Annotated in this window: 406 protein-coding genes, 3 tRNA genes, 2 pseudogenes and 1 riboswitch (2 of these 412 running past the window's edge); of the genes and pseudogenes, 172 read left to right on the forward strand and 239 right to left on the reverse strand. The window is 34.3% G+C overall.

Annotated features, from left to right (window positions below; genetic code table 11):
• Positions 1 to 301: the beginning of an MFS transporter gene (locus QYS49_RS15565; RefSeq protein ID WP_308348601.1), read on the reverse strand. It extends 998 nt beyond the left edge of the window; the window shows 301 of its 1299 coding nt (coding positions 1-301); the start codon lies at positions 299 to 301; its stop codon lies beyond the left edge, outside the window.
• A 43-nt stretch (positions 302 to 344) separates the two neighbouring features.
• Here QYS49_RS15565 and QYS49_RS15570 point away from each other — a divergent pair, with 43 nt between their 5' ends.
• The gene (locus QYS49_RS15570) at positions 345 to 581 is read left to right on the forward strand and encodes a hypothetical protein (protein ID WP_308348603.1); all 237 of its coding nucleotides are present in this window, start codon (positions 345 to 347) and stop codon (positions 579 to 581) included.
• Positions 582 to 652: 71 nt separating this feature from the next.
• On the opposite strand, the gene QYS49_RS15575 is transcribed toward QYS49_RS15570, so the two are convergent.
• From QYS49_RS15575 to QYS49_RS15585, 3 genes are all read right to left on the reverse strand, one after another.
• Positions 653 to 1126 (reverse strand): cupredoxin domain-containing protein, encoded by a 474-nt coding sequence (locus tag QYS49_RS15575; protein WP_308348604.1) that lies wholly within the window; start codon positions 1124 to 1126, stop codon positions 653 to 655.
• Between the two features lie 79 nt (positions 1127 to 1205).
• The gene (locus tag QYS49_RS15580; RefSeq protein WP_308348605.1) at positions 1206 to 1922 is read right to left on the reverse strand and encodes an MbnP family protein; all 717 of its coding nucleotides are present in this window, start codon (positions 1920 to 1922) and stop codon (positions 1206 to 1208) included.
• Complete coding sequence (locus tag QYS49_RS15585; protein WP_308348607.1) at positions 1909 to 3027, reverse strand: cytochrome-c peroxidase; 1119 nt, start codon at positions 3025 to 3027, stop codon at positions 1909 to 1911. The genes QYS49_RS15580 and QYS49_RS15585 overlap by 14 nt, the downstream gene beginning before the upstream one ends.
• Positions 3028 to 3227: 200 nt before the next feature.
• Between QYS49_RS15585 and QYS49_RS15590 the strand changes: the two genes are divergently transcribed.
• The 3 genes from QYS49_RS15590 to QYS49_RS15600 all read left to right on the forward strand — a co-directional run bounded on the left by QYS49_RS15590 (position 3228) and on the right by QYS49_RS15600 (position 11260).
• Entirely contained in the window at positions 3228 to 4706 is a 1479-nt protein-coding gene (locus tag QYS49_RS15590) for an aminopeptidase P family protein (protein ID WP_308348608.1), read from the forward strand.
• A 550-nt stretch (positions 4707 to 5256) separates the two neighbouring features.
• Positions 5257 to 10380, forward strand: coding sequence for an NIDO-like domain-containing protein (locus tag QYS49_RS15595; protein ID WP_308348609.1), 5124 nt, complete (start codon positions 5257 to 5259; stop codon positions 10378 to 10380).
• A gap of 250 nt (positions 10381 to 10630) precedes the next feature.
• Positions 10631 to 11260 carry an LON peptidase substrate-binding domain-containing protein gene (locus QYS49_RS15600; RefSeq protein ID WP_308348611.1) on the forward strand — a complete coding sequence of 210 codons (630 nt, stop codon included), beginning with the start codon at positions 10631 to 10633 and terminating at the stop codon, positions 11258 to 11260.
• Positions 11261 to 11288: 28 nt separating this feature from the next.
• Here the strand turns inward: QYS49_RS15600 and QYS49_RS15605 are convergent, their stop codons facing one another.
• The 5 genes from QYS49_RS15605 to tilS all read right to left on the reverse strand — a co-directional run bounded on the left by QYS49_RS15605 (position 11289) and on the right by tilS (position 17763).
• A complete protein-coding gene (locus tag QYS49_RS15605) occupies positions 11289 to 14495 on the reverse strand; it encodes a T9SS type A sorting domain-containing protein (RefSeq protein WP_308348613.1) in 3207 nt (1068 codons plus the stop codon).
• Positions 14496 to 14575: 80 nt separating this feature from the next.
• Positions 14576 to 14797 carry a VF530 family protein gene (locus tag QYS49_RS15610; protein WP_308348615.1) on the reverse strand — a complete coding sequence of 74 codons (222 nt, stop codon included), beginning with the start codon at positions 14795 to 14797 and terminating at the stop codon, positions 14576 to 14578.
• Between the two features lie 85 nt (positions 14798 to 14882).
• Complete coding sequence (gene mdh, locus QYS49_RS15615; protein WP_308348616.1) at positions 14883 to 15803, reverse strand: malate dehydrogenase; 921 nt, start codon at positions 15801 to 15803, stop codon at positions 14883 to 14885.
• Between the two features lie 126 nt (positions 15804 to 15929).
• A complete protein-coding gene (locus QYS49_RS15620) occupies positions 15930 to 16457 on the reverse strand; it encodes a Crp/Fnr family transcriptional regulator (protein ID WP_308348618.1) in 528 nt (175 codons plus the stop codon).
• On the reverse strand, positions 16444 to 17763 hold the full coding sequence (gene tilS / locus QYS49_RS15625; protein ID WP_308348620.1) for a tRNA lysidine(34) synthetase TilS: 1320 nt from the start codon (positions 17761 to 17763) through the stop codon (positions 16444 to 16446). The genes QYS49_RS15620 and tilS overlap by 14 nt, the downstream gene beginning before the upstream one ends.
• 8 nt (positions 17764 to 17771) lie before the next feature.
• Here tilS and QYS49_RS15630 point away from each other — a divergent pair, with 8 nt between their 5' ends.
• From QYS49_RS15630 to recN, 7 genes are all read left to right on the forward strand, one after another.
• Positions 17772 to 19421 (forward strand): OstA-like protein, encoded by a 1650-nt coding sequence (locus QYS49_RS15630; RefSeq protein ID WP_308348621.1) that lies wholly within the window; start codon positions 17772 to 17774, stop codon positions 19419 to 19421.
• Positions 19422 to 19534: 113 nt separating this feature from the next.
• On the forward strand, positions 19535 to 20233 hold the full coding sequence (locus tag QYS49_RS15635) for a T9SS type A sorting domain-containing protein (RefSeq protein WP_308348623.1): 699 nt from the start codon (positions 19535 to 19537) through the stop codon (positions 20231 to 20233).
• Between the two features lie 83 nt (positions 20234 to 20316).
• On the forward strand, positions 20317 to 21141 hold the full coding sequence (locus tag QYS49_RS15640) for an outer membrane protein assembly factor BamD (RefSeq protein ID WP_308348625.1): 825 nt from the start codon (positions 20317 to 20319) through the stop codon (positions 21139 to 21141).
• A gap of 5 nt (positions 21142 to 21146) precedes the next feature.
• Positions 21147 to 21458 carry a DNA-directed RNA polymerase subunit omega gene (locus QYS49_RS15645; RefSeq protein WP_308348626.1) on the forward strand — a complete coding sequence of 104 codons (312 nt, stop codon included), beginning with the start codon at positions 21147 to 21149 and terminating at the stop codon, positions 21456 to 21458.
• Between the two features lie 9 nt (positions 21459 to 21467).
• Positions 21468 to 22670: a bifunctional phosphopantothenoylcysteine decarboxylase/phosphopantothenate--cysteine ligase CoaBC gene (gene coaBC / locus QYS49_RS15650; RefSeq protein WP_308348627.1), complete on the forward strand. Its 1203-nt coding sequence runs from the start codon at positions 21468 to 21470 to the stop codon at positions 22668 to 22670.
• Positions 22670 to 23569, forward strand: a complete 900-nt coding sequence (gene porD / locus QYS49_RS15655) for a type IX secretion system protein PorD (protein ID WP_308348628.1) — start codon at positions 22670 to 22672, stop codon at positions 23567 to 23569. Before coaBC ends, porD begins: the two co-directional genes overlap by 1 nt.
• 129 nt (positions 23570 to 23698) lie before the next feature.
• Positions 23699 to 25351 (forward strand): DNA repair protein RecN, encoded by a 1653-nt coding sequence (recN, locus tag QYS49_RS15660; RefSeq protein WP_308348629.1) that lies wholly within the window; start codon positions 23699 to 23701, stop codon positions 25349 to 25351.
• A gap of 64 nt (positions 25352 to 25415) precedes the next feature.
• On the opposite strand, the gene QYS49_RS15665 is transcribed toward recN, so the two are convergent.
• Positions 25416 to 26423, reverse strand: a complete 1008-nt coding sequence (locus QYS49_RS15665; RefSeq protein WP_308348630.1) for a LuxE/PaaK family acyltransferase — start codon at positions 26421 to 26423, stop codon at positions 25416 to 25418.
• A 14-nt stretch (positions 26424 to 26437) separates the two neighbouring features.
• Between QYS49_RS15665 and QYS49_RS15670 the strand changes: the two genes are divergently transcribed.
• Positions 26438 to 27175, forward strand: coding sequence for a hypothetical protein (locus QYS49_RS15670; RefSeq protein ID WP_308348632.1), 738 nt, complete (start codon positions 26438 to 26440; stop codon positions 27173 to 27175).
• Positions 27176 to 27286: 111 nt separating this feature from the next.
• Here the strand turns inward: QYS49_RS15670 and QYS49_RS15675 are convergent, their stop codons facing one another.
• Entirely contained in the window at positions 27287 to 28183 is an 897-nt protein-coding gene (locus tag QYS49_RS15675; RefSeq protein ID WP_308348634.1) for a M48 family metallopeptidase, read from the reverse strand.
• A gap of 141 nt (positions 28184 to 28324) precedes the next feature.
• Between QYS49_RS15675 and QYS49_RS15680 the strand changes: the two genes are divergently transcribed.
• From QYS49_RS15680 to QYS49_RS15710, 7 genes are read left to right on the forward strand one after another with little or no spacing between them, the layout of a single operon-like run.
• Complete coding sequence (locus QYS49_RS15680) at positions 28325 to 28936, forward strand: fumarylacetoacetate hydrolase family protein (RefSeq protein ID WP_308348636.1); 612 nt, start codon at positions 28325 to 28327, stop codon at positions 28934 to 28936.
• The gene (locus tag QYS49_RS15685; RefSeq protein ID WP_308348638.1) at positions 28923 to 30821 is read left to right on the forward strand and encodes a M23 family metallopeptidase; all 1899 of its coding nucleotides are present in this window, start codon (positions 28923 to 28925) and stop codon (positions 30819 to 30821) included. Before QYS49_RS15680 ends, QYS49_RS15685 begins: the two co-directional genes overlap by 14 nt.
• A 5-nt stretch (positions 30822 to 30826) precedes the next feature.
• A complete protein-coding gene (gene bcp, locus QYS49_RS15690) occupies positions 30827 to 31279 on the forward strand; it encodes a thioredoxin-dependent thiol peroxidase (RefSeq protein ID WP_308348639.1) in 453 nt (150 codons plus the stop codon).
• A gap of 3 nt (positions 31280 to 31282) precedes the next feature.
• Positions 31283 to 32134, forward strand: a complete 852-nt coding sequence (locus tag QYS49_RS15695) for a transketolase (protein WP_308348640.1) — start codon at positions 31283 to 31285, stop codon at positions 32132 to 32134.
• 49 nt (positions 32135 to 32183) lie between these two features.
• Positions 32184 to 33569 carry a vWA domain-containing protein gene (locus QYS49_RS15700; RefSeq protein ID WP_308348641.1) on the forward strand — a complete coding sequence of 462 codons (1386 nt, stop codon included), beginning with the start codon at positions 32184 to 32186 and terminating at the stop codon, positions 33567 to 33569.
• Between the two features lie 10 nt (positions 33570 to 33579).
• On the forward strand, positions 33580 to 34539 hold the full coding sequence (locus tag QYS49_RS15705) for a transketolase family protein (protein WP_308348642.1): 960 nt from the start codon (positions 33580 to 33582) through the stop codon (positions 34537 to 34539).
• Positions 34540 to 34586: 47 nt separating this feature from the next.
• The gene (locus QYS49_RS15710) at positions 34587 to 34883 is read left to right on the forward strand and encodes a putative quinol monooxygenase (RefSeq protein WP_308348644.1); all 297 of its coding nucleotides are present in this window, start codon (positions 34587 to 34589) and stop codon (positions 34881 to 34883) included.
• A gap of 1 nt (position 34884) precedes the next feature.
• Here QYS49_RS15710 and QYS49_RS15715 read toward each other — a convergent pair whose 3' ends face one another.
• The gene (locus QYS49_RS15715; RefSeq protein ID WP_308348645.1) at positions 34885 to 35859 is read right to left on the reverse strand and encodes a polyprenyl synthetase family protein; all 975 of its coding nucleotides are present in this window, start codon (positions 35857 to 35859) and stop codon (positions 34885 to 34887) included.
• A 37-nt stretch (positions 35860 to 35896) separates the two neighbouring features.
• Between QYS49_RS15715 and QYS49_RS15720 the strand changes: the two genes are divergently transcribed.
• Both QYS49_RS15720 and QYS49_RS15725 read left to right on the forward strand, forming a co-directional pair.
• A complete protein-coding gene (locus QYS49_RS15720; RefSeq protein ID WP_308348648.1) occupies positions 35897 to 36253 on the forward strand; it encodes an alpha/beta hydrolase family protein in 357 nt (118 codons plus the stop codon).
• A 31-nt stretch (positions 36254 to 36284) separates the two neighbouring features.
• A complete protein-coding gene (locus QYS49_RS15725) occupies positions 36285 to 36758 on the forward strand; it encodes an alpha/beta hydrolase family protein (RefSeq protein ID WP_308348650.1) in 474 nt (157 codons plus the stop codon).
• 16 nt (positions 36759 to 36774) lie between these two features.
• On the opposite strand, the gene QYS49_RS15730 is transcribed toward QYS49_RS15725, so the two are convergent.
• From QYS49_RS15730 to QYS49_RS15765, 8 genes are all read right to left on the reverse strand, one after another.
• Entirely contained in the window at positions 36775 to 37119 is a 345-nt protein-coding gene (locus QYS49_RS15730) for a hypothetical protein (RefSeq protein ID WP_308348652.1), read from the reverse strand.
• Positions 37120 to 37199: 80 nt separating this feature from the next.
• Complete coding sequence (locus QYS49_RS15735; protein ID WP_308348654.1) at positions 37200 to 40940, reverse strand: T9SS type A sorting domain-containing protein; 3741 nt, start codon at positions 40938 to 40940, stop codon at positions 37200 to 37202.
• 39 nt (positions 40941 to 40979) lie between these two features.
• A complete protein-coding gene (locus tag QYS49_RS15740; RefSeq protein WP_308348656.1) occupies positions 40980 to 41687 on the reverse strand; it encodes a hypothetical protein in 708 nt (235 codons plus the stop codon).
• An 82-nt stretch (positions 41688 to 41769) separates the two neighbouring features.
• Positions 41770 to 42753: a hypothetical protein gene (locus QYS49_RS15745; protein ID WP_308348657.1), complete on the reverse strand. Its 984-nt coding sequence runs from the start codon at positions 42751 to 42753 to the stop codon at positions 41770 to 41772.
• Positions 42754 to 42762: 9 nt separating this feature from the next.
• A complete protein-coding gene (locus QYS49_RS15750; RefSeq protein WP_308348658.1) occupies positions 42763 to 43593 on the reverse strand; it encodes a hypothetical protein in 831 nt (276 codons plus the stop codon).
• Between the two features lie 22 nt (positions 43594 to 43615).
• Positions 43616 to 45028: a SusD/RagB family nutrient-binding outer membrane lipoprotein gene (locus QYS49_RS15755; protein WP_308348659.1), complete on the reverse strand. Its 1413-nt coding sequence runs from the start codon at positions 45026 to 45028 to the stop codon at positions 43616 to 43618.
• A gap of 11 nt (positions 45029 to 45039) precedes the next feature.
• A complete protein-coding gene (locus QYS49_RS15760) occupies positions 45040 to 48189 on the reverse strand; it encodes a SusC/RagA family TonB-linked outer membrane protein (protein ID WP_308348661.1) in 3150 nt (1049 codons plus the stop codon).
• 206 nt (positions 48190 to 48395) lie between these two features.
• Positions 48396 to 48713 (reverse strand): HesB/IscA family protein, encoded by a 318-nt coding sequence (locus tag QYS49_RS15765; protein WP_308348663.1) that lies wholly within the window; start codon positions 48711 to 48713, stop codon positions 48396 to 48398.
• A gap of 116 nt (positions 48714 to 48829) precedes the next feature.
• Here QYS49_RS15765 and QYS49_RS15770 point away from each other — a divergent pair, with 116 nt between their 5' ends.
• Complete coding sequence (locus QYS49_RS15770) at positions 48830 to 49351, forward strand: DUF7935 family protein (RefSeq protein WP_308348665.1); 522 nt, start codon at positions 48830 to 48832, stop codon at positions 49349 to 49351.
• 104 nt (positions 49352 to 49455) lie between these two features.
• Here QYS49_RS15770 and QYS49_RS15775 read toward each other — a convergent pair whose 3' ends face one another.
• Both QYS49_RS15775 and QYS49_RS15780 read right to left on the reverse strand, forming a co-directional pair.
• A complete protein-coding gene (locus QYS49_RS15775; protein ID WP_308348667.1) occupies positions 49456 to 49914 on the reverse strand; it encodes a nuclear transport factor 2 family protein in 459 nt (152 codons plus the stop codon).
• Positions 49915 to 49972: 58 nt separating this feature from the next.
• Entirely contained in the window at positions 49973 to 50833 is an 861-nt protein-coding gene (locus QYS49_RS15780) for a hypothetical protein (protein WP_308348668.1), read from the reverse strand.
• Positions 50834 to 50933: 100 nt separating this feature from the next.
• Here QYS49_RS15780 and QYS49_RS15785 point away from each other — a divergent pair, with 100 nt between their 5' ends.
• Genes QYS49_RS15785 through dtd form a run of 5 tightly spaced genes read left to right on the forward strand, consistent with a single transcriptional unit; the run spans position 50934 to position 53273 of the window.
• Positions 50934 to 51155, forward strand: a complete 222-nt coding sequence (locus tag QYS49_RS15785; RefSeq protein WP_308348669.1) for a hypothetical protein — start codon at positions 50934 to 50936, stop codon at positions 51153 to 51155.
• Complete coding sequence (locus QYS49_RS15790; protein WP_308348671.1) at positions 51148 to 51546, forward strand: YkvA family protein; 399 nt, start codon at positions 51148 to 51150, stop codon at positions 51544 to 51546. The genes QYS49_RS15785 and QYS49_RS15790 overlap by 8 nt, the downstream gene beginning before the upstream one ends.
• Before the next feature lie 4 nt (positions 51547 to 51550).
• Positions 51551 to 52162 carry a thioredoxin family protein gene (locus QYS49_RS15795; protein ID WP_308348672.1) on the forward strand — a complete coding sequence of 204 codons (612 nt, stop codon included), beginning with the start codon at positions 51551 to 51553 and terminating at the stop codon, positions 52160 to 52162.
• Positions 52162 to 52824 (forward strand): NAD-dependent epimerase/dehydratase family protein, encoded by a 663-nt coding sequence (locus tag QYS49_RS15800; RefSeq protein ID WP_308348674.1) that lies wholly within the window; start codon positions 52162 to 52164, stop codon positions 52822 to 52824. Before QYS49_RS15795 ends, QYS49_RS15800 begins: the two co-directional genes overlap by 1 nt.
• Complete coding sequence (gene dtd / locus QYS49_RS15805; RefSeq protein ID WP_308348676.1) at positions 52821 to 53273, forward strand: D-aminoacyl-tRNA deacylase; 453 nt, start codon at positions 52821 to 52823, stop codon at positions 53271 to 53273. The genes QYS49_RS15800 and dtd overlap by 4 nt, the downstream gene beginning before the upstream one ends.
• A 4-nt stretch (positions 53274 to 53277) precedes the next feature.
• Here the strand turns inward: dtd and QYS49_RS15810 are convergent, their stop codons facing one another.
• The 6 genes from QYS49_RS15810 to QYS49_RS15835 all read right to left on the reverse strand — a co-directional run bounded on the left by QYS49_RS15810 (position 53278) and on the right by QYS49_RS15835 (position 68132).
• Positions 53278 to 55626 carry a hypothetical protein gene (locus QYS49_RS15810; protein ID WP_308348678.1) on the reverse strand — a complete coding sequence of 783 codons (2349 nt, stop codon included), beginning with the start codon at positions 55624 to 55626 and terminating at the stop codon, positions 53278 to 53280.
• A gap of 8 nt (positions 55627 to 55634) precedes the next feature.
• A complete protein-coding gene (locus QYS49_RS15815) occupies positions 55635 to 56756 on the reverse strand; it encodes a DUF4249 domain-containing protein (RefSeq protein WP_308348680.1) in 1122 nt (373 codons plus the stop codon).
• Positions 56756 to 59353, reverse strand: coding sequence for a TonB-dependent receptor plug domain-containing protein (locus tag QYS49_RS15820; protein WP_372587670.1), 2598 nt, complete (start codon positions 59351 to 59353; stop codon positions 56756 to 56758). The genes QYS49_RS15815 and QYS49_RS15820 overlap by 1 nt, the downstream gene beginning before the upstream one ends.
• Before the next feature lie 31 nt (positions 59354 to 59384).
• The gene (locus QYS49_RS15825; protein WP_308348684.1) at positions 59385 to 61619 is read right to left on the reverse strand and encodes an efflux RND transporter permease subunit; all 2235 of its coding nucleotides are present in this window, start codon (positions 61617 to 61619) and stop codon (positions 59385 to 59387) included.
• Between the two features lie 191 nt (positions 61620 to 61810).
• Entirely contained in the window at positions 61811 to 64585 is a 2775-nt protein-coding gene (gene acnA / locus QYS49_RS15830) for an aconitate hydratase AcnA (protein ID WP_308348686.1), read from the reverse strand.
• Between the two features lie 97 nt (positions 64586 to 64682).
• Positions 64683 to 68132: a pyruvate carboxylase gene (locus tag QYS49_RS15835; RefSeq protein ID WP_308348688.1), complete on the reverse strand. Its 3450-nt coding sequence runs from the start codon at positions 68130 to 68132 to the stop codon at positions 64683 to 64685.
• Positions 68133 to 68408: 276 nt separating this feature from the next.
• Here QYS49_RS15835 and QYS49_RS15840 point away from each other — a divergent pair, with 276 nt between their 5' ends.
• The 3 genes from QYS49_RS15840 (at position 68409) to QYS49_RS15850 (ending at position 72443) form a co-directional block, all read left to right on the forward strand.
• Positions 68409 to 69554 carry a helix-turn-helix domain-containing protein gene (locus QYS49_RS15840; protein WP_308348690.1) on the forward strand — a complete coding sequence of 382 codons (1146 nt, stop codon included), beginning with the start codon at positions 68409 to 68411 and terminating at the stop codon, positions 69552 to 69554.
• 72 nt (positions 69555 to 69626) lie between these two features.
• Positions 69627 to 71006 carry a S41 family peptidase gene (locus QYS49_RS15845; protein WP_308348692.1) on the forward strand — a complete coding sequence of 460 codons (1380 nt, stop codon included), beginning with the start codon at positions 69627 to 69629 and terminating at the stop codon, positions 71004 to 71006.
• 126 nt (positions 71007 to 71132) lie between these two features.
• Positions 71133 to 72443: a serine hydrolase domain-containing protein gene (locus tag QYS49_RS15850; protein WP_308348694.1), complete on the forward strand. Its 1311-nt coding sequence runs from the start codon at positions 71133 to 71135 to the stop codon at positions 72441 to 72443.
• A 3-nt stretch (positions 72444 to 72446) separates the two neighbouring features.
• Here the strand turns inward: QYS49_RS15850 and QYS49_RS15855 are convergent, their stop codons facing one another.
• A complete protein-coding gene (locus QYS49_RS15855) occupies positions 72447 to 73244 on the reverse strand; it encodes a helix-turn-helix domain-containing protein (RefSeq protein ID WP_308348696.1) in 798 nt (265 codons plus the stop codon).
• Positions 73245 to 73358: 114 nt separating this feature from the next.
• Between QYS49_RS15855 and metG the strand changes: the two genes are divergently transcribed.
• The 4 genes from metG (at position 73359) to QYS49_RS15875 (ending at position 79807) form a co-directional block, all read left to right on the forward strand.
• On the forward strand, positions 73359 to 75425 hold the full coding sequence (gene metG, locus QYS49_RS15860) for a methionine--tRNA ligase (protein WP_308348698.1): 2067 nt from the start codon (positions 73359 to 73361) through the stop codon (positions 75423 to 75425).
• A 181-nt stretch (positions 75426 to 75606) separates the two neighbouring features.
• The gene (locus QYS49_RS15865; RefSeq protein WP_308348700.1) at positions 75607 to 76263 is read left to right on the forward strand and encodes a phosphoadenylyl-sulfate reductase; all 657 of its coding nucleotides are present in this window, start codon (positions 75607 to 75609) and stop codon (positions 76261 to 76263) included.
• Between the two features lie 454 nt (positions 76264 to 76717).
• Positions 76718 to 78715, forward strand: a complete 1998-nt coding sequence (locus tag QYS49_RS15870) for a sensor histidine kinase (protein ID WP_308348702.1) — start codon at positions 76718 to 76720, stop codon at positions 78713 to 78715.
• A 162-nt stretch (positions 78716 to 78877) separates the two neighbouring features.
• A complete protein-coding gene (locus QYS49_RS15875) occupies positions 78878 to 79807 on the forward strand; it encodes an NAD-dependent epimerase/dehydratase family protein (protein ID WP_308348704.1) in 930 nt (309 codons plus the stop codon).
• Positions 79808 to 79881: 74 nt separating this feature from the next.
• Here QYS49_RS15875 and QYS49_RS15880 read toward each other — a convergent pair whose 3' ends face one another.
• From QYS49_RS15880 to QYS49_RS15900, 5 genes are all read right to left on the reverse strand, one after another.
• Positions 79882 to 85164: a PKD domain-containing protein gene (locus tag QYS49_RS15880; protein WP_308348706.1), complete on the reverse strand. Its 5283-nt coding sequence runs from the start codon at positions 85162 to 85164 to the stop codon at positions 79882 to 79884.
• A gap of 11 nt (positions 85165 to 85175) precedes the next feature.
• Positions 85176 to 85613 carry a T9SS type B sorting domain-containing protein gene (locus QYS49_RS15885; RefSeq protein ID WP_308348707.1) on the reverse strand — a complete coding sequence of 146 codons (438 nt, stop codon included), beginning with the start codon at positions 85611 to 85613 and terminating at the stop codon, positions 85176 to 85178.
• Between the two features lie 241 nt (positions 85614 to 85854).
• Positions 85855 to 87129, reverse strand: a complete 1275-nt coding sequence (bioA, locus tag QYS49_RS15890; RefSeq protein WP_308348708.1) for an adenosylmethionine--8-amino-7-oxononanoate transaminase — start codon at positions 87127 to 87129, stop codon at positions 85855 to 85857.
• Complete coding sequence (gene bioD / locus QYS49_RS15895; RefSeq protein WP_308348709.1) at positions 87126 to 87731, reverse strand: dethiobiotin synthase; 606 nt, start codon at positions 87729 to 87731, stop codon at positions 87126 to 87128. The genes bioA and bioD overlap by 4 nt, the downstream gene beginning before the upstream one ends.
• The gene (locus tag QYS49_RS15900) at positions 87728 to 88840 is read right to left on the reverse strand and encodes an aminotransferase class I/II-fold pyridoxal phosphate-dependent enzyme (RefSeq protein WP_308348710.1); all 1113 of its coding nucleotides are present in this window, start codon (positions 88838 to 88840) and stop codon (positions 87728 to 87730) included. The genes bioD and QYS49_RS15900 overlap by 4 nt, the downstream gene beginning before the upstream one ends.
• Before the next feature lie 86 nt (positions 88841 to 88926).
• Here QYS49_RS15900 and QYS49_RS15905 point away from each other — a divergent pair, with 86 nt between their 5' ends.
• Entirely contained in the window at positions 88927 to 89508 is a 582-nt protein-coding gene (locus QYS49_RS15905) for a porin family protein (RefSeq protein WP_308348711.1), read from the forward strand.
• A 56-nt stretch (positions 89509 to 89564) separates the two neighbouring features.
• Here the strand turns inward: QYS49_RS15905 and QYS49_RS15910 are convergent, their stop codons facing one another.
• The 3 genes from QYS49_RS15910 to QYS49_RS15920 all read right to left on the reverse strand — a co-directional run bounded on the left by QYS49_RS15910 (position 89565) and on the right by QYS49_RS15920 (position 98003).
• Positions 89565 to 91727: a hypothetical protein gene (locus tag QYS49_RS15910; RefSeq protein ID WP_308348712.1), complete on the reverse strand. Its 2163-nt coding sequence runs from the start codon at positions 91725 to 91727 to the stop codon at positions 89565 to 89567.
• Positions 91728 to 91833: 106 nt separating this feature from the next.
• Positions 91834 to 93933 (reverse strand): OmpA family protein, encoded by a 2100-nt coding sequence (locus QYS49_RS15915; RefSeq protein ID WP_308348713.1) that lies wholly within the window; start codon positions 93931 to 93933, stop codon positions 91834 to 91836.
• An 8-nt stretch (positions 93934 to 93941) separates the two neighbouring features.
• Complete coding sequence (locus QYS49_RS15920) at positions 93942 to 98003, reverse strand: tetratricopeptide repeat protein (RefSeq protein WP_308348714.1); 4062 nt, start codon at positions 98001 to 98003, stop codon at positions 93942 to 93944.
• Positions 98004 to 98156: 153 nt separating this feature from the next.
• Between QYS49_RS15920 and QYS49_RS15925 the strand changes: the two genes are divergently transcribed.
• Positions 98157 to 99800 (forward strand): M1 family metallopeptidase, encoded by a 1644-nt coding sequence (locus QYS49_RS15925; RefSeq protein WP_308348715.1) that lies wholly within the window; start codon positions 98157 to 98159, stop codon positions 99798 to 99800.
• Positions 99801 to 100082: 282 nt separating this feature from the next.
• Positions 100083 to 100727 carry a hypothetical protein gene (locus tag QYS49_RS15930; RefSeq protein WP_308348716.1) on the forward strand — a complete coding sequence of 215 codons (645 nt, stop codon included), beginning with the start codon at positions 100083 to 100085 and terminating at the stop codon, positions 100725 to 100727.
• 70 nt (positions 100728 to 100797) lie between these two features.
• On the opposite strand, the gene QYS49_RS15935 is transcribed toward QYS49_RS15930, so the two are convergent.
• Both QYS49_RS15935 and QYS49_RS15940 read right to left on the reverse strand, forming a co-directional pair.
• Positions 100798 to 102597: an acyl-CoA dehydrogenase FadE gene (locus QYS49_RS15935; protein WP_308348717.1), complete on the reverse strand. Its 1800-nt coding sequence runs from the start codon at positions 102595 to 102597 to the stop codon at positions 100798 to 100800.
• 5 nt (positions 102598 to 102602) lie between these two features.
• Positions 102603 to 103259 (reverse strand): transglutaminase-like domain-containing protein, encoded by a 657-nt coding sequence (locus tag QYS49_RS15940; protein ID WP_308348718.1) that lies wholly within the window; start codon positions 103257 to 103259, stop codon positions 102603 to 102605.
• A 122-nt stretch (positions 103260 to 103381) separates the two neighbouring features.
• Here QYS49_RS15940 and QYS49_RS15945 point away from each other — a divergent pair, with 122 nt between their 5' ends.
• Together QYS49_RS15945 and QYS49_RS15950 are read left to right on the forward strand one after the other, a co-directional pair.
• The gene (locus QYS49_RS15945) at positions 103382 to 104008 is read left to right on the forward strand and encodes a TetR/AcrR family transcriptional regulator (protein ID WP_308348720.1); all 627 of its coding nucleotides are present in this window, start codon (positions 103382 to 103384) and stop codon (positions 104006 to 104008) included.
• 224 nt (positions 104009 to 104232) lie between these two features.
• Positions 104233 to 105618: a hypothetical protein gene (locus QYS49_RS15950; protein WP_308348721.1), complete on the forward strand. Its 1386-nt coding sequence runs from the start codon at positions 104233 to 104235 to the stop codon at positions 105616 to 105618.
• Positions 105619 to 105785: 167 nt separating this feature from the next.
• On the opposite strand, the gene QYS49_RS15955 is transcribed toward QYS49_RS15950, so the two are convergent.
• From QYS49_RS15955 to QYS49_RS15985, 7 genes are all read right to left on the reverse strand, one after another.
• Positions 105786 to 107960 (reverse strand): prolyl oligopeptidase family serine peptidase, encoded by a 2175-nt coding sequence (locus QYS49_RS15955; protein WP_308348722.1) that lies wholly within the window; start codon positions 107958 to 107960, stop codon positions 105786 to 105788.
• 157 nt (positions 107961 to 108117) lie between these two features.
• Positions 108118 to 108498, reverse strand: a complete 381-nt coding sequence (locus tag QYS49_RS15960; RefSeq protein ID WP_308348723.1) for a nuclear transport factor 2 family protein — start codon at positions 108496 to 108498, stop codon at positions 108118 to 108120.
• A gap of 5 nt (positions 108499 to 108503) precedes the next feature.
• Entirely contained in the window at positions 108504 to 109451 is a 948-nt protein-coding gene (locus QYS49_RS15965; protein WP_308348724.1) for a ring-cleaving dioxygenase, read from the reverse strand.
• Between the two features lie 2 nt (positions 109452 to 109453).
• Entirely contained in the window at positions 109454 to 110101 is a 648-nt protein-coding gene (locus QYS49_RS15970; RefSeq protein WP_308348726.1) for an alpha/beta hydrolase, read from the reverse strand.
• A 124-nt stretch (positions 110102 to 110225) separates the two neighbouring features.
• On the reverse strand, positions 110226 to 111278 hold the full coding sequence (locus QYS49_RS15975) for a maleylacetate reductase (RefSeq protein WP_308348728.1): 1053 nt from the start codon (positions 111276 to 111278) through the stop codon (positions 110226 to 110228).
• 3 nt (positions 111279 to 111281) lie between these two features.
• The gene (locus QYS49_RS15980) at positions 111282 to 112058 is read right to left on the reverse strand and encodes an IclR family transcriptional regulator domain-containing protein (protein WP_308348730.1); all 777 of its coding nucleotides are present in this window, start codon (positions 112056 to 112058) and stop codon (positions 111282 to 111284) included.
• Between the two features lie 19 nt (positions 112059 to 112077).
• Positions 112078 to 112944 (reverse strand): intradiol ring-cleavage dioxygenase, encoded by an 867-nt coding sequence (locus QYS49_RS15985; RefSeq protein ID WP_308348732.1) that lies wholly within the window; start codon positions 112942 to 112944, stop codon positions 112078 to 112080.
• Between the two features lie 92 nt (positions 112945 to 113036).
• Between QYS49_RS15985 and QYS49_RS15990 the strand changes: the two genes are divergently transcribed.
• Positions 113037 to 114788: an FAD-dependent oxidoreductase gene (locus QYS49_RS15990; RefSeq protein ID WP_308348733.1), complete on the forward strand. Its 1752-nt coding sequence runs from the start codon at positions 113037 to 113039 to the stop codon at positions 114786 to 114788.
• Positions 114789 to 114792: 4 nt separating this feature from the next.
• On the forward strand, positions 114793 to 116136 hold the full coding sequence (locus tag QYS49_RS15995; protein WP_308348735.1) for a 3-oxoacid CoA-transferase: 1344 nt from the start codon (positions 114793 to 114795) through the stop codon (positions 116134 to 116136).
• A gap of 79 nt (positions 116137 to 116215) precedes the next feature.
• On the opposite strand, the gene QYS49_RS16000 is transcribed toward QYS49_RS15995, so the two are convergent.
• From QYS49_RS16000 to QYS49_RS16020, 5 genes are all read right to left on the reverse strand, one after another.
• A complete protein-coding gene (locus QYS49_RS16000) occupies positions 116216 to 117190 on the reverse strand; it encodes a ring-cleaving dioxygenase (RefSeq protein WP_308348738.1) in 975 nt (324 codons plus the stop codon).
• 105 nt (positions 117191 to 117295) lie between these two features.
• Positions 117296 to 117877 (reverse strand): Crp/Fnr family transcriptional regulator, encoded by a 582-nt coding sequence (locus QYS49_RS16005; RefSeq protein ID WP_308348740.1) that lies wholly within the window; start codon positions 117875 to 117877, stop codon positions 117296 to 117298.
• An 84-nt stretch (positions 117878 to 117961) separates the two neighbouring features.
• Positions 117962 to 118300 carry a nucleotide pyrophosphohydrolase gene (locus QYS49_RS16010; protein ID WP_308348741.1) on the reverse strand — a complete coding sequence of 113 codons (339 nt, stop codon included), beginning with the start codon at positions 118298 to 118300 and terminating at the stop codon, positions 117962 to 117964.
• 84 nt (positions 118301 to 118384) lie between these two features.
• Positions 118385 to 120022 (reverse strand): amidohydrolase, encoded by a 1638-nt coding sequence (locus tag QYS49_RS16015; RefSeq protein WP_308348742.1) that lies wholly within the window; start codon positions 120020 to 120022, stop codon positions 118385 to 118387.
• A gap of 193 nt (positions 120023 to 120215) precedes the next feature.
• Complete coding sequence (locus QYS49_RS16020) at positions 120216 to 121010, reverse strand: AMP nucleosidase (RefSeq protein ID WP_308348744.1); 795 nt, start codon at positions 121008 to 121010, stop codon at positions 120216 to 120218.
• 67 nt (positions 121011 to 121077) lie between these two features.
• On the opposite strand from QYS49_RS16020, the gene QYS49_RS16025 reads away from it, so the two are divergent.
• Positions 121078 to 121521 carry a type I restriction enzyme HsdR N-terminal domain-containing protein gene (locus QYS49_RS16025; RefSeq protein ID WP_308348747.1) on the forward strand — a complete coding sequence of 148 codons (444 nt, stop codon included), beginning with the start codon at positions 121078 to 121080 and terminating at the stop codon, positions 121519 to 121521.
• A 1-nt stretch (position 121522) separates the two neighbouring features.
• Here QYS49_RS16025 and QYS49_RS16030 read toward each other — a convergent pair whose 3' ends face one another.
• A complete protein-coding gene (locus QYS49_RS16030; protein WP_308348749.1) occupies positions 121523 to 122347 on the reverse strand; it encodes an aminotransferase class IV in 825 nt (274 codons plus the stop codon).
• Between the two features lie 93 nt (positions 122348 to 122440).
• On the opposite strand from QYS49_RS16030, the gene sdaAB reads away from it, so the two are divergent.
• The 3 genes from sdaAB to QYS49_RS16045 are packed head-to-tail and all read left to right on the forward strand — an operon-like array spanning position 122441 to position 125908.
• Positions 122441 to 123118 carry an L-serine ammonia-lyase, iron-sulfur-dependent subunit beta gene (gene sdaAB, locus QYS49_RS16035; protein WP_308348751.1) on the forward strand — a complete coding sequence of 226 codons (678 nt, stop codon included), beginning with the start codon at positions 122441 to 122443 and terminating at the stop codon, positions 123116 to 123118.
• 16 nt (positions 123119 to 123134) lie between these two features.
• A complete protein-coding gene (locus tag QYS49_RS16040; protein WP_308348753.1) occupies positions 123135 to 124565 on the forward strand; it encodes a TolC family protein in 1431 nt (476 codons plus the stop codon).
• A 2-nt stretch (positions 124566 to 124567) separates the two neighbouring features.
• Positions 124568 to 125908, forward strand: a complete 1341-nt coding sequence (locus QYS49_RS16045) for an efflux RND transporter periplasmic adaptor subunit (RefSeq protein ID WP_308348755.1) — start codon at positions 124568 to 124570, stop codon at positions 125906 to 125908.
• Between the two features lie 50 nt (positions 125909 to 125958).
• On the opposite strand, the gene QYS49_RS16050 is transcribed toward QYS49_RS16045, so the two are convergent.
• Positions 125959 to 127167, reverse strand: a complete 1209-nt coding sequence (locus tag QYS49_RS16050) for a hypothetical protein (RefSeq protein ID WP_308348756.1) — start codon at positions 127165 to 127167, stop codon at positions 125959 to 125961.
• A 158-nt stretch (positions 127168 to 127325) separates the two neighbouring features.
• On the opposite strand from QYS49_RS16050, the gene QYS49_RS16055 reads away from it, so the two are divergent.
• The 4 genes from QYS49_RS16055 (at position 127326) to QYS49_RS16070 (ending at position 130519) form a co-directional block, all read left to right on the forward strand.
• Positions 127326 to 128381, forward strand: coding sequence for a DUF4221 family protein (locus QYS49_RS16055; RefSeq protein ID WP_308348757.1), 1056 nt, complete (start codon positions 127326 to 127328; stop codon positions 128379 to 128381).
• Positions 128332 to 129300, forward strand: a complete 969-nt coding sequence (locus tag QYS49_RS16060) for a hypothetical protein (RefSeq protein WP_308348759.1) — start codon at positions 128332 to 128334, stop codon at positions 129298 to 129300. Before QYS49_RS16055 ends, QYS49_RS16060 begins: the two co-directional genes overlap by 50 nt.
• A 149-nt stretch (positions 129301 to 129449) precedes the next feature.
• Positions 129450 to 130049, forward strand: coding sequence for a SatD family protein (locus QYS49_RS16065; protein WP_308348761.1), 600 nt, complete (start codon positions 129450 to 129452; stop codon positions 130047 to 130049).
• Complete coding sequence (locus QYS49_RS16070) at positions 130046 to 130519, forward strand: DUF3307 domain-containing protein (RefSeq protein ID WP_308348763.1); 474 nt, start codon at positions 130046 to 130048, stop codon at positions 130517 to 130519. Before QYS49_RS16065 ends, QYS49_RS16070 begins: the two co-directional genes overlap by 4 nt.
• Before the next feature lie 333 nt (positions 130520 to 130852).
• On the opposite strand, the gene aroF is transcribed toward QYS49_RS16070, so the two are convergent.
• The 9 genes from aroF to QYS49_RS16115 all read right to left on the reverse strand — a co-directional run bounded on the left by aroF (position 130853) and on the right by QYS49_RS16115 (position 139819).
• Entirely contained in the window at positions 130853 to 131866 is a 1014-nt protein-coding gene (gene aroF, locus QYS49_RS16075) for a 3-deoxy-7-phosphoheptulonate synthase (protein WP_308348765.1), read from the reverse strand.
• A gap of 308 nt (positions 131867 to 132174) precedes the next feature.
• Positions 132175 to 132948, reverse strand: coding sequence for a tryptophan synthase subunit alpha (trpA, locus tag QYS49_RS16080; protein WP_308348767.1), 774 nt, complete (start codon positions 132946 to 132948; stop codon positions 132175 to 132177).
• 103 nt (positions 132949 to 133051) lie between these two features.
• Complete coding sequence (gene trpB, locus QYS49_RS16085) at positions 133052 to 134233, reverse strand: tryptophan synthase subunit beta (RefSeq protein WP_308348768.1); 1182 nt, start codon at positions 134231 to 134233, stop codon at positions 133052 to 133054.
• A gap of 120 nt (positions 134234 to 134353) precedes the next feature.
• Positions 134354 to 134986, reverse strand: coding sequence for a phosphoribosylanthranilate isomerase (locus QYS49_RS16090; protein ID WP_308348770.1), 633 nt, complete (start codon positions 134984 to 134986; stop codon positions 134354 to 134356).
• Positions 134987 to 135010: 24 nt separating this feature from the next.
• Entirely contained in the window at positions 135011 to 135832 is an 822-nt protein-coding gene (gene trpC, locus QYS49_RS16095; RefSeq protein WP_308348771.1) for an indole-3-glycerol phosphate synthase TrpC, read from the reverse strand.
• A gap of 183 nt (positions 135833 to 136015) precedes the next feature.
• Complete coding sequence (gene trpD / locus QYS49_RS16100; RefSeq protein WP_308348773.1) at positions 136016 to 137002, reverse strand: anthranilate phosphoribosyltransferase; 987 nt, start codon at positions 137000 to 137002, stop codon at positions 136016 to 136018.
• Positions 137003 to 137179: 177 nt separating this feature from the next.
• Positions 137180 to 137755 (reverse strand): anthranilate synthase component II, encoded by a 576-nt coding sequence (locus tag QYS49_RS16105; RefSeq protein ID WP_308348775.1) that lies wholly within the window; start codon positions 137753 to 137755, stop codon positions 137180 to 137182.
• 9 nt (positions 137756 to 137764) lie between these two features.
• Positions 137765 to 139177: an anthranilate synthase component I family protein gene (locus tag QYS49_RS16110; RefSeq protein ID WP_308348777.1), complete on the reverse strand. Its 1413-nt coding sequence runs from the start codon at positions 139175 to 139177 to the stop codon at positions 137765 to 137767.
• A gap of 417 nt (positions 139178 to 139594) precedes the next feature.
• Complete coding sequence (locus tag QYS49_RS16115; protein WP_308348778.1) at positions 139595 to 139819, reverse strand: 30S ribosomal protein THX; 225 nt, start codon at positions 139817 to 139819, stop codon at positions 139595 to 139597.
• Between the two features lie 139 nt (positions 139820 to 139958).
• Here QYS49_RS16115 and QYS49_RS16120 point away from each other — a divergent pair, with 139 nt between their 5' ends.
• From QYS49_RS16120 to QYS49_RS16150, 7 genes are all read left to right on the forward strand, one after another.
• A complete protein-coding gene (locus QYS49_RS16120) occupies positions 139959 to 140930 on the forward strand; it encodes a calcium/sodium antiporter (RefSeq protein WP_308348779.1) in 972 nt (323 codons plus the stop codon).
• Between the two features lie 121 nt (positions 140931 to 141051).
• On the forward strand, positions 141052 to 141753 hold the full coding sequence (locus QYS49_RS16125; protein ID WP_308348781.1) for a C39 family peptidase: 702 nt from the start codon (positions 141052 to 141054) through the stop codon (positions 141751 to 141753).
• A complete protein-coding gene (locus tag QYS49_RS16130) occupies positions 141750 to 143213 on the forward strand; it encodes a RimK family ATP-grasp domain-containing protein (RefSeq protein ID WP_308348782.1) in 1464 nt (487 codons plus the stop codon). Before QYS49_RS16125 ends, QYS49_RS16130 begins: the two co-directional genes overlap by 4 nt.
• Position 143214: 1 nt before the next feature.
• Positions 143215 to 144450 carry a carboxylate-amine ligase gene (locus QYS49_RS16135; RefSeq protein WP_308348783.1) on the forward strand — a complete coding sequence of 412 codons (1236 nt, stop codon included), beginning with the start codon at positions 143215 to 143217 and terminating at the stop codon, positions 144448 to 144450.
• A 339-nt stretch (positions 144451 to 144789) separates the two neighbouring features.
• The gene (locus QYS49_RS16140) at positions 144790 to 145497 is read left to right on the forward strand and encodes an N-formylglutamate amidohydrolase (protein WP_308348784.1); all 708 of its coding nucleotides are present in this window, start codon (positions 144790 to 144792) and stop codon (positions 145495 to 145497) included.
• Between the two features lie 331 nt (positions 145498 to 145828).
• On the forward strand, positions 145829 to 146446 hold the full coding sequence (locus QYS49_RS16145) for an alpha/beta fold hydrolase (protein ID WP_308348785.1): 618 nt from the start codon (positions 145829 to 145831) through the stop codon (positions 146444 to 146446).
• Entirely contained in the window at positions 146418 to 146711 is a 294-nt protein-coding gene (locus tag QYS49_RS16150) for a hypothetical protein (protein ID WP_308348786.1), read from the forward strand. Before QYS49_RS16145 ends, QYS49_RS16150 begins: the two co-directional genes overlap by 29 nt.
• A 47-nt stretch (positions 146712 to 146758) precedes the next feature.
• Here the strand turns inward: QYS49_RS16150 and QYS49_RS16155 are convergent, their stop codons facing one another.
• The 20 genes from QYS49_RS16155 to QYS49_RS16250 form a co-directional block, all read right to left on the reverse strand.
• Positions 146759 to 147112, reverse strand: coding sequence for a DUF5615 family PIN-like protein (locus QYS49_RS16155; RefSeq protein WP_308348787.1), 354 nt, complete (start codon positions 147110 to 147112; stop codon positions 146759 to 146761).
• The gene (locus QYS49_RS16160) at positions 147109 to 147345 is read right to left on the reverse strand and encodes a DUF433 domain-containing protein (RefSeq protein ID WP_308348788.1); all 237 of its coding nucleotides are present in this window, start codon (positions 147343 to 147345) and stop codon (positions 147109 to 147111) included. Before QYS49_RS16160 ends, QYS49_RS16155 begins: the two co-directional genes overlap by 4 nt.
• Positions 147346 to 147612: 267 nt before the next feature.
• Positions 147613 to 148692 carry an alpha/beta hydrolase family protein gene (locus QYS49_RS16165; RefSeq protein ID WP_308348789.1) on the reverse strand — a complete coding sequence of 360 codons (1080 nt, stop codon included), beginning with the start codon at positions 148690 to 148692 and terminating at the stop codon, positions 147613 to 147615.
• Positions 148689 to 149339: an SdpI family protein gene (locus QYS49_RS16170; RefSeq protein ID WP_308348790.1), complete on the reverse strand. Its 651-nt coding sequence runs from the start codon at positions 149337 to 149339 to the stop codon at positions 148689 to 148691. Before QYS49_RS16170 ends, QYS49_RS16165 begins: the two co-directional genes overlap by 4 nt.
• A 3-nt stretch (positions 149340 to 149342) precedes the next feature.
• The gene (locus QYS49_RS16175; protein WP_308348791.1) at positions 149343 to 149597 is read right to left on the reverse strand and encodes an autorepressor SdpR family transcription factor; all 255 of its coding nucleotides are present in this window, start codon (positions 149595 to 149597) and stop codon (positions 149343 to 149345) included.
• Positions 149598 to 149762: 165 nt separating this feature from the next.
• Positions 149763 to 151247 carry an alpha/beta hydrolase gene (locus QYS49_RS16180; RefSeq protein ID WP_308348792.1) on the reverse strand — a complete coding sequence of 495 codons (1485 nt, stop codon included), beginning with the start codon at positions 151245 to 151247 and terminating at the stop codon, positions 149763 to 149765.
• A 246-nt stretch (positions 151248 to 151493) separates the two neighbouring features.
• Positions 151494 to 152912 (reverse strand): T9SS type A sorting domain-containing protein, encoded by a 1419-nt coding sequence (locus tag QYS49_RS16185; RefSeq protein WP_308348793.1) that lies wholly within the window; start codon positions 152910 to 152912, stop codon positions 151494 to 151496.
• A 94-nt stretch (positions 152913 to 153006) separates the two neighbouring features.
• Complete coding sequence (locus QYS49_RS16190) at positions 153007 to 153618, reverse strand: Crp/Fnr family transcriptional regulator (RefSeq protein WP_308348794.1); 612 nt, start codon at positions 153616 to 153618, stop codon at positions 153007 to 153009.
• Positions 153619 to 153988: 370 nt separating this feature from the next.
• Positions 153989 to 154123 (reverse strand): zinc-binding dehydrogenase, encoded by a 135-nt coding sequence (locus QYS49_RS16195; protein ID WP_308351591.1) that lies wholly within the window; start codon positions 154121 to 154123, stop codon positions 153989 to 153991.
• 40 nt (positions 154124 to 154163) lie between these two features.
• The gene (locus QYS49_RS16200; RefSeq protein ID WP_308348795.1) at positions 154164 to 155594 is read right to left on the reverse strand and encodes a S41 family peptidase; all 1431 of its coding nucleotides are present in this window, start codon (positions 155592 to 155594) and stop codon (positions 154164 to 154166) included.
• 237 nt (positions 155595 to 155831) lie between these two features.
• Positions 155832 to 156494, reverse strand: a complete 663-nt coding sequence (locus QYS49_RS16205; protein ID WP_308348796.1) for a hypothetical protein — start codon at positions 156492 to 156494, stop codon at positions 155832 to 155834.
• A gap of 439 nt (positions 156495 to 156933) precedes the next feature.
• Entirely contained in the window at positions 156934 to 157575 is a 642-nt protein-coding gene (locus QYS49_RS16210) for a tetratricopeptide repeat protein (RefSeq protein WP_308348797.1), read from the reverse strand.
• A gap of 48 nt (positions 157576 to 157623) precedes the next feature.
• Positions 157624 to 158382, reverse strand: a complete 759-nt coding sequence (locus tag QYS49_RS16215) for a hypothetical protein (protein WP_308348798.1) — start codon at positions 158380 to 158382, stop codon at positions 157624 to 157626.
• Between the two features lie 154 nt (positions 158383 to 158536).
• Entirely contained in the window at positions 158537 to 159454 is a 918-nt protein-coding gene (locus QYS49_RS16220) for a hypothetical protein (RefSeq protein ID WP_308348799.1), read from the reverse strand.
• Between the two features lie 72 nt (positions 159455 to 159526).
• Positions 159527 to 160594: a phosphoadenosine phosphosulfate reductase domain-containing protein gene (locus QYS49_RS16225; RefSeq protein ID WP_308348801.1), complete on the reverse strand. Its 1068-nt coding sequence runs from the start codon at positions 160592 to 160594 to the stop codon at positions 159527 to 159529.
• The gene (locus QYS49_RS16230) at positions 160578 to 161216 is read right to left on the reverse strand and encodes a hypothetical protein (protein ID WP_308348803.1); all 639 of its coding nucleotides are present in this window, start codon (positions 161214 to 161216) and stop codon (positions 160578 to 160580) included. Before QYS49_RS16230 ends, QYS49_RS16225 begins: the two co-directional genes overlap by 17 nt.
• 156 nt (positions 161217 to 161372) lie before the next feature.
• Positions 161373 to 162080 carry a hypothetical protein gene (locus tag QYS49_RS16235; RefSeq protein WP_308348804.1) on the reverse strand — a complete coding sequence of 236 codons (708 nt, stop codon included), beginning with the start codon at positions 162078 to 162080 and terminating at the stop codon, positions 161373 to 161375.
• Positions 162073 to 162561 (reverse strand): hypothetical protein, encoded by a 489-nt coding sequence (locus QYS49_RS16240; RefSeq protein ID WP_308348805.1) that lies wholly within the window; start codon positions 162559 to 162561, stop codon positions 162073 to 162075. The genes QYS49_RS16235 and QYS49_RS16240 overlap by 8 nt, the downstream gene beginning before the upstream one ends.
• Positions 162562 to 162818: 257 nt before the next feature.
• Entirely contained in the window at positions 162819 to 163121 is a 303-nt protein-coding gene (locus tag QYS49_RS16245) for a GNAT family N-acetyltransferase (protein ID WP_308348806.1), read from the reverse strand.
• On the reverse strand, positions 163108 to 163365 hold the full coding sequence (locus QYS49_RS16250) for a GNAT family N-acetyltransferase (RefSeq protein ID WP_308348808.1): 258 nt from the start codon (positions 163363 to 163365) through the stop codon (positions 163108 to 163110). Before QYS49_RS16250 ends, QYS49_RS16245 begins: the two co-directional genes overlap by 14 nt.
• A 231-nt stretch (positions 163366 to 163596) precedes the next feature.
• Here QYS49_RS16250 and QYS49_RS16255 point away from each other — a divergent pair, with 231 nt between their 5' ends.
• Positions 163597 to 164592, forward strand: a complete 996-nt coding sequence (locus QYS49_RS16255; RefSeq protein ID WP_308348809.1) for a TonB family protein — start codon at positions 163597 to 163599, stop codon at positions 164590 to 164592.
• 269 nt (positions 164593 to 164861) lie between these two features.
• Here QYS49_RS16255 and QYS49_RS16260 read toward each other — a convergent pair whose 3' ends face one another.
• Together QYS49_RS16260 and QYS49_RS16265 are read right to left on the reverse strand one after the other, a co-directional pair.
• The gene (locus QYS49_RS16260; RefSeq protein WP_308348810.1) at positions 164862 to 165740 is read right to left on the reverse strand and encodes a CorA family divalent cation transporter; all 879 of its coding nucleotides are present in this window, start codon (positions 165738 to 165740) and stop codon (positions 164862 to 164864) included.
• 137 nt (positions 165741 to 165877) lie between these two features.
• Positions 165878 to 166417 (reverse strand): hypothetical protein, encoded by a 540-nt coding sequence (locus QYS49_RS16265; protein WP_308348811.1) that lies wholly within the window; start codon positions 166415 to 166417, stop codon positions 165878 to 165880.
• A gap of 362 nt (positions 166418 to 166779) precedes the next feature.
• Here QYS49_RS16265 and QYS49_RS16270 point away from each other — a divergent pair, with 362 nt between their 5' ends.
• The 13 genes from QYS49_RS16270 (at position 166780) to QYS49_RS16330 (ending at position 187465) form a co-directional block, all read left to right on the forward strand.
• Positions 166780 to 167610 carry an ABC transporter ATP-binding protein gene (locus QYS49_RS16270; RefSeq protein WP_308348813.1) on the forward strand — a complete coding sequence of 277 codons (831 nt, stop codon included), beginning with the start codon at positions 166780 to 166782 and terminating at the stop codon, positions 167608 to 167610.
• Positions 167600 to 168394, forward strand: a complete 795-nt coding sequence (locus QYS49_RS16275; RefSeq protein ID WP_308348814.1) for a hypothetical protein — start codon at positions 167600 to 167602, stop codon at positions 168392 to 168394. The genes QYS49_RS16270 and QYS49_RS16275 overlap by 11 nt, the downstream gene beginning before the upstream one ends.
• A 1-nt stretch (position 168395) precedes the next feature.
• Entirely contained in the window at positions 168396 to 168755 is a 360-nt protein-coding gene (locus QYS49_RS16280) for a GntR family transcriptional regulator (RefSeq protein WP_308348816.1), read from the forward strand.
• 2 nt (positions 168756 to 168757) lie between these two features.
• The gene (locus QYS49_RS16285) at positions 168758 to 169456 is read left to right on the forward strand and encodes a hypothetical protein (RefSeq protein ID WP_308348817.1); all 699 of its coding nucleotides are present in this window, start codon (positions 168758 to 168760) and stop codon (positions 169454 to 169456) included.
• Positions 169457 to 169565: 109 nt separating this feature from the next.
• Positions 169566 to 170456 carry an ABC transporter ATP-binding protein gene (locus QYS49_RS16290; protein WP_308348819.1) on the forward strand — a complete coding sequence of 297 codons (891 nt, stop codon included), beginning with the start codon at positions 169566 to 169568 and terminating at the stop codon, positions 170454 to 170456.
• A complete protein-coding gene (locus QYS49_RS16295) occupies positions 170453 to 173785 on the forward strand; it encodes a golvesin C-terminal-like domain-containing protein (protein ID WP_308348821.1) in 3333 nt (1110 codons plus the stop codon). The genes QYS49_RS16290 and QYS49_RS16295 overlap by 4 nt, the downstream gene beginning before the upstream one ends.
• A 4-nt stretch (positions 173786 to 173789) precedes the next feature.
• Positions 173790 to 175292 (forward strand): TolC family protein, encoded by a 1503-nt coding sequence (locus QYS49_RS16300; RefSeq protein ID WP_308348822.1) that lies wholly within the window; start codon positions 173790 to 173792, stop codon positions 175290 to 175292.
• Between the two features lie 109 nt (positions 175293 to 175401).
• Positions 175402 to 176460 (forward strand): efflux RND transporter periplasmic adaptor subunit, encoded by a 1059-nt coding sequence (locus tag QYS49_RS16305; RefSeq protein ID WP_308348824.1) that lies wholly within the window; start codon positions 175402 to 175404, stop codon positions 176458 to 176460.
• A gap of 52 nt (positions 176461 to 176512) precedes the next feature.
• Positions 176513 to 179683 (forward strand): efflux RND transporter permease subunit, encoded by a 3171-nt coding sequence (locus QYS49_RS16310; protein ID WP_308348825.1) that lies wholly within the window; start codon positions 176513 to 176515, stop codon positions 179681 to 179683.
• Complete coding sequence (locus QYS49_RS16315; RefSeq protein WP_308348826.1) at positions 179676 to 184385, forward strand: efflux RND transporter permease subunit; 4710 nt, start codon at positions 179676 to 179678, stop codon at positions 184383 to 184385. The genes QYS49_RS16310 and QYS49_RS16315 overlap by 8 nt, the downstream gene beginning before the upstream one ends.
• Positions 184386 to 184672: 287 nt before the next feature.
• On the forward strand, positions 184673 to 185374 hold the full coding sequence (locus QYS49_RS16320; RefSeq protein WP_308348828.1) for a hypothetical protein: 702 nt from the start codon (positions 184673 to 184675) through the stop codon (positions 185372 to 185374).
• Between the two features lie 173 nt (positions 185375 to 185547).
• Complete coding sequence (locus tag QYS49_RS16325; protein ID WP_308348829.1) at positions 185548 to 185901, forward strand: SnoaL-like domain-containing protein; 354 nt, start codon at positions 185548 to 185550, stop codon at positions 185899 to 185901.
• Between the two features lie 397 nt (positions 185902 to 186298).
• Complete coding sequence (locus QYS49_RS16330; protein ID WP_308348830.1) at positions 186299 to 187465, forward strand: class I SAM-dependent methyltransferase; 1167 nt, start codon at positions 186299 to 186301, stop codon at positions 187463 to 187465.
• A gap of 135 nt (positions 187466 to 187600) precedes the next feature.
• Here the strand turns inward: QYS49_RS16330 and QYS49_RS16335 are convergent, their stop codons facing one another.
• From QYS49_RS16335 to QYS49_RS16345, 3 genes and pseudogenes are all read right to left on the reverse strand, one after another.
• Positions 187601 to 187960 (reverse strand): hypothetical protein, encoded by a 360-nt coding sequence (locus tag QYS49_RS16335; protein ID WP_308348831.1) that lies wholly within the window; start codon positions 187958 to 187960, stop codon positions 187601 to 187603.
• Positions 187960 to 188532 carry an RNA polymerase sigma factor gene (locus tag QYS49_RS16340; protein WP_308348832.1) on the reverse strand — a complete coding sequence of 191 codons (573 nt, stop codon included), beginning with the start codon at positions 188530 to 188532 and terminating at the stop codon, positions 187960 to 187962. Before QYS49_RS16340 ends, QYS49_RS16335 begins: the two co-directional genes overlap by 1 nt.
• 115 nt (positions 188533 to 188647) lie before the next feature.
• A pseudogene (locus tag QYS49_RS16345) lies at positions 188648 to 188869 on the reverse strand (DUF559 domain-containing protein); the annotation flags it as partial.
• 185 nt (positions 188870 to 189054) lie between these two features.
• Between QYS49_RS16345 and QYS49_RS16350 the strand changes: the two are divergent.
• The 3 genes from QYS49_RS16350 to QYS49_RS16360 all read left to right on the forward strand — a co-directional run bounded on the left by QYS49_RS16350 (position 189055) and on the right by QYS49_RS16360 (position 192456).
• A complete protein-coding gene (locus tag QYS49_RS16350) occupies positions 189055 to 189423 on the forward strand; it encodes a DUF6249 domain-containing protein (RefSeq protein WP_308348833.1) in 369 nt (122 codons plus the stop codon).
• Positions 189424 to 189664: 241 nt separating this feature from the next.
• Positions 189665 to 192088 (forward strand): penicillin acylase family protein, encoded by a 2424-nt coding sequence (locus QYS49_RS16355; RefSeq protein WP_308348835.1) that lies wholly within the window; start codon positions 189665 to 189667, stop codon positions 192086 to 192088.
• Positions 192085 to 192456 carry a hypothetical protein gene (locus tag QYS49_RS16360; RefSeq protein WP_308348837.1) on the forward strand — a complete coding sequence of 124 codons (372 nt, stop codon included), beginning with the start codon at positions 192085 to 192087 and terminating at the stop codon, positions 192454 to 192456. Before QYS49_RS16355 ends, QYS49_RS16360 begins: the two co-directional genes overlap by 4 nt.
• A 599-nt stretch (positions 192457 to 193055) precedes the next feature.
• On the opposite strand, the gene rnr is transcribed toward QYS49_RS16360, so the two are convergent.
• Together rnr and QYS49_RS16370 are read right to left on the reverse strand one after the other, a co-directional pair.
• Positions 193056 to 195221 (reverse strand): ribonuclease R, encoded by a 2166-nt coding sequence (gene rnr / locus QYS49_RS16365; protein WP_308348839.1) that lies wholly within the window; start codon positions 195219 to 195221, stop codon positions 193056 to 193058.
• 60 nt (positions 195222 to 195281) lie between these two features.
• Positions 195282 to 196016 (reverse strand): 3'-5' exonuclease, encoded by a 735-nt coding sequence (locus tag QYS49_RS16370; protein WP_308348840.1) that lies wholly within the window; start codon positions 196014 to 196016, stop codon positions 195282 to 195284.
• A gap of 415 nt (positions 196017 to 196431) precedes the next feature.
• Between QYS49_RS16370 and pgi the strand changes: the two genes are divergently transcribed.
• The gene (gene pgi / locus QYS49_RS16375) at positions 196432 to 198084 is read left to right on the forward strand and encodes a glucose-6-phosphate isomerase (protein ID WP_308348842.1); all 1653 of its coding nucleotides are present in this window, start codon (positions 196432 to 196434) and stop codon (positions 198082 to 198084) included.
• Between the two features lies 1 nt (position 198085).
• Complete coding sequence (locus QYS49_RS16380) at positions 198086 to 199309, forward strand: BaiN/RdsA family NAD(P)/FAD-dependent oxidoreductase (protein ID WP_308348844.1); 1224 nt, start codon at positions 198086 to 198088, stop codon at positions 199307 to 199309.
• 28 nt (positions 199310 to 199337) lie between these two features.
• On the opposite strand, the gene QYS49_RS16385 is transcribed toward QYS49_RS16380, so the two are convergent.
• The 9 genes from QYS49_RS16385 to QYS49_RS16425 are packed head-to-tail and all read right to left on the reverse strand — an operon-like array spanning position 199338 to position 210267.
• A complete protein-coding gene (locus tag QYS49_RS16385; protein WP_308348846.1) occupies positions 199338 to 200183 on the reverse strand; it encodes a CheR family methyltransferase in 846 nt (281 codons plus the stop codon).
• A complete protein-coding gene (locus QYS49_RS16390) occupies positions 200173 to 203088 on the reverse strand; it encodes a PAS domain S-box protein (RefSeq protein WP_308348848.1) in 2916 nt (971 codons plus the stop codon). The genes QYS49_RS16385 and QYS49_RS16390 overlap by 11 nt, the downstream gene beginning before the upstream one ends.
• Complete coding sequence (locus tag QYS49_RS16395; protein WP_308348849.1) at positions 203078 to 203686, reverse strand: hypothetical protein; 609 nt, start codon at positions 203684 to 203686, stop codon at positions 203078 to 203080. Before QYS49_RS16395 ends, QYS49_RS16390 begins: the two co-directional genes overlap by 11 nt.
• A gap of 4 nt (positions 203687 to 203690) precedes the next feature.
• The gene (locus QYS49_RS16400; protein ID WP_308348851.1) at positions 203691 to 205511 is read right to left on the reverse strand and encodes a chemotaxis protein CheA; all 1821 of its coding nucleotides are present in this window, start codon (positions 205509 to 205511) and stop codon (positions 203691 to 203693) included.
• A gap of 12 nt (positions 205512 to 205523) precedes the next feature.
• Complete coding sequence (gene cheB, locus QYS49_RS16405) at positions 205524 to 206561, reverse strand: chemotaxis-specific protein-glutamate methyltransferase CheB (RefSeq protein ID WP_308348852.1); 1038 nt, start codon at positions 206559 to 206561, stop codon at positions 205524 to 205526.
• The gene (locus QYS49_RS16410; protein WP_308348854.1) at positions 206561 to 206917 is read right to left on the reverse strand and encodes a response regulator; all 357 of its coding nucleotides are present in this window, start codon (positions 206915 to 206917) and stop codon (positions 206561 to 206563) included. Before QYS49_RS16410 ends, cheB begins: the two co-directional genes overlap by 1 nt.
• Positions 206918 to 206929: 12 nt before the next feature.
• A complete protein-coding gene (locus tag QYS49_RS16415; protein ID WP_308348855.1) occupies positions 206930 to 207382 on the reverse strand; it encodes a chemotaxis protein CheD in 453 nt (150 codons plus the stop codon).
• Entirely contained in the window at positions 207375 to 207890 is a 516-nt protein-coding gene (locus QYS49_RS16420; protein WP_308348857.1) for a chemotaxis protein CheW, read from the reverse strand. Before QYS49_RS16420 ends, QYS49_RS16415 begins: the two co-directional genes overlap by 8 nt.
• A 1-nt stretch (position 207891) precedes the next feature.
• On the reverse strand, positions 207892 to 210267 hold the full coding sequence (locus QYS49_RS16425) for a methyl-accepting chemotaxis protein (RefSeq protein WP_308348858.1): 2376 nt from the start codon (positions 210265 to 210267) through the stop codon (positions 207892 to 207894).
• 270 nt (positions 210268 to 210537) lie between these two features.
• Here QYS49_RS16425 and QYS49_RS16430 point away from each other — a divergent pair, with 270 nt between their 5' ends.
• The 6 genes from QYS49_RS16430 (at position 210538) to QYS49_RS16455 (ending at position 215855) form a co-directional block, all read left to right on the forward strand.
• The gene (locus tag QYS49_RS16430) at positions 210538 to 211950 is read left to right on the forward strand and encodes a response regulator (RefSeq protein ID WP_308348859.1); all 1413 of its coding nucleotides are present in this window, start codon (positions 210538 to 210540) and stop codon (positions 211948 to 211950) included.
• Positions 211943 to 212596 (forward strand): response regulator transcription factor, encoded by a 654-nt coding sequence (locus QYS49_RS16435; RefSeq protein WP_308348861.1) that lies wholly within the window; start codon positions 211943 to 211945, stop codon positions 212594 to 212596. The genes QYS49_RS16430 and QYS49_RS16435 overlap by 8 nt, the downstream gene beginning before the upstream one ends.
• Before the next feature lie 88 nt (positions 212597 to 212684).
• A complete protein-coding gene (locus tag QYS49_RS16440; protein WP_308348863.1) occupies positions 212685 to 212948 on the forward strand; it encodes a (2Fe-2S) ferredoxin domain-containing protein in 264 nt (87 codons plus the stop codon).
• Between the two features lie 125 nt (positions 212949 to 213073).
• A complete protein-coding gene (locus QYS49_RS16445) occupies positions 213074 to 214261 on the forward strand; it encodes an MFS transporter (protein ID WP_308348864.1) in 1188 nt (395 codons plus the stop codon).
• Positions 214254 to 215336, forward strand: a complete 1083-nt coding sequence (locus QYS49_RS16450; protein ID WP_308348866.1) for an aminotransferase class V-fold PLP-dependent enzyme — start codon at positions 214254 to 214256, stop codon at positions 215334 to 215336. Before QYS49_RS16445 ends, QYS49_RS16450 begins: the two co-directional genes overlap by 8 nt.
• A 72-nt stretch (positions 215337 to 215408) precedes the next feature.
• Entirely contained in the window at positions 215409 to 215855 is a 447-nt protein-coding gene (locus tag QYS49_RS16455) for a hypothetical protein (protein WP_308348868.1), read from the forward strand.
• A 19-nt stretch (positions 215856 to 215874) separates the two neighbouring features.
• Here QYS49_RS16455 and QYS49_RS16460 read toward each other — a convergent pair whose 3' ends face one another.
• The 4 genes from QYS49_RS16460 to folK all read right to left on the reverse strand — a co-directional run bounded on the left by QYS49_RS16460 (position 215875) and on the right by folK (position 218017).
• On the reverse strand, positions 215875 to 216474 hold the full coding sequence (locus QYS49_RS16460) for an MCP four helix bundle domain-containing protein (RefSeq protein ID WP_308348869.1): 600 nt from the start codon (positions 216472 to 216474) through the stop codon (positions 215875 to 215877).
• 113 nt (positions 216475 to 216587) lie between these two features.
• Positions 216588 to 217241 (reverse strand): hypothetical protein, encoded by a 654-nt coding sequence (locus tag QYS49_RS16465; RefSeq protein WP_308348871.1) that lies wholly within the window; start codon positions 217239 to 217241, stop codon positions 216588 to 216590.
• An 11-nt stretch (positions 217242 to 217252) separates the two neighbouring features.
• Positions 217253 to 217459 carry a hypothetical protein gene (locus QYS49_RS16470; protein WP_308348872.1) on the reverse strand — a complete coding sequence of 69 codons (207 nt, stop codon included), beginning with the start codon at positions 217457 to 217459 and terminating at the stop codon, positions 217253 to 217255.
• A gap of 69 nt (positions 217460 to 217528) precedes the next feature.
• Positions 217529 to 218017, reverse strand: coding sequence for a 2-amino-4-hydroxy-6-hydroxymethyldihydropteridine diphosphokinase (gene folK, locus QYS49_RS16475; protein ID WP_308348874.1), 489 nt, complete (start codon positions 218015 to 218017; stop codon positions 217529 to 217531).
• Positions 218018 to 218151: 134 nt separating this feature from the next.
• On the opposite strand from folK, the gene sppA reads away from it, so the two are divergent.
• Both sppA and bioB read left to right on the forward strand, forming a co-directional pair.
• Entirely contained in the window at positions 218152 to 219903 is a 1752-nt protein-coding gene (gene sppA, locus QYS49_RS16480) for a signal peptide peptidase SppA (RefSeq protein WP_308348876.1), read from the forward strand.
• A 62-nt stretch (positions 219904 to 219965) separates the two neighbouring features.
• Positions 219966 to 220970 carry a biotin synthase BioB gene (gene bioB / locus QYS49_RS16485; RefSeq protein ID WP_308348878.1) on the forward strand — a complete coding sequence of 335 codons (1005 nt, stop codon included), beginning with the start codon at positions 219966 to 219968 and terminating at the stop codon, positions 220968 to 220970.
• Positions 220971 to 221252: 282 nt separating this feature from the next.
• Here bioB and QYS49_RS16490 read toward each other — a convergent pair whose 3' ends face one another.
• Positions 221253 to 221555: a GIY-YIG nuclease family protein gene (locus QYS49_RS16490; RefSeq protein ID WP_308348880.1), complete on the reverse strand. Its 303-nt coding sequence runs from the start codon at positions 221553 to 221555 to the stop codon at positions 221253 to 221255.
• 727 nt (positions 221556 to 222282) lie between these two features.
• On the opposite strand from QYS49_RS16490, the gene QYS49_RS16495 reads away from it, so the two are divergent.
• Positions 222283 to 223944, forward strand: a complete 1662-nt coding sequence (locus QYS49_RS16495; protein WP_308348882.1) for an alpha-amylase family glycosyl hydrolase — start codon at positions 222283 to 222285, stop codon at positions 223942 to 223944.
• 305 nt (positions 223945 to 224249) lie between these two features.
• Here QYS49_RS16495 and QYS49_RS16500 read toward each other — a convergent pair whose 3' ends face one another.
• The 17 genes from QYS49_RS16500 to QYS49_RS16580 all read right to left on the reverse strand — a co-directional run bounded on the left by QYS49_RS16500 (position 224250) and on the right by QYS49_RS16580 (position 242204).
• Positions 224250 to 224585: a hypothetical protein gene (locus QYS49_RS16500; RefSeq protein ID WP_308348883.1), complete on the reverse strand. Its 336-nt coding sequence runs from the start codon at positions 224583 to 224585 to the stop codon at positions 224250 to 224252.
• Positions 224586 to 224952: 367 nt separating this feature from the next.
• Positions 224953 to 225687, reverse strand: a complete 735-nt coding sequence (locus QYS49_RS16505) for a M50 family metallopeptidase (RefSeq protein ID WP_308348885.1) — start codon at positions 225685 to 225687, stop codon at positions 224953 to 224955.
• Between the two features lie 160 nt (positions 225688 to 225847).
• Entirely contained in the window at positions 225848 to 226366 is a 519-nt protein-coding gene (locus QYS49_RS16510; protein ID WP_308348887.1) for a hypothetical protein, read from the reverse strand.
• Between the two features lie 184 nt (positions 226367 to 226550).
• Positions 226551 to 226838: a hypothetical protein gene (locus QYS49_RS16515; RefSeq protein WP_308348889.1), complete on the reverse strand. Its 288-nt coding sequence runs from the start codon at positions 226836 to 226838 to the stop codon at positions 226551 to 226553.
• 357 nt (positions 226839 to 227195) lie between these two features.
• A complete protein-coding gene (locus QYS49_RS16520; RefSeq protein WP_308348891.1) occupies positions 227196 to 228104 on the reverse strand; it encodes an SDR family NAD(P)-dependent oxidoreductase in 909 nt (302 codons plus the stop codon).
• Positions 228105 to 228589: 485 nt separating this feature from the next.
• Positions 228590 to 228718, reverse strand: coding sequence for a hypothetical protein (locus QYS49_RS16525; RefSeq protein WP_308348893.1), 129 nt, complete (start codon positions 228716 to 228718; stop codon positions 228590 to 228592).
• Between the two features lie 229 nt (positions 228719 to 228947).
• The gene (locus QYS49_RS16530) at positions 228948 to 229298 is read right to left on the reverse strand and encodes a 4Fe-4S binding protein (protein WP_308348895.1); all 351 of its coding nucleotides are present in this window, start codon (positions 229296 to 229298) and stop codon (positions 228948 to 228950) included.
• Between the two features lie 151 nt (positions 229299 to 229449).
• Positions 229450 to 230649: a caspase family protein gene (locus tag QYS49_RS16535; RefSeq protein WP_308348897.1), complete on the reverse strand. Its 1200-nt coding sequence runs from the start codon at positions 230647 to 230649 to the stop codon at positions 229450 to 229452.
• Between the two features lie 4 nt (positions 230650 to 230653).
• Positions 230654 to 236023 (reverse strand): cadherin domain-containing protein, encoded by a 5370-nt coding sequence (locus tag QYS49_RS16540; RefSeq protein ID WP_308348899.1) that lies wholly within the window; start codon positions 236021 to 236023, stop codon positions 230654 to 230656.
• An 11-nt stretch (positions 236024 to 236034) separates the two neighbouring features.
• Positions 236035 to 236793: a Ser-Thr-rich GPI-anchored membrane family protein gene (locus tag QYS49_RS16545; RefSeq protein WP_308348901.1), complete on the reverse strand. Its 759-nt coding sequence runs from the start codon at positions 236791 to 236793 to the stop codon at positions 236035 to 236037.
• A 689-nt stretch (positions 236794 to 237482) separates the two neighbouring features.
• The gene (locus tag QYS49_RS16550) at positions 237483 to 237932 is read right to left on the reverse strand and encodes an SRPBCC family protein (RefSeq protein ID WP_308348902.1); all 450 of its coding nucleotides are present in this window, start codon (positions 237930 to 237932) and stop codon (positions 237483 to 237485) included.
• Between the two features lie 83 nt (positions 237933 to 238015).
• Complete coding sequence (locus QYS49_RS16555; protein ID WP_308348903.1) at positions 238016 to 238597, reverse strand: Crp/Fnr family transcriptional regulator; 582 nt, start codon at positions 238595 to 238597, stop codon at positions 238016 to 238018.
• A 300-nt stretch (positions 238598 to 238897) separates the two neighbouring features.
• Positions 238898 to 239467, reverse strand: a complete 570-nt coding sequence (locus QYS49_RS16560) for an NAD(P)H-dependent oxidoreductase (RefSeq protein ID WP_308351593.1) — start codon at positions 239465 to 239467, stop codon at positions 238898 to 238900.
• A 75-nt stretch (positions 239468 to 239542) separates the two neighbouring features.
• Positions 239543 to 240109, reverse strand: coding sequence for a Crp/Fnr family transcriptional regulator (locus tag QYS49_RS16565; RefSeq protein WP_308348905.1), 567 nt, complete (start codon positions 240107 to 240109; stop codon positions 239543 to 239545).
• Between the two features lie 37 nt (positions 240110 to 240146).
• Positions 240147 to 240551, reverse strand: a complete 405-nt coding sequence (locus QYS49_RS16570; RefSeq protein WP_308348906.1) for a response regulator — start codon at positions 240549 to 240551, stop codon at positions 240147 to 240149.
• A 10-nt stretch (positions 240552 to 240561) separates the two neighbouring features.
• Positions 240562 to 241725: an ATP-binding protein gene (locus QYS49_RS16575; protein WP_308348907.1), complete on the reverse strand. Its 1164-nt coding sequence runs from the start codon at positions 241723 to 241725 to the stop codon at positions 240562 to 240564.
• Positions 241725 to 242204, reverse strand: coding sequence for a hypothetical protein (locus QYS49_RS16580; protein WP_308348908.1), 480 nt, complete (start codon positions 242202 to 242204; stop codon positions 241725 to 241727). The genes QYS49_RS16575 and QYS49_RS16580 overlap by 1 nt, the downstream gene beginning before the upstream one ends.
• Positions 242205 to 242419: 215 nt before the next feature.
• Between QYS49_RS16580 and QYS49_RS16585 the strand changes: the two genes are divergently transcribed.
• Positions 242420 to 243895, forward strand: coding sequence for an FUSC family membrane protein (locus QYS49_RS16585; protein ID WP_308348909.1), 1476 nt, complete (start codon positions 242420 to 242422; stop codon positions 243893 to 243895).
• Entirely contained in the window at positions 243801 to 244670 is an 870-nt protein-coding gene (locus tag QYS49_RS16590; RefSeq protein WP_308348910.1) for an FUSC family protein, read from the forward strand. Before QYS49_RS16585 ends, QYS49_RS16590 begins: the two co-directional genes overlap by 95 nt.
• A gap of 33 nt (positions 244671 to 244703) precedes the next feature.
• Here the strand turns inward: QYS49_RS16590 and QYS49_RS16595 are convergent, their stop codons facing one another.
• A complete protein-coding gene (locus tag QYS49_RS16595) occupies positions 244704 to 245267 on the reverse strand; it encodes a YdeI/OmpD-associated family protein (RefSeq protein WP_308348911.1) in 564 nt (187 codons plus the stop codon).
• 120 nt (positions 245268 to 245387) lie between these two features.
• Here QYS49_RS16595 and QYS49_RS16600 point away from each other — a divergent pair, with 120 nt between their 5' ends.
• From QYS49_RS16600 to QYS49_RS16635, 8 genes are all read left to right on the forward strand, one after another.
• Complete coding sequence (locus QYS49_RS16600; protein ID WP_308348913.1) at positions 245388 to 245672, forward strand: YciI-like protein; 285 nt, start codon at positions 245388 to 245390, stop codon at positions 245670 to 245672.
• Between the two features lie 81 nt (positions 245673 to 245753).
• A complete protein-coding gene (locus tag QYS49_RS16605; RefSeq protein ID WP_308348915.1) occupies positions 245754 to 245924 on the forward strand; it encodes a hypothetical protein in 171 nt (56 codons plus the stop codon).
• A 7-nt stretch (positions 245925 to 245931) separates the two neighbouring features.
• Positions 245932 to 246450 (forward strand): hypothetical protein, encoded by a 519-nt coding sequence (locus QYS49_RS16610; RefSeq protein WP_308348917.1) that lies wholly within the window; start codon positions 245932 to 245934, stop codon positions 246448 to 246450.
• Between the two features lie 11 nt (positions 246451 to 246461).
• Complete coding sequence (locus tag QYS49_RS16615) at positions 246462 to 246926, forward strand: OsmC family protein (protein ID WP_308348919.1); 465 nt, start codon at positions 246462 to 246464, stop codon at positions 246924 to 246926.
• A gap of 125 nt (positions 246927 to 247051) precedes the next feature.
• The gene (locus QYS49_RS16620; protein WP_308348922.1) at positions 247052 to 247654 is read left to right on the forward strand and encodes an RNA polymerase sigma factor; all 603 of its coding nucleotides are present in this window, start codon (positions 247052 to 247054) and stop codon (positions 247652 to 247654) included.
• Positions 247644 to 248417 carry an anti-sigma factor family protein gene (locus QYS49_RS16625; RefSeq protein ID WP_308348925.1) on the forward strand — a complete coding sequence of 258 codons (774 nt, stop codon included), beginning with the start codon at positions 247644 to 247646 and terminating at the stop codon, positions 248415 to 248417. The genes QYS49_RS16620 and QYS49_RS16625 overlap by 11 nt, the downstream gene beginning before the upstream one ends.
• A gap of 195 nt (positions 248418 to 248612) precedes the next feature.
• Positions 248613 to 249866: a hypothetical protein gene (locus QYS49_RS16630; RefSeq protein ID WP_308348927.1), complete on the forward strand. Its 1254-nt coding sequence runs from the start codon at positions 248613 to 248615 to the stop codon at positions 249864 to 249866.
• Positions 249867 to 249948: 82 nt separating this feature from the next.
• Positions 249949 to 250776, forward strand: coding sequence for a hypothetical protein (locus tag QYS49_RS16635; RefSeq protein WP_308348929.1), 828 nt, complete (start codon positions 249949 to 249951; stop codon positions 250774 to 250776).
• Here QYS49_RS16635 and QYS49_RS16640 read toward each other — a convergent pair.
• Positions 250773 to 251057, reverse strand: a complete 285-nt coding sequence (locus QYS49_RS16640; protein ID WP_308348930.1) for a hypothetical protein — start codon at positions 251055 to 251057, stop codon at positions 250773 to 250775. The genes QYS49_RS16635 and QYS49_RS16640 overlap by 4 nt on opposite strands.
• Positions 251058 to 251267: 210 nt before the next feature.
• On the opposite strand from QYS49_RS16640, the gene QYS49_RS16645 reads away from it, so the two are divergent.
• Positions 251268 to 252080, forward strand: a complete 813-nt coding sequence (locus QYS49_RS16645; protein WP_308348932.1) for a shikimate dehydrogenase family protein — start codon at positions 251268 to 251270, stop codon at positions 252078 to 252080.
• 84 nt (positions 252081 to 252164) lie between these two features.
• On the forward strand, positions 252165 to 252842 hold the full coding sequence (locus QYS49_RS16650; RefSeq protein WP_308348934.1) for a KdsC family phosphatase: 678 nt from the start codon (positions 252165 to 252167) through the stop codon (positions 252840 to 252842).
• Positions 252843 to 252877: 35 nt separating this feature from the next.
• Here QYS49_RS16650 and QYS49_RS16655 read toward each other — a convergent pair whose 3' ends face one another.
• Positions 252878 to 253321, reverse strand: a complete 444-nt coding sequence (locus QYS49_RS16655; RefSeq protein WP_308348936.1) for an OsmC family protein — start codon at positions 253319 to 253321, stop codon at positions 252878 to 252880.
• Between the two features lie 263 nt (positions 253322 to 253584).
• Between QYS49_RS16655 and QYS49_RS16660 the strand changes: the two genes are divergently transcribed.
• Positions 253585 to 254595, forward strand: coding sequence for an acyl-CoA reductase (locus QYS49_RS16660; protein WP_308348938.1), 1011 nt, complete (start codon positions 253585 to 253587; stop codon positions 254593 to 254595).
• Positions 254596 to 254793: 198 nt separating this feature from the next.
• Positions 254794 to 256134, forward strand: a complete 1341-nt coding sequence (locus QYS49_RS16665) for a short-chain fatty acid transporter (protein ID WP_308348940.1) — start codon at positions 254794 to 254796, stop codon at positions 256132 to 256134.
• Between the two features lie 76 nt (positions 256135 to 256210).
• On the opposite strand, the gene QYS49_RS16670 is transcribed toward QYS49_RS16665, so the two are convergent.
• Positions 256211 to 256831 (reverse strand): histidine phosphatase family protein, encoded by a 621-nt coding sequence (locus QYS49_RS16670; protein WP_308348942.1) that lies wholly within the window; start codon positions 256829 to 256831, stop codon positions 256211 to 256213.
• A 104-nt stretch (positions 256832 to 256935) separates the two neighbouring features.
• On the opposite strand from QYS49_RS16670, the gene QYS49_RS16675 reads away from it, so the two are divergent.
• The 5 genes from QYS49_RS16675 to QYS49_RS16695 all read left to right on the forward strand — a co-directional run bounded on the left by QYS49_RS16675 (position 256936) and on the right by QYS49_RS16695 (position 260794).
• Entirely contained in the window at positions 256936 to 257361 is a 426-nt protein-coding gene (locus QYS49_RS16675; RefSeq protein WP_308348944.1) for a hotdog fold thioesterase, read from the forward strand.
• Positions 257362 to 257363: 2 nt separating this feature from the next.
• Positions 257364 to 258584, forward strand: coding sequence for a chorismate-binding protein (locus tag QYS49_RS16680; protein WP_308348946.1), 1221 nt, complete (start codon positions 257364 to 257366; stop codon positions 258582 to 258584).
• 61 nt (positions 258585 to 258645) lie between these two features.
• On the forward strand, positions 258646 to 259101 hold the full coding sequence (locus tag QYS49_RS16685; protein WP_308348948.1) for a MarR family winged helix-turn-helix transcriptional regulator: 456 nt from the start codon (positions 258646 to 258648) through the stop codon (positions 259099 to 259101).
• A 19-nt stretch (positions 259102 to 259120) separates the two neighbouring features.
• Positions 259121 to 260125: a ligase-associated DNA damage response exonuclease gene (locus QYS49_RS16690; protein WP_308348950.1), complete on the forward strand. Its 1005-nt coding sequence runs from the start codon at positions 259121 to 259123 to the stop codon at positions 260123 to 260125.
• A gap of 81 nt (positions 260126 to 260206) precedes the next feature.
• Positions 260207 to 260794, forward strand: coding sequence for a DUF6624 domain-containing protein (locus QYS49_RS16695; RefSeq protein WP_308348951.1), 588 nt, complete (start codon positions 260207 to 260209; stop codon positions 260792 to 260794).
• Between the two features lie 82 nt (positions 260795 to 260876).
• On the opposite strand, the gene QYS49_RS16700 is transcribed toward QYS49_RS16695, so the two are convergent.
• The 4 genes from QYS49_RS16700 to QYS49_RS16715 form a co-directional block, all read right to left on the reverse strand.
• On the reverse strand, positions 260877 to 262145 hold the full coding sequence (locus QYS49_RS16700) for an adenylosuccinate synthase (protein WP_308348952.1): 1269 nt from the start codon (positions 262143 to 262145) through the stop codon (positions 260877 to 260879).
• 88 nt (positions 262146 to 262233) lie between these two features.
• Positions 262234 to 262572 carry an STAS domain-containing protein gene (locus QYS49_RS16705; RefSeq protein WP_308348954.1) on the reverse strand — a complete coding sequence of 113 codons (339 nt, stop codon included), beginning with the start codon at positions 262570 to 262572 and terminating at the stop codon, positions 262234 to 262236.
• Positions 262573 to 262592: 20 nt separating this feature from the next.
• Entirely contained in the window at positions 262593 to 263066 is a 474-nt protein-coding gene (locus tag QYS49_RS16710; protein ID WP_013453279.1) for a Fur family transcriptional regulator, read from the reverse strand.
• Positions 263067 to 263113: 47 nt separating this feature from the next.
• Positions 263114 to 265324, reverse strand: coding sequence for a RelA/SpoT family protein (locus QYS49_RS16715; RefSeq protein ID WP_308348958.1), 2211 nt, complete (start codon positions 265322 to 265324; stop codon positions 263114 to 263116).
• A gap of 102 nt (positions 265325 to 265426) precedes the next feature.
• Here QYS49_RS16715 and QYS49_RS16720 point away from each other — a divergent pair.
• From QYS49_RS16720 to clpX, 4 genes are all read left to right on the forward strand, one after another.
• Positions 265427 to 265508 (forward strand) — tRNA-Leu (locus QYS49_RS16720).
• Positions 265509 to 265594: 86 nt separating this feature from the next.
• Complete coding sequence (tig, locus tag QYS49_RS16725; protein WP_308348960.1) at positions 265595 to 266938, forward strand: trigger factor; 1344 nt, start codon at positions 265595 to 265597, stop codon at positions 266936 to 266938.
• Positions 266939 to 267019: 81 nt separating this feature from the next.
• A complete protein-coding gene (locus QYS49_RS16730; protein WP_308348961.1) occupies positions 267020 to 267688 on the forward strand; it encodes a ClpP family protease in 669 nt (222 codons plus the stop codon).
• A 1-nt stretch (position 267689) separates the two neighbouring features.
• On the forward strand, positions 267690 to 268928 hold the full coding sequence (clpX, locus tag QYS49_RS16735; protein WP_308348962.1) for an ATP-dependent Clp protease ATP-binding subunit ClpX: 1239 nt from the start codon (positions 267690 to 267692) through the stop codon (positions 268926 to 268928).
• 117 nt (positions 268929 to 269045) lie between these two features.
• Here the strand turns inward: clpX and rimK are convergent, their stop codons facing one another.
• The 8 genes from rimK to QYS49_RS16775 form a co-directional block, all read right to left on the reverse strand.
• Positions 269046 to 269957, reverse strand: a complete 912-nt coding sequence (gene rimK / locus QYS49_RS16740) for a 30S ribosomal protein S6--L-glutamate ligase (protein WP_308348964.1) — start codon at positions 269955 to 269957, stop codon at positions 269046 to 269048.
• Between the two features lie 54 nt (positions 269958 to 270011).
• The gene (locus QYS49_RS16745) at positions 270012 to 271211 is read right to left on the reverse strand and encodes a homoserine dehydrogenase (RefSeq protein WP_308348966.1); all 1200 of its coding nucleotides are present in this window, start codon (positions 271209 to 271211) and stop codon (positions 270012 to 270014) included.
• A complete protein-coding gene (locus QYS49_RS16750) occupies positions 271198 to 272214 on the reverse strand; it encodes a homoserine O-acetyltransferase family protein (RefSeq protein WP_308348967.1) in 1017 nt (338 codons plus the stop codon). The genes QYS49_RS16745 and QYS49_RS16750 overlap by 14 nt, the downstream gene beginning before the upstream one ends.
• A complete protein-coding gene (locus QYS49_RS16755) occupies positions 272201 to 273529 on the reverse strand; it encodes an O-acetylhomoserine aminocarboxypropyltransferase/cysteine synthase family protein (RefSeq protein ID WP_308348969.1) in 1329 nt (442 codons plus the stop codon). Before QYS49_RS16755 ends, QYS49_RS16750 begins: the two co-directional genes overlap by 14 nt.
• 361 nt (positions 273530 to 273890) lie before the next feature.
• A riboswitch (SAM riboswitch) is annotated at positions 273891 to 273984 on the reverse strand.
• 135 nt (positions 273985 to 274119) lie between these two features.
• The gene (locus QYS49_RS16760) at positions 274120 to 274809 is read right to left on the reverse strand and encodes a lysoplasmalogenase (protein WP_308348970.1); all 690 of its coding nucleotides are present in this window, start codon (positions 274807 to 274809) and stop codon (positions 274120 to 274122) included.
• 99 nt (positions 274810 to 274908) lie between these two features.
• Entirely contained in the window at positions 274909 to 275274 is a 366-nt protein-coding gene (locus QYS49_RS16765) for a T9SS type A sorting domain-containing protein (protein ID WP_308348972.1), read from the reverse strand.
• 45 nt (positions 275275 to 275319) lie between these two features.
• Entirely contained in the window at positions 275320 to 276813 is a 1494-nt protein-coding gene (locus QYS49_RS16770; protein WP_308348974.1) for an NAD(P)H-hydrate dehydratase, read from the reverse strand.
• A 49-nt stretch (positions 276814 to 276862) separates the two neighbouring features.
• Positions 276863 to 277012 carry a DUF2256 domain-containing protein gene (locus tag QYS49_RS16775; protein ID WP_308348975.1) on the reverse strand — a complete coding sequence of 50 codons (150 nt, stop codon included), beginning with the start codon at positions 277010 to 277012 and terminating at the stop codon, positions 276863 to 276865.
• Positions 277013 to 277160: 148 nt separating this feature from the next.
• On the opposite strand from QYS49_RS16775, the gene sucD reads away from it, so the two are divergent.
• Positions 277161 to 278039 carry a succinate--CoA ligase subunit alpha gene (sucD, locus tag QYS49_RS16780; protein WP_308348977.1) on the forward strand — a complete coding sequence of 293 codons (879 nt, stop codon included), beginning with the start codon at positions 277161 to 277163 and terminating at the stop codon, positions 278037 to 278039.
• Between the two features lie 149 nt (positions 278040 to 278188).
• Positions 278189 to 278659 carry a YehS family protein gene (locus QYS49_RS16785; protein WP_308348978.1) on the forward strand — a complete coding sequence of 157 codons (471 nt, stop codon included), beginning with the start codon at positions 278189 to 278191 and terminating at the stop codon, positions 278657 to 278659.
• 63 nt (positions 278660 to 278722) lie between these two features.
• On the opposite strand, the gene QYS49_RS16790 is transcribed toward QYS49_RS16785, so the two are convergent.
• The 3 genes from QYS49_RS16790 to QYS49_RS16800 form a co-directional block, all read right to left on the reverse strand.
• Positions 278723 to 280060: an MBL fold metallo-hydrolase gene (locus tag QYS49_RS16790; RefSeq protein ID WP_308348980.1), complete on the reverse strand. Its 1338-nt coding sequence runs from the start codon at positions 280058 to 280060 to the stop codon at positions 278723 to 278725.
• 178 nt (positions 280061 to 280238) lie between these two features.
• Positions 280239 to 281054, reverse strand: coding sequence for a sulfite exporter TauE/SafE family protein (locus QYS49_RS16795; protein ID WP_308348981.1), 816 nt, complete (start codon positions 281052 to 281054; stop codon positions 280239 to 280241).
• Between the two features lie 227 nt (positions 281055 to 281281).
• Positions 281282 to 282631 carry an MATE family efflux transporter gene (locus tag QYS49_RS16800; RefSeq protein ID WP_308348982.1) on the reverse strand — a complete coding sequence of 450 codons (1350 nt, stop codon included), beginning with the start codon at positions 282629 to 282631 and terminating at the stop codon, positions 281282 to 281284.
• 239 nt (positions 282632 to 282870) lie between these two features.
• Here QYS49_RS16800 and QYS49_RS16805 point away from each other — a divergent pair, with 239 nt between their 5' ends.
• Entirely contained in the window at positions 282871 to 287091 is a 4221-nt protein-coding gene (locus tag QYS49_RS16805) for a tetratricopeptide repeat protein (protein WP_308348983.1), read from the forward strand.
• 218 nt (positions 287092 to 287309) lie between these two features.
• Here QYS49_RS16805 and QYS49_RS16810 read toward each other — a convergent pair whose 3' ends face one another.
• The 3 genes from QYS49_RS16810 to QYS49_RS16820 form a co-directional block, all read right to left on the reverse strand.
• Positions 287310 to 287927 (reverse strand): carboxypeptidase-like regulatory domain-containing protein, encoded by a 618-nt coding sequence (locus QYS49_RS16810; protein WP_308348984.1) that lies wholly within the window; start codon positions 287925 to 287927, stop codon positions 287310 to 287312.
• A gap of 95 nt (positions 287928 to 288022) precedes the next feature.
• Positions 288023 to 289078: a M42 family metallopeptidase gene (locus tag QYS49_RS16815; RefSeq protein WP_308348986.1), complete on the reverse strand. Its 1056-nt coding sequence runs from the start codon at positions 289076 to 289078 to the stop codon at positions 288023 to 288025.
• A 426-nt stretch (positions 289079 to 289504) separates the two neighbouring features.
• A complete protein-coding gene (locus tag QYS49_RS16820) occupies positions 289505 to 289696 on the reverse strand; it encodes a cold-shock protein (protein ID WP_085517016.1) in 192 nt (63 codons plus the stop codon).
• Between the two features lie 98 nt (positions 289697 to 289794).
• On the opposite strand from QYS49_RS16820, the gene QYS49_RS16825 reads away from it, so the two are divergent.
• Positions 289795 to 290277: a SixA phosphatase family protein gene (locus QYS49_RS16825; RefSeq protein ID WP_308348994.1), complete on the forward strand. Its 483-nt coding sequence runs from the start codon at positions 289795 to 289797 to the stop codon at positions 290275 to 290277.
• Here the strand turns inward: QYS49_RS16825 and QYS49_RS16830 are convergent, their stop codons facing one another.
• The 5 genes from QYS49_RS16830 to QYS49_RS16850 form a co-directional block, all read right to left on the reverse strand.
• Positions 290278 to 293040 carry a WD40/YVTN/BNR-like repeat-containing protein gene (locus tag QYS49_RS16830; protein WP_308348995.1) on the reverse strand — a complete coding sequence of 921 codons (2763 nt, stop codon included), beginning with the start codon at positions 293038 to 293040 and terminating at the stop codon, positions 290278 to 290280.
• Positions 293041 to 293135: 95 nt separating this feature from the next.
• Complete coding sequence (locus QYS49_RS16835; RefSeq protein WP_308348997.1) at positions 293136 to 293861, reverse strand: hypothetical protein; 726 nt, start codon at positions 293859 to 293861, stop codon at positions 293136 to 293138.
• 43 nt (positions 293862 to 293904) lie between these two features.
• Complete coding sequence (locus QYS49_RS16840; RefSeq protein WP_308348998.1) at positions 293905 to 295914, reverse strand: T9SS type A sorting domain-containing protein; 2010 nt, start codon at positions 295912 to 295914, stop codon at positions 293905 to 293907.
• Between the two features lie 80 nt (positions 295915 to 295994).
• Positions 295995 to 298073: a helix-hairpin-helix domain-containing protein gene (locus tag QYS49_RS16845; RefSeq protein WP_308348999.1), complete on the reverse strand. Its 2079-nt coding sequence runs from the start codon at positions 298071 to 298073 to the stop codon at positions 295995 to 295997.
• Entirely contained in the window at positions 298070 to 298888 is an 819-nt protein-coding gene (locus QYS49_RS16850) for a PorV/PorQ family protein (RefSeq protein ID WP_308349000.1), read from the reverse strand. Before QYS49_RS16850 ends, QYS49_RS16845 begins: the two co-directional genes overlap by 4 nt.
• A 62-nt stretch (positions 298889 to 298950) precedes the next feature.
• On the opposite strand from QYS49_RS16850, the gene QYS49_RS16855 reads away from it, so the two are divergent.
• The gene (locus QYS49_RS16855; protein WP_308349001.1) at positions 298951 to 299589 is read left to right on the forward strand and encodes a toxin-antitoxin system YwqK family antitoxin; all 639 of its coding nucleotides are present in this window, start codon (positions 298951 to 298953) and stop codon (positions 299587 to 299589) included.
• On the opposite strand, the gene QYS49_RS16860 is transcribed toward QYS49_RS16855, so the two are convergent.
• A complete protein-coding gene (locus QYS49_RS16860) occupies positions 299586 to 301229 on the reverse strand; it encodes a BamA/TamA family outer membrane protein (RefSeq protein ID WP_308349002.1) in 1644 nt (547 codons plus the stop codon). The genes QYS49_RS16855 and QYS49_RS16860 overlap by 4 nt on opposite strands.
• Here QYS49_RS16860 and yidD point away from each other — a divergent pair.
• Positions 301177 to 301422 carry a membrane protein insertion efficiency factor YidD gene (yidD, locus tag QYS49_RS16865; RefSeq protein ID WP_308349003.1) on the forward strand — a complete coding sequence of 82 codons (246 nt, stop codon included), beginning with the start codon at positions 301177 to 301179 and terminating at the stop codon, positions 301420 to 301422. The two genes, QYS49_RS16860 and yidD, sit on opposite strands and share 53 nt — an antisense overlap.
• Here yidD and lgt read toward each other — a convergent pair.
• From lgt to QYS49_RS16890, 5 genes are read right to left on the reverse strand one after another with little or no spacing between them, the layout of a single operon-like run.
• Entirely contained in the window at positions 301419 to 302501 is a 1083-nt protein-coding gene (lgt, locus tag QYS49_RS16870) for a prolipoprotein diacylglyceryl transferase (protein WP_308349004.1), read from the reverse strand. The two genes, yidD and lgt, sit on opposite strands and share 4 nt — an antisense overlap.
• A gap of 52 nt (positions 302502 to 302553) precedes the next feature.
• The gene (gene nadE / locus QYS49_RS16875) at positions 302554 to 304404 is read right to left on the reverse strand and encodes an NAD(+) synthase (RefSeq protein ID WP_308349005.1); all 1851 of its coding nucleotides are present in this window, start codon (positions 304402 to 304404) and stop codon (positions 302554 to 302556) included.
• A 36-nt stretch (positions 304405 to 304440) separates the two neighbouring features.
• A complete protein-coding gene (gene rnc, locus QYS49_RS16880; RefSeq protein ID WP_308349007.1) occupies positions 304441 to 305172 on the reverse strand; it encodes a ribonuclease III in 732 nt (243 codons plus the stop codon).
• A 9-nt stretch (positions 305173 to 305181) separates the two neighbouring features.
• The gene (gene fabF, locus QYS49_RS16885) at positions 305182 to 306432 is read right to left on the reverse strand and encodes a beta-ketoacyl-ACP synthase II (RefSeq protein WP_308349009.1); all 1251 of its coding nucleotides are present in this window, start codon (positions 306430 to 306432) and stop codon (positions 305182 to 305184) included.
• A 22-nt stretch (positions 306433 to 306454) separates the two neighbouring features.
• Complete coding sequence (locus tag QYS49_RS16890; RefSeq protein ID WP_013453317.1) at positions 306455 to 306691, reverse strand: acyl carrier protein; 237 nt, start codon at positions 306689 to 306691, stop codon at positions 306455 to 306457.
• Between the two features lie 154 nt (positions 306692 to 306845).
• Between QYS49_RS16890 and QYS49_RS16895 the strand changes: the two genes are divergently transcribed.
• Together QYS49_RS16895 and pyk are read left to right on the forward strand one after the other, a co-directional pair.
• The gene (locus QYS49_RS16895; protein ID WP_308349011.1) at positions 306846 to 307271 is read left to right on the forward strand and encodes an IPExxxVDY family protein; all 426 of its coding nucleotides are present in this window, start codon (positions 306846 to 306848) and stop codon (positions 307269 to 307271) included.
• Positions 307272 to 307284: 13 nt separating this feature from the next.
• Positions 307285 to 308721 carry a pyruvate kinase gene (pyk, locus tag QYS49_RS16900; RefSeq protein ID WP_308349013.1) on the forward strand — a complete coding sequence of 479 codons (1437 nt, stop codon included), beginning with the start codon at positions 307285 to 307287 and terminating at the stop codon, positions 308719 to 308721.
• Between the two features lie 101 nt (positions 308722 to 308822).
• Here pyk and QYS49_RS16905 read toward each other — a convergent pair whose 3' ends face one another.
• Positions 308823 to 309110, reverse strand: coding sequence for a sll1863 family stress response protein (locus QYS49_RS16905; protein ID WP_308349015.1), 288 nt, complete (start codon positions 309108 to 309110; stop codon positions 308823 to 308825).
• A gap of 70 nt (positions 309111 to 309180) precedes the next feature.
• The gene (locus tag QYS49_RS16910) at positions 309181 to 310626 is read right to left on the reverse strand and encodes a response regulator (protein ID WP_308349016.1); all 1446 of its coding nucleotides are present in this window, start codon (positions 310624 to 310626) and stop codon (positions 309181 to 309183) included.
• 44 nt (positions 310627 to 310670) lie between these two features.
• On the opposite strand from QYS49_RS16910, the gene QYS49_RS16915 reads away from it, so the two are divergent.
• Both QYS49_RS16915 and QYS49_RS16920 read left to right on the forward strand, forming a co-directional pair.
• Positions 310671 to 311318: a response regulator transcription factor gene (locus QYS49_RS16915; RefSeq protein WP_308349018.1), complete on the forward strand. Its 648-nt coding sequence runs from the start codon at positions 310671 to 310673 to the stop codon at positions 311316 to 311318.
• A 30-nt stretch (positions 311319 to 311348) separates the two neighbouring features.
• Positions 311349 to 313622, forward strand: coding sequence for a patatin-like phospholipase family protein (locus tag QYS49_RS16920; RefSeq protein WP_308349019.1), 2274 nt, complete (start codon positions 311349 to 311351; stop codon positions 313620 to 313622).
• Here QYS49_RS16920 and QYS49_RS16925 read toward each other — a convergent pair.
• From QYS49_RS16925 to QYS49_RS16935, 3 genes are all read right to left on the reverse strand, one after another.
• Complete coding sequence (locus QYS49_RS16925; RefSeq protein WP_308349020.1) at positions 313598 to 314674, reverse strand: mechanosensitive ion channel family protein; 1077 nt, start codon at positions 314672 to 314674, stop codon at positions 313598 to 313600. The genes QYS49_RS16920 and QYS49_RS16925 overlap by 25 nt on opposite strands.
• A 195-nt stretch (positions 314675 to 314869) precedes the next feature.
• Positions 314870 to 315157: a sll1863 family stress response protein gene (locus QYS49_RS16930; RefSeq protein ID WP_308349022.1), complete on the reverse strand. Its 288-nt coding sequence runs from the start codon at positions 315155 to 315157 to the stop codon at positions 314870 to 314872.
• A 26-nt stretch (positions 315158 to 315183) separates the two neighbouring features.
• The gene (locus tag QYS49_RS16935; protein WP_308349023.1) at positions 315184 to 316371 is read right to left on the reverse strand and encodes an acyl-CoA dehydrogenase family protein; all 1188 of its coding nucleotides are present in this window, start codon (positions 316369 to 316371) and stop codon (positions 315184 to 315186) included.
• Between the two features lie 122 nt (positions 316372 to 316493).
• On the opposite strand from QYS49_RS16935, the gene QYS49_RS16940 reads away from it, so the two are divergent.
• Genes QYS49_RS16940 through QYS49_RS16955 form a run of 4 tightly spaced genes read left to right on the forward strand, consistent with a single transcriptional unit; the run spans position 316494 to position 321285 of the window.
• Complete coding sequence (locus tag QYS49_RS16940) at positions 316494 to 317486, forward strand: tryptophan 2,3-dioxygenase family protein (RefSeq protein ID WP_308349025.1); 993 nt, start codon at positions 316494 to 316496, stop codon at positions 317484 to 317486.
• A gap of 4 nt (positions 317487 to 317490) precedes the next feature.
• Positions 317491 to 319326, forward strand: a complete 1836-nt coding sequence (locus tag QYS49_RS16945; RefSeq protein ID WP_308349027.1) for a toxin-antitoxin system YwqK family antitoxin — start codon at positions 317491 to 317493, stop codon at positions 319324 to 319326.
• Between the two features lie 19 nt (positions 319327 to 319345).
• Positions 319346 to 320920 (forward strand): NAD(P)/FAD-dependent oxidoreductase, encoded by a 1575-nt coding sequence (locus tag QYS49_RS16950; protein ID WP_308349029.1) that lies wholly within the window; start codon positions 319346 to 319348, stop codon positions 320918 to 320920.
• Complete coding sequence (locus QYS49_RS16955) at positions 320917 to 321285, forward strand: CoA-binding protein (RefSeq protein WP_308349030.1); 369 nt, start codon at positions 320917 to 320919, stop codon at positions 321283 to 321285. The genes QYS49_RS16950 and QYS49_RS16955 overlap by 4 nt, the downstream gene beginning before the upstream one ends.
• A gap of 8 nt (positions 321286 to 321293) precedes the next feature.
• Here QYS49_RS16955 and QYS49_RS16960 read toward each other — a convergent pair whose 3' ends face one another.
• The 3 genes from QYS49_RS16960 to hisB all read right to left on the reverse strand — a co-directional run bounded on the left by QYS49_RS16960 (position 321294) and on the right by hisB (position 323151).
• Positions 321294 to 321707, reverse strand: a complete 414-nt coding sequence (locus tag QYS49_RS16960) for a type II toxin-antitoxin system VapC family toxin (RefSeq protein ID WP_308349031.1) — start codon at positions 321705 to 321707, stop codon at positions 321294 to 321296.
• Positions 321704 to 321961, reverse strand: coding sequence for a DUF6364 family protein (locus tag QYS49_RS16965; protein ID WP_308349032.1), 258 nt, complete (start codon positions 321959 to 321961; stop codon positions 321704 to 321706). The genes QYS49_RS16960 and QYS49_RS16965 overlap by 4 nt, the downstream gene beginning before the upstream one ends.
• A 92-nt stretch (positions 321962 to 322053) precedes the next feature.
• Positions 322054 to 323151, reverse strand: a complete 1098-nt coding sequence (hisB, locus tag QYS49_RS16970) for a bifunctional histidinol-phosphatase/imidazoleglycerol-phosphate dehydratase HisB (RefSeq protein WP_308349034.1) — start codon at positions 323149 to 323151, stop codon at positions 322054 to 322056.
• Positions 323152 to 323360: 209 nt separating this feature from the next.
• On the opposite strand from hisB, the gene QYS49_RS16975 reads away from it, so the two are divergent.
• Positions 323361 to 325526: a 7TM diverse intracellular signaling domain-containing protein gene (locus QYS49_RS16975; protein WP_308349035.1), complete on the forward strand. Its 2166-nt coding sequence runs from the start codon at positions 323361 to 323363 to the stop codon at positions 325524 to 325526.
• Between the two features lie 122 nt (positions 325527 to 325648).
• Here the strand turns inward: QYS49_RS16975 and QYS49_RS16980 are convergent, their stop codons facing one another.
• The gene (locus tag QYS49_RS16980; RefSeq protein ID WP_308349036.1) at positions 325649 to 326161 is read right to left on the reverse strand and encodes a DUF4920 domain-containing protein; all 513 of its coding nucleotides are present in this window, start codon (positions 326159 to 326161) and stop codon (positions 325649 to 325651) included.
• A 120-nt stretch (positions 326162 to 326281) separates the two neighbouring features.
• Between QYS49_RS16980 and QYS49_RS16985 the strand changes: the two genes are divergently transcribed.
• A complete protein-coding gene (locus QYS49_RS16985; RefSeq protein ID WP_308349037.1) occupies positions 326282 to 326461 on the forward strand; it encodes a hypothetical protein in 180 nt (59 codons plus the stop codon).
• A 568-nt stretch (positions 326462 to 327029) separates the two neighbouring features.
• On the opposite strand, the gene QYS49_RS16990 is transcribed toward QYS49_RS16985, so the two are convergent.
• Entirely contained in the window at positions 327030 to 327167 is a 138-nt protein-coding gene (locus QYS49_RS16990; protein ID WP_308349038.1) for a hypothetical protein, read from the reverse strand.
• Positions 327168 to 327603: 436 nt separating this feature from the next.
• On the opposite strand from QYS49_RS16990, the gene QYS49_RS16995 reads away from it, so the two are divergent.
• Positions 327604 to 333522, forward strand: coding sequence for a cadherin domain-containing protein (locus QYS49_RS16995; protein WP_308349040.1), 5919 nt, complete (start codon positions 327604 to 327606; stop codon positions 333520 to 333522).
• A 590-nt stretch (positions 333523 to 334112) separates the two neighbouring features.
• Here QYS49_RS16995 and QYS49_RS17000 read toward each other — a convergent pair.
• Positions 334113 to 334310: a hypothetical protein gene (locus QYS49_RS17000; RefSeq protein ID WP_308349041.1), complete on the reverse strand. Its 198-nt coding sequence runs from the start codon at positions 334308 to 334310 to the stop codon at positions 334113 to 334115.
• Positions 334311 to 334503: 193 nt separating this feature from the next.
• On the opposite strand from QYS49_RS17000, the gene QYS49_RS17005 reads away from it, so the two are divergent.
• The 6 genes from QYS49_RS17005 (at position 334504) to QYS49_RS17030 (ending at position 341265) form a co-directional block, all read left to right on the forward strand.
• Complete coding sequence (locus QYS49_RS17005; protein WP_308349042.1) at positions 334504 to 334755, forward strand: hypothetical protein; 252 nt, start codon at positions 334504 to 334506, stop codon at positions 334753 to 334755.
• Between the two features lie 12 nt (positions 334756 to 334767).
• Positions 334768 to 335262: a hypothetical protein gene (locus QYS49_RS17010; RefSeq protein ID WP_308349043.1), complete on the forward strand. Its 495-nt coding sequence runs from the start codon at positions 334768 to 334770 to the stop codon at positions 335260 to 335262.
• A 17-nt stretch (positions 335263 to 335279) separates the two neighbouring features.
• Positions 335280 to 335942 carry a DUF5675 family protein gene (locus tag QYS49_RS17015; protein WP_308349045.1) on the forward strand — a complete coding sequence of 221 codons (663 nt, stop codon included), beginning with the start codon at positions 335280 to 335282 and terminating at the stop codon, positions 335940 to 335942.
• 467 nt (positions 335943 to 336409) lie between these two features.
• The gene (locus tag QYS49_RS17020; protein ID WP_308349047.1) at positions 336410 to 338188 is read left to right on the forward strand and encodes a hypothetical protein; all 1779 of its coding nucleotides are present in this window, start codon (positions 336410 to 336412) and stop codon (positions 338186 to 338188) included.
• Positions 338189 to 338253: 65 nt separating this feature from the next.
• Positions 338254 to 338694, forward strand: a complete 441-nt coding sequence (locus QYS49_RS17025) for a hypothetical protein (RefSeq protein ID WP_308349049.1) — start codon at positions 338254 to 338256, stop codon at positions 338692 to 338694.
• A gap of 2283 nt (positions 338695 to 340977) precedes the next feature.
• Positions 340978 to 341265, forward strand: coding sequence for a hypothetical protein (locus QYS49_RS17030; RefSeq protein ID WP_308349051.1), 288 nt, complete (start codon positions 340978 to 340980; stop codon positions 341263 to 341265).
• Between the two features lie 85 nt (positions 341266 to 341350).
• On the opposite strand, the gene QYS49_RS17035 is transcribed toward QYS49_RS17030, so the two are convergent.
• The 6 genes from QYS49_RS17035 to QYS49_RS17060 form a co-directional block, all read right to left on the reverse strand.
• Complete coding sequence (locus QYS49_RS17035) at positions 341351 to 342175, reverse strand: hypothetical protein (protein WP_308349053.1); 825 nt, start codon at positions 342173 to 342175, stop codon at positions 341351 to 341353.
• Positions 342176 to 342275: 100 nt separating this feature from the next.
• Positions 342276 to 343088 (reverse strand): SH3 domain-containing protein, encoded by an 813-nt coding sequence (locus QYS49_RS17040; protein ID WP_308349055.1) that lies wholly within the window; start codon positions 343086 to 343088, stop codon positions 342276 to 342278.
• 237 nt (positions 343089 to 343325) lie between these two features.
• Positions 343326 to 344066 carry a hypothetical protein gene (locus QYS49_RS17045; RefSeq protein ID WP_308349057.1) on the reverse strand — a complete coding sequence of 247 codons (741 nt, stop codon included), beginning with the start codon at positions 344064 to 344066 and terminating at the stop codon, positions 343326 to 343328.
• A 140-nt stretch (positions 344067 to 344206) separates the two neighbouring features.
• Positions 344207 to 345325 (reverse strand): hypothetical protein, encoded by a 1119-nt coding sequence (locus QYS49_RS17050; protein WP_308349058.1) that lies wholly within the window; start codon positions 345323 to 345325, stop codon positions 344207 to 344209.
• A gap of 150 nt (positions 345326 to 345475) precedes the next feature.
• The gene (locus QYS49_RS17055; RefSeq protein WP_308349059.1) at positions 345476 to 347053 is read right to left on the reverse strand and encodes a WG repeat-containing protein; all 1578 of its coding nucleotides are present in this window, start codon (positions 347051 to 347053) and stop codon (positions 345476 to 345478) included.
• Positions 347054 to 347078: 25 nt separating this feature from the next.
• Positions 347079 to 347888, reverse strand: coding sequence for a WG repeat-containing protein (locus QYS49_RS17060; RefSeq protein ID WP_308349060.1), 810 nt, complete (start codon positions 347886 to 347888; stop codon positions 347079 to 347081).
• Positions 347889 to 348070: 182 nt separating this feature from the next.
• Between QYS49_RS17060 and QYS49_RS17065 the strand changes: the two genes are divergently transcribed.
• Positions 348071 to 349120 (forward strand): YARHG domain-containing protein, encoded by a 1050-nt coding sequence (locus QYS49_RS17065; protein ID WP_308349061.1) that lies wholly within the window; start codon positions 348071 to 348073, stop codon positions 349118 to 349120.
• Between the two features lie 577 nt (positions 349121 to 349697).
• Here the strand turns inward: QYS49_RS17065 and QYS49_RS17070 are convergent.
• From QYS49_RS17070 to QYS49_RS17085, 4 genes are all read right to left on the reverse strand, one after another.
• Entirely contained in the window at positions 349698 to 350393 is a 696-nt protein-coding gene (locus tag QYS49_RS17070) for a hypothetical protein (protein WP_308349063.1), read from the reverse strand.
• Positions 350394 to 350593: 200 nt separating this feature from the next.
• Entirely contained in the window at positions 350594 to 350815 is a 222-nt protein-coding gene (locus QYS49_RS17075; protein WP_308349065.1) for a hypothetical protein, read from the reverse strand.
• Between the two features lie 467 nt (positions 350816 to 351282).
• Positions 351283 to 351356, reverse strand: a tRNA-Pro gene (locus QYS49_RS17080).
• A gap of 194 nt (positions 351357 to 351550) precedes the next feature.
• Positions 351551 to 351642, reverse strand: a tRNA-Ser gene (locus tag QYS49_RS17085).
• Positions 351643 to 351939: 297 nt separating this feature from the next.
• Between QYS49_RS17085 and QYS49_RS17090 the strand changes: the two genes are divergently transcribed.
• The 3 genes from QYS49_RS17090 to QYS49_RS17100 all read left to right on the forward strand — a co-directional run bounded on the left by QYS49_RS17090 (position 351940) and on the right by QYS49_RS17100 (position 355059).
• Positions 351940 to 352908, forward strand: coding sequence for a vWA domain-containing protein (locus QYS49_RS17090; RefSeq protein WP_308349066.1), 969 nt, complete (start codon positions 351940 to 351942; stop codon positions 352906 to 352908).
• Positions 352905 to 353810 carry a tetratricopeptide repeat protein gene (locus QYS49_RS17095; protein ID WP_308349067.1) on the forward strand — a complete coding sequence of 302 codons (906 nt, stop codon included), beginning with the start codon at positions 352905 to 352907 and terminating at the stop codon, positions 353808 to 353810. The genes QYS49_RS17090 and QYS49_RS17095 overlap by 4 nt, the downstream gene beginning before the upstream one ends.
• Positions 353811 to 353880: 70 nt before the next feature.
• Complete coding sequence (locus tag QYS49_RS17100) at positions 353881 to 355059, forward strand: acetyl-CoA C-acyltransferase (protein WP_308349069.1); 1179 nt, start codon at positions 353881 to 353883, stop codon at positions 355057 to 355059.
• Between the two features lie 182 nt (positions 355060 to 355241).
• On the opposite strand, the gene QYS49_RS17105 is transcribed toward QYS49_RS17100, so the two are convergent.
• Positions 355242 to 355421: a hypothetical protein gene (locus QYS49_RS17105; protein WP_308349070.1), complete on the reverse strand. Its 180-nt coding sequence runs from the start codon at positions 355419 to 355421 to the stop codon at positions 355242 to 355244.
• 227 nt (positions 355422 to 355648) lie between these two features.
• On the opposite strand from QYS49_RS17105, the gene QYS49_RS17110 reads away from it, so the two are divergent.
• Entirely contained in the window at positions 355649 to 356986 is a 1338-nt protein-coding gene (locus tag QYS49_RS17110; protein ID WP_308349071.1) for a toxin-antitoxin system YwqK family antitoxin, read from the forward strand.
• A 305-nt stretch (positions 356987 to 357291) separates the two neighbouring features.
• Here the strand turns inward: QYS49_RS17110 and QYS49_RS17115 are convergent, their stop codons facing one another.
• From QYS49_RS17115 to QYS49_RS17130, 4 genes are all read right to left on the reverse strand, one after another.
• Complete coding sequence (locus QYS49_RS17115; protein WP_308349074.1) at positions 357292 to 357636, reverse strand: magnesium citrate secondary transporter; 345 nt, start codon at positions 357634 to 357636, stop codon at positions 357292 to 357294.
• Between the two features lie 56 nt (positions 357637 to 357692).
• On the reverse strand, positions 357693 to 357980 hold the full coding sequence (locus QYS49_RS17120; protein WP_308349076.1) for a hypothetical protein: 288 nt from the start codon (positions 357978 to 357980) through the stop codon (positions 357693 to 357695).
• A 22-nt stretch (positions 357981 to 358002) separates the two neighbouring features.
• Positions 358003 to 358380, reverse strand: coding sequence for a DUF423 domain-containing protein (locus tag QYS49_RS17125; protein ID WP_308349077.1), 378 nt, complete (start codon positions 358378 to 358380; stop codon positions 358003 to 358005).
• A gap of 163 nt (positions 358381 to 358543) precedes the next feature.
• On the reverse strand, positions 358544 to 359206 hold the full coding sequence (locus QYS49_RS17130) for a YggS family pyridoxal phosphate-dependent enzyme (RefSeq protein ID WP_308349079.1): 663 nt from the start codon (positions 359204 to 359206) through the stop codon (positions 358544 to 358546).
• Positions 359207 to 359395: 189 nt separating this feature from the next.
• On the opposite strand from QYS49_RS17130, the gene QYS49_RS17135 reads away from it, so the two are divergent.
• From QYS49_RS17135 to QYS49_RS17155, 5 genes are all read left to right on the forward strand, one after another.
• Positions 359396 to 360952: a GH3 family acyl-acid amido synthetase gene (locus QYS49_RS17135; RefSeq protein ID WP_308349081.1), complete on the forward strand. Its 1557-nt coding sequence runs from the start codon at positions 359396 to 359398 to the stop codon at positions 360950 to 360952.
• A gap of 3 nt (positions 360953 to 360955) precedes the next feature.
• A complete protein-coding gene (locus QYS49_RS17140; protein ID WP_308349083.1) occupies positions 360956 to 361582 on the forward strand; it encodes a LysE family translocator in 627 nt (208 codons plus the stop codon).
• A gap of 275 nt (positions 361583 to 361857) precedes the next feature.
• Positions 361858 to 362451, forward strand: coding sequence for a DUF6992 family protein (locus QYS49_RS17145; protein ID WP_308349085.1), 594 nt, complete (start codon positions 361858 to 361860; stop codon positions 362449 to 362451).
• Positions 362452 to 362531: 80 nt separating this feature from the next.
• Positions 362532 to 363686 carry a hypothetical protein gene (locus tag QYS49_RS17150; RefSeq protein ID WP_308349086.1) on the forward strand — a complete coding sequence of 385 codons (1155 nt, stop codon included), beginning with the start codon at positions 362532 to 362534 and terminating at the stop codon, positions 363684 to 363686.
• 6 nt (positions 363687 to 363692) lie between these two features.
• Positions 363693 to 364364 (forward strand): hypothetical protein, encoded by a 672-nt coding sequence (locus QYS49_RS17155; protein WP_308349088.1) that lies wholly within the window; start codon positions 363693 to 363695, stop codon positions 364362 to 364364.
• 182 nt (positions 364365 to 364546) lie between these two features.
• Here the strand turns inward: QYS49_RS17155 and QYS49_RS17160 are convergent, their stop codons facing one another.
• On the reverse strand, positions 364547 to 364783 hold the full coding sequence (locus QYS49_RS17160; protein ID WP_308349090.1) for a hypothetical protein: 237 nt from the start codon (positions 364781 to 364783) through the stop codon (positions 364547 to 364549).
• Positions 364784 to 364909: 126 nt separating this feature from the next.
• Positions 364910 to 367642 (reverse strand): leucine--tRNA ligase, encoded by a 2733-nt coding sequence (leuS, locus tag QYS49_RS17165; RefSeq protein ID WP_308349092.1) that lies wholly within the window; start codon positions 367640 to 367642, stop codon positions 364910 to 364912.
• Between the two features lie 212 nt (positions 367643 to 367854).
• Between leuS and QYS49_RS17170 the strand changes: the two genes are divergently transcribed.
• Positions 367855 to 368277, forward strand: coding sequence for a secondary thiamine-phosphate synthase enzyme YjbQ (locus QYS49_RS17170; protein WP_308349093.1), 423 nt, complete (start codon positions 367855 to 367857; stop codon positions 368275 to 368277).
• 162 nt (positions 368278 to 368439) lie between these two features.
• Here the strand turns inward: QYS49_RS17170 and QYS49_RS17175 are convergent, their stop codons facing one another.
• The 7 genes from QYS49_RS17175 to QYS49_RS17205 form a co-directional block, all read right to left on the reverse strand.
• On the reverse strand, positions 368440 to 368874 hold the full coding sequence (locus QYS49_RS17175) for a PH domain-containing protein (RefSeq protein ID WP_308349094.1): 435 nt from the start codon (positions 368872 to 368874) through the stop codon (positions 368440 to 368442).
• Positions 368875 to 368928: 54 nt separating this feature from the next.
• On the reverse strand, positions 368929 to 369516 hold the full coding sequence (locus tag QYS49_RS17180; RefSeq protein WP_308349096.1) for a hypothetical protein: 588 nt from the start codon (positions 369514 to 369516) through the stop codon (positions 368929 to 368931).
• Positions 369517 to 369627: 111 nt separating this feature from the next.
• On the reverse strand, positions 369628 to 370239 hold the full coding sequence (locus QYS49_RS17185; protein ID WP_308349098.1) for an alpha-ketoglutarate-dependent dioxygenase AlkB family protein: 612 nt from the start codon (positions 370237 to 370239) through the stop codon (positions 369628 to 369630).
• A gap of 600 nt (positions 370240 to 370839) precedes the next feature.
• The gene (locus QYS49_RS17190; RefSeq protein WP_308349099.1) at positions 370840 to 371274 is read right to left on the reverse strand and encodes a universal stress protein; all 435 of its coding nucleotides are present in this window, start codon (positions 371272 to 371274) and stop codon (positions 370840 to 370842) included.
• A gap of 69 nt (positions 371275 to 371343) precedes the next feature.
• Positions 371344 to 371724: a hypothetical protein gene (locus QYS49_RS17195; protein ID WP_308349102.1), complete on the reverse strand. Its 381-nt coding sequence runs from the start codon at positions 371722 to 371724 to the stop codon at positions 371344 to 371346.
• A gap of 264 nt (positions 371725 to 371988) precedes the next feature.
• On the reverse strand, positions 371989 to 373716 hold the full coding sequence (gene lysS / locus QYS49_RS17200) for a lysine--tRNA ligase (protein ID WP_308351594.1): 1728 nt from the start codon (positions 373714 to 373716) through the stop codon (positions 371989 to 371991).
• Between the two features lie 282 nt (positions 373717 to 373998).
• The gene (locus tag QYS49_RS17205) at positions 373999 to 375192 is read right to left on the reverse strand and encodes a proline dehydrogenase family protein (protein ID WP_308349104.1); all 1194 of its coding nucleotides are present in this window, start codon (positions 375190 to 375192) and stop codon (positions 373999 to 374001) included.
• 89 nt (positions 375193 to 375281) lie between these two features.
• Between QYS49_RS17205 and QYS49_RS17210 the strand changes: the two genes are divergently transcribed.
• Both QYS49_RS17210 and QYS49_RS17215 read left to right on the forward strand, forming a co-directional pair.
• Complete coding sequence (locus QYS49_RS17210) at positions 375282 to 376355, forward strand: chorismate mutase (RefSeq protein WP_308349105.1); 1074 nt, start codon at positions 375282 to 375284, stop codon at positions 376353 to 376355.
• Positions 376345 to 376887: a prephenate dehydratase domain-containing protein gene (locus QYS49_RS17215; RefSeq protein WP_308349107.1), complete on the forward strand. Its 543-nt coding sequence runs from the start codon at positions 376345 to 376347 to the stop codon at positions 376885 to 376887. Before QYS49_RS17210 ends, QYS49_RS17215 begins: the two co-directional genes overlap by 11 nt.
• Positions 376888 to 376989: 102 nt before the next feature.
• Here the strand turns inward: QYS49_RS17215 and QYS49_RS17220 are convergent, their stop codons facing one another.
• The 7 genes from QYS49_RS17220 to QYS49_RS17250 all read right to left on the reverse strand — a co-directional run bounded on the left by QYS49_RS17220 (position 376990) and on the right by QYS49_RS17250 (position 381375).
• Complete coding sequence (locus QYS49_RS17220) at positions 376990 to 377382, reverse strand: VOC family protein (protein ID WP_308349108.1); 393 nt, start codon at positions 377380 to 377382, stop codon at positions 376990 to 376992.
• A gap of 190 nt (positions 377383 to 377572) precedes the next feature.
• On the reverse strand, positions 377573 to 378289 hold the full coding sequence (locus QYS49_RS17225; protein WP_308349109.1) for a heavy-metal-associated domain-containing protein: 717 nt from the start codon (positions 378287 to 378289) through the stop codon (positions 377573 to 377575).
• Positions 378290 to 378372: 83 nt separating this feature from the next.
• Entirely contained in the window at positions 378373 to 378933 is a 561-nt protein-coding gene (locus QYS49_RS17230) for a helix-turn-helix domain-containing protein (RefSeq protein ID WP_308349111.1), read from the reverse strand.
• A gap of 56 nt (positions 378934 to 378989) precedes the next feature.
• On the reverse strand, positions 378990 to 379196 hold the full coding sequence (locus QYS49_RS17235) for a helix-turn-helix domain-containing protein (protein ID WP_308349113.1): 207 nt from the start codon (positions 379194 to 379196) through the stop codon (positions 378990 to 378992).
• Positions 379197 to 379199: 3 nt separating this feature from the next.
• A complete protein-coding gene (locus tag QYS49_RS17240) occupies positions 379200 to 379733 on the reverse strand; it encodes a DUF2975 domain-containing protein (RefSeq protein ID WP_308349114.1) in 534 nt (177 codons plus the stop codon).
• 401 nt (positions 379734 to 380134) lie between these two features.
• Positions 380135 to 380701, reverse strand: a complete 567-nt coding sequence (locus QYS49_RS17245) for a class I SAM-dependent methyltransferase (RefSeq protein WP_308349116.1) — start codon at positions 380699 to 380701, stop codon at positions 380135 to 380137.
• Positions 380702 to 380838: 137 nt separating this feature from the next.
• The gene (locus tag QYS49_RS17250; protein ID WP_308349118.1) at positions 380839 to 381375 is read right to left on the reverse strand and encodes an SRPBCC family protein; all 537 of its coding nucleotides are present in this window, start codon (positions 381373 to 381375) and stop codon (positions 380839 to 380841) included.
• A gap of 446 nt (positions 381376 to 381821) precedes the next feature.
• Between QYS49_RS17250 and QYS49_RS17255 the strand changes: the two genes are divergently transcribed.
• Both QYS49_RS17255 and aroB read left to right on the forward strand, forming a co-directional pair.
• Positions 381822 to 382925, forward strand: a complete 1104-nt coding sequence (locus QYS49_RS17255) for a chorismate mutase (protein WP_308349120.1) — start codon at positions 381822 to 381824, stop codon at positions 382923 to 382925.
• Positions 382922 to 383938, forward strand: coding sequence for a 3-dehydroquinate synthase (gene aroB, locus QYS49_RS17260; RefSeq protein WP_308349122.1), 1017 nt, complete (start codon positions 382922 to 382924; stop codon positions 383936 to 383938). The genes QYS49_RS17255 and aroB overlap by 4 nt, the downstream gene beginning before the upstream one ends.
• Here aroB and QYS49_RS17265 read toward each other — a convergent pair.
• Entirely contained in the window at positions 383933 to 384166 is a 234-nt protein-coding gene (locus QYS49_RS17265) for a hypothetical protein (RefSeq protein WP_308349124.1), read from the reverse strand. The genes aroB and QYS49_RS17265 overlap by 6 nt on opposite strands.
• A gap of 81 nt (positions 384167 to 384247) precedes the next feature.
• Here QYS49_RS17265 and QYS49_RS17270 point away from each other — a divergent pair, with 81 nt between their 5' ends.
• The gene (locus QYS49_RS17270; protein WP_308349126.1) at positions 384248 to 385498 is read left to right on the forward strand and encodes a 3-phosphoshikimate 1-carboxyvinyltransferase; all 1251 of its coding nucleotides are present in this window, start codon (positions 384248 to 384250) and stop codon (positions 385496 to 385498) included.
• Here the strand turns inward: QYS49_RS17270 and QYS49_RS17275 are convergent.
• The 6 genes from QYS49_RS17275 to QYS49_RS17300 all read right to left on the reverse strand — a co-directional run bounded on the left by QYS49_RS17275 (position 385469) and on the right by QYS49_RS17300 (position 391115).
• The gene (locus QYS49_RS17275; RefSeq protein WP_308349129.1) at positions 385469 to 386257 is read right to left on the reverse strand and encodes an ABC transporter substrate-binding protein; all 789 of its coding nucleotides are present in this window, start codon (positions 386255 to 386257) and stop codon (positions 385469 to 385471) included. The genes QYS49_RS17270 and QYS49_RS17275 overlap by 30 nt on opposite strands.
• An 82-nt stretch (positions 386258 to 386339) precedes the next feature.
• Complete coding sequence (locus tag QYS49_RS17280) at positions 386340 to 386864, reverse strand: YfiR family protein (RefSeq protein ID WP_308349131.1); 525 nt, start codon at positions 386862 to 386864, stop codon at positions 386340 to 386342.
• 215 nt (positions 386865 to 387079) lie between these two features.
• Complete coding sequence (locus QYS49_RS17285) at positions 387080 to 387598, reverse strand: YfiR family protein (protein ID WP_308349133.1); 519 nt, start codon at positions 387596 to 387598, stop codon at positions 387080 to 387082.
• A 100-nt stretch (positions 387599 to 387698) separates the two neighbouring features.
• Positions 387699 to 388775 carry a M42 family metallopeptidase gene (locus QYS49_RS17290; RefSeq protein ID WP_308349135.1) on the reverse strand — a complete coding sequence of 359 codons (1077 nt, stop codon included), beginning with the start codon at positions 388773 to 388775 and terminating at the stop codon, positions 387699 to 387701.
• Between the two features lie 573 nt (positions 388776 to 389348).
• Entirely contained in the window at positions 389349 to 390629 is a 1281-nt protein-coding gene (locus tag QYS49_RS17295) for a metal-dependent hydrolase family protein (RefSeq protein ID WP_308349137.1), read from the reverse strand.
• 45 nt (positions 390630 to 390674) lie between these two features.
• Positions 390675 to 391115 carry a hypothetical protein gene (locus QYS49_RS17300; RefSeq protein ID WP_308349139.1) on the reverse strand — a complete coding sequence of 147 codons (441 nt, stop codon included), beginning with the start codon at positions 391113 to 391115 and terminating at the stop codon, positions 390675 to 390677.
• Between the two features lie 79 nt (positions 391116 to 391194).
• Between QYS49_RS17300 and QYS49_RS17305 the strand changes: the two genes are divergently transcribed.
• Entirely contained in the window at positions 391195 to 391779 is a 585-nt protein-coding gene (locus QYS49_RS17305) for an acyl carrier protein phosphodiesterase (RefSeq protein ID WP_308349140.1), read from the forward strand.
• Between the two features lie 79 nt (positions 391780 to 391858).
• Here QYS49_RS17305 and QYS49_RS17310 read toward each other — a convergent pair whose 3' ends face one another.
• The 6 genes from QYS49_RS17310 to QYS49_RS17335 form a co-directional block, all read right to left on the reverse strand.
• Positions 391859 to 392233: a carboxypeptidase regulatory-like domain-containing protein gene (locus QYS49_RS17310; protein WP_308349142.1), complete on the reverse strand. Its 375-nt coding sequence runs from the start codon at positions 392231 to 392233 to the stop codon at positions 391859 to 391861.
• 83 nt (positions 392234 to 392316) lie between these two features.
• Complete coding sequence (locus QYS49_RS17315) at positions 392317 to 392997, reverse strand: ATP-binding cassette domain-containing protein (RefSeq protein WP_308349145.1); 681 nt, start codon at positions 392995 to 392997, stop codon at positions 392317 to 392319.
• Positions 392994 to 393839 carry a hypothetical protein gene (locus QYS49_RS17320; RefSeq protein ID WP_308349146.1) on the reverse strand — a complete coding sequence of 282 codons (846 nt, stop codon included), beginning with the start codon at positions 393837 to 393839 and terminating at the stop codon, positions 392994 to 392996. The genes QYS49_RS17315 and QYS49_RS17320 overlap by 4 nt, the downstream gene beginning before the upstream one ends.
• Before the next feature lie 173 nt (positions 393840 to 394012).
• The gene (locus tag QYS49_RS17325; protein WP_308349147.1) at positions 394013 to 395089 is read right to left on the reverse strand and encodes a fatty acid desaturase family protein; all 1077 of its coding nucleotides are present in this window, start codon (positions 395087 to 395089) and stop codon (positions 394013 to 394015) included.
• 318 nt (positions 395090 to 395407) lie between these two features.
• A complete protein-coding gene (gene arsS / locus QYS49_RS17330) occupies positions 395408 to 396463 on the reverse strand; it encodes an arsenosugar biosynthesis radical SAM (seleno)protein ArsS (protein ID WP_308349149.1) in 1056 nt (351 codons plus the stop codon).
• A 4-nt stretch (positions 396464 to 396467) separates the two neighbouring features.
• Positions 396468 to 396806, reverse strand: a complete 339-nt coding sequence (locus QYS49_RS17335; RefSeq protein ID WP_296618212.1) for an arsenosugar biosynthesis-associated peroxidase-like protein — start codon at positions 396804 to 396806, stop codon at positions 396468 to 396470.
• A 233-nt stretch (positions 396807 to 397039) separates the two neighbouring features.
• Between QYS49_RS17335 and QYS49_RS17340 the strand changes: the two genes are divergently transcribed.
• Positions 397040 to 397927: a transglutaminase-like domain-containing protein gene (locus QYS49_RS17340; protein WP_308349150.1), complete on the forward strand. Its 888-nt coding sequence runs from the start codon at positions 397040 to 397042 to the stop codon at positions 397925 to 397927.
• Between the two features lie 169 nt (positions 397928 to 398096).
• On the opposite strand, the gene QYS49_RS17345 is transcribed toward QYS49_RS17340, so the two are convergent.
• A complete protein-coding gene (locus tag QYS49_RS17345) occupies positions 398097 to 399434 on the reverse strand; it encodes a PhoH family protein (protein ID WP_308349151.1) in 1338 nt (445 codons plus the stop codon).
• A 207-nt stretch (positions 399435 to 399641) separates the two neighbouring features.
• On the reverse strand, positions 399642 to 400781 hold the full coding sequence (locus QYS49_RS17350) for a hypothetical protein (protein ID WP_308349153.1): 1140 nt from the start codon (positions 400779 to 400781) through the stop codon (positions 399642 to 399644).
• A 377-nt stretch (positions 400782 to 401158) separates the two neighbouring features.
• Between QYS49_RS17350 and QYS49_RS17355 the strand changes: the two genes are divergently transcribed.
• Together QYS49_RS17355 and QYS49_RS17360 are read left to right on the forward strand one after the other, a co-directional pair.
• The gene (locus QYS49_RS17355) at positions 401159 to 403246 is read left to right on the forward strand and encodes an alpha-ketoacid dehydrogenase subunit alpha/beta (RefSeq protein WP_308349155.1); all 2088 of its coding nucleotides are present in this window, start codon (positions 401159 to 401161) and stop codon (positions 403244 to 403246) included.
• A gap of 628 nt (positions 403247 to 403874) precedes the next feature.
• Positions 403875 to 405962, forward strand: a complete 2088-nt coding sequence (locus QYS49_RS17360; protein ID WP_308349157.1) for a tetratricopeptide repeat-containing sensor histidine kinase — start codon at positions 403875 to 403877, stop codon at positions 405960 to 405962.
• 284 nt (positions 405963 to 406246) lie between these two features.
• Here QYS49_RS17360 and QYS49_RS17365 read toward each other — a convergent pair whose 3' ends face one another.
• The 4 genes from QYS49_RS17365 to QYS49_RS17380 form a co-directional block, all read right to left on the reverse strand.
• The gene (locus QYS49_RS17365; protein WP_308349160.1) at positions 406247 to 406573 is read right to left on the reverse strand and encodes a 2Fe-2S iron-sulfur cluster-binding protein; all 327 of its coding nucleotides are present in this window, start codon (positions 406571 to 406573) and stop codon (positions 406247 to 406249) included.
• 48 nt (positions 406574 to 406621) lie between these two features.
• Positions 406622 to 407623 carry an NAD(P)/FAD-dependent oxidoreductase gene (locus QYS49_RS17370; RefSeq protein WP_308349162.1) on the reverse strand — a complete coding sequence of 334 codons (1002 nt, stop codon included), beginning with the start codon at positions 407621 to 407623 and terminating at the stop codon, positions 406622 to 406624.
• A 247-nt stretch (positions 407624 to 407870) separates the two neighbouring features.
• Entirely contained in the window at positions 407871 to 408788 is a 918-nt protein-coding gene (locus tag QYS49_RS17375; RefSeq protein ID WP_308349164.1) for a hypothetical protein, read from the reverse strand.
• A 49-nt stretch (positions 408789 to 408837) separates the two neighbouring features.
• Complete coding sequence (locus tag QYS49_RS17380) at positions 408838 to 410523, reverse strand: tetratricopeptide repeat protein (RefSeq protein ID WP_308349165.1); 1686 nt, start codon at positions 410521 to 410523, stop codon at positions 408838 to 408840.
• A gap of 755 nt (positions 410524 to 411278) precedes the next feature.
• Between QYS49_RS17380 and QYS49_RS17385 the strand changes: the two genes are divergently transcribed.
• Positions 411279 to 411953 carry a metallophosphoesterase family protein gene (locus QYS49_RS17385; RefSeq protein WP_308349167.1) on the forward strand — a complete coding sequence of 225 codons (675 nt, stop codon included), beginning with the start codon at positions 411279 to 411281 and terminating at the stop codon, positions 411951 to 411953.
• A 111-nt stretch (positions 411954 to 412064) separates the two neighbouring features.
• Here the strand turns inward: QYS49_RS17385 and QYS49_RS17390 are convergent, their stop codons facing one another.
• The 5 genes from QYS49_RS17390 to QYS49_RS17410 form a co-directional block, all read right to left on the reverse strand.
• The gene (locus QYS49_RS17390; protein WP_308349169.1) at positions 412065 to 413168 is read right to left on the reverse strand and encodes a hypothetical protein; all 1104 of its coding nucleotides are present in this window, start codon (positions 413166 to 413168) and stop codon (positions 412065 to 412067) included.
• Positions 413169 to 413189: 21 nt separating this feature from the next.
• Positions 413190 to 413837, reverse strand: a complete 648-nt coding sequence (locus QYS49_RS17395; protein ID WP_308349171.1) for an outer membrane beta-barrel protein — start codon at positions 413835 to 413837, stop codon at positions 413190 to 413192.
• 6 nt (positions 413838 to 413843) lie between these two features.
• Entirely contained in the window at positions 413844 to 414344 is a 501-nt protein-coding gene (locus QYS49_RS17400) for a T9SS type A sorting domain-containing protein (protein ID WP_308349173.1), read from the reverse strand.
• A 636-nt stretch (positions 414345 to 414980) separates the two neighbouring features.
• Entirely contained in the window at positions 414981 to 415340 is a 360-nt protein-coding gene (locus QYS49_RS17405) for an NmrA family NAD(P)-binding protein (RefSeq protein WP_308351595.1), read from the reverse strand.
• A 214-nt stretch (positions 415341 to 415554) separates the two neighbouring features.
• Positions 415555 to 416190, reverse strand: a complete 636-nt coding sequence (locus QYS49_RS17410) for an NAD(P)-dependent oxidoreductase (RefSeq protein ID WP_308349174.1) — start codon at positions 416188 to 416190, stop codon at positions 415555 to 415557.
• Between the two features lie 229 nt (positions 416191 to 416419).
• Here QYS49_RS17410 and QYS49_RS19070 point away from each other — a divergent pair.
• A pseudogene (locus QYS49_RS19070) lies at positions 416420 to 416659 on the forward strand (winged helix-turn-helix transcriptional regulator); the annotation flags it as partial.
• 107 nt (positions 416660 to 416766) lie between these two features.
• Entirely contained in the window at positions 416767 to 418443 is a 1677-nt protein-coding gene (gene ggt / locus QYS49_RS17415; RefSeq protein WP_308349175.1) for a gamma-glutamyltransferase, read from the forward strand.
• Between the two features lie 25 nt (positions 418444 to 418468).
• Here the strand turns inward: ggt and QYS49_RS17420 are convergent, their stop codons facing one another.
• The 6 genes from QYS49_RS17420 to QYS49_RS17445 form a co-directional block, all read right to left on the reverse strand.
• Positions 418469 to 418630, reverse strand: a complete 162-nt coding sequence (locus tag QYS49_RS17420) for a hypothetical protein (protein WP_308349177.1) — start codon at positions 418628 to 418630, stop codon at positions 418469 to 418471.
• A 235-nt stretch (positions 418631 to 418865) separates the two neighbouring features.
• The gene (locus QYS49_RS17425; RefSeq protein ID WP_308349179.1) at positions 418866 to 419513 is read right to left on the reverse strand and encodes a hypothetical protein; all 648 of its coding nucleotides are present in this window, start codon (positions 419511 to 419513) and stop codon (positions 418866 to 418868) included.
• 9 nt (positions 419514 to 419522) lie between these two features.
• Positions 419523 to 421289 carry a fibronectin type III domain-containing protein gene (locus QYS49_RS17430; RefSeq protein WP_308349181.1) on the reverse strand — a complete coding sequence of 589 codons (1767 nt, stop codon included), beginning with the start codon at positions 421287 to 421289 and terminating at the stop codon, positions 419523 to 419525.
• A 303-nt stretch (positions 421290 to 421592) separates the two neighbouring features.
• Positions 421593 to 422411 carry a tetratricopeptide repeat protein gene (locus QYS49_RS17435; protein ID WP_308349183.1) on the reverse strand — a complete coding sequence of 273 codons (819 nt, stop codon included), beginning with the start codon at positions 422409 to 422411 and terminating at the stop codon, positions 421593 to 421595.
• A 16-nt stretch (positions 422412 to 422427) separates the two neighbouring features.
• On the reverse strand, positions 422428 to 422952 hold the full coding sequence (locus QYS49_RS17440; RefSeq protein WP_308349184.1) for a hypothetical protein: 525 nt from the start codon (positions 422950 to 422952) through the stop codon (positions 422428 to 422430).
• Between the two features lie 65 nt (positions 422953 to 423017).
• Positions 423018 to 423839, reverse strand: a complete 822-nt coding sequence (locus QYS49_RS17445) for a hypothetical protein (protein WP_308349186.1) — start codon at positions 423837 to 423839, stop codon at positions 423018 to 423020.
• A 456-nt stretch (positions 423840 to 424295) separates the two neighbouring features.
• On the opposite strand from QYS49_RS17445, the gene QYS49_RS17450 reads away from it, so the two are divergent.
• The 4 genes from QYS49_RS17450 (at position 424296) to QYS49_RS17465 (ending at position 430421) form a co-directional block, all read left to right on the forward strand.
• On the forward strand, positions 424296 to 424667 hold the full coding sequence (locus QYS49_RS17450; RefSeq protein WP_308349187.1) for a PadR family transcriptional regulator: 372 nt from the start codon (positions 424296 to 424298) through the stop codon (positions 424665 to 424667).
• Positions 424668 to 424720: 53 nt separating this feature from the next.
• On the forward strand, positions 424721 to 427204 hold the full coding sequence (locus QYS49_RS17455; protein WP_308349189.1) for a GIN domain-containing protein: 2484 nt from the start codon (positions 424721 to 424723) through the stop codon (positions 427202 to 427204).
• 100 nt (positions 427205 to 427304) lie between these two features.
• Positions 427305 to 428684 (forward strand): MBL fold metallo-hydrolase RNA specificity domain-containing protein, encoded by a 1380-nt coding sequence (locus tag QYS49_RS17460; protein WP_308349191.1) that lies wholly within the window; start codon positions 427305 to 427307, stop codon positions 428682 to 428684.
• A 327-nt stretch (positions 428685 to 429011) separates the two neighbouring features.
• Positions 429012 to 430421, forward strand: coding sequence for an MBL fold metallo-hydrolase (locus tag QYS49_RS17465; protein ID WP_308349193.1), 1410 nt, complete (start codon positions 429012 to 429014; stop codon positions 430419 to 430421).
• Between the two features lie 263 nt (positions 430422 to 430684).
• Here QYS49_RS17465 and QYS49_RS17470 read toward each other — a convergent pair whose 3' ends face one another.
• Genes QYS49_RS17470 through QYS49_RS17480 form a run of 3 tightly spaced genes read right to left on the reverse strand, consistent with a single transcriptional unit; the run spans position 430685 to position 433205 of the window.
• Positions 430685 to 431419, reverse strand: a complete 735-nt coding sequence (locus QYS49_RS17470; protein ID WP_308349196.1) for a LytR/AlgR family response regulator transcription factor — start codon at positions 431417 to 431419, stop codon at positions 430685 to 430687.
• Positions 431416 to 432456 carry a sensor histidine kinase gene (locus tag QYS49_RS17475; protein ID WP_308349198.1) on the reverse strand — a complete coding sequence of 347 codons (1041 nt, stop codon included), beginning with the start codon at positions 432454 to 432456 and terminating at the stop codon, positions 431416 to 431418. Before QYS49_RS17475 ends, QYS49_RS17470 begins: the two co-directional genes overlap by 4 nt.
• Positions 432457 to 432464: 8 nt before the next feature.
• Positions 432465 to 433205: a LiaF transmembrane domain-containing protein gene (locus QYS49_RS17480; RefSeq protein WP_308349200.1), complete on the reverse strand. Its 741-nt coding sequence runs from the start codon at positions 433203 to 433205 to the stop codon at positions 432465 to 432467.
• 321 nt (positions 433206 to 433526) lie between these two features.
• On the opposite strand from QYS49_RS17480, the gene QYS49_RS17485 reads away from it, so the two are divergent.
• The 7 genes from QYS49_RS17485 to QYS49_RS17515 all read left to right on the forward strand — a co-directional run bounded on the left by QYS49_RS17485 (position 433527) and on the right by QYS49_RS17515 (position 440451).
• Positions 433527 to 434249, forward strand: a complete 723-nt coding sequence (locus QYS49_RS17485) for an NAD(P)-dependent oxidoreductase (RefSeq protein WP_308349202.1) — start codon at positions 433527 to 433529, stop codon at positions 434247 to 434249.
• A gap of 105 nt (positions 434250 to 434354) precedes the next feature.
• A complete protein-coding gene (locus QYS49_RS17490; protein ID WP_308349203.1) occupies positions 434355 to 435185 on the forward strand; it encodes an alpha/beta hydrolase in 831 nt (276 codons plus the stop codon).
• A gap of 227 nt (positions 435186 to 435412) precedes the next feature.
• A complete protein-coding gene (locus tag QYS49_RS17495) occupies positions 435413 to 435991 on the forward strand; it encodes an RNA polymerase sigma factor (protein ID WP_308349205.1) in 579 nt (192 codons plus the stop codon).
• Positions 435978 to 436643, forward strand: a complete 666-nt coding sequence (locus tag QYS49_RS17500) for a hypothetical protein (RefSeq protein WP_308349206.1) — start codon at positions 435978 to 435980, stop codon at positions 436641 to 436643. The genes QYS49_RS17495 and QYS49_RS17500 overlap by 14 nt, the downstream gene beginning before the upstream one ends.
• A gap of 20 nt (positions 436644 to 436663) precedes the next feature.
• On the forward strand, positions 436664 to 437992 hold the full coding sequence (locus QYS49_RS17505; protein WP_308349208.1) for an outer membrane beta-barrel protein: 1329 nt from the start codon (positions 436664 to 436666) through the stop codon (positions 437990 to 437992).
• 180 nt (positions 437993 to 438172) lie between these two features.
• Positions 438173 to 438529: a DUF8788 domain-containing protein gene (locus QYS49_RS17510; RefSeq protein ID WP_308349209.1), complete on the forward strand. Its 357-nt coding sequence runs from the start codon at positions 438173 to 438175 to the stop codon at positions 438527 to 438529.
• 53 nt (positions 438530 to 438582) lie between these two features.
• Positions 438583 to 440451, forward strand: a complete 1869-nt coding sequence (locus QYS49_RS17515) for a tetratricopeptide repeat-containing sensor histidine kinase (RefSeq protein WP_308349211.1) — start codon at positions 438583 to 438585, stop codon at positions 440449 to 440451.
• 103 nt (positions 440452 to 440554) lie between these two features.
• On the opposite strand, the gene QYS49_RS17520 is transcribed toward QYS49_RS17515, so the two are convergent.
• On the reverse strand, positions 440555 to 441952 hold the full coding sequence (locus QYS49_RS17520; protein WP_308349212.1) for an MATE family efflux transporter: 1398 nt from the start codon (positions 441950 to 441952) through the stop codon (positions 440555 to 440557).
• Between the two features lie 85 nt (positions 441953 to 442037).
• Between QYS49_RS17520 and QYS49_RS17525 the strand changes: the two genes are divergently transcribed.
• The 4 genes from QYS49_RS17525 to QYS49_RS17540 all read left to right on the forward strand — a co-directional run bounded on the left by QYS49_RS17525 (position 442038) and on the right by QYS49_RS17540 (position 447724).
• Positions 442038 to 442934: a glycerophosphodiester phosphodiesterase family protein gene (locus QYS49_RS17525; RefSeq protein ID WP_308349213.1), complete on the forward strand. Its 897-nt coding sequence runs from the start codon at positions 442038 to 442040 to the stop codon at positions 442932 to 442934.
• Positions 442935 to 443014: 80 nt separating this feature from the next.
• Entirely contained in the window at positions 443015 to 444019 is a 1005-nt protein-coding gene (locus QYS49_RS17530) for an adenosine kinase (RefSeq protein ID WP_308349214.1), read from the forward strand.
• A gap of 288 nt (positions 444020 to 444307) precedes the next feature.
• Positions 444308 to 445636: a M16 family metallopeptidase gene (locus QYS49_RS17535; RefSeq protein WP_308349215.1), complete on the forward strand. Its 1329-nt coding sequence runs from the start codon at positions 444308 to 444310 to the stop codon at positions 445634 to 445636.
• Positions 445637 to 445663: 27 nt separating this feature from the next.
• A complete protein-coding gene (locus QYS49_RS17540; RefSeq protein ID WP_308349217.1) occupies positions 445664 to 447724 on the forward strand; it encodes an insulinase family protein in 2061 nt (686 codons plus the stop codon).
• 154 nt (positions 447725 to 447878) lie between these two features.
• Here QYS49_RS17540 and QYS49_RS17545 read toward each other — a convergent pair whose 3' ends face one another.
• From QYS49_RS17545 to QYS49_RS17585, 9 genes are all read right to left on the reverse strand, one after another.
• Positions 447879 to 448658 (reverse strand): alpha/beta fold hydrolase, encoded by a 780-nt coding sequence (locus QYS49_RS17545; protein ID WP_308349219.1) that lies wholly within the window; start codon positions 448656 to 448658, stop codon positions 447879 to 447881.
• Between the two features lie 47 nt (positions 448659 to 448705).
• Positions 448706 to 449296, reverse strand: a complete 591-nt coding sequence (locus QYS49_RS17550) for a TetR/AcrR family transcriptional regulator (protein ID WP_308349220.1) — start codon at positions 449294 to 449296, stop codon at positions 448706 to 448708.
• 252 nt (positions 449297 to 449548) lie between these two features.
• Positions 449549 to 451717 (reverse strand): hypothetical protein, encoded by a 2169-nt coding sequence (locus tag QYS49_RS17555; RefSeq protein ID WP_308349222.1) that lies wholly within the window; start codon positions 451715 to 451717, stop codon positions 449549 to 449551.
• Positions 451718 to 452177: 460 nt separating this feature from the next.
• Entirely contained in the window at positions 452178 to 452864 is a 687-nt protein-coding gene (locus QYS49_RS17560; protein ID WP_308349224.1) for an alpha/beta fold hydrolase, read from the reverse strand.
• 140 nt (positions 452865 to 453004) lie between these two features.
• Positions 453005 to 453763 (reverse strand): YdcF family protein, encoded by a 759-nt coding sequence (locus QYS49_RS17565; RefSeq protein WP_308349227.1) that lies wholly within the window; start codon positions 453761 to 453763, stop codon positions 453005 to 453007.
• 57 nt (positions 453764 to 453820) lie between these two features.
• On the reverse strand, positions 453821 to 454294 hold the full coding sequence (locus QYS49_RS17570) for a GNAT family N-acetyltransferase (protein WP_308349228.1): 474 nt from the start codon (positions 454292 to 454294) through the stop codon (positions 453821 to 453823).
• Positions 454295 to 454493: 199 nt separating this feature from the next.
• Complete coding sequence (locus QYS49_RS17575) at positions 454494 to 454946, reverse strand: KTSC domain-containing protein (protein WP_308349229.1); 453 nt, start codon at positions 454944 to 454946, stop codon at positions 454494 to 454496.
• A gap of 182 nt (positions 454947 to 455128) precedes the next feature.
• Complete coding sequence (locus QYS49_RS17580; RefSeq protein ID WP_308349231.1) at positions 455129 to 457264, reverse strand: prolyl oligopeptidase family serine peptidase; 2136 nt, start codon at positions 457262 to 457264, stop codon at positions 455129 to 455131.
• 110 nt (positions 457265 to 457374) lie between these two features.
• The gene (locus QYS49_RS17585; protein WP_308349233.1) at positions 457375 to 457989 is read right to left on the reverse strand and encodes a hypothetical protein; all 615 of its coding nucleotides are present in this window, start codon (positions 457987 to 457989) and stop codon (positions 457375 to 457377) included.
• Positions 457990 to 458154: 165 nt separating this feature from the next.
• Here QYS49_RS17585 and ppgK point away from each other — a divergent pair, with 165 nt between their 5' ends.
• From ppgK to QYS49_RS17605, 4 genes are all read left to right on the forward strand, one after another.
• Positions 458155 to 458883: a polyphosphate--glucose phosphotransferase gene (gene ppgK, locus QYS49_RS17590; protein WP_308349234.1), complete on the forward strand. Its 729-nt coding sequence runs from the start codon at positions 458155 to 458157 to the stop codon at positions 458881 to 458883.
• Positions 458884 to 458971: 88 nt separating this feature from the next.
• Positions 458972 to 459286, forward strand: coding sequence for a hypothetical protein (locus QYS49_RS17595; protein ID WP_308349236.1), 315 nt, complete (start codon positions 458972 to 458974; stop codon positions 459284 to 459286).
• Positions 459287 to 459353: 67 nt separating this feature from the next.
• Complete coding sequence (locus tag QYS49_RS17600; protein WP_308349238.1) at positions 459354 to 459728, forward strand: hypothetical protein; 375 nt, start codon at positions 459354 to 459356, stop codon at positions 459726 to 459728.
• Positions 459729 to 459801: 73 nt separating this feature from the next.
• The gene (locus QYS49_RS17605) at positions 459802 to 460206 is read left to right on the forward strand and encodes a hypothetical protein (protein ID WP_308349239.1); all 405 of its coding nucleotides are present in this window, start codon (positions 459802 to 459804) and stop codon (positions 460204 to 460206) included.
• 48 nt (positions 460207 to 460254) lie between these two features.
• On the opposite strand, the gene alr is transcribed toward QYS49_RS17605, so the two are convergent.
• Positions 460255 to 461373 carry the 3' portion of an alanine racemase gene (gene alr / locus QYS49_RS17610; RefSeq protein ID WP_308349240.1) on the reverse strand. 69 nt of this gene lie beyond the right edge of the window, so only the last 1119 of its 1188 coding nucleotides appear in the window; its start codon lies beyond the right edge, outside the window; its stop codon occupies positions 460255 to 460257.

The raw sequence follows: 461373 nt of genomic DNA on the forward strand, positions 1-461373 counted from the left end.
GAATGGCGAAAGATCGAATTTTACCTGAAACGGCTAACTGTGGTAATAATGAGCCCGCATCTTTAACTGGCACTAATGCACCAATCATAGCTGAAGAAGCTCCAAAGAAATCCATGATCCAGGCAAGTGTGAGATTAGGACTGATAATTTTTTCTGCCAATTTAGTTAGTGTTCCATTGGCAATATTGAGCGTAAAATTTTTAGGAACATTAGTACAAGCATCATCAGGGATGGCTTTGCATGCTCTGGGTTCATCTTCCTCTGTTAAAAAATCATAAAATCGCTCATTTAATTCTGCCATGAATAATAAGGGCTTAACTTTGAAAAATTAAAAATATAAAAAAATGAGGGTAATAGGTGAACTTCCCAACAACTTTTGCAAAATCAGTTTGTTCCAATGGAATGAAAAATATTTAGTGAAATTTGAGTTAGGTTTATACGAGCAAACTTTTAAGATTGATGAGTATGAGGTAGCAGATGTTAATGAACTAAAAAGTCTTATCTCTGAAGAATTCATCAAAAAAGTAATGAACCGTTTTGATGAAATGCATGCAGATTGGGGAGAGATAGCTTTAGGTTAACTATTTCAATGATGGTATTATAAAAAAGTCTCCTTTACTGATTTAAGTGTATTGGAGACTTTATTTTTATTTTAATTAACTGTGATATTTCCTGTCATTCCAAGATGGAGAGTACAAACATAATTATCCAGTTCATCTGCTAAAGTTTGTGTTAAAGTAAAACTAAAACTAGTTCCATCATTTTGGAAATCAACATCCGAATCTCCTTCAAAACTTCCTTCGACACTATTCATGCTCAACAGTATATTATTCTCACTATCTCTTAAAGCAAAAGGGTGTGAACTGGCACCCGTTACGGTTAATTCATAACGTGTGCCCACTGTTAGACCCCAAGTGCTATTATCTTCATTTAATGTAGTAACATCCTCATCTCCATTTGTCTCACTTACAAAATAAGCTGAGGCTCCTGAGTTCCCTATCGTCATTTCCACTATGTTGACAGAATTATCATCGTCATCATCAACTAAATCATCAACATCCTCTTCACAAGCAAGGGTTAAGAACATAATTGGAAGTAGAAATAGAACTCTTTTTAAATAATTCATAAGTCAATTTATTTTAATTTACTGATTTCAACCATTTAGAATTCACTATGTTTTAGATCTTTACTATAAGGAATAAAATTTATTCAATTAGCTTCACAAAGCCTTCCTCATAATTTTCACCTATCAAATCCGCTTCATTATTGAATTGAAAATCGCTCAAAACTTCAAAATCGATGGTGTTAGGATTTTGAAAAGCTTCTAGTAAATCAAGTTCAAATTCCAATTTATTATTATCTCCAGCAAAATTTATATTTTGATCAAATTCAAATACTTGTGCCTTTAAATTCACTTCCGTTCCAATATGAACAACCACTCCTCTTCTATTTTCTTCTTTATCCTGAAATTCTCCATCCATCCTGATGAATTTATAGCCTGTAGTCCAATTCCATGCCATATTGTTTGAAGGATCTAAATCGCCCACTATTTCCGCTGACAAATTTTCGTCACCCACAACACCTACATAAAAACGAATGGCTTTATAATTTCCAGATGGTATCTGATCTAAGTTTAACCTAAATTTATTTGCGTTGGTCGGCTCAATTAAATGATAACTTTCAGGAATTGCATAAACTTCTTCATCAGATTTTATCAATCTGATTTCACTAATATATGTTCTCCAAAGACGTAGTGAAAATTCATTCCCAGCTTTATTTGTGTAAGTCTTTCCATATTCAAAATTTTCATTTCCTGACTTATGAATAAATTCTAATTCTAAAGAAGCTGTTTCTTCAATATCATCCCCACATGCGAATAATATAAAAGGTAAAATATAAAAAAGTGGTTTAATCGTTTTCATTTTCAAATGGATTAGAGAATTGTGGGTTATTTATAAATTTTTCATCCGTAAGCATATTCAAAAATGCCAGAATATCTTCTTTTTCTTGTTCAGTAAGGAATAATTGAGGTCTTTCTCCAGGAGCTTGATTTTCATTTCCGCCTTCAATAATCAAAATGTCTAAAGTACTACTTTGATGGATTCCATTATCATAGTGCTCAATCACTTCCTCTAAACTCTCAAATCTACCATCATGCATATAAGGAGCAGTTAATGCAATATTTCTTAAGCTAGGTGTCTTAAAACGACCTTTATCTTTCTCGTCTCCAGTCACTGCCATTAAGCCTTCATCCATATTTTCATCATTATCCAATCCGTTATTATGAAAACCTTGGAAACCATCTATGGCCCCTGATGTAAGAGGCCCTAAATGGCAGTCTCCACAATTACCACCTCTCAGCTGACCAGGAATTGGATGGGTAAAAAACAATTGCTCTCCTCTTCGTTCAGACTGAGTTGGTTCATATTCACCTCTTAAATATTGATCATATTTAGAATTAGATGAAATCAATGTTCTCTGAAACTGAGCCAATGCTTTCCCAATTAATTCTTCTGTGATTTCATCCGTTTCGAAAGCTTCTTGAAATAATGTATTGTAACCTGCATCTTCCAATTTTTGAATGGCATTATCAAAGGTCTCATGCATTTCTATTGGATTTCGGATTGGTTCAGTCGATTGGTCTTCTACAGATTGCATTTTACCATTCCAGGTGAAATGTTCAGCCCAAAGCAAATTCACCAAAGACATACTACTCACTTCCCCTTCTTGCCCATCTATGCCTGGACTGAAGGCCTTACCATCTGTAAAAGCTTTACTTTGTTGATGACAACTTGAGCATGACATACTGTTATCTCCTGATAATTTCTTTTCATAAAAAAGCATTCTACCCAATTCAAATCCTTTGGAAGTGAAAGAGTTATCTTCAGGAATACGCTCATTGAAACTTCCAAAATATGATGGAGCAGTAAGCTCAAATTCCTCTTCAGGTTCAAGTACCTTCCCTTTAGGATCGCAGCCTAAGAAAATAAAAAAAAAGAGAAAAGAGGAAAATAGAATTAATCGCATTGCAAAAGCCGAATGATACTATAAGTTTATATTGTCTATGAATATTAACAAACGTAATTTATATGATAAAAAGTTTATAGAATGAAAATAATTTCACGTTAGATTACAGAAAACTTATTTAAATTAGGTTTTCATCGCCACTAATATAAAAATTATCATATTAAAATTAGAATTTACGTATTTTTCAAAAAATCAAAATTATGAAAATATTTCACATACTTCTCATTTCAATGTTAATCCCGAGCCTTGCTTTAAGTCAAGTGCAAAAACCACAAGACTTTCTATCAAGCGACTTCCATAAAGAAAGAAGAGAAATTTTACGGAATAAAATGCCTGAAAATTCTGTGGCCGTTTTCTTTTCCAACCCTATTCGTAATCGAGCTAATGATGTAAATTACAAATATCACCAAGATCCTAATTTCTATTATTTAACAGGTCATCAACAACCTCATGCCTTACTCATGATATTTTCAGAAGAGCAAAATATTAATGATGCTAGCTTCAATGAGGTTGTATTTGTAAGAGGTAGAAATGCTTTAGCTGAATTGTATGATGGTGGAAGAATTACTACTAAAGAAGCCATAAAAGACTTAAAACTAGAAGTGGCCTTTGAAACTCCTGAATTCAAAAATTTCCCAATTGACTTCTCAAAATTTGATCAGGTATTATTTCATGATTTTGAAGATGATGTGAGAGAAACTCAGGAAGAAGGCGATTTATATGATTTGATTGCTCAGTTCAAACAAAAAGTAAATTATCCTGATAATACTAGCTTAGATATCACGCCTGAACCACAAGAGAATAATTTGAACACTACTTTGTTAGATGAATTATTACGCCCAATGCGTGGAATAAAAACCGAAGAGGAATTGGATCTATTGAGAAAGGCAGTGAAAATTTCCGCCTTAGGTCAAGCCGAAGTAATGCGTGCAATGGAGCCTGGAATGTCTGAACTGGAAGTGCAAGGCATGCATGAATTTATTTATAAAAAATATAAAGCTGAGTATGAAGGCTATCCGAGCATAGTGGGCGCAGGTCATAATGGCTGTGTTTTACATTATATAGACAACTACAAACCAGAAATTGAAGATGGAGAATTAATTTTGATGGATTTGGGGGCTGAATATCACGGATATACAGCAGATGTGACAAGAACTATTCCAGTAAATGGAAAATTCACCAAAGAACAAAAAGCAATTTATGATTTGGTATATGAAGCTCAGGAAGCTGCCATGTCCATTGCTAAAGCGGGGGTTCCTTTTTCAGATTTACTGGACACTACTCAGGCAGTTATCAATAAAGGCTTATTAGAATTGGGGATAATTAAAAGTTTAAATAAAGAAGATTTGATAGACCCCGCAACTGGAAGACACCGATATTATCCGCATGGATGTTGCCACCACATCGGTTTGGATGTTCACGATTTAGGAGAATATGGAACACTGGAAGAAAATATGGTCATCACTATTGAACCTGGCATTTACATTCCTGAAGGTAGCCCTTGTGATGAAAAATGGTGGGACATTCCAGTAAGAATTGAAGATGACTATTTGATTCAAAAAGAGAGTATTGAATTACTATCAGATGATGCCCCGAGGAAAAGCAGTGAAATTGAGGAATTGATGAAAGAAGAAAGTGCATTTGGACAGTTTAATTTGCCTGGTCTAGAGGAAAAATAATAATGGAATTTAATTGTAGGAACAAAACAAAAACATGTTCCTACAATTAAATTCATCCTCTTATATTACAAAAATGAATTCAATAAGAACTAGATTAAAACACCTCCAACAACCAGTTTAACCCCCTGAAAAACTTTCACCTAAACGTATAATTAATTACTGAAAAGTACATAAAAATTACAAATATCCACTTAAAGTAATCAGAATTATTAATAATAACAGAAAATAATAGTAGACTACAAATAAGGCCTTTAAACAAAATTATGAAGGTTTTTCAATATTTTCAATTCCAATAAAACTGCATACCCTGTTAACTATAGGATATTATATAAGTATAATTTTCAAGCAAAAAACAATACGAAAATTAAGCCCTTTCATCTTGAAAAACAGCAATTTAGTCTAAAAAACAAGAGAATCCCCTTCCAAATTGATTATTTTTATATTTTTTGCCTAAATACTTGAATTACTTACATTACCTTTGCCATTTATAGAACAGTTTGAAATATGTTTTATTGAATAGTTTAGATCGAAAAAGTACTTTTTATAGATTATGAAAAATTTTACCTCATCCTTTTTTAATACAAAACTATTAGTTGCGCTTATTTTCTCTTTAGTCAACTTGCACACCCTATACAGTCAGAATGCTTCAAATTATGTATTCAGTGCAGAAATAAAAACTTACGAACCCATTACAGGTGGAACTGTTATTTTTGATAATTTAGCTGATGATGATGAGTTTTTTGCAGGAGAGAACATTGGTTTCGATTTTGAATATTTAGGGACAAAGTATTCTCAACTAGGTATTTCAGAAAATGGATACGTACATTTTGGAGGAAGTACAAGTACCACTTCTTATCCAATAATAAATAATTTCCCTAATACTTTAGCAGGCTTTTCTGGAAACCTAACAGCACAGGCAAGTTCAGAATTAAGAATAGAAACTGAAGGCACTACTCCTAACAGGGTCTGCGTGATCCAATGGGAAAACTATACTTGGTATGGACAAACCGATAGTTACGATTTCCAAATAAGGCTACACGAAACATCCAACAAAATCACATATCATTATGGTTCCTTTAATTATCCAGGAATTCAGCTGGTTGCACAGGTAGGAATAATTGGAGTAAATAACAACGATATCTCACTAAGAGATTATGTGGGGCCAGGCAACTGGAACACTTCCAATACAATTTATAGCGATGTTTCAAACCGAGGAATTGAAATAACATCAGACATCAAACCAACTGAAGGATTATCCTTCAGCTATTCCACCCCTCCTGCTGATCTCAATTTATCTTATGCTATTAATACCAGCAATCCCTGTAAAGGAGAGATAATAGAATATACTGTAGAAGTAACTAATAACGGTCCTAATGACACCTACAATGCAGAGGTATTATCTGAAATTCCGGCAGGGCTCACTTTTGAAAACGCAACAGCAAGCGATGGAACTTACAACTCAACTACTGGCATTTGGGATATCGGAGACATCACCAACGGAAATTCTGCTTCCTTATTGATTTCTGCTAGCGTAAATAACGATCAGGGCGGTCTGACCATCAACAGCAGTGCTGCAATCACCAATTCTTTTGCCGAAGATCCTGATCCCTCAAACAACAGCTCAAATTTAAGCGTAACCGTCAGCAACAATAGTTTACCAGAAATAAGTACAATTGGCAATCAGGCTGTAGATTACAATCAAACTTCTGCTCCTGTAAACTTCACAATCTCGGATTCGGATGTAGGAACATCCCCCGATGATTTAATTTTATCTGTGACCTCCTCTAACACAACTGTAATTCCTGTATCAGGGATAGTTTTTTCAGGTAGTGGTGAGAATAGAAGTTTTACCATCACTCCAGGATTAAACCAGTTTGGTACTTCAGAAGTAACTATTGAGGTATCGGATGGATCATGCTCTTCCACTTCCAGTTTTTCCGTAGAAGTATTTAAACAAAGCTATGGAAACTTTGAAAGTGCTAAATTTGTCGTAGGTCAAGTTGATTTCAATACCACCAGCACTGTTGCCTCTGATGTAACTGCTCCAGGTTCCAACAGTTCTGCCGTAAGTGCTAAAGGAGTATTGGCGGTAGGCTCTCAAACAACTAATAGGGTACTGATTTGGAACAGCGTCCCAACATCAAATGGAACAGCTGCCAATGTGGTAGTAGGGCAATCAAACTTTACTAATACAGGGGCAAATAATGGCACCACTGGTTTAAATGCTCCAGATGGAGTTAATTTTAGCCCTGACGGAAATAAATTAATAGTTGCTGATGCAGGAAACAACAGAATATTAATCTGGAACAGTATTCCTACCACTAATAATGAGCCTGCAGATGTCGTTTTAGGCCAAAATAATTTTACAGATAACGATCCAGGTTTAGCAGCCAATCGATTTAATAGACCAACAGATGTACAAATAACATCTGATGGTAAAATGATAGTAACGGATAGAAATAATAGTAGAGTACTAATTTTTAATAAAATACCCAATACTAATTTCGTTGATGCTGATTTAGTAATTGGTCAACCCGATTTTACAACTAATACCGCTACAGCTTCTCGAAACGGATTATATATCCCTTGGAATACTGCGCTTTCACCTGACGGTAAATTATTGATAGCGGATGATGAAAATAATAGAGTTCTCATTTACAATAATATACCTACTGAAGATGGTGCTTTTGCTGATGTAGTTATTGGACAAAATAATTTTACAGACTGGGTTCCCGGTTCTACGGCAGATAAAATGAATAGTCCAGGGATTACTGTATCTCCATCTGGAGTTTTAGCGATTGCAGACTATCGTAATAATAGGGTTCTGGTTTACAATGAAATCCCTATATCCAATGGTGCTCCAGCAGACATTGTATTAGGTCAACCCAATTTTACTCAGAATGTTGATTTTAACGATGGTAATAATTCTGTTGGCACACCTGATGATAGAAACATGAGTGAGCCATACGGAATTAATTATGATCTAAACGAAAGATTATTTGTTAACGGAAGAGCGATGCACAGAATGATGGTTTTTGGCGAAACTCCAACCCAGGTCTCGGATCTTGCTCTTTCCTTCAATGCTGATAATTTAAATCCTTGTGTTAATAGTTTAGTGACATTTACAGTAAATCTCACCAATAATGGCCCAGACAATGCCACAAATATATCCGTAATCAGTGCCTTACCTGTTGGCTTTACTTTGCAGGAAGCTACTGCAAGTACTGGAACTTACAACCAATCAAGTGGCTATTGGACAATACCTTATGTAGGAAATGGAGAAACGGTAAGCCTAGAAATGAAAGGCACAGTAAACGTAGGAGAAAATACTAACTCTATCACAACTTACGCCAGCCTAAGATCTTATAATCAGGCAGACTCAGATTTTAGTAATAATGCAGGCTCAATTACGGTTAATGTAGCTGATAATGAAGCACCATCCATCACTGCTATTCCAGATCAGATTACGGACATCAATACAACTACCCCTCCTATCACATTTACGATAGACGATTTTGAAACTCCTGAAGGATCACTAACAGTTTCCGCTGTTTCATCCAACACTTCGGTCATTAAAAATAATAAAATAACTATTGGTGGAACTGACGCAAATCGAAATTTGACCATAAATCCTGAAAACAATCAGACAGGACCTGTTACTATCACCGTGACGGTTGATGATGGAACCTGTACCACAACAGAATCATTTGAAATATCGGTAGGTAATGTTTGGCTAGGTAATACTAACGACTGGAATACTGCTTCCAACTGGTCTACCTCATTACCTTCTTCTACAGTTGGCGCAATAATTCCTGCAGCTCCTTTAGGCGGTAATTATCCTGTTATCAATGCAGATGCTGATGTTAACAATCTAGGAATAAATGCAGGGGCACGTTTAACTATAAATGCCACCAGGACTTTAGACGTTTATGGCGATTTTTATAATGATGGATCAGAATCTACAGGTTCTGGTATTTTAAATATAAGAGGTGCCGCTGCTCAAAACATTAGGGGCATTACCGGAGGCTTGAATATTAACAATGCATCTGGTGTAACTTTAAGTGGCAACTTAAATGTTATGGAGGTGCTGGATTTAACAGCTGGAACACTTACTATAGGTGCAAATACTTTGACTATTCGAAATCCAATAAATGGTAACAATGCTAATCTTTTAACTGCAAATACTTCTTCAATTACTGTGGAAGGTAGCACTGCCGGCATTAATTTACCAGCTCAAGTGAGCCAGTTAAACACACTTACTTTAAATAACGGAAGCGGACTTACACTCAATGCCAATATCATTTTAGATAATTTGATACTTAGTTCAGGAAGTTTGAGATTGGAAGGAAATGACATGACCATAAACGGAAGCATTAATTCTACTGCCGGTTTACTTAGCGGAAACATTAATTCCAACCTAACTATTAATGGAGCTGGTGCTGCAGGTTCTTTGCAAATCTCAACCACCGACAATGTTTTCAATAATTTTGAAATCAACAGAACAGCTGGTGAATTAACTATACAGAATGATTTGAGAATAGCAGGAATTCTAAGCTTGACAGAGGGAGTGATATCAACAAATGATAGGATTTGGGTAGAAAACACAGATCCAAATGCTATTTCCGCATTTAGTACTTCCTCCTATATAAATGGTCAATTAAGACGATGTGTTACAGCAGGACAATCGTACAATTTCCCTGTTGGATCACCTAATCATCTTGAAAATGCACTCATATCTTTCACATCTATCAGTGCAGCTACCTGCATAGATGCAGAATTTAATCCTGGACTTACAGGCAATGGCCCTACTGGTCTAACAATTGGTTCTAATGAGGTCACAGGAGTATTGGATTATGGTTTCTGGACCATAGAACCTACCAATTTAAGTTCAGTTATAGAATATGACATTTCCCTTACATCCATAGGTCATACTAATGGAGACGCTGCAGACAACCATGTTGTACTAAAAAGAGGAACAGATGCAGATGATTGGGCGATTGTTGGAAATTATTCTTCTGCAAATGCAGGAGGAAGTTTTACAGACCCTATTACTGTTTCAAGAAGTGGTCTTAACAGCTTTAGTGATTTTTCTGTGGGTGTTTCAACAGAAGGACCTCTTCCAATTAATTTACTTTACTTTAAAGGAGAATTAAAAAATAATTACACAAAGTTAAGCTGGGAAACTTCTAGTGAAATCAATAATGATTATTTCGAAATACAAAAATCGAAAGATTGTGAAAATTTCGAACCAATAGGTACAGTAGAGGGGAATGGTACTACCAACAGTAAATCAAACTATGCTTATTCCGATTATAGCGTAAATTCTGGCAAGACATACTATAGATTTAAGCAACTGGATTATGACGGTCAATTTTCTTACTCTCCTATTGTTAATATTGATTATCAAAATAGAAATGGACAACTCGTTTTAGCCCCAAATCCAGCTCAAAATGAGGTGCAAATTCTGCTTGAAAACAGCAATGTTTTAAACTGTAATGTGGCTATTTATGATCAGATGGGCAAGTTAATGATACAAGAAAATTTTGACTTAAAAGACAATCCGGATGTAAAGCTAGACATCAGTTTATTGGTTACTGGAGTGTATCAAATCAGAACAGTTTACAAAACAGCAACAGGCTCTATCATGGGCTATGCAAAACTTGTAAAACAATAAGTTTAAGATGTAGCAATGTAAAATATTTTAATTAGACCGAATATTTTACATTGCTACTTGAGTTATATCATCGGCTATCCAGTTTAAACTCAAATCATTATTTAACAATTTTCATTTTCCTGAACAGTAAAATATTACTATTCTTATAATATTTAGACTTTATTTAGATAAATGAAATTATTTTGTTCATACATGAAACCTAAAAATTAAACAATCCTTTAAAGTTAATGTATCAACATTGAACATTAAAATGAAACGAACAATTCCACTCTTTCCTCTAAAATTAGTGGCTTTTCCTTATCAAAATCTCAATCTACATGTATTTGAGCCACGCTACAAAGAGCTAATATCTGATTGCATAAATGACAATAGTACATTTGCAATTCCTTCATATGTGAAAGATAAGGTAGAATATGGTACTGAAATGGAAATCCGTGAAGTAAGCAAAGAATATGATGATGGTAGATATGACATTAAAACAAGAGGTAAAAGAATTGTTAAGGTATTAAATATGGAAAACCCATATCAAAATAAAAAATATGCTATTGGTGCAATTGAAGAAATCCCTAATAAAAATAATGGCGAAGTTTTATTAAAAGAAGAAATCTATGAAGCTGTTCAGGAAATGTACGATCTTGTAGAAGTAGATAACAGAAAGCTTTCTATGGATTTTCAGGTTTTTGATATTGCACATCAAATTGGCCTTTCCACAGAAGCCGAATATGAATTGATACAATTAATAGAGGAAAGACAAAGACAGCGCTTTGTAATGGACCACTTGAAGGTATTATTACCGAAATTAAGAGACATTCAACGATCAAAAGAACTGATTCAAATGAATGGACATTTTAGAAAGTACAATCCTCCACAGGAATTTTAACCTTAAGCCAACTCAAAAGTTGGCTTTTCTATTTTTTGATTATCCGTTGATGGTAGTCAACTGTACCATCAGAAATCTTCAATAAATAAATACCCTTTTTCAAATCATCTAGTTTCAATGTTTTACCATTCATTAATTCTCCTTCAATTAAAATTTTGCCTCCAATATCCATTAATTGAAATTGAAAATCTCCTGATTCTATCAACTCAATATTAAGCTTCAAACCTACAGGATTGGGATAAATCAAAATTTTACGCTCAAGAATAGAATAATTTAAAGTAATCATTTCTTCTATTCCATTTAATTTTACTAGCTGTTTCTGTCCACCTGAAATATGAATGATTTCCCCAGACACCTGCCCTCCTCTTGCACTGATTGGCGAAAAACGAACATAAACTTCTATCTCAGGAATATCTCCAATTTCATTGATCGGTAATTCTATTTCATTTGCATAATCACCATTTTCTAACAAACTGATTTCAAAATTATCACTTGTGGTGACCCTAAGATTTTCAGGTAAATTCTCTGCTTTCAAGCTATAGCGCTTCGATTCTGAAAATTCATCTAAAAGAATACTTCCAAAACTCAAGCCTTCTTCTGGTGCATCAATTATTAATATTGTATCCCTTGGAATTATTTCTAAATTTTGAATAAACTCAGGGTAAATATGAAATGTATCATTTTTTATACCTATAAAACCTGTCACATTTACTTTCCCTATTGGGATTTCCATTCCTACCAAAGGATGATTATCTCTATTTAACTTGAATATCAGGGAATCGGAATTTTCATCAATTACATAATACTCTCCTTCGGAAAATTGACCTTCACCTAAAATATCTAGGTTTTCAATTTTTACTTGTTGAGATTCCACAGAAGCATCAATTTCAGCAATAGCTTTTAATATAGGATCTATTACTATTGAATCCGAAGACAAAATATTGATTTCCTTTTCAGGAATAAGCGATAGCCACCCCGCTTCTTCAGATAAAACACCTTCCACTTCCACGCTATCTCCAAAATTTATATCGGTAGAATTGAGTCCTTCAATTGCTATTCCAGCAGTTTCATCTTGAATTATTCTTTTAGATTCAAAATGATTATTCCCACCAATTACTACTCCTTTAATTTTCACCCGATCCCCTATTGATTTATTTCTTGCAGATGTGATGGAAGATAAATTTAAAGTTCCTTCTAGTCCACTTACAGCTAAAAAGGTAGTATCAGCATCTTGACTGATATTTAAAATATTACCCTGATAGGATTCTCCTACAGTACTATTAGGTGAAAATCTAACAAATATTTCCTCTTGTATAGCTTTATCACTTATGATAATTAGACTATCATTTTGATTAGAGAATTCAGCATTCAATGAAATTTGAAAACCTTCAGGAGCTTTTATAAATAGAGTATCCTTTAAATTATTAGCCAAAAGCTGATAAGACTGATAATCAGACTTATTTGGAAAAGAAATGATTCCAAAATCAGGTTTAAAACCAGCACTATCAATATTGATTTGAGGTTCAATGAAATTAATCATTATCTGCTCACTCAAGACCCCATCATCAACTGTTACAATAAGCTCTTCTGAAACATTATACCTTAAACTATCAAATTCTATTTTTCCATCTATTAAATCCTTTTGTAAAACTCCAGAAAGTGTTCCTGTTCCATTTGCAGAGATATTTACTTTCCGAGCTGAGTGATCAATATTGTTATTAGCATCTAATGCTGAAACAGAAATACTAAAATTATCCTCTATGAAATATTCTTGAGCAGTACTTGTGACATTTAATTGAGTTGCAACCACATTTTCTTCAAATACATTTGAAGTAATCGGGATGGAAATGGGATTAACAAAGGCTGAACCACTAACATCAGTTCCAAAACTATGGTTTTCAGGGATTTCAAATCCTACAATATCTCCATCAGTTTGAGTTTCATTCAACCAAATGGAAAGTATTAAAGTTTCTGTTCTTCCATCTGCAATAGAATATTCATTTTCTTTCAGATCAAACTCAATATTATCTTTATTTATGGATAAATCAGTGATAGTTAAATCAGAATTACCATCATTTAATTTTGCTCCTTTAATAACCGTTGACCAATCCACTACTCCATTATCAGCACTTTTTTCTATTAAAATAGTATTGACTAAAGTTGCCATTCCATCTTCGCTACCCTTATCCGAAATATCAAATTTGAAAACCTCTACTGCATCTGTTTCTGAATTTGCAGTTGAAGAAATCTCACTAGAAGGAATTTGAGTAGATGGGATATTAATTTCACTATCCTCATCCAAAGACGTAGTAGTCGTTACCGAAATCGTTTCACTTTCAGTTAAATAACATTTATCAGTGGTTAAATACTCAAAAATTGCAAAATGATATTCAACCCCTCGAGCTAATCCAGAGATATTTATTGAATTAGCCGTTCCATCATACACCACAAAATTGCCTGTCCCAATTTCATCAGCCAACCCATTGCTAAGGTTTTCATCAGCATTATAGTTTACTCCATTTTGAGGTATCTCATTTACAACACCTCCTTCTTTAGCCAAAACAAGCACTCCATCACCGTCTCCCCTGCTCCAGCTTAAATTGATCTGGTTATCTTCAATGTCTGTTTCAGAAGGTGTAGAAAATATGGCTTGAGTAGAAGGATCAGTACAAGCAGCACCAAAGCTTTGCCCGTAATTCAACTGTCCTTTGGTTTCTATAGCAGGGCCTTCCCATGTAAAATTTGAATAATCAGTAGCATTTCCTGATAATTGCAATGATTGCCCCATTGGAGTTGAAGTGGTTTCCTCCACACCTATATCTGTTGACAATTCACCGTCAGCGGGACCTCCTACTCCTGTGAAAGCACCTTCATAACTAATAAATTGTATTAAATCACCATTATAATCCAGCGAAAAAGCATCATCACCATTTTGAATTCCTGAAATATCTTTATAAAAAATTGTAACCCCATTTTCAGTACCACCTTTAGTGAAAGTGTCTAGTGTATGAGAACTCCCATAAGTTTCCCCATCGGAACCATTGTAGAGAAGTAGGGTAAAAAGACTTAAATTATAAGAACTTTCATCCTCAATCACTACTTCAACAAATTCTCCTTCATCTGTACTTTCATTATCATAATGAAATTCATTGATCCACGCATTTTGGGCTTGAAGATTAAATACTGAAAATAATATAAAAAGAAGGGGGATAGTAGGTTTTGGTGAAAATGACATTATTTTGAATACAATAGTTGAGATTCAAAAATGATAATTTACTTCGAAAAATCATAAAATATTGAAGAATTTATAAATATCTATTTCTTCAAGCTTTTGATGTATAGCCGTTCAACTTTTTCTCTAGCCCAAGGTGTTTTCCTTAAAAAAGTCAAGCTAGATTTTATGGAAGGGTCATGATTAAAACTATTTATTTTAATCCTATATCCTAATTCTTCCCAGCCATAAACTTCTACTAAATGCTCTAAAATAGCTTTAAGCGTTACTCCATGAAGTGGATTATTAGGTTGTTGTTCAGGCATAATAGGTTTTTTTCTATGATCTAAAATGAAAAAAGCATCCGACATATGCCGAATGCTTTCAATATTAATTACTTGATAGAATGAATTATAATAAACCGTTGGTTTTTCTTACTGCTTCAGCACTTTCATTCAATTTTGCTTTTTCAGCATCATCTAATTCAATTTCAACAATTTTCTCAATACCGTTTCTACCGATAATGGCAGGAACTCCGATAGAAATGTCTTTCAATCCATATTCCCCATCTAATAAACATGAGCAAGGGAACATTTTTTTAGAATCATTTGCGATAGCATGAACCATTGCAGAAACAGCAGCACCTGGAGCATACCAAGCAGAAGTTCCTAACAATTTGGTTAATGTAGCTCCACCCACTTTAGTTTCTTCTTTAACATTTTCTAATTGATCATTAGAAATGAATTTAGAAACCGGTACACTATTTCTTGTTGCCAATCTAGTCAAAGGAATCATACCTGTATCACTGTGTCCACCGATTACCATACCGTCAACATCAGACGCAGGACAATCTAAAGCTTCAGCTAATCTGTATTTGAAACGAGCTGAATCTAAAGCTCCACCCATTCCAATGATTTTGTTTTTTGGTAAACCAGTTGATTTGTGAGCTAAATAAGCCATAGTATCCATTGGGTTAGATACCACAATAATGGTTACGTTTGGCGAATTTTTGATTAAGTTTTCAGCAACTTGTTTTACGATACCAGCATTAGTAGAGATCAATTCCTCTCTTGTCATTCCTGGTTTTCTTGGGATACCAGAAGTAATTACGGCTACATCACTATCAGCTGTTTTGCTGTAGTCATTTGTAACACCAGTGATTTTAGTATCAAATCCATTTAATGAAGCGCATTGCATCAAATCCATGGCTTTACCTTCAGCAAAACCTTCTTTGATATCAACCAATACTACTTCCTCTGCAAAATTTTTGATGGCAATGTATTCGGCACAACTTGCACCCACTGCACCAGCTCCTACTACGGTAACTTTCATTTTATTTATTTTATAAGTTAAACAATCTTAATTTCGCTCACAAAAGTACAAAAAATAATGCTATTCTTTTGGTGATTCTTGAAGTGTTTCACAGGCTAGAATAGCATAAATTGATAAAAAGTTTTTTTACATTTTCCCGTATACATGGCCAAGATCAAAAAAGCCAAAATTGGTCTTGTATGTTGAAAACAAACGAGCCATATAATCATTTTGTTGCTGAGTGTAAGACTCCAAAACTTTCGCTTTTATTTTAGGGTAATGATCAAATATTTCAAAAATATTAATTTGAGGGATTACATAAATTTGAGCCTTTTCAGAAGCTACTACGGCATTATAAATTCTTCTTGCTTCAGGAATTAAGGCATTATCACCAAATGATTTATTTCCAGCTAATATGCCCAAACTTTCAAATCTATCTTGTATATCAATTGTTAATGATATTTCCCCTTTATGAATTAGATATAAGGCATGACTAGGATCGTCACGAAAGAAAACCACTTCATCTTTTTTATAAACCCTCATATGCATAAAGGGTATAAAATGAGATAATTGCTCGAAGCTTAACTGCTCAAACAGTTTTATTTCCTTTAAAAACTGAAAAAGAACCATTTGCTTATGGTCGTATGTCTTTTTAAATGGATTAAGAACCTTCATAATATTCTATTCTTAAAATTTTATTAGTGTCTTTTTTAACTTTAAATAAACCAGAAAATTTATACCCAATCAGCCAAACGATTTCACCACCAGATTTTAAAACCATTATTCGCTTTTTTTGAGGCAAGGGAACCTTTTGATCAATCAATATATCACTAATTTTCTTCTTCCCCTTCATCCCTATAGGTTGAATTTTATCACCTTCATTCCATAGATCAATTTCGAAAGGCTTTTTCAAACTCTCAAAATCTATAAATGCTACATTTTGATTGTCTGTAAAACTCAACTCTTCTTTATTTATATATTCAATCTTCAAAGATCCAAAAGGTGTCGCTACTTTGCTCTCTTCCATCTCCATTTTTTTCGGAAAAAATTTAGAATGATTATCGTCATTTAGCTTTGAAAGCAAAATCTTTTCCCTATCAACAGTCAAAACGTAAGTTGAGCTAAATAATTGAGCGCCTACTCTGTTAAAATCAAATGATTGTAAATGAGATAAATTAAAACCATAATCTGCCAATAATTCCGAAAAGTAAACTACCACATAAGCTTTTTCTAAAATCGATTTATCAATCTCAATATCTAGTCCTTTATATTGAAAATATTTTTCAATAATCTCCTCCAATTTTTCTTTCCAAGCCGATTCAGTTGCTCGTAAACGTAAAGCTGTCTGTTGAAATCCAGTTAATAAATTAGGGTTTAGCTCCAATAATTGAGGCATAATATGGTGCCTGATTTTATTTCTGGTATAATGATCGGAAGCATTAGAAATATCTTCTCGCCATTTAATTGATTCGTCCTGTGCAAATTGTTTTATTTCAGATTTTTCTGCAAACAACAATGGTCTGGAAATACGGTTTTGAAGTGGTAAAATGCTTCTTATGCCTTTGATTCCAGTCCCTCTGCTTAAATTAAGCAATGCGGTTTCCAATAAATCATTAGCATGGTGTGCTGTCAAGAGTTTATCAAATGAATGCTTATCCATCAGCTCATCAAACCAATTATATCGTAAATTTCTGGCTTGGATTTGTGTAGAACCAGAATCTTTATCTATTTCAACTCTTTTTACATAAATTTCAACATCTAATTGTTTTCCCAATTCCCTCACAAATTCTTCATCTTTATTGGAATCTTCTCCTCGCAATTGAAAATTCATGTGCGCCATCGAAAAATGGAAATTATTTTGGCTCAATAAATGAGCTAAAACAACAGAATCAAGCCCTCCACTAATAGCGAGTAGCAAATGTTCGTTACTATCAAAAAGGTTTTCTGTTTTAATAAATTCTAAAAATGACGCGCTTAACATATTTCTTTATGAAATTACTTAGATTTGCACAGAATTTGCTAATGAAAGCAATCAAAAGTAAATGTATGAACTTCCAACGAATTTTAATCCTTTGTTTCTTTCTAATATTATCCCTCAGTGCCAATGCGCAGAAAAATGGCGTAAAATATGGATCAGAAGGATATTCCGAAACAATCAATAAAGGAAAAGACAGCTTTACACGACTGGTCAAGAATGTCTGGTTTGATATTGAAAAAGAAAATGTCAAGATAAAAGGAGATTCTGCTCTCTATTATGATAAAAAAGGGATTATGATTGTTTTTGGAGATGTAGTAATCACTAAAAATGACACGATTGATATCACCTCTCGAAGATTAAATTATTATATAGATGAAAATAAGGCTGAGTTAAGAAACAATGTAGTCTATGATGATGGTGAAATGCGTATGACTACTAATTATCTAGATTATTTTATGAACACTGAAGATGGTCATTTTTTCAATGGAGGTAAATTAGTTGATAAAGAAACCACCTTGATTGCAGAGGAAGGCTTTGTAGTAGACGCTGAAGATTTAATCAAATTTTATAAAGATGTAGATTTAACGAATCCAGAGTATCAACTTTTAACTGACACACTTTTTTATCACCGTACCACAAAAATCGCTACCACTTATGGCCCTACTAAAACTATTTTGAAAAACGGAGAAGTAGTTGATGCTCAGAAAGGTGGGATATTCTATACCGATAAAAAAAATGCTCAGTACACATCAGGGAAAATCACCACAGAATCTTATGAAATATTTGGCGATGAGCTTTATTTCGATGATCTAAGCCAGCAATCCAGAGCTAAAGGAAATGTAAAAGTAATTTCTGAAGAAAATGATATCATTATTTTAGGAGAAGAAGCTGCTACAAAAAAAGAAGAAGGAATTACCAAGATTTGGGGAAATCCGGTTTTAAAACAAGCCGTGGATAATGACACTCTATACCTCACTGCAGACACCTTAATATCTATTGATTCTGAATATGATTCTCTAAGTAGGCTTCTAGCATACAATAATGTCAAAATCTATAAGTCCGATATGCAAGGAATTTCAGATTCCATGGCTTATATGATGCAAGACTCTATGATCTTCTTTTATCATGATCCAATTCTATGGAGTGAAGGAAACCAAATAGTGGCTGACACGATTTTTATGGAAATTAAAAACGGTAAGATGGACAAGCTTAACATGCGAAATAGAGCCTTTACCGTCAATCAAGATACTGTAAAGAATTTCAATCAGATAAAAGGTAGAAATATGACAGCCTATTTGAAGAATGATCAGATGGATAAAATATTAGTGGAGGGTAATGGCGAAAGCATTTATTTTGCAATAGATGAAGAAACCCTTGAACTGATAGGCATGAACAAGGTCTTATGCAGTTCCATGAGAATTCAATTTCTAGATGGAGAAATGAATGATATCACCTTCTATACAGATCCTGAAGGTAGGTTTATACCACCCCATGAAATAGCTGAGCCAGAAACTAGACTGAAAGATTTTAATTGGCAAATTGAAAAAAAACCAAGTATACTTGATGTTTTAGGGAAATATTATGTTCCGAAAACTACAATTCAACAACGTGAATCAGTTAAACCAAACCCAACTAATTTAAGTCCCGAAATAAAAAATTAATCAACCACAACCCTTCTGAACGTTAAGCAAATTCAAATATTATATTCAATCATGATTTTTTCTTCTAGAAGAGTAGATTTTTAAATAAAAAAATCCTACTTTTACTAGTCAAAGTGAAAATATTTCTTACCATATCGTTAATTTTCCTCATCACCTTCTCTACTAAGGCGCAGGATATTATTGTTAAAAATCTGGATAAAGAAATCACTACAAATTTTCAAAATTCCAAATCCGAAACATTTCAAATTCAAAACTATTCAAATCTTGATAAATCAATTAAGATAAAAACCAAAATCAATAATTTGCAGGGTGGAGCTACTTTACAAATTTGCTATGGTGAGAATTGTCAGGAAAGCACAAGTTTCTTAATTGTAAATGTGCCTGCTAATAGCATTTCTAATGAAATTTCAATTGTTTTAAATGGAGGTCTTTCAAATTATAAAGAAACAGCCTATTTTGAATTTATTGATATGGAAGTTGATCAAGGTATCAAAAAAGAAATAATGCTGAACGTAAGTAATGAGCGAACTCAAGAATTATTCTTTTCCAAAAATGACGTTCAAGTAAAAAGTTTTTTTCCTAACCCTACAGTTAAATCAGCTATAATGGAATATAGCATTAATTCAGGTGAAAACGATGCTAAAATCACCTTGCAGAATGTTTTAGGCTCCATTGTAAGTACCTATGAACTCAGCCCTGAAGAAAATAAATTAACCATTAGCACCGAGGATTTAAACCCAGGAGTTTATTTCTATACACTCACTATAGATGATGAAGGCTTGGCCACAAGAAAATTAATTGTAAAAAAATAATTTTAAATCCAATCTTAGAACGCGATATACGTTAGCACTAAAAAATTGCTCATTCCATAAAACAAATGTATATTTGCAACCTTATGCGAAATTCGTACAAAAATCTACTTATAATATTAACTTTCAGTATCGCCATTTCGGCATGCACTGATTTCCGCAAGCTTTTAAAAAGTGATGATTGGGAAAAGAAATACGATGCTGCCATTTCTTATTATGAGCAGGGAGAATACTATAAAGCCAATGCATTATTGGAGCAAATTCTTCCTATCATAAAAGGTTCTGAAAAAGCAGAAATCGCTAACTTCTACTATGGTTATACATATTATTACCAAGAACAGTATTTGTTAGCTTCACACTATTTCAAAACATTCTACGATACTTTTAACAGAAGTGAATTTGCAGAAGAAGCAAGATTTATGTTTGCGTTTTCGCTTTTTAAAGATTCACCTCGATACAATCTTGACCAAACAAGTTCAAAAGAAGCAATTGTTGCCCTTCAAGGGTTTATAAATCTTTTCCCTAGTTCGGAATATGCACCAAAGGCAGATGCAGCCTTAAGTCAATTACGTTCCAAACTGGAACGAAAAGCTTACGAAAAGGCTTTATTATACTACGACTTAAAAAAGCATATGACAGGAGAATATCTGAAAGCTGCTTTAGTAGAGTTCGATAATTTTCAGGATGACTTCCCTGGTTCCCAGTTTACTGAGGAAATCAGGTTTTTAGAAATTGAAGCAATGTATAAATTAGCAGAGGTAAGTATCTATAAGGTGAGAAAGGAAAGATATTTAGAGGCTATTGAATTCTATGAAAACTTTATTGATTCATACGTAGACAGTAAATATTTACCAAAAGCAGAAAAAATTTACGAAAACAGTTTAGAACAAATTAGAAAATTAAATTCATAAATAATATGGCAAATCCATCAATTACTACTAGAGACACATCAGAATTGGTAAAAGATACTGACAATATATACCAAAGCGTTGTGGTGGCTTCTAAAAGAGCTCGACAAATTTCAAGCAATGTGAAAGAAGAGTTGAGCAATAAGTTAGCTGAATTTGCTTCTACTGTTGATAATCTTGAGGAAATTTTTGAGAACAGAGAACAAATTGAGATCTCTAAATTCTATGAAAGAATGCCTAAGCCAACTATTATGGCAATGGAAGAATTCTTAGAAGGTAAAGTATATTACCGAAAAAGAGAAGAAGAAGAGGGTAAATAAACCTAGGAAATGCTCCAAGGTAAAAAAATAATTTTAGGTATAACGGGTAGTATTGCGGCTTATAAGTCAGCAATGCTTACCCGTTTGTTGCTTAAAGCAGGTGCTGAAGTTCAAGTCATCATGACTAATGATGCTAAAGAATTCATCACTCCTTTGACTTTAAGTACCTTAAGTCAAAAACCAGTGTTATCAGAATTTACTAAAAATGATGCTGGTGAATGGAATAATCATGTTGAATTAGGCTTATGGGCTGATTTAATATTAATTGCTCCAGCCTCAGCAAATACTCTAGCCAAATGCGCCAATGGTATTTGTGATAATCTGCTATTAGCCACCTATCTTTCAGCCAAGTGTCCTGTAGCTTTTGCTCCAGCTATGGACTTGGACATGTATCAACATCCTTCAACTTCTGCAAATCTTAAGAAACTTGAATCATTTGGCAACACCATAATCCATGCCGCATCTGGCGAATTAGCAAGCGGATTGGAAGGGCAAGGTAGAATGCAAGAACCTGAACAACTTGTGAAAGAAGTAGAACAAATTCTATCTGCAAAAAAAAAGTTTAAGAATAAAAAAGTAGTCATAACAGCCGGCCCAACGCATGAAGCCATTGATCCTGTGCGATTTATAGGAAATCATTCTTCAGGTAAGATGGGGTATGCGTTAGCTCAATCTTTTATAAAAGAAGGCGCTCAAGTAACACTTATCTCTGGCCCCTCCTCTTTAGATATTCCTTCAAGAACTTCTAACTTTATAGCAGTAAAATCAGCAAAAGAAATGTATGAGCAAGCAGAAAAAAACTATTCTGATGCTGATATCACCATATTCGCTGCTGCAGTTGCTGACTACAGACCAAAGTCAGTTGCTAAGGAAAAAATTAAAAAGAAAGCAGAAGGTATGACAATTGAAATGGAAAAAACCATCGATATAGCCAAAACTTTAGGTGATCTAAAACAAAAACACCAATTGAACATAGGCTTTGCATTGGAAACTGAAAATGAAGAAGCCAACGCTTTAAAGAAATTAAAAAATAAAAACTTCGACTTGGTCGTTCTTAATAGTCTGAGAGATAAAAATGCTGCTTTTGGGCATAATACTAATAAGGTTAAAATTTATGGTCAAAAAGGATTATTAGAAGAATCTGAATTATTAGCAAAATCAAAAGTAGCTGACCTTATTTTGAATCAAATTCATAAATTGAGCACTAAATAATGATTAAATTTTTTCTTACCTTTTTCATTACCCTTCTTAGCTTGACTTCCATTATTGCTCAAGATTTATTTTTCCAAATAAAAGTAGATGCATCAACTGCCAACACTTCTGAAAAAAGGGTTTTTACAAATATGGAAAATGCTTTCCGGCAATTCATAAATGAAACAAAATGGATGGAGGAGGATTTAGAATCCTTTGAAATGATAAAAGGGATAATGGCTATTAACATTACTGAAATCCCCAGAGCTGGAAGATACAATGCGCAAATGCAAGTTCAATCCGTTCGGCCTGTTTATAATAGTAATTATGAATCAATCATGATTAATATAGCAGATCGAAATTTTAACTTTGACTATACGGAATCTCAACCATTAATCTACAAGCAAAATAGTTTTAATGATAATCTGGTGAGTATTTTAGCCTTTTATGCAAATTTTCTATTAGGAATGGATTTCGACAGTTTTTCGGAATTAGGAGGTCAAAAATATTACGATGAAGCCTTAAACATTGCAAGATCTGCTAATCAACAAGGTTTTAAGCCTGGATGGGAGCAGTTCGGGAATCTGGAAAGCAAATACGCATTAATTCAATCTACCCTAAATTCTCAGCTAGAACCAGTTCGCAAAAGTCTCTACCTCTATTACAGAAAAGGATTGGATATAATGGAGGATAATCCTGAAGAAGCAAGAAAATCAATACTTAAAGCTCTGGAAAACATTCAAAAAGTCAATGATTTGAATCCTAATTCACCTTTTATAACTTTATTAGTTCAAACCAAATCTGATGAAATAGTTCAAATTTTTACAGAAGGAGATTTAGCCTTGAGAAGAAAAGCTTACGAAATCATGCGAGAAATTGCGCCCTCTAATTCTGAACGTTATGAAGTAATGATTAAATAATTTCTAGAATTTCTCATCGTAATATCAATTTCAAAATTTATTAAAAATTTATTAAATGCTGAAAGCGAAAGAATTTACTATCCATAAATTTTGAGTAAATTAGCCCTGCCATAAAAACCTAGTGCCAATATGCTTCAAAAGCTTTTGATTAAAAATTACGCCTTAATTCAAGAACTTAATATTAACCCATCTCCCAACCTTAATACCATTACAGGTGAAACAGGAGCCGGTAAGTCTATAATGCTTGGTGCTGTAGGCTTATTATTAGGCAAAAGAGCTGACACTAAGGTTCTTTACTCCTCAGACACAAAATGTGTGGTAGAAGGTATATTTGATATCACAGAATATAATTTAAACTCATTTTTTGAGTCGGAAGATTTAGATTATGATGAAGAGTGTGTCATCAGAAGAGAGATTAGCGCTAGCGGAAAATCAAGAGCTTTCATAAATGACACTCCTGTCACTTTGGATATCCTTAAAAACCTCGGGAGCCATTTGATGGATGTACATTCTCAACATGAAACCTTGTTAATTGGTGACCAAGATTTTCAACTTAGAATTATTGATGCTTATGCTGGCACTCTTGAAAGCTTAAAGAATTATCAATCCATATTTACATCATACACAAAAGCGAAAAAAAGTCTTGAAACCTTTAAAGAAAGTGCCTCTCAAATGCAGCAGGAAAAGGATTTTAATCAATTCCTTTTTGATGAGCTGGACAAAGCACAATTAAAAGCTGGCGAACAAGAGGAGTTAGAGGAGAAATTAGAACTTCTGGAAAATGGTGAATTGATTAAACTTAAGTTGTCAGAAGCTTATCAATTGGTTGATGGACAAGAATTTGCAGCTATTCATAATTTACATCAAGCAACAGAAAGTCTTAAAACTATTCAATCTTACGGAAAGGACTTTCAGGAATTATCAGAAAGACTGAATAGCAGTTTTATAGAAATTCAGGACATAGCAAAAGAATTGGAAATAACTGCTAATGAATTTGAGCATCAGCCTGATGAATTGCAACAAACACAAGAAAGGGTCAGCTTAATCTATTCATTACAACAAAAACATCATGTTGATTCAGTTGAAGATTTACTTAAAATAAAAACAGAATTAGAGGAAAAACTATTAGCTGTTGCGGATGTGGAAGGAAGTGAATTAAAATTGCAAAAAGCAGTTGATGAGGCTTATTCCAAAATGAATGAAAAAGCTAAAGAAATAAGTAAACAAAGAAATAAGTATTTTGAAAAACTTGAAAATGAATTGCGAGCACTTTTAGCTGGCTTAGGAATGGAAGATGCGGTTGTTAAAATCGACAATAAAGTAAAACCACATGATAAGAGTGGCATAGATGATATCAAAATTTTATTTAGTGCCAATAAAGGAATAGCTCCTCAAAACTTGAAAAATGTAGCCTCAGGTGGTGAATTTTCACGCTTAATGTTCGCTATTAAATCAATTATGGCTGATAAAATTGCCATGCCTACAATTATATTTGATGAAATTGATACTGGTATTTCTGGGGAAGTTGCCATTAAAATGGTGAATATGATGCAAAAAATGGCTGAAAAGCATCAAGTGATTACCATCAGCCACTTACCACAAATTGCAGCCAAGGGACATCAGCATTATTTTGTTTATAAAGATAACTCTGCGGATAAATCTGTAAGTAAAATCAAATTACTTGACCAAGATGAACGCTCCTTAGAAATAGCGAAAATGATTGGAGGAGAAAACCCAAGTGAATCGGCTATTCAAAGTGCTAAGGAGTTATTGAGTGTATAGGTGTTGAAGTGTTAGGGTGTTTGAAGCGGAATTCGACTGTTTTCTAGCTACATGTACTGAGCACTTAAAAAACCATCAAATTACATCCTCTGATATCCGAATTATCGAATCGGCCTAAAACCTTAAAGCTTCCGTCTTCATTTACCAATCCTACATCTTGTGTTTCTATAAAAGCGCAACTGTCAATATTGGCTAAGTCAATAACATTTAAACCACCACTTCTTTTATCTGAATATTTGATATCGAATGGATCATTAACTTCTCTTACCATAATTTTCATACTGTGTGAAGGATGAAAAACACCATTTTCTTTGCTGTAGCTTTGAGATAATAATTCTGTCATCCCATACTCTGAGTGGATTGTATTGACATTCATTCCGTCACATAATATACCATGAAGCTCTTCTCTAGTAATTTCTTTCCTTCTGCCCTTCATTCCACCTGTTTCCATTATAGTACAATCAGAAAAATCTACTTTATAGTTTTCCGCTAAATCCAATAAAGCAAAACTCACGCCCCAAACGATTATTTTCTTTTCACTTCCTTTTGCTTTTAAATCTTCTACCTTTCTAACCAATTCTTTTAAGTCATATAAATAAAAGCCAGAGTCAGAAGTGTTTGTCTTTTTTATGAATTCATCTACCATAGCAACTAAGGAAGATCCTTCTCTCTCAAGATATGAGGGTAAAAGCGCTAAAATCACATAATCATTCAAGCTACTATACTGACGCTCAAAAATATCTTGAGCATGATTTAAATAATGAGACAAATCTGAAACAAAGTGTTGGCTAGTTAATCCTGAACCAGTACCACTACTTTCAAAAATCGTTTCATAGCTATTGCCGTTTTCAACTTGAGTGATTATTTTATGCTGCTTAAAAAATTCTATTGGCAGAAAAGGGATTGAGCGCAAATCATTTATAGAATCTACATTGATATTTAAGGCATCAATATATTTTTTATAAACCAAATTGTATTTACTTTGGTACTGGAACAGTTCTAAAGCAAAATCCTGAAAATTTTCAACATTTAGGGCATCAAATTGCTTAAATAAGCGTTCTCTTTCTGACATTTGTTAAATTAATTATGCAATACAATATTATAAATAAGGCTTGTTATCTCATATTTTATTCAATATTTATTCTATCAGCCACACTTTTGTTAACTGCTTGTCCTACTCCGCCTGAGTTTGATAATGTACCCAAAATAGAATATGAAGATATTGAATATAGCCAAATCTCTGATACTACTACAGGTGGACAACCTTTAAATCAGGATCTTATAAGCTTGACTATTTCGTTTGAAGATGGCGATGGAGATTTAGGATTAAGAAGCAGTGAATTAAATCCTCCCTACCATTTATATGACATTCCTTTAAACCCTGAAGGAGAATTGATTTTTTTTGGAAGCTCTCCTGATCTACCTCCATTCAATTTTTACGATTATTATATCACCCCTGATTCTGTCATTATTAATAATACACTTTTAACTAATGATACCATCAAGGTGCAATTTAATGAGCGACATTATAATATTTTTGTTTCATTTTTTCGTAAACTTCCAGGAAGCAATGAATTTGAACAATTCGAATGGGAATCTGAGCCAAATTTCTACCAAACTTTTCATGGGAGGTTCCCGATTCTTAATACTGAAGATTATAAAAGACCGCTCAATGGTTCTTTAACGTATGAGATGAAAAGTGCTGGATTTTCATTCATTTTTAGAGATTACGAAATGTATATTGAAGCTTATATTTTAGATAGAGCCGGCAATAGAAGTAATACCATTAGGACAGAAACTATTCGACTACTCAATCCTGAATAGTTTAAATCTGTTTTATTTTAAATTCATAAGCATAATTATTACTTATTGCATAAATCTAGAATTGATAACATTATAGATATCAATTCTAGATTCTTAAATTTAGATTAGAAATCAATTCTCTATTTTCATCTTTATTTCAGTTTTTTCTCCACTATTCTTTTCTTGAGTGTTTGAAATATTCCCTAAATTTGGAATAGGATTGTTATTAACCTTATTACTTCTTTCATAATACTTCTTTGCTTCCGGAAGTAATTTATTTAAATCATCAATTCGAGTTTTATTACTAGGGTGAGTACTCAAGAATTCTGGTGGGGCACCACCTGATTGAGCTTTCATTCTTTCCCAGAACTTAGGTGCTTCAGCAGGATTATAACCTGCTAATGCCATAAATTTAATCCCTAACTCATCTGCTTCAGATTCATGCAACCGACTAAAAGGCAAAACCCCTAACACTGTACTTCCACCAGTATAAGCCATCATAGCTAAAGATTGAGTTTGTTCAGGTTGTTGCTGAAGTGCTACGCTTAATGCCACACCACCAAGTTGCTGCATTAAAGCTTGACTCATTCTCTCACCACCATGTTTAGCAATAGCATGAGCTACCTCATGCCCCATTACTACGGCTATACCAGCTTCGTCCTGACAAACCGGTAATATACCTTCATAAAAAGCTACCTTCCCTCCTGGCATACACCAAGCATTTACAACATTCTCAGCAATAAGATTAAATTCCCATTTAAAACCCTCTGTTGCATCTTTAAAATTATTTTCATTCAAATACTGTTCTACTGCCTTCTTAATTCGATTCCCCACATCTCTTACCATTTCAACTTGTTCAGTATTATTTGACAGTTTACTTTCTTTTAATACTTGATCATAGGAAGTAAAACTTGAAGAGTTTAATTGACTATTGGGAATCACGTTAAATTGGTTACGATCAGTCAGCGGAACTTTCTTGCAAGCCATAAGGATTGAAACAAGAATTAAAATGCTTAATATTTTTTTCATAATCACTTTTTTTATCAGGATAGGTTGTAAAATTACAGTTTAACATCCCTTAAACACAATCTTAAAGATTTCTTTTAATATTTAACGTAGCTTTCATTTTTATAGTTAAAAGAAAGCATATTTTTGTGTAAAATTTCTCAAATGAAGATACTGGCTATAGGCAGAAATTACGGAGATCATATAAAAGAGCTTGAAAATGAGCGACCTGACGAGCCTGTAATTTTCACAAAACCAGATACTGCCCTCCTTAAAAATAATGATCCTTTTTATTATCCTCCTTTTAGTAATGACATTCACCATGAAGTAGAGTTAATAATTAGAATTTGTAAAGAAGGTAAATTTGTAAAAGAAGAACACGCTCATAAATATTATGATAAAATTGGTTTAGGAATTGATTTCACCGCTAGGGATTTACAATCGAAAGCTAAAGAAAAAGGCTTACCCTGGGACATTGCCAAAGGGTTTAATGGCTCTGCTCCCATTTCGGAATGGTTAGAGAAAAAGGAATTTGAAGATCTACAGAAGGTGAATTTTTCACTTAAAGTAAATGGTGAACTAAAACAAGAAGGAAATTCGGCATTAATGTTGTTCCCTATTGATTACATCATTTCATATTTATCGAAATTTTTCACTTTAAAGACAGGAGATATTATCTTTACAGGCACTCCAAAAGGAGTTGGACCAGTATCAATAGGCGATAAATTGGAGGGTTATATTGAAAATCAAAAATTATTGGATTTTGAAATTAAATAAACATAAAGTATCACTACTGCTATTTTTATTCAGCTGGCCAATTGCTGTGCTAGCTCAAAATTCTGACCCTTATACTTTTCCAATTCGACCAAACAAAACTAATTTTCTATCGGGTACGATGGGGGAGTTACGTTCTTCTCATTTTCATGCAGGAATCGATATTAAAACAGGTGGCAAAATAGGTGAGCCAGTACATGCAACCAAAAGAGGCTATATCACTAGAATAAAAGTCTCCACTTCGGGTTATGGAAATGCACTTTACATGCTTCATCCAGATGGAAATACTTCTGTTTATGCTCATTTGGATGAATATGCTCCAGAAATTCAAGAATATGTAAAACAGGAGCAGTACAAGCAACAAACTTTTGAAATTGAATTATTTCCTAAACCCTATCAATTTGCTTTTAAGTCACAAGAAGTAATTGGGCTTTCTGGAAACACAGGTGGTTCTTTAGGACCACATCTTCACTTTGAGATAAGAGATTCGCAACAAAGAGTCTTAAATCCCTTACACTATGGCTTTGATGAAGTTAAGGATAACATCCCTCCTATTGTACAAGGCTTTGCCATCAGACCAATGAATTTGAATTCAAGAGTCTCAAATGAATTTAAAAGAACAGATGTTAGAATTAATAGAACTGGCTTTAATTATAAAGCTATGGACACCATTACAGCCATAGGAAAAATTGGTTTGGAACTATGGGGACATGATAAATTGAATGGCTCGGCTAACAAAAATGGGATTAGCATAATAGAAGTAGCGGTAAATGGTGAAACTCATTTCAAGCAAAATATTGACGTAATGAGCTTTAGCTTACAAAGACATATTTTAGTACATTATCCTTATGATGTTAAAATGACCACAGGCACAAGATATCATAAGTTATATATGGATGACGGTAATCAATTACGATTTTATGAAACCCAATCAGAAAATGGAGCTCTTAAAATAGAAGATGGTAAATTATATGATATCAAAATCAAAATGTACGATCCCTATGAAAATATGAGCACCTTAGATTTAATCATTCAAGGTAAGCAGCCCGATAAATTCTTAAATAAATCATTAGATTTTGAACTTGACGAAATTGATTATAAGGTTGAGGAAAATATCCTTAAGGTTTATACACATTCTAATTGTGAAGATGAAAGCGAGGAATTGAATCTAAACTTAGGGGAAACCATCAAATCAATAAAACCTGAATATTATTTATACAATACAGCGGTCTACTTATGGAATTTAAAAAATGGAATTCCTGAATCTATCTTAAATTGTGATAAAGGCTTAAATTTGAGAACAATTCATCAGATCATCCCTGGAGAAAATAAAACAGTATCAACAGAAAAAATGAATTTAGAATTCAGTCCGTATGTTTTATTTGATACGCTTTATCTTGAAACGGATTATGAAATTAAAACCTCCGATTCTCTAGAAATATTCTCTTTAGGGCCGATCACATCTCCTCTTAAAAGCTCTGTTAAGATTGAATTCTCTCCTATGATGAACCATTACAATCCAGAAAAAAGCCATATCTATAAAACAGATGACTCTGGAAATTTCTCCTTTGAAGGAGGTGAATGGAACGGAGAAAAAATCAAATTCAGTACTAGGGATTTAGCTGACTATACCATTTTAACAGATAGTATTCCTCCTTTCGTAAAAGAAACTAATTCAAAATCTAGTTTTATTATTGATGATCTATTATCAGGAATTAAATCCTTTGACGCTCACCTTAATGGTGATTGGATATTGATGAAATATGAACCCAAAGATAAACTGATTTGGATAGATTGGCTAAATGAGGAAATGACTAAAACTGGTGAGTTTGTTTTAAAAGTAACAGATAATGCCGGAAACGAAACAGAATACATCACTAAACTATAAATAATATGGAATTAAATATAGGCGATAAAGCACCTGATTTCAATGCAAAAGATCAAGATGGCAACCAAATTAAACTGAGTGATTTTACCGGAAAAAAAGTAGTTCTTTATTTTTATCCGAAAGATAATACACCAGGATGTACTGCTCAAGCTTGTAATTTAAGAGACAATTACGAAGAACTTCAAAATCAAGGTTATGTAATCTTAGGCGTAAGCCAAGATTCAGAAAAATCTCATCAGAAATTTATTGAAAAGCAAAACTTACCATTTCCACTCATCTCAGATGAGGATCATACAGTTCATAACTTATATGGCACTTGGGGTGAAAAGAAAATGTACGGTAAAACCTATATGGGCACCAAACGCACTACCTTTGTTATAGATGAAGAAGGTAAGATTGAAGATATTATCGAGAAAGTAAAGACAAAAGAACATACAGCACAAATTTTAAATTCATAATCAATGGCAAGTCAGGCAAACATTCAAGAGCTTGAAAAAACAGCTTCTCAAGTAAGAAGAGATATCGTAAGAATGGTTCACGCGGTTAATTCCGGTCATCCAGGAGGCTCTTTAGGATGCACAGATTTTTTTGTAGCATTATATTTCCACATTCTTAAGCACAATGTCGATTTCGATATGAATGCTAAAAATGAAGATCTATTTTTCTTATCTAACGGACATATTTCCCCTGTTTGGTATAGCACTTTGGCTAGAAGTGGCTATTTCGACATATCAGAGCTAAGTACCTTTAGAAAAATTGATAGCCGATTGCAAGGACATCCAACTCCAGAAGAAAATCTTCCAGGTATTAGAATCGCTTCAGGTTCATTAGGACAAGGTTTATCGGCCGCTTTAGGTGCTGCACAAACCAAAAAACTAAATAATGAAGATAATTTAGTTTATGTTTTAATGGGTGATGGAGAATTGCAAGAAGGTCAGATCTGGGAAGCCGCCATGTATGGCGCTCATCATAAGGTAGATAACGTAATTGCTACAGTTGATTATAATGGACAGCAAATTGATGGTCCTATATCGGAAGTGATGGACTTAAAAGATTTAAAAGCTAAATGGCTTGCTTTTGGATGGGAAGTGATCGAAAGCAATGGAAACAATATGGAGGAAATTGTTAAGTCACTGGAGCATGCTAAAAGTTTAACTGGAAAAGGAAAGCCAGTATTAAATTTAATGAAGACAGAAATGGGCTTTGGAGTTGATTTCATGGTAGGAACCCATAAATGGCATGGTGTTGCGCCTAATGATGAGCAATTAGCAGATGCCTTATCTCAATTGGAAGAAACTTTGGGAGATTACTAAAACATGATAAATAGCGTCAGAATAATTATTCTGACGTCTATTTCAATTAATGAAACATAAAATTATCATATCGTCCTTACTCCTATTCTTTGTGATGTTTAATGCAAAATCACAAAAAGTAGAGCAAAGCATTCCTGAAAAAACAAGAATACTATTTTTGTTTGATGCCTCGGGAAGTATGCTAGCTCCATGGGGAAATGAATTAAGAATTGATGCCTCAAAAAGAGTACTAACCGATTTAGTTGATTCTTTAAGAGTGAATGATAAAATTGAATTAGCTCTTAGGCCATATGGGCATTTAACACCCGCAAAGGAAAGAAATTGCGAGGATACAAAATTAGAAATCCCATTTGCGCCCAATAATAATGATCGCATAATCGATAGATTAAAATATATTTATCCAAGAGGGACTACACCAATTGCCTACTCATTGCTGCAATCCGCAAAGGATTTTCCACAGGATGATAACTACAGAAACATCATCATTATCATAACCGATGGTATAGAATCTTGCGATGGCGATCCTTGTGCGGTTTCATTAGAATTACAGAAAAAAGATATTTTCTTAAGACCATTTGTAATTGGCTTAGGAATGGAAGAAAAATTCGCCTCCGAATTTGATTGCATGGGTGAATATTTCAATGCTAAAAATATAAATGCATTCAGGACAGTTTTGAATGGGATATTGACCCAATCTTTGAGTAAGACCACTGCTAGTGTAGAACTTCTAGATCAAAATGGCAGAGCTGTTGAAAAGGATGTCAATGTTTCCTTTATCAATACATTTACAGGCATCTCAGAATTTGATTTCATTCATTTTAGAGACCGAAATGGAAAACCTGACACAGTTGAAGTAGATCCAGTTTTAAGTTATGATGTGGTTGTCAATACAGTTCCGCCAGTTGTAAAAAGGAATGTCTTTTTAAAAGGAGGTACACATAATGTCATTAACATTAAAACTCCTCAAGGTGAATTAAAAATCAACCAAGAGAACACATTTGAATATGATCGTGATGTACAAGTGTTAATTAAAAAATCATCTCAATCAGAAATAATTAATAACCAAGCAATAAATTCAGATGAGAAGTACTTAATAGGTAAATATGATTTAGAAATTTTAACATTACCTAAAATTAAAATCAATAATGTTGAAATTAAACAAGGAGAAACTCGAAACATAAATCTACCTGCACCCGGAAGAATTAATGTCATTTACAGCAGTAAAGGCATTGGCAGTTTATATTCCATAGATGAAAATGGGAGACAAACATGGATTAGAAAACTAGATTTAAGAGGTGGAAAAGCTAGTTTTGGTATTCAACCAGGTAAATATAAATATGTATTCCGCTCAGACAGAGCAATGGGTAGTAAATACACTCAAATAAAAGAATTTGATATACAATCAGGACAAACCCTAAATATTAAAATATACTAATAAGAGCAAAATGGCAGAAACTAAATTTACATTTACAGAAAAAAAAGATACACGCTCAGGTTTTGGAGATGGGCTTTTAGAGGCCGGTAGAAAAAACGATCAAGTAGTTGGACTATGTGCTGACTTAATAGGCTCATTAAAAATGGGGGATTTTCAGAAAGAATTTCCAGATCGATTCTTTCAAACAGGTATAGCAGAAGCCAATATGATGGGTTTGGCAGCTGGAATGACTATAGGTGGTAAAATTCCTTTTACCGGAACTTTTGCCAATTTCTCTACTGGTAGAGTTTATGACCAAATTCGTCAGTCCATTGCTTATTCTGAGAAAAACGTAAAAATATGTGCTTCTCATGCTGGAGTTACACTAGGAGAAGATGGCGCCACTCACCAAATCCTAGAAGACATAGGGATGATGAGAATGCTCCCCAACATGACGGTGATTAATCCTTGCGACTATAATCAAACAAAAGCAGCAACTTTAGCCATTGCAGATTATGAAGGGCCTGTTTATTTAAGATTTGGAAGACCAAAAGTACCTATTTTCACTCCAGATAATCAAAAGTTTGAAATAGGTAAAGCCATCCAAATGATTGAAGGTTCTGATGTCACTATTTTTGCCACAGGACATTTAGTATGGGAAGCTATAGAAGCAGAAGCTATTTTAAGAGAAAAGGGTATTAGTGTGGAATTAATTAATATCCATACTATTAAACCGATAGATGAAGAAGCTATCTTAAAATCTGTAGCGAAGACTGGCTGTGTAGTGACTGCTGAAGAGCATCAACGAAACGGAGGCCTAGGAGACGCTGTAGCGCAAGTATTAGCTCAAAACAAGCCAACACCTCAAGAATATGTTGCAGTCAATGACCAGTTCGGAGAAAGCGGTAAGCCAGATGAACTAATGAAGAAATATGGACTTGATGCAGCTCACATTGTTGCAGCAGTTGAGAAAGTAGTAAAAAGAAAATAAATTTTATTTAAAGGCCGGCTATTGTCGGCCTTATATTTTTTAATATTATGCTAATTAGAATAGTGAAAATGACTTTTCAGAAAGATAAAATTGATGAATTCGTCAAAATATTTGAAGAGAATAAAGAAGCTATTCGTAATCAAGATGGTTGTAAACATCTGCAGCTATGGCAAGACAAAGATCAGCCAAATGTATTTAGTACCTATAGTTTGTGGGAAAGTGAAGAATACTTAAATCAATACAGACACTCAGAGACTTTCGGAAAAGTATGGCCAGCCACTAAAGCTTTATTTGCTGAAAAGCCTGTTGCCAGTTCTCATACCCAGCGATACAAATTAGATTAGATTATTTTTTCCTTTCAATAGTATACTTGACCAAATCCATTAAGGATTGTCTGTATTCCGACTCAGGAAAGTCTTTAATGATGGTCATTGCCTCATTATAATAATTATGCATTACTTCCTCTGCATAAGCAATACCATTTTTATCCCTAACAAATTGAACTACCGTTTTTACAGTAGAGTTTTTATCACTTTTATTCTTAATTAATTTGATGATTTGCTTACGTTCCGATTTATCAGCATTATTCAATGCATGAATCAATGGTAAAGTCATTTTCTTTTCCTTGATATCAATTCCGAGTGGTTTCCCGATGTCATTAGTACCATAATCAAATAAATCATCCTTTATCTGAAATGCCATTCCTACCTTCTCTCCGAAGAGTTTCATTTTTTCGCTAACATCATCATCTTTAACTACTGATCGGCTACCTACTGCACAGCAAGAAGCAATCAGGGAAGCTGTCTTTTGTTTAATGATATCATAATAAATATCCTCAGTTATATTAAGTTTCCTGGCTTTTTCAATTTGCAGCAATTCACCTTCGCTCATTTCACGAACAGCTTCAGATACAATTTTCAATAAATCGAAATCTTCATTATCTATTGAAAGTAAAAGACCTCTAGAAAGTAAATAATCACCTACTAAAATGGCGATTTTATTCTTCCATAATGCATTAATGGAGAAAAAACCACGCCTGTAATTTGCATCATCCACTACATCATCATGCACCAAAGTGGCAGTATGTAGTAATTCGATTAAAGCGGCTCCCCTATGAGTGGCTTCATTAATTTGGCCATGAACCCCTGCGGAAAGAAATACAAACATAGGGCGCATTTGCTTTCCTTTTCGTTTCACTATGTAGCCCATGATTTTGTCAAGCAAATAAACCTTGCTTTTCATGAATTGACGGAATTTTATTTCAAATTCTGCCATTTCATTGGCTATTGGTGATTGTATTTCTTTAATTTTACTCCCCATGCGTATGCAATATTACTACCAAATGAATATCTAAGCAATGCAATCAATAAAAATGATTCAAGAAAATATAATTATTACAAGTACGGTTCATAACAAGCCTATTTCGGCAGATTTAAGATACATTCCTAACAAAGATAAGAAACCGTTAATCCTTTTTGTTCACGGTTTTAAAGGATTTAAAGATTGGGGAGTTTTCAATCTGATGGCAGATGAATTTGCCAAAAACGGTTTTATATTTATGAAGATAAATTTAAGCCATAATGGAACTACTCCAGACCAATTAATCGATTTTGCTGATTTAGAAGCATTTGGCAATAATAACTTCACCATTGAACTCGCTGACTTAAAGGACACTATTGATTATCTATTTTCCTCGTCTAGTTTAATATTCTGAAAATGAGCTGGATTTAAACAATCTCAACCTAATGGGACATAGTAGAGGTGGTGGATTGATTTTATTGAAAGCTCGAGAAGATGAGAGAATAAATAAAGTAATCACACTTGCTGCAATTAGTGATTTAAGTAAAAGATGGCCTCAATCATTTCTAGATGAATGGAGGGCCAAAGGAGTACAATATATTGAGAATAAAAGAACCAATCAGCAAATGCCATTGTATGTACAGCTTTACGATGATGTGCTAAATAATTCTGATAGATTATCCATTCCGAAAGCTGTAAGAGAAATGAAACAGCCTTTGCTAGCCTTTCATGGCACAGAAGATGAAACACTTCCAGTAGCGATGGCAAAGCAGATCAAAGATTGGAAACCTGATACTGAGTTAGTGATTTACGAGAATGAAAATCATGTGTTTGGAGCAGCACATCCGTGGGAGGAGAATAAACTACCTGAAGCTTACAATGAAATAATTAAAGAATCAAAGGACTTTATATTGAAATAGAATAAAAAAAGGAGAGCTAGTTAGCGGCTCCTTTTTTATTTGTGGTTGTACCATTCTTAACATTATAAATGGTTTTGTAATCATCTGCTGTTTCAGTCTGATCTTTAGGAATACCTGGAGGACTAAAAATTTCTACTTCATAATCTGAAATCCACTTGATATTACCTTGAGGCAAACTTCCTTTTTTTATGACTTTCTCCTCAGCAATGTTAATGATCACATATTTTAATGTACCATCACCTATTACGTTACTTTCATTTTTATAATAAGTCGCTAGAACATAATCATTTTCTGAATTTTCAGAAAATTGAACAGGTTCAACTTTTAGACTTTCATATGCTAACTTTCTAAAATTCTCCATAGAAGAATTTAAAGAGGTTGTGCTTTGTTTAGCACAACCTCCTATAATACTTATTATAAGTAAAGATATGAGAACTCTCATTATTCCTTAATGATTCTTTTAGTAAGCATTTTACCGTCTTGTCCCACAATCTGGATCAAATAAACTCCTTTATTCAAGGATGACAAATCAATCTGAGTGTTTTTAGCACTAGAATTAATATCAATTTTATTTACTTGAACACCATTACTACTATATATTTTAATCTCATCTACAGAAATTGTGTTAGATGATACATTTATATAACTAGCCGTTGGATTCGGGAAAACCTTAATATCATTATCTAAGGATTCATTGTTAGATGTAATTATAACAGATTCTCCTTCAGTTGTAAATACCTGATCATTGATATAAGCCTTAATCTGAAAACTATTCGTCTCTTGTTTATCATAGTCAAAACTAATAACACGATTTCCAGCACTTTCTGTTAAAGTTTGAGTATCCGTATAAACCAATTGATTATCAAAAAGGACCTCAACTTTTTCAAAAGGCTCATTATTTTCCACTTCAATAGTAACAGGATATACATCTCCATTTATAGAAGTTTCATAATTCAATATCGCAGGAGCTACATCGATAGGCTCAACAGCAAATATAGTTGACTTATATTCAGTACCATTGGATACTCCAATAATTTGAATTTCCGCACCGTTAAACTCGTAAAATTCAGTTATTGAAAGGATTCCTGTTCCATTTTCTGGTGACTCCAAAACACCTACTTCAACATCATCAACTAAAACTTTAACTTGATCATATACCACAGGAAGTTCAACAGAAACTTCTGCGTTTCCATACCCTAAATAACTAAAAGCACTAACTTTTAATGTAGTAATTGCCAAATCATCAATTGTAGCAGTCCAAATACCTCTACCATGAGTTCCCAATACTACCTGGTCATCTACAATTTTCATAGACCAAATAGAAACTGAAGGAATTTCATTTCTAATATTCCAAGTGAGGCCTCCATCGAGTGATTCGTATAATCCAATTTCAGTACCAGCCCAAATAATATCAGTATTAAAAGGCATTACTAATAAACTGTGAACGAAAACATCAGGAAAACCTCTATCACTCACTCCATTATTACCTGCAAAACCAGAGATATCTTCCCAAGTTTGACCCAAATCAGTTGTCTTTAAAATTTTAGGGGAGTTAGCAACACTAAATAATGCATAAGCAGTATTTTCATCTGTTGGATGAGTATAAATACCAGTATAAAATGCATTAGGAATAGGATCGTAATTATTTACTACCTCAAAAGTCTCGCCCGCATCCTTTGAAACAAATAGACTTAATTCAGGTGTTGTAGATGACTCAATTGACATTCCAGCACCTGCCCAAACAATATTGCTATTAGCTTGAGACACTTCTACATCACTTGAACTAGAAATACCTCCCCATCCTGAGTTATCTATAGTCTTCATAGACCATGAACCTGCAAAATCAGTACTTTTATACACTCCATTTGCACCTATAGCATAAACAGTATTAGGTGCATCAATTGATCCAGCTAACCTAGTGATAAATGGACCATCCTCGGTTGTAATACCATTTACAGACGGAGAAAATGATTGTCCGCCATTAGTAGATTTTCTAATAAGATTATTATAAATACTTCCTAAGACTAAATCAGGATTAGTAGGGTGCCATAATACTTCAAAACCATCACCACCAATCACGAAATTATACGCATTAGTCTCATCAACTGTGTTTCCAGTAGACACCCAAGTTCCATTATCTTGCGTACCTCCAATGTATTTATCTTCACCTGGTTTTTTGTCAGCACCATAAAATTGAGTGGTAACATATCCATCTGTAATTTGTGAAATAACATCTCCATTATCAGTAGAGATACCTAATCCACCATCATTTCCATTCACAATCATGAAAGTCTCCGCAGCATCATCCATTTTGATCATAGTAAGATGATGGTGATCTGGGTGAAGGTTATTCTGATTTTGGCCTTCATAGCTACCATAAGCATCATATACGGCTTCAGCTTCAGTGGCTGCGGTTAATTGTGTCCCGTATTTAATACGCATAATAGAATTTTGGAATAAAGCTGGATCCCATACAGAACCTTCTGACAATACAGGCCAGAAAAAATACATATAGTTAAATTCATGTCCTCCATTTACAGATATATCTGCACCAGCGGATGCATCATAAGCGATGTCATGTATGTAAATATATTCACGAGCAGTAGATAAAGCATCATCTGTTGTACTCCTAGCATTTAGATTAAATTCACCATCCCCTTCTTGATCACGAAAGGAAACCATTAATTGCCTGTCATTTTCAATATCCCATACTTCGAAAGGAACATCAACATAGTCCTGATAAGTATAATCATTAGCTGCAACACCTGAGGTTGACCCTTCAGGCACAGTAAATCTATGTGCTTTTTGAACGTTATCACTGCCAAATCTAATCTCTACAGTCATAGGATTTACGGACTCTGAAGTGGTATTAATATCCAGTACTCCCCCATTAGAGTTAGCTTCAAAATTAACAAATGAAAGAAAAGCTGTTTCCTCTAAGTCTACACCAAGAAATCTTCTTTCAGATTCCTGTACATTGTCGGGATTTATCAAATATTTACCTATACTAACTCCCCCAACAAAAACTTCATATGGATTATAGGGGTTAACCGCTATTGTATTATCATACCAACCTTGAGCCCCTAAAAAATTGGTATCGTAATCAGGGTCATCTGCTAAAACCCAGCTTTCACCCTTATCGTTTGAATAATATAATAAAGTATTTGAGCCTGAAAAAGTTGAAGTATATACAACATTAGGATCACTTGGAGCAACTGCAACTTCAAAACGAACACCTTCAACTATTCCATCAGATGAAACGCTCCATGTATCCCCTGCGTCAACAGATTTTATTATACCTAATCCATTAACTCCTGCATATTGAATGTTAAAATCTGATGGATCGACTTGTAAATCTTGTACTGCACGATAGGTTGTTCCAAGTCCTGCTGGAGATTCATATTGTATGTTCCATGAAGCACCTCCATCAATAGACTTATAAATTCCTTCATTAGTGGCAATTACTACTATATTTTCATTGGTAGGATCTACTTTAATTCTGTTAACAGATATAAAATCATTATTTTCAACAGTAGATGGTAAAAACTCCCATGTTGTACCTCTATCAGTTGACTTATAGATTCCTTCTCCTCTTACAAAAGTTGTATTAGCTGCAAAAACTTCACCTGTTCCTACATAAATGACATTCGGATTAGAAGCCGCTTGTGCAATAGAATTAGTAGATAGATTTGGTAAATCAGGTGAAATGTTTTGCCATGTATCACCACAATCAGTAGTTTTCCATAATCCACCACTTGCTGCACCTGCTATCCATGTGCAATTATCAGCAACATCAGGATCAACTGCAATAGCTCTAGTTCTACCGCCAACATTACCTGGACCTCGAGAAATGAACTCAACTTCAAGATTTGCATTTCTAGCTTGTGCAGAATTTTTTAAAGATTTGGATAATTCATTATACCGATATCCACTTACATAATCTGAAGTGCTTTGATCTATTCTTTTAGAAATTGAATTATAGTATTCAATAAAACCATCTGGTTTCATATAAGAATCCTGACCTGATTTAACTTTTGACTTTTTGGTAGACCAAAATTCTTTTTGCTTTGATTCATCGCTAGTATTTTGATTTGGATTAATAGTAGGGCTTATATAAAAGAATAACCCTACTACTGCCAAAAAACAAAAGGCTAAAACGTAGTTTAAGTAGTTTTTTTTCATTTTAATTGATATTAAGTATTAATATTAAATAAGGTGAGATTATAGATTAATCTCAAATTCTCTTTCATTCAAGAAATTGGTGAGTTCTGAAAGATCATCCATATCCTTGAAGGATAATTTATTATCTCGAATATAACTCAATATTTCATTTTTTCTAGAAAAATATTTCGAGAATTTTCTTTTCGATCGATCAATTGGAATTAATTGAAAATCATGAAGCAAGTAATTATCTTCATTAATAAGGATTTTATCATTTTTATCTCCATGATCTAAAACAGCATTATAATTTGATTCCTTAATCTTAATTTTATAATGTTTTAATAAAGAATAATTAGCATTTTCATTTAAAATTTGAAATAGACCAGATACCTGCTCCTCTTCAAAAGAACTAAATTTTTTAATAATGTATCTTTTCTTAAAAAAACTATTATTAAAGAAAGTATTAAAGTACTTAGATGAGAAATAATGCATACCATCATCCTTTTTGAATTCTAAATTCATAGTACTTAAATTAAAATTAGACTTTTCAAATAAAATAGTGTCATTTGCATCTGTAATGACCACTATATCATTTAATTCTTCGAACAAATAAGGAGAACCTTTTACACTCTTATCTCTATCATCAAATTGATCAATTGAACCAAAAGAGTAGTTATCAAAATCAATACCTTGAGATTGAGTTCCTAGTGTATTTTGACTTAAAGACACTGAAGGAATAATAATAAGTAACAAAATTAATCTATACATATAAAGATATATTTACGTTAATGAACAAAAACAAAAAAAGGTTCACTGAAGAGTGAACCTTTTAAATATAATATAAATTGAATTATTTTTTTGCGTTAGCCAATAATTCATTCAATTTTTCTATTTTGCCAGAAGCAATATCTACAGTACCATCATTTATAGTGATATTACCATCATTTACGGTAACTACGTAAGGTATAACAGCTCCTACGTATCCATCCTCTGTTTGATACCCATTGTTATCAAATCCAGTGAATATTGCATCAGAATTTAACTCCCCACCACATCGGTTAAAGTTGAAAAACACTGGAAATTCGATAGGATCTAATTCAGGACCTAAGTCAAACGAAGAATAAAAATCAATGTATAGATAGTAAGTACCATTTGCTAAAGGAGAACCATCAGCCGCAGCAAAAGTCAAAAATTCAGGGTTGCCTCCTGTCGCAGCAGATTGACCTACAAAAGCTGTCAAGTCTTCATTTACAATAAACAAATCAAGGTCAATATCAGCAACATCTAAGCCGCCAACACCCAATTCTTCTCCTGCTGCATTTGTACCCCATTCCATTATAACCTCAGGAACTTCGCTTCTGAAATTAGCAATGGAAATAGAAGCAGTAGCTGGATTAACATCTACATTAGCGGTTCTTGCATCACCGAATTGCAACTCAAGTGTTTCTGTACCTTCAGCAATACAATCATCCAAGATAACTAATGACCATGTTACAGTTTGGATTCCAGATCCAGCAGGAATGGTTTTCTTAGCAACGCCATATCCATCTTCATTGATAAATTCGGCATCTTCTCCCAAGATAGCTTCTCCTCCAGTTTGAATTGCATAAAAAACGGCATCAGCAGTTTTTTGCAAATCACTTAAAGTTACTGTTACCCTAAGGGTATCTCCATCCGCTTCTTGATAAGTTCCAGCAATGGCACTTGCATCAACAGAAGCCGAAATGCCTGAAACAGGTTCCATCTTGGCTTTTCCTGTATAATCTTCATCCTCGCAACTTGTCCCCATTACAATGAGAAAAAGTGCAATTAAATATAATTTTATTGTCTTCATGTTTCTAGTTTATTGTCTTACATAAGTTGATTCCCACTCAGATGGCCAGTTTGGTGTAAACTCTTGAATGTGCTGCATAGTTAAGATGCCATTTTGAGCATCCCATGACCCTCCGGTGATATCACCAATACCGTATCCACCATCTGTACCGTAATCTAAAGCAGTAGAAGGAAGAATTTCACCACACTGCTCTACAATAGTACCAGCGTTATTTAATGCATCATTTGTAGTACATCTTGAAAGTCCACCACCATCAGCAACAGTCAAATGGTATGATCCATCAGGATTCTGAGTAATCTCAGCTTCGAAAGATGGAGAACACCATGAATTTGTTACCAAATAGATTCCCGTTAAATCTGCAAGGCAAGATACATTTACAGCTAAAGTAGCAGAATTATCAATTACCTGACGACCGTCATTCAATACCATTTCGGTTTTAAACACGATTTGATCTCCTACTCTTAAATCATCAGCGGTAACACCTGAAAATCCTTGAAGAAATTCGCTTAACGTTGATAGTTGAAGAGCAACTCCTTCTTCAACGCTGAAAGTTCCAATTTCAACAACTTGATCACCATATGTTTTGCTTACAATTAATTGGTCAACAATTTCAGCATTAGAAGCTACGCTAACATTATAGTTTAAAATTGTTCTCTGGAAAGAGATCTTTGCATTTTCAATCGGAACATCAACCTCAGGTGCACCTGAAAGAGCCCCAGAACCAGATAAACTTAATAAAGCTCCTTCTTTTGTCTCACCTGTGACTAAATCAACAGGTTCCACACAACTTGACACTAGGCCAATAAAAAGTGCTAAGAATATATAATTTATAGTTTTCATATAATTATTAATTTAATTTTAATTAATTCATCCACCATATTGGTGTTGTCAAAACGTCTGCGCCTTGTCTTGAAACAGCCGAGCTGTAATTACCACTATTTAATGACTGCTCTGCAGCTGGGTAATTTAATCGTGATGGAACCTCGTTCACAACACCATCAATTGCCGGAGTTAATGTAGGAACTTGAGTTCTTCTCCACTCTGTCCAAGCTTCAACACCCTGACCATACAAAGCAATCCACTTTTGAAGGTGAATACCTTCCACATCACTATAAGGATGAAGGGCTAAATAAGCCGGAGCAGATGTACCAATCCCATTCCATTCAAAGTTTGCAGTAATTGCACTATTATAGAAATCTGCTGGACTTCCGCCAATGAATCCTTTTGCAGCTGCTTCTGCCTTGAAGAACTGTAATTCATCATAAGACATGAACAAACCTGGTAAATCTGGTTGTAAATAATATTCACCAATACCTGATACGTTAGTATAGTTATAATCATCGTTAGGTACAGAGTTAATACCGTTTGGTTTTCCTCTGTATTCACCATCAGCATTCACTTCTGCATAAACAGATAGTCTTGGATCGCTCAAATTAACTAATTCATCAATTAAAGTAGCACTCATTCTATGCTCTTCTCTCACACCAAATACAACTGTATTCCATAATGGATTAGTATTTGGATTAGTCTCCAAATAAGGAATAGCAGCGTGATCCGCATTTGAAGTAAACATTGGCTGAGACATTAAAGCTGTTAATTGAGAAGACACATCAACCTGACCTGACATTCTCATTAATAATCTGAACTTTAAAGAATTAGCAAATTTAATCCATCCCATCGCATCACCACCGTATATGATATCAGCAGTTGCATCAATCGTTCCTCCACCATTTAGGTAAGTAACTGCAGCACTTAAGCTATCTACCAACGCAGGATAGATTTCAGATTGAAGATCATATGCAGGAGCGTTAATTCCTTCTTTAGCTGAAAGTGCTTCCGTATAAGGAATATCACCAAACATATCAGTCAAGATAGAAAAACCATATGCATGCCAAATTAAGGCAACGCCTTTTGTTTTATCATTTTCTTCCGTCACTGCAGTTTCGTACATGTTTTTTGCATCCTGTAAAGTACCTGCATACAATCCTTCCCAAATAGTGGTTTCGATTACAGTATTACGTGGCTGGTACATTTCTTCGTCATTGTACTGAACTTTAGACCAATGTTGGGCCCAATTTCCGCCCATATCTCCACCCCAGAACATACTATATAAACGATCTCCAGTATTTTCTGCTAGGGTAGGAATATACAGAGATGATGGAACGCTTAATGCAGCGTTCGGATTCTCATTTATTTCCTCGAAGTTATCGGTACAAGAAGCTAAAATAGCTACCCCAAGTACCATGATACTTATTTTATTTATTATTGATTTCATTTATTCAGATTTTAGAATTTGAAATTTACATTGAATCCCATGCTTCTTGCAGATGGTAATTGACCAAACTCTAGACCTTGGTTGCCATTAGCCGTACCGAAAGATGTTTCAGGATCAATATGTGGAATTGTTGTATACAAAATAGCAAGGTTTCTTCCTATTAAATTTACACTGATATCTCTCATTGGGAAATCACCCAATAGTGAATTAGGTAAAGTATACCCAATGCTTAATTCTCTCCATTTTACGAAGCTACCGTCAAATACAGAACCTTCAGCAACACTATTTGAATAGGCTCTTTTGTTATAGTTTCTTGCAGTAGCAACAATATTATTTGGGATATAAGAATCCTCTCCTACCTGAATCACACCTTCACCTACAAGACCAGTTTCTCTACCTAAGAGAGTTTCTTCCAATACACCAGCGTAACGACCCCAAGTGGTGGTCATACTGTAGATATCATTACCCCATTTAGCATCCACTAATGTGCTTAATGTAATACCTTTATAAGTTAATGAAGTTCCTATACCACCTGTCCAGTCAGGGGTTACATTACCCAATACTTGGAAAGTTTCATCAATTCTTGGTAGTCCGTTTGCGTCATGTACAATATTTCCTTCTGGATCTTTCAAGTAAGCTGGACCATATAAAACACCATAAGGTTCTCCTACTCTTGCTTGAACATCAACATTCCATTGACCACCTAAAGTTAAGGCTTCTAAGTCTCCGCCTAAGGATTCCACTTCATTGTCGATCCAAGACCAGTTACCGAATACAGACCACTGGAAGTCATCATTTCTAATGATATCAGCAGTTAATTGTAATTCAACACCTGAATTTCTTACTCTACCTACGTTAGCCACTCTAGATGTATAACCTGTTGAACCTGTAATTTGTACCGGGACAATTTGATCAGTTGATACTGCATTGTAATAAGTAGCTTGTAAGTTTGCTCTTCCTGAGAAAAATCTTGCATCTAAACCAAATTCAGTTGAAGTAGTAATTTCTGGCTTCAATTCAGGATTTAACAATCTATTTCCTTCTGTTGGCTCCAAAATTGTTCCAAATGGATCTCTAGCAAATGAAATAGTTTGCTGTAATTCATAAGGATCAGTATCGTTACCTACTTGCGCCCATGAACCTCTTACTTTTAAGAAAGACAGTGCATCAGTACCAAAATCAACTAAATCAGATACCACAACACTTAGTGATGCTGATGGGTAAAAGAATGAATTATTATCCAATGGTAAAGTAGAAGACCAGTCATTTCTAGCAGTTACATCTAAGAAAATAGCATTCAAGTAACCAAATTGAGCTGACCCATACAAACTTTGCACATTTTTCTGCTCTGAGTAATTTTGATAAACTGGTGTAATTCCAGATCTAACATTACTTAAGTTATAAACGCCTGGAATCTGTAACTCAGTAGCCTCTCCGTAAAGCGAAGAATAATTATTGATTCTCACGTTACCACCAAATGAAGCATTAACTGAGAAATCAGTTGCAATATCATTGTTATAGTTTAACAAGAAATCACTATTGCTTTCGCTAAAAACCTGGCCAAAAGTACTGAAAAATCCATTTGGATTTTCATTAGTACCTACCGCTCTTTGAGTAGATTGTTGCTGATTATAGCTATCAATACCTGATCTTACAAATAATGATAAATTCTCTGTGAAATCGTAAGTTAATCTTGCGTAACCATATACTCTGTCCTTATCAAAACCATTTAAATTATTGTCCAAAGCCCAGAAAGGATTATTTTGGTATCTCGTGTTCCAATTGATCGGCACAATACCAGCACCAGTACCTGCTGAAGCTCTTGGTAAGTTTTTATAGTCTCTTAAGGCCTGTAAATCAACATTTCTACCTGACCAAATTGTTTGCTGCACTGGATTGGCAGCACTATAACCACCTGCAGATTTGTTATCTGAATGTGCTTTTACATAGTTAACACCAAAATCAGCTTTCAAATTATCAGAAAGCACTTGAGCGGCTTTTAAACCAATGTTATTTCTAGAATAATCCGTATTAGGGATCATACCTTTAGAATCTAAATTAGTGTAAGACAATCTGAATGAACCTCCCTCATTACTTCCAGCTACTGATATACTGTTTTGTAAATCAACACCAGTGTCATACATATCTCTTACATTATTCGGTTGAGATACCCATGGCAATGGAGCTCCACCATTTTCATAAGAATTCCATTGAGTGAACTCATATCCTTGATCCAAAGCAGGACCCCATGATTCATCAATACCACCGTCACCATTAGATCCATCTACATATTCAAAATTGTAAAGGCTTGCACCTTGCCCATAAGAATTTTGGAAGTCAGGCAATCTCAATGGAGTACTAAAAGTAGTATTAGAACTTACCGATACGCCAATACCTTTAGTTCCTTTTCCAGTTTTAGTGGTAATCAAAATAACACCATTAGAAGCTCTAGATCCATAAAGGGCTGCAGCATTAGCACCTTTTAATACGTTGATTGAAGCAATGTCGTTAGGATTAATATCCATTGCACCATTACCATGATCAACTCCACCAAAAGGACCATTATTAGTATTGTTAGCAGAACCACTCGTAGAATTATCAATAGGAATTCCATCAATAACAAATAAAGGCTGGTTGTTACCTGTCAAAGAATTTGCACCCCTTAGTACAATTCTTGATGAAGAACCTGGCTGACCAGATGCTGATGTAACATTAACACCAGATATTCTTCCTGAAAGAGAATTAACAACGTTAGTTTCTCTAGTTTTAGTGATTTCATCACCAGAAACTGTTTGCGTTGCATAACCAATTGCTTTTTCTTCTCTCTCAACACCAAAAGCTGTAACTACAACTTCGCTTAACTGTTGTACATCAGCTTCCATTTGTACATCAATTACTGATCTTGAACCAATAGCAACTTGCTGCTTAGCCATACCAATAAAAGTGAAAACTAAAGTACCACCATCTGAAGGAACAGAAATCTTATAGTTTCCGTCTAAATCAGTATTCACACCCTGAGAGGTGCCTTTTAATAAAACGTTCACACCTGGTAAGCCTTCTCCTGACTCTGCGTCAGTTACTGTACCACTTACGGTGCGATCCTGTGCCCATGCGTGTAGCACGAACACCAACATGAAACATGTTAGTAGAATCTTCTTCATTACTGTTTGTTTAGGTTAAAAATTTATTTACTCAATAACAAACTTAACAAAGATTTAACGTAGGCAAAACTTTAATTGGGTTTTAAGAGGTGTTTATCGAAATTAATTATAAATATTACAAATAGTCAATATTTAAACTTTAAATAATTATATAATAGAAATTATCATAAAAATAGAAAACCTCACATATTGAATAATAAGGCAATTTAATCTATACGTTTTTCAGTTTCAGGGTTCACAAAAATAAAGCCTTTAGCATCATTACCTTCATAAAATTTTACTTCCATTCCAATAATGTACATCACATGGCTTTTGTTAATATAAACTGGAATACCTTCAATCTCGTAAGTTTTATCCGAATCTTTAGGCTTATCAAATCCTAGCATATAATTCATTCCAGCTGCACTACAGCCTCCCCCACCTCGAACACCAATGCGTAAACCATAGCCTTCAGGGATGTTTTTATTATCCATTATATTTTTAACTTCCTTTATTGCTTCTTCTGAAATCTTTACTGGAATCATAAAATATTAATTTTAATTAAGTACGAATGATCAAAAACAAAAGTTTGACATATCAACTTGCTTTTATTTGCTGCGAAATTAACTAAATTTGGGTATCATCATATAAAAATGAGTTTATGGAGCCAATTTGGGACTTAATGAAAATCATCATTCCTGCTGGAATTGTTTTATATGCCATGTTTTTGACTGTAAAAACTATGTTGCAAAAACAAAATGAAGCAAAGATCATTGAAATAAAAGCCAAGAATAAAGAAATTGTTTTGCCCATTAGGCTTCAAGCTTATGAAAGAATGAGCCTATTCTTGGAAAGAATTTCACCTGATCAAATCATAAAGCGCGTACAGAAAAGTGACATGAATGTGGCAGAACTTCAATATTTATTGCTAAATGAGATTAGAGAAGAGTTTAATCACAATCTTTCTCAACAAGTTTACATGAGCGATGAAGCATGGAAAATCATTAAAAACGCCAAGGAAGAGCTTATTATGGTGGTCAATCAATCTGCCAAGGATATAGATGCCGAAGCTAAAAGTATTGAGTTGGTTAAAAGGATTTACGAAGAAACTTTAGAGAAAAAAATAGATAGCATTGAATATGGTCTGAGTTTTCTTAAAAATGAAATCCAACAAGAGTTTTGATTGAGAAGTTAAAATTTCATCAGCTAATAAGTTAAAAAAAATATTCTACAGCCTCAATACAGATGATTTACAAATCTTTAAAACAAACAATTTCTTTTCTCAAATCATTTCTCCTTGATTAGCTCTAAAAATTGGTCGATTTTTTCATTATCAATGGTAACGGATAAATCATAGAGAGCTATTTCCCAACCATTTTCTTTAAGTACTAGAACTGCGGTACCCTTGCATACTCCCATCCATGTATCCAGTTTTTCATTAAGCCAGGCGGTATTTCCATCTTCAGAAAAATACACATCTCTCTCGGTTGCGATAAATGACCATGCTGATTCTTTCTGAAAATATTCATTCGCCCATTCTTCCATTTCATCTCTAGTCCACTTTTCAGTTTTATCTGTCCCTAAATAAATTCCTTCTTCGGTCATGCTTCCAAAAAACAGTTCTTCATCAGCAGTAGCCGCTGCTTTATGCCAATTATCCATAAATTGATTGATGTTTTCTGTAGGAGTTTGAGCACACAAAAACATCGGCATAAGCAAAAAAAATATAGATAAGGAAATTCTCATATTATTTAATTTATATTTCTAAACTCAAAAGTCACAAAATTAGTAAATGTATAAAATCTCAATATAATTTTACAGTAACAGCTACAAAAGGTACACCAAAAGGAATGAATTCAGAGATTGCTTGATTAAAAAAAAAGCCAAAATCATAACTTGCCAAATCAGTTATATATCTGCCACCATAAAAAACAAAACTTAAGTCATCATTAAATTCAGAGGGTATATAAAGTCCTTCGGAAACCACCATTAAATTTTTTGATACTCGTGCCATTCCTGCCAAAGAATAAAATGGATTTATTTTTTGTAAACCACTAATTGCCCCATAATAAATGGTTCCAGTTAAATTTAAGTCAGGTTCTCCAATAGTAATCCCCGTATTTAATATTGCTGCAGCAGCTCCTTCTCCTTCCAGAATTGAAGTGCCAGCAAATGCATCTAAACCAATTTTAAAATGAACATTTTCACGAAGCTGTTTAGTGAAATGTGGATTTAAATAAAGTATAGGAATCCCAAATACCAACGCCCAAGGACTTGTACCAACTCCTATTGAAAAATTATCAGTAATACCTCTATGATAAGTCATCGGGTTATTGCGTATATAGTTCCCACCCTTTTCGTAATTAAAGGCACTGGTTCCAAGCATATATCTAACAGGGTTTACTTGCTCCAATCTTTCTTTTTCATCATAGTTAGCTTGACTATTTTCATCTACTGATTCAATATTTTTAATTCGTTGTGTTGGTATTTTTATAGTTCCATTATTTTCAGTTTCTATCTCCAAAAAATCCTTATTTTGACTAACAAAAAACCCTTTATAGACCTCTCCCGTCTTGGTATAGACTATTACTTTAGCTCTTGTTTTATTTGAAGTTTCTTCAATTTTTGGATCTTCTATTTGACCTAAAGCTACTAACTTTGTCAAAAATAAAAACATGCAAAAGAGGTATAGTTTTTTCATATAAAAAAGCAAAAGCGGTTCAAATATTGTAAATTTACCAAACGTTTAAATATCAAAAAGTATTATGAATAATCCGCACAAAAGTAGTCAAATTAAAGCAAATAATATCAGATTATGGGTTGGTGTTATAAGTATAGTAGTAGCTTGGAGCTTGTTTATCTATAAAGACTTATTGCATGATTTATATTTAATTTTGATAGGAGCATTTACCTTATATACTTTATTTGCTTACATCTGGATGCCGATACAGAAAAATAAAAAGTTGAAAGAATCAGAAGATGGGTAAGAGACTAAATTATAAAAACGCATTTAAAAGAGCTTCTAAAGTTCTATCTGACAAGAGATTGAGTAATAAACTAGTTGCAGAAGCAAAAGAAACTCTAACTAGCCGTGCTAAAGCTTCTGAGAAAATCTCGCAGTTAAAGAATAAAATCTTTACACTCATCAGATTAGTTAAAGCCTATACAAAAGGGAAATACCGAGAGATCTCCGTTAAAAGCATGCTTTATACTGTCGGAGTTTTAATTTATTTCATTACTCCGATGGATATAATTCCTGATTTTATTCCTGTTTCAGGCTTTTTAGATGACGCTTCACTTATTCTTTGGCTTTACAGTCATTTAGGACAAGAATTGCAACAATTCATGGCTTGGGAGAGTAAGCAAGAAGAAAAGTAAATTAATGTCTGAAAATAAAATTATTTCAATTAAAACGGATGCCTTCACAAAAGGTATTGACTATCCATCTTATCGAAATATGATAAAATCCCTGTTGTCAGAAAATATGACGACTGGTTCTAATCATTCAGAAGCTATGATCGCTTACACTAAAATGAATGATCAGCGCATGAGTAGATGGGATAAGAAAATCAACTTAGCGGATGAAATTGTTAATAGTGTTGTCTCATTGCCTAAGATGAATTGGTTGGTGATAACGGAAGCTTGGTGTGGAGATGCTGCTCAAAACATTCCGTTTATAGCAAAATTGGCAAACGAAAATCCTAATATAGATTTGAGATTTATAATGAGAGATGAGCATCCTGAACTTATGGATCAATATCTTACTAATGGTGCTCGTTCAATTCCAATTCTCGTGATAATGGATGAGAATTTTAATGATTTAGCTACCTGGGGACCAAGACCAGATGAAGTTCAAAATATGGTAATGGAAGCAAAAGAAAAGCCCGATTTGGACCAGTCTAAGTTTATTGAAAGCATCCATAAATGGTATTCAGTAGACAAGAACCAAACGATTTCTCAAGAATTCAAGCAACTGATAAAAAATATAAAATAATGGGAAAAACAGCACTTATTGCAGGCGCAACAGGCTTGGTAGGCGGACATCTCTTAGATTTACTTTTGGAGGATAAGAGTTATTCTACTATAAAAGTTTTAAGCCGCAGAACATTAGGCGGGGATGATGGAAAGTTAAAGGAAATCATAATAGAAGATTTTGATGAGATGGAGAGTTATGCTTCGGAATTAAAAGCTGATGATTATTTCTGTTGTTTAGGCACTACCATGAAGAAAGCTGGCAGTAAAGAAGCTTTCAAAAAGGTAGATTTTCAGTATCCTGCTACTTTAGCAGCTATTGCAAGAGAAAATAATGCAAATTCATTCCATTTAATCTCTGCAATGGGAGCAGATTCAAGCTCTATGATTTTTTATAATAAAGTAAAAGGTGAAGCAGAAAAAGCTATTCAATCAATGAAATTAGAGAAAGCCTATATTTACAGACCTTCATTTATAGCTGGTGAAAGAGCTGAAAAACGTACTGCCGAAAAAGCAGCTTTATGGGTTGCTGATAAATTTGATTTCATCTTTTCTGGTCCGTTAAAAAAATATGCAGCCGTACATGCTAAAACGATTGCAAATGCCATGCTTGAAACAGCAAAAAAAAGTGAAGAGAAATTCAAAATCATTCCTTCAGATGAATTAGAAAAGATAGGGAAATGATAGCAGTAATTCAGAGAGTAACAGAAGCTGCAGTAACTATTGAAAATAAAATTAAAGGACAAATCCAGAATGGTCTTATGATTTTATTAGGAATAGAAGAAGCCGACAATGAGGAAGATATAGAATGGCTAAATCGGAAAATTATCAACATGCGCATTTTCAATGATGAAGATGGTGTGATGAACAAAAGCCTTTTAGATATTGAGGGGGAGATTTTGTTAATAAGTCAATTTACATTGCACGCTAGCACCAAAAAAGGAAACAGACCTTCTTACATTAAAGCTGCAAAGCCAGATATTGCCATTCCACTTTATGAAAAAATGCTGCGGTCAATAGATATGGCAATTCCTACGAAAATTCAGAGTGGTGAATTTGGTGGTGATATGAAAGTTAGTTTGGTAAATGATGGCCCTGTAACGATTATTTTGGATAGTAAGGATAAGAAATAAAAGCTTATTGAGTTGATTTTTGAGTAATTTGAATTTCGCCTAAAAATGAAAAAGTGTTTCCCTTCTTATTTACACCATTGATTTCAATAAGAAAATCACCAATATCATCTCCGGAATTTAATTCAATATATTTGGTTTTATTAGACAGGATAAACTTAGGATTCCAATAAGTCAATGGATTGAAACTAGGAATTCTCTTGTTTTCAGTTACCTCATTTGAAAAATTAAATGTTTTTTGATTAAATACTGCCACTTGATAATTTTCAAAATAAAGAGAGTCTGAATTCAAATTATCAGAAAGATAATCACCCTCTCTTGTTGAAATTTCTAGCACTCCATGAAACAGAAGGTCATTAATATATACCTCACGATTAACCAGCCTAATATAATCAATGGACAATACAGGTAACTCGGTAATGATTTGACTATTAGAGATTGGTACGCCATCAATAATCATGAAAGGTTGCTCTTTCATAGGCTGGCTTTGAAAACCAGACGCCTCCATTTTCTTAAGGTTTATTCTAGCTTCTCCATTTATTTCTGAAATTTTTATTCCTGGAATTAATTCCTTGCATACTTCCGCAAAAGAGTTTAGCTCTATATATTCTTTTAAATCTAATTCAGTATCATAGGAATCAAAAAAAGTACTTAAATTTGATTGGGAGGTATTTTTCCCCTTAAGCAACAAATTATAGTTTCTATTGATCACATTATTTTCATTTGTTTTTATAATCAGCTGATTTACCTGTTCTGTTTCTGCATTAAATGTTAATTTAAAATCAACTTCCTTTATTATAGGTTCTATGTGATGAACTGAAAGCTCAAATGGAACCTGTTTGTCCTTAAAAATTGGCTTCACTATAATTTTAGCATCCTCCTTAGGGCGGTCAATTATAAAGTTGAAATTTCCATTTTCATCAATATCGGTACTGTATAAAGAAGCCTCTGTAGCATTACTTACTGAGCAAATTATATAACAATTGCCTGCTATAGGCGCTTCATCTAGCCATATAAGTTTTCCATTAATATCTTTAAAATCGATATGCTGCTCAGGTGGATTAATTTTTTGTAAAGCACCCTTTTCAGTTGGTTTGGTAAAACTCTCATCATTATCCATTGCAAGAAGGAAAGATTGAATTAGATCCTTTTCTTGATTAAGAAGTTCACTCAACAACATCAAATCTGAATTGGTTAGAAGCCTAGTAAATTCTTGATAACTTGGTTTTGAATTAAGTTCACCTTGTAAATACAACTCTTTACTTCTTATGGATATACTCGTAATATATTCTGAAGAATCAGAAATAAAGACCTCTAATGGGATTTTAATATGGGAATGATTCTTAAATGTTGAATCCTGTAAATCAATTAAAACTGCAGATTGCTTTTCTAAATAAATATATGATTTTGAAGCGCTGAGGGTCATATTTTGATCATAAAGTTGTATTAAATTCAATCCGTTTTTTAATGACTTTTTGGGAATTGTGAATGCAATACTATTGCCATCAAATTGCTGCTTGCCTTTTAAATAGGGTGCATCATTATGACTGACAACAAGAGTGTATTCCTGATTCACTATTTCTTTGTTGCTTAAACCATAAATCAGTAATTTTTCTTTATCACTGTCCATTAACTTAATTGTGCTCCTTCTATCCCTATACTGACCTAATTCTTGAGAAATCCACTTTCCTCCAATGTTAAAACAAATCCTATAAGTATAACTAGCCTGAGGAACAAAGCTAAAGAAGCCAATTTGCTCACTTTGTGGTTTAAATCTTAGCAAAGTATCTGCAGTATGATCAACTAAGTACCCTTCAATTTTTTGGTTTGGTTCGGAATTTTCAATATTTAATTGATAGCCTATTTTATTAGCGAAATCATTTACAATACCTCCTCCTTCAGGCCATATCTGAATAGATTCAGAAGGATTCATTTTAATTTGTTCGTCACTTTTATACACTTCGTTTCCGAAAATTTTAATTGGCTTTTTGAAAAAACTTCTTTGATTATGTTGCAACATCCAATTGGTGTAAGCTACAATTAGATAAGTATCAGAATTAAGATTATTGGGCAATTGTATTACCCCTGAGCCGTATCCATCAATGGCTCTACCCGAAAAATCTACAATTTCATCCAAGGATTCATTATAGATTTTAACATAATATATACTACTTAATCCTCCTAGTTTTTCATCTTTCTCATTCATTAAGTAACTAGTGAAATGAACTGAGTCGCCTGCCACATAAAATGGCTTGTCTAGCGTAAGTAGTACGCTTTCATTTGCCTGTGCCAAAGCCATTGAATTTGCACCTAATATTATAGACGAAGTGAATAGAATTAAGGCAGTTATTTTCATTATTTGATTTAATTTGGCCATATCTCAGGTTTTTGATCTGAAGCCCCAGGCTCAAGTCGACAATCACAACATGGTGCCGCTGGCCTTAAGAGTTCCTCTTCTGTAGCAGATTCATTATCCAGATTATTAGCACATTTAGCTGAAGTGGTATTTTCATAAATGGGACCATTAATATCATTTCTATCAATAAAAATTCTATTGGAGTAATTAACGGATTCGACACTAAAAAAACCTAATGCGGGAGCTTTCGGATTATTTACATTTTCAACATTCCCTTCTACTTTAAATGGAGGGACTTCAAAAATAGAGCCTCCATAGTTTGCCTGCTTTTTAAGATTAGTCATATACTCAAAAAATGATTTACTAACCCTATGCCGTCTAATTCGCATGCTATACCCAATTAGAAATTTGTACCGTGGACGAATATGGAGTAAATTTAAATCGTAGGAACTGTTATTTACTGCATAATTAATATTTGATGGCATATCTCTTTCTCCAAATTTATAACATGTCACCTCAATTTCTTCAGAGGGATCACGAGTACCGCCTGGATAGCAAGCAGAACTTCCTTGATAAGGTGATTGAAAAGCATAAATCCCTTCATAATCATGGTAAAAATAAAGTGTATCGTGCTCATTAGATTGAACTTCAAAAGTTTCATTGAAATTTAAAAATGGAATCATAATAACTTCACCTCCAATCACAGCTTCATCCATTTCAAAATCGATATTGATTTCTCCTATTTCTATAGGAGCATTATAAATCACTGATTCCGAAAGAAATTCTTCCCCGTTATCTAATTGTATATGCAATTGATAAGAATTGCCTTGAATCAATTGGGGTGGATTTGACTCAAACATATATTTTCCGGTCCCACCTGCTTCTTGCATTTGATATTGATTATTCAAGTTATCTACTATCTTTACATTAGCATTTAATACCTCTACAGGCATACTGTTATCATTTATATTGGTAGAACGAGAAAGTAAGACTTTTGTGAAATCATTATTATTGGAAAGGCGTGCTTCCACGACCAAAACACTTCTTTCAGATGAAATATCTGTATTAAATTCATCAATGCAGCCAACTAAAAGCATTAAAAATAATAGGGGGATAAAAGTATATCTCATTATTTCAATTTGAAATTATAGGTGATTGCAGGAATAACATTTCCAATAATTGACAACTTATATGAATTCAATTGATTAGACACAACAGAAGGTCTAAAGAATACAGAATAGGCATTTCGTCTGCTGTAAAGATTATATAAAGTGAAAGTCCAACTCCCCCTTATTTTTTGATACTTCTTTAAAGGAGGTGCCACATGTAAACTTATATCGGCTCTATGATAGTTTGGAATTCTATAATTGTTTCTGGTGGAGTAATCTGCCACATTTAATCCATAAGCATTATAAACTGCAATTGGGAAAGTTGCTGGTCTTCCTGTGCTATACACTAAATTAAAAGACAAACTTAACCTTCTATTAAATCTATAATCTGTAAAAACATTTAACACATGTGGCTGATCAAAATTAGAAGGATACTCTAAACCTGAATTAATACGATCATTGGGTAATTCTCCGTTTACAATATTTAAAGACCGTGAATAAGTATAGCTTATCCATCCAGTAAAATCACCTCTCATTTTTTTTGCATAAACCTCCAATCCATAATTTTCTCCAGTTCCTTGCAGTAGCTCCTCTTCAATCTCTTTTGATTGTGCGAGATCAGCACCGTTTCTATAATCAACTACATTGGAAAGCCAACCGCTGTAAACTTCAATAGAAGTTTCTATGTTGTTATTGAAGAAATTCTTAAAAAACCCAAATGAAATTTGATCAGATATTGAAGGTTTAATTTGTTGATTAGCGAGTTTTCTGATGTCTACTGGAGATATAGACGTAGTATTTGAAATTAAATGTAGAAATTGTCTGGATCGATTATAGCTCAATTTTACTGCAGTGTTCTTATCAAAAGAATAGTTGAGTGAGACGCGAGGGTCAAAGCCATAATAATTTTTAGGAGTCGAATTTAAAAAATTTGAATAGGCCGTAAATCTCCCTCCCAAATAGGTTGAGAATTTATCATTAATATGAATTAAATTGTCAAAATAAATTGCCGTTTCAAGTGCTTGCTCTAAAGGTAAATTATTTGATATTCCATTAGAATCTTTAAACTCCCTTGGCTTAATACTGTAAAAAGTATTATTTACTCCAAAACTAATTTCATTATTTTCAAATTTGTCCCAAGAGTAATCTAAGTTAAATTGATGTGCCTCTATGGAAGTATTCCAAACTTGTTCTGTCCCCTGATTTAGATCAATAGAATTCAAGCTTGATGTATAAGCAGAATAACTATAAAATGCAGAAGAAATTAAATCATCAGAATAAATATGATCCCAGTTTAAGGAGCTTAACAATTGATTATAATCGTATCGCAATTCATTTGCAAAATTAAAATTGTCTTTACTTAGATATGTAGAAAGGGTGATTTGGTTATTTTCATTTAAGTTATCTGAATATTTAATTTGACCGTCACCAAAAAAAGCAGCGCTATTCTTCAAATCATCATTACGCACATAATTTTTCAAATAATTTGGGTAGGCTAGTCTGAATGAAGTTTGAATACTGCTTTTATCTTTTTGGATTGGTGTCTCAAAATTTAAATTAGAAGCCAAAATCCCGACCCCACCTTCTAGAACTGTTCGTTCCTTACTTCCAGTGCCAAACTGAACATCTAAAACTGAGCCCATGCGCCCTCCATATTTTGCAGGTTTAACTCCTTTATAGAAATCTACATTACTTACAGCCTTAGGGTTAAAAGCAGAAAATACTCCTAACAAATGCGAGGTATTAAAAATTAATCCTCCATCAGCCAATATCAGGTTATTACCAGCACCAATTCCTCTTACATTAAAACCTGTAGAAGCCTCCCCAGTTGAATTTACTCCTGGAAGTGATAATAAACTTCTTATTACATCTGCCTCACCGAGAAAAGCAGGGATTTTTTCAATCTCTTCGATAGTTATATTTTCCTTACCTGCTATAACCTCGCTAACATTCTCATCTAATCGCTTGGCGTTAACTACGACATCGTCTAGTTGTAAATATGTTTTAAATAAAGTTAGATCAAGTTTGGCTGAGGAATAAATATTTATTTCATAGGAAAGGGGTTCCGTATCAATCGTTTTTACTTCAAAATCATGATAGCCAGTAAGTAGGGCTATTTCATAATACCCTGCTTCATCAGAAATAGCTTTATTTTTACCATCTATGGCAATAGTAGCCCCTATTATTGGAGAATTATCCTCACCAGAAATTAAATACCCAGATAAAGTAACATTTGTGTTTTCAAACTGAACATTTCCTAAGCTAATCAACTTTGGTTGTTTGCTTTTTTCTTTTTGATTCAAGTTTAAATCAAGCGAATTGTTTTTCAGAATGATATAATAGTTGGGATCTCTTTTCAAATATTTGAAACCGTTACTTAAGAGTATTTGAGAAAGGACTTCATCGATAGTCCTATATTTCATTTTTAGGTCCACTCTTATTGTATCAACCCATTCGCTTTTATATTTAAAAACTACATTATGAGCGTTCTCAAGTTTTTCTAAAACTAGCACAAGGCTTTCGTTCTCACTATTAATTTCATGCTGCTTGCTAGATTGAGAATAACCAAAAAAAAGATGTGAAAAGGAAATTAAAAGTAGTAAGGCTGGTTTTTTCAAAGTTTAAAATTTACTTGTTGCTAAAACTAAATCAAACATTTGTTTTTAGCAACATAATAGGCAGAAAAATCAAATCCGTCAGTAAAGCAAATAACATAGCCAAAGAAAGAAAAAAACCTAGATAAAAGGTGGTGGCAAAGGAGGAAAAAGTAAAAAGTACAAATCCCCCAATGATCAAAACAGATGTAATCAGGATTGCTAAGCCTGCAAATTTAAAGGTTTTGATGATCCGCCAAATTGGACTTTTTGCTTTTTGCTTTTTATAAGCTCCAAGAAAATGAATGGTATCATCTACAGCAATCCCAAAAGCTACTACGAAAATAATGGCAGTGGTGAGTTTTAAAGGAACACCCATGAAACCCATGATTCCTGCTGTAAAAAGCAATGGAATGAAATTAGGTAAAAGACTAATCAACAACATTTTAAACGATTTGAAATAGATTGCTAAAACAATGGCAATCATTAAAACCGCTAATAATAATCCTTTCAGAAGCTCAACAGATAAACTTTCATTACTTTTGTCAATTAAATAAGTAGTGCCTGTGATTTTTGCTTTCAAAATACTTTCATCAATCTCCTCATCGATAAATGATTCTAATGCATGATTACGCTTTTGAGTCTCATGTGAACCCCATTCTGGGATGAATCCTGCAAATCTTGCATATTGTTCGCTTGAATCCATTACTCCATCAGCAACTCCCCTACTGATTAATTGATTTCGAATCGGTTTTTGATTTTTAAAATCCTCTTTATTAGGAAATTTATAAAACTGATTTACTCCTCCTTTATCAATTTGATTGGCATATTTCACTATATCCAATGGAGATAGAAGCTTTTCTATACCAAAAGAATTTTTAAGGTAAGACTCTATTTTTAAAGCTTCCTTAAGAAGATCATAGTCTAATACATCATCCGGGGCATTAGCTGGCAAAATTGCCATTTCCCAAGGTTTGGAACCACCAAAAGCTTTATCTAAGTATTCGAAATCATTTCTAACTTGGGAATCTTCAGGCAGGTCTTTCAATAAATAAGCATCTGTTTTCAGTTGTAAAAAGCCAATAATGGAAATTATGATCAACACCGAATATACGCCAAAGACTATTTTTCTTTTTCTTATCAGTTTAACAGCCCATAATTTATAAGGTAGTTTAATGGTTTGGCTTTTGTAATTCTTTCTGATTAATAGCGGGCCGAATAAAAAATTAACGCCAAAAGCTATCAAAACACCTAGCGCTGCGAAAAGGCCTAATTCTCGTATTGGCTGAGTTGGTAGTATCAATAAACTAAAAAAACCTAAAGCAGTAGTAACAGAAGTGAGTAATGTGGGAGAAAATACCTTTTTAATAGAGCTCTTTAATCGTTCTAAGAAATCCTTTTCTTCATTTTGTCTATATGCATTTACCAGATGAATGGCGTCAGAAGTCGAAACAAAAAGAATGATGGGTGGAATTAAGACGCTTAAAATACTTAATTCTATATTTAGTATAGCCATAAACCCTAACAAGTAAACCAAAGATGAAATACTCATTAAAAGGGGTAAGAGCATGATATTGAAGGAGCGGTAAATCAGCAAAAGTAAAATGATAGTTACCAAAATACCTAAGCCTAAAAAAACGCTAAAATCAGATCGAATGTGTTTAATAAAGCTTTGTTGAGCTACTAATTTCCCAACTAGTCTGTAATCTATAATACCAGATTGAGATAGAGAAGAATTTAAAGTATTGAAAAATTCTAGCTCACTTTTAGGAGATTTAAAATGTTTATGATTGAGCTGGATGATAAGTGATTTAGCATCAGAAGAAATAAAATTATTATAAAGAGGATGGCGCATGATTCTTGAGCTATCACTACTTAGTTTTTCTGAATCTTTAGTATGTATTAATGGAATAGCCGTTATTCCATAAGGTGATTTGATTAAATGCTTTAAATCAAAAACTGATTGTGTACTTTCTATTCCCTTTAAAGTATCCAGATCATTTTTCCATTGCTCTATTTTTATCAAGAAATCACTTTCGAAAACTGAAGACTGATTTTCAATAGCAACTAATAAATAATCATTATCATAGCCGAATTTCTCCACATGCTGTTCAAAGAATACTTTATCCTTATTATCATCTGCAAAGAATTTTTCGAATTCAAAAGCAACAGAAAGCTTGGGAAATTGAGAAATGAAGAATGCTATACTAATTAGCCAAACGGCATAAAGCATAAAGCGAAATTCCTTCTCATTAAAATTATTATAAAATTGTTTAGCTAGTTTTTTCAAAAGTGAATGAAATTCTAATTCCTAAAGTTAAATAAACGAAGCTTAGGTCTCCTTTGGATTTATGAAAATTGAAATCTGATCAGAATTGCACACTGATGAAATATTTTTCAATTCAATAATAAATATTAAACAAAAAAACCGATTTGATGAATCCCTCACCAAATCGGTTTTACTTAAAACTTATTACTGAATTACTTTCGTAAGAAGTCTCTCAATACATATTGCAGAATACCTTTATTCTTATAATACTCCACTTCAATTTGAGAATCCAGTCTTGCCAATACTTCAAACTTCACTTCTTTCCCATCTGATTTTTTGGCTACTGCTGAAAGCTTTTTGGATGGCGACAACCCTTCACTAATTCCACTTACTGAAATTTTCTCTGAGCCATCTAATCCCAGAGATTCAGCAGATTCTCCTTCAGCATATTGTAATGGTAATACGCCCATTCCTACCAAATTGCTTCTATGAATACGTTCGTAGCTTTCAGCTATTACAGCTTTAATACCTAATAAATAGGTTCCTTTTGCTGCCCAGTCACGGGAAGAACCACTACCGTATTCTTTTCCACCTAAAACAACCAATTGAGTGTTATCTTCTTTATATTTCTGAGCTGCATCAAAAACAGTCATTTCCTCGCCTGTAGGGATGTGCTTAGTATATCCTCCTTCTTTTTCTGCTAATTGATTATTAATTCTCACATTGGCAAAAGTTCCTCGGGTCATCACCTCATCGTTTCCTCTTCGAGAACCATAAGAGTTGAAATCTTTTTTCTCCACTCCTCTGCCTTTCAAATACTTTCCTGCTGGGCTATCTTCTGCAAATGCACCTGCCGGAGAAATATGGTCAGTCGTGATAGAGTTACCCAATTTCAATAAAACATGCGCTTCATTAATATCTTGGAAATCTTCTGCATCCTCAGTAATATCTTTAAAAAATGGTGCTTCTTTGATATAAGTAGATTTATCATCCCATTCATAATCTTCTGAATCGGGAGCTTTCATGCTTCTCCATTGCTCATTTCCATCAAATATTTCTCCATAATTCTTCTTATAAGAATCAGGTGAAAGCACTTTTCTCATGACATCAAAGATTTCATCTTGGGTTGGCCATAAGTCTTTTAAGTAAACTGGCTCACCATTAACATCATAGCTTAAAGGGTCATTATTTAAATCAATATCTACTCTACCTGCAATGGCATAAGCCACCACCAGCATAGGAGACATTAAGAAATTCATTTTCACATCTGGGTGCACCCTGGCTTCAAAATTTCTATTACCTGAAAGTACAGAAGAAACCACCAAATCATTTTCTTTTACTGCTTTAGCGATATGTGGTGGTAATGGTCCAGAATTCCCAATACATGAAGTACAACCATATCCTACCACGTGGAATTTCAAGGCTTCCAAATCATCTAATAATCCAGCTGCTTCCAGATAATCAGTTACCACTTTGGAGCCTGGTGCTAAACTGGTTTTTACCCAAGGTTTTACATCAACACCTCTTTCAATGGCTTTTTGTGCTACTAATCCAGCTCCTAGCATTACACTTGGATTGGATGTATTCGTACAACTTGTGATAGCCGCAATAACGATGGAACCATCACTCAGGCTAAACTCATCATTATGAGTTTTGATTTTAACAGTTTTTAAACCATTGCTTTCCTTTTCCTCAATTGCAACATCATTGCTTACTTGTTCTGATTGTTGATCAGTCTGAGACCCGCCCTCTGCATACCATCTGCTTACCTGTCTTTCATTAAATCCAAGATAATTTCGACCGTGTTCTTCTTTGAGTAAACCTTTAAATTTATCTTCAAATTCCCTTACTAAAATTTTATCCTGTGGTCTTTTTGGGCCAGAAACTGTAGGTTCTACTGTACTTAAATCTAATTCCAATACAGTTGAATAATTAATCTTATCTTCATCTTCCCTCCATAGCATATTTGCTTTAGCATATTTCTCAACCAAATCAATTTGCTCTTGTGAACGATTGGTTTTCTCCATATAAGATAAAGTCTGGTCATCGATCGGGAAATAAGTGACCGTACAACCAAATTCAGGAGACATATTCGAAATAGTAGCTCTGTCTGGAATGGTTAATTTATCAAGACCTGGGCCGAAAACCTCCACAAATTTTCCGACCACTCCATGATTTCTCAATAAATGCGTGATGGTTAAAACCATATCCGTGGCAGTAGTACCCAATGGTAATTCTCCTGTTAATTTTAGTCCAATGACTTCCGGCATAATGAAATTGATCGGCTGGCCTAAAATAGCAGCTTCTGCCTCTATTCCTCCAACTCCCCAGCCTACTACTCCGATTCCATTAACCATAGGTGTGTGAGAATCTGTGCCGACTAAAGTGTCAGGAAACACATACCCATCTCTGTCGATTACGCCCTTTGCCAGGTATTCTAAATTCACCTGATGACAAATCCCCATTCCCGGGGGCACAACGGAAAAATTATCAAAGGCTTTTTGTGCCCATTTCAAAAATTGATAACGCTCACCATTTCTTTCATATTCTTTATCTACATTTTTGGCATATGAATAATTAGTTCCGAAATAATCGACCTGAACAGAGTGGTCAATCACCAAATCAACCGGAATTAATGGATTTATTTTTTTGGGGTCTTTACCTTTGCGAACTGCTTCAGCTCTCAAGGAGGCAATGTCTACCACTGCAGGAACACCCGTAAAATCTTGCATTAAAACTCGAGCCGGCTTGTAAGGAATATCTTTATCCGAGGCCTCAGGTTTCCAATTAAGAAGCGTTTCAACATTTTCCTTGGTGATGGCAAAATCATCAAAATTCCTTACCGCATTTTCCAACAAAATTCTGATGGAAAAAGGTAATTTATCTATATCATGTCCTTGTTTTTGTAATTCAGTAAGGCTGTAATACTTAAGCTTTCCTTTTTTACTGTCAAGCTCTTTAACAATTTTGTATGGATCTTTATGCATGGTGAAAAGTTTTAGTTTTAATAAGTTGATATAAATTAAAATGGAGGAGGCTTCTTTTAAGCTGCCTCCTATATTATACCTATTTTATTAGAAATTGTTACTCCAAACTCACCACCAAATCATCTTGCTGCACCATATCACCTGATTTTAAGTGAACTTCTTTTACTACTCCTGCTCTTGGAGCGGTAATTGATGATTCCATTTTCATGGCTTCAATTACAAATAATGCCGTATTCTCCGTTACTTCATCTCCAGGCTTCACTTTGATGGACGCCAGTTTTCCTTGCAGCGGTGCTCCAATTTCGTTTTCACTTGAAATCTTTTTGTTGGTTACTTTATCGACCTTAGCAGAATTATCCTTTATTTGAATCCTTCTAGTTTGACCATTCAATTCAAAAGAAACGGTTCTCAGCCCTTCTTCATTAGGTTCTGAAATATAAAGCAATTTGATAATAATGGTTTTACCTTCTGATATTTCCACCAAAATCTCTTCTCCATTTTTCATTCCATAGAAAAACGCCAAAGTCGGTATGTAGCCTACCTCACCAAATTTCTGTTGATGCTTATAGAAATCCTCATAAACCTTTGGATAAAGTAAATAGGCCAGTAAATCAGCTTCATCTTCATGCCCATCAAACTTCTTTTTGAAGGCTTCCATTTCCTTTTTGAAATCTATTGGTTCCAAATGTTTATTTGGCTTATCAGTAAATGGTTTTTCTCCTTTTAAAATAATTTTACTTAGTTTTTCAGGGAAACCACCCACCGGCTGACCTAATTCTCCTCTAAATAAATCCACCACGGAATCCGGGAAAGAAAGGGTATGCCCTTTTTCAAAAATATCATCGGGAGTTAAATTATTGGAGGTCATATAAAGCGCCATATCCCCTACTACTTTGGAAGAAGGCGTTACTTTTACTAAATCACCAAACATATGGTTAACTAAAGCATAGTTCTTTTTAACCGTTTCAAATTTATTACCCAAGCCTAATGCATTTGCCTGTGGACGTAAATTTGAATACTGTCCACCAGGGATTTCGTTATCATAAATCTCAGCAGTACCAGCTTTCAATCCAGATTCGAATGGATAATAGTATTCGCGAACATATTCCCAATAAGTAGAATATTCATTTAGAGACTTGACATTCAGTTTCTGCTCGCGCTCATGTCCTTTCATATAACTGGCTACAGAATTGAAATTAGGCTGAGATGTTAATCCAGACATACTACCTAAAGCCACATCTACTACATCTACTCCAGCTTCAATAGCTTGCAAATACGTAGCCGATTGAACAGATGAAGTATCATGCGTATGTAAATGAATAGGTAAATTAATTTCTGATTTTAATGCAGAAATCAATTCTTTAGCAGCATAAGGTTTCAATAAACCTGCCATATCTTTTATGGCAATAATATGCGCCCCTTCATTTTCCAATTGCTTTGCAAAGTCTATATAGTAATCAAGTGTATATTTCTTTTGCTCAGGATCTAGAATATCGCCAGTATAGCAAATAGCTGCTTCTGCAATGGAATTTGTTCTTTCTCTTACTGTTTTAATGCTAACTTTCATTGCCTCCAACCAGTTGAGAGAGTCAAATATTCTGAAAACATCTATTCCAGTTTCAGCAGATTTCTCTATGAATTTCTCAATCAAATTATCCGGATAGGCTTTATATCCCACAGCATTTGAACCTCTTAGCAACATCTGCAACAATACATTAGGCATTGCCCTACGGAACTTCGCCAATCTTTCCCATGGGTTTTCATGGAGAAAGCGCATGCAAACATCAAATGTGGCTCCACCCCAAACTTCCATAGAGAAAATTTCAGGGTTGTTTTTGGCATAACCTTCTGCCACTTTCATCATATCTATGCCACGCATTCGGGTTGCCAATAAGGACTGATGAGCATCGCGGAAAGTAGTATCTGTATAATGAATAGCCTTTTCTTTCTTTAGCCAATCAGCAAATTTCTCCGGACCAAGTTCAGTCAGAATATTTTTTGTGCCTTTAGGGTAAGTACCGTATTTATCATAATCAGGGATGCTAGGATGACGAAAAGTCTTATTAGCTTCCTTTACTTTCACATCGGGATGTCCATTTACACTAACATCAGCCAAAAAACGTAGTGTTTTGGTTCCTCTATCAAATTTCTGTGTGATTTTAAATAAATCTGGATGCTCATCTATGAATTTAACTGTACATTCTCCATTATAAAAAGTAGGATGAGAAATCACATTCTCAAGAAACCCAATATTGGTTTTTACTCCTCTGATTCTGAATTCACGTAATGCCCTATTCAATCTTTGAGCTGCTCCTTTTAAAGTTCTTCCATGTGAAGAAACTTTCACCAACATGGAATCAAAGAAAGGAGAAATATTCACTCCAGCATAGGAACTTCCTTCATCGATTCTGATACCAAACCCACCTGCATTTCTGTAAGCGATGATAGTACCATAATCAGGCTTAAAGCCATTTTCTGGATCTTCAGTTGTAATTCTACATTGAATAGCAAAACCATTACAAGTCACATCATCCTGACTTTGAATATAAATTCTAGGGTCATCTAAAGAATGGCCTTTTGCAATAAGGATTTGTGAACGAACTATATCAACTCCCGTGATTTCCTCAGTAATGGTATGTTCTACCTGAATTCTTGGGTTTACCTCAATAAAGTAGATGTTCTCTTCTTTATCCACCAAAAATTCGACCGTACCAACATTATTGTATTTAACCTGTTTGGTAATCGCTAAAGCATATTCATACAATTTATCTTTTGTTTCTTGAGAAAGATTAGCTGAAGGTGCTACTTCCACCACTTTCTGGAATCTTCTTTGTACAGAACAATCCCTTTCAAATAAATGGACAATATTGCCATAATTATCGCCCATAATTTGCACCTCTATGTGCTTAGGATGGTCAATATATTTCTCCAAGAAAATAGTATCATCCCCAAATGCATTTCCAGCCTCACTTTTTGAATCTGAGAAAGCAGTTTTCAGCTGATCTTTATTCTGAACCACTCGCATACCTCGACCACCACCACCGGCAGCAGCTTTCACCATAATAGGGTATCCAATTCTTTCCGCTTCTTTTAAAGCAGTATCTGTGTCTACTAAATCAATTTTACTGTCTTCAATTATGGGTACATTGGCTTTAACCGCAATATCTTTTGCTCTAACCTTATCGCCTAAAGCATTCATAACTTCTGGCTCAGGTCCTACGAAAATGATTCCTTCTTCTCTACATCTCCTAGCTAATTTTACATTCTCAGAAAGAAAACCATAACCCGGGTGGATAGCATCCACGCCTTTATGTTTAGCCAGGCTGATAATTTCTTCAATATCCAAATAAGGCTTTAGTGGGTCATCATCTTTCCCGATTTGATAAGCTTCATCTGATTTATATCTATGTAGCGAATATCGGTCTTCATAAGTGTAAACTGATACCGTTCGGATTCGAAGTTCTGATGCGGCACGAAGTACACGAATTGCAATTTCTCCTCTATTGGCTACTAATAGTTTATTGATTTCAAATAATTTCGTTGTCATATTGATATTTTGTATAGTCTGTATTTAAGCTTTTTTATTAAGGATGCTGAATTTAAAAAGGGATTCTGAGAAAGGGAAGTAAAAAGCGGAGAAATTAGATATATAATTGGAAAATATTAAATCCGAAGTAAAAATGAAAGCAGCCACTATCGATTCGGATGTAAACTTTAAGTAACATAGTATTTAGGTAAGAATTTTTGATATAGATTCAGGTAATCCAACAATTATTTTCCTATACTTACTTTTAAAATCATCATTACAATTTATTGACTAATAATGTCATCACCCAGCCCAGTACTTTCCACAATTATATTGGTTTTTGCGCTACAAGCAATTTTATTAAGTGCTTTGGTATTTTTTAAGCAACCTAAAAATCAATCCAACATATTCTTATCACTCTTGATTTTTTTCTATGCGCTGATGGCGCTAAATATTGCTTTTATTAACGTATTGATAAGATTTGACAGCTTTGAAATCTTCAGATATTTCCAGTTAGAACTCCTCTACGGAATTGGTCCAGCACTATATTTTTATACTAAAAGTATTTCAAATCCTAATTTTAGATTCAAGAAGCAAGATTACCTTCACTTCCTTCCTCTTGTCTTGGAATTTATTTTTTATCGTACTGCCTTTTACCGTCTGGGAGCTGAAGGCATGTATCAATCTCCTTCACATACCTATACCAAAATTTATTTAGGAGAACAGTGGCTAGGAATTTTATCAATTAGCATATACACCATCCTAGCATTTAGACTCCTTATAAAACATCAAAATTGGTTAAAACAACGCTATTCAAATCTCGAAAAAAAATCCCTTAATTGGTTGAAATTACCGGTGATTTTCTATGGATCTTTCTGGATCTCGTGGAATATCCTCACAGAATTAGATCGTTTTATATTTGATGAAGAATTAAGAAAATATTATTTCCTCCCCAGTTTTGCAGGATTAGCAATTGTCAGTTGTTGGATCGCTTTTAAATCCTACACCTTTTCTACGCCCGAACCAACAGAGCAAAATAAAAAGCTCAACACAAAAGCAGAACCATCATTGAACCTAGAAAAATACGCCAAAAGAATACAGCATCATATGGAAACCGAAAAACCTTATCTGGATCCGGATCTTAATTTATCTCAATTGGCAAATCAACTAAATATGAATAGCAAACAAGTATCTCAAACCATCAACACTTGTTTTGAAAAAAATTTTTATGAATATGTTAATGAATACAAAGTGAAATATTTCATTCAAAAAGTAAATGCTTCAGAACAGGAAAAGTACACCCTGCTTTCTCTAGCCTATGATTGCGGTTTTAAATCCAAATCAACCTTCAATGATTCTTTTAAGAAAATAACTGGAAAAACTCCGACAGAATATATTAAAAAGCTGAAAAAAGAGTCCGAAAGCATGCATTCGGTCGATTAGAAAGGAATAAAGACCTTGATTTGCATTATATTGTTAATAACGCAAACATTCTAAATCTTAAAATCCTGTTCAATGAAAAGATTGAGTTTTATTATCTTACTACTAGTTACATTTAACCTTAGCGCACAGCATTACTTTTCCAAGCAAGAAGTTTTATCCGACATAAATTATCTTAAAAAGTCCTTAATAGAAACCCATTATAACCTTTATACTTATACTACTAAGGAAGCATTTGATGATAATTTTGAAAAGATCAAATCATCAATTACTGAAGATAGTTTAACTGAACTAGCTGTCACATCATTATTTCAAGCAGTCATTTCAAAAGTAAATAATGGACATACCGAAATTCCTTTTCCTGGTAAATTATATAGAGAATATGCCTATTCAGAAGGTACACTTTTTCCATTAGAAATTGCTTTTGAAAATTATAAGCCGCTAGTGAGAAAAAATTGGTCTTCAGAAAAAGCAATCAAAATTGGTGCCGAGCTAGTCAGCATAAATGATCAGCCCATCTCACTGATACTAGAAGAAATATACCCACTAATTTCTGCTGAAAGAAGATATTTCAAACATGCCAAAATAGAATTATTCTCTTTTCCCCGCCTGTATTGGCAAGCATTTGGCCAGACTGATACCTTTTCTGTAGAAATTAAAGAAGGAGACTCCATTAAATCGTTTTCAATAAAAGCTGTGGATGTTATAGAGGGATATGAGATGAAAAGGAATGATATCTCCACTCCAAATATGATGATGAATTTTTACGGCCAATCGGCTTACTTAAAACCAGGAAACTTTGGTGGAGATTTTAATAAATACAAAAATTATATTGATTCTTCTTTCAGCGTAATTAATCAGGCAAAAACTCAAAATTTGATTATAGATTTAAGAAACAATTTAGGAGGTGATGATGCTTTTAGTGATTACCTAGTTTCTTTTATTGCGGATAAACCATTTTACTGGAATGCTGAATTCTCTTTAAAAACAAGCAAAATTCTGAAGGAACACGTTCGTGCAAACTACGATACCACTAAAAATTTCTGGCAAGGCGTACTCATCCACAATGATGGTGAAATATATCCGTATGAGTTTGAGCCTTACAAAGCTGTTAGCACAGATAAAAGATTTAAAGGAAAAGTGTACGTTTTAGTGAATCGGCAATCACATTCCCAATCTGCTGTTACAGCCGCTCAAATACAAGATTATGGATTTGCTACTGTGGTCGGTGAAGAAACAGCAGAATTCCCATCACTCTATGCCTCACAATACCAATATTCACTACCCAAAACCGGTATTGAAGTAAAAGTGTCTAAAGGATATATCGTAAGAGTAAGTGGTAGTAAAAAAGCCGAGGGGGTAATTCCTGATATTTACATTAAAGACTATCTATTGGACGAGAAAGATGAGGTTTTGGAAGGTGTCTTGCATCATATAAATAATCCTCAAAACTGATATTCACCAAAATTAAATAATAATTCTATCCACATATTGATTAAATAAAAAAGTAGTAGATAGTTTACATTTATACAATTAATGAAGGATAGACAAAAGTAGTTTTGTGAAAAAATACTCTATAAAATGAAAAGAACATCGCTAATTATTCTTTCACTTGTTAGCCTGACACTTGTTTTCTGCAAAGAAGAAAGTAAATCAAATAAAAAAGAAATGCAGCCAGAAATCTTCAGTGTCATCAACACCTATATGAGCGCATTAACAGAGCTCAAGCAATTCAATGGTGTACTTTTGGTCGAGGACAGTCTGGGAAATGTTTTCTCAAAGGCTTACAATATAGAAGGCGAAGAAATATCAACTTTAAAAGTAAACCTACAACATCAATTCGACCTTCGCTCAATAGCAAAACTATTCGCAAAAGCTTCTTTAATTAAGTTAGAAAATGAGGGGAAAATTAGTTTTGATCAAAAATTAACTGAATTTTTTCCTGAATTCCCAAGAGGAGATGAAATTACTATTGATTACTTGATGCACCATCAATCTGGCTTAGGTAGAGAGCTCTCCAATTTCGATGGACTTACTGCTGAATTATCTCCAGAAGAAGTTATAGAGTTAATTCATCAAGAAGAATTGGAATTTGAACCTGGCACTGATACACGATATTCAAATTTGGGCTTTCAACTTTTATATAAAATCATTGGTGACGTAGCTGGAGGAACATATGCTGACTATTTGAGAACTAATTTTTTCGATCCTATTGGAATGAAAAATACAGGGAGCCATTATTTAGACCCGAAAGGTCATTTAGATAACTATGCATTCGGTCATATTTTAAAGAAGGATTCAATAAAAATGGTTAATGAAGATGAATCAGATATGCAACAAGGCCATACTTATTCTACAGTTGAGGATATGAAAAAATTTCTTGACTTCATTACTGAATATCAAATTTATCATGCACTAGCGGAGGATGGTATTATTACCCATGCTGGAGGGACGAAGGGTAAAAGAGCTTGGGTTTATGCAGATTTAATTAAAGGATACAAAATTATATTTTTATCGAATTACGACCAGATCCCCTTTTCAAATCTCACCAAAGATCTCATATCAATTATGAATGGAGATAGTGTAGAAATTCCAAAGGAAGTGAATAGAAAAGCAGTGAAGATTTCAGAATCTATCATGAAAAAATATGAGGGTACCTATGACTTTGTTGATGCTGGACATATAATAATTAGCATCAAGTTTGAAAATGGTAAATTGAATGCCTATCAGAAAGGTGAAATGGCAGGGGAATTAATTCCAGAAAATGATTCCACTTTTTTCTGGGACCCAAAAAGCAAAGAATCATTTATTTTCACAAAAGATGAAGAAGGAAATCTGAAAGCTCTGATGGATTTCCAAGGGGTTAGATGGGATGGGGTTATTATTGAATAAGAATCAAGCCTTGTGTCTCCTAAAAAAAGCGCCATTCAGATTAAAGAATTTTTTGGGAGACATCCCGGCTACTTTATGAAAATCTCGTACAAAATGAGCCTGATCAAAGTAGCCCACTTCATACGCTAATTCGGTCATAGAAATTTCAGGTTGATTTACTTGAATTTTTACAGCATTCATGACCCTAACCATTCCGATAAAATGTTTTATGGAATAATGAACTTGTTCCCTAAATAGCTTATTTAAATATTGTCTACTAAAACCAATATGAATCTCTAGTTCACTTACTCTAATCTGCCCTTTTTCTTCAATAATTTTTTCAACTAGTCTTTTTATAAGAATTTGTTTCTCTTGAAGTTGTACATCTCCAAAAAATCGCGAAAGTCTATTCTCCAATTCACAAAAAGGATCCTTTAACTCAAAAAAGCTATTGACTTCTTCCTTATTTAGTAAAGCTGCAAATTCCTCTGACAAATCAAAAACGCCAGTACTTTTGTAGTTATGAAATATCAAATTATTACACCATGGTTGAAATTTGATGGTCAGAAAACTTAGGGAATTCGCTGGTACAATTGAAAAGGGTGGACTGACATTAAATAGACTAAATATAGAATAGCAAATTGAAATTCCTGATTCAAATTCCTTTGCATAAAAAGTAGCATTGGCTTCTTTAAATAGGACTAAATCATGACAGCAATCATCTAAAACTGGAATTCTTTCTTCATTAATAAAATCAGTTTTGTAAATCTCCTTTACAAAAGTGGATAGTCTGCCTTTTGGTGTGATTTTAATTATCGACATAGTCCTCTGCGAATCATTTCAATAATTCCAGTAATTTTTAAATATAGGTCAAATTGAGTACTCGAACTATCGTTCTCTTCATATTCTTCCTATATTTGCCACAAATTACAAGCAATGCAAAAATTGAATAATAGATATACCATTACAGCGGCATTACCTTATGCCAATGGACCTTTACATATTGGACATATTGCAGGCGCCTATTTGCCCGCTGATATATTCGTACGCTACCTCCGATTGCGTAAAAAAGAAGTGGCTTTTATGTGCGGAAGTGATGAACACGGTGCTGCCATTACCATTCGCGCTAAAAAAGAAGGCATTACGCCCAATGCCATTATTGATAAATATCATGAATTGAATAAAAGCACTTTTGAGAAATTCGGGATTACTTTTGATATGTATCACCGTACTTCTGAGCCTTCTCACCATGAGCTTTCACAAGAGTTTTTTACCAAGTTATATGAAAAAGGTGAATTTGAAGAGCGTGAAAGTGAGCAATATTATGATGCTGAATTCAATCAGTTTTTAGCGGATCGATATATCACTGGGACTTGTCCTAAGTGCGGACACGAAGGGGCTTATGGAGATCAATGTGAGAAATGCGGAAGCTCATTAAACCCTACTGATTTAATTAACCCGGTTTCTACTTTGAGCGGGAAAACTCCTGAATTAAAAACTACCAAACATTGGTTCTTGCCTTTGGATAAGTATCAGGAATGGATGGAAAAATGGTTAATTGAAGGCAAAAAAGGAAAATGGAAGTCGAATGTTTACGGGCAGTGTAGTTCTTGGTTAAACCAAGGATTACAGGCCAGAGCCATGACCCGTGATTTGGACTGGGGAGTGGATGTTCCATTAAAAGGAGCTGAAGGAAAAAAATTATACGTTTGGTTGGATGCTCCAATCGGCTATATTTCTGCCACTAAACAATGGGCAAAAGATACCGGAAACGACTGGGAAAAATTCTGGAAGAAACAGCCAAATCCAAAAGACAATAGTACGCTCATTCATTTTATTGGAAAAGATAATATTGTTTTTCACTGCATTATTTTCCCTGTGATTTTGCATGCACATGGAGATTACATTTTACCAGAAAATGTTCCTGCGAATGAATTTTTAAATCTGGAAGGAGATAAGCTTTCTACTAGTAGAAACTGGGCAGTTTGGTTGCATGAATATTTGGAAACATTCCCTAGTAAAGAGGATGTTTTAAGATATGCACTAGCAGCTACCCTACCAGAAACCAAAGACAGTGAATTTACCTGGAAGGATTTTCAAACTCGCAATAATAGTGAGTTGGTGGCTATCTTCGGTAATTTTATCAACAGAGCGGTAGTATTAACGCATAAATATTATGACGGAAAAGTGCCGGAAAGAGGCGAATGGTTTAAATATGATCAGGAAATTTTGGATGAATTGAAAGGTTATCCAGATTTGATAGAAGAGAAAATCGTAAATTATAAATTCAGGGAAGCATTAGCTGCTATGATGGAATTTGCCCGTTTGGGAAATAAATATTTGGCAGAAACAGAACCTTGGAAACTCCAAAAAGAAAGTCCTGAAAGAGTTAAGACTATTATGAATCTGGCTTTACAGATTGCTGCTAATTTAAGCATAGTTTGTGAGCCATTTTTGCCATTTACGGCAACTAAGTTGAGAAAGATGTTAAATATTGAGGCTTATGAATGGGATTTGGCAGGAAGTGTCGATTTACTGGAAGCCGGACATCAAATCAAGGAAGCAGAATTATTATTTGAAAAAATTGAAGACAAAACCGTGGAAGAACAAGTCAATAAATTAGAAGAAGCTAAAAAAGCAAATGCAGGCGGAAGCCCTGATGTAGCCCCAATGAAAGAAGAAATCAAATTTGAAGATTTCATGAAGATGGATATGCGAGTGGGTACGATTTTGACAGCAGAAAAAGTGAAGAAATCGAACAAATTATTGAAATTGACAATCGATACCGGTTTGGATAAACGCACGATCTTAAGTGGGATTGCAAAGCATTTCAAAGCTGAAGATGTTGTAGGCAAACAAGTGACTGTCTTAGTAAACTTAGCACCTCGACCTATGATGGGAGAAGTTTCGGAAGGAATGGTTTTGATGGCAGAAGATTCAGAAGGTAATTTGCAATTTGTTCAGCCTGGAGCGGAAGTGAATCCAGGAAGTACGATAGCGTAGTGTGTAATGAGAATCGAGTATTGAGAAATGGGATGAGACTATTCCTTTGAAATTGAGTTCAAAGTTTTAAGTTTTAGGTCTTAAGTTGTAAGTTTAAAAACGAGCTTTCTAAACCTGCCAAAAAGCAATGTTATGGGCTATAATCTCAATTCTCGCTACCTAGTATTGAATACTAAAAATTATGACTTTTAAGGAATTAGAACATAAAATCAAGCAATACCAATCAGAAGGGAAGAAGTATTTCACTACTTCTTCTTTTCAGTCTCATAGTTTGGTATTGTTGCATATGCTAAGCAAGATAGATTCAGATATTCCTGTTTATTTTATTAATACTGGTTATCATTTCCCCGATACGGTAGCATTTCGGGATAAAATCATGTCAGACTTTGGATTGACTAATTTAGTAGATTTAAAGCCTTTGACTCCAAAAAACATGCAGCGAGATGCAAGCGGAAAAATGTTCTTTACTTCGGATCCGGACTATTGCTGCTACCTCAATAAAACTCAACCGATGGATGCAGTTTTGATGCAAAATGACATTTGGATCAATGGCGTTCGAGCTGACCAGAGCAAAACCCGATCTGCTATGAAAGTAGAACAAGCTGCACCTCATGGGTCCACTCGCCTCCACCCTATGCTGGACTGGAATTCTAAAATGATTCATGATTACCGTAAAGAATTTCAGTTACCTGAGCATCCGCTTGAAGCAAAAGGCTATTTCAGTATCGGCTGTGAACCTTGCACCCGAAAATTTGATTTGGATATGCAGGAACGAGAAAGCAGATGGTATGGAATGAATAAGACTGAATGTGGGTTGCATACTGATTTGGTTAAATAGTTAATAGACCATGAAATAAAGTTCAATTAAATAATCGAAAATCATTTAGACCATTTACATGTATATACATGCAAGTATTACTTAGGTGAGATTTCCAATATCTGTAAAGTTTTCTAGGTAATTTTACTTAATACCTTCTATTTTGAGCTTATAAAATCAAGATTCAAACTGTCTTTTCAACTTTTTAGTTCTTACGTATTTGATCATTTATAATTGAGCTTCATCTAAGAAATCATAGGATTGATTTATACAATATAGCAGTTCATAGATTTTCAGATTTCATAACTTGAAAAATAAAACTTATAAAATCTTTAAAAGATCTACTTTATCCTGAATCTCACTCAATACCTACTTCTTGTACTTTTTAAAGCAAATTGCAAACCTTAATCTTTGAAACAAGCTTTAAATTTGTATTATAATTATCAATCAATTATCTTTTTCAGGAAAACAATTTATGTTGAAACAGGTATTATCCATTTTTACTATTATTATTTTTACCACAACTTCCTTGAGTTATGGTCAGCAAGCTGTATTCGATTTTCAAGATATCAACCTCAATAAAGAAGTTGTATTACTTGAAGGTATATGGCAAATAGAATATGGTCAATTACTCTCAGCCAAAGAAATACGAGAATTGGACTCAGCAGTTTTTGTAGAAGTTCCGCATACTTGGACCGGTATGGAATTCAGGGGTGAAAAGCTTCCCTCCACAGGTTACGCTACTTACTATGCAAAAATAATTATAAATGGAGAGCTTGAAAATTTAGCATTAAACGGAAAGGTTCAGAGTACTAATTATAAGATTTATATTAACGGGAAAGAAATTGGAGAAGTAGGTAAGTTAGGCACTTCTGCGGAAACTGCTGAGCCAGATTACCGTAATGAAATTTTCAAAATACCTAATTCAGATACACTTGAGATAGTCATTCAAATTTCTAATTTCCATTATCGTAAAGGAGGAATGTCTAGACCACCGGAATTGGCTGAAAACAACTTACTGCATGAAGAAAGATCACAAAATATATCATTATCATTTTTCTTAATTGGCTCCATCTTCTTTATGGGATTATATCATTTAGGTTCTAATCTTTTTCGAACCAGAAATAAAATGAATACTTACTTTGCCTTGGTTTGCTTATTTACAATTCTCCGAGCTTTAAGTGTCAATGAGTATTTATTAATTGACTATTTGAATTTCCCTTGGTGGTTGAGCACGAGGATAGAACTAATTAGTTTTTATCTTATTTTTGCTTTTACTATCCGCTTCATATATTATCTCTTTCCGCAGTTTATACCCAAATTCTTTGCCTCTGTTCCATATTATATCGGAGTCTCAGCTTCTATCATTACCCTTTTCACCCCTATTGTTTACAATTCCAACTTAGTTCCGATTATGCAAGTGGTGACCGTGATTATAGGAACTGCAATATTGTATTATATATTTAAAGCAAGTCTAAAAGGAAATAGAGAAATCATAATAGCGCTGATTGGTTTTGTCTTACTTTTCACTGTTACCGTAATAGAAATTCTTATTCACCAATCTCAAATTGTTGGAGATATGGTTTTTGCATTGGGTATATTCTTCTATTTATTTAGCCATGTGATCATTTTGGCCAACCGGCAAAATCAAACATACATCAAAAATCAGGATTTGAGTTTAGCACTACAGCAATCAAATCAGCGATTAGAAAAGACCGTTGATGAAAGGACAAAAGAAATAAATGAGAGAAATAAAGAACTTCTTCAGAATAATGAAGAATTAAAACGAATCCATGATGAAAAAAATGGATTAATACACGTATTAGCTCATGATTTAAAATCACCTTTAAATAATAATAAAGGATTGATTCAATTGATTAAAATGCCAAAAAATTTAACTGAAGAGCAACAAGATTATCTAAGTAAACTTGAAAAATCAAATGGGCAAGGTGTTCAGCTAATTGAAGATTTACTGCAACTTTATCGAATAGAATCACAGCAAAAACCTGAAATAGAGGCAATAAATGTTGAAACTTATTTTGATGAACTCATTCAAAAACACGAGGATAATGCAAAACTAAAGAGCATTAATTTTAAGAAAGAAATTAAAGCCGAAAAGAAGGGATTTCATACTGACCAAGACAAACTTCAGCGTATAATGGATAACCTCATTTCAAATGCTCTGAAATTTTCTTATGAAAACAGTATAGTTCATATTACAGCTATACAAGCAGAAAATCATCTTCTAATTGAAGTGAAAGATGAAGGTATGGGTATTTTAAAAGAAGAACAGCCCAAGATCTTTCATAAATTTCAAAAAATGAGTAACAAACCAACGGCCGGAGAAAGCACTTCTGGCTTGGGCTTATCCATTGTAAAAACGTTAGTAGAACAATTAGAGGGATCTATTGAGTTTGAAAGTGAGCCTAGAAAAGGGACTACTTTTAGGGTTAAACTATCAGATTTAGCTTAGTAAATCCTGAAATATTGGCCGATAATCTACTCTTCAAGATATATTTTCTATTTATTTGAGAATCCTTTTTCTACATCATTATTTCTAGTTTAACATAAATACAGTTACATTTTCACAGACACCATTAATACATTACTTTTGCTTTCTTAAAACCGAACACCCATGAAGAAAATATTAATTACTGGAGGAGCCGGTTATATCGGCTCTGCATTAATTGAACAGCTTTTACCTTTGCCCGAAGTAGAACAGATTGTGATTTACGATAATCTGAGCCGCAATAATTACCAATTCTTTTTAGGAGGAAAACTACCCAATCAAGAGAAAATCAATTTTATTCAAGGGGAATTATTAGATACAAGAAAGCTTAAAAAAGCTCTGAATGGGATTGATACAGTTATTCACTTGGCTGCAAAGGTGACTACTCCTTTTGCGGATGCTGACCCTCATTATTTTGAACAGAGCAATCATTGGGGCACAGCTGAATTAGTCTATGCAGTTGAAGAATCCGATGTAGAGCATTTTGTTTTTGCTAGTAGTGTTTCTGTATTTGGTTCATCCACTGAAATGATTGGGGAAAACCATCATCCTAACCCAAGAACGATCTATGGAATCTCAAAATTAAGAGGTGAAGAGCATGTGGCACGTTTGATGGATAAAATCAATACACAAATATTAAGGTTAGGAAATGTTTATGGCTATGGAAACGCAGTCCGTTTTGATGCCGTGATCAACCGCTTTATGTTTGATACTAATTTCAATAAGCGTATTGCCATTCACGGAGACGGAAAACAACACCGCCCTTTCATCTCTATTCAGAAAGTAACAGAAATTTTAAAACAGGTAGCTATCAAAAATGATATCCCTTCAGATTACTATAATGTGGTGAGTCAAAATTTACAGGTTTTGGATATCGTTGATGCTTTGAAATCAATTTATCCTGATATGGAATTCACCTTTATTAATCAGCATTTAAAATTAAGGGAATTGCTCGCTAGCCCTGAAACTAAGCTGCAAAAGTATATTGATTTCCCTACAGCCACTACTAGTTTGGAAGATGATTTATTGCTTTTTAAAGAGGCTTTGAGGTTTTAGGGAGTTGGAAGTTAGGAGCTTGAAGTGCGAAGTTTCGAACTACTTCTCACTTCCATCTCTCCACTTCTAACTCATTAATCTTCAGTATCTCGAATAATAGTCTTCAACTGATCTCCTGAAACTTCTTCCACAGTTTCCCATTCGCCATTTTCATTAAGACGCTGAATCACATATTTTTTCACACCTTCTTCCCAGCCTTTAAAAGCATTCCATTTCAATTCATATTTTCTGAACTGAACATCTTTTTTCAGTAATACAGTATTACTTTCATCACTTGTATCTGTATCAATAGCGCAATCATTTACCACTTTCACTTGATAATTATAAGTGTTGTTTTCTGTATCACTTTCTTTATCAATAAAGAATTGCTCATGGGGCTCCACACTATCAAAATATTTAAATTCACCCCCATTTTCACTTCTATAAATTTCAAAAGCCGTAATTCTACTTTTCCCTTCTTTAGGTATGCTCCATTCTGTAAATACTTCACCTGTTTCCAACACAGTTGTATTCTGAATATCTGCAACCTGATTAACATAAATATCATCAGACACTTCAAATTCTACATAATTACTTACAGATCGCAGTGAATTTTGCTCAAAAGCACCTACTCTATATTCATAAAAGCCAGGACATAAATCTTCCTTATCTTGGAAACTTAAAGCATAAGTTTCCAATACGGCAATCTCTTGCCATTGCGCCTCTCCTTTTGGCTTTCTGAAAACACGTTGATTATCAATAGAAAATCCTTTAGATAAATTCCAAGTGATTATTCTTTCTCTATTTTCCAGCTCAGCTTGCTTATTCAATAGTAATGTATTGTATATGGTCAATTGTTCTTTTGTAACCGTATCTTCACATAAAGGAATTGCCTGAAAGATATATTCATGCGACATATCTTGAGGACGACAATTATCATCATCATACATCAAACGTTGATTGGCCTGACCTTCTAAATCAATTCTTTGCAATAAATAAAATCCATTAGGGCTATCTCTGTAAACATTATAGTGAGATATATTATTATAATTAAATGGCTCTATATCAAATTGGACTCTATTATTCTCTACTAATATTTGATTCAAATTTGCTTCAGTATGAATAACCGTATCTCTGACTAGAATTTGATCATCATGAGTATATTTCACTGGACATCCATTGTCGTTTTTTACAGTTAAGGAAACATTGAACTCCCCTGTTCTTTCTATTAAAATAGTAGGACTTTCTTCAGTAGATGTTTGTCCACCGCCAAAATCCCATAAGTAAGAAGGATTAAGAAGATTAGAGCTTTTATTAGTCAATTTCACTTCTACAGGATAACATTCGCCTGAAATTTTCATTTCGAAATTCACTTCTGGTGTTGGTAAAACTTTAATGCCACTCATTTTGAAAATCTGTTCACATCCATCTTCATTTTGAGCAATCAATGTCACATTATAAACACCTGGTTCTTCATATAAATGCTTTGGACTTTTTTCATTAGAAGTATTACCATCACCAAAGATCCATTGCCATTGCACTGCACTTGTGGAAACATCCGTGAAATTAGCAGTATTAGGCAAACATACCGTTTTCGTTTCAATCTCAAATTTAGTTTCAGGGCCACTAACTTTTACTAATTGTTCCTGTCTTAAAGTATCTTGGCAACCCAGTTTATTAGTGATAACTAATGTAACATCAAATTCACCTACACTTTGATATAAATGGATTGGATTTGCTACTCTTGAAGTTTTTCCATCACCAAAATCCCAATGGTAGCTGATTGCTCCTTCAGACAAATCCGTGAATTCCACTTGAACAGGAACACATGAACTTTTAATAGTTTCCTTTAATTCAAAATCTGCCTTATATGGTGAAACCTCAATGAATTCTTTCATATTGACAGTATCTTGACAGCCAGACTCGTTTGCTGCTATTAAGCTAACATTGTATGTTCCTGCAGTTTGATATGCATGAATGGGGTTTCGTTCAGTACTACTATTTCCATCACCAAAATCCCAAATCCAGCTTACAGCATCATCACTAATTGCAGAAAAATTCACATCTGATCCTACACAAATTTGATTGGCATCTACTTGAAATTCAGCACTAAAAATAAAGTTTAACAATTGTTTACTACTTTGCTTACAAGCATTCTCGTTCTCTACTGTAAGCTTTACTTCAGATTCGGGTAATTCATAATAGGTGTGAGTTGGATTTTGTTCAGTAGAAGTATTTCCATCACCAAAGTCCCATAGCCAATTAGCAGCATTTATGCTCTCATCATGGAAGCTCACAGTCACTGGCAAGCAAGATTGATCATATTCATAGGTAAATTCACTGCTCAATTCATCAATATTTATAAAGTCAGGATAAGAAATAGAATCTCTACACTCTCCATTAATGGCTATTAAGCTTACAGAATAACTGCCCGCTTGAAATTTAACCTTTGGATTTTCTTCTGTACTAGTCTGACCATTTCCGAAGTCCCACAACCAGCTTGTTGCCCCTTCAGATTGGTTTTGAAAACTTACTTGAACTTCACCACATCCTTGAGTTTTATTAGCGGTAAATTCAGCCTTAGGATTTTTGATATGTACCAGGCTTGCTAACTCATAGCTGTTCTGACAACCTTCAAAATCAGTTGCAGTAAGCGTTATTTGATACTGCCCTGACTCAGGATAAACATAATCAGAATTAAAATTGGAAACAGTTTCACCATTTCCCATGTCCCATTCAAAACTTTCATATCCTTGAAGATTATGTGTTATTGATATGCCTTCACCCAAACATAAGGCTTTGGGATAAGTAAATTGGTTTTCATGATTTCCTATATAGATATTCTTAATTTTGGTGGCTTCACAACTAGATTGGCCACTAGCTGATAAACTAACAGAATACAATCCTTCATTTTCCAATAAATAGCTTCCATCGGCTGCTAATTCAACGCTGGAATTATTTATTTTCCATTTATAATCTTCAAAATCCGGATTGTCAGGACTTAAATAGACTTTAAATCCCTCACAAACTTTTTCAAGTTTATAATCAAACTCAATGATAGAACTTTGGATTGTAACGGTTATATAATCTTCTACCAAAAAGCTGCTATCCTTATTGAATTCAGCATAATAATCAATAGTAAATTCTCCTGCGCTAGTATATGTTTCTGTAAATTTATTTTCAGAATGCGAATCTTTATCTTCAAACCTCCATTCGAAAAATGAAGCATCTGGAGCAGGGTTTACGAGATCCAATGAAAAAGGTACATTACAACTGCTGAATGTAAATCTGCCAATTGGGCTATCACTATCCGTTTCTTCATTTTCTTCTTCAATTTCAGGATTTTCACAATCTGACCACGGGTTAGGAATCATTATGGCTTTAGACTTTGAACATTTCCCGTCACTTTGAATGCTTAAAGTCAGACTTACATCATCTAAAGTAATAAATGACAAACTCAATTCTGTATCGTTTCCTACTAGACTTTCATTATAGAACCATCTTACAGTTTGCCCTTCGGTGATCTCAGTTGATAAATCCACTTTAAAAAGCCCACATTCCTCACCAGCCGTCACTTCGTACTCAGCTTTTGGATCTAAATCAGGGATTTCAATGATGTTATATCTTTCAATAGTAGTTGCACAACCATTTCGGTTATTAGTAGTCAATGAAACTTCATAATTTCCAGATTCACTATAAGCATGCATAGGATTTTGTTCTGTGGAAGTATTACCATCTCCAAAATCCCATTCCCAATAATCATAGCCCATGCTTCCGCTAAATTGAACCTCCGTATAAGTACATGATTCAATTACCTCAGGTTCGGATAAATTAATAGAAGAATTTAATACTGTAATAGGACTATCAAATTCATATTCAACTTCACATCCTTTATTGTTGATATAACTTACTTTAGGATAATAAACTCCTGGAGTTTCGTATTCAAAATCAACCTCATGACCTTCTAAGCTCTTTCCATTACCATCATCCCAAATAATTTCATTAGCACCACCATTTAATAATTTTACTTCAGTTAAAAAAGGAGCGCATCCTTGCCATTTTTCAATTTTCAAGTTTGTCTCTTTCTTAAAAACCTGAATCTTATCCTTCAGTTTCTTTTCAATTATACATCCACTTTCATATTCCGTAATAGCTATTACTTCATAGTTTCCATGCTTTTCAAAAGTATACTCAAGTTCTTGACCAGTTATAATTTGCTTATTAATCTTCCATGAATAAGCTACTGCACCAGCAGTTTGGTTGGTGGCAGTAAAATTAAAGGGCGCACAAGCAGTAAATTCTTCGTATTCGATAGAAGGATCGGGAGCTTCAGAGACTTCAATCAATTTTTCCTCTAAGACATCAATTGTACAACCATTAGGAGCAGTATAGCTTAACAGAACATCATGCAGCCCAGGTTGATTAAAAACAATATTCACCTTTTTACCTTGATAAGAATTACCATTAACAGTCCATCTAAAACCTTCAGAATTGGAATGATTTGCTGAAAATTCAAGAGACTGCCCAAGGCAAACATTAGGATTAGCGACCACTATTTCAGGGCTTTCTATCTCTCCTACTTGAATAGCAGAATCCAATTCAACAGTTCCTGAGCAGCCATTCACATCTAAATACTCCACTCTGACATTGTAACTTCCAATGGTTGAATATATATGCTCAACAGAAATCCCTTCGGCACTTTCACCATCACCAAAATTCCAAATTGCTTCACTAATTTCTCCTATTAATTCGAATTTTAGATTAGTATCATCTTGCAAACATTGAATATAACTATTGACAGAGGCCGTAACTTCTTCAGCCGCTCTTACTTCAATGATATTTTCTTGTACCTTTAAATCCTGGCAATCACCTAAAGATTTTGCAGTAAGAGTTACAGTATATGTACCTGCTTCATCATATTCATGAACTGGATTTTCTTGTGAAGATTGATTACCATCTCCAAATGACCATTGATATTCATGGGCATTTTCAGATTCATTTTGAAAACTTACAGATTGACTAATACAAATAGTTTCACTTTCAACTGAAAAATTAGCGATAGGACTATCTGAAACCGAGATCATATCACTTACTGAAATGGTATCCTTTTCACCAGATTCCTTATTCAAAACAGCCAATACATCAAAAACACCAACTTCTTCAAAAATGATTGTTGGGGATTCAGCATTTGAAGTTTGCCCATCGCCAAAAACCCAATTCACAGATTGGAAATCATTATTTTCTAATTCAAAACTGACCACTAATGGAGCACATCCTTCTGTTTTATTGGCGTTTATTTGAGCTTGAGCAAAATAGAACAAGCCAAAATTGCCTAAAAGGAATAAAAATATTGTTTTTATGATGATAGAAATTTTCATGATGCTGATGATTATTTGATTAAAGTAACTTTACCGGAACGATTTACAGAAGTGCCTTCTTGACCTTCTGCATAAACTTGATAAACATAAGCGCCAGAAGGAGCGGAATCTCCTTGAATTTTACCATCCCACTTTTTTTCAATATCAGTAGAAGTGAAAATCACATCACCAAAACGGTTATAAATAATAAGTTTGTAATCCTCTACTCCTTTAGCAACAGCTCCAAATGAATCATTTAATCCATCTCCGTTTGGAGTAAATGCTGTTGGAAATTCAACAGAAAAAGGTTGAAACAAGGTAATAATATTAGAAGCGCTCATTATGGAATCATTTGAAGCACTTATTGCTAATATACGAAATTTGGCGGGTTTATTGTCCGGATCAACATTGGCAAAGCCAGCGTTAAGGCCTAAAATTGTTAGTGCGATGATGATGATGATGTTTTTCATGATGAATTCCGATTTATGATATATCAAAATTCGTCATATAAACACTCCTATAAATCAGAGGGATTCTTATTTAAAAAAATACGGGTTAAGCGTATTAAAATAGGGGAATGTACTAAAAGGGTTTACGTGAAACACTTAAAGTCATAAACAGGATTTATAGAGTACATTTGTGATTGAGCACGAGCTAGATATCCTTTAGAAAAACCGCAAGATTTTGAAAATATTGTGGATTAAGTTAGTACTACAAACTCTCCAACATCTCCTCAACTGCCTCATAAACCTTTTCTATTTCTTCCTTTTTTATAATATAAGGAGGTAAAATATAAATTACATTTCCCAAAGGGCGAAGCAGAATATCTCTTTCAAGAAAGAATGGATATAGTTTATGGCGCACTTCATTTACATAAGATGTATCTGCTTCAGTTTTTAATTCCAAAGCGAAAATAGTACCCAATACCCTACTATTTTGCACTTTAGGATGGGATGACAATTTATCATGAAAATCTTTCTGCCATTGGCTGATTTTCACAATTTGCGATTGTGTTTCTTCAGAGACTAATAACTCAAAACTGGCAATGGAAGCTGCACACGCTATTGGATTTGCAGTGAAGCTGTGACCATGAAAGAAAGTCTTCATGATGTCTGTGCTTTTGTAAGGCTCCATGATTTCATCTGTACAAGAAGTAACACCCAGTGCCATAGTACCGCCTGTTAGTCCTTTAGAAAGACAAAATATGTCAGGTTTGTTCTCTAAATAATCAGATGCAAAATGTTTCCCAGTCCTGCCAAAGCCTGTGAACACCTCATCAGCTATACAAATCACACCCTTATCCTGAGCGATATTGATGAGTTTATCTAAAAATTTAGCATCATACATTTTCATTCCAGCGGAGCCCAAAACTAAGGGTTCAAAAATGAAGGCAGCTACTTGTTCTGTGTCAACTAATTGATAGAATTTTTGAATGAGCTCATCCTCATTCCCATTTACTGGCATAGGTAAGAACTCCACATCAAAAAGGAAAGGTGAGAATGGAGCAGAAAAAGGTCCTCTATCCCCTACTGCCATAGCGCCAAAGGTGTCACCATGATAAGCCCCATCAAATGCAATTACTTTCCTACGTTTTTCATACCCTTTATTATACCAATATTGAAAAGCCATTTTTAAAGCTACCTCATTGGCAGTGCTTCCATTATCGGAATAAAAGATTTTAGATTGATTTTCAGGCAAAATGGAAAGTAACTTTTCAGCTAATTCAATAGCAGGTGCATGCGTGAATCCAGCAAAAATCACATGCTCCAAGTTTTGAGCTTGTTTTGCAACAGCTTCTGCAATTTTAGGGTGACTGTGCCCATGCAAGTTCACCCACCAACTGGATATCGCATCCATGATTTTACGACCATCAGAGGTATGCAAATACATTCCTTCTGCTTTTTCCACCATGATATGTTCAAACCCATTTACCAATTGTGTAAACGGATGCCAAATACTGTCACTGTCTCTTTCTAACCAGTTCATAAATTCTTTTTTAACTCTGCAGCATATTTCCGAACTACTGCATGATTAATTTCTTTTTCTTCCTTAATTCTCAACAAACAATTATAGCCGCTATGTTTCAAAATTATGTCTTCGCTAGAAGGATTTGAAGGGCCATTAAAAACAATTCCTTTTACTTCCACTCCTCTTCTTTTCAATTCATTAATTGTTAATAAGGTGTGATTAATGCTTCCTAAATAAAGATTAGCTACCAGAATAACTGGTATATTCCAATGTTTTGGAAAATCAATAACAAATTCCTTATTATTAATCGGAACCAAAACGCCTCCAGCACCTTCTATAATTAAATCGTTTTCAGTTTTAGGTATATCAAAATCAACTACTTCCAATTTGATGTTGTCAATTTCAGCAGCATAATGAGGAGAAGCTGGGGTATTGAGTACATATTTTTCAGGTATGAGTTCTGACTTCAAGTTGCTTAGCAAACCTCCAACATAATCCGTATCTCGAGGATAACCAGCTTGAATTGGTTTCCAATAATCTGCTTCCAGGGCTTCACATATTATAGCACTAAAAAGTGATTTCCCACTGTCTGTGCCGATTGCTGTAATAAAATAGTTCATTGAAAATACTGATTGATATGATGACACAAATTTGTTATTTCTTCTTCAGAATTGAAAGCATGCAGGCAGATCCTTACTCTTTCTTTTCCTTTGGGAACTGTTGGACTAAGGATCGGACGAACATCAAAACCTTTATCATTCAAATACTTAGAAAAATTTGAGGCCTCTGCAGCACCACCCAATATGATTCCCTGAACTGGATGTTCACTATCTAGTTTATTGATCGCATTCTTTAAAAGACTGTTGAATAGCGTTATTTTTGATTGTAAATCACCCCAAAGCTCAGGATGCTTTTCCCTATAATTTAAAGCGTTTTTTATGACTTGAACACTTTGATGTGGCAGTGCAGTGGTATAAATAAATTGCCGGCTATAATTTATTAAATAGTCTTTTAGAATATTACTTCCCGCTACAGCAGCCCCATGAACCCCTACTGCTTTTCCAAAAGTATAAATTCTTGCAAAAATTTGATCTTGTAGCTCCAAATCACAACAAAGCCCATAACCCGATTGGCCATATAAACCTGTACTATGCGCTTCGTCTACTATTATATTGGCATTATACTGAACCGATAATTCAACAATTTCTTTTAAAGGTGCTTGATCACCATCCATTGAATAAACCGACTCTACTACAACAAAAATATTTCCTTCTTCAATTTTCTTAAGCTTCTTCTCTAAATCTTGAAGATCATTGTGCTTAAAATTAAAATAATTAGCTCTGCTTAAGCGAACTCCTTCTTTGATGCAAATATGAGAAAGCTCATCAAGTAAAATTGTATCTCCTTTTTGTGGTACAGAGGATAGAACACCTAAATTGGCCATGTAGCCAGAATTGAATAACAAAGCAGATTCAGATTTAAAGTATTCAGATAGAAAGTTTTCCACTGCTTCATGATATGCTTTATTTCCACTTAATAAGCGTGAACCGGTGGCACCATTATCAATAAATTCATTGTGATCATGATGAATTTCTTCAACTTTAGAAAGCCCTAAATAATCATTTGAACTGAAATCAATTAAATTATTAACATTCTGCTTTAAGCTTCTATAACCACCATTAATTTTTCGATTTTCGAGTTGACCTAATAATTGCTTTTCAAGTTTCATCTTATTTTTCATAGGAATAATCGGCAAAAATATAACATTTATCGTCATATTCGTTATAACACAGTCAAACACTAAAATTAATCAAGATGAAAAAGCTTTTTACATTAACCGCACTATTATTTTTTATTGGAATAAGTGCCAAAGCACAAATATTCACTATTGGACCTAAAATAGGTGTAAGTAGCACTACTTTGAGCATTAAAGAAAATGCTGATAACTATGAATCTGGTGATGCTCGCTTGAGCTATCATGCAGGTATTTTTACTAGAGTTAAAATTGCCGGTTTCTATATTCAGCCTGAGTTATATTTTAATGCTGTGAGAGGTCAATATATTGATCCCAACAGACCTGTAAGTGAGCCAGTTGAATTTAATCAAAATAAAATTGACATGCCTGTTTTATTTGGTTGGAAATTAGGACCAGTAAGAATAAATGCCGGACCTGTAGCAAGTTTCAACTTGAAAAACTTAGAAGATTTTGAGGATGCAGATGTTGAAGATTACAAAACTGCAGTTTTTGCTTATCAGGCAGGTATAGGAGTAGATATTTCAAAATTAATAATTGACTTAAAATACGAAGGAAACTTATCTAATCAAGCTGTATTAGGACAGGATGCGGATGTTAAGGTAAATCAACTTATGTTGAGCGTTGGTTACAAATTACTATAATTAAAAAGAGGCTGTTCTTCGAAAGAACAGCCTCTTTTATTTCACTACAAAAAACATTATATCCCGCCTTCTATTAAAGGAATATCTGAATACCGTAATTCCAATTGATCAGTAAATACCAAATGTCCTTTCTCCCCCTTGGCATTGAACAAGTGAAGGCTTTCATCACTTACTTGATAGTAATGTTTAATATCAATTTCTTCTTCAAAACTAAATGTTTTCTTCTTTAGAGCATTAAATTCATTATCCATTATAGTAACATATATGTTTTTCTTATCCTCCGAAGAAGAGGTGACAATTAAACCAGCCTCAGTTTGAAAAACACCATTGTATTTTCCATTAATGCTAACTTCCTTTATAAAATAATCAGAACTATCCGGATGGAATCGAATTGCTGTTAAATTAGTAGGCCAAACTGCATCGCCCAATCCATCACCTTGATAAAATGCTAATTGAAAATTGCTGTTTCTCAAGGAAGTCAATTCAATTGGCTTTTCTTGGGTGTTTATTTCAATTTCATTTTTAATTTCACCATTTTCATCTGAAACTAAAATTCGATTTACAAAATCTAATGAATCCACATGGCTTTCATATACCAAGAAGTTCAAATCTCCTCCACCAACTACATTAATATCCGGTACTTTTTGCCAAACTTTGCTATTAGAATAAACAGATGGAACTGCATTATACCATTTTACACTATTCCCAACTTTTGCTCCATAAAAGGCTTGCGAAACACTATCTTTATCAAAATAAAAACCTCCAAAATATTCTAAATCATTTACATTCTTTTTGGAGTGATTAATAAATGCTACGTTTTTAGTTAGTGGATCATATTCATATTCTGGCATTTGCCATTCAAATTCAACACCTCTATAAGTCGGAACCTCCTGTAAAAATGGCTCTTCAAGATGATCTAATATTTGCAATCTTAATTTTTCAGCTGATTCACTTCTAATTTTCAATAAATCTTCTTCCTCAGTTTTAAAATAGGATTTAATTCCATCTATTCCCCCATAATACTTTTGATAGAAATCTTTATTCTTATTCAAATTACTATTAGGGATTTCAGAATTATATTTCTTCAAATCATTTTCAAGGCTCACCGTTTGTTGAAAAACCCTGTTTATGGTATATAATTTAACTTGAAAGGATATATCCTCAGCAGTATCATAAACTGAAAGGCTTTTCTGTTCACTTATCAAATCGAGTTTATCATCTTTATATTGAAATACATTGGCAACAGGTGAATTCAAATCATACTTTCTGATTTTATAAATTGATTTCTTTTCAATAGGATCCAGGTTTATAGAATCATTAGGCTCCCAGTTTTCCATTTTTGCAAAGCTATCATCTAGCTTTTTTTCAATGGTCACAATATCTTTTCTTAAAAGGTTAATCTCCGTGTCAATCACCTTTTTAACCTGATCTACCCAAGCACCATAATCCCAAAGTCCAATGTTATCTACCAAAAAATCTGTTTGGATTACTAAACCGTCTAATCGGTATGTTTTAATTTTATTGATTGAAATTTCCTGTTCCAAATCAAATGGAGGATACTCTTTTGCAGCTTCCTGATATTTCTTGAAATAATAAAGAGTAGAATCATAACTGTTTTTAACCAAATTAAATCGGCTTTCTAATTTATCATCGTATAATAAATACACATCTTTTAAAGAATTATAATCACCATTTATCCGTACAAAATTCTTAGTAGCCAAATCATATTGTTCTACCATTTTCATAAAATTAGTATGGATAGGAGGCATATGAGTTAAAAATGAATCAGCCTCTTTCAAGCCATCATAGAAAACCACTTTAACACTATCAAATTCAACTACTGGCTTGCCATTTCTTTTAAATTCATTTGTGAAGTTTGGATAATACCATGCATTTCTTCTGGTTTCTCTATCATCAATTAAATCACGAGAACGTCCGAAAAGCAATTCCGCTCTTTCAGCATTTGCAATAGCAGCTTCATAATCTGAAATGGGATGTGCATTTTTATATCGGTCTTCAAAAATTAAGGCTAATTGTATGTTTGTAGCAGGATGATCATTATTATACTTAAAGAAATCATATAATAATGGAAATACTAAATCAACACTATCCCCAAGGAAATAGGGGTTAATATCATCTTCATAATCTAATTCCAATTGAGCATAAGTTGCAAAGGGCAAGACGAAGGAAAGCGATAATATGATTAATAATTTCTTCATTTTATTTATATGGAATCTAATAACTAATTTCACAAAAATCTATTATTGGGTACTGAATAACAAATAGATATAAATTTCTCTCGTATAACTGCCTAATTGGCTCTATTTAATCGTTTTGAGCCAATTGAATATCTAAAATCTTTAATTCTACTCTACGGTTTTTTGCTCTATTTTCTTCAGAGTCATTAGGAACAACAGGATTTGATTCTCCATATCCCTTCGATATCAATCTATCTTCAGTAATGTTATTTCCAGTAATATAATTAATTACGCTATTTGCTCTTTCTTTTGATAAGCGAGTATTATAAGCTGCTGAGCCAATATCATCTGTATGAGCTGCTATTTCAATTTTCATACTTGGATAGGATTTCATCAATTTAATTACCCTATCTAATTCCTCGAAACTACTTTCGAAAAGTGAAGAAGAATTAGACTCAAAGTAAATATCTTTTAATGTTAGATTTGCATCTTTTGACAAAGGTTGGAGCTTCAATTCTACTCCTTTGCTGTCTTCCTCAATTTCTCCTGTTTCTTCATTAACCGTTTGTAATTTACCCTCACTCGATATTCCAATTTCAGTAGAGTTAAAGGCATAGCCTCTATCACTTGAAGCCTCTACCATGTAGCGGTCTCCTACCCTTAAATTGATGGTTTGATTTCCAGAAATTACAATTTCCTCATTTCGTGTTTTGTTTCTAATAATTAGTTGTGAAGATGAAACAGAACCATCGCTTAATAAATCTTTAACATTTATAGGAACCCCTATTTTTTCCGGCACAAGTTCTATATCTTCCTCATAAACTCTGTAAAGTATCAATCCGGTTAGGTCAATAGAAAAGCTTTTAGGTTTGAAATTTTTACTTTCTACATCTATTGTGTAAGCATTTCCTATAGGAAGATCTACTCTTGTTTTCCAATTTACTCCATCTGATTCTACCACATCAATGGTTCGTCCAATATCATTCTTTACGGTAATGGTAGCTTTTAAAGGATCGTATAATTCAATATCATATATGTTTACGTTTAAATGAGCTGTTGTAAATAAATCAATGTTTTGCTCATATTCCTGATAACTTTCAATATCTCTTAAATCATAATAGTATAATGCACTACTATAATCTTCCTTTCTAACCTCAAGATTATAAGCTCTACCCGCTGATAAGACGATTGAATAATAACCATCAGAAGGATTATTATCGAAACTCGTAATCATTTCAGATGTATTGGCATCTGTTATTCTCATTTTGGCGGACAAACCTTCTTTACTATCAGCATCTCGAATAACTCCCTGAATGGTAACATTCTGGAACTGCCTGAATTCTTCCGGAATTTCCACGCTATAAATATCATTCTTCTTAGAAAAATACATAAGGTCACCAGAAGCAGAAATACAGGAAAATAAATCATTATCCGTAGTATTTACATACTTTAGCGGAACAGGAGTTTCCCAATCACCATCAGCATTTAATCGAGTTTGGTATAAATCAAATCCTCCCATACCACCTTCTCTAAGAGAGGCAAAAATTAAGGTACGGTTATCTGCCATTATTTTGGGAGCTTTTTCACATCCTAAATTTACTGGATAAGGCAAAACAGTAGGTTCTGTCCAACCTGAATCTGTTTTTTGAGTAGCATAAATTTCATAACAAAATTCAGAAACTCCTTCAGGTGAGTTTTTACTGTTTCTGGCAAAATAAAGTGTTTTTCCATCAGTAGTAATGGTTGGGAAACCATCAAAACTTCTACTATTCACATCAGGGCCTAAATTTTGAGGTTTAGTCCAGGTATCGCCTACCCTTTCAGAATAAAAAATATCTTCAGACCCATAGCCGCCATCAAAAGAGGCATGAAAGTAAATCCTGTTTCCATCGTAGCTAAAATTAGGCCCCGAGATAACATCTATTGAGTCTCCATAATTATTGATGCTATCTAATGAAATTTCATCACCCCAACTACCATTTTCATCTCTAGTCAAATATAGTTTCCATGATCCATCTTTATTAGACTCATATATTAATGTACGGCCATTGGCACTAATACTGGGCGCATATTCGGTATGTTCTTCAGTACTTATTTCATTCACAATACTTTTCGGATATAATGAATCTAGAACTTGTTCTAATGAATCTTTTTGGCTTTGTGCATATGATGAGTAAGCAAAAAAACATACTACTATTGAAAGAAAAACCTTTGTAATTTTTTTCATTTGCATCATTATTCTCCTATTATAGTAAAAGCAGCCCAGTAATAAGGCTGAGGAAATTCTTCTTTAATTTTCATTTGTGCTTTTCGGAAAGAAGTAAATTTATCGTCCCCTTCTGTCCAATGTTTATAAAATTCGGTCATTAAAAGTTGTGTTGTATAATCATTAACAGTCCATAAACTCATAATAAGATTTTTAGCTCCAGCTACTAAGAAAGCTCTTTGTAAACCATAAACCCCTTCACCATTTTTCACATCACCCAAACCCGTTTCACATGCAGAAAGCACGACTAATTCTGTACCCTCCAAATTTAAATTCATAGTTTCATAGGCAGTCAATAACCCATCTTCAAAACTGTCTTCATATGGCAACCCTCCTGCTAATCCTATGGACGCACCTGAAAGCAAGATCCCAGAACGTAATAATGGATTTTCTTCTTTTCCTTGGTTTTCAGCTCCTGAAATCTTCTTATCTGAATCATAGGTTTTGAAAAAACCATGTGTAGCTATATGAAGAATGTTAGGTGCACTAAGGCTATCAATTAAAATTTCATTCGCCTCTTTTTCAATATATTTCGTTACTCTCCAGTTATTTGCTTTAGTCATAGAATCTATAGCATTTATTTCTAATTTAGTTCCTGGTAAGGGTGGAATACCTCCATTAAAATCTCGCATTAAACCTGTGCTTTGAGATGTCAATTTCATTTCATCAGATGGCCTACCCAAAGAAAAATCTGGAGAACCAATCAGAACCAATGATGGGTATTCAGTGATTGAAAGAGAATCACTTTCTGCTATAAATGTAGAATCTGTAGCTAAGGATGTTGAATCATTAGACAATACTTTCATATCCGTTTTTATCAAATCTCGAGCGCTAGTAATAATCCTGATATTCTCTTTCTCTAAAAGATATTGTCCTAAATTTTCACTGTATAAAGTATTGATATTTATTTTATTGTAGATCCCATCTGGACTGATGTATAATTTATCTAAACCTTCAGGAATATCCTTATCTACCCATTCCCATAATTTTTCATAAGATATTTTATCCATCAATTTAAATTTGATAAGGTTTTGATAAGCATTAAAATATTTTTGCTCAATTCTTCTACCTTCTTGCAAAACAGCAATTTGAGGTTCATCCATTGTATCTGTTAAAATTAAGCCTGCATAGATAATAGAATCATTTTTCAAACTTTTCTTAACCCTAACCAACTCCACTACACCAGTATTAGGACCTAAACTTTGCTTTAATTTTTGCCAGTTGATGCTATCAGACCCAAAGCCAGCATTAAAAAGATTAGACTTAACACTCAATTCCTTCTCCATTGAATTGATTGAATTTTCGATTTCATCTAAATTGATATCTTGCTCAGTTAACTCCTCTTTGGTGTAAGAATAATATTGGATAGCTTTTTCTTTCTTATCTTGCCAAGAGGTAAATAGTGCAATTAATTCTTGATCTCCGCTATTCAGAATTTTATTCCTCATTTTTGCAGATGCATTTAAGAGCATGGCCTTAGTGGTCAGCTGTAAATTAAATAGGTCTTCCTTAAGCTTTGGAATAGTTTGGAAATTTTCAATCGCAAAATCTTTATAGGCCTCAAAAACAGGATTTACTTTATGATAAAAAGCTGATTTTTCACTTTCACTCATCGAAGGAAAATACTCTTTAAACAAGAATAAATAACTATCAACTGACTCGCTGAATAAGGTATAAGCAGAGTCAATATCATTTTGAACTTGCTTTAAGATACCCCATCCATATAGTGTAAAAATATAATTAGGATGATTCACTCCCAATACTTCTTTTCTTAGTTTGGAGACCTTAGAAAATAAGGAATCAGCCTTTTCAAATGCTTCTTGCTTTTGGTAAAGGACAGCTAAATTATACTGAGTACTTGCAAATACTGGATTATTAGAACCATATACCTTTTCATCAATCACTAATGATTTTTCATAATACTCTTCTGCTTTTTCAAAATCTTCATTCGCAAGATATAAGGAAGCTAGATTGTGTAAAGTTGTAGCATATTTTGGATGGTTAACTCCATAAATAATAGAATCCATCTCCAAGGCTTCGTTTAAAAGTGGTAATGCCTTTTCAGTATTCCCCTCACTTTGGTAAATGGAAGATAGGTTTTCAATAGAAGTTACATAGGAAGGATGAAGCTTTCCGAGTTTCTCAATGTAAATATCAATAGCACTTAATAAATTATTTTTTGCTTCTTTTAAATTTCCAGTATTTTGATAATAAAGCCCAATACCTGATAAAGCATCAGCATAAGCAGCACTTTGATTGCCGTAAATTGTTTTCGATAGATTCAGCGTTTTTCTAAAATATTGTTCAGCAATAGGATATTCTGCTTCTCCCATTTTGACTAAGGCTAGTTTAGAATACACATTTAAAAGTGCTGGGTGATTCTCGCCTAGGCTATTGACATAAGTTTTTTCCGCTAATCTGTAAAGCGAATCAGCTTGACGGAAACGAGACCGGCTTTGAGCTACAGTTCCAAGATTTTCATATACCTTGGCATTATTTTCATGATTGCTTTCAAATATAGTTCGAAAAATATATCCAGCATCTTTAAAATAAGACTCCGCTAAATCATACTCACTATTCTCTAAACTTAATGAACCCAAATTATTGAGAGTATTAGCATATTCAACCGTTTCTTTTCCTAAGGTTTTTTCAATTAATTGAAGATTTTTAGTGAAATAATTAGTCGCTTTATCAATGTTAGTTCGGTTTTGCTCCAGAACTCCGAGACTATTACGAGTCGGAATTTCAATTTCAGTTTTGAATTTATTGTCGCCTTCAAATTGTTGCAATGATTTATTCAAATACAATTCAGCAGAATCAAAATCGGCTAAGTCTAAGTAAATATCACCAGTATTTTTATAGGCAAGTGCTTTTTCTTCACTTTCACCCTCTATGTTGCTTAATATATTTTCATCAACAGATAATAAGAGCTGAAGAGCTGAATCCAGCTTACCCATTTGTTTAAAAACCAATGCTTTCTGCGCCAGAATTTTTACAGACTGCAAACTATCTGCTTTATTTTCAATCGATAAGGAATCATTAGCTATACTATAAAGTGCTAATGCGGTGGTATAATCTCCCTTATTAAAAGCAACTGCTGCGCTATTCAACTGACTTTGCAAATCGTCTCCACCTAAAGCAAGCAATGATTCCCCTTTATTACTTTGACCCGTTTTTTGATAAAGTACTCCTAAGTTATTTTTTGTACTGGCATATAAATTCCGATCAGTATCATCATCATTTTCCAATTGCGTTTTCAATATTTCATAAAAAGAAATTGCTTTATCATTTTGACTGCTTTCTTGATAAATTAAAGCTCTTTGATAAGCTGAAATTTTCCATAATTCACTGCTTTGAAGATTATTGTCTTGAGTAATACCAATTACTCTATCATAAAATTCTGCAGCCTGATCTAAATCACCCTTTTCTTGTAACAAGCTAGCAACATAATATAGTGTATTCAAATATTGAGAACCTGCTTGTGATATATATTGATTAAGTATTGGCAAAACCTGTTGAAAATATTGTAGCGCATCATCTTCTTGATTTTGATAGCGTAAAGAAGCATAGTCAAAAACTGCTATAGCATGATTTAAAGAATTTTTATCTTCTTTATTTAAGACCTCCATATAGTCTTTTGAGAAAGTCATAGCCTCCTCCATATTTCCTAATTGGAAATTAAGTTGGGATATAAAATTCAATAACTGAATGTAAAACTGTGTTTGTTGATCAAAAGTGACCTCCTTCATCAACTCCAGCTCTTCTGAGGCAAGTTTTAAACCTTCTTCAAAATCTTGAGTTTTAAATGATAATTTCACTCCTGCATGAAGAGAATAAATATAAGCTTCGTGTTTTTTTCCATAAGTTTCTTCTGCTTGAGATAGCGCTTTTTCTAATAAGGATTCAGCTAATTCCAACTGATCATTATTTGTAGCCTTTTGCAAAGCAGTGAATGTCTCATCCCATGAGTTTTGAGCATTTAAAGGCAGAGCAAAACTTACAGATAGAATAATAAAAATTAAAAATTTCATTTTAATGATATTCATACCTATGCAAGATGGAGAATATGTAGGGATTTTGAAAAAAATTCATCGAAATACCTAATTTTAGGTATCTCAATTATTGAATGTAATTGACATAAATCTTACTTATATTTAAAGATCGTCTAAAATTTCAATCTTATTATGCAAAATTTCAAATTCAGTTTCCTATTCGTATTATTTTCCCTTTTTATCACATCTATCTTATTTGCTCAAAAAGATTTTAACAGAGCCGACAGCTTGAAAGGAGGACTAACTGAAGAAAGAACTTGGTGGGATTTAAAATATTATCACCTGCAAACAAAAGTGAATCCAGAGGAGCAATATATTTCAGGAAGTAATACGATTCAATACGAAGTTTTAGAATCTTACCATGTCATGCAAATCGATTTGCAAAAACCAATGACAATAGACAGCATTGTTCAAAATGGAGAACAACTTGAATTCAAAACAGAATTTAATGCTCATTTTATTCAATTGAAAGGAGACCAAAAAGTTGGAGACATTAATGAATTGACTATCTACTATTCTGGTAATCCTCGAGTGGCAAAAAATGCTCCTTGGGATGGTGGTTTTACTTGGAAAAAAGATGAAAATGGACAACACTTTATTGCCACAGCCAATCAGGGGATTGGTGCCAGTGTTTGGTGGCCATGCAAAGAACTTCCTGCTGATGAACCGGACAGTATGCTGATCAGTGTAAATGTACCAAAACCATTAGTGGATGTATCCAATGGGAGATTAAGAGAAGTTGAAGAGCACGAAAACAGTCGGACATATCATTGGTTTGTGAGCAATCCTATCAATAACTATGGAGTAAATTTAAATATTGGTGATTATGTGAATTTCAAAGAAAAATATGAAGGTGAGAAAGGCCCATTAGATTGCAGCTACTGGGTGTTAAGTTATAATCTGGAAAAAGCTAAAAAGCAATTTCAGGAAGTACCTAGAATGCTAGAAGCTTTTGAATATTGGTTTGGCCCCTACCCTTTTTATGAGGACAGCTATAAATTGGTAGAAGCTCCTTATTTAGGGATGGAACATCAAAGTTCTGTTACTTACGGAAATGAATTTAAAAACGGCTATAGAGGCCAAGATTTGAGTCAGACAGGTTGGGGATTGAAATTTGATTTCATCATTATTCATGAATCAGGTCACGAATGGTTTGCCAATAATATCACCTATAAAGATGTAGCTGATATGTGGATTCATGAATCTTTTACACATTACTCAGAAAATCTGTTTTTAGATTATCATTATGATTCACTTGCTGCCAATGCTTATGTGCAAGGTGTCCGCTCTTCTATTCAGAATGACAGACCAATAATCGGTGAATATGGGGTTTCGCATGAAGGTTCAGGTGACATGTATTATAAAGGCGGAAATATGCTTCATCTCATCAGACAATTATTCGATAATGATGAGAAATGGAGAAAAACATTAAGGGGATTGAATAAAGAATTCTATCATCAGACCGTGACCACTGAACAAATAGAAAATTATATTTCAGAAGCTTATGGAAAACCTTTAGATAAAGTATTTGACCAATATCTTCGAACTACCCAAATTCCTACTTTCACTTATAGGGTTTTGGGCAATCAACTGCTTTACAAATGGGAAAATACAGTTGAAAGATTTAATATGCCCATAAGAATATTTATAAACGGAGAGCCTGAATGGCTAGAACCTAATTCCAAATCATTTAAAGCTTTGGAGAACTTGCCTGAAAATGCGGAAATTTTGGTAGATCCTAATTTTTATGTGGGGGATTTTAATTTAACAGAGTAGCCCCCTAGCCCTCAAAGGGGGGATTTGGGCGGCACCACTTTGAAATAGCGAGTTACAAGTTGGGCGACTCGTGCACTTAGGTCAGTACCGAAGGTCCGACCGGAATCTGCAAAGAGTGAATAGTTAGAAGTAGGAAGATGGGAGTGGGAAGTTGGAAAAAAAGAACCACATTAAAGGAGATGAAGGAAAAAGAATCTAATGGAATCATACTTGAAATTTGATAATCATGAACAATACGTATAATTTTAACTTTATAAAGATTCTAAAGCCAAACCTACAAAGATGAAGAGCCTTATTTTACCAATTTTAGTTTTAATTAATCTAAACCTGCTAGCACAAAAACAGGAGATTGACCAGCCCTACCAAAAAGGAATGGGCGAAAATGGTGTCAGAGTTGGAGAATGGAAATATTTTGGTATTAATGAAGAATTGGAATTGACTTATAATTACGATTCCTATACTGTATCTTATTTAAAACTAGACACTTCATTATATCTGATTTATGATAATGATGATTGGAAAGCTGTAAAGCCTGATCGTCAGCTAAGATACATAGGAAGTTATAATCATCTTTATAATTTTTTCGCCAAAGAATTGTCAAGCACATACTCTTCAAAAGCAAGTAAAAAGAAAATAAGTACCATACTTTTACTAGAATTAGAATTTAGTGAAGAAGGTCAGCTTGTTGAGAAAAAAATCATTGGTGAGGATAAAGAATATTTTGAAGAAGCTATTCTGACTATTGCAGAATCAATTCCCGAATATTGGATTCCTGCTATTTATAATGGTATTCCTGTTAAATCTAAAATAAGTTTTCCTATAATTTACACAAGAGAATCCAAGGAAGACAAACAACCAAAAATAGAAGATCTTAATTATGTTGGTAAGGTCATGTCCCCCATAAAAGTCGTTGGTTACGGATTTTAAAGGCAGAGCCAAAATTGTAATTTGACCCTACCAAAATCATTCTAAGATTAAACAACTGATGTTATCATGTCTAGAATTTATATTTCCCGTCCTCTATAAGCTTTTGGGCTACTCTCCTTCTTGTATCCTTCACATTAAAGGCTTCCATTTTAGTGAATCGCTTTAAAGCCATATTCATCATTTTTAATTCATCGCCTTCAGAAAAAGACCATAGGGCTTCTTCTGCTGAATTTTTGATACTCTTTACGGCTTCCATCATAAACAATTGACAGATATCAACTTGAGTAGCACTAGCTCCTTCCCCAAGTGTATCTTTTATTCTTTTGGTTTTCACCAATACTGATTCCAGCATATATATCTGAATCAACATATCCGCTACATTCATTAAAATCTCCTGCTCCTCCTTTAATTTCATCATTAGCTTTTGGGCTGCTGATCCTGCAATGATTAAAGTGATTTTCTTTAGATTTTCTAAGACCTGAGTACCTTGTTCTAAGGTGTCTTCATTCTTATTCGCTGAAAAATCAGGGATGCTGGTTAATTCTTTTTGAACAGCAGTGGCTGCATTCATTAAATCCAATTCGCCATTCATAGCTTTTTTCAGAAGTATATCCACTATCAACATGCGGTTGATTTCATTTGTACCTTCAAATATCCTACTGATTCTTGAATCACGATACAATCTTGCCATAGGAGCTTCTTCGGAAAAACCCATACCACCATAAATCTGCAAACCTTCATCAACTGTGAAATCTTGTGACTCTGTACCAAAAACTTTTATGATAGCACATTCAATTCCATAGGCTGTAACCGCTTTTGGTTTTGCCTCATCTAAAGACATTCCTGATTTCAAATATTCTTCTTCTTTTTGATCGATTAATTCACCTGTTCTGTAGGCAGCAGCTTGTAGCGCATAAGTTTTGACTACCATTTTAGCCAATTTCTGCTGAATGGCACCAAATGAGCTGATGGATTGACCAAATTGCTTACGGTCTTTAGCATATCCCACAGCATAATCAATTGCCTTTTTTGAAACCCCTAATCCACCTATTCCAAGTTTTATTCTGCCTGTGCTCAATACATTTAAAGCTATTTTAAAACCATCTCCTCTCTTTCCCAAAAGGTTTTCTTCAGGTACTTTTACATCATTCAAAAATACTTGTCGCGTTGAAGAAGCTCTAATCCCCATTTTATCTTCCTCTTCTCCTAAAGTCAACCCTGCATATCCTTTCTCCACTATAAACGCAGATAAATTTTGATCATCTTCGATCTTTGCAAAAACCGTAAACACATCTGCAATACCCGCATTCGTAATCCACATTTTCTGCCCAGTCAGATAATAAGCTTTTTCCGATTCATTATAAATCGCTTTGGTCTTTCCAGAATTAGCATCGGAGCCTGCATCAGGTTCTGTCAAGCAATAACATCCTTTTGACTTTCCAGAAATCATATCAGGGATATATTGTGCCTTTTGCTTTTCGTTTCCGTATAATAAAATTGGAGCAATTCCGATACTGGTTTGTACACCAATTGCTGGTGAAAACTCAGTAGTTTTCGCCATTTCCTCAATTACTCTCAGAGTGGTATTAAAACTCACTTCTATTCCTCCATAATTTTCAGAAACACCTAAGCCTAAAAGTCCTAAATCTCCAGCCTTATGTAATAAATCAATAGTTTGAGATAAATCCTTCTTCTTTTCTAATTCATCAGCTAATGGTAAAACTTCCTGTTCTACAAATTCTTTTGCAGAAGCTACCATCATATTTTGCTCTTCTGAAAAATCAGATTCTATAAAAATGCTTTCTGGGATCTTATTGATTAAAAATGAACCACCAGTTTGTGAAGGGATTTGTTTTTCTTTAGTTTCCATAGTTTTTATTTAATGTGTAATAGGTTTCTTTCTGAAATTTGAGATGCTAAATGCGGGTAATTCTTAATCAATTCGCTTATAAAAAATTCATATGGAATATCCTCAAAATGACCATATTGATGCAGATATTCCATGAATAAGCCTCCATTTTGGTCATACTCCTGAAAAACAGAATCACCATCAGGATTAAATTCCAAAGGAATGACATTTAGTTTTTCACAAAGCTCTTTATTGAAGACAGGTGTTACTTTAATCCATTTTCCATTGAGATATATCTCCGCATAACCATGAAAAACCAAGACATCTGTTTGAAGCACTGCTTCCAATTTTGCGGTACCTATATGATTTCTCACATTAGCAAAACCTAGTCGGGAAGGAATTCCAATAACTCGGCAAGCAGCTGCAAAAAGACAACTCTTTTCCACACAATAGCCATAATCCCTTGTCAACAAACTACTTGCCTTCATGGCTTCTTTCGAAAAATCCAATCTGTAGGGATCATATCGAAATCCATCACGAACAGCGTAATATAAGTGCTTTACCTTTTCCGTTTCATCATTCGTTCCGAGCGTTACATTTTTGGCAAATTCTTGAACTGCTTGATGGTCAGCATTTATAAACTCAGTTGATTTTAAATATATAGCTAGATTTTCGTTCTTCATTTTCAATATTTAGGCATTTATGCCTAACAAATGTAATAAAGAAATTCAGGAAATAGGCATTATTGCCTAATATTTAATTGAGGAAATAAAAATGCTTAATATTGTGTTAGATTTCCATCTATATGAAGACGAAAGAAAAGATACTAGAAACCGCTCGCTTATTGTTTAATTCCCAGGGAATTTCTGCTATTTCAAGTAAAGCTATAGCTGAAGAAATGGGAATTAGTTATGGGAACTTATGCTATCATTTCCCTAAAAAAGATGATATCATTCTGCAACTCTACCTCAATATGCAAAAAAATGTAGAGCAACAGTTTAAGAATATCAAAGAAGAAGTCATCAACTTAGAATTTATGTTAAGCAGGTTGAAAATTCTATTTGAGGAAATTTACAAGTATAAATTCATCTATTTGGGAATCACTAAAGTTGTCCGTCATTTTGACCACATCAAGAAACATGCTCAAGACCAATTTGATCAAAGGTGGAATATTTTAGATACCATTTCAGGATTTTTGATTGCCAATGGATATATGAAAGCTTTTAAAGATGACCGTCAAAAAGACATGCTAATTCATGCATTATTAATGGTAAGCAATTCATGGATTTCTGATGCTGAGGTATTCTACAAAGGGAAAGATGATGAAAAAATTGATTATTATATGCAGGTATTTTTTAATCTGGTAAGACCCACATTGACCGAAAAAGGGCTAGAAGGATTTAAGACAGTTTATGAGAAAAGTATTTCTTAATAATTAGTTTCAACATTAAATCAAATCCGCTTTACTTCACTTTAAATCAATGGCTTTAGATAATGCTATATGTGATCTTCATGTCAAGTCTTTTATAACTCTTGACCAACTATCAAATTAAGTAAAATTATTTAATTAATATATTTTAACTATTATTTTATATTAATTGTATTTAATTATAATATATTAGTAGGATTTTTTATTATACATATAAATATAAAACCATGAAAAAGGAAATCCTAAACCTCATTCTCATATTACTTCTGAGCTGTAATTTTATTATAGCAGCTGATAAATTACCTCCAAAAATATTATCTGATATAGAATTTACTAATGAACTAAGCACTATAAAAGGTAAAAAATACCAACAGCACAGATTATATGGCAAGAAACTAAATGTAGTAAATCCATCTTCTTACATCAGTGATCACAACAGAATATGGGATGAATTCAAAAAATTTGAAAAACAAATGCAAGATGGGCTGAATAAAAAGAAGACCATTGAAATTAAAGGAGAAACCCATATTTATTTTGGAGGGCTTCAGGCATATTATCTTGAATATGAGGGAATAAAAGATAATGAAGAAATATGGAGCTTATACTACTTTGCGCCAGACATGGTTGGGACAGATCATTATGAAAAATATCCGCCCAAAAAGATTTATGAAATCAGAATAGACACTAATGATAAATACGCTCATTTAACCAGACTTGATACTGAGGGATATTATCCAAATGGTAAAATAAACATGGCGGGTTGGGAAAAAATTAATGGCACCAAAATAGCATTAGTCGAAACCTATTCTCAAGCAGGGAAAACCACCAAATATCTGCAACATCAAAATGAAAATACAGCTGAAATCAAAATCGACTTTAATGAAGGTGAGAAAGAGATTGATATAGCGTTTAATAGAAAAACGGGTGCTGGGAAATATCGTCATCCAGAAGTTGAAGACGGAAAATGGCTTTGCTGGAATGGCGAAATGAGAGATGTTACTTGCGAAAATTTCAGCCAGTTAAGTGATTTTGATAACATCTTCAAAACAGAAAAACATCAGGAAACTCAAGCTGAGCTTCCTGAAGAAAAAACAGAAACGAATGCTGATAATTCAGCCAAAAGAATAATTGAGAATTCAAGACTTGGCTATACTATTTCAGTACCTGAAAACGCAAGTGTTAGCTATTATCCGCTAAATGACGGAGTAACTGGTAATCTTAAAGTTACGACAACTAGCATGAAAGAGGATGAGGAATGGACTGCCTTATTAGTCAATTCAAAAGAAGTTAAATTTATGAGTCTTACTGTATATATGATTCAGGAAGATAAGGAATTCACCTACGAGGAATTAAAACCAAAGTTTTCAAGGCTATATGGCATCAAAAATCCTAAAATCATTAATGAGCAGGACGATTTTGTCCTTGCAGGTTTAAAAGGTCATTTATTTGAATTGGAACAGGAGGACGGAAAAACTAAAAGGTATATGTTTCAACATTTAGATGGAAAAAAAAGAATATCTATTCAGTTTACCGTATATGAACAGTTGGGTAATATTAATGATTATGATACTGCTAAAGATTATTTAAAAAACATTCAAATCGTGAAAATGTAGTCTTTATCAATTCTATTAAATGTTAAAAGCCTGTAGTTTTTAAAAATTGGAATTGCAGGCTTTTTAATTTACATATTTGAAATATGAATACACCAATTATTATAAAACAGTCTCAATAAATTATTCTGAGGTAAATTCTGCAATGGATTATGAGTAATTTGGGATTCTTACCAAAATCTTAAACCTAATTGATCAAATAAAAAGTGCTCTACAAACATCATCTTATCAATATTTTCTTTGATGCTAATAGCTGCGCCATGCCCTGCCCCTCTTACGGTATATAATTGATAAAGAGAATTAGAAGAACCCTTTTCTTGCAGTGCAGCTAAAAACTTAAAGGAATGCAGAGGAGGTACACGGTCATCATTTTCTCCAGTTACCAATAAGAAGTTAGGATAATATTCTTCTTCCTTTATGTTATGAAGTGGAGAATACGATTTCAAATTTTGATATTCCTTTTCATTTTCAACTGAACCATATTCTTTTAGGTTTATCTGTTTACCCCCAGAAGTAAAGTATTCCTTTCTTAACATATCGTAAGGACCTGCTTCAGCAACAACTGCCTTAAATAAATTCGGTTTTTGAATAGCCGCAGCCGCTACTAACATTCCCCCATGAGAGGAACCCTTAGCTGCTATACTGCCTCTATTTGTATATTTTTCACCAATCAAATATTCCGCAGCAGCAATAAAATCATCAATAGCGGTTTGTTTATTTAAATTCCGACCTGCTAGTCCCCAATCTGCACCTTCTGCTCCACCGCCTCTAATATTTGGTACAGCATAAACTCCTCCATGTAATAACCATAATGCCATAGTTTTCCTATAATGTGGCTCTATAGTATTACCGTATCCACCATAACCATATAAAATTGTAGGATTATTTCCATTCAATTTCAAATCCTTTTTACAAGTGATATACATGGGCACTTCTGTTCCGTCTTTGGACTTAAATTTAACATAGCGCGTCTCAAAATCATCCGCATCAAATGGCACTTGAATTTTAACGATAGGCTTCATTGAAAAATCCTCTAACGACATTTGATACCAGATAGCGGGATGATAAAAAGAAGAAACACTAAACTGAACATATTGAGCATCTTTATTCCATTGTGAAAAATAATTTACTTTTTTTCCTTCTGGGAAATTAATCCTTTTAATCAACTCACCTTGCTTGTCAAAAATCAAAGCACTATAAATTCCATCTTTTCTATAAACAGCGCCAACATGATTTTTCCCTAAGGGATTCATAGTTCGCAAATCCATATCGTATTCAGGAATAAAACTTTTCAACTGATTTCTGGAATGAATGCTAGTTTTCATGATTTTACCGTTGGCAGCATCCAAATTGGTACGTATATAAGTTGTGTCACTTTCATCAATAGCTTCAACCTTAAAGAATGATTCCGAATCCTCAGGAAATAGAAGGAAGTTCTTCAATAAGAAAGAACTATTTAAATTGATTTTAGCTGTTGATAAAGCACTGTAAAATTCCCCTCGAATATTATAATAGTGATTTAACACTATATGCTCATCATCTAACAAGTAATATGAAAAAGACCTAGCTCCGCTGGCATCTGAATTTTGGTAAATAAATTTATCCTGACTTTGATTTGTACCTAATTCATGATAATAAAGCGCTTGCCCAACGGGAACGTCCAACAACTCTCTACCTTCTTTAGGTTGATCATATCGATCATAAAACACACCTCGTTTGTGCCAGGCAAAGTGAGAACCATTGCGAACATTTTTCAATGTATCAGGATATTTTTCTCCTGTTGCTAAATTGTAAAAATAACCTTCTCGCCAATCACTGCCACCCTTTGAAAGTAGTACTAAAGCTAAATCATGATCTTCTGAAGAAATTATACTAGTAACTTTATGAGGTGTTTCTCCATTATTATTAAAATCACTTATATCAACTAATTTTTTATAATTATGTCTACTATCCCTGATTTTGTAGAGAACATCAGCCGCATCATATTTTCGATTAAAATCATATCTAAACGTATATTTTGAGTGCAGTTCTGGCTCTTCTTCGTAATCTTCAGTGAATTCTGTTTTTTGTCCCCAATATAATTTCCCTACCTGCTCTTCAAGATGCCAATAATGCGTTTGCTTTCTTTTTTGCTTTTCTGAAAGTTTATTTTGCTCTTTCAACCATTCTACCAATCGAGGGTCGTCAGGATTTTCCATCCATTGATATGGATCTGCTATCTCCTCTCCGTGATAAACATCAACATGATCACTCTTGGGAGCATTCGGGTAATCATAAGTTTTTTGAGCAATTACCGAAATATAAATGAAAAAATAAAAGGCAAGAAATAATGTATAGCGTAACAATAGAATTATAGTTTTTCTGCGAAACTATATATAATTAGAAAGATATAAAACCATTTTGCATTTAATAATTAACAAAGAATTGAATTGAGCACTCCATTATAAAAGAATTTGGAATCAAAAAAATTATCTAAGATAATAATTAAATCCATAAAGCTGATCAATACATTTTATTCGGATTGGCAGACTTTTCCGGAATCTGTTGAATACTATCCCAATGCTCCACAATTTTCCCATTGTTATCGAAACGAAAGAAATCCATGGTTACATATTCAGCATCACCTTGCCAGATTTGATGAGTATGTAGGGCTACTAAATCATTTTCGGCAACAGTTCGGACAAATTTCACAGTTTTATTAGGATACTCTTTTTGCATCCTTTCAAAATACTGAATAAATCCCTGAGTTCCATTAGCTACAGCTGGGTTATGCTGAATATACTCCTCTCCCACGTATAAGTCAACAGCTTTGGAAGGATTGCCCTCAAAAGCTGTTTTGTAAAAGTCAATAGCATTTTCTTTATGCTGCTCTAAATTTTTCATCTGAATTATTTCTTATAATCAATTAAACCTGCTTCAATTTTGGCCCTGTGAGGTTCTTGCCAATCTGGTAATTTTAAAGAATTTCCTAATTCTTCATTAGTTTCATCTACCAAAAATCCTGGGCCTTCCGTAGCTACTTCAAATAATACACCTCCAGGAATTCGGAAGTAAATCGATTCAAAATATTTTCTATCTTTTACCTCAGTTACTTTTAAGCCTAACTCCTCAATTAAATAATCTCTGATTTTAAGCGAGTCTTCCAGTTTTTCAACTCTATGAGCAACATGATGAACCGTACCGATTCCATTCTTTCCTTTAGGTAAATCTCCTGCATCCATCACAACCAAGGAATTCCCTGCCCCACCAATACTGCTGTTCAACTGAACAAAATCTCCTTCTCTTGTAGTTTCCTCATAGCCAAATATTTTGAGAAAATTCAAAGTCTCATCAACCTCAGTAATGGCTAAAACCACATGGTGGATACCAATTATATTTTCTTTATCCGAAATATCTTCTGTTTTCCAAACAGGAGTTCTTTTGTCATCAGCATCTTCAATTATTGCCAAATTTAAACCTGAAGGGTCTTTAAATTGTAGTTTACCTTTTCCAAAGCTTTCAACTTTTGAAAAGTTTATTCCATTAGTTTCTAATCGCTTTTCCCAAAAATCCATGCTATTTCCAGGAGCTGAAAATACAGTTTCAAAAACTTGACCTGAACCAATTACCCCGTTTCTAACGCCCTGTCCTTTATAAGGAAAAGTAGTGAAAATGGTAGATGGAGCCCCTATTTCATTTCCATAATAAAAATGATATACATTTTCATTATCGAAATTTACAGTCTCTTTAATTAAGCGCTGCCCCAATAATTTGGTGTAAAAATCATAATCCTCCTGTGCATCATTAACCGTAGCGGTGATATGATGAAGTCCTTTGATTATTCCTTTAAAATTCATACTTAAATATTTTTAATTGATGTCAGCATTTCATTCACTTTCTGTATCTCATCCTCATTGATTATGTGATCCATTCCAGGATAAACTCTCTTGTCCACTTTTGCGCCCATAGGAGCTACCACTTCCTCTGATTCATGCAAACGATGCTCAGGAATGTGATGGTCTATATTGCTACAGCCAATAAAAATTTCAGTACCTTCAAAATCACCGCTATAATTACTTTTCTCAATATGTGGCCCAATTAAGCCTCCACTTAAAACTGCAATTCCTGCATATTTTTGGGCATTTCTAGTAGTATATTCTAAATTCAAACAGGCTCCTTGAGAGAATCCTAAAATAAAAATATTTTCATTGGCAATACCATGCTCATTCAAATGCTTTATAATAGAGGCTAAATTTTGAAGGGCCGAATCTAACCAAGGCTGGTTTTCGTCCCAATCTTCCATAAATCCTTTCGGATACCATGTATTATTTTTGGCAATAGGATAAATGATAGCGGTATGGCTAGGAATATTTAATTCTTGAGCTAAGCTTTTCATTTTATCTCCATTATCTCCTCTTCCATGGGTCATGATAATAGCACTTTTAGCATCTTTAAGCTTTGCACCACCATATTCAGTAATTTCAAATGAATGTAATGCTTCTGACATAATTTTTAATTTAATACAACAACAATATATGTATATACAACTAATTTCGCTTCAGAAAGTTGAGAAAAAGCACCAAATTATTTGTCCATTGAAAATTAGACTGTAGTAAATGTGTCAGCAATAATCAACCTTCCAAACTTCCTTCGTAGGCATGTAATAACATATCGACCAACTTAGCTTTTTCTAATGGTGCCACATTCTCATAAGGTTTTGCTAATACCGTTTCTACTGCTTTATCAATATTTTCTCTTTTGAAACCTATGCTTTTTAAATCGGATGGACCTCCTGCTTGAGCTGATAAATCTTGCAGTTTCTGGGCAGGCTGATAACCTAATACTTGTACAAAATCACTTTTGATCTCATCTGATAAATAATCCCACTGATAATTCAGTACAAAGGCTTGTAAAACGGTATGTACATAAGAATGCTCCAATTTAAAAGAACCACCCAATACATGAGCCATTTTGTGATGTAAGGACATACTAACTTCACATAAACATTTACCTGCTAAATAAGCGCCAAACTGTATATTGACATTGGCTTGCTCAGTTAATTTCTTTTCTTTAGCGACTTCTTCCAGTCCTAATTTGATTTTTTCTACGCCCAATAGTGCATGATGTCTTGTTATAGGATTACCGTTTGGAGCGTAGATGGCTTCCATTAGATGAGCCATAGCATTCATTCCACTGGTTACGGCCAGGCTTAATGGTAATCCGGCCGTTAAATTGGAATCATAAACTACCACTTTTGGCATTACATCCATAGATTTTCCAGTGGTTTTGCCTTCCTCTGTGCTAATTCCCCAGATGTTAGTTTGTTCAGAACCTGAGTAAGTTGTTGGAACAGCTACAATTGGCAATTGCGTTTCAAGGGCTAAAGCTTTGGCCAGCCCGATGGCTGACCCACCACCAAAAGCTAATAAAACATCAGGCTTTTCGCTTTTAAGTTTCACCATTGCTTTATCTACCAAATGCTGAGGTACATGCTGAATAATTTCATCAAAATAAAATAAATTGTTTTTCCCTACAGCATCAGCAACATGTTGAATATTCGTAGCCCAACGATCCTCACCAAATGCCATGATTTTTGAATAATTCTCTAAAACTTTTGGCAAATCTGATGTTTTTCCTTTTCCAAATATGACTTGATTTGGATATGATGTATAATTAAAATTCATAATTTATAATTTATGTAAAGCGTTTTCAATATGTGCGACCGTGCTTTTCAAATGTGGTAAATAGGTTTCTAAAATTTCATCCTTACTTACTCTGCTAGCATGCCCACTAATATTCAATGCAGCTATTATTTTTCCATTTTTATCTTTAACCGGACATGCAATTGACCTCACCCCTATTTCCAATTCTTGGTCGGCCAAAGCCCAACCTCTATCTCTCACCAGTTGTATTCGTTCTATTAATTTATCTTTTTCCGTAATCGTATTTTCTGTCAACTTTAGAAGTTGCAACCCATTAATAAATTCCTGCATTTCTTTATCAGGAAGACTGGCCAATAGTACTCGACCCATGGAGGTAGCATAAACCGGTAGGCGTGTACCTATTCCCAAAGAAATGGTCATGATTCTATTAGTCTGAACTCTAGCCACATATACAATATCATACCCATCCAAAACAGACATGGAGCATGACTCATTTACTTTCTCGGCTAAATCTTGTAAATAAGGTTTTGCTAATTCCTGATAAGGCAGAGCTGATAAATACGAATAGCCCAAAGTCAATACTTTCGGACTTAGGCTAAATTGTTTGCCATCTGCACATTGAACAAAACCTAAATATTGTAAAGTAAGCAGAATCCTTCGTGCGTTGGCTCGAGTTAATTCAACTTTCTTCGCTACCTCTGTTAAAGTCATTTGTGCATTATCTGCATCAAAAGCGCTGATTACTTTCAATCCTTTTTCAAGTGACTGTACAAAATCTGATTTTTTGATTGTTGGCTTCATGATGCAAATATGCAGAATATTAAGCTTTTCTAGCTAATTTAAAATCATATTCCACATCGTAAAAAGCACCTTCATAGCCCCATTTTTCTGCATCGGCCTTATTCTCATTTAGTGGAAAATCTAATATCAAGGATTCTTTCACCCCAAAAACTGCATCTGAATCTAAATATTCATCACCTTCCACAAAAATATGCGTAATTAAGGTCTGATAACCTTCAGCTTCTATCCAAAAATGAATATGTGCTGGACGCATAGGATGCCTACCGGATGCTCTTAATATTTCACCCACTGGGCCATCCGTTGGCACCGGATATGGAGAAGGCTTAATCGACTTAAACCAAAATTCACCAGTTTCATCAGTGGTGAAGATTCCTCTTAAATTCATTTCTGGCTGGCTAGAATCCTGAATATCATAAAATCCATCATCATTCGATTGCCATACATCTATTTTAGCATTTTTGATTGGTTTCCCATTTGGATCTAATATTTTTCCTCTAAATAAAGTAGGCTCTCCTGTTTCAACTTCTTTTCCTCTAGCGATATTATCTCCCATTTTCATTTGCAGGGCTGGCGCGTGAAATGGCCCTGTAACTGTCGTTTCCGTTGCATCTTGTTTGGTTCTATGATTAATTGCATCCACTAACATAGAAACTCCTAAAACATCTGAAAGCAAGATAAATTCTTGTCTTTTATCATCGCACTTCTTACCTGTGCGTGTCAAAAAATCTATTGCCTGAAACCATTCCTCTTCAGTTGGTTCCAAATCCTTAATAAAAGCATGTAAATGTTTAATAAGTTTAGTCAAGATTTCTTGACTTCTTTTATTATCGCTATTGATTCGTTTTAAAACGATCTCAGTAAGGTTTGCTTCGGTTAAATTTCTCATAGTGCTTTTTTTTATAAACAATATTTTTGTATAATTGTTTTATTATTAAACAAATGTACGCTATATAAACTTATTATCAAAATTTATCTGCTATGTCAAATCCAAAATACGAAACCGATGTACTCATAGTAGGAAGCGGCCCTGCTGGTTCTACGACTTCTGCTCTTTTAAGCAATTATGGAATTAATAATATGGTAGTTACCAAATATGGTTGGTTAGCCAATTCTCCAAGAGCTCATATCACCAATCAACGAGCTATGGAAGTCTTTCGTGACTTAGACATAGAAGATGAAATGATAGAAAAAGCAGTTCCTCAGGAACTGATGGGCAATAATGTCTTCTGTACAAGCTTAGCAGGTGAAGAATTGGGAAGATTATATTCTTGGGGAAATGAACCTAAACGAATGGCTGACTATACACTGGCAAGCCCTACCAAAATCTGCGATATTCCTCAAAATTTAGTAGAGCCCATCCTTGTTGGTGCAGGTGCCCGAAAAGGCTCAAAATATAAATTTGATACTGAATATATCAATCACGAGCAAGATGAAAATGGGGTAACAGTACTTTGTAAAGACAGGCTTTCGGGTGATGAATTCACGATAAGAGCCAAATACTTAGTAGGAGCAGATGGAGGAAACAGTAAAGTAGCCGAAAACTTAAATTTACCCTATGATGGTGAAATGGGTGTTGGTGGCAGTATGAACATTGTTTTCAAAATGGATTTGACAAGATATGTTGCTCACAGACCCAGTGCCCTTTACTGGGTTATGCAACCCGGCTCTAACGTTGGTGGCATTGGAATGGGGCTGGTTAGAATGGTAAGGCCTTGGAATGAATGGTTGATTGTTTGGGGCTATGACATCAATGATGGGCCCCCTGAAGTAAATGATGATTTAGCTAAAGACATTGCTTACAAATTAGTAGGGGATGATAGCATTCCAATCGAAATTATGCAGACCTCCACTTGGACTGTTAACCACTGCTACGCAACAAAAATCTCTGACAGAAAGGTATTTTGTATGGGAGATGCCATTCATCGACATCCGCCATCAAATGGTTTGGGTTCTAATACTTCCATACAAGACGCTTTTAATTTGGCTTGGAAATTGGCAATGGTGGTGAAGGGAGAAGCAAAAGAAAGTCTACTGAAATCCTATGAAAAAGAAAGAGCCCCAATTGCAAAACAGATCGTAGATAGAGCAAACAAAAGCATAGAAGAATTTGGGCCTATTTTTCAGTCTTTAGGTTTAGCAGATGATATAAAACCTGAACAAATGAAAGCCAATATGGCTAAATTGAAAGATAATAACCCAACATCAGAACAGCAACGTGAAGACCTACGAAAAGCTATTGCTTTAAAATCTTATGAGTTTAATTGTCATGGAGTAGAATTAAACCAGCGTTATAATTCCAATGCGGTAATTACTGATGGAACTCCTGAAGAAGAATATTTAAGAGATAAAGAATTATACTACCAAGCCTCCACCAGACCAGGAGCCCATTTGCCTCATGTTTGGTTAGGTGATAACGGACATAGAATTTCCACATTAGATATTTCAGGAAAAGGTAAAATGACTTTATTCACTGGAATAGGTGGGGAAAATTGGATAAAAGCAGCGGAGGAATTAAGTAAATCTCTGAATTTCAAAATTAAGATTGTGCAAATTGGTCCAGATAGAGATTATACTGACTTATATGGTGACTGGGCAGAAATCAGAAACATCAAAGAGTCGGGTTGCTTGCTTATTAGACCTGATTACCACATTGCTTTTAGAGCAAAAGAAGTTGCCGACACAGCAAAAGTAGAATTACAAAAAGCTATAAAACAAGTCTTAGGACTTTAATATTATGAAAAAAGTTTCTATTATATCGGCTCAAGAAGCCGCTCAAAAAGTAACAGATGATGATACCATTTTATGCGGAGGATTTGGCATGACGGGTGCCCCAGTTCATTTGCTTCATGCTTTAGCTGAAACGGATAGAAAAAATTTGACTTATATTGGAAATAATGTAGGCGAACCCGGTTTGGGTGGCGATAGATTATTGACTAATGGTCAACTTAAAAAAATGATAGGTTCCTATTTTACTAGCAATCCTAATGCGGTAAAATGGGCGCAGGAAGGTAAGGTCGATTATGATTTATTGCCTCAAGGCACTTTGGGTGAAGCCATAAGAGCAGGCGGAATGGGCATTGGTGGATTTTTCACTCCTACTTCAGCAGGTACTGTTTTGGCTGAAAAAAAAGAAACCAAAACAATAAATGGAATAGAGCAAGTATTTGTGGAGGGCATAAGAGGCAATGTAGCTTTTGTGCGAGCCTGGAAAGCAGATACTGCAGGAAATCTAACCTATCGGATGACGGAACAAAATTTCAATCCAGCCATGGCGACTGCAGCAGATATTGTAATAGCCGAAGTTGAAGAAATTGTTGCAGTTGGTGAAATAGACCCCAATCAAATCCATACTCAAGCTTGTTTCGTGGATTATTTAGTGGAAGCTAAACTACAAAAGGAACATTTAGGTTCCTCTGCTTCAGTAGGAAGTAAAAAAGCTGGAGAAGTCAGATTAAACATTGCGAGAAGAGCATTAGAAGAATTAAATAAAGGAGATATTGTCAATCTCGGAATTGGAATCCCAACCTTAGTGGCTGATTTGATAAAAGAAGAAGACGGCATCATTCTTCACACTGAAAATGGAATGTTAGGCGTTGGTCCAGAACCTGCAGACGGCAGTGGTGCCATGACGAATCCGGTAAATGCAGGCAAAATCCCTGTTACAGCAGTGAAAGGAGCCAGCTATTTTGACACCGCCACTTCTTTCGGCATGATTAGAGGGAAACATGTGGATGTTGCCATTATGGGAGGATTGGAAGTAGATGAAAAAGGTAATTTAGCCAACTGGGCGGTGCCCGGAAAACCGCTCTTAGGAGTAGGTGGCGCTATGGATTTAGCTTCAGGATCCAAAAAATTGATTATTACCATGAACCACAACAATAAAGATGGCAGTCCGAAATTGGTAAAAGCTTGCGAATTACCTATAACGGCTATGAATGCCGTGGATTTGGTCATCACTGATAAAGCCGTTTTCAAATTAGGTGAATCTGGTTTTGAATTGGTTGAATTGATGTCAGGTGTGAGTTTAGAAGAAGTGGAGAAGAGTACTGGAGTTGAATTTTTGAATCGATTAAAGTAGACAGCAAATAAAAAAATCCCAAATAGGTGTATTTGGGATTTTCAATTTTTAAGAATTTTAATTTCAAATTTTTTAGTTATTAATCCTTCAAATAATGTGGCACTGTAATAGGCTCTAATGGTTTTATTAATTCCTCTCTCCTATTCTCAAAGAATGGCGGTAATAACAATTCATGACCTAATAAATCTTCTGGTTCATCAACTGCAAATCCTATATCAGAAGTAGCAAACTCAAATAACTGACCACCTGGAGTTCTGGTATAAATGGAATGAAAATAGTTTCTGTCCTTAATTTCAGTCACGTCCGTATAACCTGTCCCCTCAATGTAGGCTTTTAATTCTGCGCTTTGCTCATCATTGGCTGTTGCAAATGCAATATGATGTGGAATACCGACCCCGAAAGTCCAGCTTCCTTGTGGTAAGTCAGGCTCGTGATGTAATTCAATTACCTTTCTTGCTCCACCATCTTTAATGTGATAACGATGATATTGACCTTCTTGTCCGACCTTATTAAAGCCTAAAACTTCAGTTAAATACTTATCCATCATTTCTACTTCCCTTACCGAAAGTACAGCACCATGAATACCTCTGATTCCGTTGTCTTTGGAAATTTCATCGGTTTGCCAAGCATTCCTGTTGTCATTAGCATCTCCAAAAACACCAATTCCGACACCGGATGGGTCTTCGAAATGAATCATTTTCTGGCCAAACCTTTCTACAATTCCAGTATTTTTAACTTGGTGCTTGTCTAGATGCTGTTTCCAAAAAGGTAAAGCGTCAGGATGAACAGAGAAGCCAGAAACCTCAATTTGGCCTGAACCTTTTTTACCGTAAACTCCCGCCTTTTTAAATGGGAATGTCGTCCATACAGAGCCAACTTCAGCATCTGCATTGGCATAGTATAAATGATAAACACTGGCAGAGCCATCAAATAATACTGTTTGCTTAATCATTCGCATCCCCATTATTTGGGTTACGAAATCAATGTCTTCCTGGGCACTTCCAACACTCACCGTTAAGTGGTGCAATCCCGTAATATATTCGTTCGGATTCATAGTAGTAAAATTTTAATTTATGAGTTTGAATATAACCAAAGAAGATAGAGGTTGTTCTACTATTCAAACAATTGTTTACTATATAAACTTAAATCTTAACTTAGTTTAAGATTGTGCCAGTTTGCGTTTGAGTTTGCTTAGAAATTCGGGAGTAATACCCATATAAGAGGCAATATATTTTTGAGGAACTATCAATTCCAGACGAGGATGAAGCTTTACGAATTCTAGATATTTTTCCTCTCCTGTAAAGGAAATATTTCTAATAATCCGTTTTTGATGGCTAATTAAAGCATTTTGAAAAAGTTTTCTAAAATAACTTTCAAAGGCAGGATGTTTTTGATTTAGATCTTCAAAATCCTCTTTACTCATTAAATAAACTTCTGAAGGGGTTAAAGCTTTAATAGCATAATTAGATTGATGTTGATTGAAAATAGCGTCTAAATCACCTGTCCACCACATTTCCTGACCAAATTGAATAGCATGTAAATGCTCATTTTGATCTTTAAAGTAGGTCATCAAACAACCAGATTGAATTAAAACAAAATGAACCGTATTTTCACCAGTTCTGATGAGATGTTCATTTTTTTGAAGGGATTTATATTTAGCTTTCTCAAAGAAATAGTCTAAATCTGCAGTATTTAAATCTGCTTTATCTTTCAAAGATTGTCCTACCTCTTCTTTAGTCATATTAGCATAGTTAATTAACCAAACTTCAAGTTAAAGATAATTATGCAAATCAGACCTTGATAAATTGATGAATGGCAGAATGAACTACTTCAATTTCTTATTATCCTTATGCCTATCTTTATCCCGCTTTGTCTTCTTCTCAATATTTTTCTGCAAGGCTTCTGTTAGATTAACTCCAGTTTGATTGGCTAAGCAAATCAATACCCAAAGCACATCTGCCATTTCATCTCCTAAATCTGCATTTTTATCACTTTCTTTGAAAGATTGTTCACCATATTTTCGAGCCATTATGCGTGCCAACTCGCCCACTTCTTCTGTCAGTATAGTCATGTTGGTCAATTCATTAAAATATCGCACACCTATGGTTTTGATCCACTCATCTACTTGTTCTTGCGCTTCTGCTATGGTAATATCTTTTTTCATAATAGAGCCTATTTGGCATTAATTGAGAACCTAATTAATATTTATACCTAGTGTATCAAATCAAAAGTATGGTGCTGTCTAAAATCACTGTAATTCATATACTTTCTCTCCACCAGAATAAGTTTGAATAACCTTCGTGTCTCTCAATTCCTCATGCGGGACTTCCATAATATCTCTATCCAAAATCACAAAATCAGCTAATTTTCCTTTTGCTATACTGCCTTTTCCCTTTTCCTCAAATTGTCCAAAAGCTGCCCAAATGGTCATGCCTTTTAAAGCTTCTTCCCTACTTAGTGAATTTTCTGGCTGAAATCCACCTTCCGGCAAATTATCATCATCTTGACGGGCTACTGCTGAATGAAATCCATAAATAGGATTAATGTCCTCTACAGGAAAATCAGAACCTAATACCAATCTTCCATTTTGCTTCAGCAATTCCTGATAAGCATAAGCGTTTTTCACTCTTTCCTCGCCTAATCTTTCATGAGCCCAATCCATATCTGAAGTGGCATGGGTGGGTTGAACGGAAGGCAAAATATTGTAATCCCCGAATTTGCTAAAATCATTTTCCGCCAGCACCTGAGCATGCTCAATTCTCCATCTTCTGTCATTCTTTCCTTTCAAATATTTCGCATAAATATTGGTTATAGCTCTATTTGCAGAGTCCCCTATACAATGGGTATTCATTTGAAAATCCTTAGCGAAAATTATTTTTGCTAGGCTGTCAAAAACCTGAGGTTCACTTCTCAAGAAACCGAAATTATCTTCATCGTCCGAATAAGGTCTAATTAGACAAGCTCCTCTCGAACCTAAAGCACCATCTCCATAAATTTTGAAAGAGCGCACGTTCAAATAGTCTGTTTTGTAATGACCATTGCTGAAATAATAATCCATATTTTGAGGAGTAGGATTTATCATGGCGTAAATCCGCATTTTCAAAAGGCTATCCTTTTGCATTTTATCCAATAAATCAATTTGAGATTTATCAAGACCAGCTTCTGCTAAGGAGGTAATTCCAGCTGCAAAACAATTAGCTTCTGCTTGTTGAATTAATTCTTTCTTTTGCATTTGACTCATTTCAGGCATTTTATCACTGAGCAAGTTCATTGCATTATCGATTAACACTCCAGTTGGCTGACCATTTTTTAAAATTACCTCTCCCCCAGAAACTCTAGTCCTAGCTGTAACTCCAGCCAAATCTAATCCCTTCTGATTAGTTAAAACAGCATGGGCATCTATCCTTCTCAACATCACTACCTTATCCGGAAATAAAATATCTAAGGTGTCTTTAGTGGGGAATTCTCCGCCTTCCCAGTTATTTTGATCCCATCCTTGACCAAGCAATACTGGTTCATCTGGAAATTGCTCAGCATGTTTTTGTAATCTTTGAATTAATTCTTCAAAAGAAGCAGTGCCAAATAAATTGACATCTCCCAAATCTTTTGCATAGCGGATAAAATGCGCATGTCCATCAATAAAGCCTGGGTATACTGGAGCTTTCATCAAATCAATTTCTTCTTCCGTTTGATATTGATTACGAATATCTTTCGAGCTTCCAACACTTACAAACTTCCCATCTTTTATGGCAAAAGCTTCTGCCTTTTCAAAATCTGCATTTACCGTGTAAACTGTTCCGTTGAAATAAATGGCATCTACTTTTTCTCTGCTAGTGCAAGAAAATATTAGTAAGATGAGTGCTAAGCTGAGTAAGAGTCTATTCATTTTTGATAGTGGAATTTTAAATACTGACAACTTGAACTGACTTATATATACCCTGGTCGGTGTGTGCCACCGACCAGGGTAAGTATATGGTTGGTGTACCACCAACCATTTTCTCTAAAGATTCCTTATATTTTATTCCGTATCACTTCGTAAAATTCAGGAATTATGATCTGAAATTTGTTTTAAATAATTATCAATCCTGATCAAACAAAGTTTCTGTGAATTTCAAATGCTTCACGGATTCGCCTGAGTTTTTCAATTCAATCAATGAATCAATCCCAATTTGAAGATGGTAATTAACATAACTACCCGTCACCTTTTGATCGCTTTGAGCTGTCTTCACTCCTTCTGGGGTCATAGGATTATCAGAAACCAATAACAAAGCTCCTCTAGGAATACTATTAACAAACCCTACAGAAAAAATGGTTGCGGTTTCCATATCTACTGCCATTGCTCGAATTCTTCTTAAATAATCTTTGAATTCATCGTCATGCTCCCAAACCCTGCGATTGGTAGTGAAAACTGTACCTGTATAATAATCCATTTCATGTTTTTTAATCATGGATGAAACAGCTCTTTGCAAACGGAATGATGGTAAAGCTGGAACTTCAGGCGGCATATAATCATTACTGGTACCTTCTCCTCTGATTCCTGCCAAAGGTAAAATCAAATCGCCAATTTTAGATTTCTTTTTAATCCCTCCGCATTTTCCCAAAAACAAAACTGCTTTAGGCATAATTGACGATAGTAAATCCATAACAGTGGCTGCAACGGAGCTTCCCATTCCAAAATTAATAATGGTAATTCCTTCAGCAGTAGCGGTTTGCATTGGTTTATCTCTGCCCTTAATTTCTACATCATATTGTTTAGCGAACATCTCAACATAATTAATGAAATTGGTCAGTAAAATATAGTCTCCAAATTCATCTAAAGCTGTTCCAGTATAACGAGGCAACCAATTGTCTACGATTTCTTTTTTTGTCTTCATTTATGAGTTTTGATTAAATAATTGTCAGTAATTTGCATTTAAATTGCCACAAAGTTAAGCGAAACCAATGCAAAAATTAAATCTTCCGCCTTATGATGTGAACTTGCGTAAAATGGACGGCAAGATACATATTTTTGATCCCACAAGGAAGAAGTTTTTGGTTTTAACACCTGAAGAATGGGTTCGTCAGCATTTTATTCAGTTTTTGATTCACTATAAAAACTATCCAGCCAGTCTTATTAAATCAGAATCTGGATTAAAATATCATGAAAGAAAAAAACGGACAGATGTGACCGTTTTCAATAGGAAAATGGAACCGCTACTTTTAATAGAATGTAAAGCACCTGAAGTAAAAATATCAAACAATACCTTTTCGCAAATCGCAAATTATTATAGCCAATTTCAAGCTAAATATATGATTATCACTAATGGAATAGAACATTATTGCTTTAGACCTGATGCAAAAGAATTGGTTTTTGAAAAGGATATTCCAGAGTTTTCGAATCTATAGTCTACCACCTAAAAATCTCTTCCAATAACTTCAATCCTTCTGTGCAATCCCTCATTTTTGTGGTATAAATTTTCTGAATACAATTTACACCAGCAACATTAATAGTAAAAATGGATAATTTATCTGAAATTAAATCTTCAGGCAACCACAATACCTCTTTAATTTCAAGATCAAACTGTTTTGCATTTTTAAATAAAAACCGTCTAATCACTCCATTTATACATCCGGTATGTAAGGATGGGGTATAGATTGTTCGATTGCCTAAATCCAGAAAATAAAGATTGGAAGAAGAAGCCTCTGCCACATAACCATCTTGATCTAACAAGATAATTTCTTCCAGTCCCCTTTCTTTCTTTTCAATTCCTGCCATCACATATGGTAAAGCAGAAATCGTTTTCAAATGACTAAAAGCTGTTTTTTGTAAGAAAATTGAATCCGCTAACCCTACTTTTTCAAATTTTAGAACTTTCTTTCTTTGAGCCTGATCAGCAGTTAATAAAAACTCAGCATCAAAATGATCTGGGGCATATAAACCGCCAGCTTTCCTCCAGATATAGAGCTTCATTCTTGCAGACTGCCCCATTAACCCGTTCACTTCCAATAATTCCAAAAGTGTTTTCTCAAGATCCTTTTTTGTAAAAGGAAAATTTAATTTCAAGTCATTCACACTTTCAGAAATCCTTTCCCAATGCTCATTTAGAAACATGATTTCTTTTTTTCTAAAAATTATAGTCTCGAAAATCCCATCTCCATATTGAAAACCTCTGTTTGACACCTCCAAACTTGCTGATCCAGAGGGAATTAAGTTACCATTGTAATTAATCATAATTATTTCGCATTTAAAACTTCAATTATCCATTCATCAATTATACTTTTGCAGCAGCAATTAATTGTCTAATATTGAGTTTTATTTTAAAAAATGGCAGAAAGAAGTAGTATTTTTGATATGATTGGTCCCGTTATGATAGGTCCTTCGAGTTCACATACCGCAGGAGTTGTAAGAATTGCACGTGCAGCCGTAAAGGTTTTGGGTGGAATTCCTGATGAGGCAATCATCACCTTTTACAATTCATTTGCCAGAACCTATGAAGGTCATGGAAGTGATAAAGCTATTATTGCTGGATTGTTGAATTATAAAACAGACGATATTCGCATTAAACAAGCTTTTGAGCTAGCCGAAGAAGCAGGACTTGAATATACGTTCAAGTCAATTGGAAGCGCAGGAACTTATCACCCCAATACCATCAAATTAAATTTAATCAAAGGGGACAGAAAAGTTGAAGTAATTGGCGAAAGCTTAGGGGGTGGTATAATCAATATATCAAAAGTAAACGGATTTACAGCCAATATTTCTGCTGCACTGCATACTTTAATCATTACTGCAGAAGATACTCAAGGGAGCATTGCATTTATTTCCAATATTATTAGTAATGATAAAGCTAATATTGCCACAATGAGTGTATCTAGAAAAGGAAAAAATGACATCGCTTGCTTGGCAATTGAAATGGACTCGGGACTAAAAACTATATCACAAGAATACCTTAAGAATCTGGATTGGGTAATAGATGTTATCTACATTCCAGATATTGACATGTAAACTATTAATTAAAATTATGCTTAGAATTTTTATTGTATTTATTTTCTTAACCGTTGGATTAAATGCTAATGGGCAAGATAAATGGTCATTGCAGAAATGCGTAGACTATGCTTTGGAAAATAATCTGCAGGTAAAACAATCAGGATTGGATGTTGAAAGTGCAGAAATAAATTTGTTTGGCTCGAAGATGAGCACTTTACCTAATTTGAATGGAAATTTGGGATTAAACACATCCACTGGTCGTTCCATCGATCCATTTACGAATACTATAATTGATAGAGGAATTAATTCTCAAAATGCAGGACTAAATGCTAGTTTGCCTTTATTTGATGGCCTCCAAAGATATAATAGTATTAAAAGAGACCAATATGGCCAATTAGCTGCAGAAAAAGATTTAGAAAGTGTTGAAAATGATGTCACTTTAAATGTGGTTACTTTTTACACTAATATTCTTTTCAATAAAGAATTACTTGAAACAGCTAAACTCAGACTGTTAACTACCGAAAGTCAAGAAAGTAGAGTAGAGAAACAAGTGGAAATTGGTGCTTTGGCACAAGCAGATTTATTACAAATCAAACAACAAAAAGCTAATGATGAGTTGGAAGTAGTTAGAGCTCAAAATAATTTAGATATATCATATTTACAATTAAAGCAAGCTTTACAGATACCAGCAGATCAACCCTTTGATATTGAAATTCCTGATTTACCTGAACCAAATCCTGAGGACTTGATGGAATCATCTTCTAATGTTTATCAATATGCTTTGCAAAATCAGCCTGTTATAAAAGCAGCAGAATATAGAAAAGAAAGTGCAATGAAGGGTATTGGAGTGGCTAGAAGTGGTTATTACCCTTCTTTAAGTTTAAATGCTGGTATTTCAACCAACTATTCAAATGCAGCACCAGAGCAGTTTCCAGTTTTAGGTTCTGAAAACACGACTATCACACGCCCTATCGGAGTTGTAGAAAATACGGGTCAAGTTGTTATCACACAACAAGAAGTTCCTTCTGAATTTACTGATAACACCTATTGGAATCAATTAGATTTTAACCAAAGGCGATTTTTAGGACTTAGTTTAAACATTCCAATTTTCAACCGATTCCAAGTGAAAAATAATGTGCAACAATCCATTATCAATCATAAAAGAACTGAATATCAATTGACTTCTGCTAAAAATCAATTACAACAAACCATTGAACAGGCTTATTTGGATGTAAAAGCTGCTGCAAAATCCTATGAAGCATTGAAAAACAGTTTTGAAGCTTCTGAGCTTAGTTTTAGAAATGCAGAACAAAGATTGGAATTAGGAGCAACTGATGCTGTTGAATTCACTCAGATAAAAAATGAATTCGAAAGAGTAAAATCAGACCTTATTCGAGCAAAATACGATTATATATTTAAACTTAAAGTACTGGACTTTTATCAAGGGAAACCTTTAAACTTTTAACCATGGCTAAGAAAAAATCATCAAAAAAAACATTATATATCCTGATTGCAATTGTTGTTGTATTAATAGTTGCAGCAATTATAGGTAAAAAATCAGGTGTAATAGGACAACCGCCTTCTACTTCTGTTGAAGTGGAAGAAGTAAAGAAAAGAACCATAATTGAAAAAGTGAATGCCAGTGGAACAGTACAACCTGTGGTGGAAGTAAAACTCAGCCCTGATGTGGCTGGTGAAATCACAGAATTGGCTGTTGAAGAAGGTGATCCTGTGAAGAAAGATGACCTTTTAGTGAAAATCAGGCCTGATAATTTTCAAAGTGCATTAGAAAGAGCAAGAGCTAATTTGAACCAACAAAAGGCATCTTTAGCACAAGCCGAAGCTTCATTAGAACGTGCAAAAGCGCAACTAACTCAAGCAAAGCAAACTTTCGAACGTCAGAAGAAATTATATGAACAAAAGGTTATTTCAACAGCTGATTATGAAACAGCTTTAGCAAATTACCAAGTAGCTGAAAATGATAAAGTAGCTTCAGAAAAAAATGTATTGGCAGCAAGATATACCGTAAAAAGTAGTCAGGCTACAGTAGATGAAGCTAGCGAGAACTTGAGAAGAACTACCATTTATTCACCTGTGGACGGTACCGTTTCAAAACTAAGCGTTGAGCTTGGCGAGCGTGTTGTTGGTACGCAGCAAATGGCAGGTACTGAAATGATGCGTATTGCCAATTTGAATAATATGGAGGTTCGAGTTGATGTAAATGAAAATGACATTATTAGAATTAGCATTGGTGATACTGCTAACATAGAAGTAGATTCTTATACTTATATGGAAAAAGAATTCAAAGGGGTAGTGACTGCCATTGCAAATACTGCCAACGATAAAGCCTCTCAAGATGCAGTTACAGAATTTGAAGTAAAAGTAAAAATCTTGAATTCTTCATATGAGGATTTAATTAAGAAGGATGGTGATTCACCTTTCCGACCAGGTATGACTGCCAGTGTAGAAATTATGACAGAAACCAAAGAAGATATTTTAACTGTGCCTCTTTCCTCCGTTACTTTGAGATCTCCTGAAATTAAGCAAGATTCTACTTCTAGTGAGGAGACACAAGAAAGACAGCCTAAAAAAGAAGCAGAAGTAGTATTCATTGTGCAAGATGATAATACCGTGAAAATGATGGAAGTTAAAACTGGTATCAGTGATTTTGAATATATTCACATTCAAGAAGGTTTGACTGCCGGCCAAAAAGTTGTAAGAGGGCCTTTCTTGGCTATTTCTAAAACATTGGAAGATGGGGATTTAGTTCAAGAAAAGAATAAAGGAAAAACTAAAGGACAAGAATAATAAATAAAGAGATTTAGAAAATTAAAATGGCAGTTTTTAACTGCCATTTTTTATTGTATCCCAATCACAATTCCTGGGAAGAAACTTCCCATTGAGAACAAAGAAGGCTCTTGATTTTCTACTGCAGTTAATTGATAATTTATAGCTGCACCAATTTCTAAATCTCTTAACTTAGTAAGTTCAAAGCCATAAATTAATTCTGATCTCAATATCTTAGGCCCTTTTAAAAATTTTATATCTCTTGCTTTTTGTTGCCAAAGGCTCGCATTGATTTGTAAAAATTTTGTTTTTTCAGGATTGCTCCACTCTTTTTCCAAACCATAAGCCATCCCCCAAATAGGTAAGCCGCTAATAGAAAAATTATACCCAAACTGAAGTAAATTACCAAAAAACCTACTTCCTGTACCTAAGGCAACATTCGATAAAAACATATCTGTTGACCTGAAACTCAAATGCCCATGACTTGCATCAACATTTAGCAAGCCTAATGGCACTCCCTTATTGTTACCGCTGATATTAATCAATCCAATTTGATTTCCATTATTTACCTTGCTAATATTAATTAATCCAATCTGCCAAGTATCATTAAACAAACTGGTAAATTCATGACCAAAACCTGCAGTTCTAGCATAATTAAATAATCCCAATTGTAAGCCATTAGTCTGTCCATCGGAATAATTGAATAAAGGAGCAATCTGAAAACCCACCATCCCGATCTTAGATGAATTGATTAAACCTGCTATTTGAGCACCCTCTAAATATCTAGATTTGTTAGTCAGAAAGCCTAACTGAAAACCTTTAAAACCTGATGCTGCCGTATTAAAAGTAGAAATTTGCACCCCTGTCCCATTCCCAAAAGTTTTGTTAGTGATAGCAGCAAATTGAATACCCTTAAAAGTATTCTCTAATTTTTCCTTTGGGTTAAGTTTATTATGAACTCCTGATACATTTGCAAAACCAGCGAACTGAAAACCCTGAAACTTTTCATAATTGTAATTGGAAATAAGTGCTAACTCAATGCCACTTACGCTTCCAGTAACACCCGATGTTAGATTCAGTGACAATTTGTAATGATTGGATATCTCATCTACTGTATGATTACTAAAACCTGGAAAAGCTGAAAAATGGATTTTTGATTGTTTGCTATACGATTGGGCGAATAATTCTACAGAAGTAAAAAAGAAAAACAGAAAAACTATAAATTTAAAGATTGAAAAGATGCTTTTTGATTTCTTTCTTTTTTTTATAATATCTTGCATGCTTTATGGTTATAGTTCAAATTTAACTAACTAATAACTAATTAAAACCATTCTTATTGCCAATGTATAGAATTCTACTTGTATCCGTTATTACTTTACTGATAAGCTCATGCGAAGGAACTGATGATCAAAAATTAGGTTTCACAATAATTGATAGCATGAAAATAAAGCTAGATAATGAGACTAATGAGATGACCTCAAGTTCTCAATTTAAGAATATTGATGGTACGGATTATCTTTTTCGTTTTAGAGATTATCAGTCCCCGAAAAATCCTCAACAACTAGAAGTAATTAACTTAACAGACGAAAAAGTTGAAAAAATAATTGATTTTCCTTTAGAAGGGCCTAATTCCTTTAATGAATTGGTAAATTTCCATGTACATGATTTCGATTCCATATTTTTCCATAATGAAGCTTTTCCACTAACTTTTTACCTGACTGACACCAGCAAAAACTTAAAGCAAAAGTGGGAAATTGAAGATATGGAAATTGGTGCGGGTTGGTCGTCAAATGCCTCTCCCTTTTTGATAGAAGATAAATTTTACTTTTGCAGCATATCAACTCAATCTTTTTACCCTGATGATCAAGATTATATTGACTATAAATTTTTAAGCTACTTGAATTTAAATAATGGGAAAATCAAAGAAGTCTCCTCTATTGATTACCCGAAAATATTCAAGGAAAATTACAAAAATGGAAAATGGTATCCTTGGAGTGGAAAACCTTATTTCCACTATTACAATGAAAATATCTTTGTAGGATTTAATATGAGTCCTGAAATTACAAGCATTAAGCAGGGCAAAACTGAAAATATTAATCTGGAGATTTCTTTTGCAAAATTAGCAGAAGCAGTTAGTATTGATATTAATGATTTCGCTTCTAATCAGTTGCATTTAATCGGCAGCCCTCAGTTAGGAAAAATGGTTTACGACCCCTATCGAGATAAGTTAATTCGACTTTACAAGCATCCTATTGAAATTGATGAAAGTGAAGATAGGTCAAATGTCTATTATCGATCTAGATTCAGCTTGCTCTTTTTTGAACTAAACGGAAAGCTAGCTGCAGAAATAGAACTCCCTAAAAACACATTTAATCCATCAATTATAATCCCGACCGAAAAAGGTTTATTAATCAATACTGACAACCCATTTAACCCAAAAAACAATGAAAACTTTCTTGAGTTTGACCATATTTCTTTTAATGATATGCAATAGTTTTTCAATTAATGCGCAATCTGATCCTACAGGAAACCTATTCTTTTGCAGGGCCAATGCCGATATGGGTAAAATCATTCCTATTGATGATAAAGTGATCATAAGACCTGAGAGAGCTAGTTTTTTAGTGCTGGCAAACCCAAATGGTTTAATTGAAGATACTATTAAAATGAAGAAAGAATGGGGTGCTATTATGGGCGTGGTTCCCACATCTGATTCCACCTTTTCGGTAGCTTTAGGAGCTCATGGTTTTAAAGTTCTTATTAAAAATAATCAGTTTTCAATTCAAGAAGAAATCCCAGCTGAATTTTTTATTAAAGAGTATCAAACGGGAATGAAAATACCCATTAGAGATTATATAATAGGGATCACCCCAAATACAAATGCACCAAGAAAGCACAGCATTTATCAATTTGCCTTAATTCATAAGAAAGACTCTCAACTTATAATCTTGAATGAACCACTTCCTTTAAAATCAAGATATTACCAGGGAATGAGTCATTTAGTAGATTATTATGTGGCCAATAATAATCTGATTATCAATCATTCAGAAGCGAATTCTCTGATCATACATGATTTGGAAAATGCACAAACTACTATCAAAAATTTCCCTGAAATTGAAGATAAAAAGAAAGAGATTTGGTATGCGATTGTGGATAATGCAAATGATGATTTCTATTTAATTAGAAATAGAAAAAAAGAGCTCAATGAAGTTTATTCTTATAATCTAGCTTCTAATGAACTTCGATTTATTTTATCCACAACACAGCATATTTCAAGTATCAATGAATCAAGAGCATTCTATAGAGAAAAAGATGAAGAAGGAGATATCTGTTTCTATTTTATTGATTTGAAGCAAAAAGAGGAGGCTAAATCAGAAATACTAAAGCTTGACGAAGTAGTTATTAAGAAAAAATAACTTTCATAAACACCATTTATTATTGACATTTCCATCAAAATAGATAAATATCGACAAATACATCTATATTTTATTATATCGATATAATTATCTATATTTGTAATTATCGATAATAATGACGATATTTATATCAGACATAAAGCATTCTAATGATCGCAGTCATAACAGGGGACATTATTAATTCAACTGAAAATGCATCCATTAATTGGTTGAAAGAACTTAAATCAGTTTTAGATCAATATGGAAGTAGTCCAGAAAAATGGGAAATCTATAGAGGGGATAGTTTCCAATTGAAACTTCCAGTTGAAAAAGCTATTACGGCAGCTTTCCACATCAAGTCCACCATTAAACAAATTAAAAACAAAGATGTAAGAATCGGGATTGGAGTAGGAAAGGAAGATTATATATCCGAAAAAATATCCGAATCAAACGGTATTGCCTATCAAAATTCAGGCTTATCCTTCGAATCTCTTAAAAAGAATACTCTATCCATTAAATCAAATGATGCTAGCTGGGACGAACCCTTAAATATAATGCTGGAATTAGTGCTTTTTATTGCAGATAAATGGACAACAAGTCAAGCTGAAGCTATTAAAGCAAGCATTGAGAATCCTAATAAAAACCAAAATCAACTTGCAGAACTATTACAAAAAACTCAAAGTACTATCAGCGCATCCCTTGATAGAAGTGGATATGACAGCCTGAAAAAAATAGTTGACTATTATAAGAAACAAACCCAATTGTTATGATTTCATTTCTACTAAAAGCTTTAATCGCTCATGTTTTGGGTGATTTTGTATTTCAACCAGACCGTTGGGTAAAAGACAAACAATTAAAAAAAGGGAAATCAAAATTCCTATATTTTCATATCATCATTCATGCTGGTTTATTATCGGTTTTATTACAATTTAACTTTGAGTTTTGGTTAGCATTCCTTGTCATTCCTATCAGCCACTATTTAATTGACATCATAAAAATCTATCTTGAAAAAAGGATCAATTCTCGATATCTGTTTGTATTTGACCAGCTAGCTCATTTAGTAGTCATTTTAGGTTTAGCTTGGTATTATTATCCCCAATTAATCAATTTTGACTTTCAAGTTTCCAACACTCTATTGCTTTTATTATTAAGCATTTTACTGCTTACCTATGGTGTAGCAGTCTTCATAAAAGTTATCATGTCAATATGGGATTTACCGGAAGATTCAGATCAGGATTAATTATCTAAAGCAGGGAAATACATTGGGATTTTAGAACGATTGTTTGTTTTTTCATTTGTCTTAATGGAAGAATGGCAAGCTATTGGGTTTTTAATCGCTGCGAAATCAGTATTTCGATTCGGAGATTTGTCCCGTGCTAAAGATCGAAAGCTCACAGAATATATTTTAATTGGGACATTACTTAGCTTTGGTTTTGCTATTTTAATTGGTCTGTTATATAAAAATATAACCAATCAAATCTAAGTGAAATAATTTGATTTGATGTTAATGAGCACTAAAGGGAAATGGGTTTCCATTTCCCTCTAGTACAAAACATTTCTGCATAAAAGTTTATCAATTCAACTCTCCTCTAAGCTCATAAGCTTTTCGCATTTTGTTTACCATTGCTGTACTCTCTGCAAAGTATAAAGATTGCTGTCCGTCACTCATCGCTTTTTCAGGATCAGGATGTAATTCATAAATCACTCCATCTGCTCCTGCCATAATTCCTGCCAAGGCAACGGGCTCAACATGCTTCCTTATACCGATTCCATGAGATGGATCGACCACGACTGGCAAATGAGTTCTATCCTTTAAAACCGGGATCGCATTAATGTCCAAGGTGTTTCGGGTCATGTTTTCAAAGGTTCTGATTCCTCTTTCACATAAAATCAAATCTTCATTACCTCCACTAAAAACATACTCAGCAGAATAAAGCAATTCTTCAATTGTACCGCTCACGCCTCTTTTAATCATCACCGGTTTGTCCACTTTACCCAGCTCATCCAATAAATTGAAATTCTGTGTGTTTCGGGCGCCTACCTGATAGATATCAATGAAATCATACATTTCCTCCACCTGAGAAACTTGCATCACTTCAGTTATGATTTTTATTCCAGCCGCTTTGGCTTTGTCGTGCCACATTTTTAAGCCTTCCATGCCCAAGCCACGAAAGGAATAAGGTGAACTTCTTGGCTTGTAAACTCCACCACGCATGATTTTCACATCATTCTCCACCAAATGAGCAATTACGGCATCCACTTGGTCTTCATTTTCAATACTACATGGACCCGCCATGATATTAAAATGGTTCTGTGAAAGGATATCGCCATCACGTAATTTAATTTCAGCTGGATTAACCTTCCATTTCTTTGAAACCAATTGATAATTATCAGATACCACATGTACATCCTTAACACCAGATAGATGTCCTATTTCACGGATGTCAATATCTCCTTTCTCCAAGGCTACCAAGTAAAAGCCTTTTTGGGTTTGTACCTCACTCACAGATTTTGTGAATTTGCCCAAAGAGGATATTAGATCTTCTTTTTGGGTGCTGTTTATGTTTTTTTCTAATTGTAAAATCATATTTTAGATTTTTAGGGTCTAGAACCTAGAGTCAAGACTTGATGTCGTTCTTCCAGATTTTAGATGGTTTATTTACTTTTTTTTACACTATATAACAAAATTTCATTGGTCATAATCCATCAAACAACACCCCTATAGTCCCCTCAAGGGGACAGTCTCACAGATTCACGTCAGTAGAAACCATAAGTATATCACTATTTTTTTCTACTTAAGTAAATTTTATAAAGTGAAATTATATTAAATTAAAAAACAAATATAATTCCGTGAGACTCCCCCCTTGAGGGGGGCGAAGGGGGGTGTCGAAATCACTAATTTCTTACCATATTAACAAAACCCTCAATACTGCCTTCCAAATCATCCCCATCCAAAGCCTTAATAAAAGCACTTCCAATTATTCCTCCATCTGCATATTCATTCACCATGCTTAAGGCTTCATGATCGCTAATACCGAAACCTACCATTCTTGGTGTTTTCAAATTCATGGCTTGAATTCTTTTTAAATAATCCAGTCTTTCTGGACTATCACCCCAACTTCCACCCGTGGTGCTGGAACTGCTCACCATATAAATAAATCCTCCTTCTTGAGCATCCACTTCCCGAATTCTTTCTTCTGAGGTTTTGGGCGTTATCAGAAATACATTTTTCAAATTATACTTTTCAAAAATAGGCTTAAACTGCAATTTAAATTCGTGCATTGGCATATCGGGCAGAATCAATCCATCCACTCCTACTTCAGCACATTTTTGGCAAAACTTTTCAGTACCGTATTTCAAAACATTATTGCAGTAGCCCATTATAAAAACGGGCTTATCTGTAATTTTTCTTAAGTCAGCCAGTTGATCAAAAAGGGTGTTCAAATTCATTCCATTATCCAAAGCTTTCATACTGCTCTGCTGTATGGTGGGTCCATCAGCCAAAGGATCGGAATAGGGCATTCCAATTTCAATCACATCCACATCCGCTTTATCCAATGCTTTTAAAATAGTTTTAGTATCATTCAGATTAGGATAACCGGCAGTAAAATAAATCGTCAGCTTTTCTTTATCCTTTTGCTGAAATATATGTTCAATTCTGTTTTTCATTTTGTGAGAGTCAAGAGTAAAGAATCTAGAATCTAGAATCTAGAAAAAATGGTCAATTCTAAATCACTAATTCCTAATTAAAAAATTCGTAATTCGTAATTAATCAGTAGTTTCCAAAGTTTATGTAAGTCTGCAAGTCTTTATCCCCTCTTCCTGATAAATTTACCACTACTATATCATCCTTTTTAAATTCAAACTGATCTAAAGCAGCTAAAGCATGGGCAGTTTCTACTGCTGGAATAATGCCTTCCAATTTACTCAATTCAACTCCGGCATCCATGGCTTCTTTATCGGTTACATATTTAAAGATTCCTCTTTTGCTTGCATATAAATGGGCATGCAAAGGTCCAATTCCAGGATAATCTAATCCAGCTGAAATAGAATAAGGTTCTGTCACTTGTCCATCTTCAGATTGCATCAATAAGGTTTTAAATCCATGCAAAACACCCGCGCTTCCTCTGGCAGTAGTGGCGGCTGTTTCACCACTATCTAAACCATGACCGGCTGCTTCCACCGCTACTAATTTCACTTTTTCATTATTCAGATAATGATAAAATGCACCAGCTGCATTGCTTCCTCCACCTACACAAGCCACTACATAATCGGGTGCATTGGTGCCTTCTTGTTCTTGCAATTGCGCCATCATTTCTTCACTTATTACCGACTGGAAACGAGTTACCATATCTGGAAAAGGATGTGGCCCTACAACCGAACCAATGATATAATGCGTGTCATCCGGATTATTAATCCAGTAGCGCATGGCCTCATTGGTGGCATCTTTCAAAGTTCTGGAACCAGAAGTAGCTGGAATTACCTCAGCTCCTAAAATTTTCATGCGCTCCACATTCGGCTTTTGCCTTTCCATATCTACCTCTCCCATGAAAACTTTGCAAGGCAAATCCAATAAAGCACAAGCTGTAGCAGTAGCCACACCGTGTTGACCAGCTCCCGTTTCGGCAATAATCTTCTTTTTGCCCAATCGCTTGGCTAATAAAGCTTGTCCAATGGCATTATTGATTTTATGCGCCCCTGTGTGGTTCAAATCTTCTCTTTTAAGATAGATCTTAGCACCGTGTTTCTCAGAGAGTCTTTTCGCTAAATATAAAGGTGTGGGTCTTCCAACATAATCCTTCAATAAAGCCTTGAATTCTTCTATAAATTCTGGCTCTTGTGAAATCTTTAAATAATTATTTTTCAGCTCCTCGATATTCGGATGCAAAAGCTCTGGAATATAAGCTCCACCAAACTCTCCATAATATCCGTTTTCATCTATTTTTATTTCCATGTTTTTTTTAGTTATAAGTTTTAGGTTATAAGTCTTAAGTATGGAATACCTCACTTCCATCTCCCCACTTCAAACTCCCAAAATTATTTCAAAATTCGATCTGAACTAATTCATAATTTCTCATTCATAATTCGCAATTACCTTTCGAACTTTCCCCACGTCCTTTAATCCAGGTTCAACTTCCAGCTTACTATTAAAATCCAGTGCATAAAGATTTTTAGACTTCAAATTTTTCACCATTTCCATATCTTCTACACCCAAACCACCACTGAGGAAAAATGGCTTTTTTATTTTACTATTTTCTAGCACATCCCAATTAAATTTGACTCCATTTCCCCCTGGTAACTTCCCTTTAGTATCAAATAAGAAGTAATCTGCATCAGCATATTTGTTTATAATCTTGGTACCAAAATCATCATCCACTGAAAACACTTTAATAACTTCCAAACCTTCTGATTTTAAGTATTTTACCATTTCTGGAGCTTCATTTCCATGCAATTGAACAATATCAAAAAAGCCTTTATCAGCATAATTTAAAATCACTTCCACGTTCTCATTTACAAAAACACCTACTCTTTCTGTTTCACCAAAATTCAGCTTTATAATTTCCTTCATTTGAGCCTCAGATACATATCGAGCAGATTTTTCATAGAAAATAAAGCCTAAATAATCGGGTTCAAATTCTAATATCTTATGGATGTTTTCCTTATCCCGCATCCCGCAAATCTTTATTTTAAAGTCTTGTCCTTGCATATTTATAAGGTTTTGATTTAAAATTTATACTTTTTGTTTTCCTTCTTCAATAGCCAACAAATTCTTCACTTGCTGGGAAAAACGCTGACAAGCTTTGCCTGGCTCACTGCTTTTCATAAATGAAGTTCCAATTAAAAAGCCATCAAATCCTGCATTTTTCATTGCCACTACATCCTCAGGTGTTTTCAAACCACTTTCCGCAATTTTTGGCACTCCGGCTGGTAATTGATTGGCTAGCTTCTTTGCTACTTCTAAATCTGTATTAAAGCTTTTCAAATCACGACTATTGATTCCCACTAAGTCAACATAATTACCATAATGTGAATCTAATTCTTCCTGGTTGTGAACTTCCAATAAAACCTCCATTCCCAATTCATGCGCTAATGAAGCCAGATCCTGACATAATGATTTATCGATCATAGCTGCAATCAATAAAATTGCATCGGCTCCATGTGCTTTGGCTTCATAAACTTGATAAGGATCTAACATAAAATCCTTGCGAAGAATTGGGCAATAGTTGAATTTTCTGGCTACTTCTAAGTCTTTTAAGCTTCCGCCAAATGAAGGTTCATCTGTCAAAACAGACAATGCACTAGCCCCACTTTGCATATAGCCAATAGAAACTTCCTCTACTGAAATATGCGAATTAATCTTTCCTTCTGAAGGCGATTTCCTCTTTATCTCCGCTATAATCCCTGTTTTCGTTTCGTCCATCACATAGGATTTCAAACTGACTGGCTTTGATTTATAATAAAGCTTCTGCTTCAAAAATTCAACTGGGAATAACTTTTGACGCTCTGCTACTTCTGCTTTTTTATATTCTGCTATTTCTTGTAGTATATTCATTTCTTTTATTTAAGTATTAAGTTTTAGGTTTTAAGTAATATGTAGAGGTATCAAACTTCTAACTTCATACTTCCCACTTTTATATTTCAACCTTATTTCTAATTATTTCATTTTAAACCTATATCCGGTCTGACCTTCGGTACTGACCTAAACTTCCATCTTCCCACTTCTAACTCCTAACTTTTACCCCAACAACTTTTTAAAAACCCCATAGGCTTTTCCCGACTCAATGGCTTCTTTTGCTGCTTCAGTTGCATCTTGCAGGCTATTATATTTTCCTGCTGCTTGTAATGCTAACGCGCTATTGGCATAAACCACAGAATTTTGAGCTTTTGTTCCTTCTCCTTTTAAAATATCAGTGAAGATTTTAGCTGCTTCTTCTATGGTTTCACCCCCATGAATCTCTTCTGCCTTGATTTGTTCCAAACCAAAATCGGTTGGTTTTAAGATTTGCTCTCCTCTAGAAGAAAACACTTTGGTTTCTCCTGTTAGAGAACATTCGTCATATCCTTCTAAATCATAAACCACACTGTATTGTGTATCTGATTCCTGAAATAAGTAAGAATAAATTCGTGCTAATTCATGACTAAAAACTCCTGCCATTTGTTTTTTGGGTAAAGCTGGATTTACTAAAGGACCCAACATGTTAAAGAAGGTTTTAACTCCAAGCTCTTTACGAATAGGCCCCACAAATCGCATAGCAGGATGAAATTTTGGTGCATGCAAAAAGCAAATTCCACTTTCCTCTAATTGCTTTTCTAATTCAGATTGCTCATTAGTAAATTCATAGCCAAAGTGCTCTAGCAAATTCGAACTTCCGCATTTGGAGGAAACTCCATAATTACCGTGCTTCACCACATTTTGTCCGCAAGCTGCTACTACAAATGCAGACATGGTACTTATATTAAAGGTGTTTTTCCCATCTCCGCCAGTACCGCATAGATCCATACCATCATAAGTAGATAAATCAATTGGCACTCGTAATTCCATTAATCCATCGCGAAAACCCGCTAATTCCTCCACCGTCACTGGACGAATCATGAAGAGGGTCATAAAAGCCGCCAATTCTGAATTATTAAACTCGCCCTGACCAATACGTAAGAAAATAGCCTTAGCTTCTTCCTTAGTCAAAGTATTGTATTGTGATAATCTATTTATTAGTTCTTTCATTCTTTTTTAGTCTTAAGTTCTAAGTATTAGGTTATATGTTTTTAGAATCGAGAAAAACTTCATACTTCGATCTTCCTACTTCTAACTACCTATTCCAATTTAAAGCTAACTCCGGTCTGACCTTCGGTACTGACCTAATCATTCTTCATCCAACATCCTTCTCCCTACTTCCCACTTCTAACTTCCAACTCCCACTATCCAATTCCTCAACATCCTTCCACCTTCTGGCGTCATCACCGATTCTGGATGAAACTGCAAGCCACAGACATCATATTCTTTATGCTGCACTGCCATGATTTGGCCATCATCTGAGCGAGCTAAAATCTCCAAATCTTTAGGGAAATCCACCTCATCTATCACCCAAGAATGATATCTTCCTATGCTGATTTCTTTATTTACTCCTTTAAATAAATAATGATCATTTAGAATTGCCTTACTTTGAATACCATGCATAACAGGCTGTATGTTCAAAAGTTTACCACCAAAAGCTTGCCCTATCGCTTGATGTCCTAGGCAAATACCCAAGATTGGCTTTTCAGAAGCATATCTTTTAATTAAATCCAACATGATCCCTGCATTTTCGGGAACACTCGGGCCTGGGGAAAGCAAAATTTTGTCATATTGAGCCACTTCCTCTACTGTAATCTTATCATTTCTGATGACATCAATTTCCACATCAAGATTTTGCTGTCTGATGACCTCCACCAAATTGTAAGTGAAGGAATCGTAATTATCGAGTAATAATATCTTCATTTCCCTTGCTTAGTTTTGGTGTTGATCAAATAAATGTTCTGCTTTTTCCATGGCTTTTCGCAAGGCAAAAAGTTTGTTATGCACTTCTTGTAATTCACTATCAGGGTTAGATAAAGCCACAATCCCAGCACCGGCTCGGTAGTTTAACTTATTGCCTTTGCTGACAAATGAGCGGATCACAATGGCATGATTTAAGTTTCCGTTCAAGCCAATTAAGCCAACTGCCCCACCGTATAAGCCTCTCCCAGTAGGTTCATATTTATTGATTAATTCCAAGGCTTTGTATTTTGGTGCTCCGCTCAACGTTCCTGCAGGAAAAGTGTCTGCCAATAATTTTACGGCTGATTTTTCCGGCACATCTGCTGTAACCTTACTCACTAAGTGAATCACATGAGAATAGAATTGAATTTCTTTGTAAACCTCCACTTTTACATTCTTTCCATGTTTTGATAAATCATTTCGACCTAAATCTACCAACATGGTATGCTCAGCATTTTCTTTTTCGTCATTCAGTAATTCTTCTGCCAATTTAGCATCTGCCTGATCATCTCCACTTCTTCTGTAAGTTCCTGCTATTGGGTTCACATAGGCTTTATTACCTTTCACTCCAACCTGAGCTTCGGGTGAGGAACCGAATAACTTATAATCGCCATAATCGAAATAAAATAAATAAGGAGATGGATTTAATGATCGTAAAGCACGATATACTGTAAATTCATCTCCTTTAAATTGCTGTGAAAAAGCTCGAGAGAGCACCATTTGAAAAACATCTCCTATTTGGGCATGCTCTATTCCTTTATTGATGATTTCTAAGAATTCTTCATCCGTCATATTGGTTTCTTCCTCTCCAACTTTCTTGAACTGAAATTGAGGAACCGAACGATTTAAAATCACTTGAACCAAATCATCACGATCAAAATCATATGTTTTCCCTAGCTGGTGTTCAAAAACATGCAACTCATCTTTAAAATGATCAAAAACTAAAACGAATCTGTAGAAATGATAGCGGAGGAATGGAATATCTTCCTGCACTTTTTCAAAATGGATGTCTTCAAAATACTGAACGCCATCGAAACCTGTTGCTCCGAAAAAACCACTTTCTTCAAAATCCTCTTGAGGAAATAAATCATCTGCCTCAAATTGATTAATGAAGGATTGCAGTTTTGAGGGCAAATCTAATTTACTATCCAGTTTTTCAGTATTGCTAACTCCTTCAATCTCGGTATAAAAAGAATCCTCTGTAGCTTTTACTTCAGCTATGGACTGCACTCCTATGTATGAAAAACTATTTCTTCTAGTATGATAGTCAGAGCTTTCCATTAAGAATGTATGAGGAAATTGATCCCTCAATCTGAGGTAAAGCGCTACCGGAGTGAATGAATCTGCCGGAAGTGTAATGTGTTGCTTTTTGATTTTGGTCATCTTTTAATTCAATTAATTTTATTTCAGAACCTGTCAGGTTTCTCCTAAACAGATTTAATGCTAATTTTTCACTTTTTGATTCCTAATGTTCCCCATTAAACCTGACAGGTTTAGTCAGAAAACAACTCATAAAAAAAGGCTTACCGAATGATCGGTAAGCCTTTTTGTTCGCAATTAAGCATGGCATATCCCTTCATCCGGTTTTAGATGTTTTCTTGTGCCACCACCATGCGTTATTTAATTTATTGATCATTTTCATTAATTCTAAGTCAAAAAAAAACCTCACTTGACAGCGAGGTTTTGAATATTTTATATACCAATGCTGTCTTCTAACTATTAGAAGTCCACCACCAGTTGATATTTGTATTTCTGTTTTGCATTTGCACAAATGTAAACGGCAAATTCAAATAAGCAAAATTATTTATCAGCTTTTTCTGTTTTTTTCTTTGCAGTTGTTTTTTTAGCTGTAGAAGTCTTCTTAGCAGTACTTGCCTTTTTATCAGGTTCAGCCTTTTTTTCTGCTTTTGGTTTTGCAGTTGTAGTTGCTGAATTATCAGAAGAGGCATTTGGTCTTGGCCTTGTATTTCCATAACTCCCTTTCCAGATTTTACCCTTTTTCGATTTTTTATCTCCTTTTCCCATAATGTTATACTTTTTGTTTCAATTAATCTCAATATAATTAAATAAGAATAATTAAACTATTTTAATAAAATTTTATAATTCTTGTTCCCAATATAAATACTTATGCTAACTTGATGAGCAAACATATATTTTATTCAATTTGGAACTATTACTGGATACGGCATTAATAATATTAGGATTTATATTATTAATTAAAGGGGCTGATTTCATGGTAAGCGGGGCTTCTTCTTTTGCCAAAAGATTTAATGTATCAGAAATTGCAATCGGCTTAACAATAGTAGCCATGGGGACTTCTGCACCAGAATTGGTGGTTAATTTAGTTTCTGGTGCCCAGGGTTTAGATGATGCAGTTTTTGGGAATTTGATAGGCAGTAATATTTTCAATTTATTTTTAATATTAGGTATTGCAGGCACTATTCGTCCATTAGTTGTTCAATCAGAAACCGTCTGGAAAGAAATTCCATTCAGCATGGGAATAGTCATAGTATTATTCATATTAGTGAATGATTCTTTTTTCTTTGGAAGTGAAGAAAACACATCCGGACTTGTGGATGGCTTTATTCTATTATTACTATTTGTATCTTTCATTTATTACGTTTTCTACAACGTTAAAAATAATAATCACATAATTGATGTGCCAGATGAAATTCCTGTTCACAACAATTGGATTACTTTATTAATGATTTTAGGAGGTATAACAGGATTGGTTTTAGGCGGGAAATTAGTAGTTGACAATGCCGTAGATATCGCTAGAAGCTTTAATTTGAGTGAGAAACTAATTGGGTTAACTATTTTGGCTGCCGGAACTTCTTTACCAGAATTAGCTACTAGTGCTGTAGCGGCTTACCGTAACAGAGCGGATATAGCAATTGGAAATGTAATAGGTTCTAACATTTTTAATTTAACCTTTATTTTAGGCATAAATTCAGTTGTTAATCCTTTGGTTTTTAATACTGAAATGAATTTTGATTTCTATGTATTGATAGGTGGTTCTATTCTCCTTTTCATATTCATGTTCACCTTAAAAAGCAAAAAGCTTGATAGATGGGAAGCCATACTATTTCTAGCTACTTTCCTAGCTTATATGACCTACATTTTCATCAGAAAATAATGGTTAATACCCCCTGACTATCAACAACTTAATATTTATTTTATTTTATCTTAAAAATAAATTACTTAAAAGAAACTAATCTGAATAACCAGCGTTATCGAATCAGTTTTGAACTACTAATTTGAAAAATAAAGCACTCCAACTGGACATTTCCAGACAACCCAATGACAGCACTTGTGGACCTACAAGTTTACATGCTGTCTATAACTTTTTTAATGAGGAAATAAGCCTTGAAGAAGTCATAAAATCCATTGAATATTTGGATGGTGGCGGAACACTAGCGGTAATGTTAGGAATTGATGCCTTAAAAAAGGGCTTTCAAGCAGAGATTATAACATTCAATTTGAAAGTATTTGATCCTAGTTGGTTTCAAGATGACAATATTAACTTAATAGAAAAGTTAAAAGAACAGCTAAGGTTTAAAAAGACTCCCAAATTTAAGCAAGCCTCCTTAGCTTATATTCAATTTTTGGAAAAGGGTGGGAAAATTACTTATAAGACCTTAAACAAAAATTTATTACAGTCTTATTTGATTCAAGACATCCCAATATTAACTGGATTGAGTGCAACCTATCTCTACAATGAGAAAAGGGAATTTGGAGAAGGACCGGTACTTTATGATGACATTAAAGGTCAGCCATCCGGTCATTTTGTAGTGTTGAGTGGCATTAATTATGAAAATAGCAGTGTTCAAGTAGCTGATCCATTACACGGAAATCCTTTTGATTCACAATTATACTCAGTAGATATTGATCACCTTATTTGCGCCATACTTTTAGGAGTAATCACCTATGATGCAAATTTATTAATTATAAATAAATGAAGATTATTATAACCGTCACTAGCCTAAAAGATTGGGATTTTGACATCCAAGATGTAGAAGTTGTCACGGGTAAGCAGTACCTGACCAATCCTGTTTATTCTAACTTAAAAAATGCTAGGGTTTTTAACCTTTGCAGAGATTACAAATATCAAAACACAGGTTATTATGTATCCTTATTGGCTGCTGCCAGAAAGCATAAAGCCGTTCCGAGTATTAATACCATTCAGGAAATGAAGACCCTCTCTGTTGTGAAAATATTGTCAACAGAATTAGATTCTTTAATCCAAAAGTCACTTAAAGATATAAAATCAGAAAAATTTATTTTAAGTATCTATTTTGGGAAAAATCTTTCCAAGAAATATGATGCATTAAGCGTACAATTATTTAACCTATTTCAGTCACCCTTTATTCGCGCCCATTTCACATTAAGAGATGGTAAATGGGCCATTCAGAATATTTCACCCATTGCATCTGGTGATATACCTGAAGACCATCAAGATTTTGTGCAAGACGCAACCAAGAAATACTTTGAAGCCAAAAAATTCAGCGTACCTGAACGAACAACTGCTGCTTATTCAATGGGCATTTTATGGGATCCCTTGGAGAAAACAGCACCCAGTTCAGAAAAGACTTTGCAAAAATTCATCAAAGCAGCTAATCAAAAAGGGATTCAGGCTAACTTAATTACCAAAGATGATTACAGTACCCTTTCTTCCTATGATGCTTTGTTCATTAGAGAAACAACAGCCGTAAACCATCATACTTTCCGCTTTGCCCAACGTGCAAAAGCGGAAGGATTAGTGGTGGTTGATGATCCTGAAAGCATTATAAAATGTAGCAATAAAGTCTATTTGGCTGAGCTGTTGAAAATGCACCAAATTGATGCACCTGAAACTATGATTATCCATAAAGAAAACATCAATATTGCACCTGATGTTTTAGGCTTCCCTATCATTTTGAAACAACCCGATAGCGCTTTCAGCCAAGGCGTGAGCAAAGCTGAAAATATGGTCGAATACAAAAAGAAGGTAGCTGATTTGTTGGAGAAATCTGATCTAATTGTTGGGCAACAGTTTTTGCAAACGGATTTTGACTGGAGAGTAGGCGTCTTCAATGGTGAGGCAATATATGCTTGCAAATACTATATGAGTAAGCAACATTGGCAAATTGTTAACTGGAATAAAAACGGGCAATACGGAAAGGTAGAGACTATGCCTGTGGAATTAGCGCCACCTGCTTTAATTAAGACAGCCGAAAAACTTTCCAAACTAATTGGAGAAAGTCTTTACGGAGTGGATATCAAACAGAAAGGCAATAAGTTTTTTGTAATTGAAATCAATGACAATCCTAATATAGATACAGGCGTGGAAGATGCTGTGCTGAAGGATAAATTATATAGTAAAATGATGGATGTGTTTTTAAGCCGCATCCAAAAATCTAAACAAGTGGTACTAATTTAATATGGAAGCAATAAACCCAACCAAAATCTATTCGCTATTTGAATGCATCGGAATAGAGTTGGAATATATGATTGTGAATCGGAAAACATTAATGCCTGCTCCTATTTCTGATCAATTGATTTTAAAAAAAATTGGGCAAATCACAGATGAACTTGAAAATGGAAGTATCAGCTGGTCCAATGAACTAGTTTTACACGTTTTGGAATTGAAAACCACTAATCCTATGCCTGGAGTAGAAGGATTAGCGCATGATTTTCATCAAAATATATTGGAAATCAATGAGATTTTGGAGCCTTTGGATGCTCAGTTAATGCCAACTGCCATGCATCCATTATTTAATCCAATTACGGATGTAAAATTGTGGCCACACGAGCGAAATGAAATTTACAGTAGATACAATCAAATATTTGATTGCAAAGGACATGGCTGGGGAAATTTGCAGAGTATGCACATCAACTTGCCTTTTGCCAATGATGAAGAATTTTATTTGCTGCATGAAGCGATAAGGCACATCATGCCTTTAATTCCAGCCTTAACGGCCTCCTCTCCTATTTTTGAGGGACAGAAATCAGAGATTTTGGATAACAGATTGGCTTTCTATGAAAAAAACCAACAGAAAATACCTTCTATTACAGGAAAGGTAATTCCCGAATCAGTGGCGAATAAGGCGGAATATGAAAAAGTAATTTTCAAAAGAATATTTCAGGATATAGCTCCTTATGATAAGGATAAAAGTTTACAGCATGAATGGCTGAATTCAAGAGGTGCGATTGCCCGATTTGACAGAAATGCCATAGAAATCAGAATAATTGATTTGCAGGAATGCCCAGCGGCAGATCTTGCTATAGCTGAATTTGTAGTGCAGGCTTTAAAATTTATCATTCCACGCATTAAAGAACATAACCCAATTGATGAATATGAGCTCTATGATATTTATAGATTGGCTTTAGAAAAAGGTGGAAAAAGCATGATCTCCAATGAAGACTATCTACAAATTTTCGATTTGGATAAAACGGGAAAAGTGAACATAGAAGATGTATGGAGACATATTTTCAAGCATGTTTATCTATCGGAAGATAAAAAAGACATCATTCAATATATTCTTGATAATGGCAACCTTTCACAACGGATCTTAGCAAACCTAAAGAATAAGGTGTGGTCGGATGAAAACATCAAAAAAGAATATGCGGTATTGGTGGATTGTTTGAAAGATAATAAGCTTTATGAGCTAAGGTAAGAATAGCTTTATACCGGAAAATTGATCCAGATAAATCGGGACAGAGATGACGCCCTCAATGTTCTTAAGTTAAGGAAATTTCCTTAACGACTTTTTCGCTAAAGCGAAAAAACTTTTGTTTTCTTTTGTCTCTCTCCCCGATAAATGCGGGACAGGTCGTGGTTGGAATTTGCTAAAGTTGATAAAGATTACCACCATTATTTGTTAACCACAAAAGATACAATAGAACACAAAGGAAAATAACCTTGGTTATTTTTTAGGATTACAGTGAACAATATGGCTTCAAGGCTTAATTTATTAGCATTGATGACAACATGATAATATTCTCAAATAAAAGTAATGACAAAGTTCATCTTCAGTTGTGAGCATGGGGGCTATGAAATCCCCGAGCTTTATCAATCCTATTTCGCTGGACAAAAAGCTGTATTACAAAGCCATAGAGGCTGGGATAAAGGTGCTTTGGAAATAGCAAAATACATTAGCCGAAGAGCAGATAGTAAATTGATTTCCAATTCTGTAAGCCGATTATTGATTGAATGTAATCGAACTTTGCAGCATGAAGATTTATTCTCCGAATTTTCTAAAATCATGCCTCATGATATGCTTAAAAATCTGGTGGAAGAATACTATTTACCCTATCGAAATTCAATAGAAAGAAAGATAGAGCAACATCTACATCATAATCATCAAGTGATTCACCTCTCTTTTCATAGTTTTACGCCTGTTTTAAATGGCGAAACCAGAAAAACGGAAATCGGAATTCTTTTTGATCCTGCCAATAAGCTAGAGCAAGAATTTGCTGAAGCCTGGAAAGCAAGTATAGAAGAAAAAATGGATAGCTGGAGGGTAAAATTCAATTACCCCTACAAAGGCACTGATGATGGATTAACGACTTATTTCAGAGGTAAATACAAAGAAAATTATGCGGGCTTAGAGCTGGAAGTCAACACGAAATTGATGGATTGTTATCCTATGCACCAAATAAGCAACTGGGTCTTCCCTCCTATTTCTTACCACAAAGGGAAAAAGGATAAAAAGAAAGCCTAAGGCTTAAATAACCGCAAAGGCGCCAAGACGCAAAGAGAATTGGAAAGCCTAAGGCTTTTGATTTAACCACAAAGGTCCAGAAGAATTCACAAAGTTTCACGGAGAAAATATTTACAATTCTTAATTTTTCTTTGCGAAAACTTTGCGCCTTGGCGTCTTTGCGGTTAAAAATCAGCCTTTGGCTGACCTATTGTTTTCTTTTGCCTCTTTTGCGGTAAATAAAAAGCTTTAGCTTTCCTCTGCGTTCTCTGTGAAAGTCTCCGTGTAACTTTGTGGTTAAAAAAAATGTGATTTATTATGCATGCCTACTAGTTTTTATATAATTTCAGGCATGCAATCAGAAAGTCTATTTATTGAAAAGGAAAACTACAAACTTCACCTCAAACGATTTTACACAACGGAGAATGCTCCTTCCGTATTTCTAGTTCATGGCAGCATAGAAGACGGCAAGATATTCTATTCCAAATCAGGTAAAGGCTTTGCGCCTTTCTTAGCTGAAAATGGTTTTGATGTTTTTGTAGCCGACTTAAGAGGAAGAGGAAAAAGCACCCCACATCCAAGTCGAGATAATAATTTCGGAATGGAATCTGCATTTGAAGAAGACATTCCTGATTTCATTGAAAAAATAAAGAATATTACTGGAAAAGAACCCGATCATTGGATCTCCCACAGTTGGGGTGGTGTGCATTTGATGGCTTATTTGGCTAAAAATGAAGCGCCCACTTTAAAATCTATGGTCTTTTTTGGAAGCAAAAGAGATATACGTGTGCAGAATTTTAAAAAGTGGTTGATTGTAGATTTATTATGGTTTGGCTACTGCACATTCCTTGCTAAAACGAAAGGTTATTTACCCGCCAGACAGTACAAAATAGGCAGTGCTGATGAAGCCAAAGACTATTTTTCTGGAAGTGAACAAATGGGTGCGCTCGAGAGACTGGAAAGACCTTAGAGACGGCTTTGATTATGCCGCTGCACTGCAAAGCAAAACGCTACCGCCTATTCTTTCCATCACAGGTGCCAACGATAAGCAAATCGGTCATCCTGTGGACTGCAGGCGTTTACTAAAAGAAATTGGTGATCAAGATAACTTCACTTTCAAAGTAATAGGCAAAAAGCAAGGCTATAAACACGATTATGATCATATCAATTTGCTTACGCATAGAGATGCTAAAGATGATCATTTTCAGGAGGTTTTAGAGTGGCTGAAGGGTTAAACTTAGCACGCGTTTAGCTTTGCAACACGCGCTATGGTAGTCTTTTCTTATTTATGCTCGGTGATACCATCATTACTTAACTCAATAAAGCTACTTCTCTCCAACGCATTCTTTATAATTAAGGAGTTATTTCTAAACAAGTCAAATAATTGTTTATTCTTCAGATTTCCAGTTGTGATTAAGAATAGCTTCTTTGGTTTCCCTAAAGTCATATTTGAGTGGTAAAAGTCAAAATCTTTGGTTACCACAATAAGGTTTTCACGATCAGCAAACTCAGTAATTTCTAAATCAGGTGTTTCATCTCCTTTAGGAAGTTCATCAACATGGATAGACTCCAAACCAATTTGGTTAAGAATTTCGCATAGCTTTACTGGAAGTTGTGCATCCACAATTAACTTCATACAGAAATTTTAGTGTAGCTCGAATACTTCGTTATTTTCCTTGCATACTCCAAACATGCCAAAATATCTTCTTCTTCCAAATTAGGATAATCTTCTAATATTTCAGCATGCGTTGATCCTGCAGATAAGAGATCAAGGATTAGATCTACTGTATATCGCTTCCCTCTAATAGTTGGTTTACCATGACATATCTCAGGGTTGATTGTGATTCTATTGATATGTGAGTTTTCCATATGATAAAGTTACGAAATATTAATTTAATTCGTTTTTATAGAGACATTTATTAAGAAATAAGGTGCTTAAGAAAAATCTAAATTCAAAGTAATAGGCAAAAAGCAAGGCTATAAACACGATTATGATCATATCAATTTGCTTACGCATAGAGATGCTAAAGATGATCATTTTCAGGAGGTTTTAGAGTGGTTGAAGGGTTAAACTTAGCGCGCGTTTAGCTTCGCAACGCACGCTATGGTCGAACGGAGCTGATTTTCAGGTAAATATCATTTGGTTCTTTCACCTATCCATTCGGTAATAATGTTTAGTGCTATTGGCGAAAAAGTTTGTTCTATTGACGCATACTCATTTGGCAAACCTGTTTCGCTTTCCTGAAATAAGTGATTGAGACTTTCTAACTCCTTCACTTGAACATCTCTATTTCCACCTTCAGAAAGTGCTTTCTCAATTGCTTCCAGATTTTCTTTAGCCGGCACTTGCAGATCATTCTCACCATTTATCGCTAACACAGGACAGTCTACTTTTTGAAGCACTGGAGCGGGATCAAATTTGATAAAATCTACAAACCATGGTCTCGACATTTGTTCTGCTATGGTTTTTACTTGTTGTTCAGGAATCATCCCACCAAATTGGGTGGTAAAGTATTCAGTTAACTTTTGCTGCAATTGCTCCTTATTCCTGTCAGAATTTAATATGATGGTATAGACTCCTTCCATATTTAATTGGGCTTGTGCCACTACTTCTTCCGGCACTCCCATTTTTCGTTCAATGGAGGCTTTCTGCAGGAGCATCAATTCATCTCCCCTGATACCAGAACCCGCTAGCAATACTATAAAAGCGACTTCTTTTTCTCTTTCAGTAGCCACAATTGGTGCTATATTTCCTCCTAAACTATGACCCAACAATCCAATTTGTTTCCTATTGATCTTTTTATGGGCTTTAAGATAGTCTAAAGCACTTTTAGTATCCTCTACAAAATTACTAATTCCGCTTTCATTATAGTTGCCCTCAGATTTAGCAGTACCTCTGTCATCAACTCGAAGAACAGCTATACCATTTCTAGTGAGGTGATCCGCAATGACCAAAAAAGGCTTGTGGTTCATCAGTTCAGAATTTCTGTCTTGTGGGCCGCTCCCACTGATCAGAATTACAGCTGGAAAATCAGCTCCCTTTTTAGGATAAGTCAAAGTACCCGCCAGTGAGATTCCGTCAATCGTATTTTGAAACACTACTTCTTCTACTTCATAGCTATAGGGTGCTTTTGGTTCTTGTTCCCTAATGGCCTGAGCATTCACTTGAAAGCTTAGAACAAAAATTACTAGTATATATAACCCTCTCGTTTTCATGATAGTTGATTTTTAAGCTTCCGGAATTTTAAAAAAGAATAGATTACCGGTACAAGACTTATGATAAGCGTGATGGACATAAAAACAATAAAGTTAATTTGCTTCTCGAAGATAAGGCACGACAAAACCACCATTATACCTCCAATGAACCACATCTTGCCCGCCAGTTTATGAGTAGCTTTCCATACCTCTTCGTTCTCCAGAGTCCATGGAGTTCTAATTCCTATAAAGTAATTGGCTTTTATTGTTTTAAAGTAATTCCCTAGTATGAAGTAAAGCAAGCCAACCCCTAGCAGGAGGTAGTTCGGGTTCGTGACAGATCCACTATTTGCGGAATAAATAATAAATAGTGCAAGGATGGATACAAAGGTGGTCAGCAAAAATCGAATACTATCATACTTTCCTCCCATTTTCTGGAGCTTATTTTTAGGATCGATTTTAGGGACAAGTAATAGTAAAAAATACGTCAGAACAGGCAATAATAATATAACGAGAACCAGTTCTGTTTTATCACCATATCGGTTCACTTCCCCTTGCAAATTCCAGTGCACTGGCACTTTATTAGGTAAATCATTCCAGACATACGCTAGATATACAATCGGCAATAGCACAATCGCAATGAGTGGTAGTTCTTTTTTAAGCTTCATAGTTTATTTTTTTAAAGTCATAATCCAGTTCATTAAATCTTCCAGTATTGTGGTATTGAGTGAGTATTCAATAAACTGTCCTTTTTTCTCACTCGTGATTAAGTCTGCCCTTTTGAGAATATCAAGATGATGCGAAATACTTGGCTTGCTCATATTAAATCGTTCAGCAATTTGTCCGGCATTCAAATTCTGATCTTTCAGCAGCTCTATTATTTCGCGTCTGGTTTCGTCATTAAGGGCTTTAAATATTGAATTCATTCATTTAGGTATTTAGACAAATATCTAAATAACTTGACGCAATTCAAAAATAAACACCTAATTAATTGAAAATTAAAGATTTATCGACTTTTCAAATATATCAAGCTAAATTCTGATTGCCAGCCATGTGGCTGGCAATCAGAATTTCATTCAAAGTTTGTCAGTTCAGAAAGAACCTTCGCGTACATGGGTAGAATCTCCGTTATGAACCTTCATTTCCAAGGCCTCATACTGCTTTGCTATATTTTGTGTATTTACTTTTTCTTCATTTAGTAAATGCTGCTCGAAGAAACTATCCACGAGTTTCGTTACGATTTCTATACCCAAATAAGGATCAATATCGCCAGTACCTGCCAAAGCCTTAACTGGAATCATGAAAGGAATATCCATGAAATTAGGGTGACCGGAATTTAACAACTTTGTTTCGTAGAAATAGTCAGTGCTTTTATTGATGTAAACATGTGAATTCATATCCTCGTGATCTGCCGGCCAATCCGCTGAAATGTATAGATAAGGGATTTGATAAGTCGTATCGATCATCTCACCCCATTGAATACCGTCTAAGTTCGCTGCAGCTTTTATTCTTTCATCTTGTATGGCCAATCGTCCTACTGACCCTCCTCCTACTGAATGCCCGAGTGCACCTATTTTATTCAAATCTAGTTTGTTGGCAAAAGGTCCTTTGCTATTCCATTCCTCTAATAAATTCAATACAGATTCCATATCTTTCGCCCATCGGCCCTGAATATCTTTCTCAAAATAATTTCGAATAGCCGGAGCCGCTATTTGATGTCTTTTTTCATAGCTAATTCCATCTTTAAATGCTTTCCTCATAGGATCCAAAAGTTCAGCATTCCATTCTGAAATTTTTTGCTGATACCCATAATCAAAGAATTTCTGCCTACCATCAGGGAAGCTGGCACCTAAGCTTTCGTAGGTATGATTCATATTAATGATGATATAACCTTGACTTGTCAGCTCAGTAAGCAGTGCATAATAGCCTGTCGCTTTGGAACCATAACCATGTGAAAAAAGTAGTACAGGGAAAGTGCCTTCCGCAACGGGCAGATCAGGATAAACAAAAGTTTTGACATGATCCAAAAAATTCAGCGCGTTAGCTGGCAAACCATATTTTGTGGCAAAACCTGCTCTACTACTTGGATCTATATAGCTTTCTCCTTCTAAATCATCGGTCTCAGCATTACTCGGGTACCAAATTTTACACAGAAATTCCCGTTTATCGCTTTCGTCCTCGGTAATCTTCTCAGGCCTATCTGTTTTTACATGGATTAGTTCTGTACCTACTTCGTATTTACCTCGTGGTTCCGGTAGATCAAAAACAGGTAAAACCATAGGCAGAACCCAAGCTAAAATGGCGAAAATCGAGAATAGTATATAGCCACTTACTCGTAAAAAGTTTAAACGAGCCGGTTGTGAAATATCAACAGCTTTTATTCGCCACCCTACTAGCAGCAGCAGAAAATAAACAGGAAACATTTGCCAACGCGCCCCATCAATCAGCAGATGCAAAGCCAACAAAAGCAATAGAAAAACTAAAATATAATTGGATCGAAACTGTAGTAGGATTTTCCTTTTGACAAAAGGAAGTACAGTGACCACCACTAGCAAAATGATTTCAAGAGTTCTCATAAGATTCTGAATTTGATTGTATTATTGTTTTTACAAATATAGAGACATGCCCTCTTTAACACAATATAGAGTACCTTCTGAAAATGGTTATCTATCGACTGAAAAGGTCTCTTTAAAAAAATCACTTTATTAGAAAGGCATATTTTTTAAAATACAGTAAGAGAGAACTCTTTTTCCCATAGCATATGATTACACGATCATCTTAACCTTCACAACGCGCTTGAGCAGACATACTTTCTAAACAGTCTATTTAACAATAAGCTTTCCTACGTACTCTTGATTGCCAAACTCAAGGCAGTAAAAATACATGCCTTTTTTCAAGGTATTAATTATTATTTTCTCATTATTTTTGATAGGTTCAGAGAGCATTTTAGTTCCGTTTATATTATATAGGGTAACATTTGCATCTTGAAAAGTTGCTTTAAAATTAACGCTAATAAATTCCGAAGCAGGATTAGGATATACTCTTAAGGGGTCACCATACTGACTACCTTCTATTTTTGTAACCACTTCTCTTTCATGAGTGGAATAATAAAATTTTGCTACACCAAATTTTTCAGTTTGATTACTATTCAACTTCAATCGACCTGACTCTATACTTAAGATTTTATGGTGAAAAATAGACTGCGGATAAGAATTTAAAGTTGAGCTAGGTAGCAACATTTCATCATTACTTACTGAATAATCGAAATTCAACAATTCCACTACGGTACTAGGATTAGTATCCCAGATCTGCCTTCGGTACTCAACTAATTCGTCTTCATCGCTATAAGAATACTGAACGGCATTGATTGAGTCCCATACATTTTGATTCTTATTCCATTCAAAATTAATACGAGCACTTATGTCTCCCGCCTCATTATGGTATTGGATAAATTCTCTTGACGATGGAATAAAACTACCAGGCAAAATCTCCCAAGTTAAAAAAGTTATTTCCTCAGAATTTTGGCTCTCATTGTATTGATGACTAGTACTGGAAAATGGCCTCCAATCCCCTATATTATTACCTTGAAGCCAAGGCTTAATATAAGTGCTATCATGCAATAATTGGCCTGCATCATCATAATAAAAAGTTGTGATTCCAATATTTAACCATTCCCTATTTTCTAAAAAATTATATCTATATACAGAATCTGATACTAAAAGATTCTCGCTACTATAAGTGTAAACATTCCTTTGTTTATAATGCCATTCACCTGATTTAAAGAAGCTTTCTGTTTTTTCAATTAACTTATTATTGACATTATAAGCGTATTGGATTCGATTTCCAGTTCTTCCTATTACGTGGAATTCTCTTATTTTAATATGATTTGTCTCATTGTACTCTTTTATTTCTTTCGTTAAATCAAGCCATTCATTGCTACTTTTATCCCAGACAGACTGAAGGATAAGAGTATCGTTATAATTGCTATCATAAGAAATGCTGAGCTTATGTAAGGGCTTATTCCATTTCTCAACTTCTTCATCATATCCATATCGAACGATACTATCGAGCTGCTGATATTCAGCTTGCCTTGGATCTATGGGGAATGAATGCTGCATCTGCTGATTTACTTCGAAAAAAGGTGACTTGAAATCTGGATTTGCTGGCAGATCCAAGACCTGACTGATTGCTGATATATGAGTAAATATACCAATTGCCAAAAAAACGACTTGTCTAATCATTACTATCTAATCTTTACTAATTTACGAGTGCAAACATGCTCATAAATTCTATATGTAAAGTTGTCTCCAGATAACTTCGTGCAAAATGCTTTATCTACAATCCTTCTTTCATCAATTTTCTCTTTTCATTGCTATACTGCTGAGGGGTCATATTTAAATAACTGGCTATATATTTATCAGGGGTATCTTTTATCATCATATGGGCACGACTCACTGTTTCATGGAAAAGCCTTAGTCGCTTAGTAGGATTTTTATATTGGAGTAAAAACATTCGGTTTTCACGATCTAACAAAATATTTTCATATACTTTAAACATAAGATAAGCGAACTTACTATTAGTCTTTGCTAGCCAATCTATATCCTCTTTCATCATATATACAACCTCAACATCTGTAATAGCTTCTTGGATTTCCAGTGAAGGTTCCTTGCTTAGATAGCTTTTTAAACTGTTGAATGACAAGCCTTTGGGTGTGATATTAACGGTTTTGGGTTGATCATCTTCATATATATACTGATGAACAACACCTTCTACCACTACATTTGCCTTTGTTTCTATCTCTCCCTCTTTTAGAATAGAATCGCCTTTTTTGTAAGATTTTTTCTTGATATATGGACCCAATAGATCATAAATTTCATCGTCCAATGGTATCACTAAACTAAAAAAATCAAATAGAACCTGACCTTCAACTGTGTTATTGTCTTTCATTGAACTTCATGTTTTGACTGTAGATCTAATAGTTTCGACTGTATTCATCCTGCTTTTAATAGTCTCTCATAAAACGTAAAGAAGGATTTGCAACGCTTAAAAAACGAGTTTGTTTACATGCAAAAGTATATAAAAACATCTTTAATTCAATTAAGCAAATTCAATAACTTGCTAAAAAAAATCCATCATTCTTCCCCCAGATTCTAAATAGTTTGCTTTTCAGCTAAAGCTCGTTTTTTCAAATCTCTTAGATATTCTGTGCTTGACAGTGAAATCAAATTATAATAAACTCCTGCATACTATTACCGCAGAAAAACAATTAATTCTGATTCACTATTTATGGACATTTTGTTCTTCATAATTAGCTACATTATTTGACTGAAATTGCCACATTGCCAACCTTATGTCCAAGTTCCACATATTGGTGTGCCTCCACAATCCTTTCTAGCGGAAATATCTTGTCAATAACAGGTGCTTCGCAACGCGCGCTATGATAGAAGATGATTTAATAGGAATCAGGCTAAACCAATCTACATTAAGCAGTTTTATTGATTTTGAAGCAGCTGCTTCATGTGTTCGATTGCATATCGTAATACATCCGTATCATCCTCTACATAAACATCCGGAGCAATTCCGTAAGGATCAATCGGATTTTCTTCTACATCTCTAGCTCGGAAAGATGACGGATAAGTCAACTTAAAGCATCCGATTTCAGTAGTTAGTCCATTAAAGCCATCTACTACTCCTTTTGTATTCTGACCGTATACCACTACTTTACCGCTTTGATTAGCCTTATACACAAAAGTCTCTCCCGAACTACCTGCATTAGTAGCCAGTAAGATTACTTTCTGAGGGCCGGAATATAGCGTGTCCGCTTCGAGGGTGGAGGAATAGCCTTCTGTCTGATAAAAAGCAGTGCCTTTTAAAGACATCACAAAATCGTATAACTGCCGTTCTTCTTCCGTAAAATCTTCCACAGCTTTACCCTTTAAATCACTTTGCTCCAGGAATCTCTTAATATTATCATCACTCATCCATAATCCTGAATTTGGCACTTCAACGGGGCCATCCAAAATATAAGGCAAGATAGGATAATAGACTCCATCATTGCCACCACGATTATCGCGAACGTCTACAATAATAAAATCAGCTGCTACTAATTTCTCGTGATTGGCTTTCATAATGCTATCAACATGGGCTGCATCTACCGTATAAAAATCGGGGAATCTTAGGTAAGGGATATTGTCCACTTCTGTAAAGTGGAATTGATCATACTTGCGCTTTATTTCAGAATCAGCAGTCATATTTTTACTTTCTGGCCAGATTTTAGTCCAGCTTCTATAGCTCCCAAAGTCTAATTTCTCTATGCTCGTTTGCTCCGCTTTCAGCTGTTCTGGCGAATGATCGCTCATGAAATACGTTGCCTGAAAATTCGACCCGAAATCAGTGCTAAGTTTGAATTTTATCTCATTCTTCTCCCAATTTTCGCTTTGGCTTTCCAATACAACTCCAACAAAATCATCTTCATTTTTTGAAGGATTTGGGATAATGGCTACTCGATACCCACTGTTTTGCCATATTCCAAGTACCGGATTTTGTCCATAGGCTTTTTTCTTGTATTCTGATTTAAACTTAACTTCCGTAATGGCTATTTTTTCATGATTATCCTCCCCTGTAGCATTTAGCTGGATATAATTGTGTTTGTCTCTAAAAAAATCTAACCAACGCTCCAGCACTAATTTACACTCCTGAAGTGACTCCGCTTGCTGCGCCTCAGTTCTCATGATATCGGTATGCGCTTTGTATAAAGCTCTATTGTCATCTGTAACTTTAAACTGAAAGAGTGAGTAATTTTTCTCGTAGATATTGACCGTTTTTTCAAATGATTCTTCACAATCACAGTTTTGCGCTTGTAAGGAAAAAAGCATAGAAAGTGACAAAAAGAAGGTTAAGGTCGGTTTTAAGATAGTTTTCATAGGGTCTTGCTTACTATATGTTTGGTTCTTTGCGTTTAGAAACGCTAAACATAACATTTTATAAAGTTCTCCGCAATATGAACTGTTAAATAAATTGATTTTATTTTTTCGAGTGCTGTGCACTCAACTTCTCTCAGCCTATTCAATCAAAATAAGAGAATGCTTATTGGAATTATAAAGGAGGTAATTTTGATTGGCTAGCATGTGGAACATGCTAGGACTAGGGCGATGCTTGTATCAAAAAGAATGAATCAAATTCTCTTCTCCAATTATGGTGTCTAATTTGTACATTTCTCCAAGGGATATAGCAAAGTCTCTCGAGATAAGTTCTTGATAGATTGTGTCATTTTCTGATAAATACTTTTCGCCTTTTTGATCCTCTAATATTCTTACTTTAGTATGATTAATTTTCAGTTGTTGCGAGTCAAAATCAATTTGATAGTTCCATTTATCAGCGTTCCTACCAAAATTGGAATTTAACTTTGTATTTATGAAAATATGAATTTGTTGTAAATAGAAATCATCCTCAATGTATTTGAAAGTTTCGGTATTCTTCTGTTGTGAAAGACCTGAAGGATTAAAGTTTTGTTGAACAATTAGACTTGAAAGTGAATCTATCCCCACAACAGTATTTTTAAAATCAGCAATCTTATATCCCTTTATTAATTCCCAGTGATCATTGCTCTTTCTGTAAATTTCGAGCTCCATAAAATTACAAGCAGTATCAAACATTGAAAGACAGTCCGATTTTTCGTTGCTCTTGTTCACAATAACTACTTCCATTATTGAGTCATTGTCTATGTTGATTTTAAAGTGCTGATCATACGGCTCCTTACTTTTAAGAAATTCCTCAACTGTTATATCTGTAGAATCTGAATCTTCAACTTTTCTATTCTGCATGTTATTGTTTGTGCAGTATGAGAACATCGTAAAAATTAATATTATTCCAATTCTATTGATTAACAATTGTTTTAATTTATACATAATTCCTTCTTCCTAGTGATAGTGTTGCATTATCTATACTTTAATCCAGCAACATGGACATTATAACTAAAATCACCAAAAAATCATTATTAAATGCTAAAACCTCCACCATGCAGACATGGGAACGAGGATGACAGAAAAGATGGCGACCAAAAGATTGTTATCCATTTGATTTGATTTTGAGTTACTGAAAAGACTCAACTTTTTTACTGTGCAATTTAATGTTTTTTGGAAAAGGTTTATTGGTATTGGAAGGGAAGTAATCGTGCTTAACCACCCTTCATGGAGTGTACATGGGCCAGCGAAATAACTATTTTGATTGTTTCATTAAAGCTCCACAGTGAAAGTTAAAAATTTAATCACAGTAATTAGACATATATTGCTTTGCAGTAGTAAATCCATTTTCAGAAGCTTTGATCCAATCATTACAAGCCTCAGCCTTTCGTTTCAAGTAATAGTAGGCTATTCCTCGGTTTGCATAAGCACCATAAAATTCAGGGAATTCCTTTAAGGCTTTAGTATAATTTTGCGCGGCTTCTTTATACTTTTTTAATTTCAAATAGCTATTCCCTCTGTTAAAAAAGAGTAAATATTTTTGAGGGTTATCATCTTTCACAAAATGGATCGCTTTATTATATTCTGAAATCGCTTCTTTTAGTTTATTTTGATTTTGATATACATCACCAGTAAACATATAAAGGTCAGCTTCCTCAGGGTGGTACTGCTTTGCGTTTGTATAGGCTTCAAGAGCACAATTATTATCCTCTAATTTTAGACAGGCGTCAGCAAGATTATAAAAATAAATAATTTGTGAGTTATCGAGTTCTATGGCCTCTTGAAATTGTAAAATCGCTTTACTATACTGACCGTTCTCCAATAAGGTATATCCTTTGTTATTAAGCGTGCCAGCCTCTTTTTGTGTTTGGTATAATTCTTCAACATCTTGAGAGTATGTTGTTCGGGCTAGTATAAAAAAGATCAAGATAAAAACTTTCATAAATAATAAATCTTAGACATGATTATGACAGAATGTTATGCTCAGTATTTACCACCACTTAGCGTTTTCTACTTCTCTTGCTTTTTGTGTTTCAGGTTTATCAGGATCACCGAATTGATCTAAGTAGGTTTGCCAACCTTTGTTCATGTACTGATCATTTGGGAAGAATTCACCCGCGCCCATATCGAGATCCCCACTTTCTGGGATTCTATAGTCACCCCAATTACATTGGTATTCTTTTCCAGTTTTATAACTTATCCAATAGCCGTTAAACATATTGTTAGAGTAACCATCTGCTCCAATCATCATTGCATCATATTCAACTTCGTTTTCTTCGTCTATTAGCCAGTATGAATGGAATATACCTTCAAATTTGCCAGAGCCGTTTTTCTTGGTGTCTTCATAAAAACTATATGTGCCATTAATTTTGCCGTGAGTAAATTCTGGATATTCATGTCTTATTAATTCCTCAATCTCTTTAATTTGAATTATCCCTTGAAAAGTAGAAATATTGTCTTTGAGTTTAGTTTTACCAAAAACAAAATATTCAAGGGGATTATTGGTATTTTGAACTACAGAAATAAAATGAATGTAAAACCTTTGATATGAATCACCAAAAAAACCTATTGGTTCTGTTCTTTGAGATTCCTGTGTTCTATCATCGGTTTTAAATTTTTCACCAATAAACACCTTACTAAAGTCCAGTGTTTTATTTTCAGTTGTTTTGTCAATTAAGTTGTTGCTATCTTGACTAAACATAGGAAGAGAAAAGAAGTGTAAAGTAAGTAAGACTATTATTTTATTCATAGGTTAGATATATTTAGTACAACGGTGATAACATGGGGCTCATGGCATTTCAATGCTCCAAACTATCAAACCGCTATATATTTTATTAAATGTGAACATACTCAATTTTAGAACTATCTGCCAAATCACCTATATTTATTGTTTTGGGAAGTATTTATTCAAATTCCTTATCTATTTCATCAATCATTTCTTGCAACTCTTTAAAGTTACTCTCCAAAGCATCAATAAAAATAGAAAGTTCAAATTCATCACTAATCTTGTTGTCAATTAGGTCTCTTTTGAGTCGATTAAATATATAGTCTAATTTCTGAGTTGTATATTGAACTCCTTGTAAAGCTTCAATAGTGAAGTAACGATCTTTAATTCCTTCTTTTACTTTATTATACCCTTCACAAATTATATCAAAGTTCATACCTGCTAAAGGATAATCACGACCAACATTTTCATAAAGTTTAGAGAATTCATAATGAAAATCATTATGGATAAAATCAGCTAGCTTTTTACCTTTAAACTTATTCTTATGTTTTTGAAAGTCAGATTCCAATTTTCCCATTGTCTCGGTTAAAATATTTTTAATAAGGTCATCTTGTGTCTCTATGCACTGTATGATATTTATGTCCTCAAATTTTGATGTTTCTCCAGTTTTTGGATAATAAGAAGCTAGAGTAAATCCACTTTTTTTAATTGATGCCCTTCCAATGAAATGAAAAGATTTATCATTTCCTCTTTTTGTGGGATGACCAATTGAATTATTTCTATGCTCTCTTATTTGGTATAAATCCGGATATTCTGTTTTGAAATTAATTGTTTTATCATATAGTGCCGAAAGCAGATTATTTGCTGCGTCCTGTTGAATATTTAAGGCTTGCATTACTCCATAGATAAATAGATATCCACCGTTATTTGAAGAAAAGTCTTCAAGGTTTAAATATGAATCTATTGCCAATTGGGTATCTTCAATTGCGTCAAGAGAAGTCCATAACTTATTCCATTTAATTCTATCTTGGAAGACCAATTCTCTTTTCCATGGATGATTACATAAATCTCTAATATTTCTCGAAAGTTCTTTCATCGTATTTTACCCACAACGGTCTGCATATGGTTTCATGGCATCCCGCAGGGTGCTATGCACTATATACCTTGTTTAAGCCGTTTTTTCAATATACTTTGGGTTGTCCATATCTTTTTGCCATAGTTCCTTAATCTTTTTAATTTCTTCATTGCTTATTAAAACCATTTCAGATTTTGATTCGGCTTCTAATAATCTGTCCAAAATAATTCTCCTTCCTTCAAGTGTAAATGGACCTAATCCCTTTTGACCATTTCTTCTTTGATTGCACCTGTATTCTGGATTGTCTCTAAAAACTGAAATCCAATTTCTGAATTCGTGTAAGTGAGTAAGTTCAGAATACCCATTTTCAATCATTTTTGAAATTGATTTATCCTTCCGCACTACTGTACATGTCCAACATCCGAACCTACTACTCCCGCATGATTTACCTGGTAATTCTCTGTAAACAGGGCATTCAGAGCCTGCGTCTTTGTAAAGTTCCCCCTGTTTTTGTGAGTCTATACTATTAGGAAAATCATTGAATTTTAATGTTGCCCAAACGTCTTTTAATGAATGATGAATTATTGGACTAAAAATTTGGTTTCTTGTTGACCCATTTTGAGTTAGATAATATTCTGATTTTGAGTGTTTAGAAATGGTTCGATCTCGTTGTTCACTTTCACCGTTTCTAATTCCTAGCAATATTGTTGCTTTTGGGTGTTGATCAATGATTTGCTTGACTGGATTTATTCTAAGTTTATCAGTGCACCACCTAAATATATTCGTAGGTGTTGGATAACCTCTGCCAATAACTTTTACAAAAAACCTATCCACTAGTTTAGGAATAGCAATCTCATATTTTAAAGGGAGCCCTAAATCAGAGCATTCTACTTTTAAGCTTTCGAAAGTGTCATAAACATATTCTGTAATAATTGGATTTTCCACACCTGTGTCGCAATAGATAACTGTTATATCCTTGTGGAAAGTATCTAACTGGGATAATGCACCAATTACTAATTTCAGTAATGCTGAGGAGTCTTTTCCACCACTATAACCCAAATACCACGGACAATCGTCTTTAAGATATTCCTGCTTAATGATGTCAATGGCATTTTGATCCTTAGCAAGAACCGGAGTTAAACAGTTATTGCAAAATCTCATCTAGTTTTTCTTTTAAAGTTTTCACATAGTGTGTCTCGATATACTCGAGTTGGTCGTTTGATAGGTTAAAATGTCGAAATATGGTTAGTATATGAAATAGGATTGATAAAAGCCCAATGCCGGCTAACAATATACCAGTCATCCAAATACTTGAATTTTCTGTGGGTACCCCAATTCCAATATAGATAATTGAAGCAAAAATGGAAATCAAGAATACATCAGCAGTTGAAGTCCATAATATTCCGTTTGAGTATACCAACTGACTTTTTGCAGTAAGCGAGGCATCATTGTCTACTATATTGTAAAAAATGTGCTTTAGTCTTTTTTGTTTCAAGAAATTAATTTGCTCTTGTGAGAGTTCCCTATTGTATATTTTCAATAATGAGCTTGTGATATTTAAATCTATTTTTCGATGTGAATAATTTGTTATGAAAAATCTAGTGTCGAGCATATTATAAACGGCTCCAAGAACAAATGCAGGAATTATTAAAAGGCTATAAGCCAACCACCCTTCGCCAATTTTGTATTCTATTCCCATTTGATAAAATAAGGGAAGAAAAGCAAGAATTAATGCAAGTCCAGGAATTAATAGTCTCAGAGATTTTAGTGTTTTTCTTTCCATAGTTTAATGGCTTACAACGGTCTCGGGTATGAAACGTAGGGCATTTCGAAGCACTTTCCTGTCCGCCCGAAACGAACTTTACTAAGAACCCAAAACTTGCGGAAACCACATCCCGCCCTATGTTTTATACCCATTGTTAGCGCCTGTTTTTTTAATTCAATAGTCATTTAGGAAGTCGTCAACTTGAAATAGGGTCAACACAGGCATTTCAAAAACCCTGTCTTCCTTCTCGCGCCAAGGCCAAACTCTGCATCTTGGGTCTCTCGGCACTGTTACAAGTGAAATCGTTTTCATTTCAATATCTTCTGCAATTCCACGGCAAATAATACCATTGTACCATCGGCCTTTAATATGTGAGCATGCTCTAATGTCTTTATTGCAAATTGAGCATAGCTCTTTCTTAATTAAAATTTCAGGACTAGCATATAGTCCATTCCCAAAATTCTGTCTGTATTGATCCAAGAGATCTTCAAGGTTCGAGTAAATTAATTCAACAATTTTAGACTGGATTCTACCCCTTACTGAATCCAACCTATCCTTGGAGTCCCATAATTTTAACCAAACATTTTCAAGATTTAAATTGTCTTGATCCCATTTATTTTTAAGGGTGATCTTTCCCAATTGAGAGTAGTCTTCAAATGCTTTAAATATTATCGCTAAAACGAGAAAGTTGTTGTAGTCATTCTCAGATTCAGCGTGCCAATTTCGTTTGTTTAAAACCTCTTTGTAAGGCAATATAATAGCTTGACATAAAGCAACAGCTTCTTCTAATTTTCTTTGTTGAATTAAATCATACCACTGCTGAATATAGTTTTCAGCCTGTGAGAGATAGTCCTTTTTGTCTATTTCAATTCTCTCAATCATTATTCTTTAAGTTGTCGAGCACTTTGATTAGTGTCTCAGAGTCTCCTTTATAGCTCAGCTTATTAACGTTTCCATTTTTGTGCATTTTCAATTCCAAATGCACTTTTCCTTCTGGTTCTGAAATGGTCTTTTTCTTGGATTTCCTGGAAATTTTGCTTTGAATAAAAGTGGTTAAGACATTAAGAATAATGGGAAGAGCAACATTATCTAAAATGAAAATTTGTCCTAGCCAAATATCTGAACCCCTACGTTCTAGAGCTGGAACATCAAGTCCTAAATCATATGAGTTAGCACATTTAAGTCCTTCTTCCTTGAAAATTTTACTCATGTTCAAAGAGTCGGAAGCTTCAATTAAATTCTCTTTATCAGATACACTATTAAAATTTTCGGGTAGTACTAAAACTTGAAAGTCTTTTATATCGTCTGCTGATATTCCATGTTGAAGCTCAGTTGTAAGATTTAAGTTTGAATCGTTACTCATAGGTTTCTTTTTTAATTGGCGCTAACAATTCTATAAAGCAACAAAAGTTACTTTATTCACTAATTCACCGCGAAAAAACAATAAAAGTCATTTTATCCGCAATACACCATTTACCTAACCCCAGAAAATTATTTGAATTTGACTTGTAGGTTTTGGTAGTTGATGTACCGTAAATGTATGGGATTTAATTTAAAATACATCCTAAAAAAGTAGGTGTTGGTCGAAATGTATGATAATACCCTGAATTAACTATACTATTACAATTTCTTATTTGGCTGCTCCATCTCATACAAATCAAAACCCTTCGCCCAATAGTCTTTCTCTACTTTTAAGAGCTTAAAGCCCATTTTTTCATAGAATTTGTAAGTATGTTGGGAGGTTCTAACTACTATCGTTTCAATATCAGGCCTTGTATGGATATGCTGAATTCTGTGTTGGGTCAGCTTTCTTCCTATTCCTTTTCCGTGTTCGCTTGGCTTAATAATATCCCATGAAATGAGCATAAATTTTAGAATCCTCAACATACCAACCGAGGATGAATAAAATTTATCGAATTCCATGTGACCATTGAAAATAAACATATACACATGAAATGACAGCGGTTTTGGCTTGTGGTTCGTAATTAATGCCGCCTGCTCCTACTATCTCGCCTTGCTCCTCCACTACAAAGTAATCTTCGGTTTCATTCTCAAGGTAATGGACTAATCCTGCTCTTTCCGTTGTATCAAAATATTGGGGTGTGTTCCCATCAAACAATTGAAGAACGGCTGCTTTGTCGGAGGCTATGTAGGGTCTTATTTTCAAGTTTTATGGTTACTGAATATGATAATGATATGCTAAAAATATAAACCCCCTTCTTGAAAACCGAATTTCGTTAAGTTTTTAACCGATACTTCATTATGAAAATTAAAAAAGAAAAAGAATTTTCCAGTATACAGTATTTGAAAAATTTACATGAATTGATTTCTAACTATTTTTTTGATAGTTTTGGCAGAACTATATAGACAAGTAAAATGATCGCAATCCTCTGTTAAAATGAAGCTAAAATCAATTATCCTTTTAAGCATTTCTATATATCTCCTGATTTTTATGAATCAGTTGCAGGCTCAAAATGACCTTTTTACAGGGCGCTTGATTGATTCTGAAACAAGAAAGCCAATTGCAAATGCAAAAATTAATTTGGTAGGTGAGGAAGATAGTACTTATTCAAATATTTTAGGGTATTTTCAAATTAGCGGAGCTGGTAAATCGATTAAAGTTAGTCATATAGGTTATAAAACCGCAACAACTGAATTAAAGGAAAATACACCTAAATTCTTAATGCAACTGCCTCCAAAAAAATATATATTAAAAGCTCTGCATTTGGAAGAACTAGTTGAAGTTTCTCAAGAGTCCCTTTCCTATACTGAGGAGAAAACTGAAAACAGCTATGAAAATAAACCCCAACCTGACCAAATAGCAACTTTTCCAGGGGGATTAAAGGCATTTCATATTTATATTAATAATAGCTTATATAAAAACAGAGACACACTGGTCGTGCCTTTTGATTTCAAAGTACTATTTACAATTAATGAATCAGGGGAATTAAAGGTAGATAGTATTTTAGGTGAAATTCAAAAATCTAATGTAATACGATCAATTTTTGAAAACTCTCCGAAATGGAATCCTGCGTTACAAAGTGGATTAGGTGTCCATACATCTTTCGAACAAGAATTATCACTTCATACAGTTGAACAAGCCGAACCTATCGATGGAATACAAGCTTTTTATAACTATATAATGGAAAAACAAGCCACAAGGTATCCAGTTGAAGCTCAAAGAATGGGTGTAGAAGGGGTTGTTTACGTACAGATGGATATTGAAAAAGACGGTTCAGTTACGAATGTTTTTGCTGCTAAAGGCATTGGTGCTGGATGCGATGAAGTAGCTGTTGAACTAGTGAAAAATGGTCCAAAATGGAAAGCGGCTACACAAGACGGTGAAGCTGTTCGCTCCCAAAGAGTAATCCCACTTCGTTTCGTATTGAATTAGTAACTAATAAAAATTAGGTCTCAAAAGCTAACCCAATTTGGGTTTTGTCAATTACTAATTGAAAACTTCAGTTCCAAAACTACATATATGTCCAGATTATCCAAAATATTGGACATAAGACTTAAACATGTCCAGAAACTGAACAACATTCGTCACTATGTCCAGTTTTTATCAAATATTGAACATAGTTCTATTCCAAAGAACGGTAACTTGATTGATTTCTAGTCTTCTTTTAAAATTATCTTTAATCCTCACCTCTTCATCCTGTTTCAAATAATCTTCCTTTTCCTAAACCATATAAAAATACCGACCGCAATCAATAGCATTAACAGAAGTGTTAGGAAGTAACCGTAATCCGTACGGAGCTCCGGCATATTTTGGAAATTCATCCCGTATAAACCAGCAATAAAAGTCAAGGGCAGAAAAAATGCAGAAAATATCGTCAGTAATTTCATAACATTATTGCTTTTTTGTGCCTGAACGGTCATGTATGAATTAAGCAAGGCACTGGCATCTTCTACAACCTCTTCTGTCCGTAACGTCAAATCTAATATGGTATCTTTAACATCCTGTAAATGACTGTTTAGCGAACTTTCAACCTTAAATTGATTGAACACAGATTGCATTATTACTAGTAGCTTTTTGGATAACCTTGCTTTGGACTTTTCATAATAGAGCTTTTCTATAGAAAGATTATCTCCGCCCTTAAGAAAAATACTTTGCTCCAGAGCGTCCATTCGTTCAAACTGTGATTTAATAGGGTTTTCAAATGTGTGGAGTAAGTCATTGATAATATATAGGACCAATTCATCGGAAGAATCGAAACTTTCAGGCAAATTGTTCAAAAAAGAAAAAGAGGCCCGGTGTACAGTGATTACGGCTTGCTTAGTCACAAAAAAGGCAATCTTATTACTAATTTGGCCTACTTCTATGGCTTTTTCATCTTCCGCAGCCGTATAGGCTCGAAGAATCATAAATACATATTCTGAGGTTCTCTCCATTTTTGGTAAATGCCCCGATTCAAGAGAATCTTCAAGGAATCTATTATCTAATGGAAAAGGGAATTCATAGTCTGTTAGGCTTTCTACTGATGGATTTTCTATATCTATCAATTGGAACTGACCATAGTCTTTTATTCTTTTATTCATATTTCAAAAAATTCATTTATTCTCTGATTAAGCCTTTTTTCTTTTCTAGCAGGCTGCGCTAAGTTTTTCAACTATTATTCATTGCCACTGGCAGAATGAGCTAAGAAATGCTGTAAAATCGAAACGTTATTATTCGTTCAATGGATTAAAGTAGCAATTTCTTTTATATGGATTCCTTCGAAAAACTTCCTTATAGTTTTATCCACCTTCCTTGCTTTTTTTCCAAGCAATTTATCCATTTCTTTAGTGGTTAAAACAAAAGAGGTGAAAATAATTGGCTCCTTAGATTTAAAATTCAATTGAGAATAAGATAAATGAGCAGTGGTTATTCTATAAAAACTGCTCTCAGATAATATTAGTGATTCAAGTTCATTAAGGTAGAATTCTTCGGTTACACCATTTTTATAAATAATTAATCTTTCATTATCACCATCATAAATTATTTTTCTGCCCATTTCAATTTTTAAAAATTGAATTAAAAGCCAAAGTCCAAAAATCTCAAACCCAAATAGAATGAAAGCTAAAAAAGCTATAGAATAGCCTAAGAAATCGTAATGATATCTTTTTTCTAAGGTTAAAGCATCATAACCTAACCATAGCCAAAATATCGCCACAACGATGACGATCAGAAATAAAAGTACCCATCCAAAATAATCAGGAGTTAGTTTTCTTGTCATTTTACAACGGAAATCAATTATCAAAACTAAATATATGTCCAGATTATCCAAAATACTGAACATAGTGATCTCTCAAAACACCAATTCTTGAGTAATTTCTAGCTCTTCATCCCACATCCATCACCCTACTTCTAATTCCTATCTCTTATCTATTACCGGTCTGACCTTCGGTACTGACCTAAGTGGCATCTTGCATCCATCACCCCTCACCCATCATCCATCATCCAACTTCTAACTCCCATCTTCAAACTCCCAACTTCTAACTCCCAACTTCTAACTTTTTCCCCCATTCTCTTGCATTTATAAAATCAATCTTTTACTATTGCACTGTATTAGTTAAGTAGTACACTAAATCAGTAATAATGATTGCAATAAAAAATCTAACTTTTAATTACGCCAAAAAGCAACAGCCACTCTTTAATGAACTGGATTGCGAACTGCAAGCAGGCAGCATAGTGGGTCTTTTGGGAAAAAACGGAGCAGGTAAAACTACCTTGCTTAAGCTCATGATTGGCTTATTATTTCCTGACAAAGGCGATATCTCTATTTTGGGGCACGAACCTTCCAAACGACAGCCTTCCCTTTTGCAGGATGTCTTTTTTGTTTCGGAGGAATTTCATCTCCCTTCTATTTCCGTTAAAAACTACGTCAAAGCGAATGCGGGTTTTTATCCTCGCTTTGATAGCGAGCTACTCCACAGATTGATTAAGGATTTTGAACTACCGGAAACCAAAAGTTTGCAAAAGCTTTCTTATGGTCAGAAGAAAAAGTTCTTAATTTCTTTCGCATTGGCTACCAAATGCCGCCTACTGGTGCTCGATGAACCTACAAACGGATTGGATATTCCATCAAAATCCATCTTCCGAAAAGTATTGGCAGGCTCTTTGGATGAAGATCAGTTGGTCATCATTTCTACCCATCAGGTGAAAGATGTAGAAAATTTGATCGATAAAGTATTGATGCTGGATAATGGCAAGTTCATCATGCAAAAAGACTTGTATGAGATCTCCTCTCAGCTCAACTTTTCTACGGTTTCCTCTGCAGAAGGCGAGCATGTATTATACAGTGAAATGGTGCCGGGCGGCTTCCGCATCATTACTCCACAGGAAAATGGAAATTCCAATGTTGATATAGAACTATTGTTTAACGCCATAGCAAATGGCAATGAAAAACTAAAAAAATATGTCCAGTAATATATTCAATCTAAAAAGGTTTATAATGTTGGCTAAACAGCATTACATCCAAAACAAAAAGCTGTTGTTATATGCATCAATAGCTTATATAGGGGTCATTTTTCTGCTGCTTACTATTGTGCAAATGGGCAATGACCGCCAACCGCATGACCTTGAAATATTCAGAGGATTTATTTTGGGTTTTGTAGCCGTATTTGGCATTCTCTATACCGGCTATTCTTTCCCTGCCTTCAGAAGCAAGGAAAGCACCATTAATTATTTGATGCTGCCCAGCTCGGTTCTGGAAAAGTTTTTATTTGAATTGTTTACTAGGTTGAGCATCGTAGTGATTCTGCTTCCGCTCTTATTCTGGGCTACTTTTCACTTTCAAGGCTACTTCTTCAGTTTATTTACTCCTGAAAAATTTGAAAGCATCGGTTTTGGACAGGTCACTGATTTCGAATTGCCGCAGGATATTCAAGCGTATCAGTCCTGGTTTATGACGATGATTATGGCCTTGGTAATGTTAGGCTTTGTTTTGCCATTTACGGGCGGGGCCATGTTCAGCAAGCAGCCATTGGTTAAAACACTATTTGCAGTAGCCTTAATTGTGATTTTTTATGCTGCAGTTACTTTTATTTTATTGGAGACTATGGGATTCGGGAAATACCAGCCAAATGAGAGTTTGTGGCTGATGCCCCATAGTGAAAAAGGAGCAATGCAATTTTTCGGCACTTTAGCCATCATCGGTAATCTGGTGCTGCTATTTGTAGCCTACAGAAAATTAAAAGAAAGGGAGGTATAAAATGGAATTTCAAAACGGCAAAAGCATATTTCTGCAGATAGCGGACAGCATTACCGACAAGGTAGTGAGTGGCGAATTTCCCGCAGGCAAGAAAATACCCTCAGTGCGGGAGTTAGCGGCTGAAATGGGGGTGAATCCGAATACTATTATGAGAACTTACAGTGAACTACAAGCTATGGATATTATTGAAAACCAAAGAGGCATTGGCTATTTCGTCAATGAAAATGCCCCTAAAATTATTTTGGAGGGCAAAAGAGAAGAATTCTTTAATCAGGTTTTACCTGAATTTCTGAAACAAGCACAGCTATTGGGCATTAGCGCCACGGAATTGAAAAAACATATTGAAAAAATTAATTCATAGATATGCAACTAAGTAATAAAATATTAATCGGCCTTTTCAGTTTCTTGTTCCTTTATATGATAGTTGCATTTACTGAAATGCGATTTAAAGGAGATTTAAACCGCTTAGATGACAGCAACAGTATTTCAGAAACTGTGGATATTACTTCAATGCAGTACCTTAAACTTGTGGATATTGGCCATCGAATTACAATTTACGGCTCCGATAAACCGAGAATAGAAGTAAAAAGTATTTCGGGAGAAGTACTTCAATATTTGAAATATAATCAGGAGGGTGATACACTAAGTATAAAATCCATGGATTTGGAGAAAAAACAAGCCTTAGATATAGTGATTTATGTGCCAAAATCGAGTTTTAAAGGTTTAAGAGTTGATAAAGCTTTCCTGTATATTCATGATTTACAACAGGAAACCTTAGATATTCATCAAAATGACGGATGGATTAGGATGACTGAAAGCAATGAAATAGCTACGCTTAACCTAAATATCAAGAATTCTGCTCATTTCAATTTACAAGATGTAGAAGTTGACACACTAAATGCTATAATGGACGAAGCAGAAGTAGTGACAAATGAGCCTATCAAAATTGTGAAAGGATCTATGACCAATGACTCCTATTTACACTTAATAGGCACAAGTGAAATTCAAATCAAAAAAGATGAAAGTAGCCGGTTGTCATGCGGTAGACTAATTGTGAATTAAATGAACAAATGATTAAGAGCTGCAACAAAAATGCACTTGCAGCTTCTTACTTGTATCCACTAAGAACGAAATACCGGCAAAAAGCTAAAGCTATCAACTTTAAAGCCCTATGAATATACAAATTACAGGACTCACCAAGACTTATCCTAATGGTCATACCGCTATAAAAGATGTGAATCTTGAAATCGGGAGCGGCATGTTTGGTTTGTTAGGCCCTAATGGCGCGGGTAAATCCAGCTTTATGCGCGTATTGGTAACGGCACAGCAGGCCACATCGGGCACAATCCTAATGGATGGATTGGATATCAATGAGCACAGACAAAAGATCCGCACTCTTATAGGATATCTCCCTCAAGACTTCACCTTTTTCTCAAAGCTTAAGACCTGGGAGTTCCTGGATTATGCTGCTCAATTATCCACCTCGCTCAAAAAGAAAGAGCGAATCATCAAAGTAGATCAATTACTGGACCAGGTTGGCCTATTGGATGTACGCGAAAGATTGGCCAACAAACTTTCGGGTGGGATGAAACGCAGGCTGGGAATTGCCCAGGCACTAATTGGAGAACCAAAATTATTAGTGATAGATGAACCCACCACAGGACTTGATCCTGAAGAGCGGATCCGTTTCCGTAATATCCTGTCTGACATGAGTCAAAAAGATGTTACCATTATTCTTTCCACCCATATTGTGGGCGATATCAGTAGCACCTGCCACAATATGGCCATGCTCAATAAGGGTGCAGTAGCTTTTAAAGGATCTCCTGAAGGCATGATAGAGCAGGTTCGCGGTCATGTATGGCAAGTAAGCCTTGATGATGAAGAATTCAATAAAATTAAAACAGAATATTCCGTGGTTTCTACTATTCCTGTTGAAGGCAAATGGGAAGTGCAATTGATTTCGGAAAATTCACCGCACCCTAAGGCAACGCATGCAAACCCCAATCTGGAGCATGCCTATGTGTATTTTATGGAAAATGAACTAGGAATCTCACTGGTATGATTTCAATCAAAAACATATTGACCATCTCCCGATTTGAGACAAAAGTGCTTTGGAGAAATTGGTTTTTCAGAATATTAGCCATAGCCGGCATAGGTTTTTTGACTATTTTTAATATTGCGGTCTTTTCTGAGGCGGATGTTCCAAGATGGGCGTTCCTTTCCAATAGCTGGATGATGCCTTACGCCAGTTTGGTGCTAATTAGCATTCCACAAGCAGCTGCTGTGGTATTTTTGGCAACAGGACTTATTAAAAAAGATAAAAAGGTCGATACCAATGAGGTGTTTTTTGTTCGCCCTATCTCCAACTTAGATTATGTTTTAGGTAAAGCATTAGCACTTTTTAAGCTTTTCTTCTTATTGAATCTGGTTTTTGTATTGATTTCCCTGATCTTCAATATTACCAGTCCCTACACCACATTCGAGCCTTTGGCTTATATCATTTACCCTTTGCTTACCAGTATGCCCACCATTATGTTTACTACTGGGCTATCTTTTTTATTGGTAACCATTCTAAAAAATCAGCCCATAAGCATAGTATTGCTATTAGGACTTGCCGGGGTTCAGTTGATCTATTATTTCGATCAGTTTTCCAATATTTTGGATTTTGTAGCATTCCGATTGCCCATGTTCACTTCTGATATTGCCGGTTTTCAAGACATGGAATTTGCGCTATTGCAAAGGTCATTTTATTTCATCTTAGGCATAGCTTTTTTATTTATAACTGCCTTTCTTCTGGATCGTCTTTCAAGCCACAAAACCACCAAAATTCTAACAGGAGCAATTGGACTTGTAGTATTGGCATTTTCCGCTGTGGTGATGTTGAAATTATGGGATATGCGTCAAAATCCTATAGAATTAAGAGAGCAAATGGTCAGCCTCAACGAAAAATGGGCAGAGATTCCCAATATCACTATTGTTTCTAATTCCATCGAAATTGAGCTAATAGAAAATGAAATCAAGGGACAATCAGCAATGTTGGTAAAAAACAACACCCCTGAAACCCTCAATCAAATATATTTCAGTTTAAATCCGGCTTTAAAATTAGATGAGGTACTAGTCAATGGCCAAGCTGTTTTAGCTGAGAAAAATCTGCACATTGTATCCATACCAAAGGGATTTAGTCTGGCACCTGCTCAGGAATTGAAAGTAGTATTAAATTATAGTGGTAGCATTCAGCAATCAGCAGCTCACTTAGAAGTAGATGAAGAAAGGTATGAATCGGCTTTAGATTTCTTTATGTTCTCCCTTCAAAAGAAATATGCCTTTTTACAAGCTGACTATGTTTTGCTTACCAAAGACGTCATGTGGTATCCTGACACAGAAATTGGATATAGTCCGAAAAATCATAGCACAGAAAAATTATCCTTTATTGACTTTCAATTGAAAGTGAAAACAAATGATGGACAAGTGGCCATTTCTCAAGGGCAGCCAATCGTAAAAGGCAATATTTATGAATTCCGCCCGGAATATCCACTTCCTCAAATATCGCTGGTAATAGGCGATTATGTGAAAAAAGAAATAGTGGTAGATTCTATTCAATATGCGGTATATCATTACCGAGAGCATGATTTTCTTGAGAATCACCTAGATCAACTTCCGGATACCTTGAGCTCACTCATTACGGATCTCTCTAACGAATATGAGGATGCACAAAAAATCTCCTATCCTTTCAAAAGACTACAGTTTGTAGAGACCCCTTTGCAGTTTACAGCCTACACAAAAGTGTATGAAACACATCAAGCCTATTTACAACCGGAAACCGTCTTTTGGCCTGAAAAAGGTGGTGATATCCGACAATTTGATCTCAGAATGCAATTACGGGATATGAATAATCAGGCCAAAGCACAAAATCAGACCTTAACAGATAAACAGAAGCAGGCTAATGTATTCAAAGACTTAGTTAAAAGAGTATTTACCAAGCAGATTGGAGCAACCTATACTTTTGACGGATTTAACCTAGATGATGCTAACTACTCCATTTTCCCCAATTACTACACCTACAATACTGGTTTTGTTAGCAAAGAATGGCCATTATTGAATCGTAGCATAGCCAACTATCTAATCAATGAGAAACAAGCTCAAAGAGATTTCTCCAGGAATAGAAATGGAATATCCTTTACAGAAGAATGCAACGATCTGATGAGAGAATCCTCGCTAGAAGAGATTGTATCAGAGGCAGAATTCAATAAAATACAGAAGTCTATTGCATTGAAAAGCGAATATCTCTTCTCTTACCTTGGACTATTAGTGGGCGAAAGCAATTTCAAAAGTTTTCTGTATGCATGGGTCAATGAGCATAACCATCAGCTTACACATTACGAAAATCTTAGAACAGCACTTATGAGTGAATTCAATTTGGATATAAATCCGATTATTCAAAAAGTCTATTCTGAAACTTCACAGCCTGCTTTTGAAATACTGGAACTTCAAAAATATGAAGTTTTGGATGGTGACAGAAAGCGTTATCAAATACTGACCAAAATAAGAAACAGTGGTGATAATGATGGGGTCATTGAAATCAGATTCGATAATATAGACAACAGTGATGAGGATTTCTATAGAAGTAAAGTCAATGAGGAAATAGAATCTGAAATTGCAGGGCAACATTCTTTAATTAAGAAGGGTGAAACCAAAGAGCTAGGATTCGTTTTGGACGAAAAACCCAACAATATTACTTTCAACACCTTAATATCCAGAAACATACCTTCAGAAATCACCATGCCAATCGGTACTTTAAGCAAGCGAGATGGCGCAATATTATTTGAGGGCGAACGCTTGGCTCCTAGCAGCAAAGATTTGGAATATCCTGAAATAATTGTGGACAATGAAGGTGAGAATTTTAGCAGCTTCAGTCCAATAAAGCCTACTTATTTAAAAGCTTATCTCGATAGTCGGAAGACAACAGAACAAAAATATTACGGTGCATGGGATCGCCCCTATTCTAAATGGTTGCCGACCACTGGTTCGGAGTATTATGGAACCGACATACGTTCGGCACACTTCACTCGCTCTGGAGGTGGAGAAAAAATAGCTAACTGGACTCCTGAAATAAAGGAAGCAGGATTCTATGATATCTACACTTATATGAAAGGAAAAAATCAAAATGAATATCGTGGAAATGACAGCAATGGAAAGCAGTATTTCTATCACTATATCATCAAGCATGCAGATGGAGAGGACAATATCAATTACAATATTTCAAATGCGGAACCGGGCTGGAATTTTCTCGGATCCTATTATTTCAATGAAAATGGAGGGAGTGTTTCATTAACGGATGAATGTGACCTTCGGACAGTTTATGCAGATGCGATAAAATGGGTTAAGCAATAAAACTATGAACAGTACTAAAGAAAATTCAGAAAGCAAATCAAGGAGACTCAGCAAATTAATGCTGATGCTCATCATTGTGGGATGTAGCCTTATTTCTCAAAATTTAATGGGGCAACAAACGCTTACACTTCAAGAGGCAATTAAAATTGCTCAGCAGAAGAGTCCAAACATCAAAAAATCTAAATTAAACCTTTATGGGAACCAGAGAAGTCTGGACGCTCAGCGTGCTTCCTTAAAATCAAGATTTTCATTGGATGTCACGCCCTTCGATTATAATCGAAATCGTAATTTTAATGACTTGTTTTCTCAATGGAATACCAATGAAGATTATAATTCCTTTGCCAATTTTTCGGTAACACAACCTATAGTAGCAACTGATGGTAGTGTCTCCCTGATCAACCAATTCGGATATAGAGACAACTATTCTGAATTTCAAGATGTAAGAACAAAAACCTTCAGCAATAACCTATACTTACAGCTAGAGCAACCGATTTTCACCTACAACAGAACTAAACTTCAATTGAAGGAATTGGAGCTCAACCTTGAAAATGCACAGATCAGTAATAGCATCCAACTGCTTAGTTTGGAACAGGATGTAACGCGGTCATTTTATAATTTCTATCAGCGACAAAATAATTTGGAGATTGCTTCTGATGAATATGAGAATCAAAAAGTAAGCTATGAAATTACATTGAATAAAGTAGAAGCAGACCTCCTAGCTAAAGAGGAATTGTATCAAGCTGAATTGAACCTTGCCTCCTCTAAATCTACGCTGGAAAATAACGAAGTATTGCTCAACAATGCTGCGGATGATTTCAAACTTCTGTTAGGTATTGATTTAGATGAAGACATTGAAGTGTTAGTAGATATAGATTTTATAACTCGCAAAGTGGATCTAGCAAAAGCAATTGAACACGGACTAGAGCACAGGATGGAATTGAGACAGCGTGGAATGGCAATCGAAAGATCTCAATTTGAATTAACCCGAACCAAGGCATTGAATGAGTTTAAAGGGTCTGTCGCCTTATCATTAGGTGTATTTGGTGATAACGAACAAGCTCCTGAAGTTTATGAACAGCCCAATTTAAACCCTCGAGTAGCCATCACTTTCAATATTCCGATTTGGGATTGGGGCGAAAACAGAGCCAGAATGGATGCCGCTAATGCCAATCTGGAAATCAATAAGGTGGACCTACAGGTGGAAGAAAATAATATCATTATCGGCATTAGAAAAATTTATAGAAATCTGCAGAATCTGGAAAACCAAATCTCCATAGCCGAGCAAAATGTAAAAAATGCCAAGCTTACTTATGACATTAATCTGGAGCGATACAGAAATGGTGATCTGACCAGTATCGACCTCAATAGGTTTCAAAGCCAGCTATCAGAGAAAAAAGGGGCATTGGCTGATGCCTTGATCAATTATAAAATGGAATTATTAAATCTTAAGGTGCAATCACTTTACGATTTCGAGAAAAACCAACCAGTAATGATTAACAGATATTAGAGCAGTTATAGGTCATAGGTTTTAAGTTATTCTACATAACGAATAGACACTCTACCTACCACCTAATACTTACTACTTAAAACTTACAACACTACTTAAAAAAAACATTATGAAAAAGCTATTAAAAGGATTCACTCCCCTACTGTTAATGACTGTTTTGTGGTCATGCAATAATCAGGAGAACAATATCCAAACAGAAATAAAGATTCCCGTATCGGTGGAAACCATCAAACCAAAAAGTATTTCTAGCTTTATTGAAACTACCGGCACAGTGTATTCTTCAAAAGAAGGAGAAATGAAGTCTGAAATGAGTGGTCTTTACCAGCTTCAAAGGAATCCAGCAACAGGAAGACCTTTCGCCCTTGGAGATGTTGTGAAAAGTGGCCAAGTTTTGATCAGAATTGAAAATGAAGAGTTTGTTAATGGTCTGCAAGTAGATGGAAAAAAGCTCAATCTGGAATTGGCCCAAAATAACCTTGAAAAACAAAAATCCCTTTATGACAAAGGAGGGGTTACCCAAACCGAACTAAAAAATGCCTCAATTCAATATGTAAATGCGAAGTACTCTTACGAAAATGCGGAAATTCAATTAGCTAAAATGGCGGTAAGAGTTCCATTTGATGGTGTAATTGTAGAATTACCTTATCATACAAATGGTGTGAAAATTGATCAAGGTAGCTCGCTTTTTAAGGTGATGGAATACAACAAACTATTGATGGATGTAAAGCTACCAGAAAAGCATATGAGTGAAGTGACTTTAGATCAACTCGTGCAAATCACCAATTATACTATGGGCAATGACACCATCAGCGGAAAGATTAGTCAAATATCTCCCATCATTGATCCGGAAACCAGAACGTTTCAAAGCGTTTTGCAAATTAATAATGACAAGCATTCCCTTCGCCCGGGTATGTTTATTAAAGCGGCCATACTTTCAGAAAAGCGTGATAGCACCATAGTAATCCCAAAAGAAACCGTGATTTCACGACAAGATGCAAAAGTGGTCTTTATAGTGGAAAATGGTATAGCCACAGAGAAGCAAATCTCCACCGGATTAGAGACCATGGATGACATAGAGGTATTAAGTGGCCTTAAAGTCAATGATAGATTAGTCATCAGTGGCTTTGAGACCTTGAGAAATAAATCAAAGGTAAGTGTATTACAATAAGCACTGATGAGAAATCAGTTTGTAATGTTTTCAAAATTTAACCCCAAGTGATTTGAAAAAGATAGTTTCATTGGCCGTTTCCTACCCTATTTCCATCCTGATGTTGGTACTGGCCGTCATTTTATTAGGTACCATTTCATTTGGTAAATTACCAATTGAATTATTTCCCGATTTAAAGAATCCCACCTTATTTGTGGAGCTAAAAGCGGGAATAAAGCCTCCTTCAGAAATAGAAAAGCAATTTATAGAATCCATTGAGTCTGTTGCTATCAGGCAAAATGGTGCAGTAGAAGTAAGTTCCATTAGCCAAACAGGTTATGGTCGAGTTACAGTGCAATACGACTGGGGCAAAGACATGGATGAAGCCTTTCTCGACCTACAGAAATCACTCTCCAGCTTTTCTTTAGATGAGGAAATTGAAGAATTTGTTATCTCTCAATTTGATCCTAATGCCACTCCTATTATGATTTTGGGAATCTATAATCCCAATTCTAATGATACTGAGGCCCTCAGGAAAGTGGCAGAAAATAACTTCAGAAATGAGATTATCCGACTACCCGGCATTGCAGAAGTTCGCCTTTCCGGAGAACAGGAAAAAGAAGTGGTGTTAGAAACAGATCCTAACCTACTCGCTTCATACGGTCTGACGGTCAATGATTTAGTAGCCAAAATTGAAAACTACAATCGCAATGTATCCGGTGGTTTCATTGAAGAATTAGGACGGAAATATGTGATTAAAGGCCTTGGCATTATTAAAGACACTGAAGATTTGGAGGAGTTGGTAGTAGGATATACCAATCGTCAAAGCACGAGCAACAATCCTAGTTCAACTAATGTAGGTGCTGAAATGGCACAATCAGCTTCAAATCCTCAGACCTCAACCTCAGGTCAGGTTCCTGTTTTGTTGCGTGAAGTAGCCACTTTAAAAATCATGGATAAGGAAGCCAATAGCATTGTTAGGGTAAACCAACAAAGAAGTCTGGGGCTTTCCATCTTTAAAGAAACAAAATACAATACTGTTAATGCAGTAAATGAATTAACTGAAGTACTCGATGGACTGAAAAAATCTGTTCCGGGCTATGAGTTTGTCATCATTCAGAATCAAGGCAGGTTTATTCAAGGCGCCATTGATGAAGTAAAAGAATCCGGACTTTATGGAGCTCTTTTCGCAGTGATCATCTTATTTGTTTTCTTAAGAAGAATAGGATCTACCCTCATCATCAGCATTGCCATTCCGGTTTCTATTATCGCTACTTTCAACCTTATGTACTTCAATGGTTTGACGCTCAATGTCATGACGCTTGGAGGTCTGGCTTTAGGAGCCGGGATGTTGGTAGATAATGCTATAGTGGTGGTAGAAGCCATTTTCAGAAGACGAGAAGAGGGAATGACTGTAATTGAGGCAGCAGTGAAAGGAACCAGTGATGTAAGTGGAGCCATTACCGCCTCCACACTGACTACCATCGTGGTGTTTTTGCCTATTGTTTATTTGCAAGGTCCGTCAGGAGAATTATTTAAAGACCAGGCCTGGACTGTTGCTTTCTCCTTGATTTCTTCTTTGGCCGTTGCCATTCTCGTTATCCCAATGCTCTTTTCACAAATTTTCCGCAAGGATAATACAAAGCAAATGGAAAAGCCGCTGAAGTATAAAGCCTACCGAAATTTCTTAAATAAGGTATTGCATTATAGAATTGCTTTCATTGTCTTATCCTTTTTGTTGGTATTAGGCTCTTATCAATTAATCGGAATTATTGGCAGCGAATATATGCCACAAGCCGGTACCAAAGCGATTGCAGTTGACCTAAAATTAGCCAATGGAACTCCACTTTCAAGAACCTCTTCAACTGTGGACCAAATTGAAGGGCAATTATCAATTTTGTTTGAAGAGCAGCTAGAGCATGTGTATTCTCATATAGGGCCTGAAAAAAGTCAGTCGGGCATTGATAATGAAAATGTATATGATGAGAATAAAGCCAGTTTAAAATTAATTTTCAAAGAGGATGTGGAATTAGATATTAATGATATTACTTCTTCCCTATCCACTTATTTTGACGGCATTCCCGGTCTTACGGCTAGTTTCAGCAATGATGAAAGCGCCCTCAATGCAATCCTTGGTGAAGAACAAATGCCTTTGGTAGTAGAAGTAAGCGGTGCTGAATTCGAATCACTTAGTGCGCTTTCCGATTCGGTGATGTTGGTGATGAGCAACAGTGAAAATATTTATGAACCTGTTTCCAATCTGGAAGAAGGTGTGCCACAGATCAAAGTGGATGTAGATAAATATAGAGCTGGATTATTGAGCTTATCCATTGAGGATGTCATCATCCAAATCAAAGATCAATTGGAAGGCAAGAAGGCCGGAAGCTTAGAGCGAGGCGGAGAAATGCAGGATATTGTGGTCAAAGTTCCCAAAATCTCCCTTAGTGGATTGGAGAACATGCGGATTAAAAGCAGCGAAAGAGAATTTCCGCTAAGTGAAATTGCCAATATAAGTGTGCAGTATGCCGCCAATTCTATTTACAGGAAAAATCAAAGTCGAATGGTAACCTTAGGCGCCAGAGTTAATCAGGATAAACCTTTTGATCAAATCGTAAAATCTATTGACGATTCTTTTTCCGCGATATCTGTGCCTCCTCAATACAAAATAAGTGTGGCTGGTCAGGAAATAAAAAGACAAGAATCGATGAATAACTTGCTATTTTCGCTGCTTTTATCGGTTTTGCTGGTGTATATGGTATTGGCTTCTCAGTTTGAGTCTCTTTTACATCCGTTTACCATATTACTCACCATTCCATTGGCTTGCGTTGGGGCGCTTGTTTCCTTTTGGATACTGGGGATGACTTTAAATATGATGGCTTTTATTGGCATCATCATGCTTGCCGGGATAGCGGTTAATAATTCTATTATTCTGGTAGATAGCATTAATCGCAACAAAAGGAGTGGTATGGATTTAAGAGACTCCATACTGGATGCTGCGCAAAGGAGATTCAGACCTATCATCATGACAAGTCTTACCACTATCCTTGCCCTCTTGCCTTTAACCTTTGGTTTTGGAGAAAGTGCAGCTTTGCGTGCTCCAATGGCTGTAGCGGTAATCGGTGGATTGGTTTCTTCTACTTTACTAACGCTCATTGTGATTCCATGCTTCTATGAAAGTATAGAAAATCTAATCAGCAGGATTAAAGGAACATCTAGCACCAGAAAAGAAGCTTCACATGAGTAAAAACGGACTTTTACATACGATCATAAAAAGGAAAGTACTGGTTTCCATGCTCTTCATCGGCTTTACCGTGATGGGCTATATTTCCTATAACAAATTGCCGGTTGAGCTCTTTCCCAATGTGGAACTGCCCGTATTGATTGTGCAAGTGGGCGCTACTTCAGAAGTGGATCCAAAATACATGGAAAGAGAAGCTATTATTCCGCTTGAAAGTGCCATTAGCACCATGGAAGGAATAGAAGAAATCACTGCTAATGCTGATAGTCACCAAGGCATGATCTTTATCTCTTTCCGGCAAGGAGTGAATATAAAATATGCTTACCTAAAGCTGGAACAAAAGGTAAGTGCTATCAAATCAGAGCTTGGTTCAGAGTTTATGGTCAATATTGTAAAAATTGATACTGAACAGTTCACCAATGCTTTTATGGATTTGCAGGTATTGGGTAGTGGCGGAGTCGACCGTGTCAGAAATGTTACAGACCAATATATTACAGATCGCCTTAATGATATTGATGGTATAGGAGGAGTGGAAGTATTTGGTGGTCGTCAAAAAACGATAGAAATCATCATGAATGATGAAATTTGTGAGGCTAATGGCATTACTCCTAACACTATTAGTAATATACTTTCACAAAATTCAAATAAAAGTGCATTTGCTGGTCAGATAGAACGAAACGGACAACAAATTTTTGTAAATGTAACAGCCGAACTAAAGGATATCAAAAACATTCAAAATCTGGTAGTTTCTGAAAAAGGCCCTCTCCTACTAAGCGATGTAGCGGAAGTATTCTTTGGGGTGAAAGAACAGACTTCCCTAAGCCGTATCAATGGAAAAGATGCAGTTTCTATTCGGTTATCTAAAGGCACACAAGCTAATCTTATTGCCTTGTCAGATGCTACACTTGAAACTATTGATGCCATCAATAAAGATCTTGAATCTATGGATGTAGAGATTGTGGTGCAAAATAATCAGGCCGAGATGATGACCAAAAACATTGACCAAATCAAAAATTTGGCCGTTACGGGTGGTCTCCTCGCTATATTTGTTTTGTGGGTATTTCTCAGAAGATTAAAATTTATACTGAGCATTGCCTTAGCCATTCCTATTTCAGTCTATACTGCCTTCAATTTCTTTTATGCCGCTGGTATTTCAGTTAACAGTTTAACACTGATCGGTATGGCACTTGCAATTGGAATGCTGTTGGACAATAGTGTGGTAGTATTAGAGAACATCTACCGCCATGTCGTCAACAAAAAGAAGAAAGAAAATGCTGTGGTGGACGGTACCAAAGAAGTGATGCGATCAGTCATTGCCGCCACTTTAACTACCGTGACGGTATTCCTTCCTTTTATTTTTTCTTCCAATTTCTTGATAACGAAAATCGGAACACATATCGGAATTTCTATTATTTCCACTTTACTGGTTTCTTTGGTTGTGGCACTGGTTTTAATCCCAATGTTGGCTCACGCTGCCATTAATAAAGAAGATGAGGAAAAAGCACCTTTGATAAAAAATGCTTCAATCCGCCAGCGTCTGATTCAGAAGTATATGGTGATCTTAAAATCATGTTTCAGAAAACCTTTACTCACTGTCATCGGAGGATTAGTATTATTCTTTGTTACCATTGGTCTAAGTTTTTTGGTCAGCATGTCTGGACCATCGGAAGTGAATGATGCTCAAATGAATTTATTTGTCACCATGCCGGAAGGCGCCACACTGCCCACTACAGATATTAAAACCAGAAAATTGGAGGAAAAGGTGATGGAAATTCCTGTGGTAGATAAATTAATCAGTCAGGTTTCGGAAGGTGAAGCAGTGCTTACCGTCATGCTGGTAGAGGGATTTAAAGATTTAGATACCATCTCAGTTGCAGATGTTCAAAATAAATTAAAAAGCATTAGCGACAGCTTTGAGGATATGGATATTTCATTGGATGAACCCCCTCGCGCGCGAGGCGGGCAAAGTGGTGTGGGAAGCTCATCTTCTTCCGATTTTCAGCGCATGTTGGGAATTGGCTCTCCTTCAGAAAGAATCATCGTTAAAGGGCAGGATTTTGAGCTGATGAAAGTAATTGCCAATGATATCAATAATTATGTTAGTGGCTTACAATCGATCAAAAGAAGTAATGTAAACATTAGCCCGGAAAGACCAGAAGCACACATTTTGTTTAATCAAAAGCGAATGAGTGACCATAATATCACCCTGCAAAATGTGGCTATTGGATTAAATGATTTTCAACCGTCTTTTGCTTCAGGATCTAATTTCGTGAGCGGAGGGGAAGAATTCGAGATTACCATTCACACACAAAACCAGGTTCAGAAAGCAAAGGAAATGAAAGATCTTCGAGAGATGCCAATTAGCAGCACCTCTGGAGTGGCACATTCTCTTGCTGATATTGGTTCTGTAATTTACTCCTCAGGGGAAAGTACTATTACCCGTTTAAACCAGGAAAAACGTATTGAAATCACCTATAGCTTTATCGATGAAGTACTAAAATCTGAATCGCTCCTTACTTCTTCACGATTGGAGGTTGATCAGATTGTACGAAGTGTAAATATTCCAAAAGGCATGGTGGTAGACGTAATCCATGATGAAGGAATGTATGATGAGTTATACTTCTTTATTTTTGCCGCGATCATGATCATTTTCATGATTCTGGCTGCTGTATTCGAATCTTTATACCTGCCGTTAGTGATTATGTTTTCAATTCCATTGGCAGGCATAGGTGCTTTCCTTGGTCTTACATTTACTGGTAATTCCCTATTAAATGCCAATACTTTAATTGGGCTTATGATATTATTGGGAGTGGTAGTGAATAATGGCATTATACTGATTGATTATTCCAGAATTTTGAGAAGACGAGGATATAATAAATATCGTGCGCTGATGATGAGTGGAATTTCACGTATCAGACCTATTCTAATTACTTCTATCACGACCTTTGTGGCTATGTTGCCTTTGGCTATGGGAGATGCCGAATATGTGACCAGCATAGGTCAGCCTTTTGCAGTAACCGTAATGGGCGGACTGGCTTTTGCCACTATCCTGACCCTGATCTATATTCCAACCATGAGTGCCGGACTGGAAAGTGTATTGCACTGGTTTAGAAATCTTAAAACTACCAATAAGTTAGTGCAAATCCTGCTTTTGATTGGATTTGCTCTTCTAATCTATTTCCAAATTGAAGGTGCTATATGGCAAATAATTTGGTTTTTGGCAGTCATGATTTTAATTCCGGGAGGCACTTATTTTATCATGACTTCATTACGACAAGCCAATGCAAAAATGGTGGCCCCAGATGAGGCTATGCATATTGAAATCCAAAGTCTGACCAAAATTTACGGAAGAGATAAGCGATGGATAAGAGAATGGAAAGGTAATAAGCGATTATTTAAAAAACGTAATGAAGAACCCGTTACCTTAAAAGCTATTTTGCAAAATGCCATATGGCAAGGGGCTTTGATTGCTTTTCTGGTGTATTTTATCTATTTCTTCCTGGATAAAGCTTTTTGGCAACTTCTGTTTATGATTTCGCTTCATGCACTGTTATTATCCATTTTTAAGGAAGTAACACAGTTAGTACAAAAAGGCAGGAAATTATTACGATTTATTTACTTTCTATTGTATTGGGGCTTCCCTTTCATTAGTGCAGCTTATCTCTATAGCGATATCCAGACAAAAGGAGTGGGTGTATTCCTAATCATTATATGGTTCACAGGCTTATTTTTGGTGCAAGTAGCTAGAAGGTTGTCGGAAAAAGCGGTGATTCTTGATCAGATAAAAGGGCGTTTTGCTAAAATCAGAAGACTGTATTACAAATTAGTCTTGGCTATTCCTTTCGTAAAACCTAAGAAGTCACAATTTAAAGCCCTTAAAGGAGTGAGTCTAACGATTGAGCAGGGAATGTTCGGACTTTTGGGGCCTAATGGTGCGGGTAAAACTACGCTAATGCGTATCCTATGCGGAATTATGGATCAGAGTTATGGCAAAATCTGGATCAATGGACATGACACAACTCTAAGAAGGGAAGAACTACAGGGATTGATTGGCTACTTACCGCAAGCCTTTGGTACATACGAAAATATGACGCCTTATGAGTTCCTGGACTATCAGGCCATCTTGCGAAAAATCAGTCAGAAGGATGTGCGAGAAGAAAGAGTACAATACGTATTGAAAGCTGTGCATATGGATGAGCATCAGCATAAGAAAATTGGCTCTTTCTCCGGAGGAATGAAACAGCGAATTGGCATTGCTCAAATCCTGCTTCACCTGCCTAAAATACTGGTAGTAGATGAACCTACTGCCGGTCTTGATCCATTGGAAAGAATTCGATTCAGAAACCTTTTGGTAGAATTGAGTCGGGAACGAATTGTGGTTTTCTCTACGCATATTATAGAAGATATTGCCAGTAGCTGTAATAATTTGGCAGTACTTATTTCAGGAAATATTGAATATATCGGCAGCCCAACTACCATGGCAGAGTTAGCTCATGATAAAGTATGGGAATTTCATCTTTCTCCTGAAGAATTTGAGAGTGAAAAAGAAAACTATCTGATTGTTCACCATATGCGAGAGGGAGATAAGATAAGAGTCAAATGTTTATCAGGCGAGCAACCGAGAGAAGATGCCGTTCAAGTTCGAGCTCAGCTGGAGGATGCTTATTTATGGTTGATGAAGAGTAAAAATAATAAGGAAAATGAATAAGTGTGTTAAGAATTAAATGGTATAAAGTCTATTGGAGGTAATATAGAGGACACCCCACCCCCCCCCCCTCAAGGGGGGAGTTGCCTTGATTTAGCTTTCTGCCCAGAAATTTAACACCACTTTTACCAAATCTTAGATTTATAAAGTGTGAAAATAGGGATAAAATTAATTGTGTTCTGATGACTTAAATCTGTGAGACTGTCCCCTTGAGGGGACTACAGGGGTGTTGCTTGAGGGAATCATAGTGGTGTTAAATTCCTCAGATAATTATTTTAAATTAAAACAAAATGAAAAGTTACTTACTGTTACTATACAAACTCATCAACTACAATGTCAAGGTGATATTCGCAAACAAGTTCATTTATTTTGTGGTGGCGTCCTTTTTGTTTTTTGCTTTTATTATCACCATTGCCATTTTTGATGACCCTGATTTTAATGAGGCGGTAATCTATGGTTTCCTAGTGTTTCCTGGATTACTGCTGATCTTCTACCCTATGGCTTATGGTATTCAAAACGATGATGATTCGAAGATGCTAGAGACCATTTTCGGCATTCCAAATTACCGCTATAAAGTATGGCTTGTACGATTTGTCTTGGCAGTGGGTGTTGCATTTGTAATTCTTCTGGTTTTGGGTAGCATTGCGAATTTCACCCTTTACCGATTTAATTTGCTGCCAATGGTGGGGCAAGTACTTTTCCCTATTCTTTTTCTTTCTTCATTAGCTTTTATGCTTTCCACTTTAATCAAAAATGGAAATGGTACGGCAATAGTCATTGTCATTGTATCCTTCATCTTTTTTGTATTTGCAAAACCATTGGAATTTAGTGTGTATAATGTATTCCTTAATCCCTTCTCAGAACCACGAGAAATGAGTGAGTTCATCTGGCATAGTATTATATTTAAGAACCGAATATACTTGTTGGTTGCCAGTGCCCTTTGTCTGCTCTATGGGATGTTCAATTTACAGTTTAGGGAGAAGTTTATCTAGGAGTCAATAGTACAAAACTCTTTTTACTACTGGGGTATTGTAGTCATCTAGGGACAAGACAAGGAGATTACCAAAGTCATTTAGATTCTTTTCAAAAAGAAATTTATAATTTACAAAACTTTTTGCTAAATTACATGTATATACATATATGTTATTACATTAAAATAAAAACTATGACACTAAGAGAAAAAACACAAGACATTTACAACTTAATAGGTGAAGGAAAATTATTAGATGCATTCGACAAATATTATGGAGAGAATGTAGTAATCACCGAGCCAAGAGGAACTTGGAAAGGCAAAGCTGAATGCAGAAAGCACGAGGAAGAATTTTTAGGAATGATTAAGGAATTTCATGGAATGGAAGTTCATGCCATTACTTCTGATGAAGAAGCAGGTGTGGTAATGCACGAAACTTCTATGGATGTGACTTTCCAAGATGGAAACCGCGTAAATATGGAGCAGGTAGGTGTGCAGAAATGGGAAGACGGTAAAATCGTTCACGAACGTTTTTACTACCAAGGTTAATTCATAGATAAATTTCAGTTAAAAGCAGGCTATTTTAGTCTGCTTTTTTTATTTCTCTACTACATAACAAGAAATCAAATCAGACAAAAAAAGTTTTATTAAGCAGCTTAAATCCAGCTAAAGCTGGAAATATAACCACAAAGTCACAAAGAAAACAGCCAAAGGCTGTTTAGTCGAACATTTATGTCCCTTTATAAAGATTGTACATTGTTATCTCACTTTAAGTTCAGTCTATAAGGCTGTGATGACTTGATTTGAGAATCAATTGCTTCTATTAATCAAACTCAGAATATTAGATTCATAATAAATAATTAGTTCTCTTAAAACTACTTAATCTATTCCTAATATTCATTTCAATTCGGTTAATTTACTAAGCTTCCGTAGCTTTGCAACTGAGATGGATGAAACACAACAATTTTTTCAGGAAATAGAGAAATCTCTTAAGGAGGATTCTTTTGTAAAGCTTACCTTAAGTAAACCTATACGAAAGTCGGAAGATTTAGAAAATGTTTACTTGCGTGAAGTAGCTATTAAGGACGAAAAAATGATCTCTTTTACCTATCGTTTCAAAACAAATGACCAGGTAAAAAACTATACATTTGAAGAAGCTATAAAGGAATTAGAGAATCTACTGCAGAATTCTTTTCGCATCGCCACCTTATTTACTTTAGAGAAAGATATTGCCATTCGATTCAATAAAAAGGGAAAAGCCACTATTACAAATAATCCTCCTACCTTCAGCGATAAACTGCCTGCCGATCACGATAAGCAGAAAGTGAAGCGCGCTTCTGAAAGCGAGTTTTTATTTCACTTGGGGATAAAGGATAAGCAGGGGAAAGTTATTCCTAAAATGGCTGATAAATTTAAGCAGATTAACAAATACTTAGAAATCATCGATGGATTACTCAAATCTACTTCCCTTCCTAAAAAAATAAATATCGTAGATATGGGATCTGGCAAAGGCTATTTAACATTTGCTCTCTATGATTTCTTGCGCAATACGCGAAAGCTAGATGTTCAAGTTACGGGTATAGAGCTAAGGGGAGAACTTGTAACCTATTGTAATGAGGTAGCTAAAAAGTGTGAATATCATGATCTGTCCTTTGTTTCAGAAAGGATAGAAAACTATGATGAGGCAAAAATAGATATATTGATAGCACTACATGCGTGCGATACTGCTACGGACGATGCCATTTATAAAGGTTTAATATCCAAATCTTCATTAATCATATGTGCTCCTTGCTGTCATAAGCAGGTGCGACAAAGTGTAAAAGGAACGGCTCAGGAAAATCCCATTCTAAAATATGGTATTTTCAAAGAACGTCAATTTGAAATGGTAACCGATACAATACGTGCACTGCTATTGGAGAAGAACCAGTACAACACCAAAGTATTCGAATTTATCTCAAACGAACATACACGAAAAAATGTGATGTTGGTGGGTTCAAAGGCAAGTAAAGCACCTAATATAGAAGCAATTGATGCTAAAATAGAGGGGCTCAAGAAGGAATACGGAGTAGCTGAACACTATTTAGAGACACAATTAGATAAAGGTTTTAGATAAAAAAGCGCTCTTTTAGAACTTATACAGTTTATGAGATACTCTCAAAAATAATATTAGGGTATTTTTTAAAGCCAGTGACTTAGATATAAACTATCTCACCTCCTACTATTTCTTTACTGCATGTCATTAATCTTACTATCTAAAACTGAAGTTTTTCTTTTCCCACCAGATCCAAATCCAAAAACCAGCTGCAATAGCTAATGAAGCCATTAAAAAACTGAAATGAATATTAAAACTTATCCAAGATGATCCAATTTCAGGTAAAGAAAGATCAAATAAACCAAATTGAGTATCGGTAAGCAAAAATGTAGAAATAATTAAGCCTATGAAAACAAGCGGGATTAGATAGCCTACAACTGACCTACTACTTTTGATTGAAAGCCGTGTTTTTGAAGTTTCTATTGCTTCAATTCTGCGCATTGTCTTAGTGGAAAATCCGTAAGAAGGACCTTCATTGCTTTCCTCTAATATTTTTTTTATTTCCTTATCTTCCATCATCTTATACTTTCTATTTCATATTTTAGCATTTGCTGAAGATGTCCTTCCAAACGCTTTCTTGCTCGGTGCAGTTGTACTTTTACAGTATTCCTATTGATGCCTGTAATTTCTTCAATTTCCTTTAATTCACACTCATTTTGATAATAAAGTGTTAGTAAAGTGTTTTCTTGAGGACTCATTTTAGTTAAGGCCTTTTGGATAAAATCCTTACGCTCTGCATCCAATAAATCTTTCATCCCATGATTATTGATAGAACTATCTAGTTTATCATCATCCAACTCCTCAGAAAAGCCAAGCCGCTTATTAGCTGAAATTTTATTTAAGCTGTTATTATAGGTAATTCTATAAAGCCAAGTGCTAAATTTAGAATTTCCTTTAAATGACTTCATTCTTCTATAAGCTTTCACAAAACTATCCTGCGCAACCTCCTCAGCATCTTCCCTATTCTTGATGATCCTAAAAGCCAAATTAAAAACTTGCTTTTCATACAGCAATATGATTTCATTAAAAGCCTGGGTTTCCCCTTGCTTTACTTTTTGGATGATATTGAGAATACTTTTTTCTTCCACTGCTTATTGTTACTTCCATTTGACAAGTTGAAAGTAATGGTGGTTACAACAATTTAAAGTTATTTATTAAAATTGGCTTTCATATTAATAAATACTAATTCAGTTATTGCTAAAATCACCCCGACAATTCCCTCAAGGGGATAACCTCTCTGTATTTATCAACCATTAAGGCTTCTTCATTGTCATGTGAAGAACCATCCACCTTAATTGCCAATATAAGTTCATGGCAATAAAAATCCACAATGTAATTATCTGTTGGAAATTGCCGATGATATTGGAAGCCTAATTTTCTACCTTTTATTTGCTCCCTAAGCAATATTTCCGCCAATGTGCTGTCTTTTCTTAACTCTCAAGCTTTTTCTTTTAAATACAGTTTATTAGGAATAATTTTATTTTTGGTCAAAACGCAGAATAATTTTAAGTACTAAATTAACAAAAATCACTAAGGTTGCTGTAACCACGCCACCATTTCACTTGTCCAAAGGCTGTAAATCAAAATTTAAAAATAAAAAAAATAAAATCATGGAAGCAGCCATTACATTTATCAGCTTATTTGCCACTATTTTCGGTATTAGCTATTATTTCCTTTACACCAGAAACAAAGAAAGACTTGCAATGATAGAATCAGGGGCTGATGCCTCACTATTTCAAGCTCCAAAACTCAACAGAAAAAGACATCCAGTTTACAGTGTTGCCTTAGTACTAGGCATGATGGCCATGGGAATTGGTTTAGGTATTATCTTCGCTGTTCTCTTCGATCATTCAATTGAATTGAAAAATGGAAATGAAGAGGCCTTTTATTTTTCAGGGATCTTTATTTTTGGTGGACTAGGATTAGTGAGTTCATTCTTAACCTTGAGATGGTTGGATAAAAAAGATGAAGAGAAATAATTAAACTCAAATTTAGAATGCCAAATAAAAGCCAAGATTGATATTCAACACATAGTGATATCAATCTTGGCATTTAATTTTAGCATCAGATTGTCTTTTTTGATGAAAAACTAAGTAAATCCCTTACTTTTTAATGTCTCTACATAAGTTTTATTACGTCCACCTCAATTTTTATAGCTTTCCATTATATTATAAATCCAATTTTTTATACATTAGGCGATGATTTAAAGCTTCATTCCCTATGAATTTTATAAAATTTATTTTTCCATTTCTAATTTCCTTGGCTTTAATTGTTGGGCTCAATAACAAATTGGGACAAGTTCCGCCATTAGGTAAGTTTCTGGATCCGTATAACGGTTTTTGGGCTAATTCCGAAAATCAGGACATAGCATTTGAAGTAAGTCCTTCAATACCAGGACTTAATGAAAAAGTGAGCATTTATTATGATTCCATTTTAATACCGCATGTTTATGCCAATAATGATCATGATTTATACATGGCACAAGGCTATGTAACGGCACAAAATCGCTTATGGCAAATGGAATTTCAAACGCATGCCTCAGGTGGCAGGGTTTCCGAAATTATAGGGAAAGATGCATTAGATTTTGACCGATATCAAAGAAGAAACGGTCTACTTTATGGTGCTGAAAAAGCCGTGAAATTAATGGCAGAAGACCCAACCATTGGGCCATTATTGAATGCCTATACTGAAGGAATAAATCAATATATTGCCTCCTTAGAATATAAAGACCTTCCTATTGAATATAAATTATTGGATTACAAACCTGAAAAATGGTCTAATTTAAAATCTGGATTACTTTTAAAATACATGGCTGATGATTTAGCAGGTGGAGATGCTGATGCCGAAAACACTCAGCTTTTAAAAATGCTAGGGAAAGAAAGATTTAATTTCTTATTTCCTGATAGATATAAAGATTTTGACCCTGTAATTCCAAAAAGCAGGGACTGGGATTTTGAAGCCGAAACTATTGAAAGACCTGATTCTATTGAGTTCCCATTGGTTTTTCCGGATAATAAAGCTCCACAGCCTGATCCACAAAATGGAAGTAACAATTGGGCTGTTCATGGAAGTAAAACCTCAACAGGCAAACCAATACTGGCAAATGATCCGCATTTAGGCTTAAATCTACCTTCTATATGGTATGTGATGCACTTAAATTCACCAACTGTGAATGTATTTGGCTCTACTCTTCCTGGAGCTTTGGGCGTAATTATTGGATTTAATGATAATGTTTCTTGGGGGGTAACCAATGCAACTAGAGATGTGAGAGATTGGTACCACATTACTTTTAAGAGTGATGAGAAAAAGGAATATAGGTACAATGGAAAATGGCTAAAAACCCAAAAAGTAATTCAAGAATTTAAAGTCCGTGGAAATGAAAATTACTATGATACTATTTACTATACTCACCATGGCCCAATTGTGTATGATGAGAGTTTCCGATCGGAAAACAGCAAAACCAATTTTGCCTTAAGGTGGACTGCTCATGATCCCTCTAATGAACAATTAACTTTCCATTTGCTAAACAGAGCTAAAAATTATGATGATTATGAAAAAGCTTTAACTTTTTATGACTGTCCAGCACAAAACTTTGCTTATGCTGATGTTCATGGTGATATAGCTTTATGGATTAATGGAAAATTCCCATTACGCTGGGAAGAACAAGGTAAATTTATCATGGATGGCTCAAGAGCCGATATGGATTGGGCAGGTTTTATCCCACGAGAGCACAATGCCTATATGAAAAATCCTAAACAAGGATATTTAAGTTCTGCGAATCAAATTCCTGTAGATAGCACTTACCCTTATTACCATTATGACAGAGGTTTTGAGCACTATAGAAACCGAAGATTGAATCAAAAATTAGAAACCTTGCAGAATATCACAGTGGAAGATATGATGCGATTACAAAATGATAATTTCTCTCTTTTAGCATCCGATATCTTGCCAAGTATTTTGGATAGTCTAAACCGAAATAATATGAGTGAGCCTGAAAAAATTGCTTTTGATGCCTTATCCAATTGGAATTTTATGGCTGACCAAGATGCTATAGCCCCTGCATATTTCGAAATATTATGGGATGATTTGTACAAAAATTTATGGGATGAGTTTTATGGATTGGATAATAAAGTCCGAAGACCTGAATTGCCTGTTACGGTTGAAATTTTAAAAGAACATCCAGAAGAAAAATATATCGACAATCAAAATACAGACATAAAAGAAAGCATTTCTGATTTATATCATATGAGCTTTAAATCTGCAGTTGATTCTGTAGAGAACTGGAAATCTGCTAATGAAAAGGAATTGACTTGGAGTAATTTTAAAAATACCACAGTTCAGCATTTGGCGAGATTAGCTCCATTTAGTACGGATAATATTCAGATTGGAGGTAATAAACATATCTTAAATGCAACCTCAGGAAGGCATGGTCCTTCATGGAGAATGGTTGTTTCATTAGAACAGCCAATCAAAGCATATGGAGTATATCCTGGTGGTCAATCAGGGAACCCTGGTAGCTATTACTATGATAACTTGATTGAGCCTTGGAGCGATGGAGAATATTATGAATTGGAAAATAAAGCCAATGCATCCGATCTTAACAACATTATTTTCACTCAAACTTTAACACCTGAAGCAAAATGAAATTTATCATCAGAACGATAATAATTGTAGTAGCAGCACATTTTTCTTTGCTTTATTTCCCATGGTGGTCAATGGCAATTTGTGCTTTTTTCGCAGGAGCAATTATAGCGGGTAAAAACTTAAGCACTTTCTTCAGCGGATTTATAGGGCTTGGTTTTTTATGGTTGATTCAGGCATTTATAATCCACAATGACTCAAGCGGCATATTATCCAATAAAATTGCAGAGCTATTCGGCTTGAGTGATGGAATTTATATGGTGATAATTTCAGGAATTGTAGCTGGCCTTGTAGGTGGATTCAGTACGTTGAGTGGTTTCCGCTTCCGCAGAATCTTTAGTAGAGATAAAAGTAGAGGGTTGTATAGATAGGCTGCTTAATTCGTGTACTTAAAAGAGTTTTATTAAAAATATCTAATCTGTCCTGAGAAGCTCGCACCAGCTATGTTGTTTCCAGCTGCTTGCATCTGTTCTAAATAAAGCACAAAATCAGATAAGATCGTCATTCCTGCGAAACCTGTCCCGCACTAAAAGTCGGGAGGCAGTAATCTATTGATTTTAACCAAAGGTTAAAATACCAGAAAAGCTAAAAAATATTTCAATCGAATCAATTATACTCATTACCTTTTGGATAAGAGTATTAAAACTTCGTTTCAATAGACAAGACCCCTACCTTCACAGGGATGACGCAAGGAACACAATGAATTTCGCTGTGTTCCTAATGTAATTCTCCGTGAAACTTCATGGTAAACTTAGTACAACTCCATGGTAAAAACTTTACAGCCTTTGGCTGTCCTTTTGTTTTCTTTTAAATCTTGTCCCGATAAATACGGGACAAGTCGTGGTTAAAAAAATTCAGCTCAGCTATGTTTTTTTAGTGACCTTTGTGTAAAACTTAGTGCAACTCTGTGGTTAATCCTTTACAGCCTTTGGCTGTCTTTTGTGGTTAACCCAATTCAGCTTTAGTTGAATTACTTTTCTTCCTTCTCACAAAATTCCAAGTCAATTGTTCTTTTATCAATATCAGTAGCTTTCACTCTTACTGTTACAGGATCACCAAGTGTAATCATTCGCTTATTGTTCCTTCCTATGATTCTGTAATTCTTTTCATCAAATTCATAGTAATCATCCGTCATATCGACTAAACGAACCATACCCTCGCATTTGGTTTCTATGATTTCCACGAAAATACCCCATTCGGTTACGCCTGTTACCAAGCCGTCAAATGCTTTATCTTCAACAGAAGCCATAAATTCAACTTGCTTATACTTGATAGAAGCTCTTTCTGCATCAGAAGCTCTTTTCTCCATTTCTGAAGAATGCAAACATTTAGATTCGTATTCTTCAGCATTCACTGATTTCCCCTGATCTAAATAATGTTGCAACAATCTGTGCACCATCACATCAGGATAACGTCTGATAGGAGAAGTGAAATGCGTATAATATTGAAATGCCAATCCAAAGTGAAATGAATTTTTGGTGGTGTATTTTGCCTTTGCCATTGAACGAATCGCTAAACTTTCCAGTACATTTTGCTCTGGTTTGCCATTAATATCATTCATCAAAGCATTTAATGATTTAGCCACCGCTTTTTCTTCAATTTCTAACTCATGACCAAATCTTTTAGCAAAAATGGAGAATGTGCTCAATTTCTCCGGATCAGGATAATCGTGCTGACGATATACAAAAGTCAATTTCTGATCTCCCTTTTTCTTAGTCGCAATAAATTCAGCCACTTTTCTATTGGCTAAAAGCATATATTCCTCCACCAATTTATGTGCATCCTGTCTGATTTTTGGAATAACACCTAATGGTTTTCCATTTTCATCTAGTTTGAATTTTACTTCCACCGATTCAAAAGCAATTGCACCGTGTTTAAAGCGAGTTTCTTTTAGTTTTTTTGCAATTGAATTTAGAGTTGTTAATTCCTCAACATGATCTCCAATTCCAGCTTCTAAAATTGCTTGCGCATCTTCATAAGCAAATCTTCTGTCGGAATGCGTGATGGTTCTACCAAACCATTCATTATGAATAACACCATTGTTATCCAGCTCAAAAATGGCTGAAAAAGTGAATTTATCTTCATTCGGTCTAAGTGAACATAGTCCATTTGAAAGTCTTTCGGGCAACATCGGGATGGTTCTATCCACTAAATAAACCGAAGTGGCTCTGTGAAAAGCTTCTTCTTCCAGTAAAGTACCGGGCTGTACGTAATATGTTACATCTGCAATATGAATCCCAATTTCATAATGACCATTTTCCAACTTTTTAAAAGAAATAGCATCATCAAAATCTTTGGCATCTTCTGGATCAATGGTGAAAGTAGTGGTATCACGCATATCCCTTCTTTTCGCAATTTCCTTTTCAGGTAATTGATCACTGATCTTTTCTGATTCTTTGATGACCGCATCTGGAAATTCCATTGGCAATTCAAATTCTGCCATAATGGAGTGGATTTCTGCTTCGTTCTCCCCAGCTTTTCCTAAAACTCGAATCACTTTAGCTTCAGGTTTTCTGTCTAAATCTCCCCAGCTTTTGATTTCTACAATTACTTTATCCTGATGCTCTGCCCCACCCAGTTTATCGTTATTGATAAAGAAATCGGTATGGATATAGCGGCTGTCAGGAATCATGAAGGCATAGCGAACGGATTTATCAATTCGACCTACAAATTGTGTTTTAGCTCTCTCAACTACCTCAATTACTTTTCCTTCTTCCCTGCCGTCTTTATTTTTCTTGGTTACGACTACTTTTACAGTATCCTTGTGAAAAGCACCTTTCAGTTTTTCGGTTTTCACCACAATATCAGTTTCTCTGTCTTCAGAAATGATATATGCCAATCGAGGATTAACATGATCTACTTTACCAATGATGAATTCCGGTTCTTTTATAGAGACGTAGGTTGCTCTGGAAGCTTTTTCAATTTTCCCTTCTTTCAGCAATTCTACTAACACTTTGTCAATCAAGCGCTTCGCCTCAGCTGTATTACTACCAATTGCTTTGGCAATATTCCTTACAGTAAATGATTTATCTAGATTAAAATCTAAAATTTGAAGAACTTCTTGTTTTAGTTCAGGTATGCTTTTAATTATTCTTTTAGGCTTTTTTACGCCTTTTTTATTTCTTTTTTTACTCATGTTTAAATTTAATATGTTTTGAAAAGGATGTGATTAAGTGAATATGAAGAAATCAATAAATCACTCATCCTTAACTTTAATGATTTGCTCTTCTTGCAAGATGGGTTGACCTTTCATTTTAAGATACAATTGACAAGTGAGCACTACATCTTTTTCACAATATTCGGCAATTCTTTCTAAATCACCTTCTTTATAATAGACTTCATATACTTGACTTCCGTCAATATCGTCTTTACTCGTGGGTAAATCAAATATATGTGCCAGTAAATCTAATTTTGTATAATGCTTTCGGTCTCCGAATTTCCACATTTCCAATGTGTCCAGGTAAGGAGTTTGCCAAGGCTTCATGGATGAAACGTCCAATACTGAAGGAAGTTTTAAGCCATTTACCAAGATCCGTCTGCAAATGTACGGAATATCAAACTCTTTGATGTTATGTCCGCAAATTACTGAATTCGTATCCTCTACCTTTTGTAAAATTGGAATGAGGTTATTGAGCAGTTTTGCTTCATCTTCATCCGCTAAAGTCGTCACTCTCAGTTTTCTGTTTTTCTCATTTCCATGCATCCACCCTAAAGAAACGACTACAATTTTCCCAAATTCCGCATAAATTCCTGCTCTTTGATAAATCTCTTCTTCTGTTTCTTCATTTTTAGTAAGAAAAGAAGCTTTATGTTGCCACAAAGATTGTTCTTTTTCGGATAAATCAGTGTAATTCTCCGCTTGGGGAACGGTTTCTATATCAATAAAAAGTACAGCCATTTTTGGTTCATTCAGGGTTGAAGTTCGGCTCAAATTATGGAAAATATCGGAAAGAAGGAAAGTTTGATGTAGGAAGTTGGGAGTGGGGTGTAGGATGAAGGGTGAAGCCCCTTAATACCCTAATAATGCTATTAAGTTAATGAAATTTCCTTAGCGAGTTTTTTCGCTAAAGCGAAAAAACTCGCTAAGGAAAATAACCAAGGTTATTTTTTAGGATTATAGTAAAAGATGAGAATTCAAAGCTTAACTTAATAACATTGAATTCCCCAATGGGGGGAAATAAATGGGGTAAATATTGGAAGTTTAAAGCTCGAGCTATGAAACCTGAAGTCTAGATACTAGATCCAATCTAGATTCTATAATTTCAACAAAAACCTTACTAAAACTATCTTTTTAACGTTTAGACTTTAACTTTGCGTAGAATTTTAAGCTAAGACTTTATTTAACAATGACATATATATCACCGATTGAAACCAAGAGTTGGAAAAAGCTAGAGAAACATTATAAAAACACTAAGGATGTCCATCTCAAAACACTTTTTGAAGGGGATAAAGACAGGTTTGAAAATTTCAGTTTAAATACTGAATCACTTTTTATAGATTTTTCTAAAAACAAAATCACAGAAGAAACGATCAGTTTACTTTTGGATTTAGCAGTGGAAATGGAATTGCCTGAAGCCATCGAGTCAATGTTTGAGGGTGATAAAATCAATCAAACTGAGGGTCGAGCTGTCTTACATACTGCTTTAAGGAATTTCTCTGATCACCAAGTTATGGAATCTGGACAGGATGTGATGCCATTGGTGAAAAATGTGAGAAAGCAAATGGAGGTCTTTAGCCAAAAAATACATTCTGGTGAATGGAAAGGATATTCTGGCAAAGAAATCAAGCACATTGTCAATATTGGGATTGGTGGTTCAGATTTAGGGCCTGTTATGGTGACAGAAGCCTTAAAGCCGTACAAAGTAAAAGGAATCGAGAGCTATTTTGTATCGAATGTGGATGCTACTCATATCGCTGAAGTTCTTCAAAAAATTGATCCTGAAACAACTTTATTTCTGATTGCCTCCAAAACTTTCACCACACAGGAGACCATGACCAATGCCCATACGGCAAGAAAATGGTTTTTGGAAAATGGTGGAACTGAAGAAACCATCAAAAAGCATTTTGTGGCGCTCAGCACCAATAAAACTGGAGTTGAAAAATTTGGGATCGACCCAGCCAATATGTTTGAATTTTGGGATTGGGTAGGCGGAAGATATTCGCTTTGGTCTGCTATTGGATTATCCATTGCCTTGAACATAGGCTATGATAATTTTGAAGAACTATTGAAAGGAGCGCATGAAATGGATAATCATTTCAAGGAATCACCATTATCAGATAACGCACCAGTTCTTTTAGCTTTGATTGGCGTTTGGTACAATAATTTTTATAAGGCAGAAACAGAAGCTATTTTACCTTATGATCAGTATTTACATCGGTTTGCTGCTTATTTCCAGCAGGGGGATATGGAAAGCAATGGAAAATCAGTGGACAGAAATGGAAAACCAGTAGATTACCAAACAGGTCCGATTGTTTGGGGAGAACCGGGCACAAATGGCCAACATGCATTTTACCAATTAATTCATCAGGGGACCAAAATGATTCCTTGTGATTTCATTGCACCTGCTGTTTCACATAATCCTATAGGGGATCATCACCAAAAATTATTAGCTAATTTCTTTGCTCAAACAGAAGCATTGATGAATGGAAAAACAGAGAAAGAAGCTCGTCAGGAATTAGAGCAAAAAGGCATGAAACCGGAAGAAATTCTAAAATTATTGCCTTTTAAAGTATTTGAAGGGGATAATCCAACCAATTCAATATTGATGAAGAAGATAACTCCTAAAAGCCTGGGGAGCTTAATAGCACTTTATGAGCATAAGATTTATGTTCAAGGAATTATCTGGAACATTTTCAGCTTTGACCAGTGGGGAGTGGAATTAGGAAAGCAATTAGCAGGTTTAATCCTTCCAGAATTGGAGCATGACAATCCTGTAATTGGACATGACGCTTCAACTAATGGCTTGATTAATGAGTATAAGAGGTTGAGAGAAGATTAAATTGACCAAAATCACAATCATAGGAGCTGGTGCAGCAGGCATTTTTGGGTCTATTAATATTGCAGCCAAAAATCCTGATGCAGAAGTGGTAGTGTTAGAGAAATCCTCTAAGCTTTTAGCCAAGGTGAAAATCTCAGGTGGTGGAAGATGCAATGTCACGAACGTCTGTCAAGAGCCAAAAGAACTTATCAAAAACTATCCAAGAGGAAATAAAAAGCTTAAAAAAGCATTTGAGGATTTTGGCACTGTTGATACTGTTAACTGGTTTGAAAGCAGAGGGGTAAAGCTCAAAGCAGAGGCAGACGGTAGGATGTTTCCAATTACGGATGATTCTCAAACCATTATCGACTGCCTTCTACATGAATGTAAAAAGTATAAAGTTGAAATTAAAACAAAAGTCTCGGTAGAATCCATTGAGAAAACTGAATCTGGTTTTCTGTTAGATATAAAAGGTGCTGAAAAAATTGAATGTAATAAGATCTTAGTAGCTACTGGAGGTCATAATAAATTAGAAGCTTTTCAATGGTTAGCTGATTTAGGGCATAGCATTTCAGAGCCTGTCCCCTCTTTATTTACTTTCAACTTACCAAAATCAAGCATAACTGAATTGTCAGGTGTTAGTGTTCAAGATGTTGAAGTGAAAATAGCAGGAACTAAGCTTTCACACCAAGGACCATTATTGATTACGCATTGGGGATTGAGTGGACCTGCCGTACTCAAACTTTCTGCGTGGGGAGCCAGAATTTTACATGAAAAGAATTACGAATACTCAGTATTGGTAAATTGGCTTAAAACTACAAATGAGGAAGAAACCCGTCAAGTATTAACTGAATTTCAAGCTCAGAATCCTAAAAAGATGCTTTTTAATAGCAATCCATTTCAACTACCGAAAAGATTGTGGGAATACCTTCTGACAAAAAGTGAAATAGATGAAGAACTACGCTGGAATAATTTTTCAGGAAAGAAATTCAATAAACTTGTAAACCACCTGATTGCAGACTTATATGAGGCTTCCGGCAAAACCACTTTTAAAGAGGAATTTGTTACTGCTGGTGGTGTTAAATTAGGTGATGTCAATATGCAAACCATGGAAAGCAGAAAATGCCCGGGACTTTATTTCGCTGGAGAAGTTATTGATATTGACGGTGTAACGGGTGGTTTTAACTTCCAGGCGGCCTGGACTACCGGCTGGTTAGCTGCTGAAGGGATGAGTAATATTGATTGATATTCAAGACTACCCTCCCTCATAGCTTTTATAGTTTCCGAAATATCCTTTGCCGAAGATCATAATACTCAAATCTTTCTTCAGGCAAATAATTTAGCATACTATCCAGAAAACCAATAATAAAGAATCCTCCTGGCTTTAAAGCTTTATAAATTTTCTCCATCACCTTTTCCTTTGCAGGTCCATCAAAGTAAATCAAAACATTTCTACAGAAAATGATATCGTACTGATCAACTCCATAATCTTCCATTATGAGATTAGAATTTTTAAACTTCACTTTATCTAAAAAATACGGTTTCAGAATAATCTCATTTTCATCTTCTTTAAAATATCGATAGAGATCAGCTTTTGAATTATACAGTTTTAAATTTCTTTCATACTCTGATAGTTTCGGTTTTATAATTCTTCCACTTTGAGCCTTTTCTAAGGCATTGGATGAAATATCAGTAGCTAAACTTCTTACTTTATCTCGAAATCCTAGCTCATCCCAAACAATTGCAGTAGTAAATATCTCTTCACCTGAAGAACAACCCGCATGCCATACATTAACTCTATATTGGTTCGAAAAATGTTCTTCACAAACCGATTTAAATGTTTTCCAATACTCTGGATCTCTAAAAAGAGAGGTCAGCCCTACTGATACTTCATTGATGAAATCATGCACAAAATCTTTATCTTTAAGGGTACGACTCCACAAATCAAAGCTAGATTTAAAATTGAATTTGCGATAAATTCTCTGCAATCTTCTTTTAAAGGATTTAGATTCATAATTAAAGAAATCTATGCCATACCTCTTCATAATAGCATCTTGAATAGAGCGCATTTCTGCATCACTAATTTCGACTCCTGTCGATATTATTGGGTCAATTGACATTTTTTAATTTTAGGTTTTGTTCTACCATCCCTGTAAATAGAATGATGATTTTATCTAGTTCTAAATCAAGATTCTGGACACCTGCCATACTCACTTTTGAGTTTACCCATTCTCCATCATTTGTCTTAAATTCAAGATAGGTTTCCACTTTTTTCCCTTCATCTAAATCCTTTAAGATATCTTTAGGTTTAGTTCCATTCGCTAATCTAAAGTCTTTACTAAATTCCACTTTCTTCAAAGTCATTCTGCTGTAGCCAGAAGCTTCGAAAAATAATGGGTTCGCATTTTTCAAGCTAAAATCAGTATTCAATTCTAAGATTGGGATTACGCCTTTCATAGCCGTAACAGAACCGCCCAGTTCGTTTAATTTCTGCTTAGATTTAGTAGTGAATTGAGCTAATAAAAGTACCTTCTCCAGATTTTGTTCATTATCATAAATCGGATTGATAGTTCCTGAAAGCCATACTTCATGACCATTTTTATCGACTTGCTTGAATTCCCCAGAGAAGAACTTACCACTTTGCAGGCTTTCCCACATTAGTTGATATTGAGGTTTGAAACGGTCTTTTTCGGGTAATAAATCAAAATAAGATTTACCTTGAATATCCTCCAATTTAAATCCCGTTATACTCAAATAGATTTCATTGGCTTTAACGATTTTTCCTTTTTTATCGAACTCCAATGAACCAATGGTTTTATTGATGGCCTCCATGTGGTTCATCAATTCAACTTGCTGTCTTTCATTTTCACGTTCTAAGGTTTTTTCTTGTGTGATATCATTTGCAAATTTCACTACTTTTATGGCATTTCCGTTGATATCAAAAATAGGATTGAAAACGCACTTTAAAATCACTTTCTTACCTGATTTGGTATAGCGTTCAAATTCATCCGTAACGAACTCACCCTTTGCCAATCTCTCCCATAGTTGTTTATATTCTTTTGACTTAGAAGTGTATTGATCAACCATTGATTCATCATGCTTTCCAATTAACTCCTCTTTCTCATAGCCGATGATATCCAGATAGTTTTGATTGACATCTATTACAAATCCCTTTGTATCAAATTCAATTACTGCATTAGATCTGCCAATTGCTTCCAACTTATATTTAGCATCCAAAGCAGATTTCTTGGTGGCAGTAATATCTGCCTGAACTGCTATGAAGTTTTGTAATTCTCCATTTGCATCACGCACAGGATTGATGGCTAAAGAAACCCAATACGTTCTTCCATCTTTGGCGTAATTAAGAATTTCCTCATTTATTGGTTTTTCTTCTTTTAATAATTGGCTGATTTTCTTTTTGGTCTCCTGATTAGTTTCAGGTCCTTGCAAAAATTCACCAGGTTTCCTACCTCTTATTTCCTCCAGTTTATAGCCCGTCATGTTTTCAAAGCCTGAATTCACATATTCAATCAACCCTTCTTTATCTGTAATGATGACTGAATTATCAGTATTGTCGGCTACCAAAGATAATCGTCTTTGTTCCTCTTCATTGGCTACTCTTTCAGAAATATCCTGGCCTAACATCAAGATTTTTTTAAGATTACCATTGGTGTCTAAAACAGGTGAATAAGAAGCTTCAATCCAAACTTTTTCCTTTTTAGAAGTACGAGTTTCATACTCTACAATATGATTATTACCCGCCTGTACTTTTCTCCATATTTCACCACATCGCTCTGGGTTTTTACAGATATTTTCATGTTTTTTATGTTTAATATCAGCCTCTTCCCACTTCAAAAATTCTTTAAATTTTTGATTGGCTGATATAACATTGCCCTCCACATCAAATTCTGCCTTTAATAAAGTATTATTAATTGCACTGAATACACCATCAAGCTCAAGTTGGTTTCGTGACATCTCCTCTTGAGTAGCCTCCATTTCCTCTATATTTTGGCGCATTTCCTCCTCATTAGCTTGCAGTTCATTAGACATCTTTTGAGATTCTACTAACAATTGTTGCGTATTTTCATTAACCTGAATTACCGCTACGGAAGCTGCAATATTCTTCGCTAAATCTTTCAGAAATTCAATTTGGTAATCTTCTAATACCTTGAATGAAGCCAATTCCATTGCGCCTACCATTTTCTCATCGCTAATTAATGGAATTATCAAAATATGACGGGGCGTGGCATGACCTAAACCAGAAGTGATTTTAACATACTGTTCGGGAACATCAGTAATGTAAATCAGATCTTTCTCCTGCATACACTGACCAACCAATCCTTCTCCTTTTGAAATTTTTTTATTGGCAAGTTTTCTTCGCTCATAGGCGTAGCAACCAATCATTTCCAAATATTCTTCATCATCTTCTTTTCCTGCCAAGAAAATAGCACCTTGATTTCCCTCAACATATTTTACGGTTTCACTGACAATGTGAAAACCAAAATCTTTCATATTTTCATTATAGGTGCGCAGTAGTTCAGAAAATTTAGCTAAACCTTCTGCTTGCCAAGCACTCTTTTCCTCTTTGCTTCTAAATTTTATAAGCTCAGATTGAAGATTTATAACTGCTTTAGAAAGATGATTGGCGTTATCTTCAGTCAATTCAATTTTTTCACCTTCTGCTATGGCATTTATCCACTCTGTAGCTTGTTTGATTTTTTGTCTATTGGACAGGATATCCTGATAGAAATTTCGGGTCCATTTATTAGAAGACTTCACTTCAAATTTTGAATCATCAACACTTAGGTCGGTTCCTAGATCTGATATTCGTTTGATACCTTTTCGTTCTCGAACATAATTTAAAACCATTATGAAAAAGAAAACAAATGCTATGGCGTAAATACTAAGGTGGTAGAAAGGGTTTAAGCTTTTGAAAACTAGGGTTAGCAAAATACTAGCAATAAAAGCTACTAACATTCCACCAAAGCCTACTATTAAAAACCTATGAGTTCTATCAATTCGCATGACTAAATTTCTTTTGGTTCAATACAGAAAAGAATTGCTTATCCAAAATCCAGATGAAATAGGGGCTGATTTTCATATTATCTTCAAATGAAAAATTAGCTGAAGACAGGATAGCAAACATATTTTCATTATGCTCTATTTCATCTTGCAACCATTCTCTATTAGCTTCATCAGGATATATTATTTTGGGAACATCTCCATAGATCTTCAAATTCAACTGATTGGATAGCTCAGTAATGACCGCTGCTGAAACCATATTATCGACTTCTTTTAAAATGATTTCTGCAAAATCAGGATTTGATTGCAAACTTTTCATTTTTTGAATCAACATATCAGGAACTGCTTGAGCATCTTTCTCGCTGAAAACCAAATAACTTCTTCCCTTCGCCTCCCCAATGATATCTGTTATCAAAATGGATGGCTTCTTAGTTTTGATTATTTTTTGTAATAAATCAGGAGCCTCTCCAAAGAATAATTCGAAATTCTTAACATTTACCTTTTCGCCAGACAAACTAGAAAATGATTGACTCGCTTTTTCATATCCTTTTAGGAATATTTCTTGAGCTACTGATTTTAATTCTTTACTAATTTTGTCCATAAGACTAGGCTACAGCAGTAGCATTTACATTTACTGAATGATTAAATAATTTTTGTATGATTTGCGGGATATTAATCACCAAACAAACCTTTCCATTTCCTAAAATGGTCACACCGCTTACATAGCGTACAAAGTCGACAGGCTTTTTCAAAGGCTTCTCAACTATCTCCTTCTGCTGAAGTAACTTATCAACTACTAATCCTAATTTTTTACCGTTGTAATGCACTAAAACCACATTCCATTTCTGATTTGATTCTAAAGCTTCTGCTCTTTTTGAGGCCTCTGCAGGAAAGAATAAATCTCTCAGAAAAACAGTTTCTATGGTTTGGTCTTGATGATTAATCATCAAGCGGTTTTGAATTTTATAAATTTCTTTTCTCTCCAATGAAAGTACAGCATCCGTATAAGTTAGCGGCACTGCATATTGACTATGACCTACTTCAAATAAAAGTGTGGATTTTACTGCCATAGAAGAAGGCAAAATCAAAGAAAACACTGAGCCTTTACCAGCTTCAGTTTGCACTTTAATATTTCCTCCAACAGAATCAATGGCTTTCTTCACTACATCCATCCCTACTCCACGGCCTGACATGCTATTTACAGCATCATTTGTTGAAAAACCAGGTTCAAAAATGAAAGAAATGATTTCCTCCTGCGTCATTTTATCTAAGGCAGAAGCTTCCACCCAACCTTTTTGAGCAACCTTTTTCTTGATTTTTTCTACATCAATTCCTTTTCCGTCATCTTTAATATCAATGATTACTCCTTCACTTTCATTCCTAGCCGATAAGGTCAATTTTCCAATTGCATCTTTTCCCTCCCCTTTTCGATCTGCTTCGCTTTCAATTCCATGACCGATTGCATTTCTTATCAAATGGATTAGCGAATCAGAAATAATTTGTAAGATGTTTCTATCGATTTCAGTTTCGCTTCCTTCAATTATCAAATCCACTTGTTTTTTCTCGGAAGTGGCTGCATCACGTACCACTCTGTGGAATTTATTAAACAGAAAACCGACTTGCACCAAGCGAACATCCATTACAGAATATTGCAAATCAGAAGATACTCGCTTTAGGCTATTGAATTCATTTCTTGAAACATTCGCTTCATGACTGGTGATTAATCTATCTCTTTCTATGATCAATTCACCTACCAAGTTCAAAAGGTTATCCAATTTCTCCACTGGCACTTGCACCATATCAGAAAAACTGATTTTCTTGGCATCCTTCTCTTCAGCAGTTATCATTTCTTTTTCCTCCTCAACTGGCATTGCCTTCTTAGGTTGATTAGATTGATATTCTTCCACCTGAGCTTGCAATTCTTCTAACTGCTGCTCTTCCTTTTTAGGTTTAGATGCAGTCTTTTTAGCTTTTGATGCTGGCTTCTTTGCTACAGGTTTTTTTGTAGTCTTAGTGTCTTCCTGAGACTTTTCATCTTTACGACTATTTTCTACTATCACTTCTAATTTGCGCTGAATTCCTCTATACTTAACAGTTAAGCTATCGTCAGTAAGCGATTGCACTAATTCCTTAAGTGTATCTACTGCTTTGAAAAGAGTAGTGAAAATATCCTCCTCAATTTGAATATTTGACTGCTTGATTTCAGAAAATAAATCCTCCAATGCATGAGCGAATTTTGAAATCACTTCAAACCCCATTCCTGCAGCATTCCCTTTTAAGGTATGTGTGATTCTGAAAATAGAATCAATAGTCTTTTGATCAGAAGAAGATTTCTCTAATTGTGTTAAGAGTGTTTCCAGCTCTTCCACATTTGAATTAGCTTCTGAAATAAATAATTTTTTATATTCTTGCTCTTTGTTAGACATCTCTGAATATTTTTATAAACAACTTACCAAATAGCCACCCATTTGATTTAACGGTACTAATATATCGGTAGCTCCTGCATCAAATGCACTTTTCGGCATTCCATATACAACAGAAGTATCCTTATCTTGAGCTATAGTAACTCCTCCTTTGGCTTTCACTTTTTTTAATCCTTCCGTTCCGTCTTTCCCCATTCCTGTGAGGATTAACCCAATCATTCTATCACCATAAACTTCAGCAGCTGATTCCATCAAACAATCGATTGAAGGATTATTAAATTCTGTGTAAACTTTATCGGTAAAATGAACTACAACTCCACCAGTATGTGGATTTTTGCGTAATCGCATATTCGAATGGCCAGGAGCCAAATAAATGTAACCTGGCCTGATTTCCTCTCCAGATTCAGCTACTTTCACCATTAACTCGGTTAACTCATCCAATCTTTTAGCAAAAGAATGAATAAAACTATCAGGCATATGCTGGGCAATAATTACAGGCAAAATCAAATTATTGGGCAGTTGCTTCAATAAGTTTTCGATTGCACCAGGACCTCCAGTTGAAGCTCCAATTACTATGGCTGCATAAGCAGCTGTACCATGAAAAGCATGGCTGTTTTTATTTTCCTTAACCTCAATTTTCTTGATTTTAGATTCAGCAGCCACTTTCACTAAAGCGGTTAAAGGATAATCTTTAGCTTTAATGGAATTTGTAATATCATCTTTTGGCTTATCTAGAAAATCGAAAGCCCCTTTTTGTAAAGCATCGAAAACCAATCCATCATTTTTCTCTAAGGAACTTAGGAGAATAACCGGAGTAGGTATTTCTTTCATTATATTCTCGACCAAATATACTCCATCATAATCGGGCATAATCATATCAGAAATGATCACATCCGGCTGTAGCAATCTTGCTTTCTCTACTCCTTCTTTTCCATTTTTTGCAGTTCCTATTAATTCAATATCCGGATCTGATTTGAGGATATCAGAAAGTAGTATTCGCATTAAAGCTGAATCTTCTACGATTAAGGTTGATATGGTTTTGGTAGAACTCATTAGGCTTTAGCCAGTGCTTGCACCAATTGTTCTGAGGTAAAAGGTTTCACTATATAATCTTCAGCTCCCAAGCTCATTCCTTCTTCAATCACGGAATTTTGCCCTACTGCGCTGATCATATATACTTTTGAAGGTAAGCCTTCATCTTTATAAACTTTGAGGATATCAGTACCGATCATATCAGGTAAAATATTATCCAACGTGATGATATCTGGCTGCAATTCAAAAGCCAAGTCAATGGCTTCTTCTCCATTTGATGCCTGACCCACAATTTCGTAACCGCCTTCTTCCAGTGCATCTTTTATGAGCGTTCGCATATAAAGCGAATCATCTACAATTAAAACTTTCTTTCCCATTATCTTAATTTTTTAAATAGCGTAATTTGTATTTTGTGAGGAAACCGATAAGTCTCCATTTAAAGTATTAAAGCGAGCAGTTCGGCTTTTATTTCCGCCTACATCCTGACCAGCCAGAAAGATTTTATGATCTAAAATCAATTTCCTTAAGGTGCTTACATTGCGTTCCCCTGTATTGAAGCCTGAATTAAAAAGATTAGCACCACCCACTATTTTGGCTCGAAGGGCATTTCTATTACCTCCAATTTTTTCAATCTCTTCTATCAATTTTTCAAAAGCTGTTTTGGCATTATAAGTAGTATCTTTCTCTAATTCATCAGATAAAACTACATGTGCAGCAGCTGATATTTTATTGACTCTGTCATAAATAAACAGCCCTACACATGAACCTAAACCATAACAAGCAATGTTGGTCGGATCTTTAGTGACAATGAAATCACCTAAATTCAAAGCGTGCTCAAACATTTTCAGAAATTTTGTTATTTTTAAAAACACCATTCAATTCGCTTTCACTCATAGTTTTGAAAACATCCAACATAATGATAAGCCGATCTTCTAATTTTACAATTCCTTTGATGTAGGATTGATCTGTTCCGCCATCTTGAATGATATTTGCAGAATCCTCAATTTGAGATTGCTTTACATTTAATGTATTAGGCAACTCTCTTACCAAAACACCCATTTTCACTTCATCGCTCTCTACTACCAAAGTGTAGTTATTAGCAGCTTCTGCTGAATCTTGCTTCAAACCAAACTTTTCTTCCAAATCCACCACCGCTATGATATTTCCTCTGATATTGGCTACCCCTTTCACATAAGGAGGTGTTTGAGGCAAGCGTGTGATATGAGGAGTTGGGACCACTTCCTTGATTTGTCCTATTTGCAAACCGTATTCCTCATCGCCCAATCGAAATACAATTAATTGTGATTTCTGCTGGTTTTCTTTGATATCCTTTTCCTTTACGGCTTCCATATTAAACTTTAGTTAAGGTGAACTTTTTGATACCTGATTTCAATTCTTCTGCAATTTTGCTTAACTGATTGCTGGCATCTGTTACTTCTACCATACCTGCATTCAATTCTTGTGAAGAACTCGCAACTTGCTGAGTTCCTGCTGCAGTTTCTTCCGCTACTACTACAATCTGCTCAATGTTTTTCACAACCGCTTCAATAGCCTCTCTCTGCCCATTTGATGCAGATAAAATCTCTTTTGAATGTTGGAAAGTTGTATCACTAGAGCCTGCAATTTCCACGAAAATGCTCTCTGCATCTTTGGTTGCATTACCACCTTCTTTCACACTGGTTTTCATACTTTCTATTGCTTTACCAGCCGATACTGTGTCTTTTTGAACATCACTAATGATTTTCTCTATATCCACAGCTGATTTTCTTGAATCTTCCGCTAGTTTTCTGATTTCTTCTGCTACCACTGCAAATCCTCTACCTGCATCACCGGCTCTTGCTGCTTCTATGGCTGCATTTAGTGCCAATAAATTGGTTTGAGAGGCGATGTCTGTAATTACATTTAATGTTCTCCCAATTTCTTCAGCTCTTTCTGTAAGGATAGCGATTGATTCAGATGTTTTTATAGCAGAACTATCAATTCCAGTCATATTCTCAACCAAGTTCTTAATGATTTTCAAGCCCTCTTCTGAGCGTTTTTGACCATCTTGAGCGGTTTTATTAATAAAATCAGCTTTTGACTGCATCTCCTGAGATGATTTCATCACACCATCTACCAATTTTGAAGACTCATCCGTTCTTAGCGCTTGGTCTTGAGCACCTTTTGCCATTTGAGAAATTGCAGAGGCTACCTCATTTGAACTGTTTTTAATACCTTCACTTCTCTTCAATAAATTTCCTGAAGAAGTTGAAACTACTTCAGCTCCATTATTAATGCTATTCAGTACATCATTTAAGTTATCAAGTGCACTATTTACTTCACCTGCAACATCAGAATCATTTTGTACTCTCTGAGTTAAATCACCTTTTGCCATAGCACGGATTACTTCAATCACATCAGATTGCTCTTCCATGGCTTGTTGGATTTCCTGCTCTTTTAATTTTTGCTCAGTGATATCATATCGAACACCAATATATTTAACTGGCTTACCATTTGGTCCTAAGACAGGAGCAATGATAGCATCTACAAAATAGGGATCGCCATTTTTCTTTCTGTTTTTAATTTCTCCACGGAATATATTTCCTCTCCCAATGGTAGACCACATTTCTTTAAAAAGTGACTTAGGGGAATCTTCATGCCTAAACATGCTATGTGGTTGTCCTATACATTCTTCACGGGTATAGCCTGTTACTTCTAGTAATTTATCGTTTACAAAAGTGATATTACCTTTCAAATCAGACTCAGAAACTAAACAAGCAACATTTATTTGATCCATTCTGGTCTCTAATTCTGTTTCCATCGCTTGAAACTTTTTAGCAGTCTCGGTCGCCTCTTCCTCAGCTTTTTTACTTTCTTCCATAGCTGTAATCACTTCCTGCTCTTTTAGCTTCTGCTCTGTGATGTCATATCGAACTCCAATATATTTTACAGGTTTTCCGTTTGGACCCAAAACAGGAGCTATAATAGCATCCACAAAGTATGGATCCCCATTCTTTTTTCTATTCTTAATTTCACCACGGAATATATTTCCCTTTCCAATAGTAGCCCACATTTCCTTAAAGAGAGATTTAGGTGAATCTGCATGACGGAACATGCTGTGTGGTTGCCCTATACATTCTTCACGGGTATAGCCTGTTACTTCTAATAATTTATCGTTTACAAAAGTGATATTACCTTTCAAATCAGACTCAGAAACTAAACAAGCAATATCAATTTGCTCCATTCTAGTATTCAGCTCTACTTTTACTTTTTCGTATTCTTGTGCAACTAAATATGCTTCTTGAGCCTCCTTTTTCTTTTTAGTAATATCAAGGGCATATTTAATTACTTTAACTATTTGACCACTTTCATCCGGAATAGGAGTGTATGATGCTTGTAACCAAATTTCATTACCTGTTTTACCGAATCTTAAGAACTCCCCATTCTGAGGATCACCAGCTGCTAAACTCTTCCAAAAAGCTTTGTACTCGTCACTTCCTGCAAAATCATCAGAAACAAAAATGCGATGATGTTCCCCTTTAATTTCTTTTAAAGAATAGCCTACAGTTATAAGGAACTGATCGTTGGCATTCAAAATATTCCCTTGTGGATCAAACTCAACAGATGCGAATGCATTGTTCACTGCGTTGATATGATTTTCAAGATCTTGACCATTTGATTTTTGGGACTTAGCCTCCTTAGATTTAGGGGCAATATTTTCTTCTAGTTTTGTGGCTGCTTTTACCATGTCTTTTTTATATTTTTATGATGATATAAAGGTAGGGTAGCAAGAAACTGTAATCAATCAAGATTTTTATGTATTTTTTCATGGTAAATAATACTCATTTATTTCTAAGTATAATTACTTAAAAAGTTTGTTTAATTTAAAGTAGTACACTTATTCAAGATTTAAGTCAAAATATTATTGAAATAATATCAACCTAATTTTTGTTGTAAATAAGAAAATTGCCTATTATTAATATTCCTAAAAGTTTTTGGAGCGAACCAATAAAACACAATGCCTAAAAGCATCTTAATAGTTGAAGATTCAGAGATAGTCAGCATGCATCTGCAAAAAGTATTGCAAAGGGCCAACTATAATGTTTTGGCCAAACTTATTTCTGGAGAGGATGCCATAAACTTTATAAAAACCCAAACTCCTTCTTTGATCATTATGGACGTAATGATAGAAGGAAAATATGATGGTATCGAAACTTCAATAGAGATCAATAAAATTAAAGATATTCCTGTTATTTATCTTACTGCTCTCAATGACAAGAAAACCATAGACCGCGCAAAGCTAACTTTTCCTAATACTTTCCTTAGTAAACCCTTTTCTGAGTCAGAGTTACTAAGCAATGTGGAATTAAGTTTATTCAAACATCAAGCAGATCAAGAAAAAAAAGGATCTCAAAAGCTTCTCTCCACCATCTTAGATAATATAAAAAGCTGTGTAATCGTAGTCGATGCAGAATTTAAAATTCGATATCTAAATAAATTCACTGCTGACTTACTCAATACCTTATCTGAAATAATTCTAGAATTTAAATTAGGGGATGATATAAAAATTTCAAATCTAGATGATGAACCGCTGTCAATTTCATTATTAAAAGATAACAATCAAGAAACCGTTGCCACACAAGAGATCATTTATATCAATTTTGTGGGAAGGAAATTCCCTATAAACAACATTAATATTACGAGGGCAAAATTTTTCAATAATGAACAGGAGCAATATCTCATTATGTTTAATGATGCAAAAGAAAGCTTAGAAAAGCTACAAAAAGAAAAAAAAGAAAAGAGATTAAAGCTTGCAGCACAAATAGAAGGTGCTGAATCTGAAAGAGCCAGGGTTAGTCGAGAATTACATGATGGGTTGGGACAGATGCTAAATGTTGTTAAAATGAATACAAGAAGTCTGGTAGAAGACAATTCGGTTAAAGAGAAATTGGTAAAATTGATTGATGCCTCCATTGACGAATCACATAAAATATCGGAAAATCTGATGCCATCAAAACTACAAATATTTGATTTAAAATCTAGTTTGGAGGATCTATTCTATAATTACGAATCTAGTAACTTTAAAATAGATTTTACCACCAATATTAAAGATGGAGAATTAGAGGAAATAAAGATTAATATTTATAGAATTGTTCAGGAAGCATTAAATAATATTCAAAAACATGCAAAAGCTAAAAATGTATCAGTTCAGCTTTATTTAAAGAAGAATGTTATCAGGTTAAGTGTTGAAGATGACGGAGTTGGTTTTGATTTGAAAACTGCAAAAACAGAAACAGGTAAAAATAATAGCCACGGGCTCTTAAACATGATTGATAGAGTAAAATCAATGGGAGGCACAATTGATATTGATAGCAATACCAAATTTGGAACTAATATCATTATAAACATTAATTCGAAAAACTATGCTTAAAATATTACTGGCAGATGACCACCAATTAGTTCGGAATGGAATCAAGATGTTTTTAGAATCAGAGAAAGATTTTGAAGTTATTGGAGAAGCTAAAAATGGATTAGAAGCCATTGAAAAAAACAATGAGCTTAAACCCGACTTAGTACTTCTTGACATATCAATGCCAGATAAAAATGGACTTGAGGCAGCTCCTGAAATTTTATCTACAGCTCATGATCCCAAAATTGTTATGTTAAGTATGTATTTAGATGAACAATATATCAATACTTGCATGGAATCGGGTGTTCATGGTTATATACATAAAGGAGCTGATAAGGAAGAGTTAATAAACGGAGTAAAAAAAGTTATGGAAGGGGTTAGCTTCTACAGCAAAGATGTTAGAGATGTAATGGTTAACAATTATATTTCAAGTCTTAAAAAGAAAAAACAGCAGCTAGCACAACCGAAAATAAGCCTAACAAAAAGAGAGCTAGAAATTGTTAAATTAATTATGAAAGGCTATACAAGTAATCAAATAGCAGAAGAGCTATTCATAAGCAACCGGACCGTTGATACCCATAGAGCGAACTTAATGCAGAAGTTGGAAGTTAAAAATTCAATTGAGTTAATAAATAAAGTGACTGAGGAGAATTTATTGGTAGATTGATTACTTCATGATTTTATAATGAAACAATTCTTCCCGAATTTGGTAATGAGAATGGAAGAATCGTAAACTTAAAAACCAATTCTATTAATTGAAACCTGCAAAAAACCAAAATCATCTTATTTTTATTTGTACTGGAAAAGACTGCCAAAAAAATGGTTGTGAAGAATTGAAGTCAGAATTAAAACAATCGTTTAAAGCAAATAAAATTAAAAATGTGAAGCTCATCAAAACCAAATGCATGGATTATTGTAAGCTGGGGCCCAATTTGGTAGTCAATGGTAAATTATTGCATGAATGCAAAAATGAAGATATTTCAACTATTATAGAAATACTTAAAAACTCAACGTCCTAGAATAAAAGAATCTTTTAATTTTAAATATTCTAACCCGAAAAAGTAACTAAAAATCCATTATAGTAGTTAATATTATTTATTTCAATGTTGCTACATCTAAATTCGTGTCTTGTTAACAATCTACTATGACTAAAGCGCCATTATACACTAAAGATTTCTTGCTTCATTGCTTTAGCTACCTTTTAATGGCTGTGTCATTTTATTTTTTACTTCCCACCCTTCCCACTTTCGTAACCGATGTTTTAGGTGAAAGTGCAGACAAAGTAGGCTACATCATTGGAATTTACGCCTTATCTGCTCTAATAGTTAGACCTTTAAGTGGCTATGCTTTTGATAAATATGGGAGAAGAAAATTATTCCTTTTTGCCATGTTTTGCTATGCATTAGTTATGGCAACCTATGGATTAGCTGCATCTTTTATCTTTTTATTATTCTTAAGGTTAGTAAATGGAGCCTTTTGGGGAATAGTAACTACAGGTGGGGGAACTATCACTTCCGACTTAGTACCTAACAGCAGAAGAGGTGAAGGAATTGGAATTTTTGGACTTTCCATGACTTTAAGTATGGCTATTGGGCCATTAATAGGATTGCAGATTTTAAGAGAAACTGGGAGCTACCATGTTTTATTTATCACCTCTGGAGTTTTATGTTCATTGGCTGTGATTATGTCATTTTTTGTAAATCACCCTAAAATCAGTAATCGAAACAATAAGCTTAGCTGGGAAAATGTATTTGAACCTAAAGTTTTGAAGGTTTCTATAGTCATGCTGCTATTAGCATTTCCTTTTGCAGGTATTATGTCATTTATTACACTTTTTGCTAAAGAACTATCGATCGAAAGTACTGGAATGTTCTTTCTAATTTATGCTATAGGAGTTAGCATTATCAGGCCTACAACTGGAAAAATGATGGACAAAAAGGGCCCAGCATTTGTGATGGCGCTGAGTTTTGTAGGCACTATCTCTGGTTTAATTCTATTATCCCAAAGCACAGCTGAGCCAGGTTTTCTATTAGCTGCTTTTGTTATGGGCTTAGGAAATGGTATTGTAATGCCAACATTGCAAACTATGGTAATCAATATGGTGAAACCAGAAAAAAGAGGAGTCGCTACTAGTACTTTCTTCTCTTCCATTGATTTAGGTATAGGAATTGGCGCTTTTTTCTTAGGAAACGTAGCAGAAATTTTTTCGCTATCTCAGATGTACTTATTTTGCGCTATCGGTATGCTTATTCCAGCAGCTTTGTTTTTTGGAATAACATTATCTGATTATAAGAAAAAGTCAAAAATAAGTCTAGAAACCGCCAATGTCTGAATTATTCTTTACCCCAGGACCCACAGCTTTATATTTTACAGCTGAAGAGCATATTAAAACTGCTTTAAAAAAAGGTGTTTGCAGTACCTCTCATAGGGGACAGCAATTCAAAGATATTTATAAAGAATGTCAGCAAAACTTGAGAAAGTTAATGGATATTCCTGAAGATTATCATGTATTGATCACTTCTTCTGCCAATGAAGCTTGGGAAAGAATTATTGAAAATTGCGTTGAAAAAGAAAGTTACCATATAAGTATGGGAGCTTTCTCAGCACGTTTTGCGAAAACGGCTACTCAGCTTGGCAGAACTGTCCATGAATTAGTGGTGGAAGACGGTACAGTTCCAGATTTCGATGCAATAGATGTACCTGAAAGTGCAGAACTTATTACCATATGTTTGAATGAATCAGCTTGTGGCACGACATTTCCTTTGGATACGATTAACGCTTTAAGGGAAAAACATCCTGATAAATTGATTGCTGTAGATGGTGTTTCAGGAGTTCCAGTGATCCCAATTGATTTCAGAAATATTGATACACTCTACTTCTCTGTTCAAAAGGCATTTGGCCTTCCTGCTGGATTAGGGATATGGATAGTAAACAACCGATGTTTGGAAAAAGCAGAGAAAATGGCGTCTTCTGGAAAAGTAATTGGTTCTTATCACCGATTACCTGATATGGTAGAAAAAGCTCAAGTATATCAGACTGCAGAAACTCCAAACATTCTAGGAATTTATACCTTAGCAAAAGTTGCTTCAGATATGTTAGAAAAGGGAATTCTCCCTATCAGAAGAGAAATTGATTATAAATCCGCCATTTTAAATCAAGTAATTGAAGCACATCCTCAACTTCATCATTTTGTAGAAAATGATAAGCACAGGTCCAAAACAGTGAAGGTTATCAAAACTGATTTTGATAGCAGCTTACTTATTGACCATCTTAAACAGAAAAAAATTCATATTGGAACAGGCTATGGTGGCTATAAAAAAGAGCAAGTGCGAATAGCTAATTTCCCTACGCATTCTAAAGAACAAACAGAAATGCTAGTGGACTTGATAGAGGCTTTTAGGGTTTAATTTTTGAATTATATTTAATGTAATCATCACAAAAAATTATCGACCAATGAATAAATTACTTGTACTTTTTTTTTGTTTACAGCTCAAACAGGATTTAGTCAAATTGATGAACCTTTAATCGAACGAAAAGGAAATCTGGTTCAAAATCGATATTTTATTTTAGGTGAGGAAGTATCAGAACGGCAGGTTTTGAAGAAAATGTTACCTTTTGAAGCAGCTCATAAAAGGATGAAGTCATCTAGAAGATGGGCATTTACTTCAGCAATCATTGCAGGATTTGGTGTGGGCACTTTTTTGCCCACTTTTTTTGACCCATCCCCTGAAATTACTGTTCCATTACTTATCACCGGAATTAGTTTAATTGCAATTGCTCTTCCCTTGAAAAGCTTAGCCAATCGAAAAGCGGATGAAGCTATTGATCTCTATAATTCGCGGAAAATAATGGGGTATAAAAAGTCCCATTCCCATATAAACTTTACTTTTAACCAATATGGAATTGGTCTTAACTTAAAATTTTGAGAGAATCTGAATAAGTGTTTTATTCTTCCTCTTTAGGTTTATACATCACAATTATTTGAACAATAATGGCAAGAAAAATTAATATGTATATTTCGATCTGAGTGAATAATTCTACTGAATCCATTGCCCTTCTACTAATTTGTAATTGCCTCCCACCTTCTTTTAATTGAATTGCTGCTAAATTTTCAAGATTACTTTTGACCTCTGGGAATTGATCAAAAAGTAAAGCATTTTGCAAGAAATTAGATTGAATAAATTCTGATTCATTTTCTTTCAATACTTGATAATTAACTTTAAAATCACCTAAAATCTCTCTTTCCTTAGTTGTTAATTTAGTTTGATCATATCTTAACAGATAATTGTCTATTTCATTATCTATCAAATTATTTTGGTTAGCATAAAAACTTGAATCAGATTTTATAGCCGCTATTTCCTTTTTGTTTATCAAAGCTGAAATTTTGAAAATCAAATCTTTAGCTACCAACCTATCTTCATATATGGTCTCAATAGCATTACTAATCTGTAAGAAATTATTTCTATCTACTAAGTTCGTGGTAATAACCAGTGTGATGATCATCAATATGCCTAAAACCCATTTAATCTTATTGTAAAGCTTCATTATTGAATAATTGATTTATATTTATCGATACTAAAATTAAACAAAATATATAAAAAAAGCTGTCTGATAGATATCAAAACAGCTTTAATTTTCAGTTAATAAATTATAATTATTTACTCTTCTATTTCAACTTCTTCTACTTCTTTTATCTTTTCCTTATCAGCCTTTTTAGTTTCCATCATTTTATCATGCACCTGATTATGTTGCATTTTTAGGCGCTCTTTAGCTTCCGCTACTTTTGCTTCGGCTTTTTTAATTTTTTCTTTCTTTTCCAATATTTCCTCATCGGACATACTTTCTTCCTGCTCAGCCTTAAGTAATTTCTCTTTTGCTTTAGCTATTTTTTCTTCTGATCTTTCAATCGCCTCTTGAGCTTTTTGCATGTTTTCATGAGTAGCCATCATTTTTTGCTTAGCTTCCTCAGAACGGATATGACCAAATTCTTTTCCAGTCATTTCACCTTTCATTTTACCATGCATTTTTCCTTGATGGTCTTCTTCTGATTTCCCTTTTTTCTTTTTCAAAGGTTTGCCATCCATATGTTTATCAGATTCATGCATTTCTTTATGCTCTTCATCCATTTCTTCCTGCCTCTCCAATTCCTTTTCTACTTCCTTACTAATCTCACTAGAAGATTTACTTTTAGCCATTTCCTTTTTCTCTTTGCCTTTTTCAGATTTTCCCTGAGAAAAGCTTTCTAATTGAATTCCTGTCATAAACATCATGATGAATAGACAGATAATAGGTTTTCTTAATTTAGTTTCCATAATTCTCAAGTTTAAATGTCCTCCAATAATTTATCCACTTCTTTTTCAGTCTCCTCAGCCTCATCTTGTGCTTTTTCAGATGACTTTACTACTTCATCCGCAATCTGTTCTTCTTGTTTAATATCAGCTTCTGATGCTTCCTTTTCCGAATTAGAATTTCCGCATGAAGCAAATAAAAAAATCAAAGCTGAACACAGCATAAAAATATAGTTTCTCATAATCTTATTATAATTTGGTTTTCACTTGAATATAAGAATATTTTTATTTTGAAGATATATTAAACAGGATTAATATTTCGTAAACAGAGAAACCTCCAAATTATCTTCACAATTATCCAATAGCTTCTTTTGAGATAATTGCATTTTTGGATGTATAAACTCTGGACAAATTTCAACTAGAGGTACTAAAGTAAATCTTCTCTTTGGAATGCCTTGGTGTGGAATTTCTAAATCATCTTCCTTATAAATAATATCATGATAATATAAGATATCAATATCAATTAAACGTTCCCCCCATTTTATTTTTCTAACTCTGCCCAATTCAAGTTCGATTTCTAAAATAACTTTCAATAAATCCATAGGTGCTAAAGAAGTATCCACTTGTATAACCTGATTTAAAAAAGCTTGCTGATCCGTTATGCCCCAAGCGGCAGTTTCGTAAACAGCTGACTTTTTAACCAACTTAATCCCTTTATATTCTAAAGCTTTGATAGCTAGTTGCAATACTTTAGCTCTATCCCCTAAATTGCTCCCAAGTAGTAAGAATATTCCTTCCATAATTAAGTTTCGCCATCAATAGAATTATACTTTTATATAAAGCTATTTTATAGCTACTTTGTAAGTTGATTGCAATATTAATTGAATTAATATTGCATTAAAATTTAATCGATTATCAATCTTTAATTATTCTTATGAAAAATTTCTTTAAAATCTTCTTTGCCAGCCTACTTGCATTAATAATATTCTTTGTTGGCTTCTTTTTAATTTTTGCGGGAATAGCTTCCCAAGATAGTGAGGTGAAAATTTCTGAAAACTCCTTTTTGGAAATAAAATTAAACCGACCAATAGTAGAAATGACTTCCGATGATCCTTTTGCGGAATTTAGTCAGGCACTTACGAATGAACCTACTCCTATTAGCTTGAAAGATATCTTAGAATCTATTGAAAATGCTAAAACGGATGAAAAAATAAAAGGTATCTATTTGGATGCTCCTTATGTAATGGCAGGTTTTGCTCAAATTGAAGAAATTAGAAATGCTTTGATTGATTTCAAAGAATCTGGTAAACCTATATTAGCTTATAGCGAGACTTATACTGAAACAGGTTATTATATAGCTTCAGTGGCGAATGATATCGTATTAAACCCAGCTGGAATGTTGGATATGAGTGGTCTTTCTTCTGAAGTTACCTTTTTTAAAGGTACTTTAGAAAAATTAAACATTGAACCTCAAATATTCAGAGTGGGTACATTCAAAAGCGCTGTTGAGCCATTCATTAGAAAAGATATGAGTGAAGCCAGCAAGGAGCAGATTAGCGTCCTTTTAAACTCTGTTTATGGTGTTTTAATCAATAATGTAGCTAATTCTAGAGGAATAGATGCAACTGAATTAAGAGCAATCTCTGATGAACTTAAAGTAAGAACCACTGAAGATGCTTTAAATTATAAGTTGGTTACTCAACTAGGTTATTACGATGAAGTATTAACTAAAATGAGAGAAATAGCAGGACTTGAAGAAGATGCTAAAATACCTGTGGTTTCAGTAAAAAAATATAGTAAATCATTTATTGCAGATAAATACAATGCCAATAGAATTGCAGTAATTATAGCAGAAGGGAATATCGTTTCAGGAAAAGGAGGAGAAGGAACTATTGGTTCAGATGTATTTGCTAAAGAAATTAGAAAAGCCAGATTGGATGATAAAATTAAGGCAATAGTATTGAGAATCAATAGCCCAGGAGGAAGTGCCTTAGCTTCTGATGTAATGTGGAGAGAAGTTAAATTAGCCAAAGAAGTGAAACCTGTAATTGCCTCTATGTCAAGTGTGGCTGCTTCAGGTGGATATTATATGGCTATGGCTTGTGATACTATTGTAGCGCAGCCAAATACCATCACTGGTTCAATTGGTATTTTCGCTATCATCCCAGACTTATCTAAATTTATGGACACCAAATTAGGAATCACCTTTGACAGAGTGAGTACTGGAGAATATTCTAATTTATATACTGTCAGCAGAAGTTTAAATGAAGCTGAAAAGCAAATTATCCAAAATTCAGTGGAAAGAGGGTATGAAGATTTCACTGAAAAAGCTGCTGAGGGCAGAAATATGTCAATAGATGAATTATTAAATGTAGCTTCAGGAAGAGTTTGGTCTGGAATTGAAGCCAAAGATAATGGTTTAGTTGATGTATTAGGCAGTTTTGATGATGCAGTTAATATTGCAGCCAATTCAGCTGGACTTGAAGAAGGAGACTATATGAGAGTATATTACCCAGAAAAGAAACCATTTTTTCAGCAATTATTAAATGAAATGGGATCTTCTGCTAAAGTTTTACATAAAAAATATACTTATGGCGAAATGGCTAATTATGTAGAAGAGTTAGAATATGTAATGGAAAACAAAGGATTACAAACAAGAATGCCATTTGATTTGGAAATCAAATAATTTGCCCCTTTTTTTACATTATAGTTATAATTCAGCATTGCTGACAAAAACAAAAAACTAAGATGACAGAAATTAGGAACGACTGGACAAAGGAAGAAATAGAAAAAATATATAATCAACCTATACTAGAACTTATCTATCAAGCAGCTACAGTTCACAGAGAGTATAATGATCCTTCGGAGGTTCAGGTTTGTACATTATTGAGTGTGAAAACTGGCGGATGCCCAGAGGATTGTGCTTATTGCCCTCAAGCAGCTCGATATCATACGGATGTTAAAGTCCATAAATTATTACCTACTGAGCAAGTACTGGAAAGTGCCAGAATTGCAAAGGAAAATGGCAGTACAAGATTCTGCATGGGTGCGGCTTGGAGAGAAGTAAGAGATAACCGTGATTTCGATAGAGTGCTAGATATGGTAAAAGGCATTAATGAGTTGGATATGGAAGTTTGCTGTACTTTGGGTATGGTGACTGAATCTCAAGCTCAAAAACTAAAAGATGCTGGTCTTTATGCTTACAATCATAATTTAGATACTTCAGAAGAGCATTATGATGACATCATCAGCACGAGAACTTATGATGACAGATTAGACACTATAGGAAATGTGAGAAAAGCGAAAATCTCTGTTTGCTCTGGTGGTATTATCGGGTTAGGCGAACAACATAAAGACAGAGTTGGAATGTTGCATACTTTAGCCACTATGGAAGAACATCCTGAATCAGTTCCAGTTAATGCTTTGGTTCCAGTTGAAGGAACCCCATTAGAGAAACAACCGAAAGTTTCTGTTTGGGAAATGGTAAGAATGATTGCAACTGCAAGAATTACTATGCCAAAAGCAATGGTGAGATTGTCTGCTGGAAGAGTAAGAATGAATCAGGAAGAGCAAGCTTTATGTTTTATGGCTGGTGCAAATTCTATTTTTGCTGGAGATAAATTATTAACCACTCCAAATCCAGAAGTAAACGAGGATGCGGAATTATTCCAAACGCTAAATTTAAAGCCAAGAAAGTCTTTCAAAAATGGAGAGCCATCTGTTGAATTTCAGCAAATCCCAGGGGTTAGTTAATTAGTAATTAATAATTAGAGAATTAATAATTAAAGGGTGGCTTTTAGCTACCCTTTTTTGTTTTTGATGAGTTCTGAATAGATGTATTGATATTTTAATCGAAGATTAAAATGGATAGATTCCTGCCTTCGCAGGAATGACGATCTTTTCTAACTTTTGAGTATAGTCTATCTAATTTATCTGTGCTGTAGGATTCTACAATCATTAACTAAATGAATAAGCCTAATACGGGCTTCATTCCTGTGAAGACAGGAATCTAATCTAATTGAAACAGCGTTTCAATTAATCCATATCAGCAACCTCATCATATAAATCCTTGAAAGTAGGATTCATCTCCTTGATTAACCGTATTTTCCATTCTCTTTTCCATTTCTTTATTTGCTTCTCTCTGATAATAGCCTCCTCAATGGATTCATAAAACTCATAGTAAACAAGATCTGTGCATCTATATTTGCTGGTAAATTTTGAACCTTCACCTATCATATGTTGATGTGATCTGACTGATAAAGTGGCCGTAACACCTATATATAAAGTTGAGCGGGAAATATTACTTTGAATATAAAGATATCCTCCTTTTGCTTTCATAAGGTCATTTCATGGTTGAATAATTACTAAAGTATAAAACATAAGAATGAATCACAATTTATATCTCGATATTTTAATCTTCGATTAAAATGGACAGATTCCTGCCTCCGCAGGAATGACGGATATTTCTAGCTTTTGAGTACTAGTTTAGACAATTTATCTGTTCTGCTCAATTCTACAATCATAAACTAACAGAATAAGCCTAATCTGTGCGTCATTCCTTTGAAGAAAGGAATCTTGTCTAATTGAAACAGCATTTCAATTAATCCATCAGCCATTAATGATGTTAAATTTTTGAATAACATCAAAACATAATACCAGTGATTAAAACACAATTCTTTTATTGATATTTTAATCTCCGATTAAAATGGATTGATTCCTGCCTTCGCAGGAATGACGATCTTTTCTAACTTTTGAGTATAGTCTATCTAATTTATCTGTGCTGTAGGATTCTACAATCATTAACTAAATGAATAAGCCAAATCCGTGCATCTTTCCATTGAAGATAGTAATGACGTTCTTTTCTAACTTTTGAGTAGGATCTTCATATTTTTCATCCGTTAATCAACTAACTGAATAAGTCTAATACGGGCTTCATTCCTGTGAAGACAGGAATCTAATCTAATTGAAATAGCGTTTCAATTAATCAAAGTGTCTTAAAAATTGCCAGAATCAATTTTTATTAGCAATTTCAATCCTTCGATTTTTATTTTAAAATACTACAACAATGAAAACCACCTCCCTATTACTTTTATTTATTCTACTTTTTAGCTGTAAAGCGCCAGAAGATCAAAAAACCACTCAAAAAGAAGCTCCTTTTTTGTGGGAAAATGCAACAGTTTACTTCCTTTTAGCCGACCGTTTTAATAATGCAGATACCACAAATGATTTCAACTTTGGAAGAGAACAAGATGGCGCCACTTTGCGCAGCTTTATGGGGGGAGATATAAAAGGTATCACTCAAAAAATAAAAGATGGTTATTTTAATGATTTAGGAGTCAATGCCATCTGGGTTAATCCTTTAGTGGAACAAATTCATGGATCAGTAGATGAAGGAACTGGCAAAACTTATGGATTCCATGGTTACTGGACCAAAGACTGGACAGCTTTAGATCCTAATTTTGGAACTATGGATGATTTAGCCGAATTGATAAAAACCGCACACGAAAACGGTATCAGAATTCTTTTGGATGTAGTGATGAATCATACTGGCCCCGTTACAGATCAAGATCCAATTTGGAAAGACTGGGTTAGAACTGAGCCAAATTGCACCTACCAAGATTGGGAAAGTACTGTAAAATGCACTTTGGTCGATAATCTACCAGATATTTTAACAGAGTCAGAAGAAGAAGTTGAACTACCGCAGCATTTATTAGATAAATGGGAAGAAGAAGGCAGATTAGAAAAGGAATTGACAGAATTGGATGAGTTCTTTGAAAAAACTGGCTATCCAAGAGCTCCGAAATATTATTTAATTAAATGGATTACGGATTATATCAGAGAATTTGGAGTAGATGGTTTTAGAGTGGATACCGTTAAACATACAGAAGCCGGAATTTGGGGTGAATTATATGCAGAAGCTTTAAAAGCTTTAAGAGATTGGAAAAATGAAAATCAAGAAGAGAAATTAGATGATCTGGATTTCTATATGGTAGGAGAAATTTACAATTACTCTATTTATGATGGTCTTGAATATACTTATGATGGAGATACAGCCATTAATTTCTTTGACGAAGGCTTTCACAGTATGATCAACTTCTCATTGAAATGGGAACTAAAAGACAAACATCCCGATATGATTTTTACTACTTATGATAGTCTTTTAAATCAAGGTGAATTGAAAGAGAAGTCTGTATTGAATTACCTTTCTTCTCATGATGATGGAAACCCATTTGATGCGGATAGAACTAATGTTTTTAATACTGCTAACTATCTAATGCTAGCACCAGGAGCTGCACAAATTTATTACGGTGATGAAACTGCTCGTTTACTAAATGCAGATGCAGAAGGTGATGCAAAATTACGTTCTTTAATGAATTGGGATGAACTGGAGACTGATGCAAAAAGAGATGATTATAGTATAAAAGAAATTCATAAGCATTGGCAAAAATTAGGGCAGTTCAGAAAGAACCATCCTTCGATTGGAGCAGGCCATCATCAAAAAATTTCTGATGCTCCATACTCCTTTAGTAGAACATTGAATCAAAACGACTTTAAAGATAAAGTAATGGTAGTGATGGCTGAAAATGTTAAAGAAATAGTGGTTGAAAATGTATTTATCGAAAATCAAGAAGTAAAGAATTGCTATACTGGAGAAACTTCAACCGTTAAAAATGGAAAATTAAAATTTGAAAAGGATAGTAGATTATTGCTTTTGGAAGGAGTATAAAAAACGAAAAACCCGCAAGATGCTGAATCTTGCGGGTTTTTGATATTTCTTATCCTTAAATATTAGCCTAGAAACTCAAACTGTATTGGTCTAAACTCCAGTTTTTCACTTTTGAAACTATTCAGTGACTGACAGGGCATTATGTGGAGTATGGCGTGAAAGTGGATTGTTAACACTTAGGCTAAAAAACTTTGGAGGATTAAAAGCCCTCACTTTCAATCTCAGATAAAGGTAGCAAAAAGTGAGAATATTTAAATTAACTGCTAACCGCCATTGTTTTTAGCTAGTGTTGTAAACAGTATTCTCTATTTAAACACTGAATTTTGCCAAGCATTTATAAGTTTTTCGCCTTGCTTTCGGTCAACGTACAGGATATTTACAGAGAATTCCTTTTTATCAAATAGTCTAGAATAAGATAGGGAATGAACTGTAATGCCTTGCGGATAACTAATTTCTATTTTAAAGGTTTGGAAAGCCAGACCACTTATCATTTGGACACTTGTAGAAGAATCTATAACTGCATTCGGTACTTGAGCTTTCCATGCTTGGAACAATAAATCATTCACATATTTACATGATTTCACATAATACCGACCACCTTTCCCATCGTAAGGCTGATAGTTTGAGTCTAAGTAGTTCATCTTACCCTTTTCAAAAGCAAAAATAACTTTAGCTTGATTTATAAATTCTTCTTCATAAAGGTCTGTAAAGGCTTCAGCGCCTTTTTACTGATCCTTTTGTATTTCACTTTTACTGACTTCAGTAAAGTCTTCAGGAATTACAATAGTCCATTTGAATTCTTCATTATAAAGCGTATCAGGCTCACTTTCAATTTATCCATAACTTATTGAAAGCACGAATAATAGAATCATGCTGCTGGAAATCGTCTTTCTCATTTATCTTATTCATTTTAAAAGCCAAATCAACAATTTGGCGGTATTGGTAAATAGCCCTAAGCTTTTGTAAATCACCGAACGCCCTATTTGCTACATACAGTGTTGTAAACAGTTATTTTCTCAATTTAACTAATTGCATATTCATCGCTTTTACCATTGATTTAGGCATTAATTCAGATAAACTATCATATTGTTCTTTAGTGTCTAAATTATAGTTACCCTCTTTCTCAAATTGATAAGTCAGCTTAGTAAAAAGACCAAAAAATTTATAATGCTCATCAGATATTAACAATTCAATATCGTCTTCATTAATATTAACATAAGAATTGTCTTTAGCATAATTCCCTAATATTCTTAATAGTGCTAATTCTACTGATCTTTCTGGGCCATTTTTAGTAAGTCTTTCATAACGCTTTCTGTCCGTAAAAAACATACCCGTTTTGTTTGGTATCGTTGTCACTAAAAAAATTCCTAATGACGCCAACGCGCCAACCAATAATACTTTCGAGAATTGAAATTCTGTGGTTAGGTATAAGGCTGCCAAAATGACGGCAAAAACAATTGAAGCAATTGGGCCTGCAAGGCATATAATTGCTAGTTTTTTTATATTGTCAGGTTTATCTTCAGTTGGTAATGTTGCTGCTAAGCCACCATAGTGAGCGACATTCTTATTTAAATAAACCCTAATTTTATCATGATTCTTCTTGATTCCTAAAGGTCCAACTACAAAGAGTTCAAACCTAAAACCTAGTTTCAATCCTGTAATTAAATGCCCTAACTCATGAACACCAAGTACTATAAAAACCATTACAATAGTGCAAAATGTTTCAATAATTTTTATTGTCATCAATGATGTAATTTAATTGGGTACAACGATTAGCTATGATGAGTAGGGATTAGAAAGCACTAAACTTGATTTTCCTGCAGAGCCACATCAATTAATAAATTTACACATTGTGGCTGACTTTCCAAGTGCAATCAAACTTTCCTGACTAATAAAACCCAATTCATTCATAGTTGATGTTGTAGTGCGTTTTTATTTGAAGCTCCTTTAGTGCTTTTTTTATAAAACCCTTGGCTATCATCAGCTTGAATTGGTAATAGATCATTACTGCAGACCAAATGAGAGTTGGAGGTGTAATGACGTTTAGGAAATCATTGTTAAGCCAGTTTAGGTTGTCTCTCATGCCATAAATATCAAAAATATACAGTATTGGAAAAAGCAAGGCTGGTATGATATAAAAGAACAAAAAAGGTTGCACAAATCTTGCCTTTAAGTGAATTGTTGAATCATGTTGATTTTCCGCAATCACACCCTTAAAACCAATTAGACTATAATTATAGATTGTGCCTCCGATAATTGGGCACATGAAATAGATTGTCTTCCAAGTTGAATGTCCAATCACTGCGGAGTTCGATTTAAATTTGCCATTGAAGAATCTAATTATCTCTTCTCTGCTTGCGTCCACATGCTTATCCCAATTATAAATTAACAAGAAAGCTCTTAAAAATTTCTGGAAAATCATGGTTTCAGTTACATTAATGCACTACAACGACTAGCTACGATGAGTAGAGATTAGAAAGCACTAACCTCTCAGCTCGCACATAGCCACGCCTTGATTTAAAATTATGAATTGTGGCGGACTTTCCAATCCCCACGAAAGTACCCTGAACGATAAAACCCCATTCATAGCATTTGTTAACGGGATTTTACCAATGAAATTCTCGGTCTTTGACTAAAGCATTCTCAGGAACATAAATGTCTGTAATAGTTGTTGTTGTGCTGGAAAATTGCTTGTGATTAAACTGCAATGTTATCTGTTCTTCCGTTAGTCGCAGAACCTTAAAAAGTTTGTAATTCTTTTCAATGTTCATAAGTTCAGGTAACTGTTGGCTTTCAATTCTAACGTAGTAGTTTCCTTTTTTATCTTTCGCGAATTCCCATGTCGCATTAAGAGTTTCTCCGCAATCTCTATTTTCACCAGAGTTGTTATGCATTGTCATGTCACCCTTATATGTTTCTCTGTGAGATAAAAAACAATCTCCCATGTTCATCCGGGTTTTATTATTGAATCTACGGGCTAATTTCCATGTTTTAGTTGAGTCTCCGGTTAACAAAAATTTCGCATTCTTTGGGAGTTTGTAAGGTGGTTTCTCAGGCTTGGAGCATGAGAGTTGTAAAGTCAACAATATGAGGAATAGAAAAATCAAATTCTTAGGCATTATTATGATGGTTTTAGGGTGAGCCGATAATGTTTGTAAAGGCACATACTTTACAAACATTAGGTACGGTAAAGAGACATCGTTTACAAAGTTAAATGGACATGGTTTACACTTTTTAAGCACTTTTTTGATTCAATTACAAAGGTTTTCTGCAATTTTACTCGTTTTTTCATCTTTACATAATCTAATACTATGCTCCCATAGTTTGTCTTGCAATGTCTGATTTAATACATCTTTTTTTTCTTTGATTACAATAAAATCGTTTTTCTTCCAAGTAATAATTTTTCCTGATTTATTTAAACTATCTTTCTGATTTTCTATAAACAGAGGAGCCATTATCTCACCACATTTTTCTACTGAAATAAACTGACCTAACCATTTCATTAAAGTCGCCATTGTTTTCATAAAATAAGGAATAATGTTAACCTGATTACTCCAGACAGTTTCTGAAATCTCAAAACCAATGAAAGACAATCTTGAATCTTTTTTTTCTTGATACAAGTTATGTAACTTATTTAGAAACATTCGTTTTGCAACCATAGCCTGATGAATTCCTTTTTCGAAGCTCCAATTATTTCTCATCTGTATATCATCCCAAAATATTTTATCCTTTACAGTAGTTACATTAAAAATAACCCTACCTCCATTTTCAGACTTCTCCAACAAATTCAATAACCCTAATGTCAACATAAATTGAGACAGATAATTTACCTGAAAATGTGAATCCATCCCATCACCCGTTTCAACACGTTTGGCAGCGTAGCCAATCCCTGCATTAATGAAAATACCATCAAGAAATTTATGCTTACTTTGAACCTCTTCTATTGCGCTCTTAACATCACTTAGTTTTGTCAGGTCGCACAAAACCATTGAAATTTTCGTATTTGAAGTTGTTCTTTTAAATTCTTTGATAGTTTCTTTACCTAATTTCTCAGACCTACAAAGTATAATTATTTCATTTTTTGGGTCATCCAGACCGGCTAATATTTTGGCAACGCCTTTACCTATTCCATTTGTGCCTCCAGTAATTAATATTTTCATTTTCACCTCTTTTTTTTGTGAATATTCCTCTTATAAATTCGGATCTGCGTATGCCACACAAAATTCTATAAAGTAATAATAGTTACTTTATATAGCATACACTTTTTTTTCCTTACCCTCAGAATAATATTTAAAATTAAGCTTATGGTTTTGGCAATTGGTGCACTATAAATATATAGGATTATTCTTTAAATACATGCTAAAAACACAGGAGTTAGTCGAAATGCTTGGCAATTGATGCTCTAAAAAAGTCCAAGCGGACGCTTAAACTATTGCTTTCAGCTAAAAACCACTAAAACCAAATAATATTCTTCCCTAAGAATTATTTTTAAGTCCTAAAAAATATTATTTTGCCCTAAATTATTTTATAGCTTCCTAATTTAGGAAACTCAAGTCCTATAAAATATTTTTGATTCCTAAGTTATATTTTTAGATTCCTAAGACTTAGGGAATGTTTTTTAATGCTTAGGAGGTAGTTTTATAGCTTAGGGCTTATTGAAATATCGAATGTAATAACCTTTTCTTTTGTTACCATCCTTCAAAAAAACAAATTTCCCTGTTCTATAGACTTCATCCACTAATTCTTTCAAATGAATATAGGCTTTGTCCCTCATGGTTTTAAGATTGGCTTGGACATATTACTTTCTATTGGTTTGACAATTTTCTTGATCAGAAAATAAATATCTCCAAAAGTATATAGCAAGGAAATTATAATAGTTTTTAATTGGTAGGCTAAAAGGACTTAAAATAAAACAATATTGTAAAATTTATAAAATTACCGAAAACAAAAAACCCGCAAAGTTCAAGACCTTGCGGGTTTTAATATTTCAAAGCATAAAGATTTTACTCTTTATGCATCCATTCTTTTTTAGCCATTAACTCGCCATCTGTTTCTTCATTATCTGGGTCATCCACACAACAATCAACAGGGCAAACCGCTGCGCACTGAGGCTCTTCATGGAAACCCGTACATTCCGTACATTTTCCAGTTACTATATAATAGAATTCATCTGAAACAGGCTCCTGCATTTCTTCTGCATCCACCTCTGTCCCATCTATTAATTTGGCTTTACCGGAAAGCTCAGTCCCACCAGACCAATTCCATTCAACGCCACCTTCATATATTGCTGTATTAGGGCACTCTGGTTCGCAAGCACCACAATTAATACATTCATCTGTTATCATTATTGCCATAACTGAAAAAATTTAAGCTTTAAGCTAATTTAGTTGCTATAACAACAAAATTACAAATAATAAGTTTGACCCTACAATACAAATCAAGAAAAAAATAATTTTCTTTTAAATTAAGTGATTCTTCAATCAAGCTCCTTCGCTTATGCTATACCTAAAACTCCTGTCCTACAAAAACAAAATCACTTAACGACTCATTGTCTCCAAAAGTACCGGTTCTTGGTGCTGGTTTTAATCTTTCTAAATAAGTATTGAGCTCTGTTAAGGTAAGAATTCGATCAGAGCCACCTAAACTTTTCAAGGCCTCTAATAATTTTTTTGCAAAAGGAGAATGCTCACCAGGTATTCCATCTGAAACATATTCCTTCCCACCTGAAGTTAAATATCTTCTGGTTTTATACGAGAGCTTTCGTGCCAACATTTCTTTATCATCTTGCTCAAAAGATTCTAAGCCTCGACTCGAAGCAACTCTAGGATCAAAAGTTCCTCCAAAGCAAACATCCATGGTAAGGAAAATATGTTCACATGGAATATTATTTATGACCGACCTTAATCGGGCATGAGAAATATATGAAGTTTTACTCTTATCATTTGCTAAAGAATTTTTAGCAACAACATACCCCTCTCCAAAATCTTCATCAAATTGACCATGGCCTGCAAAGAATATCATGAGCTGATCCTGAGGTTTATAAGATTTTCGATTGTACTCCAGAATCTTTTCAAACACCTCATTTTGGGTTGGGTTTTCTACAACCTCCACTTCGAAGCCGTACAACTTCTTCAATTGCTCGGCTATGGTTTTTCCATCATTGATCGGATTCACCAAATCTGACCAGTTATCATATTTATTGGTTGCAAATACCAAAGCATAATCTTTTCTATCAATGGAAACCGCATCTTTAATGGCATCCATACCAACTAAAACTGTTCGCTGAGATAAAATTACCCCACCTGAAATGGAGGTAGCTCTCACCTCAAAAATGATGTCCCCATCAGGGAGAAATAGCTCCTCTTCCAGCATCATTTCTTTCTGACCTGCGGTAATGGTAAACTGCTTCTCCCCTAATTTAGAGTGATCCTTCTTTTTAAATGCTTCCATTGAAACAGACTTTAAGCCATCAGAGGCCTTTACTTTTGCTTTAAAGACCACTTTATTTTCTGTACTATTGGTATATTCCAAATTAGGATTTATCCAACTTATACTTGGCATCACCATTTTATCTCCCGCTTTGGCGCTTTCATCAATTTTAATGGCTGCCGTTTTAGAAGAAACAGCTTGCGCAATGCCTCCCATAGCATGAAGAAGCACTATAAATAATGCTAGTATATATTTAAAAATTACTGACTTTTTCATTTTCTTAATATTTTATGATTCTTCCCATCTTTTTGATAGTACTATTATTTTCTGTAATGGTCAATTGGTATAAATAAACTCCATTGCTAAATGAAGTACCATTCTCTGCATTTTGATTAGCTCCATCAAAAGACAATAATTGATATCCAGCTTTCAATTCCCTATTCCATGATTTTTTTGCTACTAATTTTCCATTAAGATCCATAACTTCAATCATAATGTTAGCATTTCTCTGATCAGAAATATTTACAGGAATAAATAAATCGGATTTAAAAGGATTTGGATATGGAGCTCCTATCATGGAGGTACCTAAATCAAATCGACCTGTGGAAAAACGGTCATATATCAATTTAAACTGATGTTGGTTTCCACCTCTAAATTGGTATTCTGAATGCTCTGTTAGATCAATCTTTTGCAAGCCTTCTAGGTCAATCAAATAGAATTGGCCTTTGAGAAAATCATTAGCCTCCCAGGAAAGACTGCTAAACTGATCTTTATTTTGTACATTAACCGTAAAGCTCCATACATGGTAATCCTTTTCTCGCACAACATCCCATCGATAGTTATCCCATATTGACTCCGGCTGTTTGAAACTAATTTCAACATGATTACCTAAAGCTGGAGGATTGGCTTGGTCTAATCCATCTAAACCGTCACTTGCCTCTTTATGCATAGCCACTCCACCTTCTGCATGAAGTTCGCCTTGTGTCAGTTTAAAAGCTAATTCAAGGGAAGATTCCGTTTCAGAAGCTAATGATGCCTGCCTACCACCTAAATTATTGGTCACATCCGCCTCTATATTTATATCCTCCTGTACCAAAATAAAAGCACCTTGATGAGGAGCTAAAGTTGCCTCAGTAGTATAACCTTCAGAACCAAACATATATAAATCACCAATTGTAGGGTATGTGCTCTGAATTAAATTCCAGTCAATACTAACAGGATATGGGTTACCGATTTGATTCCATCCAGCTTTTAATTTCCATACTGCCTTATCACCTACTTTATAAGGATATACATTTCCACCTCCAAAATTAATTATAGGGTCTTCTAAGGTGGTACTAAACCAATAGGCTAAACCTGGTTCTATGGTTCCTAACGATAGGAACTCCTCGTAACTTTCTTTTTCCGGATCCCAATGATACACCTTAAAATTCCCATCGGAATACGTTTCTCCTAAAGAAGTTTCGAAAATATCTCTTATTGACTGATTTTGCGATTGAATATTATAGGGTACAGAAAACATTCTGTAATCTGCGCTCTTTTTTCCTTTTCCAATATTTTCTTTTGGAAGGGTCGCCAGAGCACTTGAAGAAGTTATCTCCTTATAAAAATATACTGTATCAGAAGCTGTGCTATTACCAGAAGTATCCACTGCAATTATTCTGGCTTTAAGTCCAAAAGCATCTCCCTGCTCAAAAGGTATGCTACCTGTAAATTGACCGCCATCCAATTCAATAAGGTCCTTCTTTGTAAATTCTATACTGGTTACTGGACCATATTCTAATTCTACACTTTCGATAAAAATATCATCCGTAACGCTACCACTTATCTCATAACTATTGTCATCCTCCTGAACTGAACGATCACCTCCAGTAACTCCTGTTATTTCAGGAGGAGTAGAATCTTCAAATTCTTTTACATAAATAGTAATTTCCTCAGTAAGGCTAAGGCCTCCGTTGTCTTCACTGATCACAACAACAACGAAACTTTCCTCCGTACTGTCTTTCAAATTAGCATCCAAAATAAGTCTATCAGTTGCTATACTGAACAATTCGTTATCGTTACTAGAACTATTACTTGCAAGAGAGTAGGTATGTGTATCAGCTGCATCATCCTCTGTGCTCAATACACCTATCTCAGTACCAGCTGTTGCCACATTAAACACACTATCATTAGAGATATTGATGTTAGTAGGCGGTGTATTGGCTGATTCAGAGACTAGTTCGATCTTAAAAGTCTGTACATAGCTGAGGTCAATATTAACCACCTCTATTTTGATCTCATATAAGTTATCGGCTGCTTCATCAAAAGTTAAATCTGTGGCTGCTTCCAATGCATATAAGCCATCCTCGTTAAGGAAGGTAATCTGAAAATTCGAATTGTCTGGAAAATTGGCATTGTCTACCAAAGACATTACATAATCCTCTCTGGAATAAAAATTGCTTATATTATTTCCTAAATCTTCATCTCTTAATTCAATATTAGATACCTTTTCTTCAAAAGAAAGGCCACCTTTGACACTTGTTCTCTTCATAACAAGCGTGTCAACAGGATCATTGATATCTAATAATTCAATTTCAAAGGTCTTTCCGTAGACAGCACCTGATATATCACTTACTTCAACATATATCTCATAAAACTTATCATCTACTTCAAAATTTAGTGGGGCAGCCAGTGCTAATTCATCCCCTGTTAAAATTTGAAATTTATCATTGGATAGAGAATCTTTAGGAAGATGGAAAGTATGGTTATCAGTTGCGTCTTCATCTACCGCACTCAGTTGACCAGCAATAGCATTACTGCTTTCTTCATTAACACTATTCCCAGATAAAGTAATATCAGCTGGGGCATCATTTACATCAACAACATGTATTGTAAAAACACTATCTATAGTCTCCCCTTCTTTGTCAGTTAATTGTAACTTAATTTCATAAATGGACTGACTTTCAAAATCAAATTCATCAACAGATTGAACTAACTCATTATTCGTATTTATTGAGAATGCAGTATTATCCGGAAAATTAGTTTCATCAATCAAAGAAAAACTAAAGTCTTCTGTCTCATCAGGATCTTCCCCGTCTAGGGTTCCAACAACAGTCTCATTGCTTTGGTTTTCGTCAATGCTATCGCTGCTTAAAATAATACCTATTGGCGGATCATTAGCATCTGTAACACTAATACCTAAAACCTTACTAAAGGTAGCCATTTTGGGGTCTGTGGTTTGAACACGTATACTTAAACTTGAGTTGGCCTCAAAATCAAATGAGTTTATTGCAAACAAAGAATCAGCTGAAATTTCAAAACTACTGTTGTCACCATCACCATTTCCAGAAACTAGAGCATAAGTAAAATCTACATCATCCGTATCATCATTATCCTCGTCAGCATCTGCATCTTCTGTATCTAAAGTTCCCACTAAGGTTCTTTCAGTGAGATTTTCCGCTATGCTATTATTATCTAATAAAATATCGGTAGGAACCTCGTTTTCTTCCGTAATATTAATAACAAAGGCTTGCTGATAGGTAGCCCCTCCTTTATCGCTTACCTCTAATGTGATAGAATATTGTGATTTTAAAGCTGCATCAAATGTAGTATTAGACACTAAAACAGAATCAGATATACTAAAAGAAAGATTGTCAGCATCAGCTACCCCAGGATTAGTATTAGAGACCACAAGTGAATAAGTGAAATTATCTGTTTCATCCTCATCTACCGTTTCTATACCTGCTACAGGATCCCCTATGGGTAGACTTTCCGAAACATATTCTGTGGTTAAATCCAATCCTGTAGGCGCATCATTGACATCATTGATATTAATAGTAATTGCCCGACTTCGACTATCACCATGAGGGTCTGTCACTTGCACACGGATTGCCCATAGTGTATCCGCTTCATAATCGGGTACTTCAACCAAAGATAATTGACTACCACTCAAAGTCACTTTGCTATTGTCTGATGAACCTGTACCGGATACTAGCTGGAATGAAAGATTGTCATCATCTTGATCAGTTGCAGAAATTGTCCCCAAAACTGTGCCTTTTGCTTCATTTTCATCAACCGAGAAAGAAGCGGGAGAAGGGTTTCCTGGTCTTTTGTTGAGTTTATAAAGGAAATTCATGTCTCGTACAGCTGTGTTAATACCAGCAGCTTGAGCATCAGCGTCAGTATAGGCGTCAGGCATCTGTAAACGAGAAAGTGAATATATGGTACCGTTTAAATTTAGAATTCTTTTAGGATAAGTAGAGTATTCAGGCAAAACCTCGGTAACTTCCAATTGCTCAAGAATAGCTTGTTCATAATCTGTATTAAAAATTTCTTCAGCTACTTGAAAACCTTTTTCATTTTCTATAAATACTTCAAAGCCATTGTCCTTGTTTGCTGCTGCAAGGTAAATCCCACTTGTTGAATTGGCATAAGTATTATGAACGCTATAATCTTCTATGGGTATTTCTAACTTAAATTGCAGATTTGTTGTCCCATTGGCAATATCGACTACACTTACCTCTTCTACAGGATTTGTCAAACTTCTAGTGGAAAGGAAAGCTAATTTATCTACTAAATCAACATTCAGTAATGGGAAATTTGATTTAACTATGTTATTTTCGTTCCGCTGATTTAAATCTGAATCAAATAATAAAACTTCAAGGTTTTTAGTTTCGAGTGCAACTAAGTTAGGAGTCAAATTCAATACATTATTCAACCCATTTTTCAAAAACAAACCATCTGGTCCTAAGTCACTAACCTTTTTTTGCAATTCAAATTTTGGATCAAAAACGTAAATTTGCTGATCTCCCGGAATGAAAGTACAGAAAAAATCATCCCCAAATGTGAAGTGATTCTTCATCCCTATTCCAGCCTCTATCACCTTTACAGTTTCACCCTTCTCGCCAGTGGCTGTAGTCAAATCTTTTGCTGCACTCACAAATACAGCTGCATCATTAAAAATTGCCAAGTCATGACTGAATAATTCAGTGATGCCTGAAGCATTAGTAGGAGAATCTCCCATTGTAATTTTATACAAGATTGAGGTCTTAAAATCACTAGTTTTATAATCGACAAAAAACAAAACATTAGTAGAAATAGCACCGTGTTTGAATTTTCTAAATGAAAAAATCTCTCGAACCTCATTGTATTTTGATTCTCCAATACCACCCGTAGATAGCATCGTTTTTTCATTCACTTTTTCTACATAATACCCTTGTCCTTCAGGGATAAATTCTAATATTTCGCCCTGATTATTGAAAGAGTTAGGTACTAGATCACTTAACAAAGCATAGCCAGCCCCTAAAGCAACTCTGTTTTTATCATAAAGATTGTAGACAACAACGTCAGATGGCTTTTCATTTACCATCATGCTATAAACACCTACAAATTCTCCTGAACTTACCTCTCCTACATCCGCTTTGATTCCATCAATTAAAACATTGATTTTTTCATCCACCGGGTTATAGCTATAAATAGTTCCTTTCCCAAAAGCAAGAAGTTTTCCTTTGTATTCGATTACATCGGAAATAAACTGCTTATTAAAGTCAATAGCTCTGAATTTGTTAGTTTCATCCGCATCTTTAAAGCCTCCATCGAGCTTCTGAGCAGCTAATGGCTCTACTTTAAAAAAACAAAGTGCTAAAATTATAAGTATATATTTACTCATGATCTCAATATTTAATTCTCATTTAAATTAGGTGGGTTCTGAGGGTTTTCAAAGCCGCTTTCTTCAGATTGTAGATAGGGAAGAAGAAAATAAATACCAGCACCTACAATCGCAACTGGTGCAATTTGCAAGGCTAAAGGTATTTTCCGTTTAATGGCAAATTCCTTTGAAAACACAACATCATCTTTATTATTTTTATCCGAAATACGTAATCTATAATTTTCCCCAACTTCTGTCTTCTTTGGAATATTCAAGACGTACTCTCCAACATTAGCAATATTTGAAAAAACTGCAACCTTGTTATCTTCTTTGTATAAATCAATATTTAAAATATTACTTGATGCGCCACCTGTCCAGGTAATTTCATAGCTTTTCCCTCTTTTTAAAGATTCGTAATTGAAATCATCCAACTTTACAAAAGGGATATAAACTCTGCCCCTAATTTCAATATTAATATGGTCATTGAAATCCTGTCCAAATTCTTCAAATGGATCCCAGATAATTTCTTTACTGTCTCCTGGATAAATCTCTACTCCTAAATCACCTTTTACAGCTTGTAAGGGTGAAATGAAATTGTCTTTAGAACTATAAATATTAATTTGATAAGATCTATCATTTTTACTATCCTCCAATTTGTAAAGGATATGAACTTTGGCCTCCTCAAAATATATTTCCTTTATTTCAACATTTTGACCGTGAACGGACATAACCCACAGCCCCCCTAAAAGTGTCAAAAAAAAGTGTTTACTTATTACAGAAAAAATACGCATCTTGATAAATTTTAAGTTTTAGCAGTGCAAATAATAATAAATACTATTCTTATGCAAGTTAAACATAATTTGGTATTATTGCATTATTTAATTTAATTTTTCTAATTATTGTATTAGTAAATACACCATATTTATATAAAAAAGTTCAAAATCATTGATTTTTTTTTAAAAAAAATAATCTAGCCTTCTCTCAGACCCCCACTTATTAAAGGTATTCGCTATTTCTGTTTAGGCATCTGATTCCCTTTTATAAATTTAATCTGCTTAATAATAAATAATACTCAACGGATGAATTGAATGACTTTATATTGGTTTGAGTAATATAAATCAGTGTAAAAAAAACTGTAGATAAGTCTTTACTTTATTTGAATCATTTTTCTGATAAGGAATTGTCTACCGAAGTGAGTCTATATTGATTTGAACTAAAGAACTAGAGGCTAAAAGGAAATAAATCCCAAACAAGGATAGGACTCTTTTCACTATATTGACAGTTATCCTTATGGCTGGATAAATATTTTTTAATTCAATAATTAAGGGTGAAAAAGCAAATTCTTTAACTCATAATATTTTTAAATTATTTTTATGAATTAAAAAATTTTCTCAGCAATCAATAAAGAGAAATTTAAAGCTTCTGATCGAGGAATTAATTAGAATTTAGAGGAGCTTAAGTAATTAATTCAAAACATAGATTACTTTTCATTAAATTCTAAAACTTTGTTCTCTGCCAGCTCCTTCAGTGCCAGATTCATTTTCACAAAATTCTCTTCTGTTTGCTTCCCTATCTTCTTCAAAATCATTTTACTTAATATTCCTGAAAAATGCTCTCCATGAAATAATGTAATTTGGTTTTCACCAATGCTTTCAATTTTAAAATAATGTCTACCATCAAACACTCCTTTAAACCATAGGCTCCCTAACCATTCAAAATAGTTATTTTCTTCCACCTTTATAATAACTGGCTTAAATTTCATGATATCCTGCCCGTTTTTCATGGTGTTGGCAATTCGGCTACCCTCTTTTATTTCTCCTTCGCTATTCAATATAAATGGATTCCAGTTTTTATACTTTTCCAGATCCGTTAAAATATTCCAAATCCGTTCTTTAGAAGCTTTGATTGTAATTTCAGTTTTAATTTCCATGAGCTTAATTATTTCTTTATGCTACAAAATTAAGCTAGGTAGGAGATCATTTCCATTAACATAAGATAATAAATAACATTGATTTAATCCTCCTTATCCATCAATCTTTTACGAATTCGGCTCAAGCTGACTGGAGTAATTCCTAAAAAGGACGCGATATAATGCTGAGGCACTCGCTGCAGCAAATCTTTATTGGCAGTTTCAAATTTTAGATAGCGTTCTTCTGGACTGTCTAAAATGAAGGAGGATAAAATCCTTTGGGCATTGATAAATCGTTGCTCCGCCATTTTACGGGTGAAAATATGCATGGCCGGCATCTGCTCATATAATTGGTTTAAGCTGTCCTTCGTGATCACTAATAATTCACAATCTTCAAGGGTTTCCAGAATTTGTAAACTTGGGGTTTGAGTGAGAAAACTATCATAGCTACTTGAGAACAGGTTTTCTTTAAATAAGTAACCTGTAATTTCTTCTCCATCTTTAGGATAAAATAATCGGATGATGCCCTTGTTAATAAAATATAACTCATTAGAAACCTGACCATAATCTACCAATCTAACCTTTTTAGGCACTTTTTTATATATGAATGCTCTTTCTAAAAAATTCTTTTCCTCCTCAGTAGTATCTATAAATTGAGCTATAGACTGGTGCAGCTGCTGGTACATAAATATTACACTATAATAAATGAGATAGCATTTTAACCAAAATTTTGAATGGTAGCAAACAAATCAAATAAGTCTGTTTGCAAATTTTATACTATCAAGGCATTTATCATCTCATTCATCTTCAAAATTCTGCATTGCAGCATTGTATATTGTTTTTTTTTATCTCATATAATTTATCATCACTTTGTACTACAAAAGTTATATAAAATCCTTGGTGTGTCTGTTGAAAGTCATCTGGAACCATTTCAATTGTTCTTTTTATAATTCCAAATTCAAATTACCACGTAAAACCATATTCTATTAAGCTAGTTTTTTTCCTAATTGCATTATTTGATTCAGCCATTTAGTCCTTTTTGTTTCATCTGAGCCTTTAATGATTCCAATATAAGTTACTTTCACCGGGTTCACACCACAAAACTGTAAGGTTGATTTCTTCAATTGATTCGTACTGGGTTGACCAAATAAAAGTTTGTAAAGCCAGCCAGGTTGATCCAAGGTGGTAATTATCCTAGCTGATTTCCCCTTTAGAAGTTTGTCCCAAAAAAGAGATTTCTCCCTGTATTGAAATACAAAACCAGGTAAAAAAAGCCTATCAATAAATCCTTTCATCATGGCTGGTAATCCACCCCACCAAACAGGATGTATCCAAACTAAATGATCAGACCATTTAATTGTTTCCCATGCTTCAAGCAAATCAGGTTCTAATTCTGTTCTTTTTTGGTAACCGAATTGCAGGTTCGGGTTGAAATTTAAATCAGCAATAACCAATTCTCTTATTTCAGCTCCTGAATTTTCTGCTCCTTCCTTATATGCTTTTGCAATTCCAAAATTGAAAGCATCCTTATTGGGATGACCGTTTATTATAAGTATTTTTTTTCTGCATTAACTTTTCCATTTATTCCGTAAATGTAGTTATGCCTAATCCTCCAACTTGAGGACAAATGTCTAAAAAGTAATTTCTTTTCTGATTCTGCTTAAATGTCTTTGTGTTATACCTAAATAAGAAGCCAAATAATGCAAGGGGATTTTTTGAAGGTATTCTGGCTGATTTTCAAGTAAGGAGATATATTTTTGAACGGCCGTTTCATTCTGAAGCTGAAACACTCTTTTTTCCAGCTCAAGATATTGCTGTTCAGCTACTATTTTTAAGAACCTCGTCCAACTGAAACTTTGATGCATTATTTTTTCAATAGCATCTTTTTTAACAACCAATAAATCAGCATTTGAAATAGCTTGTAAAGTTTCCACACTGGCATTACCGGTTATAAACGAAGAATAAGAAGCCAATAAATCATTAGGGAATCTGAAACAATAGGTTATGTCAAAGCCTTCAGGGGATATGTAGTAGGAGCGGAAAATGCCCGATTTTATAAATGCTATTTCATTGCATTTTTCTCCTTCATTAACAAAGAAGTCATTTTTTTTTAGCTTCCTAAATTCAAACAGTTGTACGAAACCTGTAATTTCATCCTCACTAAAAACTTCAAAACTTTTAAAATATTCCTTTATCATGAATAAATCTAAATATATCAAAAGAATGCATATTCAATCAAACTATAACAAAATTTTCATTCGCTACTTTCCAAAATATTTCAGGCGTTAGTGGTTTGTGTACAAATTCTTTCACAACCGGAATTGTGGCAGCCCTATTTCTATCGTCTGGATTATCGCTAGTTGTGAGTATAGTTACTACTGCCCTATCATGAATATCCTTTGATAATTCATTGTATTCTACCAAAAATTCCCAGCCGCTCATACCCGGCATATTAAGGTCTAAAAAGATAATTCCTGGCTGCGGATAGTATTTATAATTGCCTTTGCAAAGCAAAAAGTCAAGACCCTCCTTTGCTGATTTCACAGATTGTATATGTACATCCACACCTTCTTCTTCTAAAATTAATTTATGGTAGAAGTTTGTTGCTTCATCATCGTCAATGAGCAAAATGCAATTCAATTTGTTATTTTTAGTTACCATATTTTTTTGCTAATGTAAAATGAAATGAGCTACCAACTCCTTTTGTTGAGTTAATCCATATTTTACCTCCATGTAGCTCTACTATCTTACGGCAATAGGCTAATCCTAAGCCCGTACCTTCATATTCCTCAGCAGGGTTTAACCGTTGAAAGATTAAGAAAATTTTACCATAATCTTCTTCTGCTAATCCAATACCATTGTCTGTAACGCAAAACTCCACATGGTCGTTTCCTTCCTTTGCTGATACTTCCACAACTGGTGATTCATTAGGCTTCTTAAATTTAAGCCCATTACTGATTAGGTTTTGAAAGAGCATGCGTAATTCCACCGGATTACCAATTACTTTGGGAAGTTCATGGATCTTGACCTTACCATCGATAGCTTTCAATGCGACATCAAAATCCAATGCTACATTTTGGACCAATTCTTGGCAATTAACCTCCTGCGTCTCTCTCTTATTACCTATTCTACTAAATTTCAATAATCCTTTGATCATGATAGTCACCCTATCACTGGCAGAATTAACATAATCCAATATTTTCTTCCCTTGGTCATCAAAATGCGAATAATACTTTTGAGAAATCAATTGGGTCATATTCCCGATAGTTCGAAGTGGTTCTTGCAAATCATGGCTAGTAATGCTTGTAAAACGTTCCAGCTCTCTATTTTTAATCTTTAAATCAGCATTAAGGTTTTCAAGTTTCTTTTTATTCTCCGATAATTTTTCTTGCTGTAAATCCAACTTAACAACCTTTTCAAATAATATATCTGAACTCTCAGTAAGTTGTTTATTAATACCCTCAAGTCTTGAAAAACTACTTTTAGCAATAAATACAAGCATCACACTTATCCATATAACAACAAATGAAATCACCATATTCATTTGGGACAAATCACTGGGATTGTTAACCATTTCTTTTGAAAATACAATAGAGATAATAGTCAGAATTGTGCAGATTATTGCAGTAAATATGCTGGCATACTTTCCTGGTAGGAGCCAACTATATAAAATTACAATAGTATAAACACTAGCCACCGCCACAGTGCTATCCGTATGTAAATCGATTATAAATATAACTCCAGTAATGACAGAAGCTATGAAAATCAAGACAGCATTTTGTAAAAGCATCATGGAATTACGGTCGGAAACCATTATTCCTGCTTTTTATTTAACTGGTCTTTGAGAGCTGCGATTTCCACTTCATACTCTTTTACTTGTTTTTCAAGCTGATAGGTTTTCAATTTGTCTTCGGGCTTAGATTCTATCAACTTCGGCAAATCCCGAATTAAAACAAATGCCGTAGCCAGACTTACAAGAGCAGTCAATACCCTCAATAGCGCACTAAGTCTATAACCAGGCCAATAAAACATAATGGCATCTATTAAGTGCGTGCTTCCACATAATATAATGAATGCGCCAAAAAGCCAAAAAACAGGTAAAAATGGGAGGTTATGCCTCTTTTGAACAAAAAATATAATAATAGCCGGTATCACAAAATAGGCTAACCAAATGGCAATATCACTTGTGATATATAACCACCCATGAAATGATGACCATTCTCCGCAGACCCACCGAGCAGGCCAATCATCTGCCGAAAAAAGTTTGTTAATAAATTCTATTACTTGTTCCATATGCCAATTCAGTACTTACATAATTAAATATAAGCTTTCCTTTTTGGAAATAAAAACTCACCCTTTATTGTGAAAGCACTTAAAAATTACTACATAATTTAGGGTCATTTTGAGTAGTAACACCTTTATTTATGTCATAATAATTGATAAAAATATCTTTAAAACTCAACTGATTTGAATTCTTTTGAGTACAATAGAATAGTCGTTAATATTCTATGATAAAAAATTTCCTTCAAAAGATTCAAAGTTTCCTAAAAAGCTCAGATTTCCTAAAATCTGTTTTAGTTACTTTTGGTATCGTAGTTCCGGTATTGATTGGAATTCAAACTGATCATCTCCCCTATTTTCTAAGTATTTCTATTGGAGTGTTTTTAACATCCAGTAGTGATGTTCCGGGTAGTCTTAAGCACAAAAGCATTGGCATTTTAATCGCTGCAGCTATTGCCACTGTAGCCACTATAATCGTTACCTCTGCGGTATTCAGTATTTGGTTGTTGATCCCTACCATGGCACTACTTATTTTTGGAATATCCTATATTTCAGTTTATGGATTCCGTGCTTCTTTAATATCCTTTGCAGGACTATTGGCAATTGTACTGAGCTTCGCCCATCAGCAAATCGGTTCTGAAATATTTATTAATGCGATGTTCATTGGGATCGGTGGGATTTGGTATTTACTGCTATCCACTATTTTCCATCCATTTCTACAGAAACGTCAAATCAACAATGGGTTGACGGACTGTTTTCAACTGACCGCAGAATACATTCGAATAAGAGGAAAATTAGCCCTGGCCAGCGAAAATGAAAGTCAACTCAAAAACAAACTATTTGATTTACAAGTCAATCTCAATGCCACCCATGAATCCTTAAGGGAACTACTTTTGACCGAAAAACAAAGCTCTGGTTTCTCTAATTATAAAAGAAAACAACTGCTTATTTTCATTGAATTGATTGATATTCTAGAACTTTCCATGGCAAACCCTGCCAATTATGAACAAATTAATAGGCTATTTAAAAATCAACTGCTATTCGTCAATCCTTTCATTGAATTGATATTTGAATTATCTAACAGAATGGACCAAATGGCTGAAGCAATGCAAAAAGGGGGAAAGTTAGCCCATAGACATGATTTGGAACCCATGATCGAAAAATGCCGAGAAAGCATTCAAGCCTACGTACAGGAAGTGAAATTACCAAAGGCCAGAGAAGGTGCTCTATTATTGCATAATTTATTGGATTATGAAGAAAATCAGCTTCAAAAAATTCATTCGGTTGAAAGGGTGTTTTATGATTTGGAAAATCAGAATCAAGTAGGCTTAAAAGCCAAAGAAGGCAAGAAGTTCATTAGCCAACAGGATTATGACTTCAATATCCTTAAGGAAAATTTCAGCTTCAAATCACCCATTTTCAAACATGCGGCTCGTTTGACTATTGCAATGCTTTTAGGATATGGAATTGGTACTTATTTTTCATTGCAAAATACCTATTGGATTCTATTGACCATAGTGGTAATCATGCGACCAGGTTATACTTTGACCAAAGAACGTTCAAAACACCGATTATACGGAACACTAATTGGAGCCGCAATCAGCCGCTGTGATTGTTCTGATCACTCAAAACACATACGTTTACGCGGTTTTATCCATCCTATCATTGACTTTGGCTCTAAGTTTTATTCAGAAAAATTATAGAACCTCCTCTATTTTTGTAACCACCAGTATTGTCTTTATTTATGCCCTTATCAATCCTGACGCATTTGAAGTTATTCAATTTCGAATAGTGGATACATTGATAGGAGCTTCCATTGCCTTTGTTGCAGGTTCGCTGTTATGGCCAGCTTGGGAATCTTACAGCATCAATACCACTATCATAGAAACGCTGAGAGCTAACCGAAAATATTTGGCTGAAATCAATCGCTATTATCATCAATTCGATGGATTAACTCAATATAAATTAGCAAGAAAGGATGCTTTTCTACAGATGGGAAATTTAAATGCGGCTTTTCAACGGATGAGTCAGGAACCAAAATCGCAGCAAGAAAACATAGGCACTATCAATGAAATAGTGGGCTTAAATCATACCTTTTTGGCAGCGATGGCTGCACTAGGCACTTTTATTTTGAATCGTAAAAATGATAAAGTTTCAGAAGATTTTGAAATTATTTTAAAAACAGTGGACACCAATTTAAGGCAAGCCCTTCAAAACCTTCTGCATAAAGGACCAACTGAGAACACAAGCAAAGAAAAACTGGAAGAGGCCTACCAACATTTGGAAGAAAGATTCGATAATCTGGTCGCTATTCGAACTGCAGAGCTAGAAAAAGAAGATTTCAAACCCATTGAACCGGAATTAAGAAAGAATTTGCAAGTGACAAGATTAATAACCGATCAACTAAAATGGCTAGTGACTATTTCGGGGAATTTAAAGAGAGTGGTGAATTCATTAGAAAATGATCGATCGAAATAAATCTAAAAAACATCATTTCCAAAAGTAAAATAACTATTTCCTATACTTATCATTGAGCCCCACTCCTTCCAAAATCATTGGCTTAATTTTCTCTAATCTGTTCATTTTTGTAGCTTCTCTTTTAGCTGTATTGATGTGCTCAACATACTCTTTTTGCTTAAAAGGAGTCAGTTCATCAAAAGCCATTTCAAAAATTTTATTTGATTTAAAAGCCTCATTCAAAATTTCAGGGATTTCAATTTTATCAGACTTCTCTGCTTTCCATTTTAAACCTTTCTTCTCGTTTTCAATTGCTACTTGGATGTATTCCATGATTTTATCTTCCTCCATTTCTTCCACAGAGGTGAATTGCCAATGGCGCAAAGCTTTGGTCTTTCCTTCCTGCGCATTTCCTAAAACTTGAAAAGGATCTTTCAAAAACACTCCATTGAAAAACCATATGCTGACATAATTTTTAAATGCCCCTATCATCAATACATTTCCATTATTTAGGGTGTAAACCTCTCCTCCCCATTTCCTAGTTTTTTCTAATTCTGTTTTATTGATGATGGCTCTTAAAAATTCAAGTTCATTCTGCCATTTTTCATTCTTATTCATGAGTGTATTAGGTTAAATAGTAGTTCAATTTACTAAACTTTTAAAAATGGAGATTCAAACTTAATAATAGAATCAGATTTTAATTAAATTTATAAAATACTGAACTAGCTGATTATTTATATGAACTACTACTTGTTATTTTATAAAACAATTGAAAATTATGTTGAAAAAAGAGCTCCTTTCCGTACTGAGCATTTAAAAATGGCAGAAGAGGCGCATCAAAATGGCGATTTAGTAATGGCAGGTGCTATGGCAGAACCAGCAGATGGGGCAGTTTTAATTTTCAAAGGTGAAAGTCCCAAAAAAGCTGAAAATTTCGCCAAAAATGATCCTTATGTGAAAAATGGATTAATTGAAACTTGGGAAGTAAGACCTTGGACGGTGGTAGTGGGAGCATTAGAGTAATTATTTAATCCGTATATTTGGGATAGAAATTATCCGTTTCTGTGTTAAATAAATCGATTGATTATTTCAAACAAGAAGTTTATGAAATCAGATAAATTAAATAAACCTAAAATCACGAAATACAAAAGCTTCGAAGAGTTAAAATCCACTTCAAAAAAAAGTAGGAAATTAACGGATGAGGAAGCTTTGGAAAAAGCACTGGAACTTTTAGATTTTTTTAACAGTATCAAAAATGCTAAATCCCTGAATTAATTTTTGCATGAATAAATTACGTGAAATACTGCTTAACACATGCACGCAATTAAATGAGCATAATGTTGAGTATATGATTATAGGGGGTACTGCTGTAGCATTCCACGGGTTTAGCAGACCTTCCATGGGAATGGGCGGTGCGATAATAGATAAATATGACATTGATATTTGGTATAATCCCGTAATTACAAATTATTACAACCTTCTAAAGGCTATAAAAACTACAGGTAAAGATGTAGATAGCCTTTTTGATGAAGTTGCTGATCCGAAAAAATCATTCCTCAAATTTGATTATGGAGAATACAATGTTGATTATAATCCAACAATCCTTGGATTTGATTCTTTCTATCCAGTTTACAAAAGAGTGAAAATTGTAGGAATTGAGAATATTGAAATCCCTATTATTAGTTATGAGGATCTAATTCACAGTAAAGAATCTCTTAACAGAAACACAAAAAATGATTTAGACAGAAAAGATATTGAAGAACTCAAAAAGAAAAACAAAGGCAATAGAGACTCTGATTAATCGAAGTCATAATGAAATCATACCACTATCAATCCCTAATCAAATGGACAGGAAACATAGGGAAAGGCACCAACTCTTATTCTTCCTATGAAAGGTCCTATGACATTATTATAAAAAACAAACCTATTCTAAAAGGAAGTGCTGATCCCGCATTTCGTGGCAATGCCGATCTCCATAATCCAGAAGATTTATTTTTAGCCTCTATCTCCTCTTGCCATATGTTGTGGTATCTGCATTTATGTTCAGTAAATAAAATCACAGTTATTGATTACCATGATAAAGCCACTGCAAAAATGGAAGAAACAGCTAAGGGAAAGGGACATTTTATTGAAGCTATTTTACGTCCTGAAGTCGTGATTCTAGAAAAAGATAAAATTGAATTAGCTGAATCGCTGCATCAAAAAGCAAATGAGTTTTGCTTCATTGCCAATTCCTGTAATTTCCCCATTCATCACAACCCCACTATCAAGTTCTAAGGTTGATAATTTTATCTAAAATTTCCATTTATCTGAAAAAAGATTCAAGCCTTTAAAACTTTTTTGCAACATCCGTCATCCTAAATTTAAATAAGTCATAAATTGAACTAAACATCATGTATGCGGTGCAAAAACAAGATTTAATATCACAAGCTCAAACGGGAGACACTTACGCCCAAGGGGAATTGGTGAGGCAGTGGTATCCGCGTATCTACAATTATGCCTACAAATATTTTGGAAAGGCTGATTTGGCTCAAGAAGCTGCTCAGCAGACTTTTATTGTCATGCATCAAAAAATTGGGCAGTTGAAAGAGTGTGAAAAATTCAAGTCATGGATATACACCATCGTCACCAATATTTGCAGGCAGGAAAGTAGGAAAGGGAAAAGGCATAGGTGGCTGAGTTTTGACCAGATCTTACCAAAAAATGAGGAAGATAACAGCCCTGCTTGGGAAGTTTCAAAACCAGGAGAGCACAATCCTGAACAAACATATTTGCAAGGCGAGTTAGGAGATATTCTAACAAAATGCCTCCAACAACTCAGCAAGGATCAAAGAGAGGTTTTGATCATGAAAGAGTATGAAGGTTTGAAATTTAGGGAAATAGCAGAAGCATTAAATACTTCGGAAAACACGGTCAAATCAAGATTGTATTACGCTTTTTCCCACATGAGAAAATTATTAGCAAAAGAAAACATTACTGAAAAAAGTATAAGATATGAAAACTGAAGATTGGAAAGCGAAAATGATGGATTATCTCTACGATGAGTTAAATCCTGAAGATAGAAAAGCTTTTGAGGAAGAGTTAGCTCAAAACCCTGAGCTAAAAGAAGAATTGGAAGCTTTTCAAAGTGGTAAAGAAATATTGGGAAATTGGGAAGATGAGAAAGTAAGTGCTCCTCCATTTTTCAATGTTTACAAAAATCCGGAAAAGAATAATACTCAAACTGGATACAAATGGTTTTTATCCATTGCAGCTTCGCTTTTGATATTGATGGTAGCAGCTAAGTTCACAGGCCTGGAAATCAGTAATCAGAATGGTGAATTCAGAATTGCATTAGGAAAAGAAATTGAATCGGACAATCAAGTGGATAAAGATGAAATTCAGCAATTGGTCAATTTGGCTCTAACAAATTATGAAGAAAAGTTGGATGCCGAAAGAAAAGAAGACAAGCAGGAACTGGAAAGTTATTTGACCCAACAAAGTCAACAAAACAAAAAATTGATCAATAATTATCTCACAGGTTTGCAAGAAAGCAATGTGGAAATGATGCAAGCCTATTGGAAAGAAAGCAATGAGCAACAGCAAATTTACACTGAAAATCTTCTCGCAAATTTTGCTCAATATATTGATGAGCAAAGGAAAGAAGATATGGACTATCTCTTTGCGAAAATGGACTTAATGGAATCTGATAAAGATTTATTCAAAATAGAAACTGGTCAATTGATTAATAGCTTGGCAAGTAACCAACAGCAAGAGCAGGCTTATTAAATATTGATAAAGCGTCTTCACAACTGGTTCAAGCGTCCGCTTGGACCACTCTAGGAAGCTCGTGCCAGAATAACAGTTAACAAATTTTTCTTTTCGACAGCTGGCGGAAAGGAAAGAAGATTAAGAATTTAAAAACAAAGCACAAGCGGAAGCTTGCGCTAATAAAACAAGCTTAAAACATTAAATAATAAAATGATGAAAAAATATAGTTTAATAATAGGGATATGCCTTTTAACAGGCAGCGTTTTGGCTCAAGAGATTGATAACCAAAAGATGGATAAAGATTTAAAAGTAGCCCAAACTGTTTTAAATAGTTTGGTGAAGGATAACAGATCAATTCACTGGAGTAATGATAATCGAGACAAACATACCCAATACATTGAAGGTTACGGTGTGATTTTATCTTTACCTAAAAATCATATGTTTGGTTTTGCTTTTTCTCCTGAGATGCCACCTATGCCCCCGATGCCTGACATTTCTGATGCTATTGCCAGGAGTTATGAAGTGATTGAAGACATACAAATTGACATAGACGATGAAGAACTAGATGCCGAAACTAGAGCCGAAATGGAAAAAGAGAGGGCTGAACGCAGAAAGGAATTAGCCGAAAGACAAGCAGAACTGGAAAAAAGAGCGGCTGTAGCCATAGAAAGAGCCCAGGTCAAAATTCAGGAAATGGATAGCATGAGAGAACAAAAAGTAGTAGAAAATACTGAAAATGTTATTAATTTCTTATTGGATTATGGGCATTTAATAAGTCAGCTGAAAGATTCAGATAAAATTTTAGTCTTGGAAAAAGGACAAGACATAAGATTTCATAGAGACGCTGGAAGAGTAGAACAACTGAAAATAAATAGATTATCAGTAGAAGCTAAAGTGAAAGATCTTAGAGCTTTCCAAGAAGGAAAAATTGATAGAGAAGAAGCAAAAAGTCGAATAGTGGTAAATGAAAAGAAAGAAGTAAAACCACTTGAAAAGGATATCACCTTATTTCAAACCATTTTGAAAAGGCTATATGCACAGGACTTATCAGATACTTATTATCTAAATGGGGGGATGCCACATGAGCAAATTGATGGCTTGGGAATAATCTTCTATATGGATATGGTTTCATCAGTGAGAGCAAGGAATGATGGTTGGAATGTTCCTACTCAAGACAAAGAAAATATATCGCAAGAAGAAAGGGATGAATTGATTAAGAGCCTGTATCCTAAATTTGAAGAGGAGCTCAAAAACAATATCATTGAATACGGTAAAAATGTAAAAAGCTTGGCTGACAATGAGCAATTAATTTTCAAAGTAAGCATTACTAAATGTGAAGGCTGTAAAATTCCTGAAACTCTTGAATTGCAAGTAAAAGGAAAGACTTTAAATGAATTAAATTCTGGTAACTTGAATGAAAGTCAAGCAGTAAAAAACATAAAAGTAGTAAAAGGTAATTTGCAGTAATTAAAAACTCTAATAATAATTAGAAACCTGGTAACTATTTATGTTGTCAGGTTTTTTTCATTTATTTACTCGAAAATGAAATATGTCTCAAAATCTGACTTTACTTTATTTAACCGATCTGTACTACCCAGCCAAAGGCAGAAATTACTATGAGGAGGATTTATATATCACTTCTCAGCTCAAAGAGCACTTTAACATTCTGATTGGCAATCCACAGCAAGCGTTGGGATTTTTGGACAAAGCAGATTCTATTGTTTTTAGAAATACTGGGCCTGTTGCTTATTATCAGGAATATTTTAATGAATTTGTGAATAAGGTAAAGCAAAATGAAATCCCGACTTTTAATTCCTTTGATGGAAAAGCAGATATGAAAGGAAAGCAGTATCTGCTGGATTTATTTGAACAAGATTTCCCTGTAATCCCTACTATTAATAGTTTTGATAAACTTCATTTACTACCTAATTCCGATCAATACATTATCAAATTGAAGAACGGGGCGGATTCTATTGGAATGGAAAAGGTAAGTAAAGAAGAATTAAACAACACAAAACTAGAGGATAAGCTAATTCAACCATTTATAGATTTTGAATATGAGGTATCTTTCTATTTCATAAATGATGAATTTCAATATGCTTTATACGCTCCAGATAAATCTAAAAGATGGGAATTAAAAGCTTATAAAGTCTCTGAAGAAGATTTGGAATTCGCTCAAAAATTCATTCGGTGGAATAACATGAAAAGAGGAATTCAAAGAGTGGATGCCTGCAAATTAAAAGACGGAAGTTTACTATTGGTAGAACTAGAAGATCTGAATCCTTTTTTATCTTTAGAAAGTTTAAATGAAGAGTCTAGAGATAAATTTCTCCAAAATTTTATTAAAGCTTTGAAAGCTATTCCAAGTAAACTCTAAATATAAGAAATACTCTCTATTGCTCTTATCGGAATATGAATGCCTCTTTTTAGAATTAGGTGATTTTCTCCTACTGCCCAAACGGTGGTTTCAACTTCGCCTCTACTTCCATTTTCCAAATGAAAAACAATACGAACTTTTATTTTCTCTATATTTCCCAAGGTCTGAGCACGTAACAATTCTGACATCAGAATCTTCTTTTGACTTAAATCGTTTATCACTTCCCTACTTGTGAATTTCATTCCAACAAGTTCTTCTTTCTGCAAAATTTGAGTTTCCATAGCTTCAAATTTTATGATATAAAAACGAATAGTTTCTAAAAGCGTTCATGAAAAATCAATTATTAAAAGAATTAATAAAATAAATTGTATTATTCTATTATTCAGTTAACTCATCTTAATATATCGATTATAATCTTTTAATTTTATCCATATTAGGGAATTATTGATTGTGCAAATACGCTAAGCCTCCAAAAAATATCAATTACCTCCATGAAAGTTTCTATAAATCCAACTACCCAATTCGTTTTCTCCACCTCAGGAAGCGCTAATTCTATTGAGAAACATAATACAGCTCTTCAAAAATTAGGATTGAATTTGGTGTATTTCACTTTCCCATATAACATTGAAGCCGAAGAATATGCTGAACTCCTACGATCTCCAATTTCAAGAGGCGGAGCAGTTACAGGAAAAGACGGACTGAAATCCAACATTATTCCTTATCTGGATGAAGTGGAAGAAAACGCAAAAAAAACTTTGGCAGTGAATACTGTGGTGAATAAAAAAGGAAAACTACATGGCTACAATACAGATGCGATCGGCTTAATATCTGCTTTAGAGAATGCTTTAAAATCAAGTTCTCATTCCATTAAAACAGCCGTGATTTATGGAAATGGTGGAGTTTCCGGAGTTGCATACCATGTGTTGAAAGAATTGGGATTGAAAGTAATGCTGACTGGCAGAAATGCTGAAAAAGTGAAAGCTAAAAAGGGTGATTTAGGGATCACCGATGAAGATTTTAGTGGTCCTTATGATTTGGTAGTAGATGCTACCCCCATTTCATCAAGTCCTCATTTTATGGAAGCTAGAGGATTTCCGGAACTTTTGGATGGTTGTAAAATGATTTTCAGTCATAATATGCCTGAAAAAGATAATCAATTCAATTATTTGAAATCTTATTGCGAAAAAAATAATATTGAATTCATTCCGGGTAGTGCCATGTATAAAGCCCAATTAATTCGTCAGTATCAGTTATTTATAGGTAATATTTCCGAAGAAAAGATTATTGAAAGCTGGGATCTATGAGATTGAAAATCCAATTCTATTTATAGATATAAAAAGAAAGCAAATTAGAATTGCTACTTTTATGCGTTCGACTAAAATTGAAAAATGGACTTACTAAAAAGAAATATTGAAGCATATCTAGCCAGAGAAAAAAAATCCATCGCTGATTTTCTAACAGAATTCAACATTACTCGATTAGATCAACTTTCATTGGGTGATTTCAAGCTTTTCTGTGCTGAAAATGAACTTGATTATGCCAATATGTTGTGCCGACCTATGTTTGTTGATAAAGCAAAAATAAAAGACATAAAGCTTCTGATTTTAGATGTGGATGGGGTGATGACTGATGCCGGGATGTTTTTTACTGAAAGCGGAGATCAGTTCAAAAAATACAATGCCAAAGACGGCATGGTAATCAAAGCACTTGAAAGATATGGAATTCAAGCCGGTATAATTTCTTCCGCTCATAAAATTGAAATGGTAAAAGTCCGTGCGGAAATGCTGAATATCAAACATCTATACGTGGGAAGCGATCCTAAAATCAACATCTTACTAGATTGGTGCAAAAAATTAGATATCAAATTATCCGAAGTAGCCATTATTGGTGATGACATCAACGATTTAGCTGTAATGAAAGCAGTAGGATTTTCAGCTTGTCCTGCTGATGCTGTATTAAAAGTAAAAGAAACCGTGGATTTAGTTTTACATACCAAAGGCGGGCAAGGATGCATTCGAGAATTTATTGATTTTTATCTTTTAGATGAACCTGTGGAAAAGCAGTAAAAAGGGTATGACTTTCAGCCATACCCTTTTATATTTTATGATTCAAAACTTGCGTCCAATGAAATAGGGACTGCACTTAATGCTTTTGAAATAGGGCAACCTTCTTTTGCGCCTTCAGCCATTTCTAAGAACTTATCTTTTGATAAACCGCTTACTTTTCCTTTTACAGTCAATTTGATTTCCTTTATGGCAAATCCATCTCCTTCTTTGTCTAAAACGATCTCAGCCTGGGCATCTAATTGGTCAGGCGTATGCCCAGCTTCAGATATCGCAACACTTAATGCCATTGCATAACAGCCTGAATGTGCAGCGGCTATCAGCTCTTCAGGGTTGGTACCTAATCGACCGTCTTCATTTTCAAATCTACCTTTAAACGAATAAGGAGTATTATCAAAAAATTTATTGGAACTGCTCAACTGACCACTTCCTTCTTTTGCTGATCCTTTCCAAACTGCCTGTACTTTTCTTTTAATAGCCATAGTTTTATTTTTTAGTTTTAGTTTAGTTAATTTAACCTCCCTTACACTTATATGTTACATTATTTCAAAGGATAGTATTTAGTAGCAAGAATCCAGTATCTAGAAACCTTCAATCTTCGTACTATTTATTATTTTAAGCCTTTATGTGCTTGACCATCCATCACCCGACTTCCTACTTTCCCCTTTATACTTCCAACATAATATTTCAATTCTAACTCAAAACCTGTAATTTCGCATTTCAATTTTCAAATCATTAGATATCCATGAATTTATCAGCACGATTAGAAGCCTTTAAATCTTTAGGAGAACAATTACGGAATATAAGTGAAGCCGAGCTGGACGAGTGGTATTTCCGTGCCACATCCTATAATAATTGGTTTACTCGTGAAAATGTAGTGCATGCGGTAAAGGCTTTGGGTGAAATGCTTGAAGCTGAAAAATTAGAACAATGGATTAGCAACTATGATTTACCAGAAGAAAGCTCTAAAAAGATAGCTATAATCATGGCTGGAAATATTCCTTTGGTGGGCTTTCATGATTTTTTGTCAGTACTTATTTCAGGCAATAGTGTTATAGCTAAATTAAGCTCACAAGACCCTTATTTATTAAAGGAAATAGTAGCAAAGTTGATTGCTATAAATCCGGAATTTGAAAATAAAATCGAGCTCACTCAAGAAACTATAAGTGGATTTGATGCTGTAATAGCCACAGGAAGCAATAATTCTGCGCGATATTTTGAACAGTATTTTGGAAAATACCCTAATATAATCCGCAAGAATAGAAGCTCGGTAGCAGTTCTGACTGGAACAGAATCCGAAGAAGGAATTCAAGCTTTGGGAAAGGATATCTTTCAATACTACGGATTGGGATGTAGAAATGTAAGCAAACTTTTAGTGCCGGAAGGCTTTGATTTCTCACCTTTCATTAAAGCTTTGGAAGATTTCAAATGGGTAGCTGACCATCATAAATGGGTGAATAATTACGATTATAACAAATCAATTTATCTGGTAAATGATGAACCACATCTTGATTCAGGTTTTTTCTTGATGAAAGAGGATGAAGCATTGGTTTCTCCCATTTCAGTATTGTTTTATGAGTTTTATAAAAATGAAAAAGAGCTAGAGGACAAGCTAGCAAAACAGGAACAGCATATCCAATGTGTCGTAAAAAAAGGTACTGAAATTGAACCCGGAAAAGCCCAACAACCCGAACTTTGGGATTATGCCGATGGAGTGGATACCTTGGAGTTTCTTTCTAGTTTAAATAAATCTTGATCCTACGTCACTTATTTTTGCTCAAAAGTAGGGTGTGGTGTGATGGATGATGAATTCATTTTTAATACCCAAGGGATAAATTATTACAGACTAGAAATAGCAATAAAAATTCTTGAAGTATGAAATTCGAAAATTTTCTTTTGTACTTTGTGAGCCTAGATAATTCTTAATTGGTAATTCATAATTCTTAATTAAAAAATGTCATTCTCAAGGCAATACATCAAATTAGTAGAAAGATTTCTTCCCTCTCCTTTTGTAATCGCCATTCTTTTAAGTGGAATTACCTTTTTCTTGGCATTAATATTTACAAATCAAGAGGGAAATATTCTCAATCAATCGCAAAGCATTTTAGGTTATTGGCAAACTGGTTTTTGGGAACTATTAGCTTTTACCATGCAAATGGTGCTCATTCTGCTTTTAGGTCATACACTTGCATTAACTCCATTTTTTTCCAGAATCATAAATAAAATAGCATCTATCCCAAATAATACTGCTCAAGCAGGTTTCTTAATTAGCTTTTTCACCATTATTATGAGCTTTCTAAATTGGGGGCTTTGCCTAGTTTTTGGTGCAATCCTCAGTCGAAGAATTGGAGAAAATTTCACTTCCCAAAACAAAGCATTCAATTACGGAATATTAGGTGCTGCTGGATATTCCGGTATGATGTTTTGGCATGGTGGACTTTCAGCATCTGCTCCCTTAAAAGTAGCAGAAGCAAAGCATTTTTTAGTAGATAAAATAGGTGCAATCAGTATCTCTGAAACGCTATTTTCTACTATGAATATTGTCATAAGTTTTGTGCTTTTAATTGCTGTACCTAGTTTGTTCTATCTTTTGGGGAAATATTTTAAGTCAAACTCTGATTATCAATCAATACTAACTCAAAAAGAAGAAAAAGTTGAAGAAACCCAATCAAATGATAGTGAGAATAAAGCTTGGATAGCTTACGCTCTAGGTGGGGTAATGCTCATAAGTGCAGTGTTATTTGCAGTCGATAAATGGCAATCCAATCAGGCTTTTATGGATTTGAATTTTGTCAATTTCTTATTCCTGACTTTTGGAATTTTACTTCATGGAAGCTTAGCAAAATTTATGTCAGCTGTGAATTCCGGTATTCAGGGAGTGAGTGGAATTGTAATTCAGTTTCCTCTATACTCTGGAATAATGGGCATTATGAAATATTCAGGCTTGGTGATTCTAATCTCCGATTTCTTTGTTTCTATTTCCACTGCCACTTCTTTTCCAATTTTAACTTTTTTCAGTGCAGGTTTAGTGAATTTTTTCGTTCCTTCTGGTGGCGGACAATGGGCTGTACAAGGTCCAATTGTGGTGGAAGCTGCACAAGCTTTAAACATCCCAATTCCGAAAATTGTAATGGCATTATCTTATGGAGACCAAATCACCAATATGTTGCAGCCATTTTGGGCTTTGCCATTATTAGGAATCACGCAACTGAAAGCCAAGGATATTTTACCTTACAGTCTATTTGCTTTGATCTTAGGTAGTTTGATTTTTATCGGAGGCTTGCTGATATTTTAGTTTGCTTCAAATTAACAGTTTTGTAAATTTTGATTTAAGTTGTTCCGTGCGTGCGGGATGGAGGACAAAACATTCTTTAAACACTACCACTCAAATGCCTTCTATCATTATAATTCACCAACTGAAACATATTCTTCGTGGCTCTGATATGATATAAAGCTAAATTCGAATGCTCAAATATATCCATATCATAGAGCGGGTAATTAAATAACTGAGCTAATAAAATCCGCATAGCCCTACCATGCATGCAAATCAACACCTTTTGTTCATCCTCTTTGCTCATAATATATTTCATGGCATCCAACTGACGCATAGCAACCTGATCGGGAGATTCACCGCCTTCAACGGGTAAGGAAGTTTCCCCTTTTTTCCATCTATCCAACATGGCTAAATAATATTTATTTTCCTCTAGTGTAAAAAGTTGACCTTCTCTAGTTCCCCAACTGATCTCATTTAATCCTGCTAGATTTTCATATGAAAGTCCTTTGTCAATAAATCCTTTTACTGATTCATAAGTTCTTTTTAAGTTGGATATATATAATTTATCGAAAGGGAAATCACCATAAGCGTTAAAAAACTCTCCTGCTTGCTTTCTTCCATTGTCATTTAAGGAAGCATCCACACCACTGCCTTGTACTATGCCTCTGAGGTTATAATCTGTTTGTCCGTGGCGAACTATGTATATATCTTTTACCATATCAATTTTCCAAAATCAATCAATTTCAAGAAATATTGTTCAAAATTGAATGTGAATCCGTAATTTTCGGCTCGAAATTACAAAACAGAATCAGTGAAATTACTATGGATAGGAAATTTCTTCAAAAACCAAGCGTAGAAGAACTCAATAAATTAGGTGAAAACACCATCTCTGAGGTATTAGGGATGAGCTTTACGGAAATTGGGGATGATTTTTTGATTGCCAAAATGCCGGTAGACAAAAGAACTCATCAACCCTATGGCTTATTACATGGCGGAGCTTCTGTCGTTTTAGCTGAAACCTTAGGCAGTGTGGCAGCTATGTTAATGGTTGATCCAGAAAAATTTTATTGCGTAGGATTAGATATCAATGCAAATCACATTCGTGGAATTAAGGAAGGATGGGTTTATGGAAAAACTACCCCTGTTCATATAGGAAGAACTACTCAAGTTTGGCATATAGAAATCAAGAACGAACGTGAACAATTGATCTGTGTAAGTCGTATTACAATGGCAGTAGTGAAGAAATAATTTTGGAAAAAGAAACACAAGACATAAAACAAACTCAGCTTACAGCTGAAGCTCATCTTAATAAATTTATTGCTTTTGCACAGAAAAATAAAGCTGCATTGGCAATTTACAGACTACCCAATGACTCAAAATTACAGCTTCTTTGTGATTTATCGGGAGGTAACTATATAGAGGAACTAAATTTAGAAGACCTATCTCCTGGTTTTATAGTGCATCCTTTTCAAACTGGTATTGATAAAATTGTATCTTTTGATGCGGAGATATTAGCCGAAATTTCACTAAATCCAGCAAATGGTGCGAGCAGTAAAAGAGATGTTCTTGATTGGAAAAAATCACCAAGCGAAGAAATTGAAAAGGAAATTGAAAATACAAACCTTCAATTTGATTTCAATTTATTAGAAAATAGTTCAAACCATGATTCAACATTAGCTTCTGATTATATCGATATGGTGGAGAAAGGAATTCAGTTTATAAAAAGAGAAGAATTTTATAAGGTTGTTCCGTCCAAAATCAAAAACATCGAAAGCAATAATGATATAAACTTAGGTCAGGCTTTTATTAATGCCTGCAAAAAGTATCCAAACGCATTTGTTAACTTAACATATTCTTCGAAAACTGGTTTATGGTTTGGAGCTAGTCCTGAAACCTTAATTGAAGATAAGAAAGGCGAATATTTTAAAACCATGGCTTTAGCTGGAACTCAAGCAAAGTCAGAAAAAAGCATTGCTGAAACTACCTGGACACAGAAAGAAATTGAAGAACAAGCTTATGTTTCTCGTTATATAATTAATTGCTTTAAAAAAATAAGACTTAGGGATTTTGATGAAATCGGCCCTAAAACAATTCAAGCAGGTAACCTCTTACATTTAAAAACTACATTTAAGGTCAATACTGAATCAGTTAATTTCCCAGAATTGGGATCAGTAATGTTAAAGTTATTGCATCCTACTTCAGCCGTATGTGGAATGCCTAAAGAATCAGCTTTGGACTTTATATCAAAAGAAGAAAAACACAATCGAGGCTATTTTAGTGGTTTCATGGGACCAGTCCATTTAAATAATTTAAGTCATTTGTTTGTAAACCTTAGATGTTGCCAAATCTATAACCAATCCGTTACTTTTTATGCAGGTGCTGGAATAACAGAAGATTCGAAAGCAGAAAAAGAGTGGGAAGAAACCGAGATGAAATGTAAGGTTTTGTCTAATATAATTTTCGGAATATGAACATTAATCCTTATTTTTGGTTCATTAGTCGATAATTAATTCTAATTTACCGAAACAAAGGATGAGTAGAGATTCAGATATAAATAAAACGAATCCATTTGTTGGTCAAACGTTTTCCACCTTGCTGAGCTGCCAACAGAAATTATCTTACAATATTTCTCAAGAAATGAAGGCCTTTGGTATAACCCGGCAGCAATATGAAGTGCTTACAATTCTAAACAGTAATCCTGAAAAGGCCATGAACTTAAATAAGGTTAAAAGTTATTTGAGGGAAAATGTGCCAGATATCTCTCGCATAGTTCAAAGATTGGTGGAAAAAAGATTAATCAATAGATCACGCCAGGCAGATGATAAAAGAAATTCTGCTATATCTATAAATCATGAAGGAATAAGCTTAATTAGGCAGATTGAGCCCATTATAATGAAAAAAATGGATGATTTTTTTGCAGTATTAAGCTCAGAAGAATTAGTCGAACTATCAAGAATTATCTCAAAAGTCAATCAAAACAATGACTAACAGATTAAGTTAGCCATACATGCAATCTCTTCTTAAATTCACAAGTAAAGGAATTTACTGTCCAGAAGGTAAATTTTATATTGATCCATGGCGACCAGTCAAAAAAGCTTTAATCACTCATGCCCATGCAGATCATTCTCGTCCTGGTCATCAGCATTATTTAGCACATCATCATTCTGAAACTATTATGCGACAAAGGCTGGGTAGTGATATTAATATCGAAACTGTAAACTATAACAAAAGCATTTACATGAATGGGGTGATGGTTAGTTTTCATCCGGCAGGACATATACCGGGTTCAGCTCAAATTCGAATTGAATTTAAAGGCCAGATAGCAGTTGTTTCAGGAGATTATAAACTAGAAGATGATGGATTATCTGCACCCTTTGAGCCAGTTAAATGCCATGAATTTGTAACTGAGACCACTTTTGGATTGCCCATTTACCAATGGAAACCTCAGATTGAGACTTTTAATGAAATCAATCAGTGGTGGAAGCAAAATCAAGAAAATGGAAAAACCTCTGTGATTTTTGCCTATGCTTTAGGTAAAGCGCAAAGAATAATGAAAAATGTAGATTCAACAATTGGAAAAATCTTTACCCACGGAGCGGTGGAAAATGCAACAGAAGCATTAAGAAAAACAGGTTTAGATTTACCTCATACCGTTAAAATTACAAACGATATTTCTAAAAAAGATTTCCAGAGAAATTTAGTCATTGCTACTCCTGCCTCAATTGGCACACCATGGATGAAAAAACTAGCACCTTACAGCACAGGAATAGCCTCAGGCTGGATGATGCTAAGGGGAACAAGAAGAAGAAAGGCTGCTGACAGAGGTTTTGTACTTTCCGATCATGCCGACTGGAATGGTCTATTGGAAGCAGTAAAATTATCTGAAGCAGAAACTGTTTATTCTACTCATGGCTATTCCAATGTTTTCACAAAATACCTACAAGAACAAGGTTTAAATGCCATTAGTCTAGACAGTCAATTTGAAGGAGAGAGTTTAGATAGTGAGTTGTGAAATTAGTTTTAGTTTACTTTGAGCATAATTTATCTTTCCATAAGTTCGTTTTAAACTTTTTAACAGATAATATAATTCTAAATGAAAAACTATCTAATCCTTATCATCTCTATATTTTTTATAGTTCCATTTTGTTCTTATTCTCAAAATCAATCTGACAATGATTTTAAAGAAGAAGCAAAAGCAATAGAGAAACTCACGATTAAATCAATCAAACTTAGGCAACAAGTAAATCCTGAATCAGAAAATGAAGAGTTGATCAAAGAGATGAAAATTCTTGATTCAACCCTATTACATAAGGTGACCCTATTTCTCAATGAATATGGCTGGAAAAGCAAAAAAGAAATAGGCGAACTTGCCAATATGGGATTACTTTTAGCCATCCAACATTCTTCAACTGAAGAGATGGAAAGCTTTAAAGAGATAGTAGAAAGGGCTTATCAAGAAGATAAAGTCGAAAAAAGTAGCTATGCACTTTATGTAGATAGACTAAAAGTCCGAAATGGTTTACCCCAAATTTACGGCACTCAATTTTATTACGATGAAAAATCAGCTTCTTTAAGATTTAATGAAATTGAGGATTTTGAAAATGTAAACAAGAGAAGAAAAAAAGTAGGCCTAGCTAAAATTGAAAAATATGCCAAGAAGAATAATATAGTTATGAATTAGCATATTGATCATTACCTTAATAGAAATAAAAAAGGAAGCAAATCACTCAGCTTCCTTTTTTATTCTTAAATCTCTAAGACTTCTATCTCAAAATCGTCTGAGTCCTATCGGGCCCAACAGAAACCAAATTAATAGGTACACCTAATTTCTCTTCTATATAAGTTATATAATCTTTCAATGGCTTTGGCATAGCATCAAAGGAATCAATGTTATCCAAACTGCAGTTCCAGCCTTCCAATTCTTCATAAATGGGTTTAACCTCAGAATCCACAATATCATAAGGGAATTCATCTGTTACAGTTCCATCTTCTAATTCATATTGAGTGCAGACTTTTATCTTTTCAAAACCTGATAAAACATCAGCTTTCATCATAAACAATTCCGTCACACCATTGATCATCACCACATATTTCAAAGCAGGAATATCCAACCATCCACATCTTCTTGGGCGACCTGTAGTAGCGCCAAACTCATTACCTACTTTCTGCAATTCTACCCCATCTTCATCAAATAATTCTGTAGGAAATGGCCCTCCTCCTACTCTAGTGCAATAAGCTTTGAATATCCCATATACTTTTTGAATACTATTAGGTGCAACTCCTAAGCCCGTGCAAACACCTGCAGTCATGGTATTAGAGCTGGTTACAAAAGGATAACTTCCGAAATCAACATCCAATAAAGAACCTTGCGCGCCTTCCGCTAAAACAGATTTTCCAGCCTTCAATTCTTTATTGATTAAATACTCAGTTGAGCTGACATTAAAAGTTTTTAAATATTCTATAGCTTCAAAAAAGGTATTTTCAGCTTCTTCTAAATCATATTCAAATTTATAAAACTCAAGAATCGTTTTATGAGCATCTACTAGTTTTTGGTATTTTTCTTTAAAATTATCATAAAAAATATCACCAACTCTCAAGCCTAATCGGGCAATTTTATCCTGATAAGTGGGACCAATACCTTTTAAAGTTGAACCGATTTTTTCATTGCCTTTTGATTTTTCATACGCAGCATCCAAAAGACGATGAGTAGGCAAAATCAACTGCGCTTTATTAGAAATCCATAGATTATCTTTGAAATTGATATTGAAAGGATCTAATTTTTTGATTTCATTTTTGAAAATTACAGGATCTAAGACCACTCCATTTCCAATTACATTTTTGATGGAATCACGGAAAATCCCACTCGGGATTTGATGCAAAACATGCTTTATACCATCAAATTCTAAGGTGTGCCCAGCATTAGGACCACCCTGAAACCTAGCCACTGTATTGTATTTGGGCGCTAAAACATCTACTACTTTTCCTTTTCCTTCATCCCCCCATTGCAAACCCAACAAAACATCCATTTTCATTTTTTATGATTTTAAATTAATACAGCTTATGAGAAATAAAGCTGAAGCTGATAGATTTATGATTTAATTATTTGAGAACTATTCCTATTTACTTTAAGCTTGCCATTGCCTCTTCTTTGGAATCGTAGATAGTAAAGATATTATTAAGCTTTGTTATTACTAATAATTTTTTCACTTGTTCCGAAGGGTTGATCAATACTACCTCGCCATCCTTATTTCTCAATTTGGTTAAAATAGTAATTAACACTCCAATTCCGCTACTATTCATATATCGAACTCCTGAAATTTCAATAGTACATTTTGTAATGCCTTTATTTATATGATCATTTATTAATTCAACCAAACCTGGTCCATTGTTTTCTCCTATTAGGTCTCCTGAAATTTCTAAGTTTAGAATATTATCAACGACTTCTTTTTTGTAATCCATCTTATCTTTTTATTAAAAAATTATTCTTGCTCTTCGGCTTTTTGTTTTGCTTGGCAGTCTCCACAAATTCCGTATAAATTTAATGAATGGTGCATGATTTTGAAATTCAATAAATCTCCTATCATGGTTTTGATATTCTGGATTCTCGGATCACAAAACTCCACCACTTTATGACACTCAGCACAAATCACATGGTCATGCTGCTTGTAACCGTAAGATTTCTCGTATTGTGCGAGATTTCTTCCGAATTGATGTTTGCTGACCAAGTCACATTCCACTAATAAGTCCAATGTATTATATACAGTAGCACGGCTTACTCTATAGTTTTTATTCTTCATACTGATGTAAAGTGATTCTACATCAAAATGCCCTGTACGGGTATAAATTTCCTCAAGAATTGCATAACGCTCAGGCGTTTTTCTCAATCCTTTATTTTCTAAATAAGCCGTGAAAATTTGTTTTACTTCTTTATAAACCTTCTCGTTCAATGCCATAATTTATTCAACTCCCTTCTTCAATCGCAAATATAGGAAATCTACAATTAATCATAGCGGTTCACCTTCACTATCCCACGAACGGCTTTCAATTTCCCTATCAATTGATCTAAATGCTTAGTATTCTGCACAAAAAGGTGAATTTTCCCCTCGAAAATCCCGTCTTTAGTATCAACGGAAATCGATTGCATATTTACTTCCAATTCACTGGAAATAATCTGAGTCACATCACTGATCAAACCAACTCTATCTGTACCGATAATTTGCAATCCTGCCAGAAAAGCAATTTCCTGCTGGGAAGTCCATCTAGCTTTCACTACCCTATTGCCATGATTTGATAATAACTCAGGTGCATTAGGACAGGAGGTTCTATGAATTTTAATCCCTTCATTAACCGTTACAAAACCAAAGACCTCATCTCCAGGAATAGGATTGCAACATGGCGCAATGACATAATCCACTACATCCATATCCTCACCAATCAAGAGCATATCTTCTCCTTTGGCTTTTTTTAATTCCCGTTCAAAGGATTTGGCATCTGCAGATGACCTGATACGTTTATTATATTTCTGTGGTCCTTCCAACACTTCATCCTGGAATTTCTTGATATTTTTCGGATCGTGTTTGCCCGTTGCTATTCCATAATATAAATCAAGTGGAGTTTTCTCCTCAAAATATGCCCTGATTTTATTGATCACCTCATCAGAAGGGGTGATCTTCATTTGCTTTAACTTCCTATAGACAATCTCTTTACCTTCTACCGCTGCATATTTTTTATCCTCTTTTAATACATCTTTAATTTTAGATTTTGCTTTTGAGCTGACTACAAATCGTAACCAATCCTCACTAGGCTTTTGCTTATTAGAGGTCAAAATTTCCACCTGATCCCCGTTTTTAAGCTCATAATTAAGCGGAACCAACTTATTATTCACTTTTGCGCCCAAACATTTAGCCCCAACTTCTGTGTGTATATCAAAAGCAAAATCCAAAGCCGTAGCACCATTCGGTAGGGTTTTTAATTCACCTTTAGGGGTAAAAACAAAGACTTCGTCCGAAAACAAATTGGAACGGAAATCATCTAAAAATTCGATGGCATTGGTATCATTGGATTCCAACATTTCCCTAACCCTGGCTATCCATTGTTCCAATCTTGTTTCTTCTGGCTTGGTATAGTAGTCTTTATATTTCCAATGAGCGGCATAGCCTTTTTCAGCTATTTCATCCATTCTGCTCGTCCTGATTTGTACTTCTACCCAACTTCCATTATCACTCATCACTGTGGTGTGCAAGGACTCATAACCATTGGCTTTTGGGGTGGAAATCCAATCGCGAAGCCTATCTGGATTGGGTTTGTAGAAATCAGTGACTATGGAGTATACTTCCCAACATGCTGCTTTTTCATGCTCATCGGGTGCATCAATTATAATTCTAATGGCAAACAAATCATATACCTGTTCAAAAGGAATATTTTGCTTTTTCATTTTGGTCCATATAGAATAAATTGATTTTGGTCTGCCCTTTATATAATAATCCCATTTCAATTTATCCAATTCACCTTCAATAGGCGATATGAAATTATTGATAAACCTTTTTCTGGCTGATTTTGTGTTGTTAATCTTATTGGCAATATCTCTGTAAACCTCCGATTCCGTATATTTTAAATGTAAATCTTCCAGCTCAGACTTAATAGCATAAAGCCCTAAGCGGTGAGCCAGTGGCGCATAAAGATAAATGGTTTCGGAAGCTATTTTAAGCTGCTTATTTCTAGGCATGCTTTCTAATGTTCGCATATTGTGCAAACGATCAGCTAATTTTATAAGAATTACCCTTACATCTTTAGAAAGAGTCAAAAGCATTTTTCTGAAATTCTCAGCTTGTTGAGAAGTTCCGTAATCAAAGACTCCTGAAATTTTGGTCAAGCCATCAATAATTGGAGCGACTTTAGGACCAAATTCCTTTTCGATGTCTTCCAATTCCCAATCTGTATCTTCCACCACATCATGTAATAAAGCTGAAATGATGGATGTAGTACCTAAACCAATTTCCTCAACGCAAATGGTCGCAACTGCTATAGGATGGAGAATATAAGGCTCACCAGATTTTCGCCTCATTTCTTTATGGGCTTCCATGGAGGTAGTAAAAGCTTTTTTAATCAATTTAGCATCCCCATCCTTGAGAAATGGTTTTGATTTCCTTAGCAATTTCCTGTACTCTCTAAGGATTACTTTACGTTCTTCTTCTATATCTATATTCTGCATAAATGCTTTAAAAACTAAAGTTCAAAATAACCAATAAAAAAACATTTCTGCGACTTGCAGCGAAAATATTTTTCCGTACCTTTGCACTTCAAATTAATGAATGCGGATGTGGCGAAATTGGTAGACGCACTAGACTTAGGATCTAGCGCCTCACGGCATGGGGGTTCGAGTCCCTTCATCCGCACACTACTCAAACCCTGAGTTCCAGTAAAGTAATACGGGAGTGAAGGGTTTTTTTGTATATTGATAACACTATAAAATTTAATTGTTTTGGACATTACACTCAACAAAAAGGACAACACCAATGCTTCTATTAAAATTATACTAAATGAAGCTGATTATCAACCTAATGTTGAACAAAAAATCAAAGAGTACAGGAAAAATGCCAATATTAAAGGTTTTCGTCCTGGAAAAGTGCCTACTTCCTACATAAAGAAGTTATATGGGAAGAGCGTTTTGGTTGAAGAAATCAACAGTTTGTTATCAAAATCATTAACTGATTATATAAAAGAGAATGATTTAAAGATTTTAGGTGAGCCAATTCCTAATCAGGAAGATGTCACTAATATCGATTGGGATAACCAAAAAGATTTTGAGTTTGAATATACTTTAGGCTTGGTAGATGAGTTTGACATCAAATTAGATGATAAATTCAAGGTGGAAAAATACGTTATCGAAGTTTCTGATAAGGTAATGAAAGAAACCATGGACAACTTAACTAAGCAACATGGTGAAACTGAATCAGTGGAAGAAAGCAAAACTGAAGATTCATTAGAAGGTAAACTAAGCACTGCTGATGGAGAAGTTCAGGAAAAAGTTGTTCTTCCTATAGAAGATGCTGAGAAAAAAGAGCAAAAACAGTTCGTGGGTGTTAAGAAAGGCGATGAAGTAAAATTCGATATCGCTAAAACTTTCAAATCTGCTGAAGCAAAATCAAGATTACTGGGTCAGAATGAAACTGACGCTGAAGCAGCTTCAGGTGAATATATTTTAACTGTCTCTGATATAAAAAGAACTAAACCTGCTGAAGTGAATCAGGAATTGTTCGATAAAGTATTCGGAGAGGGTTCTGTAAAAACCAGAGAAGAATTTGACAAAAAGGTTAAAGAAACTATCGCGGAGAACTACGATAGAGAATCTGAAAACCTTTTAAATAGAGACTTGGTAGATAGTTTGGTTGAAAAAACAAAATTTGAATTACCTGACGAGTTCTTGAAAAACTGGTTATTGTTAAGCAACGAAGGAAAAGTTACTCAAGAGCAAATCGACAAAGAGTATGATTTATATACTAAAGATTTGCGTTTCAATTTGATTAAAAACAAAATTGCTGAAGCAAATCAAGATAACATCAAAGTTGAGCATACTGACGTGATGGATTACACCAAAAAAATGATTGCTGAGCAATTTGGTGCATACGGAATGGCAGATCAATTGGGCGAAAATATGGATAGCTTTGCTCAAAATTATCTTCAAGGCGAAAATGGTGAAAACTACCGTAAAGTCTACGAAGAGATGCTTAACAAAAGAGTTTTGGACTTCATTAAGGACAAAATTACGATCAAAGAAAAGAAAGTTGATTTAGACGGCTTTAAAAAGGCTGTAGATAAGAACTAAAAGCTATTTTTACCGTTAATTGAAAAGTCCTTTTAAAGAAGGACTTTTTTTTTAAATTTGTACTTATAACAAAATACTTAAATGATTAATAAAGAGGAATTTAGGAAATTTGCCGTTAAAGGCGAAGGCTTATCAGGTAGTATGGTGGACTCATATGTGCAGCAGGTAGAAAATATGACCAGAGCTGTAATTGAAGAACGCCCCACCAATTTCAGGGAAATAGATGTTTTTTCCCGCTTAATCATGGATAGAATTATCTTCTTGGGAATGCAAGTAGATGACAATATCGCGAACGTAATTACCGCTCAACTATTATTCTTGCAATCAGTGGATGCTAAAAAAGACATTAGTCTTTATATTAATAGCCCAGGTGGTTCAGTATATGCTGGTTTAGGGATTTACGATACTATGCATTACATCTCTCCTGATGTAGGAACTATCTGTACTGGATTAGCTGCAAGTATGGGAGCTGTTTTATTGGCAGGTGGAGCTGAGAAGAAAAGATCAGCATTGCCGCATGCAAGAATCATGATTCACCAACCTATGAGTGGAATGCAAGGACAAGCTTCCGATATGGAAATTTCCTTGAAACAGACATTATCCGTTAAGGAGGATTTATATAATATCCTTTCTAAGCATAGCGGAAAAACTTATAAGCAAGTAGAAAAAGATTCTGACAGGGACTTCTGGATGAGAGCGGAGGAAGCTAAGGAATATGGATTGATTGATGAAGTATTAGTGAGAAAGTAATATGGCTGAAGACAAAACACAAGTAACCTGTTCCTTTTGTGGGCGCAACAAAAAAGATGTTGATTTGATGATATCAGGTATACACGCGCATATTTGCGATAAGTGTATAGCTCAAGCTCAGCAAATTCTGCAAGAGGAAGTTAAAACAAAGTCATCCTCTAAAGACCCGAAATTCAACTTGATTCGTCCAATTGAAATGAAAAATCATTTGGATCAATATGTTGTAGGCCAAGATGAAGCCAAAAAAGTAATGTCTGTTGCAGTTTACAATCATTACAAAAGATTGATGCAAAAATCTACTAAAGATGATGTGACGATTGAAAAATCTAATATTATTATGGTAGGAGAAACTGGTACTGGTAAAACTTACTTGGCTAAAACTTTAGCTAAGATTTTACAGGTTCCGTTTTGTATTGCTGATGCTACCGTTTTAACTGAAGCAGGTTATGTAGGTGAAGATGTCGAAAGTATTCTGACTAGATTATTACAATCCGCTGATTATAATGTAGAAGCTGCCCAGAGAGGAATCGTTTACATAGATGAGATAGATAAAATTGCTCGTAAATCGGACAATCCATCAATCACTAGAGATGTAAGTGGTGAAGGTGTTCAGCAAGCTATGTTGAAATTATTGGAAGGAACTTCAGTAAATGTTCCACCACAAGGTGGACGAAAGCATCCTGACCAGAAAATGATCAATGTAGACACTGAAAACATTCTTTTCATTTGCGGTGGTGCTTTTGATGGAATCAGTAGAGGAATAGCTTCTAGACTGAATACAACTCCTTTAGGTTTTGCTAAAGCAGATACTAGAGAAGAAGAAATTGATAAAGAAAATCTTCTTCAATACATCACGGCTCAAGATTTGAAAAATTTCGGATTGATTCCTGAATTGATCGGAAGATTGCCAGTTTTGACTCACTTAGATCCATTAAGTAAGGATACTTTAAAATTAATTTTAACTGATCCAAAAAATGCGTTGGTGAAACAATATACCAAACTGTTTGATATGGAAGGTATCAAATTAGTAATTGAAGATTCTGCTTTGGATTATATTGTAGAGAAAGCAGTTGAATTCAAATTGGGAGCAAGAGGTTTAAGATCTATTTGCGAAGTCATTATGACAGATGCGATGTTTGAGTTTGATGGAGAATCATCAGGAACAGAATTGATCATAGATGAAAAATATGCTGCTTCTAAATTCGAGAAATCGAAATATAAAAATCTTAGAGTAGCTTAGTCAGTATCTAGTATCAAGATTCTGGTATAAAATAAAAAAGAGGATTTATCAAATGGTAAATCCTCTTTTTTTGTTTAAAATCGTAAACAGAACGGTTCTGAGAAATCTATAGAAGCATCAAGCTTTTACATTATCCTTTGGTAAGCGCTTCTTGTCTTTCCCCCTTTCTATATATTCAATAATTTTGGCAGCTATATCTATCCCTGTTGCTTTTTCGATTCCTTCCAAGCCTGGTGAAGAATTTACTTCCAAGATTAATGGTCCTCTTGAGGATTGCAACATATCAACACCTGCAATTGCTAAGCCCATTGATTTAGCTGCTTTTAGTGCCGCTGCTTTTTCAGCTCGGCTTAATTTGATCACATTAGCAGAACCGCCTCTATGCAAATTCGAACGGAATTCACCTTCTTTTCCTTGACGCTTCATTGCACCTACTACTTCTCCATCTACTATGAAAACACGAATATCAGCTCCTCCAGCTTCTTTGATAAATTCTTGCATGATTACACGGGCTTTCAAACCTTCAAAAGCTTCAATTACAGAAACTGCAGCTTTTCTAGTTTCTGCCAACACAACCCCTAATCCTTGAGTTCCTTCCAATAACTTCAAAACTACTGGTGCTTTGCCAAGGTGCTCTAAGATATAATCACCTGCATTTTCAGAACTATTAGTAAAAGCTGTTCTTGGCATTGCAAGGCCTGATCGAGACAAAATTTGCAAACTTCTCAGTTTATCTCTGGAACGGGTAATCGCTAAAGAATCCACTGCACTAAAAGTTTTCATCATTTCAAACTGACGAACAACTGCAGTTCCATAAAAGGTAACAGATGCCCCAATTCTTGGGATCACTGCATCAATTTTATCTAATTTTTCGCCATGATAATATATGGAAGGACCCGCCTCATCCATTATAATATCACAGCGCATATGGTCTAGGCGAATAGCTTCATGACCTTTTTGCTCTATGGCTTCTAATAGCCTTCTAGTGGAATATAAATTTGAATTTCTGGATAGAACTGCGATTTTCATTTTGGATTTTTATTTTTTTTGTAAAGCCAAAGTAAACTAAAAAAGATGGTATCCCTAAATCAATGCTTCTTGATTTACTAGTTCTTCAAAAATATTTTCAGAAAGTTGAACCCAATATAAATCCGGATTTCCCTTCTTCAATTCTTCCAAATAATCAAATTGCCCCTTAGCTAGGATATAACCCTCCTCTTTATTCAAAACTTCCAGCCCCTGAAAATTGAAATTATCATTAAAACCAGCTATAAAATAAATTTCGGTTTTTGAATTTTTTGAATAACTCTTTATTTCTTTCTTAGCGATTTTTGCAACTGCCAGATCATATTTCAAATCTTTCAAATTAGACAATACGGCTAAAGCTGTGGGAAAACTCCCAGCTCCCTTTCCTTTAACAAACTGCTCACCAGCAAATACAGCATCCACCAAAATCCCATTATATTCATTTTCTATGTTATAGAAATCATGGCTTTCATTTACTAATTGTGGTTCTACTTTAGCAGTGATTTTACCATTAACTTCTTGAGCCTCCCCAATCAATTTTATTTTCAAATGATGTTTTTGAGCAAAGTCTTTTATATTTTCATCCAAATAATTAATCCCCTGCAAAGGAATTTCATTTGGATGTATAAATAGGCCAAAAGCATGGTAAATCATGATGGATAATTTAAAGCGAGTATCCTCTCCGCTTACATCAGAATAGGGGTCTAATTCTGCAAAGCCTAAATCCTGAGCATCTTTCAATGCTAAGTCATAACCCTGATTTTCACTTACCATCTTTGATAAAATGAAATTACAAGTTCCATTCGCTATAGCTTTGATGGAGTTTACTTGATCTGATTTATAATGCTGATCGAGCAATCTTAATATGGGGACACTTCCACAAACCGCTCCTTCATAAAAGAATTTAACGCCATGTTTTTCACGTAATTCCAGAATTTCTTTATGATATAGTGCCACCATCTTTTTATTAGCACTCACTACTGATTTCCCTTTTTTAAAAGCTTTTTTTACAATGCTAAAAGCTTCTTCAGGATCGTTTATTAATTCTATGATGATATCTAAATCAGTATTATCAAGAATTTCAACTGCCGCAGTGGTGAGTATTCCATTGGGTAATTCTAAATCTCTTTTTTTATCAATATTTTTAACGGCAATTTTTTCAATTGAAATACCGTATTTTCCATTTTGCTGTAAAGCTTTATAAACTCCAGAGCCTACTACTCCCAACCCGAATAAGCCTGCTTTAAATTTCTTCATATAAAGTATTAATTAAATGTTTTTTGATGAAATGGGAAATCAAATTTCCCTCAATTAAAAAAGCATCATGCCCTTTAAGGGATTCTATTTCCTCTAGATTAGCATTTGGTATATTTTCGCTCATAAATATTTGTTCCTCTATTGGAAATAGATTATCACTATCAATTCCAATGCATAAAGTTTTGGCTTTTATCGAACCTAATACTTCTTTTAAATTATCGGTTCTGGATTCTGCAATATTATGTGCATCCATCATTTTGGAAAGAATTTTATAGCTATTGATACTAAATCTGCCATTGAACTTTTCTCCTTGATATTTTAGATAAGAAGCAACTTTCCAATCTCCATGCTCACTTTTCCCAAATTGGTTATTCTCAAAATCTTCATAGCTCCTATAACTAAGCATAGCTATACTTCTGGCTAAAGACAATGCTTTTTGTTTTTCCTCCTTATTACCATTTTCACCTAATTCAATGGCTTGCCTTTGTAATTCATTAAAAGCAATTCCCCAAGAAGAATGCTTAGCATTGGAAGCGACTAAAATCTGATTTAATATCACTTCAGGTTCTATAATTGACCATTCCAAAGCTTGTTGTCCACCCAATGATCCTCCAATTAGGTAATCAATTTTAGAAACATTAAGTGCTTTTCGCAGATCAATAAAAGCTTTGACAACATCTCGGTTATTTAATTCCGGAAACTTCTCTCTATAAATTGCGCCATTTTCAGGATAAATTGAATCAGGTCCAGTACTTCCATAGCATGATCCAAGCATATTAGCACAAATCACTGTATGCTTTTCCAAATCAATAAATCCACCATTTTCAAAAAAAAGGGAAGCCCACCAGTCCTTAACGGTGGCACTTCCTGTAAAAGCATGGCATACCCAAACTACCTCCTTATTTTCTGAAATCTCCCCTAAAACTTCATAGTAAAGAGAGGCCGCTTGCAAAGTTTGCCCGTTTTCTAGTTGAAAATGATAAGGTAATTTATGCTGTGGCATAGGATTCTTCTTTGACTTTTTGAAATGATTGCGTAAAATCACCAATGATATCATCAATATGCTCTATACCTACAGAAACTCTCAATAAATTCGGAGTGATACCTGCAGATAATTGCTCTTGATCTGATAATTGTTGGTGAGTTGTAGCCGAAGGTTGAATAATCAGTGTTTTTGCATCCCCCACATTTGCTAAATGACTTACCAGTTTCAAATTATCCACAAAGGCTTTGGTTTCTTCTTTATCTCCTTTGAGCGTAAAAGATAAAACACCGCCATAACCATTATGAAGATATTTTTTTGCCAGTTGATAATATTTACTACTTTCTAATCCTGGATAATTTACTTTCTCAACCAAAGGATGTTTCTCTAACCAAAAAGCTAATTTCAAGGCATTATCCACCGTTCTTTGTACTCTCAAAGAAAGCGTTTCTAATCCTTGTAGCAAAAGAAAACTATTGAATGGACTTAAGGCGGGACCGAAATCTCTCAAGCCTTCTACTCTTGCTCTAATAGCATAAGCAATATTGGGTAGCCCTAATGGGTTCCCCTCTCCGAAAGTTTCCCAAAAATTCAATCCATGATAACCTTCTGAAGGCTCAGAAAATTGAGGAAACTTACCATTACCCCAATTGTAATTCCCAGCATCAGTAATTACTCCGCCAACGGATGTTCCATGTCCTCCAATCCATTTTGTGGCTGACTCTACTACAATGTTAGCTCCGTGCTCAATAGGTCTAAACAAGTAACCGCCTGCTCCAAATGTATTATCCACGATTAAAGGCAAATCATACTTTCGTGCTAAAGCAGAAATTACTTCAAAATCAGGAATATTGAAAGTAGGGTTGCCGATAGTTTCCAAATAAATAGCTTTTGTATTTTCATCAATCAAGCTTTCATAAGATTCTACTTCTTCATCGGGAGCAAATCTTGCCTCAATTCCTAATCGCTTAAAAGAAACTTTAAACTGGTTATAAGTACCGCCATAAAGATATTTTGAGGAAATAAAGTTATCTCCAGCTTCTAAAATATTATTCAAGGCAATGAATTGTGCCGCTTGACCAGAAGCAACAGAAACTGCGGCTACGCCACCTTCAAGTGCTGCAATTCTTTTTTCGAATACATCATTAGTCGGATTCATTATTCTTGAATAGATATTACCGAATTCTTTCAAGCCAAATAGGTTTGCTCCATGTTCTGAGTTATTGAATGCGTAACTAGTGGTTTGATAAATTGGAACTGCTCTTGAATTGGTAGTTGGGTCAATTTCCTGACCAGCATGTAATTGTAAGGTTTCGAATTTTTGTGTAGTTGACATAATTTTAAAATTTAAGATGAATATATTTTTTGAATGAATATTTAAATATTTGTGAGCCGTTCAGGGTATCTGATTGAATCACTAAATTTTATTAAACAATTGATTTTTAGCGGATTAAAAGAATTTCGAAATGAATCTTAAAACTGAAAAGGGTGTGATTTCCCCTTTAGATTATCGAAATGAATCCAAATAGAATTGAGTTGTTGATTAGCAACAACAGCACATACACATTCGCATGTATGCAATAGGATTAATGGGATTAAGCTTAGTTGCTTTATTTATTGAAAATGAATTCTTTGCCGAAGTGGCTTGTTTGATGTGATCGCTGAAAGCGAAGAATTGTAAGTTGTTCATAATTGTTAATTTATATTTCCCAATATCGGGCAGGATTTGGCACCTTGATTCAGGTTGCCAGAGGGTCAACGAGCCTGTCTCTCACCTCTTCGTTATAAATTGATTACCGAAATAACACTTCAAATGTAGGAAAAGCTTTTTGAAATAAACAAATCCTAACGCTAATAAAAATTAAAAATATTGAAATTAATTTTTAAACAAAATATAATATCGAAAAAGCAGTTGATTTTCTATTTTTATATGGATTGATTATCCTGCTTTTTGTTATGTTTTAATAATCCATTTACTATTAGCCATTGGGCAATTATGTATGTTCCCATTACAGCAACGCCTGCAAAAGGAATAGTATGTGAAAATCTGTTGATGGCTAAAATTGAATCAGAAATGATAAATAGCGCAGCTCCTAAAACTACTAATTGAAAGCTTTCATCCGTGGTTTCGCCTTTTCTAAACCAAGCAGCCAATATCATTAGGCTTAGTATAATTCCGTACACAACCAATGGGACTTGAATTACACTATCTACATAAGGTAAAGTGAGATAAGCCATTAATAGAATAAATCCTAAAACTACAAATGGAAAAAATGACCATTTAATATTCAGTTTGTCTTTATAGGTCGCCTTTTTATAAGCTATTATAAATACTATGTGTGTAATTAAAAAAGCACTTAATCCAGCGAAAAAGAACATAAAATGTTTAAAAGTAAAGAGAAGCATAATATCACCAATCCAGCTAAAAACTAATGCTAAAGTGACAAAACTTACCCATTTTTCATTTTTACGAATATCAGATTTATCCCAGAAATAGATAAGAAGAGAAATCATCAAAAGAGGCTTTGCAATTTGATGAAGTATATCAATTTCGAATGTTAAAGCTATAATTTCAACTACAGCAATAATCCAATAAAAATATAATTTGGGATTCATTTTCTTCCTTTTATCGAAAAGTAATTAATAATAGTCGATAAAAAAAGAGAATAATACTAAAGAAATTGACTTGTAGGATTTAAAGCCGATTTAAAAAAATTACTTTTTTATAAATTTCTTTAAAGATTTCTCAGAATCAACAGTGAGCATAACATAATAATGACCAACAGGAATATTTGATAAATCTATTTTATAAAGACCTGTATCCAATTTATCATGAGTAACTTTCATCTTATTTCCTATGATACTCATTACTTCAATTTTAACATCTGAAGATAAGTCTTTATCATCTATTCTAAGGTAGATATATTCTTCTGCTGGATTCGGATAAACCTCTGCGTTATTAAGAGCTTTTATAATTTCAACATTATCCGTCTTAACAATAGGATTTTCGGTTCCTGCTTCAGAAATAAAAATATTGAAGCTGAAGAAAGTTAAGATTAATATGTTGATTAATGTTTTCATTACAATTTATTACGGCTTAATCCGTTTTATGTTCTTAGTACCTAATTAATTTTCTACTTTTTTAAAAGTATCTTTCAAATTCGAAATCATAGTTGAAGGTGTCATATAATTTTCACCGTACTCCTTCAAACTTATATCTCCCGAAAATCCATGCAAATATACTGCCAATTTTGCTGTTTCAAAAGGATTTTGCACTCTTGGTGCTATTCCCGCTAAAATTCCACACAATAAATCTCCACTCCCACCTTTTGCCATACCTTGATTTCCAGTTGTATTGAAACTCACCTGTCCTTTTTCATTACAAACTGCAGTAAATTTCCCTTTCAAAACTACTACAACCTTATGATGCTTACAGAAGGACTTTAGTTGCATCAGAGCCTCAAAATTATTAGAATAATTTCCTACTAGCCTTTTAAACTCTCCATGATGTGGAGTTAAAATGGTGCCTTCAGGCAACAATTCTAGCATTTCTCTATTTTTAGCTAGAATTGTAATGGCATCAGCATCTAAAATAAGTTGCCCTTTAAAAGTTTTTAGAATTTCTTCTAGAAGCTTAATGGTTTTATTTGCAAAACCTATTGCAGGTCCAAAAACGAGAACATCCTGCTTATTATAACCCAAGAAACTTCCTAATACATAGTCATTTTCATCTTCTAGAATTAAAGCCTCTGGTATTTGGTTTTGAATGATGTCAATGCAAAGCGGACAAACTTGCACCGACAATAAACCAATTCCAGAATGAAGAGTGCCTTTAGCAGCTAAAATTACGGCTCCCATTTTAGCATGCCCACCCGCTATGATAGTGGCACGACCTCTAATTCCCTTATGCGCAATGCTATCTACTTTTAAAAGCAATTTTAGTTCTTTTGTTAATTCATAAATTGAATAATCGCTTATGCAATTATTTATGAATTCTTCAGACAATCCAATATTAAGAATTTCAAATTGACCAACATACTGTTGATTTTCAGCCATCATAAAAGCAAGCTTCGGAACTTGAAAACTAAGTGTAAAGTCTGATTTGAAAATAGTTTCTCCAGGACTTGGCTCGTCTGCAAAAACACCTGAAGGAATGTCCACGGCCAATTTAATTCCTTTTGCTTCATTTACTTTTTGGACGAATTTTGCGATATCTCCTTCTATTGGACGAGAAAGACCTGAACCGAAAATCGCATCTATGAAAATATAATCATTATTGGAATTAGAAAAATTAAAATCATTTAAAATTTCAACTTTTTTGAGTGATTTCAACCTATCCAAATTTTGTTCAAAATCATCTGAACCTGACTCCCCCATTATTAGCACTACTTTTACGCTATAATTTTGATTAGATAATAATCTTGCAATAGCCAATCCATCACCTCCATTATTACCCGAGCCTGCTAAAACAATAATTTCATGTTCATTGGAAAAATGCTTACAAACCCAATTCACCACTTGTCCACTAGCTCTTTCCATTAAATCAATACTAGCTATTGGTTCATTTTTGATGGTAAATTGATCAGCTTCTCTTATTTGTTGAACGTTAAGAATTTTCATAATGGTTAAGGTAAGTAAAATGGGTTTAATTTCCTGAATATAGAACCGACTATTGTTTCTTAGCTAATTTGCTACATTTCTGACTACAAAATTTAACATTTTTCCAATCTTTCTCCCATTTTTTCCTCCAAAAAAAAGGCCTTTTGCAAGTAAGGCAAACTTTGGAAGGCAAATCACTTTTTTTAATCATTTTAGGCATAGTGCAAATTCACTTTATAATTATGGTAAACAATGAATTTAATGAATGTTTGAAAAATCAATCTATAACTAATTTAGAAACAAGCGCGGAATTACTTTGAGAATGAAGCCTTTTCTTCTATTTTTGCAAAAACTTTAAACAGAGCATAATGAGCGTTTTAGTAAATAAAGATTCTAAAGTAATTGTACAAGGTTTCACAGGTTCAGAAGGAACATTCCACGCTGAGCAAATGATAGAATACGGCACCAATGTAGTGGGTGGTGTAACTCCAGGTAAAGGAGGTCAAAAACATTTAGACAGACCTGTTTTCAACACTGTCGAAGATGCTGTTAAAGAAGCTGGTGCAAATGTATCCATCATTTTTGTTCCACCTGCTTTCGCTGCAGACGCCATTATGGAGGCTGCGGATGCAGGAATCAAAGTTATCATCACTATCACTGAAGGAATTCCGGTAAAGGATATGATGAAAGCAAAAACTTATATTCAGAATAAAGACTTAACTCTTATAGGCCCAAATTGCCCAGGTGTTATTACTCCAGGTGAGGCTAAAGTTGGTATCATGCCAGGTTTTGTTTTCAAAAAAGGAAAAATCGGAGTTGTTTCTAAATCAGGAACTTTAACTTATGAGGCAGCTGACCAAATTGTAAAAGCAGGTTTAGGGATTTCTACAGCAATTGGAATTGGTGGTGATCCAATTATCGGAACCCCGACTAAAGAGGCTGTACAAATGTTGATGGAAGATGATGAAACTGATGCTATTGTGATGATAGGTGAAATTGGTGGAAATTATGAAGCAGAAGCTGCTCGTTGGATAAAAGAAAACGGTAATAAAAAACCAGTGGTTGGATTTATCGCAGGTAAAACTGCTCCAGCAGGAAGAAGAATGGGGCATGCTGGTGCTATAATCGGTGGAAAAGACGATACTGCAGAAGCTAAAATGAAAATCATGGATGAATGTGGTATTTATGTTGTGCAGTCTCCTGCTGATATAGGAGAGACTATGAAAAAAGCATTAGCAGAAAACTAAATTTCAGAACCTAGATTTTAGTTTTTAGACAATAATTTAATCATATTTTGAGACTGTTTCGATAGTAGGAAAGATCATTATAAAATAGTGGCCTTTTGAATACTCTTGAAACAGTCTTTTTTATTTTAGCACTAATAAATACTTAGGAGATGACCAATAATGACATTTTAAAAAGGATTCGCTACATATTTGATTATAGTGATGAGCAGATGATTGCTATTTTCGATAGTGCTGATTATAAAGTCACAAGGTCGTTGGTAACAGATTGGCTAAAAAGTGATGATCATGAAGAATTTAAAGAAATCTATGATGATCAGTTAGCTATTTTCTTAAATGGATTAATTAACGAGAAAAGAGGTAAAAAAGAAGGAGAGCAACCGAAGCCTGAAAAAATACTGGAAAATAACGACATCCTTAAAAAACTAAAAATTGCATTAAAATTAAAAACCGAGGATATAACAGCTATTTTTAAATTAGCGGGCAAACCGATCAGCCCACATGAGGTTACGGCTTTTTTAAGAAATCCTAAACAATCACAATACCGACCCTTTTTAGATCAATATCTAAGAAATTTCCTTAACGGATTACAAATAAAATTCAGAGACAAAAGGGATGCCTAATAAAAAAAAGGTGGACAAAATATCCACCTAATTTTCATTAATCAAACTAAAAAAACAAATCAACTATTTAAAATCATTTACCGAATCGCTCAAATCATAAACTTTAGCATTTGGTAAGATGCTTTTTACTATACTAAAGCCTGCTGCTGAGCGGTATCCCCCAGCACAATGCACTACTACTGGCTTTTGAGTATCAATTTCTGATGCTCTTTCTCTCAATTCAGGTAAAGGGATGTTTTTAGCTGATTCAAAAAATTTACCATCTTCCAATTCTGATATATTTCTAATATCAATAATGGTGTAGGCATCCGGATTATTCTTAAAGTCGTCAAGATTTAAGAAAGGATCCGTGACTATTTCACCTTTAGGATTAATGATACCAGCAACCAAGTTGGCTTCATAACCAATTTTAGCGGCTCTATATATTGCAAATTCTAATTCTTTCTGATTCTCCGAAACTAAATAAAAAAACTCTTCAGGGCCTACAATAGATCCTAACCAAGTCTCGAATTTATCCGCTTCTTTATTTTGTATATTGATAGCCCCTTTTAAATGACCTTTCTTAAATTCTTCTTTTGTCCGAGTATCGATAATGATTGAGCCATCAGGTATTTCAAAGCCATCCTTTTTATCTGCGTTTTTAACGGCTTCTTCTAGGGCAGTTGCTCCTTTTCTGTTTACCTCAACACTATTGGGGAAATATTTTGGAATGAAAGATTGCCCTTCTAAAAAAGCATCAACAAATTTCTCCTTATCCTTAATTTGAAATGCCCAGTTATTAGTTTTTTCGACAGCAATGGTACTACTCAACTCACTGCTCATATTTTTACCGCAAAGCGAGCCAGGCCCGTGTGCAGGATAAACGATGGTTTCATCAGATAAATCTGCAAATACATCATTTACAGTGTCAAACATCATTCCTGCCAACTCCTTTCTACTGACTTGTATATTCCCAGCACCTTCTCTTAAATCTGGTCTTCCTACATCTCCTACAAATAAGGAATCCCCCGTAAAAACAGCCTTTTGATTTCCATTTTCATCTAATAGTAAATAAGAATTATGATCCGGTGAATGGCCTGGAGTAAATAAAGCTCTGAAAGTAACTTTTCCGATCTTCACTTCATCACCATGCCCAATGTGAGTATAGTCATAGCTTACACCCACTTTTTCGTTTACATAAATAACTGCACCAAATTTCTTTTGAATTTCCAGATGGCTACTAATAAAATCTGCATGAGGGTGCGTTTCAAAAACTGCTACAATTTCAGCATTATGCTGCTTTGCAAAATCTATATAAGGTTTTATATCTCTTGATGGATCAACTAATGCTACTGTTCCTTCGCTTTCAATTGCAAAAGAACCTTGAGCTAAAGCATCATCATAAAAATGTTTAATATTCATAGTGTGTCGATTTTTAACTTTCTTATATAGTTTTACGAAAGTAAATGAGATAGGATAGTAACTTTAGTTACAAAAAAGGTTAACAAGTTTTCAATTATACTGGTTAGCCAATTATGCTGACTCAAAATAAAAAAAGGGACTAAAAAGCCCCTTTCTATATAAATTCTACTCTTATAAATCACATAAATAATTCTTTGTAAATCATGGCTGAACCCATAATTAACACAAACCAACCAAAGCCTTTTTTCAATTTTTGTCCATCAATCATATTGGAAAGGTAAGTACCGATGAATATCCCAGCACCAGCAATTAATGTGAAGATTACTAAAAATGTCCAATCAATATCGCCACCTGACTGAATATCACCAACAAAACCAATTAAAGATTTAGCCGCAATAATTAAAAGTGAGGTTCCCACCGCTTCCTTCATGGGTAATTTAGCCAAAATCACTAAAGCTGGAATAATTAAAAATCCTCCTCCAGCGCCAACTAAACCCGTTAATGCACCTACTACAATCCCTTCAATAATTATTAATGGATAATTAAATTTCTTAGGGGCTTTCACGTCCTTAAGCTCTTTATCTAAGGCTTTCTTCTTTTTAATCATAGAATAAGAAGCTGAAATCATCAAAAGTGCAAAAATCACCATGATTCCGATGGACTTGGTGATTTCCAAACCACCAATAGTGAACCATGTATCTGGTAAAGCAGGCACTAAAAGTAATCGAGTTAAATAAACCGAAATAAATGCTGGAATGGTGAATACAATGCCTGTTTTATAATTCACTAATCCTTTTTTAGCATAACTAAGCCCTCCTACTAATGAGCTAAACCCTACAATAAATAATGAATAAGCGGTGGCTGTAACAGGGTTGATACCTAAAAGATATACTAAAACCGGTACTGTTAAGATGGAACCTCCCCCTCCTATCAATCCTAAAGAAATACCAATTATGGCTGCACTAAAAAAACCTATTATCTCTATCAATGTCATAATGTAAATCAATTTTTTAACAAAAGTAGAGGGTTAAAAATCCTAAAGGCGTAACAAATGTTACTGCAGAATTGAAGTAGTATGATAAAAGTTATGGTTTTGAAAAATTGATAAGGTTTCATAAAGAATACATACTCACATAAAATTAATTAGTTTTCATATTACGAAACTGAATAAAGAATATCCTTAAAAAGAATTAAAATTAGAAACTCAGGTTATAAAGTCGGTTAAGCCAGCTCCGCCATTAATTTCTTAGACTTATTATTGAAGCGTATAAAAAGAATAACCGCTGTGACACTTAGCCCAATCAATAATCCATACCATATACCTTCCTCACCAATATCTAGTACAAAAGCCAATAAATACCCGCAAGGTAATCCAATCACCCAATAGGCCATAAATGTCACTAAAGTAGGCAATTTTACATCTCCCATTCCCCTTAATGCACCTAGTCCGACCACTTGTATTCCGTCAGATAATTGAAATAGTGCTGCAATAATTAATAAGGATGATGCAATACTAATTACCGCTGGATCAGTAGTATATAGGATAGGCAACAAATCATTAAAGATCATAAAAATTGAACCCGTTATTGCCATGAAAAGTATGGCCATAAGGAAACAAGTAAAAGCGGCAATTCGCATAGTAGGAATATCACGTTGACCTAATTGATTGCCAACCCTTACAGTGGCTGCAGCGGAGATGCCTGTTGCCATCATATAACTAATAGAAGCCAAGTTCATGGCTACTTGATGCGAAGCTAAAGGAACAGCTCCCATCCAACCGATCATAATGGCAGCTGAAGCAAAGGCACCCACTTCAAAAATGTATTGAAATCCAGTAGGCACTCCTAAATTAAGTAGTTTATTAAATGTCTTTGCATTCCAAACTGTTACTTTTAAATAATTCCAATAAATAGAAAAAGTTTTATAGTATCTGACGAATAATACCATAACAATAGCCATAATCACTCTAGAAATCAAAGTTGCCCAGCCAGCCCCAATAAGTCCCATAGGTTCGAAGCCTAACTTTCCGAATATCAAGATATAATTAAGGAATATATTAAGCACATTTGCAGTTATAGTAATATACATGGCTTGCTTAGTCAAAGACAAGCCTTCGGCAAATTGTTTAAAGGTTTGAAATACCATAAAAGGTAAGAGTGAAAACCCTACAATGGCTAAATAAGGTTTTGCTAGTGCAACAACATCTTTAGGTTGATCTAATAAATCTAATATATATCCTCCAAAAAGTAGGATGCAAAAAAGTAATAGTCCAAATAATACATTAATAACGAAACTATGTTTTAGAAAGCGCATTCCTGCTCTTTGATTCCCTTCCCCATCCGATTGAGCGATCAGTGGAGTTAAGCCGAATGAAATACCAATTCCAAACATCATGGCTACACTGAATACTGCATTTGCAACAGATACGGCAGCCAATTCTGCAGTGCCAACCCTACCTACCATCACGGAATCAGCAGTACCTACTAAAACATGTCCTAATTGACTTAAAACAACCGGATAAGCAAGTTGAAAATTGCGTTTGAAATGCTCTCTAAAATCTGTTGCTATCATAAAATTGAATCAGGCCACAAAACTAATTATAAAAATGAAGAGGAGGTAATTATCCTCCTCAATTTGATGAATTGAATTTAGATTGGTAAAATAAAAGTGGTGAGTATTATTTTTTTCTATTCAGAAAAAAAAGGCGATCTGCATTACTTATAAACTTTAGTAAATAAATTATTCAACTCAATTTTTTTCATTATCTTTATCTCATATAAAATTGTAATAATTTAATTAATGAGAGAGTTGTGAGAAAGATAATAAGTATACTATTTTTTGCTTTTCTACTTATAGGAATGAGCCAGTTGAACTTGAATGGTCAAAACATCAAGAAATTCAATAAATATATTGAGAAAGCTGAAAAGCATTTTGAAAAGGGGAATTATGAAAAAGCTATAAAATTTACTGATAAACTCGTAAAAAAAAGCACAAGTAAATTTGGCATAGAAAACAGATTTGTAGCAGTAGCCAATTTAAAGCGAGCAAAGTATAATTGGGCTTTAGGTCAATTTAATGACTATTATCAGTTAAATGAAACTGCAATTGTAATCAGTGAAAAATTAAATGGAGAAAACTCTATTAGCCATGGCATTAACCTTTCAGATGCTGCACAAAACATGATGAACTACGGAAATTATGTGAAAGCAGATCATTATTTAAATAAAGCTATTGAAATATTTAGGAGTGCTTCAAATATTGATGACATATATATAGCAGATCTCAAACTCAGAAAAGCGGAAATTCTAATTGCGATAGGAGATTACAACAGCGCTTTAAAATTAATAAATCAAGAAGAAGCTTTTTACCTTCAAAGAACTTTAGAAAAAGATAAAAAACTAGACAATAAAGAACTAGAAAGAAGATATGGAGATGCCGCAAGGTTAATTACTCTAAAAAGTAATGTATTAAGACATAAAGGCGAAATTAGAAGAGCCGACTCCGCATTTTCAACAGGCGAGAATTGGATAAAAGATAAGCTTAACAAAAGAAATAAATATTACGCTGATCATTTATTCTATTTTGCTCAAATGCTTGAGGAGAACGGGACACGTGATTTACCTTATAGTTATTATAGTGATGCATATATTTATTCCATCTCTGCAAACGGGCAAAACCATCCTAAAACATTAGAATATCTAGAAAAACTAATTATCAATACAATTAACGATAACAACATAAATAGAGCACTAGCTTTTTATAAAGATTTAGAAAAAATATTGAAATCTAATTTTGATAAAAACAGCTCTCACTTTGTTAAGTTAGCTACAATTTCTTTTGAGTCGAACTTAAGAAAAGGAGATATCAAAAAAGTGGAAAGTGCTGCAGCTAAATTATCGCAAGATAAAAACCTTTTACCAGCTGACCATCCAATCAGAATAGACTTATTAAATACTTTAGTGAAAGTTGCTGGGGCTAAAAACCAATTCGCTAATTCAGAAAAATATTTGAAAGAAATCATTGAATTAAAAAGTGAATTATATGGTGACACCAGCGTGACAACTGCTATGAGTAAACTAGAATTAGCTCACCATTGGGTAGATTTTACCGATAAATTTGAAGAGGCAGTTAAAATATATGATAAAGAGTTTTTCGGAAAAATAGAAAATCAAATTACCAATAAACATTTTAGATACGTCAATCTTTTAAACCATTTAGCTTCAACCTATCAAATTGACGATGATTATAAAAAAGCTTCTTCATTATTAGATGAGGCTTTATTGGTAACTAGGCAAAAATATGATAATCGAGATATTGATTTTGGAAAAGAACTAAACCTAATTGCAGATCTTCAAATCAAAATAGGAGAATACGAAAAGGCAGATGGTAATATAAAAGAGGCTTTAAGCATCTTAGAAAATTTTGACAATGATAGGAATGTCATCTATTACATTATGGCATTGGAAACCTACGCTAAGCTTTTATCCATTCAAGGATTTTTTGATGAGGCAGAAGAAGCACTTGAATTATCACAAAGTTTATTTAAAAATTCAATCCCAAGCTCTGAATACAATCCTTTAATGGCTTCACAGGAGTTAGCTTCAGTATATTTAAAAGTAGGGAAGTATAGTGAAACCGAAGAAATCCTTATAAAATCATTAAAGCGAAATGTTGAGCTGTTTGGAAATGATAGCAGAAAACTCATTATCCCTCTAGTAGATTTTGGAAAACTTCAATTGATCAAAGGTGATTACACACAATCTGAAGAATATGCGAGAAGAGCTTTAGAAATATCCGAGAAAATATTTGGTGAAAACTCCACTAAAAATGCGCCCGCAATTCTTTTATTAGGTGAACTCTACGAAACGATTGGGGATTACGACAAATCGGAAGAATTCTATAGAAGAGCAATTTCTATATTAGAAAATCAATTCGGTAGAACGCATGTGGATGTAGCCACATCAATATCTCGATTAGCCATAGTCATGTTCTACAAAGGAAATGAAGATCCTAAAGAAATAGAAGATCTTTTATTCGAAGCTAAAAACACGATTAGTAAAAGATTTTCAAGCAAAAGTCCATTATATGCTGATCTATTAAAAGACATGGCAAGATTCTTTATCTCTCAGAACAAACTTGAAGATGCATTTAGTTTCTTACAACAATCAGAGGACATATGGAAAGATAAAGTCGGTAGAAGAAATAACATAAAAGCAGCTGATATTCATGTATTGAGAGGAGATATTTATTATAAGCAAAGAAAATGGAACGATGCGGAAAGTGAATATAAGGACAGTCAAAAACTTAATGAGAAATTTTTTAATGATAAACATCCTGAATATGTAAAGGCAACCTCACGAATGAGTAAAGTTTATTATATGGATGGAAATCAGAGAAAAGCCAAGATTTACATAGAAGAGGTAATGAAAAACTACACCCAATATATTGAGGAATATTTCCCTGCATTGAGTGAAAGAGAGAAAACGAAATATTGGAATACTATCAAAAATGATTTCGATTACTTCAATACGCTTGCCTTAAGTATGAATGACAGATATCCTGAATTAATAGAAACAGTTTATAATAATGCACTTAGAATAAAGGGGTTATTATTAAGCAGCTCTATTAAAATGCGAGAAAGGATTTTAAATAGTAACGATAGCACGTTGAAATCACAATATTTTGAATGGTTGGATAAGAAAGAATTACTTTCTAATGCCATTTCAATGAGCAATGAACAATTACAAGCTGAAAACATTGACATTAATGAATTATCTAGAAATGTTGAACTTATTGAAAAATCTTTAAGTCAACAATCCGAGTTATTCAGTCAGGATATAGGTTCTAAAACATATACTTGGGAGCAAATAAAAAACACGCTTCAACCCAATGAGGTGGCAATAGAAATGGTCAGATTTAGACATTTTGATCATTACATTACTGACTCGGTGGTTTATATTATGTTAATTCTTAAAAACGAGAAACGTAGCAAACCAGAGTTTGTGGTTATGGAAAATGGAAATGACATGGAATCGAAGTATTTCAATAATTATAGAAATGCTATTAAATATAGAATTGAAGATACTTATTCCTATAACAATTTCTGGAAACCTATAGAAGATAAAATAGGGCTAAATAAAACCATTTATTTATCGCCAGACGGGGTTTATAACCAAATAAATTTAGAAGCTATCCCACTTGGAGATGGGAAATATTTAATCGATAATTCTAATATCGTTTTGGTAAGTAACACAAAAGACTTATTCATCAATAAAATTAAAACCAAACAACAACAAGAAGAAAAAACAGCCTTATTATTTGGGGATCCTAAATTTTATCTGGCATCAAGACAAGATTATATAAGTGAATTTAGATCGGGAGCAACTCAAATAAGTGATTTGCCTGGAACCAAAAAAGAAATAAATGAACTTACTTCACTTTTTAATCAATATGGTTGGAGTACAAGCAATTATATGGAGGAAAAAGCTGCAGAGGAAACTGTAAAAGAAATAAAAAGCCCGAAAGTATTTCATATAGCTACACATGGATTTTTCACTGAAAAAGAAGATAGAAATCCACAAGGATCTAAGATTCAAGGAAGCGATATGTCCGACAACCCACTTTTAAATACTGGTTTGATGTTGAAAGGTGCTGGAGATTTATTGGCTAAGACTCGATATAACTATAATGTAGAACCAGGGATTTTAACTGCTTATGAAGCCATGAACTTAAATCTAGATAAAACAGATTTAGTAGTTTTGTCTGCTTGTGAAACTGGTTTAGGTGAAGTACATGGAGGTGAAGGCGTTTTTGGATTGCAACGATCTTTCTTAGTGGCAGGAGCAAAAACTCTTATCATGAGTTTATTTAAAGTTTCAGATGAAGCTACTCAAAAATTGATGGTTTCCTTCTATGAAAAATGGTTAGAAACAGGAGATAAGAGACAAGCTTTTATTGATGCCAAAAAAGAAATAAGAAATGAATTCAAAGACCCCATCTATTGGGGAGCGTTCGTAATGATCGGGATTTAGGTGAAGATGTGTCTAAGTATTATAGTTTTTAGGTTTCAATATAGGTCAATACTGAAGGTCAGACCGGAAAGAGCTTTATATAACAATTGGGAGATAGAAATCTGAAGTAGGAAGCCTGAGGTTGGGTGTGGGATGATGGGTGTAGGATGCTAGACTGAGTCATTTAAAGACCTTCCAGATTTTGAAACTCTGGAAGATCTCATTATTTGTAGCGTGAATTATTTCTCGCTATCTTTTTTCCAATCCCTTATGAAATTAGACCAAGTCATTGGGTTTAAAAAGTTATTCGGAGGAACAATGCCTGTCATTTCATATAGGCGGGCATATCTCCATTGGTCATAATAGGGATTTTCATTTTCATATTTTGTTTGCAGCAAATTATTCAAATCCTTTTTAAAATCATCAAGTTGTTTTTTCTGAATATCTGTTAATTCTGTCTTGACGATTGTATTAGTAAAATAATCTGCATCTGGCAAAGGATAGACTTTCACTTCTTCCAAAAGAACATTTTCCTGAACCATCAATTCTATCAGAGAATAGGTTTTACCATCTAATAGCTCTGGAATGATGAAAGTTGAATTTCTATAGCCTACACTTCTGAAAGTTATTGTATCACCTGGATAAGCTAAAAATGAGAAATAACCTGAATTATCCGCAACTGTACCGCTTTTTCCATCTCCAATCAAAACTGTTGTAAAGGGAATAGGCTCCATATTTTCAGCATCTAAAATTACCCCAGTTATATTGATAGGTTCTTCTATAACCTGTTCAATTTGGGCAAATGCAGAAAAATTAAATAAAAATACTGAAACAATTAAAAGCAGTTTATTTCTCATAACATATTTTAAATTCTAATTACAAAAAGACATCATTCTCTACTTATTATCAGATAATAAATACAATTGATGTACAATAACTAAAGAGGCTCAGTTTAATGATCCCAATTATACTTGTCTAAAGTTTCTAAACAAGCATTTAATAATTGAACGGAATCCAATATATCTTGTTTATGTGCCATTTCAATTACTTGATGCATATTTCGAGTAGGGATAGAAATAGCACCTGCTATTGCTCCATTTTTACCCATTCTTTGTAAACCAGCTGTATCAGTACCGCCAGCTGTTAAGATTTCAGGTTGCCATTTAATGCTGTTTCTATCTGCTGTTTGCTTCATGAACTCTACCATTCTGTAATCACAGATAGTCATAGCATCCAAAACCTTTATAGCTGTTCCTGCACCTAATGAAGTAACTTTTTCATGAGCTTGAGCTCCCGGCAAATCAAAAGCGATGGTAGTGTCTAAAGCTATTCCGAAATCAGGATTAATCTTATGAGAAGCAACATTTGCACCTCGAAGACCTACCTCCTCTTGCACTGTAAAGACTACATAAACATCATAAGGGTGGTTTTTTAAAGCTTTTAGTGCCTCAATTAAGACAAATACTGAAACTCGATTATCAATAGATTTACAGTTTACGCAATCGCCCATTTCAATCAATCCCCTTTCTCGGGTTACGGCATCTCCAACCGAGACTATTTTTTCTACTTCCTTTTTATCCATTCCAAGATCAATAAAGTAATCAGTGGTTTTACTTACTTTATTTCTTTCCTCTGTAGTCATCACATGAATGGGTTTGGAACCCATTACGCCTATTACATCCTTTTTCCCATGTACAATTACACGTTGAGCAGTTAATGTTTTTGGATCAAATCCACCCAAGGTAGTAAATCTTAAGAATCCATCATCATCTATATGAGTAACCATAAAGCCTATTTCATCCATATGGGCAGCTACCATTACCTTTTTTCCTTCAGGATTACTCTTAGCTCTTTTAATGGCATGTACGTTTCCAAGGTTATCAACCTCCACTTCATCCACGAGGGACTTAACTTCACTGATCACTAAATCACGAATCCTCTTTTCATGTCCTGGGGCGCCTGGGGTTTCACAAATTTTTGAAAGTAGTTCTATATTAAAGTTTTTCATTATAGCTTATTTAATTTTTCCAAAATTAATTGAATTCGGTAGTTATCAATAATTGTGAGGAAAAAGATTTTTTTTTAGGAAAGGGGGAAAATGAATTCTTTAAGCACAAAATACATAACTACAAAAGGACAAAAGAAAATAACCAAGATTATTTTACACTCTCAACTAAAGTCTCAATAAGGATAAAATTAAAAAGGTATATAAAATTTTCAGACTCTAATTGATTCATCAATTCCAAAAGATATAGTTTTAATAAAGCTGAAGTGAACTTTCAACAGGAATGCGATATTTGTAATTATTTTTTCGCTTTAGCGAAAAACCCTTTAGATTCTTTTAATTCTTTTGTGGCTAAAATTAATAATGTTTGGGCATAAAAAAAGCCGATTGGCGACCAATCAGCTTTACATTCAGAATCTATAAATAGAATTATACTCTTCTGACACCAATGGCATTTAAGCCTTTTTTACCATCTGTAGTTTCGAATGTAACTTTATCATTTTTCTCGATATCGTCTTCTAAACCACTTACGTGAACGAATATTTCGTTCTCTGTTTCGTCTTCTACAATAAATCCAAATCCTTTGTCTTCATTGAAGAACTTTACTGTTCCAGTACTCATAAAATAAATTGTTATTAATAATTATAAATTTGAAGCAATATACGTTTTTAGATTTATTCTGTTACTATTGTTGGAAATTAATTTTATGTGAAGCTAATATGAAACAATTAATATTACTCCGCCATGCCAAGTCAAGTTGGGATTTTCCGCACCTCAATGATTATAATCGACCTTTGAACGAAAGAGGAAAAAGAGATGCTCCAAAAATGGCAAAATGGCTTTCTTCACAAGAAATAAAAGCTGATTTAATTATAAGCAGTGGTGCTGAAAGAGCTAAAAACACAGCTATTGCATTTCAAGCCCTATTAAATACCCCTATGGAAATTGATGACAATCTTTATCATGCGAGCAGATCGAAATTATTGAATATCATCAAGCAGACTGATAGTAATGTAAAATGCCTGATATTAGTAAGCCATAATCCCGGATTAAATGATTTAGCTGATTATTTACTATCTGGATTTCCAGAAAATATTCCTACGACTGGAATTGTAAGTTTCAAATTGGATATACAAAAATGGAGTGAGGCTTCTCACAAGAATGCTTCACTCCATTTCTTTCAGTATCCTAAGAATTTATAGTTACTTCACCTCAAATCCTTCCTTATGCTCTTCTTTTCCTAAAGTGAATTTCAATTGATATTTCCCCTTAGACATAAAAACATCCCCTATTTTACAATTCCAGTTGAAGCTTTGGTAGCCTTTGGATAACTCTTCTTGCCAAGAGGTTAGGCTTTTACCTTCTTCATTCAGTACTTCAATCTTTACTTTTGCATTTTTATCTGAATCATGGAATACGGCAATCTCCATCTTTGGTAAATAAGCTTTTGAATAAGGATGCGATTTTTCTCCCCAGTTTTTGCTGAAGCGAATATCATCCAGATCGAAAGTCACTAATTTATTCTCTTTATTTTGAGCTATTTTATGTAATGGCTTCACATCGGTAACATAAATACTTCTACCATGAGTACCTACAATTAAATCTAAATCTCTAGGATGAACTATCAAATCATAAGTCGCCACATTTGGGATAGCCCCCATGTGTTGCCAATTTTTACCGTCATTGAAACTGGTGTATAAACCATGATCAGTTCCGATATAAAGCAAACCCGACTCTTTAGGATCTTCATATATCACATTAACAGACTCTTCAGGTAAATCACCACTTATTGAAGTCCAATTTTTACCAAAATCAGTGCTTTTATAAACGTAATTATCAAAATTATCATTTCTATAGCCTGTCATAGATAGATAAACCGTAGCTTCATCATGCTCAGAAGGATGAATACTGCTCACCCATAAATCTGCTGGAAGGTTGTTATTGATTTTTTGAATACTCTGCCCTTCTTTCATTAGCCACACATTTCCATCATCTGTACCTATATAAACAGTTCCGAACTTCAATGGTGATTCGGCTATTTCAGTAATCGTAGCAAAAGGAACATTTCCTTCTTTAGCACCATTGGTTAAATCTTCAGTCAATGCAGTCCAGCTATCACCTTGATTTAAGCTTCTATAAACTTTCTGAGCACCGATGTACATAATATCCGGATTATGTTGACTCATGATCAATGGTGTTCTCCAATTGAATCTTAATCTATCCTCTCCAATGTTATGTTTAGGCGTTATGTATTTTCTATCCCCGCTTTCTCTGTTAACTCTGAAATAATTACCAAATTGATAACCCACATAAACAATATCCGAATTTCTAGGATCAGCATTGACAAACATACCATCACCACCAAAAATGCTTTCCCATCTTCCTCTTACGTTGGGTACAGTTTTGGAACTTCCCACCATGGTTCCGTTATCCTGCAATCCGCCATAGATATTGTATGGCTCTTCCATATCGACATTTACAGTATAAAATTGACCTACTGACATGCTATTTTTATGATCCCAGGTGGCGCCTCCATCATAAGTAATATAAAGTCCACCATCATTACCCAACATAATATGCTCTTCATCTTCCGGATTAATCCACATCGCGTGATGATCCACATGCACATCGCCAACTGAATCAGTTCTGTCAAAAGTCTTCCCTCCATCTCTGGAAACTACAATCGGTACGCCCATCACATAAATGATATCAGGATTTTGAGTGGCTACTCTGATCTCCCCGAAATAATAACCATAAGTATAATAAACCCCTGAAAGATCATAGTCGTGTGTTTTTTGCCAAGTGGCTCCCCTATCGGTTGATTTGTAGATTACAGATCCTTTCACATCCGTATCAAACAATGCTTGGTTGGCATCCCCTAAATAATCACTTAAAGCTTTCGGTTTATATGCTCCTGATTCAATGTCTTTTTTGACATTTACGGCATTATATCTTTCAGGGAAATTATTATCCTTCAAATATAGATCTAAATCCTCATTACTTATTTTGAGAAAATCCTTAACTGAAATTTCTAAGAAATCAGCCTGAGTTAAGCCTTCTTCTTCCTCTTTTTCTTTTTTGGTTTCCTTTTGATAATCAATCAAGGCATATAAAATATCCGGATTAGAATGAGAAATATCCAAACCAATTCTTCCTGTAAATTCATCATCTTCCATTCCATTCATGGATAAATTCCAATCTTCTCCTCCATCGGTTGAACTGTAAATGCCGGAACCTTCACCATTGCCTACAAAGTCCCATGCATATCTTTTGCGCTCCCACATGCTAGCCCACAATAAATTTGGATTTTCAGGATGAATGATTAGATCTATGGCTCCGGTTTTATCATCCACATACAATGTCTTTTTCCATGTTTCACCTCCATCAGTGGTTTTATAAACTCCTCTTTCTTCATTATCAGAATATAAACCTCCCATTGAAGCTACCCAAACTGTATTGGGATCTTCTGGATGAACCACAATCCTTCCAATATGCTGACTGCCAGGCAAACCAATATGTTCCCAATTTTGTCCTTTGTCAGTTGATTTATAGATGCCTGAACCGGCATAACTACTTCTGCTGGAATTATTCTCTCCCGTTCCTACATATAGGATGTTTTCATCACTTGGAGCCAAAGCAATATCTCCTAGAGTAAGCGCGCCCACATTATCAAAAATAGGCTCAAAACTTATCCCATTATTTTGAGTATGGAAAAGTCCGCCCGAAGCGTAGGCAATGTAGAATTCTTTGATATTTTTTTCATTTACCGCAATATCCACAATACGAGCACCTTGAATAACAGGCCCCACATTTCTTGCAGGATATTTTTTTAAAACCGAAGATTCTGCTAATTTTTTTCTGTTTTCAATTCCTTCCAAAATTGATTTTGCATCCGTTGGCTGGACTTGAGCTATTAGAAAATAGGGAGTGATTAAAATTAAAACAACAACTAATATTCGTTTCATAAATAGACAATTTTGTGATTGACGAATATCGAGAATTTATTGGAATTATTTCTTTGAAAATATATGGCCGGAAGAAATCGTATATAATTTACTAATCATTCCAATTTTTTAAAATAGACTCTCACTTGCGGATTGTTATGATCATCATTTTGTTTTTCATACCAAATACTATTGCTGGCTATGTTGAATGTGATGAAAGGTTCTTCATGGTCTTTTTGATCATAAAAACCGACTTGTGTTAGTGAACTGTTGGTTTTCCAATATCCAACATTTTGGTCTCCAGTATCATTTCCATTGTAAAATCTTCCATTATCAGCCAGCAAAATCCACCTTTTGGGGAAAGCGTATTTATCTGTATTATCGTAACCATTTACAGTCATTTTATCAATTACCCATTTTCCAATTAAGGCATTATCTTCTGTTATTTCTATTTTAGGTAATTTCTTTTTTCTGTTTAAAGTGATGTTGAAATGATTAGTCTTATCCGTTAAATAAATTAATTCATCAGAAGCTTTTACATTCCATGTCTTGATATCATTGAATGGGCTTCCATGCATCATAATCAGTTCATTCCTATCAGGGTTAATCATCCAAGCTTTTTCGCTAACTGAATCGAGCAAACCAACTTGGTAGGTACCTTCCTCATTAAAAACAAGGTAACGGGTATTTTGATCCAAATAATCATGAATCATTTCATGCCCATTTGCTTTCACAGAGGACACATACCATTTTCCCATTAGCATTTCTGGAGGTGTTGTGTATTTACAAGCACTTATAAAAACGATACTAGAAATTACTATACAATTGATAAAACGCTTCACTTCAATCAAATTTCAGTTTTGAAACACTATACAATGTGCTTTACTATCTTTTTATAAATTTTTTGAAAAATGTTCTATTGTCTTCATTAATTAATTTTAAAAAGTACATTCCTTCAGGCAATTCTTCAACATTAATCGTTTGTTCCTTATTTAATTCTTGCAAAAAAGATGAGTTATAAAACACTTTCCCATTAGTATCAACAATAGAAATTGAACACAAAGTATCATCGATTAATTCATAGCTAATGTTTAATTCATTTGATGTGGGGTTTGGATACAGTTTTAAACTTTTAGCCAGTTCTTGATCATTAGATAAAAGCAAATTTGGTATACCAATTCCTGACAAATCAATTTTAAGTTCACTATTATTTGAAGCATTAGAAACAATACTCATCGTACCATTGAATTCTTTTTCTTCCATGGGCTTAAAATACACTTCCAAAGTATCTGTCTGTTGAGGTTGAATTTGAAAATTGACTTTATTGGCATGAAAATTATCAGGTAAAATAACATCCTGAACTTGAAGAACTGCTAATCCAGAATTCTCAATCGGAAGTTTCAAAGTATCATATACTTCAAGCATTACCTCTCCAAAATCATAATTTGTAATATTTGAATTAATTATTGATACTGATTCTGTTGTAACATAGACCGTGGTTGGATTAATATCTGAATTGTGGAAAATCTCAATAAATTGATTTCCATCACTAATATCACCTTTCAACTGGACTAACACCTCTTTTGAATCATTTGGTGCAATATCACCTTCCCAATCAATATTTAGAGCCTCAGAAGACTCAAATCTTTTAATATTCAGACCTATACTACCTGTGTTTTTTAAATTAATAGTAAAGTAATCTGATTCAGTATTGACCAAAACATTTTCTTGTGTAGATAAAATAGCTTCATCACTATCATCCTTAATGTAAAAATTATGAGAAACAATTTCTTGATCTTCATAAACAACTTGATAAGTCCATTTTCCTTTTGGCAATTCGTTATTTACAGGCAGACTATAATACCAATATGAAGAAGAATAATTATTTTCGAATTCCTTATCCCATTCATCATAAACAGAACCATCAGGACTAATTAATCTATGATAAAGAATTTCACCAACTGTTTGGTCGGCAAGATAAGTGGCAAGTAAAACGGTCTGACCAGCTGAGAAATTAATTTCAGCATTATAAATTTCCTCACTATAGCAACCATAAGGAATTGGTGGATTGCTGTGCGTCATTAATTTTAAAATTCGTGGATTTTTATAAGTTTTTTGATCTCGCCACCATGAAGTAGAAGTAGTTGGATTACAAGGGCCAACATAAGGGTCAATAAGTTCATTTGCAGCATTATACAATTCAAAATGCAAATGTGGACCTGTTGAAGAACCAGAACTTCCAATCACACCAAGATACTCACCAGTTGTTACAGCCTCACCAACTGATTTTTCAGTAAGTGAGTTCTCCTTTAAATGCCCATACCATGCTGTTGACCCATCTTCATGAGCAATATAAACTGCATTCCAACCTTCAGTATTATTAAAATCACAATTCTTATCATAATTTTCTCCTACCTTATAAATTATTGTTCCCGAGGCAGCAGCAACAGCAACTACCTGATTATTATTCATTTTCATCCATGGGAAAGGTGAGGAAAATATATCAACACCGGCATGGTTGTAACCACTTGGTAGATCGTAAGAAATAGAACCGCAATTATAGTCCTGAATTTGATCAGGATAAGAACTATCATGATCCACATAATTGGATATACCATAATAATCAGGCTCAGTGAAATTAACATTCTGAGCAACCGGCCATTCTAGTAGCACATGATCATCCTCATATCTTTCAGAATTAATCTTCAGCATTCCACCAGAAATTAGAGAATCTTTAATGTACTGAATTTCAGCTTGAAATTTTTTATGGATATTTTCTTGATTACAAATAAAGTTCTCTTGAGAAAATTTACCGAAATCAGTGAATTCTACTTTTTGTGCTAAAGTAGTTATTGAAAAGAAAATTAACGCTAGGAATGATAGTTTTCGGTTCATGGGTTTTTAAAATTTAACTTAAATTTACATACAGAAACAGAAACAAACAATTACTATATTAATTATGTAGTTATTGTTCTTTAAAACCTCACCATCATCTGCACTTTCACTTCCGACCTTTTATTTCCCTCTATTTCCTCATTACCTGTCCCAACTGTCAACCGATCTATGTATTGAAACTGGGAATATCTGGCCCAGATTTGTAATTTTTTTGAAAATTTATATTGCAATAAAGCATAAGACCGGCTTCCGGTATCTTGATAGGCCGGAATTGAAAAAGCATATAAAACATCCTTTTCATAAACATACTGTCTGTTTTCGAAATCATCCGTATCAAATATAGAGTAGCGAGTGCTCAATCTGAATCTTCCAAAATCAAAATTAATATCTTGAATCAATGCCATTCCATTAGAATATTCTCCTTGCAACAGAAATTCACTAAACTGAGCTCTAGTTTTAAGAGATACTATGCCCTTCGGCCGAACATCTAAATTAATGATGTAATTTCTCTTTTCTGCATTAGCCAATCCGTACAGATTTGGATTGCCTTCTAACTCAACATTTCGCTCTTTATTTTCAACTCTGGCTTGGGCATATAATTTAATCTCCCTACTGAATCTATAGGAAATTCTACCTAAAAATTCATTTCCTTTTGATGGGCCATCTGCTCGAAACCTCAACCAAGTAAAATTAAAACGATCATAATATCCTGAAAAAGTCAGCTTTTTGAATGGCTGAAATTTCATACCCCAGTAAACTCCATTTTCATTAATATTTCTAGTGCTTTCACCAAAGGCAGTTCCGTAAAAAGTATGAAAATCTCTGTCATAATTCCTCACAATAAAGCTGGTTTGCAAACTAGGAGTAATAGAAGCAATAAATCCACCAATAGCCCCAATACCGCCAGAACTACTGATAGCACTTTCTCCAAATAGATGGAAGTTCCTCCAATAATAATTTGCAAAAAGCCCATAATTCTGATTTTGAGTGCCACCAAACTCGAACTGATTGTATTTATTGGGTTGACGGAAAAAGGGTCTATCATAAATAGTATGAATATAATTCAAGCCAATATTTAAGTTTTCTCTCTTCGTATTAAACAATAGATTCCCTCCAAAATTTTGTGCTTCTATAGCATTTTTTCCTGCTAATTCTGATTCCGTTCTATGAAAGCCTGTTAGTCTGATGGAAGTAAAAAACTCTTCAGCACTTCTAGCTGAGTCCAAATCTACATTTCCATTAATGGGATTATAACTATAGAAAGTGGTTAAATCTAAATAATCATTTAACTCAATTGTGGTCGCTACTCCTCTGAAAAAATTGGTTTCCAAAACAGATGTATAAGGCAATATCCCCAAATTACTTCTTCTTGCAGTAGCAACAGTTTGACTCCCTTTCCCTATTGCGAAACCAGCTCCAAACAATAAGGATTGACCAAATTGTAATTGATAATCACCCAATACAATATTTTTCAACCTTCCTTGGTTTTCCAGTTGAGCATGAAAAGACCAATAATCCATCCCATACTGATCTCGAGTTGGATCCCACTTAAATTGCTCTCCTGCATCTTTCTCTGTAGTAAATCCTATACTAAAATCATCGGTATGTTTCACTCTGAATCGAGTATAAACTCTGTAGGGATCGCCCAAATATTGCCTTTCTCCTTCATCTGATGAAATATAACCGCGCTTCTGTTCTAATGTCCTGTCCGATCTTATCATCAAATAATTATTTTCTTCATTTAAGATTCTTTGCAATAAGGGGCGGTTATCTGCTTGTAATCCTGTTTCTCGAACTGAAACAAATGGGAGGATTTGATAAATAGTTTGAAGGTCAAATTCAGGAATAGCCTGCAATTCATAAATACTCAATAAGTCTCCATTCTTAGCTCTATGATCCAAGAAATTATTGATTTGAATATTGGACAGTAACAATAAGGATTGCAAATCTTGTCTGCTGGCATTATTTAAATTTATTGGAGATTGGTAAAGTTGAAATAAAGCTTCATATACATCCTCATAATTGGTGTTTTCATCCTGTACAGAGAAATTACTTTCAATAAAATCTTCCAAATCAAACTCTTGTTCTTGCGCATCAGAAAAATAAGGTATTGAAACCAAAAAAAATAAGGTTGAAAATATGAAAGCAAAATTTTTCATTTCCTCCTCAATTTATAATGCATAGAAAGACTGTGAGAAAAGCCCATTTCTGCATGATTACTTAGAGCATAATCCCATTGCAAGCTTAAATAACTGAAACCTAGTCCATAAAATGATTGAAATGAACCGCTATTAACACCCGTTCGCAAATAGAATTTATTTAGAAATCTATATTCGGCTCCAAGCTTCAACATGCTTGGTTTCACAATATCTTTCTCAATTTCAGCATTAAGCATGAAGTAATCTCGTGGGCGGTATGAGACCCCAAGCTTTAGCAAAGTTGGCACTCTTCGATCTTCACCTGTAAGTAAACTGGATTGGCTAATATTCAAAGCTTGAGCCCCTACAATCAATTGAGGAGTTATTGTGGCAATTCCACCAAAATCAATGGAATAAGTTCCTTTACTTCCAAAATCCTGAACTTGATATTGGAGATAATTTGCTCTTCCTCCTAATTTAATGATTCCAATCGCTGTAGCATAGCCAAAAGAAATTTTATGTTCATTATAAATATCATCTCCAAAGCGGAAAACATTTAAAGCGGCATATCCAAAAGGCAATTTCCCAGTTACACCAGCGGCCATAAAATCCATACCTGGCATTCCAAACCTATTTTCATAAGTAGCACCTACTTCTAAGCTTTCGGTAGTTGTTATCCCTGCTGTATTTTGAAAAGATGCCCAATAACCGTCAAGTGTGACTGAGGCATCCCCCATTCCAATAACCCTACTTGAAACCGGAGCGTAAATAGACTGAGCATGAATTTGAAATGCCGTAAACAGTAGGATGGGGAGGATTTGGTTGAATTTTTTCATGTACTTTATTAAATCATCAACTCTAAGTCATTAATTTAGCTTAGAGCCATAAAAATATGAAAGTGAAAAATTATAAAAAATATTGGATATGCGCAATTATATTAACATGCTTTAATTATCAAATTTCTGCCCAAATAGACTCTATATTTTACAATTCAGGTGAATTGAAAGCTTTCGGTGAACTAAAAAATGAGCTTAAACATGGTGAATGGAAATACTTTTATCCTAAAGGAAAATTAAATGCCACTCATCATTATAATGAAGGGAAATTTAACGGGAAGATCATTAAATATTTTCCTGACGGACAGATTTTAGCAGAGGAAAACTGGGTGAAAGATGAACTCCAAGGTGAATCCACCTATTATTTTGAAAACGGGCAGGTTGAAAAGCAAGGCAAATATTTAAATAGCAGTTATCATGGTGAATGGGAATTTTACTATGAAAATGGAAAGCTAAGGCAAATAGGAAATTATAATAAGGCTATTCCAAACGGACTTTGGATATATTATAATGAATCAGGTCAAATCGTGCAAAAAGGAAATTATAAAAACGGAAAAGAAGATGGAATTTGGCAATATTTCGATGATAAAGGACGAAAAACCTATGAAGGGCATTACACAAAGGGAGAGAAAACGGGTGATTGGTATTATTTCAACAGATTTGGCAAAAAGAAAAAGGTAGATAAATCAGAACTAGATTAAATCCCAGACTTCACATTAATAAAAAAGCCTGCTTCATTTAATGCATTAATAGAATATTCTAGCCTTAGCACCGCATCATAATATGTTACTATGTCTAATCCAGCACCATAGCTATAAATATATCTGTTTGATAAAATCGAATTGACTGTGGTGCGACTGCTTTCTGGCAAGTTGTTTTGGACATAACCTTGATCAAAAAACACTTTAAAATAAGCCGCAATTGGCACTTTTCTAAATTGCTTCAAAGGCATTAATCTTCCTAAATTGGCCTCAATTGAAAATATTCTTTTCTTCAACTCCATTTTATTCATTATATAATGTTGCCCTTGTATAACATATAGCTCATAACCTTTCAATAGATTATTTGCAAACCCCAATCCTTGCATATTATTGTAGGGTTGAAACCTAGGATAACTCGTATAGCCAGTAAGTGAAGAAGCTATATTGAAATTATGTTTTAAAGGTTTATAATAAGCTACTAAAGCCTCAGCAGATCCTTGATTTATATCATTAAAAATACCCAACCCAATTTTAGACAACCTTCCATCAATCAAAAATCCTTTCAAAGGATAATTATTTCTGTCTCTAAAATCTCTTCTGAAAATATAGGTTAAACCAAAATAATCTTGTTCTAAATCTCTATTTGACCCTAAATAATCTTCATTGAATTGTAATACTTCTTCAAGAATAGTCGTACGCGAATAAGTTAAGCGCAGAGTATGTGTGTTATAAAAAGACTCTCTATAATTAAAGAAAACATTACTAGTAAGTGTGTTTGAAATTATTTGTCTTTCATTATCATCTCCAAAAATACTATCAGCACTAATGAACAATCTTTTATTTTCAACATTAGTATAATCGATTTGGTCCAGTTCACTAAATGAAAAACTTAGTCCCATCCCGAAGGTTTGATCTTTATTAAGGTAGGGAATATTATATCCAAAGTAGAAGCGCCTTTTAAACCCAAATTGGGCCATTGCTGAAAGTCTTTCGTTCAGACCTCTCACATTAAATTGATCAAATTTAAATCCATATTCGAATCGATCAGTTGCAGCATTCTGATTAAAAAGCCAATCGCTAAAATTCCTGTCTGCTAATTTAAATATAACACTAGGCCAGATATACCACCTTTCCTCAACAAAGAAAATTACATTCACACTATTTTCAGAATTTTCCGCAAACTCAAGCTCAGCCTTTACACTATTGAATAAACCTGTATTGAAAATTTTATTTTCATCTAACTTAATCAGCTCCCGTAATTCCTTAAAAGTATAACTAACATTGGTTTGAAGATCGATCTCTCTAGTTATAATTCTCTTTTTAGTCTTTTTATTACCTTTAATTTCTATATTCTCTAGAAAAAGAATTCGATTTTGTAGACTATCTCCTGGACTATTGACAATTTCTAAATTTCCAGGATCAGTATCAACAGAAACTTGACCATTGGCATTTTGTAAACCAACCATCACAAATAGAAATATAATAACCCATCTTAAAGAAGTATTTATAAATTTCTTTTCATTAATTGTGTTATATGTAATAAGATTTCTGATATTCTGAATAATTTTAAATACTAAATAAACTGCTTTGAAAACATTATCTAAAGATAAAGTCGCAAAAACCATACGTAAAGTTGCCACTTGGCCTGTATTATTCTATCAGTATGGTATATCGCCTTTATTCCCATCCTCATGTCGATTCACGCCTACTTGTTCAGAATACACCAAACAGGCAATTTTAAAATACGGTTTAATAAAAGGTTCGAAATTATCAGCTAAACGGATTTCAAAATGTCATCCATGGGGTGGGTCGGGATATGATCCAGTACCTTAATTCCGTTTTTGAGCCCTAACCGATTGAATTACAAAATAAATTCCTGCCAATACTAGGGGAATACTGAGCCACTGCCCCATATTTAATGCCAGCCCCTCTTCAAAAGCAACCTGATTTTCTTTTATAAACTCTAAAAAGAATCTTGACCCAAAACCACCAATTAGAAATATACCAAAAAGTCTTCCATCTGCCAATCCACTTCTATTATTGTTCCACAAATAAAATAATAATACAAAAATTAGAAAATGTGAAATGGCCTCATATAATTGTGTTGCATGCCTTGGAACACCATTTCCATAAGTTGTTGCATATACAAAATCTCCCTTTTGGTTATATTCAAATTTAGCATTTTTCGAAAATACAACGTGCTGGCTAATATTTGAATCTTGTAATTTGCTTAACAATTTAGTTTCCGTAAACCTCTTTACATCCTCCATTTTGTTTTGATTGTTGTACGAAACAACTAATTTAACAGGATAATCAAACTCACGCTCTTCTGTTCCCTCAATCAAACTAGAAGATTTAACACTTTCAACCTCCACATCTTCTATGGCGGTAGTTAAATAGTTTAGTCTTAATTCAACTTCACGACCAAAAACAACTCCATAGGCTTTGTCAGTTGGCTCCCCTATAATTTCTGAATTCATGAAATTACCAGTCCGTATCAAAACAGCTGTAATCGCTACTACTATTACTATCCTGTCTAGAATCCATAAATAACTAATATCTTTATATTTTCTAGCAAATAAATAAAGCGCAATCAAGATTCCAATTGCCCCACCATGACTAGCCAATCCACCTTCCCAAACTTTAAAGATGTCCACTGGATTGCTTAGATATCGAACAGGCTCATAAAACAAAACATGACCTAACCTTGCACCAATAATTGTAGCAATTACCATATACAACGTAAGAATCTCAACTTGTCTCTCTTTTTTACCTTCTTTTTTGAAGATATGAAACATTATTTGTTGAGAAATGATAAAACCTAAGGCAAAAAGTAAACCATACCACCTTAATTCAGTAAATCCCAAATCCACAATATATGGTTTGGGTGACCACACTATATAGCTAAGCATATTCAATTTTCGTTTAGCACAAAATTAGGGTAAAAACAGTAATCTCAATGATTTATTCTGCTTTTTCCAATTCTTCAAGTTCTTCTTTAAAAGATGATGACAAGATTGGGAACCTACACCAGGTTTTAGGGTCTACATTATAGTCATCTAAATGAAAGGAAACGGCTATTCGTTCTCTTTTCCATTGGTTTCTAGACCACAGCTTAAAAAATTTCTGTATGGAAGGTTTAAGGATATTTATATTTCCATCCCATGAGATTTTTAATTCCTTATAAATCTCGACTGGGGAAAATCGTTCTCTAATAGCCAATTCTTCAATTTTTTGTAATAAAGGATATGGCATCAAATCCGTTTCATCAGATTGAGCTTTATTTTCTGGTCTCAATTCCGCTGTAGGTTGTAAGCTATTGACATAACTCAGAGATTTATATCCTAAGTTTTTTTCTGCCCATTTTAGCCATTGTATAATAAAAGGTTTACCTATTGCAGCAATAGGTGCAATACTGCCACTTGTATCACCATCCATTGTGGTATATCCAACACTTCCTTCGCTTCTATTGGAAGTGGTTAAGAGCAAAGCATTTTTGATATTGGCTAATATCCAAATAATTGGAGAACGTGCTCTTGCTTGAATATTTTGAAGTGCAATATCATCTTGTTCCCAGTTTAACTTCCTACCAATATTATCTGATATTTTCTGAGTGTATCCATTTACTTCATCATCTATATTCCAATGATAAAAAATAGCACCAATTTCATTTGCAAGCTTTTTTGCTGATTCGAAAGTTGTATAACCTGAGTTTTCTGTGCTTTGATAAGCAGTAGTAAAAATACGGTTTGCTATTATTTTACTTGCCTCTTCTTCAATTTTTAGTTCTTCATACCAGTCAGCTTTATGGATTTTTTTTAGAAATAATTCCAAACCTAATTCCTCAATGCCTAAGCGAATCATTTCAGCCACTAAAACAGCTGAAGTGGATGAATCCGCTCCCCCACTTAAAGAAAGCACAAATCCATTGCTATAGCTTTTTCTAAGGTAGTCGAATAATGCTAAACTAACTGCTTTCCTGAATTCTTGATTAGGATTTGATTTAAAAGGAGAAGCAATTTTCGCATGATCTTTCTGCGTATCCCAAATTCCCAATTGATAATTCCTAAAAGACAATAACTCATTTCTGAATTTCAGCTCACCATTTTTAGCAATCATCAATTCACCATCATAAATCATTCTTCCAGCTTCATTTCCGAGAAGATTAGCATAAATGTAAGTGCAATTGTATTTTTCAGAACTGCTCAACACTAAATCCTGTCTGCTTAAAGACTTGTCAATAGCGAAATGGCTGGCAGATGGATTCAATATTAAATTTACGCCCCTTTCACATAATCTATTCGCAGGACGGTCGTCCCTCCAAGCATCTTCACATATTTCAAAACCAATCGTATACTCTTCAAACTCGATTACATAATCTCCAATTGGAATTTCTTTCCCATTCAAACTTATATTAGCCTGCTTACCTACTTCCCAGGCTGTAAACCAACGGGGTTCATAATGAACACCATCTTGGGCTAAATTTTGTTTCGGAATTATGTATTGGATTTGCCCTCCAGAACAAAATGCTACACAATTGTACATTTTGTCTTCAAATTTTATGGGTAAACCTGCGGTAAAAGCAAGATTTGGTGCTGCAGGAAGTATCTTTTCGGTTAATGTCTTTAGCGCTTTTCTCCACATCCATTCACTTAAAAAGACATCTTCGCAGCCATAACCACAAATGCTTAATTCTGGGAAACACAATAATTTAACATCCTGCTGTTGAGCATCATTTAAAGCTTCTAAAATATTGTGAGTATTTCCATCCCAATCCATTGGGATTTGATTAAGCGTTGCACCTGCAATTTTCATAATACTTTTTTTAGAATACCTGTTTATGGCTACGAACTATATAAGCTTTAATTTTTGACATGCTTTAAAAGCAGCATTCTGTTCTGCTTTCTTTTTATTGAGACCAGCTCCCTTTGAGATTTTATTACCATTTACAATAATAACAGCCCTAAATTCTCTTTTCGTACCCTCTTGCTTTTGGTCTTCAACATCAAATCTTATAGATTTATTAACTTTCTGAGACCACTCAATAAGAATGCTTTTATAATTGGTATTGTTTTCAATTATCTCATCTAAATCGAAATGAGGTATAATTAATTTATTGATGATAAATCTTTGACAATATTTATAACCTCTATCAATATAAACAGCCCCAATGAAAGCTTCCATCATATCACCATAAATAGATTTAAAATGAAAGCGACTTTTGGAAAAATCAGATTCAAGCATTTGACTGATCCCGATTTTTTTTGCTAGAAGGCTTAAAGATTCACGATTAACTATCCTAGAACGTATTTCGGTGAGAAAACCTTCATCTTTAAAAGGATACTTTTTAAAAAGATAATCAGCTACGACTGCCCCAAGAATTGCATCCCCGAGATATTCAAGTCTTTCATTAGAGGCTCTAAACCCATTAGGAAGTATTTTAGCCACACTAGAATGTTGTGTAACTAATCGAAATAACTCTAAACGAAAAGGCTTGTAGCCAACAATAGATTTTATTGCAGCTACAAGCCTTTTGTCTTCTTGAGATAATTTTTTGAAGGAAGTAAAAAATCGCCTAATCAAAGTCGGAAATTAATCTAACTTTCTTAAAATGATCGAAGTATTGTGACCTCCAAAACCGAAGGTATTACTCAATACTGTTTTCACTTTCCTTTCTTGTGCTTTATTAAATGTGAAATTCAATTTTGGATCGAACTCATCATCATCCGTAAAATGGTTAATCGTAGGAGGAACCATTTGTTTTTCAAGAGCGAAAATACATGCTAAAGCTTCAATTGCACCAGCTGCACCTAATAAGTGGCCAGTCATTGATTTAGTTGAACTTATGTTAAGATTATAAGCATGTTCACCAAATACTTTTTTTATAGCTCTGGATTCACTTAAATCACCCAATGGAGTTGAAGTTCCATGTACGTTAATATAATCAATTTCAGTTGGATCGATTTCAGCATCCTCTATTGCATATTTCATCACATTAGTAGCTCCCAAACCTTCAGGGTGTGGTGCAGTCATGTGGTGAGCATCAGCAGACATTCCGCCACCGATAACCTCAGCGTAGATTTTGGCTCCACGAGCAACTGCATGCTCATATTCCTCCAAAATCAATGCTGCTCCTCCTTCACCTAATACAAATCCATCCCGTTCTTTATCAAATGGACGTGATGCTGTGCTAGGATCGTCATTTCTTTCAGACAAAGCCTTCATAGCATTAAATCCACCAATTCCTGACTCCGTTACAGAAGCTTCAGAACCACCAGAAATAAATACATCCGCTTTTCCTAAACGAATATAATTATAAGCATCGATTAAAGCATTTGTAGCAGATGCGCAAGCAGAAACCGTTACAAAGTTTGGTCCTCTAAAGCCATATTTAATGGAAATTAGCCCTGCGCAAATATCAGAAATCATCTTAGGGATGAAAAATGGATTAAAGCGAGGATTTCTATCGTTGGTAACGAAATTATCAACCTCTTCTTGAAAAGTTTTTATACCTCCAATACCTGAGCCCCAAATTACCCCTGCTCTATCTAAATCAATTTTAGATAAATCAAGCTTTGAATCCTGAATTGCTTGCTCAGCGGTAATCATACCATACTGAGTGAAAGGATCCATTTTTCTGGCTTCTTTACGATCGAGGTAATCCTCAGCCTGGAAGTTTTTTACTTCACAAGCGAATTGCGTTTTGAATTTGGACGCATCAAATTTAGTAATGGGACCGGCTCCGCTTGTACCCAAAGCTAGGTTCCCCCAATATTCTTCGACAGAATTTCCAATGGGCGTCAAAGCACCCAGTCCCGTTACAACTACCCTTTTTAAATTCATAAATGAATTTTGAGCTATTAAATTATTTTACGTTTTCTTCTAAGTAAGAAATGGCCTGTCCAACAGTACCAATATTTTCGGCTTGATCATCTGGAATAGAAATATTGAATTCCTTTTCAAACTCCATGATCAACTCCACTGTATCCAGTGAATCTGCTCCCAAATCATTGGTGAAGCTTGCTTCTGCAGTCACTTCTGACTCTTCTACACCTAGTTTGTCAATGATAATTGCCTTTACTTTCTGTGCTATTTCAGACATTATTTTAGAATTTTAGTTTTAAATACTCCGCAAAGAAATGTATTTCCCTCATTAATGTCAAACTATTTTTTTCCTTTCGTACAAGTATTTTAATTTCTGGGTAACTTTATTCCACAAGTTTTAGATTAAATTGAAATATTTATAACTTAAACCTATGAACAAACAACTTTGGCAAGATACATTTAGTGTAGACTTTCAATTATTAGCTATTTCCTCTTCTTTGACTGATTTTCAAATGGCATGGCACATAAATGAACATACTCATTTTTCATTAAAAAGAGCAAAAGACCATCTCATAGAATTGAAAAAAGGACACTTTCTTAATACATCTTGCTTTCAACATCAAACAGAAAACATTTCCATAAAATTACTGAAAAATAAATTAAATGAAAGTGAAGCTCCACAAGCTTTCCTGATTCCTGAAATGAAAAACATCGACTATTTCCTACTAATTCACGATGATACAGAAGAATTAGAAATACTTAATGTAAAAAGTACACTAAGTAAAATAAAAAATGTAATTTTGATTCAAATTTTGGATGCCAACCGATTAAAATCGGTTGTAAACTTAATGACATAAAAGAATTTATATAATGAAAAGAGAAAACATCAAATTCAACAAATCAAAAATTGTAGCAACCGTTGGCCCAGCTTCCAACACTAAAGAGATGTTACAAAAATTAGTGAAAGCAGGTGCCGATGTTTTTAGACTCAACTTCTCACATGGTGATCATAAAATCCATCAGCAAACACTTCAATATATTGAGGAGATTAATAAAGAATGGGGAACCAACATTAGTATACTGCAAGATTTGCAAGGCCCTAAAATTAGGTGCGGAGAAATAAAAGACGGAAGCGTTGAAATAAAAGAGGGGGATGAATTCATCATCTCTATCAAAGAAATGGTTGGCGATGCCAAAAAAGTCTCTACTACTTATCAGGGCTTACCTTCAGATGTTAAAAAAGGAGATACCATTTTGATAGATGATGGAAACATTCAATTAAAAGTGATTTCATCCGATAAAACGGAAGTTAAAACCAAAATAATTTATGGTGGAGAACTAAAGTCCAAGAAAGGAATCAACTTACCCAACACGAATGTTTCAGCTCCCAGCTTAACAGAGAAAGATTTAGAAGATTTAAAATTTGGACTTAAAAATGAGGTAGATTGGATAGCATTATCATTTGTAAGATCTGCTGCTGATGTTCTGGATTTGAAAAACAGAATTCGATATAACGGAAAAGAATGTAAAGTTGTGGCGAAAATTGAGAAGCCAGAAGCCTTAAAAGATATTGATAATATTATTGCCGCAACCGATGCAGTTATGGTAGCACGTGGTGATTTAGGAGTTGAAATCCCAATGGAAGATGTTCCATTAGCTCAAAAAATGATCATCAGAAAATGTAATGAAGCATGCAAACCGGTAATTGTTGCTACACAGATGATGGAAAGTATGATCGAAAACCCTCGTCCTACTAGAGCTGAAACCAATGATGTAGCCAATGCTATTTTAGATGGTGGTGATGCTGTAATGCTATCAGCAGAATCTGCAGCTGGACATTACCCAGTTGAATCTGTTATGAGTATGTCTAACACTATTGCTAGCATTGAAAAACATGATTCTATTTATTTTAAATATGGTCATGTGTCTCGAAATTCAGATACTTTTAATAGCGATAATCTGGTTCAAACTGCTTGTAAATTAGCTCAAGAAACAAATGCCAAAGCCATAGTTGGAATGACAAAATCAGGTTATACAGCTTATAGATTAGCTAGCCACAGACCAAAAGCTGGAATATTTATTTTCACTCCAAATCATGACTTATTGGAAACCATTAATTTAGTTTGGGGAGTTAGAGGCTATATTTATGAAAACTATGAAAGCACCGACCAAACTTTTGCTGACATTGAAAACACCTTAAAAAAGGATAATCATGTACAAAGTGGTGATATTATTATTTTAATGGCTAGTATGCCAATTAAAGATAAAAACCGAACCAATATGTTAAAAGTAACTGAGGTGAAATAAGATAATCTTAATCAAAAAAAATAGCCATTGATTTTAAGTTCAATGGCTATTTTTTTTGTTCTTAGCTTTTAAATTCTCTTTAGAATTAAATTATAAAAAGCTTACTTGAATTTATTTTTCAGGTTTTGAAAAGCATTTTTCAAACCATCCAATTGGTTTTCAGCTTTTGACTTCAATTCTTCTATATCCTCTTCATTCGCATTTTCCACTTTGTTAATGAAAGCCTTAGCTTCATCCATTTTAGATTCCAGATCTTTAGCTTCTTGACTTCCTTCCAGCTGACCTTCAGCATAGGCGCCTTTTGTCTCAGCTTTTAACTTATCGAAGTCTGCCTTCCATTCTTCTACTTGTGAAATTAACTTTTGCTTTAAAGCATCTCTAGTGTCCATAATGTGTTGTTTTAGTTTAAAAAGTATATAATATTTAACCCCTTAGGGTAAATATTGTTACAATTATTCATTATTTCGACTTTACATTGTTTGTCGTATCTTTCTTCTTTAAAGGAATTTCAACAAAAATTAGGGTACCTTCTTTTGATTCAATTGTCATTCTACCTGATAGACTTTCAGTTCTTTTATTCATATTGAATAGTCCAAAACTTCTATCAGAATTTAATTTTTCATCTACATCAAATCCTTTTCCATTATCCTCTATAGTGAGCTGTAAAATATTATCATGATTTGTAATCTGAACAAATACTTCAGTAGCCTCAGCATACTTAATGATATTATTTAGAGACTCTTGAGTAATCCTAAAGAGGTTGTATTCAATATTAAGATCTTCAATTCTTTGCTCCAAATTGGTGTAAAAATTAAATTCAGTATGGTCAATTGAGGCATTTAATTCACCAATCAATTCTTTTAAGGTTTCAACAAAACCAAAGTCTTCAACTGATTTTGGTATTAATTCATAAGCTATGCTTCTGGTCTCTTGCAATCCTTTTCGTAAAAATCTGACTCCACTCCGAAATTTCTTAAGTTCATTTTCAGAAATTTGAATAGAGTTTTCGTCCAGAGATTCAAAATTCATTAGCGCGATAGTAAGTGTTTGTTGCAAACCATCATGAATATCTCTCGCAATCTTACTTTTCTGTCTGTCTTCAGCCTCTATAACTGCCGACATTATTCTTTCTTCATGATTTACCCTGTCCGTAATGTCCTGACTCACCATCAAAAACCCGCTTTGTTTATTTTTAGAATGGAGAGGGCCAATTACAGTTGAAAACCATTGAAAATTCTCATAAAAATTAAAGGCTCGTGTAATAATATTATGACTTTTCTTGGTTCTGACCACCTTAGCCATCGCTTGAAAAAATTTCTTTATTTCATCTTCAGGTAAAAACTCTGAAATATTTTTTCCGAGACTATCTATTGTTATTGCTACATTGCCTTGATTAATTTCTAATATATTACCATCCAAATCAGTATGTATTATTTGAGCTGGCACATTATCCGAAATAATCTTTAGCTTTTCAGAAGTTTCCTGTAGTTCCTTATAATAAAAATCTTTCTCTCTTAGTGTTTTCACCATATGATAAGCACTATCAATATCGAATTTCAGTCTATCATAATTATCTGACTTTTCATGAAAGCGGTAAATATTAACTTTATTAATGGCCTGTATGATAACTTCCTGATTCACAACCCCTGTTAGTAAAATTCTAGCAACTTTTGGTTGAATATCTTTGATGGCCTGCAGAAACTCTATTCCATCCATCACAGGCATAATTTGATCGGTTAAGATTACATCAACCTCATTATTTTTGAGATAGTTTATCCCCTTATTAGGATCACTAAAGCCTAATATCTCATAATATTCTTCTAAATTAGCCTCTAGAATAGCTAGATTAATTTCATCATCATCAAGATAAAATACTTTAGGTTTTATATTTTTACTATCTTCCATAGTTTAATTTTTACAGTTGTATAAAGTTATTATTATATTTCGGAATGATAAAAGTTTTGTTAGTTGATGACCACCGTTTAATTCGAGACGGAATAAGGTTTTACTTAGAAAAAGAAGGGCATGAGATCACAATTGTTGGTGAGGCTAGTGATGGAAAGCAGGCTTTAATTTTTTTAGAGAAAAATCCTGATGAAGTAGATATCATGCTTACAGATATCAGCATGCCCGAAATGAACGGTGTTGAATTGGCAACTGAGGTGAATAAAAAATTTCAATCCGTCAAAATCATCGCACTTACAATGATTAAGGATAGTCAATATGTAAAGCAAATGCTTCAAGCAGGTGCATCGGGTTACCTTTTGAAAAACGCAAGAGAAAAAGAAATTGTAGATGCTGTGAAAGCGGTTTATAATGGAGAATCCTATTATGCGCAGGAAGCTACAAAAGCCATTATGGATTTCATGAGTAAGAAAAAGCAAGATTCTGACGTGGTAGCTATCTCTAAAAGAGAAAAGGAGGTTTTGAGATTAATTATTGATGAGTTAAGCAATCAAGAAATAGCAGATAAACTATTTATTAGTATAAGGACAGTAGAGGCCCATAAAAGAAATTTAATGGAGAAAACGGGTTCCAAAACACTTGCAGGATTAGTTAAATACGCCATCAACAACTTTTTATTTGAAGATTTATAAGCACTCTAAAAGGAAGGAAATGAAGTCTATATGAAAAAAGTTGTAAATACTCTTATTTATTCATTTCCATTTCAATTGATTCTCAACCATTTCAAAAAGAATCAATTACTGCTTTTGTGCTGGGTATTATTGTTTTCTGTCATCAATGGCGGTTTCGCAAAAGGATTAGGCATCCCTTATCTCTTTTTATCACCAGAATATTTGAATGAGGTCAGTTTTCACAGTTATTTCATTGTTGGACTTACACTAGGTGGGTTAATAGTTGCTTTTAACATTGCTTCCTATATTTTAGATGGCTATAGATTTCATTTTATTGGCGTTATTACTAAGCCGTTTTCAAAATTCTCATTAAATAATGTCATAATTCCATTGGCATTTCTTATCAACTACATCATACAAATCATTAATTATCAAATGGTTTATGAATTTATGGAATTTTGGAAAGCATTTTCTTTAGCTCTTTCATTACCATTGGGTGTATTTGTCTCTATTTTTATTTTACAACTTTACTTTTGGTTTACCAATAAGGATTTCCGTGAAGTTTTAGCAGAAAGAGTTGAAAAAAGAATTAAAAAACTGAAAATTGGTAGGATTGCAGCAGTAAAATATCATAAAGACCTTAAAAATAAACAAGCTGAAGTTGATGGTTATTTCGACCTTAAATTAAGGTGGATTAAAGTAAGCAAAAAAAGTAATAGAAAAGTATTTAGTGTTATAACAGGTATTTTTGATCAAAATCATTTGAATACTGTAATTGCGGAAATTTTTATTTTTGTAATAATCTTAATTTTAGGAGCATTTCGGGATTACCCCTATTTTCAAATCCCTGCTGCTGCAAGTGCTATTCTCTTTTTGAGCATAATTCTAATGGCTATTGGCGCTATTACCTTTTGGTTTCGATCATGGGCAATTACAGGTGCTATCGCCATCTTCTTTTTGATTAATTACTTAACTACCATCGATTTTTTGAGTAAAACGCACTATGCACATGGTTTAAATTATGAGACTGCTCCGGTATCTTATAATCAAAAAAACATTGATAAAACTACCAGCCCTAATGCGTTAAAACAAGATAAAGAAACGACTTTAGAGATCCTTAATAATTGGAGAGAACAATTTACAGAAAAACCAAAAATGGTTTTGCTCACAGCCAGCGGTGGCGGACAAAGAGCTGCTTATTGGACTATGAATGCTCTGCAAAATGCTGATAGCATAACAAATGGAAATCTATTTAAGCATACTGTAAGCATTTCTGGTGCCTCAGGTGGATTAATTGGTGCTGCGTATTTTAGGGAGTTGAAATACATGCAAAAGAAAGATCAGACGCTCAACATCCATAATCCAAAATACCTGGCCAATATTGGAAAAGAAGCTCTTAACCCTATTATATTCAGCCTTTTAACTAACGATATTTTTATTCGATACCAATCCTTTGACTATGGTGGATACAGCTATCCAAAAGATAGAGGATATGCTTTTGAACAAAAGCTCAATAAAAATTTAGAAGAGGTACTTAATAAGCGACTTATTGATTATAAAGAAGCTGAGTTGAAAGCTGAAATTCCAATGCTATTTTTAGCACCAACTAGCGTAAATGATGGCAGGAAACTTTACATAACGCCTAATAGCAGCAGCTATATGTCTAGCAAAAACATAAAAGATGACTCATTGAATACCTTGATGGACAATAGAAGTATTGATTTTCTTAGAATGTTTAAAAATCAAGATGCTGAAAATTTAAGCTTTTTAACTGCCTTAAGAATGAGTGCTTCTTTTCCTTATATCACGCCTAATGTAAATCTACCAAGCGAGCCAAGCTTAGAAATAATGGATGCAGGTTTGGCTGATAATTTTGGTGTGAGTGATGCCGTATTGTTTTTATATAATTTTAAAGATTGGATAGCAGAAAACACTTCAGGAGTAATCATTTTAACAATTCGTGATTCTAAAAAAGCAGCGATCATTGAGAAAAAGCAAAATTTATCCATACTTGAAAAACTATCCACTCCTATTAGCAATATCTATAATAATTGGTCGAATGTGCAGGACACAAGGAATGATTTGCTTATTGAATATGCCCATGAATGGTTTCAAGGAGATTTAAGCCATGCAATGCTCACCTACGATGCTGGTATTGCTTTTTCGGATGACAGCATAGATAAAATGAAACACATAGAAGAAAGAGCATCACTCAACTGGCGACTTACAGGAAGAGAAAAGTACAATATCAAAAAAGCAATCAATAGTAGTGGAAACCAAAAAACTTTGCAATGGCTTAATCAATCCTTAAACTCCAAAGATTGATTCATTTGTAACCTTGTTTTAGGTAAAGAATTAGGGTATTTCTCTTGAATAAACACCAGCATTTTCTCTCTCACCAAACATCTTAAGTCCCAAGAGGTAGGTGAATCTTTTGCTGACATCAATAATCTGACTTCCATTGATTTTTCAGTGCAATCGGTAATTTGCAATACTTGGTCCTTTTTATCCCAAAGATCTGTACTAGCCAAAATAGCTTCAAATTCTTTTCTTAGCACTTCAATTGGAATGGTGTAATCTGTATATAAAAACACCCTTCCTAAAATGTCTGCAGAATTTCTAGTCCAATTTTGATAGGTTTGCTCTGTAAAATACGTGATTGGTAATACTAATCTTCTACGATCCCAAATTCTCACTACCACATAAGTTAAATTAATTTCTTCTATCCAGCCCCATTCATTTTCCAAAAACACTGCATCTCCAATTTTGATAGGTTGAGTAAAAGCGATTTGAACTCCAGCTAATAAATTCCCAATTGTTTTTTGAGCTGCTAAACCAATAATAATACCCGCTACTCCTGCTGAAGTTAAAAAAGTAGCCCCATATTTCCTGACCCCATCAAATTGTAACAAAAACAAGCTTAATCCTATCATCACAATCAAAAAAACAATGATCTTCCTTATAAAGGTAACCTGAGTTAATACTTGTCTTTCTTTTATGTTATCCGCTCTATCAACTTTAAATTTAGTGTTTAAGACATCTTGCAAAAAATAAACTAATCTGATTGCAATGATGGTGAATGAAACAATAATTAGAGATTCGGAAATCAATAATAACCATTCTGTAAAACTGTTGCTTAATTCAAAACCAGGAATGAGATTATGCATTATTAGCATTGGGATAAAAAGAAAAATACTTCCACTAAAGCGTTTTTCAAGTAGCTTTATCAACCCTCTATCGTCTTTCTTATTAAGTACAAATAAGGTTGTAAAAAATGTATATCGAACTATAATTCCAATAACTATAGAAAGAAATGTAAATATTACTAATCGAACATAAGGTTGCTCTAAGCCAAGTGAATCAAAAAAATCAATCATTTATACTACCTAATTCGTTTTAATTTATTAATAAATTTTGCCCTAAGGTGAGATGGGATATTCAACATCAAAAATTATTCTATTACCCAATGAAGTAAAACTTGAAACTACTTGAAGATATATAAAAAATATCTTAATGGGCTATTTGGAAGGGATAGAAATAGAAAAAAGCCGAGTAACACCCGGCTTTTAATTTTATTTCAATTTGTCTTTTGTCTCTCGAATAATTTTTTCAAATCCTGCTGTTGATGAGAAAAAGGCATCGCTTAATTCTTGAGCTGCTATATCTCCAAAATTTTCAACTCTGGTATATTTTTCTTCTAACTCATTTTGGAGTTCTTCTAGCTTTTCAATATTCTTAGCAATTTCCTCTTTTCTATCAGCTTGAGAATTTCTAGCTTCAGCTTTCAAAAGTTCAAATTCAGTTTTTAATTTATTTATTTTCTCCGTTGAAGAGTTTTTGAATTCATCGTATTTTCCCATTAATTCCTTCGGTTTAAATTAAAAAATTATTCAAATGCAGGTATCCCTGTAATCTCTTTTCCTAATATCAACAAATGAATATCATGTGTACCTTCATACGTTATAACGGACTCTAGGTTTGCCATATGGCGCATCATAGGGTAGTCTCCCGTGATTCCCATACCGCCATGAATCTGTCTGGCCTCCCTTGCAATATTAAGCGCAACTTCCACTGCATTACGTTTTGCCAAGGAAATTTGAGGTGTACTTGCCTTGCCTTCATCCATCAATTGAGCCAGTCGATAATTCAATAATTGTGACTTGGTGATTTCTGTTAACATTTCAGATAACTTCTTCTGTGTTAACTGGAAAGACGCAATTGGCTTCCCGAATTGAATACGCTCTAAAGAATATCTTCTAGCAGAATCATAGCAATCCATTGCAGCGCCTATAGCTCCCCATGCAATACCAAATCTTGCTGAATCCAAGCATTTCATAGGTGCTCCCAATCCTGATTTTCCTTCTAATAAGTTTTCTTTAGGAACTTTCACATTATCAAAAACCAATTCTCCAGTTGTGCTTGCCCTTAATGACCATTTCCCATGAGTTTCAGGAGTTGTGAATCCTTCCATTCCTCTTTCTACTATCAAACCATGAATTCTTCCTGATTCATCTTTTGCCCATACTACAGCAACATCACATTTAGGAGAATTAGATATCCACATCTTAGCTCCATTCAAAAGGTAATGATCCCCTTTATCTTTGAAATTGGTGGTCATTCCGCTTGGATTAGAACCATGATCAGGTTCCGTTAATCCGAAACTTCCAAGCCATTCACCTGATGCTAATTTTGGTAAATATTTTTTACGTTGAGCTTCATTTCCAAAAGCATAAATTGGATACATCACCAAAGAACCTTGAACAGAAGCCGTAGAACGCATTCCTGAATCTCCTCTTTCAATTTCTTGCATAATGAGCCCATAAGAGATATAATCTAAACCTCCTCCTCCATATTCTTGCGGAATAGTAGGCCCAAAAGCACCTACATCACCAAATTTCTTTACGATTTCATAAGGAAAATGAGCATTTTGTGCCCACTCTTCTATATTCGGACTGATTTCCTTTTTTACAAAATCCCTTATCGATTGTCTGATTAGTTTATGCTCCTCTGTTAGTAATCCATCTAAAGCGTAAAAATCAGGTGACTCAAATTGGTCGGTTGATTGATTATTCATAAGTATTAGTCGTTTTTATTTTTTGTAGCTTTGTAAGCTCATTTGAATAGTGCAAATTTAAAAGTATTTTCAAGAAACCTTCAAAAAAGGTGAAAATTACAAGAGCCAATATTTTTTAGACTATGAATAAAGACCAAATCAATCAAAATCTGGAAAAACTTAATCTTAAGTACCAGTCAATGGGACAAGATTTATCTGCTTATCTGGATGGATTACTTATATCCAATTATACCACTTATTGGGATTACATTAATATTGACACTTTATTAACCTTACAAAAGCCCAAAACCGATTTTCCTGATGAAGAAATCTTCATTATGTATCATCAAATAACCGAGCTTTATTTCAAGATGTGCTTAAATGAAATGGAGCAAATTGCCAATAATGGACAAATTATTGGTGAAAATGGTGAAGATTTAGGATGGAATGAAAAACTAGATGTTAATTTTTTCATCAGCAGATTGGGCAGAATGAATCGATATTTTGAGACCTTAACTCAATCCTTCGATATCATGGTTCAAGGAATGGAAAAGGAACAATTTCAAAGATTTAGAATGGCACTATTACCTGCTAGTGGTTTTCAATCAGCTCAATATCGATTAATTGAATTTGCCTCCACTCCTTTGCTTCAATTAGTAAGAAAAGAAAAAAAAGAGGAATGTATAAATACTCCTTTAGAAGAACAATATGAGCATATTTATTGGAAACAAGGAGCTACAGAAATAGAAACTGGCCAAAAAACACTGACACTAGAGCAGTTTGAAAAAAAATATAAATATGAATTTATCAATTGGATAAAACGTTTTGAGCAAAAAAATATCTACCAGAAATATTTAGAACTTGATAAGGAATCTAAAAACAACAATGAATTAAAAGAAGCTTTAAGAAATTTTGACTTAAATGTGAATGTTTTTTGGCCTTTGGTTCATTACAAATCTGCAGTTAGATATTTACAAGAGAAAAACAAGGATGTTGCTGCTACTGGCGGCACAAACTGGCAACAATATTTGCCCCCAAGATTTCAAAAACGTATATTCTTTCCTGAATTATGGTCAGAGCAAGAAAAAGAAGAGTGGGGCAAAGGTTGGGTCGTAAAAGAAGTTTTTGGAGAATAATAAAATGAAATTCGTTTTTAGCATCATATTAATACTATTACCAACATTACTTTTTGCACAAAGCAAAGAAGTAAAAATCTATTATGATGATGAAAGAGAACATATGAAGGAGCGCTATTTTGTAAAAGATTTAGATCCTAGCGTTCTCTACGGAACCTATGAATCTTATTACATTTCAGGCGAACTTAAAAGTACAGGGCAATATATTGATAATGAAACATATGGCCAATGGAAATACTACTATGAGAGCGGTAAATTAAAAATGCAAGGTCAACTTAAAGAGAACTCTAACCACGGCCTATGGTCATATTATTTTGAGAATGGCGAACTTAGAATGGAAGGGAAAATTTACGATGGATTACGCCAAGGAAACTGGAAATATTTTTTCGAAACTGGGGTTCTTAAAAGTGAAGGAGAATATTTAAATGATTTAAAAAATGGTTTATGGACTTATTTTTCTGAAACCGGAGATTTAAAGGCAAAAGCAATTTACAGGAATGGTGATGGAGTATATAAAGAATTTTATCCGAATGGAAGCCTCAAGTCAGAAGGATTTATAAAAGATGAAAAAAGTGACAGTCTTTGGAGAAATTATTACCAATCAGGCAGCTTAAAGTCAAAAGGCCAATATTCGGAAGGTGCCAAAGAAGGAAAATGGGTCTATTATTATGAAGACGGAACTCTATCAGGTGAAGGAGAATATATTGATAATTTAAGCCATGGAAAATGGGTTTATTACCATCCCAATGGACAGGTAAGTGCTGAAGGCGCTGAAAGAGAAGGTAAAAAAGAAGGCTATTGGAAGCTCTATTTTGAGGATGGAGGTTTAAAAGGTGAAGGAGTGTATGATGCAGGTAGTGGAGAATATAAAGAATTCTACGAAAGCGGTAAATTGAAACTGAAAGGCACTGTTGTAGATAGTAAAAGTGAAGGAAATTGGGAATATTTTTATGAATCAGGTGAAAAGGAAGGAGAAGCTGAGTTTCAAAATGGTAAAGGAGAATATAAAGGATACTATCAGAATGGCGATATAAAAATGCAAGGTGTTATAGAAGATGGTGTAAAAGTAGGTACTTGGGAATTATATGATCATAACCAGAAGTTAGCAGGGTATTATAAACCTATTTATGAGGATTATGAACCTTTATTAAGAACTGCAAAAAACCGTAATAATCTTGCAGATGATAATTTACAATATAATAAGCCAGATTACCGATATAAATCTAAAAGTAGTTCATACTTCAAATCCAGAAATAATGATTTCCCTACTATCATCCTTCAAGCCAATCCTTTTACCATGCTTTTTGGTGATTTGCAAGTTGCAATGGAATACAACATCCAACAAAGAATAGGTTATGAACTTTTATACCACACCTTTAGAAACCCTTTCTTTGCAAATTCATTAAACCTAAGAGCTGGTGATAATTTTTTTGAAGGATTTGGATTTAGCTTGAGACAACGATTTTATCATAAAGACACAAAGTTTGGAATGCCATATTTTGGACACTCAGTGTCCTACACAAATGTAGATCGATTTAAATATTATGAAAATAATGCACAAACTGATGTAGTTTCTGCTGAAATGAATGCCCAGGGAATTCGTTATGGTCTATTAGTGGGCAGTCGGATTTTACAAAACCTAAATGACAATGGTTTTACTTTTGACATCAATTTAGGTATCAATTTTAATTATTATTTCTATGGAGAAGTGCAAAACGAAGGTGAAAGAGAAGCCATTTTTGATGATTTAATCAATCAACCATTTACAGTCCAACCGATAGTGGGGCTTTCTTTCGGTTATGTTTTTAAACTTAAAAATGTAAAAACTTTAAATCCATAGTTCTTATCCCAAATAAAAAATGATAGAAAAAGAAGTAGTTTTAAAGCCTGAAGAGGCTTTCAACGAAGAAGAGGTTTTGTCAGTCATACAAAAAAGACTGGGATTAAAATCTAATCAGAATTTTAGAATTGCTAAACGCTCCATTGATGCTCGCTCAAAGGAAGTTAAAGTGCGCATAAAAGTTGATATTTCGGACAATGAACCACTGCCTGAAAGGATAAATTATAAAATTGAAGACTTACCTAAGGTTCATAATGCCAGTCAATCAGCAGTTATTATTGGAGCAGGCCCAGCGGGATTATTTGCCGCTTTGCGACTGATAGAATTAGGTTGGAAACCCATTATTCTAGAAAGAGGTAAAGATGTTAGAGCAAGAAGAAGAGATTTAGCTGACATCAACAAAAAGCATATTGTCAATCCTGAAAGTAATTATTGTTTTGGAGAAGGTGGTGCTGGCACTTATTCAGATGGCAAACTTTACACTCGCTCAAAGAAAAGAGGGGATATCTATAGAATTTTGGAGATTTTGGTAGCCCATGGTGCCAAGGAAGACATTATGATTGATGCTCATCCTCACATTGGCACAAACAAATTACCTAAAATCATTCAAGATATCCGTGAAAATATCATTACCTATGGTGGAGAAGTGCATTTCGATACCAAAGTCACAGGCTTTCACGTTGAAAATAATGAGCTTAAATCTGTTTCAACAGCTGATGGATTAGAATTCAAATCCGATGCTTTTATTTTGGCAACTGGTCACTCCGCTAGAGATATATTTTATTTATTGCATGAAAACAAAATTCTGATTGAGGCTAAACCATTTGCTTTAGGCGTTAGAGTGGAACATCCACAAAAAATCATTGATAAAATTCAGTATAAATGTGAAGACAGAGGGCCTTATTTACCGGCCTCTTCTTATGCATTGGTGCATCAAACCTATTTCAAAGATAAACAAAGGGGCGTATTTTCTTTTTGTATGTGCCCTGGCGGTTTTATAGTACCTGCAGCTACGGAAAGTGGTGAAATTGTTGTAAATGGTATGAGTCCCTCAAGAAGAGATTCTCGTTTTGCCAATTCAGGAATAGTAGCTGCAATTGAACTGGAAGACATGCAGGAATTTGAGCAATTTGGGCCATTGCAAGGCTTGGAATTACAAAAATCTATAGAACAAAATGCATGTAAAATTGCGGGCAATACCCAAAGTGCTCCAGCTCAAAGATTGATTGATTTCACACAAGGCAAGTTAAGCAAAGATTTACCTGACACCTCCTATCAGCCCGGCCTACATTCTGCCAGAATGGATGAAGTATTACCTCCTTTCATTGTAGAAAGATTAAAAACGGCTTTTAAAGCTTTTGGAAAAAAAATGAAAGGCTATTTCACAAATGACGCCATCATTGTGGGGGTTGAAAGTAGAACCTCCTCCCCTGTTCGCATCCCTAGAGATAAAGAATCGTTACAGCATATTGAGACTAAAAGACTTTTTCCATGTGGAGAAGGCGCTGGTTATGCTGGTGGCATAGTTTCAGCTGCTATGGATGGCGAGCGTTGTGCAGAAAAAGTGGTTGAACTTTATAAAATCAAATCATGAGTAAAAAAACAGTAATTATAGGCGCTACTACCAATCCTTCAAGATACGCATATTTCGCTGCGGATAGATTAACCAATTCTGGACATGAAATTGTACCAGTAGGCATTAAAAAAGGAGAAGTTTTTGGTGAAGAAATTTTAGATATCAGAAAATCACCAAAAGTAGATAATGTGGATACCATTACACTTTATTTAGGTGCGAGACATCAACCTGAATATTATGATTATTTACTCAGTCTTAACCCCAAAAGAATCATTTTCAATCCTGGAACTGAAAATCCTGAATTGGTTAAATTAGCTAATGAAAAAGGCATAGAAACAGAAAATGCTTGTACTCTTGTAATGCTGGGAAGCGGGGTTTACTAATAAACAACTTAAACTTTCTGAGCAATAAACTCACTAGAATTCAAGACTTCTATTTCAGCGAAATAGAAGTCATTTTTATCTTCAGTCAATATTACATTACACCCAATTCTTTCAGCAGCATAATATTCAAACCCATCCTCCAATTCATGGATTTTTTTATTCGTTAATGCTTTTTCAACTCCATCTTGATCGACATCAGCAATTTTAATGTGTTGGCATAATAAAGTTATTTTCTCTTTTGCTTTAGCTTCACTCACTTTCTTGGATGCAAAGAAAAAAGCAATTGCTAAGCAAATGGGTGAAGTATAAAATTGAAAATTGGATTTCCCTGCTAAACTTAAGATTCTAGCACTGTGGTTAAATAGAGGGTATTCTTTATTGAGTACAGACACAATAATGTTGGCATCCAAAAAGACTTTCATTTTTTGGAAGATAAATATTCAGCTTTCATATCCTTTCTTTTTCGGGCTTTAGTGTGATATTCAGCCTTTCCTTCTGCCACTTGATTAACCCAATCAGCAACTGGTAATTCATCCAAAGATTTGTATTCCCCAGTAGTGATTTGCTTATAAAGGAACTCTGTAAGGCGAGATAAACTGATGTTGTTTTGCTCAGCAAACTGCTTAGCCTTGCCAATTATTTCTTCATTAAAAGATAAAGTTACTTTAGTGTCCATAATCCATTCAATTTTATACCACTAATATAAAATATTAATACGTATAAAAAATAGCAGTTGAAAATCTAGGAGAATTCCATCATGATAACCATCTATAAAGCCCCTTTAGTAGAAGGCAAATCATTCAAACGGCTTTCATCACGGCTAACTGCCATTTTAATAGCTCTTGCCCAACCTTTGAAAATGGCTTCAATTTTATGGTGTTCATTATCACCGCTTACCTGAATATCTAAATTACATTGAGCAGCATCAGAGAAAGATTTAAAAAAATGGAAGAACATTTCAGTTGGCATATCCCCAACCATTTCCCTTTTAAATTCTGCTTTCCAATTAATCCATGGTCTTCCGCCAAAATCTATTGCCACCTGAGCTAAAGCATCATCCATAGGCAAAAGAAAACCATAACGATAAATTCCTTTCTTATTACCTAAAGCTTGTTTAAAAGCCTCTCCTAAAGCCAAAGCAGTATCTTCAATGGTGTGGTGTTCATCCACTTCCAAATCACCATTGACTTGAATAGATAAATCTAAACCACCATGTTTGCCCAATTGGTCCAACATATGGTCAAAGAACTTCAATCCAGTAGAATTCTCTGCTTTTCCACTACCATCCAAATTTAAATCAATTTTGATATCTGTTTCATTAGTCTTACGAGAAATAGAAGCTATCCTAGCTGGCATAACTAAATATCGAGCAATCTCGCTCCAATCTTTGGATGTAAAAGTTGCTTCAGGCAATTCTTCACCTATAAAAATAGATTTCGCACCCAAATTTTGAGCTAATTGGACATCTGTTTTACGATCACCTATCACATAGCTATTGGCAAGATCATATTCATCGGAATAGTATTTTTTCAACATAGCAGTACCTGGCTTGCGTGTATCCTTTCCCTCGTTCTCAAAACTCCTATCAATATGTTGCTCTTCAAAAGTAATTCCTTCAATTTCCAATTGCTTCAACATTTTATTGTGAGCAGGCCAAAAAGTGTCTTCAGGGTATGAATCCGTTCCAAGTCCATCTTGATTGGTCACCATCACTAATTCATAATCTGAATTTTGAGCAATAAATTGTAGCGCACTGATAGCAAAAGGTAAGAATTCCAACTTTTCTAAAGAGTCAACTTGAAAATCGGTTGGCGGTTCTTGAATAATAGTTCCGTCTCTATCTATAAATAATACTTTTTTCTTCATTTGAATTTAATTGAGATTCCAAAATTAGGAAATAGAATTTGATTTGAAACAGATTAAAGAAAATCATGCGAGGATATAATTTGTAAGTGGTCTGAATTGTTTTGTTTATAGATAAATTTCAAAATTTTATCGAATTATTCATAATGAAAGATGGTAAGTAAGTTTTTTACTATATATTCAAGATTTGAAGAAAGAACAACAAATACTATATGCAAGTAAAACTTATCTCAGGGATATTTATAAGTACATTTTTACTATTTTTTTCACACTCAGTCTTAAGTCAGAAAGTCACGCTACACGAGGTTAATAAAGAATATCAAATTGGAAAATCTCTTCAAATAATTGTAGATGAAGAAAAAACGATCAGTTTTGATGAAATCAAGTCAGGAAAACATGATGATGAATTTAAGAAGAGTGAAGTTGATGTACCAAATTACGCCTATTTAGATGCTAATTTTTGGTTCAAAATAAATTTAGATGATCAGTCTTCCGCAGACAACCGATGGTATTTAGAAAGTTCTCGTACTCAAATCGATACCATTAAAGTTTACTTCCAAAATGAAAATGGTGATTTTACTGAATATGCATCAGGTGATTTATATCCTTATGATAGCAGAATAATCAAACATAAAGATTTTGTTTTCCCTATCCCCAAAACCAAAAATGGCAAACAAGTTATTTATATTTGGTGTAAAGGTAATTTTTCAAAGCAGTTTCCATTCACCATAATTGAAGAACGTACTTTTGCTGAAGCTTCTCATAAAACTGACCTCACAATGGGAATTTTATTTGGAGTTTTTATTGCCATGGTGATTTATAACTTATTGCTATTCTTCAGCCTTCGAAGTCTCACCTATTTATATTATGTCTTATATATGGGCAGTTTTCTGCTTGCTATGATGGCATTGACAGGCTATGGCTACGAAATGCTATTCAATTATTGGTTGCGTTTTGCCAATATCAGCAATATGTTCTTCATTGCCTTAACCGTACTTTTTGCCAGTCAATTTACTAGGAGGTTCTTGGCCGTTAAAAAATATTCAACGTTTTTTCATTATGCGCTTTTTGCGCCTGAAGTGTACAGCATCTTTTTAATTATTGTTAGCTTAACAGGAATATGGGTAGATGGATTTGTTCTATTTGCTAGCAAATCAGCTGCTTACTGTGGCATGATAGGTGTTATAGTTTTCCTTCCAACAGGTATTGGAATTTATAGAAAAGGTTCACGACCAGCTTACTTCTATTTAGTGGCTTGGACGGCTCTTTTTGTAGGAGTAATTATTTATGTCCTGAAAAACAATGCGATTCTACCTCAGAACACCTTTACTGATATGAGTATTATCATTGGAGCAGTTGCAGAAGCAATTTTATTATCATTAGGAATGGCTGATAGAATTAAAACACTTGAAAAGGAACAAAGAGCGGCAAGAGATAAAATGATTAGTACACTTCAAGAAAATGAAGACTTGATTAAAAATCAGAATCAGATTTTAGAGCAAAAAGTGGCTGAGCGTACTAGCGAGATTATGGAGAAGAATGTAGAAATTGAACAGCAACTCGAAGAAATTGCCGCTCAACGAGATATGTTATCCGCTACAAAAATGGAGTTAGAAAGACAAAATGATAATGTGACTTCCAGTATTAATTATGCACAACGTATTCAAAAAGCAATGCTCCCACAAGAAGACCGGATTCATCATGTTTTCAGAGAAAGCTTTATCATGTTCAGACCTAGAGATATTGTAAGTGGTGACTTCTATTGGTACACTGAAATTGAAGGCAAGAAAATATTCACTGTTGCAGATTGTACGGGTCATGGAGTTCCTGGAGCATTTATGAGTATGATTGGAATTAATTTATTAAATGAAATTATCAATGTGAGGAATGTAACTGATTCAGGAAATATTTTATATAAGTTGAATGAGGGCGTTCAAAAATCATTGAGCCAAGAATCTTCAAGCAATAAAGATGGAATGGACATGACTTTAATCGTTTTAGATGAGGAAAAGAAAACCATCCAATTCTCTGGAGCCAAAAATCCATTGATTTATGTGAAAAACGGAGAATTTAACATCATAAAAGGAAATAACAATCCAATTGGAGGGATTTCCAAAAATGGCAATAGGGATTACGATACACATACCATTTCCTATGAAAAAGATATGATGATCTATATGTTTTCTGATGGCTTCCAAGATCAATTTGGAGGACCAGATGACAGGAAATTTATGGTTAAAAGATTTAAGCAGATACTTCATGATATTGCAGAAAAGCCTACCGAAAAGCAGCTTACCATTCTTAATCAGGAATTGGATGATTGGATGAAAAACACCAGACAACTTGATGATATTTTAGTGGCAGGAATAAGGCTGTAAATTAACTATTAATTCATCCCACCAAAAAAAATGCCCATTCAAATTTGAGTTTGAATGGGCATTCTAATTAAAAAGTTCTTATGTCATAAATCAACTCACACGAACTTAGAAACTTCAGTACTTTAATCCATCAATTTCACACCAGAAGCAATGAATTTGTAATCCATTTTTGGTTCTTTAATTTGAGCAATTTCTTCATCAGATTTACCGCCATCTTCAGCAAAATGCTTTAAGGTTTCTACATCAGTTTCCTCTTTTTTAGCAACGCCACTCATTCTCACTGATTTTCCAGCCAAATCTTTAGGCATAAAAAATCCATAATCTTTGAAAGTAACTCGCATAGATTCACCATTTGGCAAATCAACTTTCATCCAGCAGCCTTTAGCTTGACAAACTTCAGTTACTTTGACTTCAACTACAGCAATCAAAGAATCTGAATTTTCCATTTCACTCACCAAATTTATTAATTTGATCTCTTCTTCAACATCAAAAGATTCGCCTAGAAACTCATCTTCCTTCTCCTCTTCATCTACTTCCGTTTTTTTAACCTCATCATTCTTTTCTGAACTTTCTTTTTGATTACATGCAGCAACCACTACTGCTAATACTACAAACGATAATAATATTTTTTTCATAAGATTTTAGATTTTGGATACGAAGGTAAATTTTATATCGTTAAGAAAAAAGAAGAATATAAATGCAACTTTTTAGGGTTTGGCATAATCATTGTAAAAGAGATTTATAAATAGGATAAAATGGAAAAAAGTAAAAACTTGAGCCAAAACTTCTTCCTAGCTATTGGGATTGTAGTCGGTATATTGATTTTCCTTTTGGGTTCACAACTCAATGCTAATTTAAGCCATGCTCAAAAGCAGGAGTTCAAAAATGAACAGTTGAAAGAACCGAATCCTATTGTAAAGAAATTTTTTAGTTAATTTAGTTTAGTGATTAGTTGGTTAATGATTAGAGGTGCCTTCGGGCACCTTTTTTTGTGCAAAATTCTTCAATCCTAAATCTTCATAATTATTGCTTTATCGGTTTTCAGATTGATCTTTTGTTACCGGCGCATAAAAAACCCCCTTTAAAATTAATTAAAGGGGTTTTTAGTCGGGGTGGCAGGATTGCAACTTTATAAAATTACCTACTGAACACCAATAACTTACAGCCTTCTTTTTTTTATATGCACACCTAATCGTACACTGCGTAATTGTTGTAGATTAGTTGTTTTGATCATCAAAACAAAGAGCCAAAAATAATTTTTATTTCCTTTTAATAGTATAAATATACAAAAAAAAGGGCAAATTTTATGAATAGAAGTAGTGGATTTCTGGACTAGAAGCCGCTGTTTGATTAAATATACAATTTTCTCTTAATCCTAAAATAGCTTTGCACTCTGATTCGAGAATAATGATTTTCCCATAGTTTTTTAGAGATAAGATTTTTCTTATATACATGCTAAGGAAACTGATTTCATATGCTCAGGTGCGGTCGTTCTTTATTGTATCAGATTATTGCCAGAGTAAGCAATTCACTAGCTTCTCTCATACAATCTACTTGATAGCAATTCAAATTCCCTTGCTTTATAATTCCATTCACTCGTTCTGCAATGGTATACTCTAGTGGATTATTGTTTTCATTCATACTAATTTTGAATCCTTAATCCTGTAATAAGTTTACTGAGTTGTAACTGCAGTTTTTCTGTTTAATATTTTCATGGATAGTGATTAATATAAATCGAAATGATATATAGTACAAGTTGCTTGTTTTTTGGGAGATATTATTTTTAGAATACTGCAAGCCTATGACTGTGATGGGTGGGGAAGAGAACGCATCGGCCTTTTCTGCTCCTAATAGCTACTATTCATGTGCAAGTTATTGTTTTTGGTCTACTTTCTTTAGGGCAGCTACTGGCCTTACTTCTATAAAGTATCAGTACTTGATTCGATTAATAGAGGCAAATTTAACACTAATATTTAATCTAAGAGGTAATGGAATTTATTGGCTCACAAATAATTAAAATGTCTTCATTCTTTTCAAGATATTGATTTACTTGCGCCTTAATTTAATCCATTCATAAATGAAAAAGTGCCTTTTTTTGTCTTTTGTATTTTTGATATTATTACAGACAATCGCTAAACCTCAAGCTATTGATGAAAATTTTAAGCCCATAATAGGAGGTGCGGTTTATGTTAGAGATGCAGCTCTTCAATCAGATGATAAATTACTAATTTCTGGGAATTTTTTGCTTGCTGGTGAAACGCTAGTAAAAAAATTTATTAGATTAAATGCTGATGGAAGTGTGGACGAAACATTTAATTTGGATGAAGGATTTGATGGTCAGGTTTTTAAGTTTGCTGTTCGATCTGATGGCAAAATACTTGTATTTGTTAGATATAGCGATAGTTTTCAAACTGATCTGATACTATTGAATGGTGATGGCTCCATTGACCAGAATTCTAATTTTGGTCAACAAGGTTATTTAAATGTAGGTGATTTACTTTTTGATGGTGATAATCGACTGTACGTTGCAAATTATAGTGAAATAATTAGGTTTAATAGTGATGGTTCCGTTGATGACTCTTTTTCTATTAAGTGCTCTAATAGGATTAGAAAGATTGACCTTACACCAGATGATAAATTGCTGGTTTCAGGAGAATTTAGCACTATTAATGGCATAGCTAAAAATGACATGGCACGTTTTGCCCTCGATGGAAGTATAGACAATACTTTTGATATTGGTGAAGGTGCAGATACCAATATATCTAATTTCGAAATACTACCCTCTGGAAAGTATTTGATCACAGGAAGGTTTAGTTCTGTCTCAGGTATTCCGTATAATCAGCTTGCTAGACTTAATAATGATGGTACTGTTGACAATACTTTCAATAGCAATGCAGGTTTTAACTCAGGAAATTTCATTGAAGACTTAGTGGTGGATGGCTCAGGTAGAATAGTGCTTGGGGGTAATTTTCAATATCCTAGGACTAGAATTGTTAGGCTTCTGGAAGATGGGACCGTTGATAATTCATTTGATGTAGGATCAGGATTTAAGTCTGAACGTACGACTGCATCATTACCTAAGGTTTTCGTAAAAAGCGATGGAAAAATTATTGCAGTAGGTAATTTCACGAATTTTAATGGAAGCCAGAGATTAGGTGTTGCTACCTTATTGACAGATGGCAGTCTTGATGTAGCTTATAATGCGATGCTTGCTGCAACCCCTTTGGTAGATGTTAATGCTATACAGACTGATGGTAAGGTGTTGATTGGTGGAAGTTTCTTTAGAGTAGGCAGTACTGAGCGGGTTAACTTGGCACGTTTAAATACCGATGGTACAATTGACGAAAGCTTTGATGCTGGTAAAGGCCCTAACCAGCGAGTACATTCGATGGCCATTCAAGCTGATGGTAAGATATTACTCGGGGGAGAGTTCAGCGAAGTTAATGGTTCTATTGAGAGGGGGCTAGTACGTCTCAATAGCAATGGGCAAATTGATCCCTCTTTTTCAACCCACTTGTCACGAGTTTATTCATCAGATGGTGTTTTTAAATTTCATATTCAGGCAGATGGTAAAATTATTATTGGCGGTGGCTTCAGATCGATTAACGGAACAGACAGAAATCATTTTGCTCGTTTGAATCCAGACGGTTCTTTAGATGCTTCATTCAATGCGAATGACGACATTCCTGGCAGAGTGCGTGCTATGAAAGTTTTGCCCAATGGTAATATTCTAGTTGCTGGATACAACCCGAACAATCCAGGATTTATTAGCATGCGTGACAGTGATGGAAATTCGCTAACTTCTTTTACAGCACCTAATATGGATTTACCTGGAATTTCCGCCATTGAAATTCAGCCAGATGGAAAGATAGTTGTTGGCGGGGCTTCAGCAAATGGTAGTGGTCTATTGGTTGGTTCCAATTTATTTCGCTTAAATCAAGATGGATCCTTAGATAATACATTTGAAAAAAGAAGTGGTCTCGGTAAAATATCAGAAATTGCTGCACTTCCAGGTGGAGATTTATTAATTGGGGATCATTATGAGGGTGGATTATTTCGATATAGTAAAGATGGTGTGTTAGATGCCGATTTTCACTGGTCAATTAATGGGAGCATAATTAGTATATCTGACTATAACGAAAGTTTTATCCTGAGTGGTGCCTTTACTAAAATTGGTGAAAGTACTTCAGTCTATAGCATAGCTAAATTAAATTCTACTTTGGTTAATGCACCTTCTGAATTAACTATTGCTGAAGAATCTCCCATCCTTAGCTGGAAAGATAATGCTACTGATGAAACTGGCGTTAATGTTTATCGAAGCACGGAGGGAAACACTGTATTTACTCAAGTAGCTTCGCTTGGAGCAAATGAAACTTCTTTTGAGGATACTGATTTTCAAAGTGGTGTGCAATATTATTATAAAGTAAGAGCGGTGAGAAATGGGGAAAAATCTTCCTTTTCTATCACTGAAGCTTTTCCAACCATTGAAGTTCCGAAAGTTGAAGGTTTGAAATTTAACCAAGTAAGTTCAAATTCCATAGAGTTAAAATGGTCCTACATAAATGATAATTCGGATTATACCAAAATTGTAAGAACCGAAGATGGATTGGCTGATGTGACTACATATCTGAAGAATTACCCGAGCACATTTAAAAGTACAGGTTTAGAACCAGGCACTGAATATACCTTTACGCTCACCAAGCAAAATAAATTCGGGGTTTCTGAGCCAGTAAGTATAACGGTGAGTACACTTTCACAAGGCTTAAAGCGCACAGAAGCAATTTCCTTTGTTTTAGGAGGAGAAGCCTATATAGGTTTGGGACGAAATGAAACAGGGCTTCTTCAGGATTTCTTGAAAATGGATATCTCCGATAATTCGACCTTGCCAGTGAGCCCTTTACCCGGGCCAGCGAGGAAAAATGCTATTGCTTTTGTCCTAAATCAAAAAGCGTATGTAGGATTAGGTGAAGATGCATTTGGGAACTACCTGAAAGATATGTATCAATATAATCCAATGGATAATAGCTGGACTGAATTAAATGAATTTGCTGGTGCAGCGCGGACTAGCCCAGTCTCTTTTGTAATTGATGGCAAAGCTTATGTTGGTACAGGTTATGACGGTACTAATGCTTTAGCCGATTTTTATCAATATGATGTTGCAACAGACTCTTGGACAGCAACTGCTGCTTTTTCCGGTGAAAAGAGAAGAGAGGCAGTAGCATTTGTGATTAATGGCAAAGCATATGTTGCAGGAGGTTTTTATGTGGACGGTACAACTTTTCAGTTAAGTGATGCACAAGAATTTGATCCTAATACTGAAAGCTGGAAGGAAGTGGTGTCAGCTGATATTAACTTAGGGAGAAATAATGCAACTGCCTTTGTTTACGGAAATGATGCCTATCTGACTTACGGTAGCAAAAACAATATCACTAAATTTAACCCTACAGATTTTTCTACTTCTGACTTAGGTGATTATCTAAGTATAGATGATGGAGGATTAGGCCCAGCTAGAGCCGATGCACAAAGCTTTACAGTGAATGGCAGTCCTTATTTTACCGGAGGTACATCAGGAACGACTACGGAAGTTTTTTATGGCGATTTTTATAATCTTTCTATTTTAAATAATGCACCCAGCAGTATTTCATTATCGCAAAATACACTCGCAGAAAATACGGTCGGGAATGAGCAGATAGGAAAACTGCTAGCTATTGATGCTGATCCTAACGACACACATACTTTTAAATTAGTATCAGGTGATGGGGTAAATGATCAACACAATAATTTATTTGCCATTAGTGAAGGTGAATTAACCTACATAAGTGCAGAAGCAATAAATTATGAAGCATTAAAATCATTAAAATTATTCGTTGAAGCAACAGATAATAAAGGAGCTAGCTATAAACAGGCAATAGTAGTTAATGTACTGGATAGAAATGATAAACCTATTATTTCAGCAGCCTCTACGGTATTCAGTACGGAAGAAAACAAAAGCTATCGCTCTATCATTGGAACAATTGCTGCTTCAGATGAAGATGGAGATAACCTTTCCTTTTCTGTAATAAATGACAATGAGCCAGCCATTTCTATTGACTTCCGTGGTGAAATAAAAATAATTAGACCCTCTCTATTAGATTTTGAAACTAATAGTACCTTAGTGTATGACATAGTAGCACATGACGGTTTTGATAGTAGTGAAGAGACCCAAATTACCATAAACCTAATAGATGTAAATGAACGTCCTAGCATTTCAGTTGCTTCCAGTAATTTAAATTCAAGAGAATATCCAGCTGAGGGCACATTGGTAACTGCTTTGACCGGTACAGATCAGGATGGAGATGAAATAACCTACTCCATTAGTAGCGGAAATACAGCGGAGGCATTTATGATTGTGGGGAATGAGTTAAGGGTGAACGATTCCACAGTCTTTAACCATTCCGTAAATCCAGATTTTTCATTAACAATAAGTGGCAGTGATGGTGAATTAACCCATGAAATAGAGGTTTTTGTGCAGGTTTTACCTAACAATGTTCCTACAAGTATTGAATTATCTCCCAACGTTTTATCAGAAAATGTTAGTGGTTCTGTTTTTATTGGTTTATTAAGTGCTACTGATCCAGATCAAAATGAAACTCACAATTTTCAATTTGTAGATGGAGATGGGGTGAATGATGAACATAATCACCTATTTGAAATTGATGATGACAACTTGAACTATGCAGGGACATCAGCGGTGAATTTTGAAGAAAATCAAGTCTTAAACCTATTGATTGAAGTGGAAGATGGTAGTAGAGGAGTTTATAGGCAATCTATAGCGGTTGATGTTTTAGATCAAAATGACATACCGGAAATTATCATGGATGACCCTGTTTTTTCTATTGAGGAAAATCAAGCAGCGGGGACTCTTATTGGTGAAATTGTTGCTATAGATGAAGATGGAGACCAACTAAGTTATGCTATTATAGAAGGAAATAAGGACGTTTTTTCCATTGATGAAAATGGCAATCTTCTGATAGCTGATCCTGCCGCCTTTAATTTTGAACAAAATGAGACTTTTGCATTAAAAGTAGTTGCTCAGGATGCTAACTCAAGTAGTTCAGCCATTGAATTAACAGTAAATGTGATAGATGTGAACGAATTACCACAATTAAGCTTAGTGAACGAAAGTCCAAAAGTGCCTGAAAATGCTCCGAATGGGACTATAGTAGCCGTTCTAAATGCCTCAGATGAGGATGGAGATGTCTTGAGATTTTCTATTACTGATGATTCGGAGATTTTTAGCATCAGTGAAAATGCTGAAATCGTTGTAAGCAATAAGGATTTATTAGATTTTGAAACACAGTCAAGCCATATCTTAGGGGTAAAAGTAACAGACGGAAAAGGAGGAGTTGATGAGATGGAGGTAACGGTAATGGTAGAAGATGTAAATGAACCATTAACTATAGCAGTTTCAACTGATAAACTCACTATTGAAGAGAATGAATCAGCAGGTAGTTTATTAGCCACATTTACAGGGGTGGATGAAGATGGAGATGATATATCCTTTGAAATAATAAGTGGTAATGAAAACGAGGCTTTTAAAATTGACGCAAATGATTTATTAGTCAATAATTTATCAGGTCTTAACTTAACTGCGCCCTTAATAATGGAACTCGTTGTAAGTGGTACAGATGGAGAGTTTACAGATGAATTAACGGTCGTAATAACTATTAATAATTTGGTAGATTCCGATCCAGTCACCGCTAGTCAAAGGAAGTTTACTACTACTAAACCTTATCCAAATCCTGTGGTCGATCAAATTGTTTATATGCATCTTGCTGTAGAAGGGATAGATGATGTCAAGGCTTATGATTATGCTGGTAAGCAATACTTAATTGGTTGGGAAATACAGCAGCAAACACTTAAGATAAACTGTAGAGATTTGCCAGAAGGTTTTTATACTATTTTGTTACAGCGCAATGGAGCTGTAGAACCATATACTGTTTATAAGAAAAATTAATAGGTTAGAGCTAAAGAAGCTGATAAAAGAATCTAATTGAAATGACTTTACAGAATTACAGAAATTTATGCTTAAAGATATTTACTCCCAAGATTCTGGGATTTATCTAAAGGCTTAGGAAAAAGCTGAAAAAAATAATTGAACATAAAAAGTCAGTAGAATAAATTCTACTGACTTTGTCCGGATGGGAGATTACTCATATCCATAAGGTATACCCCATTCTCCTCGTGAACCTACGCTATGACTCGGTTTCGATCCAATGGTTCTCATCCTGTGGAATCTAATTTGTTAAATGAGCTTAAATAAAAAAAGCTCTCCATATTTCTATGAAGAGCTTTATAAGTCGGGGTGGCAGGATTGCAACTCCAACTATTTAAGCCCTTATTGCCAGTTAGTTACGTGTAATCAAATTTTGGTGTTCACCGAATTGTTCACCACTAATATGATTCCATTTGTTTTCCTTTGTGTCAGTATTTCAGGTATTAATAGTATCAAAGACCCTTTCTTTGATTTAATAAATATACACAAAAAAGGGCAAATTTTATTAATAAAAGATGGGAAATTTCTGGATTAGAACCTAAAAATTTGGCTTAATCTGTGAGGTATTCTTGGACTGTTTCAGCATCAATTCCGGTGTAATCTGAGAACTCGGAAACGGTAATGAGTTGATGCTTCTCTTTTCCTTTTTGCTCTCTTATTCGTTCTAATATTCGCCTTCCGGTGCGTACGCTCTTGCCTGTTATTCGCTGAATGTCCTTAGGGTATATGACGGTTCTTTTCAATATCATCTCTCCATACTTTACTGATACTTTATCTATACTTTATCCTTGGCTTTGATATACTCTAATATAGCTAATTTTTATAAAGCTTGATTGTCATATTTTGCCAATGCAGTCAACACAACCTTTAACGGAAAGGAGTTTTTGACAAATGCTGATTTGAGGAATACTTTGGATGCTCATCAAATATATTTTTTCAATTATGGCAAGACAAAAAGGAATTATCAAACTGAAAGGCTCAATCGGAGATTTGTCTTTTTACAAAACGAAGGACGGCTACTTGGCCAGAGAGAAAGGAGGCGTTGACAAAGAACGCATCAAGAATGATCCTGCTTTCCAAAGAACCAGAGAAAATGGCGCTGAATTCGGGAGAGCTGGAAAAGCAGGAAGGCTTTTGAGGACTTCGGTTCGCCCGTTGCTTTTGAAAGCTGCTGATGGCCGAGTGGCCAGTTGAATGACCCGTGAAATGGTGAAAGTCGTGAAAAGCGATTCTACCAATGACAGAGGGGAAAGAATGGTTACTGAAGGTGATATCATGTTGCTGAAGGGCTTTGAGTTCAATCAAAGTGGAAAGCTAAATGCGACCATGTATGCACCTTATACGGCTGCCATTGATCGTGCAACTGGTGAAGCAACAGTGGAGATTCCTAGCTTTATTCCGCAGAATACATTTGCGGCTCCTGCTGGTGCAAGTCACATGCGCTTGGTGACAGCTGCAAGTAAAGTGGATTTTGAAGGGGAATCTTTCGACTTGGACACTGATGAAAGCAGTGAGATTTTTATTGGCCCACAATCTGAGACAGCTATCACGTTGACTGCTACGGTTCCTACAGCAGGCGACCAGCCTATCTTTTTACTTTTCGGGGTGGAATTCCTGCAGGAAGTGAACGGTACTATGTACCCGCTTAAAAACGGTGCATTTAATGCCCTGGCATTGGTTGAGGTTGATGAATCTGTCTGATTTTGACTAATTAGAATATGGACTTTGAACTTATTCGAAATTATAAGTCGAGTGGAACCAATGGTAGTTTGAGGTATGGCGGAGAAAAAATCTGCCATACCATTGAACTTCCCTGGAAGGAAAATCAGCCTTTTGTCAGTTGTATTCCTGAAGGGAGATACCTTTTGGAGAAAAGGATTACCCATGAAAGGGGATTTCACCTGATATTGAAAAGCGTTCCTGGAAGGAGTTGGATTTTAATCCATCCTGCGAACGATGCCCGGACAGAACTGGAAGGCTGCATTGCACCAGTCTCGGAGCTAACAGGAATTGGAAAAGGAATCCGATCGACTGAAGCCATGGACAGGCTTTTGGAAGTCTTTGAAGAGGCTCAAGAAAACCAGAATCAAATTTACATCACTATTAAAGAGAAATCAGCTATGAATATATTAGAAAGGGTAAAAAAGCCCACTCCAAAGTTATTTAGAAAATTGCGGACAGTCGGTTTGGTATTGGCAGCTGCAGGCGGTGCTATTTTGGGAGCGCCCATTACTTTGCCAGCTGGCTTGATTACAGTTGCAGGATATCTGACGGTTGGTGCCAGTGTCCTGGCTGCAGTCAGTCAGGTGACGGTGGATAATGAGGTCAAAATTCCTCCACTTCCAGAGGTCAAAAACAAGGGAGATGCAAATCCACGGTAAGGTAGGCACAGCTGGTGGAACACTGCTCACTGTGCTGGTCAACCTGCAAACTGCTGATATCGTCAAGACTTGCATTTTGGCAGCTGTTGGAGCATTAATTAGTTTTTGTATGTCCTTGGCCATGAAATGGGTGGTCAAGAAAATCAAGAAGAAAGGCCGTAGTTTATAGCTACGGTTTTTTTTTGTTAATTAAATAAGTGATTTTGAAAAACTGACGATAGGTGTTTGGCATTAATATGTATTCGAAGGTAATCTGCTCGGCTTTCTATGAAATGCAAAATAACAATCTAGTGCAAATCATTATAAAAATAATTACTTACTGTTGGAAAATAGAAAAAATTCATTCTCATTTGTAATTCAATCAATTAACCTAAACAAAATGTCATTGTCAAACACCCACCTAGAGGTATATCTTCATTTTATTTTAAGGTTAGTTGAAAAGTATGAATTTTAACCTTAAAAAAACCATGAAGAACACAATCAGTATTTTATGCACGGGATTACTTATAATACTTTTGTATAGTTGTCAAGAAGATGAGATTTTTGAAGATTTGGAAAAGGAATCTACGAACATCAAAGTAGATCAACTAGGAGAAAAGCTTGAAAACCCCTTCTCTGTTGTCAATATGCGTAAGGCTTTGGACAGCCTTAAAGTAAAAAACGAACAATATAGAGATAAAGATTTTGAAGTAGAAACCACTCATTTATATCTCAGGTTTAAACCGAAGGATGAGCAAGAACTTAATATATTGGAAGCAGATAGCACTTTAGTGTTGTATTCCTTCCCGTTAGACCGTGAAATACCGGAAAGCTTGACTTCCTACCACGATTCCAGTATTCCTAAAAATAAGCCAACTTTTCAATATTGTGCGGTGCCTGTTACTTATGATTTCCCTCATGATATCAAAGTAAAAATACTAGAGGAATTATACTTGCCAGAAGAAGATCAAAGAACTGCGGCACGTTCCTCGGGCAATCTATTGTATGATTTGGAAAAGGAAGCATTTGCAATTACAGGCAATGAATTTGACAAGGTAAAATCCGGTAAAAATAATACAGCAGCTAGAAATGCAAGTTTTACACCCTCTGGACGCATACGTGTTTGGGATGACGTGATTGGTTCAACAACAACTACTACACGAACTTTTTCTCACTGGGAATACTACGATTGCGGGGATGGGGACATACCTTTAGCTATTGGGTCAGTAGATACTGACTTAGAAGAATCAAGAGGTTTTGGCAGCATGGTCAAACCAATTGAGCCGATTGAACTGCCAGGAGAATGCAAAAGAGCTGTGTACACTTATCATAGTACAAATACTCCCGGCTCCTATATTCCAATTGAAGGAGTAAAGGTCAGAGCCAGAAGATGGTTTACCACGAAATCAGATCTTACAGACAGTAATGGTGACTTTAATATAACCCACTCATTCGGTGGAGATGTCAATTACCTTATTGTTTGGGAACATGCCTTTTGGGATATACGAGATGGTAATTTAACGCAAGCTTATTACAATGGTCCACAGAAGAGTAATCCCTGGAATCTAAATATCGGAGGGGGCAAATCATTAAGGTTTGCCACAATTCACAGGGCTTGTCATCGTTATACTTTCGAGGATGTTGACAACTTGAGTAGGCCAATTTTGGGAGGAGGATCCAAATTAAAAATAAATTATAATGATGGTGAGGGTACTGGTGTAAATTGGGGAGTTGAATGGCAAAATGTTGATTTTGGTACAGGTTTACTACCGAATATTAAGATTTGGAGAAGTAGTGAAAATTTAGAAAGAGATTGGTTTACAAATGAAATATTTTCAACCACTATTCACGAATTAGCGCATACAACTCATATACAAGAAATGAATTGGGGAACTATTGATTATGGTCAGGTAAGACCAATTCTATATGAAAGTTGGGCAGATGCTGTAGAATGGTATTTGACACGAAAAGAATATATTGAGAGAGGTGAGGCTGACTATGATGATCCAACAGTTCGAGGTTTCAGAAATGCATTGGCTGACAACAAACAATGGTGGAATTTTAATGATAGTCACGAGTACACACCAATTTTTATTGACTTAATTGATGACTATAATCAAGCGACCCAGTTTGAACCAACTCTTCCAGTTGACAATAGTAAACCTAACGAAAATATAACTGGTTATTGGATGCAAACAATTGAAGATGTAGTTCTGAAAGATGCTTACGGTTTAACAAGCTTGAGAAGTGAGCTCAAAAGAACATAAACCTAGTGGAGTTACAGATGCTCAGATTGATAATTACATGGCTTTTTATTTTAATAATTTATAGGATGAAAAACTTAAGCATACTTTTACTATGCATATTATTTATAGGGTGCGATTCTGATTTAGAGTATAGTGGCTTGACCAACTTTATTTACAGAAATTCTTCGAGTCATAAAGTTACGCTTGAAGCGTATTATGAAGGAGAATTAAATGAATCTTTCACATTGGAGAAGGGCCAAGAGAAAATGTTTCAAGATGGTCTAAGAGAAGGTGAAAATAATCCAGCATACGATAGAACCCGCTACCTTATCGATGATTCTGTGGTTACCATATTTGATGATACGCTGTCAATTTCATATGATAAAGGAAGACTAGACGGCAATCCTATGCGTATTGAAAACTATAAACTTGTAGAAACCGAAACAGAGCCGTACGTTTATTTATTTGAATTTACTAATGAAGATTATCAGCGTGCTTTGGAAAGAGGGCGGGTTGTAAAACCTTGATCTTAAAAATTGTTAGTCCGTTGGATTCAAAATTGAAATAGATGAAATTTGCATCTGGCAAATCAAGAAGAAAGGCCGTAGTTCATAGCTACGGTTTTTTTGTATCCAGTCTGCATGGGAATTAACAAAAAAATTAAAACCTGGCAGGCGAAACCTACCAGGAAAACCCAAACCGCTAAAACGGCAAGGGCGAGAAGCTTAAATCAAGCCACAAAAACTGAAGATAATAATAACCTTCAGAATCAACACTATGACACCAAAACTTAAGCTTTGGTTGAGGACGAACGTACGCCACCAACCACCGGCCGGCAATGCGCACTTTAAAAATTAATTTAATCATAGTGCATATCCACACAGGACCGGTGAGATAGATGCAAGAGCGGCACATAAAAAATACTTCCGCCATTTGGCGGAGGAGATTTTTTTTGTAGCCGGCAAAGCGAACTCTTGCATCTTTCTCATCCGCATGCCTGTAATTTTCACTATGTTTGGATTGATTTTTTCACTGTCGAGTCGCAGTGAAGTTAGCTCGAAGCTTTTTGGGAAAGTGAGCAATCTGGTGGAAACTTAGCTTTGGAAAGCTACCTCCTCTGAATATATTTATCTTTCCATAAATAAATACATACTGACAAAGGCAAAAATAAAAAACAGTATTGAAACTATTATCTGAGCATATTCTAATCTGATTAGAGTTTCAACGTGTTTGTTTTCATAGTTTAAATCGCTTTCTTTAATTAACAAGTTCACTCTTTTTTTTACTGAAAATCCCGATCTTCTTTTTCTCATTAAAGTAGAAAAATTGGAAATAAAATGTCTTAGAACATATTTTATTCTTATGATTGACAGTATATAGATTGATAATAACAGGATGATAGTTATTGATAAAATTAGGTAGTGCATTCTCGATAAATTCTTATATAAATAATCTATTATGGTTTATTGCTCTAATGATAATGAAAGTGTTTTCATTTAAAGTGAAAAATAACAGAAGTATTAATTTCATTTTAATTGAGTCTAATATTTATACTTACTTCGGATCTACCTTGATCTTTCAATATAATTATGGTGTTTGTATAAATTTTAATTAATAATAAACATCAGCAATTGTTAACAATATAATTATTAGACATATGAATAAAATTCCTATAATATTGATAAATACACTATGACCCGTATTATCATTTTTATAATCTCCTCTTTTTATGCATTGAAAGTCGAAAGTTTTTTCCCCTTGCATTTTTCTTAAAAAGAAATAATAAATCCATAAAACAAAGGTACCTGTATATGTTAATATCAGAGACCTTACAAAAAAGCTTAAAAAATTCATTTTGTATAAATTTTGAACAAAACCATAATAAGAATTTAATTAGATACAACGTACTTTTAAAGAAGAACTCTATCCTATGGAATCCTTAGATTGATAAACCTACACACCACAGGGAAATATTTTCAAAAGAGAAAAGAAAAAAAAGAAAAAAAAAGAAAAGAGAAAGCTTTTCTTTTAGGGTGAATCGCTTCGGGGGCAAGTCTTTTTTGAAAAATACCACCCGGAGGGTTGGAGATTTTTTAAAAAACCCAACGGGCTTGGACTTGCGGCCGAAAAGCGAGGCATCCCTAACTTGCTTTCCTCTTTTATTTTATTTTTGAAGAAATATTTACCTGCAAAATTCTAATCGAAGTTTATCCAAATTCCTGGGGCTAACTCAACGCGGCCTAAAGCCGCACCTTAAACGGGTGGTGGGGAATTTGGGAAAGGATGTGGAATGCTGTCCTATCGTATTAGCACTACAGTTTGATCAAGGCACCTTGCGGGTAGAAGCGGGAAGGTGAACGCAGGAAGAGCGGTTGCAAATAATGGAGTTTACGGAATGGTTTGCAATCCGCTGTGTGTCGAGCCGTCTGCGAGTGCGACCCCGGGTGGTAGACCGAGAGTGACCGAAGGGAACGGGGGCTAGCCACGAGCGGAGAGTAACGGAGCGAACAAGGCTTGGCGTGGTTTTTAGTTAAAAAAAGCTGTATCCGTTATAATCATAAACACTAACAGCTTTTTTTAAAAACCATGACAAGCCGCAGCCCGGGGGCGCCCGCAGGCGAGCCTAACTCTGGCAACCGGGGGCTGTTCCTTTTAAATGGAGTTTACGGAATTTTAAAGGAACAGACCAGGTAGGTTGCCGTGATGCACTTGGGCTAAGCTGCAAGGGGCATGACAGCACTTGCCCCGAAGGGGTTGGCTTTTGGCTTTAAATACCTTATAAATTAACACTTATTTAAAGCCTGAAGCCAATGCTGGCGAGACCCTTTGCCGCAGCCCAAGTGCAGCACACCATTGTGCCTGGCAGTGCGGCTGGTATATCAAACAACAACTTTTTGGCTTGGGAGCCAAAAAGACCTCTTCCTTTTGCTTTTTTACCTCTTTATCTGCTTAACAGAAAAAAAACAAAAGCTATGAGGGAAGGATTGTGCGGAAAAGTGCGGTTGGTTAGCCGAGGGCCTTTGATTTACCCTTTAGGGAAATTAAAGGCTTTCGGCTGTGGGAGCCATGGGCTTTGGCTAATTTTTTGGATTGTGTAAGGGATGTAGCGAAATTAGGCAATGCGCATGGTATGAATGTTGGACATAGACTAATGAATAGTACTATGTTCAAAGAGGTTTATATTTATTCTTTAGTGATTAGACCAAGCTCTGGCTTTTCTACATCGTATGGAGCTTTAATTTCAAATATGTTGTTGATACAACTTCTATATAAAAGTTTATCAAAAGATTCAATTTCAAAACTTTCATTTATAGTTAAATGAGCAGCGTATTCTTCTAAGCCAGCACCACAAGACCCATGTCCATACGAACCTGGGTTAGATTGATGAGAATATTGAATCAATATATGAAACTTACCAGAGGCCCTTTTTTGTGAAATGGTTTTTATCCTCTCTATATAATCGTTTTTTGATAGCTGAGTTAAATTGATTTCTGAGATTGTCAGGTCATTTATTTGAAACTTTAATATTGCAGTCGTTTTCCAGCTAAATTCATGTTTTATATTCATTTTGACAGGATAGGTATCTCCATCTTTTTGCTTCCACAAAAAGTCTTGATCTCCTTTCTGCTGAATAAATTGTTCTTTGAACTCATTTATTTGACATTTATCAGTGAATGAATAATTGATTGGGTCGGATGGAACAAATAATTCTTTAGAGCTTTCACATTGGTCTGTATAACAGACGGAACCCACTAAGGGGATTTTCTTGCCAATTTTTTTATACATATACCAACCATAAACTAATCTTGGAGTCCATTTACTTGCCATATTGGTACAAGCTTCACTGGATTCTTCAAGCCTCATAATGATTGGGTATTTTTCATCTATGGCTCCTTCGTAAACAATATATCGGTCAAATATTATTTCATGATCGATTGACCACTTTCCCTGAGCAAATGAATGAGCTGAGATAAAAATGATCAAAAAAATGGTAATTACTTGTCTCATAGATATAAAGAGTAGTTACTGATTTGGTATAAGCAGATACTTTTGCGTGAAGTAAATTGTAAGCTGTACATTTACTAGTCAGGCTACTGGATGTTATGACCTATTGATTTTCTTCGTAATATGAAAGATACTTTAATAATTTACTATAGTCAATTTGAACATAACCATCAAGGACAAAATTGTGGTTTTTAAGCATCTCCTTAGCTTCAGGGTAACCCGCTAATGCTGCCATAAAAAGTTTATACATCGCTCCTTCAAATTCACCTGCATTTGAGGGTGGGGACTCAACATATTCAGACAGGAATTTTTGCAGTACTTCAGAGGATTGATATGCTGAAGATAATACCATTGATTCTCGTAAATCTAAGGGCTCATTTCTGGATATAATGAATTTTTTGAGTGGTAAAAAACCCATCTTCCAACTATTGTCTTTAGGCAACCAAGCCAATAATTCAATTACAATTTCATTTTCTCTTATTTCAATGTATGCATGGTCAGCGGCACGAACCTCAAGTAACTTTTGATCATTATTTTTCAAGCCAACTCTTGTTTCTGAAATTTCATATTTATTCTTACTGATTCGTTCAGGTCTGTAACCTGTTGCAAGAATCGCTCCTTTTGGAGTTGGTATATGTAAACTCGGTTCCCAACACCAAGAACAATTATTAATGTCTACTATTTCCACTCTGCTATTGTGAACATATCCAGACGTGCCATTAAATAGCTTAACAGACCACCAGCTGCCCTCTTTTGACTGGATAGTAAAAATTTCATATTCATATATTTTATCGATGACTTTACCGGCAGGTTCATTCCGGACATTTGTGTAGCCGTCTGGATCATTAATTATCGCTTTATCCTGGCTATATAAATACAGCGGAAAGATTAGTAAAATTAATAGGGTTCGTATCATACTTATATTATTAATTATTGACCATAGCAGTTAATGCTAAAATCTGTTACCCTTTCTTGCTTTATGATTTTGTTGCTAAGTTTAGTTGATAAATTAAACTTAGTTAAAAATGCTTTGATTTTAAGGGTATTGGAGGGAAATGTTTGGGTGAGAGACTCCTTGTTAGATAGTTTGGGCACAAGCGGACGCTTGTCAGCCGAACGCGTTATGCTTCGCAACGCGCTCGATTGGGAGGAATTATAATTGATAATTAGTTTCTAAAAGTAAGACATCCTTCTTAATTGATTTTTTATATTCACTTGTTAAATCAAATTTATCAATGTTAACGCCCTCGAATATTTCATGAGATCTTAGCGCTTTTTTTTCGGTTATGTATTTAGGGAGAATTTTCATATTCTGAGCATACCAAGAAGGAATTTTACCATACCAGAATTTAATTTCAGATAACTTCCATTCCTTTTGTGATCGCTTAAATTCGAATACGTAGGATTTACCAAACTCAATACTAAGTTTCATTGATAACAGAAGTTGGTTATTACTAAATTCTATAGTAGCATCTAAAGGATAGTTTTTTGATAATGAATCGGCCAATGGATGATTTTGATAGTAATCTGCATTCATATTCTTGACAACTGGAATAGCAATACTTTCAAATTCTTTAACAAATTCAAAAGAGCCATTTTGAACTCCTCGAAAAAGAGAGAAGTAGCTTAGATTACCATCCTCTATAGGGTAGAGAGTATATCTTACTGCCAGGTCATTAATCCCATCTTTATTATAATCAAAATTATTTTTAACCATATTAATGGTATAGCCTTTCCGAATACAAACACCGGAGCCAATTTCTGCTTTCCAACCCTTATCGGTTACATCATTATTGCAGTTATCAATTTCATTATTACAGGCACAGGTAAGAAGGATGATTGAAGCACAGATTACATATTTACTTTTTAGGAATTTATATGTTTTAGTGGACATAGAAATTTGACAATGATTTGAGTTTAACCAAGGCTGCTTATTTTCACGGCACTCAGGAGGCTCGATTGGGAGCAATATAAATAAATAGCAACTAAAACTGAACACCTTGTACTGTGTGTCATAATTTACAATATTAATCTTTAGTAATTGTTGGCTATTTTATCTGCTATCAAATCTTCAAAATCTATGGCATAAGTTTTAGATTTATCTGGAGAGGACCAATTGCCTGTTAAATATTTATCGTTATAATTTATGGCGTCTAAGCTATATTTATTCGAAATTTTAAATTTGAATCTCCCTGTGATTTTTCCATCATGACTTTCCTTGAGATATATTTCTCCATCATCAATGTAGCCATTTAAGTGAAGAGCAACTTTGTTGCTATCGTAATAGTAACTACCTGAAATCGTATTGTCTTTTTTAATCTGAAGCCCCATTTTAAAAGAGTATTTGTTATCGATTTTCCCTGTAATAAATATGTTTTTTGGAGCTAAGGGAAGTGTTTTATGTGCATATGCTAACTTCTCAATTCGGTTCATTGACAAATATTGATCATTTATAAGAACCTGTCTTCCATAATCATTGAGATTTTTCTTTAAACTATCAAACATAATACTGTTTGAATAGGAAGGAGTGCATGCCTGAATTACTCTTGGTACGCAGTCATCATCATTCAATGAAAGCAAAATCGTGTTATTGTCTGTGGGGCCATACTGTATATCATAAAAGCTACAATAAGGTAAGGCACCTTCTCCTGCACATTTTTGAAATTCCATTATTGTTTCTTTGATCCCTGGTACCCAATATTTTTCTAAAAAATTAAAATAAGAATTTGCCTTAAACAATAGATGAAACGGAATAAATGTAGGATCGATTAATTTTCCAGTTTCAAGATCTATAAAGAATTCTCTATCTATATAGTATATGGTGTTTGTTTCTAATTCTCCACTAAAAGTAATTTGTGCTACATCTTCTGACACCACTACATCGTGAAATAAACTAACCCAATTGAAATTTTCAACTTTTTCGGGATCTAGGCTACTGATATTAAATTCATTTCTAATGGTTTCATTAGTAGTTTTGATCAATTTTTCATTTGTACCCACTGCTATTGGAATATGAGAGTCATTTGGAAAATCTACTGATTTAAATTCAACTGATTGTGATTTTAATGAATGCGGAAATAAGTTTATAACACCAAAAGTGAGAAAGAGGGCTAGGAGAGATAAATCGTGTTTTATATTAGATCTTAATTTCATGTAGGCTAAATATTTATAACGGTAAAATTAAAAAAAGCGCTGGATCCCCACCCAGCGCTTATATTTCAACCAAAACCTTACAAAGTCATTGACTTGTATAAGATGAAAGCAATTTAACTACCCCGTTAGTCATTTGCAAGTATTTGGGACTTAATTCTTATTGATTGTCATTACTCCATTCTCTGTTTTCTCTGTAAAAATTAAGCTTCCGTTATTGTAGTATTTTGTAACTGCATATTGCCCTGATACCCACTGAGCATCTGGTACATTGTCTGAATTATCAAAATAATTTTTATCAGTGTATTTCCGGATTAATTCACCCTTAAAATAAAATTCTTCTTCTTTCGCACTACCACCCTCATCAGAACCTGCATCAAGCTTATACATCACATTTTGGAGTGAATCTATATAAACCTCCTCTAACCTTTGATACTCACCCATCGATCTACTTTTAGTATCCCCTTTTTTGTAGATGCCTTTAGCAATGTTTTCGTTAATAAAGGTGCATAAACTGTCAATTTTATTTCTGACAGTATCTAATCCATATTTATCTGTTAATTCTTTATTCTCTGCCTTTGCTTTAAATCTTCTTGCTCGCAAATGTTCATCATGTTCGGGAGAGTAAATTGCATCTGATATTAATCTGTTTTCTTTATCTTTATCTAACCACCTAATAATCCTACCATGGTGATAATAGTATCTGTTTTCTTTTTTACCTTCTACTTTAAAAATGAAAAAAGGGCCATATTTATTGAGGCTTGAATTATAAAAATATTCGTATTGTATTCCTTTAGCGGTATCGTTGACGATTATTTTATTATAGCTTTTTTTAATTTCGATATTACCATTCTCTAGTTTGAATGTAGAGAAATTTGACTGCTTAGCTTCACTTTCAATGCTGCTGTAAGCTTGCCTTATTTTGCCTATTTGCTCTTTTAAATCGTAAACTTTTGGTGATTTTAGAGGAGAGTTGCTCAATAATTCGCCTTCATAATTCCAGTAGCCTTCATTTACTAATCTGTCTCCATAGTCTCTACTGTCATCCTCTTTCTGTAGAAAGAATAAATCGTTTTCATCATCGTAACCAATGTGTTCGTATCCTATTGGTACGATCTCATTTCCTTTGCTGTCTACAATTCCATATTTATCCAAATACTGAACTTTTGTATAACCATATTCATTCATGGGTTCTAGGTGATGGTATTTTAATGGGATCACAATGTCGCCTTTTTCATTTACCATTCCCATCCTACCCTTATGGCCAATAATGGCAAAGCCATTGGTGAATTTGTAAAATTCAATCTCATCTTCCAGGTAGCCTGTTATGGGATCTTCCGGTGAATTGAACTGCTGACTGTCGTAGTAAATAGAATCGATTGGGGCTCCATCTTTCTTGTAAAGATTGATGTTGTAATTGTATTTATACCTCATTAATAGATTAGCAGATAAGAATTTCAGTTTTCTTGTTTCAAAAGGAAGTATGATATCCCCTTCGAAATTAATCAAAGCACTGTTTGTAGGTTTTGATGTATAGCGATCCGTAGGCCCATTGTATACTATTGCTAGTGCGCCTCTAAAGGGGTCGGCTTCATCAAATTTAAAATCGATTAATGTGTCGCTATCAATATTGATATACCCCCATTTTTCATTTGCTTCAGCAGCTAGTATATTAGTGTTTCCAGCTTTGAGGTCGGAATACTTGAAATTCATTATGGTATCTCCTTTCATATTCAGGATACCTGAAATGCTATCTTTAGTTAGTACCAGAAGACTGTTCTTGAAAAAAGTCTATACGGTTATATTCCGCAGGATATTTAATCTTCTCATTTACAATTAGGCCATAGTTGTTTTCGCTACGGTTACTTTTTACGGCAATTCGAAAAGTTGAATCATTAATTATCTTTACATCTTCGTATTGGCATTTAACAATTTCTCTTCCTGATTTATTGATTATTCCTATATCACGATAGTTTCTTGTAACAATGGCAAGACCATCTTCGAAAACAATTTCTCTATCGTACACAGGAAGACAGACTTCCTCCCCTACTCTGTTTATAAGACCCCAGTTCCTGTTTTTATTAACTAATACTAAATTGCTATCCAGTATCTTTATTTCTTCATAATTATACTCTATGATTTGATTAGCTGTCGTATCAACAGCTCCCCATAATTTTCCTTTTTTTGTTGGTATTATACCGGCTTTGGTTTTTCCGACAGCGTCAAAACTTGCCGATTTATCAATATAATCTCCTTTATTATTTATGATTTTATAAGCTTCATTTTCTTTTACCCAGGCAAAACCCTCTGAGAAAAAGCCACAACCATCAAATATAGGTCTGATTACGAATTCATTATCATTGTTTTTATAACCCCATTTATCATTACTTTTAAAAGGCCATATTTGGTTGGGGTCGAATTGCTTTAAAACAAAAGAGGTGTCTTTTTCAACGTATGACAGTGAAGTTTCTGAGATTGAGTCCTCTTCAGATTGATTAGAATTGTCTGTGCAACTTGTAGAGAGTAAAGAAAAGAGTGCAATTGAAAATAAAAAATACTTTGTCATAAGTTGGGAATAGTCAATGATTGTGTGATTTCGTTTGGTTATGGAATTTAAATATAATTAATTAGGCTTTAACTACAAATGGATATTTATTAGAAGTACTCGATCGAGGTTATTCAAATGAAAAATCATGTTAAAAAGACTTTAGAATGGGAAAATGGTTTATTACAAAAAAGTTTTGTTTAATGAATAGAAAAACTCTATTCATCGGTATTATTATTTATTTAAGTGGATTCAATTTATTGGCTCAACAGGAGTTTACACAATTTAAATTGACTAAGCATAACTTGGTTGGTAAAACCGATCAAGAATTGCGGATCATGCGGAACGAAATATTTGCAGCTCATGGCTACATATTTAATTCAGAGGATCTCGCTAGACATTTTGATAAAGAACCATGGTACACTCCTTTGTATCAAAATGTTGATGATAAATTAACTGATATTGACAAGTATAACATAAGCCTCATCAGTGACTTTGAAAAGACGGCTAATGTAGAGCGAATATTAATTGACAGTGCTTACACCATTATGCTTCATGCTAGGCAAGAAAACGACCACAATTATCAACGAACCATAGAAGTCACTTACCCTGGCTATGAATGGAAAAAAACAGTAGATAAAGCCTCTTTTGGTGCTGAAAAAGAACCCACCATTGTTAAAATGGAGTTTCTACATGATAGCCCCTACAATTCAGACAAAAAGCCTTATTGGCAGTTAAGAAAGCCTGTAGATGAGATGAAGTTGGAGTATAATTATATTCATGCGATTGAATATATGTTTCCTGAAGGATACAGTGAATTGTATGCTTTCTTCAAAAACGAGCCTTTTCTTAAATTTACCGGGAATAATTTTTACAAGGTAAGACTACCTAATACTGGTATGGAAGCGATTTTTATAGGCTTAGAAAATATAGATGGTGCTGATAAAGAGGTGATAGGTAGAATATATTTAGGAACTGTTAAAAAGGGTATTCAAAATATACTCACTTTGAAATCGAAAAACTATAAAAACTATATACCAGAAGATGATTTTACGCTCTCTTCATCAAATTCTAAAGATAAAGTCAACTGGAAGAAGGAGCTTGAATTATACTCATCAGAGAATGCTAAAGATTTATCGGAAATAACCACCTTCTACATCAATATCTATTATGGACAGGATCATAAAATACCTGTAGAAAAGGGTTATATTAATGGTAGTGAGGAATTGCATCAGACACTTTATTTAGAATAATACAGTTACTTCTCAACAGTATCAAAAATAAAGAATAGTCATCAAGATACAATTGAAAAACTCACTGATATTGAAGCCAATTACTCCACGAGTTACTGGAACTAGAATGCTAGAACGGTGGGTACGTATGGGAATATAAGCCCGCTAAAAGAGCCTGCTTGGTAAGATGTTCTGCTACTACTAATTATGGTACCTGGTGTAAGCGAAAAACAAAATCGGTTGATGGTAGGTGTTGGCAGCATGAGGGGTGATGAAGGGAGTAAAGGTTAAAGGCACCAGAGGCACGTTTGCTGCTGTAAAAAATATTTCTTATGTATAAACTATTTATTATAACCACCATGTAAAACATGGCGGCAACTGGGGCTGAAGGTTCTAGGAAGATTTGGCACAAGCGAGACGCTTGCGCCAGCGGTGGCTGATTAAAAGTATAAAAATTTCATCTAACTACCGAGGTAATCTGCAGGATTGGCTTATTAAATTAATTTCAACGATAAGTCAATCTTGTGGATTGACGGGCTAAATACGAAGAACTAAAGCAACAATAACCTGCTGAACAGCCATGATTTATGACAGAATGTTACCAGTTGTTTTGTCCCCTAAATAGAAAAATTTCAATGCCTAATTTGAATTTTGAGACTTCGATGCTTGGGGCTTCTGATATTTGGCTGTCATTTCCAATCCAAATAGATTTCATAGGAATTTGGTATTCAAAACTAAGGCTTGGGAATAGGGTTCCGTAGTCATCATGAAAAAGAATCTTGACTCCCAAACTAGCTGCCAATATCTCAGAATGTAATTGTAATAAATTGAAATTCTGTAGCTGATTAGTGAACGATTGATTCTTTCCAGAAAGGTCTTCTATTTGAAACAGCAGGGCCTCTCTTGATACTCCAATCGTAGGTATTAAATTAAAAATCGGTAATCCTATTTTGTAACCGTAATTAATTCCAATTCCCCAGCCACGTGTAGTTATTGTAAAGCCGTCAAGCTCATTTTCATCGTCATTAAAAGCTGCATTTCCATTAAAATGCAAAAAATGATTTCCATAAATAAAATTCATACCGCCACCTAAGTAAGGTAAATTTGAATCTCCTTTTGGTAAGCTAGCTGCCTCTAATTGTTTGTTGAGTTCGTCAATTTTAGAGTATTTGAAACCTACAGCTATATTGATTCCAAAATCAAAACTATTTACAGAAGGATGTTCAAAAGAAATCTCTTGGGCAAATATTTTTAGGGGTAGAATTGTCAGCAATATTATTACTAGGTGCTTCATAACTGGTAACGAATTGCTAAATGTTCCTAAAGGTGCATTTAGTTGAATTATAGTTTTGTTGCTAAATATACTTTCTAATATAAACTTAGTTAAAATGATATGATTTTAAGGGAATTGTGGAAAAATGTTTGGGCACAAGCGACACGCTTGCGCCAGCGTGGGTTTTGACACAAGCGAGACGCTTGCGCCATCAATTCATTTTATCTTCTGCCGCCTAATGATAAATGTGGATTGCTTGCTCTTTTTAATTCGTATTTTCCAGAGTTGGGTTTTCTTCCATACAGTTCATCTAGTTCATCCTTGCTAGGGTAGGGTGCTCTTGAGGTGTAACTGTGGGCGACTTTCATTTGATCCCATATAGTTGAACTAGGTCTATTTTCATCACTAAAGCGTGGATCATCTATCATTGGTAGTTTTTCCATTTTTTGTATTTCTATACTCGGAAAATCATAATCTATTACTACTTTGCCTAATAATAAATAGCAACCCAGGCCTGTAAATGGATGGTTTTTTAAGGATGCTGGGAAATGTACTGTGTCAAAATAGTTTCTTTATACATCAATCCAGGTACCAAAATTCATTTTGGTTTTGCCATCTTTATTGGTAATGGGTACATCTTTAATCGATACTAAATAACCTACCATTTTTACGACTTTGCCTTCGTGCTGACTGACACAAAAATAACTAAAATTGAACTGCTACTTTATCTGCAGTAATGACAACGACAACACAAGTATAAAACTTTAAGTGTACACAGGCAAAAAATGAGTGTACACTGGATTGTACACTGGGCTATTAATTTTATTTAGTTTTAGATGTATTCATATGAACACTAAAACCCACTATACAAAAAAAAAGCAGCATTCGATGAATGCTGCTTTAGTTATAGTCGGGGTGGCAGGATTCGAACCTACGACCTCCTCGTCCCAAACGAGGCGCGATACCGGGCTACGCTACACCCCGAGATTTTATTGTTAATCTCTCTTTAATTAAAGAACTTCTGGCGGAGAGAGGGGGATTACTTATACGCGCAAACCTTGCGCCATTCCCCTCGTGAAGCTTCGCTTTCGAACCCTTTTGGTTCTCATCCCCTGTCTAACATTTAATGTTTTCAGGATACTTTTGCTTCTCCGAGCTTAATAACTTTAAAGAACTTCTGGCGGAGAGAGGGGGATTCGAACCCCCGGTACGCTTTAACACGTACGCATGTTTAGCAAACATGTGGTTTCAGCCACTCACCCACCTCTCCGGGTTTTTAACTCAAATCCCCTCCTCGTTTCCGAAAAGTGATGCAAATATAAAGGAAGTTTTTCGTGTATACCAAATCACAATCAAAATAAATCTAACTTTTTTTTGAGATAATTTTCATCTTACTGTCAGCCAGTAAATTAATCTTACATTATTTCTAAATTCATTTCCTGAAGTATCAGTTCAATAATCTACAAAAAATATAACAAGCCAATCTTTCTTCCGTTTTATCAATCTTAGCTGTAAATCAGAGTTGCCCTTTACGTTTGCTTTTATATTTTTGTAAAAATTAAAATCTATGACTTGGATTCACTCCCTCGGGGCGGAAGAAATTATTTTTATTATTATCTTTTTGGTGCTCTATTTGGCATATACCTACAGGGTATTCACTGTTGCTAAAAGAGTTGGGCAAGCTTATTCTAACATCTTACCAAAATTCCTTTTAAGATCAGCAATTTTCGCATTGCTAATCGTAGCACTTTTAGGACCATCATTCGGAGATGACAAAAAAGAAATCAAAGCAGTGGGCAAGGATATTATGATAGCAGTAGATTTATCTGCTTCCATGGACGCCTATGATGTAGCACCTACCAGACTTGAAAAAATTAAATATGAATTGAAAAATATAGTGGATGCTTTTAATTCTGATAGAATTGGCTTACTAATTTTTTCTTCTGAGGCTTTTGTACAATGTCCACTTACATACGATCAGAATGCTCTAAACCTATTCATTGAAACTTTAAATACGGGTTTAGTTCCTGGTAGTAGCACTGACTTTGGTGGTGCATTAAGCATGGCACATGAAAAATTAACATCCGAAGATGCTCCATCTAGTCAACAAAAATCAAAAATCATTATCTTAATTAGTGATGGAGAAGATTTCGGGGATGACACCGAAGGTGCTGTATCTAAAATCAATGATTCTGGTATCCGTCTTTTTTCATTAGGTGTTGGCACAGAAGAAGGAAGCAAAATCAGAACTCGCAGAGGTTTTAGAAAAGACAAAAGTGGAAATGATATCATCACCAAATTAGATTCACGTTCTTTGGAAAATTTGGCGGATCAAACAGATGGAGAATATTTTGAGATTAATAAAAACGTAAATGAAGTTAGGAGATTAATTTCAACTATTAACAATATTGAAGGGGAATTAAAAGATGCAAAAACTGTTGATGTATCAGCGAACAAGTATTTTTATTTCCTAATAGCAGCCATAATTTTACTGTTACTAGATTTAGTAACCACACTTAAAATCATTAAAATATGAAGAATTTTGTGTTCATATTAATCGGATTAGTTACTTCTTTTCAGCTTTCAGCTATCGATCCAGTTGGCAAAATAGCCAAAGCAAATGCAGCTAAAGAGAGAGCAGAGAAAGCCTTTTCCAATGGAAATTTTGAAAAGGTAATAGAACACTACACATATCTTTTGGATTCCTTAAATTATGAAAGCCCCGAAGCTGAGTTAAATCGAGCACATGCATATTTTCAATTGAAGGATACCGTGAATGCTTTTGATGCATACAGACGAGTTTCGGATGCCTCAAATCCTCAACTTAAATCAAAAGCAATGTTGCAGATGGGGAATCTATCTGAAATGCAAAAGGAACATGAAAGTGCCCTTTCTTTTTATAAAGAAGCTTTAAAGGCTGATCCAACCAATAATAAAGCTCGGTATAATTATGAACTGCTGAAAAAGAAAATGCAGGAGCAAGAAAAACAAAACCAAGACCAGAATCAGAATCAGAACCAAGATCAAGATCAAAAGGATCAAGAAAAGCAGGATCAGGAGAATAAAGATCAGCAGAATAAGGAAAACAAAGATTCTGAAAATCAACAGCAGGACGAAAATCAGGAGAAAAGTCAGGAGGATCAGGAAGCTGAAGATCAGCAACAACAGGACGATGCTGAGCAGCAGGATGGTGAGCAAAGTGAGCAGGAAAAAGGAAAAGAACAGGAGCAGCAAGAACAAAAAGAAGGTGAAGAGCAAAAGGACGGAGAAGAACAGGAAATGAGCCCGAGCACAAAACAGAAATTGGAAGAGATGAATATTTCAGAAGAAAAAGCCCAAATGATTTTGGAGGCCTTAAGGAATAAAGAATCACAATACTTCCAGCAACTGAGGAAAAAAGCCACTAAGAAGCAAGATTCAGGAAAGCCTGATTGGTAATCTGGGTTTGGGTTTTATCTAAGGCTTATTTTAATTAATTTTACATTGAAACGACTAAAATAAAATAATAATGCAAGAAGTATATATTGTGTCCGCGGTAAGGACACCAATCGGAAGTTTTGGAGGAAGTTTAGCCAGTTTGACTGCAATTGATTTAGGTGCAGCAGCAATAAAAGGAGCTTTATCTAAAGCCAATGTAGATGCTAAAGAAGTGAATGAAGTATTCATGGGTAATGTGGTATCTGCAAATTTAGGTCAGGCCCCAGCAAGACAGGCCGCTATTGCAGCTGGTATTGGTTTTAACGTTCCTTGTACTACTGTTAATAAAGTTTGTTCGTCAGGTATGAAATCTGTGATGTTTGGTGCACAAAGTATCATGTTAGGTCATGCAGACACAATTGTAGCAGGCGGAATGGAAAGCATGTCTAATATTCCTTACTATATTCCAAAAGCTCGTTATGGCTATAAATATGGTAATGGACAATTGATAGATGGTCTTTTAAATGACGGTCTTTGGGAAGTATATAACAAATTCCCAATGGGAAATTGCGCTGACAATACTGCCAAAGAAATGAAAATTAGCCGTGAAATGCAGGATGAATATGCTATAAATTCTTATAAAAGAGTAGCAAAAGCAACTGAAGATGGCAGCTTCAAAGAAGAAATAGTTCCTGTTGAGGTTCCACAAAGAAAAGGTGATCCATTGGTAATCACTGAAGATGAGGAATTTAAAAATGTAAGATTTGAAAAAATCCCTTCTTTAAGACCAGTTTTTGCAAAAGATGGAACTGTAACGGCTGCAAATGCTTCCACAATTAATGATGGCGCATCAGCATTAGTATTGATGAGCAAAGAAAAAGCAGATGCTTTAGGCATTAAGCCAATTGCTAAAATCAGAGGATTTGGTGATGCTGCTCAAGATCCGCTTTGGTTTACTACTGCACCATCTTTAGCGATTCCTATTGCGATGAAAAGAGCAGGAGTAAGTAAAGAAGATGTTGATTTTTATGAAATTAATGAGGCATTCTCTGCTGTAGCCATTGCCAATAATATGGAATTAGGCTTAGACCCTGAAAAAGTAAATGTATACGGTGGTGCAGTTGCATTAGGTCACCCATTAGGTGCTTCCGGTGCTAGAATCATGACGACTTTACATTCTGTATTAAGCCAGAAAAATGGTAAAATCGGAGTAGCCGGCATTTGCAATGGCGGTGGTGGTGCTTCTGCTATTGTGATTGAAAAAATGTAATCTAAAAGTTTTTAATCGACTTTTAAACCATCTATAAAATTCTAACAGCTTGTAAATTATCTTTACAAGCTGTTTTTTATTAACTCGATTTATAATTTTAATACGAAGCTTTATTCTTATTATCCGAGGGTAGTCTTTTTAATATATTTCAAAAAAATATTCGAGTAATTGGTGATTGATATTTAAGAATCTCCTAATTTCTTTAACATACCAATACCTGAAACAAAAAATATAAATCCTAAAATAGTCATAGCCCAAGAGTTCAGGTTGATTATAGGAGTACCAAATATGCCCAGAACTCCAAAAACAAGTCCAATCGCACCTGCAATGGTTAGTATTATTCCAATTATCTTAATAGCCATAAAAAATAGATTAGTTTAAAATACTAATGTACGATAAAAATTGGGCTAATATTTAGAAAGCTTTAAACCTCTTTGATTATTCTTTTCATCTTAAAAATATTATTAAGCTTTTTTGATTATCGAAGAATATGTGAACTTTATATACTTTTCAATCATTCTATAATATTTTAGCAGCTTGTTAGTTATCTTTACAAGCTGATTTTCATTAACCCTATTTTAGATTTTCGATGCGAACATATTTTCTATTCATCTCTTTATTTTTCTTCTCAATACAGGCCTTGAGTGGTCAGGAATTGCAAAAAATTTCCAATTATTACGATAGTGCTGATAGTAAAACCAAAGAGGTTTATTTCATAGTCAATGGTGACAGCAGTCAGATTGAAGGAGATTATAAGAAGTTTTACAAAAGTGGTGAACTTATGGCGAAAGGTTCATTTTCAGATGGTAAAGAGGAAGGTGTTTTCGAAATGTATTATCCTGATGGAAAACTTATGCGAACTACTGAATTTGAGGATGGAAGTCGCACGGGAAAGACTGTAGTTTTTGGTGAGGAAGGGAATGCATTACAAGAAGCTCATTTCAAAAATGATACATTAAATGGGGAGTTGAAATTATATTATCCAGATGGACAGCTAAAAAGTAAGAGTGATTTTAAGGATGGAAAGCCAGATGGTGAGGTATTAGAATATTTTCAGGATGGAATTTTGGCTCAGCGCATTACCTATAAAAAAGGAGAGCCAAATGGTGTTACGGAACGCTATTATCCCAATGGAAATATGAAAACTGAAGAGCATTACATAGACGGGAAATTAAGTGGTGCTTTTAAAACTTTTTTCAGTAATGGTCAGCTTGAAACCATCTTTGAAAATCAAAAAGGGGTTAAATCAGGTGAGTTTAAGACCTATGATCGAGCAGGCAATTTACTTTTGATAGGTTATTACAAAGATGGAAAATTAGAAGGTGAGAATATTTCTTATTATCCTGATGGTAGGGTGAAAATTGATAGGAATTATAAAAATGGATTCCTATCGGGTGAAGTATTAGAATTTAGAAAAGATGAAAGTCTAGAGGTTAAAACTATCTATTCAAATGAAGCGAAGGATAAGGAAGTGGAAGAATATTGGGGGAATGGCGAATTAAAATCTAAAAAATATTTCAAAAGTTCTGAGCCTTTTGGAGAATGGAGTTATTACAATGAAGAGGGTGATATAATCAAGATTGAAAATTATAGCACCGGACAATTTCATGGTGCATATGCAGAGTATTTCCCAAATGGAGATTTAAAATATGAAGTAAATTATCAGGCAGGTAAAAAGTCAGGATTAGAAATTACGTATTATGAAAATGGGCAAGAAAAAGAAACCACTATCTATAAATTTGGAAAAGCCCATGGTGAATATTTCAAATATCATGAAAATGGAATAGTTTCCTTAAGTGGGAAATATGCCGGAAACAAAAAAATAGAAGAATGGAAATATTTTGATGAAGAAGGTGATTGGTTAAAAACTGAAATCTATTTCAATGATAAACTCCAAGAAACCAAATTTCCTAAAGAAGAGAATTAAGCCCCTTAGCCCGCCAGCTGGCGGGGAAGACGCAGGGAATTAATATAGTAGAAGATAATATACTTTATCACTACTTTTTTTAAACTTAAAGCTAAATATTTGATGCCTTTTTGAGAATTCAAGATTTGAATTTCAATATAGATTAAAGGAATTTTTAACACTGTAGAAATTGCTGATAATCTTATTATTTCCTGATGAAGTAAATCTGTGAGAGCTATCCCCTCGAGGGGATTATAGGGGTGTTGCTAGAGTGGAATAAGGCGATTTCATCAGAATAAAGAAAAGAAAGAGAATTAAATAATCATTCATAACTCCTTCAAAACAGCCAGATATTCTTCCTTCACTTTTTTGCTAATCAAATTATAAAAAAGTATAGCTCCAATGGAATACATTACTATATCAATCCAATCAGCCGTGTAAATAGAGGGGTTTACAAAAGGAAGTATTCCCTCAAACAGAATACTGTAAAATATCACAGTTATGATGATTACATTTTTATCTAAAAAATATAAGTTTTTAATAGGGTGAATCCATTGAATAATCTGAGTGCCTAGTCCCAATATAATAGGTATACAAACTAGATCATCAAGATAGGCGTGTGAAATTGGAATGGAATAATTGAAAGCTTTATCAATTAATTGGTGAACCATAAATAACAAAATGCTTATGTAAACTAGTGGGTGTTTTATTGTCTTAAAATTCATCTTTAGAGAGGTAAAACAGCAGCTAACCAAGCAAAGAAACCAACAATTGACATAATGACTATATATGTGATATTCCCTGTTTTCTTCCCAAATTTCACAACAGCACTATCATCATCCTTAATGGTAAACATCCATTTATCAAGTTGTTCTTGCTTGTATTTCTTTATTTTTTCAAGTCTTTCTTTTGTAGGATCTTGAATAACTTCACCACAATTAGAGCATTTCTGTTTTTCAGAACCCTCAATCGTATTCCATTCTCCGCAATTTTTACATTTTACCGAATTAGCCATGCTAAGCTATACGGCAAGAGTGTTATGCTGTTTTATAAATACCTATTGCTAAAAGAATCCAAGCAGCAATTAGAAATACCCCACCAATTGGCGTAACAGCTCCCAGTTTTGTAATTCCCGTGGCGCAAAGCACATATAAACTTCCTGAAAAGATAATAACACCTATTAAAAAAGAGTAAGAAGCATAATTCAAAAATCTATGCTGAAAATGAATCATTAATATCCCTAAGAGGATCATTGCCAAGCTGTGGTACATCTGGTATTTTACAGCTGTTTCGTATGTTTCAAGTCGGCCTGTTGCTGATAAGCTATCTTTCAAAGCATGCGCTCCAAAAGCACCTAAAACCACTGAAATGGCTCCTGAAATGCTTCCTATTATAATTATTAATTTACTTGTCATGTTTTTTCTTAGTTATAAGTAATATGTTTTAAGTATCGAGTAGCAAGTATCTAGAATCTAGACTCCAAAAAAACTAACTTCTATCTGATATTCATCTGTCATAATTTTCTTCATTAGCACATTGAATCAACTTGCCAACCTGAACACCCGCCAACTTGCCAACCTATTTCCGTTCTCCAAAAATCTTACTCCCAATCCGAACCATCGTACTGCCTTCTTCTAAAGCTATTTGGTAATCTCCGCTCATGCCCATTGACAATTCCTTCAGATTGAGTTTTTCATCATTGTATTTCTCTGCAGTTTTATCAAACAGCTTTTTCAGACTTTTGAATTCTCTTCTTATTTTTTCTGTATCATCCGTAAAAGTAGCCATTCCCATTAAGCCTTGAACTTCCACATGATTCATTTCTTTGAAAACATCTGAAGATAGCAAATCGTGTAATTCCTGCTCATCTAAACCATATTTACTTTCTTCTTCAGCTATGTGGATTTGTAATAAAACAGGTACAACTCTGTCAATTTTTTTACCCTGCTTATTAATTTCTTTTAGCAAGCGAACGCTGTCCACAGAATGGATTAAATGGACGAAAGGCACAATATATTTTACCTTATTTCTCTGCAAATGACCAATCATATGCCATTCTATATCATTCGGCAGAGCTTCTGCTTTATCAGTCAGTTCTTGCACTTTATTTTCACCTAATGCCCTTTGCCCCGCTTCATAGGCTTCCATCAAATCTTCATTAGGTTTGGTTTTACTCACTGCCACTAAATGACAGTTGCCTAATGACTCTTTAATCGATGATAAATTCTCCGCTATACTCATTGAAATCGTTTTATGATGTTAAACCAGTAATATAAAATATTACTCACTTTATGATAAAGTTATTTTTATGTATTATGAATGTTATATATTTGTCTATCGGACTATTTTTTAATAATTAATTTCAAAGTTAAAAGTTTAAGTTTTTACATTGATTAAATTTTCAACTTTTGAGTATCAACCACTAAATAAATGACACTTTTAGGAAATCTTATTAAACAAGGGATACGGATTCGAGAGAGTTTGGATCAGGATTACACTCCTCCTTTTGAATTACAAAAGACAGAATTTCGAAAATTGATCATAGGATCTCGCAATACGCAATTTGGTAAAGCTTACAACTTCTCAGGAATACTACAATCTTTAAAAAAACAAGCTAACAAGCATTTTTACGAAGACTTTAAGGCTCAGGTTCCTGTACATGATTATAATAAAATGTATGAAGATTGGTGGCACAAATGTTTGGAAGGCGAAAAAGATGTAACCTGGCATGGCACCATCAAATATTTCGCTTTAAGTTCGGGTACTTCAGGAGCTTCATCCAAACATATCCCTGTTTCTTTGGAAATGGTGAAAGCCATACAAAAAACAAGCGTACGTCAAATTTTATCGCTTTCTCGCTACGAAGGTCTGCCTTCCTCTGTTTTTGAAGGCGGAACTTTGATGGTAGGTGGCAGCACTGATTTGCAAGATAATGGCAATTATGCAGAAGGCGATTTGAGCGGAATTACCACCTCTCGAATTCCATTTTGGTTTCAGCGATTCTATAAACCAGGCAAGGCTATTTCAAGAAAAAAAGACTGGGAGGATAAGTTGGAGCAAATGACACTCAAAGCCAAAGATTGGAATATCACTATTATTGCAGGTGTTCCTGCTTGGATTACAATTTTGATTGAGAAAATCATAAAACATTATAATCTTAATAACATCCATGAAATATGGCCTAATTTTGAGATTTACGTGCACGGTGGAGTTGCTTTTGAGCCTTATAAACAGGGATTTCAGCGATTGCTTGGCAGAGATATCAACTACATAGAAACCTATTTAGCTTCTGAAGGATTTATTGCATTTCAAGCTAATCAAGGTGGTGATAGTATGAGATTGGTTCTCAATAATGGTATCTTTTATGAGTTTATTCCCTTCACCGAAGAGAATTTTGATGATGAGGGAAATATGTTAGAAAATCCCCACACTTTAATGGTAGATGAAGTAGAGGAAAATGTAGAATATGCATTATTAATTTCCACTTGCTCTGGTGCTTGGCGATATTTGATAGGCGACACTATCAAATTTGTCTCAAAAGCAGAATCTGAAATCGTAATTACAGGCAGAACAAAACATTTCTTAAGTCTTTGTGGAGAGCATCTTTCAGTGGATAACATGAATAAAGCTTTATTGGAAGTTTCAACTGAAATGGGTTTTGATTTAAAAGAATTTACCGTTTTAGGGGTCAAACATGGTTCCCTATTTGGACATGATTGGTATGTAGGAACGGATAAGCCCGATGTTGATGAAACTAAATTGAAAGAAAAGCTAGATAATCAACTCAAAGAGCTGAATGATGACTATAAAGTAGAAAGGATTGCTGCTTTAAAGGATATTACAGTAAAAGTACTCCCCAATGAAGCTTTTATTGAATTTATGGAACGAATGGGGAAAGTAGGTGGACAAAATAAATTCCCGAGAGTTTTAAAAGGAGACAAACAAAAAGCCTGGTTAGATTACTTGGCCGAAAAAAGTATTAAATAACATATGATTGCAGTTATCACCAAAGGTGTATTATTTGGTTTGCTGCTGGCCGTAATGTTGGGGCCGGTATTTTTTGCACTAATTCAGAATAGCATAATTAAGGGCTTTAAAGCTGGAATTTATATGGCTTTAGGTATAGCAGTTGCCGATACCGCCTATATTTTCTTAATGTATTTCAGTGTTAGGCTTTTTGAAAATAATGATACCGTTTCCGTATGGATGGGTGCTTTAGGTGGATTGATAATAATGATAACAGGTATTTTAAGCTTAAGAAAAAAGAGTGTAAAACAGGAAAATCAACAAGTAAATATCCAAAATTCAAGTTTCATTAAACAATTTGCTAAAGGCTTTATTTTAAATGGGATTAATCCTTTCGTATTACTTTACTGGTTAGGGGTTATGACTTTGGTGACTAAAAGCTACCATTATGACCATAATGAAGTCGTTGTATTTTTTTCTGCTATTATTGGTACTTTACTGATTACAGATTTTTCAAAAGTGGCACTTTCACATCGACTGAGAGCATGGGTCACACCCAAGAGATTGAATATTATGAACAAAATAGTAGGCGTAGCACTTATATTGTTTTCATTCAGGCTGTTTTATCATGCCATAGAACATTACCATTAGGGCTTGCTTAAAAAGTCTCAAGTGCCTCATATACAATCGGGCTAAGTGAAGGAGTATTGTAATACTTCGAGCTTTAGCCCGAGAAGTAGATGTGGTGCTTGAGGCTAGAGCAATAGAAAATCAAAATTTGATTTTCTATTGCAAAAAATTTAGTATTTCACCTTAAAAAGGCTTGCATTTGTTGAAATACTATTCCGCAATAATCACTGCCAAAATAGGTTTAAAGTTCATTTTAATTATATATTCTAATTTTAAGCAAGCCCTAATTAATTGCTATGCAAAAATTATTTCTAACTCTTATTCTAACCTTTTTTCTATTTAGTTTTGATTCATTCGCTCAAAACTCATCTATTTCTGAAGCCTATAATAAGGATGTGAAAATCAGAAAAACAGGCATGGCTATCCTTGGGACCTGGGCAGTTGGCAATATGATAACGGGGGCTATTGGACGAAATCAAAATACAGGTCAAAGAGCATATTTTCATGAAATGAATCTGATTTGGAATGTGGTAAATTTGGGAATAGCTGGGGCTGGCTATTATTTTACTGCAACTGGTGATATGCCTGAGAGTGCTTCAGAATTATTAAATGATCAAGTAAGCTTTCAAAAAACACTGCTTTTCAATGCCGGATTAGATTTGGCTTATATTGCAGGTGGCTTCTATTTGATGGAAAGATCCAAAAACACTATTAACAAACCAGAAAGATTAAAAGGCTATGGTAAATCCGTGATTTTACAAGGTAGTTTCCTCTTTGTTTTTGATATCATTTTGCATACCATCCACAGCAAACAAAGCAGTCAGATTTCAGATTTTTTAGCTCATGTGCAAATAGGTAAGAATCAGGTGGGGATTGTTTTGGGGTTGTAATTCAATTAAAATAAGTTTTGAACTTAATGAATTAATAAATACTTTTGTTATAAATAAATTTTCAATCAAAACCTACAAATATGATTTACCTATCTTATTATTCTATTACAAGAAAAATCAACTTTCTAATTTTCATTTTGAGTGCATTAACTTATATATCATGTCAGGATGATCTCAACAATGAACTTACAACTTTTAAAGATTCAATTAATTATATCACAATTGATGAAGTAAAGCTTCCCTACATTAATAAGTCACACAGTTCTTTTTTAAAGGAAAATGGAGATCAGTTTGATTTATTTAATAAAAACTACTTTAGTGCTTTCGATGATAAGAAAACGAAAGAAGTTCTAACCGAATTAAATACTACAAAAAATAGAAATTCTGAAACTGATTATTTAATTAGCATAAATAAACTATTTAATAATTCTTCTAACAGAAAAATTTTGACCCATAACGATCTATCTTATGAGTCTGTAGTTTATTGTCTAAATAAGGAGAGAGCAGATTTTAATAAAAAACCTGTGGTCGCTTTAGGAGGCGGTTTTAAACTATCTTCTGAGCATGACAATTATCTTCCTGCATATATTATAGATGATGTTGGTAATAAAACCGAATTTTTTATTGGAGAGAAAGAAACTAATAAGCTTGAAAACCCTGTTTTAGTCATAAGTAGCCATACTAAAGATTCCGTTAAAGCAGATAATGATAAAATTGTCTATGATTCTATTGGAGATCATTTACAAGAAAAAAACAGATCTATTAACAACTCATCTTATAACTATTCATTTAATATTGGTAGCTATAAAATTAAACACAGGTATGAAAACAGCGGAAAAAGCGAATATAACATTTCTCAAATGCATTATTACTCTTCAGATCAATTTCAATTTGCAAATGATCACAAAGGATTTAATCTAAATGATATACATCGAAGAGATATAGACAAGGAATTATTTTATGTCAAACCCTTCCCTTTTATGCCAAAATTCTATTATAGAAATTTAACATATTTGGGAACTTATATAGTTACTTTTGAATGTGATTGGTATGCTTCAAAAAAGTTTATTGCGGTTGATGGACCAGGCGGCACTAAATATCACCAACTTAGAATGAAAAATTCAGATAATTTCTATCAAAGAATCTATATACCTGTTCAGTATAATTATATATATTTTCATGTCTCAAATGAAAAAGGTTTCTTTAGAGGTCAAATAATTGCAACACCTAATTAAACCGAATTGAAAAAAATAATAATACTTATTTTAATCATTTTACCAGTTGCAGGATTTTGTCAAAAAACACTCAATTCTGAAATCACTATTGGTGTTTCTTTTAGTGAGTTTATAAGAAAATCACAATATTCTAATAGATATCTTCTAAATCCACAAATTGCTTATCGAATTGGATATGAAATGAAAGATATTAAATTAGGTCTCGGTATAAAATACCTGTCAACGGGAAGTAGATATCTAGATAGGTACTATTTAAATAGTACCTACAATGCTATTATCAAAAAATCATTTGATATACATTATGTAGGGATTCCAATTTTTATTCAGTATAAAGTCCTGAACTTTTTTACAGTAGAAGCGGGTATTATAGCCGCTTCTGTTGTTTATGCTGAGGGAGCTGATCAAGAAGACTATACCATTATCAATGGTAATTACATAGTTGATTACAAACGGATTAAAAATGACACAGAGCATTTTAACTCCACTGAAACAATTAATCAATTCAATCTCAAAAATTATATCCAATTAGGGAAATATATTTCAATTCAGGAAAGAATTTTTCATCTTAGCTTAAGGTATTCGAGAGATTTAACTCGATCCATTAATTTTGATAAAAGGGTTTATAAATCTTACGAAAAAATTCACAGTTTATCCATTCTCTTTGGATATAGTTTCTAATAATGCTTTTGAATTTCTAAACTTATAGTAAACCTTTTTCTGTTACTAAAATTATGGTCTATGAGTAATTCCATCCTTATTGAATTCAATAAAGAATGATTTCTCTAATTCTAATCTTTTTAGATTTTCAATATTTTCTTAAAACACTGTAATCAACAATTAATATTAAGAGTTCTTATGAACTAAACCAAACCCTTCAAATACAAATTAAACTCTAAAGCTGTGATTGATTTAAATTCATCCACTTCCAAATCCTCTTTGATATCCTCATCAAATTGCATTTTGGTCTTTTCCAGCTTTTTATTTGGGTGGACTATTAATTCCAATCCACTATAATCAATTGGATTGAGTTGTACTAATACAATATAGTCATCAAAAACTCTTTTGAAATATTCGTGGACTACTGCGCTGCTTTTCATAACCTTTTTAGTAAAAATCAAACTGATTTTAAATAGTAAAGGCACACGCGACACGCGTGCACCAGCTATTATTGTAATAAGTAACCTATAGTTCAAGCGTCCGCTTGGACTTTATGCGTACATACTTTATACTACTATATTAACAATCTTCTTAGGAACAATAATCATTTTTTTAATGGGTTTATCCTCAATCCATTTCTGTACTTTTGGATTATCTAAGACAGCCTTTTCTATTTCCTCTTTTGGTGTATCCAAAGCAAATGTCATATTATCTCTGTGTTTTCCATTTACTGAAACAGGATACGTATGCTCATCTTCTTTTACAAAATCAGGATTAAATATTGGCCAACCAGCTTCTGAAATACTCTCTTCATTGCCCAGTAATGACCATAATTCCTCACAAATATGGGGTGCGTAAGGTGCTATAATTCTCACTAAGTCACTTAAAACAGATTTATTGTTACATTTCAGATCAGTCAATGTATTCACACAAATCATGAAAGTGGAAACCGAAGTATTGAAAGAAAAATGCTCAATATCATATTCTGCTTTTTGAATAGCCTGATGCAATGCTTTTAAAGCTTTTTTGTCTGGCTCACCTTCTTCCACTTTAAAGTTTCCATCTGCATCATGGAATAACCTCCATAATTTTTTCAAGAACTTTGCAGTCCCATCAATTCCGTTGGTATTCCAAGGTTTGAATTGCTCCAAGGGCCCCAAGAACATTTCATAAAGTCTCAAAGTGTCTGCTCCATACTTTTCAATGACATCGTCTGGATTGACTACATTGTACTTAGACTTGGACATTTTCTCTACTTCCGCTCCGCAAATGTATTTCCCATCTTCTAAAATGAATTCTGCATCGGCATGTTCGGGTCTCCATCTCTTAAAGGCTTCTAAAGCTAATGAATCATTATGCACAATATTAACATCAACATGAAGTCTTTGTGTTTTGTATTGATCTTTTAATCCATGGGAAACAAATTTATTCTCGCCCTCAATTCTATAAACAAAATTACTTCTTCCCTGAATCATTCCTTGATTGATCATCTTTTGGAATGGTTCGTCTACGCTTAAGTATCCTAAATCATAAAGGAATTTCGTCCAGAATCTAGAGTATAATAGGTGTCCGGTTGCATGTTCAGATCCACCTATGTATAAGTCAACATTCTGCCAATACTGTTGCTTTTCCTCATCTACAAAAGCATCTTTATTATGGGCATCCATATAGCGGAACATATACCAGCTAGAACCTGCCCAGCCCGGCATGGTACTTTTTTCCAACTCAAAACCATCCTCAGTTTTCCAATTTTTTGCTCTGGCCAGAGGTGGTTCTCCGTCTTCAGTAGGTAAATATTTATCCACTTCAGGCAATTCTAGAGGCAATTGATCTTCTTCCAATAAATAAGGTACTCCATTTTTGAAATATACAGGAACTGGCTCGCCCCAATAGCGCTGACGACTAAAAATAGCATCACGCATTCTAAAATTAATTTTGGCACGACCAATTCCTTTTTCTTGCAAGAAGTCAATGGCTTTTAATTGTGCGTCTTTAATGCTGAGCCCAGTCAAGTAATCAGAATTGATAATTGTATCATTTTCAACCACTTCTACTATTGGCAAATCAAAATGTTCTGCAAAAGCTTTATCTCTATCATCATCGGAAGGAACCGCCATAACAGCACCCGTTCCATAACCTGCCAACACATAATCACCAATCCAAACAGGTATTTTTTCTTCTGTGAAAGGATGAATAGCATAAGCTCCTGTAAAAACTCCAGAAACACGCTTCACTTCCGTCATTCTTTCACGCTCCGAACGATTTTTTGCAATGCTCACATATTCTTCTACTTCTTTCTTTTGTTCGGCTGTAGTGATTTTCTCTACTAATTCATGCTCGGGAGCAAGAACCATAAAAGTTACTCCGTAAATAGTGTCAATACGAGTAGTGAAAACTTCGATTTTCTCATCCCTATCAGCCAATTGAAAAGCCATTTGCGCCCCGACCGATTTCCCAATCCAGTTACGCTGCATTTCTTTAATCGGCTCCGGCCAATCCAAATCCTCCAATCCTCTGAGTAAACGGTCAGCAAAAGCCGAGATTCTCATGCTCCACTGCATCATCTTCTTACGCTCTACTGGATGCCCTCCCCTTTCGCTATAACCATCTTTCACTTCATCATTGGACAAAACAGTGCCTAAAGCCGGACACCAATTCACTACTGCTTCAGATAAAAAGGCAATACGATATTTTAATAATATTTTCTGTTTTTCTTCATCAGAAAAATTAAACCAATCTTCTGCGGAAAAAGGCTCTATATCTTCATCACAAGCAGCCTTTACTAATTGATTTCCTGTTTTTTCAAAATGTTCTTCTAAAACTAGAATGTGTCGAGCTCTATCATCTACTAAATCGTACCAGCTATTAAACAATAGTGAAAAAATCCATTGTGTCCATTTGTAGAATGACGGATCACTGGTGCGAACTTCTCTTTCCCAATCATAAGCAAAGCCAATATTTTTCAATTGCTCAATATATCGATTGATATTCTGCTCAGTTGTAATGGCCGGATGTTGTCCGGTTTGAATTGCATATTGTTCGGCAGGAAGTCCGAATGAATCAAAGCCCATCGGATGCAGAACATTAAAACCTTGTTGCTTTTTATAGCGCGCAACTATGTCTGAGGCAATATAACCTAATGGATGACCAACATGCAATCCTGCTCCGGAAGGATACGGAAACATATCCAATGTGTAATATTTGGGTTTGGTAAAGTCATCTTCTGCTTTAAAAACCTGGTTTTTCTCCCAGTAGGATTGCCATTTCTTTTCGGTTTCTCTGAACTGATATTCTGACATAATACTTTATATGTTAATCTTTTGAAGATTCTAATTTTATTGAAAGTCCAAAATTAAGGCTTTTTTTAATGTCGAACAGCGCATTAATAAATTTATGCCTTAAAACTTTTAAAACATTCAAATTTTATTCGAAGAAATCAAAATTCAAAAGAGATAACTTTATCATTTCATTATAGTACCAAAGAAAGAAATAACATTTAAAAATATTATACATGAAAACGATACAAACAACTTTCCAACTAAATTCCTACCCTCGCGGTTTTCATTTGATAGAAAGTGAAATCGAAAAAAATATGCCAAAATTGAAAGATATAGAAGCTGGCATTGCACATATTTTTATTCATCATACTTCTGCCGGACTTACCTTAAATGAAAATGCTGACCCGACCGTAAGAGGAGATTTTGAGCGACATTTTAATGAAATGGTGCCTGAAAACATGGATTATTATCAGCATACCCAAGAAGGATCTGATGATATGCCCGCCCATATTAAAGCCTCCCTTTTAGGTAGTTCGGTAAGTGTGCCTATCCAAAAAGGCAAACTGCTAACTGGAACTTGGCAAGGAGTGTATCTCTGTGAACATAGAAACCATGCTAGTGGACGTAGGATTACAATTACAGTAATGGGAGATTAAGTTTTTGCATTCATCTATTTAATTAGGGTTCGCTTAAAAACAGATTATACAATAAAAATGAACTGTACACCTTTTTTGGCAGTGAGTATTGAGTAATAGTTTTTCAACAAGTGCAAGACTTTTTAAGGTAACAGCCCAAATTGTTTAAGCAGGCCCTAATTACTATTGATTTTCAATCAGATTACTTTTGATTTTAGGATTTAATTGAACTAAATCTTTTGTAAAGGAAATTTTATTCCTCGGTGAAATAATCACACTACCAAATTTACCATATTTGATTTCAATTCTGTCAAATGACGGGGCTGGTGAGGATAAGATATTGTCAGTTTTAGAAATTTCAGTGATCTCATTTATATCAATTGACCTAAATGAGAAAAATCCAAATTTAATTTTCAACAATCCATCATCAATGGTATAAGCTGTACTAAAAAACAAATACAAAATAAAACCATACAGAATAATTGGAAACACCATTTTAACTAAAATATTTTGTTCAAATCCATTATCGATTAGATCAAATATAAATGGTGCAAAAAATATCACAAATATGAATATTAGCAATCCATAGGATACTTTAGATGGATATTTCTTATTCATCTTTTTATTTTAAGCTTTAACAATTAAATTCTATACAATATAGAAAAATCTGGTTTAATCCATAAAGATAACTTCCTCAGTTTCTTGTGTAAATGTTTTTCCTGATTCCAAATTTGCCGTTACGCTAAAGCTTGCCTTTTTATATATTTCATCATATTCTAAAAGTGATAAGTATAAAGAGAATAATTCCTGGTTTTCATATTGCATATCAATTTGGTCTTTAATACTACTAGTTTCTGATTCGTATCTGCTTCCAAAAGCATTAGTCATATCTATAGTTTGACTAGTATCCTCTTGATTTATCATGAGAACTTTTATACTCTGTACTTTATCGGAATAATTAAAATTTGGATCTGGACATTGCCAAGCCATAGCAGTGCTAAATCCATAATTTGGATATCCTTTTACATCAGCTACCTGACTTTCTTGATCATTAAGGAATATTAATAGTAAAAAGTCTTCTTTTCGAACGGAGTCGTCATATACCGTATGTTGACCATCAATATTAGCAGATAGTTCTAAACTTAAGTCTGTATAAACCATTTCCAAGGTAGGAATAGGGCCGCATCTGAGGCATGACATCAAAAATTGAAAAGTGAATATCGCAGCAATAATTAAAATTGTTCTTCTTAAAATAATCATGGTTCAATTAAAAAAATAAGTTCGGTTAATAGAGTTTGAATCATTTGGTGCTAAAATTAAAAGCAAACTAATGACTCTTTTTACACTTAAGTGGTTGTAAGCCTTGAATAATTATTGATTCACAATCGTTCGGAAAGTGAGGTTCACTCTGGGTAAAAAAGATTTTTTAGTCGGAGGTAATCTGTGAAGCCAGTGGGATTGAGTTGTATCCTTCATAACTAATAAGCTTCCGTTTTCAAGCCATACTTCCACTTTTTCTTTAGAGTCTTTATGCTTAAAAGCAAATTTTCTTTCTGCTCCAAAACTAACTGAGGCAATCGCCCCATTTTTTCTCAAATCTTTCTCTCCATCACTATGCCAGGCCATGCCCTCTTCGCCTGAATGATATAAATTCAATAAGCATGAATTATAGGTTTCTCCTGATTGAATTTCTACTTCTTGCTTTATTTGTTCTAAAGCTTCCGTCCAGGGCTTAGCATATTTCGTGACTTTTGAATAGGTGTAGGAAAATGGCTTTTCCCCATACCATGCTACTTTTCGTTTGGTAATAATTTCTTTGCCAAAAATAATGGCTTTATCATGTTCCCATTCTATTTCATTATGTAGATTGTCGAAAAAGTAAGAAGACTGTTCCTCGTTAAATATTCGTCCATAATATTGTACTATGCCATCATAGGGCAATAGATTTTTATTAGGGTCGAAAGGTTCGTCAAATAATTTCATGTAGGAAGCTTGAAGTAATTAAACTGAAATTAAATATTATTAATCATTTTCATGACTAAAAAAGTGACAATATTTAAGAATATGGTTTTTCATTAAATGCAAATTAAAACAAATATCCTGTAAGGCTTCTTCTATTTTTGCCAACCATTATTTATTATATGTTTAATAAATAAAATTGTTTTCTTATGATCTTTTTTTAATTGTCTATAACCAAGAGCAAAAGAAGTTAACAGCAGCAAACTTGGAATTAAAATAAAATTGGTTGCTATTTCAACTCCAATAATAAAAACTGAAAAAATAATTGCGTAAATAATTCCCGCTAAATTTAAACTTGTAGATACTTGTAGTCTTTCATTTTTAATAACTCCTTTAAATTTTACAATTAGTACTCTTTGAAAAAAATCATAGCCAGGAATTAATTCAAATTCATTATTCCCCTTAAACTCACCCCAAAAAAAAATCAGCTTTACCAGGCCTTAAATTCATCTTACGATACTTGATATATTTTCTTAAATCAGTTCTGAATTTTTTTTGATCTGAAATATCGAATTGGTATTTCTTCATTTTCGTCAACTATGAATTCTAAAAACAATACTTAATTTAATCCAATGGTACCAACAAAACGGGGATTTTAGATTCCTTTATAATCTCTTCAGAGGTGCTTCCCATAAATGCTTTATAAAGAAAATTATGATCATGATGACCAGTTATGATAAGATCTGAATTGAGTTTTTTCGCTTCCTCTAACAGCATTTCTACAGTAGCCCCCTGCACCAATAAGCCTTCTGCTCTAACACCCTTAGCTTCCAATTGTTGAGCATAGTCCTGCAATAATTTATGTTCAGCTCGCAAATCATCTGCTCTGGTATCTCTTATGTACTGCGGTCCTACATCATAGCCCACAAAATCAGGATCGGGAGCTGCTATATGCACCAGCCATATTTTAGCATCAAAAGCTTTAGCAAATTCATAAGCTTTATCCATTAAAAAATCTTCCTGCTCATTAAAATCTAAAGAAACCAATATATTTTTCATACTCCAATATCTTTTAAACACTCTACTGGAAACATACGATTTCTAATATAAAAAGATAATATTTAGCTTTCAATCCTTTATTAGAGTTATGCCAAGTGATCCATATTCCTGATCTGGGCTATCAGTATAAATTTCATATGTATATTTTCCGTTTTTCAAAGGAGTTTCCCCAACATAGTCGATTGGCTGCAATTTCAAAGTATTTCCATTAATCTCTAATTCAACATAAGCATAACGATATGCTTTCTCAAATACTTTATATTCTGAGTACTCACCAGAATCTAAAGCCCCAAAACGAACATTACCAGTAGTTGTGTTTATGACTATATTTTTATAATCAAAGTTACTAGTATTAGCTAACCTTATATTCACAGCAGATGGATCAATCTCAGCTTCGGTACAGCTAAAAAGTAAGGCAATAAGAGCGAGTATAATTATTGATTTTTTCATACCTAAAAGACACTTATTTCAATTTTATGGTTGCAAAATATTATATTTTGATAAGGTCATAACATCAAATTTTAAACAAAAAAAGCCAGTTTAAACTGGCTTTTTTCTATTGTCTATGTTTGTGCTATTAGCTAAATACGGTCTGACCTGCGGTGCTGATCTCATCCTACATCCAACACCCCACATCCAACATTCATTGCAGAAGTAAGAATTCGGTACTAATTAAAGTACAAACACAGCATATACTATTTCCCCCTTTGGGGGCTAGCTAACCCACTCCTTCACATCATCTGGGCTTACACTTGGGATATCAAGCTTCATTTTCTTTTTCAAGCCTGAAATCTGATGGTGCAATTTGGTATGCTTTGTGTCTTTTAGTTCTTCTACCGTTCTTATGCCTGCTTCCATTACTACCGGAGCCCATTCTTTAGGCACTCCTGCTGCTACAAAATCGGCTTCTGTGGCTACTTTTGCTTTCTTCTCTGGCTTCATTTGTGGGAAGAACAAGACATCTTGTATAGAATTGCTATTAGTCATGATCATACTTAAACGATCAATTCCTATACCTAAACCTGCTGTTGGTGGCATTCCATATTCCAGAGCTCGTAAGAAATCTTCATCCAATACCATGGCTTCATCATCTCCTCTTTTACCTAATTCCAACTGCTCTTCAAATCGTTGACGTTGATCAATCGGGTCGTTCAACTCAGAGAATGCATTACAGATTTCTTTTCCGTTGCATATAGCCTCAAATCTTTCAACCAAGCCTTCTTTGGTTGGATGCTTTTTCGCTAATGGAGACATTTCAATCGGGTAATCTGTGATGAAAGTTGGCTGAATCAATTGTGCTTCACATTTCTCCCCAAAAATTTCATCAATCAATTTCCCTTTCCCCATAGAATCATCTACAGGAACGTGCAGTTTTTCAGCAGTCTTTCTCAACTCCTCCTCATTCATTTCTGAAATATCGATACCGGTAAAATGCTCGATGGCTTCATACATGGTATAACGTTTCCAAGGTCTTTGGAAATTAATGATATTCTCCCCTACTTTTACTTCTGTGGTTCCGTGAATATCCATGGCTACTTTTTCTACCATTTCTTCCACCAAATTCATCATCCACTGATAATCTTTGTAGGCAACATATAATTCCACCTGCGTAAATTCCGGATTATGGAATCTTGACATACCTTCATTTCTGAAATCTTTGGCGAATTCAAAAACTCCATCATAACCACCCACAATTAATCTTTTCAGATACAATTCATTTGCAATCCTTAGATATAAGGTCATATCCAAGGTATTGTGATGCGTTTTAAAAGGACGAGCTGCAGCACCACCATAAAGCGGCTGTAAGATTGGCGTTTCTACTTCCAAATAGCCTTTATCGCCTAAGAAAGTACGCATAGAATTCACTAATTGAGTTCTCTTCCTAAAAGTTTCGCGCACACTAGGATTCACAATCATATCCACATAACGCTGACGATACCTTTGTTCAGAATCTGTAAAAGCATCATATCTTTTTACATTTCCTTGCTCATCAGTAGTTTCTTTAGTGATCGGTAAAGGACGAAGGGATTTTGTTAGAACCGTAAGTTCTTTCACATGAATTGAAATCTCCCCTACTTGAGTGGTAAATACATATCCTTTAATTCCGATGATATCACCGATATCCAATAATTTCTTAAAGACAGTATTATAAAGTGTTTTATCTTCATCCGGGCAAATTTCATCTCTACTAATATAGATTTGAATTCTTCCGGTGCTGTCTTGTATTTCCGCGAAAGAAGCTTTTCCCATGATCCTTTTGCTCATAAGACGACCAGCAATACTGATATTTTTATAGTTCAGCTTATCGCTGTTATAATTTTTCTTAATGTCCTTAGCGGAAGCATTAATTTCAAATGACTCTGCTGGATAAGGATTAATCCCCAGTTTCGTTAGTTCTTCCCTGCTTTTTCTTCTTTCTATTTCCTGTTCGCTTAAATGCATCATTTTTTGCTAAAATTTGTAATATCTGTACAAAGTATTGGGTACAAAATGCAAAGATATAGTAACTCTATTTAAATTAGATGTTTCTGACTAATAATCTACTAAATGTCTTTTTAAGATGATTAATGGTAGCTGAAATATTTTGCCTATTGTCAACTGTCTTTTGTTTATTTTTGTTGACTAAGGGCTATTTCCGGTCTGACCTTCGGTACTGACCTAAGTACAATCTTCCTATACCCTTCAACTTGTCAACATGCTAACTTGAAAACTTGACAACCTAAATCAACTCTTCTTCCTCTCTTCCTTTCTCCTCTGAATTTCTTCTTTAATCAATGAAAACTCACGACTACTTTGTCCGGCTACTGCAGTATTTTCCTCAGCTCTTCTAAATAAATATGGCATTACAGATTTTACGGGCCCATAAGGTACATATTTAGCTACGTTATAACCCTTATCTACCAGGTTAAATGAAATATTATCACTCATACCATAAAGTTGAGCAAAATGTACTCTCTCATCATTAGGCTTAATACTATGTTTGTCCATCATATAGGCTAAGAAATAATTGCTATACTGGTTATGCGTTCCATTGAAGACAAATATTTTTTCCAAATTTTCAACACAGTATTCTAAAGCTGAATTATAGTCAATATCTGTTCTTTCTTTTGATATCTGTATAGGATTTGGATACCCCATTTCTTCAGCTCTTTCTGTTTCTTTTTCCATATATGCGCCCCTTACTAATTTGGCTCCTATGTAATATTCCTTTTCTATTGCTCTCTTATGGGCTTTTTTAAGGTTTTCATACATATCTGCTCGATACATTTGATAAGTGTTATAAACAATGGCTGTTTCTTTGTTATACTTTTCCATCATTTGATAAACTATCTCATCAATGGGATCTTGTAACCAGCTTTCTTCGGCATCAATCAATATTCTAACGTTCTTCTCGTAAGCTGCTTTACATATTTTTTCTATCCTTTCTTTATTTCTTTCATGGATAGCTTTCTCTTTCTCAGTAAGCTCTTTACCTGCCTGAATTTTCGTAAAAATTTTCCCAAGCGCTATACCAGAAGGCTTAAATACGCAGAATGGTAAATTATCATCGTCAGCTGCACGATCTATAGTCCTTAGGACTTCATTCATTGTTTTGTCAAATCCCTTCTCGTTTTTAGCACCTTCCACAGAATAATCCAGTATGGTGCCAATACCATGAGAAGCTAACTCATCAATTGTTCCTTGACTATCTTTAATAGATACCCCTCCACAAAATTGATCATATACTGTCCAGTAAATGATTTTGCTTATTGGCAAATGCAATGCAAAGCCTAATTTCACAAAAAATTTACCAATTGCTACTAACCATCCTTTACCCATCAGAGTGAAAAGCCAATACGCTTTTCTTAATTGTTTATCTGACTTACTAGTAAATGCAATGGATACATCGTCAAAAATCGGGTTTGTAGTTACTTCCATAAAATTAATTTAAGTCCGCAAATATAAGGAAAACGAAGTCACTTGCTTTTTGTTAAATTGATTAACTTGCAACTTTTTATAAATTATTTATGAAGATTAAAAATTGGTATTCAGGCGGTAAACCTTGGGTGATAGCTGGCCCCTGCAGTGCGGAAACAGAAGAACAACTTCTTGAAACCGTTGAGCAGTTGGTTAAAAATGGGTTTACTACCATCAGAGCAGGCGTATGGAAGCCAAGAACCCGTCCAAATAGCTTTGAGGGCGTGGGGAAAATTGCTTTCCCATGGATTAAAAAAGCTAAATCTCTCCATCCTCAAATTGAATTTGCAATTGAAGTTGCCTCTGCTGAGCATGTGGAATTAGCCTTAAAAAATGATATTGATATTTTATGGGTTGGCGCTCGTACTACTGTCAACCCTTTTAATGTACAAGAAATAGCTGAGGCTGTTCGAGGTGTAAAAGATAAACCCATTTTAGTAAAAAATCCCATTAATCCGGATTTGGCACTTTGGATGGGAGCGCTAGAAAGATTTGATGCGGTGGGAATCGAAAAGCTCGGAGCAATCCACAGAGGATTTTCTACTTATCAGGAAAGTATTTACAGGAATATTCCGCTTTGGCAGATCCCAATTGAATTAAAATCTCGATACCCGGAGTTGCTTTTAATTAATGACCCAAGTCATATTGCCGGTAAAAGAGATTTACTATTTGAAATAGCTCAAAAAGCTATGGATTTGCAGTATGATGGGTTAATCATCGAATCCCATCGCTCCCCAGATGATGCTTGGAGTGATGCTGCTCAGCAACTGACCCCTAATGCTTTGAAGGAAATGCTAAGCCACATTAAAATAAGAGAGAAAAGCTTTCCAAATAAGGATTTTAAGAATGAATTGGAAGGCATAAGAGATCAAATAGATGAAACTGATAAAGAATTATTGGAGGTTTTATCGAGAAGATTGGAGTTGGTAAAAAAAGTAGGGCAATATAAAAAAGATAAAAATGTTGCTATATTTCAGTTGGAACGTTGGAATAAAATAATAGAAAACCGTCCTTTATGGGGCAAAAAGCTGAATTTGGATGCTGATTTTGTGAAATCCATTTATCAGGATATCCATGACGAATCCATCAGAATTCAAACTGACATTTATAATAATGAAGAATAAAAAGAAAGTTTATACACTTGGACCAAAAGGCTCTTTCCACCACCTAGCATGCGTTGAATATTTAGGAGGGCAACAAGAAATTGAGTTTTGTGAAAGTTTTGCTGGAGTTTTTGAAGCCGTTAGAGCAGGTCATTTGGGCTGGATTGCATTATACAACAGCTTGGCTGGCATAGTAGAGAATCACGAGGCTGAAATTGAAAAGAATTTCACATTGCTGGATGAAATGGATTATGAAGTTAAATTATGTATTTGTGCTGCACCTAAGACTAAATTGAATGATTTAACTAAACTCTTTTCCCACGAAAAAGCCTTTGGGGAAAGCAAAAGGTTTATTTCTGAAAAATTACCAAAAACTGAATTAATCAAATGCTCTAGCACTTCTCATGCCGCTCAGAAAGTAGCTCAGGAAAAAGAGAAAAATTCAGCTGCAATTTGCCATTCCGAAACTGCCAAGTTTTATGGATTGGATATTTTAGCTAATATTCCGAACAAGAGGAAAAATGAAACTAGTTTTGGCCTATTTGCGGGCTGATTTAATTAATTATTAGAGAGAAATTATCTTTAACTAAAAGACCTCCATTAATTTAAAAAATAATAGAGGTCTTCATTTTGTTTCAGGTTCAGTAGTTTCATTCTACTTATTCGAGTGAAAACCAATGGTATTGCCTTCAGTGTCCATACAGATACTTACAAATCCGTGTTCCCCAATTTGTTCCTTTTTTTGCAGTATTTTTCCTCCAGCACTTTCTACTCTGGATGCTTCTGTTCCACAGTCTTCACTAGTGAAGTATACTAATGTACCGCCAGTTCCTGGTTTCATCTCCTTAGTTTTACAAAGTGCTCCACTGATATTGGCACCACCTTCCGCCCAAGGAAAACTGACCATTTCTAAATCTCCAAATCCTCCAGGTGTTTGCATTGGGATCATTTTGATTTGCAATACTTCTTCGTAGAACTTCTGAGCCCTGCTCATATCTTCTACATAAATTTCTACCCAAGTGAAAGGGTTCTTTGATTGAGTTGCCATGATTCAATTTATTTAAGGTGTAATTTAGATTTCAAAAATGATCAAACTATAAACTCTAAGCATATAATAGCACATTCTTACTTACCTTAATTAAAGTTAGCAAAAAGAGATAATATTTCAATCTCTTTTGTTTTCATAAAAATAAATACCTTTTAAGTAATTTGATCTCTTCTCCTTGATAGGTGTTATTTTAGTTCAATGCCATTGCCAGCATCCCAAGGCTCATTATAATCATAAGTCCATCTTCTATGATGGTTACAGTACTCATTGGCAAATTGAATACATCTCCTAAGCAAGCACACTTAATAGTTTTCTTATTCAACACAGTTTGTAAAACCCCTATTATACTTACCGACATTACCACAAAAGTCACACTATTTATAATAATTGGACTGAAATTAACCAAGAATGCAATTCCTAATATTAATTCCGTAAAAGCATAGATATAACCCCATAATGGGAATTTTCTAGCGATGATGTCGTACATCAAATAACTGTCTTTAAAGCCTTTTAAGTTTAACATCTTGAAAAACGAAAAAGTCAGAAAGAAGCCCGCCATAAAATGTCTCATCCATCTTGATAGGTCTATACTTTCAGCTATCAGTTCCAAAAGGGCAGTTACCGAAAAAATGTATAAAAAGATAAGCAAAACAGGCTTATAAGTATTAAACCAGGACTTGCTTTGTTCAATTACTTCATTATGGTCGATAGCAGAAATTTGGTACTTCTTGTCCAATGCATTCTGAAAAACGGACAAGTCAATATGCTTTGCCATTGTGACGGTAGCGGAATTATTATCTTTTGAGACTTCAACTGCTGATACGTTATTAACATTCTTTAAAGCAGATTTCACTTTGGTTTCACAGCTTCCGCATGTCATTCCAGTAATTTGATATGTGTGTGTCATGTTTTTTGTTTTATTTTCTAAAGCAAAATTGACAACAAATCAAGTATGAAATGTTACGCTATTTTGGGAGTAATTTGTAAGATTTACAAATCTTCTAGCGGTTTGCGTTTAATGGTGCGTAGATTTTTGAAGTGGCTGGGTGTGAGCCCTGTTACTTTTTTAAACTGATTGCTTAAATAAGCCACACTTGAATAGTTAAGTTGAAAGGCAATTTCACTCAAAGTAAGTTCATCATACACCAAAAGCTCTTTTACCTTCTCAATTTTTTGAAGAATATAATATTTCTCAATGGTTATTCCCTCTACCTCTGAAAATAAATTACTCAAGGAACTGTAATCTTGACTTAATTCCACAGACAAATACTCTGAAAGCGTAACTTTAAGAACACTGTTTTTATTCTGAACCAAATCAGTAATTAAGTTTTTTACCTTTTCAATGGTTTTGGTCTTTTTGTTATCCAATAAATCAAAACCTAATGCTTGGAGTTCCAGTTTGAGTTGCTCTTTAACTGTAGAAATATCATCCTCCTGTAGTTCAATTTCTCCCAATTCTATTTGAACAGGGTGAAGTCCTAATTTTTCTAGGGTTGATTTCACCACCATTTTGCAGCGGTTGCATACCATGTTTTTAATATATATCGTCATTTTTCAATTCATTAAATTCATATTTAAGGTCAGAACCATAAGCTTTTCAAAATACATCACTCTTCTCTAAATTCCAGTATATCACCTGGTTGACAATCTAAAGCATTGCAAATAGCTTCCAGAGTACTGAACCGAACCGCTTTAGCTTTACCTGTTTTTAGTATGGAAAGATTGGATAAGGTTATGTCCACTTTTTCAGAAAGTTCATTAAGCGACATTTTACGTTTGGCCATCATTACATCTACATTAACAATTATTGGCATATTTCAGACGGTTAATTCATTTTCAGATTGGATTTCAATTCCTCTGTTAAATACTTGAGAAATAACAAATAGGATAGCTGCCATTAATAAGAATTCTGATGCACCATTACCGTATGAAAAGCTTTCAACTCCTACAGGCTTTTTAATCAACCATTTCACATATCCACTAGTTATAACAGATAGAATACCTATACTTAAAGCTGTATAACTTGTACTTGCTATCCTTTTAGCTACTTCTGCACTAAAAGGATTGTTTAAGTTTATCTTAGAAAATATTTTTATTACATCATAAAAAAGATAAGCCTTAAGTACCCATATCGAAACTACCAATGAAAGTAAGCCCACATAATACCCGAGGTGATAGCTATAAAGTTGAGATAAATTCAAGCCCAGATATAAGTCATGCGACACAATTGGCTTGAAAAGACTATAAATAAAAGTGAATAAAAGGGATCCTGCTTTAATACAGAGCCCTAAAAATATTACCCAAGTTAGCACCCGCAATACGTTTAAAATAGAGTTAGTTTTAGATTTCATCGTTCAATAATTTTAGATTCATGAACAAATATTAATAAATAATTATTGATAAACAATAAATAATATGCTTTTATCAAAAAATACTTTCTTTATGATTCAAAACTTTGATCATTTATAATGATAGGATATCAGTTTAACTGGAAAATCTTCCGTTACTTTTATCAATTGAAAAAGCCCCTCTTTATCAGGATTTCCATTTAGAGCATATGCTCCAACTGGGTATTTAAGTTTTTGTATATCTAGCTGGGTTGTATTAGTGGAGTGAACAGCCCTGGATAAGGCAAGTGCGGAGATTTAAAGCCAAATTTTTGTCCGCCAGACAGAAGCTCCTTAGTATAAAACCTTCATATTTAAACGATCAACTCGCATTTGCTTTAGTTGATGTCGTGCATAGTGTATTTTTATTTCTCAATTACTATCATTCGATAATCAGTTTCAGATTTATGTCCACTTTCACTGTCTTCAAATATGTATTTAAACTCTTTATCTGATAATCGTTTATGTTTTCTTTCTATGTCAATGGCTTTATTGAGAGTTTGAACTTTATCACCCGTGTCCTGAATGCAAACTAACAAAAGACTTCCCTTTCTCATATCCGAAACAATTTTCTTAATCAGTCCAATTTCTTTTTCTTTGTCCTTCTTCGTGAAATGAAACATACTGTCCAATAGAACAAAGTCAAACTCACTAAAACGGTCAAAAGCGTAAATATCTCTGACATGTCCGACCAAATCCAAATTTTCACTGTGCCCGATTTCATTCATTTGGTCGATACCGACTTTAGAGTTGTCAATTCCTGTCACAGGGTAACCAAGTCGTGCCAAAGCAATTGCATCTCTTCCTTGTCCGCATCCTAAGTCAAGTACTTTCCCATTCATTGGGAATTCAGCAAAAAACGCAATCAATTCGGGGGAAGGTTCTCCGAATAAATTTTGAGTCTGATAGTATTTGTCATAGGTAACTGTCATTGGTTTTATTCAAATTAAAATCAACATTTGAACACATGCACCTAAAAGTACATGTATTCAATTTACACACCAATCTACTGATTATCTAAATACTTTCTCTTTCAAAAAGGAGGCTTAGAGTAAACTCACAAATTAAATTATGATTCCATAATCTTCTTCAATTCCTGTAGACCATACTCGAGATCAGCACCCAACATTTCCTCAAAATCCATCACTACCAACATCAAATTCATAGGATAAGACATTGAACCATTAAAGCCCCAAGTTACTTTGGTTTGATTGTCTCCTACTGCTTCGAGTTTTAAATAAGCTTTATCATTGGCTTCGAATGGTTCTTTAAATCTTAGTGCATAATCAATTCGGTCTTTATCAATTGATAAGATTTCCTGCTCTCCTACCCCCACATTTTCATTCTCACTTTCCCAAGCAGCAACAAAGCCAACCGTTCCATCAACTCCTGTATAAGTATTTTTCATATCAGGATCCATGGTTGCCCATTTGCTATATTGATCTTGATTCTTTAAATATTTGACATAATCAAATACTTCCTGATGCGATGCATTGATAGTAGTCTCTCTAGAAACTTCATATTCTTTGTCAGCCACAGCAGCTACAATCAATGCCAAAACAATAATCCCCAGGATGGCTAATCCAATAATTTTCAAAACCTTCATAGTTCAACAGTTTAAAAAGTGTTATCTAAAATAAAAATAATATTTGAACGGCTAGAAAATATCGGACTAATAAAAATACTTATGAAATGGTATGTTTAGGAATATAGAAATACAAAATAGTGCTAGAATACCTTTGAAATCACTTTTTTTATACGATATTCTGTTATACAAGCTTAAACCAAATAATAAAAGCTAACGAACGTTAGATAAGTTCATTTTTACGATTTTTTTAAAATATTTTAGAATTTTATTTTGTTTTAAAAAATCAGCACTATACATTTGGAACATGATACACACACAAGGACGATTTTATTTTTACTTTTATTTTATCCCGCTCAGGCGAGTCGGTCCTTGTTATGCTATGTAATTACTAAACTAAAACATACTTCAAGCCCGGTTCGCAAGAGTCGGGCTTTTTTTTGTCTAAAATTTAAAAAAACAGAAAAATGAATACATTGAAAATGAAAGATTGGGGACTGGGTCTCGGAAAACATGTAGTCATCGCTGGGCCTTGCTCGGTAGAAACAGAAAAGCAAATTGATGACCTTTGCAACAGCTTTGAGCGCGAACCTCAAATCGGCATGTTCCGAGGAGGCGTTTGGAAACCACGTACACGCCCAGGAAATTTCGAAGGTTTAGGAGAAGAAGCTTTGCCTTGGCTCCAAAAAGTAAAAAGTAGATTACAAATTCCCGTTTGTGTGGAAGTGGCAAACACCAACCATGTGGAAGCTGCTTTAAAGCATGATATTGATGTGTTATGGATTGGAGCTAGAACTACAGTAAATCCATTCTCAGTGCAAGAAATTGCGGATTCATTGAGAGGAGTGGATATTCCCGTAATGGTAAAAAACCCAATTAATCCTGATTTAGCTTTATGGGTTGGGGCTTTGGAAAGAATGTATGATGTAGGCATCAATAAATTAGCGGCCATCCACAGAGGCTTTGCTGATCCTTATGATAAAATCTACAGAAATAAGCCAAATTGGAATTTGGCAATGCAATTGAAACTGGAATTACCTGAAATTGAAATTATTAATGACCCTAGCCACATAGCTGGAAAATCAGAAATGGTGCAAGCGGTAGCACAACGAGCTCTTAATTTCGGAATGGATGGATTGATGATAGAAACTCATCCAAATCCCGCTGAAGCTTGGTCTGATGCTCGTCAACAGTTAAATCCTGAGCAGCTATTGACTTTACTGAAAGAAATCTCTTTCCGTGAACGCATCGATTTTGAAAATCAAATTCCTGAAAATTTGAAAGAAATGCGTGATTCAATCGATCATATTGATCAAAAACTAATAGATTTACTTTCTGATCGCTTCCATTTGATAGACAAAGTGGGTGCTTATAAAAAAGCCCATGAATTATCAGTTTACCAAGGAGGAAGATGGAAAGATGTATTGGAAAGCAGAGTTAAATTGGGCACAGAAAAAGATATGAGCGAAAAATTTATGAAAAATTTGCTAATAGCCATACATGACGAATCCATCAAAAGACAGGAAAAGCAAATTGCCAACAAGGATGTTGAACCTTTAACCATTATATGAGCAAAGTATATTTTAAGGATTTAAGTTATATAAAAGAGCTATTAGCCTCTGTTGAGCACTCACAGTTATTCATTTTAGCGGATGAAAATAGCAAAGGACATTGCTATCCGCTGATTAAAGATTATTTGGAGTATCATCAAGTTATAGAAATTAGTTCTGGTGAAAAACACAAAACATTAGATAGCTGCAATTTGATTTGGAATGCATTAACTAATGCCACTGCAGACCGAAAAGCGCTTTTGATAAATTTAGGTGGTGGAGTGATTACTGATATGGGTGGGTTTTGTGCCGGAACTTATAAACGCGGTATTCGATTTATTAATATTCCTACAACATTGCTCTCCCAAGTTGATGCAAGTGTAGGTGCCAAAACAGGCATCGATTTTAATGGATATAAAAACCATATCGGACTATTTTGTGAAGCCGAAGCTGTATTGGTCAATCCCACTTTTCATCAAACTTTGCCACAAGAACAGTTGGTATCAGGATATGCTGAAATGTTAAAGCATGGTTTGATTGCAGATCAAAAACACTGGCAGGATTGTCTTGAAAATGGATATGGAAAGTTTAGCAATGAATTGATTCAGCAATCAGTCAAAATAAAAGAGAAAGTAGTGGAAGCCGATCCTACAGAAAAAGGATTGCGAAAGATCTTGAATTTTGGACATACAATCGGACATGCAATTGAAACTCATTTATTAAATACTGAAAATGAATTATTACATGGGGAAGCAATTGGTTTAGGAATGATTGCAGAAGCTTTTATTAGTAGATCAAAAGGATTACTAAGTGATCAAGAGTATCAGATTATAATAAAAGAATTAGGAAGAATTTATAATAGCTCAAAAATAGAAAAAGCCTCTTATGTGGAGATAAAAAGGCTTTGTAAACAAGATAAAAAGAATCAAAATGGTGAACTCAACATGAGCTTACTTAAAAATATTGGTCAAGCAGTCTATGATATTCCTGTTGAAGAGGAACTCATAGACGAGGCTTTAAACGTAATATTATAATTTCATTTTATTACGGAAATTTTTAGCACTATGAATGGCCGAATCACTTAATTCGTTTATCCAATCTGAATCTAAACCATCTTCAGTATGTCTTTTAATATTTTGCAATCGATCGGCTACAGTTCTTGTAACTTTTTTACCATTTTTACTGCTCAAAAAAGCTCCCGCTGCTACAACTGTGGCAGCTCCAGCTAAAAATGAAAAAATTGATTTACTTGTGGTACTCATTTTATTTATAATTTAAGGTGATAACTTATTAGAACTTCAACGCTTAACTTATAAAAACAGTTTAACCTAATAAAAAATATTTTGAATTATTTTATAAATCAATATAAAATTTCTACCAACCAAGAAATTTGTTCTATCAAACTACCTAGCTCAAAAAGTGAATCAAATCGCTTATTGATTATGAATGCTCTTTCTGATGGGAAAATTGCTATTGACAACTTATCAAGTGCAAGAGATACCCAAACTTTAATCAGGCTATTAAAAAATGAAAAAGAGCTGGATAAATTTGATGTCTTAGATGCTGGTACTGCTATGCGTTTTCTCACAGCTTATTTTGGAGTAGCTACCAAAAAAGAAGTTGTTTTGACGGGGACTGATCGCATGCAAAAGCGTCCAATAGGAATTCTTGTGAATGCTTTAAAATCAATTGGGGCTGAAATCAGTTATGAAAATGAAGAAGGATATCCACCCCTAAGAATAAAGCCTTTTCAAAAACAAATCAGCTCCGAGATATCCATTCCAGGTAATATCAGTAGCCAATATATCTCAGCTTTATTAATGATCGCACCTTCCCTACCTCAAGGACTAGAAATCAATATTGAACCACCTGTTTTTAGTAAGCCCTATATCGATATGACCTTAGGCTTAATGCAATTGTCTGGAATCCAATTTGCTCAAAATGATGACGAGATAATCATTAAGCCTCAAAGCTATCAGAAAAGTACACAAAGTGTGGAATCAGATTGGTCAGCCTCTAGCTATTGGTTTTCTATTATTGCACAATCGGAAATTGGCAAAAAGGTGCTTTTGAAGGGATTAAAATCCAAGAGTTTCCAAGGAGATAATGTCATTAAAGAAATATCAGCAAATTTTGGTGTAAGTTATAAATTTGAAAAGACTGGTCTACTGTTGGAGAAAATAAGTCCCTCTGAAAATAGTCTGTTACAGTTAGACTTTAAAAAATGTCCTGATTTAGCTCAGACCGTTTTGCCTTGTGCTGCAGCTCTAAAAATTGATTTGGAAATGACAGGCTTGGAGAGCTTAAGAATTAAGGAAACAGACAGGATTTCGGCTTTGCAAAATGAATTATCTAAATTCAATTGTAAACTTACAGAACCTGAAAAAGGAATTTGGAAATTAGACAGCTCAAATTTCACACCAAAAGAAGGAATTGAAATTGAAACTTATGAAGACCATAGAATGGCAATGGGATTTGCACCTTTAGCCTTAAAAACCGGAATCCAAATCAAAGAAATTGAGGTAGTGAATAAATCCTATCCAAGCTTTTGGAAGGATTTAGAATCATTCGGTTTTGAGTTGATCGAGCAATGAGTTGAAATACTCAGGAGCTTTTAACATTCTGCTACCATACCAGCTGAACATTTCGCCATCAACTATAATAAAGTTGGCTTTAGGAAATTCTGCTTTTAGTTCTTCAATATGTTTTTCTTGAAATGGGAAAGGCTCAGAAGATAGGAATATATAATCAGGATTATCTTTAACAATTTCACTTATTCCAATTTCAGGGTATCGATTTTCTGTAATTATATTTTTAAAGCCAGAGTAAGCTAGCATTTTGGAAATAAAAGTATCATTCCCAGCCCACATCCAAGGGCTTTTCCAAATGCAATAGGCTATTTTGATATTCGAATTAGGTTTCTTTATTGAATCAAATTTCTGTCGTATATTTTGATTGATTTCCTTAGTTTTTTCAGACATTCCTGTCAACTCCCCAATATCATTCATCATTTCTAAAGCAGTATCAAAACCATTGACATCAGATACATATACAGGACAGATTTTTGACAACTTTTCTACATAATGCTTTACATTTTCCTCTTTACTTGCAATGATCAAATCAGGCTTTAAATCTTTAATTTTATCTAAATGCTGTTGTTTAGTTCCTCCAATAATTTCTTTCTCTTCTCTCCAATTAGATGGGTGAACACAAAATTTAGTAATGCCTACAACCTCCTTTTCCAAACCTAAATCATATAAATACTCCGTAATGGAAGGAACTAAACTTATTATTCTTTTAGGGTAAGAATCAAATTCTATCAGATTACTGATTTGGTCTTTTAATTCAGGCATAATTTAAAAATGAATAAAATTTTGGTCATAAAAAAAGCTTCATCTTTCTGGACGAAGCTTTGTAACATTTGTTTATATTGATTTAAATAGTAATACCCATATTTACCAATTGACTTGATACTTTCAGATTACTATTGTCAAAAGTAGCTTGATTAATCTCAAATTTTAATTTACCTCCAACCTCTCTAAAGTTAATAGAAGCACCTTTCTTACCTAAACCTGATTTATCAGTGATGATTAAAGTTGGTTTAGTATCATACTTTTCAATTATAGCATCAAAATCTCTACTTTTATTTGAAGCTAAATAAATGATGTGTGCATTTTTTATTGACGAAACATCTGATACATTAATAATTTCAGCATTTTGTCCTTTTACTTGTCTTTGACCATACAAATTTGACAATTGCTCATACACATCGTCATCACCATATACTGCGATTACAAAATCTCCAGATTTAGTTTCGGCAGGCCATTCGATATATTTTATGAAATTAAATATTAGCATCGAATGGATTTCATGCATTGGTCTTTGGGCATTAGCATTAAAAGAATTAAAACCAATTAGCACAAAGAAAGCGATAATGAATATTTTAAAAGTATATTTCATAATTCAAAAGTTTCGATTCCAAATATCATGCAAAATTACTACTATTCTTTAGAATATTATATTTTTATAAGGAATAATATATATTTTGACAGTAAAAGAACAAATAAATACAATTAATACTACTAATATTTTAATTTTAATTAAAAAACCCTAGCATAAAGATTACGATAATCTCCAGCTAGGGTAAAAAAACTAAACTAAATCACTATATTTTATTAAATCAAAATTCCCATGCTGGATAATTGAGTTGAAACTTTCAAGTTATTTCCTTTTATAGATGCTTGATTAATTTCAAATTTCAATTTACCGTTAATCTCTTGGAAATTGATACAACTTCCTTTTTTGCCAAGACCACTTTTATCAGTAATCATAAGAGTTGATTTTCCTGCAAATTTTTCCTTGGCCTCGTCAAACTCTCTACTTTTATTACTTGATATGTAAAGAACATGCGCGTTATTAACGGCACTCACATCATCTACATTTACAACTTTAACGGTTTGACCTTTGACAGTCCTATTAGTGTAAAAGTTTTGGATTGTTGATGCCACATCCTCATCACCCACCACTGCAATAACAAAATTGCCTGCTTTAGCATCAGTTGGCCATTCTACATATTTAATAAAATTAAACATGAGCATAGAATGGATTTCATGCATAGGTCTATCGCCCGATTTAAGGTTAAAACCAAAAACCATTATTGCAATAACTAATAATACTCTACTGATTCTTTTCATTATATATTTATTGATAATTTACACTACAAAGGTAGAAGAACGATCTTTATCAGTAAATCGAAAAAGTACTAATAGCTTTCAGAAGTAATATTTAATGAAATTAAGATAGTTTGTATCTAAAATTATGCTTGTCTTTAAGGTTAACAACGAATGCGTGTAATAAATCAATAACCGATTGTACATCCTTGCTGTGTACCATTTCTACAGTGGTATGCATGTACTTGAGCGGAAGTGATACTAAAGCTGATGGAACGCCCTCGTTACTGTATGCAAAAGCATCCGTATCTGTACCAGTCGCCCGGCTTGCTGCTGATCTTTGGAATGGAATATTTCCTTTTTCAGCCAGTTCTATCAGCATTTTCAATAAATTATTTTGTACTGCTGGACCATAAGTCAAAACTGGTCCTTTTCCGGACTTTTGATCACCGCTTTCAATTTTATTGTAAAGAGGGGAATGCGTATCATGGCAAACATCCGTAATAACTGCTACATCAGGTTTGATTTGTTGCGCTATCATTTGAGCCCCTTTTAAGCCAACTTCTTCTTGAACAGAATTTACAATATAAAGAGCAAACGGAATTTTATCTTTATTTTCATGGATTTTACGAGCCACTTCTGCAATCATAAATCCGCCCATTCTGTTGTCTAATGCTCTGCCTACTATATAATCTTTATCCTTCAGATACATCAATTCATCATCAAAGGTGATGACACAGCCAACATGGATTCCCATTTTCTCCACTTCTTCTTTATTATCCGCACCTACATCTATGAAAATGTTTTTCAATTCAGGCTTAATGTCATTTTCCTTATTCCTAACATGAATAGCAGGCCATCCGAAAACTCCTTTAACAATTCCTTTATCAGTATGAATATTAACCCTTTTTGAGGGTGCAATTTGGTGATCTGAACCTCCATTTCGGACAACATAGATATATCCATCATCGGAAATATAATTCACAAACCAAGAAATTTCATCAGCATGAGCTTCTATCACTACTTTATAAGGAGCGTCTTTATTAATTATAGCCGCTACTGTGCCATAATTATCCTGTATGAATTCATCGGTATAAGGTTTAATATATTCCAACCATAGCTTTTGTCCGCTGGTCTCAAAACCGGTTGGTGCTGCATTATTTAAATATTTGAAAAGAAAATCCTCTGCTATCTTATCCATAATTGAATTTTAAGTTATTAAACTATGCTAAGATAAGCGTTGCAACTAGCAAAATGTTACCCAATACCGAGAAAATCTGAGAAATTGACTTTTAATTCCTGCCTGCTATCAGAAAGGGCAATAGAAAAATTGCGCCTATAGAAGCAAAGGATAAGCCAATTGCAAAGCCCAATAATCTAAATGGCAATAATACCAACCAGATAAATGGATAAAGGAAAAGTGCTATGATTGCCAACGGCCAACAAATGACTAAAAGGATACACCAAAGTAAGAATTTTATCATGACTTTAAATAGTTATTTTAAAACCATGATTCAATTGATGTGCCAATGCTTCAAAAAGCTATTAACAGCCAATTTGGTAGTTTTTATCGTTGAATAATTATTAAAATCGAACAGTCAAATGTTCGGTTTTGTACAGTGCAAGAAATAATAATTTTATGGTGGATTATCTTCTTCAGTTGACAAAATTGGTTGGAAGTTGTCATATGCAGTCGACAATTATTTAAATAGAAACTCAAAAAAAGCCCTCAAGCTTTAAAAAAACTGAGGGCTTCAAGCTATATTAATCAAGTTTATAGATTTTTATAAACTTTACCCTTTTTCATGACGAAATTAACGGACTCCATTGTCTTGATATTTTCTGTAGGGTCATCGCTGACTGCAATAATATCAGCCATTTTACCCGCTGATAATGATCCAAATTTGTCATAGACCTTTAATAGCTTTGCTGGAGTTACAGTAGCCGAAATGATTGATTCCATCGGTTTCATTCCTGCTTCAACCATATAACCAAATTCCTTTCCGTTTTCACCATGCTTGAATACACCTGCATCAGTACCAAAAGCAATATTGACTCCTTTTTTATAAGCTTTTCCAAAAGTATCTTGAATTTTAGGACCAATGGCTTTTGCTTTTGGAACCACCACTTCAGGATAATACCCTTCAATTTCCGCTAATTCTGCAACACTTTTACCTGCTGTAATGGTAGGAACATAATAAGCATCATATTCTTTCATTAGCTCCATAGTTTCTTCTGACATCAAAGTCCCATGTTCAATGGTTTTAATACCTGCTCTGATAGCGCGTTGCATACCTTCGTCTCCATGAGCATGGGCTGCGGTTAGCATACCATAATCATTGGCAGTTTCAACTATGGCTTTCAATTCATCTTCAAAAAATTGAGGGTTCTGACCGTTTTTTGCCATACTTAGCACACCACCCGTAGCGGTGATTTTTATGACATCCGCTCCATTTTTATATCTTTGACGAACTGCTTGTCTAGCTTCCTCAGGGCTATTTACTACTCCTTCAGAAGGCCCAGGATTACCCATCAGATCATCTTTATAGCCGTTAGTCGGATCAGCATGGCCGCCAGTGGTAGCAATAGATTTTCCGGCAGAATAAATAGTAGGCCCATCTACATATCCTTTGTTTATAGCATCTCTCAAACTGCTATTCACTCCACTCCCACCCAAATCGCGAACTGATGTAAAGCCAGCCATTAAAGTTTTCTTAGCATAAACGGTCGATTGAAAAGCAATATCTGCGTCATTTAAAGTGAATCTTTTGATGTAACCATCTTTAGAAGTTTCACTTTCCAAATGCACATGCATATCAAATAAACCAGGCATTACTGTTTTGGACTTCAAATCAATAGCTTCTACTCCTTCTGGAACATCTGAATATCCTTTTTCAATGGATTGGATTTTATCACCATCCACTATAATGGTCATTTTTGTTAAGACCTTTGATTTCTCAACATCAATTAATTTACCACAATGTAAATAGGTAGTTTGAGCATTTACACCAAAGCTCAAAAAAATCACGGTAATAATTAGTAATAGCTGTTTCATATAAGATTTGATTTTAATTGTGAGTATGATTATAACTATAAAATGTTAAAGTAAATCATCGGGATTACTGATGTATAATTCAAGTTCTTTATTGCTTAATTCTGGCGCTCTATTTTCATCTTTAGCCGTTACAATTGAATTGGTCATACTTCCAACCAATCCCCTATCCAAGTCCATACGTTCCGCTATAATGGCGCACATTTGAGCTTCTCGCTCATCCAGCTTATTATCCACCAACATCATTTGAATGTACTCATAAAGGAAAACTACCTTTTCTTTTATGGTTTCCGGTTCATGAAAATCAACTTCTGAGGCCTCATTTATAATTTCATCCACCTCTTTTTCCGCTACACCATTTTTTCTACCTAAAGCATAGAGATATCTTTTTTCTTCTTTTACAAATCGATTGTCAATTTTTGCAAGCTGGTATAAATGAATAAGGTGGGAATATATTTTCTCTGTAGTCAATTCGAGCTCAAATTTCATTGTTAAAAATTCTTAACATTAATGAGCAATATACAATTTGTTGCGGAAAAATCCATCTAATTACCTTATATTGAAAGTCATGAACTTTTTGGCTCATATATATCTTTCAGGCAATTCTGATGAATTAAAAATAGGGAATTTCATAGGTGATTTCGTGAAAGCTTCTGACATGGAACATTACAGTGAAGCCATCAATCAAGGTATAAGAATGCATTGGGCAATTGATGAGTTCACTGACCATCATCCTGTAGTACAAGAAAGCAAAGACAGATTAAGACCAAAATATGGACATTATGCAGGTGTGATTGCGGATATTTACTATGATCACTTTTTAGCTAGAAATTGGAAAGACTACCATTCTGAAGATTTAAGACATTATGTTGACAAACAATATAAAATGCTGGAAAATCATATAAGCATTTTACCAAAAAAGGTTGTTCACATGCTTCCTTTTATGATAAAACATGATTGGCTATTTAATTATCAATTTTTTGATGGAATAGATAGGGTGATGCATGGAATGGCAAACCGATCCAGTTTTAATTCCAAAATGGATGAATCTGTGGTGGAATTAAAAAAGTACCACAAAGAATTTGAGAAGGAATTTCAGGAGTTTTTCCCTGAGTTGAAAGCATTTTGTGATGCTTTTAAAGAGAAGATATAAATGCTTAGATGTACTTCTGATAAGAAAAACTGTCAGGCCTAAATAAATATAAAGCCTGACAGGTTTAGATATAAATAGTCTATTGAATCACAATCGCCACTTTATTTAATTTCTTAGCTTCGAGTGTATCCGTTTGAACACCTAAGTTATTATTGTTCATTTTGCCTTTTTCAGCATGAACATGATATACTTTAGCTTCTAAATCTTTAAAAGTCACTCTCCCTTTTTTGTCAGTTACTTGAGGATCAGCTACAGGGTTTTCGCTTTTTCGGTAATCATCTTTATTATCGTAAAGGGTTACTGTTGCTCCTTCTTGAATATTCCCCAAATCATCCTGAATTACAATTCGTAAATTGGTTTTTAAAAATTGTGCATCTTCAGTTTTAGGTGTAAACTGAAAAAACATAAATGCCGATACGACTAATAAACTTAATGCAAATGTTAATTTTCTCATAGTTATTATTGTTTGGAATCTAATACGTTTTAGACTGCGAAATTGTTATTTATGACTTTAAAATCATGCTTACAAAAATTGAATTATATCAATCCCAATAAATTGATTTTATCAGCAATGTTATCATTTTGCATTTCTATTTCAAGAAATTTAAAATTCTCTTTACTGAAACTTTGATTCATTTGCCCCTCTTTCAATAAAAATATATCATCACATATTTCAGTTAGACTTGAAATAATATGAGATGAAATTAGAATTGTTTTTCCCAACCCTCTAAGTGTTTTGATCAGTTCAGTAATTATGAAATTACTTTGAATATCAACTCCATTATAAGGCTCATCCAAAATGAAGAAAGCATTTCCTTGCAGTAGAATGGTGAACATAGCTAATTTCTTCTTCATTCCAGTTGAATACTGAGAAGCATATCTATCCAAAGGAAGATCGAAAATGTTCTTCTCATCAATTTCTTTGTAGCTTCTACCTCTAGCATTGCACATCAACATAACATATTCTCTGGCTGTCAGCTTAGACATAAAATAAGGCTCAGTTAATAAAATCCCTAAATGATTTTTCAATGGCTCAAATTCTGATTTAATACTTCCAGAATATTCTTCTAATCCTGCAATACATTTAAACAGTGTGGTTTTACCACTTCCATTTTCACCTACAACACCATAAATTTTTCCTTTACTTAATTCTAGATTTATGTCATCCAAAACCTTATTGGAGCCATATGATTTAGAAAGATTACGAACTTTTATCATTTTAAAACTTTACTTAAACTTCTTAGCGATTGAAAATAAAAATACGGTAGTGTTATGAATATTAATGGAGGAAAATAAATTGTGACCGCTAATATAATGCTTTCTTTCAGCCCTATTTTATTTGGAAAGGCAGCGTATTTTATAAAAACAATGTATACTAGGAAAAAATTACCTATACCATATAAAATCAAAATTTGATAGATGTTTTCATAAAAGAAAAAGGATAGCGCAATGGTTTGAGGTAAATAGAGAAGACTATTGAAGATTAAAATGTGTTGTATTTTCTTGAGTAAGAATCCTCTAGGCTTTTCTATATGAGACCATACATAAAATGGATCTTCTATAAATGAATAGTAACTCATTGAGGTCAAAAAACCTAAAATTATTGAGAACAGTCCTAGATAAAAATTATCCACCTTTATAGCGATAATTGTTAAAGCAAAAATTATCGCAATCATTAAAAAAGTTTTACGAAAACCAACAACGAATTCAAAAGGATACTTTTGAAACGGGGTAGGTATAATAAAGTGAAATCCTGACCTCCATTGAGTAAATACAAAACCAGTAACCACTAAAAATAAAGAGATTGCAATTTCATAATGTTGATATATGATCAAGCATATAAGGAAAGGAATTGACAGAAGTAAATTCTCCAAAAATCTAATGAGGTAAAACTTTCGATCTCCATAACAAATCTTTAAAAATTCCTTCCTTTTAAAATCTGCTAACCTAAAAGAAAAAAAAATAGGAAAGATAGGATATAAGTATTCAGCATATTTATACTGATTAAATAAAACTATAGAAAGCCCAATAAATGTAATTATAGCTATTATCCAAGCCAAAAATATATTTAAACCAACATCTTTAATATGTCGATTAATGATATTCCATTGTATCTGAAAATAATATTTCACTGATTTTTTTCCAATATAGTCCTACAGTATCACAATGATATTAAAACAAAAAAAGCAACAAACCTTACGATCTGTTGCTTTTAATTTAATGATTTAAAAAATTAAGCTGTACGCCCAATTAATTTTAAATGTCTTGTATGAGATCCCATTGCAGCCATCATTGATGGGAATTCATTATATGCGATATTGAATTGCTCACAAGTTTCTTTAACTAATTTATTAATAGCTGGGTAATGAACATGACTTATTCTTGGGAATAAGTGGTGCTCAACCTGGAAGTTCAATCCACCGGTATACCAGTTTAAAACTTTGCTTTTTGTACCAAAATTGGCAGTAGTTCTGATCTGGTGAATAGCCCATTCAGTAGGGATGATTTTCTCTCCTTCTACAGGAGCATCATGAAAATCTGTAGACTCAACCACGTGAGCTAATTGGAATACTACTCCAATCGTCCATCCTGTTACAACAGCTACTATCAGGTAACCTAAAATGGTAGCTAAAACGCCTTTCATTAATATTGGCAATACGAAGAAAGTACCAATGTAAGCTAACTTAGTAGCCCAAAAGATAATATGCTCTTTCGCACTCATTTTAGCTAATTCAGTATTAGCTACTTTTCTAGTAAAATACTTCTTAAAATCTTGAAAGAAAACCCAAAACGCATAAGAGGTAGCATATAAAGGATAAGCATAAACATGCTGAAATTTATGATACCATCTTCTCTTTTGGTGAGTAGAAACTCTAATAAAAGGGCCTATATTTATATCATCATCCATTCCTTCAATATTTGTAAAAGAATGGTGATTTTTATTATGTTTATTTTTCCAAATGAAAACCACCCCACCCATAAGGTTTAAGGTTAGTCCCATCATATAATTTACGTGCTTGTTATTTGAGAAACTTCCATGAGCCCCATCATGCATAACGTTAAATCCAATTGCAGCCAAATTCAATCCGAATATTGCACACAAAGTGATAGAAAGCCAGATTGGCATACTCACAAATACTAGTGCTGAATAAAGGATAGCAAAAGAAGCCAATAAAATAGTGGCTTTTGTGTAAAGTTTGCTGTTTCCCCATGTTTTCAAATCGTTTTGTTTGAAATAGGCGTCAACCCTCTTTTTCAGCGTTGGGAAAAAGTTGTTGTCAGTGATTTTTGTTGCTGATACTTCTTGCATAATTTAATTTAATCTTAATTCGTTCAACGAGCAAATCAGTTGTTTCGTTCATAAATTTAGAAGTTATTCATAAGTACTCATAAATTTTGGGAATTAATTCGATGAATGTGGAAAAATAAATCGATTTGTTAAGTATTTTCTTTTGAATCCTCCACAATAATTAAACAAGCACGAAACTTTTGCGATAAAATTTTAATGATGTTCCTATAAAATAATGTAGCGGTAATCATGAAAAGATAACATCAATTATTAAAATTAACATGAAAAATCCCATCCAACTAAATTTGAATGGGATTAATATCGCTTTGTGTAATAATTTTAAGAAGTAGCACCTCCACAGCTTGATCCACTTCCTGCAGTGCAACCATAGCAATGTTGGTTAACTAAAATCTCTCTTGCTTCTAATGCTTCTAAATCAAAATTTCTAATGTGTTGAAGATTTTCATCTTTCAATTTCATTTCCAGCATCTGATTGAAATCGCAATCATATAAATAACCATCCCAACTTATTGAAATAGTATTTCTACACATCACATTAGCAGCGGCATCTGGATTATAGCTATCAATTAGTTTTTGCATATAATTCTCGTAGTTACCACTATTGATAAGGTAATCAAGATATCGGCTTATGGGTAAATTTGTTATGGCGTATAAATCATTGAAAATTATTCCAAAAGCATCAAATAATTTCTTTTTAAATTCTTTCTGTAATGACTCTTGACTACCCGGCATAAAAGCTCCACTTGGATTGTGAACCAAATGCAACATCAAGCCTGTCCCCTCTTTACCATAGCCCACTTCGTTCAACATTTTTAAACATGTGATGGATTTATCAAAAACACCATCTCCTCTTTGAGAATCTGTTCTCAAACGAGTGAAGTGTGGCATTGAGCAAACTACCTCTACCTTATGTTTAGCAAAGAACTCGGGTAAATCATTATACTTAGGATTTGCTAAAATGATGGTAAGATTAGATCGAACAATTACTCTCTTATTGATTTTACTTAACTCCTCCACAAACCATCTGAAATCTGGATTCATTTCAGGAGCACCACCCGTTAAATCCACCGTAGAAATATCAGTATCTTTAATTGAATTAATACATTCCTGCATAGTCTCCCTAGTCATGATCTCCTTTCTATCAGGACCTGCATCTACATGACAATGCCCACAAGTTAAATTGCACATATAGCCCACATTAACTTGAAAAATATCAATTTTTGTAGGCTTCAGAGGATCTAAACCAGTTTGATTTAACTTGCTTTCGAAAGAAGTAAATTGCTCTCCACTTTCTTTTGGTTGATTAAGGAAATCAAGTTGCTTTTTAGCATAAGATAGTAAATGTTGTCTTCTCTTAAGGGTAGCTAAAGTCATAAAATTACATTAAAAGTTCTTTAGTTTTATTCATCATTTGTACTCCATGTACGAGAGATGCACCACCACGGATTGCTGCAGCAATATGAACTGCTTCCATCATTTGTCCTTCTGTAGCTCCCTTTTCTAATGAACCAGATGTATAAGCATCTATACAATAAGGACATTGCACAGTATGCGAAACCGCTAATGCTATTAAAGCTTTTTCTCTTTCCGTAAGTTCACCTTCTTTGAAAACTTCCCCATAATAATCGAAAAATTTCTTCCCTAATTCAGGAGAAAATTCACTTATATTTCCAAATTTATTTAGATCCTCTGCATTGTAATAGGTCTTTTTGCTCATAGCTCTTGTTTTAAATTATAATTGTTTGGTAAAAGGTATAGCTTTTAATATCAAAGCTAAAACTCAGTTAAAATTATATTTGTCTGATATACGACTAAAGTAGATTAAATAGATTTATCAAGATTAATTCTTTTGAAATAGAATAAAGATATAATTAGTTAATTTTCATTTAATATTATATTTTTATCAATTTATTTCAACACACAATTGAGAGAATTATATTTTCAACTGAAATGCTCAAAATTAGTTTAAAAATTCTGTTGGCGATTTTCATTGCCTTTATACTTTTTTCATTTTACATGTCTCCTAGCCTAGGTGGACTCATTCCATTAGGAAAAGAATCAAGAGATAAAAGCATAGATCATCTATCATTTGACTCCACTCATACTGATAATTATGAAATCACTTATCCTAATTATGCTACTGATTCCTTCTACACGAAATTAAGGCAACAGTATAAACTTGACAGCTTAATAAAAGATGTTGAAACTGATTTTGACAAGATATTAACCATCCAAAGCTGGGTACAAAGCAGGTGGAAGCATGACTGCTGCAATACACCAGAACAAAATAACGCACTTTACATTTTAGAGCAAGCTGAAAAGGGTGAAAGATTTCGATGTGTAGAATATAGCACAGTAGCCAAGCAATGCCTATCCTCACTAGGTTTTAAGGTTCGAGGACTTGGCTTAATGACAAAAGATATTAGCGAAGTAAAATCTGGCGGAGGTCATGTTGTTAATGAGGTTTATATTGAAGACATTAAAAAGTGGATGTATTTTGATCCTCAATTCGGAGTAATACCTACCTTAGAAGGAGTTCCTTTAAATGCGGTTGAACTTCAATATAGAATTAAAAATAATCTTGATTTTACCCTTATAACCCCTAATAAAACTACTACTAAAGAAGATTACATAGATTGGGTTGGTCCTTATTTGTATTATTTTACAACTAGCCTAAATCAAGGAGGAATTGGAATTTGGGACAGAATAATTGGTAATAAAAAAAGTCTGACACTGTATCCAAAAGGCGCTAAAAAGCCTGCTTACTTTCAAAAAATATTCAGGCTTAACACATCTTATTATACGCATTCATTAAAAGATTTTTATCCAGAACTATAGTAGCCCAGATTGTTTCCGCATAAGAATCACTTGGTTTTAAATTCAATGAAACCTATCCTCTTCCAATTTTTAGGATTATTGCGGATATAATATTTTATCCTAAAATATTCTTCTTTTGTTCTGATGATATGGTCGTGAAAACGGGTTTGCCAACCATTTTCTAAATCATTTACAACACATCATTCGCCAAATTAGCCAATTCAGACCTTTCTCCTTTTTCAAGGGTCACATGTGCATATAATTCATGACCTTTTACCCTGTCAATCAGATAACTTAAACCATTGGATTGAGAATCTAAATAGGGTGTATCAATTTGGTTTACATCTCCAGTGAAAACAATCTTGGTGTTCTCCCCTGCTCTAGTGATGATGGTTTTCACCTCGTGAGGCGTGAGGTTTTGGGCTTCATCTACTATAAAATAAATATTGGATAGACTCCTTCCTCTTATGTAGGCCAAAGGTTGAATGGTTAGTTTTTCCTTATTGACCATATCCGTAATGTTCAAAAACTCTCTTTCGTGCTCTTGAAATTGATGTTGAATGTATTTCAAATTATCCCAAAGCGGTTCCATGTAAGGATTCAATTTTGATTTTATATCTCCTGGAAGATAGCCAATATCTTTATTGGATAATGGAACGATAGGTCTAGCTAAAAATATCTGTTTAAAATCTTTACGCTGTTCCAAAGCCGATGCCAGTGCGATTAGTGTTTTACCTGTTCCGGCCACACCTTGTAAAGTCATTAATTTAATTTCAGGATTAAGCAATGCATGAATAGCAAAAGCTTGTTCTGCATTTTTGGGCATAATACCATAAGCAGATTTTTTATCCACTTTATCTATTTGATTAGTAATAGCATTATAAAAACCTAAAGCCGAGTTTTTATTGCTTTTAAGGATATAAAAAGTATTGTTCATGGGCTTTTTCTTGCCCATGATATCCGCTACATCGCAATGGTAAGTATCATAAAGTTTATTGATAGTTTCTGCAGTTACAGTCTCTAACTTTTGTTTACCAGAATGTAAATCACTCACATTCTTCACCTTACCAGTCTGATAATCTTCAGAACGTAGTCCACAGCTCTTGGCTTTTAATCTTAGATTAATGTCTTTAGTGACTAAAATGACAGTCTTATCTTTCAACTCCTTTTGAAGTTGGACTGCACTGCCCAAGATTTTATGATCAGGGATATCCTCTAGAAAAATTTGATCTGTTTCTATTGAATTTGAACTAGGCATCAAGACCTTAAACACCCCTTTAGATTTTCCATTTAAAGGAATCCATTCACTGAGAGAACGACCATCAGCTAATTTATCAATCATTCTGATAAACTCTCTTGCCTCAAAATTCTTGGTGTCATTCCCTTTTTTGAACTGATCCAATTCCTCTAATACCGTGATCGGAATAGCAACATCATGTTCTGCAAAGTTCATAATGGAGTCGTGGGAATATATTATAACTGAGGTATCGAGTACAAATACTTTCTTTTCTTTCTTAGCCTTCGCCATATAGTTTAAAGTTGATATGATTTTGAAATCAATTTAAAAAATTATCGGGATTGTAAACTAAAAATCAGCTGGTAAATATTTAAAAAATATATAAACAACAGATAATCAATTGACTGTAAAAATGAAATTAATGATTTGGTAATGTAAAAAGATAAGGACTTCTATATATTTTTAAAAAATAATCTTGATAGACTCATTACGTGATTTTCACAACTTAAACCCAAAATCAAAACCAATCCAATGGGTTCTATTTGCAGTAGCTTTCATGATTAAAGGTAAATCCAGTTGCGCTTTTTCATTGGAGAAATATCCAATATTATAAGAAACTCCAGCTGTTAATGGTGGAACAATTTTTTTAAAGATATCATAGCTAAAATTCAAAGAAATTCTGCTGGTCGGTAAACCTTCTGTCCATTTCTCATTTCTCTGCATCAGATATAATAAATCATGTGATAAGGACACAGAATTATATTTTTTGTTTTTGTAATATTTCAGTTCCAAACCATAACCTGCGGTCCAGTTGATATTTTTATTCCAACTGTAGTTATACCCTAAAATTAATCGATTAAGTAAATATTTACTGCCATTGGAAATAGTAAGGTAAGTATTCATAATCTCATTAGCGGCTAAATTCCCTTCTCCGTGACTGGTATTGGTATTAATCAATCCAACCGGAATACCTTTATTTTCTTTACTAAGATTAATTAATCCGATCTGCCAACCATGATTTTTATGGGTAATATTCATCAAACCTAGTTGAAAATGGTCTCGCATAAAGAAGAAACCTTTTTCATACATTAAACCCGCATCAAAAGAATAATTAAATAAGCCAATTTGCGCCATGGAATTTATCTTCGGTGCATAATTCAGGATCCCACCGATTTGCATACCCAAGGCACCACGCTGAATAGCATTTAATAATCCAAGTTGAGCTCCCTCAAAAGTTTTGCTTACCCTATTGAAAGTTCCAATTTGCAATCCTTTCCCATCCCCTTCTATTTTATTGAGTAAAGCACCAATCTGCAATCCTCTAAACTCAAAGTCCACTTGTTTTTCAGGTCGGAAAGCCAGATTCCCTGTCACATTGGAAAATGCCGATAATTGTAGTCCATTGGTATAGAAAAAAGATCTATTACTTATTCCACTGATTTGAAAACCTTGAATTGCACCAGCATAACCTGACAGAAAATGTAAGGAGAAATTGGATAAAATATAGTGGCTATGTTGCGAATTATCAGCCCCTGAACTGATACCCAGCTGGACTTTATGGCGCACTAATTTTTGTGCGAGTGTTTTTAGGTTGAAAAGTGGCAAGAGTAGAAAACTAATTAGTAAAATGTAGCGCATAATTTATCTGTTGATGGTAAAACATAATGCGCCTGTGCTTCTACATATTCAAGTAAATGCAAAGAAATATCAGCCCGGTTTAAGACCGAAATTTAAAATAGAAATTGGTTTCGCTAATTAGAAATTGCGGAAAGCTCAATATCCATACACCCATAAAATGCACTCACTTTTTGAAATGCATACAAACACAAACACGATTTAAAAATAGTAGAATCAATTTTAAAACCCAATCATCTAGTTGTAAAAATGAAATATGAAGGAAAACAGGTACCCAAACTAAACTTCAAACCGTATATCAAAATAACTGCCTAACAATCGGTAGGAAAAACAAAGAATTCCTTATTTTTGACTTCTGGAAACGAAAAAGAGATTAGAGCATGAGTGTTAAGACGGCTAAGAAAAATAAAACGAATATTTCAAACGAAATTTTAGAAAAGGCATATCGCTTAATGCATACCGCAAAGCGAATGGCGGAAATTTACGATGAAAATAAGGCCATTGCCTCAAAATATGTGCATAGTACTTCCCGCGGACATGAAGCTATTCAGCTTGCCGCTTCTATGCAATTGAAACCCATTGATTTTCTGGCACCTTATTATAGAGATGAAAGTATTTTGCTTGGCATTGGAATGGAGCCTTATGAATTGATGCTTCAGCTGATGGCCAAAAAGGATGATCCATTCTCAGGAGGTCGTTCTTATTACAATCACCCTTCCTTAAAAAGAGAAGGAATGCCCACTATTCCACATCAAAGTTCTGCAACAGGTATGCAAGTGATTCCTGCAACGGGAATGGCGCACGGTCTGAAATTCAAAGAGGAACATGGCTTAGGGATTGAGGGTGAGAAACCCGTGGTTGTTTGCTCTTTAGGAGATGGTTCTGTTACAGAAGGTGAAGTAGCAGAAGCTTTCCAAATGGCAGTGTTGAAAAATTTACCCATCATTTATTTGGTTCAGGATAATGACTGGGGAATTTCTGCAACAGGCAAAGAGATGCGGGCCATGGATGCCTATGAATATGCAGCTGGTTTCAAAGGCTTGAAAAGAATGCAGGCAAATGGAACTGATTTTGAAGACTCTTACTCAAAAATGGGAGAAGCCATAAAACATGTCAGAAATCGTAAAGGACCTGTTTTATTGCATGCCAATTGTCCACTCTTAGGTCACCATACTTCTGGCGTAAGAAAAGAATGGTATAGAGGAGAAGATGATTTGGAATTACATGCATTAGGAGACCCAATCCCAAAATTCCACCAATATTTATTGAATAATAATTTCTCTAAAGAAGAATTAAATAAATTAGAACAAGAAGCTATAAAAAATGCTAATGACGCTTATGAAAAAGCTTTAGATGCAGAAGAGGTTGACCCAAGTGAAGTTTTATTACACGAATTTGCAGAAACGCCAATAACTGAAGAAAAAGGACAACGAAAGCCTAAAGGTGCAGAAAAATCAGTGATGGTAGATGCCGCTCTACATGCTGTGGATAATATTCTACAGAATAATCCTGAAGCCCTTTTCTACGGACAGGATGTGGGCGGAACTTTAGGTGGAGTATTCCGTGAAGCAGCCAACTTAGCCAAGAAATACGGAGATGGGCGAGTATTTAATACGCCAATTCAGGAAGCCTATATCATTGGAAGTACAGCAGGAATGTCGGCAGTTGGTACCAAACCAATTGTGGAAATCCAATTTGCAGATTATATATGGCCAGGCATGAATCAGCTGGTAGAAGAACTTTCAAAATCCTGCTATTTATCATATGGCAAATTCCCTATACAATCTTTGATTAGAGTTCCGATTGGTGCTTATGGTGGCGGTGGCCCCTATCATTCGGGTTCTGTAGAATCTACATTACTAACCATCAGAGGAATCAAAGTAGTTTATCCTTCTAATGCTGCAGATATGAAAGGCTTAATGAAAGCAGCTTTTCATGATCCAAATCCAGTAGTAATGTTAGAGCACAAAGGTTTATATTGGTCTAAAGTTCCTGGCACAGATGGAGCTAAAAACCATGAGCCGGATGACGAATACATTATTCCTTTAGGCAAAGCTAGAATAGAACAGGAAGCAGATCAGGAAAAAATTGATAATGGCGAAAGCATGACCATTATCACTTATGGAATGGGAATTTATTGGGCTAAAGCAGCTTCAAAAAAATATAACGGACAAGTAGAGATTGTAGATTTAAGAACTCTGAACCCACTTGACTGGGAAACTGTGAAAAGCAGCGTAGAAAAACACGGAAGAGCGCTAGTATTAACTGAAGAGCCATTAATGAATTCTTTTGCTGAATCTTTAGCTGGGAGGCTAAATCAGCATTGCTTCGAATATTTAGATGCGCCCGTTAAATCTTATGGAGCCTTGAATTTACCTGCAATTGGTTTAAATGTGGAATGGGAAAAAGCGATGTTACCAAGTGCTGAGAAGGTGGAACAGGAGATCGAAGCTTTATTAACATATTGATATAGTTGGAAGTAGGGTAATGGATGATAGATTAGGCCAGTACCGCAGGTCAGGAAGTACCCATGAAATGAATAACTGAAGTATAAAGTCTTGATTCTTGCATCTATAATGATAAGAAAGGGTCTTGTGGCAAACTGCATGCGTTTTGCTAGTCTATGCGTACTAGAAGGGCAAGAGATTGCTAATCTTTTAAATTATTAATCAAAAGTAAGAAAGGAGGTTAAATACTTCCTTTTTTATTTTTATCGAATTTATTTTCATTTCTATCCCCCCTTTTATAATAATTATAAAGTTGAGATCAGTTTTTTAAAATCTCCACTAATAAAAATATAGTTAAACAGCTACTATTCTTACATTTTATCAACTTATTATAATTATATAATATCTTCTTTAATTCAAGATGATAGAAATTTTAGTATTTAATTGAGTATTTTTAAATAAATCCGATTAGATAATTATATAAGGGGGATTTATCACGATAACTATCGAGATTGATAATCAGCACCAGATAATAAATATTTGTGAAATTAATAATTAGATTCCATATAAATAATTGGAAAAAGTGTAAATGAAAAACTAGTGTTTATCCCTTGCATATGGTGCGAGAAACTATAAATTATTAATAATAATGCGAAGATTAATACTTTATTATACAATTGCTTTATTTTGCTGTCATAGTATAGGTTTCTCTGAGAACTCTAATACAGACAGCCTGCAATCATTATTACCACATTTAAAAACCAAAGATAAAGTTGAAGTGCTTCATTCCCTAATTTTAGATCTTTGGTTTGAATATCCTGACAGTGCAAAACAATACGCAAAACAAGCCATAAACATATCCACAGAGTTGGAAGATATTCGACTTCAATCTATATCTTTAAGACTGATGGGCGGGGTTCATACTTATCAGGGTGAATATGAATTAAGCCTAATTAACACCCGAAAAGCACTTAATTTGGCTTTACAAATTAAAGATTCCCTACTTATAACTACTAATCTAAATAATTTAGGCTACAATTATTATAACCTAGGTAATTATTCAGAAGCAACGGAAAACCTCCTAAGAGCCTTAAATATTTATAGTAGAATTAAGGAAAAATATGGATTAGGATACACACTAAATAATATTGGTCAGGTGTATCTAAAATTAAAGAATTTCAGTAAAGCTAGCAAATACTTTAACCAGGCAATGGAACTTGGGAAAAATACAAAAAACAAGCACACAATTCTATATACTTCAAACAACCTAGGATTCTTAAATTTGGAGCAAGATAAATACCAAGAAGCAGAAAGCTTTTTCAAGAAATCAATTGAAATAGCAGAGAAAGTTTCCAATAAAAACTGGGAAGCCACAGCATATAGTGGATTAGCCCAAACTTATTATCACTTAGGGGATATAGATAAAGCTATTAATGAGTTCAAAAAGTCCTTAATTCTGCGGGTCAAAATAAAAGAATTGAAGGGTATATCCGAAATTTATTACTACTTAAGCAAAATGTCTGCAAGCAGCGGAAAGATAGATTCAGCAATGTATTACCTTAATATTAGTCAAAATATAGCTAAAGACGCAGGTATTCAAGATCAGCTTTTAGATAATTTCAAACTATATAAAGCGCTTTTTACACAACAAGACCTTTTGGATAGCGCCTTAATTTACCAATCACGTTATATAGAATTAAGGGAAAAACAATTTGATGAAAATTCGGCAAGAAGTATTGAAGGCATTCAACTTGAAATAAAAGAAGAAGAAACAGCAAGAAAATTAGCTAGCAAAGATATACAGCTAGCGAAGAAATCATTTCAGCTCAACTTTTTTATTGCAGTGGCAATTTTTATCCTTTTAATCGCTATAGTAGTTTTTTGGTTTTATAAAACACAGAAAAAACTAGGTAAGGCTCTGAAAATTAAAAATTTTAAAATCAGTAAACAGAGGGATGAAATAATTCAAAAAAACCAGGAATTGAGTACTTTAAATATTGAAAAAAATGACTTAATCAATATAGTTTCTCATGACCTTAAGAGCCCACTTAACAACATCAGAGGAATAATAGGATTGATTAAATTACCTCCACTTCCCCCTGAGAATAGAGCAGCAGAATTTCTTAAAATGATAAATGAAAGTACAATTCGCCTTAGTAATATGATTGAAAAAATATTAGACGTAGAAGCAATTGAATCAAAAAAACTTAATATAAAACTAGAGAAGATAAATTTTTCTGATGTAGTTCACAGCACAATAAATAGGTTTGATGCGGAAGCAATGCGAAAGCAAATTCAATTACATCCTTCCATTATTGAAGATGTAATGATAAAAGCAGACGAAAGTTATCTCATTCAAGTACTTGAAAATCTACTTTCAAATGCTATTAAATTTTCACCAAAAGGAAAAAACATCTATATCAACGTAACTAACCATAAAAATAAAGCACTTTGTGAAGTAAAAGATGAAGGGCCAGGTTTAAGTGATAACGATAAAAAGAAATTATTCAGAAAGTATCAAAAATTAAGTAACGTTCCTACAGCTAATGAATCATCCACAGGTTTAGGTTTATCCATAGTTAAAAAATTTGTTAATAGTATGGATGGTGAAATTTGGTGTGAAAGTGAGCATGGTAAGGGTGCAAGTTTTTTTGTAGGTTTTAAAATTTGGGGGAAAGTCACAGTACCGAATAGATTAAAGTTTCACAAAAAGAAAGCGGATTTGTTGGAGTATTGACAAGGCTGAAAGCTCGAAGTCTCGCAATAAATTGATCGCTTCTTTTAGATTGGAAGGGGGGCGGTTGTGGGATGATGGATGATTAGTGTGTACATGTACATCCCTTATATAGGTAGACCACTAAAAGTCAATTTATATGAAAGCAAATATCAAATTAATTGAGAAAGTTAGCTTCTACAGTTGTACTTATGACTTAAAACTTATGACCTAAAACTTACTACTGCTATAAAAAAAAAGCACTCACATTGCTGCAAGTGCTCTCTATATAAGAAATCTAAACTTATTTATTCTTCATCTGCCGCAAGGCGAACCATCATGCCATCCATATCAGGATTTAGTCTTAATTGGCAAGCTAAGCGACTATTAAATTCTGCATTAGGTAATAAATCTAATTGATCCATTTCTTGATCACCAGGATCATTGAGTAAATCCATTCCATCTTCTACTATTACATGGCAGGTAGCACATAAAGCCATTCCACCACAAGTGGCTAAAATTGGATATTCATTGGCTTTCAAAAACTCCATTAGGCTTAAGCCCATATCAGTTGGAGCTTCTAATTCTTGCACATCGCCAGAATAATCTTGCACTTTTATTTTAATATCACTCATAATTTAATGCTTGCGGATTTTAATTAACAAGCCACAAATATAAATTAATTAGAAAGATTCAATACCGTTTACAGTAGTATATTTGAAACTTAAATGCTTTTCCGGATAAATATGTTTAAAAGCAGATTGTGCCATTAGAGCAGCCTCATGGAATCCACACAAAATCAATTTCAATTTGCCTGGGTAAGTATTAATATCTCCAATTGCATAAATACCAGGAACATTTGTAGAATAGTCAGTGGTGTTTACTTCAATCTGATTTTTATGAATACTCAATCCCCAATCGGCAATAGGCCCTAATTTAGGACTTAAACCAAATAGTGGAATTAAGTAATCCGCTTCAATTTCCATTTCGGATTTATCCGCTCCTTTTATCTTAACAGAATTCAATTTTCCGTTACCAGAAATAGACTCCAGATTGCTTTTCAATAAAAGATTAATTTTACCTTCTTTAGCTAATTCAAACACTTTATCAGCAGAATCAGGTGCTCCACGGAAAGTCTCATTTCTATGAACTAACGTGATTTTCTTAGCAATTTTAGAAAGTTCAATTGTCCAATCTAAAGCAGAGTCTCCCCCACCTGCTAAGATTACATTTTTATCTCTGAATAGCTCAGGATCTTTCACCATATAAGAAACACCCTTTCCTTCAAAATTAGCAATCTCCTTCAAAGGTGGTTTACGAGGCTCAAAACAACCTAATCCACCTGCAATCACTACAACTTTACAGTCTATTTCAGTACCATCAGAGGTCCTTAAATTAAAACCAGTTGCTGTTTTCTCTACAGCATCCAATCTTTCACCTAAAGTATAAGTTGGATTGAAAGGCTTTATTTGTTCTGTCAAATTATCAACTAATTCCTGTGCTTTGATAGTCGGGTAACCCGGAATATCATAGATAGGTTTTTGCGGATAGATTTCTGAAAGCTGTCCTCCTACTTGTGGAAGGGCGTCTACCAAATGGCAACGTAACTTCAATAATCCTGCTTCAAATACTGCAAATTGACCTACAGGCCCTGCTCCGATAATGCAAATGTCAGTTTGTATCATTGTTTTTCGTAAGTTATTAAAGGTATAACTTCAATTCAGTGACAAAGTTCGTATAAAAATAGTTGTTTTACTAACTAAATTGAAAAATATCTTATTTAGTTAATTTGAGAGGTGTAAATTGTGCAGATTGAATAAAGTTTGTCTCAATATTTAAAATAGCGTTGGTAAACTCTACTATTTCGTCATCTACTCCTTGGGAACCCCTCTAAATATAGAAAATATAAACCCATGAGTTTCTAGTAACTCATTATTCTTCTGTTTGATAATCCTCTCTATTTATCAATCTACCATTATCCAACCAATGAATAGTATTTAAAACGAATTGAATATTTTGAGGTGCAGCAGGAGAATTAAAGCCTACTTTATGCTTTTCTTGAACGATTTGGGCCGTAAACATTGCAGCTTCAGTGAAGAAGGCCACTTTTCCATTACCATGGTTCTTAATTGCTCCCATTACCACATTTTCAATAGATTTTTCAATAGTATTTTCCTCAAATTGCCATGCAATTTCTGGAATTAAAAGCTTATGGGTCTGGGGAAATTTAGCAATGATGATAGCATCTTCAGGTGGTATTAAAGCCGAACCTGTGAAAGCTGCTAATGAGTCAATATTTTTTGTGATGGGTGTATCAAACAGATTACCTGCTTTCTTAGAGTAAGTATCGGGGGGCCAACTTTCCCCCTCTTTCATCACAAATCCATCTTCATAGGTAAACCCAAACTTCTTGGCTAATTCATTTGTGGCACCTGCAAATGGCATATGGTCAGCTATCACCAGCAAACTACCTCCATCTTTCACCCACTTTTCAATTATTTTGATTTCACTTTTCGTAAATGCATTGGCAATTGGGCGTCTCCAATTACGTATATTAGAACTATTTAAAGCATTGGCTATCACAAAAATATTGATGGAATCTAGTGCCTCCTCCGTGATTTCTTCTATGGAAATAGGTTGATAGCCATCAGCTTCCATCAACTTTGCAAAAGGAACAAAATTAGTCTTAAGGGTATGCATATTATTATGCGAGGCATCAATTCCTATCAAGGCGGTTTCATCTCCATTATATTGAGGATTCTCAATATTGATAGGGAAATCCAAATCAGGCTGCTGTTGGGAGAATAGATTTAAGCTGCTGAATAATAATATAATTAAAAAATATTTCATGATCCTCAGATTAAAATGTTTCTCCAATTTCATGTTAATTTCTATAAAATTATTCTCTATTTCTAACATATCTACCCCAAAAAGCCTCTTTCCATGTTTTGCCATTATCAGTAGATATTTCCCAAATTTGAAGCACACTCCCATCCTCCTGCGGAATCCATGTGATCCTGTCTATTTTTCCATTGAGTGGTTCCGATTGCATTTGCATTTTGCCTTCTGAAAAACCTCCACTCATCATTAATGCATTTCCTGAGCTGGAAATCCAGCTTTGATACCATTTCTCCGTTTTCACATCATAAAAATTATTGCTTATTCCTGTCCCTCCCCCTTTGGAAGTCCAATTTTCCTGAATCCCACATCCATTTTGGATGAGGTGAACATTGTTTGTGCCGATATGATCCCCCTTTTTATTATAAACTTCCCAATTGCCCAACCAAAAATCAAAGGCACGGTGATTTTCAGAATTGCAATATTGATTTTCAGCTTTTGGATTAGAAGAATTAGCTAAAGGCAATCTTAGAATAACTGGTTTAATCCTTTTCTCATTCTTAACTTTTCCATTCTCATTTAATCCCCAAAAACTAGTAGCTATATAAAACAATGAATCGTTTTGAATATAGCCCAAAGTAGGCTCTCCCATGGCAGGATGATTTTTCTCCAAGCAATTAAAGCTTTTAACTTTAGTATATTTTTCATCGAACTGTAAATGGGTAATACGATGTGGTGTCACTCCATTTTGAATGGCAATTAATCCATTTTTATAGGCATATAACCCGTCTATTCCTTTTAAAGCTAAATCAGGTAAAGTATTTAATTTTCGGATGCTGTTCTGCACAGTATCATATACAAATAATCCTTGAACATAATCAGCTAAAAATATCATTTCCCCTAACTGTGCTACTCCCTGTAAGGAAAGGATTTCATCAGAGCTGATCCACTCTATTAATTTACCATTCTCAAGTCTGTAAATTGTATTGGTCTTACTGTCAGAAACTAAAACTATACCGTTTTCAGATAAAATCACATCTCCAAAAACATTCGTTTCACTATCTTCAACTGAGAAACTATCTAATACAATACCTTTCTTCAAATCCGCTTTATACAATTTGGAGGTTTCAAAATTAGGATCATTTTCATCTAATCCTGCCTGTGAAAAACCTGCCCCTGTAAACCAAAGAATAGTGTCCTGAACTCCCATTCCAGTAATGGCTAATGGAAATGGATTTTCAAAAAACGGTTTTATTTCTCCTTCTTTAAATGAGTAGATATTGCGATTATTAATACTGCTCAACAAATAGCTCTTGGCATAAAGGTTATAAGCCACATCTTCTATGTGAAGCTCTTCATCGGGAATCACAATTACCGTATCTGAACTAATAATGGGTTTAAGCATTTCAGTCTGGTAGGTGATAGTATTTTTGTAAGCTTGCGTATTTTTTAGAATCTCAAAATCATCACTTTGAATATCATAATTTTTAGCGTCAATACTGACCACTTCTCTCAACCAGTAATTAGCTGAATCAATATTACTATTCAGAGAATATGCCTTAGCTAAATAATAAATAAGTGTTTGATGCTGGGGTCTCAGTGCATGGGCTTTTTTAATTTCCACCAGCATTTGAGAATAGTCATTTGCTTTATAAGCTGTAGAGGCTTCCTGAAAATGGGATTGATAAGTTTGTCCCTGAATACATTGAAGATTGAAAATGAATAGTATAGATAGAAAAATACGCATGATTCATTTTTTTGCTAAAAATGCGAAAAAAATCAAAAAAATCCTCTTATTATGAATGATCATATTGATTACATTCTCAATTATCTAAAAAGTACTAAAATAAAATTTCAGGGGTTAGTTTGTTGTTTTTAAACACCTGAAATTTCCCTGACTTTAGTTCATCATCTAACGGATAGGATACATTTTATCCAAAAAATGTGAAAAAATGAAAGATTATAATTATAATTAATACAATAAAAAATAATTTTTTCACTATTATATGCTTGATTTAGAATAATTCTTTAGCCAAACTTTATTTTTCATAAATATCGTAATAATGTAGCAAGACATTATACCATAAAATGGGGGATATTCTTTAGGAAATTAAACATAAGCAAACCTATTATTATAACAAAATACACCAATTTTCAATTAACTCCTTTCAATTTTAGTGAAGAAACATAAGAAAAATTCCCGTGATTAAGGGGAATTTTTGACTTGACAAATGAGCGTATGTTTGTAATATTTAGGAAACATAATGAAGCCCCGTAAAAAGTAGAATCTTCTTCAAAATCATTCTCAAAATCTAAGCATATACTTTTTCGATCATGTGATTTAAAATATTACGAATCGAATAAAGGACTACCTATTACAATCTATGTTTAAACACATCAAAAAAATTTCACTAACCAATAAATTAAAAAACAGTAAATATTTATAGCCGTTTAAAAATAAATAAAATCTGTATTGGCATATACTTAAGAAAAATATAATGAATGACGAGATTCGCAATAAGTGACATACATGGATGTTACTACACCTTTAAAGAGTTGCTTAATACCATCGGTTTAAATAAAAGTGATGAATTGATTTTATTAGGGGATTACATAAATAGAGGCAGTTACAGTAAAGAAGTGGTAGATCTTGTGATGCAATTGGAAACTGATCAATATAATATTCACTGCATAAAAGGAAATCACGAGGATATGATTTTTGATTCAATTCTTTACGATGATGAAGCTAGTGGAGAGCCTGAAACATTAAAGAGTTTTGGCATTAGTAATTTAAGGGAGATCCCAAAAAAATATACAGATTGGTTCCTCAATCTCAAGCCTTACCATATCTCAGGAAATTATATATTGGTGCATGCCGGTTTGGATTTCAAACAAAAGCATCTTTTAACGGATAATCGAAACATGTATTGGATAAACTTTTGGTATGAGGACATCGACTACGAGCGATTAGGAGATAAAATAATTATTCATGGTCATAAATCCGTAGAAAAGCAGGATATTCTAAGTATGAGAGATGATATTTTACAAAGTCAGGTATTGGCAATAGATAATGGTTGCTTTAAAACGGATCAGCCTGGCTTAGGGAGTCTGTGTTGTTTTAATCTGGATACTAAAGATCTTTATTTTGAACCCAATAGAGAATTAAAGAATCTATAATTATGTAGTCTGAATGACTGAATACAATAATCTCATAAACAGATTGATTAAATGAAAAAAGCGAATGACCATTGCTGAGCATTCGCTTTCAAAATCAATCACTTCAAAAAATCATGGTTGGCCGAAATTAGCAAAATTTACTGTTACAGGCCCTAAATTTACTGGCTGACCAGAACCATTAAAAAACACGACAATTACTTGCCCCGCCTGACGAACATAAGCGGTCATAGTTAAGCCTTGTAAATCTTGATCTATCGTAGCCAGAATAATATCTCCTGGCTGAACTCCCGCAGCAGGGAAGTTACGTTCAACCTGACTGCCTGATGCAACATTTGGAACACTAACCGATCCTGCACCTGTCCCTGGTCCTGATTGTTGCAAAGCGGTGATGGTTATAGTCTTATTTACATCATCAACATCAATGGAAGTTCTTGGCCCAGGTCTCAATTTATATAATTCTGTAGTTCCTCCGCTATTGGTCAATAGCATTGCACTATCATTAACTGCAAGAGATTGCATAGAATCCAATCCGTTTCCAATTAATATGTGACCTGCCGGAATAGAATCTGTTCCAGTACCTCCGTTTCTAACAGGTAAAATATTGATTACCTTAGCAGTTAAGTCTAAAGTTGCATCCGCAACATCTTCATTGATTATTTCGCCATTCAGAATTTTGTCAGTTGTCACTGCATCTGAAGCAATATCCTCATTATTCACTTCTCCATCCAAAATTTTTGAAGTGGTAATGGCATTATCTGCTATATCATCAGTGTAGAAAGCATAAGGAACTGACATAAATTGTTGGTAGCTTACCTGTCTGAAGTCATTTCCGTTATACTTCAATTCTACTTTCAACCATTGGTCGGCTTCAATCCATGGAATATCTAATAACACATCATAAGCACCAGATCCAGTTAAATTACCTTTACCAATTACCAAACTAAAATGGCCATATTCATCCGTCACAGTTTCCTGAGTTTCTTGATATAACACATCACCATCTTGACCTGTAGTAATGGTAAATCTTACTTCCAGATTCGCTTCATAAAGAGGTTTTCCTTCCTCATCCATACCCACTATTTCCTTCCCATCTTCATCAATTGCTACTGCTTGGAAATTTATTCCATTTAAGTCACCAATTTGCTGTGCTGTCAATCCTTGGGCTGTAAATAAACCCAAAACAGTTATAACTATATATCTATATAAAATTTTCATAATTCTGTCTTTTAGTATTTATTATTTACTCAATGGTTCAATGCTAAATGATAAGCCTAATGTGAATACAGATGCTCTGTTTTTCGCATTTTGACCATCTGTAGTAGTTTCAACATTGTTTAATCCTAATAGGTAAGAGTACTGCGCATAAACCGTAATTGCATCCGAAACTGCTAACTTTGCTCCCGGACTAACATAGATTCCAACATCATTTTTTTCGATAGATTCGCTGTCAATAATGTCAAAGTCTTCGTTATTAATTCTTTGATTAGCTGTTAAAAGTAGCCCATAATAGCCATCAACAGCTATATAGGGTTTGATTCTTCCTAAATCATAGGCATAACCTGCACCCAATCTAATTTGTGCATATTGCAAATCCCACTGATAATTAGTGTTATCTACTACCAAGGTGGCACCTCCCGGACGCATTCCTAAACCACCGTTTAAAAATACCCCCATATCTAATTCATAAGAATATCCTAGGGAATAACCGCCTCCATAAACAGGAGAATATTCACTATCCTGAGTACCATCGCTCAATTCAAAAGCAAAATTACTGATATATTGAGAGGCATCAATTGTAATGCTACTCTGTGCCATACCTTGATTCCCTAATGAAATAAATAGTACAAGGCTTAATCCAATTATTTTTATAGTAAAATATTTCATAAATTTTTATTTTGATACAATGAATTTAGTTACATATGATGTGTTTCCTTCAATAGGAATTATATTGGCTTGATAAAGTCCCGGGTTCAAGCTGGTTATATTCAATCTTAAATATTGAACTTGGCTAATCTTCTTTTCATAGACAAGTCTTCCATTTATGTCAAATATTTTCAATTGACCCTCATTAATTGTGTTCACCAGGTCAATATTAAGCTCACTTATTGCCGGATTGGGATAAGCACTAATGCTTACTTTCTCTGTAGAGCTCTTTTTTAGCTCCTTTTCCTTTTCAAGCTTCTGTTCAAAGCCAACTCTGATGGCTCCATCACTGGAGTTACTCTGATAAGTTTGTCCAACAGTCAGGTGAATATATAGATCACCTTTACTAAAATTAGAACTTCCTAAACTACCAATACTTTGTCGCTTTAGACTTTGTCCTAAAAGCAAATTGCTCAGCAAAAAAGTCATAAAGAAAAGAAGTGATAAATACCGTATTCTTTGTTTCATAGATTATATCATTTGATTTATGGTGAAAATTAGTGATTTGAAAGAGAAACAAATTAATTGTATAAAAATGGAGAGATAAGTTATGCTTCAATTACGAACTTAATTATCACAGTTTTCATATAAATATATTCCTAGAATAATTAAGCCCCTGAATAAACTTCATTAAGTTAATTTTAAGTTTAACTATTTAAAGCAACCTTTTAAACATATAATAATATAACCTATGTAATATTTAATTACTAAATTTCCGAAATAGGTGTTATCTGGGTAAAACAGTGGTTGTCATCAAACAAAATTCAAATCATTTTAAACTCAGTCATTAATTACCTTTTTGATTTTTATGCTTGCAAGTGTAAATGAATTTAGAAACATACAGCGTTGATATAAAACATATGATTTATGTAAATTTCAAACGGATTTTTATAACGCTTTAATCCTAAATTTTAAGAACTTTGTTGAACAAGAAAAGATCAAAAATAGATTAATCAAGCTCATTAATCCCAAGAACTTTTTCAGAAGATTAAACTGAACCCAAGGGCTGAAAACTGTAGTATTTAATAGATAATGCAACTACATTCTGCAAGGTGAAGTTTGTAAGGGCAGATTTTAATAAATCTGCCTTTTTTATTGAAACCTCTATTCATCAATTCTGTGCTTTATTAGGCTAACATTTTTGAGATAATACATTCTTCTCCCTTCCCAAAAACTCTTTAGACTTAACTGGAGGACGATTGAGAAAAGATCTATATCTTTTCCTAAAGTGGTTATGAAGTTCTGCATAAAATAGGCTGGTCGAATAAAGGTGTAGGGAATTTGACTTTCCACTATCAGCTTTTCAATTTTATGATGCGGAATATAAGATTGTTTTTCAGCACCTTGTACAGAAAGAAAAACGATATGCTTTACCCCTACTTCTTTTACTACTTCAATCAATGGCTTAAATACGGCTTTCAAATCCGCAATATATAGGAGGTCTGAGTAAAAAAGTACATCTATCCCCTTTAAATATTCTTAGAATTTTTCGGTTTTCCCAAAATCAAATTCTTGTTTCGAAAAAGGAGATGGAATTTTCTCTAGTTCTTTTAGGTCATCTGGATTCCTGAGTCCAGCTATGATCTTTGCTTCAAAATCATCTTTCAAAAATGATGACAGAATTACTTATCCAACATTTCCGTTTGCTGCTGTTATTAAAATGTTCATGTCAAAAAAATTATTCGCTTACAAAAGGCATTTGATGCTTAAATTCATCTGATTCTATTTGCTTTACTATAAAATCAGCCACATCTGCACGGCTAATTTTGGTAGAGGCATTGACTCCTACCCAACCTACTCTGTAATTATGTTTTGGTTTATCATTGTTTAATCTAGGTGCGCGAACAATAATCCAATCCAAATTACTTTTCCGTAATACCTCTGCATGCAAAATGGCATCTTTTAAGATTTGAGGAACAGCTACTTTCATAATAAAACGAATCATTTTATCCGCTAATTTCGGTTTATCCTTTTCAGGAAATGGAAGGCCACCACCTGAAAGTGAAATGATTTTATCAACATCAGACTTCTTCATTGCCTCTACAATATAATCTGTTCCTTCTGTTTGCAGCCATTCAGGTGATCCTTTGACATGCCCGAAAAGACTTAAAACCAAATCGGAACTTTCAACAGTTTTCAGGACATCATTTTCATTCAATACATCTCCTTTGATTACATTTAGATTCGAATCACTAATGTCAATTTTAGTAGGATTTCTGATCAAAGCGTTCACTTTGTAGCCCTCTTTCAATACTTTTTCTAAGACCAATTTACCTATTTGACCGCTTCCTCCAAATAATGCTATTGTCTTCATACTTAATAATATATCTATAGTAGTATAACGTAAAAACAGAGTGCCTGATAGTGACATTTATTCAAAAATGGACTTCCTTTTTGTTAGTATAGATTAAAAAGAAACTAAATAAATTAGCTTTCAAATGAAAGAAGATAAAATACAAATCACTGCACTTTTCACCAGAAGAACCATACTAGAATTATTGGGTGGTAAATGGGAATTACTGATTAATTAACAACTCAGGAGTGGAGAGAAAAGAAGCCATGAATTTAAAAAACTATTGCCGCATATAAGCAAAAAAATGCTTTTTCAGGAATTGAAATCACTTTTAGGATCAGGTCTTATTGTTAAAGAAACTAAATGTAAAAAACCTCTTAAAGTAGTCTACTCTATCACACAAATTGGAGAGAAAACATATCCTCTTTTAAGAAGTATCCGGGGTTTTGCTTTGGAATATGAGGGGGTTATGGAAAATGAAAAAAGTTAGGTAGTTATATTTTTTGTGAAGGTCGGTAATTCATTAACTTGATTATACTATTTTACTTCAATCGCTATTTTTTAATTATCTTAAAGCCAAATAAAAATTGCCCCTTAATGAAAAGCATCTCTATTATAGTTCTAACCACATTTCTAAATTTCTCTTTTGCCTATTCTCAAAACCACTATGGTAAAAATGGGATGGTGGCAAGTGCATCCACTTATGCCTCTCAGGCAGGTTTGGAAATCCTAAAAGATGGAGGAAATGCAGTAGACGCTTCCATTGCCACGGCATTTACACTGGCTGTCACTTGGCCCTTTGCAGGAAATATTGGGGGTGGTGGATTTATGATTATCCATACTGGAGAAGGTGAAGTGACCACTTACGATTTTCGCGAAAAAGCTCCACTGGCCTCCACTAAAGATATGTTTTTAGATGAAAACGGAGAGTTAAAATCTGGAAGTAATCATAATACTGCATTGGCAATTGGAGTTCCAGGAACGGTTGCAGGCTTATATGATGCACATCAAAATTATGGGAAAATAGAATGGGAAAAGCTTTTGGATCGAGCCATTCAGTTAGCTGAATTCGGATTCCCTTTACCACAATCCTTAGCCAAGGATTTCTTCTACTTTGCAGAACACCCTGATGAATTTCCCGAAATGCAATCCTTTATTAAAAGAGATGGAAAATTAGTAGGATTTGGTGAATACTGGAAGCAACCAGCACTTGCCAAAACTTTAAAAAAGATTCAAAAAGAAGGTAAGAAAGCATTTTATGAAGGAGAAATAGCTCAAGAATTAGTAAACTATCTTCAAACACAAAATGGTATTATCACAATGGAAGATTTAGCTCAGTATGAAAGTATAGAACGAAAACCCATTCATTCCACTTTTAAAGACTATGATTTATACGGAATGCCTTTACCAAGTTCTGGCGGAGTGGCGGTTACCCAAATGATGAATATGTGGGATCATTTGGATGAGATTCCTAAAATGGGATCCGTTCAATATTATCATACCCTAGCTGAAATTATGAGAAAAGCATTTAAAGATCGGGCGCAATATTTAGGGGATATGGATTATGCTGAAATTCCTGAATTAGATAAATTACTATCTAAAGCCTATGCCAAAAAACTCTTAAATGATATAGATTTTGAAGATGCTGGTAAAAGTGATAGCACTGATGTTCAGCTATTCTCTGAAGGGCATGAAACCACTCATCTTTCTGTAATGGATGGAAGTGGAATGGCGGTATCGATGACTACAACTTTGGAACAAGGCTATGGCGTTAAAATGCAATCACCAAAACTGGGTTTTTTATTCAATAATGAAATGGGAGATTTCAATGCAGTACCTGGAAAAACTACTAATAGCGGACAAATTGGAACACCAGCCAATACCATTGAACCAGGCAAAAGAATGCTTTCGAGTATGAGTCCGTTTATAGTTACAAAAAACAATTATCCATTCCTTGTTATCGGGAGCCCTGGAGGAAGAACTATCATCAATACGGTGTTTCAAACTGTTCTTGCCACCACTGTTTACGATTATCCAATGGCTCAAGCCATTGAAGCACCAAAAATTCATCATCAATGGTTACCTGATCACATTGTATATGAAGAATATAAAATGGCTCCTGAGACTTTAAAATCTTTAGAAGAAATGGGGCATGAACTGCAAATGCGCAGCTTCTTAGGCAGACTAATGGGAATTAAATACAATGCTGAAACAGGTTTTATGGAAGGCGCTTCAGACAGTGGAAGTCCAGATGGAGGGGTGGCTTCTTACTAATTCAAATATTTCCTATCTTCTGCTATCATGCTCCAATAAATTTATCATCCAGACATACGTACAAATCATGTAGTACATATCCTTTTTGAGAAAGTACAATCGTTCTATCCATTTCCAGTTTAGCTTCCTCTATTTTATCTTGAGCTTTCAAGACTTTGACCATATAAAAATGATCAGTAATCACCATTACTACAAAGTCTGGAGAAAATGTTCCTAATTATCTTAAGAAAGAACAAGTTGCTTCTGACTAAAATAAGATTTTAATTGAATGAATATCTCCTAAAATAATTACTAAGAATATAAGAAAGGTTTTAAAATGAATCAGATTATAAGAAAGTAAATCAATATTATTCTTACCTAGTCCGAAAATAAAATTGATAAATTATGCGAGTGCAGTAAGACTACATTCGCATAATTCATTTTTAGAAAGTATAAGTGAGGGGTATAGTCATACCGTAAAATAAAAAGCTTGCATTTGCTCCACCGGAATAAATAGCATCAACAGTGGGATGTATGCCTAATTTCCAAAATTTCACATAAGCACCAAAAGACGCTTTTGCTCCAAGACCATGAGAAGCTTTTTTGTCAAATTTATCAATATAGGGCTGTACAGTATTATTAAATATCCCTATATACTCTTTAAATGAAAATACACCAATGGCAAATTCCGAAGTAAGTCCAAAATGCTTTCTTTTCATTAAAGGTCTTAGACCAACATATACACCACCTCCGTTTAAAGAATAATCATAAGAATTGGTACTTCCAATAGTATATCCTCCCCCCCATACCGTTGAGGTTCTTAATAAAAATGTTGTCCCCATTACTACATCTAAATAAGGGTATTTTGTCTCGTGTACGAATGCTATAGTGGGACCTGCTAAAGTTTCATCATTAATATTATTTGCAAGACTTGTTTGAAAATTATAGTAGTCATTATCATTAAACAAATTAGACATTAAAGTATAACCAACTTCAATTTGCATTTTATAGTCGCTATTTTTGCTTTCCTGTGCAAGCAAAACATTTGAGAGACCATAAAACATTAGCGTAAAATAAATTATTTTTTTCATGATTTTGGTTTATTGTTTTTCGCTTAATAATATCTCTAACCCATAATTAGGGAACTTGATCCATTTTTCAGGATTCTCATAATAGCTAAAATAGGATTTACCACAATACTCTCCTTTATCCTCAAATTTCACCTTATATTCTGCTGAAGCCCCAATATCTAACCCTTTAATGATTGAATCTTTCACGTTAAAACCAGCTTTAATTTTAAATTCAAAATCGCTTGATGGTTTATCATACTCCTCCACCGAGAATGTTAGCATATCATACCAAAAACCCGGCATCCAATCCATCACATAAACAGATAAGTCTTGAGAGGAATTGCTCCTGCTGTTAAAATCGATATCTATTTGATCTTGCACTTCATAGGCTTGCTTAGAAGCTTGATCCACATTTAAAACTTTAATATAAAACTCTGGCGCTCCTTTTATCCAGCCTTCAATATCCTTCAATTCCGAACCAATTTTGATTTTTTTAATATACACTTTTGAACTTTTAGAAATATCCCTGTAGGGAGTGTGAACAAAATCATATCTGGCATCTGACTCTCCTAATGTTGTATTATGAGTTATTTTATATAGTATTTTTTTTCCCAGCGGAAAATTCAAATCAAAATAATCTTGTTCATTAATATCAAACCGACCAATTTCTGAATAATTCGTATGCTGACCAACAATCATTCTTTGCAACTTAGTGTATTCAATATATTGATTATTACTATTTTGCCATCTTAACTCTATTTGGCTTTTGCTTTGTTGGATAGCATCAAAAGTTACTACAGGATTAGGACGATATGGTGCAGTAGCATTCACGTAGTTTGATGGATTTGATACAGATGAGGAATAAAAGTACGCCTGAACATAGTATGTATAAGAAGCCCCATTTATTATATTATTGTCATTATAAGACCTATTATTAGCTCCCAATACGGTTTGGATTTTCCTGAACACATTGTCATTCACCCCTTGTCTATAGATATAATAGCCGGTAGTATTTTGAGAATTTGTGGTTGTACTCATATTCCAATTTAGTCTGATGCCTGCTTCAGTTGGTAGAGCAGTCAAACTAACAGGATCAGGCACATCCACTATTAAAATAGGCCCACCTATAGGTTCAGGAATTCTTTCATTAGGCCCTATTACTATTATTGCATTTTCTGGTTCGTTAATGGCATCAATTGTGATAATGTTGTTGTTATTATCATATCCTAAAACCGATTGTGTGATACCATCCTGATATTCAAGCGGAATAAATGTGACTTTAGGAATATAGGATTCACTTTCCCACTCCTCAGCTTTCACAGGAACTGACACTTGTAAATCAGGATATTTCTTTGAAAGTGCTTCTATAGCTGACTCAGAATTCCTCATATTTGAAGGATTCTTATTGGGCAAATAATCATTTAATAATTCCTTCACTGTAAAATTGGATCTATTTGAGCTATTTGTGTTACCACCAGCAATATTTCGATTTATGATATGTGACAATAACACATCATAATCCCCATCAAATTTCTTAATTGCCTCCTCTTTAATTAATTTTCTAAACTCAATATTTGAATTAACGGCATTATTGACCGCCTGAGCAAATTCATTTAAATCGTTATTATACTCGTTAACTTCAAAAGATATAATTTCATCTTCTGCAATTTGCATTTCCTCTTCTGTATTACATCCATATGTAACTAACAAAATGAACGATAATAGTAAAATGGGTAATTTACAATTCATGATTTTCATAATTTTTAATTGATTAGTTTGAATATAGGTCGTTTTCAATTTTTCGGAATTGAAGGGTTTTGGAAACCCCGTCCGTAAACTATCATTTGCTTTGCTAAGGAGAGTTTAAGGTTTTGGTCATCTTTTTTTTGTCTGGGTATTTTCTTGTAAACTTATGTATATATTTCCTATAAAACAATAGGAAATATCAAAATATTTATACAAAACTTAATGAAGTTTACTTAAGTCTTATTAATACTTCATCCTTTAACTCTTCAACTTTTAAAAAAGGAAACTTGTCAATAATACGATATTAATTCAAAATATGAATTTTGAAGATCACATGGTTGGTGGAGATTATCATTAATCTAAGGCTTTCTTTTCTTCTTCTATCATGCTCCAATAAATTTTATCATCCGGATATACGTATAAATCATGTAGAACATAACCTTTTTGAAAAAGTGAGCTCGTTTTTTCCAGCTCCATTTTAGCCTCATCTATTTTATCTTGAGCTTTCAATGCTCTTGCCAAATAAAAATGATTTTCGGCTAAGTCATTATATTCCACCTGTTTTTCAAAATACGCTTTTGCTTTTTCAAATTCTTCTAGCTCTAAATACAAAACCCCTAAGTGGATATAATCATAAATTCCAACCATATAATCTTCGATAGCTAACTGATTTTCAATAATATCAATTGCTTTTTGCTTTCTGCCTAAATTGCTATAGCAGAGTGCTCTCACCACTTCCAAATGATAAACCCCATTGGCGGAGTGCCCTATATCCTCATTCGTCATTTTAGATAACGCTTCAATATCGACTATTGCACCGCCATAATCTTTAAAAAATTGATGTCTGCAGGATGCTCTATAACCCAAATTTCCAATTGGATCGTATTTCACAGCTAAGTCGATCAGTCTTTTCCACTCCAAAAAATCACCACTTTTGAGATAAGCCACCGATTTTGATCTGTATGCATATGAATATGTAGAATCTATATCGATGGTATTATCCATCACTATTTGATATTCCTTGCTAAATTGATAATGCCCTTTAGCATTTTCAGTTTCTTTGCAAGCCTTATATTTCAAACTGTCTCCAATGTGTAAAAAATAATTGCAATTGGGTTGAGCAAAAGATAGTGATGCGAAAGTGACAAAAATTATGGTAAGACAGAATTTCATAGGTTTTCATTCTAGTTTAAGGCATTATTTCAATAATCTCCCCATTATGAATTTTAAATATGAGGTATTGATAATAATCCAAGGTCATATTATCCATTTGATCCATTTCAACGGGAAGCCAACCCTCCATTTTCTTGGTTAAAGCAAGAAGCTGGTTACTGATTTCAGAATCAAATTTCATTGGTTGATACTCATCATTCATACCCATCAACCGAAATCTGTCCGTTTCGCCCTTACAATTCACTATAAAACGAATACGTAAAAGTCCGCTTTGGTCAGATTGAACAGGCTTATAATTTTCTTTAAAATGTCGAATAATAGCCGGTTTCTCCCCTTTGTATTGTACGCCTTTACTGAAATTAAAATATTGACGGATATATTTCTCCTCATAGCATAATTGAAAATCAGGATCATCAGTTTTCTCATCGAATGAGATATCTCCAACCCACCGCTGATAAGGCTCTTTCTCTTCTGGTGGATTGCTAATACAAGAAAGCATGCAAAATGAAACACATGCATAAGCGAAAAATATATTTTTCAACAGAAATAAATTTAGATTGATGGTTCTAATAATTTGTTTCAATTTAATAAAAATATACTCCTGTTTTATTCTTCACAGCTTACATCCTGTAAATCTTGATCCCAGCAATGGAAATCTGTATCTCCAAAATGATTTTCACTTTTCACCCTACCAAATTTCAATTCACTATTCCACTCAATTTCAATAAAATCATTTGATTGAGTATTGGATATTTCCACTGAGCGATTAAACCCACTGTTTTCATTTCTGCCATAGGCAATATAACTCCCTTGTAATTCACCTTCCTTTTCAATTGTGAAAGTAGCTATACCCTCAGTTTGCGCTTCATTTCTCGACCACTCAGTTTTTATCCAAGGAGATGGATTACCCGGGCTATCAATAAGAGTCCAGCTACCACTATTCCCATTTACATTTGATTGCCCTTCAAACCATAAAAAATTCTCAGGAGGATAGTAAGAAGAAATTGAATGAGTCGAAGTTGAAGTAATATAACCTTTCCAATCTACATTGCCATCGACTACATCAGCCGTAAGTCGAATGGAATAATCATTTGAATGTACAGAAAAAGAACTTTCCCAAGTCCAAACGCCAGCTTCAGTATCATAAAATGGTTCTTGACTTACAGTAACTTTGAAAGCCGTTATTGGAATGGCAAGACTCCCTTTTAAGACGGCTGAATAAACACCTACATTCACGGCTGAATAAAACCAATTTTCAATGGTTTTATTTCGTTGATTTCCTTCAGCTTGAAAATCATCAAAATTAGGTGCCATACTATATTCTGGTGGCATAACTGGCTTTGGATCTTGATTATTTTCATCATCAGGGTTACAAGACACTAATAAAATCACCATTAAGCTTAACACGAGACTGAATATCTTTTTCATAATTTTTTCTTTAAATTCTATTTATCAGATACAAAATAGCTGTAATTAGTTGGGACTTGATATTCTAAACGTTACAAAAGTTTTTAAATTATATAGCTAAAATCTTTTTAAGCTACTATAAGCTTCTAATCATATTTGTTTCTGCCTATTCAGACGGCACAAGCAAGCAGGGCAAAACAATCATCTTTTAAATATTAAAATATGATTTTATAGCTGTTCAAAATCGTACACTTTCCTTAATTTATTGACCTCTCACGTACAAAATTAGCTCTTAGAATAGTATGGCTTTTGGCACTTATAAAAATATAAATATGGCCTAATGACTAAATAAAGGCTTATTTCCCTATAAAAAGGCATTATTATTATCAATCAAAATTTTAAATGGTACATATCTTGGCATAGTATGATGAGAATTGGCATAGCAGCCAAAATTAATCATCATTAAAGGAAAAACTTATGATAGCAGAAAAGATAAAATCACAATTGCGGACAGGGGTTCTGGAATATTGTGTGATGCAGATTTTAAGAAGAGGTGAAGTTTATGCCTCTGACATCATTGACGAACTTTTAGAAGAAGATCTCATCAAAGTAGAGGGAATTATTTACCCACTTTTGATGAGGTTAAAACAAGAAAATTTGGTTCAATATGAATGGAATGAAGCGCAAAATGGATTGCCCAAAAAGCATTATCAATTGACTGAAAGCGGGCAGAATACCATTAAGGCATTGGATGAAACTTGGATTGAGATTAATAAATCAGCCAAAAGAATCAAGAAAAAGACTGACGAGGAATTAAAAACAGCCAAGGAAACGAATAAAGAAAATTAATTGGTAGGTAATTTCTCATATAAATTAATCTAAAAAATCTTAATTTTAAAGCAATGAAAAAGAATATAAGTATAAATATAGGAGGCATAATATTCCACATAGAGGAAGATGGCTTTGACAAGCTTAAAAACTATTTGGATGCCATCAACCGATATTTTTCTGATTTCAAAGACAGTCAGGAAATTATCAATGACATTGAAAATCGGATAGCTGAAATTTTCTTAGCGAAACTCAAAGATGATAAGCAAGTCATTGACCTGGAAGACGTGAATGCACTAATGGTTACTTTGGGTAGCATAGAGGATTTCCAAAAAGCAGAAGAAACCGATGAAGCTTTTGAGGAAAAGACTTACGAATCCTATGAAAGTCAGGAGCAAACCGGTACAAAAAAATTATTTAGAGATACTAAAAGAAATATATTTGGTGGTGTAGCATCGGGTATTGCACATTATTTCAAAATTGATGTGCTATGGATTAGGTTAATATTTATAGTAGGCTTTTTAGGTTTACTTCCTTTTCAACCTACTTCCATTTTAATACTAATCACCTATATCTTAATGTGGATTTTCTTACCAGCCAATCCTGATTTGAAGGAAGATGAGAAGGTGAAGAAACTCTATCGTAGCCAAGAAAATAAAGTGATTGGTGGTGTAGCCAGAGGTTTAGCTGCCTATTTCGGAACGGATGTAGCAATAATCAGAATTCTATTTGTCCTATTGCTTATTCCTGGTGGAGCCGGTTTTATTATCTACCTGGTGCTTTGGTTTATTACCCCAACTGCCAAAACAGTAACGGAAAAAATGCAGATGGAAGGAACACCCATCACGCTAAGCAATATTGAAAAAAATATAAAGAGCAGCTTAAAAGTTGAAAATGGGGAGGAAACTCCACTTGTAAAAATCTTACTATTCCCATTCCGCTTAGTAGCCATAATTTTAAGTGGATTAGCAAAAGCATTAGGACCAGTATTGAATTTTATTGTAGAAGCTGCAAGAATAATTTTAGGACTCATATTGAGTTTATTTGGATTGGGATTAGGAGTGACATTTATCATCCTTTTATTTATATCACAAGGAATTTGGTTTGAATCAGCAAATATCAATTTCTTTGATATTCCTAATGAATTGATTGCAAATACATTCTCCTTAGAATTAGTACTGATTAGTTTCTTATTTTTAATTATTCCGGCTCTTTTCATCATGATTTCTGGTATCAGTGTAATGGCACGTAGATGGTTAATGAACAGAACCGTAGCTTTTTCACTTTTGGCCGTATGGTTTATAAGTTTGATAGGTGCATCCATCATTATACCAACTACAGCTATGAATTTCAGAAATGATGGCGAGGTATTCGAAACCTATGAATATGATATGGCTGATAAAGTAGCTGTTTTAAAACTAAATGAAGTTGGTTTTGAAGATTATGATGTTACAAATCTTAAAATCAGAGGATATGATGGCGATAAATTAAAACTTGAGAAAAGATTTAAAGCACAGGGAAACAGTAGAATAGATGCTGAACAAAATGCAAAAATGACCTATCATAATGTGGAAGTAAAGAATGATAGCATTTTATATTTCGATTCAAATATTAGATTTTTGGAAGATGCCGCTTTTAGAGCACAAAGCCTGAATATGATTTTGTATGTTCCTTATGGTCAAGAATTTGAAATGGATAGAAAAATGCGTCATATTTTACGCAACACTATCTATATAAATGGCTATACGGTAGGGCAAATCCATAACAACCGCTGGACTTTTGAGAGAAATGAGGGCTTGAATTGTTTGACTTGTTCAGAGAAAAAATCGAGTAGTAGTTTTTACAGCGAGACAGATTCAGACCGTTTTTTTGACACACCATTCGATTTTTCAAGTGACGCCTATGTGCGAACTTACGACCTTACTGATTTTAGTAAAATTTCGGCTGCAACCGGAATCTTTGTTGAAATAAGACAAGGAAATGGATATGACTTCCAAGTAGTGGCCGAAAATGAAGAAGATTTGGAAGAATTCAGGTTTGAAGTGAAAAATGAAAGATTGAAAGTGTATTTTGAAAGAAAAGACTGGGATTGGAACTTCTTTTCAAAAGATTCATGGAATTGGAAAGGCAGTATTCCTAAGGTACAATGTATTATAACTGTACCAGAGTTAAAACAGTTGGAACTTTCCTCAGCAGCACAAGCTCATCTGTATGGGATAAAAGGCGAAAAACTGAATGTTGATATAAGTTCAGCAGCTAAGCTTATTGGTGATGTAAATTATAATCATCTAAACTTGGAGGTTTCCAGTGCTTCAAAGGTAAAACTCAGGGGGAATACAGAAAATATGGATTTGGATATAAGCAGTGCAGCTAATATTGAAGCTTTTGAACTAATTGTTAAAAATGCTGAAGTAGACGCCTCAAGTGCTTCAAAAGCTGAGGTTCATGTAACAGGATATTTGGATGCAAGTGCAAGCAGTGCAGCAAAAATCACTTATCAAGGAAGCCCTCGATTAGAAAGCAATAGCAGCAGCGGAGCAAAAGTGTCCGCTGATTAAAATATTTATTCATGCCATGATTTTTAGTCATGGCATGAATTTATTCTATTCCATTAATTTTATCTGTTTTTTTTGCATCTTGGTTCCATAATAAATTTCTATGGATGTAAGAGTAAAATTTTTGGGTGGAGCCCAATCCGTAACAGGTTCAAAATTCTTATTAGAAGTTGATGATTTCAAAATTTTAATCGACTGCGGACTATTTCAAGGGCTTAAAAAATTAAGATTAAGAAATTGGGAGGATTTTCCAATTGATGTAAAAGAAATTGATGCCATAATTTTGACGCATGCTCATTTAGACCATTCAGGCTATGTACCAAGAATGGTAAAACAAGGGTATAAAAAGCATGTGTGTTGTACAGAAGCCACAGCAGACTTACTCGAAATCATGTGGATGGATTCTGCCAAATTGCAAGAAGAAGAAGCTGAATTTGCGAAGAAAAAAGGCTACTCTAAGCATGAAAACCCTCTCGCTTTATATGACCAAAAAGATGCTGAAGCAGCTTTGAAAACGGTGGTGCCTAAAAAATTTGAAAACCTTTTTGACCTTACCGAAAATATTCAAATAAAATTCCACCCTGCTGGTCATATTTTGGGAGCATCTTCAGTGGAAGTAATCTTAAAGGGAACTACGCAAGAGAAAAACATTATTTTCAGTGGGGATTTGGGTCGAAATTCTGACCCTGTACTCTTCCCTCCTACCTTCTTTAAGAATTCTGATGTGGTATTTTTAGAATCTACTTATGGAGATCGACTGAATGATGTATCTAAAGTTCAAGAGGAATTAAAACAGCATATTTTAGATCATATGAATGAGGGAGTCATAATGATTCCTGCATTTACAGTAGGCAGAACCCAAAATCTACTATTCTACTTACATGAATTGATGAGAACCGGCCAAATTCCTCATTTGCCAGTTTATTTGGATAGTCCTATGGCCATTAGTGTTACTCATTTATATAAAAAATACGATAATCAGCACCGATTACAGGATAAAGACATATTTGACGATAAAAATTTCCATTACATCAGAGAGCATCAGCAATCCAGAACACTGGATGCACTAGAAAATAGAGCCATTATTATTTCGGCTAGTGGAATGTTGACCGGTGGCCGAATCCTAAGCCATTTATTCAAAAGGTTAGGAAATAAAAATGATCTTTTGCTTATGGTTGGCTTTCAAGCTGAAGGAACCAGAGGACGGGATATTTTAGAAGGCAAAGAAAGTGTAAAAATCTATGGCGAGGAAATTCCTATCAAATGTCAATTTGCTAAAATAGATGGGCTGTCGGCACATGCAGATCAAACGGAACTGATTGACTGGTATTCCAGATTTGAAAAGGCATTAAAGTTTACATTCTTAGTGCATGGGGAGGTTGAAGCTATGGAAGCTCTAAAAAATAAGCTTGAAGAAAAAGAAGTCAATAATGTTTTTATCCCAGATTATATGGAATCTTTTGAACTATTTTCGGGGATTTGAGCTGAAATCCAATGAGGTCCAAGCGGACGCATGAACCAAAAGCCGTAATGAACTAGACTGCAATAGTGCAAGCATCCGCTTGTGCTATTACCAATTTTTGAGCCTTTTCAGGAATATAATCATTTTATCCTACCTAGCTTTCGGCAGCTGACACTCTTCACTTAAATCCTTCCGAACTGATAAAACTCAAATTGATAACCCCCAAATATCATGACAAAAATCAATTAAAAGGCAGATAAAAATCATAGCTTTCAAAAAAGTGATAAAAGTTACTAACTAACTGATTATCAATGCGTAAATTTGAATAAAACTAAATTCTGAAAAGCCATGAAAATAGAACAGATTTACACAGGATGCCTAGCACATGCAGCATATTATATTGAAAATAACGGAGAATCCGCAATTTTCGATCCTTTGAGAGAAGTACAACCGTACATCGACAGAGCAACAAAAGACAAGGCTAAAATCAAGTATGTTTTCGAAACACACTTTCATGCAGACTTTGTAAGTGGTCATTTGGACTTAGCAAAAAAAACAGGTGCAAAAATTGTGTATGGACCTACAGCCAAACCGCAATTTGAAGCTATTGTGGCACAAGATCATGATATTTTTGAAGTAGGAAACTACAAAATAAAGGTTTTACACACTCCTGGTCATACCATGGAAAGTACCACCTATCTTTTGATAGATGAAAATGGAGATGACCATGGAATCATCACAGGTGACACCTTATTTATAGGAGATGTAGGCAGACCTGATTTGGCACAGCACGTAATTGAAGATTTAACAGAAGAAAAATTGGCCGGTTTACTATATGATTCCTTGCACAAAAAAATCCTTCCCTTAGATGATTCTTTGATGGTATATCCAAATCACGGTGCTGGTAGCGCTTGCGGTAAAATGATGAGTAAGGAAACTACGGATACATTAGGGCATCAAAAAGAAACCAATTATGCTCTTCAGCCAATGGATAAAGAAGAATTTATTGAAAAACTATTATCTGGATTAACTCCACCACCTGGCTATTTTCCGAAAAATGTTATGATGAACATTCAAGGTTATGAAAGTATTGATTCTGTAATGGAAAAAGCTAAGCGACCTTTAAGCCCCGAAGCATTTGAAGCTGCAGCCAATGAAACTGGTGCATTGGTATTGGATACAAGATCTGCAGAAGATTTCGCTAAAGGTTTTATACCCAACAGTATCAATATAGGATTAGATGGAAATTTTGCCATGTGGGTTGGGGAAATGATTCCAGATATCAAACAGAAAATACTCCTAGTTACGGATGAAGGCAAGGAGGAAGAAGCTATGATCAGGCTATCACGAGTGGGTTATGACAAAACTATAGGTTATTTGGAAAGAGGCTTTAACAGCTGGAAATATGCTCATAAAGAAATTGATAAATTGAATCGAATAGATGCCAAAGAATTAGCTAGAAAAATGGATGACTCTCCTTTGGTAATTGATATTAGAAAGAAAAGCGAATATGATTCAGAACATATAATTGGTGCTCTTAATATACCACTAAATCAAATCAATTCTCATTTAGCAGAACTTCCAAAAGATAAGCCATTCATTATCCACTGTGAAGGAGGATATAGAAGTATGTTAGCCGCTTCCTTATTAAAAGCAAGGGGCTGGGATAATTTTGTAGATGTTAGAGATGGCTTTAAGGGAATAAAAGAAACGGATATTCTTGTATCGGAATATGTTTGCCCTACTACTTTATTATAAATATTCTATACAAGCCATAGCTTTGAGCTTTGGCTTGAATTCAACTTACATTTTAAGGTCTTGACACGACTGGCATTTTCGTTTTTTAATCCCAAAAAAGTCCAAACGGACGCTTGAACTAGGAGTCATAATGAATCTGACTGCAATGCGCAAGCGTACGCTTGTGCTTTTACCGTAGATAATAAGAGGTTTTAAAATCAATAGCATTTTCATTCTAAAATGGTCCAAATGGAGGCATGAACTAGCAGTGTATACCTTTTAATTTAGAACCCTAAAGCACTCTTCAATTTAGGATAACCTGTTTTGCTTACCGGTATTTTCTCCCCGCTTTTCAAAATCAAAACATGACTTTCTTTCTTATAGGCTTCTATTTTAGTGATTTCTGCAATTTTCACCAGATATGATCTATGTACTCTGACAAATGTTTCAGGATCTAAATGATTTTCATAATAGCTAAGAGTCTTGTTTTTGAGACACTTAGCTTCTTTAGTGTAAATATTTACATAATCATCATTAGCCTCCAAGTATTTAATATCTTGAGTAGGGATGATCTTTATGTCATTTCGGTCTTTTAGAACAATCCTAGTTAAATATTCTTGTGCTTCAGACGATTCATTATTCAGCAATTCTTGAACATTCTGAGCTAATCCGCTTTGCCTATATTTTTCTATTGCTTTATTAAATCGATCTTGAGAAAAAGGCTTTAGCAAATAATCAATTGCATGGACTTCAAATGCTTGTAATGCGTATTCATCAAAGGCGGTGGTAAAAATAACTGCTGGAAGTTCTTCCAGTAGCTCCAGCATTTCAAAACCGTTAATTTTCGGCATCTGCACATCCAGAAAAATTAAATCTGGCTGATGCTTCTGAATGGCTTTTAAACCTTCAAAACCATCATGACATATAGCTTGCACTTCAAATTCTTTGCATTCGGCTAAATATTCTTGGACTATGCCAGTTGCCAGGGGTTCGTCATCAATAATAATGGTTCTAATCATGATAGCTGTGGAATTAAAAGTTCAACAGTAAATTGCTGAGATGAAGCATTCGTTTTCAATAAATCATACCTTCCAAAAATAAGAAATAGTCTCCTACGGACAGCCTCCAAACCAAATCCTGCACCTTTGGCTTGACCCGCCTTTGGATCGAAAGGATTTGTAATGATCACTTCAAGGTTCTTTTCCTTTTTCCTAAAATCAACTTCAATGCTCACTTCTCCAGTTAAGCCATATAAACTATGCTTTATGGCATTTTCCAATAAAGGCTGCACCATTAAATGAGGGAGTTTCAGTTCGTTAATGCCTTCTTCAACTTTAAAAACAACTTGTAAACGATGCCCAAATCGGACCTTTTCAATATCCGTAAAAAGGTTTAAAAAACTAATCTCTTCCTCTACTTTAATCCATTTATTGGCTTCTTTCTGGATGGTCCCTCTCAAAAAATCAGATAATTGTAATACCATTTCTCTGGCCCTATCTGGTTGAGCTTTTACCAAGGCACTAATTGAATTTAAGCTATTAAACAGAAAATGCGGCTGCAATTGCTGGCGTAATTGATATAGTTCTGATTCTTTAGCCATTTGTTGCATCTTAACTTCTCTTTCTTCAGCTTCAGCTTGCTCTTCCAATTTCCCTTGAAAATTCAACATTAATGAATAGGCAGTGAAAATTAGCAGGATAATGAATCCACGAATTATAAAAATAGAGTTGAGGAAATCAGCATTATAGAAAGCATCTGGAATCACCCATTTTATCAGAAAATCTCCTGAAAACAGAATTATTAAGGATAAAATAAAGGGTAATATAAAAACAAGAATCACATTGCTTTTGGTGGGCAGATAAAACCTGAAGATGTTTTCCAGCAACATAAACCCTAGCAATAGAAATAAACTAAAAACTACACTATCAATTAAAGCAGAAGGAAAATTCAACCCATAGTGCATCAATAAAAGCGTGCATAAGCTTAACCAAAGTAAGAGGATACCGAGGAGCTTTATCCACGCTTTATTTTGATGCCTTATGAATTGTAAAAACATCTGTAAATTTAATAGGATTTAAATTCTAACCCACCAAAACTAACGGAGCCTTTTAAATACAAAATTTTTCTATCGGCTTCATCAACCGAAGGAAATGCTCTTTTATCTTCAATACCTGAAAATACATTGCTGACATCTGCTTGAATTTCCCAATGTGGTGGTATAATCAATTTCAATCCCCCGAAAGTCACTTCTACATCTAAAACCGCACTATCCTTTATTTCAGCCTTGGATAAATCAATATCTGCCCCACCAAATGCGGTGGTTATTTTACCACCTTTAAAATCTTTGGTAATTAATCTTCTTTGAACCGAAGCAAAAACTGCTTCTGCTCTGATATAATCACTTTCCACTATTTTTGCATCAGAAATATCAGTATTTGTTTCAACTTCTTTATCTGAATCAATTTTCGAATTTCCATATCTAGAACTTCTTCTAAAAATTAAATATAAACCAATGAGTATAATTCCAGCCGGCAATAGATAATCATAATATTCTGAAGGAATTAGACCTTCACGTCTTAAAAGAAAAAAACTACCTACCAGCAACATTATTAGACCAAACCCATTATTGAACCCATGTCGCACTATCGAAAAAATTCCAATTCCGATTAAAATAAATGGCCAACTGAACACCCAACTGAATTCAATAATATCCATTCTATCCAGCAATAAAACACTACCAATAATCAAAAGGATTACACCAAATGACAAATTGTTTCTTCCCGAGTTATGTTGTTTGTTTTTCATAAGTTCATTATTTAATGATGAAACAAACCTAGCATAGATTAAAGTAAAATACTTTTGTCAATAGGTCAGAAATTCCAAATTCTAGGTGAACGTCAGAATTGAGTCGGTGAAAAAGTCTAATTATTACATCTCCACACGATTTATGCCTGATTATGCAGATAGACACATCTCTTAGCGATGATTGTGTTATATGACAAAGTAGGACTAGCTGTTTTTTTTAATGAAGAATCAAATTAGGCAATAGCAGCCCCTTATTTCTATCAATTTTCTTTTATCAAAAAAAATTAAATACTTTCGTTTACTTGATTAAAACCTTAAACCATGATGAAAACTTTAATAGTGGGAGCAAGCGGTACCACTGGAAAACATTTAGTAGAGCAATTCTTAGCTGCCAGAAAAGAAGTTAAGATAATTGTACGTCCTACGGCCAAAATCCCTGAATTTTGGCATCAAAATGAGCTAGTTCAGATAATCCATGGAAATATTTCAGAAATGAAAGTAGATGAAATGAATGAAATCATTTCAGATTGCGATTCCTTTGCTTCCTGCTTAGGACATAATTTAACTTTTAAAGGCATTTTCGGAAAGCCACGTAAATTGGTGGCAGATGCTGTTCAACTTATTTGCGATGCCATTTCAAAAAATAATCCTGAACAAGCTGTAAAATTTGTTTTGATGAATACAGTTGGAAATCAAAATAGAGATATCAATGAACCCATTTCCACTGCTCAGAAAATTGTTATTGCTCTGATTCGATTACTTGTTCCTCCACAAGCTGATAATGAAAAAGCAGCTGATTTTCTTCGAATTAAGGTTGATCAAAAAGACTCTAATATCGAATGGGTAGCTGTTCGACCTGATGCTCTAATCAATGAAAAATCGGTCACGGATTACAGTCTTCACCCTTCCCCTATTCGAAGTGCCATTTTCAATCCAGGTGAAACAAGCAGGATTAATGTTGCTCATTTTATGGCTCAATTAATTTTAGATGATGATTTATGGAATGAATGGAAAGGACAGATGCCTGTGATTTATAATGAATAATTCAAAAACATACTATTTCAATAATACCAAAAAATTGTTGACAACTACTATAGCTACTACTTTGAAAGTTTAGCTTTGTGATTCAAAAAAAATTAAAACTACAAAATGCGATCTCAACTATTTATACTTTTTCTATTCTTCTCAATAAACTACAAGTCATTTGCCCAAACAGATAGCTCAATTTTCAATTTCACAAAGCATAAGATAGATTCGAAATTCTTACAAGAAAATAGAGAATATTGGGTAAGTCTTCCTTTAAACTATTCTGAAACTGTAAATTATAATGTAATGTATGTGTTTGATGCTGAATGGAGATTTGATTTAATCAGAAATATTGAGTTCGATTTCTCTGCAAATCAAAAGATTGAAAAGCATATAATAGTAGGGATACCGCATATGAATATTGATTACAAAAGAAATTACGATCTATCCTTTAGCCAATCCAGAACTGAATATGATGGTGAAAGTGTAGATTCAACTTGGTATAACAGTTCTAATTCTGGGGGAGGTCATAATTTTTATAACTATTTAACACAAGAATTGATACCTTCAATAGATTCAATTTACGCTACTAATGGAAATAACACACTCGTAGGACATTCAATGGGCGGATATTTTGGCGCTTATATTTTGTCTATGAATCATCCTTTTAGCACACTTCACTTGTATGACCCATCCATTTGGTATAGTAATGGAGAGGCAGTTGAAGTTATTAAAAACGGAATCAAAAAAGATGGTGCTGTAAATATTTTGATAACCTACCAGCCAAAACCTAGCTTTCATAAACAAAAAATTGAAGCTCTAATAGATGAACTAAAAAAAATAGAAAGTATCAATCTTAATTATTATTTATACGAAAAAGAAACACACAATTCTCTATTTCTTCCAAGTTTCATGAAAGGAATAAATTTGTTAATGGAGAATAAACAAGAATAAAAAAAAAAGAAATAGATAATGAAGGATATATTCTTGAATAAATTTCTGTTATGATTTCTTTTTTTAATCTTTTTTATCTGTTGTGGTGGTTTCAATAATTTTCAGATATCGCTATTCCTGCATTTAAACGCATATCTTACAAAGAATTTCACTAAATTTCAAAAAACTTTACAACCCCACGCAACCGTTGGGAACTCAACTGCATCTTGAAGATGTAACCAGCAATAATGAAAGTGTTTATCAACAAATCTAAAACGGAAGAAGACTTAATAGCAGGATGCATTAAGCAAAAAGCAAGTGCCCAGCGAGCCTTGTTTGACAAATACTCCGGCAGGATGCTAAGCCTTTGCAGACGGTACGTAAAAGACGTTCTGGAAGCAGAGGGTGTAATGATAATCGCTTTCACAAAAATCTTCGAGCGAATTGAACAGTACACGGGAGAAGGAAATTTTGAAGGCTGGATGAAACGCATCATGGTGAATGAATCTTTACAATATCTGAGGAAGCATAAGAACATGCAACTCAACATTGATATTGAAGAAGCACATCATTTACCAAATTTAGATGCCATGGAAGATCACTTGCAAACGGAAGATTTAATGCAATTGATAGCGGAATTACCGGTGGGCTATAGAACGGTTTTTAACCTCTACGCCATTGAAGGTTTTTCTCATAAGGAGATAGCCGAACAGTTAAAAATTAATGAAAACACTTCCAAATCACAGTTAAGCAGAGCAAGGGTTTACTTGCAAAAACGCTTAACAGAAATGGAACAAGAAATAGTAATAAGTCATGGAAACTCATAAAATAGATCAATTATTCAAGCAAAAATTGAATCGCCATAGCGAGCCAGTTTCAGCCGATGCTTTTGCCAAAGTGCAAGCCCAAATGAAAGGGAAAAAGCAAAAAAAGGAATTCCCTTGGATGATAGCCGCAAGTGTTAGCATACTTTTAGTTTTATCATTCGGATTGGTATATAATTTTAATCAGACAGAAGAGCAAGGCTTGGCAAAAATTGAATTAAATAATTCACAGTTAAGCTTTTCAGGAAATGACATGATAGCAAAGCCTGAAATTGAAAAAGAAGAACAGGTTCAAAAAACAGTTCCTACGAAAAAGAATATGTTTTCAAAACCAGCTCAAGAATCTTCTCCAGCTAAGCTAGTGGAAGAGGACTATAGTAGAATGGCTTCTATTGAAAAAGTTAGTGGTTTTGAGTCAGACATTAATATTGATCTAATTCCAGAATTAAGACTATCTCCACAAAAGCATGAAAACATAGTGATTGTTGAAATTCATTATGCTTATGCGGATACGAAAAAAGAAGAGAATTTAATAGTAAAGAGTAACAACAAGCTTAAATCACTGGCCAGTGAATTCAGTTTAGCGGATTTGAGAAGTGCAAAAAACGAATTATTTGCCTCTGCACTTCAATTTAACCGAAAGGATAACAATTAATAAATTAAAAAAAGACAGAGATGAAAAATATAATAAAAATATCAATGATTTTTTGCCTAGGCCTTATGAGTCATTTGGCTAGTGCAAGCGGTTGGAGCTCGGATACTCTAAAAGTGATCCAAGCTAATGGTGAAATGGTAAAAATTATCTTGAACAATATTCAAGATAAGGAAGAAGTGAAAGCTTTCAATTTGAAAAAAATAGTAGAAAGTATTTCAGAGAATGCAGGTGATTTACAGAATGAAGAAGTGCTCATTTCAGGAGAAAATGTAACTTATTTGATTAAGCAATCAGGAGATTACTATTACTTAAGTGAACTGAGCACTAAAAGTAACGATCGTTATGTAGTCCAAATTTTTGAAACCACTTCTAGGGCAGAATTAGATAAAATTAAAGAAGATGCCTCTAAAAGAGGGATTGACATAGCATATGAAAATCTTCAAATTATTAATGGAAAGATAGAAGCCATTACCTTGAAAGTAGATTGCAATGATGGATATTCAGGAACTGCTTCTACTACCAATATGCCTGAATCTGGCATAGGCTTTATCAGAGATTATTCTGCTAATGCAGATGCTCATTTTCAAATGGGAAAAATTTTCGAGAACAATGATGATGACTCAGATAATGATTGGAAAAGTGAATTTAGAAACGGTTTTAAAGATGGTTTTGATACCGCTTTCAATGAGGAAAAAGTAATTGAAAAAGATAGAGATCGATTAGTTAAGCATGATCATGATATTGATTTTTCAATGGGCTTGAACAACTACTTGAATTCGAACAATCAATTTCCAGATACTGACAACAAAAATTTTACTTTGGATCCTTTAACTTCTTGGACTTATGGTATTCACTCTAATCATAAAATATCAGTTAGCCCATATGTAAAGTTCAATTTCCAACTGGGATTATTATGGAACAATTTCGCCCTAGCTGACAATAACTATCAGTTTATCAAAGGTCCGGAAAAAGTAGAATTATTTGATAATGATTTAGAGAGACCTGACATTAGCCCAACTAGAAGTAAATTGAATATCACCTATTTGAATTTAAATGTAGTTCCTATGTTCCACTTCGGAAAAAGTAGCAATGCATTCAGAATTGGTGCAGGTCCGTTTGGAAGTTACAGAATTGCGAGTAAATCAAAATTCAAATATGATGATAAAGGCAAGGATGTTGTAAAAAACAATTTCCATATCAATAACTGGAAATATGGCATTAAAGCTCAAGTGGGATGGAAAGGAGTAGATTTATTCGCTACTTACGACTTGAGTCCAATTTTCATAGAAGATAGAGGACCAGAAGCTGACTATCCTCTAAGAGCTATATCTTTTGGGGTGATCTTCTAAAAGATATCTAAGATAATAGATTAAATACAGTGTAAATTTCGATTTGCACTGTTTTTTTTTGTCTTGAATCTATATTAAATGTTGTTACATCTATACTATAAAACTTTCTATCGAATAATATATATACTAATAATTAAAGATTGTATATTGAATTTTAATTAAAATCATAATCACCCATTTATGTCAACAGAAATCATCAACATCAGTAAACAAGAAGGTAACAATCAATTGTACCTAACAGATAATGAAGGTCATTCCGGTAAAGATAATATCACTACCAATGTAAAACCTGGCGATACGGTTACCTGGAAGCTAGTTCCCAATGGAGGAATAGACCAAATCACGGGAATTACTGCAAAACCTGATAGCCAAGATATTTTTTCAGTGGATCCTGCGCCCGTAAATCCAAATGATCCAGCTTCTGATTGGACAGGAACTGTAAGCCCAGACGCAACAGGCACAGAATCTTATAGTATTGGGTATAAAATTGGGGATGAACCCTTTATGGATGACCCTATACTAAAAGTGAATAACTAGTGTATCTCTCATATAGAAAGATTATAAAAACATCAATACTATTCTTAGTATTGATGTTTTTATTTCTAACTTCAATACTTGGACAAAATCAAAATGTAGCTGATAGTCTAAAGGGGGTACTAACAAATTACAGGCAAAAGGATACAATAAGACTAGAGTTATTACGTCAGATTTCGACAAATGAAAGAAATCCAAATAAAGCTCTTGAATATGCTGAAAAATTAATACAACTCTCTGAATCACTTCAAAGTTCTCTTTATCTTTATAGAGGACATCTTCAGAAAGGGCAGGCTTTAAGGGAAAAAGGAAATTACAAAGAAGCAATAAATTCTTTATTTAAAGCTGTAAAAGCAGCTGAAAAAGCCAATTATCAAGCTGGAATTGGAGGTTCTTATGTAGCACTTGCGGCTGTTTATGCTGTAAATGAAGACTATAAAAACTCTTCGCATTATTACAGCAGAGCAATTAAAATTTTACGACAAGAGCAAGATTCCATCACATTGGCTACTGCTTTATTGAATGCAGGAGACGGATTTGTGAATACAGGAAAATTAGATTCTGCTCTTCTTTACTTTGAAGAATCAGGCAAGATATTTCAAGAGGTAGAGTATTTAATAGGCACCGCCTACAATCTGGGCAATATGGGAATGGTGCATGCCCTAAAAGGGGAACACAGAATTGCCAAAAACAAAATGGATTTAGCTACTGTCATCTTAAGAGACATGGGTGATTTTTATCCTATAGCCATTTATGACCTCTACATAGCTGATATTTACAAAGAAAATAATGATTTAGAACGGGCTATAGAATATGCTCAACATAGTCTAAAAGTTTCTAAAGAACATTCATTAAAAGAGCAAATTCGCGATGCCAACCTTAAATTATCCGAATTATATGATGCCCGAAATAATTATCAAAAAGCCTATTTTCATCAAAGTCAGTATTTAGCTTACCGAGACAGCATTAATAGTGAAGAAAAAATACGGGAAATAGCGGATATGAGAACCGAATATGAGGTCAATCAACGGGAAACTGAGATTCAGCTATTAAAAACAGAACAAAAAAATCAATATATCATTTCTGCTTCCATGGCTATTATCATTTTGCTTTTGGGTATTTTAACTATTTTATATTACCGCAACAGCAGAAGCAGACAAAAGTTAAACTCAAAACTTCAGGAACAGAAAGAAGAAATTGAGGCACAAAGAGATCAATTGGAAAGCATTAATGAAACCCGTGAGAAATTCCTTTCTATTATTGCCCATGATTTAATGGGGCCTGTGAATTCCTTCAAAGGATTATCTGCCATTATGAAATTGAGCATTGAAAAGGAGGACAAAAAAGATTTATTGGATATCCACCAGGTTTTAAATAAGACCATTAACAATATGTCGAATTTATTAACCAATTTGCTTGATTGGTCTGTTACACAACAAGGAAGCATCCCCTATTATCCAGAAAAATTATACGTTCATCCACTAACATCGGAATTAATTGATTTATTCTTTAATACGGCAGAGAATAAAAAAATCAAGTTGAAATCTGAAGTAACACCTGATTTGGCAATTTGGGCAGATGAAAATAGTGTTAAAACTATTTTAAGAAATCTGGTGAGTAATGCTTTAAAATTTACTGAGGATGGTGGATCGATTGAACTTAGTGCAGAGAAAAAAGATGGATTCATAGCTATAAGAGTTAAAGACACTGGCATGGGAATGTCCCAAGAAAAAATAGATATGCTTTTAGCGGAAGACCACTTTGAAAGAAGCCAAGGCACTAAAGGAGAAAAAGGAATTGGATTAGGACTTCAATTAGTCAAAGAATTTACTCAAATGAATAAGGGCAAACTAGAAATTGAAAGCAAAATATACAAAGGCACTACTTTTACTGTTTATTTGCCAGATTACAATCAAATTCAATAGGCCCCTAATCTGGTAGCTAGCAAGGAACTGACAGAGATTAATATTAGCTTGAAATAAGAATCTTTCATTACTGCTATTTCAATTTAGAATTAAATCATTGCCTTTAAACCTCAGTCAATTTCCATTTCCCTCTTTTGAACCAGATAATTGAAATTATCGCTAAAAGTGCAAAAGCAAAAACAATCCCAAGATAAACGCCATCTGAACCTAAGCCTAAATTATGGGCCATGAAATAGGCTAGTGGGATTTGGAAAAGCCAGAAACATACAAAATTGATGACGGTTGGGGTCTTAGTATCCCCTGCTCCATTAAATGCATGGCTTAATACCATTCCGTACGCAAAGAAAATGTAACCAAAACATATATAGCGAACTGCTTTAATAGCTTCTTTCTTTACAGCTGCCACATCAGTAAAAATTCCTACAATTTCGTTTGAAAAAACATAAAAAATCAAAGAAACGGTAAAGAGGAAAGCCACATTATAGCGTGCTGCAAGCCATACAGATTTCTCTGCTCTATCGGGAAGTTTAGCACCTAAATTTTGCCCAACCAAAGTGGCTGCAGCATTGCTTATTCCAAAGGAAGGGAGAATAGTGAATATTATAATCCTCAAGGCAATGGTATAACCAGCCAAAACTTCACTACCGAAATTTGAAATAATCCTAACCAAAAATATCCAGCTAGCGGATTCAATTAAGAACTGCCCAACACCACCCGAAGCAATCTTTACTATCCGAGTAAGAACAGAAAAGTCAGGTTTGATATGTTGAAAGGAAACGCTGATTACGCCTGTTCCTTTTAATAAATGATAGACTTGATATAAAACGCCTATACTTCTACCGATAGCTGTTGCCACTGCTGCGCCTGTAACGCCCATTGCCGGAACTGGCCCCCAGCCAAAGATAAAAAGTGGATCGAGCAACATATTTAGAATATTACTAATCCATAAAGCCCGCATGGCAATAGAAGCATTTCCGGCTCCTCGGAATATCCCATTGATCAAAAATAGCAACATGATAGTACCATTGCTTGCAAATAAAATTTTAGTGTACCACTTGCCTTCTTGTATCAGTTCTTCTTCACCGCCCATTAATCGCAGAACATCCTCACCATAGATAAATCCTGCAACACTTAAGACTAAAGAAACCGCCAATGTTAAAATAATGGCTTGAACAGCGGTATGAGAAGCTTCCTTTTTCTTTTTCTCTCCAATTCTTCTGGCAACCATAGCAGTTGCTGCCATACTTAAGCCTATTCCCAAAGAATAAACAATAGTGATTACAGATTCTGTTAAACCTACTGTAGCCACAGCATTTGTGCTGACTTGCGCTACAAAAAACACATCTACTACCGCAAAAAGTGATTCCATCACCATTTCCAAAACCATGGGAACTGACAATAGAATAATCGCACGACTAATTTTTATATTAGTCAGATCTTCATTAGTGCCTTTTATAGCATATTGAAGGAACAAGACATATTTGCGAATTCTTTGGAGCATTTAAATGCGAATTACGCAAAAATTTAATAATGAGTTAATTTTAACTAATTAAATTGCTGTATCTTATTTTAAATTGATGAACAAAATGAAAAATCTACTTCTTTTTTGCTTGATACTTATGACTTTAGCATGCAACCAAACCCCTGGAACCTACGAAAACATAGATTGGCAAGGTCACAGAGGAGCCAGAGGAGTTTACCCTGAAAATACTTGGGCAGCATTTCAATATGCAATAGACCAAAATATGACTACTTTAGAAATGGATGTAGTCATTACCCAAGATGAAAAAGTTGTGCTTTCTCATGAACCATTTTTGAATCATAAAATTTGCTTAGATACTGCCGGAAATCCAATCAGTGAAGCAGAAGAAAAAGAATGGAACATCTATAAAATGACCTATGAGGATTTAAAAAAATGTGATTGTGGAAGTATCAAAAATCCTGATTTCCCGCATCAAAAAACAGTAAGCTCTCCAAAGCCATTGCTGTATGATATTATCAAAAAAACGATTGAATATTGTGAAAAAGAGGGGAAAGAACTCCCTTATATGAATGTGGAAATCAAGTATGAAGATGGCATGCAAAATGAATACCACCCTAAGATCAAGAAATTCAATAATCTGGTTTTTAAGGTATTATTTATGGAGTATCCTAAAGAGAAATGGAACATACAATCTTTTGATTTTGATGTATTGAAGCACTTTCACAAAACCTACCCTAAAGTTCCTTTAGCCGCACTTGTTTATAAAAGCGGAGCATGGGAACAGCAATTTGAAGAATTAGGCTTTACTCCAGCAATTTACAGTCCGTACCATCAATTGGTAGATAAAAATATGGTGACAGCACTTCATGAAAAAGGAGTAAAAATTATCCCGTGGACTGTAAACGAGGAAAAAGATGCTTCAAGATTACTTAAAATAGGTGTAGATGGCATCATCACAGATTATCCTGAATTAGCGGACAAATTCCGCAATAATCCTTAATTTTGCCTTCTCATTTTAAGAATTAGTGGTTATTTAAGCCTAATTACTAATTCATAATTACTAATTATTAATTAACAACTATGTCCAACAAAAAATATGATGTCTACGGAATTGGAAATGCCCTAGTAGATATTATCACAGAAGTTTCAGAAGAATTTGTACTTGAAAATAAAGTAGAAAAAGGAGTGATGACCTTAGTGGAAGAAGAGCGTCAAGCAGAATTGCTTAATTCCATGAAAATCACAGAAGAACATATGCAAGGCGGAGGTTCAGCTGCCAACACTTTGGTTGCTGCCAGTCAATTTGGCGCCAAAGGATTTTATTCTTGCAAAGTAGCTAATGACTTAGAAGGCACTTTCTTTTTAAATGATTTAAAAGCAAATGGTATTGATACTGTTTTAACTCCTGAAACAGCTCCAGTTGGTACAACAGGGAAAGTTTTGGTAATGACGACCCCTGATGCTGAGCGTACTATGAATACTTTCTTAGGTATAACGGCTGATTTTTCTGAAAAGGAGATTCATGAATATGCTTTGAAAGATTCAAAATATTTGTATTTGGAAGGTTATTTAGTGACTTCTGAAAGTGGCTTAGCCGCTATGAAAAAAGCCAAGAAAATAGCAGAAGAGAATGGGGTAAAAACAGCCTTAACATTTTCTGATCCTGCTATGGTTAAGTATTTCAAAGAGCAAATGGAATCTGTAGTAGGCGCTAGCGTAGATTTATTATTCTGTAATGAAGAAGAAGCAGCCCTTTTCACAGGAGAAAATGATACTGATAGTATTCGAGAAGAATTGAAAAAAGTAGCGAAGAGATTTGCAATTACTCAAGGTAAAAACGGAGCTATCATTTATGACGGAGACACTTTTATCGACATAGAACCTTATCAAGTTAAAGCAGTGGACACCAATGGCGCAGGAGATATGTTTGCAGGTGCGTTTTTATATGCTATTACCAACGGTCATAGTTATGCGGATGCAGGAAAATTAGCTTCTCTGGCAAGTTCAAAAATAGTGACTCAATTTGGCCCGAGATTAACTTGGCCAGATGCTAAAGAAATTTTGAATAAATGGAAAGTAGAGTAATTAATTAGTATATACGAATTAACAATTAGGAATTGAGGTTAACAGTCATTCAATATGGATGGGGACATTTTCTTGATTCTTAAATTTTTATATTTGAATCGTGACATAAAGCCTTTAGAAGAAATTCTGGAGGCTTTTTTATTTACCTCAATATAAACCAGAATTCCCCCTCCTATCCTGTACAAAAACCATCTCCAAAATTTAGGAGTATTCTTTTATACGGATGTAATATTTATACTATATTCGCACATAATTTATTACAATAGTTCAAACTAAAACAATCGACTTATGATGAAAAGACTTATAATCGGGTCTTTGTGTTTATTGATGGCTTTTGGCTCAATAGCACAAAAAAAAGAGATCGAATTTACAGAATTCGACTTAGATAATGGAATGCATGTAATTTTGCATCAAGACAATTCTACACCAATTGTGGTTGTATCTGTGATGTACCATGTAGGTTCAAAAAATGAAAATCCTGAACGTACAGGTTTCGCTCATTTCTTTGAGCATTTATTATTTGAAGGTTCAAAAAATATTGAAAGAGGTCAATTTGACAAATACATCACCAATGCAGGTGGTGTAAATAATGCCAACACCTCAAATGACAGAACTTATTATTATGAAGTATTACCTTCAAACCAATTAAAATTAGGTCTTTGGTTAGAGTCTGAAAGATTGATGCATGCTCAAATCCAAGAAATTGGAGTAGAGACGCAGCGTGAGGTGGTAAAAGAAGAGAAAAGGCAAAGGTATGATAACCAGCCATATGGAACGATCTTACCAGAAATCATGAAAAGAGCTTATACTGAGCATCCTTATAGGTGGACGCCAATTGGTTCTTTAGAACACTTAAACGCTGCTTCTTTAGATGAATTCGTTGATTTTTATGAGACTTTCTATGTTCCTGAAAACGCTACTTTATCTATTGCTGGCGACATCGAGATAGATGAGGCAAAAAAATTAATTAAAGATTATTTCGGTCCTATTCCAAGAGGTGGAAAGGAAATCCCAAGACCTGATATCGTTGAGCCTGAGCAAAAAGAAGAGGTTCGTGATACTATTTATGATAACATCCAACTTCCTGCTGTAATTCAGGCTTATCATATGCCAGCACAAGGAACAGAAGATTCTTATGCTTTAGAAATGTTAAGTACTGCTCTTTCCGGTGGTCAGTCCGCTAGAATGTATAAATCATTGGTAGATGAACAACAAAAAGCATTGCAAGTAGCTGCAATTCCATTTTCTTCAGAAGATCCAGGCTTGTATTTACTTTTCGGATTACCCACTATTGGCGGTGATTTAAAGGAATTGGAAGATGCTATGGATGCTGAAATCAAGAAAGTTCAGGAAGAATTAATTTCAGACAGAGAATTTGAAAAAATCAGAAACCAAAAGGAAAATGACTTCATTTCTGGCAATAGTAAAATGGCCGGAATAGCAGAAAGTTTGGCCAACTACCATGTATACTATGGAGATGCAAATTTAATCAACAAAGAGATTGATCGATACATGAAAGTGACCAAGGAAGATATTAAGCGAGTAGCTAATGAATATCTTACGGAGGACAACAGAGTGGTATTGTATTACTTACCAAAATCTCAAGAAAACCAATAAGTCGTTTCACTTAATAATTGAAAAAAGATGATTAAAAAGATATATATAAGTTTCGTTTTTGCTCTGGCTGCAAGTGTTGCATTTGCTCAGGTAGATAGGACAACAGCTCCGGAACCTACACCGGCCAAAGAAATAAATATAGGGCAGCCTACCACTTTCACCTTAAAAAATGGATTGAAAGTATTTGTGGTAGAAAATCACAAGCTTCCAAGAGTCGCATTTTCTTTAACTTTTGATCGTGACCCTGTTTTTGAAGGAGATAAAGCGGGCTATGTAAGCATGGCAGGGCAAATGTTAATGAAAGGAACAGAAAACCGCACAAAAGCAGAATTAGATGAAGATATTGATTTCATAGGAGCCAATATTAACACCTACTCTACTGGAATGTATGCTACTTCATTGACAAAACATCAAGATAAATTGATGGAATTAATGAAAGATGTTTTATTTAACCCTGCATTTCCTGAGGATGAATTAGAAAAATTAAAAAAGCAAACCTTATCAGGTATAGCTGCTTCAAAAGATGATCCGAATGCTATTGCCTCAAATGTAAGAGGTAAATTAGTTTATGGTGACAATCATCCTTACGGTGAATTTGAAACGGAAGAATCAGTAGAAAATATCACTTTAGCTGAAATCAAAGATTATTACAACACCTATTTCAGACCAAATATTGGCTATTTAGCTATTGTAGGAGACATCACTCCTAAGGAAGCTAAAAAATTAATTACAAAGAATTTCTCTGACTGGGAAAAAGCTGAAATTCCATCAACTGAATACAAAATGCCTACTCCTCCAGAGGAAACATTTGTTGCATTGGTCGATAGAGAAGCTTCAGTTCAATCTGTTGTTAATGTAACATATCCAGTTAACCTTCCTATTGGAAGTGAGGATGTAATTACCGCAAGAGTACTAAACCAAATATTAGGTGGTGGTTTTTCTTCAAGATTAATGCAAAATCTTAGAGAAGATAAAGCATTCACTTATGGTGCACGCTCTTCTTTAAGTGCTGATGAATTTGTTGGAAGCTTTAATGCAAGTGCTAGTGTGAGAAATGAAGTAACTGATAGCGCTGTGAACGAATTTATGGCTGAATTAATGAAGATCAATGAAGACGGTGTAACTCAGGATGAACTAGATGCCGCTAAAGCTTCTATATCAGGAAGTTTCGCACGTTCATTAGAAAGCCCGCAAACTGTAGCTTCATTTGCTATCAATACTGCACGTTACAATTTGCCTAAAGATTATTATGCTAACTACCTTAAAAATCTAGAAGCAGTGACTTTGGAAGATGTAAAAGCAGCAGCTCAAAAATATATTTTACCTAATAATGCTAATATATTGGTAGTGGGTAAAGGTGAAGAGATAGCTGAAAATTTAGAAAGATTTGGTGAAGTAAAATATTTCGACAGAAAAGGAAATGAATATGATCCCAAAGATAAAACTGCATTGCCTGCTGATTTAACAGCTGATAAAGTTTTTGAAAATTATTTTGAAGCTATGGGTGGAAAAGATAAAATTGAAGCTATCACTTCAATGAAAACTGTTTACACCATGAGCATGCAGGGTCAAACGCTAACTTTTACTGAAATAAAAGATAACGATAATTTCAAACAGGAAGTAGGTATGGGACCTATGGTAATGAGCAAAGTATTAGTTAATGATAACGATGTAAAAGCTTTTCAGCAAGGTCAGGAAGTTCCATTGCCTGATGAAGCTAAAAGTAATCTTAAGTCAAACACTTTTATATTCCCAGAACTTCACTATGCAGATATGGGAGTTACTACCGAGCTTACAGGTATTGAAACAGTGAATGATAAGGATGCTTATGTAGTTTCGGTTACTCTTCCTTCTGGTCAAGTAACAAAATCTTATTTTGATACTGAAAGCGGATTAAAAGTAAAAACTTCTGCTACACAGCAAGGACCACAAGGCGAAGTGACAGTATATGAAGAATTTAGTGATTTCGAAGCCGTAGATGGCATTATGGTTCCTAAGAAAAACGTTAAATTTCAAGGGAGACCACTTAACACTGAGTTAAAATCAGCTGAATTTAATATTGAAGTCACTGAAGATACTTTTAACTAAGATTTGATTGTTTAATTTTAAAAAAGCCCGAAAGAAACCTATTTCTTTCGGGCTTTTTTTATGTTGAATTTAGAACTCTGAGACTTCTTTTTGAACCACAATTTCACTTCCGATATATTGAATTACCAAGTCCACTACTTTATCAGATTTTAGGTTATGACCCAAGCCTTCCGTTCTTAATCAATTTTGAGTTCTTCCATTTAGCTTTCAATTTTAAAGCATTTTCAAAGGGAGTTTCTTTATCATTTTCATCATGAATTATAATGCCTGGAACATCTACTTTACTAGCAAATTGAGGTAAACTAATGTCATCAATCTTATGTCGAACCTGCATCTGAAATTCATTGGCTATCTGGTTCATAGTTTGAGATTTCAGTTTTAAAATATTTCCAAAGAAATTGAAAAACTCCTCCGCTTTATTAGGAGCTGCTAATGATACAACCCGTTTTACATCCTTAATCTGATAATAAGCCAAAGCATAAAAAACTGACATACTTCCAATTGAATGAGCTACTATTGTATCAAAACCATTAAAATGACTTACTAATTCGTCAATTAAAAATGCATTTAAAGGGACTGTAAACTGATTCCCTCCACTTTGCCCATGACCTGGTGCATCATAAGCAATTAAAGTGAATTCATCTTTAGGTAAAGATTCGATATACTTTTTCCATCGGAAACTATGACTTTGCCAGCCATGTACAAATAAAATTTTCTTCGGACCACTCCCCCATTGGTAAATTCTAATACGATTTCCATTAAAATTATAATCTGATTGGGTAGACGTACTCAAAAATTCTTTTTGATGAGCCCTTAAACCTGTATTTTGAGGTCTACACATTAATTTAAACCCTAATTTCCCCGTTTTCTTAGGGCTGAAATTGCTCAGTGTATCTAAATAAAAACCTATTGATTGATATACTAATTGCTTCATAACTTCATTTTTTAGATACCGAAAGGTATCTTGTTGAACAAATTTTTTTATTTTGAAATATTTTTTATCCGAATTCGCAAATCTTCAATCACCCACTCCATATCCTTGCTGTTTTTTCTAATCTTACTTAGTAGTACTCCACCTTCAAGAGAAGCTATAAAAATTGAGGCAAATTGTGCTGGACGAGTTTCAGATTTGATTTGATTGTATTCCATCCCCTTTATAACGATATGCTCCAATGACTTTTGAAAAACATCAAGCAACTGTTTTACTTTCAAATTCAATCCTGGTTTGGTATCATCTGATTCTACTCCTGCATTCAGGATAGGACAACCACCTACAATAATTGGACTATGAATATAAGCTCTAAAAAAATCACAAATTGCAAACAATTTATCAGGAGCTGTATTTCCATCCTTAATAGCCTCTCTTAATTTAGCTTGTAATTTAGCGGAAATAAAATCGTAAGTACATACCTCCAAATTATCCTTATCATTGAAATGCCTGTATATAGCCCCTTTAGTTAAGCCCGTTGCATCCGTAATATCTTTTAAGGATGTCGCCTTAAAACCCTGAACATTAAACAATCCGGCTGCGGTTGATAAAATCTTTTCTTTTGTTGCTTCAGCATCTCGCATATACAAAGATACCGATCGGTACCTAAAAAAGCAAATGTAACTCTAATAAACTTAAAAATCATGAATCACAATTATTCACTAGCAGAATTCACACTTCCAACCGATACTACAGCTTTTCCTATTCAGTATATTCTTTGTTGCCTTGGATGAAGAATGCTTTTTAAACTTTGGCCAAAACGATGCTCAGGAAAATTTTACACATAAAAAAAGGAGCTTCAAAAGCTCCCTTCCCTATTCAAGTTGACCTATTTTCTACCGCTTACCGGTACCGTAATCTATTTCAACGATGAATTCTTCTTGAGGTCTCAAGAATAAATTATTCAAATTAGCTGATATATTGAATGCCCTTTCCTCTGCATAATTTACATTATGAACATATCCTTCTCCTCTATTTTTAATGTTATAATTACCATCCCATATATATTCATCTCCTTTAATAGAACCACCTAGAATTTGAATTTCCGCTCCATTCCCTGATATCTCAGGAAATGTTGGAACCACTTCAACAGTAAACTTCTCAGTATATCCTCTACCGGTACTCAGGTTAGACACATTCCAATCACCTATCTGTCCATTCAGCACATCTAGAAATAACTCCGCTTTGCTATGTGTTGGTTCAGTTATGAAACTGACAGGTGCATCTACTGAATAAAAGAAAGTAGCGTAATTTTCACCATCTGCAAACACTACCTCCCCAGCATCAGATTCTGTAACTTGTGAAAGATCCTTCACATCCCCATTTTCATCCACTAAGCGATCGGACGTCATATATTCATTCTCCTCTAAATACTCAAAACCAATACTTGGCATAGCTACATAAGGTGAAGTATTATTACTATTGTCCAACTCAAAATTCCACCGAGTCTTAAATTCAATCATTTCGAAATTCGCAGCCTCCTCAGGGTTGCCGCCCTTAAAGGAAATAGAAGGATCTGTATAATTTTCACCGTTACTTTCTATTTGGAGTCCTCCAATTCTTGTATCATAAGATATATTGATTTTTGATTTGGCTTCAGTATTATAACTGTCATAAAAGGTAGCTACAATACTATCAACTTGGTAGCCATGATAAAACCCATAATTATTTCCAAACCAGTCTCTATTTTCAAAGGCGAAGGTCAGCGTTTCATCTATCTTCTCTTGGGTAATTTCTCCATTGGCATCTGTATATATATTGTCATAAAAAATATTGTAATGCTCTGAACCATAAGAAGTGCTGTAATAAGCACGGATATTAAAGTTAATCCATCTGTTAGCTGTATACTGAGCACTGCTATCAAGCGTCACGGATTGGATCGCATGCTCACCCAAGACTATCAATTCAGCTCCTTCACCTGTCGAATCTGAAACCTCTACAGTGGGAATAGTTTCATATCCTGAACCTGGTGTAAACAAAAATTCCATTTCATCTCTTTGCTGGTTTTCATTTGATGAAAAGATTCTATATGAGGAATAGTAACCTCCATTAATTCCAAACATTTGACGTCCCGCTTTGGTAATATTACTAATTTGAAAGCCTCGACCTGCTGCTTCGGGCTCTGGTACATTTACCTGAACTCCTCTAACGAAAGGAATATCGGTAACCATCGAATTGTGCCCGAATGTTGTCATTACAGAATCCAATACCGGTTCTTCCGAATCAGTTGGAAAATATGCGAGCTTTTGCTTTAATCGCAACTGCGGAATTAGCAAATTGACACTAACACCGTCATTACCAGTTGGAATCGTTATTTCATACTCTCCTTCTTCGTTTGTAAAAGCTTCTCCCAAACCACCTTCAACATTCAATGAATATTCGCTGAAACTTATTCCTTCACTAACATTTACAATGTTCCCTGAGAAGTCTGCTCTAAGCAATTGATTCTTCACTACCTCAGTAGTACTATTGGTTAAATCAGTTTCAATACTTACTTTCCCTTTAATTTTGGCAGTATTAGTTCCGTTTCCTTTATTGTAAAGTGGGATTATAGCAGATTCATTTTTGGTGATTGGTGCTACTACATCATCAATGACTTCATAATTATATCCTCTCTCAAATTTGAAATCTATTAACCCTAATGCAGAGTAATAACCTTCCTTTTTAATTTCTATAATGTTACCTCCTACAGTAACTTCATCAAAAATGATATTCCCAGATGCATCGGATACCTCTATTAACTCTATTAGTTCACCATCCAATGAAGAAGTAAGCTTAACTTCCGCCCCTTCAATTGGGGTAGTACCATCTAATATTTTCATATTAACATTGTAGAATTCACCTGCTTTATTTAACATAGCAAGCTGTTCTGCAATATTTAGAGAGTCCTTCACATCATTATTAACAGTAATATTATTAACGTCAGGTTCAATAGGTGGGGTTTCTTTGCAAGAAGAAAAAATGACAACTCCAAAAAAAATTGATAGGTAAATAATTCTTTTCATATAAAATAACAGTTAAATGCAGTTGCGAAATAAACTAATAATATTTGCTAACCATAATTTTATAAGAAAATAATTATATAAATCTGACAAATTAATTTTAAAACCATGATTAACCTCACAGTCGTCAAAATATCCACTAATTGGGAGTCATCAACATATACTTCTATTGGTTATTCTACTTCTAAATCTAAAATAGTTTTAATATGAATATTTTTTTGATTTCCAACTAAGAAAATCACTATTAAGGCACAATCTATGATGGTTTAAAAGTAAAACTCACAAGCACTCGCAAAAGTAATGGGGGAATAAATTAAGTATATATTATTCCTTTGTTTGAGGTAATAAGCTTATAATCAAAATCGACAATAAAACACATAGGAACTCATAATATCATGATAGCCTATAAAATTATAAATCTTTTTCTGCTTGAGTTTAATCAGCTATTCTATTTTCTGTTTTATCAAAAAAACTGCTTAATTGAATTAGCAATTATTTGAGGGTCGACCTTTTCAATCGGATGCGGAAAATTCGGAAAAACTTGTAATTCTCCTTGAACTAAAGCTCTATAAAAAGCAATCGTTTCATCAAGACTTACCATATTGTCTTGATCTCCCAATCCTAATCTTATAGGCAAATCTATAGTTGAAATATTATCTGTACTTAAAATTGGATTCTTTCCTAAATCCAACATCATTTCAGCTGTTTGATCACATAAATTCATCCAACTTTCTCCGTGCAATGCTTTAAGATGTTGGGAAAATTGTGGTACTTTTTCCTGAATCTTTTCAGGATTTAACATTTTACTTTCCTTTTCTGCCTGCTGTGTTTTCCAGTCTAGTTTAGTCCCTAAAGTCATGATTCCACCAAAATATTCTGGCTTTTTTAATGCTAAGGATAATGCTACATATCCTCCCATACTGTAACCAAATACACTGCAAGAATCAATACCCTTCTTAACCAGAAAATCTTCCAGGTCCTTCACTAAATCCTGCATATTGAAGCTGAAATCAGATTTCGATCTACTTCCATGGCCATTAAAATCAGGTATAAATAAGTTGAAGTCATCGGATAGTTGCGGAACTAAAGCATCAAATGATTTTGAGCTACCCAATGCACCATGTAAAAGTATAAGGTTCTTTTTAGCCATTTTATCTCTTTCAAATGTTTTAAATAATAACTTTTTAAATGATCAAATTTATTTGCAATCCATTTTATGGATCAGACGGTGCGAACTGTCTGATCGGGAGCAAACATTAGCATGCTTTCATTCAATCCTTATTCTCCAAATTATAAATAACCCGCCAGCCAATATGCACTATAGCCCATCCATTCTTTAAATAAAATATGCCATTTCATTAAAGCTGATTGAGAAGGAATAAACATAGCAGGATTGATTATCTCATCACTAGTATGAAACACTGTTGGATAAGCCTGCACTTTAAAATTCTCCTTTTCAAAACACCCTTTTGCCCTCGGCATATGAGAAGCACTGGTAATTAAAAGAATTTCAGATTGAGAATTAATAAAATCCTTAGCGAAACGAGCATTTTCAACTGTATTTCTGGATTGATCTTCTATGATGACTTTCTCCGTGGGAAACTGAATAGATTCCAAATAGGAAGAAAGCACTTTTGCCTCTTGCAGATCCTTCCTTAAAGCTGTAGCTCCTCCTCCTGAGATATAAAGTGTATCAATAATTCCTTGTTGATGGAGCATAATAGCCTGAAAGAGTCTATCAGCATTGTGATTAAAATAAACTCTATCTTTTGGTTCTTTTTGAGTATTGGTCATTCCTGTCAATAGAACTCCATAAGTAAATTTTTGACTTCTGATAGTTTCAAGCTTGGCAGGTTCTGTTTGCCATGCTTTTAGAATGGAATTGGCCAAAAAATCATTAGTGAAGATGATGAATAATATAAAGCCCAGAATAGCTAAGTATTTTCTGTATTTCCATTTTTTAAATATAAAAAATGCCAGCCAGGCTAAACCAATTAGAGTAGCCGGCATTAGTAAATAGCTGATGGTTTTAGAGAGGATGAAGAACATATCTAAATATTTACCAACTTTTCCTAAGTTTAAAACCTTGAAAAAGTTTTACTCATTCTACTGATAAATCCCTTTATATTGATCTCTTTTTACTGTGCAGTTGATCCATCCTTCGTCCAAATCTGCCCCTATACTTTTATAAAATTCAATAGAAGGTTCGTTCCAATCCAATACTTGCCAAGTGCAAAGTCTGCAATTTTGCTCATCAGCCTCTTGAAGAATAGCATTCAATAATTTTCTTCCATAGCCTTTTCCTCTTTCCGATTCCGTTACGATTAAATCTTCCAGATACAAAACTTTTCCATTCCATGTGGAATAGCGGAAATAATATAAGGCAATCCCTACAATTCCATTTTCAGTTTCCGCAATAAATAATCCGTATGCCGGATTTTCTCCAAAGCCGTCTCTTGTTAATTCCTTTACATCTATTACAACGGCATCTGGCTCACGTTCGTAAACCGCAAGTTCCTGGATTAACTCTAAAGTTCTAGGGATATCTTTCTCTGTTGCTCTTCTTATAGTTATGCTCATAAAAATAAAATTAACCGCAAAGTGGGAAAGGCGCAAAGAAATACAGAAATAAATTGACAGTTGACAATATACAATTGAAAAACGTCAATAATCTTAAAGGTAGGTGAATCGAAATCTGCAATTTCTAATTCAATATCACAAGATTTGTAATCCAATTCTAAATCGGATTACAAACCTAAAACAGTCAAATCTTATTTAACTATTCAGCCATCTCCATAGCCTTCTTTGATTTTCTATATAGAAAATTATTAAAGATATTTCTTTTAGCAAAACGATAAGGCTTATCAGAATTTACCAGTTTAGAATAAACATTTTTGTTAACACCAAAATATTCATAAGTAGTACCATCTAAAAAAGAAACCTCTAGTAATAAACCTTTATGTCTAAAATCTAGAATATTTGATTCAGTGGTAGTTTTAGTATATTCAGCCAGATTCGCCTCTTTAGTTTCTGGGGCTATACTGATTAGAAAATGATAACCGTCAATAATCTGTTGACTTCTGATCTCAGCCTCTTCAGCTTTAGGGTCATTGGCCTGAAATTTATCGGGATGCCATTCTTTTACTAAATTTCTATAGGTTGATTTTAATTGCTTAAGATCAATAGGGCCTTCAACATTAAATAATTTTTTGTACTCGTTAATACGCTTCATAAAGGTAATTTCTCAATTGGAGCGCAAAGGTAGTTAATAAAAATTCATAAATAGCTATTAGAGAAACATATAGATTGAGCACTACCAACCATTTATTTAAAAAAAGACTCCAATCTCCCAAATTCAAAGGAAACCAGAGTCTTAATTCACAGTCTAAAATCTAGATTCTAGAATCTCATGATTTACAATTCCTCATCGAAAGGGACTACTCCCATATTATACCAAGCAAAAGCATACTTATCCGCAATTCCATCAATGATTTTATCGGTTGGTTTTCCTGCTCCGTGACCAGCATTAGTTTCAATCCTTATTAAAACCGGAGTTTCGCCAGCATGTTTAGCTTGCAATTCTGCTGCAAATTTGAATGAATGAGCGGGTACTACCCTATCATCATGATCGGCAGTAGTGACCATAGTAGCCGGATATTCAACTCCCTCTTTTACATTATGAACTGGAGAATATCCTTTTAGGTATTCAAACATTTCTTTGCTATCCTCAGAAGTTCCGTAATCATAAGCCCAGCCTGCTCCTGCTGTGAAAGTGTGATATCTTAGCATATCCATCACCCCAACAGCTGGAAAAGCGACTTGCATCAAATCAGGGCGCTGTGTCATAGTTGCTCCTACTAACAATCCACCATTTGATCCACCTGAAATGGCTAAATGCTCTGAACTTGTATAACCTTTATCAATCAAATATTCTGCAGCTGCAATAAAGTCGTCAAATACATTTTGCTTTTGCATTTTTGTACCCGCTTTATGCCATTCTTCTCCATATTCCCCACCTCCTCTTAGGTTAGGCTGCGCATAAACACCTCCGTTTTCTAACCAAACCAAACGAGCTACACTAAAACTCGGACGCAGACTTACATTAAATCCACCGTAAGCATAAAGCTCCGTTGGATTTTTACCGTTTCTCTCTATCCCCTTTTTATAGGTAATGAACATCGGGATTTTAGTTCCGTCCTTACTTTCGTAGAATACTTGCTCCGTTTCAAAATCCTCAGGATTGAAATCTATTTCAGGCTTCCAATACAGTTCTGAAGTTCCTTTTTCAATATTATATTCAAATATAGCGGAAGGGTAAGTAAAAGAAGTGAAGCTGTAATATAATTTTTCGTCTTCCTTTTCAGCACCAAAACCGCCAGCAGTTCCAATTCCAGGAAGTTCAACTTGTCTGATTTTTTTACCTTCATAATCAAATTGATGGATTTCAGTTTTCACATCCACCATATAGTTCGCAAAGATAGAACCACCAGCAGTACTTACATTCAACACATTTTCAGTCTCTGGAATTACGTCTTTATAATTATCAGTCGATGGATTTTGTGCATCTACTTCCACCAATCTTTTATTTGGTGCATTAAGATTGGTTTCAATCAATAATCTATCGCCATCATTATCCAAAACCGAATGTTCGCTATCAAAGCCTTCTGCTATTGGAACAATCGGATTATTCCAATCTGATAAATCTTTTACATACAATTCATTTCCACTGGTGCTATTAGCAGCTGAAATGAAAAGGAATTTTTCATCATCGCTCACATATCCGCCAATATATCTTCTTGGAGTTTCACTGCCACCAAAAATCAATTCATCTTCGGATTGAGGAGTATTCAGTTTGTGATAGTATAATTTATGCTCTTGAGTTTTTGCTGAAAGCTCACTTCCTTCAGGTTTATCATAACTACTGTAGAAAAAACCTTCATTTCCTTTCCATGACACACCACTAAATTTCACGTTTTGGATGGTATCCTCCACAATGGATTTATCCTCCGTATTCATTACAATTACTTTTCTCCAATCAGAACCGCCTTCAGAAATGGAATAGGCCAAAAGGCTTCCATCCTTTGTGAATGAAGTTCCTGCTAGAGAAGTCGTAGCATCATCCGAAAAAGTATTTGGATCAAGAAATACACTTTCCTCACCGTCTAAGCCTTTCTTGCGATAAACGACCCATTGGTTTTGTAAGCCATCATTTTTATAGGTATAAAAATAATCCCCATGCTTTCTTGGCGCACTTTCTTTCGCATAATTCCAAAGCTCCGTTAGTCTTGCTTCAATTTTATCTCGGAATGGTATATTATTCAAATAGCCAAAAGTGACCTCATTTTGTGCCTTTACCCATTCGGAAGTTTCTTCAGAACGATCATCCTCCAACCAACGGTAGGGATCTGGCACTTCAGTCCCAAAATAAGTATCTACTGTATCCACTTTAGCCGTTTCAGGATAATCTTTTATCTCCATTTTCTGATTTTTTTCACCACTATTGCAGGCAAAGATTGCCAAAGCAAGTGGGAAAGCCCATATTTTCTTCATGATTGTATTATTAAAATTTCAACTAAAATAAGGGCTTTTCAGGAGAAAATCAGCAGTTTTATAAAAGCGGTGGATGCTAGGGATGATGGGTGGATTATCAGAAATAAAAATCAAATTTTACTGAAAAAAGAATCGGTATTAATCAAAATCAAGCGCACTTCATCTTCTTTATTAAACTCACTAATGTTAGCTAAAACAGTATTAACTGCATCCCTTGAAATATCTTCCAACATTCGTGTCCAGAATACGGTAATCACTATCTCGTTTTCTGAAGAAATATCAACATCTGTAATCATCTTATTCAGTCTTTGCAAACTAGGATAAGTATTCAAATCCTCCACTGCTGAAATAGGGAAAAAAGATTCAAATCTATTTTGATAATTCCAGTCCAAATTTTTCAAACTTCCTTTAGCATAGCAATTGGCATGAAAAGAAGCTAAATCTGAATTATTAAAATAGTGAATCTGAACTGGCTGACTTAAGTCTTTTTTGATAGAGTCATTTTCATGTTCTCTTAAAGATTGAAAAGCCGAAGAATCAATTATGACTTTATCAGTTTGAATACCTTTAAAGTCTATTGCAGCATAAAATTGATGTATCTCCTCTTCATTTACACCATCTATTTGATTTACCCCATACATTTTACTCATTAAAGCAGTGCAAGAGGACAAACTAAAAATGAGTATGAAGGAATAAATTAAAAGTGAAGCGAATGATTTAATCATAAAAATATTAATCTTTTAATTTGAATCAAAACTACTGAATACCAAACCTAATCCATTATGCTTTTTAATATAGTTCTTGAATTCTATTTCACACAGGGTTTTCAAAAAACTTTCACAACTTCAATTAATAAACTATCTTGTTTTCAAATAATTTAATCTAAGATATTGGAAGTATTAGGCATTGACATCGGAGGTTCGGGCATGAAGGCTGCTATAGTAGATCTAAAAACAGGGGAATTCATAGGGAAACGTAAAAGATATAAAACACCACAGCCCGCTACTCCTGAGGCTATGATAAAAACTGTGGTAAAATTGCAAGAACATTTTGATTGGTCAGGCCCAATAGGTTGTGGCTTTCCTGCCGCTATTATTGATGGAACCGTGAAAACCGCCTCCAATATTGATAAGAGTTGGATTGAGAAACCATTAGCAAATATGATCAGAAAGGCTACAGGTTGTGCTACTAAACTAATGAATGATGTGGATGTGACAGGCTTAGCTGAAATGCGTTATGGAGCAGGAAAAGATCATGAAGGTACCGTTTTGGTATTGGCTTTAGGCACTGGAATTGGTTCGGCTTTATTTCACAATCAACAGCTTATGCCCAATACCGAATTAGGACATATTCAATTCAAAGGAGATATAGCAGAAAACTATGCCGCTAATTCCATACGAGAAAATGAAGACTTAAGCTGGGATGTATGGGGGAATCGACTTAATCAATACTTAGTTGAAGTTCATAAATTATTTTGGCCCGATTTAATTATTATAGGTGGTGGCGTAAGCAAGAAATTTAAGAAGTACGAAAAATATATTGACAGTAGACTAAATGTAATTCCTGCTGAATTGAAAAACCATGCTGGTATTGTGGGCGCTGCAAGTCAATTTTTATAGAGATTAATTAAAGTCAAATACTTTAGTGAAAGAGAAAATTATATATATTTACGTTAAATAATTGATTCAATTAACTAATGATTAAATTATGAAAAAGCTAACAAAACTATTCTTCATCACTTCATTAATAATGATGGGATCATTTTTTGAAGTAAGTGCAAATAATTCTGAAAAAGAATCACCCAAAGAAACTAGAACATTAAGCACTACTGAAATTAAACAACTGAAAAATCGGGTTGAAGAAATTCAAAACATGGATAAATCCGAGTTGAGTTGGAAAGAAAGAAGAGAGGTAATAAAAGAATTAAAAGAAATAAAGAAAACCTTAGAATTAGATGATAAAGTAACCATCTCTGTGGGTGCCATTATAATTATTGTATTGCTATTAATTATCATTTTCTAATATGAGAGTACTTTTTATTTTAATTTTAGCAATAACAGTATCTTCTTGCACAACAATAAATAAATCTATGAAGGAGCCAAATGTGCTCGTAAAACTAGAAAAAGATGATTTTGAATTATCAGATCAAGTAAGTGCTTCTGCAAAAACTATTCGCTTTTTAGGAATAGATTTTCAGCGGATATTTATGAAAAGAACAGGAAGCATCAATAACACAAGCAATGTTTTGAATATAAATTATGCTTCAATTCCTGTAATTGGAAAAGTATTGACTGATAAAGCCTCTAGCTATGCATTGTATGAGCTTATGTATCAGAACGAAGGCTATGATGTGATATTTTATCCGCAATATGAAATCAAAACCACTAAACCATTTTTAGGCTTAGGCTTTATATTAAATATTACAGAAGTGAAAACCAAAGCAAGATTAGGTAAATTAAAATAGATTTAATTTTACTTTTTTAATTAAATCTACTTTAGTTACTTTGCAAACAAACAAATAAAACATAATAATAACTATGAAAAATTTAAAACTTACAATTTTTGCAGCAAGTTTAATCTTTTTAGTTTCAAGTTGTACAATCAGACTTGTAGACTTTACAACTATCAGTACAAAAAATGTTAATCTAGGAATTGACAAATCTCAAGGAACTAGAGTTGAAGGAAAAGCTTCTTATTTCCTAAACATTGGTTTTAACTTGAAAGATGCCATCGATGATGCTATGGAGCAAGCTGGTACAGGATATGACCTTTTAATTGACGGTGTTGTATCATACCAGAATTTACCATTTGTAACTGTTGTTAAAGTGGAAGGTGTAGCTGTAAATGCTGCTAAAATGAGACTTAGCATGACTGAAGAAGAATACAACAACTGGTTAAGCGAAAACAAAGCAATTGAAGTAAAAGAAGATAAAACAAAATAATCATCTTTTATTATTAAGATTTGAAAAGGCACATTTTGTGCCTTTTTTTTATATCACTACTTTTCTAGGAATATCCATTGGCAACCTACTCAATAACTCATAATTCAGCTGATTACTTAATTCTCCAAAGCTAGCTACCGTTACATTAACCTTTCCATTGCTCCCTATCATAATCACCTCATCTCCTTTTCCAACATTCTTGCATTCGGTCACATTAATAATCATTAAATTCATATTAACAGTACTGATTACAGCCACTCTTTTTCCATTTACAATCACTCTCCCTTGATTACTCAATGAACGTGCAAAACCATAAGCGTAACCAACTGGAACAGTGGCAATTTTCATTTTCTTAGTAGCTTGATAACTGGTGCCATAACCTACAAACTCTCCAACAGGTACTTCTTTAACTGACATGATTTTACTTCTCCAACTCATCACCCTTTTTAGCGGGTGCTTCACTTTTCTATCTAATCCATCTTGTCCATGACCATTACTTCTTTGATAGGCAATAAAAGTCTCTTGGCTTGGCCAAAAACCATATAACAAAATACCGATCCTCACCATATCCATCTGCGTTTCGGGATAGGACATGGCTGCAGCAGAGCAAGCCGTATGCTTTCTTTTCGGAACTAGGCCATTTTCCTCAAATAAATCACAGATTTTTTTATACTTTTTAATTTGATCCACTACTCTAATGTAGTTTGTAATGCTTTCAGCTCCGGCATAATGAGTGCATAATCCCGTAAAAGAAATATACTCTTTGTTTTCTTTCATTAAATCCATCACTTCTTCCAAATGCTCTTGCTCAAAACCAGTTCGGTTCATTCCAGTTTCTACCTCCACATGGAGCTTCGCTTTCTTACCTAGCCTTTTGGCGAAATGAATAGCTGCCTCTAACCTACCTATTTCGAAAACATAAAACTCCACATCGTTTTCAATTGCCCATTCTGTCTCTTCGTCTTCCATCCACCCCATAATCATAACTTCTGTGGTTTTTTTCTTTACTTGGCAAACTAGTTCTGCCTCATGAGTGGAAAATACGGAGAGATGTTTAACATTGGCAGATTCGAAAAGTGGCACTATTTCTTTTATCCCATGTCCATAAGCATTGCCTTTCAATACAGCTGAAAGCAATACATTATCTGCCAATTTCTTTTTAACAAA

The organism is Marivirga salinae (assembly GCF_030503855.1).
Taxonomy (GTDB): domain Bacteria; phylum Bacteroidota; class Bacteroidia; order Cytophagales; family Cyclobacteriaceae; genus Marivirga; species Marivirga salinarum.

Bases quoted from the DNA above. Each gene is read 5' to 3' on its own strand.
- QYS49_RS17070 (WP_308349063.1), bottom strand. From the start codon at position 350,393: ATGAAGCACCTAGTAATAATATTGCTGACAATTCTACCCCTAAAAATA.
- QYS49_RS15585 (WP_308348607.1), bottom strand. From the start codon at position 3,027: ATGCGATTAATTCTATTTTCCTCTTTTCTCTTTTTTTTTATTTTCTTA.
- QYS49_RS17560 (WP_308349224.1), bottom strand. From the start codon at position 452,864: ATGGCTAAAAAGAACCTTATACTTTTACATGGTGCATTGGGTAGCTCA.
- QYS49_RS16275 (WP_308348814.1), top strand. From the start codon at position 167,600: ATGTCCAGTAATATATTCAATCTAAAAAGGTTTATAATGTTGGCTAAA.
- QYS49_RS16290 (WP_308348819.1), top strand. From the start codon at position 169,566: ATGAATATACAAATTACAGGACTCACCAAGACTTATCCTAATGGTCAT.
- trpD (WP_308348773.1), bottom strand. From the start codon at position 137,002: ATGAAAGAACTAATAAATAGATTATCACAATACAATACTTTGACTAAG.
- QYS49_RS17220 (WP_308349108.1), bottom strand. From the start codon at position 377,382: ATGGCAACTCAATCAAAGAACCCTTTCACTTGGGTAGAAATTTATGTA.
- QYS49_RS17290 (WP_308349135.1), bottom strand. From the start codon at position 388,775: ATGGATAAGATAGCAGAGGATTTTCTTTTCAAATATTTAAATAATGCA.
- QYS49_RS15570 (WP_308348603.1), top strand. From the start codon at position 345: ATGAGGGTAATAGGTGAACTTCCCAACAACTTTTGCAAAATCAGTTTG.
- clpX (WP_308348962.1), top strand. From the start codon at position 267,690: ATGGCTGAAGACAAAACACAAGTAACCTGTTCCTTTTGTGGGCGCAAC.
- QYS49_RS16110 (WP_308348777.1), bottom strand. From the start codon at position 139,177: ATGACCAAAATCAAAAAGCAACACATTACACTTCCGGCAGATTCATTC.
- QYS49_RS15965 (WP_308348724.1), bottom strand. From the start codon at position 109,451: ATGAATTTTAAAGGAATAATCAAAGGACTTCATCATATCACCGCTACG.
- QYS49_RS15740 (WP_308348656.1), bottom strand. From the start codon at position 41,687: ATGTATAGATTAATTTTGTTACTTATTATTATTCCTTCAGTGTCTTTA.
- QYS49_RS17295 (WP_308349137.1), bottom strand. From the start codon at position 390,629: ATGAAACAGCTATTACTAATTATTACCGTGATTTTTTTGAGCTTTGGT.
- QYS49_RS16420 (WP_308348857.1), bottom strand. From the start codon at position 207,890: ATGGAAGCCGTAAAGGAAAAGGATATCAAAGAAAACCAGCAGAAATCA.
- QYS49_RS16750 (WP_308348967.1), bottom strand. From the start codon at position 272,214: ATGCCACAGCATAAATTACCTTATCATTTTCAACTAGAAAACGGGCAA.
- QYS49_RS17495 (WP_308349205.1), top strand. From the start codon at position 435,413: ATGAAAGTGTTTATCAACAAATCTAAAACGGAAGAAGACTTAATAGCA.
- QYS49_RS16355 (WP_308348835.1), top strand. From the start codon at position 189,665: ATGAATTTTATAAAATTTATTTTTCCATTTCTAATTTCCTTGGCTTTA.
- QYS49_RS16025 (WP_308348747.1), top strand. From the start codon at position 121,078: ATGCAAAAATTAAATCTTCCGCCTTATGATGTGAACTTGCGTAAAATG.
- QYS49_RS15840 (WP_308348690.1), top strand. From the start codon at position 68,409: ATGTCATCACCCAGCCCAGTACTTTCCACAATTATATTGGTTTTTGCG.
- QYS49_RS15935 (WP_308348717.1), bottom strand. From the start codon at position 102,597: ATGGAAACTAAAGAAAAACAAATCCCTTCACAAACTGGTGGTTCATTT.
- QYS49_RS17550 (WP_308349220.1), bottom strand. From the start codon at position 449,296: ATGCGAGATGCTGAAGCAACAAAAGAAAAGATTTTATCAACCGCAGCC.
- QYS49_RS17325 (WP_308349147.1), bottom strand. From the start codon at position 395,089: ATGCAAGAAGTATCAGCAACAAAAATCACTGACAACAACTTTTTCCCA.
- QYS49_RS15605 (WP_308348613.1), bottom strand. From the start codon at position 14,495: ATGTCATTTTCACCAAAACCTACTATCCCCCTTCTTTTTATATTATTT.
- QYS49_RS15600 (WP_308348611.1), top strand. From the start codon at position 10,631: ATGAAACGAACAATTCCACTCTTTCCTCTAAAATTAGTGGCTTTTCCT.
- QYS49_RS16130 (WP_308348782.1), top strand. From the start codon at position 141,750: ATGAAGATTATTATAACCGTCACTAGCCTAAAAGATTGGGATTTTGAC.
- QYS49_RS15700 (WP_308348641.1), top strand. From the start codon at position 32,184: ATGAAACATAAAATTATCATATCGTCCTTACTCCTATTCTTTGTGATG.
- sucD (WP_308348977.1), top strand. From the start codon at position 277,161: ATGAGCGTTTTAGTAAATAAAGATTCTAAAGTAATTGTACAAGGTTTC.
- QYS49_RS17310 (WP_308349142.1), bottom strand. From the start codon at position 392,233: ATGAGAAAATTAACATTTGCATTAAGTTTATTAGTCGTATCGGCATTT.
- QYS49_RS16690 (WP_308348950.1), top strand. From the start codon at position 259,121: ATGCAATCTCTTCTTAAATTCACAAGTAAAGGAATTTACTGTCCAGAA.
- QYS49_RS17005 (WP_308349042.1), top strand. From the start codon at position 334,504: ATGGCAAGACAAAAAGGAATTATCAAACTGAAAGGCTCAATCGGAGAT.
- QYS49_RS17225 (WP_308349109.1), bottom strand. From the start codon at position 378,289: ATGACACACACATATCAAATTACTGGAATGACATGCGGAAGCTGTGAA.
- QYS49_RS15940 (WP_308348718.1), bottom strand. From the start codon at position 103,259: ATGAAGAACGAAAATCTAGCTATATATTTAAAATCAACTGAGTTTATA.
- QYS49_RS15855 (WP_308348696.1), bottom strand. From the start codon at position 73,244: ATGTCGATAATTAAAATCACACCAAAAGGCAGACTATCCACTTTTGTA.
- QYS49_RS16005 (WP_308348740.1), bottom strand. From the start codon at position 117,877: ATGACTAAAGAAGAGGTAGGACAATCTTTGAAAGATAAAGCAGATTTA.
- QYS49_RS16510 (WP_308348887.1), bottom strand. From the start codon at position 226,366: ATGATTTTCCAGAAATTTTTAAGAGCTTTCTTGTTAATTTATAATTGG.
- QYS49_RS15975 (WP_308348728.1), bottom strand. From the start codon at position 111,278: ATGAATTTTAATTATACATCATATCCAAATCAAGTCATATTTGGAAAA.
- QYS49_RS15590 (WP_308348608.1), top strand. From the start codon at position 3,228: ATGAAAATATTTCACATACTTCTCATTTCAATGTTAATCCCGAGCCTT.
- QYS49_RS17315 (WP_308349145.1), bottom strand. From the start codon at position 392,997: ATGATAAAAGTTCGTAATCTTTCTAAATCATATGGCTCCAATAAGGTT.
- QYS49_RS16825 (WP_308348994.1), top strand. From the start codon at position 289,795: ATGAAACAATTAATATTACTCCGCCATGCCAAGTCAAGTTGGGATTTT.
- QYS49_RS16295 (WP_308348821.1), top strand. From the start codon at position 170,453: ATGATTTCAATCAAAAACATATTGACCATCTCCCGATTTGAGACAAAA.
- QYS49_RS15990 (WP_308348733.1), top strand. From the start codon at position 113,037: ATGTCAAATCCAAAATACGAAACCGATGTACTCATAGTAGGAAGCGGC.
- QYS49_RS17140 (WP_308349083.1), top strand. From the start codon at position 360,956: ATGATTGCAGTTATCACCAAAGGTGTATTATTTGGTTTGCTGCTGGCC.
- QYS49_RS17175 (WP_308349094.1), bottom strand. From the start codon at position 368,874: ATGAATAAGAAATATCCATCTAAAGTATCCTATGGATTGCTAATATTC.
- QYS49_RS17170 (WP_308349093.1), top strand. From the start codon at position 367,855: ATGAAAACGATACAAACAACTTTCCAACTAAATTCCTACCCTCGCGGT.
- QYS49_RS16935 (WP_308349023.1), bottom strand. From the start codon at position 316,371: ATGAATAATCAATCAACCGACCAATTTGAGTCACCTGATTTTTACGCT.
- QYS49_RS15815 (WP_308348680.1), bottom strand. From the start codon at position 56,756: ATGAGATATACTTTTATCCCCCTATTATTTTTAATGCTTTTAGTTGGC.
- QYS49_RS15725 (WP_308348650.1), top strand. From the start codon at position 36,285: ATGGGACATAGTAGAGGTGGTGGATTGATTTTATTGAAAGCTCGAGAA.
- QYS49_RS16180 (WP_308348792.1), bottom strand. From the start codon at position 151,247: ATGAGAACTCTTGAAATCATTTTGCTAGTGGTGGTCACTGTACTTCCT.
- QYS49_RS16220 (WP_308348799.1), bottom strand. From the start codon at position 159,454: ATGAAAGAACTTTCGAGAAATATTAGAGATTTATGTAATCATCCATGG.
- QYS49_RS17335 (WP_296618212.1), bottom strand. From the start codon at position 396,806: ATGAGCAAAAAGACCTATTACAATGCAGAGGATCTAAATAAATTTGGA.
- QYS49_RS15735 (WP_308348654.1), bottom strand. From the start codon at position 40,940: ATGAAAAAAAACTACTTAAACTACGTTTTAGCCTTTTGTTTTTTGGCA.
- QYS49_RS16685 (WP_308348948.1), top strand. From the start codon at position 258,646: ATGAGTAGAGATTCAGATATAAATAAAACGAATCCATTTGTTGGTCAA.
- QYS49_RS16450 (WP_308348866.1), top strand. From the start codon at position 214,254: ATGTCTGAATTATTCTTTACCCCAGGACCCACAGCTTTATATTTTACA.
- QYS49_RS16145 (WP_308348785.1), top strand. From the start codon at position 145,829: ATGCAATCAGAAAGTCTATTTATTGAAAAGGAAAACTACAAACTTCAC.
- ggt (WP_308349175.1), top strand. From the start codon at position 416,767: ATGAAAAGCATCTCTATTATAGTTCTAACCACATTTCTAAATTTCTCT.
- QYS49_RS17485 (WP_308349202.1), top strand. From the start codon at position 433,527: ATGATGAAAACTTTAATAGTGGGAGCAAGCGGTACCACTGGAAAACAT.
- QYS49_RS16540 (WP_308348899.1), bottom strand. From the start codon at position 236,023: ATGAGTAAATATATACTTATAATTTTAGCACTTTGTTTTTTTAAAGTA.
- QYS49_RS17435 (WP_308349183.1), bottom strand. From the start codon at position 422,411: ATGAAATTCTGTCTTACCATAATTTTTGTCACTTTCGCATCACTATCT.
- QYS49_RS17595 (WP_308349236.1), top strand. From the start codon at position 458,972: ATGAAAAAGCTAACAAAACTATTCTTCATCACTTCATTAATAATGATG.
- QYS49_RS16800 (WP_308348982.1), bottom strand. From the start codon at position 282,631: ATGATAGCAACAGATTTTAGAGAGCATTTCAAACGCAATTTTCAACTT.
- QYS49_RS16360 (WP_308348837.1), top strand. From the start codon at position 192,085: ATGAAATTTATCATCAGAACGATAATAATTGTAGTAGCAGCACATTTT.
- QYS49_RS17535 (WP_308349215.1), top strand. From the start codon at position 444,308: ATGATGAAAAGACTTATAATCGGGTCTTTGTGTTTATTGATGGCTTTT.
- QYS49_RS15900 (WP_308348710.1), bottom strand. From the start codon at position 88,840: ATGAAACTTGAAAAGCAATTATTAGGTCAACTCGAAAATCGAAAAATT.
- QYS49_RS16050 (WP_308348756.1), bottom strand. From the start codon at position 127,167: ATGCAAGATATTATAAAAAAAAGAAAGAAATCAAAAAGCATCTTTTCA.
- QYS49_RS17585 (WP_308349233.1), bottom strand. From the start codon at position 457,989: ATGATTAAATCATTCGCTTCACTTTTAATTTATTCCTTCATACTCATT.
- QYS49_RS17120 (WP_308349076.1), bottom strand. From the start codon at position 357,980: ATGGCTAATTCGGTAAAATGTAAAAATTGCGGAGAATGGAATACGATT.
- mdh (WP_308348616.1), bottom strand. From the start codon at position 15,803: ATGAAAGTTACCGTAGTAGGAGCTGGTGCAGTGGGTGCAAGTTGTGCC.
- QYS49_RS16040 (WP_308348753.1), top strand. From the start codon at position 123,135: ATGCTTAGAATTTTTATTGTATTTATTTTCTTAACCGTTGGATTAAAT.
- QYS49_RS15835 (WP_308348688.1), bottom strand. From the start codon at position 68,132: ATGACAACGAAATTATTTGAAATCAATAAACTATTAGTAGCCAATAGA.
- QYS49_RS16625 (WP_308348925.1), top strand. From the start codon at position 247,644: ATGAAAACTGAAGATTGGAAAGCGAAAATGATGGATTATCTCTACGAT.
- QYS49_RS16285 (WP_308348817.1), top strand. From the start codon at position 168,758: ATGCAACTAAGTAATAAAATATTAATCGGCCTTTTCAGTTTCTTGTTC.
- acnA (WP_308348686.1), bottom strand. From the start codon at position 64,585: ATGCATAAAGATCCATACAAAATTGTTAAAGAGCTTGACAGTAAAAAA.
- QYS49_RS17105 (WP_308349070.1), bottom strand. From the start codon at position 355,421: ATGGCTATTAAGATAATTGGAATAATACTAACCATTGCAGGTGCGATT.
- QYS49_RS17010 (WP_308349043.1), top strand. From the start codon at position 334,768: ATGGTGAAAGTCGTGAAAAGCGATTCTACCAATGACAGAGGGGAAAGA.
- QYS49_RS16755 (WP_308348969.1), bottom strand. From the start codon at position 273,529: ATGTCAACTACACAAAAATTCGAAACCTTACAATTACATGCTGGTCAG.
- QYS49_RS17065 (WP_308349061.1), top strand. From the start codon at position 348,071: ATGAATAGAAAAACTCTATTCATCGGTATTATTATTTATTTAAGTGGA.
- QYS49_RS17195 (WP_308349102.1), bottom strand. From the start codon at position 371,724: ATGAAAAAATCAATAATTATACTCGCTCTTATTGCCTTACTTTTTAGC.
- QYS49_RS17280 (WP_308349131.1), bottom strand. From the start codon at position 386,864: ATGAAATATACTTTTAAAATATTCATTATCGCTTTCTTTGTGCTAATT.
- QYS49_RS16710 (WP_013453279.1), bottom strand. From the start codon at position 263,066: ATGGCATTGAACGAGAAGGTTTATAAAGAAGTAAAACAAATTTTCACG.
- QYS49_RS16045 (WP_308348755.1), top strand. From the start codon at position 124,568: ATGGCTAAGAAAAAATCATCAAAAAAAACATTATATATCCTGATTGCA.
- QYS49_RS16425 (WP_308348858.1), bottom strand. From the start codon at position 210,267: ATGGTAAAAGCAGCCACAAAACTAGAAGAAAATATTGCCCCTAAATCT.
- QYS49_RS15995 (WP_308348735.1), top strand. From the start codon at position 114,793: ATGAAAAAAGTTTCTATTATATCGGCTCAAGAAGCCGCTCAAAAAGTA.
- QYS49_RS16840 (WP_308348998.1), bottom strand. From the start codon at position 295,914: ATGAACCGAAAACTATCATTCCTAGCGTTAATTTTCTTTTCAATAACT.
- QYS49_RS15980 (WP_308348730.1), bottom strand. From the start codon at position 112,058: ATGAAGCCAACAATCAAAAAATCAGATTTTGTACAGTCACTTGAAAAA.
- QYS49_RS16185 (WP_308348793.1), bottom strand. From the start codon at position 152,912: ATGATTAGACAAGTCGTTTTTTTGGCAATTGGTATATTTACTCATATA.
- QYS49_RS17205 (WP_308349104.1), bottom strand. From the start codon at position 375,192: ATGGAAGTAACTACAAACCCGATTTTTGACGATGTATCCATTGCATTT.
- QYS49_RS17130 (WP_308349079.1), bottom strand. From the start codon at position 359,206: ATGAGTATAGCGGAGAATTTATCATCGATTAAAGAGTCATTAGGCAAC.
- QYS49_RS15680 (WP_308348636.1), top strand. From the start codon at position 28,325: ATGAAGATACTGGCTATAGGCAGAAATTACGGAGATCATATAAAAGAG.
- QYS49_RS16055 (WP_308348757.1), top strand. From the start codon at position 127,326: ATGAAAATAAAGCTAGATAATGAGACTAATGAGATGACCTCAAGTTCT.
- QYS49_RS16745 (WP_308348966.1), bottom strand. From the start codon at position 271,211: ATGAAGAAATTTAAAGCAGGCTTATTCGGGTTGGGAGTAGTAGGCTCT.
- QYS49_RS17360 (WP_308349157.1), top strand. From the start codon at position 403,875: ATGCGAAGATTAATACTTTATTATACAATTGCTTTATTTTGCTGTCAT.
- QYS49_RS17375 (WP_308349164.1), bottom strand. From the start codon at position 408,788: ATGAAATATTTTTTAATTATATTATTATTCAGCAGCTTAAATCTATTC.
- QYS49_RS17505 (WP_308349208.1), top strand. From the start codon at position 436,664: ATGAAAAATATAATAAAAATATCAATGATTTTTTGCCTAGGCCTTATG.
- QYS49_RS17210 (WP_308349105.1), top strand. From the start codon at position 375,282: ATGAAGATTAAAAATTGGTATTCAGGCGGTAAACCTTGGGTGATAGCT.
- QYS49_RS17215 (WP_308349107.1), top strand. From the start codon at position 376,345: ATGAAGAATAAAAAGAAAGTTTATACACTTGGACCAAAAGGCTCTTTC.
- QYS49_RS16965 (WP_308349032.1), bottom strand. From the start codon at position 321,961: ATGGACACTAAAGTAACTTTATCTTTTAATGAAGAAATAATTGGCAAG.
- QYS49_RS16940 (WP_308349025.1), top strand. From the start codon at position 316,494: ATGAATAAAGACCAAATCAATCAAAATCTGGAAAAACTTAATCTTAAG.
- QYS49_RS16650 (WP_308348934.1), top strand. From the start codon at position 252,165: ATGGACTTACTAAAAAGAAATATTGAAGCATATCTAGCCAGAGAAAAA.
- QYS49_RS17565 (WP_308349227.1), bottom strand. From the start codon at position 453,763: ATGTTCTTCATCCTCTCTAAAACCATCAGCTATTTACTAATGCCGGCT.
- QYS49_RS16665 (WP_308348940.1), top strand. From the start codon at position 254,794: ATGTCATTCTCAAGGCAATACATCAAATTAGTAGAAAGATTTCTTCCC.
- QYS49_RS17050 (WP_308349058.1), bottom strand. From the start codon at position 345,325: ATGAAATTAAGATCTAATATAAAACACGATTTATCTCTCCTAGCCCTC.
- QYS49_RS16960 (WP_308349031.1), bottom strand. From the start codon at position 321,707: ATGAAAGTCTTTTTGGATGCCAACATTATTGTGTCTGTACTCAATAAA.
- QYS49_RS15925 (WP_308348715.1), top strand. From the start codon at position 98,157: ATGCAAAATTTCAAATTCAGTTTCCTATTCGTATTATTTTCCCTTTTT.
- cheB (WP_308348852.1), bottom strand. From the start codon at position 206,561: ATGAGTTCTACCAAAACCATATCAACCTTAATCGTAGAAGATTCAGCT.
- QYS49_RS16550 (WP_308348902.1), bottom strand. From the start codon at position 237,932: ATGGAAATTAAAACTGAAATTACAATCAAAGCTTCTAAAGAACGGATT.
- QYS49_RS16670 (WP_308348942.1), bottom strand. From the start codon at position 256,831: ATGGTAAAAGATATATACATAGTTCGCCACGGACAAACAGATTATAAC.
- QYS49_RS16020 (WP_308348744.1), bottom strand. From the start codon at position 121,010: ATGAAGACAAAAAAAGAAATCGTAGACAATTGGTTGCCTCGTTATACT.
- QYS49_RS17445 (WP_308349186.1), bottom strand. From the start codon at position 423,839: ATGAAAAAGATATTCAGTCTCGTGTTAAGCTTAATGGTGATTTTATTA.
- QYS49_RS17460 (WP_308349191.1), top strand. From the start codon at position 427,305: ATGGATGTAAGAGTAAAATTTTTGGGTGGAGCCCAATCCGTAACAGGT.
- QYS49_RS17575 (WP_308349229.1), bottom strand. From the start codon at position 454,946: ATGAAGCGTATTAACGAGTACAAAAAATTATTTAATGTTGAAGGCCCT.
- QYS49_RS16000 (WP_308348738.1), bottom strand. From the start codon at position 117,190: ATGAATCCGAACGAATATATTACGGGATTGCACCACTTAACGGTGAGT.
- QYS49_RS17235 (WP_308349113.1), bottom strand. From the start codon at position 379,196: ATGCCAATAATTGTTAATGTAGATGTAATGATGGCCAAACGTAAAATG.
- QYS49_RS16200 (WP_308348795.1), bottom strand. From the start codon at position 155,594: ATGAAAACTATCTTAAAACCGACCTTAACCTTCTTTTTGTCACTTTCT.
- bcp (WP_308348639.1), top strand. From the start codon at position 30,827: ATGGAATTAAATATAGGCGATAAAGCACCTGATTTCAATGCAAAAGAT.
- arsS (WP_308349149.1), bottom strand. From the start codon at position 396,463: ATGACTTTAGCTACCCTTAAGAGAAGACAACATTTACTATCTTATGCT.
- QYS49_RS16235 (WP_308348804.1), bottom strand. From the start codon at position 162,080: ATGATTGAGAGAATTGAAATAGACAAAAAGGACTATCTCTCACAGGCT.
- QYS49_RS16915 (WP_308349018.1), top strand. From the start codon at position 310,671: ATGATAAAAGTTTTGTTAGTTGATGACCACCGTTTAATTCGAGACGGA.
- QYS49_RS15750 (WP_308348658.1), bottom strand. From the start codon at position 43,593: ATGAAAACTATAAATTATATATTCTTAGCACTTTTTATTGGCCTAGTG.
- QYS49_RS17190 (WP_308349099.1), bottom strand. From the start codon at position 371,274: ATGAAAAATATATTGGTTTCTTTAGATTTTAATGAGCAGGAAGATTTT.
- lysS (WP_308351594.1), bottom strand. From the start codon at position 373,716: ATGCATTTAAGCGAACAGGAAATAGAAAGAAGAAAAAGCAGGGAAGAA.
- QYS49_RS15905 (WP_308348711.1), top strand. From the start codon at position 88,927: ATGAAAAAGCTTTTTACATTAACCGCACTATTATTTTTTATTGGAATA.
- QYS49_RS15640 (WP_308348625.1), top strand. From the start codon at position 20,317: ATGCGAAATTCGTACAAAAATCTACTTATAATATTAACTTTCAGTATC.
- QYS49_RS16520 (WP_308348891.1), bottom strand. From the start codon at position 228,104: ATGAAAATATTAATTACTGGAGGCACAAATGGAATAGGTAAAGGCGTT.
- QYS49_RS16730 (WP_308348961.1), top strand. From the start codon at position 267,020: ATGATTAATAAAGAGGAATTTAGGAAATTTGCCGTTAAAGGCGAAGGC.
- QYS49_RS16270 (WP_308348813.1), top strand. From the start codon at position 166,780: ATGATTGCAATAAAAAATCTAACTTTTAATTACGCCAAAAAGCAACAG.
- QYS49_RS17500 (WP_308349206.1), top strand. From the start codon at position 435,978: ATGGAAACTCATAAAATAGATCAATTATTCAAGCAAAAATTGAATCGC.
- QYS49_RS15620 (WP_308348618.1), bottom strand. From the start codon at position 16,457: ATGAAGGTTCTTAATCCATTTAAAAAGACATACGACCATAAGCAAATG.
- QYS49_RS16605 (WP_308348915.1), top strand. From the start codon at position 245,754: ATGAAATCAGATAAATTAAATAAACCTAAAATCACGAAATACAAAAGC.
- QYS49_RS16170 (WP_308348790.1), bottom strand. From the start codon at position 149,339: ATGAAGCTTAAAAAAGAACTACCACTCATTGCGATTGTGCTATTGCCG.
- QYS49_RS16320 (WP_308348828.1), top strand. From the start codon at position 184,673: ATGAAAAGTTACTTACTGTTACTATACAAACTCATCAACTACAATGTC.
- QYS49_RS16385 (WP_308348846.1), bottom strand. From the start codon at position 200,183: ATGTCAATTGACCCAATAATATCGACAGGAGTCGAAATTAGTGATGCA.
- QYS49_RS17305 (WP_308349140.1), top strand. From the start codon at position 391,195: ATGAACTTTTTGGCTCATATATATCTTTCAGGCAATTCTGATGAATTA.
- QYS49_RS15730 (WP_308348652.1), bottom strand. From the start codon at position 37,119: ATGGAGAATTTTAGAAAGTTAGCATATGAAAGTCTAAAAGTTGAACCT.
- QYS49_RS16795 (WP_308348981.1), bottom strand. From the start codon at position 281,054: ATGACATTGATAGAGATAATAGGTTTTTTTAGTGCAGCCATAATTGGT.
- QYS49_RS16060 (WP_308348759.1), top strand. From the start codon at position 128,332: ATGAAAACTTTCTTGAGTTTGACCATATTTCTTTTAATGATATGCAAT.
- QYS49_RS16465 (WP_308348871.1), bottom strand. From the start codon at position 217,241: ATGGAAACTAAATTAAGAAAACCTATTATCTGTCTATTCATCATGATG.
- QYS49_RS16400 (WP_308348851.1), bottom strand. From the start codon at position 205,511: ATGTCTAACAAAGAGCAAGAATATAAAAAATTATTTATTTCAGAAGCT.
- QYS49_RS16015 (WP_308348742.1), bottom strand. From the start codon at position 120,022: ATGAATAGACTCTTACTCAGCTTAGCACTCATCTTACTAATATTTTCT.
- QYS49_RS16610 (WP_308348917.1), top strand. From the start codon at position 245,932: ATGAATAAATTACGTGAAATACTGCTTAACACATGCACGCAATTAAAT.
- QYS49_RS16765 (WP_308348972.1), bottom strand. From the start codon at position 275,274: ATGAAAACATTAATCAACATATTAATCTTAACTTTCTTCAGCTTCAAT.
- QYS49_RS15985 (WP_308348732.1), bottom strand. From the start codon at position 112,944: ATGAGAAATTTAACCGAAGCAAACCTTACTGAGATCGTTTTAAAACGA.
- QYS49_RS17545 (WP_308349219.1), bottom strand. From the start codon at position 448,658: ATGAAGCAATTAGTATATCAATCAATAGGTTTTTATTTAGATACACTG.
- QYS49_RS16990 (WP_308349038.1), bottom strand. From the start codon at position 327,167: ATGAATGAAAACAATAATCCACTAGAGTATACCATTGCAGAACGAGTG.
- QYS49_RS16390 (WP_308348848.1), bottom strand. From the start codon at position 203,088: ATGCGAATTGATAGAACTCATAGGTTTTTAATAGTAGGCTTTGGTGGA.
- QYS49_RS16555 (WP_308348903.1), bottom strand. From the start codon at position 238,597: ATGTACCAGCAGCTGCACCAGTCTATAGCTCAATTTATAGATACTACT.
- QYS49_RS17075 (WP_308349065.1), bottom strand. From the start codon at position 350,815: ATGGAAAAACTACCAATGATAGATGATCCACGCTTTAGTGATGAAAAT.
- QYS49_RS17400 (WP_308349173.1), bottom strand. From the start codon at position 414,344: ATGAAACAAAGAATACGGTATTTATCACTTCTTTTCTTTATGACTTTT.
- QYS49_RS16445 (WP_308348864.1), top strand. From the start codon at position 213,074: ATGACTAAAGCGCCATTATACACTAAAGATTTCTTGCTTCATTGCTTT.
- QYS49_RS15760 (WP_308348661.1), bottom strand. From the start codon at position 48,189: ATGAAGAAGATTCTACTAACATGTTTCATGTTGGTGTTCGTGCTACAC.
- QYS49_RS16675 (WP_308348944.1), top strand. From the start codon at position 256,936: ATGGATAGGAAATTTCTTCAAAAACCAAGCGTAGAAGAACTCAATAAA.
- QYS49_RS16255 (WP_308348809.1), top strand. From the start codon at position 163,597: ATGAAGCTAAAATCAATTATCCTTTTAAGCATTTCTATATATCTCCTG.
- QYS49_RS16820 (WP_085517016.1), bottom strand. From the start codon at position 289,696: ATGAGTACTGGAACAGTAAAGTTCTTCAATGAAGACAAAGGATTTGGA.
- QYS49_RS17600 (WP_308349238.1), top strand. From the start codon at position 459,354: ATGAAGGAGCCAAATGTGCTCGTAAAACTAGAAAAAGATGATTTTGAA.
- QYS49_RS17015 (WP_308349045.1), top strand. From the start codon at position 335,280: ATGGACTTTGAACTTATTCGAAATTATAAGTCGAGTGGAACCAATGGT.
- QYS49_RS16930 (WP_308349022.1), bottom strand. From the start codon at position 315,157: ATGGGAAAATACGATGAATTCAAAAACTCTTCAACGGAGAAAATAAAT.
- QYS49_RS16575 (WP_308348907.1), bottom strand. From the start codon at position 241,725: ATGGTTTCCGACCGTAATTCCATGATGCTTTTACAAAATGCTGTCTTG.
- QYS49_RS16470 (WP_308348872.1), bottom strand. From the start codon at position 217,459: ATGAGAAACTATATTTTTATGCTGTGTTCAGCTTTGATTTTTTTATTT.
- QYS49_RS17035 (WP_308349053.1), bottom strand. From the start codon at position 342,175: ATGAGACAAGTAATTACCATTTTTTTGATCATTTTTATCTCAGCTCAT.
- QYS49_RS15580 (WP_308348605.1), bottom strand. From the start codon at position 1,922: ATGAAAACGATTAAACCACTTTTTTATATTTTACCTTTTATATTATTC.
- QYS49_RS15920 (WP_308348714.1), bottom strand. From the start codon at position 98,003: ATGAAATTTTTAATTTTTATTATTCTATCTGTAAGTTTTGCTCTGCCT.
- QYS49_RS15880 (WP_308348706.1), bottom strand. From the start codon at position 85,164: ATGAAAATTTCTATCATCATAAAAACAATATTTTTATTCCTTTTAGGC.
- QYS49_RS15790 (WP_308348671.1), top strand. From the start codon at position 51,148: ATGGGTAAGAGACTAAATTATAAAAACGCATTTAAAAGAGCTTCTAAA.
- QYS49_RS17020 (WP_308349047.1), top strand. From the start codon at position 336,410: ATGAAGAACACAATCAGTATTTTATGCACGGGATTACTTATAATACTT.
- QYS49_RS17240 (WP_308349114.1), bottom strand. From the start codon at position 379,733: ATGAAATCTAAAACTAACTCTATTTTAAACGTATTGCGGGTGCTAACT.
- QYS49_RS17370 (WP_308349162.1), bottom strand. From the start codon at position 407,623: ATGATACAAACTGACATTTGCATTATCGGAGCAGGGCCTGTAGGTCAA.
- QYS49_RS16105 (WP_308348775.1), bottom strand. From the start codon at position 137,755: ATGAAGATATTATTACTCGATAATTACGATTCCTTCACTTACAATTTG.
- QYS49_RS16655 (WP_308348936.1), bottom strand. From the start codon at position 253,321: ATGGCTATTAAAAGAAAAGTACAGGCAGTTTGGAAAGGATCAGCAAAA.
- QYS49_RS16215 (WP_308348798.1), bottom strand. From the start codon at position 158,382: ATGAATAAAATAATAGTCTTACTTACTTTACACTTCTTTTCTCTTCCT.
- folK (WP_308348874.1), bottom strand. From the start codon at position 218,017: ATGGAAGGAATATTCTTACTACTTGGGAGCAATTTAGGGGATAGAGCT.
- QYS49_RS16995 (WP_308349040.1), top strand. From the start codon at position 327,604: ATGAAAAAGTGCCTTTTTTTGTCTTTTGTATTTTTGATATTATTACAG.
- trpB (WP_308348768.1), bottom strand. From the start codon at position 134,233: ATGGAAATAAAAATAGATGAAAACGGATATTATGGAGAGTTTGGTGGA.
- QYS49_RS16030 (WP_308348749.1), bottom strand. From the start codon at position 122,347: ATGATTAATTACAATGGTAACTTAATTCCCTCTGGATCAGCAAGTTTG.
- coaBC (WP_308348627.1), top strand. From the start codon at position 21,468: ATGCTCCAAGGTAAAAAAATAATTTTAGGTATAACGGGTAGTATTGCG.
- QYS49_RS17385 (WP_308349167.1), top strand. From the start codon at position 411,279: ATGACGAGATTCGCAATAAGTGACATACATGGATGTTACTACACCTTT.
- QYS49_RS17465 (WP_308349193.1), top strand. From the start codon at position 429,012: ATGAAAATAGAACAGATTTACACAGGATGCCTAGCACATGCAGCATAT.
- QYS49_RS17160 (WP_308349090.1), bottom strand. From the start codon at position 364,783: ATGAAAAGCAGCGCAGTAGTCCACGAATATTTCAAAAGAGTTTTTGAT.
- nadE (WP_308349005.1), bottom strand. From the start codon at position 304,404: ATGAAAATTGCAGGTGCAACGCTTAATCAAATCCCAATGGATTGGGAT.
- QYS49_RS17275 (WP_308349129.1), bottom strand. From the start codon at position 386,257: ATGCCTGAATTAAAAGACCAAATCAGTAATCTGATAGAATTTGATTCT.
- trpC (WP_308348771.1), bottom strand. From the start codon at position 135,832: ATGAATATACTACAAGAAATAGCAGAATATAAAAAAGCAGAAGTAGCA.
- QYS49_RS16135 (WP_308348783.1), top strand. From the start codon at position 143,215: ATGGAAGCAATAAACCCAACCAAAATCTATTCGCTATTTGAATGCATC.
- QYS49_RS16410 (WP_308348854.1), bottom strand. From the start codon at position 206,917: ATGGGAAAGAAAGTTTTAATTGTAGATGATTCGCTTTATATGCGAACG.
- QYS49_RS17060 (WP_308349060.1), bottom strand. From the start codon at position 347,888: ATGACAAAGTATTTTTTATTTTCAATTGCACTCTTTTCTTTACTCTCT.
- QYS49_RS16260 (WP_308348810.1), bottom strand. From the start codon at position 165,740: ATGAATAAAAGAATAAAAGACTATGGTCAGTTCCAATTGATAGATATA.
- QYS49_RS16315 (WP_308348826.1), top strand. From the start codon at position 179,676: ATGAGTAAAAACGGACTTTTACATACGATCATAAAAAGGAAAGTACTG.
- QYS49_RS17450 (WP_308349187.1), top strand. From the start codon at position 424,296: ATGATAGCAGAAAAGATAAAATCACAATTGCGGACAGGGGTTCTGGAA.
- QYS49_RS16350 (WP_308348833.1), top strand. From the start codon at position 189,055: ATGGAAGCAGCCATTACATTTATCAGCTTATTTGCCACTATTTTCGGT.
- QYS49_RS15705 (WP_308348642.1), top strand. From the start codon at position 33,580: ATGGCAGAAACTAAATTTACATTTACAGAAAAAAAAGATACACGCTCA.
- leuS (WP_308349092.1), bottom strand. From the start codon at position 367,642: ATGTCAGAATATCAGTTCAGAGAAACCGAAAAGAAATGGCAATCCTAC.
- QYS49_RS16240 (WP_308348805.1), bottom strand. From the start codon at position 162,561: ATGAGTAACGATTCAAACTTAAATCTTACAACTGAGCTTCAACATGGA.
- QYS49_RS16830 (WP_308348995.1), bottom strand. From the start codon at position 293,040: ATGAAACGAATATTAGTTGTTGTTTTAATTTTAATCACTCCCTATTTT.
- QYS49_RS16070 (WP_308348763.1), top strand. From the start codon at position 130,046: ATGATTTCATTTCTACTAAAAGCTTTAATCGCTCATGTTTTGGGTGAT.
- QYS49_RS16645 (WP_308348932.1), top strand. From the start codon at position 251,268: ATGAAAGTTTCTATAAATCCAACTACCCAATTCGTTTTCTCCACCTCA.
- QYS49_RS16090 (WP_308348770.1), bottom strand. From the start codon at position 134,986: ATGCAAGGACAAGACTTTAAAATAAAGATTTGCGGGATGCGGGATAAG.
- QYS49_RS16715 (WP_308348958.1), bottom strand. From the start codon at position 265,324: ATGCAGAATATAGATATAGAAGAAGAACGTAAAGTAATCCTTAGAGAG.
- QYS49_RS15675 (WP_308348634.1), bottom strand. From the start codon at position 28,183: ATGAAAAAAATATTAAGCATTTTAATTCTTGTTTCAATCCTTATGGCT.
- QYS49_RS16325 (WP_308348829.1), top strand. From the start codon at position 185,548: ATGACACTAAGAGAAAAAACACAAGACATTTACAACTTAATAGGTGAA.
- QYS49_RS17345 (WP_308349151.1), bottom strand. From the start codon at position 399,434: ATGGCGAAGGCTAAGAAAGAAAAGAAAGTATTTGTACTCGATACCTCA.
- QYS49_RS17095 (WP_308349067.1), top strand. From the start codon at position 352,905: ATGAAGAATTTTGTGTTCATATTAATCGGATTAGTTACTTCTTTTCAG.
- QYS49_RS15875 (WP_308348704.1), top strand. From the start codon at position 78,878: ATGAAGAAAATATTAATTACTGGAGGAGCCGGTTATATCGGCTCTGCA.
- rnr (WP_308348839.1), bottom strand. From the start codon at position 195,221: ATGAGTAAAAAAAGAAATAAAAAAGGCGTAAAAAAGCCTAAAAGAATA.
- QYS49_RS16305 (WP_308348824.1), top strand. From the start codon at position 175,402: ATGAAAAAGCTATTAAAAGGATTCACTCCCCTACTGTTAATGACTGTT.
- QYS49_RS17300 (WP_308349139.1), bottom strand. From the start codon at position 391,115: ATGAAATTTGAGCTCGAATTGACTACAGAGAAAATATATTCCCACCTT.
- QYS49_RS16910 (WP_308349016.1), bottom strand. From the start codon at position 310,626: ATGGAAGATAGTAAAAATATAAAACCTAAAGTATTTTATCTTGATGAT.
- QYS49_RS15845 (WP_308348692.1), top strand. From the start codon at position 69,627: ATGAAAAGATTGAGTTTTATTATCTTACTACTAGTTACATTTAACCTT.
- QYS49_RS15870 (WP_308348702.1), top strand. From the start codon at position 76,718: ATGTTGAAACAGGTATTATCCATTTTTACTATTATTATTTTTACCACA.
- QYS49_RS17110 (WP_308349071.1), top strand. From the start codon at position 355,649: ATGCGAACATATTTTCTATTCATCTCTTTATTTTTCTTCTCAATACAG.
- pgi (WP_308348842.1), top strand. From the start codon at position 196,432: ATGACATATATATCACCGATTGAAACCAAGAGTTGGAAAAAGCTAGAG.
- sppA (WP_308348876.1), top strand. From the start codon at position 218,152: ATGAAAAATTTCTTTAAAATCTTCTTTGCCAGCCTACTTGCATTAATA.
- QYS49_RS16920 (WP_308349019.1), top strand. From the start codon at position 311,349: ATGAAAAAAGTTGTAAATACTCTTATTTATTCATTTCCATTTCAATTG.
- QYS49_RS15775 (WP_308348667.1), bottom strand. From the start codon at position 49,914: ATGAGAATTTCCTTATCTATATTTTTTTTGCTTATGCCGATGTTTTTG.
- QYS49_RS16175 (WP_308348791.1), bottom strand. From the start codon at position 149,597: ATGAATTCAATATTTAAAGCCCTTAATGACGAAACCAGACGCGAAATA.
- QYS49_RS16600 (WP_308348913.1), top strand. From the start codon at position 245,388: ATGAACTACTACTTGTTATTTTATAAAACAATTGAAAATTATGTTGAA.
- QYS49_RS17380 (WP_308349165.1), bottom strand. From the start codon at position 410,523: ATGCGTATTTTTCTATCTATACTATTCATTTTCAATCTTCAATGTATT.
- QYS49_RS15665 (WP_308348630.1), bottom strand. From the start codon at position 26,423: ATGTCAGAAAGAGAACGCTTATTTAAGCAATTTGATGCCCTAAATGTT.
- QYS49_RS15885 (WP_308348707.1), bottom strand. From the start codon at position 85,613: ATGAAAAACATCATCATCATCATCGCACTAACAATTTTAGGCCTTAAC.
- trpA (WP_308348767.1), bottom strand. From the start codon at position 132,948: ATGAAAAACAGAATTGAACATATATTTCAGCAAAAGGATAAAGAAAAG.
- QYS49_RS16545 (WP_308348901.1), bottom strand. From the start codon at position 236,793: ATGCGTATTTTTTCTGTAATAAGTAAACACTTTTTTTTGACACTTTTA.
- QYS49_RS15850 (WP_308348694.1), top strand. From the start codon at position 71,133: ATGAAAAGAACATCGCTAATTATTCTTTCACTTGTTAGCCTGACACTT.
- QYS49_RS15785 (WP_308348669.1), top strand. From the start codon at position 50,934: ATGAATAATCCGCACAAAAGTAGTCAAATTAAAGCAAATAATATCAGA.
- QYS49_RS17040 (WP_308349055.1), bottom strand. From the start codon at position 343,088: ATGATACGAACCCTATTAATTTTACTAATCTTTCCGCTGTATTTATAT.
- QYS49_RS17230 (WP_308349111.1), bottom strand. From the start codon at position 378,933: ATGACGATATATATTAAAAACATGGTATGCAACCGCTGCAAAATGGTG.
- tilS (WP_308348620.1), bottom strand. From the start codon at position 17,763: ATGTTAAGCGCGTCATTTTTAGAATTTATTAAAACAGAAAACCTTTTT.
- QYS49_RS15795 (WP_308348672.1), top strand. From the start codon at position 51,551: ATGTCTGAAAATAAAATTATTTCAATTAAAACGGATGCCTTCACAAAA.
- QYS49_RS15930 (WP_308348716.1), top strand. From the start codon at position 100,083: ATGAAGAGCCTTATTTTACCAATTTTAGTTTTAATTAATCTAAACCTG.
- aroF (WP_308348765.1), bottom strand. From the start codon at position 131,866: ATGATTTTACAATTAGAAAAAAACATAAACAGCACCCAAAAAGAAGAT.
- QYS49_RS16845 (WP_308348999.1), bottom strand. From the start codon at position 298,073: ATGAAAAATTTTGCTTTCATATTTTCAACCTTATTTTTTTTGGTTTCA.
- QYS49_RS17365 (WP_308349160.1), bottom strand. From the start codon at position 406,573: ATGAGTGATATTAAAATAAAAGTGCAAGATTATTCTGGCGATGTGCAA.
- QYS49_RS16810 (WP_308348984.1), bottom strand. From the start codon at position 287,927: ATGAGAAATAAACTGCTTTTAATTGTTTCAGTATTTTTATTTAATTTT.
- QYS49_RS16515 (WP_308348889.1), bottom strand. From the start codon at position 226,838: ATGCATAACAACTCTGGTGAAAATAGAGATTGCGGAGAAACTCTTAAT.
- QYS49_RS17180 (WP_308349096.1), bottom strand. From the start codon at position 369,516: ATGATTATTTTAAGAAGAACAATTTTAATTATTGCTGCGATATTCACT.
- QYS49_RS17515 (WP_308349211.1), top strand. From the start codon at position 438,583: ATGTTTTTATTTCTAACTTCAATACTTGGACAAAATCAAAATGTAGCT.
- QYS49_RS17410 (WP_308349174.1), bottom strand. From the start codon at position 416,190: ATGAAGACAATAGCATTATTTGGAGGAAGCGGTCAAATAGGTAAATTG.
- QYS49_RS15695 (WP_308348640.1), top strand. From the start codon at position 31,283: ATGGCAAGTCAGGCAAACATTCAAGAGCTTGAAAAAACAGCTTCTCAA.
- QYS49_RS16630 (WP_308348927.1), top strand. From the start codon at position 248,613: ATGAAAAAATATAGTTTAATAATAGGGATATGCCTTTTAACAGGCAGC.
- metG (WP_308348698.1), top strand. From the start codon at position 73,359: ATGCAAAAATTGAATAATAGATATACCATTACAGCGGCATTACCTTAT.
- QYS49_RS15865 (WP_308348700.1), top strand. From the start codon at position 75,607: ATGACTTTTAAGGAATTAGAACATAAAATCAAGCAATACCAATCAGAA.
- QYS49_RS17100 (WP_308349069.1), top strand. From the start codon at position 353,881: ATGCAAGAAGTATATATTGTGTCCGCGGTAAGGACACCAATCGGAAGT.
- QYS49_RS17395 (WP_308349171.1), bottom strand. From the start codon at position 413,837: ATGAAATATTTTACTATAAAAATAATTGGATTAAGCCTTGTACTATTT.
- bioD (WP_308348709.1), bottom strand. From the start codon at position 87,731: ATGAACTATTTTATTACAGCAATCGGCACAGACAGTGGGAAATCACTT.
- QYS49_RS16585 (WP_308348909.1), top strand. From the start codon at position 242,420: ATGATAAAAAATTTCCTTCAAAAGATTCAAAGTTTCCTAAAAAGCTCA.
- QYS49_RS16245 (WP_308348806.1), bottom strand. From the start codon at position 163,121: ATGGAATTCGATAAATTTTATTCATCCTCGGTTGGTATGTTGAGGATT.
- QYS49_RS17185 (WP_308349098.1), bottom strand. From the start codon at position 370,239: ATGAAATTATTTGACGAACCTTTCGACCCTAATAAAAATCTATTGCCC.
- QYS49_RS15595 (WP_308348609.1), top strand. From the start codon at position 5,257: ATGAAAAATTTTACCTCATCCTTTTTTAATACAAAACTATTAGTTGCG.
- QYS49_RS15915 (WP_308348713.1), bottom strand. From the start codon at position 93,933: ATGAAAAAAATTACAAAGGTTTTTCTTTCAATAGTAGTATGTTTTTTT.
- QYS49_RS17245 (WP_308349116.1), bottom strand. From the start codon at position 380,701: ATGACAGTTACCTATGACAAATACTATCAGACTCAAAATTTATTCGGA.
- QYS49_RS16500 (WP_308348883.1), bottom strand. From the start codon at position 224,585: ATGAACTACTTAGACTCAAACTATCAGCCTTACGATGGGAAAGGTGGT.
- QYS49_RS16265 (WP_308348811.1), bottom strand. From the start codon at position 166,417: ATGACAAGAAAACTAACTCCTGATTATTTTGGATGGGTACTTTTATTT.
- QYS49_RS15800 (WP_308348674.1), top strand. From the start codon at position 52,162: ATGGGAAAAACAGCACTTATTGCAGGCGCAACAGGCTTGGTAGGCGGA.
- QYS49_RS15575 (WP_308348604.1), bottom strand. From the start codon at position 1,126: ATGAATTATTTAAAAAGAGTTCTATTTCTACTTCCAATTATGTTCTTA.
- QYS49_RS15715 (WP_308348645.1), bottom strand. From the start codon at position 35,859: ATGGGGAGTAAAATTAAAGAAATACAATCACCAATAGCCAATGAAATG.
- QYS49_RS16525 (WP_308348893.1), bottom strand. From the start codon at position 228,718: ATGAGGGACAAAGCCTATATTCATTTGAAAGAATTAGTGGATGAAGTC.
- QYS49_RS16945 (WP_308349027.1), top strand. From the start codon at position 317,491: ATGAAATTCGTTTTTAGCATCATATTAATACTATTACCAACATTACTT.
- QYS49_RS15950 (WP_308348721.1), top strand. From the start codon at position 104,233: ATGAAAAAGGAAATCCTAAACCTCATTCTCATATTACTTCTGAGCTGT.
- QYS49_RS16785 (WP_308348978.1), top strand. From the start codon at position 278,189: ATGACCAATAATGACATTTTAAAAAGGATTCGCTACATATTTGATTAT.
- QYS49_RS17455 (WP_308349189.1), top strand. From the start codon at position 424,721: ATGAAAAAGAATATAAGTATAAATATAGGAGGCATAATATTCCACATA.
- QYS49_RS17340 (WP_308349150.1), top strand. From the start codon at position 397,040: ATGCTCAAAATTAGTTTAAAAATTCTGTTGGCGATTTTCATTGCCTTT.
- QYS49_RS16950 (WP_308349029.1), top strand. From the start codon at position 319,346: ATGATAGAAAAAGAAGTAGTTTTAAAGCCTGAAGAGGCTTTCAACGAA.
- rimK (WP_308348964.1), bottom strand. From the start codon at position 269,957: ATGAAAATCGCAGTTCTATCCAGAAATTCAAATTTATATTCCACTAGA.
- QYS49_RS15710 (WP_308348644.1), top strand. From the start codon at position 34,587: ATGCTAATTAGAATAGTGAAAATGACTTTTCAGAAAGATAAAATTGAT.
- QYS49_RS15670 (WP_308348632.1), top strand. From the start codon at position 26,438: ATGCAATACAATATTATAAATAAGGCTTGTTATCTCATATTTTATTCA.
- QYS49_RS16335 (WP_308348831.1), bottom strand. From the start codon at position 187,960: ATGGAAGATAAGGAAATAAAAAAAATATTAGAGGAAAGCAATGAAGGT.
- QYS49_RS17135 (WP_308349081.1), top strand. From the start codon at position 359,396: ATGACACTTTTAGGAAATCTTATTAAACAAGGGATACGGATTCGAGAG.
- QYS49_RS17480 (WP_308349200.1), bottom strand. From the start codon at position 433,205: ATGAAAAACAAACAACATAACTCGGGAAGAAACAATTTGTCATTTGGT.
- QYS49_RS16495 (WP_308348882.1), top strand. From the start codon at position 222,283: ATGAAAACCACCTCCCTATTACTTTTATTTATTCTACTTTTTAGCTGT.
- QYS49_RS16890 (WP_013453317.1), bottom strand. From the start codon at position 306,691: ATGTCTGAAATAGCACAGAAAGTAAAGGCAATTATCATTGACAAACTA.
- QYS49_RS16415 (WP_308348855.1), bottom strand. From the start codon at position 207,382: ATGTTTGAGCACGCTTTGAATTTAGGTGATTTCATTGTCACTAAAGAT.
- QYS49_RS16615 (WP_308348919.1), top strand. From the start codon at position 246,462: ATGAAATCATACCACTATCAATCCCTAATCAAATGGACAGGAAACATA.
- QYS49_RS15610 (WP_308348615.1), bottom strand. From the start codon at position 14,797: ATGCCTGAACAACAACCTAATAATCCACTTCATGGAGTAACGCTTAAA.
- QYS49_RS16010 (WP_308348741.1), bottom strand. From the start codon at position 118,300: ATGAAAAAAGATATTACCATAGCAGAAGCGCAAGAACAAGTAGATGAG.
- QYS49_RS16985 (WP_308349037.1), top strand. From the start codon at position 326,282: ATGGAAAAAAGTAAAAACTTGAGCCAAAACTTCTTCCTAGCTATTGGG.
- QYS49_RS16695 (WP_308348951.1), top strand. From the start codon at position 260,207: ATGAAAAACTATCTAATCCTTATCATCTCTATATTTTTTATAGTTCCA.
- QYS49_RS15630 (WP_308348621.1), top strand. From the start codon at position 17,772: ATGAAATTACTTAGATTTGCACAGAATTTGCTAATGAAAGCAATCAAA.
- QYS49_RS16775 (WP_308348975.1), bottom strand. From the start codon at position 277,012: ATGCCTAAAATGATTAAAAAAAGTGATTTGCCTTCCAAAGTTTGCCTT.
- QYS49_RS16505 (WP_308348885.1), bottom strand. From the start codon at position 225,687: ATGACAATAAAAATTATTGAAACATTTTGCACTATTGTAATGGTTTTT.
- QYS49_RS17530 (WP_308349214.1), top strand. From the start codon at position 443,015: ATGTCCAACAAAAAATATGATGTCTACGGAATTGGAAATGCCCTAGTA.
- QYS49_RS16580 (WP_308348908.1), bottom strand. From the start codon at position 242,204: ATGGAACAAGTAATAGAATTTATTAACAAACTTTTTTCGGCAGATGAT.
- QYS49_RS17510 (WP_308349209.1), top strand. From the start codon at position 438,173: ATGTCAACAGAAATCATCAACATCAGTAAACAAGAAGGTAACAATCAA.
- QYS49_RS16705 (WP_308348954.1), bottom strand. From the start codon at position 262,572: ATGGATTACAAAAAAGAAGTCGTTGATAATATTCTAAACTTAGAAATT.
- QYS49_RS17285 (WP_308349133.1), bottom strand. From the start codon at position 387,598: ATGAAAAGAATCAGTAGAGTATTATTAGTTATTGCAATAATGGTTTTT.
- QYS49_RS17525 (WP_308349213.1), top strand. From the start codon at position 442,038: ATGAAAAATCTACTTCTTTTTTGCTTGATACTTATGACTTTAGCATGC.
- QYS49_RS16230 (WP_308348803.1), bottom strand. From the start codon at position 161,216: ATGGAAAGAAAAACACTAAAATCTCTGAGACTATTAATTCCTGGACTT.
- QYS49_RS16790 (WP_308348980.1), bottom strand. From the start codon at position 280,060: ATGAATATTAAACATTTTTATGATGATGCTTTAGCTCAAGGTTCTTTT.
- QYS49_RS16435 (WP_308348861.1), top strand. From the start codon at position 211,943: ATGCTTAAAATATTACTGGCAGATGACCACCAATTAGTTCGGAATGGA.
- QYS49_RS16955 (WP_308349030.1), top strand. From the start codon at position 320,917: ATGAGTAAAAAAACAGTAATTATAGGCGCTACTACCAATCCTTCAAGA.
- QYS49_RS16140 (WP_308348784.1), top strand. From the start codon at position 144,790: ATGACAAAGTTCATCTTCAGTTGTGAGCATGGGGGCTATGAAATCCCC.
- QYS49_RS17605 (WP_308349239.1), top strand. From the start codon at position 459,802: ATGAAAAATTTAAAACTTACAATTTTTGCAGCAAGTTTAATCTTTTTA.
- QYS49_RS16430 (WP_308348859.1), top strand. From the start codon at position 210,538: ATGCCTAAAAGCATCTTAATAGTTGAAGATTCAGAGATAGTCAGCATG.
- QYS49_RS16535 (WP_308348897.1), bottom strand. From the start codon at position 230,649: ATGAAAAAGTCAGTAATTTTTAAATATATACTAGCATTATTTATAGTG.
- QYS49_RS15910 (WP_308348712.1), bottom strand. From the start codon at position 91,727: ATGAAGAAATTATTAATCATATTATCGCTTTCCTTCGTCTTGCCCTTT.
- QYS49_RS16895 (WP_308349011.1), top strand. From the start codon at position 306,846: ATGAACAAACAACTTTGGCAAGATACATTTAGTGTAGACTTTCAATTA.
- QYS49_RS17250 (WP_308349118.1), bottom strand. From the start codon at position 381,375: ATGAAGGTTTTGAAAATTATTGGATTAGCCATCCTGGGGATTATTGTT.
- QYS49_RS16460 (WP_308348869.1), bottom strand. From the start codon at position 216,474: ATGAAGCTTTACAATAAGATTAAATGGGTTTTAGGCATATTGATGATC.
- QYS49_RS17145 (WP_308349085.1), top strand. From the start codon at position 361,858: ATGCAAAAATTATTTCTAACTCTTATTCTAACCTTTTTTCTATTTAGT.
- QYS49_RS16640 (WP_308348930.1), bottom strand. From the start codon at position 251,057: ATGGAAACTCAAATTTTGCAGAAAGAAGAACTTGTTGGAATGAAATTC.
- QYS49_RS16205 (WP_308348796.1), bottom strand. From the start codon at position 156,494: ATGCAGAATAGAAAAGTTGAAGATTCAGATTCTACAGATATAACAGTT.
- QYS49_RS17030 (WP_308349051.1), top strand. From the start codon at position 340,978: ATGCTGGCGAGACCCTTTGCCGCAGCCCAAGTGCAGCACACCATTGTG.
- QYS49_RS17490 (WP_308349203.1), top strand. From the start codon at position 434,355: ATGCGATCTCAACTATTTATACTTTTTCTATTCTTCTCAATAAACTAC.
- QYS49_RS16565 (WP_308348905.1), bottom strand. From the start codon at position 240,109: ATGATAAAGGAATATTTTAAAAGTTTTGAAGTTTTTAGTGAGGATGAA.
- QYS49_RS17265 (WP_308349124.1), bottom strand. From the start codon at position 384,166: ATGAGTACCACAAGTAAATCAATTTTTTCATTTTTAGCTGGAGCTGCC.
- QYS49_RS16065 (WP_308348761.1), top strand. From the start codon at position 129,450: ATGATCGCAGTCATAACAGGGGACATTATTAATTCAACTGAAAATGCA.
- QYS49_RS17025 (WP_308349049.1), top strand. From the start codon at position 338,254: ATGAAAAACTTAAGCATACTTTTACTATGCATATTATTTATAGGGTGC.
- bioA (WP_308348708.1), bottom strand. From the start codon at position 87,129: ATGAACTGGTTAGAAAGAGACAGTGACAGTATTTGGCATCCGTTTACA.
- QYS49_RS16635 (WP_308348929.1), top strand. From the start codon at position 249,949: ATGTCTCAAAATCTGACTTTACTTTATTTAACCGATCTGTACTACCCA.
- QYS49_RS16850 (WP_308349000.1), bottom strand. From the start codon at position 298,888: ATGAAAAAATTCAACCAAATCCTCCCCATCCTACTGTTTACGGCATTT.
- QYS49_RS17355 (WP_308349155.1), top strand. From the start codon at position 401,159: ATGAGTGTTAAGACGGCTAAGAAAAATAAAACGAATATTTCAAACGAA.
- QYS49_RS17470 (WP_308349196.1), bottom strand. From the start codon at position 431,419: ATGATTAGAACCATTATTATTGATGACGAACCCCTGGCAACTGGCATA.
- QYS49_RS16490 (WP_308348880.1), bottom strand. From the start codon at position 221,555: ATGAAAGCAAAAGGAGGATATCTTTATATTCAAAGTAATATTTCCCGC.
- QYS49_RS16160 (WP_308348788.1), bottom strand. From the start codon at position 147,345: ATGGAAAACTCACATATCAATAGAATCACAATCAACCCTGAGATATGT.
- porD (WP_308348628.1), top strand. From the start codon at position 22,670: ATGATTAAATTTTTTCTTACCTTTTTCATTACCCTTCTTAGCTTGACT.
- QYS49_RS16225 (WP_308348801.1), bottom strand. From the start codon at position 160,594: ATGAGATTTTGCAATAACTGTTTAACTCCGGTTCTTGCTAAGGATCAA.
- QYS49_RS16595 (WP_308348911.1), bottom strand. From the start codon at position 245,267: ATGAATAAGAATGAAAAATGGCAGAATGAACTTGAATTTTTAAGAGCC.
- QYS49_RS16980 (WP_308349036.1), bottom strand. From the start codon at position 326,161: ATGAAAAAAATATTATTATCGTTTGTAGTATTAGCAGTAGTGGTTGCT.
- QYS49_RS15645 (WP_308348626.1), top strand. From the start codon at position 21,147: ATGGCAAATCCATCAATTACTACTAGAGACACATCAGAATTGGTAAAA.
- QYS49_RS16190 (WP_308348794.1), bottom strand. From the start codon at position 153,618: ATGAAAGACAATAACACAGTTGAAGGTCAGGTTCTATTTGATTTTTTT.
- QYS49_RS17125 (WP_308349077.1), bottom strand. From the start codon at position 358,380: ATGACAAGTAAATTAATAATTATAATAGGAAGCATTTCAGGAGCCATT.
- QYS49_RS17420 (WP_308349177.1), bottom strand. From the start codon at position 418,630: ATGGTGATTACTGATCATTTTTATATGGTCAAAGTCTTGAAAGCTCAA.
- QYS49_RS16330 (WP_308348830.1), top strand. From the start codon at position 186,299: ATGGATGAAACACAACAATTTTTTCAGGAAATAGAGAAATCTCTTAAG.
- QYS49_RS17475 (WP_308349198.1), bottom strand. From the start codon at position 432,456: ATGTTTTTACAATTCATAAGGCATCAAAATAAAGCGTGGATAAAGCTC.
- QYS49_RS16210 (WP_308348797.1), bottom strand. From the start codon at position 157,575: ATGAAAGTTTTTATCTTGATCTTTTTTATACTAGCCCGAACAACATAC.
- QYS49_RS16115 (WP_308348778.1), bottom strand. From the start codon at position 139,819: ATGGGAAAAGGAGATAAAAAATCGAAAAAGGGTAAAATCTGGAAAGGG.
- QYS49_RS16760 (WP_308348970.1), bottom strand. From the start codon at position 274,809: ATGAATCCCAAATTATATTTTTATTGGATTATTGCTGTAGTTGAAATT.
- QYS49_RS15960 (WP_308348723.1), bottom strand. From the start codon at position 108,498: ATGAAAAATTTAGAGCAGCATAAAGAAAATGCTATTGACTTTTACAAA.
- QYS49_RS16925 (WP_308349020.1), bottom strand. From the start codon at position 314,674: ATGATTGATTTTTTTGATTCACTTGGCTTAGAGCAACCTTATGTTCGA.
- QYS49_RS15745 (WP_308348657.1), bottom strand. From the start codon at position 42,753: ATGAAGACAATAAAATTATATTTAATTGCACTTTTTCTCATTGTAATG.
- QYS49_RS17115 (WP_308349074.1), bottom strand. From the start codon at position 357,636: ATGGTTCACCAATTAATTGATAAAGCTTTCAATTATTCCATTCCAATT.
- QYS49_RS17255 (WP_308349120.1), top strand. From the start codon at position 381,822: ATGAATACATTGAAAATGAAAGATTGGGGACTGGGTCTCGGAAAACAT.
- QYS49_RS16280 (WP_308348816.1), top strand. From the start codon at position 168,396: ATGGAATTTCAAAACGGCAAAAGCATATTTCTGCAGATAGCGGACAGC.
- QYS49_RS16395 (WP_308348849.1), bottom strand. From the start codon at position 203,686: ATGGACAAAATTAGTAAAGAATTAAAATCAGTAGCTCAAGAAATATTC.
- QYS49_RS15720 (WP_308348648.1), top strand. From the start codon at position 35,897: ATGCAATCAATAAAAATGATTCAAGAAAATATAATTATTACAAGTACG.
- QYS49_RS17045 (WP_308349057.1), bottom strand. From the start codon at position 344,066: ATGTCCACTAAAACATATAAATTCCTAAAAAGTAAATATGTAATCTGT.
- QYS49_RS16155 (WP_308348787.1), bottom strand. From the start codon at position 147,112: ATGAAGTTAATTGTGGATGCACAACTTCCAGTAAAGCTATGCGAAATT.
- QYS49_RS17425 (WP_308349179.1), bottom strand. From the start codon at position 419,513: ATGAAAAAAATAATTTATTTTACGCTAATGTTTTATGGTCTCTCAAAT.
- QYS49_RS15970 (WP_308348726.1), bottom strand. From the start codon at position 110,101: ATGTCAGAAGCATTACATTCATTTGAAATTACTGAATATGGTGGTGCA.
- QYS49_RS15770 (WP_308348665.1), top strand. From the start codon at position 48,830: ATGGAGCCAATTTGGGACTTAATGAAAATCATCATTCCTGCTGGAATT.
- fabF (WP_308349009.1), bottom strand. From the start codon at position 306,432: ATGAATTTAAAAAGGGTAGTTGTAACGGGACTGGGTGCTTTGACGCCC.
- QYS49_RS16300 (WP_308348822.1), top strand. From the start codon at position 173,790: ATGAACAGTACTAAAGAAAATTCAGAAAGCAAATCAAGGAGACTCAGC.
- QYS49_RS16770 (WP_308348974.1), bottom strand. From the start codon at position 276,813: ATGAAAATTCTTAACGTTCAACAAATAAGAGAAGCTGATCAATTTACC.
- QYS49_RS17090 (WP_308349066.1), top strand. From the start codon at position 351,940: ATGACTTGGATTCACTCCCTCGGGGCGGAAGAAATTATTTTTATTATT.
- QYS49_RS15755 (WP_308348659.1), bottom strand. From the start codon at position 45,028: ATGAAATCAATAATAAATAAAATAAGTATCATGGTACTTGGGGTAGCT.
- QYS49_RS16905 (WP_308349015.1), bottom strand. From the start codon at position 309,110: ATGGACACTAGAGATGCTTTAAAGCAAAAGTTAATTTCACAAGTAGAA.
- lgt (WP_308349004.1), bottom strand. From the start codon at position 302,501: ATGCTTAGCTATATAGTGTGGTCACCCAAACCATATATTGTGGATTTG.
- QYS49_RS17350 (WP_308349153.1), bottom strand. From the start codon at position 400,781: ATGCGCTACATTTTACTAATTAGTTTTCTACTCTTGCCACTTTTCAAC.
- pyk (WP_308349013.1), top strand. From the start codon at position 307,285: ATGAAAAGAGAAAACATCAAATTCAACAAATCAAAAATTGTAGCAACC.
- QYS49_RS15945 (WP_308348720.1), top strand. From the start codon at position 103,382: ATGAAGACGAAAGAAAAGATACTAGAAACCGCTCGCTTATTGTTTAAT.
- QYS49_RS17390 (WP_308349169.1), bottom strand. From the start codon at position 413,168: ATGAAAATTTTATATAGATATATAGTTATAACTGTTTTGGGTTTATTT.
- QYS49_RS17555 (WP_308349222.1), bottom strand. From the start codon at position 451,717: ATGAAAAGAATTATTTACCTATCAATTTTTTTTGGAGTTGTCATTTTT.
- QYS49_RS16165 (WP_308348789.1), bottom strand. From the start codon at position 148,692: ATGAAAACGAGAGGGTTATATATACTAGTAATTTTTGTTCTAAGCTTT.
- QYS49_RS15810 (WP_308348678.1), bottom strand. From the start codon at position 55,626: ATGAAAATAACTGCCTTAATTCTATTCACTTCGTCTATAATATTAGGT.
- QYS49_RS17055 (WP_308349059.1), bottom strand. From the start codon at position 347,053: ATGAAAGGAGATACCATAATGAATTTCAAGTATTCCGACCTCAAAGCT.
- QYS49_RS15765 (WP_308348663.1), bottom strand. From the start codon at position 48,713: ATGATTCCAGTAAAGATTTCAGAAGAAGCAATAAAGGAAGTTAAAAAT.
- sdaAB (WP_308348751.1), top strand. From the start codon at position 122,441: ATGGCAGAAAGAAGTAGTATTTTTGATATGATTGGTCCCGTTATGATA.
- QYS49_RS16530 (WP_308348895.1), bottom strand. From the start codon at position 229,298: ATGGCAATAATGATAACAGATGAATGTATTAATTGTGGTGCTTGCGAA.
- QYS49_RS16815 (WP_308348986.1), bottom strand. From the start codon at position 289,078: ATGAAAAACTTTAATATAGAACTACTTTCAAAAATTTGTGAAACCCCA.
- QYS49_RS17570 (WP_308349228.1), bottom strand. From the start codon at position 454,294: ATGAGCATAACTATAAGAAGAGCAACAGAGAAAGATATCCCTAGAACT.
- QYS49_RS17540 (WP_308349217.1), top strand. From the start codon at position 445,664: ATGATTAAAAAGATATATATAAGTTTCGTTTTTGCTCTGGCTGCAAGT.
- QYS49_RS16975 (WP_308349035.1), top strand. From the start codon at position 323,361: ATGCAAGTAAAACTTATCTCAGGGATATTTATAAGTACATTTTTACTA.
- hisB (WP_308349034.1), bottom strand. From the start codon at position 323,151: ATGAAGAAAAAAGTATTATTTATAGATAGAGACGGAACTATTATTCAA.
- recN (WP_308348629.1), top strand. From the start codon at position 23,699: ATGCTTCAAAAGCTTTTGATTAAAAATTACGCCTTAATTCAAGAACTT.
- QYS49_RS17000 (WP_308349041.1), bottom strand. From the start codon at position 334,310: ATGATATTGAAAAGAACCGTCATATACCCTAAGGACATTCAGCGAATA.
- dtd (WP_308348676.1), top strand. From the start codon at position 52,821: ATGATAGCAGTAATTCAGAGAGTAACAGAAGCTGCAGTAACTATTGAA.
- QYS49_RS17580 (WP_308349231.1), bottom strand. From the start codon at position 457,264: ATGAAGAAAATATGGGCTTTCCCACTTGCTTTGGCAATCTTTGCCTGC.
- QYS49_RS16700 (WP_308348952.1), bottom strand. From the start codon at position 262,145: ATGAAAATGGATGTTTTGTTGGGTTTGCAATGGGGGGATGAAGGAAAA.
- bioB (WP_308348878.1), top strand. From the start codon at position 219,966: ATGACAGAAATTAGGAACGACTGGACAAAGGAAGAAATAGAAAAAATA.
- aroB (WP_308349122.1), top strand. From the start codon at position 382,922: ATGAGCAAAGTATATTTTAAGGATTTAAGTTATATAAAAGAGCTATTA.
- QYS49_RS16660 (WP_308348938.1), top strand. From the start codon at position 253,585: ATGAATTTATCAGCACGATTAGAAGCCTTTAAATCTTTAGGAGAACAA.
- QYS49_RS17150 (WP_308349086.1), top strand. From the start codon at position 362,532: ATGATTTACCTATCTTATTATTCTATTACAAGAAAAATCAACTTTCTA.
- QYS49_RS17520 (WP_308349212.1), bottom strand. From the start codon at position 441,952: ATGCTCCAAAGAATTCGCAAATATGTCTTGTTCCTTCAATATGCTATA.